Raw genomic sequence first — 461,373 nt, forward strand, 5'->3', positions numbered from 1 at the left:
GACACGTGCGGCCCCGTCGGCACGCGCGCGACCAGCGCCCCGATCAGGCCGAACTCGCCGAGATCGCCCAGCGTCCCGCTCATCGCCGCTCTCCTGCCATGCCCATCAGCCCTGATCCGCCTCGTCGACCATGTTTGTTCGGGGTGTCCGTTCGGGATTGCCTGTTCGGGGTGTCGGTTCGGGAACCGTCACCTTGTGATGCGTCGGCTCCCGCTGTGGTCGCCGAGCCCCGCCGGGCCGACAATGGTCGCAGCAGCGGGGGTCCCGTCAAGATCCCATCATCCTGCGCGCCGGGAGGCCGTGGTGGTACAGGCATACATCCTGATCCAGACCGAGGTCGGCCGTTCGGCGTCGGTGGCCAGAGCCGTCGCCGCACTGCCGGGGGTGACCCGGGCGGACGACGTCACGGGCCCCTACGACGTGATCGTGCGGGCCGAGGCCACCGACGTGGACCAGTTGGGTCGCATGGTGGTCGCCGAGGTGCAGCGCATCGACGGCATCACCCGCACCCTGACGTGTCCGGTGGTCAACCTGGGCTGACCCGGCGAACGCGTGCGATGCGCCGGGGCGACCCGGCCGACGAGTGCGACCCCCGGCGCGCCTAGGATCGAAGTCGTGCGCCCTCACCGTGTTCTCGCATGCCTGTTTCCGGTCCTCGTGGTGTCCGCGACGGGGTGCACCGACGGATCGGGGCGAATCGACGTGACCGCGCCGACGCCGGCGCCGGGGGCGGCGACCGAGGCGTGCGGGGCCCTGCACGACGCGTTGCCGAGCAAGGTGATGGACGCCGGGCCGCGCGAGACGTCGCGGAAGTCGCCGCTGACCGCCGCGTGGGGCGATCCGGCGATCGTGCTGCGCTGCGGGGTGGGGCTGCCCGCGTCGATGCGGGTGATCGATCCCGCCGAGGCGGGCAAGGTCCCGAACAACTCGGTCAACGTGAACGGCGTGTACTGGGCCTTCGAGACGTACTCCGGCGGAACGCGCTTCACCACCCTCTACCGGCGGGCCAACGTCGAGGTGTCGGTGCCGAAGAAGTTCGCCGAACCCGCCGCACCGCTGACCGACCTCGCGGACGCGGTCGAGCGCGCGGTGCCGGCCACACTGGATCTGTCCGACGACGCGTGAGCGGCGGCCGGGAGGCCGGCCGCCGCTCACGTCGTCCGGGGATCGGGCCCGGCGCCTACCGCAGCAGCGCGTTGGGGCGGCGCAGCGCCGCCGAGATCAGCCGGTCGACCAGTTCGGGGTAGTCCACGCCGGTGGCCTGCCACACGCTCGGGTACATCGACACCGGCGTGAAGCCCGGCATCGTGTTCACCTCGTTGATCACGAAGTGCCCGTTCTCCAGCAGGAAGAAGTCCACCCGGGCCAGGCCCTCGCAGGACAGCGCCTCGAAGGCGGCGATCGCGAGTCGCTGCACCTCGGCGGTCTGCTCCTTGGTCAGTTCCGCCGGCACGTCCAGTCGGGTGCCGTTGTCGGGCAGGTACTTGGCCGCGAAGTCGTAGAACTCGTGGCCGCCGCCGACCCGGATCTCGGCCGGCACACTCGCGCGCGGCCCGTCCTCGAACTCCAGTACGCCGCACTCGATCTCACGGCCCGTCAGCATTCCCTCGACGATCACCTTGGGGTCGTGCCGGCGGGCTTCCTCGATCGCCGCGTCCAGGTCCTCGATCCGGTGCACCTTGGTGATGCCCATGCTGGAGCCGGCCCGGGCGGGCTTGACGAACACCGGGAAGCCCAGCGAGGACACCGCCTCGCGCACGGCGGCCGGGTCGCGCTCCCATTCCCGGGGGCGGACCGTGGCATACGGGCCCGAGGGCAGGCCGAAGCCGGTGAACAGGGCCTTCATGTATTCCTTGTCCATGCTCGCCGCACTGGCCAGCACACCCGACCCCACGTAGGGCACCTGGGCCAGTTCCAGGAAGCCCTGGAGCGTGCCGTCCTCGCCGTAGGGGCCGTGCAGGAGCGGGAAGACCACGTCGATCTCGCCCAACAGCTTGGGCAGCATGCCCGGTTCGAGCACGGTGATCTCGCGCGCCGTGGGGTCGGCGGCCAGGATCAGCGGCGCGGTGGACTCCGCGACGTCGGTGACCTCGGGCAACCGGTCGCCCTGGATCGCCAGTCGCGCCGGATCGTCCCCGACGAGCATCCAGCGCCCGTCGGTACCGATCCCGATCGGCAACACGTCGTACTTGGAGCGGTCGATCGCGGCCAGCACACTCCCTGCGGTGACGCAGGAGATCGCGTGCTCGGAGCTGCGGCCGCCGAAGACGACCGCGACGCGGGGGCGCGAGGAGAAGTGGGGGGTGCCCGAAAGGTCGTTCATGGTCGAACAACCCTATCCCGGACGGCGTTCGAGCGCAGGAACGGCCCGCCGGGACGACGCCGACCGGACCGCGGCGAAGGCGCCGCGACCCGGTCGACGCCGCCGGTCACGACTGGTATCGCTCGGGCTTGGCGGAGCGGGAGAGCAGGGCCATGCCGACGGTCGGGGGTTTGCCGCCGTGCATGATCGACACGACCACGTCGGTGATCGGCATCTCGACGCCGTACCGACGGGCCAGCATCTGTACCGATTCACAGGACTTGAAGCCCTCGGCGATCTGCCGGCTGTCCCGGACGGCCTCCTCGATCGGCGTGCCGCGGCCGATCTTCTCGCCGAAGGTGCGGTTGCGCGACAGCGGCGAGGTACAGGTCGCCACCAGGTCGCCGAGGCCGGCCAGGCCCGCGAAGGTGTGCGCGTCCGCGCCCATCGCCGCGCCCAGGCGGGCGGTCTCGGCCAGACCGCGGGTGATCAGCGTCGCCTTGGTGTTGTCGCCCATGCCCATGCCGTCGGCCATCCCCACGGCGAGCGCGATCACGTTCTTGACCGCGCCGCCGAGTTCGCAGCCGACCACGTCGGTGTTGGTGTACGGGCGGAAGTAGGACGTGTGGCACGCCTCCTGAAGTCGCCGGGCGACCTCTTCGTCGGTGCACGCGACCACACTCGCGGCGGGCTGGCGCTGACCGATCTCCATCGCCAGGTTGGGGCCGCTGACCACCGCGATCCGGCCCTCGGGCACACCGGCGACCTCGCGGATCACCTCGCTCATCCGGTTCGCGGTGCCCAGTTCGACGCCCTTCATCAGGCTGACCAGGATGGCGTCGTCGGACAGCAGCGGCGCCCACGCGGTGAGGTTGCCGCGCAGGGTCTGCGACGGCACCGCCAACACCACGAACTCCGCGCCCTCGGCGGCCTTGGCGGGATCGGTGGTGGCCTCGATCCCGACCGGCAGCGCGATGCCGGGGAGGTATTCCTCGTTCTCGTGCCGCGTGTTGATCGCGTCGGCCTGCTCCGGGCGCCGCCCCCACATCATCACGTCGCACCCCGCCTCGGCGAGCACGATCGAGAAGGCGGTCCCCCAGGACCCCATGCCGAATACCGCGCACCGCGTCATGCGCGACCGCCCCGGGTGCCGTCGGTGTCGCCGTCCGGGTCGCCGGCCGACGTGTCGTCGGCGACGTCGGCGGGCTCGACGCCCTCGGCCGGGCCCTTGCGGCCCGACCCCCGGCGCACGCCGGCGTTCGGCGGGGCCGGTTCGTCCCGCAGCTTGACCAGCAACTCGGTGATGGACTCCATGATCCGATCCGTCGCACCGCGCAGCACGTCGGCGGTCAACTCGCGCCCCCGGAACTCGTCCAGGTCGACCGGCGGGCCGGCCAGCACGTGCATCGTCTTGCGCGGCAACAACCGGGGTCGTTTCGTGTACGGCGGCAACAACTCGTGCGCCCCCCACTGCGCGACCGGGATCACCGGCGCACCGGTGGTCAGCGCGATCCGGGCCGCGCCGGTCTTGCCGAGCATCGGCCACAACGTCTTGTCCCGGGTGATGGTGCCCTCCGGGTAGACCGCGACGCACTCGCCCTTCTCGACCGCCTCCACGGCCGCGCGGAACGCGAGCGCGGCGTCGGCGGAGTCCCGGTACACCGGGATCTGCCCGGCGCCGGCCAGCACCCGCCCGACGAACGGGATCTTGAACAGGCCGGATTTGGCCAGGAAGCGCGGCACTCGGCCGGTGTCGTACTGGAAATGCGCGTAGGTCAGCGGGTCGACATAGGAGATGTGGTTCACCGCCGTGACGAACCCGCCCGACGTCGGGATGTTCTCGGTGCCCCGCCAGTCGCGTTTGGTGAACAGCAACAGCAGGGGCTTGACCACCACGACCGCCAGGCGGTACCAGAAACCGATCCTTCGGCGGGCCACCGGCGTTCCTCCCGTTCATGTGGTTCAAATTCGTAAGTGTGTCGGCGCGGACGCACACCGCGATATTCCGCGGCCGTGTCGCTCCTCACACCATCGACGTTCCCCGCGTGCGGCGTGGAACATCGATGCTGGCGGAACATCGATGCTGTACGGGCGGACCCCATAGTTTCCCCTGGGCCTTCCGCATTGTCGAGAAACGTCCTCGTCGACCGATGAGGATATGGGCTTACGGTACGGATGCGAGGATCTTGCCGATGTCCCCCGCCACGGGTTCCACCGCCCCGCGCCGCGCCGCGGGCTCCGGCGACCGCGTCCGATCCGCCCCGCCCCGCTGGCGGCTCGTGGTGCCGGTGAAGCCGCTGTCGATCGCCAAGAGCCGCCTCGCCGGCACGATCGGGCCCGGCCATCGGCCCGAACTCGCCCTCGCCTTCGCGCTCGACACCGTCCGCACCGCGCTGACCTGCGACCGGGTGCACGGGGTGCTCGTGGTCACCGACGACGCGCGGGTCGCCGCGGCGATCCGGGCGCTGGGCGCCGATGTCGTGGCCGATGTCGGCGCCGGGCTGAACGCCGCGCTCGCCCACGGTGCCCGGATCGCCGGCGCGGCCCGACCGCACACCGGCGTCGCGGCCCTGTCCGCCGACCTCCCGGCGTTGCGGGCCGAGGAGTTGGATCGGGTACTGGCCGCCGCGACCGGTGTGCGGCGGGCCTTCCTGGCGGACGCGGCGGGGGTGGGCACCACGTTGCTCGCGGCCGCGTCCGGGGTGGCGTTGGCACCGGGCTTCGGCGGCCCCTCGCGGGCCCGTCACCTGGCCTCGGGTGCGGTCGAACTCACGCCCTACGACGTGGATTCGGTGCGCCGGGACGTGGACACCGGCGAGGATCTGCGGGCCGCGATCGGGCTCGGGGTCGGCGCGGCCACCGCCGCGGTACTCCCGTCCGTGCCGTTTCTGCCGCGCGCGGCCGCCTCCTGACGCCGCGTCGGTTCCGCGGCGGGTCCAACGGCGGTGACAATGGGGGCATGCAGGGCACCGTGTACACCTTCGAGACCGACTCGCGTGAGGGCGTCGTGCTGCTCGACGACGGCTCTCCCGTGCCCTTCGACGCGGCGGCGTTCGACGCCGGCGGGATGCGCTTCCTGCGCCCCGGCCAGCGGGTTCGGATGACCCTGGACCCGGCGGGCGGGCGGGTGGTGCTGGTGACGCTGCACACACTGCCGGATCCGCTGCGCTGACCCCGCCGGCCGCGACCGGCGCCGACGGGCCGGGTCACGGTCGAACATACGGCGACGGGCCGGAACCCCGAGGTGGGGGTTCCGGCCCGTCGCCGGCGTACGTCTACCGCCGGCTCACCACGTCCGTCGCGTCAGGCCTTCTTGGCCGCGCGCTTGGTCGCGGGCTTCTTGGCCGCGGGCGCCTTGGCGGCGGCGGGCTTGGCCGCGGCCGGCTTGGCGGTCGCGGCCTTCGGCGCGGCCTTGGTCGCCTTCGCCTTGGTCGTCGGAGCCTTGGCCGCGGCCGGGGTGCTCTTGACGGCCTTGGTGGTGGTGGCCTTGGTGGTGGTCGCGGCCTTGGCGGTGACCTTCTTCGCCGCGGCCGGCTTGGTCGCCGCCTTGGTCGCCGCCTTGGTCGCCGGCGCCTTGGTCGCCTTCTTGGCGGCGGGCTTCGCGGTCGCCGGAGTCTTGGCCGCGGCCGCGGTCTTGCGCGTCGTGGCGGCCGGGGTCTTGACCGCGGCGGCGCGCGAGGTCGCCGGCTTCGCCGACGCCTTGGTCGTCGCGGTGGTCTTGCGGGTGGTCGCCTTCGCGGCGGGCGCCGCGGCGTCCGTCGCGACCACGCGCGGAGTCGGGCTGCTCTTGGCGGCCGCGCTCTTCACGTTGGGCTTCGGGAGCTTCTTCGTCCCGCTGGTGTAGTCCTTGAAGCCCTGGCCCGCGCGGAAGCGCGGCACCGAGGTCTTCTTGACGCGCACCCGCTCACCGGTCTGCGGGTTGCGGGCGTATCGAGCCGGACGGTCCACCTTCTCGAACGAGCCGAAGCCCGTGATGGACACCCGGTCTCCCGCCGTCACCGCACGAACGATGGTGTCGAGGACGGCATCGACTGCCTCTGCGGCGGCCTTGCGGCCACCCAGTCGGTCAGCGACCGCCTCGACGAGCTGCGCCTTGTTCACGTCTTCCCCTTCGGAAACCGATGCCGGGACAGTTCAGCCGGCATTGGGCACGCTAAGCATCCAAAAGTGCCGAAGCAATTACCGAACGGGCGAATCACCCTTGTGTCGCAACGGATTCAGGCTTCGGCGGTGTCCCGCGAACTCGCGGGCCCCGCGTCCAACTCGTCCATCAACTTGGTCAGTCGCCGGTCGGCGTCCGCCAAATCGTGCTTTGCCGCGTCGGTGATGACCAACAAGCGGCGGATTAGCGCCACTTTCGCCTCGTTCGGTAGTCGGAGCCTACGCACCCGGGCGTGGGCGACCTTCAACCGGGTGGCCAGTTCGGCGAAGAGTTCCACTTCTTCGAACTCGTTCACGTGTCGGCCTTGGTGCTCCACACCGCAATTGTGACAGCTCATCCGCCTATGGGCACAACGGGGCGGCCATTGGGGCGAACCCCGAACACGCGAACGGCGGGACGCGATCGCGTCCCGCCGTTCATTTTCGGCCGATCGGCCTATTGTGCAAGGGAGTTCGTGATCAGCCCACCGGCTGGGTGCGCGGCAGCCAACCGGGCCGGCCCGCCTCGAACGAGGTGATGTCCTCTTCGTGACGCAGGGTCAGACCGATGTCGTCCAGTCCCTCCAGGAGACGCCAGCGGGTGTAGTCGTCGATCTCGAAGTCGGCGACGATCTCGCCCGCGCGCACCTGACGACCCACCAGATCGACGGTGATCTCGGCGGTCGGGTCCGCCTCGGTCAGCGCCCACAGGCGTTCGACGGTCTCCTGCGGCAGCACCACGGTCAGCAGCCCGCCCTTTTGCGAGTTGCCGCGGAAGATGTCCGCGAAGCGCGCCGAGATCACCGCCTTGAACCCGTAGTTCTGCAGCGCCCATACGGCGTGCTCCCGGGAGGACCCGGTGCCGAAGTCGGGACCGGCCACCAGGACCGTGGCACCGGCGCGCTCGGGCCGGTTCAGCACGAACTCCGGGTTCTTGCGCCAGGCTTCGAACAGACCGTCCTCGAACCCGTCGCGGGTGACCTTCTTGAGCCAGTGCGCGGGGATGATCTGGTCGGTGTCCACGTTGCTCTCGCGCAGCGGGACGGCCGTTCCGGTGTGGGTGGTGAAGGCTTCCATGGCTCAGACTCCTGCGGTGCTCAGGTCGGCGGGGGCGGCCAGGTGGCCCAGCACGGCGGTCGCGGCCGCGACCTGCGGCGAGACCAGGTGGGTACGGCCGCCCTTGCCCTGCCGTCCCTCGAAGTTGCGGTTGGACGTGGACGCGCTGCGCTCGCCGGGGGCGAGTTGGTCGGGGTTCATGCCCAGGCACATCGAGCAGCCCGCGTAGCGCCATTCGGCGCCGAACTCGGTGAACACCTTGTCCAGGCCCTCGGAAACGGCCTGGAGCGAGACCCGCACCGAACCCGGAACGACGAGCATCCGCACACCGTCGGCGACCTTGCGGCCCTTGACGATGTCGGCCACCTCGCGCAGGTCCTCGATCCGGCCGTTGGTGCACGAGCCGACGAAGACCGTGTCCACCGCGATGTCGCGCAGTTTCTGGCCCGCCGTCAGACCCATGTACGCGATGGCCTTCTCGGCCGCCGCGCGCTCGACCGGGTCCTCGATCGCGACCGGGTCCGGCACCGACTCGGCCAGCGGCGCGCCCTGGCCGGGGTTGGTGCCCCAGGTGACGAACGGCGAGAGTTCGGCGGCGTCGATCACCACTTCCTTGTCGAACACCGCGTCCTCGTCGGTGACCAGGCTCCGCCAGTACGCCACGGCGGTGTCCCAGTCGGCGCCCTGCGGCGCGTGCGGGCGGCCGTCCAGGTACGCGAACGTGGTCTCGTCCGGGGCGATCATGCCCGCCCGGGCGCCGGCCTCGATCGACATGTTGCACACGGTCATCCGGCCCTCCATCGAGAGGTCGCGGATCGCCTGGCCGCGATACTCGATGACGTAGCCCTGACCGCCGCCGGTGCCGATCCGCGCGATCACCGCGAGGATCAGGTCCTTGGCGCCGACCCCCTCGGGCAGCGCGCCCTCGACGGTCACCGCCATCGTCTTGAACGGCGCCATCGGCAGCGTCTGGGTGGCCAGCACGTGCTCGACCTGGCTGGTGCCGATGCCGAACGCCAGCGCGCCGAACGCGCCGTGGGTCGCGGTGTGGCTGTCGCCGCAGACCACGGTCGTACCCGGCTGGGTCAGCCCCAGTTGCGGGCCGACCACGTGCACGATGCCCTGTTCCACGTCGCCCAGCGAGTGGATCCGGACCCCGAACTCGGCGGCGTTCTTGCGCAGCGTCTCGATCTGGGCGCGCGAGACCGGGTCCGCGATGGGTTTGTCGACGTCGAGCGTCGGCGTGTTGTGGTCCTCGGTCGCGATCGTGAGATCGGTGCGCCGGACCGGGCGACCGGCCTGCCGCAGACCGTCGAACGCCTGCGGACTGGTCACCTCGTGCAGCAGGTGCAGGTCGATGTAGAGCAGGTCCGGCTCGCCCTCCGCGCGACGCACCACGTGTGCGTCCCAGACCTTCTCCGCGAGTGTCCGTCCCATCGCTGTCCCTCCGGCCGGCGCCATTGCCGGCGCTGTGTGTCCCTCGTGTCGCGCGGGTGCGGCTGATTCCGTATCCGCGATCGACGCCCTGACGCGTGCCCACGTCCCGACGGCTCCCGGCTGTTCTCCGGTGGTCGGCTCGGCGCGTTGCGCCACTGTGCCGGCACCGGGGCGGACCGTGGACTTGCGTCTCGTAATCCGAGACGGCAATATCAAGGCATGGACAACTCTAGCGGAGTCGGCGTTCTCGACAAGGCCGCTGTCGTGCTGGCCGCGCTCGAAGCCGGTCCCGCCACGCTCGCGGGACTCGTCGCCATCACCGGTCTTGCCCGGCCCACGGCGCATCGACTCGCGGTCGCCTTGGAGCACCACCGTCTGGTCGCCCGCGACATGCAGGGCCGCTTCGTGCTCGGCCCGCGGCTGGCCGAGCTGGCCGCCGCGGCCGGCGAGGACCGGCTGCTCGCCGCCGCGCACCCGGTGCTCGCGCACATGCGCGACATCACCGGCGAGAGCGCGCAGCTCTACCGACGCCAGGGCGACATGCGCGTGTGCGTGGCCGCGGCCGAGCGGCTCTCCGGCCTGCGCGACACCGTCCCCGTCGGCAGCACGCTGCCGATGAAGGCGGGTTCGGCCGCGCAGTGCCTGCTCGCCTGGGAGGAGCCGGAGCGGCTGCACCGGGGGCTGCAGGGCGCGCGGTTCACCGCCACCACGCTCTCCGGTGTGCGGCGCCGCGGCTGGGCGCAGAGCATCGGCGAACGTGAGCCGGGCGTCGCGTCCGTCTCCGCCGCCGTGCGCGGCCCCAGCAACCGCGTGGTGGCCGCCGTGTCCGTCTCCGGCCCGATCGAGCGGCTGACCCGGCACCCGGGGCGGCTGCACGCGCAGGCCGTGATGGAGGCCGCCGCCAAGCTGTCCGACGCACTGCGCCGGGCCCAGGTGGAGGTCTGACGCCGCCGACCCCGGACGCCGCCGGGCGTCCGGGCCGGCACCGCCGGGCGATCGCCGTCGCGGCCCGCGCGGGGTGTACCGCCGACCACCCGCGTCGGCGCCGCACCCGTACCCGCACCCGGGAAAACGAAGAAGACCTCCCGCGAGTGCGAGAGGTCTTCTTCTTCGAGGTAGCCCCGACGGGATTCGAACCCGCGCTACCGCCTTGAGAGGGCGGCGTGCTAGGCCACTACACAACGGGGCCTCGTATTGCCGGTGTTGCTCCGAGCCGCCGCCGAGGCGACACGGTGACGATCTGGTAGCCCCGACGGGATTCGAACCCGCGCTACCGCCTTGAGAGGGCGGCGTGCTAGGCCACTACACAACGGGGCCAGATCGCAATCATCAACTCTTACCAGCGACATCGCCCGAAGGCGATGCAGCTGGGGTACCAGGACTCGAACCTAGACTAACGGAACCAGAAACCGTCGGGCTGCCAATTACCCCATACCCCAATGCTCGATCCTTCGCGTTACCCGGGGGCTTTTGCGAGGACTTCGCTCCGTGCCGCTCCCTTGCGGGGCGGCACGAGAAGAACTTTACCCGATGAGGCGCGCGTGACCAAAACGGGTTACCGGTCCCCCGTTCGAACCACCACAAGTCCGGCCGGCCCGCCCGCGACGTGCGCGGACGACCCGTTCAGCCGCGCTTGACCACGGTGTTCGTGAGGGTGCCGACGCCACCCACGGTGACCGAGACCCGATCGCCCACGTGCAGCGGTCCGACTCCCGCCGGCGTGCCGGTCAGCAGCACGTCGCCGGGCAGCAGCGTCATCGCCTGGGTGACGTGCACGATCAACTCGGTGACGGTGCGGATCATCTGCCCGGTGCCGCCGGCCTGGCGCACCTCGCCGTTGACCGTGCACGCCACGGTCAACCCCTCGCCCTCGGTGACCTGGTCGAGCGTGATGTCGGTCTCCACCCACGGGCCGAGCGGACAGAAGGTGTCCATGCCCTTGGCCCGGCCCCACTGGCCCTCGGTGCGCTGCAGGTCGCGCGCGGTCACGTCGTTGGCGCAGGTGAAGCCGAAGATCACCTCGGCCGCCCGCTCGGCGGGCACGTCGCGGCACATCCGGCCGATCACCACGGCCAGTTCGGCCTCGTGGTGCACCTCATCGGAGATCTGCGGGTACGCGATGCCGTCGCCGTGTCCGATCACGGACGTGGACGGCTTGAGGAAGGTGATCGGCGCGTCCGGAAGCGCGCTTCCCATCTCGGCGGCGTGCGCGGCGTAGTTCTTGCCGATCGCCACCACCTTGCTGGGCAGCACCGGTGCGAGCAGGCGCACCGAGGACAGCGCGTGTTGCGCGCCGGTGGGCCGCAGTTCGCCGAAGGGGTGGCCCGCGAGGGCGTGTACGACCAGCGACTCGGGTCGGTCGGCGTCGCCGGTCACCACCCCGAAGGAGACGGAATCGTCGGTGGAGAACCTGGCGATGCGCACGATGGGGTCACCCTTGCCGGAGAGTCACGAACGAGACGTGCCCAAGGCTACGCGGGCGCGACGCGGGTCGGCGTCGCGCCGCGACGGATGCGGGGCGACGAGCGTGACCGGTGCGAAGGGTGCGAAGGATGCGAGGAGTGTGCCGAGTGCGGCCGGCGGTGGATCCGGGACGGTGACGGCTCAGGCAGAGGCGGCGGCGTCGACGGGGGCGTCCATCAGGTTCGTCCGCCGGGGGTTCGCGGTGCGCACCTCGACGATGACCGGCTGCGCGGCGGCATCTGCCATGCGCTGACGCGGCAGTACCGCGTCCACCTGCGTACGCCTGGGGTTGGCCGTGCTCGGGCGGTGCGTGCTGATGGTGTCCACTGTTCCCGGTTCTCGCTGTTCTCGCTCGTTCTCGTCCACAGGTGCGCGCGGGGTGCGATGTCGTGCACCCTCTGCGGTCTTGCCCGCCAAGATTACCCGTGGTTACGTCGGGGGTGGTCACGGGTCACCCACGGCTTGCTGCTTACCGACCGCACATCACGGTTTACACCAGGTGTTCGAGCCGGCACATCAATATGTGATTTTCACCTCCCCGGAACCTCGACAAACGTATGGCATTTTGCCCCTGATCGTCCGTTAATACCGGTTGATTACCACCCGAAACGGCTTAACCGTCGAGATCGGGTTGAATCACGGTTTGTCCGGACCCCGCTATCTTGTTGCGGCCCCGTGGCTGTGCTGAAATGCCTGCGACCACGGGGGTGGTTCCCAACAAGCGGAGTTCCTTCACCTTGTCGCGCGAGCGCGACGGAGGTGCCCTGGGAAGAACGCGAATCCAGGGATTTACGCGCACACGAGCCTCGCCTTACCGGCGGGTCTAACGACTGGTCACAAGAGGTTGCGACGCTAGTGCAGGGACGTCGGAAGAAGCAGCACGACTCCGCAGGGGCCCCGGCCACGGCCGGCCCCGCCACGCCGGAGGTGCGAGCCCCGCAGCAAGCCAGCGGACCCCAGGACGCCAACGAGACCCCCGACTCCGTCGGGGACTCCATAGCCGGCGCCGGGGCAGCCCGGCCCGCCGGGACGGCACCGTCCCGGCTCAAGTTGCTGTTCTCGATCAGGAACTGGCGCATCCGTACCCGGATCACCGCGCTGCTCCTGCTCCCGGTCGTGGTCGCCGCGTTGCTCGGCGGCCTGCGTATCCAGTCGTCGATCGACAAGACGCAAGAGATGGACACGGTGCAAAAGGCGTCGGCCATCATCGACCAGGCGTCGACGCTGGCCGCGTGGCTGGAGCAGGAACGCGACCTGCTCGCGCAGGCGAGCGTGGCTCCGCCGGTGGATCTGACGGGCGAGGTGAACAAGGCCAAGAAGACCACCGACGATCAGGTCACCGTCTACAACGCGACCGCCGCGAAGCTGAACACCGACTCGATGCCGGTGCTCGGTGCCACGCTCAAGGACATCGGCCACTCGCTGACGGAGCTCAACCGCACCCGTCAGGACGCCTTCAAGACCAGCACCCGCAGCACGATCGACGCCTACAACAAGATGATCCTGCAGCTGCTGCAGATCAACCAGGAGGCGCCCGAGGTCACCCGTGACGCCGACCTGATCCAGGGCGCCCGCGCGCTGGGTTCGTTCGGCGAGGCGAAGGCGTACGCGTCCTCGCAGCGGGCCGCGGTCGTCGCGTACGCGCTCAAGCCGAACGACCTCCCGCTGGAGGCGGGCGAGACGCTCGCGCGACTGAACGAGGGCGAGCAGAACGCGATCCGCGCGTTCATCAGCGTCGCCCCCGCCGACTGGAGCGCGCTGTACAAGTCGGGCGTCAGCCGGGACAAGATCACCCTGGTCGAAGAGGCCTTCCAGCAGTTCAAGGGCATGGTCGGCGCCGCGGTGTCCGCTCCCAAGCCCGGCGGCAACGCCAAGCTGGACAACATCGCCGACTTCAACCAGCAGACCTGGTGGACACTGTCCACGGACAAGATCGGCGCGCTCGGTCAGGTCGAGGCCCAGCTGGGCAAGAAGCTGACCGCCACCGCGAAGGACCTGCGCGACCAGGCCCGTACCGACGCCCTGGTCAACACGATCCTCGTCGTCGGCGCGCTGTTGATCACCATCCTGCTCGGTGTGATCGTGGCCCGCTCGCTGGTGCGTTCGCTCAACACGCTGCGTCGGTCCGCGCTCGAGGTCGCCGAGGAGCGGCTGCCGGAGACGGTGCGCCGGCTCTCCGAGTCGGACCCGGGCGACGTGGACCTGGCCATCGAGCCGATCGGCGTGTTGTCCCGGGACGAGATCGGCCAGGTGGCGCGCGCGTTCGACGCGGTGCACGCCGAGGCCGTGCGACTCGCCGCCGAACAGGCCCTGCTGCGTGGCAACGTCAACTCGATGTTCGTCAACCTCTCGCGCCGCAGCCAGAGCCTGATCCAGCGTCAGCTCGCGCTCATCTCCGACCTGGAGAACCGCGAGGCGGACCCGGACCAGCTGGCCAACCTGTTCAAGCTCGACCACCTCGCCACCCGCATGCGCCGCAACGGTGAGAACCTCCTGGTGCTCGCGGGCGAGGAGCCGGGCCGGCGCTGGACCCGACCGGTTCCGCTGGTCGACGTGCTGCGCGCCGCGGCCTCCGAGGTGGAGCAGTACGAGCGGGTCGAGTTGGGCGCGCTGCCCACCACCGACATCGCCGGTCGCGCGGTCAACGACCTCGTGCACCTGCTCGCCGAGTTGCTGGAGAACTCCACCACGTTCTCCAGCCCGCACACCAAGGTCCGCGTCACCGGCCACATCCTTCCCGACGGCCGGGCGCTGATCGAGATCCACGACAACGGCATCGGGCTCACCGGCGACGACCTCGCCGACGCCAACCAGCGGCTGGCCCGTCCGCCGGTGGTGGACGTGTCCATCTCGCGTCGCATGGGTCTGTTCGTGGTCGGCCGACTGGCCACCCGGCACGGCATCCGCGTCCAGCTCCGGCCGGGCGAGGGTGGCGGTACCACCGCGCTGGTCATGCTCCCGATCGAGCTCATCCAGGGCGACCGCCCCGGGGGCGGCGACGGATGGAGCAAGGGCGGCGACAAGACCGCGGCGGCGGTGTCCGGCTGGAGCGAGGAACTGCCCTCGGCCACGCCCGCCGCGCCGGCCCTGCCCGGTCCCCGGGTGGGCAGCCGGGCGCAGGAGCGCAACCGGCGGCGCGAGCTGCCGCAGCGCAGCGCCGAGACGCCGGTGCAGCCGGTCAACCAGCCGCCCCAGCCGGCGCCGGTCGCCGACAACCGGCCCGCCCAGGCGCCGGTGCAGCAGGAGCCGTCCTACGGCAGCACCCAGTCCTTCGAGGCCCCCTCCTTCCAGGACGCCTCGACCGGGCAGGACACGCCGTACCCGGGCACGGTGAACCCGTTCGCGAGCGAGCCGGGTGTCCACAGCACCGGTGCGCACCGCGCGCCGAGTTCGCCGCCGCCGGCCACACCCGGTCGGGACAATCCGTTCGCCCCGGTCGGGCCGCCGGCCCGGGACCAGGACACGGGCGCCTTCCCGGCCGCGCCGCCGGCGCCGATGTTCGGCACCGTCGAGGACAACCTCGGAGTCGAGGCACAGCAGGCGCAGTTCGGCACGGACACCGGGTCCTTCCCGGCCGCACCGCAGTTCGGTGACGACACGGCACGCGGGGGTGACACCTCGCAGTTCGCGTCCCCGTTCGGATACGCGGACGAGCCGCGCCCCCAGGCCGACGTGGACCCGCTCGGATACGAGTCCGGGCAGCCGTTCGGCGGCCCGGGTGCGGAGCTCGCACCGCTTCGGGACGAGCCGCAGCGCCCGACCTGGGGCACCGAGTACGACGAACTCACCCCGGTGGCGCCGCTGCCGCCGATCGAGCCCGTCGCGCCGCCGGCCGAGGTGCCGTCCGGCTACGACGCACCGCGCCGGGAGGAGTTGACCCGTCGCGACGAACTGCCGCGGCGGGCGCCCGAGTCCGGCGACGAACTCGGGATGGACACCGGCGACGCGCTGCCCGTGCTGCGCGGCCCGGCGCAGACGCGTCCCCTGCCGATGCGGTCGGAACAGGACGAGCACACCCGGGCCGAGCAGGTGCGCGGCCCGCAGGGCGATGTGCGGCCGGCGGTCTCGCCGTTCGAGCCGGCCGGTCCGGGTCGTTCGGAAACCGGTCCGTTCGCGCCCGTCGGTGCGCAGGAAATCGCCGAACAGGTGCCTGCTCCGTCCGAGTTGGACATGAGTGCGCCCCCGAGCACCGGGGACGACGGTAGGCTTCCCATCTTCGACACACTCGAGTCGGACTGGTTCCACCGCCAGGGCAACCGCGGCGGTCGGATGCGTGCCGCGCAGGTCCGTTCCACGCCGCGAGGCGGGGAGCGAGCCGTACCGGCAGGCGAGCAGACGCTCCCGGATCCGGGTCCGTTGGGCGACCTCGATCGTCGGGTGCCGATGGCGACCAATCCGCCGCAGGCACCGGCCGAGCCGGCACCGGCGTTCGGAGGTGGGCGTCAGCAGCCCGCCACCGACATGTTCGGGACGCCGACGGAGCCGGACGAGGTCGTCGAGCAGTCCGCCGCGGTCTCTCCCGTCGGCGGCCCGCAGGGGCCGCAGTCGGGTTGGTATTCCGCGGGCGACGACGGTTGGCGCGCGGCCGAGGCCGCTCGTGAGCCGTCCTCGGGTGGCACCACCGGAGCGGGCCTGCCCCGACGTGTGCCCCGCGCCAACCTGGTGCCGGGCGGCGTCGAGCAGTCCGGCGGGGCTCAGGCCCCGGGTCACACGGGTGCGGGCTCTGCCGCGGCCGGGTCCCGTCGGGAGCCGGGTCGACCGACCGCGCCGAGCGGGCCGGGCCTGTCCCGGTCGCCCGACGAGGTCCGTGGACGGCTGACCAACTTCCGCCGGGGCATCCAGCAGGGTCGCACCGCCGGGGCCGGGGGATCCGCCCCTCGACCTCGTGACGAGAACAACCAGGAGCAGGCATGACTGAGAAGTCGTTGAGCCAGGCCGCGCAGAACCTGAACTGGCTGATCACGAACTTCGTGGACAACACCCCCGGGGTGTCGCACACGGTCGTGGTCTCCGCGGACGGCCTGCTGCTCGCCCTGTCCGAGGGCTTCCCTCGCGACCGGGCCGACCAGCTCGCCGCCGTCGCATCGGGTTTGACCAGCCTGACCCAGGGTGCGTCCCGTATCTTCGAGGGCGGGCACGTCACCCAGACGGTCGTGGAAATGGAACGGGGTTTCCTCTTTATCATGTCGATTTCGGACGGCTCCTCGTTGGCCGTGCTGGCGTCGCCGGAGTGCGACATCGGCCTGATCGGCTACGAGATGGCCCTGCTCGTCGATCGCGCGGGTGCCGTGCTCACGCCGGCGCTGCGCGCCGAACTCCAAGGTGCACTGCCGCGATGACACCTTCGGATATGTCCGATCACGGGGACCAGGAGTTTCACGAGACCCTGGTCCGCCCGTATGCCATGACCGGTGGTCGTACCCGGCCTCGTTACCAGCTCGCGCTGGAGGCATTGGTCACCACGACACCTCAGGTGGCCAATCCACCCGGCCTGTTGCCCGAGCACCAGCGCATCTGCGCGCTGTGTCGGGAGGTCAAGTCGGTAGCCGAGATCTCGGCTCTGCTCACCATCCCGCTCGGTGTCGCCCGCGTCCTCGTCGCGGATCTCGCCGAAGCCGGCCTGGTGGTCATCCACCAGCCCGGGAACGACCAGGGGCAGCCGGACGTCACGCTGCTCGAAAGGGTGCTCAGTGGACTTCGCAAGCTCTAGCCCGGGCCCGGTCCCCGCCAGGTCCTCCACCACGTCGGCGAAGATCGTCGTCGCCGGCGGATTCGGCGTGGGCAAGACCACGCTCGTCGGTGCCGTCTCGGAGATCGCTCCGCTGCGTACCGAAGCGGTCATGACGTCCGCCAGCGCCGGGGTCGACGACCTGTCGGCGACGCCGGACAAGCAGACCACCACGGTCGCGATGGACTTCGGTCGCATCACGCTGGACGAGGATCTGATCCTGTACCTGTTCGGTACTCCGGGTCAGCACCGATTCTGGTTCATGTGGGACGACCTGGTCCGCGGCGCGATCGGCGCCGTGGTTCTGGTGGACACCCGCCGACTCGCCGATTGTTTCCCCGCGATCGACTACTTCGAGAACAGCGGTCTGCCGTTCATCGTCGCGTTGAACTGCTTCGACGGATTGCAGACCCACCACGCGGAGGATGTCCGCGAGGCATTGCAAATAGGGCCCGACACCCCGATCGTGAGCTGTGACGCACGGCGCCGCGAATCGGCCAAGTCGACCCTGATCACGCTGGTCGAGCATGCTCTGATGGCTCGCCTGCGCTGACCTTCGGGTCCTGTTCCACCTGTTTTTTTCGTATCGTGCACCACCACCTCTCAGGCGAATCCCATTGCGGGGTTCGCCTGAGAGGCGTTGTCGCCGCGCGAACGCACGAGGCAGGATTCCCGAGGGTTGTACGGGGAATTCGACAAACGTGTGACAGGACGCGGCGACATGCCCGGCCGAGTCCCCGCCTCGGCCCACGCATTGCTAGGGTCCTCCCATAGCCATCTGTTGCCCAATTGATATCAGAACGTTTTGAGGCGCAGGCCCAACAACGAACCGAGGTGGGGTTCGGTGGACGACAACAGCAGGCGCGCGGCACAAGCGGCCCGCCTTCCGATGGTCGACGGAACGACCGAATCGGGGCTGCCGCGAAGGCCCCCGCAGGCGAACCTGCTGCCGGGCGCGGCGGCCGAGGAGTTCGGCCTCGATCGTGAGCTATCCGTCTCCCGGGAGCCGGAAGAGGTCCGGGGGCGTCTGGAACGCTTCGCCGTCGGACGCGAGTTGGCACGTCTCGAGGAGAGCGAACCGCTGCTGCCGCCGAACCCGATGACCGCGGCCAGTCCGCTGGCCTCCTCCCCCGTGCGGGCGCCCGCCCCGCCGGCTCCGCCTCAGCCCCGGACGGCGACGCCGGCCACTCCCGTGCCGCCCACCACAGCGCCCGTCCCGCCCGCTCCGTCCGTGCTGCCGGCCCCGCCGCCGGGGGCCCTGTCGCCGCTGCCGGCGGGTTGGGACGAACCGTGGGGCGACGGGTGGCGTTCGTTCCGCCCCGGCCGCCCCTGACGGCTCGTCACATCGGTCGCTACGCGCCGTCCGGACCCTCGGTGTGCCGTACACCGGGGGTCAGGCCCGCCTTGAGCAGTCCGTAGGTGTACGCGTCCTCCAGGGCCTGCCACGACGCGGCGATCACGTTCTCCGCGACACCGACGGTGCTCCACTCCTGCTTGCCGTCGGTGGTCTCCACCAGCACGCGCGTGATCGCGTCGGTGCCGTGCCGGCCCTCCAGCAGCCGGACCTTGTAGTCCATCAGCTCGAACGTCGCGAGCTGTGGGTAGATGCGCTCCAGGGCCAGCCGCAGCGCGCGGTCGAGCGCGTTGACCGGGCCGTTGCCCTCGCCGGTCGCCACGATCCGCTCGCCCTTGGCGTGGAGCTTCACCGTCGCCTCGTTGACCGGGATTCCGTCGCCACGCTGCTCGCTGATCGCGCGCCACGACTCCAGGGTGAAGAACCGCGCCCGGCCCAGGCTTTCGTCCCGCAGCAGCAGTTCGAACGACGCGTCGGCCGCCTCGTAGGTGTAGCCCGCCGCCTCGCGCTCCTTGACCTGGTTGACCACCCGGCCGACCAGGTCCTTGTCGTCGGAGAGGTCGTAGCCCAGCTCGCGGCCCTTGAGTTCGATCGAGGCGCGGCCGGCCATGTCCGAGATCAGCATGCGCATGTCGTTGCCGACCCGGGCCGGGTCGATGTGCTGGTACAGGTCGGGGTCGACCTTGATCGCGGACGCGTGCAGGCCGGCCTTGTGCGCGAACGCGGACACGCCCACGTAGGGCAGGTGGGTGGACGGGGCGAGGTTGACCACCTCGGCGATCGCGTGTGAGATCCGCGTCATCTCGCGCAGCTTGCCCTCGGGCAGCACGCGCATGTCGTGCTTGAGCTCGAGGTTTCCGACCACCTGGAACAGGTTGGCGTTGCCGACCCGTTCGCCGTAGCCGTTGGCGGTGCACTGGACGTGCGTGGCGCCGCCCTCGACGGCCGCGAGGGTGTTGGCCACCGCGCAGCCCGTGTCGTCCTGCGCGTGGATGCCGAGGCGGGCTCCCGTGACCGCGTGCACCTCGGTGACGATTTCGCGGACCCCGGTGGGCAACATGCCGCCGTTGGTGTCGCACAGCACGACCACCTCGGCGCCCGCGTCGTGCGCGGCGGCGACCACGCTCAGCGCGTACCGCGGGTTGGCCCGGTAGCCGTCGAAGAAGTGCTCGCAGTCGACGAACACCCGACGGCCCTGCGCGCACAGGTGCGCGACGGTGTCCCGCACCATCTCCAGGTTCTCGTCGAGCGTGGTGCGCAGCGCGAGCGAGACGTGCTTGTCGTGCGACTTGGCCACCAGGCACACGACCGGCGCGTCGGAGTCGAGCAGGGCCTGCACCTGGGGGTCGGCGGCGGCGGTGGTGCCGGCCTTGCGGGTCGAGCCGAAGGCGACCAGGACGGCGTTGACCAACCGCAGTTCGTCCTTGGCCCGGCGGAAGAACTCGGTATCGCGCGGCACCGCGCCGGGCCAGCCGCCCTCGATGAAGCCGACGCCGAAGTCGTCCAGATGGCGGGCCACGGTGAGCTTGTCGGACACCGTGAGGTTGATGCCCTCGCGTTGTGAACCGTCCCGGAGCGTGGTGTCGAAGACGTGGAAGGCGCTCGGGTCGGTCGTCGTGGGGTGCATGGGTTCTCCCATCGGTCAGAAATGGCGGGCCCGCGCGCGGGTGCTCGCCGCATGGATGGCGCGGCAAACAAAAAGACCCCTCGCGGTCGCGAGAGGTCTGCGTGCGGGCGGTGGGCGGTTCGCTCACCCCTTGTGGGGGGATCGGCCCGTTGCCGGCACGCTGCGGCTAATAATGAGCCACTGCTGCATGGTTCGGAATTTTGGCACACTCGGCGGCGCGTGGTCGGGCGGTCTCAGCATGTGGTCGGTACGGATTTTTGTTTTGCCCACCCGCTCCACCCGTTGCGTCAGGTGGACGAGCTGCGGACTACTGCGGAGACGGCGCCCGCCACCACCGAGCCGAACGGGGCCGCCCCCGGAGGCTGCTGCGGATCCGGCCGCTCCCCGGCGCGTCAGCGCCCACGAGGTGATCGTCGACCGGTGATCGACGAGCGTGCGAGGAGAGCGGCCGGAGGCCGCCGCGGCGTAGCCGCACCGCGCGCAGCGCGGCTTTCCAGAGCGGCCGGAGGCCGCCTAGATCCTGTGGGTCCAGCCGTGGGTGTCCTCTGCGCGGCCGGTTTGGATGTCGACCAACGCCTTGCGCAGTTCCATCGTGATCGGGCCTGCCTCGCCCGTGCCGACCGTCCAGTTCGCGGTGGTGGACTTGACCGAGCCGACCGGGGTGATCACCGCGGCGGTGCCGCAGGCGAAGACCTCGGTGAGGGTGCCGTTCGTGTTGCCCTCGCGCCAGTCGTCGACCGAGATCTGCGCCTCCTCGGCGGCGTAGCCGCGGTCGGCGGCCAGCCGCAGCAGCGAGTCGCGGGTGATGCCGGGCAGCAGCGAGCCGGTCAGGCGCGGGGTGACGATCCGCGCGTCCCTGCCCTCCCCGTACACGAAGTACAGGTTCATCCCGCCCATCTCCTCGATCCAGCGACGCTCCACCGCGTCCAGCCAGACCACCTGGTCACAGCCCTGCTCCAGGGCCTGGGCCTGGGCGACCAGGGACGCGGCGTAGTTGCCGGCGCACTTGGCCGCGCCGGTGCCGCCGGGCACCGCGCGCACGTACTCCTGGGAGAGCCAGACCGAGACCGGCTTGACGCCGCCCGCGAAGTAGGGGCCTGCGGGCGAGGCGATCACCACGAACAGGAACTCGTTCGAGGGCCGCACGCCGAGTCCGACCTCGGTGGCGAACATGAACGGTCGGATGTACAGGCTCTCCTCGGGCGCGCTGGGCACCCAGGCGACGTCCTGGCGGATCAGCGCGTCCACCGCGGCCACGAACAGGTCCTGGGGCAGTTCCGGCATGGCCAGGCGGCGCGCGGAGTGCTGGAAGCGCTCGGCGTTGGCGTAGGGCCGGAAGGTGGCCACGCTGCCGTCGGGGCGGCGGTAGGCCTTGAGCCCTTCGAAGATGGACTGCGCGTAGTGCAGCGTCATGTTCGCGGGGTCGATGTCCAGGGACGCGTAGGGGGTGAGCTGCGCGTCGTACCAACCGCGTCCGGCGCTCCACCTGATCGTCACCATGTGCTCGGTGAACACGCGGCCGAAGCCCGGGTTCTCCAGGCGTGTGGCGCGCTCGGTGTCGCTCAGCGGGTGCGCGGTGGGCTTGAGGTCGATCGACAGGGATGCCTGGAGGGCGGGCTCCTGTGGGGCGGCAGTCGTCATGGCTGGTTCTCGTCCTTCACCGTGGAGTATGGCGGGGCTGGGGCTGCGGGTACCCGGCTTCCCGCACATGGACGTACTGGAAGTGTCCCGGGAACCGCACCCGCGTTCCACCCGGTGAGACGTTAACGCAGTCGACCGGGATCCCGACAGGCGCGGCCCCCGTCCCGCCGAACGACCGACTCGCCGGTCCGGCAGGGGGCACGCGTCGACGGTCCCGGTCGACGGACGTGGTGGTGCCGGCGAATCAGCCGGCTACTCGGGCCGCGAGCGCGTCGCCGATCTGCGACGTGGTGCGCGCGCCGAGGGTCGCCCGCTCGGCGAGGTCGGCGTACACCGCGGCCTCGACCCGGCGGGCCTCCTCGGTCCGGCCGAGGTGTTCGAGCAGCATGGCCACCGACAACACCGCGGCGGTGGGGTCGGCCTTGCCCTGGCCGGCGATGTCCGGCGCGGAGCCGTGCACCGGCTCGAACATGGACGGGAACTCGCCCGACGGGTTGATGTTGCCGCTGGCCGCGAGGCCGATGCCGCCCGCGATGGCGGCGGCGAGGTCGGTGATGATGTCGCCGAAGAGGTTGTCGGTGACGATCACGTCGAAGCGCTCGGGCTGGGTGACCATGAAGATGGTCGCCGCGTCCACGTGCAGGTAGTCGGTGGTGACGTCGGGGAAGTCGGCGGCCACGGCCTGGAAGATCCGCGTCCACAGGTGTCCGGCGTGCACCAGCACGTTGTTCTTGTGCACCAGGGTCAGCTTCTTGCGCGGCCGGGCCTGGGCGCGGGCGAACGCGTCGCGCACGACCCGCTCGATGCCGAACGCGGTGTTGACGCTGACCTCGGTGGCCACCTCGTGCTCGGTGCCGGTGCGCAGCGAGCCGCCGTTGCCGGTGTACGGGCCCTCGGTGCCCTCGCGGACCACCACGAAGTCGATCTTCGCGTCGGGTCCGAGGGGTGAGACCACGCCCGGCGCCAGGCGGGCCGGGCGCAGGTTGACGTGGTGGTCGAAGGCGAAGCGGAGCTTGAGCAGCAGGCCCCGCTCCAGGACCCCCGAGGGCACGCTGGGGTCGCCGATGGCGCCGAGCAGGATCGCGTCCCGGTCGCGCAACTCGGCGAGCACGCTGTCGGGCAGCGTCTCTCCCGTGCGGTGGTACAGGCGGGCACCGAGGTCGTACTCGGTGGTCTCCACCTTGACGTCGGCCGGGAGTACGGCGCCGAGGACCTTCAGACCCTCCGCGACCACTTCCTGACCGATGCCGTCACCGGGAACCACTGCGAGACGAATGCTGCGAGACATGCGGGGACCCTACCTTTCGTCCCATGGGCCGACATGCGGCGTCCGGATGATGGGACGCTCAGCGCTCCTCGTCGGACGGGCCTCCGTTGTCGCGCCGGTCGAGGGCGCGCTGGAGGGCTCGGGCGGCGTTGCGGCGCGTGGTTTCGTCCATGACTGCACTTCCTTCACAAGGCGGCGACTACACGGTGTGCGACGGACACGTGCGAGAGCCTTGTGGGCGTGCCGAAATTTCCTGCCGTACGGGGATTTCCGGGAACGGAAGGAGCCGTCTTCCTTCACGGTAGGCGACGAACGACATCGATGTCTGCAATTTACTCGGAGTTCCTACTATCTGAGACCGACACCCCTCGAACGGCCCAGACGGCGGACGCCACACGGAGCCGACCGGCACGCTCCGCACGGCCATCGGTCCGGCCGACGGGACAAGGCCCCGGACGCAATGCCGAAGGCCCGGGAGGAAACCTCCCGGGCCTTCGAGGTGAAGCGGCCGAACGTTGTGCCGCGTCGAGACGACTTGGGCAGTTCCCCGGCGCGTCAGCGCCCACGATGTGACCGTCGAGCGCGGCGAGGAGAGCGCCCGGAGGCCGCCGGCGGCGCAGCCGCCCCGCGCGACGCGCGGTCAGTCCTCCAGGTTCACCGAGCGCACGAACGCGGCGCCGATCTCCTCGGCGATGGCGTTCAGGATCTGCGGCTCGACCGTGGTGTCCACGGTCAGCGCGACCAGCGCCTCGCCGCCCTTGGCGGCGCGGGCGACCTGCATGCCGGCGATGTTGACGCCCGCCTCGCCGAGGTGGCGGCCGATCACGCCGACCACGCCGGGCTTGTCGGCGTAGCGCAGGAAGACCATGTGCGCGGTGAGCACCAGGTCCACGTCGAAGCCGTGCACCTCGACGATCTTCTCGATGTTCTTCGGGCCCGCCAGGGTGCCGGAGACCGAGATCTCCTCGCCGTCGGTGAGCGTGCCGCGCACGGTGACCAGGTTGCGGTGGTCGGGGCTTTCCGAGCCGGTGGTCAGCCGGATCTCCACGCCGCGCTCCTGGGCGAGCAGCGGGGCGTTGACGTAGGAGACCGATTCCTCCACCACGTCGGCGAACACGCCCTTGAGCGCCGCCAGCTCCAGCACCTTCACGTCGTGCTGGGTGATCTCGCCGCGCACCTCGACATCGAGGCGGACCGCGACGCCGCCGGCCAGGGCGGTGAAGATCCGGCCCAGCTTCTCGGCCAGCGGCAGACCCGGGCGCACGTCCTCGGCGATCACGCCGCCCTGCACGTTGACCGCGTCCGGCACCAGTTCGCCGGCGAGGGCGAGCCGTACCGACTTGGCCACCGCGACGCCGGCCTTCTCCTGCGCCTCGTCGGTGCTCGCGCCCAGGTGCGGCGTGGCCACCACGTTGTCGAACTCGAACAGCGGGCTGTCCGTGCACGGCTCCTTGGCGAACACGTCGAGCCCGGCGCCGGCGACCCGGCCCTCCTTGAGCGCGGACGCCAGCGCGACCTCGTCGACGATCCCGCCGCGCGCGGCGTTGACGATCCGCACCGTCGGCTTGACCCGGCGCAGCGCGTCCTCGCCGATCAGACCCAGCGTCTCCGGGGTCTTCGGCAGGTGCACGGTGATGAAGTCGGACTGCTCCAGGACCTCGTCCAGGGTGAGCAGTCGCACGCCCATCTGCGCGGCGCGGGCGGGCTGCACGTAGGGGTCGTAGGCCACGATGTTCATCCCGAACGCGGACATGCGCTGCGCGACCAGGACGCCGATCCGGCCCAGGCCGACCACGCCGAGGGTCTTCTCGGACAGCTCGACGCCGGTGTACTTGCTGCGCTTCCACTCGCCGTTCTTGAGCGCGGCGCTGCCCTGCGGGATGTTGCGCGCGACCGAGATGATCAGGCCGCAGGCCAGTTCGGCGGCGGTGACGATGTTCGAGGTCGGCGCGTTGACGACCATCACGCCGGCCTTGGTGGCGGCGGGGACGTCGACGTTGTCCAGGCCCACGCCCGCGCGCGCGACGACCTTGAGCTGCCGGGCCGCGGCGATCGCCTCGGCGTCCACCTTGGTGGCGCTGCGGATCAGGATGGCGTCGACGTCGGCGATCGCGGACAGCAGCTCACCGCGGTCGGCACCGTCGCAGTGGCGGATCTCGAAGTCGGGTCCGAGGGCGTCGACGGTGGCCGGCGACAGTTCCTCGGCGATCAGAACGACGGGCTTGCTCACGGTTTTCCTTCGCCTGCTGCGATGACGGGTGGTCGCGTGCGAAGCCGCACGACGGGTGGCCTGACGCGTGGCCGATCCTACCGCCGCCTTGTGAAGGACTTCACAGATGTCCGATGTGTGGACGCCGGCATGCGAGACATTGTTTCTGACGGCCAGTCAGGTCGAGGTGTCGATCGGCGGGACCGCCTCGGGCGGCCCGCGGCGGTGCTCAGTCGGCCGCCAGGAACCAGCCGATGGTGACCCGGCGCTGCCCGTTGAGGTCGAGGATGACCACCTCGCCGGACCCGGGCCGGGGCAGCGGCGCGGTGCCGCCATAGGGCAGCAGGCGTGCTTCGCCGTCGTCGACCTGTACCTCGGCCACCGGCGCGTCCTGCGAGCCGCGCCGCCAGGTGACCCACCAGATGCCGTCGTCGCCGCACTGGAATTCGAGATGCACCCTGGACACGAACAGCCAGTCGGCCGGTGTCACGAGGTGGCAGCGGGTCGCGTCGCGACCGACCGCCAACGTCGCCCCCGGCCGGCTCGGCGCGCTTGCCATCAGCATGGCAACCGTCGCCGCGTCGTCCGCCCCCGACGTCGACGCCATGTTGAGATCGAGCACCGGTTCCTCCCCCACGCTCCTGGTCGTCAGATCCTCGGTCCGTCCCCCGTGCCGCCCGCCCCTCGGGCCGGCCCGCCGTCAGTCGTTCGAACCGCCGCGCCGGCCGCACGGGCACGGCTCGTGTCCCACAATGCCGCAGACGACCGCGGTCTGCGCGATCAGGTCCCACCCGCCGTGGACGTGCGGGGTGGTGTCCAGGTAGTCGGGCCCCAACAGATGGTTCAGTTCGGGGCAAAGATCCGAACTATAGAAATCCCTGCGCAATTCGGTCTTGCAGCGCTCGACCGTGGCCTTGGCCATGTACAACATCTCGCACAGCTCGTCGGTGGTGCGCGGACGCTTGGTGGCCCTGCCGTGGATCCAGTCGCACGACATCGCCGCCAGCACCTCCAGGCGCACCCCTTGCAGCTTGTCGCGCAACTTGTCCGGGGCCGCGTCGATCGTGTCCACCCCGCCGCCGCCGAGCCCGACCTCGTCCGTCGGCCGGATCGGCTGCATCGCCCGCCACGCGAGCACCACGCTGCGCCGCCGGGCCAGATCGCTGACCAGGATGCTTCCGCTGGTCCGCGCCGGCAGCGGCAGGATCGCGCCGTACGGCATGTCGTGCGAGGTCTCGCCGCGCTTGATCCGCACGATCGCCACCGGTGTGTCCCGCGTCCCGCGCGGCCATTCCACCGTCCAGCCGCGGTCCTCGCTGTACTCGAACACGAGGTGCTTGCGGGAAACGAAAAGCCAGTCGTGCGGGGTCAGCAGCGGTCGGCACGTGCTGGGATCGCGGCCCACGAACACCCGCGCGCCCGCCACGCCGGGCGTGCGCACGCTCTTGGGGTTCGGCAGCGGATCCCGTTCCGCCTCGCGACCGTCCTCCAACGCCGTGAACGACATGTTCAGTTCGAGCATTTTCCCCTCGCCCCCTCCCGGGTCCCACCGCTCACCTGGTACCCGCGTGCGGGGCGTCGGCACCACACGGACAGGGACCGCGTCCCGTTATTCCGTGGGTGACCGCCGTCTGCGCTATCAGGTCCCAGCCGCCGTGCACGTGCCGCACGGTGTCGAGGTAGTTCGGACCGAGCAGGGAGTTCAGCTCCGGGCACAGGCCCGAGCTGTAGAACTCGCGACGCAACTTGGTCTTGTACCGCTCGACCGTGGCGGCCGACAGGTGCAGCAGGTCGCACAGTTCCTTGGTCGACTTGGCGCGCTTGACCGGACGGCCGTGCACCCAGTCGCAGGACAGCGCGGCCAGCACCTCCATCTCCGTCTCGGAGAGGCGGTTCTGCAGCACGAACGGCGCGACGTCCTGGGTCTCGGGCACACCGACGTCGGGCTCGGTCGGCTCCTCGCCGGGGCGTTGCGGCAGGGACACCCGCCACTCCACCAGGACCCGCCGCCGCCGGGCGAGGTCGGTGACCACCACCCGGCCCGGGCGCAGCGAACCCAGCGGCAGCGTCGCGCCGTAGGGCACCGGTTCGGACACGCCTTCGCGGTCGATCTGGACGAGCGCCACCGGACGCGGGTGCGAACCCTGGAGCCACTCCACGCTCCAGCCGCGTTCCAGGGAGTAGACGAACTCCAGGTGCACCCGCGATACGAAGCGCCAGTCCTTCGGCGTGACCAGGCCACAGCGCGACGGGTCCCGGCCGATCGCGATCTTCTTGCCGGGCTCGCTTTGCACCTTCACCGTGCGCGGCCGGGCCAGGTCCGACTCCTGCTGGTCGGCGTCGTCCGACGTCGCCACGGTGAGGATCAGTTCGAGCATCGCCATCCGTCCGGTCTCGTGCCCCGCCCTGGGGCATCGCCCATCTTCGCCCGGTGAACCGTCACCAGGCCGTTCCGCCGTCCGACCGTAGGGCCCCGGGGGTACCCGACGCATCCTCCGATTGTTCCCTGGGGTCGGCGCCGGAGCGATGACCTTCCGGAACGGGCAGTGCGTCGCATTCGACCACGACCGCCGTGGCGTCGTCGTCACCGCTCTCGACGGCCGTCCTGGTCAAGGTCGTTGCGGCGTGGAAGGGGTCGCCGTGCACCAGGTCGGCGACCGTTTCGTCGGGCAGGTGGCCGACGCCGTCCGTGGCGAGGACCACACGGTCCCCGGGGTGCAGTTCGATGCGTTGCAGTTCGGGCTCGGGCGCCTGGGAGCCGCCGAGGGGGGTGGAGGTGAGCAGCCAGGGGCGGCCGAACTCGGCGGCGTTGCCCTGTTCGGTGAGCCGGAACGCCCGGCCGCCGCGGACCAGCCAGCACACGCTGTCGCCGCAGCCGGCCAGGTGCAGCCGGCCGTGTTGCAGGACGGCGGCCACCACGGTGGTGCGCATGCCCTCGTACTGCGCGACCCCGTGCCGGCGCACCGCCAGGTCGGCCACCGCGATCGCCGCGCCGAGCCGGTCGCTCCACCCCGCGGACAGGTCGGCGGCGGCGAGTTCGGACACCAGGGTGCGGACGGCGACGTCGGCCGCGTACCAACCGGCGGGGTGGCCGCCGAGGCCGTCGGCGACGATGAAGACCTCGCCCGTCGCGGCGTAGCGGTCGTCGTTGTCCCGCGCGGTCAGCTCCGGGCCCAGGCCCCGTCGTTCGCGGCGGGCGGCCCGGCGGCGGCCGGGGTGGGAGGAGGTCGACCAGGCGGACGCCTGCACGCCGAGCGGCGGGCCGCTGCGGGCCCGGATCTCCTCCTCGGTCGCCTCGGCGCGGCGCAGGCTGTCGCTGCGCGAGGTGGTGGGCACGTCGAGTTCGTCGGGCTCCTCGACGGCGTCCGCGGCGACCGGCAGCAGTTCGGTCCGCGCCTCGGGCGTCGGGGCCGCCTCCGGGGCGTGCGGCGTCTCGGGTGCGCGCGCCGCGTCGGGCGTGTAGGGCGTCTGCGGCACCCCGGCCGCCTCGGGCGTGTACGGCGGCTCCGGGACGCGCGGCGGCTCCGTGGGCATCGGCGGCACCGTGGGCGGGGGCGGCACGGCGGGCGCGGAGGCGAGCGTGGTGTCGGTGGAGCCGGCGGCGGCGATCGTGGGCGGCGGGGGCACCGCCTCGGCCCGGGACTCGGAGCGCACCGCGGGCGGGGTCACCGTGTGCGGCACCGGGTCGGGCGCGGGCTCGGCGTCCGCTGCCTCGGCCGCGAAGGTCTCGGCCGGTCGGGGCGCCCGGTCCCGCGGGGACGCCGCTCGCGCGCCGTCGGGCTCGCCGACCGCGGTCGGCGCGTGGTCGGTATCCGGCCGCTCGGCCGGCGCGGCGTCGTGGTCGAATTCCGGCCGGTCCGCCGGAGCCGCCGGGTCGGCCGGCTCGGCCGCGAAGGTGTCGTCGAACCCGCGTGGCGCCCGCGCCTCGACGGCCGGTTCGGCCACCGGCTCCGGTGCGGCCGACGGCTCGACCGGCGTCCGGGTCGGCGCGTCCTCGAAGTCGAGGTAGAGGTCACCGAAGATGTCGTCGTCGACCGCGGCCGGCCGCTCCGCGCGCAACTCGTCCTGCCGCAGCGTCCGTTCCGGGAAGCCACCGCGAGCCGGCACGGTCGTCTCCCGACCCGAGTCCCCTCTGCCCCTCATGTGTCTCACGCTCCACGATGTCGGACCGGAACGGCAAGTCCGGTGCGGCGATAGCACTGCCTCGTTCAAGCATGCTGCCTCGAATGCGCCGGTGGCATGTGAACCGGAGGCCAATTCCCTCGGGTTTCCCGGATCCGCCGGCTTCGACGCATCCGGATCGCGCGGGCGACGGTCCCCCACGCGCGCCCCGGCACGGCGCCCGGCCGGCGCGCACCGACACCCGACGCGCACGCGGGTTCGACGCGGGGTTCCCACACGGGTTCAGGAACGCCCGGTCCGGATCGCTTCCGAGCCGTCCGCGAGCAACCCCGCGAGTGCGGCCCGGCCGCGCGAGAGGCGGGCCTTGATGGTCCCCTCCGGCGCCCCCTCGTGCGCGGCGATCTCGGCCACCGACAGGCCGCCCATGTGGTGCATCACCACCGCGCGCCGCTGCGCCTCGGGGATCTGCCGCAACGCGGTGACCAGCGCGACCGATTCGGGGCCGGGCGCGGGCAGGTCGCGGTCCGGACCGTGTCGGATCCAGCTCTTGAGCGCGGTCCGGGTGCGCCGCCAGCGGCTGACCGCGATGCGCTGGCCCACCAGTCGGATCCAGGCGACCGGGTTCTCGTACGAACTGATCCGGTCCCAGTCCTTCCAGGCCCGGATGTAGGCCTCCTGCGCGGCCTCCTGGGCCTCGCCGAGATCTCCGGTCAGCGCGTACAGGTGGGCGACCAGGGCGCCGTGGCTCTCCGCGTAGAACACGTCGAAATCGGGGCGATCGCCCTTGTCCCGTCCCATTGTGTTCCCCCGCGTCCCGTCGCGGCGTGTTTCGTCCTGCCGTGACCCGGTACTTTATCCGGCCCCGGGCGTGCATCCGATCCCGGTTCGGGTCGCCGAATCCCCGGCCCGGGTTTCTCTCCCCCACCCACGCACGCGAAGCGGTGATCGGTTCCGTGTACCGACCAACCGAGTCCCGGCGACGTATACCAGCGCCACCGTCAGACCGGCGCCGAACAGCGCCCGGCGCACCTGCCTGCGCCGGGCGCACAGCGCGCGGATCGGGGGGCGCCCGGCTCCCGGGGCGGCGGCGAGGAGGCGACCCACATCACGTTCGAGCGCGCCGAACACACCGGCGATCGCCTCCTCCTCGGTCATGGTCGTGCATCCCCCGTCACTCACCCTGCCGGGCCGTGTGACACGTCCGGTACGGTGCACACGCGCGCCGGCACGCGGGGGTTGCGCCCGGGCGCGCGGTCGGGCGGGCGGATCGCCCTCACGGCCGGCCCATCGCCTCCCTGGCCCGGTCCTTGCCGACGGTGAAGTTGACGTTCGAGGTGGTGTCGTAGCCGGGCAGTTCGTTGTCCCGACCGTGCGTGTGCGCCCAGTCGGCGGCGATCTGCTGCATGTAGCCGCGCCCCCACGCGTGTTGGTCGGCGATCTCGCGGTCGGTCTGTGCCGAGGTGTCCACCTGGCTGTTCTGCGCGGCGTGGTCGGCGGTCAGCATGACCACCCGGGACAGCGGCTCGGCGACCATGGTCGGCAGCGGGCTCATCTTGACCGCGCCGGCGACCACGTTGGCGGCGCCCTTGCCGGTCCAGGTGGTCTGATCGTTGTACTCCTTGTCGCTGACCACCTGCTGGTTGCGCATCGCCTCGGTGCGCACCTCGTCCAGCATCCCGACCACCTGGGCCGAGTCGGCCAGATGCTGGTCGGCGGAGATGCCGGCGGGCGGGTTGCCGGTCGAGATGCGTTCCAGACCGACCGCGATGAAGGCGTGTTCGGCGTCGGCCATCTGTCGGAACGCCTTGGGGTCCTCGGCGAGGACCGCCATCGTGCGCATCAGGTCGTGGTCGGGGGTGCCGCCGAGGAACGCGGCCCGGGCCTCCCCCGAGTCCGGGAACAGCGGGTCCGGGCCCGAGGATCCGCCCGCGCGGTCGTTGCGCAGCTCGTTGTGGATGTCGGGCATGTACGAGGCCACCGCGTTGGTGACGCTGTCCCGGTAATCGGCGAAGTGCCCGCCCGGGCCCTCCTGTCCCACGGTGTGCATCGCGTCGGCGAAGATCCGCGCGCCCGCCTCGGTGTGCGCACCGCCGGTGCTCGCGCCGGCCGGATGCCCGGTGGCGGCGGCTTCGAAGGCCTGGCCGAACAGGTCGGCGGGCGAGCCGGGTCCGGTCTCGTTGCCCCAGTCCCGCCGCTTCATCAGGTAGTGCAGGTTGTCGCCCGACTTCGGGTCGAAGACCTGCTCGGCTGCGGCGGGGTCGCGCCCGAGCGCGTGCATCAGACCGGACAGCTGGTCGAGGTCGTGCCCGTCGGGCCCCATCGCCGCCGCCGGCACCGGGAAACGGTCGGATGTCGGCGGGATGGGCTCGTGCGGGTGGTAGCCGTCCCGGTCGAAGGCGACCATGTCCCTGCCCACGTCGGCGAGGAATCGCGTGTCCCAGTCCCCCTGGTGCAGCCAGTTGCCGATCAACTGGTATCCGGCGAGGTGGTGCTTGGGGATGTCCCGGAGTTCGTACGACGTGCGACCGGCGGCCTTGAGCCCGTCGATCCAGTTCCGCGTGACGTGCGGCTGCCCGGCGGACCGCGTGGCGGTGGCCAGGTTGGCGCCCAGCGAGTCCTGGATCGCGCGCAGCTTGTCGATGGTGGATTCGGGGATGTTGACGCCGGTCCCGTTGCGTCCCTTGTTGATCACGTCCGTCTCGAGCTGCAACAGCCCTTCCGGGCCCAGGGAGTTCAGCAGGTTGGTGGCGAAGATCGACGACTTCTCGTTGCCGTGCAGGAGGTTGCGCAACTCCTCGATCTCCTCCGGCGTCAGCGACTCGACCCGCTTGGCCAACTCCGCGGCACGGATGGAGTCGGGCAGTTCGCCGCCGCCGACCGCGTTCGCGTTGAACGAGGTGGCGCCGGCGCCGATGTCGCCCTCGAGTGCCGAGGCGGCACGCGCGTCGGCGTCGGTCGCGTCGTCGAGCGCGCTCCGGAACCTGTGCCGGAACTCCTCCGCCAGTCCCGTCATCTTGTTCGTGTGCGCCTCGATGTCCTGCGGATCCGGTTGATGGCCCTGCGCCTCGAGCGGTCCCCACGTGAGCGATCCGTCGTCGTGCACCGTCAACTCGTGCGCCCGGGCGTCGGCGATCGCGTCCGTCAACCGTTTCTTCGCCCCGCCGATGTCGTCCGCCGCGTCGCGCAGGATCGCGCAGATCGCCCGGAGTTCGGTCTTGCCGCCCTCGAACACCTCGTCCAGGCCCCGGTATCGGGCCAGCGTGGCCTTGGCGGAGGGTCCGTCCCACTGACCGGTCACCGTCAACGCCCTTGCGTCGACCCGGATCAGCTGCTGGTTGTGGTCCAGCCAGGACGCGAAGTCGTAGAACTCCTGGGCCGATTCGCGCAGCGCCTAAGTCGACCACGGTCAACCCACCTTCCCGGCAAGGGAGATGGTGACCGCGTGCTCGTTGCGCTCGTAGTTGTCGGCGATCGAGTACAGCCCGTCGGAGATCTCGCCCAGATCGGTGGTCAGCCGCGCGATCTGGTCCTTCCACCGCGCGGTGGTCAACGGGGCGGCCAACCGCCAACCGGCGCACGCGGTCCTGGCGCTCGGCGCGTCCGGCACCGACCGCACGGTGTTCACCTCGCCGGCCATCACGTGCAACGTCTTGGCGGAGGTGCGCAGTTGTTGCGCCTCGACCTTGGTCTTGTCGTTCGGACCGGTGGTGCCGCCGCTGCCGGGTGGGATCACGGTCTGCGGCATACCGGGGTTCAGGACGCTCCGGATCTTCGAGGGATCGCTCATGATCGCCGAGTCAAGCGATCATGGGATGGCGTTCGAAACCGACGCGTGGTAAAGCCCGCGTGAACGGCGGGGGCCCGATCCGGAAAGTGCCCCGGACCGATCCGGTCCGGGGCACCCATGCCGCCGTGTGGCGGGCAACTCGTCGAGGATCAGGCCTCGTTGGTCACCCAGCTCATCATCTTGCGGAGCTCCTTGCCGGTGGTCTCCAGCTTGTGCTCGGCGTCCGCCTTCACGTACTCCTTGTACTTGGGCAGACCCGCCTCGTACTCCGCCATCCACGCGGTCGCGAACGAGCCGTCCTGGATCTCGGCGAGGACCTTCTTCATCTCCGCCTTGGTGTCGGCGGTGATGATCCGGGGGCCGGTGATGTAGTCGCCCCACTCGGCGGTCTCGGAGACCGACCAGCGCATCTTCTCCAGGCCGCCCTCGTACATGAGGTCGACGATCAGCTTCAGCTCGTGCATGCACTCGAAGTAGGCGATCTCCGGCTGGTAGCCGGCCTCGACCAGGGTCTCGAAGCCCGCCTTGACCAGCGCCGAGGCGCCGCCGCAGAGCACCGCCTGCTCGCCGAACAGGTCGGTCTCGGTCTCCTCGGTGAAGGTGGTCTTGATCACGCCGGCGCGGGTGCCGCCGATGCCCTTCGCGTAGGAGAGCGCGAGCGCGAGGGCCTGGCCCGACGCGTCCTGCTCGACCGCGACGATGCACGGCACGCCGCGACCCTCTTCGTACTGCCGGCGCACGAGGTGGCCCGGGCCCTTGGGGGCGACCATGCACACGTCGATGTTGGCCGGCGGCTTGATGAAGCCGAACCGGATGTTGAAGCCGTGCCCGAAGAACAGCGCGTCGCCGTCCTGGAGGTTGGGCTCCACGGCCTCGGCGTAGACCTTGGCCTGGACCGGGTCCGGGGTGAGGATCATGATGACGCTCGCCTCGGCGGCGGCCTCGGCGGGGGTGACCACGCGCAGACCGGCCTCCTCGGCCTTGGTCCGGCTCTTCGAGCCCTCCAACAGACCGACCCGCACGTCGACGCCGGAGTCCCGCAGGGACAACGCGTGGGCGTGGCCCTGGCTGCCGTAGCCGAGCACCGCGACCTTGCGGTTCTGAATGATGGACAGGTCGGCGTCGTCGTCGTAGAACAGCTCGGCCACTTCGGGGTTCTCCTTCAAGACGGGTGTTTCCGGGGCCACGCCCCGCTCGTCATCTTCCCAAATTCGGAGCGGGGCGCGGTCCGCGGTCTGCAATGTGGACCGTGCCGGACCGGGGGTACGGGGTTCCGGCCGGGCCGGTGTCAGGCCGAGCGCTCCACCGACCGCAGCGAGCGGTCGGTGATCGAGCGGCCGCCGCGGCCGATGGCCACGACGCCGGACTGGACGAGTTCCTTGATGCCGAACGGCTCCAGCATGCGCAACATCGCGGCGAGCTTGTCGGGGCCGCCGGTGGCCTCGACGGTGACCGCCTCCGGCGAGACGTCGACCGTCTTGGCGCGGAAGAGCTGGACGATCTCCACCACCTGCGAGCGGGTCTCGTGGTCGGCGCGCACCTTGACCAGCAGGAGTTGGCGCTGCACCGACGCGGGCGGGTCCAGCTCGACGATCTTGAGCACGTTGACCAGCTTGTTCAGCTGCTTGGTCACCTGCTCCAGCGGCAGTTCCTCGACCACGCTGACCACGATGGTGATCCGGGAGATGTCCGGGTGTTCGGTGGTGCCGACCGCGAGCGAGTCGATGTTGAAGCCCCGACGCGAGAACAGTGCGGTGATCCGGGCGAGGACACCGGGCTTGTTCTCGACGAGGACCGAGAGGGTGTGCTTGGACATGATCGCTGGACTCCTATGCCTTCCTGATGCCCTGTCGGCCTGTTCAGTCGTCCGAGTCGCCGAAGTCGGGACGCACGTCGCGCGCCGCCATGACCTCGTCGTTGGAGGAACCGGCCGCGACCATCGGCCACACCATCGCGTCCTGGTGGACGACGAAGTCGATGACCACGGGCGCGTCGTTGATCGACATGGCCTTGTGGATGGTCTCGTCCAGCTGGTCCGGGCTCTCGCAGCGCAGTCCGACGCAGCCCATCGCCTCGGCGAGCTTGACGAAGTCGGGCAGCCGGCGGCTCTGCAGGTCGGTGTTGGAGTAGCGCTCGTTGTAGAAGAGCGTCTGCCACTGGCGGACCATGCCCAGGCTGCCGTTGTTGATGATGGCGACCTTGATCGGGATGTCGTTGACCGCGCAGGTGACCAGTTCCTGGTTGGTCATCTGGAAGCAGCCGTCGCCGTCGATCGCCCACACCGTGGTGTCCGGCATGCCGGCCTTGGCGCCCATCGCGGCGGGCACCGAGTAGCCCATGGTCCCGGCGCCGCCGGAGTTGAGCCAGGTGTACGGCTTCTCGTAGCGGATGAACTGCGAGGCCCACATCTGGTGTTGCCCGACGCCGGAGGCGAAGATCGTGTCCGGGCCGGAGATCGCGCCGAGGCGCTCGATCACCAGTTGCGGCGACAGCGAGCCGTCGGCCGGCAGGTCGTAGCCCAGCGGGTAGGTGTCGCGCCAGCGGTTCAGCGCGGTCCACCACTCCTGGTAGTCGCCGAACCGGCCGGCCTCGTGCTCGGCCTGGACCGCGACCACCAGGTCGGCGATCACCTCGCGGGCGTCGCCGACGATCGGCACGTCGGCGGTGCGGTTCTTGGAGATCTCGGCGGGGTCGATGTCGGCGTGCACGATGGTGGCGTGCGGCGCGAAGGTGTCGAGGCGGCCGGTGACCCGGTCGTCGAAGCGGGCGCCCAGGGCGAAGATCAGGTCCGACTTCTGCAGCGCGGTGACGGCGGCGACGGTGCCGTGCATCCCGGGCATGCCCAGGTGTTGCGGGTGGCTGTCGGGGAACGCGCCGAGCGCCATCAACGTGGTGACCACGGGCGCGCCGGTCAGCTCGGCGAGGATCTTCAGCTCGGCCGACGCGTGTGCCTTGAGCACGCCGCCGCCGACGTACAGGACTGGGCGCTTGGCCTCGCTGAGCAGCCGGGCGGCCTCGCGGATCTGCTTGGCGTGCGGCCGGGTGACCGGGCGGTAGCCGGGCAGTTCGGGGGTGCCGTTCCAGACGAAGTCCGTGGTCGCCTGGAGGGCGTCCTTGGAGATGTCGACCAGGACCGGGCCGGGCCGGCCGGTGGAGGCGATGTGGAACGCCGCGGCGATCGTGGGCGCGATCTCGGCCGGGTCGGTGACCAGGAAGTTGTGCTTGGTGATCGGCATCGTGATGCCGCAGATGTCCGCCTCCTGGAAGGCGTCCGTACCGATCGCGGCGCTGGCCACCTGGCCGGTGATGGCGACGATCGGCACCGAGTCCATGTGCGCGTCGGCGATCGGGGTCACCAGGTTGGTCGCGCCGGGGCCGGACGTGGCCATGCACACCCCGACCTTGCCGGTGGCCTGGGCGTATCCCTCGGCGGCGTGGCCGGCACCCTGCTCGTGCCGGACCAGGACGTGGCGCACCTTCGTCGAGTCCATCATCGGATCGTAGGCGGGAAGAATCGCGCCCCCGGGAATGCCGAAGACCGTGTCCACCCCTGCGGCTTCCAGGGAGCGGATCAGCGCTTGGGCTCCTGTCACCTGATCGGTCATGCTGTCGTCTCTTCTCGATCTGAAGTCGGCATATCGAGTGGGGCGCGAGGCCCGGACCCGTCGGACTGCAACAAAAAACCCCCCGTGCCGTTAGGCAAGCGAGGGGGGCGCGCGAACCGACTCTGTGGTCAGTTCACGCGCTTCTCAAGTACGAGGATTCGGGTCTGCATGCCCGCGACTCTCCCTCTGCGCCGGTATACGTGTCAAGCCGGGCCCTGACACGTCTCACGATACGAGACCCGATGTCCAGATTCGATCAAGTTCGCAGGCAGGCGGGGGGCATGGCCACAGGGCCGCGAGCAGTGGGGCGGGGCGCGGAGGTGGTGGCGGGTGGGTGGTGCGGGGTCAGGTCTGGGGGCGGGGGACCTGGACCGGCAGGGGGGTGCGGGCTTCCGGGAGGGGGTCGGGTCTCGGGCCTCGGACGGCACTGTTACCCAAAGGGGTTTGGCCCAGTACGTCGAAGATCGCGTCGCCGGACACCGCCGGGTGGAACCACGTGCCCTGGCCCTGCTGACAGCCCATTTCGCGGAGTATGTCGACCTGCGCGTGGCTGTCGATGCCCGCCGCCACCAGGGTCAGCCCGGAATCCAGGCCGAGCCGCACGATGGTCGAGGTGAGCACGGTCAGGTGCGGGCAGGTGCCGACCTCGGCGACGAACGACCGGTCGATCTTGAGCGCGTCCACCGGCAGCCGGCGCAGGTAGGTCAGCGAGGAGTGGCCGGTGCCGAAGTCGTCCAGCGACAACCGCACGCCGAGGCGCCGCAACACCGCGATGCGGCCGAGCAGCAAGTCGTCGCCGTCGGGCAGCACGTTGTCGATGATCTCCAGGGTGAGCGCGGTGGCCGGCAGGTCGGCCGCGTGCAGCGTCTCCTCCAGCACCTCCAGGAAGCCCGGACCGGTCAACTGGCGGGCGGCGAGCCCGACCGTGACGCCGATGTCGTGGCCGCCCGCGCGCCAGGTCGCGGCGGCGAGCGCGCTCTCCTCCAGGAGGCGGCGGCCCACCGGTGACAACCGCCCGTCGGCCCCCGCCGTCAGCCGCACGTGGTCGGGCCGGGCCGGCACCGCGCCGTCCTCGACGCGACACAGCGCCGCCTCGACGTCGCGGACGCGGCCGGTGTCCAGGTCCACCACCGGCTGGTACGACACGGCCAGCCGGCCGTCGCGGTCCACCCGGCGGCGGCCCGCGGCCCGGGCCGCCCGGCGTTCCACGTCGGCGTCCATGTCCGGGGTGTAGACCTCGACCCGGCCCTTGCCGCCGTCCTTGGCCCGGTACATCGCGGCGTCGGCGTGCCGCATCAGGTCGGCCGGGGCGATTCCGGGCGCGGAGAAGGCGATCCCGATGCTGGCCGCGACCCGGACCTCGCCGTCGGCGATCCGGTACGGCGCGGACAGCGTGGACAACAACCGCTCGGCGATCTCGCGGATCGCGCGCGGACTCGGGTCGCCGACCAGCAGCGCGGCGAACTCGTCGCCGCCGAACCGGGCCACCGTGTCGCCGATCCGGACCGCGTGTTCCAGCCGCCGGGCGGCCTGGACGAGCAGTTCGTCCCCCGCGGTGTGCCCGTAGTTGTCGTTGACCGCCTTGAACCCGTCCAGGTCCACGAACAACACGGCGATGGTGGGGGTGACCCCGCGCCGCTGGGCCAGCGCGTGCTGGATCCGGTCCTCGAACAGGGCCCGGTTGGGCAGATCGGTGAGCCGGTCGTGGAAGGCGTCGTGTTCCAGCTGGGTCTGCAACTTGATCCGGTCGGTGACATCGCGGCTGTTGAAGATCAGCCCGTCGCCGTAGCGGTTGACCGCCGACTCGGTGTGCAGCCAGACGCCGCCCGCCGAGCGGATCCGGCACTCCACCCGCACCATCGCGGGATCCGCCTCGCCGGCCGGCAGCGTGCCGTCCAGGAACGCCCGCAACTCGCGCTGTACCCGGGCGCTCTCCTCCGGGTGGATGAGCAGTTCCAGCCGGGTGCCGACCAGTTCCTCGGGCTCGAACCCGTACACCCGGCGTACCGCGTGGCTGACGTACTGGAGCACGCCGTCGCTCGCCGCGATCATGATCACATCGCTGGAGCCCTGGACGAGGGAGCGGAAGTGGCTCTCCTTGGCGGACAACTCCTGGGCCATGAAGACGTTGTCGACCAGCGTGATGGCCTGCCGCAGCACCAACGTGACCAGCACGGTCGCGCCGACCCCGAGCACCACCTTGTCCGGCGCGTGGCCGGCCACCGCGCCGCCGAGCACACCGGCGGTACACACTGCGGCGGCGATATAGGGGGTGAGGGCGGACAACATCGAGATGGTCCGGTGCCGGGGCCGCTCGTGCGCCTCGACCCCCTGGCCCGTCCACGGCGCGATGGCGAGCAGCAGGCTGCCCGCGAACCAGCCCGCGTCGAGCAGGCCGCCGGAGCGATATCCGCTGTTCAGCCCGGGTGTGGTCCACAGCGCGTCGCTCATCACCGTGACCGCGAGCCCGACCAGGGCCAGATTCAGTGCCGCGCGATCCCCGGAACCCGCCCGAAAACGCAATCCGAGGACCATGCTGATCATCAGGATGTCGAGCACCGGATAGGCGAGCGTGAGCACGATCTTGATGATGTCCGAGCGGTCCCCGCTGGTATTGCGGGCCAGCGCCAGGCTCCAGCCGAGGGTGAACAGCGAGCCCGCGATCAGCCAGCCGTCCAGGGCCATGCAGGTCCACGCGGCGATCCCGCGCGGGCGTTGCGCGACGAGCAGCAGGCCGGCGATGGTGGGCGGCGCGAACAGCAGGAAGATCACGTCGGTCGGCCCCGGCGTGGGCACCGGGACGCCGAGCACGACCTCGTACCAGCCCCAGATGCCGTTGCCGAGCGAGACCATCGTGGCGGAGAACGCGAACAGCGCCCAGGACAACCGGGCCCGGCCGGTCTCGTGCACGGCCTTGAGCGCACACGAGACCGCCGCCACGGCCGCGGCGGCGGCCAGACCGAAGTCGCCCATCGCAAGCGACAGTGTCGGATTGCCCCAACCCTGGAGCGCACCGATCGCATACACGAGGCACAGCGGCACGATCAGGTACTTCAACTGCCGCTGCGCAGGGGTGTCGGCCAAGATCAGCAGCCGCACCGGGTCGTCGTGGCTCGGCCACTCCGGCAGTGGTCCCCCGGCATTCCGCACTCCCCTCTGCCCGAAGTCGCCGCCGCGGCGCTTCACGGCACTGCACCGGCCCTCACACCCCAGCCGTGAGGCGGGGCGGTCGACGCCGGCGCGACGGGGGTGCGACACCCGACCGTGCGCGTCTCTCAACGCCCCACGACTCGGACGATACACCAACCCGTCACTGTGAGCTTGTCATTCTCAACACAGAGTAACTAATGATGCCCTGCATGGGAGTCCCTTCCCGTGCATTTGTGACAAAGTCCCGACACTGGGCGGAAAGAGGGGCTCTGATCAGGGAAAACCTGGGAGTTTCAGGGAGCGTCCGGAGGCCGTCGCGGGCCCCGAGAGCGCATTCGGAGCCCGCCGCGGGGCATGGCGGGGCTCGATCGGGACTCCCGATTCGAGGCCCGACTCGGTGACCGGCGACGCGGCGGGAGAACTCGGACGGCCGAGCGCGGAACCGGCGCGGACGGGCGCGGAGGGCTCACGCGCGGAGCGGGACGGCGCTCGCGGGCTCAGTTCCGCTGGAGCAGCACCGCGCCCGGCTCCCGGGCCACCTCGGTGAACCCCTGCCCGATCAGGTAGGCGATCCAGTACCGGGCCCAGTCCTTGTTGTCGCCCCACACCTCGATCGCCGCATAGCCCGGGCCGGGCAGGATCGTCGGGAAGTCGGTCACCCGGGCCCGTGAGGTCAACTGCGGCGAGAAGCTCATCGTCGCCGACACCGTGGCGTCGTCCGGCACCCGGTCGAGCACCTTGTGCGCGGAGCGCACCCGGTCCTGGACCATCCAGGTGCGCTTGTGCAGCAGGTCCATCAGCGGGAAGTCGCGCGCGAACGCCATCGACACCGCCAACGGCACGATCGCGGCCTTGACCGCGTAGCGGCGCAGCCAATCCACGTGCGACGCGCGCAGTTTCACCACACCGTCCACGAACGCGGCGAACACGATGGGCATCAGCACCGCGCTGTAGTGGAAGTAGGTGCCCCAGTAGAACGTGTTGCTGGAGGTGAACCGCCACAGGATGGTGGGCGCGATCATCGCCACCAGCGGCGAGCGCAGCGCGATGAACCCCGTGGGCAGCAGCAGCATGAACAGGGTCATCCACTTGACGCTGGGGAACACCATCGACTTGGGCAGTTCGATCACCAGATCGGTGAGCGGCACCTGGCTCAGCGAGGTGGACGGGTCGGCGGCGCCGGAGCGCTGGGACGAGTCGAGATTGCCCCAGAACGCGTAGGTGTCGTTGGGGTTGATCGCCGGCAGCAGCACGAAGATCGCCAGCGCGAACGCGGTGACGCCGATCAGCACGTGGACGACGGCCAACTTCCAGCGGCGCAGCACGAGCAGCGGTACGGCCGCGGCGGCCAGGGTCAGCCCCAGGTCCTCCTTGACCAGGACCAGCGGCAACCACCAGGCCAGCGCCTGGACGTGCCGGCCGAGGAGGAACCGGTCGAGGCCGAAGGCGAGCAGCGGTACCGCGAACGCGATCTCGTGGAAGTCGAAGGAGATCGCCGACTGGATGCCCCAGGACAGCCCGTACGCGATGCCCACGCCGGCGGCGCCGAGGGTGCCGAACGCGCGCGCGGCGATCCGGGTGATCGGGACCACCGAGATCGCGACCAGGAACGCCTGGGCCACCAGCAGGGTGCCGGCGCCGGGGAAGATCCGGTAGATCGGGCCGAGCAGCGCCAGGATCGGGTGGAAGTGCTCGCCGAGCACGTTGAACCCGGGTGCCCGGATGTCCGACACCGGCGCCTCAAAGTGCGCGTAGGACCGGACCACCTGTTCGAACAGACCCAGGTCGTACGCGTGCGTCTCCATCCGGCGGTGGCGCAGCAGCGAGTGGGCCGTGTAGATCGCGAAGAAGATCGCGGCGAGCAGATACGGGAGGCCGCCGGGGCCGATCCGGTCCCGGGCGCGCTCGACCACGGTGCGGAGGCGGAGGTCGTGTTCACCCGATCGGGGGGCGATGATCGCCCCGTCCGCGACCGCCGGGGCGGTTGGCGCGTCGCCCGGCGCGGCCGGTCCCGATGCCTCGAACCGCTCGTGAACAGCGCCGTGCGCCATCCCCCTGTCGTCCATGTCTCTCCGTCCCGGTCGCGTGCGCGGGGCACACCGTATCGGTGGCGGCCCCACGCCCCAGCAGAGCGCGACCGTACGGTCCGAGTCGCTCAGCGACGCACGATGTTGACCGGAGTCACCCCTTCGGACCAGCGTTCGAGCTGCCGACGGATCAAGCGCAGGGCGCGCGGCAGGAAGGCGGACGAGCTGCCGCCGACATGCGGGCTGATCAACACGCCGGGGGCGAAGCGCAGCGGGTGGTCGGCGGGCAGCGGCTCGGGATCCGTGACGTCCAGGGCGGCCCGGAGCCGCCCGCTCCGCACCTCGGCGAGCAGCGCCCCGGTGTCCACGACGGGGCCGCGCGCGACGTTGACCACCAGCGCGCCGTCGGGCAGTCGGGCCAGGAAGTCGGCGTCGACCAGGGCGCGGGTGTCCTCGGTGAGCGGGACGGTGAGGATGATCACGTCGGTGTGCGGCAGCAGGTCGGGCAGTTCGCCCATCGCCCGGACCGGTCCGTGCACGCCGTCGCGCGGGGTGCGCGCGACCCGGACCACGTCTACCTCGAAGCCCTGGAGCCGGCGGTCGACGGCCTCGCCGATGGCGCCGTACCCGAGGATCAGCACCCGCTTGTCGGCCAGCGCGGGGTAGAACCCGGAGCGCCACTGCCCCGCGTCCTGACCGCGGACGAAGCCCGGGATGTCGCGCAGCGCGGCGAGGGTCAGGGCGAGGGCGAGTTCGGCGGTGCTGGTCTCGTGGATGCCTCGGCCGTTGCACAGCAGTACGCCGGGCGGCAGGTACGGCAGCACGTGCTCGTAGCCGGCGGTGAGCGTCTGGATCAGCCGCAGGCGGGGCATGTCCGCGATCCGCTCCAGCGTGTGCGGGGCGAACGTGTAGGGCAGCACGTACAGCTCGACCTCGGCGGCGGTGTCGGGGATCGGGCCGTCGGCTCCGTCGTAGACGTCGATGCGGGAGCCCGCGCCGCCTTCGCCGCTCAGTGCGGTGGGGATGGGGGCGAGTTGTTCGAGGCTGTAGGGGACCCAGATTCTGCCGTCGCTGACCATGGCAGGAACTGTAGATGTCGGGCGGCGAGCCGTCCGCCGGGGCGGGGGCACATTAGGGTCGAGGAGTCCCGAGATGGTGGGTGGTGTTTCCGGTGCGCAGTAGGCGTCCGAGGGCTGGCTGGTCCTCCCTCGTGCTCGTCGTCGCGCTGGCGACCGGGCTCACCTCGTGCGGGGGTGGCGGCGAGTCGGACGATCACCGGGTCACGCCGGTGCGTTCGGCCACGCCCGTGCCCGGGACCGGGGCGCCGAACGTGCCGGCCGGGCCGACCGCGACCGCGCCGCCCGAGCCGGTGGTCGCCGGGGAACTGGCCCGAGACCTGAACACGCCGTGGGGTGTCGCGGTGCTGCCGGACCGGGACGCGCTGGTGTCCTCGCGCGACACCGGGACGATCACCCGGTTCGGACCGGGCACGGTGCCGCCGGTGCCGGTCGGGACGGTGCCCGGCTCCGTGCATCGTGGGGAGGGGGGTCTGCTGGGGATCGCGGTGTCGCCGAGGTTCGCGACCGATCACTTCCTCTACGCGTACCTCACCACCGATCGGGACAACCGGATCGTCCGGATGACCTACGTGCCGGGGCAACCGCTCGGGCAGCCCGAGGTGTTGCTCGACGGGATCCCGGCCGGCTCGAACCACAACGGCGGCCGGATCGCGTTCGGCCCGGACGGCATGTTGTACGCGGGCACGGGCGAGGCCGGTCGCAAGGAGGCGGCGCAGGACAAGTCGTCGCTCGGCGGCAAGATCCTGCGGCTGACCCCCGAGGGCAGGCCCGCGCCCGGCAACCCGTTTCCGAACTCGCCGGTGTGGAGCCTGGGGCACCGCAATGTGCAGGGCCTCGCCTGGGACTCCACCGGGCGGTTGTGGGCGAGCGAGTTCGGTCAGGACACCTGGGACGAGCTCAACCTGATCCGTTCCGGCGCCAACTACGGCTGGCCGGAAGTGGAGGGCGCGGGCGATCGGCCCGAGTACATGAACCCGGTCGCCCAGTGGGCCACCGACGACGCGTCACCGAGCGGTATCGCAATCCTGGGCGACGTGGTCTACCTGGCCGGCCTCAAGGGCGAGCGGCTGTGGCGGGCGCCGATCACGGGGTCCACCGTGGGCGAGCCGAAGGCGTATTTCCAGGGCCGTTACGGCCGGTTGCGCACGGTGGTCGCCGTGGGCGGCGAGTTGTGGCTGGTCACCAATACGACCGATGGCCGGGGCACGCCCCGGAAGGGCGACGACCGGATCCTGCGGCTGGTGCTGAGCTGAGGATCGGCCGGAGGGGCGCCTCGGGCCGGCGTCCGAGGCGGGCGTTAGCGTGTGCGCCCGAGGGAGGGCATACATGGACCGGGGCCTGGTGTTGGTGCTGCGCGAGCTTTCCGAAGCCGACGCGGCGGAAGTCTTCCCGCGTTTGGCGGGACTGCGCGGGATCGACGCGATGATGCCGAACGAGGTGTGTCTGTCGGACGCGGTGGTGGCCGAGATCGCCCGGATCGGCAGTGGCGCGGAACTGGTGCGGGCCGCCGCCAACCCTCGATTGACGGCGAGTCAGCTGTGCCGGCTGATCGAGGCCGGGGGCGCCGCGGTGGTGGCCGGGGCCTTTCCTCCGGACGTCGAGTCGCCGGGGGGTGCGGCGCCGGCGGGTGGGTCTCCGGCCGGTGCGGGCGGCGAGGGCTCGGTGGACGCAGCCTCGCCGGACGAGGACTCGCCGGACGAGGACTCGACGGACGTGCTCGATCGGGCGCGGGCGGAGCTGCGGCGGCCCGGCACATCCGCCGAGCGGGCCGTCGAGCTGTTGCGTGCCCACCCGGTCCTCGCGCACACCGCGCGCCAGGCCGGCAGCGTGCGCCTGTTGCACTCGCCCGGCGCGCCGATGACCCGTACCGAGGCCCTGGACCAGGCCGGATCGGCGTTGCGGGCCGGGGTGTTGGCGCCGCGCGAGATCCTGCTCCGGATGCGCCCGGCCCGGGTCGCGGCCCAGGTGCTCGCGGTGGTCGCGCGCGAACACGCCTATGTCACCGGTGAGATGGCCGTGCACGAACTGCTGCGGCCCGCGATCGTGGATACCCTGGGGACGAGTTCGGGCGCGTGGGCGCATCTGGCCCGGGCGCTCGGGCGATTCGCGGGTACGCTGCCCGAGCTGTTCGCCGAGTCGGCGGCGCACACCGGCGAGGCCGCGATCCGGGTGCCGGCCGCCGTACGCCCGTCGGTGGGCTTCCTGCTGCGCCGACTGGACGAAGACGAACTCACGTCCCTCATACCGCACTTGGACGATGCGACGGCCGTCGCGCTGCTCCCCGGTAACGTCCCGCCGCTGACCCACGTCGCCGAGGCGGCGCTGCGGTGCGGCCACCGCGCGCTGTTGGCCGCGTTGGCCGAGCACCAGCATGTGGGACGGCAGTACGCGACCCGGCTTCGCGACCTCGGCGACGACGGGCTCGACCTGCTCCTGGTGGACAACGACTCGGGGGTCACCGCCGAGCTGCGCCGGGAGATCTACACCGGCCGGCGACCCGGGCGACCTCTTGCCCCGATGCATCCGGATCTGCGCACCCGGCTCCTGGAGGCTCCGGCCTACAGCGCCGAGTACGAGGCGATGGCCCGGTCCGGCGATCCGGCCGTGGTGGACTTCGCGCTGCCGCGCTGCGAGGCCCGCAAGCTGCGGCGCATCGACTGGATCGACGTGGTGCTGAACCTGTGGGAGCGCGCCGACTCCCGGGTCGCGCACGATGTCTTCACCCGTCACCGCGACCTGTTCCCGGACCGGATCCGGGCCACGGCCGAGGCGGCCCTGACCGCCGAAGACCCGGCGCCGCTGCGCGAGTTGCGCGCCAAGTGGGACCGGGGCCCACGCGCCGAACCCCCCGTCCCGGATCACCGCCGCCCACCGGGCGAGCGACTGCGCGACAGCCCCCTCGAACAGTGGCACTCCTGGCTCGTCGCGGCCGCCTCGGACGGCGACGTCGACTGCGAGGAGATCGTCCACCACGCCCGCCCGGTCCGCTTCGCGCTGGCGGCCCTGGCCTCGATAGACGCCAACCATTGGTCCAAGGCCGCCCCCCGCCCGGCCCTCGCACAACTCGCAAAACGAATAGGCCCCAACCCGGAAGCCTGGGTCGTCTTCACCACCCTGACCCCCGACTTCGAGGGCACCCTCACCGAACTCGCCGACGTCTGCGCGGCGGCCGCGGGGTAGGGAACGAGGGTCAGCCCGTACGCAGCGTCGACAGCAGCGCCGACCAGGACGCCGGGGCGACGGTCAGCCAACCGATGCTCGGGTCCTTCGAGTCGCGAACCGGGACGCCGGCGAAGCCGGGGGCAACCTCTACACACTCCTGCCCTTGAGGAGCGCTGTAGCTCGACTTACGCCACGCCGCACAGCTGAGTTCGGGCTCAAGGATCATGTTCTGAACTCCTTCATCGCTGCCTTGATCATGCCTGCCGACTCCCTCGGCGACGGAGCGCGGGAGCACACGCGATCGTACGCTCGTTGCCGTCGTCGCACCTCGTTCATGTCCTCGATCAACTGCCCGCTCTCACTGCCTTCCAGCCATGCGCCGGTAATCCCGTCGGACAGCGTCAACAGCACCGTCGTTCCGCCGAGTAGCGGATGCCCACCGAGTGCGAGTGGCCATACCTGAATCGTGGTGTGGATCGTGTCCACACGCGGCAAGAGCGAAGCCAGTTGCTCGTATGTGGTCTTGCTACTGCCGATCACCCGGTGCAACACGGCTTCGTCGAGCACAGCCGAGTAGGCGGGCGGATCGTCGCGCGTGAGCAAGGACTGCCGAGCGACGCGCTCCCGTGTGGCGTTGTCGATCTCGTCATCAGTCCCGTAGAGCTCGCCGTCGACGAGCAACGCCCTCGCATAGTCGGGAGTTTGCAGTAGTCCGGGGACAACCTGCGGGGCATAGGTGCCGATCCGCACCGCCTGCGCCTCGTAGTCGGCCAGCAAGCGCCACCGTCCGGGATGCCGATCGTCCTTGATCATTCGGTACATCGACCGGAACATACGGCCCGTCCCGAACAGTTCGTCGAGCTTGGGCGGAACGTCGGGGGGAATCGATCGCTCGGCACGCTCGAATCGCGAGACCGCGGACGCGTCGTAGCCGAGCTTTGTCGCGACGAACTCCAATGACAACTCGGAGTCCTCGCGGTACTCCCGCATCAACTCGCCATATGTGCCGCGGGGTCCGATCCCGGGGTCGATGGGTCGTGGCTTGAATCGCACGCCCGTTCTCCTCGCCCTTGCCAGAAAAAGTTGTCAACGGTCACGAGCTTTCGACCCTACAGAGAGTCGCGTCATCATCGCAGTACTCCCAGTGAAAGCCGCTGTTGACGATGGAGGCGTACAGACATGGACCCCTCTCGGCACGATCGGGTGACCACCGCCCCGGCTCCGGACATCCCGGAAGGTGGGATGAGGCTCACCGTCTACCGAGTCGACACCGCCGGGACCCGCGTTATCAAGCCACTGACGTGGTACCGGCGGTCGGTCTCGCTGCCGTGGCCGTTCGGCGACGGGATCCCGGACCCGAACCCGCCGTGCGAGTGCTCGCCGAACTGCCCGTACCCGCGAATCGGGTCGTGATGAAACGGTCCGTATGGCGCGACTTCGTACCGCCCGCCCCGGCCGGCGACGAACCGCCGGTGCAGGATTCGGCCGCGGTCGTTCCGCCGTATCTGCTGACCCCGACGGAACTCGCCGCACGGCGACGGTGGTTGGCCGAGGCTCCCGGCTACCCGTCCACCAGGTGCAGCCGATGCGCTACCGCGGCTGCTTCGCCCCGGCCGGTGACCTGGAGTTTGGCCAGGATGTTGGAGACGTGGACGCTGGCGGTCTTGGCGCTGATGTACAGCTCCTCCGCGATCTGGCGGTTGCTGCGGCCGTCGGCGACCAGCCGCAGGACGTCGATCTCGCGTGGGGTCAGGGCCGGCAGCGTCGTGTCCGACTCGCCCGGGGTGAGCGGGCCCACCCGGGCTCGGCGGCTGAGCAGGTCTATGTGTTCGCGCAGCGTCCTGGCGTCGAGCCGGGCGGCCGTCTCGGCGGCCTCGGCCAGGCGTCGGGCGGCGGCCTCGCGGTTGCCGGTGGCGAGCAGGGTCTCGGCGTGGCGGAAGCGGACCCAGGCCGTGCGGTAGGGCTGTTCGGTCAGCTCCCAGGCGCCGGCGGCCAGGCCCCACAGTTCGGCGTCGTCGGTGCCGGCCGCCCGAGCCGACTCGGCCTTGACCAGCGCGGCGTAGGCCGCGTCGAGCGGGCAGTCGATCTTCAGCGTCGCGGCCATCGCCGCGATCCGGTCGGCGATGTCCTGCCGGGTCTTGAGCTCCGATTCGCGCGGGCGCACGGTCGAGGTGCGGGCGTCGGCCTCGTGCGCGGCGGCGTCGGCGAGCAGGGGCCACATGTAGCGCTGGTGGCCGGGCGGGCAGCCGGCGGCCAGCGCCGCGACCAGCGCCTCGCGTGCCTCGTCCAGCCTGCCCTGCGCCTCGGCCACCCGGATCTCCGCGCGGGCCAGCGGGATCGCGTACTGCGCCTCGACATAGCGCGAACCGGCGGCCAGCCGGGACCGCCGCAGGTGCGCCTTGGCGCCCCGCACATCTCCCCGGGCCAGGCACAGGTCGACGAGTTGCAGTTCGAGGTGGCGGGTGGTCTGCGGGCCCGGGTCGAGGTCCAGGGTCTTTTCCACCAGCGTCGCCAGGTCGGCCCAGTCGCCGGCCGACAGCAGCGACTCGGCGAGGTTGCCCAGCGCGAACGAGCCCGACGTGCGGGTGAGTCCGCGCTCGGCGGCCAGCTCCATCGCGCGTCGCGCGGCCACCGTGCTCTCCCGGTGCCGGCCCAGCCCCTCCATGAGCGAGGCCTTGTTGCTCAGCACGTGCACGAGGCTGTCCGGCTCGCTGCTGCGGATCGCGGTTTCCTCGGCCAGCGCGAGCTGTGCCATGCCCTCCTCGAGCCGGCCGATATGGACCAGGCCGCAGGCGAGGGTCTTGCGCGCCTCGGACTCGATGTCGGGGCTGTCCACGAGCTGCGCGCGCTCGAGCGCGATCAGCGCGTCGGCGACCACCTCGCCGCCCTCGCCGTCGAGCATGCGGTCCCGGGCGATGTGCGCGAGCACCCGGGCCTGCTCCTTCGACGGCGGCAGCCCGTCCAGGATCTCCTTGGCCCGGTTCAGCTCCGGCCGGCCCGACGAGCGGCACAGGTTGCGCAGGCCCCGGGCCTTCTCCCGCCACAGGAACGCGGCCAACTCGGGTTCGGCGACCGGGTCGACCAGTTCGATGGCGCGCTTGCAGAAGTGGATGGCCAACTCGCGCTCGCTGCCCAGCCGGGCCGCGGTGACCGCCTCGATGTAGATGTCGAGCAGCCGCCGACCGCTCAACCGCTCCGGATCGGGCACCTGCTCCCACAGCAGCAGGGCCCGCTCCAGGAGCCGGGTGCGCTCGTCGAAGGCATAGCGCTCACGGGCCGCCTCGGCCGCCGCGAGCACCGCCGGCAGCGCCTTGACCGCCTTGCCGGCGTGGAACCAGTAGGTCGCGATCCGTCCGCGCAGCTCGTCGGCGCCGACCAGGTCGGGGCAGCGCTCCAGGGCCTCGGCGAAGGTCGCGTAGAGCCGGACCCGCTCGCCCGGCATCAGGTCCTCCCGGACGGCGGTGCGCACCAGGGCGTGCCGGAACTGGAACTCGTCGCCCGTCGGCACCAGGACGTGCGCGGACACCGCCGTGCGCAGCGCCTCCTCCAACCGGTCGGGGTCGAGCCAGGAGACCTCGGTGAGCAGCCGGTGGCCGACCGTGACCCCGCCGATCGCGGCGAGCCGGATCACCTTCTGCGCGTCCTCGGACAACTCCTCGATCCGGATCAGCAGCAGGTCGCGCAGCGTGTCGGAGATGCCGGTGAGTTGGCCGTCGCGGATGCTGCACGCCAGCTCCTCGACGAAGAAGGCGTTCCCTTCCGACTTCTGGAAGATCTGCCGGATCAACCGGCGCGGCGGCTCCTCGCGCAGGATGCCGCGCAACTGGTCGCCGACCTGGGCCCGGGTGAGCCGGGAGAGGTCGATCCGGGCGACGTTGTGCACCCGGTCCAGCTCGGCCAGGAACGAGCGCAGCGGATGGCGGCGGCCGACCGCGTCGGCGCGATATGTACCGACGATCAGGATGCGGCCGGTGCGCAGCAGGCGGAACAGGAAGCCGAGCAGTTCGCGCGTGGACGAGTCGGCCCAGTGCAGGTCCTCGATCGCGATCACCAGGGTGCGGTCGGTGCCGAGCCGCTCCAGCAGGCCGAGCATCAGTTCGAACAGGCGGACCCGGTCGAACTCGCCGTCGCGCGCGATGGTGCCCGGCGCCAGGTCGGGCAGCAGCCAGGCGAGGTCGCGCTCACGGCCGGCGGCGGCCTCGGCCAGTTCGGGGCCCATCCGGCGCGAGAGGGTGCGCAGCGCGGCCGAGATGGGCGCGAACGGCAGGCTCTCCGCTCCCAGTTCCAGACAGCCGCCGACGGTGGTGACCGCGCCCTGCTCCTCGGCGCGCTGGAGGAACTCCTGAAGCAGCCGGGTCTTGCCCACGCCGGCCTCGCCGCCGACGAGCACCACGCCGGGCGTGCCCTCGTCGGCTTCGCGCAGGGCCGTGCCGAACCGCGCCATTTCCAGGGACCGGCCTACGAACACGGGGGAAACCGAAATACTCGCCACGGTGCCGAGCATGTCACGTCCCTCGCCCCGACAGCCGGGTATTTCACGCCCGGCGAAACCCGTTTACGCAGGTCAACCACAGGGTTCCCCCGGGCGTGGCCGGCATCACGTGCCGGTCCGCGTCCGTCGCGCTTCTACCGCGCGAACAGGCGCAGATGGGATATCCGCCGGCCCGATACGCCGCGATCGGAACTGAGACCGCCCGCACCGTGGCCGCTTCGCCGCTCCTCGCGCCGGGCCGCCCGTGCGGCCTTGGCCGCGAGCCGGTTCGTGCGCAGCGCCTCGCGGACCACGCGGTCCCGCTCGGCGGTCGCCCGCAGTTCGAGTTCGCGGGTGCGGAAGAGTTCGTATTCCAACATGGTGTTCGACCTCCGGGTCACCGAGCCGGTCCGTCCGGCTCGTGGTACGAGCTTCGCGTCCCAGGGGGCCTACGGGCATCGGTCGGATGCCGCATCCGGGATCACTCGGCCCGCCCGATACCGATCTAAGGCGCCTCGGAAGAACCCGATAAGGGGGTCGAACAGACCTAGGACGAACCTCGGTGGAACTTCAGGCACACCGAGGTACTTCCCGACCACGCACGGTGAAGAGCCGCTGAACGGGGGTCAAAGAGCGTCGAACACCGCCCCGCTACCGGAGACCGAGGGAGGCCGCAGCGCCCCGGACGCGGAAGAGCCCGGGGCGGCCGGCGAAGCCCACCGCGGATGCCGAGAGAGCCCCCGACCGCACGCGGCGGTCGGGGGCTCTCTCGGCATCGTCCGGAGGAGGCGGTCGGTCAGGACACGCCCAGGCGCTCCAGGATCAGTTCCCGCACGCGGGCCGCGTCGGCCTGCCCGCGCGTGGTCTTCATCACCGCGCCGACCAGCGCGCCCACCGCCTGCACCTTGCCGCCGCGGATCTTGTCGGCGATGCCCGCGTTGGCCGCGATCGCCTCGTCCACGGCCGCGCCGAGCGCGGAGTCGTCCGAGACGACCTTGAGCCCGCGCGCCTCGACCACCGCGTCCGGCTCGCCCTCGCCGGCCAGCACGCCGTCGATCACCTGGCGGGCCAGCTTGTCGTTCAGCTCGCCGCCCTTGACCAGCGCCGCCACGCGCGCGACCTGGGTCGGGGTGATCGGCAGCGTGGCCACCTCGACGCCGCGCTCGTTGGCGCGCCGGGACAGCTCGCCCAGCCACCACTTGCGCGCCGCGTCGGCGTCGGCTCCGGCGTCGATCGTCGCCAGGATCACGTCGAGCACGCCCGCGTTGACCATCGACTGCATCTCGAAGTCGTTGACGCCCCACTCGGCCTGGAGCCGGGCCCGGCGCAGCGACGGCAGTTCCGGCAGCGTGCCGCGCAGTTCCTCGACCCACTCGCGCGAGGGCGCGACGGGCACGAGGTCGGGCTCGGGGAAGTAGCGGTAGTCCTCCGCCTCCTCCTTGATCCGACCGGCGGTGGTGCTGCCGTCGTCCTCGTGGAAGTGCCGGGTCTCCTGGACGATGGTGCCGCCGTCGGAGAGCACGGTGGCGTGCCGCTGGATCTCGAACCGGATGGCCCGCTCGACCGAGCGCAGCGAGTTGACGTTCTTGGTCTCGCTGCGGGTGCCGAACTTCTCCCGACCCTTGGGCCGGAGCGACAGGTTCGCGTCGCAGCGCATCTGGCCGAGTTCCATCCGGGCCTCGGACACCCCGAGCGCGCGGATCAGCTCGCGCAGTTCGGCCACGTACGCCTTGGCGACCAGCGGGGCCAGCTCGCCCGCGCCCTCGATCGGCTTGGTGACGATCTCGATCAGCGGGATGCCGCACCGGTTGTAGTCGAGCAGCGAGTAGTCGGCGCCGTGGATGCGGCCGGTCGCGCCGCCCATGTGCAGCGACTTGCCGGTGTCCTCCTCCATGTGCGCGCGCTCGATCTCGACCCGCCAGGTCTTGCCCTCGACCTCGACGTCGAGGTATCCGTCGAACGCGATCGGCTCGTCGTACTGCGAGGTCTGGAAGTTCTTCGGCATGTCCGGATAGAAGTAGTTCTTCCGGGCGAAGCGGCACCATTCGGCGATCGAGCAGTTGAGCGCGAGACCGATCCGGATCGCCGACTCGACCGCGGTCGCGTTGACCACGGGCAGCGCGCCGGGCATGCCCAGACACGTCGGACAGACCTGGCTGTTGGGCGCGGCGCCGAACTCGGTGGAGCAGCCGCAGAACATCTTGGTGGCGGTGCCCAGCTCGACGTGGACCTCCAGGCCCATCACCGGGTCGTAGGTCTCCAGCGCGTCCTCGTAGGACATCAGGCTGGTGGTACTCACAGGGCGTCGGCCTCCGTCAGCTCGTCGTCGGTCTCGCGCATCGCCCGGATCAGCAGCGCGAAGCCGGTGACGACGGCGGCGGCGCTGATCACGGCGTCGGCCAGTTCGAGCTTGTCGTTCTTGCCGCGCGCCTCCTTGATCTGCTTGATCACGCCGAAGGCGCCGACGAGTTGCATGCCGACGCTGAAGACCTTGCCGATGTTGCTCTTGGGGGCTTTCTTCTTCTTGGCCATATCGACTCCTCGAAAAGTCGCCGGGAAGGTCGGGAAGGATCAGAGCGCGGGCGCGCGGTCGAGCAGCGGGGCACCCCAGCGGGCGAGGTAGCCGGCCTCGACGGCGGCGCCCACCCGGTACAGCCGATCATCGGCCATCGCGGGCGCGATGATCTGCAGGCCCACCGGCAGGCCGTCCTCGTCCGCGAGGCCGCACGGCAGCGACATCGCCGCGTTGCCCGCGAGGTTGGACGGGATGGTGCACAGGTCCGCGAGGTACATCGCCATCGGGTCGTCCGCGCGCTCCCCGATCGGGAAGGCGGTGGTCGGCGTGGTCGGCGAGACCAGGACGTCGACCTGCCCGAACGCGGCCTCGAAGTCGCGCGTGATCAGCGTGCGGACCTTCTGCGCCTGGCCGTAGTACGCGTCGTAGTAGCCGGAGGACAGCGCGTACGTGCCGAGCATGATCCGGCGCTTGACCTCGGCGCCGAAGCCCGCCTCGCGGGTCAGCGACATGACCTCCTCGGCCGAGTGCTCGCCGTCGTCGCCGACCCGCAGGCCGTAGCGCATGGCGTCGAAGCGGGCCAGGTTGGAGGACGCCTCCGAGGGCGCGATCAGGTAGTAGGCCGGCATCGCGTAGGTGAAGTTGGGACAGGAGATCTCGACGATCTCCGCGCCCAGCTCGCGCAGCAGTTCGACGGCCTCGGCGAAGCGCGCCAGCACGCCCGCCTGGTAGCCCTCGCCGGCGAACTCCTTGACCACGCCGACGCGCAGCCCGCGCACGCTCCCGGAGCGGGCGGCCTCGACCACGTTCGGCACCGGGGCGTCGATCGAGGTCGAGTCGAGCGGGTCGTGACCGGCGATCGCCTCGTGCAGCAGCGCCGCGTCGAGCACGGTGCGCGCGCACGGGCCGCCCTGGTCGAGCGAGGAGGAGAAGGCGACCAGGCCGTAGCGGGAGACCCCGCCGTAGGTCGGCTTGACGCCGACCGTGCCGGTGAGCGCGGCGGGTTGGCGGATCGAGCCGCCGGTGTCGGTGCCGATCGCCAGCGGCGCCTGGAAGGAGGCGATGGCGGCGGCCGAGCCGCCGCCGGAGCCGCCGGGGACCTTCGTGGTGTCCCACGGGTTGCCGGTCGGGCCGTAGGCGGAGTTCTCGGTCGAGGACCCCATGGCGAACTCGTCCATGTTGGTCTTGCCGAGGATGACCACGCCCGCGTCCTTGAGCCGGCGGGTCACGGTCGCGTCGTACGGCGGCCGCCAGCCCTCCAGCATCCTCGACCCGCAGGTGGTCGGCACGCCCTTGGTGGTGAACACGTCCTTGAGCGCGAGCGGTACGCCGGCCAGCGGGCCGAGGCGGTCGCCGCGCGCGCGGGCGTCGTCGACGGCCCGCGCCGCGGCGAGCGCGCCGTCGGCGTCCACGTGCAGGTAGGCGTGCACCTTGGCGTCGACGGCCTCGATGCGGTCCAGGTGCGCCTGGGCGACCTCGACGGCGGTGACCTTGCCGTCGGCGATGGCGGAGGCGGTCTCGGCCGCGGTCCAGCGGATGGTCTCGGTCATGGCCGTCACTCCTCTCCCAGGATCCGGGGCACCCGGAAACGCTGCTCTTCGGCGGCCGGCGCACCGGACAGCGCCTCCTCGGGGGTGAGCCCGGGGCGGACGACGTCCGGCCGCATGACGTTGGTCAGCGGCAGCGGGTGCGAGGTCGGCGGGATGTCGTCGGCCGCGACCTCGGCGACGCGGGCCACCGCGCCGATGATGTCGTCGAGCTGGGCCGCGAGGTGGTCCAGCTCCTCGGCCCCGAGCTCGAGGCGCGACAGCCGGGCGAGGTGGGCGACCTCCTCGCGCGTGATGCCAGGCATGCAGGCGGGTTCCTTCGGTTTCGTCGGGTGTGGGGGCCAAGTCTATGGCGAAGCGGAAACGGATTCCGTGACGGACCGATCGGCCCGGGACACGGCCGGTCCGAGGTGCTCCGACGGCCGCGACGGGGCTCCGGAGGCCCGGGCAGGTGCGAATATTTCCGGCCGGACGGCACATCTCGTCGAACAACCCGGAAGTAACTTCACTCAAATGCCAACTTCCGTTACCGACTGGGTAAGAGAACCTTGCGAAGCCACTCTCCGGTCTGCGTCCCCCCGCGTCGATCGGCCCTTCGCACAACTCTTGGGCCCGGCGTCCGAGAGCGCGCTCGTCAAGGACTCGGGGCTTGGGAGGGGACACGATGGCCGCCATCGTGCTGGTACACGGGATCGCGCAGGAATACAGGTCGGCCCACACGCTCGAGGAGGAGTGGGTCCCACGACTGGCCCGGGGAGTGAAGGCCGCAGGTTTTCCCGAGGTCGCGGACCGTCTGTGGAAGTACCGCCACACCCGTCGCGGGATCGACGCGCGGATGGCGTTCTATGGTGATCTGCTCCGCCGGCACCCGTCGCAGAGCGAGATGATCGACGAGGACATCCAGCACGAGGTGACCGCGCGGATAGGCCGCGAATGGCTGGATCGGGCCGCGGTTCGCGGCTCGGTGCCGCCGGAACGGCAGCGCGCGGCACGGGAGATCGCCCGCCTGGAGGGCGGGCCCGGGGAGACGGGACGCACCGTCGTGCTCTCCCCCACGTGTGGACTCGCGGGCCTGCGCTGGTTCGCGGCCGACGGCCCGGGCTCGGCCGGCGGATTCGTGAACAAGGCGCTCACCCAGCTCACCCGCTACCTGACGGACGATCAGACCCGGAACCGGGTGCTGGACCGGGTCGGTGCCGAGATCGGCTTCGACACCAAGGTGGTGATCGGGCATTCGCTCGGGGCGGTGGTGGCGTACGAACTCGCGCATCGATTGCGCAGACCGCTGCCGCTGCTGATCACGCTCGGGTCGCCGCTCGGCCCGGACACGGTGGTCGACTCGTGGGTGCGGCCGCAGCCGGCACAGCCGCCGGCGTTCGTGGAGAACTGGGTGAACCTGGCCGACCGGGACGATCTCGTGGCGGCCGATCCGACGTTGGCGCGGATGTTCCCGGTGCCCACGGAGGGCGGGCCGGTGCTTCGGGGTGGGTACACCGGGGAGCACGGGGCGGAGCCGCACAAGGCGTGTTTCTACCTGCAGCGGCGGGAGATAGGGCGGTCTGTGGGGTTGGCCTTTGGGGTTTGAGTCGGGGGGCGGCCGGGCTGCGGCCGACTGGTGGCGTGGCCGGGCTGCGGCCCGGTTGTTGGCGTGGCCGGCCTGCGGCCCGCTCGTCCTCGAGCGCCGGACGGGCCACTTGGCCTCAAACGCCGGCCGGGCTGGAATGTGCTCGGTCGGCGTTCGAGGTCGGCGTTTGAGGATCGCGATCGAAGTCGGCGATCGAGAATCGCGGTCGAGGATCGCCGGTCGAGGTTGCCGGTCGAGGTTGCCGGTCGGGTGAGAGTGGCGGACGGGGTGCCTGGGCTGGTGCGGGGGTGTGCTCAGGGGGTCGTCGACAGGATGTCGTGGACTATGGGGCCGGCCGAGCCGCTGCCGGTGATGCCGGCTTCGACCAGGCAGGCGATGGCCACGTTGCCTCGGTAGGCGACCAGCCAGCCGTTGTTGGGGCCGGTCTCGGTCACCTCGGCGGTGCCGGTCTTGGCGCCGACGTCGCCGGGGAGGTCGGCCAGGATCTTGGCGGAGCCGTCGGTGACCGTGGCGCGCATCAGGCCGCGCAGGTCGGCGACCACCGACGCGGGCAGGTCGCGGCCCTTCGCGGTGGGCCGTTGGCCCTTGATCACCACCGGCTGACGGAACGTGCCGGACACCGCCGTCGCCGTCGCCGATGCCATGACCAGCGGGTTCGCCTGTACCGTGCCCTGGCCGAACATCGCCGCCGACTTGTCGGTCTCGTCCACCGGCAACGGCACCTTGCCGTCGAACGAGGCGATCCCGGTCTTCCACTCCTGGCCGATCCCGAAGTGGTCGTTCGCGAACCGGCTCAGTTCGTCGTCGCCGAGTTTGCCGCGCAGCGAGACGAAGGCCGTGTTGCACGAGTGCTTGAAGTCCTCGCGGAACGTCGCACCGCGGATCTCCGAGGTCTCCACGTTGTGGAACTGCTTGCCCACGGTCAGGTACTTCGGGCAGTCCACCACGTCGGTCGGCTTCACCGCGCCCTTGCTCAGCAGCGCCGCGGTGGTGATCACCTTCATCGTCGAGCCGGGTGCGTACCGGCCCATGAAGGCCCGATTCATGCCCGTGGTCGGCGCGTTCGCGAGCGCCAGCACCTCGCCCTTGTCGATGCTCACCGCGACCAGCCCGACCAGGCGCCCGTTCGCGTGCTTCGCCACTGCCGCGTCCGCCGCGCGCTGGAGCCTCGGGTCGATCGTGGTGGCCACCGGACCGCCGCCGGGGGCCGGCTTGACCGCGCCGAACTCGGCCTCGGTCGAAACGACTTCGCCGGTGGCCCGGCTGATCAGCTGTACCGACCCGGCGCCGGATCCGGCCCCGCCGCCGGCGGCGGCGAAGATCGGGGTCAGCGACGGGTGGTCGGCCGGGGACAGGACACCGCCGTCGCGGTCCAGCACCTTCGCCGCCGGCGCGCCGGCCGCGCCCTTGGTCAACCGGAACTTGGCCTCGGCGCCGAGCTTGGGGTGGACCAGGGCAGGCTGCCACTTCACGATCCAGCCGCCGTCGCCCTTGGCGAGAGTGAGGGCCGAGTCGTAGTTCCAGGCGCCGAGTCCGGCCACCGGCATCGCCGCGCCGAAGGGCACCGTGACCGCGCCGGCCGCCGCCGTCCGGGCCGGGCCGGGAGTGAACGTGGGCTCGGTGATCTCCAGGCCGACGGTGAAGCTGCGCAGCGTGGTCTCGGCGGTCGGCGGATCGTCGGTCAGTCGCGCCGCCTCCGCCCAGCGCCCGGCGGCCCAGTGGTCGAGGAAGGTACGCGCGGCCCGATCCGCCTCACCGCTCGCCGTGCCGGGGGTTGCGGCCGAGCCGAGCCGGTCGTCGTCCCCGCCCCCGAACCAGCGATCGGCGGCGGCCCAGCCGGCACCGGCGAGGACCAGCGTGGCCGCCATTCCGAGGGCCCAGGCCCGACGGGGCCGCCTCGGCCGCCGCCTGGCTCGGTCGTTTGCATGCGGCCCGGATGATCCGGACCCCGCGTTCACTCCGTGCGTCATCTGCGTCCTCCCCGATCTGCGCGTGCCTCGACAGGAGAACAGGGATCCGACCGGGAGGTCCAAGAGTGCGATCGCACCGGTATCGATAGGCGATTGACTATCATTGCTGCTCATGGACCTCCTTCGGCACCTCCGGTATTTCCGGACCGTTGCCGAGGAAGGGCACGTCGGCCGAGCCGCCGAGCGGCTGCGGGTGGCTCAGCCGTCCCTGTCGCAGCGCATCCAGCGGCTCGAACGCGAACTGGGTGTGCGCCTGTTCGATCGCAACAGCCGAGGGGTCGCGCTGACCCCGGCCGGGCGGGTCGTCCTGGCCGAGGCGGCCGAACTGTTGGCCGCCGCCGATCGGCTCGGCGCCGCGGTGGCCGGGTTGCGCGGCGGGGTCACCGGCGCGATCCGCGCGGCCGTACCGCCGGATCTGGGCGGCGCGGCCGTCGCGGCGATCCTGACGGGATTCCCGGACCGCTCACCGGGCGGCGCGTTGGAGCTGCGCGAGCTGACCACCGCCGGGCAACTGCGCGAGTTGGCGGCCGGCACCCTCGACGTGGGCGTACTGCGCCACCCGTGTGCGGTGGCCGATCTGGAGCTGGGGCCGATGTCGTACCAGCCGCTCGGGGTGCTCCTGGCCGCCGGGAACGCGCTCGCGGACTCGACCGAGATCGGGCTCGCCGACCTGACGGGGTGTGAGCTGGTGCTGTTCCCCCGGGAGTTCGCCCCCGCGCTGTACGACGAGACGCTGACCGCGTGCGCCCGGCACGGCTGTACGCCGGCGGCGGTGCACGACGTCCCGGCCGGCGACTTCGCCCGGGCGCTGGTGTTGTCCGGCGCGGCGGTGGCACTGCTCCCCGCGACCGCACCCGAACCCGGCACGGTGTGGCGGCCGTTGGCCGGCACGCCGCTCGCGTGGCGTACCTCGACGGCCTGGCCGCGCGGCGCCGATGGGCCGGCCGTGCGGGCGTTCACCGAGACCGCGCAGGACGCGCTGCGGCGCCACGCCGGGGTGCTCGCCGAACGTCCCGGCCGACCACTCTTCCCGCGCCCCGCCTCGGAGTTCCCGCTGTGACCGATCCCCGCACCGCACGTACCGGCTCCCCGGCCACCGGCGCCCTGCGCTCGGTCCGAGGGCGCATCACCGCCGCGTTCGCCGACGCCGGCGTCAACGGTTCGCTGCACGCGCTCGACATCGACACGGGTCGCGAGGTCGAGGTGGGCGCGGACACGCTGTACAGCACGGCGAGTCTGCACAAACTGTGCCTGGTCACCACGCTGTTCCGGGAGGCGGAGGCGGGCCGGGTGGAGCTGACCCGGCGGCTCGAACTGCCCGCCGGCGACGGGCGTTCGCCGGGCGGTACCGGCGTGGCCGCGATGCTGGATCCGGTCACGATGTCGCTGCGCGACCTGGCCTCGCTGACGGTGGCGGTGAGCGACAACGCGGCGGCCGACGCGCTGTGGGACGAGCTGGGCCTGGACACGGTGAACGCGACCATGGTCAAGCTGGGCCTGACCCGGACGGTGGCGATCGAACCGCTGCGCGAGCTGTACGCGGGCATGCGGGAGGACGCCGGCCCGAACGGCCCCGCGGCGCTGGTCGACCCGGCCGTGGTGGGCCGCCTGCGGGCCCTCGACCCGAACCGCTCGAACCGGGGCACGCCGCGCGACCTGACCCGGCTGCTCGCGGCGATCTGGCGGGACGAGGCGTGCGGGGGCGAATACGGGGCGGGGCTGCGCCGGGTGCTCGGCCTCCAGGCGTGGTCGCACCGGTTGGCGTCCGGTTTCCCGTTCGACGACGTCCGGGTCTCCGGGAAGACCGGCACGCTGCCGACGATGCGACACGAGGCGGGCGTGGTCGAATACCCGGACGGCGGCCGCTACGCGATCACGGTCTGCACCCACTCGGCGGACACGGCAGCCGCCCTGCCGGCCGCGGACGCGGTGATCGGGACGGTGGGGAGGCTGGCGGTGGACGCGCTGAGGGTGCGGTGAGCGGGGGCGGGGGCGGTGTCACTCGTCACTCGTCACTCGTCGAGCAGCGTCGCCCAGCGCGCCACGCCGGGCGCGGCGGCCTTGTCCCCCAGGAGGTCGACCTCCTGCCGCTGCCGGGCCGCGACGAAGGCACCCAGCGCGGCGCGACCGGCATGCCGCCACGCGTGGAAGCGGCCCAGCCAGGCCCGGGCCGACTCGGGCGAGTGGCCGCCGAGCAGCAGCCGGTCGTAGAGCCCGGCATACTCGGCCCATGCCGGCCCGATCGCCGCGCGGCCCCAGTCGAGCAGGTACAGCCGACGGCCGTAACCGGCGTACCTGATCATCAGGTTCTCCGAGACCAGGTCCGTGTGCACGAGCGCGTCGCCGGCCAGGAGGGAACGCTCGTCGCCGGTCAGGTACTTCTCCCACCGCTCGGCAAGGGCCGGCAGTTCGATGCCGTACGGCGGGTCGATGGTCTGCACGTCCTCCAACGTCTGCGCCAGCACGTCCAGTTCGTCGGAGCCGGGCGAGAGGTCGACGTGCGTCCCCTCGACGTACTCGAACACGAGCACGCGCCATCCGTCGACGACGAGGTCCCCGAGCAGCGGCGCCGCGAACCGCCCCAGCACCGGCGACACCACGGCTTCACGACGCAGCCCCTCGGCCGCCTCGGAGTCCCCCACCGGCGCCCCCTTGGCGAACGCCCGACCACCCTCGGCGGTGGCCAACGTCGCGACGAAGGGCGACGTGTAGAAGGTCTCCGGGCTCACGGCCCCGACGACCGACCCCACCACCGACTCGACGCGCCGACGAACGGCGCGGGGCAACTCGTCCCATGTGCAACGCGCGCTCATGCATTCCTCTCGATTCACATCGATTGATCCGTGTCTCGCCCCACACCCTCGCCCGCGTCATCGGCGCTCGGCTCCCGAGACTTGAGCCCGAACGCCGATCCATGGGCCATGCCGTGGGGACGAAGAAGGCGGTTCACCGCATCGGGCAGTTCGGCGAGCACCGGCAGGGCGGATCCGGGGTGGGCCACGGATCCCGCGCGGAACGCTTGTGCCGCTCCGGCGGAACAAGGACGCGGACACCCTCCGGGCCGACCCGATACACGGCGATCGTGATGCCGCTGCCCGGCGGCTCGGGGACGGATTCGGCTTCCGTGGCGGCGAGTTGTGGGGCGGCGGGTCTCCGCAAGGGGTGGGTCATGCCATAGTGCCTTCCGTCGACATACAAGCTCAATGCAGTCGTTTGTATGCCAAGCGTGACGAGAAGTGCCTATGATCGGCTGGGGCCGGGGTTGACTTCGTTCGCTTTCAACACATTTCTGGGGGCACTGTGTCCGCCGCCACCGAACTGGACCCCTCGGCGTCCGTTCTCAAGTACTACGCGACCGAGCTGCGTCGCGAGCGCGAGAAGATCAACATGACCCAACGAGCGATGGCGAAGCGCGCCTGGATGGCCCCATCGCTCCTCAACAAGATCGAGGCCGCCAAGCGCCTCCCGACCGAAGACCTGTCGAAGCCGGCCGACGAACTCTTCGCAACGGGCGACCGCTTCCAGCGCCTGTGGCCACTGGTGATCCGGTACGCGTACCCGACCTGGTTCAGGCCGTTCGTCGAATTGGAGGAGGCGGCGACGATCATCAGGTCGTTCGAGGTACAAGTGGTGCCTGGATTGCTTCAGACGGAGCGCTATGCACGTGCGATTCTGGGGGCAGGGCGCCTGGATCTCAAGGATCTGGACGAGCAGGTCACCGCACGTCTCCAACGCCAGCGCATCCTCGAAAGCCAGGATCCGCCCGAGTTCCGTGCCGTACTGGATGAGAACGTGCTACGTCGCGTTTGGGGTGAGCGTGACGTGATGCGCGAACAGCTCGAACGGCTGCTTGAGTTCGCCGACCAACCACGCTTCGTTATCCAGGTGCTTCCGTATGAATCGGGTGCCCACGCCGGGGTCGGCGGACCGTTCGCAGCGCTTACGCTGGACGAAGGACCAGACGTGGTCTACGTGGACGGATTTCTGCAAGGGCAGATCCTGGCAACTCCGGCAGACGTGAAGGCGGCTCAGCGCGTCTACGATCTCCTGGTTGCTGAGGCCCTTTCGCCCACGCGGTCAATCGATCTGATCGCCTCCGCGCTGAAGAGACTGTGAGCCCATGATCACAAAAGCCACCACGCCGCCCTCCCGTTGGCGCAAGAGCAGCTACAGCAGCAACAACGGCGGCAACTGCGTCGAGGTCGCAACCGCCCTCGCCACCATCCCAGTCCGTGACAGCAAGACCCCCAACCTCGGCCACATCACCATCACCCCGGCCTCCTGGTCAGCCCTGCTGACCACCCTGCACCACACATCCTGACCACCCACCGGCGCTCCGCCGCCCACGTCCGGACGGCGGAGCCCGGTCAGCCGACACAAGGACCCGTGATCCCATGCCCCAGACCACGCCCTCCGGTTGGCGTAAGAGCACCCACAGCGGCAACAACGGCGGCGACTGTGTCGAGGTAGCAACACCCCTAGCCACCATCCCAGTTCGCGACGGCAAGACCCCCAATCTCGGCCATCTCAACATCACTCAGGCCTCCTGGTCAGCAATGCTGACCATCCTGCGGGCGACCTGACCCCACCTCGCAGATCTCCCAAGGGCCCACATTTCCAGGCGACACTGGCACGTTGTTCCGCGAAAGGGCGCAAGTAGACGCGTAGTTCGAGACAGACGAGTTGGCTCGTCCGGAGGCACTTCCGAGCGGGTCGGCGCGTTTCGAGGGGTGTTTTCGGGGAGTGGGGTTCGAAACCGAATCGCGGTGGGTGCTTTTCGGCTGCGAGTTTCCGTGACCTGCGGTTGCGCGATCGGTGCGGAAGGTCGAGCGTTGAGCGCCGGCTTCGTGCACTCCGGCCCCTCAACGCCGCTGTGAAGACCGAAGACTTCCCGGTCGGCGCCGGCATCGCACGCTCCTTCCCTCACAGGGGCCGCCGAGGAGACCAAAACTGCTCGGCAGGAACCGAAACCGGATCCCGCGGCACCCGAAACGGCGTCCACTCGCGCCGACCTGCGGTTTTCTCCCACCTTGACGCTCCGACGCCCCAAACAATCCGGGTTCGTGAAGCTTCGCCACCCACACTCCCACCGCCCACCGAAGCACCCCGACCCACTCGGGAAGACGCCGGCGAACGCAACCCGGCTCCGTCCCCCGCTCCCCCGTTGCCAGCGCCTTTCCCGCCAACCAACGCTCCGCGTAGCAGGCCAGGATCGCGAGGTAAGCAGAACGCGCAACCGCAGTCGCGACGGGAGCAAAGGGCGGGGCCGGAGTCGCAACGCGAGCGAAGCAGGGCACCGGAGTCGTGAGACGAGCAAAGAGCGCAGCCGAGTCGCAAAGCGAGCGAAGGGTGAGGTTTGAGTCGTGAGGTGAGTGGAGCATGGCACCGAAGGCGTGAGGCGAGCAAAGCACGGCAGCCGGGTCGTGAGGTGGGCGACCGGGTGGGCCGGAGTCGTGAGATGAGCGACCGCGTGGGCCGGAGTCGTGAAGTGAGCGGGTCGGGTGGGCCGGGGTCGTGTCGGCGGCGGCGGCTTTTTATTGGGCGCTCCGCGCCGGCTCGCGAGGCACCACTTTTTCTCTCCCCCGCTTCGCTCCTCCGAGAAAAAGCGGCCCCTCGCTCGGGGCCGGCTGTCCCTCCGCTTCGCTCCGGGCCATCCGACCCACAACACCGCGGCTCCGCCGCTCTCCGCGCTGCGCGCGTCGATCACCACCTCGACCAGGGTCGTGGGCGCTGACGCGCCGACGGGATGCGCCGACGACTCGGCTCACCGGGCAAGGCCCACATCGCGACGGTGGCGGGTGAGGCCCGTGTCGCGAGGGTGGTCGCCCCGGGAGTGGCCCGCGTCGTGCCGCGAGCCTGGCCTCCCCGCCCCTCACCCCATGGCGCGTCAGCGCCCACGACTCGGGCCGCCCACGCGATCGACGCGCGAAGCGCGGAGAGCGGCGGAGCCGCCGCTTGTTTTTTTAGGCTGGGCGACCCGGAGCGAAGCGGAGGGGCGCACAGCCGCGAGCGGGGTGCCGCTTTTCTGCGGAGGAGCGAAGCGGGGGAGCAGAAAAGCGGTGCCTCGCGAGCCGGCGCGAAGCGCCCAATAAAAAGCCGCCGCCACCGCCACGACCCCGGCGCGCCGACCCGCTCACCTCACGACCCCGGCTGCCGTGCTCCGCTCGCCTCACGCCTTCGGTGCCATGCTCCACTCACCTCACGACTCCGGCGCCACGCTCCACCCACCCCACGACCCCGCCCTCACCCGTCGCTCACCCCACGACCCCGACTGCCGCGCTCCGCCCGCCTCACGCCTTCGGTGCCATGCTCCACTCACCTCACGACTCCGGCCCACCCGGCCCGCTCACCCCACGCCCCCCGGCTACCGTGCTCCACTCACCTCACGACTCCGGCGCCACGCTCCACTCACCCCACGACCCCGGCCCCACCCATCGCTCACCCCACGAACCCGGTGCCGTCCCCGCACACTTCACGCCTCCGGCGCCACACTCCACTCACCCCACGACCCCGGCCCCACCCATCGCTCCACCTCACGACTCAGGTGCCGTGCCCTGCCCACGTCACGACTCCGCCCCCGCCCCCGCCCCGCCCTCCCCCACCTCGCGACCCCGGCTGCCCCTTCCGCCCGCCCTGCGATCCTGGCCGCCCATACGGTTAGGCTTGGGGAAGCATCGCGTGTCGGTCGCCGGCTGGGTGAGGCATGGAGGTGCCGGGAGATGCCCCCTGGAGGCATTCCTTGTCTGTCGAGTTGAATCACACCGTCGTCCACGCCCGGGACAACCGGGAGTCCGCCGAGTTCCTCGCGGATCTGTTGGGACTCGAAATCTCCGGCGAGTGGGGGCCATTCGTCGCGGTCGCACTCGGCAACGGCGTCACGTTGGACTTCGCCACCATCCCCCCGGACAAGATCACCCCTCAGCACTACGCCTTCCTGGTCTCCGAGCCGGAGTTCGATGCCGCGTACGCGAAGATCAAGGAGCGCGGGATCGAGCACTACGCCGACCCGCGTCAGCAACATCCCGGCACGATCAACCACAACGACGGTGGCCAGGGCGTGTACTTCCTCGACCCCGCGGGCCACTACATGGAGTTGATCACCGTGCCGTACGGCGGTTGGCCCACGTAGGCACGCCGTCGGGGCAGCCGGCCCGCCGATGGAGCGCGGGATCCGCACCGCATCGACGCGGGGAACCTCGGGCAAGTCTCGCTGGGCGGACGGGTAAAGCGCTTGAGGTAACCCATCGGGGTCAGGCGTGGTGGTTTTGGAGCAGGGCGGCCATCTCTTCGAGTGAGACGGACCCGTCCGTTCCTTCGGCTGCAACCTCGTCTGCCGACTTGTTGAGCCGGAAGTCCTCGGCCCGCTCGGCCAACAGACGCAGGCGGGGGAACTCGTCGATGTCGAGCACGACAGCTTCGTGCTTGCCACGCCGCGTAATGATGGTCGGAGTCTCATCGCGTCGAGCGCGGTCGAGGACATCCGCGAGATGGTTGCGAACGTCGGCCATCGCGACAACTCAGATGCGTAGCCGGGCGGCCAGGCCGTCGAGGAGGGCGTCGAGGCCGGTTTCGAAGCGCCATTGGTGGTCGTCCTTGCGCTGAGCCGAGGCCAGGTAGTTCCGGAAGGCCGGGTAGTGGCCGGTGCCGATGAGCCAGGTCATCTCCGGGGCCAGCGACGTGCGCAGGGCGTTGGCGTCGTCGGGGGCGCCCTGGGCCGCCATCAGGTGCCGCGTCGCGATCTCGGCGGCCGTGCGGCCATGGACGTACGATCCGACCGCCTCGACGGCGGCCATCGCCTCGTCGGCGGACAACCCGGCCTCCGCCAGTTCGCGCAGGCCCCACTCGGCCACCGCCATCCGGTTCGGGGTCGGGGCGACCGCCGCCCGGGCCGACGGCAGCCGTACCAACCACGGGTGGCGCAGCACCAGTTCGCGCGTGTTCACCGCCGGGTCCCGCAGCGCCGCCCGCCACCCCGCGCCCGGCTGCGGCGCAACCAGTTCGCCGTAGGCGCGGTCGACCATCAGCTCCAACAGGTCGTCCTTGCCCGACACATACCGATAGGCCGCCATCGGCGCGACGCCCAACTCGGTCGCCAGCCGCCGCATCGTCACCGCCTCGATGCCCTCGGCGTCGGCGATCCCGACGGCGACCTCGGCGATGCGCTCCGGCGTCAGCACGGCACGGGCGGCCGGGGCCGGGGCGGCCAGTCGCGCCCACAGGGAGGTGCGCGGCGCGGCGACGTCCGGGGCACCCGCCCCCGCCTCGGCCGGAGGCGACTTCTTCTTCTTGCCGGCCATGGCGACGGCTCCTTCCGGGACGTACGACGCTCTGTTGTGCGTACGGATGTGTACAACGTATCAGGAGTGGACGGCGTACACCCTTCTGTGTACGTTGTATTTCGATCGATACGACGTACACATCCATGCAAGTGATCGAGCACCCTGGAGTCCCCATGTCCTCCGCCCCCCTGCGCCTCGCCGTCCTGGTCGGCAGCACCCGCGAAGGCCGCTTCGCCCCCACCGTCGCCGGGTGGATCCGTGACCGTGCCGCCGCCCGGGACGATCTCGGCCTCGACGTCGATGTCGTCGACCTCGTCGAGACGCCGCTGCCCACCGTGTTCCCGGCCTTCGGGCAGCCGCCGGCGGCCGATACCGTCGCGTTGCTCGCCGAGGTGTCACCCCGGCTCGCCGCCGCCGACGCGTTCGTGGTCGTGACCCCGGAGTACAACCACAGCTTTCCGGCGGCGCTGAAGAACGCCATCGACTGGCACGGCCCGGAGTGGCACGCCAAGCCGGTCGGCTTCGTGTCCTACGGCGGCCTCTCCGGCGGTCTGCGTGCGGTCGAGCAACTGCGGGTCGTGCTGGCCGAGTTGCACGCCGTCACCGTCCGGGACACGGTCAGCTTCCACGGGCACTGGGACAAGTTCGACGCCGACGGCGACGCGATCGATCCGGCCGCGAACGCCGCCGCCGACGCCATGCTCGACCGCCTCGCCTGGTGGGCGCACGCCCTGCGCGACGCGAAGGCGGCCCGCCCGTACGCGGCCTGACCCACGTCACACCATCCGCAGCGCACCCCATCCGAACCACGCCCCGGGGGCACCCATGCAATCCGACACCGCGCCGCCCGACCGGATCCCCCTGGCCGTCCTCGGCCCCATCCTCGGCATGTTCCTGGGCATGCTCGACGGCACCATCGTCGGCACCGCCCTGCCCACCATTGTCGGCGACCTCGGCGGCCTGGATCGGCTCTCCTGGGTGGTCACCGCCTACCTGCTCGCCGCCGCGGCGACCACGCCCATCTGGGGCAAAATGGGTGACCTGTACGGCCGCAAGGGCACCTTCGCGGCCGCGATCGGCGTCTTCCTGGTCGGCTCGATGGCGTCCGGCCTGGCCCGGGACATGAACGAGCTGATCGTCTTCCGGGCCGTCCAGGGCCTGGGCGCCGGCGGTCTGATGGTCGGCGCGTTCGCGCTGATCGGCGTACTCGTCCCGCCGCGCCAGAGCGGCCGCGTACAGTCGCTCTTCGGCGCGATCATGCCGATCGCCCTGGTCGGCGGGCCGCTGCTCGGCGGCTTCCTGACCGATCACCTGGATTGGCGCTGGGCGTTCTACGTCAACGTCCCGGTCGGCCTCCTGGCGCTCGCCGTCGTCGGCCTCGGCATCCGCGTCGAGCATGTGCGGATCAAGGCCCGCATCGACATCGCCGGCGCCGCCCTGCTCACCACCGGGATCGTCGCACTCACCCTGCTCGCGGGCTGGGCCGGCACCTCCCACGCCTGGACCTCGCCGCGGATCCTCGGCCTCGCCGCCCTCACCGTCGTCGCGCTCGCCTGCTTCGTCCCGGTCGAGCGGCGCGCGGTGGAGCCGATCATCCCGCCCCGGCTGTTCGCCGACCGCAACTTCACCCTTGCCCAGGTGCTGAGCTTCCTGGTCGGCGCGGTGATGATGGCCGCGATGAACTACCTCCCGCAATACATGCAGTTCGTCCGGGAGACCTCGCCGACCGCCGGCGGCCTGCTGCTCCTGCCGCTGATGTTCGGCATGCTCGGCGTACAGATCGCCACCGGGCGGCTGATCGGCCGCAACGGGCGCTACCGGCTGTATCCGATCCTGGGCGGCGCGGTGATGGTCGTCGGCGCGCTCGCCCTGCTCGGGCTGCGCGTGGACACTCCGACCGCCGTCGCCTCGGCGCTCACCGCGGTGGTCGGGATCGGCGTCGGCTTCGTCATGCAGAGCACCATGCTGATCACCATGAACAGCGCCGACCGCCGCGACCTGGGGGCGGCGAGCGGCACCGCCACGCTGACCCGCACCATCGGCGGCTCGCTCGGCGTCGCGCTGCTCGGCTCGGTGTACGCCCGCCGCCTGGACGGGGACACCCCCGCGGCCCCGCGCGAGCTGCCCGCCGCCGCCCGGGACACCTTCCACGCGGCGGTCACCGCCGGCCTGCACGGCGTGGCGATCGGGCTCGCGATCCTGTCCGCGCTCGCGTTCGCGGTGTCCTGGCTGGTCCGCGAGGTCCCGCTGCGCGGCGCGCCCGAGGAGCCGGCCGCGCCCGCGTCGGCCGAGCCCGTCACGGCGTCCGCCGGGGTCCGGGACACGTCGAACTAAGCTTCCGGGCGTGGACACCCCAGAACGCACTTTTCCCTGGTCACCCGGCGCCACCGGGATCGGTTCGATGCCCGGGAGCAACATCCGCGAGACGGTCGAGATGACACTCGAACTGCTGCCCGACCTGCCGCACCTGCCGGAGCTGCCGGCGCGTGGGCCGGGCACCGATCTGACCGGGCGCTCGGCCGGGCTGCTGGTCGACCTGTACACCGACGTACAGCCCTCCGGATGGCGCTTCGTGGACCGCCCGGGACGCGACCACCGCCGGGCCCGCTCGTATCTGAGCGAGGACCTGGACGCGCTGGAGGAGTTCACGCAGGGCTACACCGGCCCGCTCAAGGTCCAGGTCGCGGGCCCGTGGACGCTGGCCGCCACGATCGAACTCGGGCACGGCGACAAGGCGTTGGCCGACCCGGGCGCCTGCCGCGACCTGGCCGTCTCGCTCGGCGAGGGCATCCGGCTGCACCTGGCGGAGGTGGCCCGCCGCATCCCCGGGGCGAGCCTGCTGCTCCAGCTGGACGAGCCGGCGCTGCTCGGGGTGATCTCCGGCGAGGTGCCGACCGCGAGCGGGTTCGGTCGGTTGCGGGCGGTGGACAAGGCGGTGGTCCGGGACACGCTGCGGGACGTGATCGCGGCGGCCGGGACGCCGACCATCGTGCACTCCTGCGCGCCGGGCATCCCGATCACCCTGCTGCGCCAGGCCGGCGTGGTGGGCGTGTCGCTGGACATGTCGTTGCTGGGCGAGGCCCAGGACGAGTCGATCGGCGAGGCGATCGAGGCGGGCATGCGACTGTTCGCCGGCGTGGTGCCGAGCCTGCCCGCCGAACCGGCATCCGCCGAGGCCACGCCCGGTGTGGGAGCGCGGCCACTGTCCGACCCGCCCGGTACCGTCAGGTCTGTCGGAACGTTGTGGAACAGGCTCGGTTTCCCGCCGGAGTCGCTGGTCGAAGCCGTCGTGGTGACCCCCACGTGTGGCCTCGCCGGTGCCTCTCCGGCCTACGCCCGAGCGGCCCTGTCACACAGCGTTGCTGCCGGCCGGGTGCTTCGGGACGACCCCGAGAGCGCCATGCGGGCGTAGACGTACCGCAGTCCGAATTCGAACTGGTGGCGCTGGAGGGCGACGACGTGGCTGGTGCGACGACCGGAGTGGACGAGATCCCGGCCGAGGTGCGCGAACGCGCCGCGACGCTCGCCCGTGAGCTGGAGGAGCACCGCTTCCGCTACTACGTGAAGGACGCGCCGGTCGTCAGCGACGGCGAGTTCGACGCGCTGATGCGGGAGCTGGAGGCGATCGAGGAGGAGTATCCGGCGCTGCGCACGCCGGATTCGCCGACCCAGAAGGTCGGCGGGACCTACTCGACCGACTTCGCCTCGGTCGACCACCTGGAGCGCCTGCTCAGCCTCGACAACGCGATGAACGAGGAAGAGCTCGACGAGTGGGACGACCGCCTGGTCCGCGAGCTGGGCACGGGGACGTTCCACTACCTGTGCGAGCTGAAGATCGACGGGCTGGCGATCAACCTCCTGTACGAGAACGGTCGCCTGGTTCGGGCGTTGACGCGCGGAGACGGCCGCACCGGCGAGGACGTCACGCCGAACATCCGCACCATCGCCGAGATCCCGTCCCGGCTGCGGGACGACGGCGGGCACGACGTACCCGAGCTGGTCGAGATCCGGGGCGAGGTCTTCTTCCCCATCGAGAAGTTCGACGAGCTCAACGAGCGCCTGGTGGCGGCCGGTGAGAAGCCGTTCGCCAATCCGCGCAACGCCGCCGCCGGATCGTTGCGGCAGAAGGACCCGCGCGTGACCGCGTCGCGTCCGCTGCACATGATCGTGCACGGCATCGGTGCCCGGCGGGGCTTCGAGATCGACTGCCAGTCGCACGCGTACGAGCGCCTGCACGCGTGGGGGTTGCCGACCGCTCGGCACAACAAGGTGGTCGACACGATCGAGGAAGTGAAGGAGTTCGTCCGCTACTTCGGCGAGCACCGCAACTCGGTCGAGCACGAGATCGACGGCATCGTGATCAAGGTCGACGAGATCCCGATCCAGGGTCGGCTGGGTGCCACCTCCAAGGCGCCGCGCTGGGCGATCGCGTTCAAGTACCCGCCACAGGAGGTCAACACCAAGCTGCTCGACATCGAGGTGGGCGTCGGGCGCACCGGGCGGGTGACGCCGTTCGCGGTGATGGAGCCGGTCACCGTGGCGGGCTCCGTGGTGGCCCGGGCGACGCTGCACAACCAGCAGGTGGTCAAGGCCAAGGGCGTACTCATCGGCGACACGATCGTGCTGCGCAAGGCCGGTGACGTGATCCCCGAGATCCTGGGCCCGGTGGCGGATCTGCGCGACGGCAGTGAGCGCGAGTTCGAGATGCCCACCACGTGCCCCGAGTGCGGGACCGAGCTGCGCGCGATGAAGGAGGGCGACATCGATCTGCGCTGCCCGAACGCGCGGTCGTGTCCGGCCCAGTTGCGTGAGCGGATCTTCTACCTCGCGGGCCGCAAGGCGTTCGACATCGAGGCGCTCGGCTACGAGACGGCGGCGGCGCTGACCCGGCCCGCCGCGGGTCCGTCCGTGCTGGCGACCGAGGCCGACCTGTTCGACCTGACCGCCGAGCAGCTGCGCGACGTGCAGATGTGGCGCAAGGTCAACCGCAAGGGCGCGGCCGAGGACGAGAAGGAACTCGTCCCCTACTTCTGGTCGAAGGCCACCTACGACAAGGAGGGCAACGTCAAGAAGCCCTCCGAGCCGAAGGCCAATACGCTCAAGCTGATCGAACAGCTGGAGAAGGCCAAGACCCAGCCGCTGTGGCGTGTCCTCACCGCACTGTGCATCCGCCACGTCAGCGACACCACCGCCCGCGCGATCACCGGCGGCTTCCACGACCTCGACCGGCTCGGCGCCGCGTCCGAGGAGGAGATCGCCGCGGTCGACGGCGTCGGCCCGATCATCGCCGGTGCGGTGGTCGAATGGTTCGCCGAGGACTGGCACCGGGAGATCGTCGAGAAGTGGCGCGCCGCCGGGGTCCGGCTCGCCGAGGAGGGGGCCGACGAGGAGAAGCCGCCCGGCCTGCTTGACGGGATTGTGACGGTCGTCACCGGAACTCTCGCCGGCTACACCCGGGACAGCTCCAAGGAGGCTCTGGAGCAGCGCGGCGCCAAGGTGACGGGTTCGGTCTCCAAGAAGACCGACTTCGTCGTCGTGGGCGACAATCCGGGCTCCAAATACGACAAGGCAGTGCAACTGGGTCTGCCGATCCTGGACGACGAGGGCTTCGCGGTTCTGCTCGCCGACGGGGCGAAGGCGGCCCTCGCGTGGGCGGCCGAGCGCGCCGGCTGATAACCCTCCCTAGTCGTGCCGGAACGACCTACCCTGGGCACGAGCTTGCCCCACCCGGGGGGCTCGGTGCCCCACAGGCGTACCCGTCCCGGCGCCCGGGATGCCGTCCGACGAGGCCGCAGGGAGCAGGCGCATGGGTCGGATCGGCAGGACGGACCTGTCGCGACTGGCACGACCGCGCGCGTTCTTCATCCATACCGGGATCGTCGCGCTGGCGGGCGTGCTCGCGCTCGTCGTCCCGCCCACGACGAATCTGATCGACGGCCGCAGTCCGGTCCCGGCGACCCCGGGCGTGTGGATCATGCTCGCCCTGGTGTCGATCGACGGGGTCTACACGGCGATGACGCGCCGGGGGTTGTACATCCCCGGCGCGATGCCGTCGATCGCCATCACGTTCGGTCTGCTGCTCGTGCACGGGTGGCAGGTCGCGGCGCTGTGGCAGACCGTCCCGGTCCTGGTGTCCGGGCTGCTCCGGGGTGATTCGTGGTGGCGGATCGGCTACACCGTGGGCCATTACGTGCTGGGTTTCCTGGCCGCCGACGCGGTGCTCGGGGTGTTCGGGATGGATCCGGGGCCGGACTCCGCCCGGGCGCTGCACGTGGTCGACTTCCCCGTGGTCGCGCTGGCCGGCCTGGCGATGTCGGCCGTCTCGCAGACCTCGGGCTGGTTGACCAGGGCGAATTGGCGCGGGGTCAGCGTGCTTTCGCTGGCCCGCATGGAGATTCGGGCCCGCGCCGTCTCGCACGGCGCGCTGATCGGACTGTCCCCGCTGATCGCTGTCATCTGCGCCGAACAGCCTTGGCTGCTCCCGCTGTTCGTGGTCCCGCTGCACACCCTCTACCGCAGCACGATGGTCCGCTTCGACCGCGAGCAGGAGTCGCGGCACGACGCGCTCACCGGGCTGCCGAATCGGCGCCTGCTGCTGGAGCGCGGCGAGGAGGCGCTGGGTCGGGTCGGCGGCCGTGGTGGCCGGGTCGCCCTGTTGCTGCTCGACCTGCATCGGTTCCACGAGGTCAACGACACGCTGGGGCACGTCGCGGGTGATCGGCTGCTCCAGCAGGTCGGCGCGCGACTGGCCACGCTGGTCCGTCCCGGGGACACGGTGGCCCGACTCGGCGGTGACGAATTCGCGCTGCTGTTGCCGGGGTTGGACATGGGCACCGACCGGCTCACCGCGCAGGAGGTGGTCCTGGGGCTGGCCCATCGCATCGTCGACCGGCTCGGGGAGCCGTTCGATCTGGACGAGTTGACCCTGGACGTGGAGGCCAGCGTCGGCGTGGCGATCTTCCCCGACCATGCCTCCGACGTGCTGGGATTGCTGCAATTCGCCGACGTGGCCATGTACTTGGCCAAACGCTCGCGCAGCGGGGTGGAACTGTACGACGACACGCGCGACGTGAACACGCGGGACAAGCTGCTGCTGCTCGGCGACCTGCGGCGGGCCTTGGACAACCACGAGGTCGAGCTGCATTATCAGCCGAAGATTCGGCTCGCGGACGGTCGGGTGGACGGCTGCGAGGCGCTGGTGCGGTGGCGGCATCCGACCAGGGGGCAGGTTTCCCCCGAGGAGTTCGTGTTGCTCGCCGAGCAGACCGGCCTGATGCCCCGGCTCACCCGCTACGTGGTCGACGTCGCGCTCGACCAGGTCGCACGCTGGCATGTGGAGGGCATCGACGTCACGGTCGCGGTGAACATCTCCGCGCGCGACATCCACGTGCCCTCGTTCGCCGACTCGGTGGCCGCCGGATTGCGCGAACACGACGTCGCGGCGGGGGCGTTACAGCTGGAGATCACCGAGCGGGTGCTCCTGGAGGAACCGCAACGCGCGGCCGAGTCGCTGGACGCGCTGCGCCGGCTGGGCGTGCGGTTGTCGCTCGACGACTTCGGGACCGGCTACTCCTCGCTCGTACACCTCCGGCACATCCCGGTCAGCGAGATCAAGATCGACCGCTCGTTCGTGGCGCGGTTGACGATGAACGAGGAGGACGCGGCGATCGTCTGCTCGATCGTGCAATTGGCCCACTCGTTGGGTTTGCGGGTGGTCGCCGAGGGCGTCGAGGACGAGGCCACCTACCAGCGCCTGCGCGAACTCGGCTGCGACGCGGCCCAGGGCTGGCTGATGTCCAAGGCGCTGCCCCGCGACGAGGCCACCGCCTGGCTCCTCCGCCACGGCGCGGGCGCCCACGCAACCCCGGCCGCCCCAACCGAAATCCACCACCATCGCCGCGCAGACGTGAGCTGACAGCGCCCGACACGGCCTACCCCGGTCGGGCGGCGCGCGCCGAAAGGAGGCCAAACCGCTTCCCCGGTGCCCGGGGACTCGTTTGGCCTCCTTCCTCTCAGGTGGATTGGGCTGTGGTGCGGTCGGATTTGCTTGCCTCGATGCAGAATTCGTTGCCGGCCGGGTCTGCGCAGACCACCCACCCTCGGCCGTCGGGCTTGCGCATGTCGGCGACGACCGTTGCGCCCAGGGCCAGGATGCGCTCCAGTTCCTGCTCGCGGGTGGTGTCCGGCTCCAGGTCCAAGTGGACCCGGTTTTTGCCGGCCTTGGCGTCCGGCACCCGCACGAACAGCAACATCGGCCGGCCGTCGCCGGTGATCACGGCCGCCTCCGGGTCGCCGGGGAAGTCGTCGGGGCCGAGCGGGAGTTCGAGCACTCTGCTCCAGAACAGGGCCAGGTCGTACGGCTCGTGCGGTGCCGCGCAGTCGATGGTGATGTGTCGGACGGTGGAACCCACGCGGTTTCTCCCGAGGTGCTGCGGCGGTGCTACAGGGCCCGTCATTGTCCGCTCCCGCCCGGGCGTTCGACAACGGGTATGGACGAGGCCGCGTCGACGGTCAGTGCGGAGCGTGCAGCGGACGCGGCGGCGTGGGCGGCATGGTCGGCGGTGAACCCGGCCACGCACCCGCGCGCCCGCGCCCGCGCCCGCGCCGGCGCCGGCCACGCCACCACACGCCTGCGGCCGCCGCGACGACCGCGAGGCCGCCCCCCGCCGTGAGCAGCCACGCCGGCACCCCGCCGACGGTCAGCAACTCGTCCCGATACGTGGCCCGTTGATAGCCCGTGTCGTGTGCCGTCGGGCGCAGTTCGTGGTCGTCGTCGATCGCGGACGGGGTGGAGAAGTTCTGGTCGATCGCGGTGAGGAAGGCGGGTTTGCCGTCGATCGGGGCCCGTACGTCGGCGTCGCCCGCCCGCAGGTCCGGCCGGCCCGCGTACAGCACCTTGGGCGGCGCGCCGCCGATGTCCGAGCGTGGTTGCATCCGGTGCGCGGCGAGCACGTACAGCCGCAGGTGCTGCGGCACCTTGGCCAGGCGGGACAGCCGCATGGGGTACACCAGCCGGTCCGAGGCGAAGCTCAGCCGCAACGGGTCCAGGTCGCCCCGCAGCGTGGTCGGCCCGCCGGCCGCCACCTCCGGGGCGAGGCGGATCGCCACGTACTCCCAGCGCTGTCGCACGTAGGGTTCGAGCGCCGAGGCCAGCGCGTCGGGCAGGTGGAAGCCGTTGTCCGCGAGCCAACTCCCCAGCGCACGCGGGTCCGTGGCCGCCAACCGCGCGACGTCGAACGCGCCCAGCCGTTCCCGCCCGACCACCTCGACCCCGCCCGCCGCGGGCGGCGCCGCCGCCCGGACCGACTGCCGGTCATCCGAACCCCCACCGAACGGCCAGTCGTCCGAGTTCGGCCAGAAGTGGTGCCGCACCCGCTCGACGGGCGCCACCACCCGCTCCAGCTCGCCGAACAGCGCGTCGTCGCCCAGCGCGAGGGTGGCCCGTGTGGGCACCGGCATGATCCACGCCGCCCGCTCGGCGTCCCCCGACACGCTGAGCCGCATGTCGATGCGCTCGACCCGCCCGTCCCAGCGCACCACCGAGGTCTCCCGACCCACGCTCAGCGTGCGCCCGTCGGCGGGCACCGCCGCACCGCATCCGCAGGCCCAGGCGGGCTGGGCGATCATCACCACCTGAATCGACACCACCGCCATCAGCAGCCGCAACACCCGGTCCCACCAGGTCCCCCGCATGCCCATCACACCGTCCCCGCAGCCGTTCCGCAGCCGTTCCGCAGCACCGTCCGCGTGTGCGAACAGCACTGCGACGCGGCGTCCGCGAATCCGGTTCCGGGTGTCCGTATCCGCCGACGTCCGGCAAGGACCGACGACTTTCGGGAGCGCATCAGCTCCTTTCGCCGATCGTGCGACGGCCTCGGCGATAGCGCCCGGCCGACGGTCGTCGGGAGGCGCGGCGGTTTTCCAGTGATGTTCCACGCGGATTCGAGCGGGGGCCGTGAGGCTCGGTGCTGGGAATGCTGTGCTGTCGCCGAATCGTGAAGGGATATCAGATATGCCGATTGTGGGTGAGGGTGTCGTCCGGCATACCGCGGTGGTCGCCGCGCCGGCGAACGAGGTATTCGATCTGCTCGCGGAGCTGCGCGAGTGGTCGCAATTCCATCGTCCTTCGGTGCACGCGCAGTCGTTGGGCGTCCGGGACGGAGCGGAGTCGTTCCGGCACTGGTGGGTGCTCGACGAGCACACGGTACGGACCTGGCAGGCGAGTTGGCGGTTCGACCGGGAAGCGCTGCGGATCGAGTACGAGTGGGAGCCGGCCGAGCCGCCGGCGGCCGGATCGCGCGGGGTGTGGACGTTTCGCCCGCTGTCCGCCTCGTCCACCGAGGTGACGGTGGATCAGGCGGCGCTCGGCGAGGGCGGATTCGACGCGGAGCGGGTCGACCGCGAGTCGGGCGAGTTCTTCGCGGGCCTGATCGAGGCCGCCGAGCAGACGCCGGAGCAGCGGGATCTGGCGGTCGATTTCGAGGACCCGTTGTTCGTGGCGGGCTCGATCGACGACGCCTACGCCTATCTGTACGAGGCGGACAAGTGGCCGGAGCGGATTCCGCACGTTTCCCGGTTGGTGCTGGAGGAGCCCGTCCCGAACATCCAGTTCTTCGACATGGACACCGAGACCCCGGACGGCTCCGCGCATACCACTCGGTCGGTACGGGTCTGTCTGCCGGGCGAGTTGATCGTGTACAAGCAGATCCACCTGCCCAAGTTGTTGACCGGCCACACCGGTCACTGGCGGTTCACCCCGACTCGTGAGGGTTTCGTGCTCGCCGCCAGGCACACCGCGACGATCGATCCGTCCGCGCTGTCGATCCTGGGCCCGGGGACGTCGGTGCTCGACGCCCGCAAGTACCTGCGTCGGGTGCTCAGCGCGAACAGCATGTCGAACCTGCGGCTGGCGAAGGCGTTTGCCGAGGAGCGTGCCGGTGTCTGAGCATGCGGAGGCCGGCCCCACCCGGGATCGCATCCTCGCCGGGACGGCGACGTACACGCGGCGCTGGTTGTCGCTGTACGACCTCGTGGTGCTCGGGGTCATCTGCCGATGGGTCTGGCGCTGCGATCGCGCCGAGATGTTGGCCGGGTACGACCGCAACATCGGTGCGCGGCACCTGGATCTGGGGCCGGGCACCGGGTTCTTCCTCGATCGCTGCCGGCACCGTTCGCCCAGGCCGCAGATCGCGTTGGTGGATCTGAATCCGACGGTGCTCACCAAGGCATCCACCCGGTTGCGTCGGTTCGGGCCGGACACGTTCGAACGTGACGTGCTCTCCCCGTTCGAGCTCGACGGGAAGCGGTTCGACTCGGCGGGGTTGAACTTCCTGTTGCACTGTCTTCCGGGTGGGATGGCGCACAAGGCGAAGGTGTTCGACCACGCACGCGCCCATGTGGTGCCCGGCGGCCGGATTTTCGGCAGCACCGTGTTGGCGACGGGTGTCGCGCACGGCAAGCGTGCGCGGAAGCTGTTGGGCGAGCTCAACGAGAAGGGCACGTTCGACAACCGGGGCGATGCGCTGGCCGACCTGGAGGCCGAACTCGCCGCCAGGTTCACCGATTACCGGCTGACCGTGCGGGGCTCGGTGGCACTGTTCGAGGCCCGGGTGTAGCCGGCCGGCGGCGTGCGCCGCGCGCGGCGGTCAGTCTCCGTAGAAGCCCGCCACGTCGATGGCGGTGATCTCGATCCGGTCGGGATCGGGCGGTGTGGCGGGTTTCGCGTTCGAAGAGCGCAACTCGACGGCCAGTACCGGGCGTTCGTCCAGCTGTTGGGACAGCGCGTAGAGCGTGGTCAGCACGTGGACGCAGGGGCGTTGCCGGGTTCGGCATTCGCAGCCGGCGTCCAGGTCGGCGAGGGCCGGCGCGATGCCGACGTCGTGGTGTCTGAGATCCGCCTCCAATGTGTCGGGCAGGTCTCCGGGCGCCAGTCCGCGGTGGTCGGCGAGGGCTTCGGCGATCAGCCGCTCGGCGTCCGCCTGTTCCCTGGCGGACCAGCGCGGAACATCGATCCGGACCCGGTGGGGTCGGCCGGACGTGACCACGGCGGCGTCGATCCGACCACCCTCGACGGTCAGCGTGACGGCGTGGTTGCGCGCGAGACTGCGCGCCTTCGGAAGGAGGGGGTTGGGTGCGGCCACCACGGTGGATTCCACCGTACGCATCCAGACTCGGCCCCAGGGAGTGGCTCCGAATTCGGCGGGCATCAGGTGAGGGCTCCGAGGTCGAGGTCGAGTACGGCGTGCAGTTGCTCGTCGGACAGGTCGGCCAGCGCGGCTTCGGTGTTGCCGGAGACGATGTCGGCCAATCCGCGTTTGGTGTCGTGCATCTGTGCGATGTGGTCTTCGATCGTGCCTCCGGTGACGAGGGTGTGGACGTTGAGGGTGCGGTCCTGGCCGATGCGGTGGGCCCGGTCGGTGGCCTGCTCCTCCACCGCGGGGTTCCACCAGCGGTCGTAGTGCATGACGTGGGTGGCGCGGGTGAGGTTGAGCCCGAATCCGGCGGCGCGCAGGCTCAGGAGCAGGACGGGTGGCGCGTCGTCGTCCTCCTGGAAGGCCCGAACGAGCCGGTCTCGCCGTTCGAGGGAGAGGCCACCGTGCAGGAACGGGATGCGCCCGGTGCCCAGGGTGGCGGACAGGGAACCGGAGAGCAGTTCGCCCATCGCCCGGTACTGGGTGAAGACGAGGGCGCGGTCGCGCTCTTCGACGATTTCGGCCAGCATCTCCGTGGCCCGGTCGAACTTGCCGGAACGGCCGGGTGTCGCGGTTTCCTCACGCAGAAACTGGGCGGGGTGATTACAGATCTGCTTGAGCGAGGTGAGCAGCGCCAGGATCCGGCCCCGCCGTCCGATGCCGCCGCCGAACCCCTCGGTGAAGGCCCGGTCGACGGCTTCCCGGTACAGGCGGGACTGCTCCTCGGTCACGGTGCACACGATCGTCGAGTACTGCTTGGCCGGCAGTTCGGTCGCCACCTCGGATTTGGTGCGACGGAGCAGCCGCGGTGCGACCAGTGCGTTCAGGGCCGCCGCCGCGGTCGCCGAGCGGCGTTGTTCGATGGGGGCCGCGAAGCGTTGTCGAAATCGGGCGCGGCTGCCCAGCAGGCCGGGGCTGGTGACGTTGAGGATCGACCAGAGTTCCTCGAGGTGGTTCTCCACCGGGGTGCCGGTCATGGCGATCCGGACCTCGGCGGACAGGCGATTGGCGGCCTTGCTGACGAGCGCGTCCGGATTCTTGATCTGCTGCGCCTCGTCGAAGATCGCCACGTCCCATTTGGTCTCCGTCAGAATGCCGTCCGCGCGAAGCATGGGATAGCTCGTGACGACCACGGATCCGGGCGGGAGGGAGTCCGGAAGGGTACGGCGCGATCCGTGATAGCCGATCACGGGTGTGTCCGGCGCGAAGCGGGCCAGTTCGCGTTGCCAGTTGCCGATCAGGGAGGTGGGGCAGACCACCAGGTGCGGGCCGGTGGGCGGGCGGGTGGCGAGCAGGCAGATCGCCTGCAGGGTCTTGCCCAGTCCCATCTCGTCGGCCAGGATCGCCCCGCCGCCCAGACCGGGCACGCTGCGGAGCCAGGCCACGCCGTGGATCTGGTAGGGGCGCAGTTCCGCCCGGATGCTCGTGGAGCGCAACGCGGTGTGGGTGGCCACCGTCTGTCGGAAGCGGCCGAGCAGAGCGGAGGCCGAGAAGATGGTGGTCTCCTGGAAGCCGAGGAGCGCGTGCGCGGCCGTGGGCATGCGCGCGCCCAGTTCCGCGAAGGCGTCGTCGGCGTCGTGCGGCAGGGTGGCGGCGACCCGCCAGGCCCGCATGGAGGCACCGATCGTCGGGCGGTCGGGGTCGAGGGCGGACAGGGCCGGCAGCGCGTCGTCGAGTTCCGCGAGTCGAATCGCGACGGTGGCCGGCACCGCCCGGTCCCCGTCGGGAAGGGCGAGGCGACAGGTGCTCGGACGGCCTTCGGGCAGCCCGTGTTCGCGCACGGCCGGTTCGAGGTCGGTGACACCCCACCAGGCCATCGCGCTCTCGGCGGGGACGAAGACGGCTTGCAGTCGTCCGGGCAGCTCAGGCATTGACCACCTCGACGTCGGGTGCCGGGGCCGCAACCGGTCCACGCGGCAACAGGAAGCTACTGGCGAACGCAACCGCGAGCAGGCCCACTCCCAGCCACAACGAGGTCGCCATCGCACTGCCGTACCCGTCGGCGAGCTCGGCGGAGGTCTGCCCGACGCCCTTGAGTTCGGTGAAGAAGACGGTACCGATCACGGCCACACCGATCGAGGCGGCCAACTGGGTGACGGTGTTGTACAGGGCCGATCCCGATCCGGCGAACTCGATCGGCACATCGGTCAGGGTCAGTTGCATCAGCGGGGCCACGAGCATGCCCATGCCCGCGCCGCCGACCAGCACGCCCCAGAACATGTCCGTCCAGTCGGTGGCGGGGGTGGCGCCGCCAGCGGCGAGCGCGACCATGGCGAAGCCGATCGCCATCACGACCAGTCCGATCTGCGCGGTCATCCGACCGATCCTGGGCAGGAGCACCGCCGCGGAGAGGGTGGCGAACACCGGAACCGCCACCGACCAGGGCAGCATCGTCAGACCCGCACGCATCGGGCTCATGCCGATGCCGTTCTGGAGGAACAGCATGAAGACCAGGAAGAAGCCCATCGCGGGGACGAAGAACAGCAGTTGCAGGAGCAGGCCGCCCTGTACCGAGCGGAACCGGAACAGCGACATCTCCACCAGGGGGGACCCACCGCGACTGCCGACCCGCCGTTCGTAGAAGACGAATCCGACGAGTACGGCCACACCCGCCAGGATGGATCCGTACGTCCACGCCGGCCACGGGGTCTTGCCCGCCGAGTCGATCAGCGGATACAACACCAGGACCAGGCCCACCGACGCGAGGATCACGCCCGGCACGTCGATCCGGGCCGCGTGGGTCGCCCGACTTTCCGGGAGCAGTTTCCACGAGGCCACCACGACGAACAGGCCGAGCGGGACGTTCACCCAGAAGGCCATCCGCCAGCCGGACCCGGCCAGGTCCGACTTGAGCAGTAGCGGACCCAGGACGGGCCCCAGCGTCGCGGCGAGACCGGACAGCGACGAGTAGGCCGCCATCGGGCCGCCGCGTTCGTTCGAGGCGTACATGATCTGGATCTGGGACAGGACCTGGGGAATCACCAGCGCGGCGAACAAGCCCTGCACCACTCGCCCGCCGACCAGCATTTCCGGTCCCACCGACAGTGCGCACAGGGCCGACGAGGCCGCGAAGCCCGCCATGCCGGCGATGAAGACGCGTTTGTGGCCGAGCATGTCGCCCAGCCGGGCGCCGCTGACGATGCCCACCGCCAGCACCAGGGTGTAACCCGCCTGCATCCACTGCAGCTGGGCCGGGCTCGCGTCCAGATCGGTTTGAATGGACGGGAGGATGACGTTGAGGACGGTGACACCGATGAGGTCGATGAATGTCGCGAGCAGGATGACGACCAGGGCCAGGGTGCGGCCTCGGGTCACCGTCGGTGCGGTGGGCTCGATGGACAACACTTGCTCCTCGAATCGAACGCAATTATATTGCGCAGCACACTTGTTGTGCGGCGCACCTATTGTGCGACGCAATCTAGTGAGACGATCGGGTCGTGTCAACATGACGAAGAACCAGCAGGAAAACGCCGAAAACGACGCATCCAGAGAGGACCTCGCATCTCGGGTCATTACCGCGCTGCCGGAATGGATCACCCAGCTGATCCAGATCAACGGCTTGATCGCCGACCGCATGGGGGTCGTGGCGACCGACTTCCACTGTCTGCACGCGTTGCACCAGGACGGGCCGGCCACCTCCAGCGTCCTGGCCAGACGGGTGGGCCTCACTCCCGGCGCGGCGTCGCGGATGATCGACCGGCTCACCGAGGCCGGCTGCGTCAAGCGGGTTCCGGACCCCAACGACCGGCGACGGGTCGTCATCGAACCGACCATGGAAGGACTCGACCGGATCACCGCCTACTACGCGGGCCTGACCGCGCGCACCCGCGACGACCTGACGCCCTTCGACGACGACCAACTCCGTACCCTGCTGCGCTTCGTCGAGGTGGCCCGCGACAGCGCGGCCGCGGAGGTCGACCGGCTGCGGTCCGCGCATCCCGACGGCTGAGCGCGTAAAGCGATCTTCCACCGAACTTCGAGAGGGATCCGATGGGATGCATCGGAACCTCCGTCTCCTTCCGCAACGCGAGGAGTGAAGCTCGATGGGTGGACCGCACATCTCCGAAGAGATGCAGGAACTGTTCACGCTGTTCCGGCACAAACGGCGCACCGAGCCGGTCGGCCTGGACGAGGAAACCGGGCGGTGGCGGGTCTTCCGCTTCGCCGACGCGATGACCGTCGCAACCGACGCGCACTCCTTCTCCAACGACCTCAGCGAGTTCATCCCGTACCACGAGGACCTGGCCACGTTCTCGAAGGGCAACTTCCAGAACATGGACCAGCCGCGCCACCGAGAACTGCGCGGCCTGGTCAGCCAGGGCTTCACGCCCCGCTTCGTCACCGGGCTGGCACCGCGGATCGAAGCGGTGGCGGCCGAACTGCTCGACACGATCGGCGACCGCGAGCGCATCGACCTGGTCGCCGATCTGGCACATCCCCTGCCGGTGACCGTCATCGCCGAGGTGATGGGCCTGCCGGTGTCCGACCGCGGGCTCTTCCGGAAGTGGGCGGACGCGCTGCTCGTGGACAACGGCATCGACGCCATCTTCAGCGAGGAGGGCGTGGCCGCGATGGCCCCGTCGATTCGCGAGATGAACGCGTACCTGCTCAACCACGTGCGCGAATACCGCACTTCGAAGCGAGAGGGCCTGATCGCCGACCTGATCGCCGCCGAAACCGACGGCGTGACGCTGGACGACCAGGAGATCGTGGGCTTTCTCGCCCTGCTGCTGATCGCCGGCCACCTGACCACGAGCACGCTGTTGGGCAACGCGATCCTGTGCCTGGACGAAAACCCCGAAGCCGCTCGGCAGTTGCGCGAGGACCCGGCACTGATCCCGGCGATGATCGAGGAAGTGCTGCGCTACCGCTCGCCGCTGGTGTGGCTGGACCGCAAGGCACTTCGCACGGTGCACCTCGGAGGTGTGGACATACCCGAGGGATCGCAGGTCAGCGTGGCGCTCCCGTCGGTCACCCGGGACGAGAGCGAATTCGAGAACCCGGACACGTTCGACATCCACCGCGACCCGATCCGGCATCTGTCCTTCGGCATGGGCGTGCACTTCTGTCTCGGCGCGCCGCTGGCCAGGCTGGAGGTCAAGATCGCGCTGCGCGCCCTGCTGTCCCGCTACCGCGATTTCGAGGTGCCCGCCGGCGAGCGGCTCGTCTACCACGATCCGCGGGGCTTCCAGGGCGCCAAGGTGCTCCCGCTCGACCTGTTTCGCGCGTGAACCGGCCCGGAGCCTGCCATGACTGACGTATCCCGCAGAGGACTGCTGGCCGGAGGGGCGGGGCTGTACGGTCTCGCGACCGGCCTCTCGCCGGCCGAGGCCGCCGCCGCGTCGCCGGCCGACTTCTCGACCCGAGCGTGCGCTCCGGTGTTCGGCCCGGTCGCGGTGGCCCCGGGCGACCCCCGCTACGCCGAATTGACCACCGCGGGCAACGCCCGGTTCCACTGCCGTCCCCGGGAGGTCCGGGTGGTCGGCTCGACCGCTCAGGTGGTGCGGGCGGTCCAGGACGCGGTGCGTACCGGCGCCAGGGTGGTGGCCCGCAGCGGCGGCCACTGTCTGGAGGACTTCGTCGACTCCCCCGCGACCCAGGTGCTCGTCGACCTGTCCGAGATGACCGCCGTGGGCTACGACGAACAACGCGCCGCCTTCGCCATCGAGCCCGGTGCGCTGCTCGGCAACGTGTACCGCACCCTCCTCAAGGGCTGGGGGGTGACCATCCCCGCCGGGCAGACCTCGACCGTCGGCATCGGCGGGCACGTGCTCGGCGGCGGCTACGGCCCGCTGACCCGGCTGCACGGTTGCGTCGTGGACCACCTGTACGGCGTCGAGGTCGTCGTGGTGGACCGCTCGGGCACCGCCAAGAGCGTGGTGGCCACGCGTGAGCCCACCGACCCGAACCGGGAACTGTGGTGGGCGCACACCGGCTGCGGCGGTGGGAACTTCGGCATCGTCACCCGGTACTGGTTCCGCACCCCCGGGATCGACAGCCGCGACCCCGCCCGACTGCTGCCCGCCCCGCCCGCCGAGGTGCTGGACAGTTACGTGCAATGGTCGTGGCCACAGATGACGCCACAATCCTTCCGGCGACTGCTGCGCAACCACGGACGCTGGCACGAACGGCACAACGAACCGGACGCACCGCACGCGGCGCTGTTCAGCATCATGACCGCCTTGCGCAAGCAGTCGGGTGTGTTCACCCTGAGCACCCAGATCGACGCCGGACTCCCGGGCGCCGAGGGGCTGTTGCGCGACTACCTGGCGGCGCTCGACGACGGGGTCGGGGTGCCGTACACGCACGACGTGCGCACCACACCGTGGCTGCGGTCGATGTTGTACCCCCGCGGGGGCGGCAACGTCTTCGGGTTGCGTGCCAAGTGCAAGGCGGCGTATCTGCGGAAGGCGTTGGCCGACTCCCAGATCGACGCCGTCCATCGCCGACTGGTGGACGAGAGCTACGACAACCCCGCCGCCGGTGTCCTGTTCGCCGCCTACGGCGGGAAGGTCTCGGCGGTGCCACCCGATGCCACGGCCACGGCGCAGCGGAGCGCGGTCCTCAAGGCGTTCTATCTCGACACCTGGACCGATGCCGCGGCGGACGACCGGCACATCGCCTGGATCCGCGGGTTCTATCGGGACGTCTACGCCGACACGGGCGGCGTCCCGGTCCCCGGCGAGATCAACGACGGCTCCTACATCAACTACCCGGACACAGACCTGGCGGATCCGCGCTGGAACACCTCGGGCACGCCCTGGCACACCCTGTACTACAAGGACAACTACCCGCGGCTGCAACGGGCGAAGGCGCGTTGGGATCCGCGGAACGTCTTCCGGCACGGCCTGTCGATCCGGCCGCCGGACTGATCCGATTCCCGGATGCGGCCCCGGATGCGGCCTCGGAGCCCGCGCCGGGATGGCCGCCGTCTCGATGCGGCGCGGCCGCAGGCGGGCACGGTCGCCGGGGACGAGGACGAGTGGGCCCGTCCCCGGCGACCGCATCGGCCCGAGAACAGCGGTTCCGGTTCCCGCCGCGAACGCGGCGGGAACCGGAACCCGACATCTGCCCCGTTCCGCCGCTCCGCTAGGCCGGGTCCGCCTCGGTCAGCGCGAAGGCCAGATTCCGGTAGAAGGCGAGGAGCCCGGGCTCCTTGGGGCTGAGGTGCCCGCGCTGGATGAAACGCGACCCGACCGTGCGCTGGACGGCTTCGAGACCGCGCCGGTCCTCGGCGTTGATCACGCCCGTGAACGCCTCGGTCTGCTTGCGGATCGCCTCCACGTCGGCGCCTTCGAGCGCCGCCGCCGGCATCAGCGTGCCGCCGCGCACCTCCGTCCGATCGAGGGAGAGCGGGATGAGGCTGATCCACGCGACGCTCTCGCCGAAGGTCGCGACGCTGCTGCACGGGAACAACCGGAAGCTGAAGAGGATCTTCTTCTCCTCGTCGGTCAACGGCAGGACGGACGTCTCCATCGGCACCTCCGTCCGGGTGAGCAGTCGCGTCATCAACGTCGAGTCGGCGCGCACCTCCATGTCGATGCCACCCGTCATGAGGGGTTTGACGGTATTCGGATGGAAGCCGATCGCGTGGTAGTTCTCGTGGCCGTTCTCCACCGCGATCTTCCAGTTGCACTTCCATTCCTCGGTCCACGAGACGACCTGGACCATCTCGTCGAGGCGGTAGTTGGCCAGGTCTCCTTCCACATCGGCCATCCAGCCGTCCAGGGGAGCGGCGCCGGCGTCGAGGTTGACGAACACCAGGCCGTGCCATTCCGCGACGGCGAAGCCGGGCAGCCGGCAGGCGGCGGGGTCGAAGTCGGGGTTGCCGCGCATGTGGGTCGCGCCCGCGAGGGTGCCGTCCAAGTGGTAGCGCCACAGATGGTAGGGACAGGTGAAGTCCTTGGCGCTCCCGGCGCCGGATTCCACCAGCGGCATCATCCGGTGCCGGCAGATCGGCGACATGCCGTGCAGCCGCCCGTCCTCGCCGCGTGTGACCATCACGGGTTCACCGGCGATGTCCAGCGCGAGGTAGTCGCCGGGATTCGCCAACTGGTCCCGGTGCGCCACCATGATCCACGAACTCCCGAAGATCCGGGCCCGTTCGGCTTCGTACAGTCGGGGCGAGGTGAACACCTGCGGCGGCAGCCCGATCGCGGGCGGGTCCGGCCGGAGGTACTCGCGTAATTCCGCCAGCAGTTCCGCGGTCGACGGATCCGACTCGACGTCGCCCGGCGTGCTCTTGTGCAAAGGCCGGCTCTGACCCATGCTGCTTCTCCCTCTGTCTCGGTCCGCCGTCAGTCCGCCGACGGAGGTATCGCGCCCAGGGCGATCCACGCCTCGTCGTCCATCCACCGAGGAATGCCGTCCTCCCCGTTGACGCCCTTCTCGATGAACGCGACGTTGCGATACACGCGCACTCCGACCACCGACTCCTCGGTCACGCTCGTCGGGTGCCCGGGATACGTCGCGTGCTCCCGGTGGTGGAGGTCGTCCAGCAGGCTCTTGACCAGCCCGACCGAGGTCTTCGAGCCGGCGACCTTGTCGGCGGTGCCGCCGAACCTGGGGAAGTAGGACGTCTGGAGGTCCTCGATGACGTACAGGCCGCCGCTGCGCACATAGGGGAACAGGGCCTCGAACGAGACGCGGACGTGCTCGTTCTCGTGGCTTCCGTCGTCGATGACGATGTCGAAGGGGCCGTGCTCGCGGGCGAGGGCGACCAGTCCGTCGGTGTCGCCCTGGTCCCCGGTCAACGCGGTCAGCCGGGGCTGGTTCAGCTCGGACTTGTCGAACAGGTCGAGTCCGAAGACCGTGCCGCGGTGGAAGTACCTCTTCCACATCTTCAGCGACGACCCACCCAGTTCACCGGAGAATCCGCCGATGCCGATCTCCAGGATCCGCACCGGCCGGTCACGGTACGGGGCGAACTCCTTCTCGTAGTGCGCCGTGTACCAGTGGAAGCTCGCCCACTTGTCCGAGCCGTACGCGACGGAAAGCGCGCCCAGGTCGATCCGCGGAACGGTGCAGCCCGACAGCAGGGCGCCGGAGGCCTGGTTGGTCGAGGCGAAGATCTCCGGCAGTTCGGTCAGGTCGGCGGGTCGGGTCGGCAGGAACGCGTCGTGGAAGTCGCCGGTGCGCGGGTGGTCCGCCCGCCCGTACAGCCGGCGCACCAGATCCACCACGTTCATCCGCAGTTCTCGCCGGATCACCGGTTCCTCGCCGTCCAGGATCGCGATCGGCCGGTCCCGGACCATCCGGAAGACGGTCCGATGCCGCTCGCTCTCGTGCGTGACGTCCAGGGCGATGTCGACGGGCATCACGTTGATCGGCGCGTCGCAGCGGAACAGGATCTCCTCGACGAGGACGCCGACGACGGCCCCGAGTCCGGCGTCCTCGACCACGGCGAAGATCTCCGCGTCGGGCGCGGTCCCCGCCTGGACGACGCGATCGAGCAGGGCGGTGTCGGCGGTCATGCGCGGCCTCCCGTGGAATCGTCCCCGAACGGCTCGGCCCACTTGAGGAGGTAGGCCGCCGGGTCGAAGCTCCCGGCCTCGGCAAGCGGAATCACCTCGAAGCTCAGATGCGGGCTGACCGGGTTGCCGTACAGCGCGGCCAGCAACTCCTCGTGCGAGTCGACGTCGTAGATGTTCAAGCCGCCGCCCGCACCGACCCGGACCCAGCTGTGCCGGATCACTCCCTTGTCCACCAGGTTCTTCGTGTAGGCGAACCCTTCCGGCAACCGCCGTCGAAACTCCTCGCCTTCGCCCGCGGCAGGTGCTTGCGTCGCCAGTACGGCGAACAACGCCATCGCTCCTCCTCGTTGATGGGTACCGATGTCACGGGCGGCGGGACACGTCCCCGTGCTGTGCGAGGCGTTCGCCGCTCCGGCCAGCAAAAGCTATGGGAGCGAAATACAGGACGGATCGAACAGGACTCGAAGAATCCCGGACGTACGCCGCTCACCCGCGCGCTGTGCGGTGCCGGCCGGCCAGTTCCACGAGGGTGGGCACCACGTCGGCGGGGCTCGGCTCGGCCGCGATCACGGCCTGCAGGCGTCGGGCGTCCTCCCGGAAGGACGGCTTGGTCAGCAGTTGTTCCAGGCCGTCGCGCAGCCCGGCCGCGGTGAGTTCGTCCGGCGGCAGGAACAGGCCCGCGCCCAGATCCGCCAGTCGCCGGGCCCGATACACGTTGTCCCACATCCCGGCGATCACCAGTTGCGGCACCGCGGACGCCGCGGCGGTCGACCAGGTGCCGGCACCGCCGTGGTGTATCGCCGCCGAGCAACCGGGCAGCAGCGCGTGCAGCGGCACGAAGTCCACGACGCGAGTGTTGTCCGGTACCCGCGTCACCTCGGCGCGCTGCGCCGCGTCGAGCGTCGCGACGACCTCGATGTCGAGGTCGGAAACCGCTTCGAACACCTCGTCGAGCGACACCGGATTCGGATGGTCGGTGTCTCGCGAGGTGATCCCCAGGGTCAGACAGACCCGCGGTCGTCGCGGCGGCTCGCGCAGCCACGCCGGCACCACCGCCCGGCCGTTGTACGGGACATAGCGCATCGGCACGGTCGGCCGATCCGACGGCAGCCGGACGCCGGGCGGCATCTGGTCGATGTTCCACTGGCCGACCACCACCTCCTCGTCGAAGGCGCAGCCGAAGCGGTCGAGAGTCCAGGTCAACCACTCCTCCAGCGAGTCGTCGTGCGACTCCGCCGGCAGGAGCTCCATCCGCCGCCGAAACGCCGTCCGCATCCGCAGGAACAGATCCGGTCCCCAGAGCAGCCGCGCGTGCGCGGCCCCGCAGGCTCGTGCGGCCACCGCGCCCGCGAAGGTGAACGGCTCCCAGATCACCAGATCCGGCTGCCAGTACCGAGCGAAGTCGACCAGTTCGTCCACCATCGAGTCGTTGTTGGCCTGCGCGTAGAACGTCGCGGTGAGCAGCGTGTTGGCGCCCTTGAGTGCGACGTAGTCGTCGCCGCGTTCCCCGGTGAAGTCGATGTCGCGGTAGAAGGTGTCGAGTTCGGCACCGAGGTCGCGGACGAGTTCGTGGTGGACGTGGTCGGTACCCACCGGCACGGCGGTCAGTCCGGCCCGGGTGATGCTCTCGGTCAGCGCCGGATGGCTCGCCACCCGGACCTCGTGCCCGGCCGCGCGCAGTGCCCACGCCAACGGGACCGCGCCGTTGAAGTGTGCTTCGACGGCGAGCGATGTGATCAGAACACGCATGGTGCGGGACCTTCCAGAGGGGGGTGGCTCGCTGCGGGGGTGCGCATCTCAGCAGGCGACCGGAAACCGCACGATGCCCTGGGTGACCGGGGCCCGAAGGCGTCGCACCACGGGTCCGGCCCGGCGCACGGCCGGCAGCCGAGCGGCCAGCACCCGCAACACCGCCACCGTCGAGGCCCGCACCAGCGGTGCGACGACCGCGAAGGGCGGCCCGCCGGACAGGGAGAGGTGGTCGGCGGCGGTTTCCCGTCGCAGATCGAAGTCCTGGGGGTCACGGTGCAGTTCGGGGTCGGTGTGCGCCGCTTCGAGGCACACCACGACCTCGCTGCCCGCGGTGATCGCCCGCCCGGCGAGTTCCAGATCCTCGTTCACGATCCGACTGTCCAGCCGCACCGGCGGATCGAGCCGCAACGTCTCCTCCACCGCGCTGTGCGCCCACGTCGGGTCGGCACACACAAGCCGCCACCGGTCCGGTCGGTTGAGCAGGGCGAGCATCGTGTTCGCGAGCAGGTTCGCCGTCGTCTCCAAGCCCACCACGGAGGCCGTCATCGCGAAGGCGAGCAGTTCCTCGTCCGGACCGGTCGACCGGGCCGACAGGGAGCGAAGGCCCTCGACCGCGTCGATCAGCGCGCGGGCCCGCGGCAGTGTCGGCGGGCACAACACGGCGTCCAACGCCGTCGCCGCCGAACCGCACCACCGGCCGAACGCCGCACGCTCCGCCGAGGGCACGGCGAGGACCTCGCCGACCACGCCGACCAGGACCGGGCGCACCAGATCGGCTACCAGGTCGAAGGAATCGCCGAGCCGGCCGAGCACCGCCGCGCACCGACGCTCGGCGAAACTCGCCCACCGGTCGGGATCGGCCGACTCCCACGCCGGAACGAACCCGACCGCGGGAAGAGCGGAAAACACCTCGCCCGGCTCCGGGCCGCCCGCCCAGGGGCCGTGCAGGACGCGGGAAACCAGCCGCGGATCACCGAGGATCTCCCTGCCGAGCGCGTGGTTCCCGCTCACCCACGCGCCGGAGTGACTGCGGTGGAGCGGCCCGAGTTCGCGGATCCGCGCGGTCGTCGTCGCGCGGTCGTCGTCCTCCGCGCGGATCAGCACGGCGTAGGGGTCCCCGCCGTGTGCGTACAGCCATTGCATACCCCGCTCCGTCAGAAGGGACCGGCCGAGTTCACTGTCCGTCCGTATCGCCACTCCCCCACCGTGGACCGCGGCCCTCGAATCGTCCTCGGGACGCCCTCGAACAGTCCGAGGTGATCAAGCACCCCTTGAGCGGCGTCCGAGGAATCGGGCCTAGCGTCCCGAGTGACCCTAAGCGCGCCGTTATGCCCGCACGACTATCTCCAGGGGAGTGAGCCATGAAGCCGATCATGGACGACCACCGACTGAGCGAGCTGATCACCGCGGCCGACCTACCACCGGCCGACACGGACGCCGCGATCGCGGAACTGGGCGCCGCGGCAGTCGCCGAGGCTCTCTTGAGCGAGATATCGGCTCGGACCCGGCTGCTTCCCGAGCCCATCGAGAAGACGACGGTGCAGTTGGATCTCGGGTTCGACGACAAGCGGTTGCACTACCTGTTCACCCTCGGCGCGGGCACGTGCGAGGTCGAGGCGGGCCGGGCACCACGGCCGCCGGCGACCTACCGGCAGGATCTGTCGGAGCTGCTCCGTGCGGTGTTCTCTCCGGGCCGTCACGACGGCACCCGCGAGCTGGTGATCGCGGATTCGACCGAGCCGCACGGCCTTGCCGCCGACGACCCGTGGCTGCGGCAACGGCGGTCCGCCGTACTGGCCGCCCATCAGCTCGTGGAGGCGATCTCTCGGCGGTTCACCGACCTCACCGAACTCGCGGTGCGCTTCGACGCGGACAAGTGGGGCGGGCACTGGTACACCCCGCACTACCAGCACTACCTCGAACCGTTGCGGGACCGGCGGGTGAAGGTGCTGGAGATCGGGGTCGGGGGGTACGACGATCCGAATCTCGGCGGCGCGTCGCTGCGCATGTGGAAGCACTACTTCTGGCGGGGCCGGATCTACGGACTCGACATCTACCCCAAGACCGGCATCACCGAGCCCCGGCTGCGGACCGTGCAGGGCGACCAGGGCGACGCCGAGTTCCTGGCCGGGTTCGCCCGCGAACACGGTCCGTTCGACGTGGTGATCGACGACGGCAGCCACTTCAGTGAGCACGTGCTCACCTCGTTCACACAGCTCTTCCCGCATGTGCGGCCGGGCGGGCGGTACATCATCGAGGACACCCAGTCGTCCTACTGGCCGGGTTGGGGCGGAAGCACCGACTTGGACTCGACCACCACCTCGATGGGATTCGTCAAGAAGCTGCTCGACGGGCTCAACCATCAGGAGCAGATCCGCCCGGCGGATCATGCGGCCTCGGCGACCGAGCTGACGGTGACCGGCGTCCACGTGCACCACAACGTCGTCGTGCTCGACAAGGGCGTCAACACCGAGCAGGGCCCGCCGTCGTGGGTTCCGCGCACCGAAGACCCTCGGCTGTGGTACGCGGGCGAGTCCTGACCCGGTCGACACCCGGCGTGCCCGCCCCGCCCGCTTGCCACAAGGCGCCGCCACCCTCGACGAGGGTGGCGGCGCCTTGGTGAATCGGACTCGGGGGTTCGGTCTCGGGGCTGTTCGGCCCGCGCTGTTCGGCCTCGGGCCGCTCACTCTCGGGCGGTTCACACCGGGGAGTCGTGCGAGCCGCCGCAGGACGACCCGCGTCCTCGCTACGCGGTCTCCGCGAGCGATCGGTTCACCAGGTGCAGCAGCACACGCGGACTGGTGGCCTCGGCCACTTCCTCGTCGGACAACACCACGCCGTACCGGATCTGAATCCGGGACGCGGTCTCCAGCATCGCGATCGAGTCGTATCCCAGCTCGCCGAACTCCGCGTCCAGGATGTCCCCGTCCAGGTTCGAGGTCTCGTCCTCACCCGCGCATTCCCGAAGGATCGTGACCAGGTCGGTCAGCCTCAACTCACTCATTCCGTCCGTCTCCCATCGTCTTCAGCCGGCACTCTTTCGCCTCGTCACCACCATGGCGGCGTTGAATCCGCCGTAACCACGCGCCACCACGAGCACGGCCGAGGCGACCGTGGGCCGCGGCTCGGTCACCAGGTCGAGTTCGTACTCCGGGACCGGACGGGACACGTTCACCGTGGGCGGGATCTCCCCGTGGCGCATCGTCAGCAGGGCGGTGGCCAGGTCGAGGGCGGCTCCACCGGCACCGAGCCTCCCGGTCATGGTCTTGGGCACGGTGACCGGCACGCCGTACGGCCCGAACACCGCGCGCAGCGCATCCGCCTCCACGCGGTCGAGGTCGGGCAGGCCCGAGCCGTCCGCGAACACCACGTCGATCTCGTCCGCCGCGATGTTCGCGTCGGCGAGGGCGAGTTCGATCGCCCGGCGCAGCGTCGACGGCCGGTCGGAATCCGGCGGCGGGTCGAACGTGGCGGCGTACCCGGCGATTTCGCCGTGCCACGAGGTCGCGCCCCGGTCCCGTGCGGCTTCCTCGGCCTCCAGCACGAACAGTGCGCCGCCGTCGCCCGGCACGTACCCCGCGGCGTCGACATCGAAGGGCAGGTACGCGCGCAGCGGATCCTCGGAGGTGCTGATCCGGCCGCCGGCAAGGTGCGCCACCCAGCCCCACGGACAGGGCGAGCCGTCGACCGCGCCACAGACCATCGCCGCCGTACCGTCGCGGACCCGTCGCCGGGCCTGCGCGATCGCGTCGAGACCACCGGCCTGTTCGGTCACCAGGACACCACTCGGGCCGCGCAGTCCCTCGCGGATCGAGATCTGGCCGGTGTTCACCGCGTAGAACCACGCGAACGACTGGTAGGCGCTGACATGTTCCGGTCCCTTGCGCCACAGCTTGTCCAGTTCGCGGTGGCCGAACTCGAAACCGCCGGCCGAACCGGCCGTCACGACACCCATGCCGAACTCCGGGAGGGACGCGACCTCCACCGCCGCGTCCCGCAGCGCCCAATCGGCGGCCACCAGGGAAAGTTGGGTCATGCGATCGGTCTGCGGAAGCAGTCGCTTGGTCAGGTGATCGGTGGGCACGAACCCGCTGATCTCACCCGCCAGCGTGCTGGAATAGCGTTGCGGGTCGAAGGCGGTGATCCGGCCGATCGCGGCCTCCCCGCGCATCGTGCGGGCCCAGTGTTGTCGGGTCCCCAGACCCGTCGGCGCCACCACGCCCATCCCGGTCACCACGGCCACCGTCATGACGGGTTCCGTTCCGGGTTGCGCAGCACCATCGCGCTCTGGAACCCGCCGAATCCGCTGCCCACGGTGAGCACGGTGTCCACCCGCTGGTCCCGTGCTTCGAGGGGCACGTAGTCCAGGTCGCATTGCGGATCCGGCTCGTGCAGGTTGGCGGTGGGTGGCACCATCGAGTGCTCCATCGCGAGTGCGCACGCGGCGATTTCGAGCGAGCCGATGGCGCCCAGCGAATGGCCGATCATCGACTTGATCGAGCTGATCGGCGTCGAGTACGCGTGTTCGCCGAGACTGCGCTTGAAGGCGGCCGTCTCGTGGCGGTCGTTCTGGATGGTGCCCGAGCCGTGCGCGTTGATGTAGTCGATGTCCTCCGGCCTCGTCTCGGCCTGGGCCAGGGCGATCCGAATGGCCTCGGCCATCTCCTTGCCGTCCGGCCGCAGACCGGTCATGTGGAAGGCATTGCTGCGCGAGGCGAACCCGGCGATCTCGGCATACAGGTGGGCGCCTCGCCGGCGTGCGTGGTCGATGTCCTCCAGTACGAACATCGCCGTCCCTTCGCCGAGCACGAACCCGTTCCTGGTCCGGTCGAACGGTCGCGACGCGGTGGCCGGATCGTCGTTTCTCGGCGTGGTCGCCTTGATCGCGTCGAAGCACGCCATGGTGATCGGGGAGATCGGCGCGTCGGTCGCGCCCGCGATCATCACGTCCGCGGCCCCGTCCGCGATCAGTTCCACGGCCTGCCCCACCGAGTCCAGACCCGACGTGCATCCGGTGGAGATCGTCGCGACCGGACCCTCCGCCGCGACCTCCCAGGCGACCTCGGCCGCGATGGAGCTCGGCACGAAGTAGTTGAACAGGTGCGGCACGGCGTACTCTTGGTCGACCTCCCACATGCGACCGCCGTCGCTGACGACCACGTACTCCTCCTCCAGGCCCATCGTGCAGCCCACCGCGCTGCCGACGGTCACGCCGATCCGCGCGGGATCGAGCAGTCCCAGATCCAAGCCGCTGTCGGCCAACGATTCCCGGGCGCTGACGACCGCCAGTTGCGCGGCCCGGTCCATCCGCCGGATCTGTTGCGGAGAAAGCCCCTCGGCCGCCGGATCGAAGGCGCACTCGGCGGCGACCTGCGACCGGAAAGGGGCGGGATCGAAGAACGTGATCCGCCGGGTCATGGTGCGCCCCGAGGAAATCACGTCCAGGAATCTTTTGGTACCGGTGCCGCCCGGTGCGACGACTCCGATTCCGGTCATTACGACACGACGCTTCATTTCTGACCGCCCTCACAACACGCTCGGCGTATGGCCTCGGCTTTCGGGACCGTCCCCGCCGCGGATCCGGCGGCCCGGCGGACCCGCGGCGGGGAATTCACTTCACCGAGAAGGCTTGCCGCGGGGCGTACAGGTTGCCCTCGTTCGTCGATCGGGCCCGGATCTCCTTGGCGTGCGACTGGAAACCCGGATGTGCGACGGCGTTCCGCCAGGACTCGACGTCCGTCCACAGGGCGATGTTGACGTACCGATCCTGTTTGTCCTCGTCGACGTGCCGAGAGAGGGAGTACGAGATGAAGCCCGGCTGGGCGGCCATGAACTCGGATATCTCGACGAACACCTTCTCGAACTCCTCCGGCGGGCAGTGCACCGTGAAAGTGTTGACGAAAGTGATCACACCGCTGCCGGTGGCATCGTAGTTGTCGCTCGACATGTGCAGCACTCCTCGACATTCGGATGGAATCGACATTCGTACCGGTGGCACCAACGTTGCCCCGCATCTCTCGCAAGCGGGTCGACGTTGACTCGACTGCTCGAAGCCGGCGTGCGGACGAACCGATCCACACGTGGCCCGACGCTTTTCGGACGATGCTCGCGACTTTTTCAGACGATGCTCGCGCCGCCGTCGACGGCGAATATCGTGCCGGTCGCGAAGCCGGCTTCCGGCTCGGCGAGTTGACGTACCCACCAGGCGATCTCCTCGGGTCGCCCGACTCGGCCGAGCGGGGTGCGCGGTTTCATCCCTTCCAGAAATTCCGCGTACTCCGCCGGCGTGGAGCCCATGCGCAGACCCATGCCCGTGTCGATCACCCCGGGGGCGACGGCCACGACGCGAATACCGCGCGGCGCGAGTTCGACGGCCCAGGTTCTGGTGAGGAAGTCGATGGCGACCTTGCCCGCACCGTAGAGCGAGAAATACGGCCACGCGCGGCGCCCGAGCGAGCCGGCGCTGCTGAGGTTCACCACCGTGCCGCGGGTCTCCGCAAGCGCGTCGAGTGCCCGCCGGGTGAGCAGGATCGGCGCACACAGGTTCACTTCGAACTGTTCCCGGGCCGTCGCCGCATCGATCTTCTCCAACGGCGCCGGAACGGCGATCGAGGCGTTGTTCACCAACACGTCGATCCGTTCGCACGTATTCAGCGCCGTACTCACGATCGACTCGGCGGCATCCGGGTCGGTGATGTCGACGGACAGGGTATGGATATTCGGGTATCCCCGGGCGGTCTCCGCGAGCGTGTCCTCGCTGCGGCCCACCACGAGAACCCGGTCGTGGTGTTCGGCGAATGCCCGAGCGGTGGCCCGACCGATACCGGTGCCACCGCCGGTGACGATCACGCCGCGCGGAGAGGTGCTCTTCTTGGAATCGATCACGTCACGAAAGGTAGATACCGCCGCTAGAGCCGGAGTCGATTTCAGCTGCAGTCGTCGCGGGTCACCACGCGCTCGCGCACCTTGAGTTCGCCGTCCTCACGCACCAGCACGTCCTCGCATACGCACATGGCGTGCAGGACCGACTCACCGCCCCGGGTCCGGACGACCTGTACATAGGCCCGGACGAACAATCGACCGTCCGGCTGCGGTTCCACCGTCATCATCGTGTGACAACGCCGATAGCGCACCCCTTCCGCGCGCAACGTGTCCGCGGCTTCCCGCAAACGGGCACCGAGTTCCGCACGGCCGCGAATCGGCTCGGCGATCTTCGGCGGGGACAGCATGAAGGCTTCCTCGGCAAAGGTCAGTGCCGCCTCTTCCGCCCGGCCCTCGTCCATCAGCTGGATGTGCCGGGCGTAGAACTGCTGAACTTCGGCGTAGATCTTTTCGAAATTCGGATGATCGATCCCTACGGACACGGTTCTCCTGCCTTCCGTCGCGGTACGGGAACGGCCTGCGTGTCCGCACGCTGCCACAGACGGTTCGAACCTCACTCGAGTCGGCGTTACAGCGATGCTCCAACGCACCTCTAGCGACCGGCGGCAACATTTCGGGCGACGGTGCGTCCTGTCGAGACACCCGGAGGTGGCCGTGCGAATCATCGATCTTTCCTCGCCCGTGGATGCCGGGGGTTATGAGGCGGATCCCGTGGTGCACGAGGTACTCACGCCTCGGGAGGGTGCCCTGCACATGAGCGCGGAGATGCGCGAACATTTCGGGATCGAGTTCGACCCGGACGAATTGCCCGACGGTGAATTTCTCTCCCTGGACCGGATCACCCTCACCACCCACACCGGCACCCACGTCGACGCCCCTTCGCACTACGGGTCCGTGGCCGGCTACGGCACCGGGGTTCCGCGGCACATCCACGAGATGCCGGTGGAGTGGTTCTACGGTCGCGGCGTCGTGCTCGACCTGACCGACGCCGAGGTCGGAGCGGTCGGAGTCGCGTATCTGGAGAAGGAGTTCGCCCGCATCGCCTACACGCCTGCCCCGAACGACATCGTGCTGCTGCACACCGGAGCCGACCAACGGGCGGGCACCCCCGCATATTTCACGGATTTCACCGGCCTCGACGGTCCGGCCGTACACCTGCTGCTCGATCTGGGGGTACGGGTGATCGGCACGGACGCGTTCAGCCTGGACGCTCCGTTCGGGAACATCATCGAGCGGTACCGCGAGACCGGTGACCGGTCGGTGTTGTGGCCGGCCCACGTCGCCGGCCGTGACCGCGAGTACTGCCAGATCGAACGCCTGGCCAATCTCGGCGCGTTGCCCGAGCCATTCGGCTTTCTGGTGTCCTGCTTTCCGGTGAAGATCACCGGCGCGGGCGCCGGTTGGGCCAGGGCGGTCGCGATCATGGAGGACTGACAGCGGGCCGCCCGAGTCTCGCCCGGCACCACCGGGGCTCTCCCCGAGGTGACGCGCACCCGAAGCCGAACCCGACACAGGACGCAGGCGCCTGCGCACTACGCACGACTCTCCACCCCGACGACAACAAGGATGATCGCCATGTCTCACACGGTTCGAAGCAGGATCACGACCACCGTTTCGGCGGCCGTCCTGGCCGTCGCCCTGGGCGTATCGCTTCCCACTCCCGCGGCTGCCCACGGGGCGGAGGCTCCGCCCTCGTCCACCGGTTCGACGCCGATCGGGACGTGGGACGCCACGGTGACGCTGCCGGACAGCGGGCATCAGGCCACGTTTGCCTTCGCCGCCGGCGGGGTGGCGTGCATGAGCTTCGGCGGGCCCGGCGAATTCGGCGGCAGCGGCCTGGGCACGTGGTGGCGGACCGGGACGAACCGCTTCTCGTTCAAGATCCTGCACGACGTGCACGACCCGTCGGGCACCGTCGTCGGTTGGGTCGGTGTGAACCAGCAGGCCCTCCAGCAGGCGGACACGTTCACCGGTTCGGGTGTCTCGCAGCTCTACGCCGCCGACGGGACCCAGACGGGCACCACGTCGGCCCGGGTTTCGGCCACGCGCAGGAGTACGACGCGGGCGGATTCCGCGCATTCACCCGTTACCACGACCCGCCCCGCGCGCACCCTGCAATGCGGCGAAGGGACGTGATACTCATCATTTGGAGAGCATGACGATCTCACGAATCATCAGGTTCGAATTTCACATCGAGAGATGAAGGTGTCACTGTCGGCAGCGCTCGCTCTCGTGCCAGGGTTGGGTGACCGGAGATTGCACGCCTTACCCTGCCGGGGCAACCCCGTGAGCGGACAGGGGACTACCGAAAAGGAATTACCTGTCGTGCGGATCAAGATCCTGGGACCACTCGTCGCACAGGAAAACTCTGTTTCCCTGACCCCCAGCGCAAGCAAGCCAAGGCAGGTTCTTTCCCTGCTCGCCTTGAATGCAAACCGCGTGATCAGCGTCTCGACCCTCATCGAGGAGATATGGGGTGACAATCCACCCCGTAGCTCCGCGACGACTCTCCAGACCTACATATTCCAACTGCGCAGGAAGCTCGACGCGGCACTGGCTCGGGAGCGTCGGCGGACGGCCAAGGACGTCATCGTCACGCGGCACGGCGGCTACCTTCTCCTCGCCGAGCCCGGAGATGTCGATGTCCACCGGTTCGAACGCCTCTCGAACGAAGCCCGCGCGGCTGTCGATTCCGGTCACGACAGCCTCGCTTCGGACCTGTTCACCCAGGCACTGAGCCTGTGGAACGGGCCACCGCTGGTCGACGTGCAGGTCGGGCGGATCCTCGAACCGGAGGTCATGCGACTGACCGAGGCCCGGATCGGTGCGATGGAGGGGCGCCTGACGGCCCGGCTCAGGATGGGGCGGCACGCCGAGCTGCTCAGCGAGCTGACCGCACTGACCGCGCAATATCCGATGCACGAGAACCTGTGCGCCCAATTCATGATCGCCCTGCATCGTTCGGGCCGATCCTGGAACGCCCTGGAGAGCTACCGCAAACTGCGGGACACGATGATCGAGGAGTTGGGCCTGGAACCCTCGCCTCGGTTGCGCCGCCTGCACCGGGCGGTGCTGGTGGGCGACCCTCTGCTGGATTCGTCCGAGGTGGCGGACGGGCTCGACTTCGAGCGGCACGCGATCGCCTGCTCGGTACCGGCGCAATCCTGCTTGTAACCCTGTCGAGGAGGTCCGGCCCCGGTGGAACGGCACGCAGGCGGCCGGGCACCGGGGACGGGTGCCGGATTCGCACACCCGTCCGAAGAACCGTTGCACCGTGGGTTGCGGTCGGCACTTGTCACGGTAACCACCCCGCCTGGGAGGCGATCCTGATGGCATCCACCCGGTTCCTCGCATCGAGTTTGGTGACGACGCTGGTCAGATAGTTGCGGATGGTGCCCACGGACAGGGACAGGGATCTGGCGATGTCGATCGACTCCGCTCCGCTGGCGAGCAGTCGCAGCACCTCCAACTCCCTGGCCGTCAGCGGTGTCCCGTCCGTGTCCAGTGCCCGCAACATGAGGTCCGGGTTGAATATCCGTTCACCGGCCACCACCTTTCGGATCGTCTCCGCCAATTGGGCAGGTGGTTCATCATTGAGAATGAACCCCGACACATGCGCCGAGAGCGCCTGTCGAAGGAGCCAGGGCCGGGCCTCCGACGCCAGCACCAGCGTGTGACATTCCGGTAATTTGCGATGTAATTCGGCGGCGACAGTCATCCCGTCGGAAGTCAGGATCGCCACATCCGGACGACTGGCCATGGCGGTCCGGACAATCGAATCCTGGCGATCCACCTCGGCGACCAATTGCATGTCCGGTTCCAACCGGAGAAGTGCAGCCAGGGCACCTCGGATCATGTGCTTTTCTTCTGCGATCAGCACTCTAGGCAATTTCTTCCCCTTCGACCTGCCGCGACAATTCGTCGAGCATCATCGGACCGTGCCGCTGCCGACAGGAGATCGTGAGCTGCCTCGCTCGACGAGGTGCCCGTGAACCGGCTTATCGGAACATCGGCGACCGTCCGTCCATGGACGTCCTGTGGCCGGTCCGCAGCGCGCATCGGCTCGCGCCTCGGCGGTCACGCACACCGATGGCGGAGCCTGCGGACTACGCCCGACTCGACCGACCGTGCACATCCGGCCTGCGGCCGGGGCACGGTCTCGGACTGTCGAGAGCGCAATGGGCAAAGTGGTCGACGACGCTGGACCCGATTCGAGACACCCCGTTGGTCATGCCCATGACGGTAATCGGCCCCGTCACCAGCGGGAAGACGTCCACAGGCAGGACAAGTTCACAGTCTGCGCGGTTCCCAACGCAATGGGTTATCTTTCTCCGGACGCCGTGAGCACGCGCCGGCCGGGCGCCGGCGGGGAACACGCAAGCAGGGGCCGGCAGCCGGGATCGGCCGCCGGCCCCTGTGGGCACACATGTTGTCAGGCGTCGCGGCGCCAGAACACGCTGTGCTCGTCGATCGTGCGGACCGCGTCCTCGATACCGTTCCGCTCCCGGAAGTCGTCGACGGCCTTTCGACAGGCCGGCACGACGTAGTCGTCGATGATCACGAACCCGCCGGGGGACAGCTTGGGGTACAGGTGCTCCAGCGCGTCCATGGTGGACTCGTACAGGTCGCCGTCGAGCCGCATCACGGCCAGTGCCCGCACCGGCGCGTCCGGCAGTGTGTCCTTGAACCAGCCCGGCAGGAACCGGACTTGGTCATCGAGGAGACCGTAGCGCTCGAAATTCCTCCGTACCGTTTCCAGCGAGACACCGAGCACTTCGTTGGCCTGGTGCAGCGCCATCTCCCGATCCAGGGGATGGCCGTCCGCGCCGGTGTCGGGGATGCCCTCGAAGGAATCGGCGACCCAGACCCGCCGGTCCGTGATGCCGTGCGCCTTCAGGAATCCGCGAGCGAAGATGCAGACGCCACCGCGCCACACACCGGTTTCGATGAAATCACCGGGCACACCGTCCTCGACGACCCGGTCCAGCACGTGGCGCACATTGCGGATGCGTTTGAGCCCGACCATCGTGTGGGCGATGCTCGGCCAGTCCTGGCCGTTCTCGCGATGCTCGGGGTTGAAGCTCGTCTCGGGTACCCACTCGTTCGGGATGGGGGCGTCACCGTAGACGAGATTGGTGACCACCTTCTCCAAAAGGTCGAGATAGAGCTCTCCCTCGGACAGCTGCCCGTCCGGCTTCATGGGATGTCCTTCCTCGTGTCGACCGGTCCGGCCGCCGACGGCGGCCCGCTTCCGTTGGTCACCGCCGGCAAACACGGCCAGTCGTCGCCATGCTTTCGCCGCAGCCATCCGCCGGATCGCCCCAAGCTCACAGACCGGCCTCGAACTCCTCTCGAACCCGCTTCGAGCGCCACCGCAGGCGGTCACCCTGCCGGCCCGCCGCCGGCTACGCCGTGGCGTCGATCGTCGCCGACCCGATCACGCGCGTCCCGGCGTACAGCACCACGGCCTGTCCCCGCGCGATGCCGCGGATCGGCTCCGCCAACCGCACCCGGACCTGTCCGTCGACCACCTCGGCGACCGCCGCCGTCTCCTCGCCGTGCGCCCGGACCTGGGCGGTGCAGTCCACCACGCCCGCCGGGGCCGGCCCGCACCACCGCGGCCGGATGCCGACCAGCCGGTCCACGTCCAGCGCCTCGACCGGGCCGACCGTGACGGTGTTGTTCACCGGCGAGATGTCCAGCACGTAGCGCGGCTTGCCGTCGGCCGCCGGGTGCCCGATGCGCAAACCCTTGCGCTGGCCGATCGTGTACGCGTAGGCGCCGTCGTGTTCGCCGAGCTTGGTGCCGCTCGCGTCCACGATGTCGCCGCGCTCGGTGCCCAGATGCTTCGCGAGGAAGCCCTGGGTGTCCCCGTCGGCGATGAAGCAGATGTCGTGGCTGTCCGGCTTCTTCGCCACCGCCAGGTCGCGCCGCTCCGCCTCCAGGCGCACGTCGCCCTTGGTGTCGCCGCCGAGCGGGAACATCGCGTGCGCGAGCTGGTCGGAGTCGAGCACGCCGAGCACGTACGACTGGTCCTTGCCCATGTCGACCGAGCGGTGCAGTTCGCGCGAGCCGTCGGGGTGCTCCACGATCCGCGCGTAGTGCCCGGTGCACACCGCGTCGAAGCCGAGCCCGAGCGCCTTGTCCAACAGCGCGGCGAACTTGATCTTCTCGTTGCAGCGCAGACACGGGTTCGGGGTGCGCCCGGCCTTGTACTCGGCGACGAAGTCGTCCATGACGTCCTCGCGGAAACGCTCGGCCATGTCCCATACGTAGAAGGGGATGCCGATCACGTCGGCGGCCCGCCGCGCGTCCCGGGAGTCCTCGATCGTGCAGCAGCCCCGGGCGCCCTCGCGCAGCGTCGCGGGTTTCGCGGAGAGTGCGAGGTGGACACCGACCACGTCGTGTCCGGCCTCGACCGCTCGCGCGGCGGCAACGGCGGAGTCGACCCCGCCGGACATGGCGGCGAGCACCCGGAGGCGGCGGCCGTTGGCGGGAGGAAGCATGTGATCAGACATAGCGCCTCAAGAGTACGTGCTCACCCGTGCGAGCCCCGAGCGGATTACCCCACACCCCGGTGCCGCTACCGGCGCGCCGACACCGACCCCGCCGACCGGGCCCGGGTCACCACCGGCAGGATCGCCTCGCCCAGTTCGGCGACCTCCGCCTCCGTCGTGGTGTGCCCCAGGCTGAACCGCAGCGACCCGCGCGCCCGGGCACTGTCCGCGCCCATCGCCAGCAGCACGTGGCTGGGCTGCGCGACCCCCGCCGAGCAGGCCGAGCCGGTCGAGCACTCGATCCCGCGCGCGTCCAGAAGCAGCAGCAGCGAGTCGCCCTCGCACCCGGGGAAGGAGAAGTGCGCGTTGCCCGGAAGCCGGTGGGCCGGGTCGAGCCGCCGGTCCCCGTTGAGCTGCGCGTCGGGCACCGCGGCCAGGATCCGGCGCACCAGTTCGTCCCGCAGCGCGCCCACCCGCCGTGCGTATTCGGCCTGTTCGCGCACCGACTCCTCGGCCGCGACGGCCAGGGCCGCGATCGACGCGGTGTCCAGCGTGCCCGAGCGCACGTCGCGCTCCTGGCCGCCGCCGTGCAGCACCGGCACCGGGGTGATGCCGCGCCCGAGCACGAGCGCCCCGCAGTTGCCCGGGCCGCCGAGCTTGTGCCCGGTCACCGTCATCGCGTCCAGGCCGGTCGCGGAGAAGTCGACCGGGATCTGCCCGACCGCCTGGACCGCGTCGGAGTGGAAGGGGATGCCGAACTCGTGCGCGATCTCGACCAGCTCGGCGATCGGCTCGACCGTGCCGACCTCGTTGTTGGCCCACATCACCGACACCAGCGCCACCGACGCCGGATCGCGCTCGATCGCCGCGCGCAGCGTGTCCGGCTGCACCCGCCCGTCGGCGTCCACGTCCAGCCACTCGACCACCGCGCCCTCGGCCGACTCCAGCCACAGCACGGGGTCGAGCACGGCGTGGTGCTCGACCGGGCTGACCAGTATCCGCCGCCGGGCCGGGTCGTCGGCGACCCGCGACCAGTAGATCCCCTTGATCGCGAGGTTGTCGGCCTCGGTTCCGCCCGCCGTGAAGACGATCTCGCTCGGCCGCGCGCCCAGCGCATGGGCCAGCGACTCGCGGGACTCCTCCACCGTGCGGCGCGCGCGTCGCCCGGACGCGTGCAACGAGGACGGGTTCCCGAGTTGGGCAAGCTGTACGGTCATCGCCCGGATTGCCGAAAGGCGCATCGGGGTGGTCGCCGCGTGATCGAAGTAGGCCATCGCACTGCGAAGCTTAGTCGGGTACCCGCGGGCGCCGGCGGGGGCGGCCGTACACCCGCCCGTAGCGCGGCCCTCCGGGCAGGAATCGGTCGAGCCACAGGCGCATGGAAAGCACCGACGCGGTCGCGTACGCCACGAGTCGCCGAAGCGGGCCCCTGCCCTTCGGATCGGGTTCGGTCGACCGGTGGTCGTAGGTCAACGGCTGCTGGATCTCCCACACATCCTGGTGCAACGCGCACCGGGGCGGGTTGGGCACGGTCCACTCTTACGGGTGGCCGGGTCGGGCCCGGCGGCGCGGTCCGTGCCGTCCCGGTCGGCGGGGGTCCCGGGTCACTGCTCCTCGGCGCTGGTGCCGGAGTTGCGGCGCCACGCGCGTGGCGCGCGCCACCCGCGCCGCAGTGCGAGCACCCGGAACGAGAAGGCGAAGGTGACCGCCGCGGTCGCGGTGACCGGGCCGAACAGGTCGAATTCGATCAGCGCGGCGGTGATGCCGGCGCCGAGCAGCGCGGGGAAGGTGTAGATCTCCTTGTCCCAGCGCAGCACCATGGGTACTTCCCGGGCCAGCACGTCGCGCAGCGCGCCGCCGCCGACGGCGGTGGTCACCCCGAGGGCGGCAGCCGGGATCGGATTGAGGCCGTACGCGTACGCCTTCGCGGTGCCGATCACGCAGAACAGGCCGAGGCCGGCGGCGTCCAGCACGTCGATCGCCGACATGATCCGCTCGACCTGGGGATGCAGGAAGAAGACCAGCCCGGCGGCGAGCAGCGGGGTGCCGAAGTAGCCGAGGTCGGTGAAGGCCGCCGGAGGGACCGCGCCGATGAGCACGTCCCGGATCACCCCGCCGCCGAGGGCGGTGACCTCGGCGAGCAGGGTGATGCCGATGACATCGAAGTTCTTCCGAACGGCCATCAGCGCGCCGGCCGCCGCGAAGACGAAGATGCCGAGCAGGTCGAGGACCTGCTGAAGCTGATGGTGGAAGATCTCGGGCGGCACCTCGGGCGACATAACGGATGTTCTACACCGCCGGGTCCGGCCCGATACTCATGGGGCGGATGTGGGCGGTGTGTCCTTCCCGGGGGCCTTCGGGGAATCCTCCGCGGGGGTCTCGCCGGGAGTCTCGGCGGGGGTGCCCGTCGAGGACTCGACAGAAGCTGCCGCGTCACCTTCCGCAGAGGTCCGTGCAGAGGTCTCGGCAGAGGGCTCCGCGGGAGTCTTCCCGGCGGTGCCCGCCGCAGGCTCGGCAGGGGCGTCCGCGCCGCCTTCCGCAGGGCTCTCGACCGGGGTCTCGACGACCGTCTCGGCAGGGCTCTCCGCGGCCGCCTCGGCGCCCTCCCCCGCAGCGACCGCGGCGACCGCAGGACCCGTACCGCCCGGCGCCCGCTTTCCCAGCAACACCGCCTCGCCCGCGCCGTCCTCCGCCGGCATGTTCTCCGGGAAGTGGCAGGCCACCTGGTGCCGCGTGGTCAGCTCGGCCAGCGGCGGTTCCCGGGTCTTGCAGATGTCCTGCGCCTTCCAGCACCGGGTGTGGAAGCGGCACGCCGGCGGCGGGTCCATCGGGCTCGGTACGTCGCCCTTGAGCAGGATCCGGTCGCGGCTCTCGCGCCGGGCCGGGTCCGGCACGGGCACCGCCGACATCAGCGCCACCGTGTACGGGTGCTTCGGCGAGGTGTACAGATCCTCGCGGTCGGCGATCTCGACGATCTTGCCGAGGTACATCACCGCCACCCGGTCGCTGGTGTGCCGCACCACCGACAGGTCGTGCGCGATGATCAGGTAGGTCAGCCCGAACTCGCTCTGCAGGTCGTCGAGCAGGTTGACCACCTGCGCCTGGATCGACACGTCGAGCGCGGAGACCGGCTCGTCGGCGACCACCAGCTTGGGCCGCAGCGCCAGCGCGCGGGCGATGCCGATCCGCTGCCGCTGGCCGCCGGAGAACTCGTGCGGGTATCGGTTGTAGTGCTCGGGACTGAGTCCGACCAGTTCCAGCAACTCCTGGACGGCCTTCTTGACCCCGCCCTCGGGGGTGACCTTCTGCAACCGGAACGGCAGCCCGACGATGGTGCCGACGGTGTGCCTCGGGTTCAACGAGGACTGCGGGTCCTGGAAGATCATCTGGAAGTCGCGCCGCAGCGGCCGCAGTTGCCCTCGGGAGAGCCCGGTGAGGTCGCGCCCGCCGAACTCGATGGTGCCCTCGCTGGGCTCCAACAGGCGCATCACCATGCGTCCGGTGGTGGACTTGCCGCAGCCGGACTCGCCGACCAGGCCCAGCGTCTCGCCCTCGCGGATGTCGAAGTCGAGCCCGTCCACCGCCTTGACCGTGCCGGCCCGGCGCCGGGTCATCCCGGAGCGGATCGGAAAGTGTTTGCGCAGCCCGCGCACGCGCACCAGCACGTCTCCCGGCTCGCGTCGGGACGCGGCCTCCGGTTCGCCGGTCTGCGCAACGTTCACGTCGTCTCCCGCTCGGGCGCCCTCGGTCACTTCCGCGTTCCCGTTCCCGTTTCCATCCTGGTGACCAGTCACGTGCCCATCCGCTTTCCCGTTCGCCGTCCCGCTCACAGCCGCGGCCTGATGTCCTCGGTCCAGATCCGCTCGCGCTCCCCGGGATCGAGGTGGCACGCGGTGCGGTGGCCCGGTTCGATCTCGAGCAGTTGCGGAACCTCGGTCTTCTCCCGCCCGTCGTTGCGGTCCGCGTACGGGCAGCGGGTACGGAACGCACAGCCCGAGGGCAGCGAGATCAGGCTCGGCGGGCTGCCCTTGATCGGCATCAGCCGTTCCTGGCGCGCCCGGTCGAGCCGGGTCAGCGAGCCCAACAGGCCCCAGGTGTACGGGTGTCGGGGCTGTTCGAACAGGGTGCGCGCGGGGCCGTGCTCGACCGCCCGGCCGGCGTACATCACCAGGACGTCGTCGGCGAGTTCGGCGACCACGCCCAGGTCGTGCGTGATCATCACGACGGCGGAGTTGAACTCCGCCTGCAGGTCCCGGATCAGGTCCAGGATCTGGGCCTGGACGGTGACGTCCAGGGCGGTGGTCGGCTCGTCCGCGATCAACAGTTCCGGGTCGCAGCTGAGCGCCATCGCGATCATCGCGCGCTGGCGCATGCCGCCGGAGAACTGGTGCGGATAGTCGTCCACCCGCCGGTCCGGGCGCGGGATGCCGACCCGCCCGAGCAGGTCGATCGCGTGTGCGCGGGCCTGCTTGGCGCTCACCTCGTTGTGCACCTGGTAGGCCTCGATGATCTGGTGGCCCACCGTGTAGAACGGGTGCATCGAGGACATCGGGTCCTGGAAGATCATCGCCATCCGGCGACCGCGCATCAACCGGACCTCTTCCGCGCTGGAGCGCACCAACTCGTGGCCGTCCAGCCAGATCTCGCCGCCGATCCGGGCGCTGGTGCCGCCGTGCAGGCCCATCACGGCCAGCGAGGTCACGCTCTTCCCGGAGCCGGACTCGCCGACGATGCCGAGCGTTCGACCGCGCTGGAGCGCGAAGTTCACCCCGTCGACGCTGCGCACCAGGCCGTCGTCCGTGGGGAAGTGCACGGTCAAATCGCGTACTTCGAGGAAGTTCTCCGGCTCGGGCGGGGGCCCGGCCGGGGCGAGCTTGGGCAGTTCGGCCGCGGTGTCCCGCTTGCGGCGCGGTAGCAGTCGGGGCATCAGGTCCTCACCCGGGGATCGACGACCGCGTAGAGCAGGTCCACGACGAGGTTGGCCAGGATCACGAAGATGGCGGCGATCATCGTCACGCCGAGCACTTCGGGCAGATCCTGCTGTCCGATCGCCTCGACGGCGAACTTGCCGACGCCGTTGAGGGAATAGACCTGTTCGGTCAGGATCGCGCCGCCGAGCAGCAGTCCGACGTCCATGCCGAAGATGGTCAGGATCGGGGTCAGCGCGGCGCGCAGCCCGTGTTTGACGATGACGTCGCGCTCGCGCAGGCCCTTGGCCCGCGCGGTGCGGATGTAGTCCTCGCTCATCGTCTCGAGCATGCCCGCCCGGGTGAGTCGGGCGTACAACGCCGCGTACAGGAACGCCAGGGTCAGCCAGGGCAACACCAGGTTCCAGGCCCAACTCGCCGGATTGTCCAGGAACGGCACATAGTGCACGCCCTTGAAGATCGGCCATTGATAACTGAACAACGCCAGGGCCACCAGGCCGGTGAAGAACGGCGGCAGCGAGACGCCCGCCAGTGCGAAGCCCATCGAGAACCGGTCCCACAGGCTGCCGCGTTTGAGCGCCGAGATCACCCCGATCGACACACCGGCGATCAGCCAGATCACCGCGGCTCCGGCGGCCAGCGAGAGGGTGACGGGGATGCGGTCCTGGAGCCGTGGCCACACTTCCAGGTTGTTGCGGAAGGAGAAGCCCAGGCACGGCGGCGCACAGTGCACCTTGCGTACGCCGGTGTCGTAGTCCTTGCCGGCGACGATGCCCTTGACGAACCTTCCGTACTGGACGGGCACCGACTTGTCCAGGCCGAGGCTGTGCTTGACCTGTTCGATCGCTGCCGGGGTGGGCGACTTGCCGACGTAGCGCGCGGCGAGTTGGTCGCTTGTGGCGCCTCCCAGACGCGGAATCAGGAAGAAGATGGCGAAGACCGCCATGGTGACGATCAACAGGAGCACCACCGCTCCCGCCAGCCGCCTGAGCAGATAGAAAATCATGAGCCGGCGACCCGGTCCGGTGCGGGGAGCGGGATCACCGCTCCCCGCACCGGAACTGACGGGCCTTCACCTCTCCTTCGGGCTACTGACCTCGTCGCAGGCTTACTGGATACCGATGTTAAGGTAGTCGTACATCCCGGAGTACGCGGGTGTGACGACCAGGTTGGTCACGTTCGTCGGGCGGTACAGCAGCGACTTGGTCCAGCCGAACGGGACGATCACCGCCGACTCCATCACCTTCTGGTCCAGCTGCTGCCAGATGGCCGCGCTCTGCGCCGGGTCGATGGTCCGGGTGGCCTGGTCGATCAGACCGTTGACCGCCGGGTCGTTCAGCTCGGACAGGTTCGTGCCACCGGCGGGCTTGATCGCCCGGCCGTCCACGATCTGCTGGAAGAAGCCGAACTGGGTGGGGAAGTCGGGACCCCACTGCATGAACATGATGCCGACCTTGTTCTCCGCGACCCACTTCGGGACGCCGGCGAACTGCGAGAAGTAGTCACCCGAGGGGTACTGCCGGATCTCGACCTTGACGCCGATCTTGGCGAGCGCGTTCTGCACCGACGTGGCGCCCGCGACCTCCTTGGGCCGGTTGGCGCGCGCGGTCAGCACGGTGCTGAAGCCGTCCGCCTTGCCGCACTGCTTGAGCTCGTCCTTGGCCTTGGCCACGTCACCGGTGTGCTTGGCGCCGTTGGGGTACATGTCGGTGACCTTGGAACCGGCCAGCGTCGGCGGCATCAGGTTGGTCGCGATGTCGGAGCCGACCTCGCCACCCTGCGCTCGCTGCAGCTGCGACTTGTTGACCGCGTACTGCACGGCGCGCCGGCAGTGCACGTTGTCGAACGGCGGGGTCTTGGAGCTGATCGCCAGGTAGGCCAGCGCGCCGGAGATCGCGTCGTCCGCGTTGTCCGCGAGCTTCTTGTCCGTGAGGATCTTGTTCTGCGCGGCGGCCTGGACGCCGGTGCCGACCACGTCCAACTGCGCCGTACCGGCGAAGAGTCGGTTGTCGACGTCGTTCGCGTCCTGCTTCTCGAGCAGTTCGATCCGGTCCGGCAGCGCCTTGCGCAGCGGGTCGGTCGCCTGGTCCCAGTTCGGGTTGCGGACCAGGTTGACCGCCTTGCCGGGCTCGTACTGGCCGTCGACCATGTACGCGCCGGAGGCGATGGGGTGCTTGACGTACTCCTTGCCGGTGTCCTTGGCGGGCGGGACCGGCGCGGTCTGCGGGAGCGCGGCGAGGTAGTTGAAGTCCGCGAACGGCTCCTTCATCTTGAAGATGATGGTGTAGTCGTCCGGCGTCTCGATCGCGTTCAGGCCCAGCTTGTCCGGCGCGGAGTCCTTGTACGGGCCCTTGTAGGTGCCGTCGGGGTCGAGGTACTGGGCGAAGTAGCCCGGGCCGTTGGGCAGGATCTCCTTGTCGAAGGTCCGCTCCACGGCGTACTTGACGTCCGAGGCCTTGACCTCGGTGCCGTCCTCGTACTTGACGCCCTTGCGCAGGTGGTACGTCCAGGTCTTGCCGCCGTCGTCGGTCTTGCCCACGTCGGTGGCCAGGTCCGGCGCGAACTCGTAGCTCGCGTTGCCCGGGGCGGGCTTGAAGGTGAGCAGCGGACGCGCCATCAGGCGGGAGAAGTTCCACGCCGAGGCGTAGTACATGTCGCCCGGGTCGAGCGAGTCGAACTTGTCCGAGCTGACCAGCTTGAGCGTGCCACCCTTCTTGGTGGACTGGTTGACCACTTCGGTGATCGCCTTGTTGCTCGGGCTGTACTTCTTCGAGCCGCCGCCACCACCGCCACACGCGGTGGCGGCCATCGCGGTGACAGCCACCATGCCGATCAGCGCTTGGGTCCTGCGCCTGCGAGTTACCGGGTGTTTCATCGCTGGTCGTGCCTCCTCGTGGGGACTTGCGGGATATTCAGCGGCTGCGCGGGTCGAGGGCGTCTCGAAGGCCGTCGCCGAGCAGGTTGAACGCGAGCACGGTGATGAAGATCGTGACTCCGGGGACGACCATGAACATCGGCGCGTCCTGGTACCGGGGGGTGGCCGCCGAGAGCATGCCACCCCACGAGGCGGTGGGTTCCTGAACGCCGACCCCCAGGTAGGAAAGGGCGGCCTCGAACAGGATGTTCGTCGGGATCAGCAGCGTGGAGTAGACCAGGATCGGACCCACCAGGTTCGGCAGCAACTCCTTGAAGATGATGTGCCGGTCGGTGGCCCCGAGGCTGCGCGCCGCCTCGACGAACTCGCGTTCGCGCAGGGAAAGCGTCTGGCCGCGCACGATGCGAGCGATGTACGGCCAGCTGAAGAACCCGATCACGAAGATCAGCACGGTGATGCGGAGCGTGTCGCCGTGGAGGCCGAAGGCCTCGCCCTGGAGGCTGCTGCCGATGGCGATCGCGAACAGCAGCAGCGGGAAGGCCAGGAAGACGTCCATGGCGCGGCTGATCAGCCCGTCGATCCAGCCGCCGAAATAGCCCGCCACGGTGCCCAGGACGACGCCGAGCACCACGGAGAGCAAAGTGGCGAGGAAGGCGACCAGCATGGAGACGCGGGCGCCGTAGCAGATGCGCGAGAAGATGTCCCGGCCGTTGACCGGCTCCAGACCCAGCGGGTGATCCCAACTCGCGCCGCCGAAGCTGCCGGTGGGGATGTTGAGCACCGGGTCGAGCAGGTCGTCGTGGTACTCGGTGGGTCCGCCGCCGATCACGTCGGTGATCAGCGGCGCGAAGATCGCGATGAGCACCATGAGGATGATCACCACGCCACCGGCCATCGCGACCCTGTCGCGGCGGAATCGGGCCCACGCGATCTGACCGAGCGACCGACCCTCGATGCGTACGCCGGCTGCCTCGGCGATCGCCTCGGGGTGCGCCTCTCGGGCCACACCGGTGGTCTCGATCGGTGCCGTCATGGATCGACCCTCCCCGCTCACGGATGCGACGGCGGCTCGGGATCGCCGCGTCCCGTCGCCATACCCGGCATTGCGATCCCGATGATCTTCGGGATCTGTCGTCCGGGTGAGACTCCTCCGTGACGCGGGTCACGAACAGGGGTGGGGGAATACCTTTACTGAACCGTGATTACGCGGACCCCATTCTCTGGTTGATCCGCGTAGATCGGTCACGAAATCACAACAAGGCAGCGGTTGATGACGTGACGTCAGTTTTTTGGGGGCATCACTGCCTGTTGCCCCGGCTCGCCACGTTCCGCCGATCTTCGCTCACTGCGCGTGGTGTGGGCCGGCGCCGGCGATGTGAATCGTCATGCGGGGTGGGCGCCCTCGTCGGGCGGGGCGATCATCGGCCGTGGCGGGCGGCCTCGTCGAGCATGTCGAGGCCGATGAACGGCCGGGTGTGCTCGCGCATCCACGCGGCGATCGGGTCGAAGGGGTCGTCGAGCGCGACCGAGGACAGCGTCAGACCGGGCGGCGCGGCTGCCGCCGCGCGGGCCATCGCGTCGCGCATGCGCTGCATCGTGGCGGGCTGATTGTCCGTCAGGCGCAGCCCGATCACGAGGCGTTCGGGGCCGACGGTGGGGCGTACCCAGGCCCGGTGGGCGGCGCGCACCACCTGGGTCTGGAAGAGCTGACCGCCGAGCAGGGAGTAGAACGCCGGGTCCCACAGGGTGGGTTCCCCGACCTCCAGGGGCCCGGCCATCAGTCGGTCCAGGCCGCCGACGATGCGGCGCAGGTCGAGGTAGGGCACGCCGACGCCGCCGCCCTGGGCGTGCGGATTCAGCCACAGGCCCCAGCGGTCGGTGTACAGCGAGGACGCGATCTCGGGGACCGGACAGATCTCGAACGAGCGATCCCAGCCACTGAGACGCAGCTGTTCCTCGGACGTGAACGCCGGGGCGTAGCGCCATCCGGCCACGTCCATGTTCCCGTACTGCGCGTCCGGGCTGCCGGGTTGCCCCTGCCACAACAACATCCACACGGGCGCGCCGACGAGCGCTTGGAGCAACCGCTCGTAGGCGTCGTAGCGCCCGGGGGCCACCTGGCTCAACGCCTGCTCGACCTGGTTCACGACGTCCTCCCCGAACCCCATGTTCTTCGACACCGATGCCGGTCGCGGCCGGACGGGCTCAGCGCTGGTCGGCCCGCAGATAGAACGGCTCGGTCCGCTCCAGCATCCAGTCCCCCACAGGATCCTGCGCCACGTCCAAAAGCACCACGTTGACCGGCCACGGGCACGCGGCGCGGCCGAGCGCGCGCTCCAGGGCGCCGACCGCGGCCAGCCGGTCCTCCTCCTGCCAGCGGTCCAGTTCGACGCCGACGAACAGGACCGGGGGATCGGACTCGACCTCGCCCAGACCGCGCCGGGCGCTGAGCACCACGGGGACGTGGATGAACTCGGCGGCGGCCGCGATCAAGAAGTCCATCGGCTCCCGGTCGGGCTCGTACAGCCGCACCCGTGCGCCGCGCCGGCCGGCTCCGGGCAGCCGGGCCAGCTCCAGCACACCCGGCGGCGGGATCGGGATGCCCGCCTCGCCGCCCGGATTGACCACGATGCCGATGTGCGGCGGCAGCCCTCGGGCGAACTCGCGCATCGGCGCCACGGTGCCCGCCATCGGCCCCGCGAGCCGGCGGAACTCCTCCTCCGAGGAGAACACCGGCACATACGGCCGACCGTCGATCTCGGCGGTGGGCAGGGTCAGTTCGGTGTCGGCGGCGCTGCCCCCCTCGGGCAGCGGCACCCACACGTCCGCCTCGGCGAGGGCCTCGAACAGGGCCTCGGCCCGGGACGGGTCGCGCATCGCCGCGACGAGCGCGCTCTCCACGGGATTGGCCGGGAACGGCATGGTGGTGCTCCTCTTGGTGTCCGGCGCAGTTTACGACTTGTCCGCATCCCGCCGTCGGGACTGTCCGGGCAGGGGGTCTGCGAAAACGATCCGGCGCAGTTGCCGCGCGGCCTGGCGGTCGAGCAGTACACACGACGTGAAGCCGCCCGGGGCGGAGGCGAGGGCGGGTCCGGCGTCCAACCACGGGGCGAGCCGGGCGAGCAGCGCGCGCCATTCTTGGTGGTGTCGGGCGAACACCGCGGTGGACACCCCGCGCCCGCGCGCGCGTTGGCCGGAAAGCGCCTGATGGGCGGTGACGTCCAGGAGCAGTGCGTGTGCCGGGATGCCGCGCCGCCGGGCCGCGCGCACCAGTACCCGGCGCAGGATCGGATTGCGGCCGCTGTCGTGCACCACCACCGCACCGGGGCCGCGCAGCGCCCGGGCCACCTCGCCGTAGTGCGACAGCCGCACCAGCGGGCGGTAGGCCCGGTACGGCAGCCGGCCCGCCCGGACCGCCCAGCGGGTCCGGACGAGATCGGCGTCCAGGACGGCGACGGCGGGCCCGGGGGCGACCACCCGGGCCAGGAGTGTGCTCTTGCCCGCGCCCGGCAGGCCGGTCACCACGAGCACGCACGAGGCCGGATAGGACAGCACGTCCACCCGCCGGACCCCGTCCCGCTCCCCCGTCCGATTCCGCTCCTCCCGCAGGTCGTGCACGGACCGGGGGATCAACATGCCGCCCACCGCGGCGCCGGTATGCGCCCCCGCCGAATCCGTCTCCACGAATCCTCCCCTGATGTCCCGAACCCACGTGCCCTGCGCATGGTGTCGCACCGAGGGCGCGAGCGGGCGCCGGCGCTCCCCCGGGCCGGGCGGGCGGCTCCCCGGCCCCGGCGGGGGATTGACGACACGCGCTAGCATGCCGGGCACAACCTCATAACGGCCGTCGACCCCACGCGGAAGAGTCCTCGCCATCGAGCGGGGCGCCGAAGGAGCAACTCCTCCCCGGAATCTCTCAGGCACCGATACCGCATGGGTCAGGCACTTCTGGAAAGCAGGCGCACCGTCGGTGCGGCTCACCCACGGTGCAAATCCCGGTCCGACGCGGCAGCGGCGGACGGGATGAAGCTCTCAGGTTCCGATGACAGAAGGGGAGGGCACCCCACTTTTCGACCGACTTTGGCCGAAAAGGGCTGAACGCCATGGCAGGGAGCCCCCTTTGTCCTCGAATTCGTTCTCGTCCTCGTTCCGGTTCCGGTTTCTGTTCCGGGACGCGTTCTCGTTCCCGTCCTCGTTCCGGTACGGGCCGCAGCACCCGTCACCGTTCGTCGCGTCCCGGGCTCGCGCCCGGGTCCGCGCCGTCCGGCATGCCCCGGACCGGCCCGCGCCCGCCGGGGGCTCCCGCCGGCGTCCCTTCGAAGGAGTCTTCGCATGACCACCGACCGCCGGACCCCGCTCGACGCCGTGCACGACGCGCTCGGGGCCACGATGACCGACTTCGCCGGGTGGCGGATGCCGCTGCGGTACGGGAGCGAGCGGGACGAGCACACCGCCGTGCGCACCACGGCCGGCCTGTTCGACCTCACCCACATGGGCGAGATCGAGGTCACCGGCCCGGAGGCCGCCCGCGCGCTCGACCACGCCCTGGTCGGTTTCGTCTCGAAGATCGGGATCGACCGCGCCCGGTACACGATGATCTGCACCGAGGAGGGCGGCATCGTCGACGACCTGATCGTGTACCGGCTCGGCGAGGAGCACTTCGTGGTGGTGGCCAACGCGTCCAACGCCGACGTGGTGGCGGGCAGCCTGAAGTACCGCTCGACCGACTTCGACGCGACGGTGCGCGACGCGTCCGAGGAGTACACGCTGCTGGCCGTGCAGGGGCCCGCGTCGACCGCGATCGTCGGCTCGCTGACCGACGCCGACCTGCCCGCGCTCAAGTACTACGCGATCCTGCGCACCGAGGTCGCGGGTGTACCCGTGCTGCTCGCCCGCACCGGCTACACCGGCGAGGACGGCTTCGAGTTGTTCGCCGCGCCCGACGACGCGGTCGCGCTGTGGGACGCGCTGCTGGCCGCGGGCAAGCCGCACGGCCTGGTGCCGGCCGGGCTGTCCTGCCGGGACACGCTGCGCCTGGAGGCCGGCATGCCGCTGTACGGCCACGAGCTGACCCGGGACACCACGCCGTACGAGGCCAATCTGGGCCGGGTGGTCCGGCTGGACAAGCCCGAGGACTTCGTCGGCCGCGAGGCGCTGGCCGCGGCGGAGGCGGACGTGCGCCGCACGCTGGTCGGGCTGACCTCGCCGGGCAAGCGGGTCCCGCGCGCGGGCTACCCGGTGGTGGACGCGGACAGCGGCGAGCGGGTCGGCGAGGTCACCTCCGGCGCGCCGTCGCCGACGCTCGGCATGCCGATCGCGATGGCCTACGTGGCGTCGGAGCGGGCCGAACCGGGCACCCGGCTGGCGGTGGACATCCGCGGAAAGGCCGAGCCGGTCGACGTGGTGGCGTTGCCGTTCTACAAGCGCGGCTGAACCGAAGCCCTCCCTGTATCACCGGAAAACGTCCCAAATCATCCTGATGGACGGACTTACCTCATTCGAATGGAGAATGGACCCGTGCACGCACCCCAGCACCTGCGCTACAGCAAGGAACACGAGTGGCTCGACGAGGCGGCCTCCCCCGCCGTCGTCGGCATCACCGCGCACGCGGCCGAGGCGCTCGGCGACGTGGTGTTCGTCGAGCTCCCCGAGGTCGGCCGGGCGGTCGTCGCCGGCGAGCCGTGCGGCGAGCTGGAGTCCACGAAGTCGGTCAGCGACATGTACGCGCCGGTCTCCGGCGAGGTCGTCGAGATCAACGACGCCGTCGTCGAGGACCCGGCCCTGGTGAACTCCGACCCCTTCGGGGCGGGCTGGCTGTTCAAGGTGCGCATCGACGGCGAGGCCGAGGGCCTGCTGTCGGCCGACGAATACGCCGCGTTCTGCGGCGAATGATCGAGATCGACCCGATCGAGGAGCTGACAACCGTGACGATCCTGGACCGTCCCCTGGGCGAGGTGGACCCGCAGGTCGCCGCCGCCGTCGCCGACGAGCTGCACCGCCAGCAGAACACCCTGGAGATGATCGCCTCCGAGAACTTCGCCCCCGTGGCGGTCCTCGAGGCGCAGGGTTCCGTGCTCACCAACAAGTACGCCGAGGGCTACCCCGGCCGGCGCTACTACGGCGGCTGCGAACACGTCGACGTGGTCGAGCAGCTCGCCATCGACCGGGTCAAGGAGCTGTTCGGCGCCGAGGCCGCCAACGTGCAGCCGCACTCGGGCGCCTCTGCCAACGCCGCCGCGATGTTCGCGCTGCTCTCCCCCGGCGACACGATCCTCGGCCTGGACCTGGCCCACGGCGGCCACCTCACCCACGGCATGCGGATCAACTTCTCCGGCAAGCTCTACAACGTGGTCGCCTACCACGTCGACGAGAAGACCCACCGCGTCGACATGGAGGAGGTCGAGCGGCTCGCCAAGGAGCACCGGCCGAAGCTGATCATCGCCGGCTGGTCGGCCTACCCCCGGCAGCTCGACTTCCCCGAGTTCCGCCGGATCGCCGACGAGGTCGGCGCGTTCCTGATGGTCGACATGGCGCACTTCGCCGGTCTGGTCGCCGCAGGCCTGCACCCCAGCCCCGTGCCGTACGCCGACGTGGTCACCACCACGACGCACAAGACCCTGGGCGGCCCGCGCGGCGGCGTGATCCTGTCCAAGGCGGAATACGCCAAGAAGATCAACTCGGCGGTCTTCCCGGGCCAGCAGGGCGGCCCCCTGGAGCACGTGATCGCGGGCAAGGCGGTGGCGTTCAAGGTCGCCGCCTCCGACGACTTCAAGGACCGCCAGAAGCGGACCCTGGAGGGCTCGGCCATCCTCGCCGAGCGGCTGACCCGCAAGGACGTCACCGACGTGGGCATCACCGTGCTCACCGGCGGCACCGACGTACACCTGGTCCTGGTCGACCTGCGCGACTCGGAGCTGGACGGGCAGCAGGGCGAGGACCGCCTGCACTCGATCGGCATCACGGTCAACCGCAACGCGGTCCCGTTCGACCCGCGCCCGCCGATGGTCACCTCCGGCCTGCGGATCGGCACCCCGGCCCTGGCCACCCGCGGCTTCGGCACGGCGGATTTCGAGGAGGTCGCCGACATCATCGCCGAGGCGCTGCTCCCCGGCTTCGACGACACCCGCAGGGCCGCGCTCACCGCCCGGGTGACCACCCTGGCCGAAAAGCACCCGCTGTACCCGAACCTCTGATCCCGCGGATCGGGTTCGTCGACACGACGAAAACCGGGGCGCCGACTCGACACCTGTCGAGTCGGCGCCCCGTTTCGTCACGCTCCCGCCGAGGTCGCCGCGGTCAGCGGCCGGAGAACTCGGGCTTTTCCTTGGCCACGAAGGCGCGCATGCCGGTGGCGCGGTCCTCCGTGGCGAACAGGGCGGTGAACTGGAGGCGTTCGATCTCCAGGCCCGTGTCGAGGTCGGTTTCGAGGCCGCGGTCGATGGACTCCTTCGCGGCACGCAGGGCGTACGCCGGGCCGTCGGCGAATCGGGCCGCCCACTTCACGGCCTCGGGGTAGACGTCCTCGGCCGGGACGACCCGGTCGACCAGGCCGATGGACAGGGCCTCGTCGGCGGCGACGAAGCGGCCCGTGTAGATCAGGTCCTTGGCCTTGGACGGACCGATCAGGCGGGGCAGGCGCTGGGTACCGCCGGCGCCCGGGATGATGCCGAGCGTGATCTCGGGCTGGCCGAGCTTGGCGGTGTCGGCGCAGACCCGGACGTCGGCGCACAGGGCCAACTCGCAACCGCCTCCGAGGGCGAAGCCGGTGATCGCGGCGACCACCGGCTTGGGGATCTCGGCGACGGCGGTGAACGCGGATTGCAGCGCGGCGCCCCGGTCGGCCATGTCCGTGTAGGTCATGTCGGCCATCTCCTTGATGTCCGCGCCCGCCGCGAACACCTTCTCCCCGCCGTAGATCACCACGGCGCGCACGTCGGCCCGCTCGCCCGCCTCCCGCGCCACCGTCCGCAGCTCCTCCTGGAGTTGCCGGTTCAGCGCGTTCATCGGCGGCCGGCTCAGCCGGATCGTGCCGACGCCGTCGGCCACTTCCAGGTTCACGAATTCGCCCATGACGCTCTCCTCTGGTCAGCCCTGATGTGCCGATCCGACCATAGGCGTCGGTACCCCGGCGGGCGGTGAGCGGGGCCGCGGCATCCGCCGCGGCCCCGTCCCCGCGGCGATCTCAGTGCGTGGGCGTCGTCGTGCCCTGCGGGCTCGTGGGAGTGCCGGTGGCGGTCCACTTGTCCCAGGTCAGGTTCCAGTCGGCGAAGCCGTTGTCGGCGTCGACCGTGCGCTCGTCGGAGCCGGAGATCTCGACCATGTCACCGGGGATCACCCGGTCGTACAGCCACTTGGCGTTCTCCTTGGTCATCGACACGCACCCGTGGCTGGTGTTCTCGCTGCCGAAGACACTCGGGTCGGCCCAGTAGTTGCCGTGCACGAAGGTGCCCGACGTGGTGACCCGCATGGCGTAGGGGACGTCGTCGATGTCGTACTCGCTGCCCAGGCCGACCGTCTGGGAGTTCATCCGGGTCTTCTCGAACTTCTCGGTGATCGCCATCTTCCCGTTCCACGTGCTGTACTTCGGCGACTTGCCGGCCGTGATCGGGATGGTTTTGACGAGTTGGTCGTTCTCGTAGACCTTCATGGTGTGCGCCTTCACGTCCACCATCGCGATCCGCTTGGTGGCGGCGACCTTGAAGCTGTAGCTCTTGAACTGGTTGGCGATCGCGCCGTTGCCCACGTCGACGCCGCGCAGGTTCAGGTTGACCTTCACATTCGTACCGGGCGCCCAGTAGTCCCTGGGCCGGTAGTCCACCCGGGTGTTGTCGAACCAGTGCCAGGCGCCCTCCACCTTCGGCTCCACATCGACCGACAGCGCCTTCTCCACCGCGGCCCGGTTCTTGACCGGGTAGTCGAAGGTCAGCGACACCGGGAAGCCGACGCCGACGGTGGCCCCGTCCTCGGGACTGAAGCGCGCGGTGACCTTCTTGTCGCCGGAGAGCGTGTTGAACGTCGCCCGGGCCGTGGTCGGCGTGTTGTCGGCGTTGGTCGCGGTCGCGCTCACCGTGTACTTGCCGCCGAGGGTGAAGGCGACCTTGGGCTTCCAGGTCTTGCCGTCCGCGTCGAGCGTGCCGTCGACCGGCTCGTTCTGCGCGTTGACCACCTTGACCTCGCCGAGCTTCCCGCCGCCCACCACGATCGTGATCGGCGCCTGCGGGTCGATCGCGTTGGCGCCGTCGGCCGGGGTGAGCGTGATCGACGCCGGGTCGGCGCCCTTCTTCGGGTCACCCTTGGTCGTGGTGCCGTTCGGGCCGCCGGGCTTCTTGTCGCCGTCGCCGCCGTCGTCCGAGCTACAGCCCGACACGAGCAGGAGCGCGCCGAGCAGCAGTGCGGGCACCACGCGCCACCGGGCCCGTGACCGCGTCGAGGGCGACTTCGATCCTGCTGACATGTACGGGCAGTCCCTTCATCCGGAGCCGAGTCGCGACTCGGCCGAGGCCGAAAGCCACATCCCCCGTCTCATTCGACGAGCCGAACATCCGCCGCGGTTCCGCATTCCGGGTCACGCGCGGGCAAATGAGGTGATCGGGGCGATCGTGGCCATCCTCCCGGACGATCACCGGCGGCCCCGACCCGAAACGCACCGCGCCGCGATCCGTCATCCGGCCCGACGATCGGCCTCCACCAGGTCGCGGATCAGCGTCGGAGCGGCGAATCCGGGCCGATCCACGGCTTCGGCGGGAAACGGACGGACGATCAATTCGTACTCCCCGGGGAGAGAAGCGGTCGGAGGCTGTGGCAAGACCGTGACGATCCGCTGGACATCCGTACCCTCGACGGCCTCGAGAAACCATTCCCAGGTATCGGCGGGCGATCCCCGCCCGTCGGGGCCACGATCGAGGTGCAGCACGGTATGCGCGCCGGCGAGCACCGCACCCAGGCGCAGCGGGTCGGACAGATCGCTCACCGCGACCCGCACGCCCGCCGCGCGCAACACCCCGGCCGCGCCGCGATCGCGGACCGTGGCGCGCACCTCACCGCCGGACAGGGCGAGTTCGAGCGCGACGGCGCGACCGAGTGGTTGATCGGCTCCGGTGACGACTACGGGCATGGCGGCAACCTAACTCAAACCCGACATTCGTGAAGCTCGCGTAAAGACGGAAGCACGCGTTTCGCCGTGCGGGCCCACGGCGCGAGTTGAGGCACGGTTCCGCGCTCCGCCGGTAGGGAACGCGTCAGACGGTCACGCATTGTTCGTCGACAAATTAACCCAAATCGACAGGGTGGCCGAAACATTGCGCCGAAGCGGCGGAAAATCCCCCTCACCCGTAACCCTCCGTGTCGGCGCTCGTTGGGTGTACGGGGCTTCCATGTCACTCTCCCGAGGGAAGCCGGGCCGTAGGGCTGGATTGTGCTCACTGTTTGCGACAGCTTGGTCACACGAAGTCGCCGTGTGGGTCGGAGCGTTCGCCCCGCACGACGGCCCGTGGCGTACCTGATGGCGCCTACCTGATGACACCCGGGCCCCGCCCGGATCCGCGATACCGATACACGGAGGATCCCCATGAACCGCAAGCTCGGCACCCTGGCCGTAGCCCCGATCGCCGCCGGTCTGCTCTTCCTCGGTGCGGGCGCCGCGTGCGCCGACGGCGGCAACGGCACCGTCGGCGACAACGGCTCGAACGCGTCGACCACGACCTCCTCCACCACCAACAGCGGCAGCGGAAACGTCCTCGGCGGTGTCGACGGCAACTACAACGCCACCCAGCAGAGCGCGACCGGGGCGGGTGCCTCGAACCAGAACAACAACGCCGGGATCAAGGGCAATTCGGGTGTCGTGGTGATCCACCAGGGCAACGCCGACGTCCAGCACGCCTGGCACCCCTGGTTCTGAGTGGACCCGATCGGCCGCACCGACCCGGCCGATCGTCGCCCGCGGCGGCGGCATCCCTCGGGGATGCCGCCGCCGCGGCGTGTACGTGTATGCGTGGGGGCCCGGCGGGAACATCCTGGTGACCGGGATGGGAGGCGGCCGTGACGCTCGAATGGGAATCGACGGACTCCGAGGTCGACGTGCGCGGCGTGCTCGGCGAGGCGCTTGGCGAGGCGCGGTCGGGCAACGGCCGACCGCCGCCGCCGTGGCCCGGTCGCCGACTGCCGCTCGGGGCGCGCTTCGACGGCGCCGGCACCAACTTCGCGCTGTGGGCGGGTGACGCCGACGCGGTGGAGCTGTGCCTGTTCGAGGACGGCCCCGACGGGACGTGGCGCGAGACGCGGCTGCCGCTGCGCGAGCAGACCTTTCGGGTGTGGCACGGCTATGTCCCCGGCGTACGGCCCGGACAGCGCTACGGCTATCGGGTACACGGGCGCTGGGAGCCCGAGCGCGGCGCGCGGTGGAATCCGGCCAAGCTGCTCCTGGATCCGTACGCCCGCGCCGTGGACGGCGAATTCCGGCTCGACGACGCGGTGTTCGGGCATGTGCGCGGCGGGCCCGACACCGTGCGCGACGATCGCGACTCGGCGGCGTTCGTCCCCAAGTCGGTGGTGGTGGCCGACGACGCCGACTGGTCCCACGACCGCCGGCCGAAGATCCCGTGGGCCGAGAGCGTGATCTACGAGTTGCACGTCAAGGGCTTCACCGCGCGCCACCCGCGCATTCCGGAGCGGTTGCGCGGCACCTACGCGGGCCTTGCCCACCCGGCCGCGATCGACCACCTGGTCCGGCTCGGGGTCACCGCCGTCGAGTTGTTGCCGGTGCATCAGTTCGTCTCCGAGGAACACCTGTTGCGCGGCGGGCGGACCAACCACTGGGGCTACAACACGGTGGGGTTCTTCGCGCCGCACGCGGCATACGCCTCGGCGGGCGGGCGCGGCGGCCAGGTGCACGAGTTCCGGGACATGGTGCACGCGCTGCACGCGGCCGGGATCGAGGTGATCCTGGACGTCGTCTACAACCACACCGGCGAGGGCGGGCCGAGCGGGCCGACGTTGTGTTTTCGCGGGATCGACAACGGCGGCTACTACCGCCTGGCCGGCGCCGGCCGGCACTACACCGACTACACCGGGTGCGGGAACACGCTCAACGTGGTCCAGCCGCACGTGTTGCAGCTGATCACCGACTCGCTGCGCTACTGGGTGATCGAGATGGGCGTGGACGGCTTCCGGTTCGATCTGGCCGCCGCGCTCGCCCGGTCCATGCACGACGTGGACAAGCTGTCCTCGTTCCTGACCGTGATCGCGCAGGACCCGGTGTTGTCCCGGGTGAAGCTGATCGCCGAACCGTGGGACCTGGGCGCGGGCGGCTACCAGGTCGGCGCGTTCCCGCCGCTGTGGACCGAGTGGAACGACCAGTATCGGGACGCGGTGCGGGACTTCTGGCGCGGCGCCCGGCCGGACGTGCGGGGGCTGGCGTACCGGCTGTCCGGCTCCTCCGACCTGTACCAGCGCGACGGGCGCAACCCGTACGCCTCGATCAACTTCGTCACCGCGCACGACGGCTTCACGATGCGCGACCTGGTCACCTACGAGCGCAAACGCAACGAGGCGAACGGCGAGGACAACCGCGACGGGACCGACAACAACCGGTCCTGGAACCACGGCTACGAGGGCGAGACGACCGACCCGAACGTGGTGTCGCTGCGCAAGCGGCAGATCCGCAACCTGATGACCACCCTGCTGCTGTCCACCGGCGTGCCGATGATCACCTCCGGCGACGAGATGGGGCGCACCCAGGCGGGCAACAACAACGCCTACTGCCAGGACAACGAGCTGTCCTGGCTGGACTGGTCGGCCCTGGACTCGCCGGAGTGGCGGCCGCTGGTCGAGTTGACCGCGCGGCTGATCCACCTGCGTCGCGCGCATCCGGTGTTGTGTCGCCGGGCGTTCTACTCGGGGCAGCCGGTCGCCCCGGACGGGCTGCGCGATCTGGCCTGGTTCACTCCCGCCGGGCGCGAGATGACCCGCCGGGACTGGTTCGCGCCGACCGCGACGCTGGGGATGTACCTGTCCGGCCTGGACATCGACCGGCGCGGCCCGCGCGGTGAGCGGATCGTGGACGACAGCTTCCTGTTCGTCCTGCACGCTTCGTCGCAGCCGATGCGCTTCACCCTGCCCGACGAGCCGTGGGCGCACTCGTACGAGGTGGTGCTCGACACCGCGTTGGAGGGGGATCCGATGGCCCGGTACAGCGAGCCGGTCGCCGGCGGCAGCGGGCTGCGGCTCGCGGGGCGCTCGGCGATGTTGCTGCGGGTGGAGCACGCGGTGTGGGCGCCGACGTAGGGAGCCGGCGATACGGCGGCCGCATGGGGAAGATGGCCGGTGGGAGGCGTCGGCGTGGCTGGGGGAGGGCGCCGGCGTTGCCGGTTTCCGGCGGCTCGGAGCTTGGCCGTACGCTCGCGTAGGGTGGAGTTACCGACGGCGTTGCGCACGTGTGGCGCCCCGCCGTCCGCCGGCCCGGCCCGACCTCCCCGCCCGACACCCCTCTCGAAGCGAAGGACCGCGCACCATGACGTCCCCGACGCCGATCCTGGTCACCGCCCCGAATTTCCGTGACGCGGGCGGGCACGCCACCGCGACCGGTCGCAAGGTGCGCACGGGTCTCGTGTACCGCTCCGACGGCCTCGGCGAGGTGGACGCGACCGACGCCGCGACACTGGTGCGCCTCGGCATCGGCCTGGTCGTCGACCTGCGCTCGGAGACCGAGCGCGACCGCGAGCCGGACCGGGTGCCGGCCGGCGCCGAGCTGCTGATCGCGGACGTGATGGGCCGGGAGAACGACGAGCTGTTCGGCGAGGTGTTCGCCGACCCGGACCGGGCGGGCGAACTGCTCGGCGGCACCGCGGGGCGCGAGCTGATGTGCGAGGTGTACCGGCGGTTCGTGACGAGCGAGGGTGCTCGGGCCGCGTACCGCTCGGTGTTCGCGCGGATGGCGGTCGAGCCGGCGCCGACGGTGTTCCACTGCTCGCACGGCAAGGACCGGACCGGGTGGACCTCCGCCGTGCTGCTCACGCTGCTCGGGGTGCCCGAGGCGACCGTGGTCGAGGACTATCTGGCCAGCGCGGCGCACCTCGCGGAGAAGAACCGGGCGATCCTGGAGCACATCGCGGAGCGCGGCTTCGACCCCGCGCACCTGGCGCCGGTGTTCGACGTGCACGTGGAGTATCTGGACACGGCGTTCGCGGCGGCCGAGGAGCGCTACGGGTCGGTCGAGGGTTATGTGCGCGACGGCCTGGGGGTCTCCGACGCCGAGGTCGCGCGGTTGCGCGAGCGGCTGCTGACGGACTGAGCCGGGGCCGGCGGTCCGGTACGCCGGGTGGGTCAGCCTCGGGGCGGGCCCCACGGCGGCGGCGGGGGTTGGCGGTACTGGGGCTGCTGCTGCCAGGCCGGGTGCTGGTGCGGGTTGGCCGGCTGCGAGGGATAGGGCGGGTACGGCGGGGCCGGTTGCCACGGGTTGGCCGGCTGCGGCGCGGCCCACGGGCCGGTCTGGTGCGGGAACGACATCGGCGGCATGGGCGGCATCGGCGGCTCGGGGCGGCGGGTCGGGTGCGGGCCGCCGCGGAAGGTCACGCCGTAGCGGCTGCGCACCCGGCGGATCTCCCACATCGACATCAGGGTGATCGTGATCGGGCCGCCGAGCGACCCGATCAGCCGTACCCCGGTCGGCAGCGCGCCCTTGCCGCCGTCGTCCCCGAGGTCGATCAGCGCGCCACACCACGAGAGCCAAGGCGCGATCACCGCGGGCAGCAGCGGGTGCCCGTCCACGGCGCGGAACAGGTGCTGCGGGATGGCACGTACGGCGAGGAACCAAAAGCGCAACACCCACACGGACACGGCCAGGCCGAGCACGGTGAGGAAGAACGCCTGCACACTGGCACCGGCGTTGACCTGCCTGGAGCCGTACGCCAACGAGGTCAGACCGCCGAGCGTGGCCACCGAGACGACCACGAACAGGGCGAGCGAACGCAGCGGCAGCATCAGGCTCTTGCGCGTCTCGGTGCGCACGTCGGAGCGGGTGAGCGCGATGATGATGCCGACCGCGATCGGGCAGGCGATGATCGCCACGAAGATGGAGGCGATGAAGCTCGCCATCCAGCCCTGGGCGGCATCGTCGGTACCCCCGTAGGTGATCGCGATCCACACCAGCACGCCGAGCCCGAGCCAGGAGCGGATCGCCCGCACCCGCTCCAGCGTCACATCACGCCCGATCAGCCGATAGTCGGGCACGAAGTAGCGCTCGGCCACCCGTTTCGGCAGCGGAATCCAACCGAACGCGAACATCGGTTTGCGCTCGATCCCCGAGTGCGTCACACGCAGACCTTCCTCGACGACGCGCCCCCGTCAGGCGCCGACTCGCCCCGATGTTAGGGGGTCCCGCGCCCGCCACCATGAACCGCGGCCCGCGACGCTGCCGAGTTCCCCCGCGATATCACCCATGCGCGCACCCTGCGATCCGCCGCCCAACCCGGCCCAACGGTTGTCACCGCCCGCCGGACCCACGCGGTCGGCGCAACCCTCGCAGTTCGTCCGGGCGGACGTTCACCGTGAACGGCGCGGGGGCGTGGCCACGTAAGGCACCCGAAACGGCGCCCACTCGCGCCGACCTGCGGTTTTCCCCCACCTCGACGCCCCACGCAATCCGGGTTCGTACAGCTTCGCCACCCACACATCCACAGCCCACCGAAACACCCCGACCCATTCGGGCAGGCCGAAATCGCGGGATAGGCAGACCGGGCAACCGGAGTCGCGACGGGGGCAAAGGGCGGGGGCGGAGTCGCAACGCGAGCGAAGCAGGGCACCGGGGTCGTGGGGCGAGCGAAGGGTGAGGGCGGGGGCGTGAGGTGAGCGACCGGGTGGGCCGGAGTCGCGAGGTGAGCGACCGGGTGGGCCGGAGTCGCGAGGTGAGCGACCGGGTGGGCCGGAGTCGTGTCGGCGGCGGCGGCTTTTTATTGGGCGCTTCGCGCCGGCTCGCGAGGCACCGCTTTTCTGCTCCCCCGCTTCGCTCCTCCGCAGAAAAGCGGCACCCCGCTCGCGGCTGTGCGCCCCTCCGCTTCGCTCCGGGTCGCCCAGCCTGAAAAAACAAGCGGCGGCTCCGCCGCTCTCCGCGCTGCGCGCGTCGATCACCACCTCGACCAGGGTCGTGGGCGCTGACGCGCCGACGGGATACACCAACGACTCGGGTCACCGGGCAAGGCCCACATCGCAGCAGTGGCCAGGCGGGGCGGGACCCGCGTCGTGTCGCGAGCCTGGCCTCCCCGCCCCTCACCCCCGTGGCGCGTCAGCGCCCACGAGAAGGGCCGCCCACGCGATCGACGCGCGCAGCGCGGAGAGCGGCGGAGCCGCCTTGTGTTTTTTTAGGCTGGGCGACCCGGAGCGAAGCGGAGGGGCGCACAGCCGCGAGCGGGGGGCCGCTTTTTCTCGGAGGAGCGAAGCGGGGGAGAGAAAAAGTGGTCCCTCGCGAGCCGGCGCGAAGCGCCCAATAAAAAGCCGCCGCCGCCACCACGACCCCGGCCCACCCGACCCGTTCACCCCACGACCCCGCCTACCGCGCTCCGCCCGCCTCACGCCTTCGGTGCCACACTCCACTCACCCCGCGACCCCGGACTCACCCGCCGCTCACCCCACGACCCCGCCTACCGCGCTCCACTCACCTCACGACTCCGACGCCACACTCCACTCACCCCACGACCCCGCCCTCACCCGTCGCCTACCTCACGACTCCGGCGCCCCCGCCGCTCACCCCACGACCCGGCTGCCGTGCTCCACTCACCGCACGCCTCCGACGCCATGCTCCACTCACCCCACGACACCCCACGACCCCGGCCTCCCCCGCCGCTCACCCCACGACCCCGACTACATACCGATGCTACGGAGGCAGAGGTGCCCAAATCCCGAAGTGACCTCGTGCGGTCGTTACTTCTTCGACCAGTCCTTCCGGGGGAGGTCGGCGCGGCCCTGGGGGGCTTCGGGGTTGGTGCGTAGGAGGAGGGCTGTGGGGGTGGCGTCCTTGGGGAGGTCGAACCACAGGTCTTCGACCAGGGTGTCGGAGGCGCCGAGGGTGAACTCGCGCAACTGGCGCTTGATCTCCATCGATTCGAGGTCCATGCCGAGTTGGGTGCCGTCCGCAAGGATCAGGCGCTGTTCCAGGTTGGCGACCTGCACGGTGGCCAGCGAGTTGTTGGCGACGGAGACCTTGACCCGGCACAGCCGGCCCTTGGCGAAGTGTTCGGCGTGTGTGCCGGTGATCCACTCGATGCCGCAGGTCAGCCCCTGCGCGGTGAACGTGGTCTGCCCGCTGAGCACCGGCGCCGCCTTCACCGGGATCTCCCCCTCGCGCATCATCATCTTCAGCGGCTTGTCCTTCTCCGGCCAGTACAGCGCCGCCGCCCCCGCCGCGACCCCCGCACCGATCAGCAGCCCGAGTACGAACCCGATGGCGATCCACTGCCGGATCCGCCGCCGAGCCCCGAGATGGCCCACCACCTCGCCGCGTAACTCGCCGATCCGCCGACCCACGGGAACCATGCGCCACCCCTGTCTCCGCAACCGAGCCCGCATCGTATGGGCGCGCTCCCACCGCTGACGAGAGCTTTACGAAAGGGCGGCCGGCCCTCAGTCGTGCTCGATCAGGGACGCCGCCGCGCGGGCGATGGCGGCGTCGAGCGGGCCCAGCGGAGTGGGCACGGCGTTCTCGCTCGGCGCGATGTGCCACACCAGCGGCCCGGATCCGCCACGCGGCGGAGGAAAGGTCACCCAGGCCCCGAGGCCGTGCCGGCTCGGCCCGCGCTGATCCCGCAGCCGCGTGCGGTCCGGACCCGAGACCGGAACCAGGAAGCCCATCTTCGCGCAGCGCCGGTCGAGGATCACGGGCCCGACCCGAACTCCCGCCGCCCGCAGGTGCTTCACCACCTCGCGCCCCAGTCGCGCATCCACCTCGATCACGTCGAACGTCTGCCCGGCGGCCACCAGACGCGGAGCGTAGGGGTTGCCGCCGGGCTCGGCCGAGTCGTACATGGGGTGACACCTTCATCCGTCGGATCGACTCCGGCCCCCGCATCCCCATCCCAGCCCGCCGCGCCCGCCCGCGCCCCCCACACTCACGACTTGATGCACTTCCGTCACCTGTTCGGCCCACGCCTCCACCGGAATCCGTCAGTCGGGGTACGGCTCCCGATAGAGCTCGCGGTGGACTTCGTGGTGGATCTCGACGCGGGCTCGCCGTACTTCGGTGCCCGCCGTGTAGTGCTGGGTTCGGGCGTGACCGACGGCTTCGATCAGGTCGAGGCGGCGGAGGGTACGCAGGTCGCCGAGGGCCTGGTCCCGGGTCAGGGCTTCCTCGGCCTGGTAGGTGGTGCGCCGCAGGGTCCCATTGGTCGCGGCATACAGCGCGGAGACGGTGCGCTCGTCGAGGCCGTGCCGGCGGGCAAGGGCTTCGAGCCGGAACCACAGGCGCGCGGCGGTCTCGAAGCGGCGCTGAACCTCCTGGGCCTGGAGGTGGTGGGCGGTGAGGCAGAACCTCATCCACGAGTGTGCATCCCGCTCGGGCTGCCAGGAGCCGGCTTGGACGGAGCGCAGCGCGGCGTAGTACTCGCGCGTGTTGAAGTCGTCGGCGCCGAGCCATTCCTCGATGCTCGAGAACTCGGGGGCGAGTACGCCGTCCCGAGCCAGGACGAGGGTGTGCACCGCGCGGGACATGCGCCCGTTGCCGTCTCGCCACGGGTGGATGGAGACCAGGTTGAGATGGGCCATCGAGGCTCGGACGATGGTGGGAACACCCGCCTCGTCCCGACCCAATCCCGCCAGGAACTCGTCCATCAGGTCCGGGACCCGTTCCGGGTCGGGCGCGGTGTAGACCGGCGGGCGGTTGGGACCGCCGGAGACCCACACCCCGCCGGTGCGGTACTCCCCGGGCCGGGTCTCCTCGTCCGTCCTCGTCATCATGAAGTGCAGCGCGGAGAGCAGCGTGTGATCCCACGCGAAGAGCCGAAAGCCCGATGCCCGCTGGATGTAGGTGAGCGCGTCGCGGTATCCGACGACGGCTCCTCGCGTCGCGTCATCGGCGTCGGCGGAGATTTCACCACCCGCGACCAAGGTCTCGGCGTCCTCCGCGGTGATCGTGTAGCCCTCGATGTGCGTGGAGCCGCGCACCGCCGCGGCGGTCAGCGAGCGGCGCAGCTGTCCCTCCCAGCGGCGCGGTTCGGCCAGACGGTGCCGGAATTCGGCGCGGAATGCCTCGATCTCCTCGATTACGCGCAGATCGGCGGGCGCCAGTGGCGGGGTCGTGTAGAGCACCCTCCGATGCTACGACAGACGTAGGGTCGACGCGGCGTCGTGATGAGGGCCGCCCCGCCCCGACTTGCTACGTCGCCCGTCCCGCCTGGACCAGGCCGGATTCGTAGGCGAAGACGACTGCCTGGGCGCGGTCGCGGACGCCGAGTTTGGCGAACAGGCCCGTGGCGTGGTTCTTGACGGTCTGGACGCCGATGCTCATCGTCTGGGCGATCTCGGCGTTGTCCAGGCCGGCCGCGATCAGGCGGAGGACCTCCACCTCGCGAGGGGTCAGGTCGCGCAGGCCCGTCGCCGAGGGCTGCGGGGCCGAGGGGGCTTTGACGAAGGACTCGATCAGGCGCGTGAGCAGCCGCGGCGCGACCGCGGCCTCGCCCAGGTGGACCGTGTGCACCGCCGCGATCAGGTCCTCGGGCAGTACGTCCTTGGGCAGGAAGCCGATCGCCCCGGCACGCAGCGCGCCCACCACGTACTCGTCCATGTCGAACGTGCTCAGCGCGAGCACCCGGCACTCGGGCAGTTCCTCGGTCAGCCGCGCGGTGGCCTGTACCCCGTCGAGGACCGGCATGCGGATGTCCATCAGGATCACGTTCGGACGCAGCCGATGCGCGGCCTCGACCGCCTGGGCGCCGTCGTCGACCTCGCCGATCACCTCGATGCCGGGGTCGGAGCGCAGGATCAGTGCCAGGCCCCGACGCACGAGCGGCTGATCGTCCGCGAGCAGCACGGTGACCGGGGGTGCGTCCACGCTCATCAGTTCAAGTCCTCTCCTGGCTCCGCCGGCGGCAGTGGCACGAGGGCGGCCACCCGGAATCCGCCTTCGGGGCGCCTGCCCACCTCGAGCACACCACCGTGCACGGCCACGCGCTCGCGCATACCCAGGAGACCGTACCCGCCTCCCGCGCCCGCGGCGCCCCCGCGGCCGGCATGGCCGTCGTCGCAGACCTCCACGGCGACCAGGTCGGACCGGTATTCGAGCCGTACGAAGGCCCGCGCGTCGCCCGCGTGCCGGCGCGCGTTGGTCAGCGCCTCCTGCACGATCCGGTACAGCGTGAGCCCGATCGCCAACGGCAACCGACGCGGCTCGCCCAGCGCCTCGAACTCCACGGGCAGCCCGGCCGCGCGCGACTCGGCGAGCAGCCGGTCGATCTCGCGGATCCCCGGCTGGGGTGCGGAGGGCGCGTCCTCGGCCGCGTCGGTGCTGCGCAGCACGCCGAGCAGTTGGCGCATCTCGCGCAGCGCGGTGCGGCCGGACGACTCCAGCGTGACCAGCGCCTCCCGGGCGGTCTCGGGATCGCGGTCGAGGGTGGCGCGCGCGCCGCCGGACATCAGGTACATCGTGGTGATGTGGTGCGCGACGATGTCGTGCAACTCGCGCGCGATCCGCCGCCGCTCCTCGGTCACCGCGCGCTCCGCGAGCAGCCGCCGGTTCAGCACCACCTGCTCCCGCCACCGGCGCACCCCGACGCCGACCGCGATCACCAGGGTGATGAACAGCGTGTCGCCGAACACCATCAGCGGGGTGGTCGAACGCTCCCCCGTCGCGTGCGCCGCCTGACCCGCGAGCGCCGCGAGACCGGCCGCACCGACGGCGCGTGCGCCGCGGTACCGGGCCACCGTGTACAGCGCGACCGCGACCGACAGGGAGAAGTTGTGCGCGTGCATCGTGACGACCAGGGACAACGCCACGTAGAGCGCGACCACTACGCCGAGCACGTGCGTCGGATAGCGCCGGCGCAAGAACAGCGCACCGGCGCCGGCCGTGATCAGCAGCGCGCCGATCCCGGACGCGTGCGGCGCGGCGGTATGGCCGGAACCGACGTACGAGGCGAGGTCGGCCGCCCCGCAGCCGAGCGCGATCAGCAGGTCCTCACGGGTGCGCCGGCAGGCCCGGACGCGCCGCCGGAGCAGCCCGACCAGCCCCGGGTACCACCCCGGCCCCGGACCGGAATCCGAAGCCGCGACGGCCGTCCCGACCGCCGAGCCGATCCCCGGACCGGCCGGCGGCTCCGCGGCCGTCGCCCCGATCGCGGGAATCGTCGCCGACCCCGCCGCTGAGCGGTGCTCGGAGCCCATTCGCGGGCCTCCTTCATGGTTGGTGCCGTTCGTTCGCCCGCGCCCGGCCGGCGTCCGCCCACCCGGCCCGTCCGTCCGGTCGTCCCATTCCATCGCCCGTGCCCGGTTTTCTGAACCTCATCGCAGATGATCCGCGCCCCGGACCGGAGTCCTGGTTCCGCGATTCGCCCGGACCGTGGTCCCGGTCCACTCCCCTTCCCCCGGTCGATGCCCGAGGGGGGTTTCGCGTGATCAGCTTGAGGCATTCCGGAGTTCCGCATCGAACTCCCATGTCTCGATCCGACGGCGGAGAAGGAAAATGATCCGTAGAACAACCGCGTTCGCCACACGTCATCGATGGATGACGATTATCGTCTGGGCGATCGTCGGTCTCGCCCTGACCGCCGTCGGCCAGCCGTTGATGAACAGCGTCACCGATTCGTCGACCGGCGACTTTCTGCCGAAGAAATACGATTCCGCGGCGGCGATCCAGATCGCCGAGAAGAAGTTCGACGAAAAGCCCGACCCGAACGCGGTGACCGTGCTCGTGGCCCGCGCGGACGGCGCCAAGCTCGGCCCGCAGGACCAGAAGAAGATCGCCGACACGGCCGCCGGCCTGTCCGCGAAGCGCATCAAGGCGGAGCCGGAGCAGTTCGCCAAGGACTTCTCCCAGACGCCGCGTTACACGGTCGGTGTGGTCGCGCCCGACGGGACGTTCCAACTGCTCACCCTGTCGCTGAGCGGCAATGCGAACGACACCGGTCTCCAGGACGTGTATCGGGACGCTCGCGATCTCGCGAAAACCGATTACCAGGCCGCCGGATTCCGGGTCGGATTCACCGGCGGTATCTCGAGCACGGTCGACAACCTGGACGAGGAAAAGGACACCGAGGCACTCGTCGGCGCGTTGACGATGGGTCTCATCATCCTGCTGAACGTGGTGGTCTTCCGCAGCATCCTGGCGGCGATCCTGCCGCTGCTCGCGGTGGCGTTGATCGGCGGTGTCGCCACCGGCGCGGTCGCCGGCAGCGCGAAGCTTTTGGACATCAAGGTCGACCCGTCCGTACCGTCGCTGATCACCGTCGTCCTGCTCGGCATCGTCGTCGACTACTTCCTGTTCCTGATGTTCCGCTTCCGTGAGGAGTTGCGGGCCAACCCGAAGATGGACAAGCGTGAGGCCGCCGCCAACACCGCCGGCCGGGTGGGCAACGCGATCACCTGCGCGGCGCTGACCATCGTGGCGGCGTTCGCCACCCTGGGCATCGCCAGCTTCGGCCAGTTCAAGGTGCTCGGCCCGGCCATCGCGGTCTCGGTCCTCGTCGCCCTGCTCGGCAGCCTCACCCTGCTGCCCGCGCTGCTCGCGGTCACCGGTCGGGCGATGTTCTGGCCGGCGCGGGCCTGGAAGAAGGAGCGTCCGGCGGGCTTCGCCGCCCGACTGGGCGAGAACATCAGCGCGCGTCCCGTGCGCTACCTGCTCGGCAGCCTGGTCCTGCTCGGCGCGCTCGGCGCCGGCGCGGTCGGCGTGAAGATGAGCTACGACCAGCACGGTCAGCCCACCACCAACGCCACCAGGACCGCCGACGAGATCTCCCGCTCGCTGCCGGCGGGCGTGTCCGACCCGCACACCGTCTACGTGCAGACCAAGGCGGGCGGCAAGCTCGACGAGCGTTCGCTCACCGGTCTGACCGGCGCGCTGGGCAAGGTCGAGGGTGTCGGCCAGGTCGCCAAGCCCGTGCTCAACCCGGACAAGTCGGCCGCCCGGATCGATGTGTTCCTGGCCGCCAAGGCGGACACCCAAAAGGCCCGTGACCTGATCACCGGCCCGGTCCGCGGCACCATCGCCAAGAACACGCCCGAGGGCTCCGAGGCGCACATCACCGGAACGGCGGCCATCTTCGCCGACGTGGCCACCGCGGTGAACAAGGACCTCAAGCTGGTCTTCCCGGTCGCCGCGATCCTGATCGCGCTGATCCTGTTCCTGCTGCTGCGCTCGCTGTTGGCGCCGCTGGTGCTGATGCTCGCGGTCGGGTTGGGCTTCGTGGCCACGCTCGGCGCGGGGACGCTGGTCTTCCAGCACATGCTCGACCGCCCCGGGGTGAACTTCACCCTGCCGCTGGTGCTGTTCCTGTTCGTGGTCGCGCTGGGCACCGACTACAACATCCTGATGAGCGACCGGCTCCGGGAGGAGATGGACAAGCCGGGCCCGGCCCGCAAGGCGGTGGCGGAGGCGGTCCGGCACACCGCGCCGGCGATCGCCACGGCCGGTCTGGTCCTGGCCGGCTCCTTCGCCAGCCTGGCGGCCAGCCCCGCGACCGCCGAGATCGGCTTCGCCACCGCGGTCGGCATCCTGCTCTCCTCGATGCTGCTCTCCATCGTGCTGGTGCCCTCGATCGCCGCGATCCTGGGCCGGGGCCTGTGGTGGCCGCGCCGGAGCAACAAAGGGCACGGCGGCGGGGCGGGCGCGCCGACGGCGTACGGCCGGCCGGACGCGGACCGCACGCTCGTGACCGAGCCGCAGATGGCCGGTGGGTACGGGCCCGCCCCGTACACCGGACAGCAGCCCTACCCGGGGCAGCAGCCCTACCCGGGGCAGCCGTACCAGGCGCAACAGCCCTACCCCGGGCAGCCGTACGGGCAGCACCACCGCCCGGACTCCCACGGCTGACCGAGCCGACCGAGACACACCACGACCAGCAACCCCGGAGGGGGCGGCGCCGGGACACCGGCACCGCCCCCTCCGGGTTGCGCGCTTCGCGGGTCCGAGCGATCGAACCGATCAGCTCGCCGCCGTCCACGCCGCCCAGTCCATCGCCCAGCCGCTCCAGCCGTTGTCGGGGTCGACCACCTTCCTGGGCGAGTTGACCACCTCGACCACGTCCCCGATCAGCGACTCCTTGTAGAACCACGCGGCGTTCATGTTCGGGTCGCCGCCACCCTTGACGTCCTGCAGGCTCACACAGCCGTGGCTGGTGTTCTCCTTGCCGAACGGCAGCGGGTCCGTACGCCAGTAGTTGCCGTGCACGTAGGTGCCGGTGTTGCTCAGCCGCATGCCGTGCGGGACGTCCTTGATGTCGTACACGCCCTTGGCCAGGCCGACCGTCTGGGAGTCCATGTGCACCGTGGGCTCCTTGGACATGATCGTCATCTTGCCGTTCCAGGACGGGTTCTCCGCGTCGCCGAGGCTGGCCGGCAGCTTCTTGAGCGGCGCGCCGTCGCGGGTGATCGTCAAGGTGTGCGCGGTGTGGTCGGCGACGCTGGTCTGCGCGCGGCCGACGGTGAAGGTGACGTCCTTCTTCTGCTTGCCGTAGACGCCCGGGGAGGTCTGCTTGCCGTCCAGATCCAGGTGCAGGGTCACCTTCGTGCCCGGCTTCCAGTACTTCTCCGGGCGGAAGTCCAGCCGCTGGTTGCCGAACCAGTGGCCCTCGACCTCGACGGCGGGCTCCGAGGTGACCTTGACCGACCGGTTCACCACCGCCTTGTCCGTGACCTTCCTGGTGAACTCCAGCGAGACGATCATGCCGACGCCGTACGTCTCGTTCGCGTCGATGTTGAACACGCCGTAGTTGGTGTTCGCCGGGGTGAGCGTGGTGAACGAGGACTGGAGTGCCGACACCAGCCCGGCCGCGTCGGTCGCGGTCGCGGACACCGCGTACTTGGTGCCGGTCCGCAGGGCCGCCGCGGGCTGCCAACTCGCCCCGTCCGGCGAGATGGTGCCTTCGACCGGCTTGCCGCCCTCGGAGCCGGTCACGGTGACCTGCGTCAGCTTCCCGGCGCTCGCGCTCACCTTGAGCGCGCCGTCGGTGGCCACCTCCGTCGCGCCGTCCTTCGGCAGGATCGTGACCACCGCCTGGGACACCTTGGGAGCGCCGTCCGGAGCCCTGGTCTGAGCGATGGGTGCGACCTTGTCGTCCTTCGTGTCCTTCCCGTCCTTCTTCCCGTCGCCCCCGCCGCACGCTCCCGCGCCCAGGAGCGCGACGCACACCGCGAGTGCCGGCAGGGCCCTGCGTATCCGCCGTCGCGAGCGGGGTCTTTGTGCGCTCGCACCGGATGTGGCCCCTGCTGCCGTCGTCGACATGGATCTCCCTAAGTCGCTGCGCTACCAGAAGGGATGACCTCGTCGCCCACACCCGCTGTTACGGCCCGGGGGTATGAGTTCGATCACCACCCCGGGGCGGAACCGCGGGCGCCTGCCGCCGCCGGCCGAAAAACGCCTCGGGCCCCGCCGTCCCGAAGGACGACGGGGCCCGAGCCCGCGAGCACCGCGTCAGCGCAGCGCGATACCCTCCGCGAAGCCCTCGCTCTCCGGTGGGATCGCGATCAGGCCGAGTTCGGCGGGGCCGGCCAACAGCGGGTGCGTCGGCATGACCCGCACCGTGTAGCCGAACGGCCCGGTCCGGTCCAGCGCGAGCGAACCCTCGTAGAACCAGCGGCCGTGCTCGTCCCGGCGACCGGCCTTCAGCGGCGCGATCGTGCCGTCCACGATCCGGTCCCCGTCGTCGACCCGGCCGTGCACGACCTGGACCTCCACGTCGGCGGGGGCGAGTTCGCCGAGCGAGACGAAGACCCGCAGGTTCAGCGTGTTGCCGACCTCGGGGGCGTCCCCTATCCCGCCCGACTCCACGTGATCGACCCGCACGCCCGGCCAGGACCGCCGCACGTGCGCCTTCCACTCGGCCAATTCCCGGGCGGCCGACCCGGTGATCGCCCGACCCGACAGCGCGGCCGGCGCGTAGAGCACGTCGACGTAGTCCTTGACCATCCGGTCCGCCGGCACCTTGGGGCCGAGCGTGGCCAGCGTGTGCCGGACCATTTCCAGCCACCGGGTGGGCAGTCCTTCGGGGCCCCGGTCGTAGAACCTGGCCGCGACCGAGTTCTCGATCAGGTCGTAGAGCGCCGCCGCCTCCAGGTCGTCGCGACGATCCACGTCGGTGATCCCGTCGGCGGTCGGAATCGCCCACCCGTTCGAGCCGTCGTACCACTCGTCCCACCACCCGTCCAGGATGGACAGGTTCAGGCAGCCGTTCAGCGCGGCCTTCATCCCGGAGGTGCCACACGCCTCCAGCGGGCGCAACGGGTTGTTCAGCCACACGTCGCACCCGGGGTACAGGTGCTGCGCCATCGCGATGTCGTAGTCCGGCAGGAAGACGATCCGGTGCCGGACGTCCTCGCCGTCGGCGAACCGCACCAGGTCCTGGATCAGCCGTTTGCCGCCCTCGTCGGCCGGGTGCGCCTTGCCCGCGATGACGATCTGCACCGGACGCTCCGGATGCAGCAACATCGAGCGCAGCCGGTCCTGATCCCGCAGCATCAGGGTGAGCCGCTTGTAGGAGGGCACCCGGCGGGCGAACCCGATGGTCAGCACGTCGGGATCGAGCACCCCCTCGATCCAGCCCAATTCCGCCTCGCCGGCGCCCCGTTGCCGCCACGACTCGCGCAGCCGCAGCCGCGCCTCGGCGACCAGCTTCGCTCGCAGCGCGCGCCGCAACTCCCACAACGAGCCCGCCGACAGCCGATCGATCGCCGCCCACGCCGCCGGATCCTCGGCGAGTTCGACGCCCGCCTCGCGTGCGATCAGGTCGGTGACGTCGCCGTCCACCCACGTGGGCGCGTGTACACCGTTGGTGATCGAGGTAATCGGTACCTCGGTGGTGTCGAAGCCCGGCCACAGGCCGTCGAACATGCCCCGACTGACCCGTCCGTGCAACTTGCTCACGCCGTTGGCCCGTTGAGCGAGCCGCAAGCCCATCACGGCCATGTTGAACACGCCCGGATCACCATCCGGGTAGGTCTCCGCGCCGAGTGCGAGGACCCGATCCACCGGAACCCCCGGACACGCGAGGTCGCCGCCGAAATGCCGCTGGATCTGATCGCGACCGAACCGGTCGATGCCGGCCGGCACGGGCGTGTGCGTGGTGAACACCGTGCCCGCCCGGGCGGCTTCGAGGGCCGCGTCGAAGTCCAGCCCGTCGGTCCCGGTGAACTCGCGGATGCGCTCGATCCCCAGGAATCCGGCGTGGCCCTCGTTGGTGTGGAAGACCTCCGGCGCGGGATGACCGGTGATCTCGCAAAAAGCCCGCAAAGCCCGCACCCCGCCGATGCCCAGCAGCATCTCCTGATGCAAGCGGTGTTCGCTCGTGCCGCCGTACAGCCGGTCGGTCACCTCACGTTCGGCGGGCTCGTTCTCCTCGATGTCGGAGTCGAGCAGGAGCAGCGGCACCCGACCGACCTGGGCCTTCCAGATCCGCGCGTGCAACTCACCCGTCGGGAGTCCGATGACCACCCGTGCGGGTGCACCGTCGGCACCCCGAAGGAGGGTCAGTGGCAACTCGTTCGGGTCCAGGAGGGGGTACCGCTCCTGCTGCCAACCGTCTCGGGACAACGACTGTCGGAAGTAGCCGTGGCGGTACAACAATCCGACCCCGACGATGGGCACGCCCAGGTCGCTGGCGGACTTGAGATGGTCGCCCGCCAGGATGCCCAAACCCCCGCTGTACTGCGGAAGTGCGGCCGTGATGCCGTACTCCGGCGAGAAGTACGCGATGGCCGCCGGTGGTGCGGCCAGGCTCGCGCCGGTGCCCGAGAGGGTTTGATACCAGCGAGGTCCGGTCAGGTATTCGTGCAGGTCTTCGGCTGCGACCCGCAGGCGGGCAAGGAAGCGGCGGTCGTCGGCGAGCGCGCCGAGCTTGTCGTTCGGCACGGTGCCGAGGAGGCGGACCGGGTCCCGGCCGACCGCCGCCCAGGTGTCCGGGTCGATCGACTCGAACAGGGCGCGGGTCTCCGCGTGCCAGGACCAGCGGAGGTTCATTGCCAGTTCACCCAGTGGCTCCAGCGGAGCGGGCAGAACCGTACGCACGGTGAATCTGCGGATTGCTCTCACGCTGCGACCCTAGCCGGAAGGCGGCAGAACTTGCGACAGTGGATGCGGTGCGCTTGCAAAGCCGGCAAGATCTTGCGGATGGGTCTGGGGGCGTTTTTACACCATATGGACCGTGCCCCGATCGACTTGACGATCGTTGAACAGCCGGGTCCTTCCGTCCCGCCGTACCGCGGACACACCAGACATCCACCGTCCACGGTCGCGGGCCGGGCCCCACCCGGTCCCCGCCTGGTGGTCGCGTCACGAGCAATGGCCGCCGCGCAGCGGTGAGAGGTGGACCCGAGCGATCCCACCGGTCGCCGCCGGGTCGGTTCGTCGCCACTCCCGGGTCCGGCAATCGGGGTATCGAGTGGGTTTCCGTACGGGATGCATCGCGCGCGACGCGCACGAAACGCCCGTCCGTGGGTACAGGAGTTCGGCATGACCAGTTCGGCTGGGAAGGACCCCGGGGGCGCTCGCGCACCCCGGGCGGGGCAGGTCGCGGCCGACGAGGCCGCGGCACGGAAGACGACCGCCGGAAGGTCGCGGGCCGCACGGGCCGCAGCCGCGCCGGCCGACACCACCGCGACGTCGACCACCGCGAAGTTCCCGGCGCGCGCCGGGAAATCCGGGCGGACCGAGGGCGCCGCGAACGCCGAGGGCAACACCTCCGGCGGCAAGGACGGCAGGGACCGCGGCGGCGCCGCCGGCACCGCGGGCGCCGGACGCACCGGCAGATCGACCAAGCCTGCCAAGCCGACCGCGCCGCGGATCGGGCGGATCCCGATCATCGACGTCGAACCCGTGGTCGACGGCGGCACCCGCCCGGTGCGCGCGATCCCGGGTGAGACGTTCTCCGTCGGCGCCACGGTCTTCCGCGAGGGCCACGACGCGGTGGCCGCGGGCGTCGTGTTGCGCGACCCGCGCGGCCGGGCCGGCGCGCTCACCCCGATGGTGCCGGGCACCCCCGGAACCGACCGGATGCACGCGACGATCACCCCGACCGCCGAGGGGCTGTGGTCCTACGCGGTCGAGGCGTGGGGCGACCCGATCGCGACCTGGCGACACGCCGCCGGGATCAAGATCCCGGCGGGTCTGGAGGTCGGACTCGTCCTGGAGGAGGGCGCGCAACTCCTGGAGCGGGCCGCCGCCGGGGTGCCGAAGAAGGACGGCCGGCGGGCGGTCGTGCTGGCCGCGGTGGACGCGCTGCGGGACGAGACGCGCACACCCGCCGAACGGCTGGCCGCCGCGCGCTCGGCCGACCTGGACGAGGTGCTGGCCCGGCATCCGCTGCGCGAGTTGGTCACCTCCTCGGCCCGCTATCCGCTGCGGGTCGAGCGCGAACGCGCGCTGTACGGCGCCTGGTACGAGTTCTTCCCCCGTTCCGAGGGCGCGGTGGTGGACCCCACCGGCGTCCGCCCCCCGCGCAGCGGCACCTTCCGCACCGCGATGGACCGGCTGCCGCAGGTCGCGGCGATGGGCTTCGACGTGGTGTACCTGCCGCCGATCCACCCGATCGGCACCGCCTTCCGCAAGGGCCCCAACAACACCCTCGTGGCCGGCGAGCACGATCCCGGCTCGCCGTGGGGCATCGGCTCGCCCGAGGGCGGGCACGATGCGATCCACCCGGACCTGGGCACGATCGAGGACTTCGACGCGTTCGTGGCCCGGGCCCGCGAGTTGCGGATGGAGGTCGCCCTCGACTTCGCGCTCCAGGTCTCCCCCGACCACCCGTGGGTGGAGAAGCACCCCGAGTGGTTCCGGCACCGCGCCGACGGAACCATCGCCTTCGCGGAGAACCCGCCGAAGAAGTACCAGGACATCTACCCGATCGACTTCGACACCGACTACGACGGTCTGGTCGAGGAGACGCTGCGGGTGTTGCGGCACTGGATGGCGCACGGCGTGCGGATCTTCCGGGTGGACAACCCGCACACCAAGCCGGTGATGTTCTGGGAGCAGGTGATCGCCACGATCAACGCGAGCGATCCCGACGTGCTGTTCCTGGCCGAGGCGTTCACCCGACCGGCGATGATGCGCACCCTGGCCAAGGTCGGCTTCCAGCAGTCGTACACGTACTTCACCTGGCGCAACGGCAAGGACGAGCTTCAGGAATACCTGACCGAGTTGACCACCGGTGAGGCGTCCGCCTACATGCGGCCCAACTTCTTCGTGAACACGCCCGACATCCTGCACGCCTATCTGCAGTACGGCGGTCCGGCCGCGTTCAAGGTCCGCGCCCTGCTCGCCGCCACGCTCTCCCCCACGTGGGGCGTCTACGCGGGTTTCGAGCTGTACGAGCACGTCGCCGTCAAGGCGGGCAGCGAGGAGTACCACGACTCGGAGAAGTATCAACTGCGCCCGCGCGACTGGGCCGGCGCCGAACGCGAAGGGCGCTCGCTGGCGCCGTACATCACCACGCTCAACCGCGTGCGCCGCCGGCACCCGAGCCTGCAACGTCTACGAAACCTGACGTTCCATCACGTGGACGACGATGCGGTCATGGCCTTCTCCAAGCGCACCCGGGTGGGTGACGTCGACGACCTGGTCCTGGTCGTGGTGAACCTCGATCCGCACCACACCCACGAGGCGACGGTCCACCTGGACCTGCCCGCCCTCGGCCTGGACTGGCAGGACACCTTCGCGGTGCACGACGAATTCACCGGAGCCGGTTACCGCTGGGGTCGGCACAACTACGTGCGTCTCGATCCCGCGCACGAGCCCGCGCATCTCTTCTCGGTCCGGAGGAACAGCCCGTGATCGTCAACGAACCCGTCCGCGACACCTTCGACGACACCCCGTCGCGGGATCGCGATCCCCTGTGGTTCAAGCGAGCCGTCTTCTACGAGGTCCTGGTCCGGTCCTTCCAGGACAGCAACGGGGACGGGGTCGGCGACCTCAAGGGACTGACCCAGAAGCTGGACTACCTCCAGTGGCTGGGCGTCGACTGCCTGTGGCTGCCGCCGTTCTTCGCCTCGCCGCTGCGCGACGGCGGCTACGACGTGGCCGACTACACGGCCGTGCTGCCCGAGTTCGGCGACCTCGCCGACTTCGTCGAGTTCGTCGACTCGGCGCACAAGCGCGGCATGCGGGTGGTGATCGACTTCGTGATGAACCACACGAGCGATCAGCACATGTGGTTCCAGGAGTCGCGGAACAACCCGGACGGGCCGTACGGCGATTACTACATGTGGGCCGACGACGACAAGGCCTACGGCGACGCGCGGATCATCTTCGTCGACACCGAGTCGTCCAACTGGACCTACGACCCGGTGCGCAAGCAGTACTTCTTCCACCGCTTCTTCGGCCACCAGCCGGATCTCAACTACGAGAACCCGCGCGTGCAGGAGGAGATGCTGGCCGGCCTGCGCTTCTGGCTGGACCTGGGCATCGACGGCTTCCGCCTCGACGCGGTGCCCTACCTGTTCGCGCAGGAGGGCACCAACTGCGAGAACCTGCCCGCCACCCACGAATTCCTCAAGCGGGTACGCAAGGAGATCGACGACAAGTATCCGGACACCGTGCTCCTGGCCGAGGCCAACCAGTGGCCCGAGGACGTGGTGGACTACTTCGGCGACGGCGACGAGTGCCACATGGCGTTCCACTTCCCGGTGATGCCGCGCATCTTCATGGCGGTGCGCCGCGAGTCGCGCTACCCCGTCTCGGAGATCCTGGCCGGCACGCCGTCCATCCCGGACAACTGCCAGTGGGGCATCTTCCTCCGCAACCACGACGAGCTGACCCTCGAAATGGTCACGGACGAGGAACGCGACTACATGTACAAGGAGTACGCGAAGGACCCGCGCATGCGGGCCAACGTGGGCATCCGCCGCCGGCTCGCGCCGCTGCTCGACAACGACCGCAACCAGATCGAACTGTTCACGGCACTGCTGCTGTCACTGCCGGGCTCGCCCGTCCTGTACTACGGCGACGAGATCGGCATGGGGGACAACATCTGGCTCGGCGACCGCGACGGGGTGCGCACGCCGATGCAGTGGACGCCGGACCGCAACGCGGGCTTCTCCACGTGCGATCCGGGTCGGCTGTACCTGCCGAACATCATGGACCCGGTCTACGGCTATCAGGTCACCAACGTCGAGGCGCAGATGTCCAACGCCTCGTCGCTGCTGCACTGGACCCGCCGGATGATCGAGGTGCGCAAGCAGAACCCGGCCTTCGGGCTCGGTGTGTACAACGAGCTGACCTCGTCCAATCCCAGCGTGCTGGCGTTCCTGCGCGAATTCGAGGACGACATCGTGCTGTGTGTTCACAACTTCTCGCGCTTCGCCCAGCCGACCGAGCTGGATCTGCGGCAGTTCGAGACGTATGAACCGGTCGAGCTGCTCGGGGGGGTGACGTTTCCCGCGATCGGCGAGCTGCCGTATCTGCTCACCCTCGCGGGGCACGGTTTCTATTGGTTCCGCCTCACCCGTGGAGAAATGACGCTGTGACGGATTCCACCCGACCCCACGATCCGACTGCCTCCGCCGTGATCGCTCTGCTGCGCGACTGGCTGCCGCAGCAGAGATGGTTCGCCGGCAAGGGCCGGCCTCTTCGTGGGGTCGGCGTGGTCCACAGTCTCGAAGTGGTCTCCGGCGATCCCGCGCTGCACCACATGCTGCTGCGGGTCGACCACGGTGGCGCACCCGAGCACTACCAACTCCTCCTCGGCGTGCGCGCCGGTCTGCCGGACCGGCTCACGCACGCCCTGATCGGCCGCTTGCCCAACGGCAGCAGCCTCTACGACGGTGTGCACGACGCGGAGCTGACCCGGTGGTTGCCGGAACGGTTCGTCGCGGCGGACACCGTCGGCCCCCTGGCCTTCCATCGTCCCGGTGCCCAGGCCCCCGATCCCGAGCACGTCGGCCTGGTGATCGGCGCCGAGCAGTCCAACACGTCGATCATCTTCGGCGACGACGTGATCCTGAAGCTGTTCCGCCGGGTGGTACCCGGGGTCAATCCGGACCTGGAGGTCTCGCTGGCCCTCGCCGGCGCGGGCTCGCGCCGGATCCCCGCGCCGATCGCCTGGTTCGACATGCCCTTCCCGGACGCGGACGGCGAGCCGACCACGCTGGGCATGCTCCAGGAGTATCTGCGCACCGGGACCGACGGCTGGGAGCTGGCCAAGACCTCGGTGCGCGACCTGTACGCGGGCCAGGAGGTGCGCGGCGCCGGGCCGCACGCGCACGAGACCGGCGGCGACTTCGCCGGCGAGTCGTTCCGGCTGGGCGCGGCGACCGCCGAGGTACACGCCGACCTGGCCCGCTCGTTGCCCACCACGGTGGCGGGCGAGCCGGAGCTGACCGCGATCGCCGACGACATGGAGCGCCGGTTGCACGCGGCGGCGGAGGCGGTGCCGGAGCTGGCCCCGTTCACCGATCGGCTGCGCGAGGCGTACCGGGATCTGCGCACGCTGGGCCGGGACGGGCACCCCGTGCCGCTCCAGCGCATCCACGGCGACTTCCACCTCGGCCAGGTGATGCGTACCGCCACCCGGTGGGTGCTGCTCGACTTCGAGGGCGAGCCGGCCCGGCCGCTGCGCGAACGGCGCTCGTTGCACTCGCCGCTGCGCGACATCGCGGCGATGTTGCGCTCGTTCGACTACGCGGCCCGGCATCTGCTGGCCGGCGGCGGCGGATTCTGGGGGCGCGGGACGCCCGCGCCGCACCTGGTGCGCCGCGCGGAGGAATGGGCCACCCGCAATCGGGAAGCCTTCTGTGCGGGGTACGCCGACGCGGGCTCGTTCGACCCGCACTCCGAACCCGTGCTGTTGCGGGCCTTCGAGACCGACAAGGCCGTCTACGAGGTCATGTACGAGTCGGGCAACCGGCCCTCGTGGTTGCCGGTGCCGATGTCGGCGATCCGGCGCCTGGCCGAACGTGCGCCGTTGCCGCACTGACGCATCGTCGATTCCCGTTCCGTACCAACGTCCCAGGAGGTCCTATCCGTGACGGCCCGTCAGGACAGCGCGTCAACCGAGGACGGCGGGGTCGCCGGCCGTCCTGCCAAGCGTTCGGCCGGGCGTGCCCGCCCCCGGCCGGCCGGCCGGCCCGGGGTGCCACCGTTGGCCGCCGACGAGTTGCGCCGTCTGGTGGACGGCGGCCATCACGATCCACACGGGCTGCTCGGCCCGCATCCGCGGGTGCCCGGCGTGGACGGCGTGGTGGTGCGGGTGCTGCGGCCGTGGGCCCGTGAGGTCGTCGTGGTCACCGGCGAGCACCGGGTGCCGCTCACCCACGAGGCGGAGGGGCTGTTCACCGGCCTGCTGCCCGGCACCGAGGTGCCCGACTACCGGCTCGAGATCCGCTACGACGGCACCGAGCTGCACACCGACGACCCGTACCGCTTCCTGCCCACCCTGGGCGAGTTGGACATACACCTGATCGCCGAGGGCCGGCACGAGCGGCTGTGGGACGTGCTCGGCGCGCACGTGCGCTCCTACGAGACCGCCAACGGCCCGGTCACCGGCACCTCGTTCGCGGTCTGGGCGCCGAACGCGCGCGGGGTGCGGGTGGTCGGCGACTTCAACTACTGGGACGGCATCGCGCACCCGATGCGATCGCTGGGCTCCTCCGGGGTGTGGGAGCTGTTCGTGCCCGATGTCGGCGACGGCACCAAGTACAAGTACGAGATCCTGGGCCGGGACGGGGTCTCCCGGCAGAAGGCCGACCCGCTGGCCTTCGCCACCGAGTTGCCGCCGTCCACCGCGTCGGTGGTGCACACCCCGACCTACACGTGGTCGGACAAGGAGTGGTTGGAGAAGCGGGCCGAGACGGTCCACCACACCGCGCCGATGAGCGTGTACGAGATCCACCTCGGCTCGTGGCGGCCGGGCCTGAGCTATCTCCAACTGGCCGAGCAGTTGCCGGCCTACGTCACCGAGATGGGCTTCACCCATGTGGAGCTGCTGCCGGTGGCGGAACACCCGTACGGCCCATCGTGGGGCTACCAGGTGTCCTCGTATTACGCGCCCACCTCCCGGTTCGGCAATCCCGACGAGTTCCGGCACCTCGTGGACGCGCTGCACCGGGCCGGGATCGGGGTCCTGGTGGACTGGGTGCCGGCGCACTTCCCCAAGGACGCGTGGGCGCTGGCCCGGTTCGACGGGACCGCGCTGTACGAGCACCCGGATCCGCGCCGGGGCGAGCACCCCGACTGGGGCACCCTGGTCTTCGACTACGGTCGGCACGAGGTGCGCAACTTCCTCGTGGCCAACGCGGTCTACTGGTGCGAGGAGTTCCACATCGACGGGCTGCGGGTGGACGCGGTCGCCTCGATGCTCTATCTGGACTACTCGCGCGAGCACGGCCAGTGGGCGCCCAACCAGCACGGCGGCCGGGAGAACCTGGACGCCGTGGCCTTCCTCCAGGAGATGAACGCGACGCTGTACCGGCGGGTGCCCGGCGTGCTCACCATCGCCGAGGAGTCCACCGCGTGGGACGGGGTGACCCGCGCCACCGAGAGCGGCGGCCTCGGCTTCGGCTTCAAGTGGAACATGGGCTGGATGCACGACTCGCTGGAATACATCCAGAAGGAGCCGATCCACCGGCAGCACCACCACAACGAGATCACCTTCTCGCTGATGTACGCGTGGAGCGAGAACTACATCCTGCCGATCAGCCACGACGAGGTCGTGCACGGCAAACGCTCCATGGTGGACAAGATGCCGGGCGACCGCTGGCAGCAGATGGCCAACGTGCGCGCCTACCTCGCCTTCATGTGGGCCCACCCGGGCAAGCAGTTGTTGTTCATGGGCTCGGAGTTCGGCCACGGCGCGGAGTGGTCCGAGGCGCGCGGCCTGGACTGGTGGCTGCTGGACCACGCCGAGCACCAGGGCATCCGGGAGTTGGTCCGCGACCTGAACTCGATCTATCGGGCACGGCCGGCGCTGTGGACCCAGGACACCCGCCCGGAGGGCTTTTCCTGGATCGACGGCGGCGACGCGGCGTCCAATGTGTTGTCGTTCGTCCGGCACGGCGCGGCCGGCGAACAGCTGGTGTGCGTGTGCAACTTCTCCCCGGTGGTTCGGGAGGACTTCCGGGTCGGGCTGCCGCACGCGGGCCGGTGGCGTGAGGTGTTGAACACCGACGCGGCCGGCTATGGCGGCGCGAACGTCGGCAACCAGGGCGAGGTTCGGGCCGAGGACGTGGCGTGGCACGGCCGGCCGGCCTCCGCGTCGATGACGCTGCCGCCTCTGGCCGCCGTCTGGTTCGTCCCCGAATAGAGGTCGAAGACCCCTCCGGGAGCCGACGTCGCATGGTCGACGTCGGCTCCCGGTCGGCTCGTCGGCGGGCCTCGGAAACGTGACACTCCGGCGAATCGTGAATTAGTGTCGTGCCTTCATGCCCCCGGAAGACGTCCCTCCGGAACCTGCCGGGGTCGATGCGACAGCCAGAGAGACACGGAACACGGGGGTGTTCTCACATGACGGCGGACGCGGGTACGGGGTACAAGGCCCTTCCCTCGGACTTCAAGACGGCGGGTAAGGCTTTCACCGACGCGGGACGCCGCGTGGCCGAGATCCGGACGACGCTCAAGACGTCCATCGAGGGTCTGGGCGAGTGCTGGGGAGACGACGACCTCGGCAACGGCTTCGCCAAGTCGTACAAGCCCGCCCGGGACAAGGTGCTCGAAGCGCTCGAAGCGCTCGCCAAGGGTCTCGGGGAGATCGGCAAGGGTCTCGACACGTCCGCCGGCAACTATCAAAAGACCGAGGACCACAACCGCGAGAGCTTCGGTGGCAAGGCCTGATGGCGGTCGAAGCGGGGGAGATCGTCGAGAAGGTCCTCGAACTGCTCGTCGGCGTCGACTGGCCGGAGGGCGACGAGGACAAGTGCGAGGCCCTGGGCAAGGCGTGGGAGCACGCCGCGACCGAACTCGGCAAGGTCGCGGGGGACCTCGCCGCGGCGGTGAACAAGCTCAACGCCGCCAACGAGGGCAAGGGCATGGAAGCCTTCCTTCGGATGTGGGACAAGCTGAGCAAGGGCGAGAAGGCGTTCTTCCCGGCCCTGGAGGCGGCGTCCAAGGCACTCGGCGGCGCCGCGGACGACACGAGTGACACGATCTACGCCACCAAGATCGAGTTCGTCACGATGGCCACCATCCAGGGTGCGGCGATCCTGGCCCAGATCGCGGCCGCCCCGATCACCCTCGGCATCACCGCCGGTACCGCGGCGGCCTCGACCGCCGCACTGCGGTTCTCGTTCATGCAGGTGCTGCGGCGCATGCTGGGCCGGATCGAGGCGTCGATGGTGCGCCGACTGCTCAAGAACGTCGCCCTCGAGGCACTGTCCGAGGTGCGCGACGACATCATCTCCCAGTTCATCCACATGACCTGGGGCTCGCAGGACGGCTACTCGATCAAGCAGACCGCGCTGGCCGCGGGCGGCGGCGCGGCCGGCGGGTTGGCCGCGATCGGCGTGAACGGGCTCGGCAAGAAGGTCTTCGGCGAGGGCGCCGAGTCCGGCATCAAGGGCGTCACCACCTCGCTCGCCTCCAACGTGAGCGCGGAGGTCGCGGGCACGGTGGCCACCGGCGGCCCGGTGAACTGGGAGACGTTCGCGAGCGGGGGGCTGGGCGGGGCGACCGATCACGCGGCGTCGAAGGCGGGCGATCGGGTCTCGAACGCGTTCAACGTCCCGAACATCGGCACGCCGAACCTGGGGGCGGGCGGGAACGTCGGCGGCAACAGAATCGATTCGACACTGAACCCGGATCGTGGGGGGTCGGGGAACGGTGGGGGGAACGGGGGGAGTTCGGGCGGGTCGAACGGGGCCGGGGGGTCGAACGGGTCCAACGGCTCCGGGGGGTCGCACAACTCCAATGGGTCCAACGGATCGAACGGGTCCAACGGGTCCAACGGTGGATCCGGTGGGAATCACGGTGGGGGTTCGCCGCACCACAACTCCGGGAGCTCGGGCGGTAATTCCGGGGGGCACTCGGGGGGTGACTCCGCGAACTCGGGAGGCAACTCCGGGAACTCCGGTGGGGATTCGGGAAACTTCGGCAACACCGGTGGCAGCTCCGGCGGTGATCACAGGCCCGCACACGGCCCGGTCGCGACCCAGAGCGCGTCGACGGCCCCGCCTCCCACGGTGGATGCCTCGACGGCGCCTTCCGCGCCGGCACAGGGCGCGCCGGCCCACAGCGGCGGGCCGTCGCAGAACACCACGACCTACGTGCAGGCTCCGCCGCCGGGCGGCGGTCAGCCGGGGGGCGCTCCCGCGCCCGCCGGTGCGCCCGCCGGTGGCTCGCCGTCCGTGAACGGCTCGCCTTCGGTGGGTGGTTCGCCGAGTGGTTCGCCGCACGGCGGTGGCGGGGTACAGACCACCGGCGCGTCGGCCGGCGCTCCGGCCGCGACCGGGCCGTCCTCGGCCGGCTCGACGTCCGCCGGCGGGCCGTCGCCCTCCGGGCCGGGTTCGACCACGACCAACGTGTCGGCGACGACTACGGCCGCGGCCACGGGTACGGCTGCCGCCGGGGCCGGGAACACGAATCCCGGTACGGGGTCGGCCACGACGGGCAACTCCGCAGCGAACAACGGGGCATCCGGCCCGGCGGCGACCCGACCTGCGGGCGGGACCCCGAACTCCGGCGGGGTACAAGGCACTTCGCCGAACCACGGCACGCCGAGCAGCGGCTCGCCGGACACCACGAACCGCATTCCGGGTCAACGCACGGAGGGCTCGCCCACTCCCGACCGCCCGAACACATCCCCCGACCCCACACCGCACACCGACCACCGCCCGGACTCGGCTCCCGACCCCACGCCGGAACGGGCCACGGACCCGAAGGCGGATCCCCGGCCGGACACCCACACCGAACCCGACACGGACCCGGCCACGGACACCCACCCGAACTCGGACGCCCGGCCGGACACAACGCCGGAGACGAGCCCGGACACCCGGCCGGACCCGACCGGGGACACCACACCGGAGGGACGGCCGGACCCGGCGTCCGACACGACACCGGACACCCGGCCGGACCCGACCGGCGACACCACACCCGACACCCGGCCCGACCCGACTCGCGACACCACACCGGAGGGACGGCCCGACGCGGCGTCCGACACGACACCGGACACCCGGCCGGACCCGACCGGCGACCCCGTCCGGGACGGCTCGCCCGATCCGGACCGCGTGGCCACGTCGGACGCTCGGCCGGATGCCTCGCCGGATTCGCGGCCGGGCACCAATCTCAGCGCCGACCCCTCGGCCGACGCACACACCGGCGACGCCTCGCCGCGCCCGGGCCCGGACGCCTCGTCGACGCGGGACGGCTCGAACGGCGGCGTCAACGTGCTGCACCTGCCGCCCGTCGGCCCGCAGCGCGGTGCTTCGATCAGCCCGGCTCCGGCCGGCCGGTTCGGCAACGCCCTCGACGGATTCGGCAACCGTGTCCGCAATCTCTTCGGCCGAGGCCCCGCCGCCTCGCCGAATGTCGCCCCGGACACCGGCCCGACCACCGATCCCGGGCCGAACCCCGTTCCGTTCCGCCCGAGTTCCGACTCCGGGACCACCTACGACTCGACGCCGTACGGCAATTCCCGCCCGGAATCCACCCGGCCGGACTCGCCGCGGAATCCGGCCGGTCCCCTGGCCGATCGCCCACCGCTGAACGACGGCCGCCCGCTCCACGAGACCGGCGGCCTGATGCCGCCGAGCGCGCGCGACCAGTCGGCGCTCGTCGACGCCGTCCCGCGCACCTCCGACGGCACCCCCGTGGTGCACCCGGATCCGCGCGTCGACGGCTGGCTCCCGCTGCAGAACGACGGCGGCATCGACGTGCCCGGTCGGGCCAACAACTGCATGGACGGCGTACTGGCCTTCGGCAACACCTGGTTCGGCCGACCGGAGGTGGCCGCGCCGCGGATCCCGGGTGAGAACGGCGGCGAGACCGGGGCGCCGGAGCGGGCCCAGCGCGAGATCGGCGGCAACTGGACGCCGCTGGGCCGACGTCCGGACGGCGGCACCGACGTCGCCGGCGCGTACGGCGAGATCGAGGCGCGACTGCGCGACGCGGGGCCGGGCGCGCTGACGTACATCGTCACGTCCAGGCCGACCGAACCGCGGATCCAACCGGACGGCACGATCGAGACCGGCCGGGTCTCGCACGCGTGGGCCGCGGTCAACGCGGACGGCGACGTCCTGTGGGTCGACCCCCAGTCGGGCGAGGTCATGCCCGAGCCGTACCCGGACCAGATCCGCGTCTGGGCGCTGCCCGTGGACGCGAACGCGCAGCCGATCGACATGTCGGTGTCCCCGACCACGCGCCCGGCCGACCCGGCCCCGGATGCCACCGGGCAGCCGAAGTCGCCGCACACGGAGCAGAATCCGACCACGGACCCAACTCCGGACGCGCAGCCGGACACCACCACCGACGTCACCCCGGACACCCGACCGAAGCCGGAAACCGACACCGACCCGGGCGTCACCCCGGACACGCACCCGAACGCGGAGCCCGACACCGCGTCCGACACCCGTTCCGACGCGAAGCCCGACCCGACCGCCCAGGTCGCCCCGGACTCCGACCCTCGTCAGGACACCACGCCGGATCCGTCCCCCGACCTGACGCCGGACCGGCACACCGAGCCCACCCCGGACGGCGACGGCACGCCCACCCCGGACGCGAACACCGACCCCACTCAGGATCGGGACGCCACGCCGACCCCCGATCCGGCGTCCGATCCGACCCCGGATGCGACCCCCGCCCCGGGCCGGGACGGCGACGCGACCTCGCAACCGGGCGGCCCGTTCCGCAACACCCTCCAGAGCCTCGGCGACCGGATGCACGGCCTCCCCGGCCCGGGCCCGGACATCGACACCGGCCCGAACCACCCCGGCCCGGCGGCTCCCCCGTTCCAGGGCGGCCCGTTCCACCAGAACACCAACACGCCGTCCCCCTACAACGGGACGCCGTACGGCAACACCCCGGTGGCGAACAATCCGTACGCGCAGCCGATGCCGCACCACGCGCCGCCGCCCACGTCCGCCGGCCCGATGACGAGTCGCCCGCCGCTGTCCGCCGGGCGTCCGTTCAACCAGCCCGGCGGCCTGATCCCGCCCACCTGGAGCGACGTCAGCGCGTTGAACAACGCGGTACCTCGCCACCCCGACGGCACGCCCGTGGTGCACCCCGACCCTCGCCAGGGCCGCTGGTTCCGGCTGCAGAACGACGGCGGCTTCCAGGTGCCCGGCCGAGGCATCAACTGCCTGGACGGCGTACTGGCCTTCGGCAACACCTGGTTCGGCCGACCGGAGGTGTCCGCGGCCCGCATGCCGGGTGAGAACGGCGGCGAGACGAACGGCATGCAGCGCGCGGAGCAGGAGACCGGCGCGCCGTGGAACCGGCTCGACCTCAACCCGGACGGCTCGTCGAACCCGGGTGCCGCCTTCGCGCGGATCGACGCCGCCCTGCGGGCTTCCGGGCCCGGCTCGATCTCGTACATCGTCACCGAATGGCCGCCGCGCAACGAGGTCCAGCCGGACGGTTCGGTCCAGGTGGTGCGCAGTTCGCATGCCTGGGCCGCGATCAACGTCGGCGGCGACATCCTGTGGGTCGACCCGCAGACGAACCAGATCATGAATCTGCCGCACCCGAACGCGATCACCGTCTCCGCGATCACGCTCGACCCGAACGCCCGACCGGTCCCCATGACGGCCCCGCCCGTCACCCAACCGGTCGCCCCGCCTCCCCCGCCGCCGCTGCCGCTGCCGCACAACCAGCAGCAAGCACCGGTGAACCCGTACACCCAGCACCAACCGCCGCCGGTACAGCCCAACCCGTACATGCAGCCGCAACCGCAACCGCCGGTGCACCAGAACCCGTACACCCAGCAGCAACAGCCGATACACCCGGCCCCGTTCACCCACGACCCGGTGGTCCAGCCCAACCCGTACACCCAGCAACAACAACCGGGCCCGTACCACCAGCCCGGCCCCCACACCCAACAACCGGTGCAGAACAACCCATACACCCAACCACCGGTCCACCCAGCCCCACACAACCAGCAACCGATCCAACCCGGCCCGGTCCACCCCGCACCCCACACCCAGCAGCCGGTCCACCCGGGCCCGGTACACCCCACCCCGCCGCACAACCAACAGCCCATCCAACCCGGCCCGGTCCACCCGGCACCGCACCACCCGCAGCCGTTCCAAACCGGCCCCGTCCACCCCACGCCGCCGCACAACCAGCAGCCGCCGTTCCAAACCGGCCCCGTCGCCCCCGGCAGCCATGTCCCCCCGCCCGGTCAATCCGGGCCCAACCCCAGCCCCGCTCCGACCCCGGCCGCTCCCCCGCCGCCGCGGCACGCGCAGGCCAATCCGCCCGGTCCGATCGACACCACGCCGCCCCTGGCGCCGCCGATGCAGGCCAATCCGCGCCCGCTCGGCGAACCCGCGACCACGGCGAGTCCGACCGGCGATCGGCCCACCACGCACGACGGTCGGCGCGACGACATCGAGCGTGAGGTCGGCGACTTCATGGCGACCCGCCCGGCCGCCGAGAACTTCGACCCCAACGCCGCGCCGAACGCCAACACCGGTACCACGCCCACCACTTCGACGACGCCGAATCCGAATCCGCCGAAGCCCGACGACGTCCGAGGCGGCCAGTCGCCCTACGACCTCGACGTCACGCGCGACCCGTCCTTCATGGCCGACCGCGCGAATCTGACCTGGGACACCCACCGCGGCGACGCCGAGTTCGAGATGCCGCAGAGCGCCCGGTCGAACAACCCGCACCCGGACACCGGCGCGCCGCCCCGCAACAACCTCAACCGCGCCACCATCCGCCGGATGTTCGACGCCGCCGGCATCGACGCGCTGGTCAACCACCCGAACCCGGACGAGTTGACCAGCGCCGAGCGCCAGGCCAGGGACGAGTTCGACCGCCTCCTGCGCGGCACGGACGGACAACTGCTGACCGGCCCCGACCTGGCCCAGCGCATGAACGACCTGGCGCTGCGCGGCCGGGACATGACCGGCGCTCCGCGCTACCCGATCAACTCGGGATACGCGGGCCAGATCGTGCACTTCGCGAGCCCGACGCTGGACAACCACTTCCCCGACGGCGTCTACATCAACCTGCAGGGCTATCCGGACTTCACCACCTACGCGGTGCGCACCATCAACCTGCCGCACACCGTCGTCGCCCCGCCCAAGCGCAGCGATTTCCCGCCCGGCCCGGACGGCACCAAGAAATTCAAGGAAGCCCGCCAGGAAGCGAACGACGATCAGCGCAAGCTCGATATTCGCCAGGCCAACGCGGAATTCCGAAACGATCCGATGTGGGCCGGCGTCCGCCCGGGCCGCAGCGCTCCCGGATACGTCTGGCACCACGTCGAGGGCACACGCACCATGATGCTCATACCGTTCGCAGTACACTACGCGGTGAAACATCACGGTGGTATCGCCAGCGCCATGGCCCCCGATCCCGCGTCCGGCAACCCTGGAGTCCAGCCTTGACCGTCGAATTGACGCCGCGAGGAACCCTCTCGGAAGAAGCCCTGCGCGAACTCGAGGAAAAACTCGGGTTCGCCCTGCCAGCCGAATACCGGGCCTGGCTCGCCGCCACCAACGGTGCCGACTTCCCGGTCGCCGCCCAGCTCATGCCGCGTGGCCTGGACCCGGAGGACGACCTCTACGGCCACCGCACCGGCGGCGATCGGCAGACCGAACTGCTCTACGCCCACGGCTATTGCCGCGACGTGCTCACTCTGGATTATCTGCCGGTCACCCGACTCACCACCGGAATCGTGGCGATCAAGGTGACCGAGCCCGAATGCGGCTCGCTCTGGTATTGGAGCGAATCGACCCTCGACACCGACGAGGAATACACCCCCGAATACATCTCGACCCACCTGCTCCGCCGGGTGGCCGATACCTTCGCCCAATTCCTGGAGCTGTGGGAGATCGATCCGACCTCCCCGTTCCTGGATTCGGCAGATCCGGAACGGACCGCGCCATGACCGATATCGGTGCCGCGGCCGGCGACTCGCCGGCCGCCGAATTCGCGGGTTCGATCGTCGATTTCGGCCGCACGTCGCGCAGTCGGGTCTACCCCGACGGGGTCTTCGTCGACCTGTACGGATTCCCGGATTTCCTGCCGTACGCGCGGGTGGTGATCGAGGCCGCGCCGATCCCGCCGGGGCTCGGTGTCGACGAGGCCCGGGTCACCGACGTACTCGCGGCCAACCTCGCGGCGACCGGCACCGGCGATCCGCTCTACCGGGACCTCGTGGAGACGGCGACCCCGCGCGGCTGGACCTGGCACCACGCGCCGCACGCGCGCCGGCTGTACCTGATCCCGGTGGACGTCAAGAACGCGATGCGCCACCACGGCGGGGTGGCCACGATGACGTCGGTCGACCGGGACCGCACCGGCCTGTGGAGCCCGGTCGAGCAGGCCCGGGTGCCGGTCACGCTGCACGCCGGCCGACAGTTGACCGACGTCGACCTGACGCACCTGGAGGGCAAGTACCTCAAGTACCGACTCCCGGACGCCTACCGGGCGTTGCTGATCGACAACGGCGGCGGTCCGCCGGCCCGCCCGGCGGTGCACCCGCGCCACGGGTTCGTGTTCGACCAGCAGTTCTTCAACCTCTACGGCGCGTACGACCCGTACGACCTGCTGGACGTGGCGGCCCGGTTCACCGACCGGTTGACCGCCGACTTCCTGGCCGTCGCGTGGGTCCAGGGCGGCGCGCTGGTGCTCAAAACCCGGGGTGGGGACGCCGGTTCGGTCTGGTACTGGGACAACGACGACCGCTACGCCCGACAGGGCGACACCCCGGAGGCGACCGTCGCGCTGCTGTCCCGGCTCGCCGACGACGTCGGCACGCTGCTGGCCGACGAGTTGGTGCAAGTGCCCGGCGAACTCGACGAGATCGCCCGCACCGCGGCCGCCGGCGGCCACTACCGACCGGTCGTCGTCGACCACGCGGGCGCGGGTCTGCCCGCCGACCTGCGTCCCTGACGCGGCATCACGAAGGGAACGGACGAGACCGATGTTCGACAATCAGCTGCCACCCGGCGTCGGTGCGGCGTTGCAACGCCCCGGCCGGGAGCCGATGACGGCGGTGAGCGCGCACACCACGCTCGTGGACCTGCACCCGGCCGTGACCGCGCTCCTGGACCGCACGGAGCCCGCGATGCGCTCGGTGTTCCACGGGCGTTGCCCCGACGCGGTGTTGTTGTCCGAGGTCGCGGTCGAGGCCGAGGCGTCGTTGGCCGCCGAGGGTGTGCACGACCCGGACCACGAGGCGGTGCTCGACCGGATGCGGCATCTGCTGCGCGGCGCGGCGCTGGCCGCGATCCTGCTGCGCGAGCCGAACGACCCCGCGCACGAGCGGCCGATCCCGCCCTGCTCGTCCTGCGCGCCCGCGCTGGCCGATCTGGGTGTGACGATCCTGGAGGTGCCCGCGTCATGAGCGATCGTTTTCCCGAGGCCGTGGCCCTAGCCCTGACCGCCACGGGCTGGCAGCCCGGCATCCACATTCCGGAAGAGGAACTGCTGCGCTGGTACCGGGCGTTGGGCACGGCCGGCATCGAGGTCCCGCCGAGCGCGATCAAGGCGCTGTGGGAATTCGGCGGGATGACCGTGCATCAGTACGGGCCCGGCACGGACATGTCCCGGATGCCGTTCCGGATCGACCCGCTGGTCGGGCTGTACGCGGGCGACGTGCTCGCGGCGTACGGCGCGGCGCTGGGCCGGCCGCTCACCCCGGTCGGCGAATACGACCTGGGACGCGGCCGGTTGGCGATGGATCCGCGCGGCGCGGTGTACCTGTGGTGGGGCGACCTGTGGCACGTCGCCGACACCTTCGACGGCGCGCTGATCGCGCTGATCGAGGGCCGGCGGCCCACCCGCCTGAACCTGACGCCCGCCCGGGAGCCGCTGCCCCCGAAGCCGATCGACGAGCGCGAGGCCCGGGACAAGGCCCGACGGCACGTGGTCGGCGGCGGCCCGCACGCGCCGGTCGACTTCGTGATGACCGAGTTCGAGTACGGCTGGCTGGTCCAGCCGATCTTCGCCGACCCCGACCCGATGGCCAACGTGGGCGCCGGGCAGTGGATCATCGACCGCCGCAACGGCCGGGTGAGCCTGTGGCCCAGCCTGCCCACCGAGAACATCCTGGCCCTGTTCCGCGAACGCCACGTGGACGCGTAGCACCGGGCGCAACCCGCCCGCACGCCGATGCGCCCCGGAACCGCGTGGGTTCCGGGGCGCATCGGTGGTTCGGCGCGTCGACCGCTCGTGTCGACTCGACCCGACTACTTCACGTTGACCTTGTTGAGGCCGTAGCCGGGGATGTGCAACTTGCCGCCCAACTGGGCGTACATCGAACTCTCCACGTTCGTGAAGAACACGATCGGCACATTGATCGGCGGCGGGCTCTCGGGCGTGAAGGTGATCGGGATGATCCCGAAGATGTTCCCCTTGAGGTACTTCACGTACATCGTCGTCGGGATGTCCGCGTCCATCCAGGACTTGCTGCCCTCGTCGGACGAGATGACGACGTCCTTGCCGCCCTCCTCCTTCACCGTCATGGACATGTTCCAGATGTCGATGCCCTTGGACACGGTGAACTTGAGCGCGTTCTCCTCGACCCCGGTGAGCGTCTTGACCTTGACCACGCCCTCGTAGTTCAGCCCGGCCATGGCCAGCAGGCTGGACTTGAGGACCAGGGGGTCCACCGCGACCGGCGGGATCCCGTTGCCGCTCTTGGCGTTCACGGGACCCTGGACCGGGCACGGGAAGGGCGACTTGCCGTCCTTCGGCACGGCCGACGACGACGTGGCCGACGGCTTGGCCGAGGTCGTCGAGGGCTTGGTGGAGGGCTTGCCCGACGCCGAAGCGGAGGGCGCCGCCTTGGCCGCCGCCGGCGGCGTGGCCGAAGCCGAGCCGCCCGAGGCCGCGGGCGGCGCCGGAGGTGCGGCGGATGCCGTCGACGCCGGCGCGGACGACGCCGTCGAGGGCGGCTTGATCCCGGGCAGGCCGAGCCCGGGCAGGCCGGGCAACGTCAACTCGGGCAGTTTCAGCTCCGGCAGCTTCAACTCGGGCAGTTTGAAGACCGGTTCCCTGCTTTCCGGTGCGTTGCCCTCCGGTGCGTTGCCTTCCGGCGCCTTCGACGTGCCGGCCTTCGGGTCTGCCGCCGGGCTCCCCGCGGCGGTGGATCGCCCCGCCGCGGACTGCGTCTGCGCCGCCTTGCCGGCGGGGGTCGAACCCGCCGACTTGGCGGCCTTGGTGCTCGGCGCCGCGCTCGACGTGCTCGGCGCGGCCGACGCCGAACCCGCCGACGTGGTGGGACTCGCCGAGACGCACGGCCCGTCCGCGTACGGGTTCTCGGGCAGCGGGTCGCTGGGCGACGCACTCGCGATGCCGACCAGCCCGACCACGCCGGCCATCGCGGCCACGATCACCGCGAGCGTGACCCTGGGAGCGGCCGTCCCCGCCGTCGTGTCACCGGGCCGGTCGGTCTCCGACCCGGTCGACGCTTCCCCCGGGGCATCGGGGGCCTTCCCGCGCAACGCGTCGGCCAGGAAACCGTCCTCGACGAGCGTGTCGTCGGAGTCGGCGCGACCGTCGTGTCCGTCTCCCGCGTCGTCGTTCCCGCGGCGCTCGTCGTCCTCGTCGTCCGCGGGCTCGTTGTAGGTCCAGGAGGTCGCGAGCATGCCGCCGACGAGGCCGAACAGCATGCCCACGCCGAAGCCGCCGAACGTCGCCACGATGAAGGACACGAGCGACACGAGGATCACGAAGATCCCGAGGTAGACCCGCGCGGCCGGGGTCAACCAGAGCGCGATTCCACACATGATCAGGATGGCGCCGATGAACAGCGCCGAGACGCCGCCGAACTGCGTCAGCCTGACCGTGACGTCACCCGCGCTGACGGATGCGTACGGGGCCCACAGGATGGGTCCGGCAGCCAGGATGGTGAAGAGTCCGGCCCAGAACGGCCGGCCCGATCGCCACTCCCGAAACGCGCGCCGGCAGCGCACGACCGCATGGGGTTGCCGCTGTTCTGCGGTCACGATTCAACTCCCTGGAATGCTGCCTCGATACGACTGACCGGCTGTGGGCGACGAGGCGCCCACAGCCGACGGAACGTCAGAAGCACTCCTTGCTACCGCCGCCGACCTCCAGGTGGAGGTCCTTGAGGTAGAACCGGCCCGCCTGCACGAGCCAGGCCGACTGCTTGACGTCGGTGAACGTCGCCTTGTTGGCCTGCTGGCCGAACATCGTCGGGTGGCCGTTGCCGATGGTGGCCGGACCCTTGCCCCCCGAGCCCTTGGCCATGGTCGACGCGTCGACGCCGATGTCGATGTTCTCGAACACCGCGTCGCCGTCGAGCCCGTCCATCGACAGGGTCATGTTGTCGGCCTCGGCCTTGGTGCCCTTGCCGCCGGCCTCGATCCGGAGCACGATGCCGAACGGCCCCTTGACCGACTGACAGAGGTTGGTGATGTCGGCGTGTCCGATCGCGGCGGTCGCGACCGGCACGTCGGCGCCCTTGTTCCGCTTGAGGAAGTCCCCGAACTGCGAGAAGTCCGTCGCCTCCATCTTGTCGGCGCGGACCTTGAAGTTGCCGCCGCCCACGGTGATGTTCACCGGGACCACACCGTTCGCGACGCCCGCGAACATGCCCACGGTCATCGCCGCGACCGGCAGGAGCACGATGCCGAATCGCTTCCAGCGGGTCTTGCCGCTACCCGCCTGAACCTTCTTGTCCATGGTCCTCCTCGGGACAGAGTCCCCTCCTCATGCGGACCAGGGCCGCACGTGGCGGGGCATGGAGGGAGGGCCTGCCTGTCCCGGGAAGGACCGGCGCGGCCTGGATGGGGAGGTCCGCGTCCGCACCACCGACCGGCTGCCGGGGCGAAGGGGACACGGATCGAGCGGCCCGATCATCTTTCACGACCGGGTCGGCACACAAGAGGTTCGTTACCGACGGGTAACGCGGTCCGTCGAACACCGCTCACCACCGGATCACAGCCCGGTGTCGAGACGCCTGCCCGACGACCCGATTTCGGAGGATAAGTCCGTTAAAGAATCACCTGGCGGTCACCAAAAGACACGCAGGGCGAGGGAAATGACCCATAGTCAAAGATGGGTAAAGACAACGCCCCGGCCGCTCTCGGAATCGAGAACGACCGGGGCTTCATCGACAAAGCGAGCGGCCGCGGCCGGCGTCCGGAGGAGCCGGACCGCCGGGCTCTGACGCTGAGTCAGAAAAGCACGCCCGCAAGGGCCATGCGCGCTTTCGGCACCCGGGGGTCGTCGGCGCCGACGATCTCGAACAGCTCGAGCAGGTGCAGCCGCGCCTTGTTCCGCTCGTCGCCCGCGGTCCGTCGCACGGTCTCCACGAGTCGGGCGAACGCCTCGTCGGCGCGGCCGTCGAGGATGTCCACGTCGGCGGCGAGGGTCTGTACGGCGACGTCGTCCGGGTGCTCGGCGGCGTCCGCTCGGGCCTTGTCCGCGTCCACACCCTGGGTGCGGAGCAGGAGTTCGGTGTTGATCAGGCCGAGCTTGGCCTCGGCGTGCGCGGGGTGGTCGGAGAGCACGTTGCGGAACGCCTGGGCCGCGCCGTCCAGATCGCCGGCCTCCAGCGCCTCGTCGGCGGCCGCGAGCAGCGGGTCGCCGGGGGGCTCCTCCTCGGACTCGGCGTCGTCGAGGGCGTCGGCCGGGGCACCGTCGACCACCACGCCGGTCAGCCCGAAGCGCTCCTCGCCGAGCTGGACGAGCTGGTCGAGCACCTGGCGCGCCTGCTGCTCGGGCACCACGCCCTGGAACAGCGGGGCGAGCTGGCCGCCGAGCACCGCCATCACGGCGGGGATGCCCTGGATTCCGAACTCCTGGGCCAGGCGCGGGTTGGCGTCGACGTCGATCTTGGCGAGCACGAAGCGGCCGGCGTACTCCTCGGCCAAGCGCTCCAGGAGCGGGCTCAGCTGCTTGCACGGCTGGCACCACTCGGCCCAGAAGTCGATCACGACGGGCGCCTGCTGGGAGAGCGCGAGCACGTCGGTCTCGAAGGTGGCCTCGGTGACGTCGATGACGACCCGTTGGCCACCGGCCGCGGCGGCGGGCTTTCCGGCCGGTGCGGCCGCACGCTTGGCGGCATTGTCGGCGGCGGCCTTGACCGCCCCGAGATCGACTACTCCGCGCATGGACATGTTCCGTGGCTGCATGTAGACATCTTCCCCCGAGAGCAAGGCGAACGATGCACGGGGCGACCCACCGGCACACGCACGAGTTCCCGTCGCGCCCCGGTCCCCGCAGGATGCGGGCCCCGGGACGGACGACGACCCTTGACGGGTCGTCAGTCGCGATCGTGTGCTCGAATCCCCATCCAGGCACCGCGATTCGCTACGGCTCGTAGCGTAAGGGGAGCGCCGGGCGGAATGCGACCGTAGGATCCCGAATGGCGGATGTGAGTTGCGCCACCGCAGCGGATCGCGCCCGGCACCGTACCAGCCGGTAACATGACCGCCCGTGCACGACGAATCGGCGGGACCGGCGGAACGACGGGCGGCCGGCGCGCCCCCACCGCGCATCGGGCGCCCCCGCAGCACCACCGCCGACGACGCGATCCTGGCCGCGGCGCGCGCGCTGCTGGCCGAGGGCGGCTGGGCGGGGCTGACCATGGGCGACGTCGCCACGCGCGCGGGCGTGGCCAAGACCACGCTGTACCGCCGCTGGCACTCCAAGCACGACCTGGCCATCGCCGCCGTCGCGGAGATGCTGGACACCCTGCACCTGCCGGATCGCGGCCCTGATCTACGCGCGGACATCGAGGATGTGGTCCGCCGCTTCGCCGCACTCCTCGGCCGCCCCGAGATGCGCACGGCCCTGATGGGCCTGGTGGCCGACTCCACCAGCGACCCGGCCCTGCGGCGGCGCATCCGCGAAGAGATCGTCGACCCCCAAAAACGCCTGGTCGTAGAAGGCAGGACCCGAGCCGAGGCCAGAGGCGAAATCACCGCCCCAGGCGACATAGACGTAGACCTGATCTTCGACGTAATCGCCGGCACGGTAGTCCAACACATCCTGGTAAGCGCCGAACCCGCCTCCGACAACTGGGTCCAACGCTTCACCACGTTCGTAGCAACCGCCCTACTCACAACCAACACGTAAGCCCAACCACCCCGGCCGCCACGGGAGACCACCTCGGCCAAACGCCAGGTCACCTCCCGCAAGGAGCCCACGCAACCAAAATCAGCCCGGCCGGCGCTTGAGGCCACCTCGCCCGAAGACCAGGTCACCCCCCGCAAGAAGCCCACGCAACCAAAATCAGCCCGGCCGGCGCTTGAGGCCACCTCGCCCGAAGACCAGGTCACCCCCCGCAAGAAGCCCACGCAACCAAAATCAGCCCGGCCGGCGCTTGAGGCCACCTCGGCCGAAGGCCGGGTCAACTCCCGCAGGAGCCCACCCGGCCAACCCAAGCAAACCCAGCCCGGCCGGCGCTTGAGGCCAAACCCAGCCCGGCCGGCGCTTGAGGCCACCCGGTCCGCGCTCAGAACCGCGCCGGCTCCGTATAGGTGCCCCACTCCTCCCGAAGCACGTCACAGATCTCCCCGAGCGTCGCCTCCGCCCGAGCCGCCGCCAACATCGGCGGCACCAGATTCCCCGAGCCACGTGCAACGTCCCGCATCGCACCCAGCGCCGAGTCCACCGCAGCCTGATCCCGCGCACCCCGCCGCTTCCCGAGCGTCGCCACCTGGTCCCGCTCGACCTCGTGGCTGACCCGCATGATCTCCAGGTCGCCCGTCACCGACCCCTCGTGGCAATTCACCCCGACGACCCGCTTGTCGCCCTTCTCCACCGCCCGCTGATACCGGAACGCCGACTCGGCAATCTCCCCGGTGAACCACCCGTCCTCGATGCCGCGCAGGATGCCCGACGTCATCGGCCCGATCGGGTGCGGCGAACTCTCGCCCAGCTCGCGGATCTTCGCGAACGTCGCCTCCGCCTCGGCCTCCAGCCGATCCGTCAACGCCTCCACGTACCACGACCCGCCCAGCGGGTCGGCCACCGCCGCCACGCCGGTCTCCTCCATCAGCACCTGCTGCGTGCGCAGCGCAATCTCCGCCGCCTGCTCGCTCGGCAGCGCCAGCGTCTCGTCCAGCGCGTTCGTGTGCAGCGAGTTCGTCCCGCCGAGCACCGCCGCGAGCGCCTCGACCGCGGTGCGCACCACGTTGTTGTACGGCTGCTGCGCGGTCAGCGACACACCCGCCGTCTGGGTGTGGAAGCGCAGCCACTGCGCCTTCGCGGTCTTGGCGCCGTACACGTCGCGCATCCACCGCGCCCAGATCCGGCGCGCCGCACGGAACTTGGCGATCTCCTCGAAGAAGTCCACGTGCGCGTCGAAGAAGAACGACAACCCGGGACCGAAGACGTCCACGTCCATCCCGCGCGACAGCCCGAGTTCCACGTAGCCGAACCCGTTGGCCAGCGTGTACGCCAACTCCTGCGCGGCCGTCGCCCCCGCCTCGCGGATGTGGTACCCCGACACCGACAGCGGCTTGTACGCCGGGATCTTCTCGGCGCAGTACTCCATCAGGTCGCCGATCAACCGCAGGTGCGGCTCGGGCGCGAACAGCCACTCCTTCTGCGCGATGTATTCCTTGTAGATGTCGGTCTGCAGCGTGCCGTTGAGCGTGCCGATGTCCACGCCCTGCCGCTCGGCCGCGACCAGGTACATGCAGAACGCCGGCACCGCCGGCCCGGAGATGGTCATCGACGTGGTCACGTCGCCCAGCGGGATGTCGCGGAAGAGCACGTCCATGTCGGCCGCCGAGTCCACCGCGACGCCGCAGTGCCCGACCTCGCCGAGCGAGCGTTCGTCGTCGCTGTCCCGTCCCATCAGGGTCGGCATGTCGAAGGCGACGGAGAGGCCGCCACCGCCGGCCGCCAGGATCATCCGGTAGCGCTCGTTGGTCTGTTCCGCGTTGCCGAAGCCGGCGAACTGCCGGATGGTCCACGCCCGGCCCCGGTAGCCGGTCGGGTACAGGCCGCGGGTGTACGGAAATTCGCCGGGCCAGCCGATCCGCTCGAAGCCGGCGTAGGGCTGGTCCGCGGGCGGGCCGTAGACCGGCTCGACCTCGAGTTCGGAAAGCGTGGTGCGACGCATGCCGTCGTTGCGGACCTTGTCGTAGCGGTCCTGCCAGCGCCGCCGACCCTCTTCGATGTCCTCGGTGTTCACGTGGCTCCCGTCCGATGCCGTCGTCGTAGGACCCATTCCCGCGCGGCACCAGAAAATTACTAGGACGCCCTAGTAAATGTCCACGCGCCCCCGGAAACATGCCCACGCCCCCGATAACGCCGAAGCCCCCGACGAGGTGTCGGGGGCTTGGAAGGCGGGACCGCGAGCGCGGCGGCGACCGGTCAGGCGGTGGCCGGCGCCGGGGTCGGCTCGACCAGCTTGTGCTTCATCTTGTAGTCGAAGACGAACGGGCCGAACGGCGGGATCGCGGCGATGAACGCGAGCAGCGTGGTCTTGTTGTCCCACGACAGCTTGGTGCGCGCGTCCATCATGGCCAGCAGGTACAGGATGAACAGGACCGCGTGCAGCAGGCCCAGCGGCATGACGAGGTTGATGTCCGAGATCCGGCTCAGCAGCGAGCCGAAGACGAGCAGGATCAGGAACGAACAACCCTCGGCGATCGAGATCACCTTGAAGCGGCCGGAAGCGGTGGAAAGCATGGGGGATCCTCGGGGGAAGCGGGTACGGAACGGGCTGACTGCGAGCGGCTCAGGCGCCGGCCGCGGCGGTGGCGAGGCCGCGCTCGTGGACCGCCTCGACGGCCTTGCGCTCGGCGAAGAACGACGCGAGCGGAACGGTGCCGGCGAGCATCATCAGCAGCATGCGCTCGAACTTCCACTTCATCTTGCTGCTGAGGTCGAACGTCACGACGAGGTAGATCATGTAGAACAGACCGTGCGCCTGGCTGACGTAGAGCGTCGCCTTCTCGCCCGTGTCGAACCCGTACTTCAGGACCATGCACAGGCACAGGACCAGGAGCATGCACCCGGTGATCCAGGCCATCACGCGGTAGCGGGTCAATACGGCAGGCTTCACGGCAGCACCTTCGGTAACGGCGGGCTCGACATCGTCGTCGACCGCTTTTCACAATGGCGCATGCAGCTTACGTCGCCGGCACCGGGGTCCCCGAATCCGCCCCCTCCTCCGCCTCGACCGCGAAGTCGCCGGCGTCCACCCGCAACACCCGCAGCAGGTCGAACAGCTGGGCGCACTGCTCGGCGGTGTACGCGCCGAGCCCGAACTCGCGCGCGGTCAGGTCCCGGGTGGCCCGCTCGGTGACGTCGCGTCCCTTGTCCGTGATCACCGCGAGTACGCCCCGACCGTCGCGCGGGTTCGGTCGCCGGGCGACCAACTCGGCCTGCTCCAGGCGGTCGATCGTGTTGGTCACGCTCGTCGGGTGCACCATCAGGCGCTCGCCGATCCGGGACAGCGGCAGCGAACCGGTCCGGCTGAAGGTGAGCAGGACCAGGGCCTCGTAGCGGGCGAAGGTCAGGCCGTACGGCTTGAGCACCGCGTCGGCGCCGGCGAGCAGAATCTGCTGGGCACGCATGATCGAGGTGATGGCGACCATCGGCGGGCACTCGCCCCAGTGCTCTCGCCAGTGCTCGTCGGCACGCGTGATCGGATCGAAGGGAAGGTTCAGTGGCTTCGGCACGGGCCGAGCGTAGTGGAGGTTACCGATCGGTCACGTGGCCGTCTCACTGCGTGCGGCGCGACGCGCGGCAACCAAAAGGTCATTCAAGTTTCAACTAACTCCGGTATTCTTGATCCATGACCGATGCCGAGCCCAGATGGCTGAGCGATGAAGACCAGCACGTCTGGCGCCAGATCATCGCCGTGATCAACATGCTGCCGCCGCGACTGGAGCGCGAACTCCAGCGCACGCACGGCCTGTCCCTGCACGACTACCAGATCCTGGTGCAGATCTCGGAGCACCCGCGGCAGGAGGTGCGGCTGAGCGATCTGGCCGAGGCGACCCAGCAGTCCAAGAGCCGGCTCTCGCACCAGATGACCCGGATGGAGAACGCCGGCCTGGTCGCGCGCCGCAACTGCCCCACGGACCGCCGCGGGGCCTACGCGGTGCTCACCGAGGAGGGCTGGGAGGCGCTTCGGGCCGCCGCGCCCACGCACGTCGAGAGTGTCCGCGAGCACCTGATGGACGTGATGACGCCGGCCCAGAAACAAACGGTCGGCGAGGCGTTCGGCGCGGTGGCCGCCAAACTCCGCCCAGCCGCCCGCGCCGCGGTCTGCCCCTCCACACAAGAATGCTGAAGCCTCCCGGCCACGCGGCTCGCTATTCGCTGTTCGCGTGGTGAGCCCCGTCCACCCGACCGTCCTCAAACGCCGGACGGGCTGGAATTGGCTTGGCCCTGGTGCACAGGCTGTGGTCGGACAATCCGCAGCCCATGCACCAAAGCCAACCAAAATCAGCCCGTCCGGCGCTTGAGGACGGCAAGCACGAGCCCGGCCCACCACGCGAACAGCGAAACCGCGGCCCACGCACCAAAGCCGAACCAACCCAGCCCGTCCGGCGCTTGAGGACGGCAAGCACGACCTCGGTCCACCACGCGAACAGCGAAACCGCGGCCCACACGCCGAAGCCGACCAAACCAGCCCGTCCGGCGTTTGAGGACGGCAAGCACGAGCCCGGCCCACCACGCGAGCAGCGAAACCGCAGCCCACGCGCCGAAGCCGAACCAACCCAGCCCGTCCGGCGTTTGAGGACGGCGAGCACGACCTCGGCTCACCGGCGAGCCGTGGCTAGGCTCCCAGGCTCGTGATCAGGTCGTCCGCGGCCGAATACGGGTCCATGGACCCGGACAGCACCCGGTCCGCCAGCTCCTCCAGCCGCCGCCCACCCCGCAGGTCGCCGATGCGCGCCCGCAGCGCGGTGACCGCGATCGCCTCCACCTCGTCCGCCACCCGCCGGCGTCGCCGAAGCCGCAGTTCGCCGCCCGCCTCCATCCAGGCCCGGTGCTTCTCGAGTGCCTCGACCACCTCGTCCACACCCTCCCCGCGCGAGGCCACGGTCTTGACGATCGGCGGACGCCAGTCCCCCGGCCCCCGCGCCTCGCCGAGCGAAAGCATGTGGCCGAGTTCACGCGCGGTCGTCGCCGCACCGTCCCGGTCCGCCTTGTTGACCACGTACAGGTCGCCGATCTCCAGGATCCCGGCCTTGGCCGCCTGGATCCCGTCGCCCATGCCCGGCGCCAACAGCACCACGGTGCTGTCCGCCATCGAGGCGATCTCCACCTCCGACTGGCCGACCCCCACCGTCTCCACGACGACCACGTCGCACCCCGCCGCGTCCAGCACGCGCAGCGCCTGCGGCGTGGACCAGGCCAGCCCGCCGAGGTGCCCGCGCGAGGCCATCGAGCGGATGTACACGCCCGGGTCGGTCGCATGGTCCTGCATCCGCACCCGGTCCCCGAGCAGCGCGCCGCCCGAGAACGGCGAGGACGGGTCCACCGCGAGCACGCCGACCCGCCGACCCAGCCGGCGGTACGCGCTCACCAGCGCGGTCGTGGAGGTCGACTTGCCCACTCCGGGCGAGCCGGTCAGCCCGATCACGTAGGCGTTGCCGGTCAGCGGCGCGAGCGCGGCCATCACCTCGCGCAACCGCGGCGAGGCGTCCTCGACCATCGAGATCAGCCGGGCCACCGCCCGCGGCTTGCCCTCCCGGGCCTGGGCCACCAACGTCGCGACATCCATCCCCGACCTCATGCGCCACCGCTTCCCTGCTCGGATACCGGATATGCCGAAACGACCCCGCAGTCGGCGAGCCCGTCGCACCACAGTGCGCGCCCCGCGACTGCGAGATCGTTTCAGGTGGATCGATTCCGCGGAACCGTACGGTCGCTCAGCCGTACGATCCGGACCGGTTCACACGTGTGGACCGAACCGGCTCAGGCGCCCGGGACGGTGAGGATCAGCGCGTCGCCCTGGCCGCCGCCACCGCACAGCGCCGCCGCACCCGTACCGCCGCCGCGGCGCTTGAGCTCCAGCGCCAGGTGCAGCACCACGCGGGCGCCGGACATGCCGATCGGGTGGCCGAGCGCGATCGCGCCGCCGTTGACGTTGACCTTGTCCGTGCTCACCCCGAGGTCGCGCATCGACTGCACGGCCACCGCCGCGAACGCCTCGTTGATCTCGATCAGATCGAGGTCGTCGACGGTCAGGCCCTGCTTGCCCAGCGCGTGCTTGATCGCGTTCGAGGGCTGCGACTGGAGCGAGTTGTCCGGGCCCGCGACGTTGCCGTGCGCGCCGATCTCGGCCAGCCACTCCAGGCCCAGTTCCTCGGCCTTGGCCTTGCTCATCACCACGACCGCGGCGGCGCCGTCGGAGATCTGCGAGGACGTGCCCGCGGTGATCGTGCCGTCCTTGCTGAACGCCGGACGCAGCTTGCCCAGCGACTCGGCGGTGGTGTCCGGGCGGATGCCCTCGTCGGCGGCGAACACGACCGGCTCGCCCCGGCGCTGCGGAATCTCCACCGGCACGATCTCGGCGTCGAAGATCCCATTCTTCGCGGCGGCGGCGGCGCGCTGGTGGGACAGCGCGCCCACCGCGTCCTGCTCCTCGCGCGAGATGTCCAGCTTCGTGTTGTGGTGCTCGGTCGACTCGCCCATCGGGATGTTGTCGAACGCGTCGGTGAGGCCGTCGTAGGCCATCGCGTCGAGCATCTCGACCGCGCCGTACTTGAAGCCCTCGCGCGACTTGGGCAGCAGGTGCGGGGCGTTGGTCATCGACTCCATGCCGCCCGCGACCACGATGTCGAACTCGCCCGCGCGGATCAACTGGTCGGCCAGCGCGATCGCGTCCAGGCCGGAGAGACAGACTTTGTTGACGGTCAGCGAGGGCACGTTCATCGGGATGCCGGCCTTGACCGACGCCTGTCGGGCGGGCATCTGCCCGGCGCCCGCCTGGAGCACCTGGCCCATGATCACGTACTGGACCTGGTCCCCGGTGACACCCGCGCGCTCGAGCGCGGACTTGATCGCGATGGCGCCGAGGTCGGTGCCGGAGAAGCCCTTGAGGGAGCCGAGCAGTCGGCCCATGGGGGTACGGGCCCCGGCGACGATGACAGAACCGGCCATGAGGGTGGCCTCCACAACTTTATGGTCGGGGTGCCATCGCCAGGCGGGCCGGGCGACGTGCGGCATCCCCGCGACGGACGTGAAGTTGTTCCGGAACCTACCCGGAAGGGCGCCGACCGGTGCAGGGGGTCCCGATGTGACGGAACCCACCCTCACGCCCGGCACGAATCGGGTGTGCTCTCGCCCATAGTCTCGGAACGAAGGGTCGGGTATCTACTCGCAGGTAACCCGCAATTTCTCGACGACCTCGGGAGGCCATGGTGCTCACACGCATCGATCACATCGGCATCGCCTGTCACAACCTCGACGAGACGGTGGACTTCTACACAACGACCTACGGATTCGAGGTGTTCCACACCGAGATCAACGAGGAGCAGGGCGTCCGCGAGGCGATGCTCAAGATCAACGAGACGTCGGACGGCGGCGCGTCCTACCTCCAACTCCTGGAGCCGATCCGCGAGGACTCCGCGGTCGGCAAGTGGCTGGCCAAGAACGGCGAGGGTGTGCACCACATCGCGTTCGGCACCGCCGACGTGGACGCGGACGCGGCGGCGATCGGGGCCAAGGGCGTCCGGGTGCTGTACGACGAGCCGCGGCGTGGTTCGATGGGTTCGCGCATCACGTTCCTGCACCCCAAGGACTGTCACGGCGTGCTCACCGAACTGGTGACCTCGGCCGCGCCCGACGCGGAGCACTGAACCACCGGGCCCGGCGTCGACCACCGGGCCCGGAATTCGGCCCGCGACATCGCGCGGCCACTCGCAACAGCGCGCGACCGCGCGCAACCAACTGTGACAGCGCATCACAGCGCGCCGGCCTGCGGCATCCCGCGGCGGCGCCCGGCCGGCCGCGCCATCCCGCGGAACCGGCCGCTCGTCAACGGACAGATCGTCAAAGCGACGGCGGAGTTCCTGTGACTTCGCCCCTTGTCGCTTTTATGCCGAACGCCTAGCGTTACCAGCGAGTAAGTTCAGCGAAGCTCGGCAATCCCTGATGTTTCTCGTGCTTCAACCGCCGACCCATGGAGGCCGACGATGAAGGAGATCCTCGACGCCATCCTCGCGGGGGACACCCCCAAGGAGGCGTACGCAGCGCTCCCGCTTCCCGACTCGTACCGCGCCGTCACCGTCCACAAGGACGAGGAGACGATGTTCGAGGGCATGGAATCGCGGGACAAGGATCCGCGTCAGTCGCTGCACGTCGATGACGTGCCGCTGCCCGAACTCGGCCCCGGCGAAGCCCTCGTCGCCGTGATGGCCAGTGCGATCAACTACAACACCGTGTGGACCGCGCTCTTCGAGCCGGTCTCCACGTTCCGCTTCCTGGAGAAGTACGGCCGCGCGTCGGACCTGTCCAAGCGGCACGATCTGCCGTACCACGTGGTCGGCTCCGACCTCGCGGGCGTGGTCCTGCGCACCGGTGCGGGCGTCAACGCCTGGAAGCCCGGCGACGAGGTGGTCGCGCACTGCCTGTCCGTCGAGCTGGAGAGCCCCGACGGGCACGCCGACACCATGCTCGACCCGGAGCAGCGGATCTGGGGCTTCGAGACCAACTTCGGCGGCCTCGCCCAGATCGCCCTGGTCAAGAGCAACCAGCTGATGCCGAAGCCGGCGCACCTGTCGTGGGAAGAGGCCGCCTCGCCGGGCCTGGTCAACTCGACGGCGTACCGCCAGCTCGTCTCGCGCAACGGCGCCGGCATGAAGCAGGGCGACAACGTGCTGATCTGGGGCGCCTCCGGCGGCCTGGGCTCGTACGCGACGCAGTTCGCCCTGGCCGGCGGCGCGACGCCGATCTGCGTGGTGTCCTCCGAGGACAAGGCGCAGTTGTGCCGGGACATGGGCGCCGAGCTGGTGATCGACCGGCGGGCCGAGGACTTCCGCTTCTGGAAGGACGAGCACACCCAGGACACCCGCGAGTGGAACCGGTTCGGCAAGCGCATCCGCGAACTCACCGGTGGCGAGGACGTGGACATCGTCTTCGAGCACCCGGGCCGCGAGACGTTCGGCGCCTCGGTCTACGTCACCCGCAAGGGCGGCACCATCGTGACCTGCGCCTCGACGTCGGGCTACATGCACGAGTACGACAACCGCTACCTGTGGATGAGCCTGAAGCGGATCGTCGGCTCGCACTTCGCCAACTATCGGGAGGCCTGGGAGGCCAACCGGCTCGTGGCGAAGGGTAGGATTCACCCGACGTTGTCGCGCACCTACGCTCTGGAAGAGACCGGCCAGGCGGCCCGGGACGTCCACCGGAACCTGCACCAGGGCAAGGTGGGCGTACTGTGTCTCGCACCGGAGGAGGGGCTGGGGGTTCGGGACGTCGAGATGCGCGCGCGGCATATCGACGCCATCAACCGCTTTCGTAACGTCTGACGGCGGTCCCTGGATCTGAGACCATTCTCCCTGGTAGTCAATGCGGTACGGGCGGTTCCGGATGATTCTCGGGGTCGTTTCGTCACCAACCGGTCGGAAACGGCCGATTTGCAGTACTGAAACGTACGCGGCCAGGGGATGGAGTGGGACCCCACAGTGCGGGGCTACGACCGCTACCAAGTCGACGAGCATCTCGAACAGCTCGACGACGAGATCAAGCGGCTGAAGAAGGAGCGCGACGACACCGTCGCCCACGCGGAGGACCTCGGCTATCAGGTCGAGGTTCTCCGCGCGAAGCTGCATGACCTTCGCCGCCAGCTCGCCACACCCCGATTCGACAGCATCGGCGGCCAGGCCGAGCAGATGTTGCGCAACGCGCAACTGCAGGCCGACCAGGTCCGCGCCGACGCCGAGCGCGAGTTGCAGGAGTCGCGCGCGACCACGCAGCGCCTGCTCCAGGAGGCCGCCGCCCGCTCGGCCCGACTGGAGGCCGACTGGCAGGCCGAGGTCATGGAGCGCCGTCGGCGCCTCGACGAGGAGCTGGCCCAGGCCCGACAGGCCACCGAGGCCCGGGTCAACGAGAACGTCGCGTGGGCCGAGCAGTTGCGTGCCCAGGCCGAGGAGCGCGCCCGCCAACTCCTGGACAACGCCCGCACCGAGGCCGAGCGGGTCGCCGCCGCCGCCCGCGAGCAGGCGGCCGGCACCAACGAGAGCACCCGCGCCGAGGTCGAATCGCTGCTGTCGCGCGCGCAGAGCGACGCGGACCGGGTGGTCGCCGAGGCCAAGGCCCGGGCGAGCGCGGCCGTGGACCAGTCCGAGCAGTTGCGCACCGAGACCCGCACCCGCGCGGAGAGCCTGGTCGGCGACGCCCGGGTGGAGGCCGCCCGGATCATCGGCGAGGCCCGGGCCGAGGCCGAGCGGGTCACCGGCGAGGCCGGCGCCCGGGCCCAGGGCGCGTCCGAGAACACCGCGAAACTGCTCGAATCGGCCCAGTTCGAGATCGAGCGGCTGCGGGCCGAGGCGGCCGGTGAGGCGGACCGCCGCCAGGCGGAGGCCCAGCGGCTGCTCCAGGGCGCCGAGGCCGAGGCGGGCGAGAAACTCGGCAAGGCCGCGACCGACGCCGAGGCACATCTGGCCAAGGCCCGCGCGGAGGCGGACAAGCTCACCGCCGAGGCCCGCGGCGCCGCCGAGCGGCTGCGCGCCGAGGCGATCGCCGAGGCGGACCGGCTGCGCGACGAGGCCCGGGCCGAGGCCGAGGCGCTACGCACCGACACCCGCGCCGAGTTGGACACCGCCCGCGAGGAAACCCTGGCTCGGGTCGACGAGTTGGAGGCCGGGGCGCGCGCGGAGATCGAGCGCCGCCGGCAGGAGGTGGACCGACTGCGGGCCGAGGCGCAGCAGTTGCTCACCAACGCCGAAGCCGGCGCGGCCGAGCGCCTGGAGACCGCCGCGCGGGCCGCCGACGACCTGATGGCCAAGTCCCGGTCCGAGGCGGAGCGGGTACAGAGCGAGGCCCGCACCGAGGCCGACGAGTTGCGCGCCCGGGCCCAGGCCGACGCCGAGGCGGTCGAGACGCGCACTCGCGCGTCGAGCGACCGGCTGGCGAACGAGGCGCGCGAATACGCCGAGCAGGTGCGTGCCCAGGCGGCCGAGAGCGCCGAGCAACTGCTCGAGGCGGCCCGTGCCGACTCCGGCAAGCTGCGCGAGAAGGCGGTCGCCGACACGCACCGGCTGCGTGAGATGACCAACCGTCAACAGGCGGAGGCCGCCGAGGAGTTGGAGCGGGCCCGGATCGAGGCGCAGACCCTGCGCAGCGAGGCCGCGGCCGCCGCCGAGCAGCTGCGCGAGGAGTCCGCGGCGCAGGCGGCGGAGCGGGTCGAGGCGGCCCGTGCCGAGGCCGAGCGGGTGCGTACCGAGGCCGCGGAGAACGCCGGTCGTTCGCACGCCGAGGCCGAGGAACTGGTGGCCAAGGCCCGGGCGGAGGCGCAGAAGGCGGGCGCCGACGCGAGTCGCGCCGCCGAGGAGTTGATCCGCTCCGCCGAGCAGGCCGCGGCCGAGCTGCGCGACCAGGCCCAGGCGCGGGCGGAGGCGATGCACGCCGAAGCGGAGCGGCAGGCCGCCGAGTTGCACACCCGGGCCGAGGAACTGCGGGCCCGGGCCGAGCAGTCCGCCGGCGAGGCCGAGGCCGCGCTGGACCGGGCCCGGGCCGACGCCGAGGCCACGATGGAGCACGCTCGCGCCGAGGCGGGCGCTCGTACCCAGTCGGCCGCGGTCAAGGCCGACGAACTGATCGGCAAGGCCCGCGAAGAGGCCGAGAAGGTCCTCACCGATTCGCGCCGAGAGGCCGACAAGGCCCTCACCGAGGCGCGTACCGAGGCGGAGAAGACCCTCGCCGACTCGCGCGAGGAGGCCGACCAGATGCGCTCGGCCGCGCGTCGCGACGCGTCCTCGATGCGCGAGGAGGCGGAGGCCGAGACGCACGCGCTGCGCGAACGGACCGAGGCCGAGACGCGTGCACTTCGCGAGCAGACCGAGGCCGAGACGCGTGCACTTCGCGAGCAGACCGAGGCCGAGACCCGCGCGCTGCGCGAGGAGACCGAGCACACCGCACGAGCGCTGCGCGAGAGTTCGGAGAACGCGGCGGCGACCCTGCGCGAGGAGAGCACCGAGCAGGCCCGCACCCGGCTGGCCGCGGCCGACGCCGACGCGACCCGGATGCGGACCGAGGCGGAGGCCGCCGCCCAGGCGCTGCGCGAGAAGACCACCGAAACCGCCCGCTCGGTCCTGGAACAGGCCGACGAGGAGGCCGAGCGCATGCGCACGGAGGCCGAGACGGCCGCCCGCACGCTGCGCGAGGAGACCACCGAGACCGCCCGTTCGGTCCTGGAGCAGGCCGACGCCGAGGCCGAGCGCATGCGCACCGAGGCGGAGGGCGCCGCGCACACGCTGCGTACGGAGACCGCCGCGACCGTGCGCGCCGCGCTGGACAAGGCCGAGAAGGACGCCGCGCGGATGCGGGCCGAGGGCGAGGAGACCGCGCTCGGCATCCTGGAGCAGGCCGACGGCGAGGCGCGCGCGCTGCGCCAGGAGGCCGCCGCCGCGCTGGCCGCGGCCAAGGCCGACGCGGACACGATGCGCGCCCAGGGCGAGACCGACGCGGACCGGGCCCGGTCCGAGGCGCAGACCGCCGCCCGCGCGCTGTTGGAGCGCGCCGAGCGCGATGCCGAACAGGTGCGCACCGACGCCGAGCACGCGGCCGGGACGCTGCGTCGCGAGGCCGCCGAGGCGCTGGAGGCGGCGCGCAGCGAGGCGCAGCGCCTGCATACCGAGGCGACCGCGACGCTGGCCTCGGCGAACGCCGAGGCGACCACGCTGCGCGAGGAGGCCGCCGCCGCGCTGGAGGCGGCGACCGCGGAGGCGGAGCGCATGCGCGACGAGGCCGAGACGGCCGCGCTGAGCCGGCTGGAGCAGGCCGACACCGACGCCACACGGTTGCGCGAGGAGGCCGAGGCCGAGGCGATCCGGCTGCGTACCCAGGGCGCCCAGGCGCTGGAGGAGGCGCGTGACGAGGCGGCCGAGTTGCGCGATCGCACCAAGGCGCGGGCCCGCGAGTTGCTGGAGAAGGCCGAGGCGCGGGGCACCGACCTGCTGGAGAGCGCCACCACCCAGGCCCGGCTGGCGAAGGAGGACGCGGCCCGCGCGGTCGCCGAGGCGCAGGCGGAGGCCGAGGCGGTACGCGCCGCGGTGGTGGGCATCGAGGACGCCGCCCGGGAGGAGTCGGACCGGCTCACCGCGCTCGCCGAACGCGACCTGGCCAAGGCCCGCGACGACGCGGAGACCACGCTGGTCCGGGCGCGCGCGGAGGCCGACGCCACGGTCACCGCCGCGCGCAAGCACGCCGACCGGATGAAGTCCGACTCCGACCGCGAGGCCGAGAAGACCCGTACCGCCGGCCGCGAGGCGGCGAACAAGGAACTGCGCGAGGCCGAGGAGGCCGCGGCGCAACTGCGCGAGCAGGCCCGTGCCGAGCTGGAGCGGGCCACGAACGACGCCGAGGAGTTGCTGGTTCGGGCCAAGGGCCGGGCCACCGAGATCGTCGGCACCGCCGAGCGCAAGGCCGAGAAGCGGGTCGCCGAGGCGACCGAGGCGGCGAACCTGCTGATCGCCGAGGCCGAGGCGGAGGACGAACGACTGCGCGCCGAGGCGACGGCGGTCATAGAGAAGGCTCGCCAGGACTCCGACGCGATGATCGGCGAGACCCGGCGCGACACCACCGCCACGCGCGAGCGTTCCGACCGCGAGGCCGAGCAGGTCGTCGAACGTGCCCGTCGGCAGGCCGCGGAGGGTCTGAAGCAGGCGGGCAAGCGGGTCGACGACTTGGTGGCCGCCGCGGAGGAACAGGTGAGCGAGGCCCGCGTGGACGCCGAGAAGATGAAGGTGGCCGCGGCCGAGGAAGCCGAGCGGATTCGCGACAAGGCCGGTTCCGAGGCGGATAGGGTACGTATTGCCGCGGTGAAGAAGGCCGAGGCGCTGCTCTCGGAAGCGGAACAGCGGCTCGCCGACGCCCAGAAGGGCGCGGACGACCTGCGGGCGAAGGTGGCCGAACAGGTGGCCGCCGCCCAGCGGGAGGCGCAGGCGGTCCGCCGCAAGACCGCCGCGGACGCCGAGAAGGTTCTCGACGAGGCGCGGAAGGAGGCGGAGCGACTGCGCACCGAGGCGCGCAAGGAAGCCGACCGTCATCGCGCCGACGGGCAGCGCAAACTCGACGAGTTGAACCGCAGACGCAAGGACATCACCGCCGAGATGTCGCGCGTGCAGGGCGTGTTGGACGCGCTGGCCGCGCCCGCGGGCCTCGCGGCCGGCAAGGGCAACTCCTCGTCGGGCAAGGGCCCCGCGGCGAAGGGCTCCGGTTCGTCGTCATCCGATTGAGCGATGCCGGCCGGTTCTTATCCCCCGGTCAGGTCGATGCTCCGCCCGATTCGTGCCAGGATTCCACCCGTCACCTCATTCACCGCACCCGTCATACGACAGGAACCCCATGAGCGACACTAACTCTCCGCACGGCTTCGACATCGTCCGTCGTGGGTACGAGCGTTCGCAGGTCGACGACCGCATCACGAAGCTCGTCTCGGACCGTGACAGCGCGCTCGCGAGGATCTCGGCGCTGGAGAAGCGGATCGAGGAGCTGCACCTCGAAAGCCAGAACGCGCAGGCCCAACTCGCCGACGCCGAACCGTCCTACGCGGGCCTCGGCGCACGGGTGGAGAAGATCCTCCGCCTCGCCGAGGAAGAGGCCAAGGACCTGCGCGAGGAGGCCCGCCGAGCCGCCGATCAGCACCGCGAGTTGGCCGAGGCCGCCGCGCAGCAGGTCCGTTCCGACGCCGAGCAGTACGGCAAGGAGCGCAAGGCCAAGGCCGAGGACGAGGGTTCGCGGATCCTCGACAAGGCCAAGAGCGACGCCGCGCAGCTGCGTGGCGAGGCGGCCAAGGACGCGTCGGCCAAGCGCGAGGAGGCCGAGGCCCTCTTCGAGGAGACCCGGGCCAAGGCCGCCCAGGCCGCCGCCGACTTCGAGACCAACCTGGCCAAGCGCCGCGAGCAGTCCGAGCGCGACCTGGCGGCCCGTCAGGCCAAGGCCGAGAAGCGGCTGTCCGAGGTCGAGCACCGGGCCGAACAGCTGCGCCTGGAGGCCGAGAAGCTGCGTACCGACGCCGAGCGCCGCTCGCGTCAGACGATCGAGACGGCGCAGCGCCAGGCCGACGACATCGTGGCCGACGCGCGGGCCAAGGCCGACCGGATCCGCTCGGAGTCCGAGCGCGAGCTGGCCGCGCTGACCCACCGTCGCGACAGCATCAACGCGCAGCTGACCAACGTGCGCGAGATGCTGGCCACGCTCACCGGCGCGGCCGTCGCCGCGGCGGGTGTCAGCATCGATGACGACGACGACAAGATGCCGGGTGTGCCGGCTCAGCAGAGCCGCTGACGCGCCTCGGCGGGGCATCGGCGACGGGTCTTTCGGCCGGCTTCGGCGGCCGGGCGGCGGGCGGGTTCCATGGGGACCCGTCCGCCGCCCGGCCGCATTTTTTCTGACGTGATCCCGGGCGCGTCGGCGGGGAACATTCGGATCCGGGCCGCCGACGGCCCGGGCAGGGGACGAGGAGTACGGGGCCATGGGTCGACTGGGCAACATCCGACCGCGCCGCAGACCGGGGAAACCGGCACCGGCCGGGGACGGCGCATCCACGGGGGCACCCGCGACCGCGCCGAGCGGGGACACGGCGCCCACCGGGGCGGCGCCGGCGGCGGACGGGGGCGCGACGGCCGCCGAACCGCCCCCGGGCGGCACGTCCATCGGGAGCACGGCGGACGAGGCGGCCCCGGGCGGGGGCGGTACCGGCAGGGCGGCGGCCGGAGGCACGGCCGATACGGCGACGACCGGCGCGGGGCGTACCGCGGGCACCGTCGACACGGCGCCGGCGCCGGCGACCGTCGGCGGGTCCGGCGGCGACCAGCCTGCCGACCAGAGCACGGACGCGACGCCCGCGCGGGTGCCCGCCCAGGTCGCGACGGCCGAACCCGGCCCGGCGGCAACCCCGAGCGGAACGCCGACCGCCCAGGACCCGGCCGCAGCCCCGGCCGTGCCCTCCCCCGTCCCCGACGACGCCAAGACCCCCACCCGGGTCGAGCCGTGGACCGGCGTCGGCTCACGGTTCGGCGAGCCGGGTCGCCCGCTGCGCCGTTCCTCGCCGTTCTACATCGGCTTCATCGGCGGACTCGGCCTGATCACCGCATGGTTCCTGGCCCAGGCCGTGATGGGTATCCAGCACGTCCTGATCATCGTCCTGATCTCGTTCTTCCTGGCCGCGGGGCTGAACCCGTTCGTCGAACGCCTGGAAAAGCGCGGCATGCCCCGACGCTGGGCGGTGTGCGCCGTCGCGTTCGGGTTCGTCCTCGTCGCCGCGGCCTTCGTCACCGCGATCGCCCAGCCGCTGGTCGAGCAGACGTCGAGCCTGATCAACTCGATCCCCGACAGCCTCACCGAGCTGCGCAACAACGAGAGATTCCGAAAGCTGGACGAGAAGTACGACCTGGTGAACCGGGCCAAGGACTGGGCCGCCAACGCCAATACGGCGGAGAACGTGGCGGGCGGTTTGTGGGGCTTCGGCAAGATGGTGCTGACGTCGGTGTTCGACACACTCACCGTGATCGTCCTGACGCTGTACTTCCTGGGCGCGCTGCCGAGCATCAAGGAGCACCTGTACAACCTGTTCCCGAAGTCGCGCCGGGCCCGGGTGCGGCTGCTCGGCGACGAGATCCTGTCCGGGATCGGCGGCTACGTGAACGGCGCGCTGATCGTGGCCACCTGCGCGGGCCTGTCCTCGTTCATCTTCCTGATGATCCTGGGCAACGACTACGCGCTGCCGCTGGCCCTGGTGATCGCGTTCACCGACCTGATCCCGATGATCGGCGCCACGGTGGGCGCGGCGGTGGTGTCGGCCGTGGTCTTCTTCGACTCCCCCGGCAAGGCGCTCACCTGCGTGATCTTCTTCCTGGCCTACCAGCAGTTCGAGAACTATCTGATCTATCCGCGCGTGATGAACCGCGCGGTGAACGTGCCGCCGGCGATCACCGTGATCGCGGCTCTGGTGGGCGGCGCGCTGCTCGGGGTGACCGGGGCGCTGCTCGCGATTCCGATCGCGGCGGCCGTTCTGCTCATACTGCGCGAAGTGGTCACGCCTCGACAGGATCAAGCCTGAGTTTGTCAATCGTCCTCCGGGATGACGTGCGGGACTTCCCTCGAACCCATGTCCCAACGCGCGCCCGTCGTGCGGCGGCCGTCGGCAGCGGGGGTTGGGGCCTAAGCTCGTAGCCCGGTCGGCTCAAGCACCGACACCATCCCCCGAAACCTTCCTGGGAGTGCGGCAACAGATGATCGAAGCAAGAGGGCTCACCAAACGCTACGGAAACAAGCTGGCGGTGGATCAGCTTTCCTTCCAGGTGCGCCCGGGCTCGGTGACCGGCTTCCTCGGCCCCAACGGGGCCGGCAAATCGACCACCATGCGGATGATCCTCGGCCTGGACACGCCGACCGGGGGCAACGTCACGGTCAACGGCCGCCCGTACGACCACGTCCAGGCCCCGCTGCGGGAGATGGGCGCGCTCCTGGACGCCAAGGCGATGCACGGTGGCCGGACCGCGTACAACCACCTGCTGTGTCTCGCGCAGAGCAACGGCATCCCCAATCGTCGGGTCGACGAGGTGCTCGGGATGGTCGGCCTGACCCAGGTGGCCAAGAAGCGTGCGGGGGGGTTCTCGCTCGGCATGGGCCAGCGGCTCGGCATCGCCTCGGCGCTGCTCGGCGACCCCGGGATCCTGATGTTCGACGAGCCGGTCAACGGGCTCGACCCCGAGGGCATCCTGTGGATCCGCAACCTGATGAAGCAGTTGGCCTCGGAGGGCCGCACCGTCTTCGTCTCCAGTCACCTGATGAGCGAGATGGAGGTGACGGCGGACCACCTGATCGTGATCGGACAGGGGCGGATGATCGCCGACACCTCGATGCGCGACTTCATCGAGACGAACTCCCAGTCGTTCACGGTGGTGCGCTCGCCGCAGGCGGAGAAGCTCAACGCGCTGCTCCAGGGCAAGGGCGCCACGGTCACGCCCGACCAGGCGGTGGCCGGCTCGTTCCGGGTGCACGAGTTGTCGCCCGTGGTGATCGGCGACCTCGCCGCCGAACACGGCATCGCGCTGCACGAGTTGTCGCCGCGCTTCGACTCGCTCGAAGAGGTCTACATGCGGATGACCCAGCACAGCGTGGAGTACCGCGCGGGTCTGCCGGGCGGTCCGCCGCCGGGCTGGGGTCCGCCCGGAGCGGCGCCGCCGCCCGGATACCCGCAGCAGGGCGGCCCGCAGTTCGCCGGCCCGCCCCCGGGTATGCGCAGCAGGGCACGCCCGGCGCCCCGTGGGGCGCGCAGGCCGGCGCCCCGTCCCCGTCCATGCCGCGATCCAACGGAAGCGAGGGCTGAGCGATGGCACAGAACACTCCGCCCCCGATGCCCCAGGGCCCGCCGCACCTGCTCCCGCAGGGCCAACCGGCCCCGACGCACCAGCACATGCACGCGCAGCAGGCGCCGGTTCGGCAGGTGCCGGCGCAGCAGATGCCCGGGCAGCACTTCCCGCCCGGGCAGCCGGCGGGTCACCCCGCACAGGTCGGCGGTCACGTCGGCGGCGGCAACGCGGGCTTCGGCCGGGTGCTGCTGTCCGAGTGGACCAAGATCCGCACGGTCCGCTCGACCATGTGGACTCTGGCCGTGATCGTGCTGTTGATCCTGGGCCTGGGTGTGCTGCTCGCCGCCACGGTCAACCCCAAGCGCGACGACGACTACGTCAGCATCGCGCTGATCGGCGTGATCATCGCCCAACTGGCCGCCGGCACGCTGGGCGTACTGACCATCTCGGCCGAGTACACGACGGGCATGATCCGCACCACGCTGACCGCGTACCCGCGCCGGATCCAGGTCCTGGTCGCCAAGGGTCTGGTCTTCGCGGGCCTGATGTTCGCGGTCGGTCTGGTCACGATGGGCCTGACCGCGGTGATCGGCAAGTCGATGCTGACCTCGCGTATCGGCGATTCCAGTGCCGACGTGGACCTGTTCCGCAGCGTCGTCGGCAGCTCGCTCTACCTGGCCGTGATCGGTCTGTTCGGCCTCGGTTTCGGTGTACTGCTGCGGCACTCGGCGGGCGCGATCACCGCACTGATGGGCTTCATCCTGCTGCCGATGATCATCGGACCCTTCCTGCCGCACTCGGTCGGCGAGAAGGTCATGCAGTACTCGCCGATGTTCGCGCTGGGCAAGCTGATCGGCGGCGGCGACGGGGACGGCGGTCCGGGCCCGTGGCCCTCGCTGTTGCTGATCGCGGTCTACGCGGCGATCGCGCTGATCGCCGGCGGCATCCGGCTGCGTTCGCGCGACGTGTAGCCACAACGCGAAGGCGGGCGGGCCGGTTGGGGCATTTGCCTGACCGATCGTCAAAATAGTTGCTCCGTATACCGAAAAGGTCTCACCCGACATGTGCCGGGTGGGGCCTTTTCGGCCGTTTTCGGGGCGACTCGCGTAGCTTCGGAAACCACATCAAAAGAGGGTCCGACGATATGCTCACGTCTCATGTATGGGCAGGGGGATCCAGGAACACCCGACGCGGCGGACGCGGCACCCGTACGCGTTCCGGAACCCGTTCACCGGAGCCGGCGCTCGGTCGGCGGACCGGCCGCGGGGTTCGGTTCCGCGGCGGCCGTCTTCGCGTTGGCCGGGATCGCGACCGCCATCGTCCTGCTGGGCGACACCGACACACTGTGGGAGTCGGCGCTCGCGGGCACGCTGCTGACCACCGCCGTCGCGCTGTCCTCGATCGCCGCGTGGTTGCGGCATCGGGTCGCCGAACAACGCATCGCCCGACTGCGTGAGTTGACCGTACGTCAGGCCGCGGAGAGCGCCCGCCTGGAGGCCGAGCGCGCCCGACTCGAGGCGGAGCACACCGAGTTGTCGCGCGGGCGAGCGGCGCTCGCCGACGAGGAAACGCTGATGCGCGGCCGGGTGCACGACGTGTTCGTCAACCTGTCGATGCGCACGCTGACCCTGGTCGAGCGCCAACTGGACCTGATCGAGAAGCTGGAACACGGCGAGGACGAACCCCAGCGCCTGCAGGACCTGTTCCGGCTCGACCACCTGGCCACCCGGATGCGCCGCAACAGCGAGAACCTGCTGGTCCTCGCGGACGCGGACGAACGGCGCGGTCGGCGCCCGGCGATCCCGCTCCTGGACGTGGTCCGCGCCGGTGTCTCGGAGATCGAGCGCTACGAGCGCATCGACGTCGGCCACGTTCCGCGCGCCGACGTGCTCGGGCGCGCCGCCGACGACGTGGGCCACCTGCTGGCCGAACTCCTGGAGAACGCCGCCGCCTACTCGGCGCCGGAGTCGCGGGTGGAGATCGGCGGCTGGACGCTGGAGAACGGCGAGGTCGTGTTGTCGGTGGACGACAACGGGATCGGCGTACCGGCGGACCGGCTCACCGAGTTGAACTCGCAGATCGAGCGGGACAGCACCGAGGAGGAGGCGGCCGGCGGCGCCGGCGGCCTGGGCGTGTTCGTGGTCGGCCGGCTGGCCCGACGGCACGGGATCCGGGTGCAGTTGCGGCCCCGCCCGCAGGGTGGCCTGAGCGCCGTGGTGGTGATCCCCGCCACGGTGTTCCACGGTTTGGGGCCCTCGCCCGCCGAGTTCTCCGCCGAGCGCGACCGCGAGCAGGAGCGCGAGCGGGACCGGATGGCCATTCCCGGCGTGACGCCCGGCGCCCGGGCCATCCCGCCCGGCGCGGCTCGGCTCGCGCTGCCCTCGGCCGAGGCGCCCGCGCCGGCCGGCGCTGCGGCGGCCGCGCCCGCGGTCGCCCCTGCCGCCGCCCCTGCCGCCGAACGGCCCCGGTCCGCGACCGCCGCGCCGCGCGGGCCGGTCGTGCCTCGTGAGGACGCCGCGCCGCCCGTCAAGACGCCCAAGGGCCTGCCCAAGCGCACGCCGGCGGCGAATCCGCCCGCCCCCAAGGCGCCGGCGGCGAAACTGGCCGCACCGGGCGCGCTGTTCGAGGCGGCCGGAGCGGCGCCGCGCCCCGAGGTCGCGCCACCCGCGCGCCGCGCGAACCCGGCACCGGTGGCGAACGCGGCCGCGGCGCCGAGGACCGCCGCGGCGCCGAGCGCGACGGCGGGGACCGCGGCAGCGAAGAGCGCACCTGCGAAGGCCGCATCGGCGAAGAGCGCGACGGCCGGGACCGCGAAGAGCGCTACGGCGGAGGGCGCGACGGCGCGGACCACCGCCGCGAAGCCGCCCGCCGCGCCGCGGCCGGCGATCGGCGGGGACGGCACGGGCCCCGCGGCCTCCGCGGTCGGTCGTACCCGACGTGGTCTGCCCAAGCGGCTGACGGCGGGCGACGACAGCGGCGCGTTCGCGATCCCGCCCGCGGCGGACCCCGCCCGCGACACCGGAACACTGTCGGCCGCCGAACTGCGCCGCCGGCTGACGGGCTTTCAGGAAGGCCTGGAGGCGGCCCGCCGGGAGGACGAACCGACCGGTCCGATCCGCTCGTCCGGGCCGATCGTGTCGACCGACGAAGAACCCACCTTCCCGCCGGACGTGCGGGAGGAGACAGGAGGTGGAGACCGGTGACCGGATCGAATGGCACCACGGCCCGCGATGTCGACTGGCTGGTGGCCGGCCTCGCCGGGGACGTCCCGGGGGTCCGCGAGGTCGTCCTGGTCTCCTCCGACGGCCTGATGCTGGCCAGCGCGCGCGGCCCGGAGGCGGCCGGCGCCGCCGGTGACGCCGAGGAGCAACTCGGCGCGATCGTCAGCGGCCTGGTGGCCCTGGCCGAGGGCACCTCGCGGGTGCTCGACATGGGCGCGGTCCGCCAGGAGATCGTCACGATGGCCGAGGGATACGTCGTGGCGATGTCGATCAGCGACGGCTCCTGCCTGGGCGTGCACGCGGGCGGGTCCGCCGATCTGGGCGTGATCGCCTACCAGATGACCTCGTTCGTTCGGCGCGCCGGCCACGTCCTGACGCCGGCCCTGCGCGCACAGATGCACCAGGACCGTGGAGGTGGTCGCGTTGGCTCCTGACGGCGGTTATTCCGACTACGACGACGCGGGGGGTTTCCCGGCCCGTCCCGAACCGGGCGGTCGCACCTCGCGCGTGCGTCCCTACACGCTGACCCGCGGCCGGACCCGGTACGGCCACGTACTGCTGGTCGAGACGCTGGTCACCACCCTGGACTGCCCGCAGGACGAGACCGGCGACATGCCCGAGGTGGCCCGCATCGTGCACCTGTGCCGCGGCGTGCGGTCGGTGGCGGAGGTGGCGGCGATCCTGCACATGCCGCTCGGCGTGGTCCGGGTGTTGATCAGCGATCTGGCCTCGCAGGGCCGGATCAGTGTGTACCAGGCCGAGCACGAGGCCGGCCGACCCGATCGTGCGCTGCTGGAGAGGGTGCTCGGTGGACTACGCAAGATTTGACCTCGGCGGTGTCGGCGGCCTCGGCGACGAGGTCCCGGCCATCCCGATGCCGGCCGCGGGCGCGGCCGGTCGGCGGATCGGCGAGGGGCCGCCGATCACCTCGACCAAGATCGTGGTCGCGGGCGGTTTCGGCGTCGGCAAGACCACGCTGGTCGCCGCCGTGTCGGAGATCCCGCCGCTGACCACCGAGTCGGTCATGACGGTGATGAGCGAGGACGTCGACGACCTGTCCGGACTGCCGGAGAAGCGCACCACCACGGTCGCGATGGACTTCGGCCGCATCACCCTGGAAGCCGACCTGGTGCTCTACCTGTTCGGCACCCCGGGACAGAACCGGTTCTGGTTCATGTGGGACGACCTGGTGCGCGGCGCGGTGGGGGCGATCGTCCTGGTGGACACCCGCCGACTGGAGGACAGTTTCCCGGCGGTGGACTACTTCGAGCGGTCCGGGATCCCGTTCGTGGTCGCGGTCAACCTTTTTGACGGCGCGCCGCGCTACCCGGAGGAGGACCTGCGCGACGCGTTGTCGATCGGCCCGCGCACGCCGATGACCGAATGCGACGCCCGGGACCGGGAGAGCGCGGTGAACGCGCTGGCCGAGTTGGTCGTGCACGCCTTGGACCTGACACCGTAGCGACAGGGGGCACACCCGTGGAACCGCTGCCCGACGTCACCCTTCGCCCGGTCGGGCGGGTGTACGCCCCGCGCGTGGAACTCGTGGACGATCACTGGGGGAACGTGGCCTCGGTGATCCGTCTGGACGGCGAACGCTTCGGCCCCGATGCGCTCTTCGGGTTGGACGACTTCTCCCACCTGGAGGTGGTCTTCCACTTCCACCGGGTCCCGGACACCGCCGTCGAGACCGGCGCCCGTCGGCCGCGCGGCAATCCGGCCTGGCCGCTCGTCGGCATCTTCGCCCAGCGCGGCAAGAACCGCCCGAACCGCCTCGCCGTCTCCCGCTGTTCGCTGGAGCGCGTGGACGGCTTGGACGTCCACGTGCGCGGCCTCGACGCGGTCGACGGCACGCCGGTGCTCGATCTCAAGCCCTACCTCGCCGAGTTCGGCCCGCGCGGTGGGCTTCGCCAACCGCCGTGGTCCAGTGAGTTGATGGCCGACTACTACGCCGACTGAGGTCGGGCCCCGGGCCCGGCCGGCGGTGTCGGGTCGCGGTCGTCAGGCCCGTCGGGTGGCCCACCGGTAGCGGTAGGTGTGCCAGGGCCAGTTGGTGGTCACCCGCCCGTCGGCGCCCTTGTACCAACTCGTACAGCCCGCCCCGAACACGGTGCCCGCCACGCCCGCCGCGAGCGCCCGCCGGTCCGCCTCGTACTCGGCCGCGCCCACCTCGTGGACCCGCCCGTCGCGGATCCTCCGGACCACGTACGCCACCTGACTCTCGATCATGTACACGATCGAGTTGTGGCCCAGGTTCGTCCCCGGCCCGTACAGCAGGAACAGGTTCGGGAAGCGCGGCACGGTCATCCCCAGCCGGGCCGCCGCCCCCTCCCGCCACACGTCGTGCAGCCGCACGCCGTCACGCCCGACGATCTCCATCGGCCGCAGGAATTCGGTGGCCAGGAACCCGGTGCCGTGGATCAGGGTGTTCACGGGGAACTCCCGCGCGGCGGTGCGCGGTCCGCTCGGGGTGATTTCGGTGATCGGCTCGGTGACCAGTTCCACGTTGTCCCGGGTCAGCGTCGGGTAGAAGTCGGCCGAGATCAGGATGCGTTTGCAGCCGATCGGGAAGTCCGGGGTCAGTCGGGCCCGCAGTGCCGGATCGGCTATCTGCGCGGCCAGGTGCCGGCGTGCCGCGTGCCGGGCCAGGCGGCGGGCGCCGAGGTTGCCGCGCACCGCCCAGTAGACCGCGGTCTCGCCGCGCAGATAGATCGCCGCGCGCACCGCCGTCCGGGCCGGCGGGATCCGGCGGAAGACCCGGTGCGCGACCCGGCCGTAGGCCCGATCCGGCTTGGGCACGACCCAGTTCGCGGACCGCTGGAAGACGTACAGCCGGCGCACCCGCGCGGCGATGCGCGGCACGAACTGCACCGCGCTGGGCCCGGTGCCGATCACCGCGACGGTGCGATCGGCGAGGTCGTGGTCGTGCCGCCACCGCGAGGAGTGGAACGCGGTGCCGGCGAACGAGTCCAGGCCGGGCACGTCGGGATAGCGCGGCCGGTTGAGCTGACCCACGGCCGAGACCAGCACCCGGGCGGTCGCCGTTCCGCGCGAGGTCTCGATCCGCCACACCTCGGCAATCTCGTCCCAGCGCGCCGCGTACACCTCGGTGCCGGGTTCCAGATGGGCCCGGATCCCGAACTTCCGGGCGCACTCGTGCAGATAGCGCAGGATCTCGTGTTGCTCGGGGTACACCCGGGACCAGTCGGCCCGTTGCGCGAAGGAGTACGAGTACAACATCGACGGGATGTCGCAACCCGCGCCCGGATAGGTGTTGTCGCGCCAGACGCCGCCCAGGTCGTCGGCCTTCTCGTAGACGGTGAAGTCCTCGATGCTGGCGCGGCGCAGCCGGATCGCCATGCAGATCCCCGCGAACCCGGCCCCGATGATCACCGTCCCCGGCATCGCGAACCCCCTTGGCGTCGGGGCCGATACGGCCCGGCTGATCGAGGCGGTCGCCCACGGCGAGTCGGGTCTAGGGGCGCTTCAGCACCCGGATCATCGCGCTCCACGCGGAGGCGTCGTAGGTCTGCACCGGGCCGTCCTCCGCCTTGGTGTCCCGAACGGCAACCGCTTTACCCAGCATGATGGTTGCCAGGCACAGGTTCGCCTCGCCGGAGTAGCTCGACGTGCGCCAGCCGCCGGCGGTGGTGGTCGCGGTCGTGTCGTGATTGCGATGGCTCACTTCGGTCCGCCCGTCCCGTTGAGGTACAACTCGTGCGCTGCCCGCGGGATTTCCGCCGCTTTTTCGACCGGCCGATCGAGGAGCCGTCGGCGGGACACCGTCGGGATCCGACCGGTGCGGCCGATGCGCGACCGTGCACGGAGGAGCCCGAGCGCCCGCGGTCGCGCGTGGCGATGCCAAGCCCGGAGCAGTGCCGGCTCGACTCCGTCGGCGAGGCCGTCCACCCAGTTAGACAAGCTTGAACGCGGGTGTCAAGGCACCCCGGGCACGGCCCTCGCGGACCCGCGCCGCGCGCTCCGCCCCTCAGCTGTCCAGGCCGGCGCTGATCAGCCAGATGTGTTCGCAGGTCGCGGCGGCTTCCGGCAACTTTTCCGGGGATTCCCGCGAGGCGTGATAGAAGGTGCGTTCGATCATCCAGCACAGGGCGCGCGCCATCGCCGAGGCCTGCCGCGGTTCGCTGCCGGGTGGGACGCCGGCGCGTTCCAGGACGGCGGTGATCGCCGCGATGAACAAGTCGGCGGTGTGGCTCCACAGTTCGCCGATCTCGGGCACGGTCAACGACAGGTCGATCGCGGTGCGCATGACCGTGCCGTGCGCGTTCCACAGTTCGACCGTGCGCCGCATGGCCGTCGCGACGGCCGGTCGCGGCTCGTCGTGCCGGGCGGTGGCCCGCGAGCGCTCCCACAGGTGCTCGACGGTCCGGGCCACGAGTGCCGTGACCACTTCCTGCTTGGACCCGAAGTAGAAGTAGAGCGCGCCGCGGGTGATGCCGGCGCCCTGGGCGATGTCCCCGACGGTCATGGCGTCGTAGCCCTTGTCCGCCAGCAGTGCCTCGCAGGTGTCCAGGATGGCCCGCTCCCGGACATCGCCCTTGCGTTCCGTGGTGCGTCTGCTCCGCGCGGGGTGGTGGCCGGGCATCAGGGCCGTGCGCTCTCGGCGAAGTCGGTCGTCCGGGAGAGCGTCTCCCACGCGCGGATGTCCTCGTCGACGGCGGTGCGTGCCGCGGTGACCAGGCGCAACGCGTCCGAGCCCAGGACGAGGTGGGCCGGCGGTCGGTCGACCGAGGCGATGTGCACGACGGCGTCCCCGGCCCGGGCCGGGTCGCCCGGCTGGTTCCCGCTCGCCTTTCGGCGCGCCGCCCGGATGGGCTCGAACAGTTCGTCGTAGTCGTCGACGGTCCGTTCGGCACGGGTCATGGACCGGCCGGCCCAGTCGGTACGGAAGGAGCCGGGTTCGATCGCCGTCACGTGGATCCCGAACTGCGCCACCTCCTTGCCCAACGCTTCGAGGACGCCTTCCAGGGCGAACTTGCTGCCGCAGTAGGCGGACATGCCGGGCACGGCCATGAGCCCGCCCATGGAGGTGACGGCCATCAGATGGCCTCGGCGACGCCGACGCATGTACGGCAGCGCCGCCTGCAGGGTGGCCATCGCCCCGAACACGTTGACCTCGAACTGCCGGCGCACCTCGTCCAGCGGAGTCTCCTCGAAGGTCCCTTCCAGACCGTAGCCGGCATTGGCGACGACGACGTCCAAGGGCCCGACGTCGCGCTCCGCCTCCGCGATCACCTTCGAGACGGCCCCGTCGTCGGTCACCTCCAGAAGGCGACCGTGGGCACGACCGGGTTCGAGCTCTTCGAAGCCTCGTAGATCCCCTTCGGAGCGCACCGTGCCGACCACGGTATGGCCGGCCCCCAGGGCAGCCTCCGCAATCGCCCGCCCGAGCCCCGAGCCGACACCGGTGACAAGCCAATTCCGCTTCTGCATGGCCCCTCCTGAGCACGTCCACACCGGGAGCCGAGCGACTCCCGACACAAAGTCTACACTGCGTCGATTTTTATCCGCATGGTGCAGATTTTGCCGGGCAAGTCGCGGGTGCCGCCTTCAGGCGGAGCCGGGACGGTCGGACGCGACCGGCATCGCCAGCGTGGTGAGATCGCCGCGATCGGCGGAGCGGATCGTGCCGGGCAGGTCGGATCCCCGCAGGTCGAGCAGCACATCGGGGCCGATCGCGGTACCGACGGCCGGATACAGGGTGGTCAGTTCGAACACGATGCGAAGGTCCCGCCCCGTCACGGCGGCCGGGATCGAAACGCCCGGACGCCCGTCACCGGTCGACGCGACATCGATCCCCCGGCGGGTCACGTGCCACGTGATCCGCTCGCCGGGATGCTCCGCCAGGGCGCGCAGGAGTACGTCCTTCCCGATCGTCAGGCGGGTGGTGGCCTCCGGCAGCGAGGCGAGCATCGACCGGTAGTCCGGGAACTCCTCGGCCAACAACCGGCAATGCCGGTCCTCACGGCCCGCCGACCGTAGCCACATCCCGTGCGCGGCCGCCTCGACCCGCACCAGCGCGCTGCGCCGGACGGCCGCCGCGGCGGCTCGCAGATCGTCGCCCGCGACCGTCGCGGCCCACGATGTCGTCGGTGCCTCGGCGGGCACCAGGGTTCGTATCGAGAGGCGGTAGCGGTCGGTCGCGGTCAGGGTGATCGCCTCGCGGGTCGCCTCGACGCGCACTCCGCCGAGCACGGGCATGCCCGGCTCCCGTGCGGTCGCGGTCAGGACCTGTTCGATCGCGTCGGCCAGTACCGGCCCCTTCAGGGCGGCGATCGGCACCCCGGCCGGCACCCCGGCCAACGAGGACTTGACCACGGCGGCCTTCCGCTGCGCCGCCTCCGCATCGGCGAGCACCTTGGCGACATGCTCGTCGATCAGCCGGGACGCCTCCTCGGGCCCGGCGTCGAGGACGGCGTCGACCTCGGCAAGCGGCATCGCGATCTCACGCAGCCGGCGCAGGGCCGTGGCCCGCGCCACCTGGTCGGGGCGGTAGTAGCGGTAGCCCGAGACGGGATCGACCTCGGCGGGGTGCAGCAATCCGGAGTCCGCGTAGAACCGCAGCGCACTCGAGGTCAGACCACTGTGTCGGGCGAAGGCCCCGATCGGCATCAACTCGGTATCCGGCATCCCGACATCATTGGGCTTCATCCGACTCGAAGGTCAACCCCGGTCGGGATCGGCGCCGGCCCGCCGGTCGGCGGGCTTTGCCGTGCGCCCTGCGGACTCCCGAATTGCGCGCGGTTCGTCGGCGCGTCGACCATCGTTTATCGGGATTCGTGGTCCCGGGACGCCTCGCACCTTCTTCCACCACCGCCCCGAATCGGTTTGTGCAGTTCGTCGGTCGATCCATAGCCTGTTCCGCGCCCTTCCGCCGGACTGCGCCGCGAACACCCGACCGACACACCTTCCGCGCGCGAATCATCGGATCAACCCGACAATCTTGCAAATGCCCGCAGGAGATTCAAGGATGCCCGAACGGAAAATCGCCGACACGATCATGAATCGAGTCCTGACGCCGGAGTATTTTCGCACCGACCCGACGAGCGGCGCCCCGAAGAGCGGCATCATTCCGCCGGCGGAGCCCTCCGACGCCACGTTGGCGGCGCCCTCGGATTCCTCCTTCCGGGTCAAAGTCGAAGAGCTGGCCCCGGCCGCCGCCAAGGCGGTCTCGGTGGCCATGGAACTGAAAAGCCTGGGCGCGGACTTGAACCACGGTCCGCCGGCGGGAACACCGGGGTTCATGACGGGTTTCCAGCTGGGCGAGTTGAGCCGCGAGTGGGGCGGCGCGATCGCCCACCTCGCCGACCGGGCGCAGGCGGGGGCCGACAAGATCTACCGCACGCGAACGAAGTACGCCCAGACCGAGGCGAACGTCGCCACCGACTTCACGGCGGGGTCGTGACCGTGGTCGGCTTCACCGAGCTCAGGACCGCGAACTTCGAGAGCTGGCGGGAATCCGCCCGCACCTGGAGGACCACCGCCGGCAAACTCGCCGAACTGGAGAACACGTTCCGGACCGGGGTCAACGACGGTGTGGAGGCGGCCGGATGGAAGGGGCGGGCCGCCGGGACAGCCGACCGGGACCTCGAAGTGACGGTTCGACAGATCGCCATCTCCGCAAGCCAGGCACAGACCATCGGTATGGCGGCCGAACGTGCGGCATCCGAACTCCCGGCGATTCAAGCTCTGTTCCACGCGGCCATCCAGGAGGCCGAGACGTCGGGCCTGCGGATCGTGGAGAACCCGGCCGGATACACCGTGCAGGCCGCCACCCCGACCGGAGCGGCCGGCGATCCCACTCCGGCGGACGCGGCAAGGCAACAAAGCGCCGTCGACGGCTTCGTGGCCCGCTTCGACACACTGCTTCGCCAGGCGAGCGAGGCCGACGCCGGATTCGCCGCGACGCTGACCACGCTGATGCCGGGCGACGTCGCGGAAACCCGGCTCGACGCCTGGCACGACAGCGTCGAGGACACCCGGCGCGTGGCCGGTCTCTACGGCGTGGGTCCGGTCCCGGACCTGGATCCCACGCAGACGGCGGCCTGGTGGCGCGGCCTGTCCGACGAACAGCGGGCCCTGTACCCGGCCGCATATCCACGCCGACTCGGCGGCATGGACGGCCTTCCGGCAGCCGTCCGCGACACGGCCAACCGCATCGCCCTGGACCAACGCCTGACCGAACTCGCCCCGGCATTGGCCGGCGGCACCTCCCCCAACCACGACAGACGCGAGTGGGAAAACCTCACGGAGATCAAGAGGGTATTGGTCGCCGGACACGCTCGACCGCCGGGAAAGGAGTTGATACTGCTGAAGTTCGGGGACAAATTCCTCGACGGCCAGGTAATCATGTCCGTCGGCGACCCCGACCGGGCCGAGCACGTCTCCATTTCGGTGCCCGGGACCGACGCGACCGTCATCAACGGCCTGGCGGGGGGAATCAAGCGGATCGATGCCATGCAGCACGCCGCCGACACATTGACGCCGGGCGGGAGCAGCAATGTGGCATCGGTTTTCTGGCTCGATTACGACGCGCCCGAGAAGGGCGTGGCGGGGCTTTCGGGCAGCATGGTCGGATGGGATCGGTCACAGGAAGGCGCGCCGCGACTGAACTCGTTCGTGAACGGAGTTCGTGCCCAAGGACGCGATCGACACATCACGATGATCGCTCACAGTTATGGGACTGCGGTTGTCGGCGATGCGGCCCGCGCCGGAAGTGGTCCGGGGGTCGATGACGTCGTTTCTCTCGGCAGCCCCGGCATGCACGTCAAGCGAGCGCAGGACCTGCACATGGATCCGAAGCACGTGTGGGCGGAACGCGCGCTGGGCACGTCCAAGGACACACTTGTCGTGGAGGGCGGCGCATATTCTCACGGCGCCGACCACAAACCCGGCGGTCGCAGTCTCGTCGACACGATCTTGGGAGAAGGCAACGATCCGGTCACCCCGACGGACGAAGAATTCGGCGCGAACGTCATGAGCGGGGATGCTCATGCGCACGATGACTACTGGAACCCGGGAAGTGAAAGTCTCGTGAATCAGGCCAAGATCGTCATGGGCATGTACAACGATCCGAATCCGCTGCAACACCCGAGACTCGAATAGGGCCGCACCTCGTGGTTGTTCACCGCTTGCCGGATAGGTTTACGGTCCTGTCGGCAGCGATTCTCTTGACTTCGATATCGGCATGTGGAGGTTCGGTGGACAAGCCGGGAACCAAGATTCCCAGGATGTCCGAGAAGCGGGCAGTGGCCGTTTCCGAGGACTACGCCAGGAGAATTGTCGATGCCCTCGGAGCCCCCAGAGCCAAGGGTAGGCCGTCGAGCGACACCAGTCCGTGCGGAAACGAGAACTCCATGGCGAAGAAATTCTGGGCGCTGCACGTGGAGAATGTACTAGTTCCCCCGCAGAGTCAGGAGGCAACGTTCCTGAAGGCCCGGGAGATCGTCGAGGGCATGGGATTCAGGATGCAAGAGTTCGCGACCAATTCGGTTGAGGGCGCGGGGGCCGGGAATCTGATCGCGATGAATTCCGAGGATGGCTTCAAGATCACGCTCCACAGCACCTCCCCGCCGGAGGAAATCGGAATCATGATTTCCAGCCCGTGCCTGGAGCGGGCGCCCGAAGAGCAAGCCGACCCCTCGACCGAGCCCGAGAGCCCACCGCCCCGTCAGAACAACTTCAACTTGTCGTCCTCGGTGCCCCGCAGCGCGTTGTAGTCCAGCGTCACGCACGTGATGCCCCGGTCGACCGCCAGGACCCTCGCCTGGGGCTTGATCTCCTGGGCCGCGAAGACGCCCTTGACCGGGGCGATCAGCGTGTCCCGGTTGAGGAGTTCGAGGTAGCGGGTGAGTTGTTCGACGCCGTCGATCTCGCCCCGGCGCTTGATCTCCACCGCCACGGTGGTGCCGTCCGCGTCCCGGCACAGGATGTCCACCGGGCCGATCGGGGTGGGGTATTCGCGGCGGATCAGCGTCCAGCCCGCGCCGAGCGCGTCGAGGCGGTCGGCCAGCAGTTCCTGGAGGTGGGCCTCGACGCCGTCCTTGACCAGCCCGGGGTCGATACCCAGCTCGTGCGAGGTGTCGTGGAGGACTTCCTCGATCGTGATGATCAGCTTCTCGCCGCCCTTGTTGATCACCGTCCACACGCCGTCCCCTTCCTTGAGGGTGCACGGCGGGGACATCCAGTTCAGCGGCTTGTACGCGCGGTCGTCGGCGTGAATGGACACACTCCCGTCCGACTTGACCAGAATGAGCCGGGGGGCGGACGGCAGGTGGGCGGTGAGTCGCCCGACGTAGTCCACGGAGCAACGGGCGATGACGAGACGCATACCCCGACGCTACCGCCTCCGCGGTACCTCGATGGACCGGGCACGGACCCGGCACGGCGGCCCGAACCGCCTCGGGACGCGCCGCCGCCTCCCCGTCCGCTGAACCGCGTTCACCTCCGGTTCGCTCTGGAGCTATGTGTAGGCGATGACTTACGGTGAGTCCGGAGACGGTGCGGGCCGGGCGGATGCGCGTTCGGGGCGTGTCGTGGGCTATGCACGGGTGCCACCAGCCACTGCCACGTACGAGACACGACCCGAACCGCCGGGCGAACTTGCGTACGCCCCGGCCGGAAGGAGCACCGATGTCGCTCGATGTGCCTCCGAAGCTGTTGGAGCAGGCCGAACACGGTGAGGTCGACGAGGCGGAGTTCGTCGACTGTGTACGTGACTCACTGCCCTACGCCTGGAACCTCGTCGCCGCCCTGGCCACGCAACTGCGGGTGGATGGCGGCGCGTTCGCGGACAACCAGGTGCCGCCCGCCACCGAGACCGAGCGTGGGCAACTGCTGCGCGCCCTGGCCTCGGACGCGATCCGCGGCTCGATGGAACGGCACTTCGGGGTCAAGCTCGCGTTCCAGAACTGCCACCGGGTCGCGGTCTTCCCGATCGAGGGCCTGGACGCGGACCGGTACGCGAAGTTCACCTCGATCCGCGGCCAGTTGCTCAACCAGTCACCGACCCTGCGCGACTGCTGATCCCGCGTCGACACCCTTCGGCGGCGCGGGCGGGCCCAACGGCGCGCCCGCGCCGCCGCGCCGCCGGATCCCCGATCACGAAGCCGTCGTCGACGTCGCCGCACGGCGACGTACGCGTGGTCGGACCGGACGGGAACGAGTCGCCGCGCACGTGCTCGCCCCCGCCTCTCGAACGCACTCTCGACAAACCCTCGCCCAACCGGCACGATCGCGCGTTATGACGTTCACCCGGGGGATCGTGACGTACGCGGCCATCGCGACCTTGTTCGCCGAAGCGGTGGCCGCGGTCCTCGGCTGCGGCGTGGTCGCGCCGATCCTGGTCCTGAAGACCCTGGACGAGCGCGGCACCGACAACCGCGCGCTGGTCGGCGGGGTCGGTATCGGCTTCTTCGCGCTGCTCGGGGTGGTCGTCGCGATCTGGTCGGTCTGGGCCGCGCTCAACCTGCGCGACCGACTGCGTACCGGCGCCCGCTCCCGGGCCGGCCTGATCGGCTCGGCCGGCCTGCACGTGGCCGTCTCCGCCGCCGCGCTGCTCGTCCCGCTCGTGCTCGCGGTGACCGTACCCGCGCTCGCCCTCCTGGGCGCCGCCACCGCCGCCACCCGACCGGCGCGGGGCACCCGGGTGCCCGCCGTCGACGAGGCCGCTACCGTCGCCGGGTGATTCGCCGCTGTCCTCGGCTGTTCCAGCACGGCCGGTGCCAGTGCCGGCGCTCCTCGACCCGCCCGTCGGCCGACCACGCCACCACGTGCGGCACGCCCGGGGCGATCTCGTGGTCGCACCCCGGGCACCGATAGGTCTTGGTCGCGGCCTGCCCGCTGATCGGGCGCACCAGCCACTCCCCGTCGGCCCCCGACTCGCGCTCCTCGAAACCGAGGCCGGGATCACGGGGCTCGCCCCGGTCGACGAACCGGGCGCGGCTGGTTGGCTTGTTACGACGCGGCACACAAAAAGGGTACGGGTGCACGCACCGCATGCGCCCGTACCCCTCTCGTACTACTTACCTCCGTCCGGCACGATCCGGCCGACCGCTGCCCCGGCGCCCGCCTACCGCTTCGCGTAGTCCCGGAAGCCCCGGCCGGTCTTGCGCCCGAGGTAGCCCGCCGTGACCAGGTGTTCGAGCAGCGGCACCGGCGACCAGCCCGGCTCGCGGAACTCCGCGAACAGCACCTTCTGAATGGCCAGCGAGACGTCGAGCCCGACCACGTCGAGCAGTTCGAACGGGCCCATCGGATAACCCGCGCCCAGCTTGATCGCGGTGTCGATGTCGTCGGCACCGGCGTAGTTGGCCTGGAGCATCCGCACCGCGTCGTTCAGGTACGGGAACAGCAGCGCGTTGACGATGAAGCCCGCCCGGTCCCCGCAGTCCACCGCGTGCTTGCGGGTACGTCGACACACCTCGTGGATGGTCGCCACCACGTCGTCCGAGGTGGCCACCGTCCGCACCACCTCGACCAGCTTCATCACCGGCGCCGGGTTGAAGAAGTGCATGCCGACCACGTCGGCGGGCCGCGAGGTGGCCACCGCGCAGTCGATCACCGGCAGCGAGGAGGTGGTGGTGGCCAGGATCGCGCCGGGCTTGCAGATCTCGTCGAAGTTCTCGAACAGGGCCTGCTTCACCGACAGTTCCTCGACCACCGCCTCCACCACGAGGTCGGCGAAGGCGAGATCGTCGAGCCGGGTGGTACCGGTCACCCGGGCCAGCGCCTCGGCCTTGGCCTCCTCGGTGAGCCGACCGCGCTGGATCTGCTTGTCCAGCGAGCGCACCAGCGCCCCGCGCACCCGCTCGACCTTGTCCTCGCTGCGCGCCACGTAGACCACGTCGTAGCCGGACTTGGCGAACACCTCGACGATGCCCGTGGCCATCGTCCCGGTGCCGACCACGCCCACCGCGTGCACCTCGCGCGGGGTGCCGGCGACCGCCGCGGCCCCGCCCGGTTCGGCCACCACGACCGGCGATCCGGCCTGCTCGTAGGTGTAGAAGCCGCGACCGCTCTTGCGCCCGAGCAGCCCCGCGGTACGCATCTGCTTGAGAATCGGCGCGGGCGCGTGCAGACGATCGCGCGACTGGCGATACATCTGCTCCAGGATTTCGTACGCCGTATCGATCCCGACCAGGTCGAGCACCGCGAGCGGACCCATCGGCAGGCCGCAGCCGAAGCGCATGGCCGCGTCGATGTCCTCGCGCGTCGCGTACTTCTGCTCGTACATCGACGCCGCGTGGTTGAGGTAGGCGAACAACAACCCGTTGGCGATGAACCCGGCCCGGTCGCCGGCCACCACGGGCGACTTGCCGAGGCGTTCGGCGAGCGCGACCACGTCGGCGAGCACGTCGGGCTCGGTGACCACGGTACGGATCACCTCGACCAGCTTCATCACCGGCGCCGGGTTGAAGAAGTGCAGCCCCACCACGCGCGAGGAGCGGGTGGTGGCCACCGACAACTCGGTGACCGACAGCGAGGAGGTGTTGGTGGCCAGGATCGTGTCCGGACCGCAGATCTTGTCGAGCTCGGCGAAGAGCGCCTGCTTGTGCGCCAACTGCTCGGGTATGGCCTCCAGGACGAGGTCGGCCGAGACCACCGAGGTCAGGTCGGTGCCGAGGGTGACCCGCTCGAAGATGTCGCGCTGCTGCTCTTCCGTGAGCTTTCCGCGCGCGGCGGCGCGGGTGGTCGACTCGGCGATCCGGGCCCGGCCGCGCGCGACGGCCTCGGCGGAGACGTCCACGCCCACGACGGTCAGTCCGGCGCGGGCCAGGACCTCGACGATGCCGGCGCCCATGGTGCCCAGGCCGACCACGCCGACCGTGCTGATGTCACGGCTCATCTGCTGTGCTCCTCGCTGCTGAAATGGCGTCTCCCGACCGGGAGTACGCCTTGGTTACTGCGAAGTAGTACCGCGGGTTTCCAGGGAGTATCGCAGCCCCTGTCGAACAGGCACAGGCCGGTCGGATGTGCCGTTCGCCTCGATCCATCCCGAACGCGTATTCGGACATTCGCTCCCATGTTCGGTTGATGACACCACGGGAGCCGATATCCGCCCGGTCGGGCACAAAACAATCAGGAGTGAAGGATTACCTCCACATGCCTTCACGCGTTGTGTTGTCGTGTGGGTGCCCTGTTGCCCACACCACCGCCTCCGCCGGCGTCGTCCGGCGGGAACCGGCCGGTCGGCATCGGTCACGAAACGACGAGGAGGACGCGATGAGGTTGGGCATCTTCCTGCTGGCGGCACAGTTCGACGCGGGCGACCACGGTGCGGTGCTCACCGCCGCCATGGACGCGGGAATCGCCGCGGAGGAGGCCGGATTCGACGAGGCGTGGATCGCCGAACACCATTTCGTGCCGTATGGGTTGTGCCCGTCGGCGGTCACCTTCGCGTCCATGCTACTGGGGCGTACCCATCGGATCGGGGTGGGTACGGCCATCAGCGTCCTGTCCAACCAGCATCCGGTGGCCCTGGGCGAGCAGACCGCGCTGCTCGACCAACTGTCCGGGGGGCGCTTCACCCTGGGCGTGGGGCGCGGCGGGCCGTGGGTGGATTTGGAGGTCTTCGGCACCGGGCTGCGGCGGCACGACGAGGCGTTCGCGGAGTCGCTGGACCTGCTGATGCGCTGGCTGACCCACCAGCGGGTGGGCGCGGACGGGGAGCACTTCTCCTTCCGCAAGGTGCCGGTGGTACCCCGTCCGCGCACCTACCCGCACCCACCGGTGATCGTCGCGTGCACGTCCCGGGAGACCGCGTCGCTCGCCGCGCGGCACGGGCTGCCGATGCTCCTGGGGATGCACGCGGACGACGCGGAGAAGGCGGCGATGGTGCGCACCTACGAGTGTGCGGCGTCCGCGTGCGGGCGGGACCCGAAGGCGGTCGAGCACGCCGCGGCGGCGGTCGCCTACGTCGCGGACACCCGGCGCGAGGCGGTCGAGGTACTGCGTCGCGCGATGCCCAAGTGGCTGCGCCGGGGCCTGTCGGCGCATGTGACGGTGGACGGCCGGCAGCGGCACATGCGCGATCCGGTCGAGTACACCGACTTCCTGTGTCGCATCCACCCGGTCGGCGCGCCGTCCGACTGCGTCCGCCGCCTCTCCCGCACCGCCGAGCGCACCGGAATCAACCGGTTCCTGCTCTTCGCCGAGGGCGCCGGAGTGGGCACGGCGACCCTGGAGAACGTGGCCCGACTCGGCAAGGAGGTACTCCCGGCTCTGCAAAAACAGGAGGCGGCACACTGACCCGAGTCCGGACCCGCCCGCTCCGAGCCGGCGCGGGTCGAGGTCAGCCCCCGACCGGCACCTTCACCTCGCCGGCCGGGGACTCCGGGGTCGTCGAGGTCGTCGGCGGCACGCGCGTGGGAGTGGGCGGTGCACTCGTCGGGGATGAACTCGCGCTCTGTGACGCCGAGTTGGCCGGAGTCGACGAGCGCGGCGCGGTGGCCGGAGCGCTGGTGTTCGGCGCCGTCGTCTCGCGGGCCGTCGCGGTGGCCGTGGTCGTGGCCCCACCGGTCCCCGGCTTGCGGCTGCCCGTCGGGGGCGGCGGCTTGTCCCGGTCCGCCTTGGGGTCGGCCTCCGGCCCCCGGTTCGGCGTCTTCGGGTCGTACGTCGCCGAGCCCGTCGAACCCACCGGATTGCGATGATCGCCCCGATCCGGCGAGTCCGAGCCCATCGCGACCACCGCCGCCAGGGTGACCACCAGGACCACCGCCGCACCGGCCGTCATCAACACGCCGCGCCGCCCGATCCCGCCCCGCTCGGCCCCGGCCGCGCCCTCCTGGCCGACCGCCGCCACCGCCGCCCGATCGCCTCCGGCCAGCGCCAACACCCGCCGGTCGGCGGCCAGTCCGCGCTTGTCCGATCCGACGTCACGCATCCGGGTGGCGGCGACCGCCTCCTCGCGCGCGCCCTCCGAATCGCCCGTGCACAATGCCAGGATCGCCAACTCGTGCCGGAACCAGGCGTGTTCCGCCGCCGCCGAGGCACCGGCCGCACGCGCCGAGGCCAAGCCCAGGTCCAACACCTCGCCCCAGGTGTCCCAGCGCGCCGAGGCGCCGAACGCGGGTGCCGACGCACGGGCCAGCGCCCGCGCCGAACCGGCCTTGCCCAGGCGCTCGGACTCGCGCAGGCAGGCCAGGATGGTGTCCGCCTCGCGGGCGATCTCGGCCGGGGTCACCGACGGGTGGGAGACCCACCAGGTGAAGTGCTGTATGGCCGCCACCGCCCACGAGGACGGTCCGCGCACGATCGAGGCGACCGCCTCGGCGGTACCTCCGGTGAGCCGATACCGGCCGAACTCACAGGCGGCGAGCCCCGCTTCGACCAGCTCGTCGGCGGCGCCCACCGCGTCCACCGCACCGGTCAGGGCCGGCAGGTGTACCGGGTCCGGGAGTTCGCCCTCCAGCGCGGAGGCCAGCCGCAACACCTGCTGGGCCGACGCGGACACCAGCGGCACCAGGCGCGGTACGAACTGCCGGGGGTCGCCGGGCGAGGGCAATTCGCCGGAGCCGTCCGCCGCGCCGTCGTCGAGCAGTCCGTAACGGCCGCGCTCGCGCCGCGCAAGCAGCGCCCCCGCCTGGACGAACCGCCCCGGGTGGCCGCCCACCTGGAACCACAGGGCGGAGGCCCAGGACAGCTCCTCGTCGTCGAGTTCGCGCCCGGCGACCCGGCGCAGCAGGTCGAAGGACGCCTCCTGCGGCAGCCCGTGCAGGGTGATCTCGTGCAGCGGCGAATCCCGGCGCGCGATCGGATCGACCAGTTCGGGCCCGGCCACCAGGAAAGCGCATTCCGGCGCGATACGCAGAAGTTCGGCGACGTCCTCCTGGCCGATGTCCAGGTCGTCGATCACCACGAGGGCCGCCACGTCGGCGAGGATCCGGGTCAGTTGCACACGTGTCGGTCGGTAGGCGGGTCCGCCGAAGCACGCGTCGTGCAGTTGCTGGAGCAGGTCGTCCAGGCCGCGCCGGCGCCCGTCGAGCAGGATCACCCCGTCCGGCGCGTGGGCGGGGTCGAGCGCGGCGAGCCGGCGCAGCAGCGTCGTGCGCCCGCTGGAGGCGGGTCCGCCGATCCGGACCGACGTACCGCGTTGCAGCAGCCCGGTGAGTTCGGCGATCTCGACGTCGCGACCCAGCGGTTCGGGGCCGGCCGAGGGCACCGAACCGGGCAGCCTGGACGGGCGCGGCGGCCGGGCGCCGGCGGGTACCGGCGCGACATCGGTGCCGTCCGCGCCGCCGAAGGTCAGGAGCAGGTCGCCCGCGTACAGCCGCAGCACGCTCGGCCCGGGTTCGTCGGTGCCGGCCCGCCCGCTCGGTGCCGGGTCCGACCAGTCGTCGTCGATCCGGATCGACTCGCCCCGCCCCGAAGGCGGCTTGCCCGGCCCGTCCGTCCCGAACCCGGGAGCGCTCCCACCCGACGTCGCGGGCTCGAAGCCCGCCGTGCCCCCGCCGAACCCGCCGGCATCGGCCGTCCCGAACCCACCCGAATCGCCCGAGACTTCCCGGGACGCCGAGGCGCGGCCCCCCGGGCGCGGCCCGAACAGCTCGTCCAAATAGGCGTCGTCACCCCAGGAGTCGACCCGCGAGTCGACCCGCGAGTCGATCCGGAAGTCGCTCCACGAGTCGCCCCCGGAGACCTCCCGGTCGCCGGCCGACGGCCGCGGCGGCTCGTCCCCGAAGTGCTGCTCCCCGCCCTCTTCCGGCCGTTGCCTGCCGCCGCCGTTCATGCCACTCCCTGTGCTCCCCGTCGTGGTTCCTCGACGCACCGGTGCGACCTGGGACGAGTCCGGGCACCCGGGGGCGGAAACCGGTGATCAGTGTGCCGGGCGCGGCCGGCGCACCGATACCCGGCGCCGGGTTCGTGACAAGATCGTTGAGCACCGACGCGGCGCGCACCGAGGCGGCCGAGCATGGGCATCGCGTGTCCCCGTCGTACCACGTTCCACCTTGCCACCTCCCGCCGTCGAGCGGACCGTCTCCGGGTCGACCTTCGCTCCCTCTTCACAACAACAACGCGCACGTCCGCAAGTGGTCACGGGGCCGGCGCACGCGGGTGACCCGAGGGGCGGCGAGGTTGCCGAAAAGTCGACCTACGCCCGGCGCGTCACCCTATGGTGCAGATGTGGCGCCACAACTGCCGGGCGCCCAGGGGGAACAGGGGGACATATATGTCCGGTTCCATACACTCGCGATACGCGGGACGGCAGGCGCACCGGGGACGAACCCGGCTTGCGTGCGCCGTCGCGCTGTTCGCCTCCTTGGCACTGTCGATACCCTCGGCCGGCGCGTCGCCGGCCGCGACCACGAGCACGTCGAGCACATCCACGCGCCCATCCGGCCCCGAACTGTTCGGCTCCCCGCCGACCGCGCGCGACGCGACGGCCCGAGCCGCCGCCGTACCGCCGAAGTTCGCCGACGAACCGGTACTGACCGGGCTGTCCCAGCCGATCGACGTGGCCTTCGCCCAGGACGGCCGGGTGTTCGTCGCCGAGAAGTCCGGCGTCGTCAAGGTGTTCGACTCGCTCACCGACACCACACCCACGGTGTTCACCGATCTGCGGGCGCAGGTGCACAACTTCTGGGATCGCGGCCTGCTCGGTCTGGCCCTGGCCCCGAACTTCCCGACCGATCCGTCGGTGTACGTGATGTACGCGCACGACGCGCGCCCCGGCGGCACCGCGCCCTACTGGGGCACCGCCACCGGCGCCGACGACGGTTGTCCCGACCCGCCCGGCGCCCAGGCGAAGGGCTGTCTGATCACCGGCCGGATCAGCAAGCTGACCGCGACCGGGAACACCGCCGGTCCCGAGCGGGTGCTGGTCGAGGGCTGGTGCCAGCAGTTCCCGTCGCACTCGGTCGGCTCGCTCGCGTTCGGCCCGGACGGCTACCTCTACGCGTCCGCCGGGGACGGGGCGAGCTTCGACTGGGCGGACTACGGGCAGACCCCGGCGAGCGGCGCGATCCCGGGCAGGGAGCCGATCCCGGCGAATCCGTGCGCGGACGGCACCGCGGCGGTGGGCACCGTACTGACCGCTCCGACCGCCGAGGGCGGCGCGCTGCGAGCCCAGGACTTCCGGACCGCGGGCGACCCGTTCGCGCTCAACGGCAGCATCATCCGGATCGATCCCGCCACCGGCGCGGGCGCGCCGGGCAACCCGCTCGCGGGCAGCGCCGACGCCAACGCCCGCCGACTGGTGGCGGCCGGCCTGCGCAACCCGTTCCGGTTCGGCTTCCGGCCGGGCACCAACGAGGTCTGGGTCGGCGACGTCGGCTGGAGCACGTGGGAGGAGATCGACCGGTTGACCCCGTCGAGCACGGCCGTGGCCAACTTCGGCTGGCCCTGCTACGAGGGCTCGGCCCGCCAGGGCGGCTACGAGTCGATCGGCCTGAACCTGTGCGCCGACCTGTACGCGGAGGGCGCGGGCGCGGTCAAGGCGCCCTACTACGCCTACCGGCACGGTGCGGTGGTGGCGCCGGGCGACGGCTGCTCGACCGGCAACGGCTCGGCGATCTCCGGGGTGACCTTCTACAGCGGACAGCGCTACCCCGCCGCGTACCGCGACGCGATGTTCTTCGCCGACCACAGCCGGCGGTGCATCTGGAGCATGCGCGCGGGCGCCGACGGCCTCCCGGACCCGGCCACCCGCCAGGCGTTCGTCACCAACACCAATCCGGTGCAGCTGACCACCGGCCCCGAGGGCGACGTCTACTACGTCGGCTTCGAGGACGGCGCGATCCACCGGGTCCGCTACACCGGCGGCGCGCCCACCGCGGTCGCCTCGGCCACGCCGACCACCGGGAGCACCCCGCTGACCGTGGCCTTCACCGGCTCCGCCTCCACCGACCCGGATCCGGGCGAGACGCTCACGTACGCCTGGGACCTCGACGGCGACGGCGCGTTCGACGACTCGACCGCGGCGAACCCGTCGTACACGTACACCGTGCCCGGCACCTATCGGGCCAGGTTGCGGGTGACCGACCCGGTCGGGCTGACCGGCGACTCCGCCCCGATCACCGTCACCGCCGGCAACTCGCCGCCGGTACCGGTGATCGATTCCCCGACGTCGACGCTGACCTGGAAGGTCGGCGACCCGATCGCTTTCACCGGGCACGCGACCGACCCCCAGGACGGCGCCATTCCCGGCAGCGGCCTGAACTGGCGCATCGTCATGCACCACTGCACCACGCCGACCAGCTGCCACGAACACCAGATCACCGCGCAGGGCGGCGCCTCCGGCACCTTCACCGCGGTCGACCACGAGTATCCGTCCTGGCTGGAACTGCGGTTGACCGCGACCGACTCCGGCGGCCTGACCGGGACCACGAGCGTGCGCCTGGATCCGCGGACGGTGGACATCACCCTCGCCTCGAATCCGCCCGGCCTGACCCTGGGCCTGTTCTCGTCCCAGCGCCCGGCACCGTTCACCGGCACGGTGATCGTCGGCGGCACCTCGTCGATCGCGGCCCCGTCGCCGCAGACGCTGAACGGCAAACGCTACGAGTTCGCGTCCTGGTCCGACGGCGGCGCGGCGGCACACAACATCACCGCACCCGCGACACCGCTCACCCTGACCGCCACGTTCCGCGAGGTCGACGGGCCGGTACCCGGGCTGATGGCGCAATACGGCTTCAACGCGTCGAGCGGCACGGTCCTGGTCGACGGCACCGGGCAGGGCAACAACGGCACCGTCGCCGGCGCCGCGTGGGTACCCGGCCGCACCGGCAACGCGCTGTCCTTCAACGGCACTTCATCCATCGTCACGGTGCCGCACAGCGCCCGCCTGACCCTCACCACGGGCATGACCCTGGAGGCCTGGGTCAAACCCACCGCGATCACCGGCTGGCGCTCGATCCTCCTCAAGGAGCGCGGGGGCGGCCTGTCCTACGCCCTGTACGCGAACGGCACCAGCGCACCCAACGCATCCATCAACACCACGGGCACCAACAACGACACCTACGCGGACGGCACCGCCCCGCTACCCACCAACACCTGGACCCACCTCACCGCCACGTACGACGGCAACACCCTGCGCCTCTACGTCAACGGCGTCCAAGTCGGGGCGACGCCACACACCGGCCCGATCATCGACGCGGGCGGCGCCCTCAGAATCGGCGGAAACACCATCTGGGGCGAACACTTCGCAGGCCTGATCGACGACATCCGCATCTACAACCGAGCCCTGACCCCCACGGAAATCACCACCGACATGACCACCCCAATCCCCTAACCCCACCCCCCGGACGGGCCACCCCAGCCCGTCCGGGCCCAATCAGCCCGCCGGACCCCACCCCAACCCGCCCAAGCCCACCCCAGCCCGCCCGGGCCCAAACCCAACCGGCCCGAGCCCAATCCAGCCCGCCCGGGCCCAAACCCAACCGGCCCGAGCCCAATCCAGCCCGCCCGGCGCTTGAGGACACAGAAAAGCCCACCAACCTCACAAGGTCAGCAACAAGCCCAGGCCCACCAACCCCCAGCCCATCCGGCCCCAATCCAGCCCGTCCGGCGCTTGAGGACACAGGAAAGCCCACCAACCTCACAAGGTCAGCAACAAGCCCAGGCCCACCAACCCCCAGCCCATCCGGCCCCAATCCAGCCCGTCCGGCGCTTGAGGACACAGGAAAGCCCACCAACCTCGCAGGCTCACCAACAAGCCCGAGCCCACCCACTCCAGCCCGTCCGGCGCTTGAGGACGGCAAGCCGACCTCGGCCCACCACACGACCGAGGTCGACCGAACTCAGGCCGACAGCCCGTTCGCCTCCCGAATCACCGAGACGATCCGCCCCATGATCTCCGTGATCCCGAAGTCCTTCGGCGTGAACACAGCCGCCACCCCCTGCGCCAACAACGACGCCGCATCCGCAGAAGGAATGATCCCGCCCACCACCACCGGCACATCACCGATCCCCGCGCCGCGCATGCGCGAGAGCACGTCGGGGATCAGCTCCAAATGCGACCCAGACAGGATCGACAGCCCCACACAGTGCACGTCCTCCTCGACCGCGGCCGCGACAATCTGCGCCGGCGTCAACCGAATCCCCTGGTACACCACCTCGAACCCGACATCGCGCGCCCGAACCGCGATCTGCTCGGCCCCGTTCGAGTGCCCGTCCAGCCCCGGCTTCCCGACCAACAACCGCAGCCGCCCGCCCAGTTCCTCCCCGGTCCGGCGCACCGCCCCCCGCACCTCGCCGAGCCCGGCGCCGTCCTGCACCCCGACCACCCCGGACACCCCGGTCGGCGCGCGATACTCGCCGAACTCCTCGCGCAGCGCCTGCGACCACTCCCCCGTGGTCACCCCCGCCCGCACACACGCCAGCGTGGCCGGCATCAGGTTGACCGCGTCGGCCGCCTTCCACGCCCGGGCGTCCTCGCGCAGCCGCGTCATCGCCGCCTCCACCGCCTCCGGATCGCGCGCCGCCCGCCACGCCCGGACCTTCTCGATCGCCGAGCGCTCGGCGTCGGGGTCGGCGCTCATGATCGCCGCGTCCAGGTCCGCGGTGAGCGGGTTCTCCTCGGTGGTCTCGAACCGGTTCACCCCGACCACCACCTCCTCGCCCGCCTCGATCCGGGCCCGCCGGGCCGCATGCGAGCCGACCAACTGCGACTTCATGTAGCCCGATTCGATCGCCGCGACCGCGCCGCCCATCGCCTGCACCCGGTCGATCTCCTCGCGCGCGCCCGCCACCAGGTCCGCGACCTTGGCCTCGACCACATGCGAGCCGGTGAAGATGTCGCCGTACTCCAGCAGGTCCGACTCGTAGGCCAACACCTGCTGGATCCGCAACGACCACTGCTGGTCCCACGGCCGGGGCAGGCCCAGCGCCTCGTTCCAGGCCGGCAGCTGTACCGCGCGGGCCCGGGCGTCCTTGGACAGCGTCACGGCCAACATCTCCAGCACGATGCGCTGGACGTTGTTCTCCGGCTGCGCCTCGGTCAACCCGAGCGAGTTGACCTGTACGCCGTAGCGGAACCGGCGCTGCCGGGCGTCGCGCACGCCGTAGCGCTCCAGCGTGAGTTCGTCCCACAGCTGCACGAACGCCCGCATCTTGCACATCTCCTCGACGAAGCGCACACCGGCGTTGACGAAGAAGGAGATGCGCTGGACCACGTCGCCCATGCGCTCCGGCGGCACCTGCCCGGAGTCGCGGACCGCGTCGAGCACGGCGATCGCGGTGCACATCGCGTAGGCGATCTCCTGCACCGGCGTCGCGCCCGCCTCCTGGAGGTGGTAGCTGCAGATGTTGGTGGGGTTCCACTTGGGCAGGTGCGAGACGGTGTAGGCGACCGTGTCGGTGATCAGCTTCAGCGAGGGGCCGGGCGGGAAGACATAGGTCCCGCGCGAGAGGTATTCCTTGATGATGTCGTTCTGCGTGGTGCCCGTCAGCTTGGCGACGTCGGCGCCCTGCTCCTCCGCGACCACCTGATACAGCGCGAGCAGCCACAGCGCGGTCGCGTTGATCGTCATCGAGGTGTTCATGCCCTCGACGGGGATGCCGTCCAGGAGTTCGCGCATGTCGCCGATGTGCGAGATCGGTACGCCGACCTTGCCCACCTCGCCGCGGGAGAGTTCGTGGTCGGGGTCGTAGCCGGTCTGGGTGGGCAGGTCGAAGGCCACGGACAGACCGGTCTGGCCCTTGGCCAGGTTGCGGCGGTACAGCGCGTTGGACGCGGCGGCCGAGGAGTGACCGGCGTAGGTGCGCATGACCCAGGGGCGGTCGCGCTCGACCGGGGTCGGCTGCGAGGGCTGAGCTGAGGGCGTCTGGCTCGCCACGGAATACCTCCGGAGGTTCCGGGCCGACCGGACCTCGGCGACTACCGGCCTGGGCAACCCCGCTGGTCCGCTGTCACCGCGCCTGGTTCGGCCCTGCTTACCACGGAGTGTACTGACGGGTAACCGCTCGGGACAGGTGTGATCGGCCACAGCCCGCCAGTCGTTTCCCGGCCTGCCTGACAGTGTGTCGGCACCGGTCGACGCATGGTCCCGATCAGGCGGCGGTGGGTTGGCGCAGGGTGAGGATGCGGTGCAACCGAGTCAGCACCAAAATCCGGCGCACGTCGGGATTGACCCCGATCAGCACGAGTCGGCGCTCGCGTCGGCCCGCGCGTCGATGCGCGCCGACGATCAGTCCCAGGCCGGTGGTGTCCAGCGCGGGCACGTGGGTGAGGTTGAGAATCAGGTCGCCGTCGCCGTGGTCCAGCGCGTCGTGCAGCGCCAACCGGACGTCGGCGGTGGACCGCACGTCGAGCACGCCTTCCAAGTGCAGCTCACGCGGGTCGCCCCAAACGCGCATCGTCTCCTCCTGGGGAGTCCGTCCGTTCGATGACGGTTCGACTCCCCAGCAGAACACCCAAAACCCGATAATCCTCACTCATCACAGTGGACTTCACTCGTACCGGTGACGATTGATCGGATGATGCGCCGATTGCGCACCGCCCGACGAACCGCCCGCTCAGTAGGCGTAGAAGCCCTTGCCGGACTTCCGGCCCAGGTCGCCCGCGGCCACCATGCGGTTCAGCAACTCCGGCGGCGCGAACTTCTCGTCCTTGGTCTCGGTGTAGATGTTGCTCGTCGCGTTGCGCATGATGTCCACGCCGGTGAGGTCCGCGGTGGCCAGCGGGCCCATCGCGTGTCCGAACCCCAGCCGGCAGGCGATGTCGATGTCCTCGGCGGTGGCCACACCCGCCTCGTACAGCTTGACCGCCTCGACGGTCAGCGCGGTGATCAGCCGGGTGGTCACGAAGCCGGCCACGTCCCGGTTGACCACGATGCAGGTCTTGCCCATCTCCTCGGCCAACTCCCGCGCGGCGGCCAGCGTCTCGTCCGAGGTCTTGAACCCGCGGACCAGTTCGCACAGCTTCATCAGCGGCACCGGGGAGAAGAAGTGCATGCCGACCACCGCCTCCGGGCGGCCGGTGACCGCGGCGATCTCGGTGATCGGGATCGCCGAGGTGTTGGTCGCGAGCACCGCGTCGGCCTTGCAGATGCGGTCCAGTTCGCGGAAGACGCCCTGCTTGATCTCGACCTTCTCGAACACCGCCTCGACCACGACGTCCGCGTCCGCCACCGCGTCCAGGTCGATGGTGGTGGTGATCCGGGCGAGCGCCGCCGAGGCGTCCTCGGCGGTCAGCGTGCCCTTGGCCGTGAACTTCTCGAACGAGGCCTCGATCCCGCTCAGGCCCCGGGCCAACGCGGCGTCGGTGACATCGCGCAGCACCACGGTGTGGCCCGCCCGGGCGGCGACCTGGGCGATGCCCGATCCCATCAACCCGGCCCCGACGACGGCGATCTTCTTGGTCACTGCGCAACCTCTCCAGTACACGAACCGAGCCGACGCCCGCGCACGAACGCCCTTCGCCCGGAGCGTAGCCGCAGCTGCCGCGGGATCCACGCACCCCCACCTGACGGGTCGTCAGAAACGCGAGGTACTCTCCGGCTCCGGCTCCCGGACGATCTTGGCGCCGAGCGACTGGAGCTGTATCTCCAGACCCGTGTAGCCGCGGTCGATGTGGTGCACCCCGCTCACCGTGGTGTCCCCGTCGGCGACCAGACCGGCCAGCACCAGGCCCGCGCCCGCGCGGATGTCGGCGGTCAACACCGGGGCGCCGGACAGCTGTTCCACCCCGCGCACGATCGCGTGGTGCCCGTCGGTGCGGATCGACGCGCCGAGTCGCAGCAGTTCCTGAAGGAATACGAACCGCGCCTCGAAGAGGTTCTCGGTGATCATCGCCGAGCCCTCGGCGATCGAGTTCATCGCCGCGAAGAACGGCTGCATGTCGGTCGCGAACCCCGGGTACGGCAGCGTCACCACGTCCACCGCCTTCGGCCGCCGATCCATCACCACCCGGAAGCCGTCCCGCACGGGCGAGACCTCGGCGCCGGCGAGGGTCAGCTTGTCGAGCGCGATCTCCAGGTGTTCCGGATGCGCGTTGCGCACCGTCACATCGCCCAGGGTCATCGCCGCCGCGACCGCGAAGGTGCAGGCCACGATCCGGTCCGGGACGGTGCGGTGGCGCACCGGCTTGAGCCCGTCGACACCCTCGATCTCCAGCGTGGACGAGCCCGCGCCCTCGATCCGCGCGCCCATCTCGGTGAGCATCGCGCAGATGTCCACGATCTCCGGCTCGCGGGCCGCGTTGTCGATCACCGTGCGCCCGTCGGCCAGGACCGCGGCCATCAGGATGTTCTCGGTCGCGCCGACGCTGGGGAAGTCCAGCCAGACGGTGGTGCCCTTCAATCCCTTCGGCGCCTTGGCGATCAGCACACCGTGCGAGTTCTCCACGGTCGCGCCGAGCTTGACCAGGCCCTCGATGTGCATGTCCAGACCGCGCGAGCCGATCGCGTCCCCTCCCGGATAGGCGACGTGCACCTCGCCGCAGCGCGCGAGCAGCGGCCCGAGTACGCAGATCGACGCCCGCATGCTGCGCACCAGGTCGTAGTCCGCCTCGAAGCGCGGCGCGGCCGGCACGTCGATCCGCACCGTCCCGGTGGTCTCGCCCTCGACCTCACAGCCGAGGCGCCGCAGCAACTCGCTCATGATCTCGACGTCGAGGATCCGGGGAGCCTCCTCGAGCACCGTGGTGCCCTCCGCGAGCAACGCGGCCGCCATCAATTTCAGCGCGCTGTTCTTCGCGCCCGTGATCCGCACCTCGCCGGCGAGCCGCTGACCACCTGTCACCCGGAACCTGTCCATCGGAGAATCGTACTGATTCCGGGAGCCACCCACGGACGGCACCAAGCCGGGACAAAGCCCGACGCGGGCGCGCCACTAGGGTGCGTACATGGTCAACCTCACCCGGATCTACACCCGCACCGGCGACGACGGCACCACCGCCCTCGGCGACATGTCGCGCACGGCCAAGACCGACCCGCGGCTCGCGGCCTACGCCGACGTGGACGAGACGAACGCGGTGATCGGCGTCGCGCTCTCGCTGGGCAACCTCGACGAGGACGTCGTCACGCTGCTCACCCGCGTCCAGAACGACCTGTTCGACCTGGGCGCCGACCTGTCCACCCCGGTGGTCGAGGACCCGAAGTACCCGCCGCTGCGGGTCGAGCAGAGCTACATCGACGCCCTGGAGGCGGCCTGCGACGCGTACAACGAGAACCTGGAGAAGCTGCGCAGCTTCATCCTCAACGGCGGCACCCCGGGCGCGGCCCTGCTGCACCAGGCCCGCACCGTCGCACGCCGCGCCGAGCGCACCACGTGGGCGGCCCTGGAGGTGCACGGCGACTCGATGAACCCGCTGACGGTGAAATACCTCAACCGCCTGTCCGACCTGCTGTTCATCCTGGCCAGGCACGCCAATCGCGAGGTCGGCGACGTGCTGTGGGTGCCGGGCGCCAACCGCTGAACCGGCCGGTGGTCGCTAGGCGACGTTGACCCTTTGGCCCGGCGGGGCCGCTTCGAGCCAGGCCAGGAAACCGGTCAACGCGTCGTCGCTCAGGGCCAGTTCGATCCGATCGCCGGCGTGTTCGCAGACCAGGATCACCGCGCCGGCGAGCAGCGCCAACTCCTCCTGGCCGGCCGGCTCACGCCGACCGATCACATGGATGCCGGCGCGCTGCAACACCCGACGCGGGCGCGGCGCATAACTGAACACCCGGAACCACTCGATCCGGTCGCCGCTGTAGCGCGCGATCCCGAAGACCCAGCCCTTGCCGTGGTCCGGATCGGCCGACGGCGCGGCCGGATCGCCGTCCGCCGGCGCCTTCCCGGCACCCTCCGGGGACGACGACGCGGCGCCTCCCGGAGTCTGTCCGGGGGACGCCGCGGCGGTGGATCCGGCTGCGCCGGCCGGGGATACCGGTGGGCGCGTGCGCAACGAACAGTCGAAGGTGCCGCCCGGTCGCTGGATGAGGCGACGGCGCAACGCGAACGCCGCGACACCGACGACCAACACCACGACGACGGCCGACACCACGCTCAGCACGACGAGGACCATCCCGATCGACCTCCTCGTTCGCGCGTTGAGCAGTGGTCCCGGCCGTGTGTCGGTCCGGGCTCGGGTGCCGCTACCGGATCTAGCGCCGCTGGGCGGCGAGCAGACGCGTTTCCGCGCGCCGTTCGGCGCCCGCGTCCTTCGCCGCGCCGGCGCGCTCGAGCGCCCGCTCCGCGCGGGCGACATCGATCTCGTCGGCCAGCTCGGTGATCTCGGCGAGCAGCGAGAGGTTGTTGTCCGCGAACGAGATGAACCCGCCGTGGACCGCCGCGATGACGACCGAACCGTCGGCCTGACGGATCGTCACCGGGCCGGATTCGAGCACTCCGAGGACCGGCTGGTGACCGGCCTGGATGCCGATGTCACCGTCCGCGGTGCGTGCGATGACGATGGTGGCCTCGCCGGACCACACCTTGCGGTCGGCCGCGACCAGCTCGACGTGCAGCTCAGCCAACGTGGCTCCTCATGTCGGGTCGAAGACACGCGGGTCTTCGCCTCCGCCCTCGAGGGGCGGGTGGTGTCCAAGGATAGTGGCCCGGACGGGCCTGGCTCCAACCGGCTCGAACGCCGGCGGGTTTCCGGCACCCGCGCGCGGCGGGCACCGGGAACCGACACGAGGGGCGGACCCGTGCGGGACCGCCCCTCGTCGATCAGGCGATCGTCAGCCCTTGTTGAGCTCGGCGATCTTCTTCTCGAGGTCGTCCAGCCCACCGAGCATGAAGAACGCCTGCTCGGGAGCGTGGTCGTACTTGCCGTCGGCGATCGCGTTGAACGCCTCGATGGTCTCGGACAGCGGGACGTCCGATCCGTCGAGCCCGGTGAACTGCTTCGCCACGTGGGTGTTCTGCGACAGGAAGCGCTGGATGCGGCGCGCGCGGTGCACGGTGAGCTTGTCCTCTTCGGACAGCTCGTCCATACCCAGAATCGCGATGATGTCCTGAAGGTCCTTGTACTTCTGCAGGATGCTCTTGACGCGCATCGCACAGTCGTAGTGGTCCTGCGCGACGTAGCGCGGGTCCAGGATCCGGGACGTCGAGTCCAGCGGGTCCACGGCCGGGTAGATGCCCAGCTCGGAGATCGGACGCGAGAGCACCGTCGTGGCGTCGAGGTGCGCGAACGTGGTGGCCGGGGCCGGGTCGGTCAGGTCGTCCGCGGGGACGTAGATCGCCTGCATCGAGGTGATCGAGTGGCCGCGGGTCGAGGTGATGCGCTCCTGGAGGGTGCCCATCTCGTCGGCGAGCGTCGGCTGGTAACCCACCGCGGAGGGCATCCGGCCGAGCAGCGTCGACACCTCGGAACCGGCCTGGGTGAACCGGAAGATGTTGTCGATGAAGAGCAGCACGTCCTGCTTCTGCACATCGCGGAAGTACTCCGCCATGGTCAGACCGGACAGCGCCACGCGCAGACGGGTGCCCGGGGGCTCGTCCATCTGGCCGAAGACGAGCGCCGTCTGCTCGAAGACGCCGGCTTCCTTCATTTCCTCGATCAGGTCGTTGCCCTCACGAGTGCGCTCGCCGACGCCGGCGAACACCGACACACCCTCGTGCAGACGGGCGACACGGACGATCATCTCCTGGATGAGCACCGTCTTGCCGACGCCCGCACCGCCGAACAGGCCGATCTTGCCACCCTTGACGTACGGGGTGAGCAGGTCGATGACCTTGATGCCGGTCTCGAACATCTCGGTCTTCGAGTCGAGCTGGTCGAAGGCCGGCGCCTGGCGGTGGATCGGCCAGCGCTCGGTGACCTCGAAGGAGGCCCGGTCCACGTCCAGGACCTCGCCCAGGGCGTTGAACACGTGGCCCTTGGTGACGTCGCCCACGGGAACGGAGATCTGCGAGCCGGTGTCGGTGACGACCGCGCCGCGCACGAGGCCGTCGGTCGGCTGCATCGAAATCGCGCGCACGATGCCGTCGGCAAGGTGCTGCTCGACCTCGAGGGTGAGCGTGGTCTTGCCCTCCCCCTCGCCCTGGCCCGAGAGGTCCAGGTCGACGTGCAGCGCGTTGTACATATCCGGCATCGCGTCGACGGGGAACTCCACGTCGACGACCGGGCCGATGACGCGGGCGACGCGGCCCGTGGCAGCGGCCGTCTCAACAGTGGCAGTCATGATGTCTAATCACTCCCCGCGGTCGCGTCGGCCAAGGCGTTGGCGCCACCGACGATCTCGCTGATTTCCTGGGTGATCTCGGCCTGGCGGGCATTGTTCGCCAGTCGAGAGAGGGTCCGGATGAGGTCTTCGGCGTTCTCGGTCGCCGACTTCATCGCCCGCCGGCGGGCCGCGTGCTCGGAAGCGGCGGACTGCAGCAGGGCGTTGAAGATGCGACTTTCCACGTACCGCGGCAGCAGTGCGTCGAGAACACCCTCGGCCGAGGGCTCGAAGTCGTAGAGCGGGAAGGGACCGCCGGCCGGCGGCTCGTCCGTCTCCTCGACCGCCAACGGGAGCACCCGCACCGCGACCGGGTTCTGCGTGAGCATGGAGACGAACTCGGTGCTGACGAGGTGAATCTCGTCCACACCGCCCTCGTCGGTGGGCGTCACGAACGCGTCGATCAGCTCACCTGCCACCTTCTTGGCGTCGGAGTACTCGGGGCGGTCGGAGAATCCCTTCCACTGCCCGGCCAGGTCCACGTCGCGGAACTGGAAGAATCCGATGCCCTTGGCCCCGATCACGTAGCGGTCGACCGTCTTGCCCTCGTCCTCGAGCAGCTTGACCAGCTGCTCGGTGGCCTTGATGGCATTCGAGTTGTAGCCGCCCGCGAAACCGCGGTCACTGGTAACCAGCAGCACCGCGGCCCGGGTGGGCCGCTCCACCGAGGTGGTCAGCGGGTGCTGCGTGCTGGAGAAGGTGGCGACCGCGGAAACGGCGCGCGTCAGCTCGTCGGCGTACGGCTTGGAGGCCGCGACGCGCTGCTGCGCCTTCACGATCCGCGACGCCGCGATGAGCTCCTGGGCGCGCGTGATCTTCTTGGTCGCCGACACGGAACGGATCCGACGCCGGTAGACCCGAAGCTGGGCTCCCATTGGTCAGGGTTCTCCGTTCTTTACTCGGACTTGGCCACGTGACGGGTGATCTTCTCCTGGCCGACGTCTTCCTTCGTCAGACCGGCAGGCGCCACGTCCTGGATCAACGGCTCGCCGTCGAACTTGGTGAACGTCTGCTTGAAGGAGTCCACCGCGTCGGTGAGCGCCATCACGGTGTCGTCTTCCAGCTTGCCGGTCTCGACGATCCCGGTGAGCAGGCCCGCGTGCTTGTGCTGCAGGTACTCGTGCAGCTCCTTCTCGAAGCGGCGGATGTCCTGCACCGGCACCTCGTCCAGCTTGCCGGTGGTGCCGGCCCAGATCGAGACGACCTGGAGCTCGATCGCGAACGGCTCGAACTGGCCCTGCTTGAGCAGTTCGACCATGCGCGCACCACGCTGGAGCGACGCCTTGGAGGTGGCGTCCAGGTCGGAGCCGAAGGACGCGAACGCCTCCAGCTCGCGGTACTGGGCCAGGTCGACGCGGAGTCGACCCGCGACGCTCTTCATCGCCTTGATCTGCGCCGAACCACCGACGCGCGAGACCGAGATACCGACGTTGACCGCGGGGCGCACGCCCTGCAGGAACAGGTCGGACTCCAGGAAGCACTGGCCGTCGGTGATCGAGATGACGTTGGTCGGGATGTACGCCGACACGTCGTTCGCCTTGGTCTCGATGATCGGCAGACCGGTCATCGAGCCGCCGCCGAGGTCGTCCGAGAGCTTCGCGCAACGCTCGAGCAGACGCGAGTGCAGGTAGAAGACGTCACCGGGGTAGGCCTCGCGCCCCGGCGGACGACGAAGCAGCAGGGACACGGCGCGGTACGCCTCGGCCTGCTTCGACAGGTCGTCGAACACGATGAGCACGTGCTTGCCCTGGTACATCCAGTGCTGGCCGATGGCCGAACCGGTGTACGGGGCGAGGTACTTGAAGCCGGCCGGGTCGGAAGCCGGGGCGGCGACGATCGTGGTGTACTCCAGCGCGCCGGCCTCTTCGAGCGAGCGGCGCACGGACGCGATGGTCGTGCCCTTCTGGCCGATCGCGACGTAGATGCAGCGAACCTGCTTCTTCGGGTCGCCCGAGCGCCAGTTGTCGCGCTGGTTGATGATCGTGTCCAGGCACACCGCGGTCTTGCCGGTCTGCCGGTCGCCGATGATCAGCTGACGCTGGCCGCGGCCGATCGGGGTCATCGCGTCGATCGCCTTGATGCCGGTCTGCATCGGCTCGTGGACCGACTTGCGCATCATGACGCCGGGGGCCTGCAGTTCCAGGGCACGACGGCCCTCGGACTCGATCTCGCCCTGGCCGTCGATCGGCTGGCCCAGCGGGTCGACGACGCGACCCAGGTAGCCGTCACCGATCGGAACCGACAAAACCTCGCCCGTACGACGGACCTTCTGGCCCTCTTCGATACCGCTGAAGTCACCGAGGATGACGACACCGATCTCGCGGACGTCGAGGTTCTGCGCCAGACCGAGGGTGCCGTCCTCGAACTTGAGCAGCTCGTTCGTCATGACCGAGGGCAGGCCCTCGACCTTGGCGATGCCGTCGTACGCCTCGGTGACGGTACCGACCTCTTCGCGCGCGGCAGTCTCCGGCTCGTACGAGGCGACGAAGCGCTCCAGCGCGTCCCGGATCTCCTCCGGCCGGATCGTGAGCTCCGCCATCTGGTGTCCCTGCTCTCCTAGGTGGTGGGGTTAACGGTCCGCTGTCCGTCGCTTGTCGTACGGAACCGCGGTGCTGCTGTGGGGGTCGCCGGTCCGGTCCGGGGGTTTTCCCGGATGGTCGACGACACCCTGTCGTCCGGTGTCTCAACCGGCGAGCCGTCGGCCCGCCTCTTCGAGACGTGTGGTCACGGTGCCGTCGATGACGTCGTCACCGATCTCCACGCGGACCCCGCCGATGACGTCGGCATCGATTTCCACGTTGAGGTGGATCTCGCGGCCGTACATCCGGCCCAGCGCCGCGGCCAGACGGGTGCGCTGCTCCTCGGTGAGGGGCAGGGCGACCGTGACCAACGCGACCATGCGACGCCGGCGATCGGCGGCGAGGCGCGCGTACGACTCGAGCCCGTGTTCAAGGTTACGGCTGCGCGGGTGCGCGACAAGCCTGGCGACCAGCCGCCGGGTGACGGGCTGGGCCCGACCCTCCAGCAGACCGGAGACCAGCTCCGCCTTGCGCTCGTTCGCCACGCCCGGGTCGGTCAGGGTCGAGCGCAGTTCGCGCTCGCCCGCCACGATCCGACCGAAGCGGAAGAGCTCGTCCTCCAGCTCGTCGAGCCTGCCGTCCCGCTCTGCGGCGATCAGCTCGGCGGACACCGAGAGTTCGGCGATCGTGTCGACCAGGTCGGTCGGCCGCGACCAGCGCGTACGCACGAGTCCGCCGAGCAGATCCGCCGCGGTTCCGGAGATCTGACCGGACAGAAGCTCTGCCAGGAAGGCCGCGCGGGCCTCCCCGGAGCGCGTCGAGTCGGTGAGGACCCGACGCAGCGACACCGTCTTGTCGAGCAGGATCACCACGGAGTGGAGTTCCTGGGCCAACGCGACCATGTCGGTACCGGTCGCGGTCGCGAGCGCGTCCAGGCGCTCACGAGCCGCGGCGAGGGATTCCCTGCTGGCGCCCTGCATCAGCGCACCTTCTCCGAGCTCGCTCCGGCGGAAGCCTTGACTTCCAGCTCCTCCAGGAAGCGGTCGACGACCCGACGCTGACGCGCCTCGTCCTCGAGCGACTCCCCGACGATGCGCGACGCGAGGGAGACGGCGAGCTTGCCGACGTCCTGACGCAGCGCGTTCTGGGCCTGGTTGCGGTCGGCCTCGATCTGGGTGTGGCCGGCGGTGACGATCTCGTCCTTGATCCGCTGGCCCTCGGCGCGCATCTCCGCGATGGCGACGGCACCCTGCTCGCGGGCGTCCTCGGTGAGGCGACCGGCCTCGCGACGGGCTTCGGCGAGCTGGGTGCGGTAGCGCTCCAGCTCGGCCTGGGCCTCGGCCTGCGCCTCTTCGGCGCGCTTGAGACCGCCCTCGATGGCGTCCGTACGGTCCGCCAGCGTCTTCGCGATCTTGGGAAGGAGCACCTTCCACAGGAAACCGAAAACGATGAGGAACGCCACGCCACCGATGATGATCTCGTCGAGCGGCGGGAGAAGAGGGTTCATCTTCTCCTCGCTGTTGGCGAAGTCAATCACGGTGTGAGGACCTTCCGTCCGTAGCGGGTTGATCAGGTGCCGTAGACGAACGGCATGACGACGCCGATGAGGGCGAGCGCCTCGGCGAGGGCGAAGCCGAGCAGCATGTTCTGGCGAACCAGGCCGGCGGCCTCGGGCTGACGGGCCATCGCCTGGACACCGTTACCGAAGATGATGCCGATACCGATGCCGGGGCCGATCGCGGCGAGGCCGTAACCGATGGAACCGAGGCTGCCAGAAACGCCTTCGGCGGCGAGGTTCATCATGGGAACTGATCCTTTTTTCGAGGCCGATGGACGATCCACCGGACGACGGTCGAGGAGAGAAAGGTCTGCGGGTCTCTCAGTGCTCGGCTTCGAGCGACGTCGAGATGTAGGACGCCGCGAGCAGCGTGATGATGTACGCCTGAAGCGCCTGGATCATCAGCTCGAACGCGGTCAGCACGACGACCACGATGAACGAGGTGGCCGAGTAGAGCGCCCCGATGTGGAAGCCGAGGAGATACCAGGCGCCGACGCTGAACGTCACGATCAGCATGTGTCCGGCGAACATGTTCGCGAACAGTCGGACCGCCATCGTGAACGGCCGGGTGATCAGACCCTGCAGCAGCTCGATCGGGGCGAGGAGGAAGTAGATCGCCTTCGGCAGACCGGGCGGGAACATCATGTTCTTGAAGTAACCGACGAAGCCCTGGTTCTTGATGCCGAGGACCAGGTAGGTCACCCACACGATGCCGACGATCGATGCCGGGAAGGCGATTCGCGAGGTCGCGGGGAACTGGGCGAACGGGATGATCGCCATCACGTTCATGACCCAGACGAAGAAGAAGATCGAGAACAGGAAGGGGACGTAGGGGTCGCCCTTCTTGCCGATCGTTTCCCGCGAGATGTTGTCGCGAACGAACAGGTAGCCCAACTCGCCGACGTTCTGCGCGCCGCGCGGCACCATCTTGGGCTTGGCGAACGCACTCCAGAAGAAGCCGATCACCAGCAGCATCGAGATGAGCGCGAGCAACATCGGCTTCGTGAAGTCGAAGGCCCCGATGGAGAAGATCGGCTTGAACTCGAAGACGTTCAGCCCGGGCGAGGGGAAGCCGCACCCGGAGAACAGGTGACATCCGCTCTCGCTGGCGAGCGTCTGGACGTCAGCAGTCACCACCGACTCCTTCGTCGTGAAGCATGTTTTCGGCTACCTCGATGTGTCGGCGTGGCGAGGGGCCACGGAGCGGCACGCAACAGGGCCCGGTCAGGAGGACCTGCCGTGGCGGACAAAGACCAGAACAAGGGCCAGAGCGATTCCGACGACCAGGCCGATCGGCAGGAACAGTGCGGAGTGGCCGGTCCACCGGTCGATCAGCCAGCCGATGCCGCCGTAGATGAGCATGCCGCTCAGCAGATAACCGACACTCGACCATGCGGCACCGTCCATCGCCCGATTCTCTCGGTCCGGTGGACGGGGGCCTCTCTCGCTCATGACGCCCCGGACATTAGCAGTACCGGCGGCGAGGCTGAACACCGCGCCGGCCCGGAAGGGCGCTGTGCGTATGTCATCGCTCTCCATCCGGTTCGACATAGGCGATCTTCAGCCGGGTGAAGACCCACACCTGCGAGGCGACCCAGACCAGCGTGGCCCCGAGGATGGTGAGCCCGAACACCTTCGTGTCGAACGCCTCGGTGTCCTTGAACAGGAACAGAACCAACCCCAGGAGCAGGATCTGCACGATGTAGGTGAACAACGCCATGTTCATCATCATCATGGGGTTGTCGCGCGAGATCCGACCGATCGCGACCTGGCCGATCACGAAGAAGGCCAGGACGACGACGGTGGCGAACACCGCGCCGAGAAGTCCTTTGCCACCGGCCGCGAGCAAAGCCGCGACTGCCGCGATCACTCCGGCAGCGGTCGTGGGCACGACCGAACCACGGAGAAGGCGGACGTCGTTGGCCTGCATGTCGGTGACTCCGGCATCAGTGGGGGGCAGGGGGCGGATCAGTCGTCCGAGCAATGCTCGGGGCGACGCAACGCTCGGGATTGGCCGTGAAGGACCAGAACCCTCGTTGCTGGGGTTCATCGGCCATTGATCCTGGTTCGTGAACGATATCACAAACTATTTGAGCAGAGCTTTACCCGTTCGTGTGTACAAGCTCACAGCCCTCCACCACCCTTTCGCGCCCCCCTCCCCGCAGGCAAATGCGCAGGTCGGGAGGGGTCCGTGGGAGCTTCCGAGGTCTGTGTTGCGGGTGTGGCGGTTGCTCCGTTCAGCCGTACGCCGTCTGATTCGCCGGGAACCATCCCGTCGGCCGGAACGTTCGCCCCGCGCCTCCCGCGCCGGAGCCGCCGATAGCGCGGCGGAACCACGTTGTGCAGCTCCGTCGGCACGTGCGGCTTGAACCGCGGGAGCATCAGGAACACCAGGCCGATGGCGATCAACCCGAGCCCCGCGTAGACGAGCGGACGCCGTTCCGGCCGCACCGAGATGAGCACCGTGAACGACGCGATCAGCCCGGACCAGAAGTACATGATCAGCACCGCGCGACTGTGCGAGTGGCCGATCTCCAGGAGCCGGTGGTGCAGGTGTCCCTTGTCCGCCGCGAACGGCGAGCGCCCGGCCCAGCCGCGCCTGCCGACCGCCATCACCAGGTCCATCAGCGGCACTATCAGCACCGCGAACGGCAACACCAGCGGAATGTAGACGGGCACCAGCTTGTGCGTGGTGAAGGCCATCGAACCGCCGTTCTGCGCGGTGATCGCCTCCGGGTCGATCCGCCCGGTGAGGGTGACCGCCGACGCGGCGAGCATCAGGCCGATCAGCATCGACCCCGAATCCCCCATGAAGATGCGCGCCGGATGCAGGTTGTGCGGCAGAAAGCCGACACACATGCCGATCAACAGCGCGCTGAACAGCGTCGGTGCCGCCGCCGACGAGACACCGTAACCGAACCACAATCGGTACGAGTATCCGAAGAACGCGAGCGCGGCGATGCACACCATCCCGGCCGCGAGCCCGTCCAGGCCGTCCACGAAGTTCACCGCGTTGATCGTGATGACCACTATCCCGATGGTCAGCAGCGTGCCCTGGGTCGGCGTCAGGCTCACCGGGCCGTAGCCGGGGATCGGCAACCACAGGATCACGATGCCCTGCCAGACCATCACGCCCGCGGCGAGCGCCTGGCCGAGCAGCTTGATGATCGCGTCGACGCCCCACTTGTCGTCGATCACCCCGAGCACCGAGATCAGCGTGCACCCGGACAGCAGCGCCTGCACGTCGGTCGAGGCGGTGAACACCTCGGAGAGCACCGGCAGATGCCGGGCCATCAGCAGACCCGCGCACAATCCGCCGAACATCGCCAACCCGCCCAGGCGCGGCGTCGGCTCCTTGTGCACGTCGCGCGCGCGAATCTCGGGCATCGCCCCGGCGGCGATCGCGAAGCGGCGGACGGCGCCCGTCAGCAGGTAGGTCACCGCGGCGGCGACGAACAGCGTGAGCAGGTATTCGCGCAAGACTCAACCGTCCCCGGCTTCGGCACATCCCAGCGGCAGCACGGGCATCAGACTAGACGTGCCGCCGCTCACCGGGAGAATCGCCGAACCTGCACCGGCGAGGGACGATCGCACCAAGCTCGGTGGTGCCACCACCGGCCCGTCGCCCCACACGTAACCACAAACACCCTGATCCCAGCCACCCCGGAGGGCGATTGCGGCCCGTCGGTCGCATAGGTCTCGTCGGGCCCGCCGGCCCGCGTCCCGCCGCCGGCTCTCACCGCCTCGGATAGGCCGGATGTGTGGCCACCAACTCGCCGACCGCCGCCCGCACCTCGCCCAGGACCGCCGGGTCGTCCTCGCGCACCGCACGACCCAGCAGGAGGGCGATCTCCTTCATGTCCGTCTCGGTCATGCCCTGCGTGGTCACCGCGGCCGTACCGACCCGGATTCCGGACGCGATCATCGGCTTGGCCGGGTCGAACGGGATCGCGTTCTTGTTCAGGGTGATCCCGGCCCGCTCGCAGCGGCGCTCCGCGTCCCGACCGCTCACCCCGATCCCCCGCAGGTCGAGCAGCGCCATGTGGGTGTCGGTGCCGCCGGTGACCGGCCGCAGCCCCTCGGCCTGCAATCCCTGCGCCAGGGCCTGCGCGTTGGCCACCACCCGGCGCGCGTAGGCGCGGTACGCCGGGGTGCCCGCCTCCCGCAGCGCGACCGCCTTCGCGGCCACCGCGTGCATGTGCGGGCCGCCCTGGCTGAACGGGAACACCGCGCGGTCGATCCGCTCGGCGAACTCCTCGCGGCACAGGATCAGTCCGCCGCGCGGCCCGCGCAGCACCTTGTGCGTGGTCGCGGTGACCACGTCGGCGAAGGGGACCGGCGAGGCCGTCGCGTCGCCCGCGACCAGTCCCGCGAAGTGCGCCGCGTCCACCATCAGGTAGGCGCCCACCTCGTCGGCGATGCGGCGGAAGGCGGCGAAGTCGACCACGCGCGGATACCCGCTCGCCCCGCACACGATCAGCCGGGGCCGATGCGCCCGGGCCAGGTCCCGGACCTGCTCGTAGTCGATCCGCTCGTCGCCCTCGCGGACCCCGTAGGCCACCGCGTGGAACCAACGTCCGGAGAAGTTCACCCGGGAGCCGTGGGTCAGATGCCCGCCGTGCGGCAGCGACATGGCCAGGATCGTCTCGCCCGGGCCCAGCAGCGCCGCGTACACCGCCAGGTTCGCGGCGGTGCCCGAGTGCGGCTGCACGTTGGCGTGTTCGGCGCCGAACAGGGCCAGCGCCCGGCCCACCGCGAGCTGCTCGGCCCGGTCCGCCTCGGCGCAGCCGCCGAAGTAGCGCCGCCCGGGATAACCCTCGGCGTACTTGTTGGCGAGCGTGCTGCCCAGCGCGGCGAGCACGGCCGGGGAGGCGAAGTTCTCCCCGGCGATCAACTGGAGGTCGCCGCGCTGCCGGGCCAACTCGCCGAGCAGCACCTCGGCGATCTCCGGATCCTCTCGCCGCAGCGCGAGGAAGTCCGGTCCCCAGAAGGGAGTTGACGGGGCGTCGGGAGTGCCCATGGCATCGCTCCTCAAGGCCGCGGGGGCCTCTCCACGATAGGGCGGGGGGGCGGACACGGACAGGGCCTTCCGGGGCCGATTCCGCGCCGTCGTCGGGCCGCGCGCGGGCACACCCTCCGGGGGCCGTCGGGGCGCGCCGGTCAGTGCGTGTGCGCGGGGTGGCCGGTGAGCGCGGTCAGGACCGGGTCCAGCGCCGAGCCGATGTCGGAGGCACACGCCCGGAACACGCTCAGCGGCGCGCCGTACGGATCGGCCACCTCGTCCCACTCCGGATCCGGCGCGGCCAACCGCCCGCGCAGCGCCGCGGCGGCCCGGACCAGCGAACGCCCGCGCTGGACCAGGTCGCGCTCGGGGTAGGGGGCGCGTTCCAGCACCGCGACCAGCCGGGTGAACTCCTTCAGCGTGAAGGTGCGCAGGCCCGACGCGTGCCCCATCGACACCACGTGCGCGCGGTGGTCCAGGGTCGCGGTGAGCACCAGGTCCGCCTCGGCGACATGCTCGTCGAGCAGTTCGCGCCCGTGGAAGTCGCCCGGGTCGGCGCCGTATTCGAGCAGCACCTCGGCCGCGTGCGGCTCCATCGGCGCACCCTCGTGGCCCCAGGTCCCGGCGCTTTGCACGCTCAGCCGCACCGCGTCGTCCGCGGCGAGCCGACGCTGCAGGCCGAGCCGCGCCAGCCGTTCGGCGATCGGCGAGCGGCAGATGCTCCCCGTGCACACGAACAGGATCCGGAACGAGTCGGCCGCGGAGCCGTAGGGCCCGTAGGTGTGCCCGAGGGGCCGGCCGGCCGGAGGGGGCGCGGTCAATTCACGCCCTCCAGGTCGGGAACGACCTCGCGCAACGTCTCCAACGACAGGGCGCCCTCGCGCAGCAGCCGGGGGCGGCCGGCGGTCAGATCGACGATCGAGGACGGCGCGGTGGAGGGGCAGCTGCCGCCGTCCAGGTACACCGACACCGAATCGCCGAGCTGCGCCTCGGCCTCGTCCACGGTGGTCGCCGCCGGGTTGCCGGACCGGTTCGCGCTGCTGACCGCCATCGGCCCGGTCTCGGTCAACAGCTCGATCGCCACCGGGTGCAGCGGCATGCGCACCGCGACCGTGCCGCGCGTATCGCCCAGATCCCACATCAGCGACGGCTGGTGGAAGGCCACGATGGTCAGCGCTCCCGGCCAGAACGCGTCGACCAGTTCCCACCCGACCTCGGGAAAGCCCGTGACCAGTCCGTGCAGCGTGTTGGGCGAGCCGACCAGGACGGGCGAGGGCATGTTGCGACCGCGCCCCTTGGCGTCCAGGAGCGCGTGCACCGCGTGCGGGGTGAAGGCGTCCGCGCCGATGCCGTAGAGGGTGTCCGTCGGCAGCACGACCAGATCGCCGCGCTTGATCGACCCGGTCGCCTCCCGCAGGCCGAGCCCGCGGTCCATCGCGTCGGAGCAGTCGTAGCGTCGGCTCATCGGGCACTTACCTCCGGAAACGATACGGGCGGTACGGGCGAAGCGGGGGGTGCGGGCAGTGCGGATGGTGCGGGTGGCACGGGCCGCGCGGGTCCGGTCGCCGAGCGGGGCGCGCGGTTCACGCGCCTTCCTTGCGTGCGGTGGTGAAGCGGGGGCGGTTGGTCAGGTCGCGGTGGTCGGCCGCGTCCACCCAGCCGGCCTCCTCGTTGAAGATCCACGGCACCGCGCCGCCCTGGGTGTCCGCGTGCTCGACCACCACGAGCCCCGCGGGCCGCAACAACCGGTAGGCGGTCTTGGCCAGGACCCGGATGAAGTCGAGCCCGTCCGGCCCGGAGAACAGCGCCAGCTCCGGATCGTGGTCGCGCGCCTCGGGGGCCATCTCGTCCCGCTCCTCCAGCGGCACGTAGGGCGGATTGCTGATCACCAGGTCGACCGTGCCGTCCAGCTGCGGCAGCGCGGAGAGCGCGTCGCCCCGGTGCAGGATCACCCGCGACCCGCTCGCGTTGCGTTCGGCGTAGGCGTAGGCGCCCGGGTCCAGCTCGACGGCGTGCACCACCGAGCGCGGCACCTCCTGCGCGACCGCGAGCGCGATCGCGCCGGAGCCGGTGCACAGGTCCACCACGAGCGGCTCGGCCACGTCCATCGCGCGCAGCGCGTCTATCGCCCACCCGACCACCACCTCGGTCTCCGGGCGGGGTACGAACACGCCCGGACCCACCTCGAGTTCGAGGTAGCGGAAGAACGCGCGCCCGGTGATGTGCTGCAGCGGCTCGCGGGCCTCGCGGCGCGCGACGGCCTCCCAGAACCGCGCGTCGAAGTCCCCGTCGGCGACCGTGTGCAGGGCGCCACGCTTGACGCCGTGCACGAACGCCGCCAGTTCCTCGGCATCGAAGCGCGGAGAGGGAACGCCCGCGTCGGCCAGTCGCAGGGTGGCCTGGGCCACCTCGGCGAGCAGCAGGTTCATCTCGTCTCCGTTATTGGTGGGCGAGCCGGGCGGCCATGTCGGCGTCCACACACGCCTGGATGACCGGATCGAGATCGCCGTCGAGCACCTGGTCCAGGTTGTACGCCTTGTAGCCCACGCGGTGGTCGGAAATCCGGTTTTCCGCGAAGTTGTACGTCCGGATGCGCTCGGAGCGGTCCACCGTGCGGACCTGGCTGCGGCGCACGTCGGAGGCCTCCTTGTCGGCCTCCTCCTGGGCCGCGGCGAGCATCCGCGCGCGCAGGATGCGCATGGCCGACTCCTTGTTCTGGAGTTGGCTCTTCTCGTTCTGGCAGGAGACCACGATGCCGGTGGGCAGGTGTGTGATGCGCACCGCGGAGTCGGTGGTGTTGACCGACTGGCCGCCGGGACCGGACGAGCGGTACACGTCGATGCGCAGGTCGTTGGCGTTGATCTCGACCTCGACGTCCTCCGCCTCGGGCAGGACCAGGACGCCGGCCGCGGAGGTGTGGATGCGGCCCTGCGACTCGGTGGCGGGCACCCGCTGTACGCGGTGCACGCCGCCCTCGAACTTCAGCCGGGCGTAGACGCCCTCACCGGGCGCGGGGTTGCCCTTGGTCTTCACCGCGACCTGGACGTCCTTGTAGCCGCCGAGGTCGGACTCGTTGGACTCGAGGATCTCGGTCTTCCAGCCGGCGCGTTCGGCGTAGCGCAGGTACATCCGCAGCAGGTCGCCCGCGAACAGGGCGGATTCCTCGCCGCCCTCCCCCGCCTTGACCTCCAGGATCACGTCCTTGTCGTCGGCCGGGTCGCGCGGCACGAGCAGTCGGCGCAACTTCTCCGCGCACTCCTCGCGGCGCTCCTCGGCCTCGGCCGCCTCGGCGGCGAAGTCCGGGTCCTCGGCGACCAGTTCGCGGGCCGCCTCGACGTCGTCGGCGGCACTGGACCACTGCCGGTAGGCGTCCACGATCGGCCCCAGCTCGGCATAGCGCCGCCCGAGGGTGCGGGCGCGCGTCTGGTCAGTGTGCACGGCCGGGTCGGCGAGTTGCCGCTCCAGGTCGGCGTGCTCGGCGAGCAGGTCGTCCATCGCCTCGAACACTGGGGGCTCCTCTGGTTGTGGCCGCGAACTCGGCGGGATCGGTGACGACGGGGCTGCCGGAGCCGGACGGCCTTTCGGGACCGGCTCGTGGCGTACGGCTTCCGGAGACAAACGAACGGCGCCGGAGGGGCGGGGCGGACCTTGGACAAGGCCCACCGCTCCTCCGGCGCCGCAGGGTCGCTACTTCTTGCCGGCCACCGGCTGCGTACCGAAACGCTTCTCGAAGCGCGCCACCCGGCCGCCCGTGTCGAGGATCTTCTGCTTCCCCGTGTAGAACGGGTGACACTGCGAACAGACCTCGACGCGGATCTGGCCGCTCGTCGCGGTGCTGTGCGTGGTGAACGTCGAGCCACAGCCGCAGGTGACGGTGGTCTCCACGTACTCGGGGTGGATGTCGGGCTTCACGGGAGTCTCCTTGAGGTTCGGGAGGGCGCCGGGTCGTACGCCCGAATGGGCATCACGTGAACCGGGGCCGACAGAGCAGTCTGCCAGGAGGGGGCGACCGGACCCAAATCAGGGTCTGTACCGCCCAACCACGACCGGGGTCGCGGCATTCCCTCCCGGCAGACGCGCTGCCATGTCTTACGTATTACGAGTAACGAGCAGTCGGCGATCGACTAGTCGTTCGCATCGGCGTGGTCTTCTGACTGTGCCTGTCCGGGAGCGACCCCCGGACCCCACGCCTGGGCCCGACTAGTCGTTCGGCATCGGCGTGGTCTTCTGACTGTGCCTGTCCGGGAGCGACCCCCGGACCCCACGCCTGGGCCCGACTAGTCGTTCGGCATCGGCGTGGTCTTCTGGATCTGCATGAGGAACTCGCCGTTGCTCTTGGTCTTCTTCATCTTGTCCAGGAGCAGTTCGATCGCCTGCTGCTGGTCGAGCGCGTGCAGCACCCGGCGCAGCTTCCAGACCACCGCGAGTTCGTCGTGCGCCATCAGGATCTCTTCCTTGCGGGTGCTGGACGCGTCCACGTCCACCGCCGGGAAGATGCGCTTGTCGGCGAGCTTGCGGTCGAGCTTGAGCTCCATGTTGCCGGTGCCCTTGAACTCCTCGAAGATCACCTCGTCCATGCGCGAGCCGGTCTCGACGAGCGCGGTGGCGAGGATGGTCAGCGAGCCGCCGTTCTCGATGTTGCGCGCGGCGCCGAAGAACTTCTTCGGCGGGTACAGCGCGGTCGAGTCGACACCACCGGACAGGATGCGGCCGGAGGCGGGCGCCGCGAGGTTGTACGCGCGGCCCAGGCGGGTGATCGAGTCGAGCAGCACGACCACGTCGTGGCCCAGCTCGACCAGGCGCTTGGCCCGCTCGATGGCCAGCTCGGCGACGATCGTGTGGTCCTCGGCGGGGCGGTCGAAGGTCGAGGAGATGACCTCGCCCTTCACCGACCGCTGCATGTCGGTGACCTCTTCGGGGCGCTCGTCCACGAGCACGACCATCAGGTGGCACTCGGGGTTGTTCACGGTGATCGCGTTGGCGATCGCCTGGAGCACCATCGTCTTGCCCGCCTTCGGCGGCGCGACGATCAGGCCGCGCTGGCCCTTGCCGATCGGCGACACGAGGTCGATGATCCGCGTGGTCAGCGCGCTGGAGTCGGTCTCCAGACGCAGCCGGTCCTGCGGGTACAGGGGGGTCAGCTTGTTGAAGTCGGAGCGCTGGCGGGCCTGTTCCGGCTCCATGCCGTTGACCGTGTCCAGCCGCACGAGGGCGTTGAACTTCTCCCGACGCTCGCCGTCGCGCGGCTGACGCACCGCGCCGACGATCGCGTCACCCTTGCGCAGGCCGTTCTTGCGGACCTGGGCGAGCGAGACGTACACGTCGTTGGAACCGGGCAGGTAGCCCGAGGTCCGCACGAAGGCGTAGTTGTCGAGGATGTCCAGGATGCCCGCGACGGGGACCAGGACGTCGTCGTCGGCCAGCACGGGCTCGTTGGTCTCGAAGCCCTCGCGGCCGCCGCGACGACGGTTGCGGTCGCGGTAGCGGCCACGACGCCGACGGCCGCCGCCCTCGAAGTCGTCGTCGTCCAGCGGGCCGTTGTCCTGCTGCTGCTGTTGCTGCTGCTGCTTGCCGCGCTCGCCGCGCTCGGCCCGGTCACCGCGGTCGTTGCCGCGGTCGCCGCGCTCGTTGTTGCGCTCGCCACGCTCGCCGCGTTCCGCACGCTCACCGCGCTCGGGGCGCTCGCCGCGCTCGTTGTTGCGCTCGCCGCGGTCGCGCCGGTTCTGGCCGCGCTCGCGCCGCTCGCGGCGGCCCTCGCGCTCGCCGCCCTCGCGCTGCTCGCCCTGCTCCTCGGCGCGCTCGGCGCGCTCGGCCCGCTCGCCACGACGGCGCGTGCCGGTCTCGGCGACCTCGGCGGTCGGCTCGCCCTGCTCACGCCGCCCACGCCCGTTGGCGGGCGCCTCGGCGGCGGCCTGCTCCGGGATCTCGATCTGCGTGGCGGTCTCGACCGCCACGCGCGTCCGGGCGGCCCGGCGGGTCCGGGTGGGCGCCTCCGCGGCCGGTGCCTCGGCGGCGACGGCGGGGGCCTCGACGGGCGCCGCGCCGTTGTCCGCCGCGGTGGCGGCGGCGGCCTTGGCCCTGGTCGCCCGGGCCGGCTTCGTGGCGGCAGCGGCGGCGGGAGCGGCGTCCGAACCACCCTGCTTCGCCTGGATGGCCTCGATCAGCTGGCTCTTGCGCATGCGGCCGGTGCCGCTGATGCCGAGACCGGTGGCGACCTGCTGCAGCTCCGCCAGCACCATGCCGTTGAGGCCGGTGCCCGTCGAGCGGCGGCGCCGCGTGGCGGGAGCGGGGGCGTCCGCGGTGGCAGCCGCGTCACCCGAGGCGGACGCGGCCTGCGGCGTTGCGTCCATGAGTTCGGTGGTGTCGCTCACGAAGGGTCCTTCCCTGGAGCGGGCGTCGGCCTTGAGGGGGCTCGGCGACCGGTTGTGCTGTCCGTCCCGCTTCCAGTGCGGTCCGGTGCGGTGGTCCGCCGGATGGCGGGAATCATCGAAAATGTGCCCGGTACTGCGAGGATCGGGCTCATATATGCCTGTGGGGGCTCGTATTCCTGTAGGGGCTCGACTTCCTGCGAAGGAACAGCCCTCGGGTCCCCGGGATGAGCTCGACGCGGCGCGGTGGTCCCGCCGGTCTGTATCGGGGAGCCACGTTCGTCACGAAGGACAGGCAGGAGGGGAAACTCCCAAAGGATCGTGGCCACAGAGCACCGAACGCGCCCAACCCTGTGCGGGCGGGGGATCTGGTGCGGTGATGACGCTAACACTACCGGACCCAAGAGACATTCCCCCACCCCATCGCTCCCCCGGCACAGCCCATTTTTCTCCGGTGACGCAGTTCCTGCGGTAATGCGGTGGAGTGAACGGATCCACCGCCGTCACCGTCGCCGACTCGCCGCCCGGCTGCGCCGAGTGTGCCGCCGGTCCGGTTCCGACCTACCGGGCGTACTGCCAACGAACGGCGAGTACGCAGGTCACGCCAGTGGCATGACGCTTGCTCCGGCCCCGTCCACGTCCAATTGCCGAACCACCCAATCGGGCCCGGCAGTGCCGATCGCCTCGTCCACGCGGTCGGGTGTGACCAGGGCGAGTACGGTCGGCCCCGCGCCGGAGACGACCGCGGCCATCCCCTGTGCGCGCAGCTTGTCGATCAATTCGGCGCTCGCCGGCATCGCGGGCGCCCGGTACGTCTGGTGCAGTCGATCCTCGGTCGCGGCGAAGAGCAGATCGGGCCGCGAGGTGAGCGCGGTGACCAGCAGCGCGGCGCGCCCCGCGTTGGCCGAGGCGTCGCGATGGGTCACCTTGGCCGGCAGCAGACCGCGCGCGACCTCGGTGGACAGCGGGGTGGAAGGTACGAACACGACGGGAGATATACCCCGGTCGGGGCTCGATCGCACCGCCCGGGGGCCGTCCTCGTCGGTCCACGCGATGGTGAAGCCGCCGAGCAGACACGCCGCGACGTTGTCGGGGTGTCCTTCGAGTTCGGTGGCCAGGGCGAGCGCGGCCTCGTCGTCGAGCCGTTCGGCGCCGCCTATGGTCAGCGCCCGGGCGGCGATCACCCCGGCGCAGATGGCGGCGGCCGACGAACCCAGGCCGCGGCCGTGCGGGATGCGGTTGGCGCAGACGACGTCCAGGCCGGGCGGGCGGCCGCCCATCGCCTCGAACGCGGCGTGGGCCGCGCGAACGACCAGGTGGTTCTCGTCGCGGGACAGGTCGTCGGCGCCCTCACCTGCGATGTCGATCGACAAGCCCTCGTCCGCGACCCGGATCGCGACGTCGTCGTACAGTCCGAGCGCGAGTCCGAACGCGTCGAACCCGGGACCCAGGTTGGCGCTCGTGGCCGGGACGCGAACCCGGACGGGGGCGGCACGGAATGCGGGGCCGGCCATACGCGTGGACACTCCTCCTCGTGGAGTTCCGGGCACCTTCGCGGGACGGTCCGAACCGGTGGCGCGTTCGGGAAATCGCGGGTGCTGCGGAACGGCAGGAACAGACGCGAGACTCGGGCGGCATGCGCCGCGGAACGAGTGGAAGGTCGCGTCCGGTGATCAGCCTACCGAAGGTGCGTTCCCTCGCGGGACACCGTAACCACCGCGTCGTGGGATTGGTACCGGAAATGGGATCGAAAAGGATCGGTGGCGGTCGGCGGTCGATCATGGACCGACCTGATTCGATCTTGTCGCCGATCGTGCGCCGATCGGGTGTTTCTGCCGGCGGTGCGCCCGAATGGCCGCGCCGGACGGCCGTCGCGCGCGTCGGGCCGGGACGCCGACCAGGCACTTCGGGCGGATGTGCCGCCGGAGCACGCGGGTGGGTGGCCGAATCGGGTACGCCCGCCGAGCGGCTCGAAGGGGCCGTGGTGGGGCTCGCGCCGGGCGTGTCCCACTCGGTCGCTCGACTGGCGACTTTTTCCGAGTCGCTCGCTTGGCGGGCGGCATTCCCGGCGGATATTCGCGGGTGTGCGGCTTCGGAGGGAATTCGACTTCGGGAGTGTCGGCCGCGCGGGTATCGGCTTCGCGGGGGTGCGACTCGGCCCATGTGGGCGTTACACGTATCGGTGCCGAAGGCGGTGGTTGTCGCGCGTGTCGTCGTGGCGCGTGCGCGTCGGCCACCCGCTTTCGCGGGTGGCCGACGCGTCGTGGTCGACGCCGAGTGCGGTGTGCGTGTGCGGTGTGCGGTCAGCCCAGGCCGAGTTGCGCGGCCGCGGCGGCGGCGTCGATCGGGACGACGATCGGCTTGGGCGCGCCGGCGACGGCCCAGTCGGGGTCCTTGAGGCCGTTGCCGGTGACCGTGCAGACGATCCGCTGACCCGGGTCGACCCGGCCCTGTTCGGCCGCCTGGAGCAATCCGGCCACACTCGCGGCGGACGCGGGCTCCACGAAGACGCCCTCCTGCGCGGCCAGGAGGCGGTAGGCCGACAGGATCTGACGGTCGGTCACCGACTCGATGTGGCCGCCGGATTCGTCCCGCGCGGCGATCGCGAGGTCCCACGAGGCGGGGTTGCCGATCCGGATCGCGGTGGCGATCGTCTGCGGCGAAAGCACCGGCGCGCCGTTGACCAGCGGCGCCGAACCGGCCGCCTGGTAGCCCCACATGCGCGGGCGGCGGGCCGCGAGGCCGTCGGCGGCGTACTCGCCGTAGCCCTTCCAGTACGCGGTGATGTTGCCCGCGTTGCCGACCGGCAGCACGTGGATGTCGGGCGCGTCGCCGAGCATGTCCACGATCTCGAAGGCGGCGGTCTTCTGGCCCTCGATGCGCACCGGGTTGACCGAGTTCACCAGCGCGACCGGATACTTTTCGGCCAGATCGCGGGCCAGGGTCAGGCAGTCGTCGAAGTTGCCGTCGACCTGCAGGATGCGCGCGCCGTGCACGAGGGCCTGGCCCATCTTGCCGAGCGCGATCTTGCCCTGCGGAACGAGTACGGCGCACACCATGCCGGCGCGCACCGCGTAGGCCGCGGCGGAGGCCGAGGTGTTGCCGGTGGAGGCGCAGATGACCGCCTGGGCCCCCGCCTCCTTGGCCTTGGAGATGGCCATCGTCATCCCGCGGTCCTTGAAGGACCCGGTCGGATTGGCCCCCTCGACCTTGAGGTGAACATCACATCCGGTGCGCTCGGAGAGCACCTGGGCCGGGACCAGCGGCGTGCCACCCTCACGCAGGGTGACCACCGGTGTGCTCGCCGAGACCGGCAGTCGGTCGCGGTATTCCTTGATGACCCCGCGCCACTGTGTGGTGCGGACGCCTTCCTTGAGCGCGCTCACGGTCCTCTACTCCCCTTCGACCCGCATGATGCCTGCGATGTCACGGACGATGTCCATACCGCGCAGATCGGCGACGGTCGCCGCGAGCGCGGCGTCGGTGGCGGTATGGGTGACGATCACGAGTGTGGCATCCCCGTCCCGGCCCTGTTGACGCACCGTGTCGATGGACACATCGTGCTGGGCGAAGACCGCGGCGACCTGGGCCAGGACACCGGCGCGGTCGGCCACGTCCAGGCTCAGGTGGTAGCGGGTGCGGGCGATGCCCACCGGCTGCGGGGTGAGCGCCGCGTACGCGGATTCGCCGGGCCCGGTGGCGCCGGAGAGCTTGTTGCGGCAGACCGCGACCAGGTCGCCCAGGACCGCGCTGGCGGTCGGCGCGCCACCGGCGCCGGGGCCGTAGAACATCAACTGCCCGGCCGCCTCCGACTCGACGAAGACCGCGTTGTACGCCTCGCGCACCGACGCGAGCGGGTGCGAGCGCGGAATCATCGCGGGGTGTACGCGGGCACTCACGCTCTGCCCGTCGGCGCCGCGCTCGCAGATCGCGAGCAGTTTCACCACGCAGTCCATCGCCTTGGCCGAGGCCACGTCGGCGGCGCTGACCTCGGTGATGCCCTCGCGGTACACATCGGCCGCGGTCACCCGGGTGTGGAACGCCAGGCCGGCCAGGATCGCGGCCTTGGCGGCGGCGTCGAAGCCCTCGATGTCGGCCGTGGGGTCGGCCTCGGCGTAGCCGAGCGCGGTGGCCTCGTCCAGCGCCTCGGCGAAGCCGGCGCCGGTGGTGTCCATCCGGTCCAGGATGAAGTTGGTGGTGCCGTTGACGATGCCGAGCACCCGCTCGACCTTGTCGCCGGCCAGCGACTCGCGCAGCGGACGCAGGAGCGGGATGGCGCCGGCGACGGCGGCCTCGTAGTAGAGGTCCACGCCGTGTTTCGCGGCGGAGGCGTGCAGCGTCGAGCCGTCCTCGGCGAGCAGGGCCTTGTTGGCGGAGACCACGGAGGCGCCGTGCTCCATCGCGGACAGGATCAGTCCGCGGGCGGGCTCGATGCCGCCGATCACCTCGACCACCACGTCGATGTCGTCGCGTTTGACGAGTTCGACGGCGTCGGTGGTGATCAGCGCGGGGTCGATGCCCGCGCGCTCGCGCCCGCCCCGGCGTACGGCCACGCCGGCGAGTTCGACGGGGGCCCCGATCCGGGCGGCGAGGTCGGTCGCGTGCGTCGTCATGATGCGGGCCACTTCGGAGCCGACCACACCACAACCGAGCAGCGCCACCTTCAGCGGCTGCGTACGCATCATCCGACCTCACTTCTCGAAGACAAAGGTTGTCCGAGTCTGCCGTCCCGGCGGGTTTCCGGCGACGGGCAGTGCCGACAAGTGTCGCTCGGATCCGGGCCGGAACCGGCTGTGGTCCAGGATCCGAGACGGGAATTCTTGCGGCTCGACTCGGTGCCGACGGGATTTTCTCCCGTCGATTTTCTCCCGTGCGCGGGGGCCGCCGGCTGGCGGCCCCCGACGAGGTGTCCCGCTCAGCCGACGTCGAGGGCCAGCAGGTCCGCTTCGGTCTCGCGGCGCACGATCACGCGCGCCTCGCCGTCGTGTACCGCGATCACCGGGGGGCGGGTCACGTGGTTGTAGTTGCTCGCCATCGAGCGGCAGTAGGCGCCGGTGGCCGGCACCGCGATCAGGTCGCCGGGGGCCAGGTCGGCGGGCAGGTACGCGTCGCGCACGACGATGTCGCCGGACTCGCAGTGCCGGCCCACCACGCGCGAGAGCATCGGCGCGGCGTCGCTGGTCCGGGAGACGAGCGTCACGGTGTACTCGGCGTCGTAGAGCGCGGTGCGGATGTTGTCCGACATCCCGCCGTCGACGCTGACGTAGGTGCGCAGGCCCTCCAGGGGCTTGATGGTGCCCACCTCGTACAGGGTGAACGTGCCCGGTCCGGCGATCGCCCGGCCGGGTTCGACGGACAGCCGGGGCGCGGCCAGGCCGGCCGCCGCGCACTCGCGGCGCACGATGTCCAGGAGCGAGGCGGCGATCGTGGCGGGCTGCTGCGGGTCGTCGGCGGAGGTGTAGGCGATGCCGAGGCCGCCGCCGAGGTCGATCTCGGGCAGCTCCACCCCGTGCTCGTCGCGGACCGCGACCAGCAGGCCGACCACGCGGCGCGCGGCGACCTCGAAGCCGGCCGTGTCGAAGATCTGCGAGCCGATGTGCGAGTGCAGGCCGATCAGTTCGAGCGCGTCGAGCTTGCGGATCCGGCGCACCGCCTCGGCGGCCTGCCCGTCGGCGAGCGAGAAGCCGAACTTCTGGTCCTCGTGCGCGGTGGCGATGAACTCGTGGGTGTGCGCCTCGACCCCGACGGTGATCCGGACCAGCACCTTTTGCCGGACACCGCGCCGGTCGGCCAGGAAGGCGAGCCGGCTGATCTCCTCGAAGGAGTCGACCACGATCCGGCCGACGCCGGCGTCGAGGGCGCGGTCGAGTTCGTCGGTGGACTTGTTGTTGCCGTGGAAGGCGATCCGGGCCGGGTCCATGCCGGCGGACAGCGCGATGGCGAGTTCGCCGGCGGTGCACACGTCCAGGTTCAGGCCCTCCTCGGCGATCCAGCGCACGAGCGCGCGGCAGAGGAAGGCCTTGCCGGCGTAGAACACGTCGGCGCCCTCGAACGCCTCGCGCCAGTCCCGGCAGCGGGCCCGGAAGTCGGCCTCGTCCAGGATGTAGGCGGGGGTGCCGAACTCGCGGGCCAGGTCGCGGACGTCCAGGCCGGCGACGGTGACCACGCCGTCGGCCCCGCGGGCGGCGGTGGTGGGCCAGATCTTCGGGTCGAGCAGGGCCAGGTCCTCCGGCGCGACGGGCGGTGCGCCGTCGGGCAGGACGTCCGCGTGGCGGGGACCGGCGGGGTGGGCGGAGCGGCTCATGTCGTGGTGCTCCCCTTGGGGTCAGGGCGTCGGTGGGTGTCGGGGGTGTCCGTCGGGCGGGTCCGGCGGTGGATGTCGGTCGGTGCCGGCCGGCCGTATCCGGCGGTGGTGTCCGTCTGTGCGTCGGGGCGGGTACGACCGAAGGCCGGGCAAGTACTTCCGCCCGGCCTTCGACCTGTCGCCTGTTGCGTTGTGACGATCCGTCACATGCGCTCGGGGGCGGACACCCCCAGGAGGGCGAGGCCGTTGGCCACCACGGTTTTCGCGGCTTCGGCCAGCCACATTCGGGCGTACGTCAGGTCGGTGACCGCTTCCTCGCCCTTCGGCAGGATCTGACAGTGGTCGTAGAAGCGGTGGTACGTGCCGGCCAACTGTTCGAGGTAGCGCGCGACGTGGTGCGGCTCGCGCATCTCGGCGGCCTTGGCGACCACGCGCGGGAACTCGCCGAGCATGCCCAGCAGGTCGGACTCCCACTCGGTGGAGAGCAGTTCCGGCTTGAACTCGCCCTTGACGATGCCGCGTTCGGCCGCCTTGCGCTCGACGGAGGACATCCGCGCGTGCGCGTACTGAACGTAGAACACCGGGTTCTCGTTCTTGTGCGACGTGAGGATGTCGATGTCGAGGGTGATGGTGGAGTCGGTGGACGAGCGGGCCAGCGAGTAGCGCGCGGCGTCGACGCCGATCCACTCCACGACGTCGTCGATGGTGATGATGTTGCCCGCGCGCTTGGACATCCGGACCTCTTCGCCGGCGCGCATCATCTTCACGAACTGGCCGACGATGACCTCGATGTTGTGCTCGGGGTCGTCGCCCGCGCAGGCCACGATCGCCTTGAGCCGCCCGACGTAGCCGTGGTGGTCGGCGCCGAGCATGTACACGGCGACCTCGTTGCCCCGGTCGCGCTTGTTCAGGTAGTACGCGGCGTCGGAGGCGAAGTAGGTCTTCTCACCGTCGGACTTGATCAGGACACGGTCCTTGTCGTCCCCGTAGTCCGTGGTGCGCAGCCAGATCGCGCCGTTGTCGTCGTAGACGTGGCCCTGCTCGCGCAGCCGCTCGATCGCCTTCTCCACCGCGCCGGAGGCGTGCAGCGTGGTCTCGGAGAACCAGACGTCGAAGTGCGCGCCGAAGTTCTCCATCGAGCGCTGGATCTCGGCGACCATCAGCCGCAGTCCGGTGGCCCGGAAGATCTTCTCCTGAAGGGCCTCGTCCATGCCGAGCACGTCGGGGTGCTCGGCGAGGATGTCGGCGGCGATGTCGTTGATGTACGCGCCGACGTAGCCGTCCTCGGGCACGGGCCGCTTGTTCGCCGCCGCCATCAGCGACTTGCCGAACTTGTCGATCTGTACGCCGGCGTCGTTGATGTAGTACTCGGTCGTGACGTCGGCGCCGGACGCGCGCAGGATCCGCCCGAGCGAGTCGCCGACGGCGGCCCAGCGCACCCCGCCGATGTGGATCGGCCCGGTCGGGTTGGCGGACACGAACTCAAGGTTGATCTTCAGCCCGTCGAACGCGTTGTTGCTGCCGTAGTCGGCGCCGGCGTCGACGATGGCGCGGGCCAGCTCGCCCTGGGCGGCGGTGTCGACCGTGATGTTGAGGAAGCCGGGACCGGCCACGTCGACCTTCGTGATGCCGGGCACCCGCGCGATGCGCGCGGCCAACAGCTCGGCGATCTCCCGCGGCGCCCGCTTCGCCGGCTTCGCGAGCTGCAGCGCGATGTTCGTCGCGTAGTCGCCGTGCTCGCGGTTCTTCGGTCGCTCCACCGTCGTGCTCTCGGGCACGGCAACGGCGAGCTCGCCCGCCTCGACGGCGGCACGAACCGCGGACAACACTGACTGCGAAAGCTCTGCGGGGGTCACGCGCACAAGGGTAGGCGACCCGCCGACCGACCCGCCCGGCGGGCGGGGTAGGTCATTCGGGTGACAGTCCGGTCCCCGGCTCCGGCGACAGCGCCCGCACGAGCCGAATCAACTGCTCGGGATGAAACGGCTTGGTCAGATACCCGTCGACCCCCACCGCCCGGGCCCGCGAGAAATCCTCGTCCTGCGCACAGGCACTGATCATCAAGATCTTCAGCCCCTTGGTCCGCGGATCCGCCCGCAACCGCGCAGCCGTCCCGATCCCGTCCAGATGCGGCATGACCACGTCGAGCGTCACCAGATCCGGCCGCACCTCGTGCACGAGCCGCAGACACTCCTCCCCATCGCGGGCGGTGCTCACCACGAACCCCTCCAGCCGCAGATTGACCGCGATCAGCCGCCGAATCACCTCGTCGTCATCCACGACAAGGACCCGCGCCGCCTCACCACCAATCCCGCCCACGCCAGTGAGGTTAGGCCCCCCACCCCCACGAGGGGGCCCGATCCGCACATCTCGTCCCCACCCCACCCACCCCCACCCCCAACCCCTTCGCAACCGCCCCCGAAGAACTGGTAATGTTCACGTCACCCGAGCCCCTGTAGCTCAGGGGATAGAGCAACGGCCTCCGGAGCCGTGTGCGCAGGTTCGAATCCTGCCAGGGGCACCTCAACCGCTGTGACCAGCGGAAACAGGCCGCAAAGCTGAACGGTCCACCGTATTTGACGGTGTTAGACCAGACGCCTTGCGGCTTTTTTGTTGCGTAGGAGCGCCTGTCTGACACCCCTGACGATGGGGACCGGCGCATGACCGCCACTGTGACAACCGGGCGCAAGAGCCCGTTCCGAATCGCCGCCATGGGCGACCAGACGCACGCGCTGAAGGCGCGGGGGCCGGTGAAGGGGTCGAGCGCCGACGCTCGCGCCCGACAGTTGGCCGAGTACACCAGCCACTTGCGCACCATCAACAACCGCTACGGCCGGCCGTACGCACCGCGCACGATCGGCGCGTACCGAGACGCGGTGATCGCGCTCGACAAGTGGATGACCGAAAAGAAGGTCACAGGCGACTTCACCGCGTGCGACACGGACACCCTGAACCGCTTCTTCCGCTGGTACCACCGCGAACACGACCAGGCGACCGGCGACACGTACACGGGTGCCACGAACACGAAGCAACGCAACCTACGACACCTGTTCACATGGCTTCAGGAGGAGTACGACCACGAACACCCCTACACGGGCAAGGGGTTGGTCCGGTACTCGGCACCGAAGGCGGGGCGCCCACAGACGCTGTCCCGGGACTTCGTCGGGGACATGCTCAAGGCCACGGGCAACAGCAGTCCGCGCGTGCGCGACTTCGAGACCGTCCGGGATCACGCGATCATCCGCGTACTGACCGACGGTGTACGCGCAACAGAGCTGCTCATGCTCCAGGTCTCGACCGTGCTTCTCGACCAGGGCGTTGCACAGATCGTGCCGCTCAAGAGCGGCCGGGGCGCCGCAAAGGGGCGCCTGGTCCCCTTGCAGCCCAAGACCGTGATCGCGCTGCGCCGCTACCTCCGGGCACGCGAGACGCACAAGCTGTCTCGTTCCGAGTGGTTGTGGCTGGGTACGCGTGGACGCGGTCACCTGAAGTACAGCGGGTTGTATCGCATGCTCAACCGGCGGGCCGAACAGGCCGGTTACGGCGCAGTCGCGCCGCACATGTTCCGGCACACCTGGGCTGATGACCTGTTGGCGTCGGACGTGTCTGAGGAGGACGTCATGGAAGCCGGCGGATGGACCGACCGCAGCATGCTGCGTCGGTACGCGGCGGACATGGCCTCCAGCCGGGCAGTGACCGCCGTACAGGGTCTCGGCGACCGGTACTGACCCCACCGATTCCGAGGCATAGCAAAGCCCCCGACCGCTGGTCGATCGGGGGCTTTGACGGATTTTGAACTTCCCGGAACGCCAAGGAAGTTCGCCAGAAGCCTGGGAGGGACACGCCCTCCCGGGCTCCCCGTTACGGTTGCGGGTTGTACGCGTAGCCGAGTGTGAACCTGGGAGGAAGGCACCACTCGCCGTACTCGATTATCCCGTCATCATCCGCCCACCGGTGTGCCCCGGCGAGGATCGGAGCACCGATCGGCAGCCCAAGGTGGCTGGCTTCCCGGGCGTCCGCCGGACGGGCGTGCATGTCATCGCGCGCATCCGTGACATGACGCTTCGTAGCCTCAAGGACCTTGGCCGTGATGTCGTCCGCCTTGCTCCTGGACGTGCTGAGCAGCGCGGGCACCAGTACGGCAAACGGCGCGGGATACCAGTTGACACCGAATAGTGTCTTGGTCTGTCCGCGACCGGCCGTGAACTCCCGCCGTACGACCTGATCGCCGTGGTCAAGGTCGAAGATCTCGGCAACGTAGAGCGGTGGCACGACCAATGCCGCCGACGTCACGGTGATGGTCTCGCCGTCCATGAGGTGAGTACGCAGCCGTATCACGCGCCCGAGCCGATCCCGGGCGGTTGCTGCCGTCTTCGGGTCGTCCGCCACGAACGTGCCACGCGGAGACGTCCGGATGTACCCCTCTACCTGAAGTTGCTGGAGTGCGCGTCCGACCGTCGCCGTAGCCACTCCCCACGTGTTCGCAAGTTCCTTGTTACTCGGAAGCCGATCACCGCCCGGCAATTCGCCGCTGAGGATCTTGGATCGGTAGTGATCTGCAATTCGAGCAAATGTGCGGTTGCTGCTGTCGGGCACCACGTCGCTCCAAAGCTTGGCAGGCAAACTAGTTCACTCTCCAGCCTAGGTGAATTCCATCCGAACCGTAGAGAGCAACCTAGTTCACAGATACAGTGGACTAGCTCACTCGATGCGATGAGGGCGGAGTCTGGCATGGAGCAAAACGCGTACGAACGTTCGCGCCACAACGAGCGCAGCGATGGGCGGACGCTGCCACTGAACTCGGTTGAGCGTGAGCAGCGGGCGCAGATCATCCGCAAGGCGCGTGAGCGATACCGCCGAATCGTCGGAACCTCACTGCCCCGGTTGACGCCGTGAGTCGGGCAGCGGGCTTCGTTGTCGATTCTGACGGAGTAGCGGCGCCGGTTGTCGTGGCGCGCGAGTTGCCCCCGCGTGAGGAGCCCCGGCCGGTTGTCGAGCGGTACGCCGTTGGTGATTGGGTCGCCCCGCTGCCCGGCCGAGGTCACGACGACTACCCCGCCGGACGGGTCGAGCGGGCCGAGGACTCTCCCGGACTCGACAACGACCAAGTGGTCATGGTGCAAGCCGGCGGGGACGGCATGCCATACCTGCTGAAGGGCTCCGAGTTGTACCGGGTCAAGCCACCGCGCTGACCCCCCGCATTCGCCCCGCCCGGTGGTTCTGGGGAACGTCGGGCGGGGTCTGCAAGGCACCGACACAGCACGCCTAGCGAGAGGTGGAACGAGCATGACAAGCACGATCACACCGACCGCCACGACGGGGGTTCCTGTCCCCGACGCGGTACGCGCAAGGCTCATCACCCGCATCCGTGCGGACCGTCCCGAGATCGGCGCCGAACTCGCCGACCGGATCGTGACGGGTACGGCCGTTTTCCTCGCGGTCGGCGCGGCGAACCCGGAAGCGCGCATGACTCCGTCCGCACTGGTTGACGTCGGTTGGCACGCGTGGGTGCTCCACACGATCGACTACGCCGAGTACTGCGAGCGGATCGGCCGCTTCGTCCACCACGTACCCGACCCGGCGCCACGCACCATGGCAGACGCACGGGCCGAGGTCTCCCGTACCGCAGAGCGGATCAAGGCGGCCGGCCACCCGGTCGATGCCGAACTGTGGACGGTCGCCGCCGCCGACTGCACCCAGTGCCACGCGGGATGCTCCGACAGTCCGTGACCCCGGACAGAGCAGGGGCGCCCCCGAGCCGGATCGCTCGCCCGGGGGCGCCCCGCCACCGACCACCCTCACGAGAGAGCGCCATACGATGCCCCGTCGCCACGCATGGACCGAGCTACCCGCATCGGTTCGGGACACGATCGAACAGCACACCGGACCCATCCGGTCGATGCACGCGCCCGAGTTCGGCAGGTCCTCGGAGTTCTCGGCGACCCTCGAAACACGCGTCGGGCGGGTGTTTTGCAAGGGGGTCCGGGCGGATCGGCCGTACGCGTGGACGCACCGCAACGAAGCCGCCGTAGCGCCGTTCCTGCCCGCGTTGCTCGCGCCCCGGTTGCTGTGGAGCATCGTGCGCGACGGGTGGCACATGCTGGGGTTCGAGTACGTACCCGGCCGGCACCCGTCGCTGTCGCCGACGTCCGGCGACCTGGACATGGTTGGCGACCTGGTTGTGACAATGGCCGAAGCGTTGACGCCGTGTCCGTCCGCCGCGCTGCACTCGATCGCCGACAGGTGGGGAAGCGCTCCCGGTTGGGCTGCCGTCTACGCGAAGTTGCCGAACGACCTTGACCCGTGGGCACGTACGAGCATCGGGCGACTCGCGACACTCGAACGGGGCGCGTTCCTTGACGGGGACACCCTCGTTCACTCCGACCTTCACCCCGCCAACCTGCTCACCCAAGACGGTCGGGTACGCGTGATTGACTGGGCATGGTCGGCACGCGGCGCCGCGTGGATCGACTCCGCTTACGTGGTCGTCCGACTCATGCACGCCGGCCACACACCCGAAGCGGCCGAAGCGTGGGCCATGCACGTGCCCGCGTTCGCGAAGGCGCCCGATCCGGTGATCGACGCGTTCGCCGTGAAGCTGTCCGGCATGTGGGAGTACATCGCCCGTTCGCCGAAGGCACGTGCGCATGCTCGATCGCTCGCCGACACAGCACGCGCTTGGGCCGCCTACCGGCTCCAGTAGCACCGCTCACGACGAAACCGTGACGACCAAATGAAGAAAGCCCCGGCGACCGCGCTCACGGTCCCCGAGGCAGCCATCAGCTGACCCCTTGCAAGGAGCTGACGACGTGACCCACTTTATCGCTGCCATTTTCGGATGGCTGCGCCGACTGCTCACCCCGCCGAAGTCGGCCGGAAAGCACGCCCGGCAAGGTAACCGGACCATCCGCCCACGCCCCGCGCGGCCCGTACAGCCCAAGCCGCAGAGCCGCCCGAAAGGCGCGTGGCTCGACTTCCCACCGGCCGCCCCGGCGCCCCTCAAGCCCCCGGCCCCGGTTCCGTGGTCCACAGACCTACCCGCCGACGACGGCTCAGAGGACGTCGGGCGGTTGGTTCCTCGGTACATGCTGCTCGCGCCGCACGAACAGGCAGAGGTATGCAGGCAGCAACTTGCGGGCACGGCACGGGTGTTCGCGTGATACCCGCGCGGTCGTACCGCCACTGCTGCCGGTGTGACGTCACCACCGGGCTTGTGCCCGTGCAGGTGATCGAGTCCGGGCGTGGCGCGTCCGGCTGGACGCTGTGGGCGTGCGCCGAGCACGCATGCGCCTTCCCGCCGCTGCCGGTTGCGTCCACACCATCCGAGGCCAGCGCGCTTCCGACACACGGGCATCGGACGGCTATTCGGCCCCTGCCTCGTTGAGCGTGTAAACGCGAGAGAGCCCCCGCCGTCGGCGGGGGCTCTGTTGCGTTCCCGGCCACGTAGGGCCGCTGGAAGGTCTAGCGGGCGGTCTTGCGGGGCGCAGGCGCGGCGGCCTCGGCCGAGAGCGTCTGTGCGCCCTGGAGCGCTCCGGCGGTCCCGGTGAGGATGCGCACGGCCTTGATGTCGGACAGGCCGACGCCGGCCCATCGGGACGTGACGCGCGCGACGGTCTTGTCTTCCGTGAACAGGACTTGATCGGAGAACGCGAGGACGACATCCGACCGGAGCCCGGTGAACACCTGCGTGGGGTCCATGACGATGACGGTTCCCGGGGCAAGCCGTGGCGCGGGGATCAGGTTCGCGCCCCACACCTGTCGGGGTCCGTCCTGCGCCACGAACGGTGACGAGTGGTAGGTGCCGGCGGTGGACGCCTTCAACTTGCGGACGACGTTGAACGTTGCCGGGTCCACCAGGATCGCTGACGGGACGCCGCCCTCGGCTTCGATCGCTGCCATCTCGTCACTGACGTCATCCAGGGTGACCGCAGCGCCGAGCGCCCGCTTCGACACACCGGGCGTGTTCAGCAGCCCCAACGGCTGTTTGACGCCGGACCCGTTCAGGAACAGGTCATCGACGGTCGCGCCGACCGACCGTGTCAGCGCGTCGGAGACCGACTGTCGGAAGTCGGTCGCCGAGTCCTCCAGCAACTCACTGGTGATCGTGATCATCTTCGCGACCTTGTACGCCCGGAAGCCGGCGTCCGACAGTTGCATGTCGGTCATGGGGATGGTCGCGCCCTCGGCGACGACGGACGCGGCGCCGTCGTCGCGCACAACCGGGATGACCATGGAACCGGCGTCCATGGGGATCAGGTTGACGCCGGACGCGAGCACGGCCGACCGCTTGCGCAGGGACACCACGAACTTGTCGTAGACCGACTTGGGAACCGTCAGGCCGGCCGACGCTGGATCGGTGGTCAGCGCCCGAGCCTCTACGTACTCACGGGCCGACGGGATGCGGAAGTCCGTCCCGCCCCAACCGCCCCGCTCATCCGAGCGTGCACCGTTGGGGTTGAGGATCGCGCCCACGCGGGACTCCATGGCCCGCTGTTCGGCCTCGGCCTCTGCGCGCGACACCAGGGCGTTCGCCTCGGCGGTCAGCTCGGTCAGCCGGCTGTCGAGCGCCTCCAGGCGCTTGCGCTTGTCGTCGGCGCCCATGGCCGTGTCGTCCTGCGTCCGGGTGTACTCGGCGAAAACACCGGCGCGGGTCTCCAATACGGCCTGCGCCTTCTGCTTTGCATTGGTCAAATAGCGGTCTCCTTGTGACTCGACAACTCATGACAGGTGGGATGGGTGCTGCGGGGTGGCCTCGTGAAGCCGGCCCGCCTAGCGGGCCGTTCCGTGGCTGCGTCGCCACTCGGAAAGGGCCGTTCGGTACTCGGTGTCAAGCGCCTGCCGGGCGCCCTCCAGGCGCGCTCTGCGGGCTTGCCCCTTGCATCGCTCCCCGCAGTAGCGCGGCGGCCTTCCGGGGCCGCTGGGCGGGGGCAGGGGGCATGCGCAGGTAGAACATGAGCGGGTCTTGATTCGAACCTCCCCAGTACGAGAAATGCCCACCGGGAATACCCGGCGGGCATTGCATAACGGGATATCCCTCACTGGTTAAAGAGGCGACCGACCGACCCCAAACCAGGGCTGAAATAGAGTGGCGTCGGTCACAATTGATACGTCACAACGGAATCCCGCTGCGGGCTTGACCGCAGGACGCACGACCGGTAGGCATGACCGGCGCGACTCGCTACGGCTTCACCCTGGGTAGTCATTTCTGGAGATTTCGCGATTCTGTCGAAACGCGAAATGTCAACCCCCTGTCAATAATCACTCTTTGTAATTGACTACCCTTAGTGACTTGTAACCCTTGGTGACATATGGGTAAAACGGACATGAAGGGCAAAGTGACCAATCACAAAAATTCGGACATTTCGCGCACATGAAAGTCCGAAGACCGAAGGGGGTCACCACCCTTCAGGTTTCAGACTTTACGACCGTACTTGCCCGCATTTGACCCAAAGAGGGTTGATGCGAGCTAGGTCACATATAGACAATGAGTGTTGAATGTTCGATTTCATCAGATGTTGCATTCCGTGATTCCGTCACGTTCGGTACTCGGCGTGACGCCACTTCAGCCGCGCCGGTGTCGCTATGCGTGATGGCCATCAAGGTGACAGTCAGCTACTTGCTGACTGGCAACTACCTCGGTCGAGTAGCGACCGCGACACCCCGCCGCGCGTGAGCCCCCAGGGCGAAGCAGCTCACGAGTGAGACGTAAGGCGCTGGTCGTCCTCCGCTCTCCAGCGCCCACCCGTGCGCCGAGCCAACGCGGGCGCACACTTCGATTCAACGGTCTCGGGTAAGCCCATTCATGGGATTACCCGAGACTTCCTACGAATGCGTTACAGGCGCCTAGAAAGGCGCGGGTGTGCCATCGGGGCGCGGGGCGTCCGGCCACGCCCCATCAAACGGCGGATGAGATCCGCCGTACTGCTCGAATACATCCTTGGAAATGTCCGAAGGGCTTTTCCCTTCGGACATCCTTGCAAGCAGACGATCAAGGCGACGGGGCTTGGTGACCCGTCGCCTATTGAACGACCCTGTGTCGAGGGTCGTTCCGCTGATATCCGGACCCCCGTCGGAGGGGGTCCGAGCGAACTGATCTTTACTTATATTGTGTTCCTCCAGGGGCACACTTCGCGCCCCTGGAATGGTCAACTCATAGACCTTCACGCGCCGGTGCTTCCGGCCCGTATCGCGCAGCCATCCGGCCGCAACGAGCCTGCCAACGTGCTGGGTCACGTTGCCCCGCGATTGGCGCCTACAGGCCGCCACCGAGGCCATCGCCGGCCGAACCTCGGTACCGGTCCGGTAATCCCCCCACAGAGCCATGGTGACCCCCGTCAGCTTCAGGTGATCGGGAAGGTCCGACTTCAGTACGGCGGACCGCCACGCGTACTCAGACATCGTTGTCGCCGTTGTGCTGCTCCTCTGATCATTCACACACCAGGTCGGCCCCGGAACACAAAAGGGCCGGCCTCGGACTCTCATCCGACGACCGGCCCCGGTTCGTCCTGGGACCGTCCAACTCCGAGTTGGACTGACCGCGCATCGCGCGCGACTGCTTGCACCGTCGCACGCCTCCTGACGCTCCGTCAACGGACTTCCGAGACACCAGCGCTACGCCCCCGACCGGCAGAGCTGCCTAAATGCCGTAGGGCGTCTTGACGGCGTCCGCTTGGAGCCGGATGCCCTAAGCACTGTTCATGACTGTGAGTTACCGCGAAGCTTGCCTAGGCCGTGCTACGCACACGGCCTCAGCCCCCATCGGCTTTCGGCCGTTGGGTTGACGCGCAGGTCAGCGCGTCGCTACGGTCCACTTAGACCGTTCGGCCTCCGGAGCCGTGTGCGCAGGTTCGAATCCTGCCAGGGGCACACCGTTTGACCAGCAGATATGGCCCCTCACCAGGGGCCATTGCTGTTTGTGGGGTCTAGGCCATGTGCGGCCGTAGGTCGCGATGTGCAGCCCTGTCACGGGCGCCGTGGACTATTTGTGGACGAGCGTTCGATGTGTTTCCGCAGGTCAGGGCTTGGAGAGCCGCGAAGGCCTCGGGAGTCCAAGGCCTTCTTGTTGCGGTTGATCTCATGTTGCGCGTCGAGGCACTTCACGTAGTGGCTCATCAGGGTTGCCACCGGGTTGCCCGCTTGCGGGCCGCCTCCGCCGGTCCGGTGCAGGTGAGTTGCTGTCGAGCACCCGGGTGCGGATTGGTCGGGGGGCGACCTGTCGGGTCCAGGTGAAGTGGGTGGGGAGGTCGGTCTGCTTCGTCTTGGGGCCGGGCGTGTGCGTGCGGGCGAGGGTGGTGTGAGTGGTGTCGTCTAGAGGTTCGGCGCTCGTCCGGGGTGCCTGCTGTGGCAAGGGCGTTAAGCGGGCTCAGAGTGTGTTCGCGTGAGCGTTCCGTGGTTCGGCCGTGTGGTGGTCGTACGTGCTTCGGGCGAGCGCGGGGTCCTTGGTGTGGTGTCTGGCGGCGGAGCGGCAGGGGCGTCTTCCCGAGGGCAGGTGGTGGGTCGGGCCGAGCCAGCGTGGGGAACGCGTGGGGGTGGATGGTGATGCATGTCGGGCGCGCCCGGTCACCGGTGAGGGTCGCGCTGGTTGGGTGGTGGCGGTGGGTGTTCGTGCAGGCGGGGCGGTGCGGGGCACCGAGGCGTGGTCGGCCGCCGTGTCGTGTGAGGAGGATGCTCGCAGGGCTTCGTCGGTGGGCACGTCGACGTGGAGGTGGGTACCGGGCCAGGCGCACGGGTTGGGGCAATGGCGCGGCTTGGCGAACTGGTGGGCCCGGCTGGGGTGTTGCCTCCTCGGGTGATGCGCGTGAGGTCTCGGATCGCCTTGTCGTCGGTCAAGGCCGGGATGGTCACCGGCGCCTCGGTTCCCTTGGCCGTTCGATGGCGCGAGCGCCTACGTGCCGAATCATCCTCGCTGGGGAACCGGGCTTTCCGGAATGGGCGTTGCCGTTGCGTGCCCGCGGGGGTTTTGGGGTCAGCCGGGTTGGTGGGCGGGGATTTGGGGTTCGGGTTTCTGGGGGGCGGGGTGGGGGATGTTCGGGGGCTGGTCGGTGGGGGTGGGCTTGCGGGCGTCGAGGGTTTTGATGAGGCGGCGGCCCACTTCGACCATGGGCTTTTCGAGGCGGTGGTGGAGGGCGTCGGCGGCGAAGAGCGCGATCACGGTTACGGCGATGGCGAACAGGACCGTACCGGGGCGGAGGTGGGGGGCCATGGCGACCACGGCGACCTCGGCGGGGCCCTGGATCAGGTACAGGCCGTAGGAACGTTCGCCGACAAATACCAAGGGGCGAAGGGACAGAGTCCATTTGCCGATGCCCGGAGCCAGCAGGGTGGGCAGGAAAAGGGCCACTGCGACGCCGTAGAGGAAGACTACCGGGCGTTCGTCGTCGAAGTATTCGACGAGGTTTTTGAGGTTCAGGTGCAGAGTCACGAAGCCCGCGCCGACGATTGCGCCGACCACCGGATGGGTGAGCGGGCTGAACAGGGCAAATCCGCGCGGCTGGTGCAGGATGATGGCGAGCAGGGCACCGGTGAGCAGGACCGCGTAGTGGATGCCCATTCCGCGCCAGGTGTCCGTGTAGGGGACCAGGACCAGAGCTATCGCAATGATGGTGAGGGGAATCCGGAGGCGGCTGGAGACGAAGCTCACCAGGATGAGCGCGAGCGGCCATACCAGGTAGAACTTCTGCTCGATTCCGATCGTCCAGGAATAGAGGTACGGCACGTCCCCGGCCGGGAGGTGGTACTCGTTCATGAAGCCCAGGTAGTTCGGGAGGTGCTCTTTCAGCAGGGTCCACGAACGGCCGGTTTTGTAGGCTCCCACGACGACTACCGCCAGCACCACGTAGTAGAGGGGCATGATGCGGAAGATTCGGCGGATGTAGAAGTTCCGGAGGGACACCCGTCCGGTTCGGTCCCGCTCGCGCAGCATCAGCGTGGTGATGAGGAAGCCGGAGATGATGAAGAATGCGTGAACGCCGATCCAGCCGGACAGGAATTCGACCTTCCGACCGCCGAAGTGGAAGAAGATCACAATCACGGCGGCAAAGGCGCGCAGACCGTCGAGCGCGTCGAACCTCCGCATCGCCAGGAATTCGCCGTGTGTCAGTTTCCGCATTCTGGAATCTCCGAGTGGGCGGCGGGAGTGCGCGGTCGTGGTGGCCGTGATGCCCCTACACGACCTGGTCGCGGACGATCTCGCTCGGCTTGCGGCGGATATCGAGTGAACTGACGACCAGATGATCCGACGGCCTGGTGTTGCCTGTTCGATATGCGATATCCGCGACAGGAACTCGGACAGCGGGCCGGGAAATGTGCGTCCACGCCGTTCCGTGAGTCGTGAGCCGTGATCGAGTGCATGCCGATCAGCGGATCGACCGGGGGGCTTGTGCGTACGGCAGTATCGCGGATCGCGTCGGCTCTTGACCAGCGGGGGTGGTCGACCGGCCACGACCCGGCCGCGGGCCGACGGACCGACGGATCGACTGCCGGTCGGTGACGACCGACGGCTCGAACCACGGCAGGCGGGGTACGCGTCGCTCCTGGCTGACAGGTGGCGTAGGGCTGCCATGAGGGCCGGGTGGTTCAGGGTGGTGGCGAAAAAGGTGGCGTCGACGGCTTCCACCGTCTCGAAGGCTTCGGCGACCAGGCGGGCGCCGGTGTCGGTGCTCTGCAGCAGCTTGGCGCGGGTGTCGGTCGGGTCGGTGGCCCGGAGACCAGGAGGGACTTGGCTTCCAGGCGACAGAGGACCCTGGGGGCGGGCTTGGCGTCCATGCCCGCGTGGTTGGCGAGGGTGAGTTGCTTGGGGCGTACGTCTCGGCCGTCCAGCCGCCACAGGCTTGCCGGCGGTACGAATTGAGGGTGGGTCAGGTCGAGCGGGCCGAGTGTGGCCGCCATCGTGCGCTGCCGAGGGAGGGTTGCGTGCCGAGGCGGCAAGCCCGGACTGTCGTCGGAGGCGAGCAGCATGGTGAGCCTCCGCCTGTGCGGTGGGCGGGGGGCAGGGCGGAGGGCGGGAAAGCGATCGGGGTCGAACGCCGATGGTCGAAGTAGGCGACGGGTCGACCGGCCACCGGGCGAGCACGCTGCCGAGCGGCGTCGCGCCGACGACCGAAGCAAACGGCTGGTCCCTCTGTCCGGCTGATCGACCGGCGCGTGCGGCATGTAGTCGGCAGCCCCGCCCCCCTACAGTCCCCCTCCCGTATACACCGCCTTGCCCTCCACGGATGTGGCCACTACCCGTGTCTCGGCGATTTCGGTTGGCGGGTCCGCGTACGGGTCGCGGTCGAGAGCCACCGGGTCGGCGAGTTTGCCGGGCTCGATCGTGCCGGTGTCGAGGTCGCGGGTGGTTCACGTACGCCGTGCCGACCGTGTGGGCCGCCAGGGCCGCCAGGGCCGCCGTCAGGTCGCTGCGCTGTTCGGGCAGGAAGGATCTGTCGGACGGCTCGGTGAAGGCCGGCAGCACTCGGTTGACCGCCGTGCGGATGCCCCACATCGGGTCGGAGCGGAGGAGGTCGTCGAAGGGGTATTGCCACGCGGCCCGTTCGTCGCCCGGGAACGGGATGGTCAGCCCGTCCATCCGAGCCTCATTGGGCGGCCCGCAGGGGCTGGAGGTTGGCGGACACGCCCAGCGCGGCGAAGCGCGGGATGTCGTCGGGGTGGACCACCGGGAGTTCGACGAAGCCCAGGCCGCTGTTGCCGGTGCGGCGACGACCCGCTGGTGGAGGACTTCCTGGCCGCGCACATCCCGGTCGCCTCGGGCCGACGCGTCCAGGGCAAGCCGGGGCGCACTGTGTGGACATCGACCACGAGGCCGCGGTGCGGGGCGTGCTCGACCGCCCGGCGGCGGGCGGCGCGCGGCGGATCGGCGTGATCGGCGCGGGAACCACGTCGCCGTTCTACGAGTTGGCGCTGACGACGTATCACGAATGGTGCACGGAAAGGGGGTTCGCCCCTTTCGTTGAGCTGAGCGAGCGTCCCGGGAGCCGGCCCACCCCTGATCCTGGCGGCCGCCCAGACCGACCCACCGGTCACCACCCTGAGCCTGCGCCCCGTCGAAATCGCCACGGTGGGCATGGAGTTGCTGATCAAAGCCCTGGAATCCGGCGACCAAGCCCCCGCGGGTCGAACCGTGGAAACCCGCCTGGAGGTACGCGGGACGTCCCGCCGCGGGGGTACACCGGGCCGAACATGAAGGCGCGCCGGAGCGGGCGGCACGAACCGCGCGACTGTCGGCCGGGGACCCCGAATCGCCGGCACGGGCATGGTTCGATGGCTGTCGGCCGACACACCCGCGCCCCGGCCGATCGCCCCGAACTCCCCCGCCCGCTCGTCCACTCCGGAGGAACTGCCGTGATCGAGTCGCATGCGACCGCCCGTGCCACCGTGCGGGGATTCAATCCCCGCACCGGGAAACCGTCGGGCCAGCCCGTGCCGGTCAGTGACGAGGCCGAGGTCGGCCGGGTCGTCGCGGCGGCTCGGGAGGCGTTGCCCGGGTGGGCCGCGCGCGGCGGGGGTGAGCGGGCCTCGGTGTTGGAGGCGGTCGCCGACGCGTTGGATGCCGCGCGGGACGAGTTGGTGGCGATCGCCGACGGCGAGACCGCGTTGGGTGAGGTCCGGCTGAGCGGAGAGGTCGGGCGTACGTCGGGGCAACTGCGCATGTTCGCGGGCCTGCTGCGGGCCGGCGCGCACGTGGGCGCGGTGCTCAGCCCGGCCGATCCGGCGCTCGGCCGTCCCGACGTGCGCCGCATGCTGCATCCGATCGGCGTCGTCGCGGTGTTCGCCGCGAGCAACTTCCCGTTCGCGTTCTCCGTGGTCGGCGGCGACACGGCGTCCGCGTGGGCGGCGGGGTGCCCGGTCGTGGTCAAGGTGCACGAGGCGCATCCGGCGACCTCGATCGCGGTGGCCCGGGTGGTCCGCGCCGCGCTGGCCGCGGCCGGTGCCGCCGAGGACCTGCTCGGCCTGGTCGTCGGCCCCGCCTCCGGCGCCGTACTGGTCACCCACCCGGACATCGCGGCCGTCGGCTTCACCGGCTCGCTCTCGGGCGGCCGGGCCCTGTTCGACCTGGCTGCCGGCCGGCCCGACCCGATCCCGTTCTTCGGCGAACTCGGCAGCGTCAACCCCGTCGTGGTACTGCCCGGCGCGGCGGCCGAACGGGCCGACGAGCTGGCCCGGGGCTACCTCGGCTCGCTCACCCTGGGCACCGGCCAGTTCTGTACCAATCCCGGCCTGCTGTTCGTCCCCGAGGCCGGCGGCCTCCTCGACGCCGTCGCCGCGCACACCCGCACCACGACCGGCGGCCCGATGTTGTCCGAGCGCATCCGGGACGCGTACGAGCGGGGCACGGCGGGGCACACCGGGCGCGAACTGGCCCGAGGCACCGCCGGCGAAGGCGCCTGGGCGGTCGCCCCCGTGGTCCGGCACGCCGACCTCGCCGAGTTCCTCGCGCACGCCGCCGAGCTGACCGAGGAGACCTTCGGCCCGGCCGGCCTGGTCGTCACCTACCCCGATCCGGACGCCCTCCTCGCCGCCCTCACCGTCCTCCCGGGCAGCCTCACCGGCTCGGTCCACGCCGTCGAGACCGACCACCCGCTCGCCGCCCGGGTCGCCGCCGTGCTGCGTCCGCGCGTCGGCCGGCTCGTCCACAACGGCTGGCCCACCGGCGTAGCGGTGTGCTGGGCCATGCACCACGGCGGCCCCTGGCCCGCCACCACCGCCCCCGGCCACACCTCGGTCGGCGGCACCGCGCTGCGGCGCTGGCTCGTCCCGACCGCCTACCAGGACTGGCCCGACGCCCTCCTGCCTCCCGAATTGCGCGACGCGAACCCGCTGGGCGTACCCCGTGAAATCCAGCCCTGACCCGGCGGGTGAGCCGAGCCGCCCACTTGTCCACAGACCGCACTCGGCTGTCGCCACAAGCTCTTAGACTGCTCGGATGACAGCGCTCGACGACGGTCCCCAGATCAGCGAAGCGCTGCAGGTTCTGCATCGCGTCTTCGGCTACGACTCCTTTCGCGGCAGCCAGCAGGAGATCATCGAGCATGTGATCGGCGGCGGCGACGCCCTCGTACTCATGCCCACCGGTGGCGGCAAATCGCTCTGCTACCAGATCCCCGCGCTGGTCCGCAAAGGCGTCGGGGTGGTGATCTCCCCGCTGATCGCGCTGATGCAGGACCAGGTCGACGCGCTGACCGCGCTCGGCGTGCGGGCCGGATTCCTGAACTCCACGCAGAACCCCGACGAGCGGCGCATGGTCGAGGCGGAGTTCCTGGCCGGCGAGTTGGACCTGCTCTACCTCGCGCCCGAGCGGCTGAAGGTCGACGCCACCCTGCGGCTGCTCGACCGGGGCATCGTCTCGCTGTTCGCGATCGACGAGGCACACTGCGTGGCGCAGTGGGGCCACGACTTCCGGCCCGACTACCTCACCCTGTCCCAGTTGCACGAGCGCTGGCCCGACGTGCCCCGCGTGGCGCTCACCGCGACGGCGACCGAGGCCACCCACGCCGAGATCGCCTCCCGGCTGAACCTGCAGCAGGCCCGGCACTTCGTGGCCAGCTTCGACCGGCCCAACATCCAGTACCGGATCGCCCACAAGGACAAGCCGCAGAAGCAGTTGCTCGACCTGCTCCGGGCCGAACACGCGGGCGACGCGGGCATCGTCTACTGCCTGTCCCGGGCCTCGGTGGAGAAGACCGCCGCGTTCCTGGTCGACAACGGCATCGACGCGCTGCCGTACCACGCGGGCCTGGACTCGCGCGTGCGCGCCGCCAACCAGGCCCGGTTCCTGCGCGAGGACGGCATGGTGATGGTGGCGACCATCGCCTTCGGCATGGGTATCGACAAGCCCGACGTGCGCTTCGTCGCGCACCTGGACCTGCCCAAGTCGGTCGAGGGCTACTACCAGGAGACCGGCCGCGCGGGGCGCGACGGGCTGCCGTCCACCGCGTGGCTGGCCTACGGCCTGCAGGACGTCGTACAGCAGCGCAAGATGATCGAGGGCTCGGAGGGCGACGCGGCCCACCGCCGCCGACTCGGCACCCACCTGGACGCGATGTTGGCACTGTGCGAGACGGTCGAGTGCCGTCGGGTGCGCCTGCTCGCCTACTTCGGCCAGCAGAGCACCGCGTGCGGCAACTGCGACACCTGCCTGTCGCCGCCCGCCGCGTGGGACGGCACGATCGCGGCGCAAAAGGTGTTGTCGACGGTGTGGCGGCTCAAGAACGAGCGGCGCGGACAGAAGTTCGGCGCGGGCCAGATCGTCGACATCCTGCTCGGCGCGAAGACCGCCAAGGTGATCCAGTTCGACCACGACACGCTGCGCGTGTTCGGCATCGGTACCGAGCTGAGCCGAACCGAATGGATGAGCGTGGTGCGGCAGTTGCTCGCCATGAAGCTGCTCGCCGTGGAGCCGTCGTACAACGCGCTGGTGCTCACCGAGGGCAGCGACGAGGTGCTGGCCCGCAAGCGCGAGGTGATGTTGCGGCGCGAGCCCGAGCGGCCGGCGCGCGCGGCAAAGGCCGCGAAGGCGACCAAGGCCGGCAAGGGCAAGGCGGCGCCGGTCGAGATGCCGGCGGCGGCCGCGCCGATCTTCGAGGCGCTGCGGGCGTGGCGCGGGGCCACCGCGAAGGAGCAGGGCGTCCCGGCCTACGTGATCTTCCACGACGCGACGCTGCGCGAGATCGCGACGGCCCTGCCGACCACGCTCGCCGAGTTGGGCACGATCAGCGGGATCGGCGAGAACAAGCTGGCCAAGTACGGGCAGCCGATCCTGGACACGCTGGCCGGCTCGGCCCCGACCGGCGCGACTCCGGGGGCGGCGCCCACCGTGCCCGCCCAACCGACGAAGCCGACGCGGCCGGCGGCCGAGCTCACCCGCGAGCCCGTGCCCGAACTCATCCGCGAGCCCCTCCCGGACTACCAGCCGGACTATCAGGCCGACTACCCGCCCGACTACGAGCCGGACTTCGAACCCACCCCGGAATACGACCCGGACTTCGACCCGGATCCCGACTACCGGGGCTGACGAACCGAGCCGGGGCCGGGCCGCGAGGACCACCGCGGCCCGGCCCGAAGGCCACGCAGCCCGGCCCGAAGGCCACACCATCCCAAAAAGCCCTCACCGGCGTGCCACACCGCGCAGCGCCCGCGCCCACCCGCACAGCCCGGCCCCGGCCCCACAACGAAAACGACCGGCCCCGGGGAGTCCACCCCGGAACCGGTCGCCTCGAAAGCGTGTCGGTCAGCCCTTGTCCGCCGCGCCGCCTTCCGGCGTCTCGTCGAGCTCGGCCAACTCCGCCATGAAACGCTCGATCACGTCGCTGTCGGCCACCAGCGTGCCGACCGGCTCACCGAGCACCTTGCTCGCCAGCTCGGTCGCGATCAGACCCAGCTCCGCGTGCAGCGACGCGGTCGCGAGCGTGACGTCGCCGTTCAGCTTCTCGTGGCCGGTGGTCACCAGCTCCTCACGGATGCGCTGCCCCTCGGCGCGCGCCTCCGCGATCAGCCTGGCCCCCTCCTCGGCCGCCTGCTGCCGAACCAGCGCGGTCTCGCGCCGGGTCTCGGCCATCTGCGCCCGCAGCTCGGCCAGCGCGGCCTCGCTCTCGGCCTGGATGTCGGTCGCCCGGTCGAAGCCGCCTTCGAGCGCGTCGTGCCGTTCGGCGAGCGTCTTACCGATCCGCGGCAGCAGGACCTTCGCGAAGACCGCGAAGACCAGGGCGAAAACGATGACTCCGAAGATCAGTTCGCCGACATCCGGCTTGAGAGGTCCCATGGTCCGAAATCCTCGAACACGACGGACCACAAATCAAGTTACGCCCACATCGCCGATCACCCACCGCGACGTATCGACTCCCCTGTGCACTCGTAAGCGCGCCCGGCCCGCCGATCCACCCCTCACGACCGCCTCGCCGGAAAGTCGATCAGCGCGATGGGCTCCCCGGAGGGCTCCGCCGAGCCGCCCGCCGGCTCCACCGTCACCCCGACCCCCGACGCCCGGTCCAGGCCCGACGCCAGCAGCGCCGTCCCCGGCCGGATCAGGCCGATCGACCGCATCCGGCCGCCGTCGTTATACCACCCCTGGTACACCCGCGCGTCCGGCAGCGTCGGCAGCCCCGAGGTCAGCACCACCGTCCGGTCCAGCGCGGGCGAGGCGATCACCCGCACCGTCCCACCGCCGCCCGCCGGCGCCGACCCCCCGACCGCGTCCGGCGCGGTGAGCACCGCCTCGATCGCCGCGCCCCGCGCCCGCTGCTCGGCCACGGCCCGTTCGGCGTCCCGCGCGTCCCGGTACTGATCGATCGCCACCCCGCCCAGCGCGCCGATCGCCGCCAGGCAGGCCGCCAGTACCAGGCCCACCACCCGCCGGGTCCGGCGCGGCGCCACCGGGGTGGGCGAGTGCCGATCGGGCACCTCCGGCGGCAGCTGACGCACGGTCGCGATCTCGCCCATCACCCGCCGTTTCAGCTCCGGGCTCGGCGTCTCGGCAACCGCGACGGCCAGGCGTGCCGAGGTCGCCCGGAACTCGCGCACCTCCCGCGCGCACGCCGCACACTCGGCCAAGTGGCTCTCGAACTCCCGCCGTTCGTCCTCGTCGAGGGCGTGCAGGGCGTACGCGCCCGTCATCGTGTGCAGGTCGGCGGAGGTCATGCGCCCACTCCCAGGCAGTCGCGGAGGCGGATCAGACCGTCCCGCAGGCGGGTCTTGATCGTGCCCAGCGGCACGTCCAGCAGGCCGGCCACCTCCCGGTGCGTACAACCCCGGTAGTAGGCCAGAGTCACGGACTGACGCTGCAACTCGGTGAGGGTGCGCAGGCAGCGCCGTACCTGCTCGCGTTCCAGCCGCGCCTCGACCTCCTCGATCACCTCGTCGTACTCCGGCGTGCGCTCGCGGAGCGCGGTGCGGTGCTCCCGATCGGTGGCCGCCTGCGCCGAGCGCACCCGGTCGACGGCCCGGTGGTGCGCCATGGTCAGGATCCAGGTCATCGCGCTGCCCCGATCGGGGCGAAAACGCGCGGCGCCGCGCCAGACGTCGAGCAGCACCTCCTGGGCCACCTCCTCCGACTGCGCCGGATCGCGGACCACCCGCCGGGCGACGCCGAGCACCGCGCCGATCACCGCGTCGTAGACGAACGAGAAAGCCTCCTGATCACCCTGCGCGACGCGGGCGAGGCGGTCCTCCAGCGTGGGCCCGCGCTCACCGGGCGCGGCGATGTGTACGACGGTCCTCATCCGGCCCCACCCCCCTGCCCGAGCCCGTCCCGGCGGCGGTGTCCGTGCCGATCGTCCATGTCCCACTCCCACTCGCGCCGACCCCGAGGCGGACACCCGTGCCGGGCATCCGGCCCCGGTCGACCCCGGCCCCGTCACGCACACGGCCATCCGACCCATGTTCGGCGCCGCGGACCGCCCGGATTGGTCCCCGCTCCCATCGATGTCCGGATCGGCGCACCATCGCGACCCGTTCGGGTGAACGACCAATCCGAATGGCCGACGGCGGCGAATGGCCCCTCGTGAAGGCAAACGAAACTCGCCGATGGCTGCGGGCCGGACTGGGCGCGCTGAGCGGACTGCTGTCCGCCGGCGCGGCCCTGGCCGTCGCGGAGCTTGTGGCCGCGTTCGTCCGCCCCGAGGCGGGCCCCCTTCCGGCCATCGGCGGAGCGGTCATCGACCGCACTCCCCCGGCGGTCAAGGACTGGGCCGTCCGCCACTTCGGCACCGACGACAAACTCGTCCTGCAGACGGGGATCCTGGTGGTCCTCGGCCTGATCGCGATCGGTCTGGGCGTCCTGTCGCTGCGGCTGCGCCGCACGGCGATGGCCGGAGTGTTCGCGTTCGGCCTGGTCGGCGCGTACGCGGCGGTGCACCGCGCCGGCGCCGGCGCCGTCGACGCGGTGCCCTCCGTGCTGGGCGGCGTGGTGGGCGCCGCCGCGCTGTGGTGGTCGACCGAGCCGGTGGTGCGAGTGCGCGCGGAGGATCGCGCATTCGACCGCCGGGCGTTCCTGATCGCCGCCGGCGCGCTGGCGCTGGGTTCGGCCGTGGCCGGCACCACCGGTCGGATCGTCGCCGACGGCAAGCGGGCCTCGATCGCCGCGTTCCGCAACCGGATTCGGCTGCCCGCCGCGGCGGAACCGGCCGCGCCGCTGCCGCCGGGCGCCGACCTGCGCCTGCCGGGACTGTCCGCCTTCACCACCTCCAACGCCGACTTCTACCGCGTGGACACCGCCCTGGTGGTCCCCCGCGTGGACGTGGAGAACTGGTCGTTGCGGATCCACGGCAAGGGTGTCCGCACCCCGCTGCGCTACTCCTACAACGACCTGTTGCGCCGCCCGCTGATCGAGCGCGATCTCACCCTGACCTGTGTGTCGAACGAGGTCGGCGGGCCGTACACGGGCACCGCCCGCTGGCTCGGCGTGCGCCTCGCCGACCTCTTGCGCGAGGCCGGCGTACGCCCGCCGAGCCGGGGCGGGCCCGCCGATCAACTGGTCTCGCGGTCCGTCGACGGGATGACCATCGGCACCCCGGTCGAGGTGGCCATGGACGGGCGCGACGCCCTGTTGGCGATCGGCATGAACGGCGAACCCCTGCCGTTCGAACACGGCTATCCGGTCCGGATGGTGGTGCCCGGACTGTATGGCTACGTGTCCGCGTGCAAGTGGCTCGTCGACCTCGAACTGACCACGTTCGCGAGCTACGACGCCTACTGGGTCAAGCGCACCTGGTCTCGGGAGGCGCCGATCAAGACCCAGTCGCGGATCGACACGCCCAAGCCGTTCGCCCGCCTTCGGGTCGGCGTTCCGATACCGATCGCCGGCATCGCGTGGGCGCAACATCGGGGCGTGTCCGCGGTCGAGGTGAGCGTGGCGGGCGGGCCGTGGCAGTCGGCCCGACTGGCCGAGGTACCAGGCCCCGACACCTGGCGGCAGTGGGTGTGGGAGTGGACCCCGACCCGAACCGGCTCGCAGCGCATCGAGGTCCGCGCGACCGATGCCACCGGTGCGGTGCAGACCGACAAGCGCGTCGGCACCGTGCCGGACGGTGCCACCGGACGACATTCGGTGGTGGTCACCGTCGCCTGATCACCCCCTCGCCGTCTGTCGGCTCCCCGATCCCGTCACCCGTTGGAATCCGCGGCACATGCGTCGCGGACACGTCCCGAAGGAAGTCTCGCCATGACCGTCATCCGTCTCCCCCGCACCATCGCCACCGTCGCGACCGTGGCCGCGCTCGCCCTCCCGCTGGCCGCCTGCGGCAGCGACGACAAGAAGGACGACTCCGCCTCGAAGACGGCGACCTCCGCACCGGCCGCGGCCCCCTCGGCGGCCGGCGCCCCCGCCACCTCGGCCGCCACCCCGGCCGCCGCGCCCTTCGGCCCCGCCTGCTCGGCCGTCCCGGCCGCCGGCGCGGGCAGCTTCACCGGCATGGCCCAGGACCCGGTCGCCACCGCCGCCTCGAACAACCCCGTGCTGTCCACGCTGGTGGCCGCGGTCAAGGCGGCCGGCCTGGTGGACACGCTCAACACCGCGCAGAACATCACGGTGTTCGCGCCGACCAACGACGCGTTCGCCAAGATCCCCAAGGACACCCTGGACAAGCTCCTCGCCGACAAGGACGCGCTGACCAAGGTCCTGACCTACCACGTGGTGGGACAACGCCTGGCCCCCGCCCGGTTGTCCGGCGGCTCGTTCGAGACGCTGGAGAAGCAGCCGCTGACCACGAAGGGTTCGGGTGACGCGTACACCGTCAACGACACCTCGAAGGTGGTCTGCGGCAACGTGTCGACCGCGAACGCGACCGTGTACCTCGTGGACACCGTGTTGATGCCGCCGGCCTCCTGAGCGATCCACGCGCCCGTCCCGGTCGAACCGGTGGACGGTCGGCCCCCGCGCGTGGGGGCCGACCGTCCACCCGGGTGCCGTGCACCGCCGGGCCTCTCCCTCCCAGGCCCGGGAGTGCCGGCCGCCGCGCCGGTCGAAACCGCCCCCGTCGGTCGGCCACATCGACCTCGCGCCCCGAGTCGTGTCCGCAAACCCCCGTCGGCTTCGTCGGGGGCTTGCGGACCCGACCCGGTTCGTCGCCACCCACCACGTCACCCGCGCGAGCGAACCTCCCCGTCGAAGGTGAAGCCCCTGTCCAGCCCCCGCGCCGGACAGTCGTCTTCTTCCCTCGCGGCGGATTCGGCCGCTCGGTGTCCGTGGCGGGTGGGCGCCGATACCCGGGTACGTACACCCAGGCCGTCTCGTCGACCTCCTTGGCCCGCACGTGGACCTCCCCGTAGGCCGCGCTCTCCAGGCCGCCCCGCTCCGGGACGACCACCGCCTCGTGCCAGGACCCGGAGACGATCAGCGCCAGACACGCACGCTCCGCGGCGGCCAACACCTCGCGCAACGGGTCCGCGTTGACCAGCCGGCAGGCGGTGTTGATCGCGCTGCCCGACCAGCCCCGGGTGTCCCGCACCACGTCCCCCGCGTGCAGCGACACCCGCAGCCGGATCCGTGCCTCGTCGCTCGCGTGCCGGTCGTGGTTGCGCAACCCGGCGTGCAGGCGATCGATGAACAGATCGGTCAGATCCTCCTTCGGCACGTTCGCCGGGATCAGCAGGATCGCCCCGTCACCGCGATCCTCGACCACACACGCGTCCCAGGCGATGCCCGCCGATTCGAGGGCGGAGTGCAGCAGTTCGTACAGACGTCCCCGTACCCACTCCTGCGTCACGTCCGAGCGCCTGCCGAATCGCTCGACGTCGAGCACCAGGATCGACATGTATCGCGACTTGGCTCCCACGGAATCCCCCTATCGGGCCGTGCGCTCGCGCGCCCCGCTCGCCACTCCCTGCCTCCTGCCCCTCAAGGAGTACTCCGGCGCCGGCCGCTTGTACGCGTCAGATGACACACAACGCGTTATCCGTCGGCCCATTCCCGTAAAGCGAGCGGATCGGACACCACGATGCTGCCGCGCCGGGTCTGCACCAGGTCCGACTCGTGCAGCACGCGCAGCGCCCGGACCACCGATTCCCGGGAGATGCCGATCGCGTCCGCGAGCTCCTGCTGGGTGGTCCGGATCACGCACGGACCCTCGGCCCGGCCCAGCGTACGATCGGCCAGCGCCCGGGCCACCCGCCGCCCGGTGGCGAGCGCGCCGTACTCGACCCGCCAGCGATCCGACTCGCGGATCCGCAACACCGTGCGGATCAACACCGCGTACACCAACGGGGCGTTCGTGTTGAGCAGTTCGCGAAAGCGGGTCAGCGGCACCAGGACCGCCACCACCGGGCCGAGCGCGACCACCGTCGCCGAGCGGCCGCGCCCGTCGATACACGCGAGTTCGCCCACCAGCTCGCCCGGTCCGCGCACCGCGATGGTCACCGCCGACCCGTCCGAGGTGGCCCGTTCGATCTTGACCTGCCCGTGTTCGATCAGCACCACGTGGCGCGGGTGATCGCCCTCCATGAACAGCGCGTCACCTCGGTCGTAGCCCAACCGGCGGCCCGATTCCCGCAGCACTTCCCGGAGTTGCCTGGGCAACGCCCTGTCTTCCTCCGCCACACCCGCTCCTCCGTCGCCCGTGCCGCCAGAGCTTAATTCCGCGTGTCGGGGTCGGGCAGGCGTTCGGCGATCTCGCCGAACCGGCCCGACCGACCGTGCGTCGCCCCGCGCGCGGCGCACGATCCGTCCCGCCGACCGGTCACCCCATCGACGGATTTCCGCCGGTTCCCCGACGGGACGTCGCCCTCGCCGCCACGATCGGGGAGTGAATCGGCCCGTTCCCGGGGAGGGATACGGCTCCCGAACGAGGGCCGCGCCGGGGACGCGCGAGTGCCGGGACCGACGAGTGGAACGGTGGACGATGGACGCACGAAAGCTCTATACCCAGGTCGTCCGGGACCTGACCGAGGGCGCCGCGAACCGGTTCGTGGACCGCGCCGAGGCCGGCCCGGTCGACATCGAGGCGTTGCGCCGGATCGCGGGCGAGGAGTACCGGATCATCTGCGCCGACGAGCGCTCCTTCGCCCTTCTGGCGGCCCGCTTCCCGGACTCCGCGCCGCTGTTCCTGGCACTCGCGAGCGGCGAGGCGCGGGCCCTGGAGTTGTTGACGCTCTATGCCGAGGCGGTCGGCATGGGCGCCGCCGAACTGCGCGGCTATCCGCCGGTCGCCGCCGCCCAGGGGTATCCGCATCACCTGGCCTGGCTGGCCCAGTTCGGCTCACGGGCCGAGGTGGCGCTTGCCCTGTTGGTCAACTTCGGCTTCTGGGGCGGCTATTGCGGGCGCTTCGCGCAGGCTCTTCGTACCCACCACGACCTGACCGAGGATCAGGTGTCCTTCTTCACCTTCTTCTCGGCACCGCCCCCGGGTTTCGAGGACGCGGCGCTGACCCTGTTGCAGACCGGCCTCGACGGCGGCGACGACCAGGAGGGCGCCAAGACCGCCGCCCGACTGATGCAGAGCTACGAACTGGCCTTCTGGGACGCCCTGCCGACGTCGTAGCCGACCCGCACGGGGCACGGCCCTAGCGGTCCTCCACCAGCCCCGCCCCCGCCGCGCCCTCGGACAGCACCGCGTCGACCACCGTCGACCGCGCCGTCTCCAGCAGCGCCCGGGTGGCGGCCGGGGTGCTCGGGTCGGCGAGTGCCCGGTTCACGTCCCGGATCCGAAACGGCGGGCCGGGGTCGGCGAACAGCGGCCGGAACCGCGCCTCGCTCACGCTCCACCGCCCCGCCGCGTCGCGCGTGAAGGTGAACATCCCGGCCGAGCTGTAGTTGCCGCGCGGTTTGTCCGGGAAGTTGGCCAACTCGTCGCCCATGCCGTAGATCACCCAGGTGCCGTTGACCTTCTCGTATGCCTGCGGCACGTGGTTGTGGGTGCCGACGATCAGGTCGACGTCCTTGACCCCGTTCGCCGCGGAGGCGGTCAACTCCCTCGCCAGGGTGCGCTGTTGCTCGTCCGGCTCGCGCTGCCACTCGGTGCCCCAGTGCAGGCTGAGCAGGACCACCTCGGCGCCGGCCGCGCGGGCGGCCCGGGCCTGGGCGATGATCCGCTGCTTGTCGATCACGTTGACCGACCACGGTTTGCCCTCGGGCAGCGGGATCCCGTTGGTGTCGTAGGTCCAGGACAGGTGGGCGACCCTGACCCCCTTGACCTCCAGGACGGTCGGCGCGGCCTCCTCCTCGGTGCGCGCGCTGCCGGCGTGCCGCACACCCGCCGCGTCCAGGGTGTCCAGGGTGCGCCGAACCCCGGCGAAGCCGCCGTCCAGCGTGTGGTTGGACGCCGTCGAGCAGCCGTCGTAGCCGGTGTCCGCCAGCGCCGCGGCGATCTGCGGCGGCGCGGCGAAGATCGGATACCCGGTGAACGGCCCCTCGGGCGGCCCGTACGGGGTCTCCATGTGGCACAACGCGAGGTCGGATCCCTGCACGAGCGGCCGGACGTCGGCGAAGATGCGGTGGAAGTCGTGCCCCGAGCCGCCCGCGTCCTGCTGCGACTGGGCGATGATCGTCGGGTAGGCGAGTACGTCGCCCGTGGCGGTGAGGGTGAAGCTCATCGGTGCTTTCCCGGCCGGTCCGGTCCCCGGCGCCCCGGACCCGGACGACCCGCCCGCGGTCGGCGTCGCGACCGGGTCCCGGCGCGCGCTGCCCTCGGTGCGGTCCGCGTCCCAGACCAGGGTGATCAGCCCGGTGAGCAGGCCGACCACCACCAGCGCGACCCCGGCCCGGCGTCGGGTGCGTGCCGTGTCCCTCGTGCGTGACGTATCCATGGCCCCGTGTTCCCCTTCGGCCGCGACCGCAGCCGAAGAACGACCGTTCGGCCGAACGCGTCGGGGGTACTCAGAGCCGCCACACCTCGGGGAGGCTCGCCTGCGCACCCGTCGCCGAGTAGTCGTGGCCGACTTCGGTCAACTCGGCCATCCGAGCCTGCCAGGCCACGTTGACCGGGAGTTCCGCCAGTTCGGTGAGCAGCCGAGAGTAGTCCTCGCAGTCGATCAGGTGGAACAGTTCCGACCCGCTGCGCCAGATGCTCCACTCGCGCACGCCCGCCGCCCGGATCGCCGCGGTCAACTCCGCCGGCACTTCGCGGTGGGCCTGCTCGTACTCGTCCTCGTGTCCCGTCCGCAGCCGGGTGTGCAGTGCCACGCGCATGTCGGCGCCTTTCGAGTCCCGGATCGACGCCGGCGGCCGGTCGTGGTGCGGACGGTTTCCCTCCGACCCGACACAACCTTGACATTGATCCGATCATTAAGTTTCAGTGGTCGAGTCAATCTTGCATATCGGCAGTATCAAGGCCAGGGTTCCGGAAAATCGAATCCCATTGGTCCGATGACTGAGTCGCATGCAGACCTTTCCGTACCTCTGGAGTGACCTTCCGTGAAATTTCTGCGGGTCGGCGCCCCCGGCCTCGAACGTCCCGCCGTGCTCGGCCCGGACGGCGCGGTGCACGACCTGTCGTCGATCACCGCCGACCTCGACGGCGCGTTCCTCGCCGGTGACGGTATCGCCCGGGCCCGCGCGGCGCTGGCGGCCGGCGAACTGGCCCCGATCGCCGAACCGGGTCGGATCGGCGCGGCCCTGGCCCGCCCCGGGAAGGTGGTGTGCATCGGGCTGAACTATCTCGACCACGCGGAGGAGACCGGCGCCGAGGTGCCGGCCGAGCCGATCGTGTTCATGAAGGACCCCGGCACGGTGATCGGCCCCGACGACGAGGTCCTGATCCCCCGGGACAGCCACAAGACCGACTGGGAGGTGGAGCTCGCGGTGGTGATCGGCGCCCGGGCCCGCTACCTGGAGTCCGACGCCGAGGCCGCGTCCTGCGTCGCGGGCTACACGATCAGCAACGACGTCTCCGAGCGCGAGTTCCAGTTGGAGCGCGGCGGCCAGTGGGACAAGGGCAAGTCCTGCGAGACGTTCAACCCGCTCGGCCCCTGGTTCGTCACCTCCGACGAGGTGGCCGACCCGCAGGCACTCGACCTGCGGCTGTGGGTCGACGGGGTGCTGCGGCAGGACGGTTCGACGGCGAAGATGATCTTCGGCGTGCATCACCTGGTCCGCTACCTGAGCCGGTTCATGGTCCTGGAGCCCGGTGACGTGATCAACACCGGTACTCCGGCCGGCGTCGCCCTCGGCCTGCCGGGCACGCCCTACCTGCGCGCCGGCAGCGTGGTCGAGGTGGAGATCACCGGACCGGGCGGCTCGCTCGGCCGCCAGCGGCAGCGGATCGGACAGGCGTGAGCGAGGCCGCGCGGCGGGTCGACGCGCACCACCACCTGTGGGACACCGACGCCCGCCCCGACGCGTACGGGTGGATGGACGGGCCGTGGGCCGACCCGCTGCGCGGCCGGTTCGGACCGGACGAACTGGCCCGGGCGGCGGGCCGGGCGGACACGATCGCGGTCCAGGCGCGCACCGACACCGAGGAGACCCTGGACCTGCTCGCGATCGCCGCCGATCCGAACACGCCGGTGGTCGCCGTCGTCGGCTGGATCGACCTGACCGCCCCCGACCCGGCCGAGCGCGTGGCCGCGCTGCGGGCCGCGCCCGGCGGGGAACTGCTGGTCGGTGTGCGGCACTTCGTCCAGGACGAGGCGGATCCGCAGTGGTTGGCGCGCGCCGACGTGGCCCGCTCGCTGGAAGCGCTGGCCGCCGCGGGGCTGACCTACGACCTGCTGGTGCGGGAACCGCAGTTGCCGGCCGCGGTGCGGGTCGCGGAGCGCCATCCCGAGGTGTCCTTCGTGCTGGACCACCTCGGCAAACCCGCGATCGGCGCGGGCACGTGGCAACCGTGGGCGGACACGATCGAGCGACTGGCCGCGCTGCCGAACGTCTCGGCCAAACTGTCCGGCCTGGTCACCGAGGCGCACTGGCGGGACTGGACGACGGCGCAGATCCTCCCCTACGCCCGGCACGCACTGGCCTGCTTCGGCCCGGAACGCACCATGTTCGGCTCGGACTGGCCGGTATGCACCCTGGCCGCGTCCTACGACACGGTGGTCTCGATCGCCGATCTCGCGTGCGCGGAGCTGTCCGAGGCCGAGCGGGACCTGGTGTTCGGGGCGAGCGCCCGCCGGGTGTACGGCCTGTGACGACACGTCGGGGCCGCTTTCGACGGCGCATGGCACGGGGGGAGCCATGCGCCGTCGGGTGCGACACGAGTGTCGCCCGCGACTAGCCGCAGGCCTCCAGATACTTGTGCAGGATCAGCTTGGCCACCGCGGTGTGCGCCCCGATCGGCCCGGCCGCGGTACAGCCGGCCTGATCGGCGACCTCGGCGATCCGGCCCGCCTCGACGTCCGGGCCGAGCACGTGCGGCGCGAGCGCTATCGACCCCGCGCCCATCTCGCGCAACCGCTCGGCCGCGGCCACCACCGTCTTGGGATCGCCCAGGTCGGCGGTCATCACCGGCAGCGCCAGTCGGGCCGCGAGAAGCACGCCGGTCACCTCGGCGGCGGCCACCGCCTCGGGGCCCCCGTCGGTGACCAGCACGATGCCCTCGGCGGCGGTGGCCACACTGAACAGTCGGGCCCGGTCGGCCCGGGCCAGGCCCGCCTCGGACAGCCGCTCGTGCAGCACCTCGGCCAGCAGCGGGTGCGGGCCGAGCACGCCGCAGTGCTGGAAGTCCCCTTCCGCGGCGGCGAGCGCCGCCTCGGTACGGGCCGTGGCCGCGGCGTTCGGGCCGAGCAGGAGCGGGACGACGACCGCCGCAGGAGCACCGTGGAGGACGGCGGCCAGATCGGTGCCGTCCTCCTCTATCACCACCGGTCGGATGTCGAGACCGGGCAGATCGGCGCCGGCCAACAGCGCGACCTCGCCCACGAGGGCGAGCAGTTCGCCGTTCGCGGGTCCGGGCACGGCGAGAATCAACGGTTTGGCGGCCTCCGGGAGTTCATGGGAATCGGGCCGACGGTGCCGTCCGCCCTGACGGGGTTGCGGCACCCGGGTGGGCAGACCTGGGGTGCGGGCGGGCAGCGGGGACGCTGCGTCCGAGGAGGAGCTCATGGGACCGGATTTTATGGAATCCGGCCAAAGCCTTCACAGCCGGACGCCAAGAGCAACAGGACTGTTACGGCCATGATCACCGGTACTGCGTGCGCTCGGCCCGGATTCGGGTGCCCAATTGCGGATAGTCCACGACCAATCCCTCGCGGTCCACGGACAGATCACTGGCGAAGTCACCCGATTCGTACCGCACCCGAGCCCCGTCGGCGGTCGTCTCCAGGTGCGTGTACGTCTGCACGGACGGGCGCACCACCAGCTCCGGCACGGCCACGAAGGCCATCAGGAACCGGTGCCTGCCCGGCTCCTCGTGCAACCCGTGGCGCCGGATCGGCATCGTGTTGGTCAGCGGGGACAGACCCAGGTCGCAGTCCAGCGCGTCGGCCAGATCCGGGCGCGGGACGCCGTCCACCGTCCAGCCCTCGGCCGTGCGCCGCAGATCCAGTCGCCTGGTCTCGCCCGCACCCTGCGCGACCACGCGCAGCCGGGTGGTCACGTACTCCTCCGCCGTCTCCAACTGGTAGGTGAGCCGATAGGACCGGGGCGACGTGCCCAGCGCCTCGCCCCGCGCGCTCAGCCGGGACGCGCCCAACTCGACCCACGAGGTCTCCTGCCCGCCGCTCTCGGTCACCTGCCACGTCAGTACGCGCTCATCCGTCACGTGTGCATCGGTACCCCGAATCGGCCGCCCGCACCAACGCTTTTCCCGGACCCGCACACGACGCGCACCCGGGCGGCCCCCTCCCGTTCAGCCCGCGGCGGCGGCCGCGGTCGCCAACAGCTCGGGCAGCGTCCCCGCGAACGACGGGGCCAGGTGAGCCGCGACCACCCGGGGTTCGATGCCCTCGCCCAGGTATTCGCGGAGATACGCGGGCATGCGCTTCCGATGGGTGTCGACCAACGACGCGTCGGCGCCGTAGCGCTGGATCCGGTCGTAGACGTCCAGTGCCTTCCCGGCGGGCACCAGGCCGGAGAACACCTGCTCGGCCAGTCCCGGAATCTTCGCCAACTCGACGCGCAGCCGACGCGCCTCCTTCGCGTACACGTGGTCGTGCCCGGTCGCCGAACACCACCGGCCGCGGACCGGCCAGTGTGCCCGCAGGACGGTGCCGTCCTCGGCGGCGGCGAGGATCTCCGCCGGGCAACCGGGGAACGCGCTCAGCGTGCGCGCCGTCGCGGCGGCCAACGGCTCCTCGGCGTGCGCCGCCAGGAGCATGGGCCATCCCATTCGCGCATAGCCCGGGGCACCGGCCCGAAAGCCCATCGGCTCCCGGAGCACCACATAGCAGGAGCGCTTGTCGAACGCCCGTCGGCACTCCTCCCGCATCCGCGCCCGGCCCGCGTCCCCGTCCGCGCACATCGCCCGCACCTTCGCCGCCACACCCGGCCGCAGCGGCAGGTCGTCGACCAGCCGCTCCGCCTCCGCCGGCCCGTGCCGGTCCCACAGGCCGAGCAGTGCGCCGAGCAGCACACCGCGCTGCACCGGCGGCACGAACGGTTCGTGCTGCTTGTTCTGATAGCGGTTGTGGAACAGCGGGCGCAGCGCCGCCATCCCGCCGCGCTCCCACGTCTCGATCGCCTCGGACACCACGACCGCCGAGTGCCGCACCCGCAACAGCGCGGCGCGCACCAGGGACGGGTCGCCGGACCACACCCCGGGGCGCCGGTAGCGCACGTTGTCCGACCGCAGCGCCCGCGCCACCGTGGCCGGATCCAGCGGAACCGTGCCCGCGGCGGCCATGATCAGGTTCCGCTCGCGGTCGCCCACCCGGGAGTTGGCGTAGACGACCGCGTTCAACCCGGGGTCGCCCAGCGCGATCAGCGCGTCGAACACCTCCGCGCGCGGGTATTCGGCGGCGGCCAGCGTCCGGCGCTGTCGGGCGGTCGCGCGGCGCACCGTCTCGACGACCACCTCGACGGGCAACGCGGCGCCGAAGTGCACCAGGTCGAGCACGGTACGCGGGCGCAGGTGCGGGAGCAGCGCGGCCAGGTGCTCGGGGCGGGCGCACAGCAGCAGTTGCCGCCACTCGACGGCGATCGCGGCCGGCGGCGCGGGAATCGCCTCGCGGCCGCCCGACCCGGCGCCCGCGGCCTCGATGGTCTCGGCGACCGTGCCCGGGGCGTTGGGGAGCGCCGCGAGCAGCCGCGACCAGGCGCGCGGGTCGGCGCCCAGGTGCCGGTCCACAAGCGCGGTGACCTCGACCATCGGTCGCAGGTAGGACAGTTCGTCGTGGGAACCGCAGTGGCGCAGGAAGCGCAACACGGCGACGGCCGGTCGCGCCTCGGCGAACACCTGGGCGGTGATCCGCTCGTGCGGGTTGCGCGCCGCGGCCTTCATCAGGTCCGCGCCGGAGCCGTGCCGGATCACCGAGCGGACCAGCGCGACCGGGAGGCCTGACGACTTGTTCAGGTGTGGGGCGTAGGTGCCGCGCACCCGGGCGAACACCTCGCCCTCGGCGTTGTCCAGCGCGGCCAGCAGCGCGAACGCGGCGGGGTAATCCATCTCGAAGGCCCTCTCGGGGTCGTGGCCCACCCGGCGACGGCCGGTGCCGGGCGCGGTCAGGTACGGGCGGCGCCGGCCGCGGTGGTGACCAGTTCGGCCAGGCTGCCCTCGAAGTCCGGCAGCAGCCGCAGCGCGACCACGGCGAACGGCACGCGGTCCTCGGGGGCGACCTGATGCTCTATCAGGGCCCGGAATCGCTCCCGGAGTTCGCGAGCGGCGGGCGCGTCCGGGGCGATCGCCTCGCAGCGGCCGAGGAGTTCGGCGGCGGCCGCCGCGCGTGGACGTGTCAGCACCTCGGCGAGCGGCATCCGCCCGGTCGCCAGCTCGGTCGCGGTCGTCTGCTCCTCGGGAGGGCGCCGGTGCATGCCGCGCGGATCGCTCCAGGTCACCGGCGTGGGCCACCGACCGGGGCGCGGGCGGTACGGGGAGCGTGGCACGGCCTCGGCGGCGCGGCGCAGTTCGCTCGGGCACCCGTCCTGGTCGAGCAGCAGCGCCAGCGCCCGGACGCCGAACGGGTTGCGCCGGTGCGCCCGGCGGATCTCGGCCCAGTCCACGACGGGTGTCTCGATCATCGGCCAGCCGACGCCCGGCAGGTGGCCGCGCAATCGCCGGGCGAGTCGGCGGGTGCCGCCGGCGGCGGCGACCTCGGTCCGCAGTCGGTCGAGCGCGTCCGGCCCGGTGAGCAGTTCGCGACAGCGGGCGGCCAGGGGTTCCGGCAGGGCCAGGTCGGCCACCAGGTCCAGGGCGGCGCGCGGTCCGGATCGTTCGCCCAGCCGCAGCAGGGTGATCAGCAGCACCAGCCGGTAGCGCGGCGCCCGGAACGGCTGCGCCTGCCGCCCGGTCGGCATCGGCACCACGTGGTGGGTGTAGGGGCGCAGCCCCTCCACGCCGCGTTCCTGCCAGATCGCCAGGCACTCGGACAGCGGCAGGCCCAGCGCGCCGCGCCGCAGCAGCGCGGAGCGGACCAGGAGCGGGTCGCCGGACCACAGCGCGGGCAGCCGGATCGTGATCGCCCAGTCGCGGCACACCCGTTCCGCCACGGTCGGGTGCAGCGGGGTCGTCGAGGCCATGATCCGGGCCCGGATCGCCGGGCCGGTGCGCGGGTTGAGGTAGACCGCCGCGTTCAGCGCCGAGTCGCCGAGTTCGATCAGCGCGCCGGCCACCTCGGGGCGGGCCCGCCGGGCCCGGGCCAGGGCGAGCCGTTGGGCCGGCGTCGCCCGGGCGATCTGCTCGGCCAGGACGGCCGGCGGCACCTCGGCGCCGAACCGCAGCAGGTCGCGCACGGTGTGCGGGCGCAGCGCGGGCAGAAGTTCGGCCAACACTCCCGCCGGCGCGAGCAGCAGCAACTGGCGGAATTCGGCGCGCAGATCCGCCGGCACGCGCAGGTCGGCCGCTTCCTCGCCGGCTCCCGCCGCCTCGATCGCCGCGCCCAGGGAGGTCGTGCGGGTCGGCAACGCGGCCAGCAGTCGGCCCCAGGCGGCGGTCGAGTCGCCGAGGTGACGCTCCATCAACTCACCCAGTCCGCGCGTGGCTTCGGTATAGGCGCGGGGATTCTTCGGGGCCAGTGCCCGCAGCGCGCGCAGTGCCGGCAGGGCCGGTCCCGTGTACAGCGCGGCGAGCGCGCCGCGCGGCAGCCCCAGGTTGCCGGCGATCGCGAACAGCGCGGCCTGGTCCGCCCGGCGCAGCGCGTCGCGCACCAGGGCCGGCGGCAGCGTCTCGGTCTCCCGGAGTGCCGCCGGCATCTCCTCCCGCATCCGTGCGAAGATCGTTCCGTCGACATCGTTCAATTCGGCCAGCAGCGCGATGATGGCGGTCTTCGACACTCGTGCACCCTCCGTGGCGTCCTCACCAGGAAGCTACGGGGTCCGGCCGACAACCACTCGGCCGAGGTGCACCCCGGCGCCGAAGCGCGCGAGGTGCCCTCCTCGGTTCGCCGAACTCCCGGTTCAGCCGCTCGTCGTGGCGCACTGCCCCCGGTCGACGCGCACCGGTCCGGCCGCCGACGGGCGGATGTCGACGTCGAAGATCTCCGTCGGCAGATACAGCGTCGCGCAGGCGTTCGGGATGTCCACCACGCCGGAGAACCGGCCCTCGATCGGCGCCGCGCCCAGGATCAGATACGCCTGTTCGGGGGTGTAGCCGAACTTGGTCAGATAGGCGATCGCGTTCAGGCAGGCCCGCCGATACGCCAACGTCGAGTCCAGGTAGCGCTGTTCGCCGTCCTCGGTGACCGAGAACCCGGTGAACGTCAGGTATTCGCTGTACTGCGGCGCCGACCGCCCGGGCATGAAGATCGGGTTGGTGGTCACCCCGTAGGTCTCCATGCCGCCCTTGATCACGTCCACGCGCAGGTCGATGAAGCCGCCCATCTCGATCGCGCCGCAGAAGGTGATCTCGCCGTCGCCCTGACAGAAGTGCAGGTCGCCCACGGAGAGTTTGGCGCCGTCGACGAACACCGGATAGAAGATCCGGGAGCCGGCGGTCAGGTTCTTGATGTCCTGGTTGCCGCCGTTCTCGCGCGGCGGCGCGGTGCGCGCGGCCTCCAGGGCGGCCTCGGCGGCGCGTGCGGCGTCCATCGAACCGAGCACGGCGGCGATCGGCTCGGGCGGCAGCGCGAGCGGCGGCACCCGGTTCGGGTCGGTCGCGCGCAGCGCGCCCTCGCGGGCGTTCCACTCGGCGAGCAGGCGGGCCGAGGGGGCGGTGCCCATCAGGCCGGGGTGGATCATGCCGGTCAGTTCGACCCCGGGGACGTGCCGGGAGGTGGCGCGTTGCCCGTGGAAGTCCCAGACCGCCTTGTACGCGCCGGGGAAGTGGTCGGTGAGGAAGCCGCCGCCGTTCTCCTTCGCGAACAGGCCGGTGTAGCCCCAGCCCTGGCCGGCCACGGGGCCGGTCACCGCGAAGGTGTCGTCCTGCGGGCAGGCGCCGACGTCGAGGATGTCCACGATCAGCAGGTCGCCGGGACGCGCGCCCTCGACCCCGATCGGGCCGCTGAGTTGGTGCACCATGGTCAGGTCCGCGTCGCGCACGTCGTCGGCGCTGTCGTTGTTGCCGATCGTGCCGTCGAACCACTCACGGCACTCGATCCGGAACTCGGCGCCGGGCTTGACCACGGTCACCGGCGGCACGTCCGGGTGCCATCGGTTGTGGCCGAGCGTCTGCTGCTCCCGGAAGGGGCGGGACTGGTCGACACCGAACACGATCTCGGGCATGTGACTCCTCGAAGCCTCTTGGTGGCGGCGGCCGGTGACGGGGGGTCACGACCGGGGCAGTCGGGCGTGCCGGGGGTCGCCCGGCGCGCGTGTACCCGGTCGGGGTGGTGGGCCGGAGGTCACGGTGGGGGCGTGGGCCGAGCGCTCCTCGGCGGCGGCCGCGCGCGTCCGGACGCCGTTGTCGGCCAGTCGCGGTGCGGTCCACACCCGCCGACCGGGCTCCGCGCAGGCGGGACATCGTTCGCTCGGGCCGGCCTCGCCCAGCGGTCGGGTCAGTTCGAAGTCACCGCAGTCCGCGCATCGGTACACGTAGGTCGCCACGATCGCCTCCTCGCCTGGTCACCGGGTCTGCGGGAAGCACAACACAGCGCCGGGCAAAAGGAAACGGACGACACGCGGATCGCACCTGACGCATGGTCAATTCGCGGGCTCCGTGGTTCCATCGCGCTGTCGATCACCGATCGGCCACCAGTCGGCCACCACCTTCGGAGGTCCCGTGGCGGAACAAGTCGCCCTCGTCGTGGGTGCGACCGGCCTCGGCGAGGCCGTCGCGCACCGGCTCGCCGCGGACGGCCGCGACCTGATCCTGTGCGACCGGACGGCGGCAAAGGCGTCGGTTCGGCTCGCCGGGACCGCCGCCGCCACGGGTGCGCGCGTGGTCACCGCCGGGGTCTGCCTGGACACCCCGGACGCCTTCCGCGACGCCCTCCCCGACCTCCTGCGGCGCGCGGGCCACGACGCGATCGACGCGCTCGTGTACACCCTGCTGCCCGAGGACGCCTTCACCCCGCGCCCGCTCGCCGCGCTGACCGACGACCAGTGGCGGCGGCTGGCCGAGGATCCGGTCCGGCACGGCCTGACGGTGCTCCAGGCCGCCCGCGAACTGCTCGCCCGGCGCCGGGGCCGCCTCGTCCTGGTGGTGCCCGCGGTCGCCCTGGAGGGCGCCGCCGACCTGGTCCCGCTCGCCACCGCCGCCGAAACGCTGCGCGCGTTGGCCAAGTCGGCCGCGCGCCGCTGGGCGGCCGACGGGATCACCGTCAACCTCGTCACCCCCGACGTGTTCGCCTACGGCGCCGAGCACCTGCGCGGCACCGACGTGGACCGGGGCGAGGCGGTGCTGCCCGGCCCGACCACGCCGGCCGACGTCGCGGACGCCGTGGCGCTGCTGCTCGACCCGGCCGCGGCGCGGCTGACCGGCACCACCCTGATCGTCGACGGAGGAGCGCTGATGACGCCGTGACCGAACACGTGGCCTTGGTGACGGGCGCGGCGGCGGGCCTCGGCAGGGGCATCGCGCTGGCCCTGGCGGCGGCCGGCTCCACCGTCGTGGTCACCGCGCGCCGACTCGCGGCCGGTACCGAGGTGGCGGACGAGATCGCCGCGCGCGGCGGCACCGCGTGGGCGACCACGTGCGATGTCACCTCGGGGGAATCGGTCCGGGCCGCGATCGAGGCGACCGCGGCCCGCTTCGGCCGGCTGGACGCGGTGGTGCACAACGCCACGTCGCGACGCTCCAGCGAGCCGGTGGACCTGGAGCACGCGGACCCGGCGCTGTGGCGCGAGCACGCCGACGTCTCGCTCACCGGCTCGTTCACCGTCGCCCGCGCCGCGTACCCGCATCTGCGCGCCACCGAGGGCGCGTTGTTGCTGCTGACCTCCCCGGCGGGGATGCGCGGCAGCGCGAACCTGTCCTTCTACGCGGGCGTCAAGGGCGCCCAGCGGGGCTTCGTCAAGGCGCTGGCCCGCGAGTGGGGTCCCACCGGTGTCCGGGTCAACGGGCTGGCGCCCCTGGCCGTGACACCCGCGCTGGCGGCCGCGTTCGAGGCGGATCCGACCATGGAGGGGCGGATCGCGGACAAGGTGCCGATGCGCCGGGTCGGCGATCCGGAGACCGACATCGGGGCGCCCGCGGTGTTCCTGTGCGGGCCCGCCTCCCGCTATGTCACCGGCCAGACCCTGATCGTCAACGGGGGTCGGGACACGTTCCTGTGATCCGGACCGAGCGGTGATCTCCCCCAAATCCCCCCAAGCGACCCGTACTTAGCACACGGCTCCCTTTTCCGGCAAGGGCGAACACCGTGTGGTAACCGGCCGATCACGCGTCTAACCTGACCGGGTTGCCGAGCGGAACGAGGGGGCGCCCGTTCCATGTCCAGCACCACAGCACGCTCGATCACCCGCCGTCCGTCGCGGGCCCGGTCCCGACTGCCCGCCTCCACACCCGGCCGATTGGTCGCGCTGGCGCTGTTGTCGGTGCTCGCGCTGATCCCGGTGTGCGCGCTGTCCGTGGTGATGGCGGACCGCTCCCGGGCGACCACGGCGGAGTTGCGGGACCGGCGGATCCCGGCGGTGCTGGCTCTCGACCAGGCCGCCGCCGCGCTGACCGAGGCCGACCGGGCGACGGCGACGAGCCTGGTGTCGGGCGCGTTCTCGTTGACCGGACCGGGGCAGGACTACCAGGACGCGGTCAAGCGGGCGAACCGGTATCTCAACGTGGCCACCGATCTGCACCGCGACGATCCGAAGGCCCGCGCGCAACTGACCGGGATCAACGCGCTGGTGGTCGAGTACACGATCATGGTCGGACTGGCCCAGACCGGCGGCGACGGGCCGCTGTCGCTGGCCAACGTGTTCTACGCGTCCGATCTGCGGCGGTCGATCGTCGCCGGGCTCTACGCCCAACGCGGAACCGACCTGGACGAGATCCGGGCGGCCCGCTCGACCTGGTGGGTCGGCACCTACGTGGCGGTCCCGTTCGGCGCGACCGCGTTCCTGGCGTTGCTGCTCCTGTTGTTCGCACACCGCTACGTACGTCGCCGCTTCCGCCGCCGTACCAGCCCGCCGCTGCTGCTCGGCGCCGCCGCGCTGGCCGCGCTGATCGTCTGGACCGTGCTGCACGCGCAGACCACCCACGACCGACTGGTCGAGGCGACCGGGCGCGGGGTCACCGGCCAGTCCGCGCTGTGGCAGGCGCGTACCGCGGTCCACGAGGTGGTCGGCAGCACCGCGCTCGACCTCGCCTCCGGCGGTGTACCGCGCACGAGCGACGAGCAGGCCGGGCCCACTCGGCAGGTCCTGGCCAAGCCGCTGCCGGCGGCCGGCGAACGGGCGCTGACCGCGCTCGGCGCGCTGCGCGAAGCGGAGAAGCGGGCCCGAGCCGAGACGCCTCCCGGGGGCACCCGGGACGGCGGCGCCGGGGCGGCCACGGTGACCGGCCGCTCCCCGGAGCGCATGTCCGGCGCGGCGGACGACGCGGAGGCGGCGTTGGCCGACGCGCTGATCACCGGCCGCCGGGAGACCGACGCGGCACTGGCGGAGGCCGCCGACGACGGCGGGCTGACCGTGGGCGGGCCGGCGATGTGCGCGGGCGTGCTCGTGCTCGCCCTCGCGGGGGTGCTGGTGCGCCGATTCGAATACGGGGGGCTTCGGTGATCATTGGCGGCGGGCCGCGAGCGGCCCTCGGCGCGCTGCTCCTGATCGGGGCGGCGCTGACCCCGGTGGCGTGCACCACCGCGTCGCCGACGCGCGTCGTGAACGTGCTGGGCACCTGGGAGGAGGCCGAGAAGGAGGCGTTCTACAAGGTGGTGGCGCCGTTCGAACGGGAGACCGGGATCGACGTGCGCCTGGAGGGAACCCGGGACGTGGCGGCGGTGGTCGCCGGTCGGGTGGAGGAGGGCGATCCGCCGGAGATCGCGGTGCTCAGTTCGCCGGGCGATCTGCTGCACTACGACAAGATGAACAAGCTCGCGCCACTGGACGGGATCCACCCGGATTACGCGCCCGAGTGGCTGGCGCCGGGGCGGGTGAACGGCCGTCAGGTGGCGGTGGTGATCAAGGCCGCGCTCAAGAGCACCATCTGGTACAACCGGGCCAAATTGGATGCGGTCCATGAACCGGTGCCCACCACGTGGGCGCAACTGCGGGCCACCACCGCCAAGTTGCGGGCCGCGGGCACGACTCCGTGGTGCATGGGGCTGGCCTCCAGCACCACCTCGGGCTGGCCCGGCACCGACTGGATCGAGGATCTGGTGCTGGCCCGCTCCGGGCCGGACCTCTACGACGCGTGGGTACGCGGAAAACTGCCCTGGAAGGGACCGGAGGTCAAGGCCGCCTGGCAGAGCTGGGGCGAGTTGCTGAACCCGGACACGGTCCAGGGCGGTGCGATCAACGTGCTGCTGACCGGCTTCGACAAGTCGGCGCAGGTGGTCGACGCCCGCGGCGGTTGCGCGTTCGACCACCAGGGCTCGTTCGTGGCCGGCACCTACGCGTCGCACTTCCCACCCGGCGCGACCCCCGACTACGCCACGTTCCCCTTCCCCGGATTCGACACGCCGGTCCCGCGCGTGGTCGCGGGCGATGTCGCGGCGATGTTCCACGCGACCCCGGCGGCCCGGGACCTGCTCAACTACCTCACCAGCACCCGGGCACAGGCGTTGTGGGTCGCGACGAGCACCGCGCTGTCCCCGGACCGCAACGTGCCGTCGGACGCCTACCGGGACGAGGTGACCAAGCGGCTCGGCGCCGAGTTGTCCGGGGCGCGGTCGATCCGCTTCGACGCGTCGGACCTGATGCCGACCACCATGCGCAGCGCGTTCCAACGGGCGGTTTCGGCCTACGTATCGGATCCCTCTGCCCTGGACCGCATCCTCGACGACCTCGATCGGGTGCGGGACACCGCGTATTGATCGGGTCGGAGACCGTTCGGTTCCGGGAGGGACGCGGCGGGCCCGCCCCGGCCGGGCCCGCCTCGTCTCGAAGTGTTCGCCACGCTCCCTGGCGAACACCTGCAATCTTGGCCCCTCGACCGGCTACTCATGCGTATCCGAGGCGAAGTTCTTGAGAATTTTACTTTTCTCTGCACAACCATCGAGGGGTTTGCCCCGATTTTCGGGGTTCGTTCCGGGCAGAACCTCACTCCTCCAGCGTGTCCCGGGCAAGGGCCGTCAAACCGGTCACGAGGGACTCGATTCGCCGCCGACGCTCACCCGACGGATCCGCGGTGCGACGGAGCGCACCCGCGCACACGATAGCGAGCTTGATCACCGCGAAGGCTTGCCAGAACGGGATATGACGGATGTTCAGCTCATCCCGGGCGACGGGGTCGGTGGGGGCGGCGGCGCGCTCGGCGGCGGCGCGCTCGGCGAGATATGCGGCGAGCAGCTCGTCCGCCGTGGGCAACCCCGGATTGACGTCCGGCGCGTGCCCGCCACGCCCGGCCGCCAACAACCGACCCGCCGGCCCCCAGTAGGCGAGCAGTTGGCCGACGTCGGCCGCCGCCGGGCCGAGCGCGGCCAACTCCCAGTCGAGCACCGCGAGCACCCGCTCCGGGCGGTCCCGTGCGTACATCACGTTGGCCAGGTTGTAGTCGCCATGCACGATCCGGTCCGGGCCCACGTCCGGGACCCGGGCGGCCAGCGCGGCCAACACCTCGTCGACCGCCGGCACCGATCCCGCGGCGGAGGCCGCCCATTGCCGCCGCCACCGCCGCAACTGGCGTACCGGATAGGGCTCGGGCCGCGCGTAGTCGCCGAGCCCCGCCGCCACGGGGTCCACCGCGTGCAACCGGGCCAGGGTGCGCGCCAGTTCGCCGCCGACCGCCGCCGCCGTGTGCGCGGGCAACCCCCGCACCGACTCGGCCCGGCCGTACACCACCCCGTCCAGCCGGCCCATGAGGTAGAACGGCACCCCGATCACCGCCGGATCCGGACACAGCGCGACCATCGGCGCGACGGGGACCGCGCCGCCCGCGAGCGCCGCCTGGAACCGGTACTCCCGGTCCATGTCGTGCGCGGTGGGCAAGCCGCCGCGCCGAGGCGGCGTACGCAACACCAGGTCGACACCGCCGCCGCGCACCCGGTAGGTGGGATTGGACGAGCCGCCCGCCAACGCCTCCACCCGCAACCGCGCCCCGCGCGCGAGCAGACCCCGTCCGGCCGCCCAGTCGGCGAGCGCCCGCGCGTCCACCGACCCCGGCGCACTCACGGCAGGTCCAGCAAGGTCGCGAAGCGCGCCTCGGCCGCCGCACGACGGGTGGGGATGTGCTCGCTCGGCCACCCCTCGACCGCCCGCCGGCCGCGCAGCGCGAGTTTGGCCACCTGTGCCACGTGCACCTCGTCCGCACCGTCCGACAACCGGAAGTTGCGGGCCAGCCGGTACATCTCCTCCAGCGGCAGGTCGGCCGAGTAGCCCAGCGCGCCGTGCACCTGGATCGCCCGATCGACCACGTCGTGCAGGATCCGCGCGCCCCGGTACTTGACCTCCGACACCGCCTGCCGGGCCGCCGCCGGCCCCTGGTGGTCCCAGATCCAGGCGGCTTCGAGGGTCATCAGCCGCAACGCCCGGATGTCGATCGCGGATTCGGTCACCATCGCCTGCACCAGTTGGTGCTCGGCGAGCGGCCGGCCGTGCGAACGCCGGGAAAGGGTCCGCTCGCAGAGCATGTCGAAGGCCCGCCGGCACTGGCCGATCCAACGCATCGTGTGCTGGATCCGACCGCCGTTCAGCCGCTTTTGGGCCAGTACGAACGCATCCCCCGGCGCGCCGATCAGGTTCTCGTGCGGCACTCGGCAGCCCTCGAAGAGCAGTTCCGCGTGACCGCCGAGGTGGTGGGTCGCGGCGCCGTCGTAGGGGTGGTGCATGGTGGGCACGTCGCGCACCACGCGCATCCCGGGCGTCCCCCGCTCGACCACGAACATCGAGGCCCTCCGGTGGCGTTCGGCATCGGGGTCGGTGACCGCGAAGACCAGCACGAAGTCGGCCCGGCGGGCGTTCGAGGCGAACCACTTGTGCCCGTCGATCACCCAGTCGGCACCGTCGCGCACCGCCCGGGTGCGGATCCCGGTCGGATCGGAGCCGGCCGTGTGCGGTTCGGTCAACGAGAACGAACTGGTCAGCCGGCCGTCCAGAAGCGGCCACAACCAGCGCTCCTTCTGCGCCTTCGACGCACCCACGGCGAGCAGTTCGCTGTTACCCGAGTCGGGCGCCTGATTGCCGAAAACGGCCGGCGCGGACGGGGTACGCCCCAGGATCTCGTGCATCAGCGCGAGCCGCACCTGGCCGAACCCGCCGCCGCCCAGGGCCGGATCCAGGTGTGCGGCCCAGAGCCCCCGGTCCTTGACCGCCTGCTTGAGCGGCTCGGTGACGGCGCGCCAGTTGTCCGCGCTCATCCGGTGTTTCACCAGGTCGAGCGGCTCGATCTCGTCGACCACCATCCGCCGGATCCAGGCCAGTTCGGCGACGACCTCCGGATCGGTACTGAAATCCCATGCCATGACGGGACGTTAACCCTGTTAATTAACAGAGTCAATCATCTCGTTCGGGGCACTTCTCCACGTCGACTCACTCCTCGTCGAGCGGCCCGCGCAGGTCGGCCACCAACCGCTGCATCCGATCGGCGAGATCGTTCAACTCCGCCGCCGTCCACCCGGCCAACTGCCGCGCCAGCATCTCGTCATTGGCCGCCACGAACAGCCGGTACGCCTCGCGACCGCGCGCGGTCGCCTCCAGGAGCGCCACCCGCCCATCCTCGGGCGCGGTCACCCGAACCGTGTAGCCACCCTCCTCGAGGATGCGGATCTGCCGACTCAACGCGGCCGGCTGGATATCGGCCCGCTCCGCCAACTCCGTCGGCCGAATCGGCCCGAAGTCGATGATGCGATGCAACACCCCGATCGCCACCAGACTCAACGGCACCCCGGACCGCTCCATGTGCAGCGCATCCAGCCGCCGACTACTCATCAGCCTGCGCACCGAACTGATCGCCTCATTGATCCTGCGCCGGCTCACCTCGTCGGTCATGGCGCCAGGGTACGGGGGGCCGAAGGCCGGGAACCGACGAGGTGAGGGGGCGGGGCGGAGGCGGCGCGGGGGTGACGCAAGGCGAGCAGGACAGGCGGTCGGACGCGCTGGGCAAGCGGGCCGGAGGGCCGGGGTCGCGACGCGGGCGGAGGGTGGGGTTGGGGTCGCGACGCGAACACAGAGCGAGGCCCGGGTCGCGACGAGAACACAGAGCGAGGCCGAGGTCGCGTTCGCGGCGTTGCTTTTTATTGGGCGCTCCGCGCCGGCTCGCGAGGGACCGCTTTTCTGCTCCCCCGCTTCGCTCCTCCGCAGAAAAGCGGCCCCTCGCTCGGGGCCGGGTGCCCCTCCGCTTCGCTCCGGGTCACCCGGCCCAAGTTTTGCGGCTCCGCCGCTCTCCGCGCTTCGCGCGTCGATCGCGTGGGTGGCCTGGGTCGTGGGCGCTGACGCGCCGAAGTGGCGGGTGAAGTCGGCGGCCAAGGTCGCGAGTCGAACCCTCGCCTCGGCCTCGTAGCGGCGGATGGGCGGCCACGGCGCGCAGCGACGTAACCACCCGGCCGCGAAGCGAAGGTTAATTCCCACGCGCGACGTCAGACGCCGCGCCACCCTGGCCGCGCGGCGAACTCGGGCAACCTGTCGGGGTTGCGCTTTTGCTACGGGGTGCCGGTGCGGGGTCATTCGGCGCGTGCGATGGGTCAACCGTCGGCGTTCGGGGTTCCGGGACTCGGGAGCTCCCGACGAACCAGCTGCATTGCTCGGCGAAAACTGGCCGGCAGGAGCGGGAGGGTGGGTGGTCGGGTCGAGTCCGCCGGGGCCTCCCCGAGTGGGTCGGGGCATCTCGGAGGCGGTGGGAAGGGGGCGGGGTTCGAAACCGGATCCCGGCGGGGTAGTTGTGGGCTTCGAGCTTCGGTGACCTGCGGTTTTGTGGAGTCTGGGTGGAGCATCGGGCTTCGAGTGCCGGCTTCGTACGTTTCGACTCCCCGAAGGCTGTGGCGGGGATCGAAATCGGCTGATCGGAGTCGGCTTCGGGCACTGCGGCCTCGTATAGGCGGTCGCGAAGGTCGAGAGTGCCCGGCGGAGGCCAAAACCGATTCCGAGGCGCCCGAAATTGCCGGACCCTCGCGCTGGGCTGTGGTTTCTACTCACGCCGAGGCAACGGCGCTCCACGCGCGATCCGACCGGCTTCATGAGCGGTCGTCACGCGGATGCTCACCGCACCCCGAAGCCACCCGACCCAGTCGGGAAGGCTCTCCGGCGGACTCCACCCGACCGTGCCCCTCCTCGCCGCTGCCGGTCGGTTTTCGCCGAGCAATGCAGCCATCTCGCCGGGAATCCCAGGCCTCGGGCCTCGGGCCCCGCGCTTCGCTCGCGTTGCGACTCCGGTTGCCCGATCTGCTCGCCTCGCGACCCTGCTTACACGCCTCCGCCCCCTCGCTCGCCCTGTGACTCTGCTCGGCGATCTCGCTCACCCCGCGACCCTGCCCGCCCAGCTCACCGCGCGGTGCGCGAAATTCCGTCCGCTCGTCGCGCGGTCCGACCCCGACCCCCACTCCTTCGAGCCAATCACTCCCGTACCCCTGTCCCCGCCGCCCCTTCGTCCCCAAGACTGATCTTCGTGCATGCCGAAGTGGTCGTCGAAGGCCCGAAAAACGATTCCGCAGACCGCGCGTTCGCGCTCGCCACGACCGAGGCCGGGGTCGTGGTGGCTGCCGCGTCGGCCGAGCCGGTGGGTGGGTGTGGGCACGGCATGGGGTGGTTCCTGCGGCGGCTGGGGGTGCACCTGCTCGCCCGGTTGACCGATCGGCCGGAGCGCGCCATCGCCGACTGTCTGGCCGACACGATTGCCGAGACCGCCGCGCTGCACGGGGCCCGCTGCGACCTCGGGCACGAGGCCACCCCGGCCGCCTCGGTGGTCGCCTGTCGGGTGCTGGCACGCGAGTTGCAGTACCTGGTGCTCGGCCCCGGCGTGATCCACCTGCACCACGACCGGGGCCCGAGCAGCCGGATGACCGGCCCCGACGGGCCGTTGGCCGCCGCCCGGGCCCGCCCCGGCATCGCCGCCTACGCCGGCGTCGGCTCCGCCCGCCTGTACAGCCTCAGTGGCGCCTCCCTGGCCGCCGACGGCACCGATCGACCGCCGGCCGGGATCACCCTGACCTTCGGCACGCCCGCGCCGGCCACGCGATAGGGCGGCCCTTCGAGCACCGGGCGACCCGCTATCCCGCCGCGGGCAGCTTGTACTCCCGCGCCGCCGGCACCTCGTAGGCGTCCTTGGCCACCACCAGGCTGCCCGGCGCGGCCTTGCTCGGCTTGAGGATGTACGACTTGTAGGTGGCCGGCTTGGTCACGTCGGAGAAGTCCTCGGGCGTGCCGAGGCCGGTGTCCATCTGCTTCTGCTGCCGGTGTGCGGCGATGATCCCGGCGTGCGACAGGTCCTTCGCCGCGCAGGCCGCCTTCAGGTCCTCGCCGAAGATCTTCATCGCGTTGTACCCGGAGATCACCCCCTGGTCCAGGGTGCCGTCCGGATACTTGGCCTTGTAGTCGGCGGCGAGCTTCTTCACCGCCGGGATGTCCGCGCCCATCGCCGGCGCCGCGCTCACCACGTACAGCAGTTGCTCCAGCGCCCCGGCCGCCGCGCTCGCCATCACCTGCGGGTGGAAGCCCGGCGCGCTGGTGAGCACCGGCACCCGCAGCCCGGCCACCGCGCCGAAGCCGACCAGGGTCGCGGTCTGCGTCGGCCCGGCACTGATCAGGATCGCCTTGACGCCCGCGCCGCGCAGCGCGGCGATCTGCGCGGTGAGGTCGGTGTCGGTGGCCTTGATCTTCTGCTCGACGATCTGCACGCCGAGCTTCCCGGCCGCGAACTTCGCGCCCGCCAGCGCGTTTTCGCCGTACTCGCCCTCGAAGTAGACGTGCCCGACCTTGTCACCGGACTTGAGCTGCGCGGCCTGGGCCAGGAAGTCCATCCCGTTGATCATGTCGATGTCGTAGGTGGTGCCGACGATCTGGATCTCCGGCCGGTTCAGCAGGGTCGCCGGCCAGGCCTGCGGGAAGGTCAGGATCCGGTCCTGCTTCAGGCTGTCCTGCAGCGCGGTGACCACGGCCGAGCCGATCACCTGCGGGAAGCCCGCGACACCGCCCTTGATCTCGGTATAGGCGGCCACCGCCTTCTGCACGTCGTAGCCGTGGTCGCGCACGGTGATCGCCAGCTTGCGTCCGCAGATCCCGCCCTGCGCGTTGATCTCGTCCACGTACAACTGCTGGGCGTTGACGATGCTCTTGCCCAACGGCGCGTAAGGGCCGGACAGATCGGTCAGCGCGCCGAGCGTGATCGTCGTATCGGTGACCCCGGGGCCGGACTTCACCCCACCCGACTGCTTGTCTTTCCTGTCGTCGTCGCCCTTGGTGCTGCACGCCGTCGCCGCCAGCACGAGCGCCGCGAGCGCCGCCCCCACGCGCACGCCATTCCGAAGCCTCACGGTGCTACTCCTTGGAGCCGATACGGATGGAGCCCTGGGTACGTCCGAGTCGTCCGAGTCCTTCGCCGCGCCCGCCGGGGCCACCGAGGCCGCCACCCGGTCGACCGCGCAGCAGGCCGACCAGGCCGCCCGGGGCGAACAGCAGGACCAGCACGATCGCCGCGCCGTACAGGTAGCGCGCGGCCTCGCCCGGTCCCACCCCCGACTCCGGGCTGCCGGGCGCCACCACGAGCGGCAACGCGTCCGCGTACTTGCTCAGCACCTGCGGCAACATCGTCACGAACGCCGCGCCCACCACGGCGCCGGTGACCGAGCCGAGGCCACCGATCACGATCATCGCGAGGTAGTCGATGGACAGCGCGAGGCCGAAGTAGTCCGGCACCACCCGGTTGAAGATCAGCGCGATCAGCGCGCCCGCGAGGCCCGCGTACATCGACGACACCACGAACGCCGCGGATCGGTACCGGGCCGGCGCGACCCCCATCACCGCGGCCGCGATCTCGCTGTCCCGTACCGCGCCCAGCGCCCGGCCGGGCCGCCCGCGCAGCAGGTTGCGCGCGGTCAACGCGGCGACCAGGACCAGGATCAGCACGAAGTACCACAGCCGTTCGAGCCGACCGAACGGAATGCCGAGCACCTCCAGGCCGTCCGGCCGGCCGTCGGTGAGGGTGAGGTCGCCGACCCCCATCGAGGGCACCGAACGCCCGTTGAAGCCGCCGGTCACCGACGCCGCGTTGAGCATGACGTGGTGTCCGATGAACACCAGGGCCAGCGTGGCGACGCCGAGGTACATCCCGCGCAGCCGCCCGGAGATCGGACTGAACAGGCCGCCGACCACACCGGTCAGCAGCACCGCGAGGACCAGCGCGAGCAGCGGCGGCAGGCCCGCGCCGCTCAGGTGGCGCACCCCCACCCGACCCGAGTCGCCGGCGAGCCAGACGTAGCCGTAGGCGCCGAAGGCCAGGAAGAAGGCGTGCCCGAGGGAGAGTTGGCCGGTGGTGCCGGACAGCAGGTTGAGCCCGATCGCACCGATCGCGGCGGCCATCGCGAACAGGCCGGTCTGCAACCAGAACGCGGTCACGTAGAACGGCAGCACCAGCAGCACGCCGACGACCACGACCACCGCGCCCGGCCCGAACCACCGGCGCGGTCCCGGGCGGACCGCCGCGGCGTGCCGGGCCGGAATCGATTCTGCGGCCCGGCTCACCGGCGCGGACAGGCGCTCAGACACGGACACGCTCCTTCGAACCGAGCAGGCCGGTGGGCCGCCAGATCAACACGAGCAACATCACGACGTAGGGGGCCACATCGCCGAGGTTGGCGCCGAGCCAGCTCAGATCGCTCTGGTAGCCCGCCGTCAGCGCCGAGGTCAGCCCCACCAGCAGGCTGCCGAGCAGGGCCCCGGCGGCCGAGTCCATGCCGCCCAGGATCGCCGCCGGGAACGCGGCGAGCGCGATCTGCCCGGTGGACCGGTCCAGGCCCGCGGACGGGAACGCGGCCAGGAACACCGCCGCGACCGCGGCCAGCGCGCCCGCCACACACCACGCGATCAACTGCACCCGTCCGAGCCGCACGCCCATCAGCGCCGCCGCCTCCCGGTCCTCGGCCGCCGCGCGCATCGACAACCCCCAGGCGGTGAAGCGGAACGCCGCGAAGAACGTGCCGATCAGCAGCACGGCCACCACGATGCAGGCGATCCGGGCGTCGGCGACGTGCACACCGCCCCAGTCCCGCACCCCCGCCTGCCACGGATCGCCCAGGCTCAGCACGTCGGAGCCGATCCGGCGGGTGAGTTCGGTGGTCAGCAGGATGTCCACACCGATGGTGAGGATCGTCAGGGTGTGTACCTCGGTGCGTCCCAGGCCGCGGATGAACACCATCTCGACCAGGCCCGCCACCGCGGCCGTCACTCCCACCGCGACGAGCAGCGCGAGGGTGAAGCCGAGGTCGTCGTGCAGCTTGGCCACGGTGAACCCGCCGAGCAGCAGCAGCGACGCGTGCGCGAAGTTGATCACGCCCGACGCCTTGAAGATCACCACGAAGCCGAGCGCGATCAGCGCGTAGACCGATCCGAGCGCGAAGCCGTTGAGGACGATCTCGGCGAGTTTGGTCATCGGGACTCCTCGGGACTCTCGCTCCGGCCGTCGTCGCCGCCCGGGTCGTGCTCGCCGCCCTCGCCGCCCTCGTCCCCGGCGCCGAGGTAGGCGCGGATCACCGCGGGGTCGCGCCGCACCTCGGCCGGTGTACCGCTCGCGATCCGCCGGCCGAAGTCGAGCACGGTCACCGCGTCGGCGATCCGCATCACCAGCCCCATGTCGTGCTCGACCAGCACGATCGAGATGCCGAGCGAGGCCCGGATCGAGGCGATCGCCTCCGCGGTCTCCGCTCGCTCCTCGGCGTTCATCCCGGCCACGGGTTCGTCGAGCAGCAACACCCTGGGTTCCATGCACAGCGCCCGGGCCATCTCCACCCGCTTGCGCATGCCGTACGGCAACAGCGCGACGGAGGTGTCGAAGACCGCGCCCAGGTGCAGAAACTCGGCGATCTCCCGGGCTCGTTCGCGATGCCGGCGCTGCTCGCGGACCACCCTCGGCAGACGCAGCGCGGTGGCCGCGAAGCCGGAGCGGGTCAGCACGTGCCGGCCGAGCATCAGATTGTCCGCGACCGTGCCCCGGGTGAGCACGATGTTCTGGAACGTACGGGCAAGGCCGAGACCGGCGATCCGGTGCGGGGGCAGCCGGGTCAGGTCGTGCGCGCCGAGCCGCACGCTGCCGCGCTCGGCCCGGTACACGCCGGAAAGCACGTTGAAGCAGGTCGACTTGCCCGCGCCGTTCGGGCCGATGACCGCGTGGATCGTGCCCGGCGCGACGGTGAAGCCGACCGCGTCCAGCGCGAGCAGGCCGGCGAAGCGCACGGTGACCGCGCGCAGCGTCAACTCGGGCACGTCCGGTGCCGTCGCGCCGCTCATCCGGTCCACCGTCCCAGCACCCGGCGCGGGGCGGTTCGGACCGGCGCGGGTGCGCCCTCCGGCTCGACGGCCTCGCCCAGGTACAACCGGCGCACCTCGTCGGTGCGGGCGAGGTCGGCCGACGCACCGGCCAGCCGCACCTCGCCCACGTCGAGCACGTACGCCTTCTCGGCCAGATCGAGGGCGATCGCCGCGTTCTGCTCGACCAGCAGCACGGCCGTGCCCCGGGCCGCGATCTCCCGGATCACCCCCGCGATCCGACCCACCATGCGCGGCGCGAGGCCGAGCGAGGGCTCGTCCAACAGCAGCAGGCGCGGCGCGGCCATCAGCGCCCGACCGATCGCCAACATCTGCTGTTCGCCGCCGGAGAGCAGGCCGGCGCGCTGCTCGCGCCGCTCGGCGAGGATCGGGAACAGGTCGAGTACGCGGTCGTGTTCGGCGCGCGTCCGCGCCGTCCGCCCGCGCCGGCCCAGCGTGCCCGCGCGCAGGTTCTCGGCCACCGTCAGATGGGCGAACACCCGCCGTCCTTCCGGGACCTGCACCACCCCGGCGCGGACGATCGCGGCCGGGTCGCGGCCGCCGAGCCGGGCGCCGTCGTAGCGGATGGAGCCGCCGGCGATCGAGCCCCGGTGCAGGGACAGCGTGCCCGACACGGCCCGCAGGAGGGTGCTCTTGCCCGCCCCGTTCGCGCCGAGCACGGCCACCACGCCGTTGCCGGGCACATCGAGGGAGACGCCGCGCAGGGCCCGGACGGACCGGCCGTAGACGACCTCCAGGTCCTCGACGAGGAGCGCTCCCGGTTCCATCGCACCCCTCCCCCGCTGTTGGAGTGACCGCGATCACAGCACGGGGGGTGCACGGAGTCCAGATCCGCCCGCGAGGTCGGGGCAGCCGACCAACGCGGCGGCGCAGGTCTTGTGCAGCGGCACAGCACGCACCGCACGGCACCCGGTGTCCCGGGCCCGTGGTCAGGCGCTCAGTCGATGTGCGTCCAGGGCCAACGCCAACTCCACCAGGTCGCGGGGCAGGCCCAGTTCGCGCCCGGTCAACTGCTCCATCCGGCGCAGCCGGTTGAGCACGGTGTTGCGATGGCAGAACAACCGCCGGCCCGCGCGCACCGCCGAGCCGCCCGAGTCGAGCCAGGCGCCGAACGTGCCGAGCAGCAGGTCCCGGTCCACCGCGTCCAGGGCCAGGATCGGCCCGAGCACCCGGGCGGCCAGATCCCGCGCCAAGTCGGGCTGCGAGGCCACCAGGGCCGCGGGCAACCGCTCGTCCAGGCGGGCGCATTCACCGTCGGCGGTACATGTGCGCAGCGCGATCTCGGCCAGCCGCCGGGCCCGACCCAGCGCGGCCAACCCGTCCACGATCGGGCTGATCCCGGTCCGCGACCCGGCCACCGGGCCGAACGTTTCGGCAATCTCGTCCAACCCCGAGGTGCCGAGCAGGACCACCGCGAACTCCCCCTCCGCGCGCGCCCGCCAGACCACCCGCACCCCGTTCGGCGCGGCCCGCCGAGGAGCGTCGTGCACACCGGTGCCGGGCAGCGGATGGCGCACCGCGACCACCGCGTAGCGGCCCCGCTCGGGCAGGTCCAACACCCCCGCCGCCGCGGCGAGGTCCGCCTCCGGCGCGCGGCCGTCCAAGAGTGTGTCCAACAGGGCGTGCACCCGCTCGTCGTGACGGTTGGTCAGCTCCGTCTGGACCCGCCGATACTCGTCGGCGATCGCGCTCGCGTGCCGGTCGACGAAGTTCCACACGTCGGTGGCCACGTGCACCAACAGCCGTACCTCGTCCGGCTCCTGCTCCGCCGCGACCTCGACGAGCGTCTGCCACAGCAGCACCCCGCCGAGCCGGTAGGCGTGCAGCAGCGCCTCCAGCGGCACCCCCTGCTCGGCACGCCGCCGGGCCAGCCGCCCCGACGCCCAGCGGCTGCCCTCCAGTTCGCGCGGCCAGATCGCGAGCGCGCCGACCGCGACCCGCAGCGCCTCGTGGGTGCTCTGCCACAACTCGTCCGGCGGCACCCCGCCCGCCACATAGGCCGGTTCGAGCTCCTGCAACTCGGCCACGAGCCGATCGGTCAGCTCCGGCAGCCGCCCCGGCAGGGCCCGTGCCGCCCGCCGCAGCAGCGCGCTGTGTTTCGGCCCGTCGGACCCCTCCGCATCGACCATGGAACCCCACCCCACAAGGTCAAGGACGCCGTCCGGGGCAACAGTGGCAGATCGAAACGTCCGGCAGGCAGGGGACGAACGGGCCGCCGCCGAGCTGTGATGTGCCGGCGCCCGAGGGCTCGGCCGTCGCGGCCGGGGGTCCGGGCCTCAGCCGTTCCAGGCGAAGCGCGGCGCGCGGCGCTCGGTGAAGGCGGCCAACCCCTCGCGGACGTCGGCCGAGCCGCGCGACTCCCGCTCCCACCGCTCGCGCCAGGCCGCGACCGGGTCGCCGTCGGCTCCCGGATCCGCGCCCGGGGCGCCGGAAAGGTCCATCGCCAACAGGTCCTTGGCGGCGCGTACCGTCAACTGCGAGCGCGAGGCGATCGTCCGGGCCAGGTCGTACACGCTCTTCTCGGCCTCCTCCGGCCCGAACACCCCGTCCACCAGGCCCACCCGCAACGCGTGCGCCGCGTCGATCAACTCGGCGGAGAACAACAGGTACTTGGCCGTGGACACGCCCACCAGCCGGGCCAGCCGCGCGGTCGATCCCGCGTCGTAGACGATGCCGAGCTTGGCGGGCGTCACCCCGAACCGGGCCGTGGTGTCCGCGAAGCGCAGGTCGCACGCGGCGGCGAGCTGGCATCCGCCGCCCACGCACGGGCCCTGTACGAAGGCGATCGTCGGCTTCGCGAAATGGGCCAACGCCCGCTCGGCGGCCGCGTTCAGCGCGTGGTAGGCGTCCGCCGCCTCGGCCGTGGCGTAGTGCCCGCGCAGTTCGCGGATGTCGGCGCCCGCCGAGAACACCCCGCCGCTGCCGGTCAGCACCAGCACACTCACCCCGGGGTCGGCCGCGAGCGCGGCCAAGGTGCCCGGCAGCGCCGCCCACATCGCCGCGGTCAGCGCCCCTCGCGCGTGGGGGCGATCGATCCGCAGCGTGGCGATCGTGCCCTCCACCTCGACTCCGAGCCCGTCGACCCCGGTGTCCATGGTGCCCATCCCGCCGCCTCTCCCGCGCCGACCCACGTCGCCGACCCACGTCGCGAGGCCACGCTACGGTGCCGGCCGCTCCCGCCCCGTCACGCCCCCCTGTACCCGCTCGTGCCCGGGATCCAGCGGCGGCCCCGCCATGTCGCAGCCGACCCGCACACACGGCGCGGCGCGCCCGTCCGGGACATCCGGTTCGGTCGCGGCCAGCGCCCGGCTCGGCACGGTGAACCAGGCCACCGCCGAGCCGACCACGAGGAGCGCCGCGCAGATCCACAACGCGCGGTCGAAGCCGGTGTCCACCACCCCCGGGTCCCGGTAGCCGTCACCGGACAGCCCGACCAGCGCCGGCAGACCGGCCACCGCGAGCAGCCCCGCCGCCCGGGCCGCCGCGTTGTTGACCCCGCTCGCGATGCCCGCCCGCCCCACGTCCACCGAGGCCAGCACGGTCGCGGTCAGCGGCGCGACCAGGACCGCCAGACCCAGACCGAACACCACCACCCCGGGCAGCACATCGGCGACATAGGACGCGTGCGGACCGACCCGCAGCAGGGTCAGCAGCCCGCCCGCGCACACCAGCGGCCCCACGGACAACTGCCACCGCGGCCCGATCCGCCGGGCCAGATCGCCCGACCGGGCGGACAGGAGCAGCATCACCACGGTCACCGGCAACAGCGCCAGACCGGCCTCCTGCGCCGAGTAGCCCGCCACCGTCTGCAATTCGAGCACCAGGAGCAGCATGAACGCGCCCAGCGCGCCGTAGACGAACAGCGTCACCACGTTGACCGAGGTGAACAGCCGGATCCGGAAGATGTCCAGCGGCAGCATGGGCTCGCGCGAGCGCTTCTCCACCACGACGAACGCCACACCCGCCACCACGCCGGCCGCGCCCGCGAGCGCCGCCGAGGTCGGGTTGCCCTGCGCCTCCACCAGGGCCCACGTCACCCCGGCCAGGGCCAGCGCGGCGAGTGCCGCGCCGCTCACGTCGAACCGCCCGCGCGGTTGGGGGTCGAAGGTCTCCGGGACGCTGCGCAGCGCCACCACGATGGTCACCACCGCCAACGGCAGATTGATCAGGAAGACCCACCGCCAACTGACCGCGTCCACCAGCCAGCCGCCCAGGAACGGCCCGATCGCGCTCGCGACGCCGCCGAGCCCCGACCACGTGCCCACCGCGCGGGCCCGGTCGTCGGCGTGGAACGTGGCCTGGATGATCGCCAGCGAGCCGGGGGTCAGCAGCGCGCCGCCGATGCCCTGGAGCGCGCGGGCGGCGATCAGTGTCTCGACGTTCGGCGCGATCCCGCACAGCAGCGAGGCCAGCGCGAACCAGGCCACCCCGATCACGAACACCCGGCGCCGCCCGTAGCGGTCGCCGAGCGCGCCGCCGAGCAGGATCAGCCCGGCCAGGGTGAGGGTGTACGCGTTGACCGTCCACTGCAACGCCGCGAGCGAGGTGTCGAAGGACCGTCCGATGCTCGGCAGCGCCACGTTGACCACGGTCGAGTCGAGCATCGCCATGCCGGAGCCGAGCACGGTGGCGAGCAGCACCCACCGACCGGCGGGAGTCTTGGCGCGGATGCCCCCGGAGGGGAGGGAGACGGACACCCGGGGATCATGCCCCTCGCGCGTCCGCCGAAAGCCGCCACGCGCGGGTCCTGCGCCGAACGGCCGATCGGTCCCCGGCCCCGCACCCGCGCACGGTACGAACTAGCGCGCTATCCGCGGTGCCGGGATCCCGCGCGGCGTTCCGCGCCGCGGCTCGCGATCCGGCCCGGGCAGTACGGCCAGCGCGAAGATCATCAGCAGTACCGCGACCACGGCGTCCATCCAGTAGTGGTTCGCGGTCACCACGACCACGAGCAGCGTGATCGCCGGATGCAGCCACATCGCCCAGCTCGCGATCTTGCGACCGGTCCCGGCCGCGTGCCAGACCGAGGCCACCCCGAGCGCGACCACCACCGCCCAGCCCACGTGCAGCGACGGCATCGCGGCGAACTGGTTGGCGATCTTGGCGCCGGCGCCGGAGTACGGCGAGTCGCCCGCGTCCATCCCCGTGTCGGTGAAGCCCGGCATCTTTCGCGGCGGCGCCAGCGGCACCAGGATGTGGATGATCAGCGCGGCGCCGGTCATCATCGCCAGGATGTTGCGCACCCACTTGTAGTGCTCGCGATGGCGGATCCACAACCACAGCAGGAACCCGACGGTGGCCGGGAAGTGCACGTAGGCGTAGTACTTGTTGCAGAACGTGATGGCCGCGTGCGACTGCATGAACCAGTGCTGGATCGACGCCTCGTCCGGCAGTCGCAGGTCCTGCTGCATGGTCAGCAGCTGCTTCGCGTTCGAGAAGGCGGTGGACGTCTCGCCCGAGGCCAGCCCGCGACCGAGCTTGTACACCCCGAACAGCAGCGCGACCAGGAACAGCTCGCGGGCCGCGTCCTTGATCGTGCGCATCCGGCGGGCCCTGGCCGCGGCCGCCTCGTCGGAAGCCCTCGTCGCCTGGTCGGTCTTCGTCACCGATCCCGCCTGCGAGGTCGGTGGCGACTGCTCGCGCCCCTCGACCTCGTGGGAGGGACCCTCCGTGACGTTGCCCTTCACCACGTCCCCCATGCTGTCGGTTGAGCCGTCGGTCGGCCGATGCGATCGGATCCGTCACCACCCGGGTCGTGGACCACTCCCCGAATCCGCTCGGCGGATCGAGGGGTGCGTTGTCCGGCGGCAACGCTTCAGCCAGGGTAGACGGACCAGGTTAGACCGATCCTCCCCCTGAAGTACCAATCCGGGCCGGCTCCCGGGGGGTACCTCGGTCCCATGTTCCGGCCCGTTCTCCTCTGGACGTCGTAGGGGGCCTCCCCGGTTCGGGCCGGCCTGGCCAACTCGCGCACACCGCCCGCCGACGGTACGTAGGCTGCGGGTATGACCGACGCGACGGGGGAAAAGCGGCTCGTACTCGTGGTCGAGGACGAGCCCATGATCGCCGACGCGGTGGCCGCGCGGCTGCGGGCGGAGGGCTTCGGGGCGATCACCGCGCCCGACGGCCCCTCGGCGCTGACCACGGCCGCCGGCACCCGCCCCGATCTGGTCGTGCTCGACGTGATGCTGCCCGGCCTCGACGGCCTGGAGGTGTGCCGCCGGCTCCAGGCGCTGCACCCGGGGCTGCCGGTGCTCATGCTCACCGCGCGTGACGACGAGACCGATCTGCTCGTCGGCCTGGCGGTGGGCGCCGACGACTACATGACCAAGCCGTTCTCGATGCGCGAACTGGTGGCCCGGGTGCACGTGCTGCTGCGCCGGCTGGAGCGGGCCGAGGCGGCGGCCCGGGCGGTCTCCCCCGAGGCCGCGCTCCAGTTGGGCGTGTTGCGGATCGACCGCACCCAGCGCCGGGTCCGGCTCGGGGTCGACGAGGTGCACCTGACCCCGACCGAGTTCGACCTGCTGGTCTGCCTCGCCTCGCGACCGCGCGCGGTGCTCTCGCGCGAGCAGTTGCTCGCCGAGGTGTGGGACTGGGTGGACGCGTCCGGAACGCGCACAGTGGACAGCCATGTGAAGGCGTTGCGCCGTAAACTCGGCGCCGAGTGGATCCGCACCGTCCACGGTGTGGGCTACGCGCTGGAGGCACCGTCCTGAACACCGCCGACCTCCGCCCTTCGCTGCCGCGCCGACTGCGGCTCGGCCGCGGCAACCCGCGGCCGCTGGATCGACTGCGCTCGATCAAGGCCAAGCTGGGCGTGCTGGTGATCGCGTCCGTCTTCGTCTCGACGCTGCTGATCATCCTGGGGCTGCGGGCCGAGGTGCGGTTTCGGTACATGCTCGTGTTCACCTCGCTGGCCTGCCTGGCGGTCACCCTCGTACTCGCGCACGGGATGACCTCGCCGCTGCGCGAAATGACCGCCGCCGCGCAGGCGATGGCGCGCGGCGACTACTCGCGCCGGGTGCGCGCCACCTCCCGCGACGAAGTGGGCCGCCTCGCCGGCGCGTTCAACCACATGGCGGCCGACCTGGAGGCGGTGGACCGACACCGCCGCGAGCTGGTCGCCAACGTCTCGCACGAGTTGCGCACGCCCATCTCCGCCCTGCACGCGGTGCTGGAGAACCTCGTGGACGGCGTGCAGAAGCCCGACCCCGACACGCTGGGCCTCGCGCTCACCCAGACCGCGCGATTGGGCCGACTCGTGTCACAACTTCTCGACCTTTCCCGACTGGATTCGGGGGCGATGCCGCTGCAGGCGCGCGAATTCGCCGTCCGGCCCTTCCTGGTCGCGCTCACCCAGGAGACCGGGGCCCTGGGCGGCGACGTTCGCTTCGAGGTCGACGTCCAGCCGGCGGAGCTGACCGCGCGGGCCGACCCCGAGCGGCTGCATCAGGTTGTTACCAATCTGGTGGCCAACGCCTGCTGGCACAGTCCGTTCGGTGGCACGGTGAGTCTGCGCGCACGACGCGACGACGGCATCGGCAGCCTGTGCCTGGAAGTCCTGGACGAGGGTCCGGGGATTCCGTCCGCCGAGCGCGGCCGGGTCTTCGAACGTTTCACCCGCGGCGGCGGAAGTTCGTCCACCGACGGGGGAACCGGACTCGGGCTCGCGATCGCCCGCTGGGCCGTGGATCTGCATGGGGGTGATATTTCCGTAGCCGAATCGAGCCATGGGTGCCGAATCCGAGTGCTCCTGCCCGGTGACCCGACGTAATCGGGTGATCGGCCACTTACTGCACGGGACGATCCCGACATGACGTTCCGTGACCACCAATACGGCGGGAAGCAACAAACGCGACTAAACAGTCAACCGTTTGTGATCTACGCGACGCGGAGGCCGAGGGGCCTGCGCGACACCGGTCAAAGGGCGTAGCCTTGTTTCCCGCTGTCCACCACCCCAGGAAGCGGAAGAGGGCGGTTGCCGCCGTGTCGTCACAGTCCCCTAGCAACCCGATGGCCAGCTTCGGCCCCAACGAGTGGCTCGTCGACGAGATTTACCAGCAATATTTGCAAGATCCCAACTCGGTGGATCGTGCTTGGTGGGACTTCTTCGCCGATTACAAGCCCAGCGAGCCGTCGACGCCGTCGACGTCCGCCGGTCCAGCCACCGTGGCAAGCCCGAGCGGCCCCACACCAGTGAGCGGTACCACGAACAACTCCGGAAGCATCCCCGCGCCGAGCACGGCGCAACCCCCGGTGTCGGCGGCGATTTCGTCGACCGCGACGGGGACGACGACTCCGGCCCCGGCCCCGAGCCACCCGATGATGACGACCGGTGTACAGGACGCGGCGCCTTCGCCGACTCCGATCCCGGCCGGCACTCCGGCCCCGCCCGCGCCCGCGACGGCCGCCCCCGCGGCGCCGGCGAAGCCGCCGGCCGCCAAGGCGCCCGCCGCACCGAAGCAGTCCGCCGCGTCCCCCGAGGCCGTCCAGCTCAAGGGCCCGGCGGCACGTGTCGCGATCAACATGGACTCGTCGCTCACCATTCCGACCGCGACCAGCGTGCGGGCCGTACCGGCCAAGCTGCTGATCGACAACCGGATCGTGATCAACAACCACCTCAAGCGCGCTCGCGGTGGCAAGGTCTCGTTCACCCACCTCATCGGCTACGCGCTGGTCCAGGCGGCGAAGTCGATGCCGTCGATGAACCACGCGTACGAAGAGCGTGACGGCAAGCCGTTCCTGGTCAAGCCGGCCCACGTCAACCTCGGTCTCGCGATCGACCTGACGAAGGCCAACGGTGACCGCCAGCTCGTGGTGGCGGCCATCAAGAAGGCCGACGAGATGGACTTCTTCGCCTTCTGGCAGGCGTACGAGGACATCGTCCGGCGGGCCCGGTCGAACAAGCTCACGGTGGACGACTTCGCCGGAGTGACGATCTCGCTGACCAACCCGGGCGGCATCGGCACCGTGCACTCGGTGCCGCGCCTGATGCCCGGTCAGGGCACGATCGTCGGCGTGGGCGCGATGGACTACCCGGCGGAGTTCGCGGGCGCGTCCGCGGACACCCTCTCCCGCCTCGCGGTCAGCAAGACACTCACGCTGACCAGCACCTACGACCACCGCATCATCCAGGGCGCCCAGTCGGGCGAGTTCCTGCGTCGGATGAACCAGCTGCTGCTCGGCGAGGACTGCTTCTTCGAGGAGATCTTCCGTTCGCTGCGCATCCCGTACGAGCCCGTGCGCTGGGTGCAGGACATCTCCGCGACACACGAGGACGACGTCAACAAGACGGCACGTGTGCAGGAGCTGATCCACTCCTACCGGGTCCGCGGCCACCTGATGGCCGACACCGACCCGCTGGAATACAAGCAGCGCCGGCACCCGGACCTCGACGTGGTCGAGCACGGGCTGACGTTGTGGGACCTGGAGCGCGAGTTCGCGGTCGGCGGCTTCGCGGGGCAGTCGCTGATGACGCTGCGCGACGTGCTCGGCGTGCTGCGGGACACCTACTGCCGCACCGTCGGCATCGAATACATGCACATCCAGGACCCGGACCAGCGCCGCTGGATCCAGGAGCGGGTGGAGGTGCCGCACGCCAAGCCGGACCGCGAGGACCAGCTGCGCATCCTGCGCCGGCTGAACGCGGCGGAGGCGTTCGAGACCTTCCTGGCCACCAAGTACGTCGGCCAGAAGCGCTTCTCCCTGGAGGGCGGCGAGACCACCATCCCGCTGCTCGACGCGATCATCTCGGCGGCGGCCGAGGACGGCCTGGACGAGGTCGCGATCGGCATGGCGCACCGCGGCCGGCTGAACGTGCTGACCAACATCGTCGGCAAGTCCTACGCGCAGGTCTTCCGCGAGTTCGAGGGCAACATCGACCCCAAGTCGATGCACGGCTCGGGCGACGTGAAGTACCACCTCGGCGCCGAGGGCACGTTCTCCTCCGAGGACGGCGCCCAGGTCAAGGTCTCCCTGGTGGCGAACCCCTCGCACCTGGAGGCGGTCGACCCGGTCCTGGAGGGCGTCGTGCGCGCCAAGCAGGACATCATCGACATGGAGGGCGCCGACTTCCCGGTCCTGCCGCTCCTGCTGCACGGCGACGCCGCGTTCGCGGGTCAGGGCGTGGTCGCCGAGACGCTCAACATGTCGCAGCTGCGCGGCTACCGCACCGGCGGCACGATCCACGTGGTGATCAACAACCAGGTCGGCTTCACCGCCTCCCCGGCCGCGTCCCGCTCGTCCATCTACGCGACCGACGTCGCGCGGATGATCGAGGCGCCGATCTTCCACGTCAACGGTGACGACCCCGAGCAGTGCGTGCGGATCGCGCAGCTCGCGTTCGAGTACCGGCAGACGTTCCACAAGGACGTGGTGATCGACCTCATCTGCTACCGGCGCCGGGGTCACAACGAGGCCGACAACCCGTCGTTCACCCAGCCGCTGATGTACGACCTGATCGACAAGAAGCGTTCGGTGCGCAAGCTCTACACCGAGGCCCTGATCGGTCGTGGCGACATCACGGTGGAGGAGGCCGAGCAGGCGCTCAAGGACTACCAGGACCAGCTGGAGAAGGTCTTCTCCGAGGTCCGGCAGGCCACCGCGCCGCAGGCCCCGCAGGCGGCCCCGGCCGCCCCCGCGGCCGACATCGCCTTCCCGCGGATCGACCCGACCGGCATCGCGCACGAGACGGTCAAGCGGATCGTCGAGTCGCAGGTCTCGCTGCCCGAGGACTTCGCCGTACACCCGCGCCTGCAGCCGCAGTTGCAGCGCCGGGCGGCGATGGTCGAGGACGGCACGATCGACTGGGCGATGGGCGAGACGCTGGCGTTCGGTTCGCTCCTGATGGAGGGGCGCCCGGTGCGCCTCGCCGGCCAGGACAGCCGGCGCGGCACCTTCGGCCAGCGGCACTCGGTCCTGGTGGACCGCACCTCGGGCGCCGAGTACACCCCGCTCGCGCACCTGTCCGAGGACCAGGCCAAGTTCACCGTGTACGACTCGCTGCTCAGCGAGTTCGCCGCGATGGGCTTCGAGTACGGCTACTCGCTGGCCCGGCCGCAGTCGCTGGTGTTGTGGGAGGCGCAGTTCGGCGACTTCGCCAACGGCGCGCAGTCGATCATGGACGAGTTCATCTCCTCCGCCGAGCAGAAGTGGCACCAGCACTCCGGTGTGGTCCTGCTGCTTCCGCACGGCTACGAGGGCCAGGGCCCGGACCACTCGTCCGCGCGTATCGAGCGCTACCTGCAGATGTGCGCGCAGAACAACATGACGGTGGCCGCGCCGACCCTGCCGAGCAACTACTTCCACCTGTTGCGCTGGCAGGCGCTCAACCCGCACCACAAGCCGCTCGTGGTGTTCACCCCGAAGTCGATGCTGCGGCTGAAGGCGGCCGCGTCGAAGATCGAGGAGTTCACCACCGGGCAGTTCCGGCCGGTGATCGGGGACACCACGGTGGACCCGGCCAAGGTCAAGCGGGTGGTCATGTCCTCCGGCAAGTTCCACTACGACCTGGCCGCGGGCCGGGCCAAGGCGGGCCGCGACGACGTCGCGCTGGTCCGCGTGGAGCGGCTCTACCCGCTGCCGGTGGCCGAGCTCAAGGCCGAGTTGGAGCGCTACGGCCTCGACCGCTACGGCAAGGACCTGGAGCTGGTCTGGGCCCAGGAGGAGCCGACCAACCAGGGCGCGTGGCCGTTCATCGCGCTCAACCTGGTCGAGTACGGCCTCCCGGCGCCGCGGCGGATCGCGCGCCCGTCCTCCTCGTCGCCGGCAGTCGGTTCGGCCAAGCGGCACGAGGCCGAGCAGCAGGGTCTGGTCGAGGAAGCGATGAGCTGATCCACGGCTCGTAGGTCGATTCACCGGCTCCGCCCCGGCGCACGTACGATGCGCGCCGGGGCGGAGCCGCGTTCGGCGGTGGATCCCACACAGATACCGGAGTCGGAGAGCATGTACTTCACGGACCGTGGCATCGAGGAGCTGGAGAAGCGGCGCGGCGAGGAGGAGGTGTCCCTGGCCTGGCTCGCCGAGCAGCTGCGCACGTTCGTGGACCTCAACCCCGAGTTCGAGACGCCCGTCGAGCGGTTGGCGACCTGGCTGGCGCGGCTGGACGACGAGGACGACGACGAGTAGGGGCCCGGTCAGGTCCCGGTGTCGGCGCGGCGCGGCGCGCGGGTGTGCCACACGGCCCAGCCGAGGGCGTAAAGCACCAGTCCGACGGCGAGGCCGCGGCCGAATCCGGTCGCGGCGTCGAACCCGAGCACCTCGAAGGCCGGTACCCGCCCGTCGGGGAACGGCAGCAGCGCCCTGGCCGCCCCGACCGCGCCGACCAGCACCAGGGCGCCCAGCACCGCCCAGCGCCCCGCCACGGGCATGCGCGGGCCCGTGACGGGGCGCTGCGGCAGTCGGCCGATCCAGCGCCACGTCCACACCGAGCAGGCGACGAGCCCGACCACCGTGCTGAGGTGCTGGAGCAGCACGTAGCCCGGCCGCAGGCCCAGGAACTCCCGGCGCAGCTCGGGCAGTACGTGTGCCACCCCCGGGTCGTCGTGGTGCGTCCAGGCGTCCCAGGCCAGGTGGGAGAGCCCGCCCAGCACGGCGGAGACCACGAACCACGCGCACACCACGAGCAGTTCCCGCAGGAACGGCCGGCGGGCCCGCGCGGCGGCGGACAACCGGCCCGGCACGCGCGGGCGCAGCGGTTCCTCCAGGGCCGCCCGGATCCGGTCCGGGAGCAGCACGAGCAGCGGCCGCGCGAGCAAGTGGAACGCGAGCACGAGCAGCGCGGTGAGCGCGATGTTCAGGCCCAGCACCCCGGGCCACACCTCGTGGGTGGCCCGGCGGTCGGCGCGCATCGGCAGGAAGTCCAGGTTCACGAACAGGATCACGTCCGGGGCCATCGCGCCGAAGGCGAGCGCGGAGGCGACCAGCGGGCCGTGTCGGCCCGCCCCGGCGCCGACCGTGGTGCCGGTGCGGGTCGCCCCCTGCAGCGGCAGCACCGCGGCGATGTGGCTGAGCGTGAATGGCATGCGTGGCGCCCCCGGGTGCGATGCGGGCCCCCACGCGTACGCGCCGCGCGGCGGGCAAGGTCCGTCGGCATCCAAAAACGCCGGAAGCAGACCGGATGGTTCCCTTGACCTCCGGCACACGCGATATATCGTGAGTAGCAGAGCTACGCGATATATCGCGTCCGCCACACCGACCCCAAGGGGAGGGTCCATGTCCCGATGGATGATCGAGGGACCGCAAGACCTCACACTCGACACCGTGCGGGTGCTGCGGGTGCGCACCATCGGCGGGCTGGTCGACGTCGTGGGCACCGACGGTCCGCCGCGCCTGGAGGTGCACGCCGTCGAGGGTCCGCCGCTCCAGGTGACCCACGACGAGGTGAGCGGCGAACTCGTCGTCTCCTACCCGGACCTGACGGCCAAGCACCTGATGGACCGGTTCCAGAACGCCGGCAAGCGCTCCGACCTGCGCGCGTTCGTGGCCGACGGGCGCGCGCTCGGACGGCGGCACGCCGAGGTCTCGCTGGCCGTGCCGTGGGACTGCACGGTCGAGATCGGCGTGGTGTCCGCGCACGCGACCGTGTCCGGGATGCACGGCACCACCACGGTGCGCAGCGTCGGCGGCGACGTGACCCTGGTCGGACTGACCGGCACGGTCGACGCGAACACGATCTCCGGATCGGTCGACGCCGAGTCGTTGGCGGGCGACCTCGGGGTGGTGACGGTGGCCGGCTCGCTCACCGTGATCGAGGGCACCGGCGGCCGGGTACGGGCCAACTCGATCTCCGGGTCGATGACCCTGGACCTGGACGAGGTCGGCCGCAGCCACGTGCAACTGACGACGGTATCGGGCGAGTTGACCGTGCGCCTGCCGCACCGCGGCGACATGAGCGTGGACGTGCGCACCGCGGCCGGCTCCGTCGACTCGGTCTTCGACGAGCTGACCACGAGCGCCAAATTCGGCGCGAGCCACGTGACGGGCAAGCTCGGCGAGGGCTCGGGGCGGCTGCGGATCAACTCGGTATCGGGCGACGTGACGCTGCTGCGCCGCGCGCCGGAGGGAAAGGTGAGCGCATGAACCCCGTCTTCGGCCACGGCCGGCTGCGGCTGTACCTGCTCAAGCTGCTCGACGAGAGCCCCCGTCACGGCTACGAGGTCATCCGCCTGCTCCACGACCGCTTCCTGGGCCTCTACTCGCCCTCCGCGGGCACCGTCTACCCGCGCCTGGCCAAGCTGGAGCAGGAGGGCCTGGTCGAGCACGACGTGGAGGGCGGCCGGAAGGTCTACCGGATCACCGCCGCCGGCCGCGCCGAACTCGCGGCCCGCCAGGAGGAGTTGACCCAACTGGAGGCACAGATCCGCGAGTCGGTCTACGAGCGGGCCCGGGAGATCCGGGACGAGGTGCGCACGTCGGCGCAAAACCTGCGGGAAGAACTCGGCCGCGCGGCCCGCGAGGTCCGCAAGTCCCCCCGCCCCGCCGTCGAGGCGGAAACCGAGGAAGAGCCCCCGGACACCGACGAGGCCTGGTCCGACCGCAAGTCCGGCCGCCGCACCCGGTCGAACACATGGGAGCCGATGTTCTCCCAGCGCATGGCCGACCTCGCCGAGGGCCTGGCCCACAACCTGGTCGACCTGGCCGCCAAACCCGGCCTGTTCGACCTGGAACGCGAACTCCGCCGCCGCTTCGGCGCCGACCCGGAACCCACCTCCGCCCGCACCCGAGCCACCGACGCCTGGTCCAAGGAAACCGACCGCCCGACCCGCGACCCGGACTCCCTCGACCTGGAGGCGATCATCGACTCCATCCGCACAGAGGTCACCCCCTGGGCCTCCCGAGCCGGCGTAACCCAGGACCAACTGACCCAGGCCCGCGACATCATCAAGACGGCCATCAAAGACCTGAAAACTGTCTTCGACCCCCAACCTCCCAACAAACCCCCCAAATCCGACTCTCAATAACAAAAAACCACCCCCGCCCGCCCCGCCCACCACATGGTCGGGGCCGGGCACCCACCTGCGTCGCACGCGCCGATACCCGCCCACCAAGCGGCCGGCACGAAGCCCGACGCCCCGCACCCCGCAGGCAACGCCGCGCACGTGGCGCCCATGTCCCTACGCAGCCGAGGCGGATGCCAAACCCCGACCCCCGACCACCCGAGCACGCCGGCACCCCAACCCACCGCATGCCGAGACGGAACGGGCGTTGGCATAGCCCAAAACAACTCCTGCCCGCCACCCGGCCGAGGTGAGCCCGACCCAGCCCGCCGAGATGCGCGTCCGCTACGCGGCCCGCCGGTAACGCCGCACACGTGGCGCCGCGTCCACCACACAGCCGAGGCGGAAACCGACTCCCAACCTCGGCCGCCACCCACTTCGGCGCGTAAGCGCCCACGACCCGGGCCACCACCCACGCGATCGACGCGCGAAGCGCGGAGAGCGGCGGAGCCGCAAAACTTGGGCCGGGTGACCCGGAGCGAAGCGGAGGGGCACCCGGCCCCGAGCGAGGGACCGCTTTTCTGCGGAGGAGCGAAGCGGGGGAGCAGAAAAGCGGTCCCTCGCGAGCCGGCGCGGAGCGCCCAACAAGAAGCAACGCCACCAGCACGATCCCGGCCCCACCCTGCGCCAGCGTCGCGACCCGGACCCTCGCTTTGCCCACGTTGCAACTCAGGCCCCGCCCTGCGCTCGCGTCGCGCCCCCGGCCCGCGCTTCGCTCCCGTAGCGACCCCGGCCCCCCGGCTGCTCGCGTCGCGACCCCGGCCCGCTCCCCCTACCCCCGCCGATGCAGTCGCGCCAGCGACACCCGCCCCGCCGCCAACGCCCGCGTGTTCACCGACTCGACCCGCCCCGTGCGCCCCACCACGGCCTTCGGATACACCGGGGGAAGCACCACCGCGTCCCGCGCGACGATCTCCCCCGCCACCCGCGTGAGCCGCGCCCGCCGCGCGTTGTCCGGTGTCGCCGACGCCTCCTCGACCAGCCGATCCAGCTCCGGGTTCACATACCCCGTGCTCTCGCCCCCGGTCGACACCGCCGGTGCCAACGCCGCGAAGCCCGTACGCCCCACCGCGTACCCCGACCCGCGCCGATCCACCAGCGCCGCGTCGAAGTCACCGACCCGCCGCCGCGCCGCCCACGCCACCGCGTCCACCCGCTCGACCACGACGGTGAAGCCGACCCGGTTCCATCCCTCGGCCAACACCCTTGCCACGTCCGGCAGTTCCCCGGCCTCCCCGACCACCGCCAGCAGCGTGAACCGCACGCCGCCCGGCGGCAACGGCACCGGCGCCTCGCCCAGCATCGCGGTGACCCGCTCCGGCTCCACCGTCGGCCCCGCCGTCGCGCTCGGACTCGGCTTCGGCGACGCGGTCGGGCTGACCCCCCGGCCGTACGGGGTGTACTCCGGGTCCCACCCCTCGTTGCCCGGCCCCAGCGGTCCCTGCCCGATCACCGCGTCGCCCCGGTACACGTCCCGAAGCACCCGCGTGCGATCCATCCCGAATCCCAGCGCCCGCCGCACCGCGACGTCGTCGAACGGCGGCCGGCGCAGGTTCGGCAGCACCACCAGGTCGGCCGGCCCGCTCGCGGTCTGCACGTACGTGTCGTCCGCCTTGCGCAGCCGCCGCACCTGATCGGGCGTCGGGTGCGGGTACACCGCGAGCCGGTGCGCCTTCAGATCGGCCACCGGATCGGCCGAGGCGCGGAACTCCAACGCGTCCGCCGGCGCGGCCTTGTCCCGGTACGCCGCGTTCCGACGCAACACGACCGCACCGCCGTCCGCGCTCGCCAGCCGGAAGGGCCCGGTGCCCACCAGCGCCCGAGGATCCCCCAGGCTCGCCTGATGCGGGATCGGCAGGCAGGCCAGGAACGCCCGCAGCGCCCCGAACGCCCGCGGCAGCTCGATCCGTACCGTCCGCGCGTCCGGCGCCTCGATCGCCCCGAACCGCCCCGCCAGCCACGGCGCCCAATCCCCCGCCGTCGCCGGATCGTTCACCCGGCGCAGACACGCCGCCACATGCTCGGCGGTGAACGGATCCCCGTTGTGGAAGCGCGCGTCCGCCCGCAGCCGTACGGTCCAGCTCAGCCCGTCCGGCGCGATCAGCGGGTCGGCCGCGGCCAGCACCGGCCCGATCGTGGTGTCGTCCCGGTAGGTGTACAGCGCCTCGACCACCGGGTCGGCGATCCACCGGGTCGCCTCGGCCGTCGAGTGCACCGGATTGAGCACGTCGGGCAGCCGGGGCAGGCCCACCACGAGCGTGCCCCCCGACCGCGACTCGCGCCCGCCACAGGCGGCGAGCAGGCCCGCGGACCCCGCGGCCACCCCCGTACCGGCCCCCAGGGCAAGCACACGGCGACGGGACAACGGCATCCGACGGTCCTTCCGAACAACCCACGCAACCGACAACCGGGAATCGACGACCGGGAACCGGCACCCAACAGCCGAATCACCCGTCAAGCAACCAGCCAGACCAACCAAGCCAACCAACTCAAACAGTGAAAACGATCTTCCCGAACAAATCGCCCTCCGCCACCCGCCGAAATCCCTCCACCGCCTCGCTCAACGGCAGCACCGAGTCGATCACCGGCCGCACCCCACCATGCGCGCACAGCCGAAGCAGCCCCGCGAGTTCGTCCTTGTCGCCCATCGTCGAGCCGACCACGCGCAGTTCGTTGAAGAAGATCCGGGTCAACTCGGCGGCCGGCGGCCGATCGCCCGAGGTGGCGCCGGAGATCACGATCGTGCCCCCCGGTTTCAGGCTCTTGACCGAGTGCGACCACGTGGCCGCGCCGACCGTCTCCATCACCGCGTCCACCCGCTCGGGCAACCGCGCGCCCGAGGCGAACGCCGCGTCGGCGCCGAGCCGCACCGCACGCGCGCCCTTGGCCTCGTCCCGGCTGGTCACCCACACGCGGTACCCGGCCGCCTTCCCGAGCACGACCAGCGCGGTGGCCACCCCGCCGCCGGCGCCCTGGACCAGAATCGTGCCGCCCGGCCGCGCCCCCGAGTTGGTGAACAACATCCGATACGCCGTCAGCCACGCCGTGGGCAGGCAGCACGCCTGCTCGAAGCTCAGTTCGGCGGGCTTGGGCAGCAGATTCCAGCGCGGTACGGCGACCTTCTCGGCGAAGGTGCCGTCGTAGCGCTCGGTCAGGATCGACCGGGGCTCGTCGGTCCCGAGCCCGCCGATCACCGAGTGCACGACGACCTCGTTGCCGTCCTCGTCGATCCCGGCCGCGTCACAGCCCAGGATCATCGGCAACTGCTTCTCGGTGATGCCCACGCCCTTGAGGGACCACAGGTCGTGGTGGTTCAGCGAGGCGGCCTTGACCGTGACGGTCGTCCACCCCGGCGGCAGGGCCCCGTCCGCGCCGGGCTCGGGTCGTTCCCCGAGTCGGAGACCGGACAGCGGGTCCTGGGCATCGATGCGCACGGCACTCACGGCAAACATGCAGGCACCCTACTGACGCCGGCGACGAGCCGAGGGGCCCACCCGCCCGGGTGGGCCCCTCGGCTCTCGGCAGCCGTGGCCGCGCGGCGATCGTCGAACGGTCGGCGAGGAGCCGTCGGACGATCCGCGATCCACGGACCGCGGCTCAGATGCGCGCCACGCCGTCCCGGCGCGCGGCCTCGGCCACCGCCTTGGTGACCGCCGGCGCCACGCGCTCGTCGAACGGCGACGGAATCACCCGGTCGGGCGCCAGCTCGTCGGCGACGACGGCGGCCAGCGCCTCGGCGGCGGCCACCTTCATCCCCTCGGTGATCCGCTTGGCGCGCACCGACAGGGCGCCGGCGAACACACCCGGGAAGGCCAGCACGTTGTTGATCTGGTTCGGGTAGTCGCTGCGCCCGGTGGCGACCACGGCCGCGTACTTGTGCGCGAGGTCCGGCTCGATCTCCGGGTTCGGGTTGGCCATCGCGAAGATGATCGCCTCGGGCGCCATCGTCGCCACGACCTCCTCCGGCACCTTGCCCGCGGAAACCCCGAGGAAGACGTCGGCGCCCTTCATCGCGACCTCGATGCCGCCCCGCAGACCGGCCTTGTTGGTCAGCTCGGCGATCATCCGCTTGATCGGCGTCAGGTCGTCGCGGCCCTCGTGCACGATGCCCCGGCTGTCCACCACGCACAGGTCGCCGATGCCGGCCTCGATCAGGATCTTGGCGATCGCGATGCCCGCCGCGCCCGCGCCCGAGATGACCGCGCGCAGGTCGCGCAGGCCGCGCCCGGTCACCGTGGCCGCGTTGCGCAGCGCGGCCAGCGCCACGATCGCGGTGCCGTGCTGGTCGTCGTGGAAGACCGGGATGGACACCCGCTCCTGGAGCCGGCGCTCGACCTCGAAGCAGCGCGGGGCGCTGATGTCCTCCAGATTGATCCCGCCGAACGAGGGGGCGAGCCGGGCGATGGTGTCCACCAGCTCGTCCACGTCGGTGCAGTCGAGCGCGATCGGCACCGCGTCGACGCCGCCGAACTGCTTGAACAGGATCGCCTTGCCCTCCATCACCGGCAGCGACGCGGCCGGACCGATGTCGCCCAGGCCGAGCACGGCGGTGCCGTCGGTGACGACCGCGACCGTGTTGGACACCCACGTGTAGTCGTGGACCAGCTCCGGGTTCTCCGCGATGGCCGTGCAGACACGTGCCACACCGGGCGTGTAGGCCAGCGACAGGTCGTCGCGGTCGCGCACCGGGACGGTCGAGCGAACTTCCATTTTCCCGCCCCGGTGCAGGGCGAAGACCGGATCGAGTTCGTCCGTCGCCATGCTGTCCGTGGGGATGATCTCCGCTGCCACAGTGACCCCTCTTATCGAATTCATCGACATTGCTCGGTGGAAGTGCAGCTCTCGGAACGCGAGCGCCGGCTGCATACCTCAGCGGCATCGGCGCTTCGTGCAGCGCACATGATCCGGCTGAGGGTACGGGGGTCACCCGTGACGCCGATTTTGGCACACCCCCCGAACGGGGGTACGCCGGGGCGATGAACCGATTACCACCTTTTTGGAATGGCCCGTCGGACCCTGGTGCACCCGGCCCAGACGCTAGTGCCACGGGCGGTACGCTGACAGTAACCGCCGCCACATCCGTCAGGTCGTTCCGGGCGAATCGCGCGCCGATCGTCCGCGTGACGCGGGCCGCTCGCGAGGCCACCGCCCCGCCTGCGCCGACGGGCCCGCCGATCGGGGCGGCGACCGCGACCGAAGGGCAGCCGTTGGACCTCTCCGCGTACGCCGAGCACGCGGTCCGCCTGGTCAACACCGAACAACCGGCCCGCGGCGAGGACCTGCTGCGCTCCCCCGACGACGTGCCCGCGCTGATCGCACCCGTTCGGCGGATCCCGTCCCGGGTGACCGACGACGACGTGGCCCGGTTGCGCGCGGTCCGCACCCGCCTGCGCGCGGTCTTCACGGCCGCCGCGGCCGGACGCGAGGCGGACGCGGTGGCGACGCTGAACGGACTGCTCGCCGAATTCCCCGTACATCCGCGCCTGACCGGCCACGACGCGAGCCCGTGGCACCTGCACCTGGCGGGCGACGCGGTCGGCCCGGCCGAGGGCTTCGCCGCCATCGCCGGCATGGGTCTGGCCGTGCAGTTGACCACGCACGGTATCGACCGACTCGGCGTCTGCCGGGCGCTCCCCTGCCGGAACGTGTTCCTGGACCTGTCCGCAAATCGCTCCCGCCGGCACTGCTCGGAGCGATGCGCCTCCCGCGCCAACGTGGCCCTGTACCGGGCCAGACGCCGGGCCCGGGAGCCGCAACCCGACCGACATACCTGACATATGCGGGTTGGCGCGCGGTCGGTTGTGGCACATGTACAGGGACGGCCTGATCTCCCGGTGCGAAATTACCGAAGTCGGGTACACTACGTACTCGTCAAATCACATATCGTGACGTACCGTCGGGTGGGCGGTTCCCTGGTCGTTCCCGCCCACGTTCGCGCATCGATGACGACAGTTGTCGGCCGGCGCGGTAGCGTCGCTGGGGTTCCCCGACATCGGTGGTGACCGCCTCCGGCGGCCACCCACAGCAGCACCTTGGAGGTGAGGGTGTCCCAGCGATCCGCACACACCGCGGACGAAGCCGGCACCGGGCAGCGTGACTTCGTCGAGGTCCGACTGCCTGCCGAAGGTGCCTATCTCTCCGTCCTGCGCACCGCCACGGCGGGCCTCGCGGCCCGACTCGACTTCACCCTGGACGAGATCGAGGATCTGCGCATCGCGGTGGACGAGGCGTGCGCGATGTTGCTCGATCAGGCGGTGGCCGGCGGGATCCTCTCCTGCGTGTTCAACCTGGTGGGCGACGCGTTGCACGTGACCGTGTCCGCGCCGACCACCGACGGTCGAACACCCGCGCGCGACACGTTCGCCTGGACCGTCCTGTCGGCGCTGGCCGGCGAGGTGGACGCCACGGTGAGCGACGACAAGGTGGTCGCCATCAGCCTGCACAAGAAGCGCGGTGGCGGGCCGGAGCAAACGTGAGCAGTGGTGTTGAAGGCGCGGCCAACGAACCGCAGCCGAGCGCGGCCTCACCCGACGAGGCCGCCGGGCGCGGCCGAGGGGAGGGTGAGGGCATGGTGAGCGACGCGAGTATGACGATGGACGGCGGCGTCGAGGCGACGGGGTCGGCGCAGCCTGCCGGAGCCGCCGGGCCCACGGGTCCCGCGGTGCCGAATCGGCGGCGGGCCGGTTCCGAACGCCACGCCCACGACCGCGAGGTCGCGCGGGGCCTGTTCGCGCGGTTGGCGGAGCTCGAATCGGATCCGCCGGCCCGGGCCGCGGTGCGCGATCGACTGGTGGAGATGCATCTGCCGCTGGTCGAGCACCTGGCCCGCCGGTTCCGCAATCGCGGCGAGCCGCTCGACGACCTGATCCAGGTGGCCACCATCGGCCTGATCAAGTCGGTGGACCGGTTCGACTCGGATCGCGGTGTCGAGTTCTCGACCTACGCGACGCCGACCATCGTCGGCGAGATCAAGCGGCACTTCCGGGACAAGGGCTGGGCGGTGCGAGTACCGCGCCGACTCCAGGAGTTGCGGCTCGCGCTGACCTCGGCGACCGCCGAGTTGTCCCAGCGCAACGGCAGGTCCCCCACCGTCGCCGAACTCGCCGTGCAGTTGGGGATCTCCGAGGAGGAGGTGCTCGAAGGCCTCGAATCGGCGAACGCCTACAGCACGCTGTCGCTGGACGTGCCGGACACCGACGACGATTCGCCGGCCGTCGCCGACACGTTGGGCGCCGAGGACGACGCGCTGGAAGGGGTCGAGTATCGCGAGTCGCTCAAGCCGCTCCTGGAGCAGTTGCCGCCGCGGGAGAAGAAGATCCTGCTGCTTCGCTTCTTCGGCAACATGACCCAGTCCCAGATCGCGCAGGAGGTCGGCATCTCCCAGATGCACGTCTCGCGGCTGTTGGCGCGCACGCTCGCGCAGTTGCGCGAGCGCCTGCTGGTCGAGGAGTAGCACCGGAGCGGCGGCACCGGATACGAGGTGCGCGCGGGTGTGGAAGCGCGGCGGCCCCGGACCGATGTCGGTCCGGGGCCGCCGCGCTTCGCCGAGCCGGTGTCCGCGCGCTCAGGCCCGCCGGGTCCGGTGCCGCGTTTCGAGCGCCTGGTACATCCCGGGGGTGGCGAGCGTGCCGATGGTGGCCACGCCCACGATCATGGTCAGGATCCCGATCGCCATCTGATCCGCCTTGATCAGATACCAACCCATGCCGACCACGATCAGATTGGCGGTGATCGCCGGCGATCGGCTCCAGCGCCGGCCACGCACCATGCCGGCGAATGCGGCGACTATCCCGGCGGCGAGGATCAGCAGGTAGATGCCGATCGCCACGCCCTCTGACGAGTTGGTCGGATGGCCGAACTCGCTGCGGAAGGTCAGGTAGAGGGCGTAGCCGAGGAGCGCGAACGCCTCGACACCGACCACTGCGGTACAGATGCGCCAGGTGAGCGGGAGGGCCCCGGCGGGGTCCGGCTGGTCCTGGGCGGAAGGGCTCTCGGTCACCCCAAGACTGTAACCTCGGGCCGGTGCGCCCCGGGCCGGCGGGCCGGTGTACTCCGGGCCGGGGGTGTCCTACCCGCCGGTAGATACCCTGTCGTCATGCGTGCCCTTCTCGTCGTGAACCCCAAGGCCACGACCACCAGTGAGCGGACCCGCGACGTGCTGGCACACGCGCTCGCCGGCGACCTCAAGCTCGACGTGGTCGGCACCGAGCACCGCGGCCATGCGGCGGAGCTGGCCCGGCAGGCGGCCGACGACGGCATCGACCTGGTGATCGCGCTCGGCGGCGACGGCACGGTCAACGAGGTGGCCAACGGCCTCCTGGCCGCGGGCCCGGCCCCCTCGCTGCCGGCGGTCGCGGTGGTCCCGGGCGGCAGTACCAACGTCTTCGCCCGCTCGCTCGGACTGCCCAACGACCCGGTCGAGGCGACCGGCCTGCTGCTCGAGGCGCTGCGCGCGGGCCGCAGTCGGGAGATCGGCCTGGGCCTGGCCGACGAGCGCTGGTTCCTGTTCTGTGCCGGGCTCGGCTTCGACGCCGAGGTGGTCGAGAAGGTGGAGCACCGCCGGGCCGGCGGCCGGCGAGCCACCCCGGGGTTGTACGTACGCTCCGCGATGCACCACTTCCTCGGCGGTCGAGACGCCCGCAGGCACGGGCCGCTCACGCTGGAGGTCCCGGGCATGGACCCGATCGGGGGAATCTGCCTCGGCATAGTCCAGAACACGGTCCCGTGGACGTTTTTGCGCGATCGGCCGCTGAATCCCTGTCCTCAAGCGTCATATGACACCGGATTGGACCTCTTCGCGCTCACCCGGATGACAACACTGCCCACATTGCGCCATCTGGCCCAGATACTGGGCTCCACGGGTAATGCTCCACACGGGCGTCACGTCGTGTCCCTGCACGACTGCGATGCGTTCACTCTTCGGGCTGAAGAACCTGTTTCCCTTCAGGTCGATGGGGACCATCTGGGAGAACATCGGAGTGTGACCTTCAGGGGGGTTCCCCGTGCACTGCGTGTGATTGTGTGAGTGGAAGGGCCTTTTGACCTTTCACTCGAACGCGAATACCCCGTTCATCCCTTCGATGTAGTGGTGTGACCTAGTCGACACCGATGATTTAAAAAATCCTGGCCCAAGGGGGTTGTATCGGCGGCCGAGGTTTGTAAGGCTCTACGAGGCGGCAGGGACGTGGCCGAAAGGTCATCTTCACCGCCCGAATCCACTGCCAAACCTGGGGACCGACTCCGTCGGCCCCATGCTTGTCGGGGGGTTCGTGAAAGCGTTCACATTCACAAGCCACAGCGGGGCCGGAAGCCCTTGCTGACCCACGAGGAGTTGGACCGCATGGACTGGCGCCACGTTGCTGCCTGCCGTGACGAAGACCCGGAGCTGTTCTTCCCGATCGGCAACACCGGTCCCGCTCTGCTTCAGATCGAGGAGGCGAAGGCGGTCTGCCGCCGTTGCCCCGTGATGGAGCAGTGCCTGGGCTGGGCTCTCGAGTCCGGTCAGGACGCGGGTGTGTGGGGCGGTCTGAGCGAGGACGAGCGTCGCGCTCTCAAGCGCCGCGCCGCCCGCAACCGCGCCCGCGCCTCCGCCTGATCACCACGACGGGCTGAACTCTCCGGAGACTTGGATCACCGGAAAACAAAAGAGCTTTACCGCAGTTGCCCCGCCGGGGTCCGATCGGACCGAGGCGGGGCAACTGCTTTTTCCCGTATGGGTGTTCCTCATATACGCGGGATCCGCGCCGATCCGAGATCGGGCGGCGGCACTCAGCGGCGCTGCCGCAGTTGTACGTCCAGCCTGACGATCGTGCCGCCGGCCGGATTGGGCACCATGTCGAAACGGCCCGCGAGTTCGCTGCCCACGAGGGTGCGCACGATCTGCAGACCGAGATTGCCGGACGTCTGCGGATCGAAGTCGTCGGGCAGGCCGATGCCGTCGTCGGTGACGGTGATCAGCAGTCGTTCGGCCCGCCGTTCCGCGTGCACCTCCAGGGTGTTGGCCCGATCCGCGTAGGCCGGGTCCTCGAACGCGTGCTCCAGGGCGTTTTGCAGCAGCTCGGTCAACACCATCGCCAGCGGCGTGGCGGTCTCCGCGATCAGCTCGCCGAAGTTGCCGTGCCGAGCGGTGCGCACCCGCAGCGAGGAGGCGGCGACCTCGGTGACCATGGACAACACCCGGTCGGCGATCTCGTCGAAGTCCACCCGCTCGTCCAGCGTCTGGGACAACGTCTCGTGCACGATCGCGATCGAGCCGACCCGGCGCACCGCCTCCTCGAGCGCGGCGCGGGCCTGCGGCGCGTCCATCCGACGGGCCTGCAGGCGCAGCAGCGCGGCCACCGTCTGGAGGTTGTTCTTCACCCGATGGTGGATCTCCCGGATGGTCGCGTCCTTGGTGATCAGCTCGCGTTCGCGGCGGCGCAATTCGGTCACGTCGCGCAGCAGCATGATCGCGCCGATCCGCTGACCGCGCGGCTTGAGCGGGATCGCCCGCAGCTGCACCACCGCGGCCGGCGTCTCGACCTCGGTCTCGCGCGGCGCCCAACCGCTGGCGACGGCGGAGATCGCCTCGTCGACCGGTCCCTCGTGCGGGGCCAGTTCGGCGGTGATCCGGCCGAGGTGGCAGCCGACCAGGTCGGTGGTCAGGCCGAGTCGGTGGTAGGCGGAGAGCGCGTTGGGGCTGGCGTACTGCACGATGCCGTCGGCGTCGAGCCGGATCAGCCCGTCTCCCACACGCGGCGAGGCGTCCATGTCGAGCAGTTCGCCGGCGTGCGGAAACGTCCCTGCGGCGATCATCTGGGCGAGATCCGCGGCGCTTTGCAGGTAGGTCAGTTCCAGCCGGCTGGGCGTGCGCGCGGTGAGCAGGTTGGTGTTGCGCGCGATCACCCCGATCACCCGGCCCTCGCGCGAGACGGGGATGGCCTCGACCCGCACGGGCACGTCGTCGCGCCACTCCGGGTCGCCCTCGCGCACGATCCGCCCCTCGTCGAGGGCGGCGTCGAGCATCGGCCGCCGGCCGCGCGGGACGAAGTCGCCGACCAGGTCGTCCTGGTGCGAGGTGGCGCCGGTGTTCGGCCGCATCTGCGCCACCGCCACGTACTGCCCGTCGTCGGTGGGCACCCACAACACCAGGTCGGCGAACGACAGATCCGCGAGCAGCTGCCACTCGGACACGAGCAGGTGCAGCCACTCCAGGTCGGCGGCGGACAGCGCGCCGTGGCGGCGGACGAGATCGTTCATGGAGGGCACACACGCAGCGTACTTTCCGTCCGGCCTGCGATCCTGGCCGCCCCACTCCGCCGCACCCGTGAGGTATGGATGTCCACCGAATCGCCCACGCCCGACCGGTCCCTCCCCGGCGGCGGTCATCCGCTCGACTGGCTGGACCTGCGGGAGAAGGAACGGGAGGAGGCGGGGCTGCGGCGCCGGCTGCGCCCGCGCGAGGCGAGCGTCGACGGGCTGGATCTGGCCGGAAACGACTACCTGGGGCTGACCCGCGACGAACGGGTGATCGAGGCGGGCGTGCGCGCGCTGCGCACCTGGGGCGGCGGGTCGACCGGGTCGCGCCTGGTGACCGGATCCACGACGCTGCACGCCGGGTTGGAGGCGGAGTTGGCCGAGCACATGGGCGCCGAGGCGGCGCTCGTGTTCTCCTCCGGCTACCTGGCCAACCTCGGGGTGATCTGCGGCCTGATCGGCAAGGGCGGACTGGTCGTCTCGGACGCGATCAACCACGCCTCGATCGTCGACGCGTGCCGGCTGTCCCGGGCCCGGGTGGCGATCACCCCGCACTGCGACGTCGAGGCGGTGGCCCGGGTGCTGGCGGAACGGGCCGAGGAACGGGCCCTGGTGGCCGTGGACGCGGTTTTCTCGGTCGACGGGGACATCGCCCCCCTCGCGGAGCTCGCGGCCGTCACACGGCGATATGGCGCCGTCCTGCTCGTGGACGAGGCGCACGGGCTCGGTGTGGTCGGCGCGGGCGGTCGGGGCGCGGTACACGCGGCCGGGCTCGCGGGCGCCGACGACGTGGTGCTGACCGCGACGCTGTCCAAGGCGCTCGGCGCGCAGGGCGGCGCGGTGCTGGGTCCGCGTCGGGTGGTCGAGCACCTGGTCGACGCGGCCCGGTCGTTCATCTTCGACACCGGGCTGGCCCCGGCGAGCGTCGCGGCGGCCCTGGCCGCGCTGCGCATCCTGCGGGCGGAGCCGGATCTGGCCGAGCGGGTACGGGCGAACGCGCGCGCGCTCGCGGCCGGCGCCCGGGCGGCGGGCCTGCGCGCGACCGCGCCCGAGGGCGCGGTGACGTCGGTGCTCGTCGGTGAGGCGCGGCTCGCGTTCGACACCGCCGCGCGCTGCGCGGAGGCCGGGGTCCGGGTCGGCTGCTTCCGTCCGCCGTCGGTGCCCGACGGCATCTCCCGACTGCGTCTCGCGGCCCGCGCGGATCTGACGTCGGCCGATCTGGAGCGGGCCCTTACGGCGCTGCGATACGCCACTTCGTGACCCGATAACCACCGATATACGTGTCATGTCCCTCGACATTGGTCTAGACAACTGGGATTGGTCTGAACCAAAATGGGCGGCGGCCTCCCGGCCCGCACCGGGAGGCCGCCGAACGTTCGGCCGCGTAGCGGTCCCGCAGGGAAGGAAGGGCACGCGTGGCCGGCATAGGGGCACCTCGCGTGCTTGTGGACGGGAAGCTCGTGGGCCCGGCCGAGGTGGGGGTCGAGCAGGGCCGGATCACCGGCGTCACCGAGGGGCCCGGCCGCCCCGACACGCTCCGGCTGCCGCACGGTGTGCTCACCCCCGGTCTGATCGACGTGCAGCTCAACGGCGCGTTCGGGCACGACTTCGTGGCCGCGGACGCGACCGCCTGGCGTGAAGTCGCCGCCCGGCTCCCGTCGACCGGGGTCACCGCCTTCTGCCCGACCTTCATCACCGGCGACCTGGACACCCTCACCGCGGCCCTCGTGCGGGCCGCCGAGGTGCGCGCCAAGCTCGCCGCGGAGCCCATCGCGCGCGATCTGGGCGTGCACCTGGAGGGGCCGTTCCTGTCCCCCGCCCGGGTCGGCACCCACCCGCCGGAGTACCTGCGCGAGCCCGCTCCCGAACTGGTCGACCGGCTGCTCCTGGACGACGCCGTCCGCGAAGCGCTGACGCTGGTCACCCTGGCCCCCGAACTTCCCGGTGCGCTCGAGGCCATTCGACGCATCGTCGCCGCGGGGATCCGAGTCTCGGCCGGACACACGGACGCGACCGCCGCCGAGATGTCCGCCGCCGCGGACGCGGGCGCGACCATGGTCACCCACCTGTTCAACGCCCAGCGCGGTCTGGGCCACCGCGAGCCGGGCGTGGTCGGCGCGGCGCTGAGCGACCCGCGCCTGACCCCCGGCCTGATCGCCGACCTGCACCACGTGGTGGGCCCGGTCTGCTCGCTGGTCCTGCGCGTGGCGGGCGAGCGCACCGCGCTGGTCACCGACGCGATGGCGGCCGCGGGCATGCCGCCCGGCCGCTACCGGCTCGGCGACGTGGACGTGACCCTGGTCGAGGGCGACGTGCCGCGCAACCCCGACGGCACCATCGCCGGCTCGGCGCTGACCCTGGACCTGGCCGTGCGCAACCTGATCGGCCTGGGCAACCCGCCGGCGCGGGTGCTCACCTCCGCGACCCGGGTCCCGGCCGACGCCCTGGGCCGCACCGACCTCGGCCGCATCGCCCCCGGCGCCACGGCCGACCTGGTCTGGTGGAGCGACGACTGGACGATCCTCAAGACCTGGATCGGCGGAGTGGTCGCCTACGAGGCCGCCACCGTCTGACCACCCCCGCCCCACACCCGCCGCCGCCCGGTCCGGGCCCGGCGCGAGGGCTTCGGCGCGTTCCGGCCGGCCGTCCCCGGACGGGCACAGGCCCTCGACCGGGTCGGCCCGGAGGCGGAGGTGCTCCGGGTACCCGCGCTCCGACGCACACCGCGCCGCCGATCGAGCCGGCGACACCGAGGCGGGCACGATCCGGCACCCGATCGCCGCGGCCCGCCGCGTACGCGCCGGAGCCGGAGCGCCTTCCGGCCGATGGGGTCGGCATCCGTCCCGCCGGCATCCGCCCGGACGACGAAACGACCCGGGCCCGGACCGTGGTGGTCCGGGCCCGGGTCGATCCGCTGCTCGACGGCCGCCGGCGGCGCGAGGCCGGGTCGGCGGACCCGCGAAGCGCCCTCGCCGAGCGCGCCCCGGGGCCGCCCCCGGGCGTCGACGTCAGCGCGTCTCGGTCACCTTCGCCAGCGCCCGAGGGGCGTCCGGGTCCAGACCGCGGGCCATGGTGACCTCGTACGCCAGCAGTTGCAGCGGAATGATCTCCAGGATCGGCTGCACCTCCTCGGCCACACCCTCCGGCAGCACGAAGCCCGCCGAGGCCCGGCCGACCTGGTCCGCGTTGCCGATCACCATCAGGTCCGCACCGCGCCCGCGCAGCCGCTCCAGGACCGGCTGGAGGGCGTCGCCGCCCTTGCCGTCCGGCACCACCGCGATCACCGGGCTGACGTTGTCGACCATGGCCAGCGGCCCGTGCAGCAGGTCCGCCCCGGAGAACGGCTGGGCCGGGATGTAGCTGGTCTCCATGATCTTCAGCGCCGCCTCGCGCGCCGTCGGATAGCCGTAGCCGCGCGAGGTGATCACCAGGCGCTGCGCGAAGCGGTAGCGCTGCGCCAGCTCGGCCACCTCGTCCCGGCGGTCCAGCACGTCCCGCGCCAGTGCCGGTAGCAGGTCGGCCGGCGAGGTGTCGCCGCCGCGCAGGCCCTCGACGAACAGGTACAGCGCGAGCAGTTCCGCGGTGTACGTCTTGGTCGCGGGCAGCGCCTTCTCCGGACCGGCCAGCACGTCGATGTGGAACTCGGACACCGCGGCCAGCGCCGAGTCGGCGTTGTTGGTCACCGCGAGGGTGATCGCGCCGGCCTTGCGGGCCGCCTCGGTGGAGGCCACCAGGTCGGGCGAGCCGCCCGACTGGGACACGGTGATCACCAGGCAGTCGCGCAGATCCGGCTCCGCGCCGTACGCCGTGGTCGTGGACATCGAGGTGAGCCCGGCGGGCTTGCCGAGCAGCACCTCGATCAGGTACTTCGCGTACAGCGCGGCGTTGTCGCTGGTGCCCCGCGCGGTCAGCAGCACGAACCGCGGGTTGCGCGCGGCGATCTCGGCCGCGACGGCGCGGATCGAGGGCGCGCCCTCGGCCAGGATCCGGCGCAGCACGGCAGGCTGCTCCGCCATCTCGGCGGACATGATGGTGCCCCGGTCGGGTGCCAGGACGTCACGGTCGTCGGTGGCGGACATGGTGCGGCCTTCCGTTGATTCCACGTGCTGATTCGGTTCCGCATACGAATGCGGAGGTCGGGCGGATCCGCGGGGTCGTGCCCCGGGAACGTCCGCCTTCCCAGTGTCCGGTCTCCCGGTGTCGGGCGGGTTCACGGGGGCCGGACGCACGGTGTCGAACGGATACCGAGCGTCCCGGCCCCCTGCCGAGGAATGCCGTCAGGCGAGCCGACGGCCGGTCAGGATCTCGGCGGCGGCGATCCCGCACACGGTGGCGGCGCCGTGCGTGGCGAGATGGGCGGCGCCCGGAGTGGCAGCTCCGGGGATGCCCATCTCGACCACGACGGCGTCCGGCCGCGCGGCGAGCAGGCCCGCCACGATCTCGGTCGCCCAGACGTGGTGCTCCAGGTTGCGCACCACGAGCACCAGGGGACGGTCCGCCCCCGCGCGCAGCACCTCGTCGATCAGCTGCGGCTCGGCGGCCCGGGCCCGGGTCACCGTGGTCCCCGGCAGCGCCTCGGCCAGCACCGGCGCAAGGCCCCACGGGGTCTGCTCGCCGACCGCGATGTTGGCGGTGGGCGACAGCTCCACCACGTGCGCGGGCCGGTCGATCGGCGTCACGGTACCGGTCACGCGGACCGCCCGGCGGGCCGCGTCGAGCCCGAGCGCGTAGTCGACCGGCTCGGCCGCGCCGACCTTCGCCCACGCGGCCAGCGCGTGCACCCGCCCGGCCGCGTCGACCAGCCGCTCCTCGTCGAGCCGGCCCTCGCGGACCGCGTCCACCAGCGCGTCACGCAGGTGCAGCACGGTGTCCTCGTCGCACAGCCCGCCGCCCACGCACACCGCGTCGACGCCGGCCGCGATCGCGCGGACGGTGCCGTCGGCTATGCCGTAGGTGTCGGCGATCGCGCCCATCTCGATGGCGTCGGTGACGATCAGGCCGGTGTAGCCCAGTTCCTCGCGCAGCAGCCCGGTCATGATCTTCCGGGACAGCGTCGCGGGCAGTTCGGTGTCGTACGCGGGCAGCAGGATGTGCGCGCTCATGATCGCCTTGGTGCCGGCCGCGATGCTCGCGTGGAACGGCACCAGTTCCCGGGCGGCCAGCGTCTCGCGCGAGACGTCCACCAGCGGCATGCCGTGGTGCGAGTCGATCGCGGTGTCGCCGTGCCCGGGGAAGTGTTTGACGCACGCGGCCACGCCGGCCGCCTGAAGCCCGGTGACGTACGCGGCGGTGTGCCGCGCGACCAGGTCGGGCTCGGCGCCGAAGGCCCGCACGCCGATGATCGGGTTGTCCGGGTTGGAGTTGACGTCGGCCGACGGCGCCCAGTTGAGGTTGACGCCGCACGCGGCCAACTCGCGCCCGAGCCCGCGCGCGACCGCCTCAGTGGTCGCGGTGTCGTCCACCACGCCGAGCGCCAGGTTGCCCGGCCAGCGGCTGCCGGTGTTCACGTGTATTCGGGTGACGTCCCCGCCCTCCTCGTCGATCGCGACGATGAGGTCGGGGTTCTCCCTGCGCAGTTCCTCGGTCAGTGTGGTGACCTGTTCGGGGGTCGCGATGTTGCGACCGAACAGGCCCACCGAGCCCAGCCCGCCGGCGATCCGGTGCCGCAGCCATCCGGGTGCGGTCAGGCCGTCGAAACCGGGCTGCAGGACGGCGAGCGCCAGGCGCTCGAGACGTTCGGACATGGTTGATCAGCCCTTTACCGCGCCGGAGGTGAGCCCGCCGGTGACCTTGCCCTGCAAGACCAGGAAGATCGCAAGCACCGGAAGCATGAAGAGGGTGGAGGCGGCCATGATGGCGCCCCAGTCGATGGTGAGCCCGTTGCTGAAGGAGTTGAGCCAGGTCGGCAGCGTGCGCTGCTCCGGCTTGTTCAGCAGCAGCGCGTTGGCGAACGCGAACTCGTTCCACGCGGTGATGAAGCCGAACAGCGAGGTGGAGAGCAGACCCGGGGCCAGCAGCGGGAAGACGACCTTGCGGAACGCGGTGAAGCGCGAACAGCCGTCCACCCGGGCGGCCTCCTCCAGCTCCACCGGGATGCCCCCGAGGAAGCCGCGCAGGGTCACGATCGAGAACGGCAGCGTCATCACGAAGTAGATCGCGGTGAGCATCGGCAGCGAGTCGAGCAGGTCGTTGTCGCGCGCGATCAGGTACATCGGGATCATCAGCGCCTCCCACGGCGCCATCTGCGCGATGAACACCATGAGGATGAAGGGCGCCCGGCCCTTCCAGTGCATGCGCGCCACCGCGAACGCGGCGAAGCACGCCACGACCAGCGCCAGGAGCACGCCGCAGCCCGCGACCAACAGGCTGTTGCGCCAGTAGTCCCAGAAGTTCGGCGTGTTGACCGCGGTGTCGAAGTTGTGGAACGAGATCGAACTCGGCAGGAACTTCGGCGTCGACGACTGGATGTCCTTGGCCGGCTTGAACGCGGTGAGGATCATCCAGTAGACGGGGAAGATCGACACGGCGAAGACCAGCAGCGCCGCGATGTTGAGCGGAATCCGCTTCAGGGTGCGCGCCTTCACTTGTCGGCCTCCCGCTCCTGCTTGAACATCTGACGGAAGTAGAAGACGAGCATCACCACGAGGATGAGCACGGTGATCGTGGAGATCGCGCCGGCCATGTCGAACAACTTGAGCGACATGCCCTGCTGGTACGCGTACACGGGCAGCGTGCGGACGTCGTTGATCGGCCCGTTCTCACCCGCGATCGCCCAGATCTGGGCGAACGACTTGAAGATCCAGATCACTTCCAGCGAGGTCACCAGCGCGAAGATCGGGCGCAGGATCGGGAAGGTGATCGAGCGGAAGATCCGCACCGGACCCGCACCGTCGAGCCGGGCCGACTCGTAGACGTCGGTCGACACGGTGGTCAGCCCGGCGTAGAGGGTCAGCGTGGCGAAGGGGATCGACTGCCACACGATGAGCAGGGTGACCACGGTCAGGGTGGAGGTTCCGTGCGCGAACCAGGTGTAGCCCTCGTAGTCGAAGCCGAGCTTGACCAGCGCCCAGTTGACCACGCCGTTGTCGGAGCGGAACAGCCACTTGAAGATCGTGGTGGCCGCGATCACCGGGGTCGCCCACGCGGCGACCAGGCCGATCAGCACCACGATGCGCATGGCCTTGCCGAGCTTCATCAGCATCAGCGCGCACAGCGTGGAGATCACCATGATCGCCACGACGTTGACCGCGGTGAAATAGAAGGTCCGCCGGGTGACCTCCCAGAACTCGTCGTCCTTGAAGACGGCCTGGTAGTTCTCCCAGCCGACGTAGTCGGCCGACCGCGAGATCAGCTGCTTGAAGCGGTAATGCTGGAACGACAACATGACGTTCCGGACCACCGGATAGAACAGCAGGAAGGCGATCCCGAGGATCGCGGGCGCGACAAGAAGGTATGGGGTGACCGTCTTGACGATCCCCGACGGCTTGCGTGGGGGCTTCGATGCGCGTCTGGCACCCGATGGTGCCTGCTTGCGCGGGGGCTGCGTAGGTGTCGCGACCACCGCGTCTGCCTTGGAGGCTGACACAGCTGCCTTCCCGTTGTTCGGTGTCGGGGGTCTCCGGCCCGTCCGGCCCGGTGGCGGGACGTGGCGAGAGCGCGGAGCCGGCGACGGGGGACCGCCGGCGGGCCGCGCCGGGTGGGCCGGGCCGGTCCCGCCGCGGAGGAGTACCCCGCGGCGGGAGCCGACCGTTCGGCCGGACTGTTCATCACCCGATCCGCTCAGCGGTTCGGGCGGGTGTCGCGAATCAGTTCTTGGTGTTCAGCGTCTTCTCGATCGACGCGTTGGCTTCCTTGCCGGCCGCGGCCGCGTCGCCACCGGTCATCACCTTGGTGAGGTACGCCTTGATCGGGTTGTTCTCCTCGACGGAGGCCCAGTTCGGCGAGTTGGGGGTGGCGAAGCCGTTCTTCGCGCCCTCCATCATCGCCGCGCCGCCCGGGTCGGCGGTGACGGCGCCGCCGAGCGTGTTCTTGTTCGGGAGCTGCTTGGTCGCCTGCGCGAGCTTGGTCTGCCACTCGTCGCTGTTGATCAGCTTGATGACGTCGTAGGCCAGGTCCTGGTTCTTCGACGCCTCGGGGACCATCAGGTCGGAACCGCCGGTGAGGGTGGCACCGGCCTTGCTCGCGTCCTTGCCCGGGATCGGGAAGAAGCCGAACTTGTCCTTCAGGGCCGGGTTCGACTTGATGATCGTCTCGGCCTCGCCGGGAACGGCGATGAACTGGGCGATCTTGCCGCCGTCGGCCGCGACGACCTCGGGCTGGGTCTTCTCGTCGCCGTCCTTGGCGGCCTTGCCGAGCGCCTGGAGCTGCTTGTAGAAGCCGGCCGCGGCGACGGCCGGGGCGCCGTCGAGGTTGGCCTTCCACGCGCTGCCGGACTTGGTCGCGAGGTCGGCGCCCTCGTCCTTGAGCAGGCCGGAGTAGAAGTACCAGTTCTGACCGGGCAGGTAGATGCCCTGCTGGTCGCCGGTGTTGAGGCGGGTGGTGACGTCGAGCCACTCGGCGCGGGTCTTCGGCGGCGTGGTGATGCCGGCCTTCGCGAAGAGGTCCTTGTTGTAGATCACGACACGGTTGGCGGCGTAGAACGGGATGCCGTAGGTCTTGCCGTCGACCTTGCCCGGGTCGGACAGGCCGGTCAGCCAGTCCTTGCCACCGAGCTCGTTGACCTTGGAGCTGAGGTCCTTCAGGCCGCCCGAGGCGCCGTACTGGGCGATCTGGGTGTTGCCCGCCTCGACGACGTCGGGGGCGTCGTTGCTGGCGAGGGCGCCGGTGATCTTCTGACCGATACCGTTCCACTGCTGGATCTGCACGTCCAGCTTGGCGCCCGGGTGGTCCGCCTCGAACTTGGTCTTCAGCGCGGCGATGTAGTCGTCGGGGGCGGAGCCCTTCATCAGCCAGACGCGAACGGTCTTGCCGTTGCCCGCGGCCGGCGCGCTCGCGCCCGGTGCCTTGGTTTCCTTCTTGTTGTCATCGCTGCTGCTGTCGGATCCACAGGCGGCAACACCGGTCAGCGCCGCCGCGACACCGGCCGCGACGAGAAGACGACGCTTCACTACATCCTCCTCAGGATGTCGGGCACCGCAGTTCGGTATGAAGTCGTCGATATTCGCCCGTCGGATCCGTGAGGTGCGCGGACCGACCGAGTCCCCCACTGGGGAGGGGACTCGAAATGGGAAAACACCGACGCCCCAGGGACGAGGGTTGCGCGGTGACCATCAATGGTTTAGACCATTTCGGAGGTTGGCATAGACCAATTGGGGTGTCAAGGTTCCGTAGACGGCGAAGGCACGCCGTTATCGGACCGACATCCGCGCTCCTGGTCCTGGGGGGATCGGTGGTCGTGCCACGATGGGGACCGAACGTGTCAGGAGGGCACCGGTGACGGCGGAACACGTGATCACGACCACGGCGGACAGTGCGATGGCGGGAGGCGACGCCGGCCTCGAGCCGAGCGCTCGCGTGCCCAAGTACTACCGCCTCAAGCGCCATCTTCAGGAGCTGACCAACACCCAGCCACCGGGCACGCCCGTGCCACCCGAGCGCACCCTCGCGGCGCAGTTCGACATCTCCCGCACCACCGTGCGCCAGGCGCTTCAGGAACTGGTCATCGAGGGGCGCCTCGAGCGCGCCCAGGGCCGGGGCACCTTCGTCGCCAAGCCCAAGGTGGCCCAGAGCCTGCAGCTGACGTCGTACACCGAGGACATGCAGGCCCAGGGCCTGGAGCCGACCTCGCGACTGATCGAGATCGGCTACATCACCTGCGACGACCACCTCGCGGAGCGGCTCGCCATCCGGCCCGGCAACCGCGTGTTGCGGATCGAGCGACTGCGGCTGGCCAACTCCGAGCCGATGGCGATCGAGACCACCCACCTGTCCACCAAGCGCTTTCCCGGGTTGCGCAAGCACCTGGCCAAGCACAACTCGCTGTATCGAGCCCTGTCGACCGGTTTCGACGTGCACCTCGCCGAGGCCGAGGAGACCATCGAAACCGCGATGGCCACCCCGCGCGAGGCCGGACTGCTCGGTACCGACGTGGGCCTGCCGCTGCTGCTGCTGTCCCGACACAGCTTCGACACCGACGGCGAACCGGTCGAATGGGTGCGATCCGTCTACCGCGGCGACCGGTACAAGTTCGTCGCCCGCCTGCGCCGCCCCCAGGAATGAGCCGGTGAGCGCGCCGTGAGCCCGCCGGCGGTCCTCCCCCACACATGCCATCGGCCGGACGGCCCGGGCCCACCCGGACCGTCCGGCCGATCGCCGGAGGATTGCCGTTCACTCCCACAGCCCCGTGCAGGGGGCCACTCGTCCGGTGTCGTGCGCGGCCCCGCCGGACCACGCGCGCACCACCTCCATCATGCCTCGCCGCCACACCCCGACGTCGGGGCCACAGGTCCACGAACCGCGGGCCCAAGGTCCCCGGAACGTGCCTGCGCTCCGCCGCCGGGCGCCGCGGCGTGCGGTGCCGGGCGTCGTGGTGCCCGGCGGGTGGCCGAAGGCACGCCCTACGCTGGACCGTCATGAGCGTTCTCGTGGTGACCGGCACCGACACCGGGGTGGGCAAGACGATCGTCACGGCGGCCGTCGCCGCCATCGCCGCGGTGCGCGGCGGCTCCGTCGCGGTGGTCAAGCCCTCGCAGACGGGCGTGGCGCCCGACGAGCCGGGCGACCTCGCCGACGTGCGGCGCCTGGCCGGGGTGACCGACCTGCACGAATACTCCCGCTACCCCGACCCGCTCTCCCCCGCCGCCGCCTCGCGGGTCTCGGGCCTGCCGCCGGTGGACCTGTACGGGGTCGCCGACCGGGTCCGCACGCTGGCCAAGGAGACCGACCTCGTGGTGGTCGAGGGCGCGGGCGGCCTGCTCGTGCGCTTCGACGACGACGGCACCACGATCGCCGACCTCGCGCACGAGCTGCGGGCGGGCGTGCTGGTGGTGGCCCGGCCCGACCTCGGCACCCTCAACCACACCGCGCTGACTCTGGAGTCGTTGGCCCACCGGGGGGTCGACCTGGTCGGCGTGGTGATCGGCGCCTGGCCGAAGGAGCCCGACCTGGCGATGCGCTGCAACGTCCGGGACCTGGAGACGCTGGCCGCCCGACCGCTGGCCGGCGTACTGCCCGCCGGCGCCGGTTCGCTGCACCCGGCCGACTTCCTGCTCACGGCCCGCGCGAGTCTCGCCCCCGCCCTGGGGGGTACCTTCGACCCGGCCGCGTTCCGCGCCGCACAGGATCCGACCGCAAGGTGAGCCACATGACGGAATCCCTCGACACCGCCCTCGACGACCGTACGCAGACCGGGACCGACGACATCCTGGCCGTGGCCCGACACCAGGTCCTGGAGCAGGGTCGCGGCCTGAGCGCCGAACAGGTGCTGGCCGTGCTGACCCTGCCCGACGACCGGCTGGAGGAACTGCTCCAGCTCGCGCACGAGGTGCGGGTCCGGCACTGCGGGCCCGAGGTCGAGGTCGAGGGCATCGTCTCGGTCAAGACCGGCGGTTGCCCCGAGGACTGCCACTTCTGCTCGCAGTCCGGTCTGTTCCCCTCTCCCGTACGGGCCGCCTGGCTCGACATCCCCTCCCTCGTGGAGGCGGCGAAGGAGACCGCCGCGACCGGCGCCACCGAGTTCTGCATCGTGGCCGCGGTGCGCGGCCCGGACGCGCGCCTGATGAAGCAGATGCGCGAGGGCGTCGCGGCGATCCGCGAGGCCGTGGACATCAACATCGCCGCCTCTCTCGGCATGCTCACCCAGGAGCAGGTCGACGAGCTGGCCGACATGGGCATCCACCGCTACAACCACAACCTGGAGACGGCGAAGTCGTACTTCACCAACGTGGTCACCACCCACACGTGGGAGGAGCGCTGGGACACCCTGCGGATGGTGCGCGCGGCGGGCATGGAGGTGTGCTGCGGCGGCATCGTCGGCATGGGCGAGTCGGTCGAGCAGCGCGCCGAGTTCGCCGGCCAGCTGGCCGAGCTGGAGCCGGACGAGGTGCCGCTGAACTTCCTCAACCCGCGCCCGGGCACCCCGTTCGCCGACCAGAAGGTGCTGGAGCCGCGCGAGGCGCTGCGGATCATCGGCGCCTTCCGGCTCGCCCTGCCCCGGACCATCCTGCGCTACGCGGGCGGCCGCGAGATCGCGCTCGGCGACCTCGGCACGCGCGACGGCCTGCTCGGCGGGATCAACGCGGTGATCGTCGGCAACTACCTCACCACCCTGGGCCGCACCGCCGACGCCGACCTGGCCCTGCTCGACGAACTGAGCATGCCGGTCAAGGCACTCAACCAGACCCTGTAGCCACACCGCCCGCCGCCGGCCCCCACCGACCCCGGGGGCCGCCGGCGCCGGCCCCTCTACTGCCCGCCGGGCGCGCGCGGATAGGTTTCCCCCGGCACACGAGGGTGGCGGCGTCTACGGCGACGGAGGCCGGGCATGCGCGCACGACGAGGGGCCGGCGGCCGGGGACCCGCGAGCGGGACGGTCGAGGGGCACGGTGGCGCGCTGGCGGTCGCCGCCGCCCGGGCGCACGGGATCGACACCATGTTCACCCTGTCGGGAGGCCACGTCTTCCCGCTCTACGACGGCGCGGTCGGCGCGGACCCGGCGCTGCGGGTGATCGACGTACGGCACGAGCAGACCGCCGTGTTCGCGGCCGAGGCGACCGCCAAGCTCACCCGCCGGCCGGGCCTGGCCGTGCTCACCGCGGGCCCCGGCGTCACCAACGGGATCAGCGCGGTCGCCACCGCCTGGTTCAACGGCTCGCCGATGCTGGTCCTGGGGGGCAGGGCGCCCGCGTTCCGCTGGGGCTCGGGCGCGCTCCAGGAACTCGACCACCCGCCGCTGCTCGCGTCGATCACGAAACGAGCGGCCACCGTGCACGACACCGACCGGATCGCGGCCGAGGTGGACGCCGCACTGGTCCTGGCGAACAGCCCGCACCGCGGCCCGGTCTTCCTGGACGTGCCGATGGACGTGCTCTACGACCGGGCCGAGGTGACGCTGCCCGCCGCCGCGCGGCCCGCGCCCGTACTGCCCGACCCGGACCTGGTCGCGGAGATCGCCGACCTGCTGGTGCGCGCCGCCCGCCCGGTCCTGGTGCTCGGCCAGGACGTGTGGATCGGCGGCGCCGAACACGCCGCCCGCCGGGCCGCCGAGACGATCGGCCTGCCGGTGGTGGCCAACGGCATGGGCCGGGGCGTGTTGCCCGCCGGCCACCCGCTGCTCGCCGGTCGGGCCCGGGTCGGCGCGCTCGGCGGCGCCGACCTGGTCCTGGTGGCGGGCGCGCCCCTGGACTTCCGGCTGTCCTACGGCGGCTTCGGCGGGCAGGGCGGCGGGCCGTCCGCCCGGGTGGTGCACCTGGCCGACGCGCCGCCCGAGGCGACCCCGCACGGGCACTGCGCGGTACGCGCCTGCGGCGACCTGAGCGCCCTGTTCGACGCGCTCACCGCGGCGTGGGAGCGGGTCGGCCGGGTGGGCATGTACCGCGAGTGGGCCGCCCACGTGCGCGCCGCGGCCCGCACCGCCGCGCAGTCCGACGCGCCGCTGCTCGCCGGCGCCGGCCGGCCGATCCATCCGGCGCGCGTGCACGGCGAACTGCTGCGCCTGCTCGACGAGGACGCGGTGGTGATCGGCGACGGCGGCGACTTCGTGTCCTACGCGGGCAAGTACATCGAGCCCGCGCGCCCGGGCGGCTGGCTGGACGCGGGCCCCTACGGCTGCCTGGGCACCGGCCTGGGCTACGCGCTCGGCGCCCGGCTGGCCCGGCCCTCGGCGCAGGTGGTGCTGCTGCTGGGGGACGGCGCGGCGGGCTTTTCGCTGATGGACGTGGACACCCTGGTCCGGCATCGGCTGCCGGTGGTGCTGATCGTCGGCAACAACGGGTGCTGGGCCCTGGAGAAGCACCCGATGCGGATGCTCTACGGCCACCATGTGGCCGCCGACCTGGCGCCGAGCACCCGCTACGACGACGTGGTGCGGGCACTGGGCGGCGCGGGCGAGACGGTCGCCCGACCGGAGCAGATCGCCCCCGCGCTGCGCCGCGCGTTCGCCTCCGGGGTGCCGTATCTGGTGAACGTGCTCACCGATCCGGAGGCGGTCTATCCACGCTCGACCATGGGGGTGTGATTCGCGGCGTAAACTGGACGGCTATGAATCCCCCTGGCTCCGCCGCCGCGGCCCGACCCCACGACCACCATCCCGCGCCGACCGGCGTCCGCATCCGCCAGGCCCGTCCGGAGGAGTACGACGCGGTCGGCGAGGTGACCATCGCCGGCTACGCGGGCCTGGTCGCCTCCGACCAGGACTACGTGAACGACATGCGCAAGGCCGCGCACCGCGCGGAGAACTCCGAACTGCTCGTGGCCGTGGACGAGCACAGCGGCGAGATCCTGGGCACCGTGGCGTTCGTCCTGCCCGGCAGCGCCTACGCGGAGGTCTCCCGCGAGGGCGAGGGCGAGTTCCGGATGCTCGCGGTCGCCCCGGCCGCGCGCGGGCGCGGCATCGGCGAGGCGCTGGTCGAGGCGTGCCTGGAGCGCGCCCGCAAGTACCACTTCACCGCCGTGGCGATCTCCACCGTGTGGGACATGCGCGCCGCGCACCGGCTCTACGGCCGGATGGGCTTCCACCGCGCGCCCGAGCGGGACTGGTGGCCGGCGCCCGAGGTGGAGCTGATCTGCTACCTCAAGGACCTGCGCGAGACCCCGCAGGGCTGACCGCGGCCGGCCGTCGCGCCCAGGGGTGTCCGGTCGGGCCGCCGGGGGCCCAAGCCGTAATCTACGGCCGTGACCACCATTGCAGCCTTCTGCGACCACTGCGGCGAGCAGCTCGCCGGCGCCGCGCACGACGACTGTGCGCGGCGCCGCGAACTCGAGCCGCCGCGCTACTGCGGACGGTGCCGGCGGCGGATGACCGTACAGGTGACCCCGCGCGGTTGGACCGCCAAGTGCGTCGAGCACGGAGTACTCACCTCGTCCTGACCGCCCCCATCACACCCCGACCGCTGCCCCGGGCACCCGCCCGGCCCCGACCGACACCACCCGCGGTCACCCGCGCCCACCTCGGGCCGGCGCTCAGCCGGCTCGTTCGAGCACCTGTGCCAGTGCCTCGACCACCCGGGGGTCGTAGGCCCCGCCGGCGTCCGCGCGCAGCCGGGCGAACACCTCGCGCCGCGCGCCGAGATCGTCGGTGGACGCGAGCAGGTCGTCGTAGGCGTTGGCCACCTTGATGATCCGACTGGCCAGGGGCGGCGGCGGCGCGGCGCTCTCGTCGCGATACGGATCGGCCTGCGCGGCCACGATGCTCGCCACCCGGTCGAGTACGCCGCTCTCCCGGATCACCTCCGCGCCCAGCCGGGCGATCCGACGCTGTTCGGCGGCGGGCAGGTCGAGCGTGGTCCCGCCGGGCACCGGGTCGGCCAGCGCCAACTGCCCGATGTCGTGCATCCGCGCCGCGTAGGCCAGTTCGCGCAGCTCCACCTCGCCCAGCCCCAGATCCACCCCGACCGCGTGGGCCAACTCGCCCACCCGGTTCGCGTGTCCGGGCGACCCGCACCCCGCCGCCTCGGGCAGCCGGGACAGCGCGTCGACGGTCTGCCGGTGCACCTGCCCGATCGCGGCGCAGCGCCGGAAGGACAGCAGCACCAGCAGCGACGGCAGGCAGAACACCGGCACCGCCCACAGTCCCAGCACGCCGGTGGACAGCGCGATCAGCATCCCGGTGGCGCCCACGGCGGTGCCGATCCCGGCCGGCCCGCCCGGGCCCGCGCCGAACGCCCGCAGTTCGGCCAGCAGCGCGGGACAGAACGGACCGCCCACCCGGACCATGGCGACCACCACCGCGTCGCACAGCGCGGTCAGCAGCACCACCAGGACCAGGAACGTGCCGTACGCCCAGCCGCGCGCCATCACCGGATCGAGCCCACCCGCCGCGTACAGCGGCCGGAACAGCGTCGCGGCGAACCCCGCCGCGAGCAGGCGCCGGGCCACGTACTCGGGATCCGGTGCCCGCCCGCGCACCACGTGCGGCAGCGTGCCCGCGAGCAGCGCGACGCCGACCACCGCGACCACCTGGAGCACGCCGTGCCGGGACACCGTGCCGTGCACGTCCGGCAGCAGGGCGTAGGCCAGCGCGCCGGCCGCGCCCAGTGGAGCGCTCTCCCGGCTGCCGAGCTGCGTCACCCGGGCCGCCTCGCCGACCGCGATCACCACACCGAACACCAGCGCGTACCAGGGCTGCACCACGCCCCGGGCCGCGGTGCCGGCCACCGCGGCCACCGCCACGAACGCGCCCAGCCCGAGTACGAGCGTGCCGGTATGCGCCCGCAGCCGCGCGGCCGGACCGCCCGGCGCGCGCCGGACCCGGGTCACCGCGATCACGATCCGCCGCCCACTCGCTCGCGCGCCACCGAATGGGTGTCCGAGGCCCCGTCCCGGCAGGCGTCCGAGGAGGTGCCCGCCGAGGAGTGCTCCGGCCGGTTCACCGCACGCGGCCTCCCGCGCGGCGCGGGCACCCGGTCCCGCCCCTCCTCCTCCGGCCAGCCGTGTCGGTCCAGTGCCTCGGCCAACGCCTCGACCATCCGCGGGTCGAACTGGGTCCCGCTGCATCGGCGCAGCTCGGCCATCGCCGCGTCGGCGCCGCGCGCGGGCCGATACGACCGGGTCGAGGTCATCGAGTCGAACGCGTCCGCGACCGCGATCACCCGCGCGAACTCGGGAATCTCGGCGCCGGCCAGACCCGCCGGATAGCCGCGTCCGTCCATACGTTCGTGGTGGTGCAGGATGCCCGCGTGCGCCTCGCCGAGAAACGTCAGGTCGGCCACCATCGCGGCACCGGTCACCGGGTGCCGCTGCATCTCGCGCACCTCGTCGGGGTCCAGCCGCCCCGGCTTGGTCAACACCCGGGTGGACACCCCCAGTTTGCCCACGTCGTGCAGGATCCCGGCATAGCGCAGGCTGACCACCCGGTCCTCGCGCATGCCGAGCCGGCGGCCGATCAACACCGAGGCGCGGGCCACGCGTTCGCTGTGGCCGCGGGTGTAGCCGTCCTTGATCTCCACCGCCCGCACCAGGGTGCGCACCGTCGCCTCGTGCGCCGCCCGCTCCCGGGCCAGTTGCACGTAGGCCCAAAAGGCCACATACAGCGGGAGCAGCACCAACACGGCGGCGAACACGCCCAGTCGCCGCTGCCACAACACCGCCATCATCAGCGCTATCGGCACCGAGCCCAGCCGCCAGCCGGCCGAACGCACGAACACCTCGCGCAGCACCTGTAGTCGCACGGCGCCCTCGGCCACCCCGACCGAGACGGTGTCGAACAGTCCGCACATCAGATAGAGCGCCACCCCCGCCGCGGCCGGCGGCACCAGGCCCTCGGGCAACTCGGCGGCGGACGGATACCGCGATCCGTCCAGGAGTTCGTACACCCCGGCGGCCACCGCGACCGCGAGCACCAGATGGGCGGCGTGGGCCACGCGGGTGGCCATGGTCGCGGTGCGCGACCGCGCGATCAGCACCCCGGGCACCACGACGGCCGCGGCGGGCCCGGCGGGCAGCAGCAGCACCCCCGCGCACACCAGCGGGAAGAGCACCCCGTCGGGGGCGCCGCACAGACCGCCGAGCCGGGCGCGGGCCACGGCTCCGAAGACGACGAACAACACCGCCAGCGCGCCCAGTCGGTCGGGTTCGGCACCGGCCCACGGGAGCAGGACGAGCGCGGTCACGGACCCGCCCATCACGATCCCGACGTGGATCCGGGCGCTCGGCGGCAGCGTGCGCATGCGACTCCTCGACTGGTCGCTCGGACCACCGAGAATAGGCCGCCCCGGGAACGACGAAGGGGCGCATGCCCGGTTTGTCCCGACCATGCGCCCCATTTTTAGCCCGATGGAGTCAGTGGATCCGCGCGCCTCGACACTCCGTTCGAGTCGGCGATCCGCTCCCTCCGGAGCCCCCTCGGGTCAACGACCCGGTCGCTCCAGCTCGATCGAGGTCTCCTCGACCGAGACCCGCTGGGCGTCGACCTCGACGCGCACCAGCTTGATCCGCTCCAACACCTTGTTGCGCAGCTCCGAGGGGACCTCGTCGCGGCCGCAGCAGCGGTGCACCAACTCCTTCACCTGCTGCTCGAGGCCGTACTTGTCCAGACACGGCGAGCACTCGTCGAGGTGGGTGCGGATGCTGGTGCAGTCCGCGTCGGCCAACTCGTTGTCGATGTACTCGTACAGGTGCCCCAGGATCTCGGAGCAGTCCACCTCGTGGTGGTCACCGCAGCTCATGAGTCCGAGCCTTTCCGGTCGGTGCCTGCGGGGACGAGGCCGCGCTCGCGGGCGTAGTCGGCCAGCAGATCGCGAAGCTGGCGACGCCCGCGGTGCAGGCGCGACATCACGGTCCCGATGGGAGTACCCATGATGTCCGCGATCTCCTTGTACGCGAAACCCTCGACGTCGGCGAGGTACACCGCGATCCGGAACTCCTCGGGAATGGCCTGGAGGGCCGTCTTCACGTCGGAGTCGGGCAGGTGATCGAGTGCCTGCGCCTCGGCCGAGCGCAGTCCGGTGGACATGTGCGACTCGGCGCGGTGCAGCTGCCAGTCCTCGATCTCCTCCGCATGCGATTCCAGCGGCTGCCGCTGCTTCTTGCGGTAGGAGTTGATGAAGGTGTTGGTCAGGATGCGGTACAGCCAGGCCTTGAGGTTGGTGCCCTCTTTGAACTGATGGAACGACGCGTACGCCTTCGCGAACGTCTCCTGGACCAGGTCCTCGGCATCGGCCGGGTTGCGGGTCATCCGCAGCGCCGCCGAGTACAACTGATCGAGGAACGGCAGGGCGTCCCGCTCGAACCGCGCGTCTTGCTGCTCCAAGGTCTCCGTTACGAGACCCACCTCCTTCAGGCCAGGAGTCGACGATATCGCCCGAGGCTGATCGGTGCCCGCACCCCACTCGGGCCAGGCGAGAAACGGTGCCTCGTTTCGGACAACCGAACCGGCGGCCTTGAGCATGGGAGCGACCTCCACTCGTCGACGCTTGACAGTGGTGGGAACACGTCGCCGGGGCGGATCATTCCCGGGTGCTCGGCACCGTCAACCAATCGCCCACACCGGCTGTGATCAGCGCCAACGCGGCTTCCTGGGTGATCTCGGCGCGCTTGGGCACGGCGAATCCGTGGTCCGCGAAGGGCACCGGGAGCACGGTCGGACCGTCCTTCGGAAACTCGTTCGGCGCACCGAACGTGTCCCGTTCGCCCTGCACCACCAGGGTCGGCACGCCCGCCCCGAGCAGTTCAGCCAAGCGCGAACGCTCCGGCCGACCGGGCGGGTGCAGCGGGAAGGCGAGCGCCACCACGCCGGCGACCCCGGTCCGCGCGGCGGTGCGGCACGCCACCCGGGCGCCGGCACTGCGGCCTGCCCCGAACACGGGCAGGGCCTCGGCCGTGTTGCGCCGGGCGATCTCCTCCAGCACCGGAAGCCAGCCCGCGTCCAACGTCTTGGGCGCCGGCGCGAGCCGCCGTCCGGCCACCCGCCACGGCTGCTCGACCAGGGCCACGTGCACCCCGCGCGCGGGCAGCGCGGCGGCGAGCGCCACCAGGTCGCGCGCCTCGATCCCGCCACCCGCGCCGTGGCTCGCCACGAACCAGGCACGCGCCGGCGCGGTCGCCCGGTGCAGCGTCACCCGAGCGGTGCCGGGCGCGGTGGCCACCTCGAACACCTCGGGCGGAGCGACCGCCGCGGGGGCGGCCGGTTCGGCGGGGCCGGCCGGTTCAAAAGAGCGTCGCGTCAACGGTGACCTCGTCCGGGGGAATCGCGTCGAGCAGGTGGGGCGCGTTGTTGCGCACGTTGTTCACGTCCGTGGACACCGGGTGCGCCGTCATGAACCCGGCGGGCGGCGGCACGAGCAGCCCGCGTATCTCCTCCGGCTCGGTCCAGGCCGGGTCCAGCCACCCGTCCCACTTGTCCCGGGTCAGCACCAGCGGCATGCGCGGGTGGATCCGGGCCAGCTCGGGCTCGGCGTCCAGAGTCAGGATGGTGCACGTCCACAACCACGCGAGCGGGTCGTCCTCGGCCCGTCCGCGATCGCGCCACCACTCGTACAACCCGGCGAAGGCGACCTCGGTGCCGTCCGCCGCGTGGATCCAGTACGGCTGCTTGCGCGAGCCGCCCTTGGGGCCGTCGGGCGCGGTCTCCGGGGTGTGCCACTCGAAGTAGCCGTCGGCCGGCAGCAGGCACCGCCGCGCGGCGAACGCCTTCCGATAGGCCGGCTTCTCGTGCACCGTCTCGGAGCGGGCGTTGATCATCTTCGCGCCCATGCCCGGGTCCTTGGCCCAGGACGGCACCAGGCCCCACTTGACCGACCGCAACTGCCGGGTGGGCGCGCCGCCGGACTCCACCGGGCGCTCCAGGACCGCGTACACCTGCTTGGTCGGGGCGATGTTCCAGTCGGGCGGAAGCTCGTCCGCCGGATCGAAGCGATCGACCTCGAACATCTCCACGAGGTCGTCGGGGCTCTTGCTGGACGCATAACGGCCACACATGGCGTCCAGGGTGCCACGTACCGAAACGAAATCGGGGGCGGGGCGGCAACGCACTAGGCTTGGTTCGTGATGTCTGCGCTGTGGTCTGCCCCCGTTGCCTCCGCTCCCGTGACCGCCACCGTCGAGGTGCCCGGGTCCAAGTCGGTGACCAACCGCGCCCTCGTGCTGGCCGCGCTGGCCGGCGGGCCGGGGTATGTGCGCCGCCCGCTGCGCAGCCGGGACACGCTGCTGATGGCGGCCGGGCTGCGCGCGCTCGGCGTGGTGATCGAGGACCGCGGCGACGACTGGTACGTCCTGCCCGGGCGGCTGGCCGGCCCGGCCGTGGTGGACTGCGGCAACGCCGGCACGGTGATGCGCTTCCTGCCGCCGGTGGCCGCGCTCGCCGCGGGGCCGGTGCGCTTCGACGGCGACCCGCGCTCCTACGAGCGCCCGCTCGACGGGGTGATCAACGCGCTGCGCGACCTGGGCACCCGGATCGACGACGAGGGCGAGGCCCGGCTGCCGATGACGGTGCTGGGCGGCGGCGGGGTCGAGGGCGGCGTGGTGCGCATCGACGCGTCCTCCTCGTCCCAGTTCGTCAGCGCGCTGCTGCTGTCCGGGCCGCGCTTCAACCTCGGCGTCGAGGTCCGGCACACCGGCACCTCGGTGCCGTCGATGACGCACATCGCGATGACCGTGGACATGCTGCGCGCTGCGGGCGCGCGGGTCGACGACGGCGAGCCGAACGTGTGGCGGGTCGCCCCGGGCGCGCTGCTCGGCCGCGACATGGTGGTCGAGCCGGACCTGTCCAACGCCGGCCCGTTCCTGGCCGCCGCGCTGGTCACCGGCGGTTCGGTGACCGTGCGCGACTGGCCCGAGCACACCACGCAGCCCGGCGACCGGCTGCGCTCGATCTTCACCGCGATGGGCGGCTCGTGCCGGCGCACCCCGGCGGGGCTGACCCTGACCGGCGGCGGGGCGGTGCACGGCATCGAGGCCGACCTGCACGACGTCGGCGAGTTGACCCCGGTGATCGCGGCGGTGGCGGCGCTGGCCGACGGCCCCAGCCGGCTGACCGGCGTGGCCCACCTGCGGCTGCACGAGACCGACCGGCTGGCCGCACTGGTCAAGGAGATCAACGACCTCGGCGGCGACGTGAACGAGATCGACGACGGCCTGGAGATCCGCCCGCGCGCGCTGCACGGCGGGGTCTTCCACACCTACGACGACCACCGGCTGGCCACCGCCGCGGCGGTGCTCGGCCTGCTCGTCCCCGGCGTGGAGGTGGAGAACGTGGCCACCACCGCGAAGACCCTGCCCGACTTCACCGGCATGTGGACGCGCATGCTGAGCGCGCGCCGCGGCTGAGAGGCCGGGGACGATGGCGGGACTCGGCTCCAACCGACGCAAAGACCTCGACGAGGACGACATCCGGATCCGTCCGGGCAAGCACGGCTCACGCCCGCGCACCCGGACCCGGCCCAAGCACGAGGACGCCCGCGAGGGCCGGGTGCTGACCGTCGACCGGGGCCGCTACACCTGCCTCCTGGAGGACGAGGACGCGCCCGACCGCTCGATCACCGCGATGAAGGCCCGCGAACTGGGCCGCAAGGGCGTCGTGGTCGGCGACCGGGTCGCCATCGTCGGCGACCTCAGCGGCGGGGAGGGCTCGCTGGCCCGGATCGTCCGGGTCGAGGAGCGCCGCAGCACGCTGCGCCGCACCGCCGACGACGACGACCCGTACGAGCGGATCATCGTGGCCAACGCCGACCAACTCGCGATCGTCACCGCGCTGGCCGACCCCGAGCCGCGCCCGCGCCTGATCGACCGCTGCCTGGTCGCCGCCTACGACGCGGGCCTCGAACCGCTGCTGGTGCTGACCAAGGCCGATCTCGCCTCCCCCGACCCGCTGTTGGAGATGTACGGCGCCCTGGGCGTGGAACACGTGGTCACCAAGAGCGAGTCCGCGTGGGACCTGGACCCGATCCGGGCCCGGTTGGCCGGCAAGGTCACCGTCTTCGTCGGGCACAGCGGCGTCGGAAAGACCACCCTGGTCAACGAGTTGGTGCCGGAGCACCGGCGCGCCACCGGTCACGTCAACGAGGTGACCGGCCGCGGGCGGCACACCACCACCTCCGCGCTGAGTCTGCGGCTGCCCCCGTTCGCGGGCGCCACGGACGCTCCGGGCGCCGACCGGGGCTGGGTCGTCGACACCCCCGGCGTGCGCTCGTTCGGTCTCAACCACGTCGACCTCGGACGGGTGATCAACGCCTTTCCCGACCTCGCGGCCGGCACCGAGGGCTGCCCGCGCGCCTGTTCGCACGACGAGCCCGACTGCGGGCTCGACGCGTGGGTCGAGGCCGGGCACGCGGACCCGGCCCGGCTCTACTCGCTGCGCCGGCTGCTGCGCACCCGCGAGCGCGACGAGGGCGACTGACCCGCCGGCCGGGGGCGCCCCGGGCGCGCGCGGTCAGCGCAGCGGACCGCTGCTGTTCTTCACCGTGTCGTGCCACACCGCCTTGGAGCCCGACTCGCCCACCCGCACCACCTGCACCACCGCGAGCACCGCGGCGGCGAGGGTCAGTACGGCCACGATCGGCACCACGATCGGCGGTATCGTCCGCGGCCGGAAGGTGGCGGCGGCCCGGTGCCGGGCGACCAGGAGCAGGACCAGCGTGACGCCGAGCAGGCCCAGGGTGTACCAGAGCATGTCCGCACCACGGTCCACGTGCGTCTGCACGGCGGCGGCGCGTTGGCCGTCGGAGAGCCGGTCGAGCCGGGCGAGCAGCTCCTCGCCGCTCTCCTTGGCCACGAAGCAGGTCAGCGCGGCGACCGCGTCCAGCCCGACCACCCACCAGCCGGCGCGCAACAACCAGGGCCGCCGGGCCGCCACAAGCACGCTCGCGACCGCCGCCGCCGGAACGACGACCACCGCCAGGTGCACGACCAGGACGTGAACGGGCAGGCCGGAGACGGTGTCGAACATGAAACGGTTCTCCTGAACGGTCGGGGAGCGCGGGGCAATCGGGGAGGGCAATCGAGCGGGGCCGTCGGGCGTCGGGGGGAGAGAACGACCCTCGCACAGATCAACGGCTCCCAGAGTGCCCGGGTTCAGCCGCCGTCGAACACCCGCCCCGCCGGGCCGGTCACCGTCCGCGCAGGGGGGACAGCCCTACCCCGGGTTCGGGTGACCGCCGGATGCCGGCCCCGGGACGCTCGCTCATACAGTTTGGGCAGCTTCGGATCACCTGTCGGGGAGAGTGTCATGAATAGGCCGCTTCGGACGTCATTGATCTTCTTCGGTGGGCTGCTCACCATCGGAGGGATCCTGATGGCCGCGTGGACCGGGCTCGCCCTGCTCTCCAGCCACGACGTCCGCGATCACCGCGACTTCGCGCTGTCCACCGGCGACCTGATCATCGACACCGACGACGCCGGTGTCACCATCGAACCGGGCGCCGCGGGGACGATCAGCGTGGACAGCAAGATCACGCACAGCATCAACGGCGCGAAACCTTCCTGGAGCCTGGTCGGCAACCGCCTCAAGCTGCGGCTGAACTGCCCGGGCTTCATGCATGTGGAGTGCGACGGGTCGTACCGGATCAAGGTGCCGCTCGGCATCCCGCTGGAGGTGTCCTCGGACAGCGGCGGGATCTCCGCCAGCGGACTGCGCCAGAACATGAGGTTCAGCACGGACAACGGCCACATCGACGTGTCCGAAAGCACCGGGAACCTGCAACTGTCCACCGACAACGGAGGCATCACCACCTCGCGGGTGCGCGCCGACACGGTCGTCGTCGACACCGACAACGGCGGGGTACGGCTGCGCCTGGACACCGCGCCGACGAGAGTGAAGGTGACCACCGACAACGGCGGCGTGCGGGTCACCGTGCCCGGTGACGAGAACACCTACCGGGTGAGCGCCAAGAGCGGCAACGGCGGCATCGACAACGAGCTCGGCGACGACCCCCGGGCGAACCGCTCGATCGAGATCCGCACCGACAACGGCGGCATCACCGTCGACCGGGCTCCGGCTCGCTGAGCCGCGGGTCGCGGGTTGCGGATGTCCGACGGGGGGATATCCGCGACCCGTCCCGGCCCCGGCCGGACGGCGGATCAGACCACGAACGATCCGCCCGTGCGCCAGTACACTCCGCCCTCGCGGCCCAGGAAGCCCTCGTCCACGAGATGTCTGCGCAGCGCGGCGTGGTCGTCCATGAAGCGGCGCAGGGTCTCCACGATCTCCGTCTCCTCGTAGCGCACGCCGGGTTCGAAGCTGCCGGCGATGTGGTCGAGCACGACCAGGCGCTTGGCCCGCTGTACGGGCAACTGCCGGATTCGGCCGCGCGCGAGGTAGGTCCGCAACACGGCCGCCTCGGCGGGGCCCCGGTCGGCGAACGCGTCGTCGGGCTCCTCGCCGATCCCCGCCGCCGCCTGGGCCAGCGCCTCGGGACACGCGTGCCACCCGTCGCCGGCCCGCGCGGCCAGGCCCACCGATTCGAACCGGGCCAGCACCTTGATCGTCTCCCGCAGCGGCAGGCCGGCCCGATCGGCGATGTCGGAGCTGAGATGGGCCTCGAGGACCAGTGCGGCGAACACCTTCAATCGGGCGTCGTCGGCGAGGAGACGGAGCAGTTCCGCAGGTTCGTCGGCCGGACCCATGTCCCCAGGGTAGGACGTGGCGCCCCGGCCGGGACGGGTTGACCGAACAGGATCACCCGGATGCGCGCGGGGCTCAGTCGCCGCGCACGCCCAACTCGTCGATGTGCGCCAGCAGGTCGGCGGGCTCGTCGTAGACCCGGAAGGCGTGTGCGCGTTCCAACTCGTCGGCGCCGTAGCCGCCGGAGAGCAGGCCCACGCCGAGCGAGCCGGCGCGGCGGGCGGCGAGCAGGTCCCAGATGCTGTCGCCGACCACCACGCACTGGGCGGGGTCGACGCCGAGCTTGGCCGCGCCGGCCAGGAACAGGTCGGGGTCGGGCTTGGCCCGCGCGACCTCGTCGCGGGTGACCATCGGCAGGTCCGTCGGCGCGCCGAGCTTGGCCAGCATCGGCTCGGCCCCGGCCCGCCGGCCGCTGGTGGCGATGGTCCACGGGATGCCCACCTCGGTGAGGTGGCGCAGCAGTTCGGGGGCGCCGGGCAGCGGCTTCACGAACGGCACCCGGGCGGCGTAGTGGCGCCCGTGCGCGTCGGTCAGCGCCTCGACCTGCTCGGGCGACAGGTCGATCCCCGTCTCGCGCTGGATGCCCCGGACGAACAGGCCGCCGCTCATCCCGATCTTGCGGTGGATCCGCCACATGGCCAGGTCGATGCCGGCCTCGCCGAGCGCTTCCTGCCACGACATGACGTGGTGGTAGACGCTGTCGACGAGGGTCCCGTCGAGGTCGAAGACGAAAGCCGGCGGACGGGAACGCACAAGATCGGTCATGCCGGAAAATCTAGCCCGTAGCCGGCCGCCGGGGTCGTCCCCGCCGCATCCCGGACACCCGGCGCGCCGCGCGGTGCCGGGCGCGCCGGGTCACTTCCGCGTGATCTGCCCGGTCGCGGACTTGCTCGGCACCGGCGGCGGGGTGCCCGGCTTGGCCGGTATCGCGAGCGCGGTCCTGGTCTGGGTGGGGATGGCCGGCGCGGGTGCGGCCGGGGTGCCGAGCCGGCTGCGCAGCCGCTGGCGGCGCCGGCCGAGGGATCGGGTCGCGGCCGGACTGGCCCGGCGCACCTCCTCGGGCAGCGCGAACCACACCTCCACCACGGCCAGCGCCTGCGGGCGCTCGCCGGCCCGCTCCAGCAGGTCGGCCGCGCGCTCGTAGGTCCAGGCGGTGCGCATCTCGGCGCCGACGCCGTGCAACAGCGTGGCCAACTCGCGCAGTTCCTCGCGGTCGAAACGGTCCTCGAGCGCGGTGCCCTCCAGCGTCCACCCGTCCAGACTTCGACGCGGTTGGACCAGCCCCGGTCCCGGTACGGGCTCCCTGCCGTGTGTTGCCCTGCGCCCGACCCCGAACAGTGCCATCGCGGTCCCGCACCCCCTCCGCCGTCGACTCGTACCCGTAACACGCGCCCGACCGATGAACGGTTGTCGACTGTCGCCGTTCGCGCTTCCTTTCTGCATAACGAGCGTACGAGGCCGCGGCGACGGCGCGTAAGTGTGTCCGCGGGCGCGGGGCGCGCGGACCCGCCGACGGTCGCCGGTACTGTTCGTGTCATGCCCGGCTATGACGACGACCTGCGCTTCGCCCACGTCCTCGCGGACGCCGCCGACGCGACCACCATGGACCGCTTCAAGGCACTCGACCTGCGGGTCGAGACGAAGCCGGACATGACTCCGGTGAGCGACGCGGACAAGGCCGCCGAGGAGATCGTCCGACACCAGCTCGGCCGCGGTCGCCCGCGCGACGCGGTGCTCGGCGAGGAGTTCGGCTCGACCGGACACGGCCCCAGACGCTGGGTGATCGATCCGATCGACGGCACCAAGAACTTCGTCCGGGGCGTCCCGGTGTGGGCCACCCTGATCGCGCTGATGGACGGCGACGAGTCCGTCATGGGGGTGGTCTCCGCGCCGGCCCTGGGCCGGCGCTGGTGGGCCGCCAAGGGCGCGGGCGCGTGGACCGGGCGCAGCCTGTCCCAGGCGTCCCGCTGCCGGGTGTCGCAGGTGGCGGCGGTCGAGGACGCGTCGTTCGCGTACTCCAGCATGGGCGGCTGGGAGGACCGCGGTCGCATGGACGACTTCCTCGACCTGACCCGGGCCTGCTGGCGGACCCGCGCCTACGGCGACTTCTGGTCGTACATGCTGGTCGCCGAGGGGGCGGTGGACATGTGCGCGGAGCCCGAGGTCAACCTGTGGGACCTCGCGCCGCTGGCGGCGATCGTCGAGGAGGCGGGCGGCCGGTTCACCTCGCTCGACGGCTCCCCCGGTCCGGCGGGCGGCACCGCCGCCGCGTCCAACGGCCTGCTGCACGACGAACTGCTGGCCCGGTTGGGCGATCCGCGCGAGGCGTTCTGAGCGCGCGGATCGCTACTCCCTTCGAGTGACTTGCCCGCTATACCTTCCGTTGACCTTCCCGAGCATGTGACCATGTGAAAACAAGGCTTGTGAACTTGTGAATTCTTTCTCGAGCATTCACCCGCCCTGTACCCACGCCCCGACGGAGGTGGTGTCACATGTTCGTCCGCGACGGCATGAGCACGATCGTTCTGACCATCGGCCCGGCCCACACCCTGCGCGCCGCGGCGCGCCTGATGTCCGCCCGCCAGATCGGCGCGGCGGTGGTGATCGACCCCGAGACGTCCGGCCTGGGCATCCTGACCGAACGCGACATCCTGATGTCGATCGGCGCCGGCCAGGATCCCGACACCGAGTTCGCCGGTGACCACCTCACCTCGAACGTCGTCTTCGCGACCCCCTCGTGGTCGCTGGCCGACGCGGCGACGGCGATGACGCGCGGCGGTTTCCGGCATCTGATCGTGCTCGACGACGGCGAGGTGCTGGGGATCATCTCGGTCCGCGACATCGTCCGCTGCCAGATCCACGAGGCCCAGCGCACCGAGGAATTGGTGGGCTGACCCCGGCGGGCGCCCGTTTCGCGCCCCCGTCCCACCTCCCGGTCCGGGCGGGTGAAACGCCGCCCGGTACCGACTCGGAGTTCGGGTACCGGGCGGCGCGCTCATCGGGGGCGGATCGCCGTCAGGCGCGCAGCTCCTTCACGGCCGCCGCGAGCCGGTCCCCGTAGTCCCGGTCGGCCGCGCGGAAGTGGCCCACCACCCGGTCGATGATGTCGTCGCGGGAGACCTTGGCCAGGAATCCGGCGAGGTTGGCCACCAGGCGGGCCTGCTCGTCCGCCGTCATCAGCCGGTACAGGTCGCCGGCCTGTACGTAGTCGTCGTCCTGTGCGTGCAGCGGGGCCGGGTGGGTGCCGGTGGGGCCGGACACCTCGGTCGACGCCCACAGCGGCGCGCCGCTCTCGTACGGGCCGCCGAAGCTGTTCGGCTCGTAGTTCTTGGCCCGACCGCCCGGGTTGGTGGCCATGTACCCGTCCCGCCCGTGGTTGCGGGCGGTCGCGGCGTGCGGCGCGTTGACCGGGAGTTGGGTGTGGTTGACGCCGAGGCGGTAGCGGTGCGCGTCGGCGTAGGCGAACAGCCGTCCCTGGAGCATCTTGTCCGGGCTCGGCCCGATGCCGGGCACGAAGTTGGCCGGGTTGAACGCGGCCTGCTCGACCTCGGCGAACACGTTGTCGGGGTTGCGGTCGAGGGTCAGTCGGCCGACCTCGATCAGCGGGTAGTCGGCGTGCGACCACACCTTGGTCAGGTCGAACGGGTTGAACCGGTAGGTCGCGGCCTCGGCCACCGGCATGATCTGCACCTTCAGCGTCCACGAAGGGCTCACCCCCGCGTCGATCGCGTTCACCAGGTCCCGCTGGTGCGAGTCGGGGTCGGCCCCGGCGAGTTCGGCGGCGGCCTCGGCGGTCAGGTTCCGGATGCCCTGGTCGGTCTTGAAGTGGTACTTGACCCAGAACGCCGCGCCCTCGGCGTTGACCCACTGGTAGGTGTGCGAGCCGAAGCCGTCCATGTGCCGGTAGGACGCGGGGATGCCGCGGTCCCCGAACAGCCAGGTGACCTGATGGATGGCCTCCGGCGAGTGCGACCAGAAGTCCCAGACGTTGTCCGCCTCCTGGCTGCCGGTGTACGGGTCGCGCTTCTGGGTGTGGATGAAGTCCGGGAACTTCAGCGGGTCCTTGATGAAGAAGACCGGCGTGTTGTTGCCGACGAGGTCGTAATTGCCCTCCTCGGTATAGAACTTCACCGCGAACCCGCGCGGATCGCGCACCGCGTCGGCGGCGCCGAGGTTGCCGGCCACGGTCGAGAAGCGGGCGAACACCTCGGTACGACGGCCCGGTTCGGCAAGGAAGTGTGCCTTGGTGAACCGCGACACATCCGCCGTCACCTCGAACCGCCCGTACGCCCCCGACCCCCGCGCGTGCACCACCCGCTCCGGGATGCGCTCGCGGTTGAACCGGGCCAACTTCTCCAGCAGGTACTGGTCCTGGATCAGCAACGGCCCGCCGGGGCCCGCGGTCTGGCTGTTCTGGTTGTCGGCCACCGGAGCGCCGGATTCGGTGGTGAGGGTGCGCGGCTGCTGCGACATGGTTTGTGACTCCCCTGGTGTTGCTGTGTCGTCCGGGGCACCAACCTAGAGCCAGTTTTAGACTTTGTCCAGAACAACACTTAGACCAGGTCCAACCCGAGACCTGTACCATTCATGCATGAGCAACCTCCCGGAACGACTACGCGAGCGGGGTTGGCGCCTGACCGCACAGCGCCGGGTGGTAGCCGAGGTCCTCACCGGCGACCACGTCCACCTGACCGCCGACGAGGTGCACACGCGCGCGTCCCGGCAACTCCCCGAAATCGGCAGGGCGACCGTCTACAACATCCTCAACGACCTGGTTGCCCTGGGCGAGATCCGCGAAGTGAGCACCGACGACCGAGCCAAGCGCTACGACCCCAACGCCCACCGCCCACACCACCACCTGATCTGCACCGGGTGCGGCACCATCCGAGACGTACACCCGACCGCCGACCCGACAACGACCCTCCCCGCCCCCGCCCGCCTGGGCTTCACGATCACCACAACCGAAATCACCTACCGAGGCCTATGCCCAACCTGCACCCACCCCTGACCTCAACCGCCCCAAACCCGCAGACCACCCGGCACTCGAGAACACCCCGGGCACTCAGGCCCCCCAAACCAACCCAACCCATCCGACACTTGAGCACACCCAGCCGAAAACCAAACCCCAGCCCCGGGCGCTCAGGCCACCCGAACCAATTCAGCCCATCCGGCGTTTGAGGACACACCCGGCCGAAGGCCAAACCGCAGCCCGGGCACTCGGGACACCCCAACAATCAGCCCGTCCGGCGCTTAAGGACACCCGGCCGGAGGCCAAACCCCAGCCCCGGGCATCCGGGCCACCCGAACCAATTCAGCCCGTCCGGCGCTTGAGGACACACCCGGCCGAAGGCCAAACCGCAGCCCGGGCACTCGGGACACCCCAACAATCAGCCCGTCCGGCGCTTGAGGACACCCGGCCGGAGGCCAAACCCCAGCCCCGGGCATCCGGGCCACCCGAACCAATTCAGCCCGTCCGGCGCTTGAGGACACACCCGGCCGGAGGCCGTGTCGGCGACGGCCGCCCGGCCCGGCCTCAACTCGCCAACGACTCCGCCCGCAACGCATCCAGCAACCGCTGCGCCTTCACCGCGACCTCCGCAGGACCATGCGCCACCGCCGGCCCACACCAGTGCTCCGCATCGGCCAGATCCCCGCGCCGCAGCGCCAGCACCACCAGCCGCAACGCCGCCCGCCCGTGCCCACCCCGCGCGGCCACCGTCAACCACGGCTCCGCGCCGTCGGAATCCCCGTGCCGCAGATGCAGCAGCGCCAGGTTCCACGCCCCCGACACACTGCCCGCCTCGGCCGCGACCCGGAACCGCCGAGCCGCCGGCTTGTCCTCACCCCGCCGCGCACACAGCACCCCGCACCGCAGCGCCGCCGTCACATGCCCCGCGTCCGCCGCCACCGCGTACCAGCGCTCCGCCTGCTCCACCGCCCCGGCGTCCGCGAGCATCGCCCCGAGCCGGAACGCCGCCGTGGGCCGCTCCGCCCGCGCCGCCGTCTCGTACGCGCGCGCCGCCCCCTCGGCATCCCCCCGACGCTCCAGCAACAGCCCCATCTGCAAAGCCGCATCCGGGTGCCCGGCGGCCGCGGCGCGGCTCCAACACACCTCGGCGGCGTCGTCGAGACCACCCCGCGCGTGCAGGATGCCCAGGTTGTACGAACCGTCCACGCTGCCCGCCTCGGCGGCCCGCGCGAACCATATCCGCGCCTCCTCGTCGTCCCCGCGCTCGAGCAGCATCCCGGCCAGCGCGTTGGCCGCGTCCCCGTGCCCCGCGTAGGCGGCCATCCGGAACCACCGCTCCGCGCCCGAAGCGTCCTCGTGCTCCGCGTGCAACAGCCCCAGATTGAAGGCCCCGTTGCACTCGCCCGCCGCAGCCGCCCGCTCGTACCACCGCGCGGCCTCGCTCGAACTCCCCCCGGACGCGAACCACGCGCCCAGCGCGTTGGCCGCCGTGCCGTCGCCGGCCTCCGCCGCGACCTGCCACCACCGCGCCGCGCCCTCGACGTCCCCCGCGTCCTGGAGCAGGAACCCCAGCGCCCGGGCCCCCTCGGCGTCGCCCTCCTCGGCGGCCAGCCGGTACCACCCGATCGCCTCGGCGGTGTCCCCCGCCCGCTCCAGCGAGGTCGCGAGCCGCACCGCCGCCCGCACGTGCCCGCACGAGGCTGCGCGCAGGAACCACGTGGACGCCGCGCGTTCGTCGTCCCGCTCCTGCCCCATCCGCCCGAGCCGATAGGCCGCCTCCGGATGCCCCGCCTCGGCCGCGCGCCGATACCACCGTTCCGCCCCGGGGCGCCCGGTCAGCTCGAAGAACTCGCCCAGCGTGAGCGCGGCCCGCACATGCCCCGACTCCGCCGCGTTGCGCAGCCAGTAGACGCCCTGCCCGGACAGGTCGTGGTACGCGCCCGCATCGGCGGCGCCCACCCCCGCACTCGCCCGCGCCGCGTCGGCCTGGTCGAGCAGCAGCGCGCCGAGCGAGTAGGCGGCGATCCGACTGCCCGCCTCGGCCGCCCGGTGCCACCACAACGACGCGGCGTCGTCCCGCCCCTGACGGTGCATCAGCACGCCGAGGTTGGTCGCCGCGCCACGATGCCCCGCCTCGGCGGCTCGACGCAGCAACTCGGCCGCCTCGTCCGCCCCGTCCTCCTCGTCGCGTTCGAGCAACATCAGGGCGAGGCTGTTGGCCGCCGAGGGGCTGCGCGCGGCCCGCTCGCGGTAGCGCCGTTCGAGTTCGGCCGCTTCGTGCCGGTCCAGCGCCTCGTGGCCCTCGACGCTGCCCCCGGAACCACGCCGGCGCGGCCGGAACGGGACCAGGACCGCGTAGTCGTCAGGGTGGGCGGGAGCCGTCGCCGCCGCGGCCCGCCCCCGGTCCAGGACCACCGTGTCGGGGCCCTCGGGCACGGTTTCGAAGACGTCGGGCTCCGGCGGTGGGTGCTCCCCCCGCCGTCCGCGATGTCCCTTCCACGCCCCCATGTGTCCATCGTGGCATCTCGGGCCACATCCATGCAGTCGCGATTCGGCAACAGCCGGCCCCGCCCGGCGACGAATCCTCGGCGAACACCCGGTGTCCGAGGGCATGCACGAAGGGCCCGGCCGCAATGGCCGGGCCCTTCGATGTGGTAGCGGGGACAGGATTTGAACCTGCGACCTCTGGGTTATGAGCCCAGCGAGCTACCGAGCTGCTCCACCCCGCGTCGGTGAACACAACCTTACGGCAGCCCCGACCGGGCAGGCAAATCCGTTCCCGGCCGGCCCCGAGTCGCCCGCCGCCCCGCGTGGCACGCGTCACTCGTGAGAGTCGCGGCCGAATTCAGACCATGGAGTGAACCCGACTTTCCCCGCCCCGGCTCCGAATCATTTCCCCTTTGGCCCCAATTACCCCTGGTTGCCCGGGAGTTCGATCGCGCCACAACCGGATTGTCGGCCATCGCCGGACACGATCCGGTCTCGGCACGGGGCGGGAAGCCGTCACGGCGCGCCTCCGATGGGGTACGGTCTGCGTCGTGGTCATATCAGGAATGGACCATCCGAGCATGCCGCGCCGAGTCCCGGTTCCGCCGATGGACGCAGGCCGAAGCGGCGTGGGCGAGCGCCTCGAACGGCACCTCGCCCTCATCGGCCGTGCCTCCGTCCAGGAGACGGCGAACAGCGCCGAATCGGCCGCCATCATCCAGAGCCTGGTTCCGCGTGCCGAACAGCGCGGCACACACCGTCTGGCGCGCGTCACCCTGATGGCACCGCTGCGCGCCAAGCGCCGCCGCCAGATCGCGCTCTAGACCGCCACGCCCTCAGCTCGTGCGCCACCCCCGGCTCCCCGAGCCGGGACGCCCGGCAACAACACAAAACGCGAGAGGCCCGGTTCCTGAGAACCGGGCCTCTCGCGTTTTCCCAAGTAGCGGGGACAGGATTTGAACCTGCGACCTCTGGGTTATGAGCCCAGCGAGCTACCGAACTGCTCCACCCCGCGATGCGTTGTATCCCGAGCTTACGTGACCCCGGCCCGCACTCCAAATCGACGACGGGCCCGCCCCCCGGGGGAACGGGCCCGTCGTACCTCACACGTCGACGATCACGGCTTGGTCGTCGCGGACGCCGTCGCCCCGGCCGCGGGCGGCGTGCCGTTGGCCGGCGGTGTGCCGTTGGCCGGAGGCGTGCCGTTCGCGGGCGGTGTGCCGTTGGCCGGAGGCGTGGTCGCCGGTGGTGTCTTCGCCGCGTTCTCCGCCGCGATGGCCTTGTTCACCGCCGCCTGGAGCCGCTTCTGCGCCTCGCCGTACTTGCCGAAGTCGCCGGCCTTCAGCGCCGCGTCGGCGTCCTTGAGTGCCTGGTTGGCCTCGTCGAGCGCCTGCTTGACCGTCGGGTTCTCGGTCGTCGGCGGCGGGGTGCCCGTCGTCGGCGGCGTCCCGGTGGTCGGCGGGGTGCCGTTGTCGGTCGGTGGCACCGTGGTGGTCGGCGACCCGCTGAACACCTTGGTCAGCGCCTGATCCAGGGTGTCCTCGAAGGCGATGCTGCCGCCGTAGGAGACCAGCACCTTCTGCAGGACCGGATACGAGCCCGGCGCGTTGGCCTGGACGTACACCGGTTCCACGTACAACATGCCGCCGCCCACGGGCAGGCTGAGCAGGTTGCCGTAGACCACCACCGAGTCGCCGCGCTGCAGGATGTTGATCACCTGGGCGACCGCGGCGTTCGACTTGAACTGGTTCTGCATCTGGTCCGGACCCAGGATCGCCGTGTTCGGCGGCAGGCTCAGGAGTCTGATCTTGCCGTAGCCCGGTGATCCCGGTTCGGAGTTCACCGCCATGAACGCGGCCAGGTTCTGCCGTTCCTTCGGCACGAAGGTGCTGGTCAGCTGGAACGACTGCTGCGCGTCCGGGGTACCGCCCGCCGTCGCCGACGGCATCTTCATCGACAGGTAGTACGGCGGCTGGTCGCCCGAACCGGCGGTGCGACCCGTCGGGTCCTTGGGGACCTTCCAGAAGTCCGAGCCGTTGAAGAAGGTCCGGGGGTCGGTCACGTGGTACCGGGTGAGCAGATCGCGCTGCACCTTGAACAGGTCCTGCGGGTAGCGCAGGTGCTCCATCAGGGTCGGCGGGATCGTGCCCTTCTTCTTGATCGTGTTCGGGAAGGCCTTCATCCAGGTCTTCAGGACCGGATCCTTCTCGTCCCACTGGTACAGCTTGACCGAACCGTCGTACGAATCGACCGTCGCCTTCACCGAGTTGCGGATGTAGTTGACGTTGCCGGTGTTGCCCACCGCGCCCCGGGCCCGGTCCTCGGCGTTGAGCGAGTCGGCGGTGGCGGTGCCGAGCGTGGTGCGGGTCGCGTACGGATAGCCGTTGCTGGTCGTGTACGCGTCGACGATCCACTGCACCTTGCCGTCTATCACGGCGGGATACGGGTCACCGTCGATGGTCAGCCACGGCGCGACCGCCTCCACCCGCTCCTTGGGCGTGCGGTTGTACAGGATCCGGGAATCCTTGTTGATCGTGTCGGAGAGCAGGATGTTGCCCTCCTGGAACTTCGTCGCGTACAGCAGCTTGTTGAACATGCCGCCGATCGGCACGCCGCCCTTGCCGTTGTACGTGTAGGTGGCCTGCCCCGCCGCGGTGTCGGTCGGGTAGTCCACCTCGGTGGGCGTGGTGTTCTTCGGCGCGCCCACGATCGAGTACTCGGTGGTCGACTCGCCGAAGTAGATCCGCGGCTGGTACGGACCGAGCGGGCTGGGGGTCTGGGCCTCCTGCGCGTCGGTGCGGATGTTGCCCTCGATGTAGACGGGCTTGCCCTCGCGGTCCACCCGGGTGCCCTCGGCCGCGACGACGCCGTACCCGTGGGTGTACTTGGTGTGGTCGTTGACCCAGTTGTGCGTCTGACCACCCCTCGGGTTCAGCTCGCGCAGCGCGATCACGGTGTCCTGCATCTTGCCGTCGATCATGTAGCGGTCGACGTCCAGCGTGGTCTGGAAGGCGTAGTACTGCCGCAGCTGCTGCATCTGGTTGAACGTCGGCGAGACGATGTTCGGGTCGAGCAACCGGATGCTGGCCGTGTTCGCGGCCTGGTCCTTCAGCTCGGGCTTGGCCTCGACGTTGCCGTCGTACTTCTCCGGCTCCACCTTGTCGATGCCGTACGCCAGCCGGGTCGCCTCGATGTTGCGCTGGATGTACTTGGATTCCTTGGCCTGCTGGTTCGGCTTGACCTGGAACCGCTCGACGATCGCCGGGTACAGCCCGCCGATGAGCACCGCGGAGAGCACCATCAGGCCGAAGCCGATGATCGGCAGCGCCCACGTGCGGCGGAAGACGTTGACGAAGAACAGCGTGGCGCAGATCAGCGCGACGATGAACAGGATCGTCTTCGCCGGCAATACCGCGTGCGCGTCGGTGTACCGCAGCCCGGTGAATTGCGAGGCCTGCTTGAAATCACCGGACGAGACCGCGAGCGAATAGCGGTCCAGCCAGTACGCGACGGCCTTGAACAACACGAAAAGGCCGAGCAGCAGCGAAAGATGCGCCTGTGCGGCGGGGGTGGCCCGCGACCCCGGGCTCTGCACCCGAAGTCCGCCGTAGAGGTAGTGCGTGATCACCGCGAGGACGAGGCCGACGACGACCGCGACGAACGCGAAATTGATCAGGAATCGGTAGAACGGCAGATCGAACGCGTAGAACGAGACGTCCTTGTGGAACTGCGGATCCTTGGCGCCGAACGAGACGCCGTTCACGAACTGGAGCCACGTCTTCCACTGCCCCGACGCCGAGGTCCCGGCGATGATGCCGATGATCACCGACAGCGCGATCAGCAGCCAGCTACGGAACGGCGTGATGGCCGAGCGATAGCGGTCGAGGCTCTGCTGTTCGAGCGACATCCCGCGGAACGCGGGACGCAGCCGATAGGCGACGTAGATGTTGGCGCCGACGGCCGCGGCCATGAGCAGACCGAACACCAGGAACAACCCGATGCGCGTCCACAGCTTGGTCGTGAATACGTTTCCGTAGCCGACCGACTTGTACCAGAGCCAATCCGTCCAGAAATTCGCGAACAGCACCCACGCGACAACGATCACCACGAGGATGGCCAGCGTCAGGAGCAGTGTTCTGGACCTGCGGGACGGAGCTCCCAATCTGATCCGACGGCCACCTGAGCCGCCTCGTTCGGGCATCTGAAAAACCAAGGGTGCGCACCTCGATCATTACCTGGACGCGCCCGGTCGGCGCTCGATGGGTCAACTTACCGAGACAGGACGTGGTTCCCCACAGACACGGCCGATACAGGCTCGTGATCCGTCATGGGGCGGAGACGGGAAGATGGGGTCATGACCGTTGCACTCACCCAGGCCCTCGTCGAGATCGAACGCCACGTGGCGGGGTACGGCTGGGACCAGCAGCCCCGCCTGTACGCGCTCGTGGACACCGGGGAACTGGCCCGTACCGAACCCGATCTCGCCGCGCAGCTCGGCCTGTCCGCCGACCGTGACGCGCCCATCGACACCCTTACGCCGATCGAGCAGGAGGAGATCCCGGAGCACGTCGCGATCGACGAGTTCCTGGCGAGCATCGCCTGGCCGGACGCCGTGCTCGGCTGCGCGCTCGTGGTCGAGCGGCTGATGTTGCCGCCGTCCGCCGAGGCGAACATGCCCACCGTCGGCAGCGACGAGGAGATCCACGACTGGGTGGCGGCGCACCCGGAGCGCCAGGAGGTCCGCCTCGCGGTCGGGGTGCTGCGCGACGGCTCGCGCGAGTCGGCGGTGCGGCTGCGGGCCAAGGACGACGACTCCGAGGTGCTCTCCGGCGCGGACCTGGTACCCGGCCTGGCCGAGGCGCTGCTGGCCACGTTCGGCGACACCGACGAGGAGTAGGGGCCCAGGCCCTGTCGGTCCGCACCGGTCACGCATGACATTCCGTCAACGTGCCCTGGCCGGTGCGGATCGTCTCCAGCGCCTTGAGCGCGTCGTCCAGCGTCTCCACCTGGACGAGGGTCAGACCGCCCGGCCGGGTCTGCGCGGCGGCGGCGCAGTTGGCCTTGGGGGTGAGGAAGTACTTGGCGCCCTGGCGGCGGGCCCCGATGGTCTTCATCTGGATGCCGCCGATCGCGCCGACCTTGCCCGCGTCGTCGATGGTTCCGGTACCGGCCACGAACTTGCCGCCGGTCAGGTCGCCGGGGCTGAGCTTGTCGACGATGCCGAGCGCGAACATCATCCCGGCGCTGGGGCCGCCGACGTCCTCCAGGTGGATCTCCACCTTGAACGGGAACTTCGGCAGGATGCCCGGGGTGATGCCGACCAGGGCGCGGCCGTCGTCCTCGGCCCTGCCGGTGACCACCTGCACGTCGCGCCTGGTGCCGCGGGCGTCGGCCGGGTCCACGGTGAGCGTGACCGACTCGCCGGCCTTGTGCTTGGTGATCGCTCCGGCGACGTCCTCGGTCCTGCCGATCGGCGCGCCGTCCACGGCCAGGATGATGTCGCCGGCGTGCAACTTGCCGAGCGCGGGCGCGTCCTTGGCCACGGTCGAGACGATCACCTGCTTCTCGATCGGGATCTTCAGGGCGGCGAACGCGGCCACCTTGGCGTGCTCCTGCGAGGAGCTGAACTCCTCGGCGTTCTCCCGCTCGACCTCGGCCGCCGACTTGTCGTCCGGATACAGCGACTTCTTCAGCACCACGTCCGCGTCGCCCTTGACCCAGCCGGCCAGCGCGTCGAGCAGCGGCATGTCGTAGGACTTGTTGGTCACCGACACGGTGGTCATGTTCAGGTGCCCGCTCGTGGGGTACGTCTCGTGGCCGGAGATCTCGATGACCGGCCTGCCGCCCTCGTCGCCGAGCGTGTTGTACGTGGGCCCGGGGCTCAACTCGGCGTAGGGCACCGGCGCGAACAGCACGGCGCAGGCCAGGGCCAGGAGCAGCAGCCCGGAGACGACCAGGGTGGCGGTGCGGCGCGACATGCGCCCGACCCTACGGCACCCGGATTCTCGCGGTGCGGGCCGGGCCGTCACGGGTTGTCGTGGGCCGTTCGCGGGAGGGTCGTGTCGGGCGTGTCGTCGGCGGGGTCGGGTACGACCGGGGTGGCCGTGCGCAACCGGTCCAGCGCCGCGCTCCACTCCTCGAAGGCGGTCATCGAGTCGCGCATGCTCGGCGTACGCAGCGCCCGACCCGTCCACGTGGCCCAGCTCACGGCGATCACGAGCGCGACGCCCGGAATGGCCCACCACCATACGACAGCCGCCATGACGTACTCCATCCACACGAGGGGGAGGGTAACGGCTTAAATCATATGTATGTGGTGATGATGGTGCATTTCCGCTATTTCGAGACGCTCGGGACACCAGAGTCCAATGGGGCACACGGGGTGCCGGGGCGAGTGCGTGCGGGGGTCAGCAGGCGCCGACCCAGTCCGCGTCCCCGTCGGTGAAGTGCTGGAGCTTCCAGATCGGCACCTCGTGCTTGAGGTCGTCGATCAGTCGGCGGCAGGCGGCGAACGCCTCCGCGCGGTGCGGGCACGCGACCGCGACCACGACCGCCAGGTCGCCGATCTCCAGCCGGCCGACCCGGTGTACCGCCGCCATCGCCAGCACCGGCCGGTCGGCGGCGATCTTCTCCATCACCCGACGCAGCTCGGTCGCGGCCGACGGGTGGGCGGAGTATTCGAGCGCGGTGACCGGGCGCCCGCCGTCGGCGTCACGGACCGTACCGACGAACAGGTCGATACCACCGGCGGCGGGGTCGCCGACCGCGGCGAAAACCTCGTCGACGGACAACGGTGTGTCGCGGATCTCGGCGATGCGGATGACGTCCATACCGGGCAGTATCGCGCGCCGCGCCACGGACCCGGAGACCCCGGTCCCCCGACGGCGCGGCCGACCCCGCGTCGGACCGCGCCCAAACCCGGTCGCCACAGGGCCGCGCGGCTCAGAACCCCCGGCGCCGGCGGCGCACCTTGCGCACGATCGCGGCGGTGCCCACCAGGGCCACGGTGGCACCGGCCGCGCCGAGCGTGGTGGCGTCCTTGCGGCCGAGCCGGCGGGCGACCAGCGCGTGCCGCCCGGCGACGTCCTCCAAAAGCGCGGCGAACGCCGCCTCGTTGGTCCACGCCGGCCGCCAGCCCGCCGCACGCAGCCGTTCCGCGGGGACCACCCAGCCGTGCATCGTGTAGGCGAGATCGCCCGCGGGGGCGGGCGTGATGCCGAGGCGGTGCAGCCGTTCGGCGGTGCCCAGGGCGAGCGAGGCGGGCAGCTCCATCCGGCGCATGCCGGACAACTCCTCGATCTCCTCCTGCTCCAGCCAGCCCTCCGAGCCGACCGTGACCACGCCCTCGACCCGGCCGAGCGCGGCGAATTCCAGCGCGGAGGCCAGGTCGTCCAGGTGGCAGAACTGCCAGCGGGGCTGTCCGCCGGAGACCACGAGCAGACGCGGCGCCTCGAAGTGCCGGGTCATCACGCTGTCCGCCTCGGGACCGCCGACCAGCGTCGCCGGCCGCACCACGGTGACCTTGACGTGCGGATGCGCGCGCGGGGTGCGCTCGGCCAGTTCCTCGATCTCCAGCAGGTCCCCGACCAGCGAGGCATCGGCCGTGGCGCGCAGCGGCGCGTCCTCGGCCAGCGGTACGTCGTTGTCCGGCAGCGCGCCGTAGACCATCGCCGAGGTGCACAACACCACGCGCGGCACCCGGGCCGCGGCGGCGGCGGTCAGCACGGTCTGGGTGCCGCGCACATTGCGCGCGCCCCGGGACCTGGGCTCGGAGTCGAGCGACATGTCGAGCGCGAGGTGCACCACCACGTCCACGCCCTCCAGCCGGCCGGCGAGCGCGGGGTCGCGGACGTCCATGATCCGCCACTGGGCGCCGGGGATCTCGCCGCGCCGCTCGTCGATCGCGATCAGACGTTTGACCTGGTCGTTCGCGGCCAGAAGCGAGGCGACGCGATGACCGAGCCCGGCGGCGGCGCCGGTGACCGCGACGACCGGGCGCACCCGGGGCACACTGGTGGCCGAGGGCTGGTCCTCGGGCCGGCCCGAGGACTGGGGATCGCTCTCCGGAGCGGTCTGCGCGGCATCGGTTCCGGTGCCTTCGCTCGTGCTCTCCCGCCCGCTCCGCCCAGAGCGAACGCGTGGGGGCTGGGAACTCACTGGCGGTCTCCCGTGGTTAGTTTGGTACGAGCGGTTCGTCAAGAAAGGTACGCGCGACTGCTTGCCTTTCCTGTCAGTGTCCGCGATCCATCCTGCCGGAGGTGTTGTTGTGGTCTTCACGCCAGGCGCGTTTCGGCGCTTGTGCGGTGTCGCCTCCGGCCGGGTCGGCGGGCGGCTCGAGCGAGACGAGGTAGCCGTGAGTCGGCATCGAATGGTCGGGCCCGAGGGCGCCGCGCACATGGAAAACGTAGAGGGGCCCCACCATGGCTGACTTCCCGTTCGGCTTCGGCAAGCCCTCGGGCGACGACGATCCCGACCGCCCCGGCGGCGGGTCCGGCGGTTCGAATCCGAACGACCCCTTCGGGTTCGGTGCCGCCGGGGGTGACCCGAACAACCCGTTCGGCGCGCTTTTCGGACAGATGAACCAGGCCGATCTGGGCGCGGCCTTCCAGCAGCTGGGCAAGCTGCTCTCCTACGAGGGCGGACCGGTCAACTGGGACCTGGCCCGCGACATCGCCCGGCAGACCGTGGCGCAGCAGGGCGACGCGTCGATCGGCGCGGTGGAGCGCTCGGGCGTCGAGGAGGCGGTGCGGCTCGCCGAGCTGTGGCTGGACGAGGCCACCTCGCTGCCGTCCGGCGTGAGCACCACCGCGGCCTGGAGTCGTTCCGAGTGGATCGAGGCGACGCTGCCCCAGTGGCGCGCGCTGGTCGAACCGCTGGCGACCCGGGTGGTCGCGGCCATGGGCGAGATGATGCCCGACGAGATGCAGAGCATGGCCGGGCCGCTGCTCGGCATGATGCGCGGCATGGGCGGCGCGATGTTCGGCGCCCAGGTGGGCCAGGCGCTCGGCGCGCTGGCCGGCGAGGTGGTCGGCTCGACCGACGTCGGGCTGCCGATCGGTCCGGCGGGCAAGGCGGCGCTGCTGCCGGCCAACCTGACCGCGTTCGGCGAGGGCCTGTCCCTGCCCCAGGAGGAGGTGCGGCTCTACCTGGCCCTGCGCGAGGCCGCGCACCAGCGCCTGTTCGTGCACGTGCCGTGGTTGCGGCAACACCTCTTCGGCGCCGTCGAGGCGTACGCGCGGGGCATCAAGGTGGACATGAGCCGCCTGGAGGAGGCCGCGGGTCGGATCGACCCGAGCAACCCCGAGGCGCTGCAGGAGGCCTTCTCGCAGGGGCTGTTCGAGCCGGAGGAGACGCCGGAGCAAAAGACCGCGCTGTCCCGGCTGGAGACGGCCCTCGCGCTGGTGGAGGGCTGGGTCGACGCGGTCGTGCACAGCGCGGCGGCGCCGCGGCTGCCCTCGGCGGGCGCGCTGCGCGAGACGCTGCGTCGGCGTCGGGCCACGGGCGGCCCGGCCGAGCAGACCTTCGCCACGCTGGTGGGCCTGGAGTTGCGCCCGCGCCGACTGCGCGACGCGGCCCGGCTGTGGGCCTCCCTGGCCGACGCGCGCGGCGTGGACGGGCGCGACGCGGTGTGGCAGCACCCCGATCTGCTGCCGACCGCCGCCGACCTGGACGACCCCGACGGCTTCGTGCACCACGCCGAGTTGGACCTGTCCGGTCTCGACGCCGAGTTGGACGCGGATCTGGACTCGCTGGAGGCGAAGAACGAGGCGAAGGACGAGCCGAAGGCCGACGACGGCGAGCGTGGGGCGAACGGCGACGACGACAAGCCGAAGGGCGGCGACGGCGACAAGGGGCCCGCCGCGTGAGCCTTCGGGTCGCGACGGTCGACGCGCTGTCCGCGTGGCGGGCGCCCGACGATCGTGCGGACGGGCTGCGCCGGGCCTATCTGGAGCATCTGGCCACGTACGAGGACGGCATGCTCAAGGCGTGCCGCGCCGGGCATGTGACGGCGAGCGCGGTGATCGTGGATCCGGTCGGCGGCCGGGTGCTGCTGACCCTGCACGCGAAGGTCCTGCGCTGGTTGCAGACCGGCGGGCACTGCGAGCCGGGCGACCGCACACCGGCCGAGGCGGCGCTGCGCGAGGCCCGCGAGGAGTCCGGGATCGCCGGCCTGACCCTGCTCGCCGACGGCGCGCCGGTCTACCTCGACCGGCACGACACACCGTGTGCGGTGCACTTGGACGTGCAGTACGCGGCGCTGGCTCCGCCCGGCGCGACCGAGGTGATCAGCGAGGAGTCGCTGGACCTGCGCTGGTTCGCGTTCGACGCGCTGCCGGCCGACACGGACGACTCGGTCCGCGCGCTGGTGAGCCGCGCCCGCGCGCTGGTCTGAGGTCCGCGCGCCGAGCGGCGGCCACGAGCACCAACCGAGGGGCGCCCGACCGGTCACCGGTCGGGCGCCCCTCGGCGTCGCTGTTCCCCGGTTTCCCGGGCCCGGGGGTGCTACTGGCCCCAGGTGTTGCCGCGGACCCCGCCGTCCTGACCGAGGCCGCGGTTGGCGAGGTAGCCGCCGGGCTGGATGAACTCGACGGGCGGCAGCAGTTCGCTGGGCTGGACCACCACGTAGCCCTCGCCCATGAAGGCCATGTTCCAGCCCTCGCCGGTGCCCCGGCGGCGGCGGTAGATCCGGGCCGAGTTGGTCTGCGCCTGCATGCTGATCTGCAACCGCGTGCTCCACGCGATCACCGCGTCGGCGTCCGCGAACACCTCGGCCCCGTGGGTGACCCGCAGGATCAGCGGCTTGCCCGAGGTCATCAGCGCGATCTTGCCGTTGCCGCTGATGTCGAGGTTGTACGACCCGGCGCCGGCGACCGACTGGGCGCTCTCGATCGCGACCACGTTCCAGCTCAGCGAGCTGTCCAGGGCCAGGACGTACTGCCCGTCCACGCTCAGTCCCTCGAAGTCGAGGTCGAGCACGTGGATCGACTGGGACATGTTGGCCAGCCACATGGTGCCGGTGCCCTGCGCGCGCATCAGTTGGAGCTGTTCGCCGGTGGCCGCCGCGGCCTGCTGTTCGGCGCCGCTGCGCAGGTTTCCGTCGAAGTCGATCGCACCCTGGTAGGCCACCATCGAGCCGACCCGGGCCAGGCAGTGGTCCGGGTGCCCGTTGCCGAGCTGGACCTTGAGCATGTGCTCGTTCTGCAAGCTGTACCGCTCGGGGTTGTGTACCGGCGCGTGGCCGAAAAGCGAGCTCTGCACGGTGTTCCTCCTTGGCTCGCGGTCAGCCGCGCACGTGGAAACGGTCGGTGGCGTCCTCGGCCGGTTGCACGACGACGAAGCCGTTGCCCTTGAAGGACACCTGCATCGCCTCGCCGGAACCGCGCCCGACGATGCCGCCGAGCCGCATCGAGCGTTTGGTGCCGACCTTGAGGCTGGTGCTCCACGCGACCAGCGCGTCGGGGTCGACGTAGGTCTCGCGCTCGGCCGGGTTGAGCACCACCGGGGTGCCGCGCGTGGTGATCGCCACCCAGCCCTGACCGGACAGCTCCATGTTGAACAGGCCGTTGCCGCTGAACTTCGCGGTGACCCCGCTCACCATCTTGATCCGGTGCTCCAGGTTCTCGTCGAACGCGAGGATGTTGCTCGCGTTGACCGACAGGCCCTCGCCCGGGTTGAGCTGCATGATGGCCACGTCGGCGCCGTAGTCGGCGAAGTAGATGTCGCCCTGGCCGGTGCACCGCATCAACTGCATACGTTCGCCGGTGATCCCGCCGGTCACCCGGCGCTGCATGCCCTGGCCGTGGCCCGCGAAGGTGATGTAGCCCTCGTAGGCGATCATCGAGCCCTGCTTGGCCAGCACCCCGGGTGCGCCGGGCTGGATGTTGGCCCGGCAGATCTTGTTGCCATGCGCGCTCATCCGCGCCTGGGGGGCGGTCTGCCCGTACGCGGCGATCAGTTGCTGATCCATGTTCCCCTCACACCTCGTAGGGCTGGACGACGATGAAGTTGTTGGCCTGCGGCGGGCAGCGGAACTGCAGGTTGACCGTCTCGCCGCTGTGCCCGGGGAACGCGGTACGGCGCAGTCGCATCTGGGTCGTGGTGGAGACCTGCATGTCGGTGGCGGTCCAGGCCACGATGGCGTTGCTGTCCGCGAAGGTCGGCCCCTGGACCGGCAGCACCAGCGGGATGCCCCTGGTCTTGACCACCACGGTGCCCTGACCGCTGAAGGTCTGCGCGAACAGCGCGCCGCCGGGGATGCCCACACCCTCGACGCGCGCCGGCTCCAGGGTCAGCCCCTCGTCGAACGCGAGCACGTTGGCCACGTTGACGAACAGCTTGTTGCCCTGGAGTTCGACCAGGTGCAGGTGCGCGGCGTCCTCGGCGAGGAACACCTCGCCGCTGCCCTCGCAGCGCATCAGTTCGAGCGACTGGCCGGTCTGCCGGTTGTCGAACCGGCTGCGCAGGCTCTGCCCCTGGAACTTGAACTTCACGTCGCCCTGGTAGGCCACCATGACGCCCTGGCGCGCGATCACCTTGCCGCCGGAGACGTCGACGCGGACCATCTTGGGGTTCTGCTGGCTCCAGCGACCGCCGGCGGGCACCTCGCGGTACTGCTCGATGCCGTACTGGAAGGCGGGTTCGGGCGTCGCGAGACCGACGCCCTGCATGCCCGGACCGGGGGGCATGCCCGGACCGGGCGGCGGTCCGGGCGGGCCGCCGGGGACCGGCATCTGGAGCGTGGGCTGCATCTGGCCGGGCTGCCCCTGGCCGGGCTGCCCCTGGCCGGGGTAGCCACCGGGTCCGGGCGGGCCGGGCGGCGGGTAGCCCCCGGGGCCGGGCGGCGGCGGGTAGCCGCCGGGCTGACCCGTGCCGGGCGGCGCGGGCGGCGCCATGTGCCCCTGGTGCGGCGTCTGGTTCGGGTGCGGGTAGCCGCCGGGGCCGGGCGGGGGCGGGTAGCCTCCCGGCGCGCCGTGCGGCGGCGTGCCCGGGCCCTGCTGGTACTGCGGCGGGCCGGGGGGCGGCGGGTAGCCGCCGGGGGCGCCGTGCGGCGGGGTGCCGCCGTATTGGGGCGGACCGTCGTGCCCGGGCGGACCGGGCGGCGGACCGCCGTGCGGCATCGCGCCGACCGGCTGGGGCGCGCCGGGCGGCGGCCCGAAGTTCGGCGTGGGCGCGGGCGGGGGCGGCGGCGGACTCCCACCGGGCGGACCGAAGGACGGCGGCGACTGGTGCTGCTGCGGCGGCACGCCGGCACCGGGCGGGGCGAATCCGGGCGCCCCGCCGGGCGGCACCTGCGCGGGCGCGGACGCCTGCTCCGGCTCGTCCTCGGCGACCTCGCCGCCGAAGTTCTCCAGGAGCGCGCGCAATCCGCCGTCGAAGCCCTGGCCGACGGCGGAGAACCGCCAGACGTCCTTCTTGTAGATGTCGGCGATCATCACCGCGCGCTCGGTGCTGAACTCGCGCCCGGTGAACGAGTAGCGCGCGACCTCCTGGCCGCCCGCCACGATCCGCAGATAGCCGGACCCGACCTGGGACATCACCCCGTCGCCGTCGATCGTCGCGGTGAACGCGAGCTTGTTGACGTGCGGCGGGACCCGATCGAGGGTCACCCGGAAGGACTCGGTGTCGCCGGCCTGCGCGCCGAGGAGTTGGATCGACTCCTCGGGCGACTTGGGCTGGTTGAAGAAGACGAAGTACCGATCGTCGGACAGCCGCTCGCCCGCGTCCAACCCGAAGCACGCGATGTCGAACGTCAGCCCGGGGCCGTCCAACTGCACCCCGACATACAGATCGGTCCCCGCGGTCAGGTCGGACAGCTTCGACTTCTGTCCCTTCCTGAACTCGACCACTGTGTGGCTCCCTTCCCCGCTTTTCCGCCGCCGGCGGTGCGGGCGCCCACCACCTGGGTCCCCGCCGCGCTCGGCACGCTACAACATCGGCTGCGCCCCGGTCGGGGTACGGCTGCGCGCCGGGCGGGCCGCTCGGGCTCCCCGGCGGGCGTGTTTTCGCGACCGCTCCGTCCGCGTACGCGCCTCACGCTATACGCCCGAATCCGGCGCCGCGACGACTGTGCCGAGCCGGATCCCGGTCAGCCGCGAGGCTTGCGGGCCGCCCGATCGCGCGTTGTCCCCGCCCGGGTACCGTCCGCAGCGGCGGTGCCCTTGCGGGCGCCGCGTGTATCGGCCGAGGGGGCGCGCCCCCGGGTCGGCGCCGGCGGTTCGGCCCCGGTGCGCGGCGGCTCGGCGCCGGCCGGATCGGTGTCGGCCTCGTCGCTCATCGCGAGCCCGCTCGCGGCCGCGACGCCCTCCAGATATCCCCGCGCGCGTTCGGTGCGCGGATATGGGGCGAGCAGGGTCCAAAAACGCGGTCCGTGTCCGGGCACCAGCAAATGCGCCAACTCGTGCAGCAATACATAGTCGACGACATACGTCGGCATGCCGCGCAGGCGGGTGGAGAGGCGGATGGTGCCGTCGACCGGTGTGCACGAACCCCAGCGGGTGTTCTGGTTGGCCACCCAGCGCACGCTCGCGGGCTCGGCCCGGCCGTCGAGATAGCGGGCGGACAACTCCCGGGCGCGGACGGCCAGGTCCTCGTCGCTGGGCCGTCGGCGGCGCTCCTGGGCGGCCAGGCGCTCCAGCATCACGCCGACCCAGCGTTTCTCCTCGGTCTGCGTCATGCGGCCGGGGAGCAGGACCACCGTTCGGTCCCCGTCCCGGTACGCCGATACGGTTCGTTTCCGTCGGGCGCTGCGACGCACCTCGACGGCACCCTGGTACGGGGCTCCGGACAGCATGTCGTGTCCGGCCCCGGGATCCGCGACCACAACCAGGACGTTAACCGACGGCACCGACAGGGCGCGCCCGCTTCGGGCCGGCCAAGGATATTGCGCATCTCTTTCCGCAGGCATATTCGCGGCTATGAGCACTATTCGCGCGATAGCTCCCATTCCATTGTTCTGTGCCCAATATTTCCAAATAGCATATTCATACTCGGGCTGTGGACAACGAAATACCCGACCCGGTCGCCGCCGGGCAGGCTGGGGCCGGTCGAGCCCGGTGGATCGGGCCTCGGTCGTCGCCGCCCGTCCGCGCGTACCGTCCCTCGGAGGCCGCCCATGCGCCCGCTGCTCAAGCCCGCCCTGCGCCGGTTGTGGCGCGATCGACAGACCCTGCAACTGGGCCTGGACCCGGCTCGGGCGGTGCTGCTGGGCGGGCTCGATCCGGTCACCACCCGCTTCGTGGAACACCTGGACGGCACCCGGGACCTGGCCCGGACCTACGAACTCGCCGACCGCGTCGGCCTGCCCCGCGCCCGGGCCGCGGCGGTGCTCGACCTGCTCGCCCGGGAGGACGTGCTCGAGGACGCGTCCGGGCGGCCCACCCCGGTGCCCGCGCTGCCGCACGAGCGGGCCCGGCTCGGCCCGGACCTGACCTCGCTGGCCCTGGTGCACGGCAGCGGCGGCGCGGGCCTGGCCGCGCTGGACCGGCGCTCGCGGGCGGTGGTGGCGGTGCACGGTGCCGGGCGGGTGGGCGCGGCGGTGGCCGGGCTGCTCGCCGCCGCCGGCGTCGGCCACGTGGTGCCCGCGGATCGCCGACCGGTGCGGGCGGGCGACGCGGGGCCGGTGGCCTACGGCTGGGACGCGGAGCGCCCGCGCCGGGAGACCACCGTGCGGGCCGCGCTGCGTCGGCTGGCCCCGGGGGTGCGCTGCGCGCTGCCCGCCGGTCGGGGCACCCCCGACGTCGCGGTGCTGGTCCCGGAGGGCCGTCCGGATCCGGCCCCCGGCGCCCGGCTGATCCGACAGCGCGTGCCGCACCTGTACGCCGACATCCGCGAGACCACGGGGGTGATCGGGCCGTTCGTCCTGGTCGGCCGCTCGGCCTGTGGTCGGTGTCTGGACCTGGCCCGCAGCGACCGGGACCCGGCCTGGCCGCGCCTGCTCGCCCAGCTCGCCGCCGCGCCCGGTCCGGGCGAGCCGCCGTGTGACGTGGTGCTGGCCACCGAGGTCGCCGCCCGGGCCGCCCTCCAGGTGCTCACCTTCGTCGACGGCGGGCTGCCCACCACCGTGGACGGGACGGTGGAGATCGAGCTGCCCGACGGGCTGACCCGGCGCCGGAGCTGGGCTCCGCACGCGCGGTGCGACTGCGGCGCCACCCGCCCGGCGCAAGTCGTGGACCCCATCACACGTGCCGCGCCGCCGAGTCGGTCACAATGGGTCGCGTGAGCGATCTTCCGCGCAGGGCCGTCACCCGCACCGCCAAGCTCGCGTCCCTCCCGCTGGGGGTGGCCGGTCGGGCGACACTGGGCCTGGGCAGGCGCATCGGCGGCAGACCGGCCGAGATCGTCGCGGCGGAGCTGCAGGCGCGCACCGCGCAACAACTCTTCAAGGTGCTCGGGGAGTTGAAGGGCGGCGCGATGAAACTCGGGCAGGCCCTGTCGGTGTTCGAGGCGGCGCTGCCCGAGGAGGTGGCCGGGCCCTACCGCTCGGCCCTGACCAAACTTCAGGACGCGGCGCCGCCGATGCCCGCGCGCACCGTGCACAAGGCGCTCGCGGACAACCTCGGCGACGACTGGCGCACGTTGTTCGAGGAGTTCTCCGAGACGCCCGCGGCCGCCGCCTCGATCGGCCAGGTGCACCGGGCGGTCTGGCACGACGGCCGCACGGTCGCGGTCAAGATCCAATATCCCGGGGCCGGCGACGCGCTGATCTCCGACCTCAACCAGCTCGGCCACGTGGCCCGCTTCGCCGGCGCGCTGATCCCCGGCATCGACGTCAAGCCGCTGATCGCCGAACTCAAGGCCCGGGTGGCCGAGGAGCTCGACTACCAGTTGGAGGCGGAGGCGCAGACCGCCCACGCCGTGGAGTTCGACGGCGACCCCGACATCTTCGTGCCGCACGTGGTGCACCAGACCGAACGGGTGCTGATCACCGAATGGATGGACGGCACACCGCTGTCCAAGGTGATCGACAAGGGCACCCGGGAGGAGCGCGACCGGGCGGGGCACATGCTCACCCGATTCCTGTTCTCCGGTCCGGCCCGCACCGGCATGCTGCACGCCGACTCGCACCCGGGCAACTTCCGGCTGCTGGCCGACGGGCGCTTGGGCGTGCTGGACTTCGGCACGGTCAACCGGCTGCCCGAGGGGCTGCCCGAGCCGATCGGCCGGGCGTTCCGCCTCGCGCTCGACGGCGACGCGGACGGCGTCATGCAGGTGTTGCGCACCGAGGGCTTCGTCAAGCCGTCGATCAAGCTGGACGCCGGCGAGGTGCTGGACTACCTGCTGCCGTTCCTGGAACCGGCCGAGGTCGAGGAGTTCACCTTCACCCGGGCGTGGATGCGCGAACAGGGCGCGCGGATCGGCGACCCCCGCAATCCCGCCTCCGCGCTGGCCCGCCAGCTCAACCTGCCGCCGAGCTATCTGCTGATCCACCGGGTCACGCTGAGCACCATCGGCGTGCTGTGTCAGCTGGGCGCCACCGCCCCCTTCCGCGAGGAACTGGCCACCTGGCTGCCGGGCTTCGAAGACGACTACGAGGCCGAGGAGTTCGACTTCTCCCTCGAGGCGATCGAGGAGCTGGAGGACATCGAAGAGATCGAGGACGACCCGGCCGACGCACCGGCCCCGAAGAACACGACGGGCGACGCGGACACCGCCGGACACTAGGCACCGTCCGCCCGGTCGGCCCCGGCGCCGATCCGCGCGAACGCCGAAGGGCGGGCACCCCGGCAAGGGGTGCCCGCCCTTCGGCGTTCGCGAACCGGCTCGACTACATGACCGCGATGGCCAGCGCCCGGCGCGCCCGCATGGAGGCGACCTCGGCCCGACGACGCATCCTGCGCGCCATCCGGACGTGGTACGCCCTGCGTTGGAGCTCCGCCTCGCGGAGCTCCTGATCCATCCGAGCCCTCGCCAGGGCTTCGTTGATCAGATGCAACTCCCGGCTCCTGTCCATGGGAAGAACTGCGTTCGTGTCGTGAATGTGCTTCATGGGTTCCTGCGCGTACGCGCGATCTCTGGTCCTGGTGCGTCGGGGTCCCGCCGGCGGGGTCACGCGGCGACCTCCGTCTTGCGCGGACGGCCACGGGGACGCTTGCGGGCGACGACGACGCCCTGCACGAAGAGCTCGCCGCCCCACACGCCCCAGGGCTCGCGGCGCTCGAGCGCGCCCTGCAGGCACATCTCGCGCACCGGGCACTCGCGGCACAGGGCCTTCGCGTACTCGACGTCCTCCGGGGACTCCGCGAAGAAGACCTCGGGGTCGTAGGAACGGCAGGGGATCGTGGACTCGAGCTGCTCGACGTCCTCGAAACCGGTGAGGGTCATCAGGTCTACCTCCGATGTCGCTGTGGCTGTACTGCCGGGTGCGGGGGGTTTGCCGTGGGGCACGTGGTGCTCCTGTGATTCGTGGGACTCGCGTCCCCGGTGGTCGCTACTCGGTTTTGCTGACAGCCGACAAAAGACAAGGGCCGCGGATCCCGGTGTTCGGGATTCCGCGGCCCTGGAGGGTGCCGACCTGACGTCTCGTCAGGTCCTGTTCCTCCAGGACGGATACCCGTTGTTCCCGGCAAAGCCGGCCATGGTCATGCCATTGGCCCGCTGCGATTCCTGCTTCTGCGCCTGCTCGCAAGCCGCCGCGCTCGACGGTCGCTCGTCGCGACGCGCCTTCGCCGCCTGCTCGCCTTGCCACGGACCCTCGGCGCTGTCCGCCAGACCGACGAGCCCTGCGGCGCCCGCTGCTGCGGACACACCACTGCCGTTGCCGCGCAGTCGCGCGGAGGCGGTGATCAGGGCGTCGGTCCCGGCATAGGACGTCACCAAGGGGAGCCCGGCCAGGCCGGACGTGGACACGGAGAGATCGGCATGCGACAGCTTGGCGGAGCCCACCGACACCACGACCGGAGTGACGGCGAACGTCCGACGCTGGGCTTTCGAGTTCCTGGTAATCACGACGTTCACCTCCTTCCGAGAGGGTTTCGGGGCAACACCGCAGGGGTGCTTCCGGGTTTCATGGACGAGCACGGTCGAACGTTCCGACCGTGCTCGTGAGCGTAGATGCGGTTTGGAGCGGGGCGCAAACGATTTATTGCATGGCCCTCGTCACTCGAGGGAAACCCCTCGCGTCTCACCCTCCGTCGAGGGCATCCTCGATGGCCGGTTCGAGGTCCTGTTCGACCTCCGGAATGTGCCCGTAGTCGTCCGGATCCGGCTCGATCGCCAGGTCGTGACCGGCGCACAGCGCGAGTACGTCGTCACCGAATCGCTCCAGCTTGGTCCGGCTCACTCCCGGAATCGCGGCGAGTTGGCGCTCGTTGAGCGGACGGGTCTCGGCGATCGCGGTGAGCGTCGCGTCGGTGAAGACCACGAAGGCCGGCTGGCTGTGCTCGTCGGCCCGGCGCAGTCGCCACTCGCGCAGTTGCCCCAGCAGGAACTCGTCCACGTCCGACGGGCAGTCCAGGCAGCGGCCGATCTTGCGCTCGGCGGCGTCCTGGAGGGCTCGCGCGCACACCCGGCAGCGCACCGGGCCGACCTTGCGCCGGGGCCGGGGCAGGCCGCCCGGGCTCGCGCCGGGGCCGGGCGAGCGGTACGCGTCGGGCTGCGCCGAGCCGACGCCGCGCCCACCACCGGGGCCGCGCAGCCCGTCCAGGAACCGCGACGCCGTCCGCCCGCGCCCGCCCGGGGTGCGGGCCAGCGACCAGGACAGGGTCAACCGCTCGCGCGCCCGGGTCACCCCGACGTAGAGCAGCCGGCGCTCCTCCTCGATCTTGTCCGGGGTGTCGGCGTAGGAGATCGGCATCATGCCCTCGTTGAGGCCGACCAGGAACACCACGTCCCACTCCAGCCCCTTGGCCGCGTGCAGCGACGCGAGGGTGACGCCCTCCACCGTCGGCGCGTGCTGGGCGGCCGCCCGCTCGGCCAGCTCGACGGTGAAGTCGCGCAGCGTCGCCTCCGGCCGCTTGACCGCGAACTCGTCGGCCAGCCGCGCCAGCGCGGCCACGGACTCCCACGTCTCCCGGGCCTGACCGGATCCCGCGGGCGGCTCCGCGCTCCACCCGGTGCCGCCGAGCACCGCGCGCACCTCCGCGGCCAACGGCCCGGCCTCGGCGTCGGTGCCGCCGGAGATCGCGTGCGCGCGCAGGAAGCCCATCGCCTGCCGGATCTCGGCCCGTTCGAAGAACCGCTCGGCGCCCTTGAGCAGGTAGGCCACCGACTGGTCGGCGAGCGCCTGCTCGTAGGACTCGGACTGCGCGTTGGTGCGGAACAACACGGCGATCTCCGCGGGCCGCACTCCGTCGTCGATCAGCGCGCGGATGCGCTTCGCGGTGCTCTCCGCCTCGGCCTGCTCGTCGGCGTGCTCGACGAAGTCGGGCTCCGGGCCGGTGCCGCGCTGCGAGATCAGCTGCAGCCGGTGCTTGGCCGCCTCGCCGCCGGCGCGCGCGAGCAGCCGGTTGGCCAGGCCCACCACCTGCGGGGTCGAGCGGTAGTCGCGGACCAGTTCGACCAGCTTCGCGTCGGGATGGCGGCGACGGAAACCGAGCAGGTAGGCGGGTGTGGCGCCGGTGAACGAGTAGATGGTCTGACTCGCGTCGCCGACCACGCACAGGCTGCGGGCCCCGGTCGACCACAGGTCGAGCAGGCGCTGCTGGAGCGGGTTGACGTCCTGGTACTCGTCCACGGTGAAGTGCCGGTATTGCGCCTGCACCGCCTCGCGCACCTCGGGCCGCTCGTCGAGCAGCCCGATGGTGAGCAACAGCACATCCTCGAAGTCCATCCGGCCCTTGCCGGACTTGATCTTCTCGTAGGCCGCGTAGACGTGCGCGATCTCGGCGGCGGCGCGCGGCGGCTTGCGGCCCGCCGCGAGCACCGCGCCCGGGTAGTCGTCGGGCGCGGTCTGGGTGGCCTTGGCCCACTCGATCTCGCCGGTGATGTCGCGCAGCTCGGCCCGATCGGCGCGCAGGCGGCAGTGCGCCACCGCGTCGCGGACCAGCATGATCTTGGTCTCGACCAGCTGCGGCGGCGGCCCGGCGAACACTTTCGGCCAGAAGTAGGACAGCTGGCGCAGCGCCGCCGAGTGGAACGTACGCGCCTGTACGCCCGGGACGCCCAAATCGCGCAGCCGGCCGCGCAACTCCCCCGCGGCCCGCGCGGTGAAGGTGACCGCCAGGGTCTGTCCGGGCTGCATCGCGCCGGCGAGCACACCGTAGGCGATCCGGTGGGTGATCGCCCGCGTCTTGCCGGTGCCCGCGCCCGCGAGCACGCACACCGCGCCGTCGACGGCCTCGGCCACCCGCCGCTGCTCGGGATCGAGCGCGTCGAGGACGTCGTCGGGGGAAGCGATCATCGGCACATCCTCTCAGGCATCGCGCCGCACCGAGGCCGGTTGTGCACAGCGGCCCCGATGTGCACAGGCCGGGGAACCCGGTGGAATCAAACCGAGGGGGTGCACGTTTGGCTTGGGGACAGCCGTTCCCGGACCGGGCGAACACAAAGGAGCGCATGACGATGTCGGCCCCCGTGACGATGTACAGCACGACCTGGTGCGGCTACTGCCGCCGGCTGAAGAGCCAGATGGAGCGCGAGGGCATCGCCTACACCGAGGTGAACATCGAGCAGGACCCCGCGGCCGCCGACTTCGTGATGAGCGTCAACGGCGGCAACCAAACCGTCCCGACGCTGGTCATCCTGCCCGCCGACGGCGGCGCGCCGCTGTGGACCGCGACCAACCCGAGCCTGGCCCAGGTCAAGGCCGCCGTGTCCGAACTGGCCGCCTGAACGCACCCCCGAGTACGGTGTTCGGCCCGCGCTCACCAGTGGTTGCCCTCGTCCAGCGGCCCGCCGTACCACTGCTCGATCAGGTATCGGGCGATGGACAACGACCCGGGCGTCAACACCTCGCCCGTGTCCATCGCCTCCTTGAACTCGGCGCGGGTGAACCAGCGGGCCTCGGCGATCTCCTCGCCGTCCACGTGCACCCTGTCGTCCACCGCATAGGCGAGGAAGCCCAGCATCAGGCTGGAGGGGAACGGCCACGGCTGGCTCGCCACGTAGGTGGTGGCCGACGTCACCACGCCGACCTCCTCGTGCAGCTCGCGCGCCACCGCCTGCTCCAGCGACTCGCCGGGCTCGACGAAGCCCGCGAAGGTGGACCAGCGCCGTTCGGGCCACTGCGGCTGGCGGCCGAGCAGGCAGCGGTCGTCCCGGTCGAGCACGAGCATGATCACCGCCGGGTCGGTGCGCGGATAGTGCTCGGTGCCACAGGCCGGGCAGCGCCGCACGTGCCCGGCCGCGGCCGACTCGGTCGGCTGTCCGCAGCGGGCGCAGAATCGGTGCGTGCGATGCCAGTGGTGCAGCCCGGTGGCGTGCACGAGCAGCCCCGCGTCCCGGTCGTCGAGCAGCGTGCCCAACTCGCGCAGGCCGCCCTCGTGCCCGTCCTCGGCGGGCTCCGGCAACTTCTCGACGTCCACCGCGAAGTACGCCACCCCGGCCGCGTCGAGACCGAGCAACCGCCGCTCGCCCACCGGCGCGCTCGCCGCGTCGACCAGGACCAGGCGGGGTTCGCCCGCCTCGCCCGACCAGCGCGCCCGACCCTGCGCCAGGACCAGTACGCGCGTGTCGGGCCGCGCCCACGCCGCGTCCAGCCACGCCTGGTCCAGGCGGTGTTCGGACGCCCGGTCGAGCGCGGATCGGGCCAGTGCCTGCCCGGCGACGGGCTTGGGGCGGATCAACGGTCGTCCTTCCCCGGCGCGGCGCCGCGCCGGCTCGCGGCAAGCTCTTCCCAGAGGTAGGCGGCGGCCTCCGCGCCCTTGAGCAGCAGCGGCTTCTCCACCTTCTCGTCGATCGAGTGCCAGCCGTCGTCGGGCAGCGAGACGCCCAGGAAGACCACCGGCGCGCGCAGCACGTCCTGGAGGTCCGCCTCCGGGCCGGAGCCGCCCTCGCGGGTGTACAGGATCTCGGTGTCGAACGCGCGACCCATCGCCCGCACCACCGCTTGCAGCGCGGGATGGTCGAGCGGGGTCAGGCAGGGCCGGACCCCGGTGCCGAAGTCCAGTTCGCAGCGGATCCCGGCGGGCACCCGCTCGCTCACCCACGCGCGCACGACACGCTCGATCTCCTCCGGGTCCTGCCGGTCCACCAGCCGGAACGACACCTTCGCGTGCGCCGAGGTGGGCACGATGGTCTTGCGGCCGGGGCCGATGTAGCCGCCCCAGATGCCGTTGACCTCCGCCGTCGGGCGCGCCCACACCCGCTCCAGGGTGGTGTAGCCGGCCTCGCCGGCCGCCGCGCCGGACTTGGCGTTGCCCAACCACACGCTCTCGTCGAACGGCAGCTTGGCGAACGACTCCCGCTCGTACTCGGTGAGTTCGCCGACACCGGAGTGGAAGCCGGGAATGGCGACGTGTCCGCCCTCGTCGTGCAGCGCGGCGATCAGCCGGGCCAGCGCGGTCGCCGGGTTGGGCACCGCGCCGCCGAAGGAGCCGGAGTGGATGTCCGCGCTCGGACCGTGGAAGTCGATCTGCACCTCGGCGAGACCGCGCATCCCGGTGCAGGTGCTGGGGGTGTCCGCCGCCCACATCCCGGTGTCGGAGACCACCACGACATCGCACGCGAGCCGGTCGCGGCGCTCGCGCAGCAGCGCCGCCAGGTGCGGCGAGCCGGACTCCTCCTCGCCCTCGACGATCAGCTTGAGATTCACCGCGGGGGTGGTACGCCCGGTCGCCGCCAGGTGCGCCCGCACCCCGAGCAGGTGGAACAGGACCTGCCCCTTGTCGTCCGCGGCACCGCGCGCGTACAGCCGGTCGCCGATGTCGGTCGGCTCGAACGGCGGCGTGCTCCATCCGTCGGCGAGCGCCGCGGGCTGCACGTCGTGGTGCCCGTACACGAGCACCGTCGGCGCGTCGGGATCGGCGGAGGGCCACTCGGCGAACACGGCCGGCAGCCCGGGCGTCTCCCACACCTCGACGGTGGGGAAGCCGGCGTCGCGCAGCGCGCCGCCCAGCCACCACGCGCTGCGGGCGACGTCGGCCGCCGCCGCGGGGTCGCCGGAGATCGAGGGGATGGCCAGCCAGGCGCGCAGATCGGCGAGGAAGTCGTCGGCGTGGGCGCCTATGTATTCGACGACGCCGCGGTCGGTGATGCTCATGGATTCGACCATATGCCCGGCACCCGCGCGGGCGGCACGGGGTCGTCGCCGGACGGGAAAGCCCACGGCAGGGCGGCGGGCGGGTTACCGTCGGCCGATGACCACGTTGCGTGTCGCGACCTTCAATCTCCTGCACGGCATGGATCTCGCCGACGGCGAGTCGGACCCGGATCGGCTGCGCGCCGCGCTGGCCGATCTGGACGCCGACATCGTGGCCCTGCAGGAGGTGGACCGGCACCAGGAGCGCTCCGGCGGCGCCGATCAGGCGGCGATCGCGGCCGAGGCGCTCGGGATGTCCCAGTGGCGCTTTCTGGCCTCGGTGCACGGCGTCCCGGCGCCGGTGTCCGGATGGACCGAGGAGCCCTCGGTACCGGGCGAGCGCCGGGTCTACGCGGCGGACGAGCGGGGCGAGGGCGGGCCCGGATACGGCATCGCGCTGCTGTCCCGGCTGCCGGTCTCGCGCTGGCGGGTCCGGCGCTTCCCCGCCGCGCCGCTGAGCCTGCCGCTGCGGGTGCAGGGCCGGCCCGGCCTGACCCGGGTGCCGGACGAGCCCCGGGGCGTGCTCGCGGCGGTGGTCGAGGGCCCGCACGGGCCGTTCACGGTGCTCGCGGCGCATCTGTCCTTCGTCCCCGGCTGGAACATCTCCCAGCTCGCCCGGATCCGCCGCTCCACCGCCGACCTGCCCGGTCCACAACTGCTGCTCGGCGACTTCAACCTGCCCGGCCGGATCCCGCAGGCGGTGGTCGGCCGGCGCGGACGCGGCGCCGGCGCGGTGCGCTGGCGCTCGCTGGCCCGGGTGCCCACCTACCCCTCGTACCACCCGCGGGTCCAGTTCGACCACGTGCTCGGACACGGCATCGGCCCCGAGGCGGTGCGCCGCACCGAGGCGGTCCGCCTCGGCGTCTCCGACCACTGCGCCCTGGTGGTCGAGGTGAAGGTGGGCTGAGCGCGGCGGGGTCAGGCGCTGAGCCGGGCGCCGCGCAACTCGTCGTGGCGGGCCACCACCGGGGTGTACTCCAGGAGCACCATCGCCGCGTCGTCCTGGAGCGGTCGGCCCACGTGTCGCTGCACGTCGGCCTCCAGCCGGTCGAGGGTGTCCTCCACCCCGGGCAGCGAGTCCGGCGCCCGATCGGGCAGCGGATAGAACTCGCCGGCCGGGTTGCGCGCCTCGATGATGCCGTCGGTGTACAGCAGCAGCCGGTCCCGCGGCAGCAGCGGCACCCGCAACACCGGCAGGTCGAGCCGGCGCAGGTCCATGATGCCCAGCGGCGGGGTCGGGGTCGGCGGGTCCAGCGGCTCCGCGTGCGCCGCGCGCAGCAGCAGCGGCGCGGGGTGGCCGCAGTTGAGGATGTCCACGCACGCGGGCTCCGGCGGGAAACCGAGCAGGATCAGCGTGACGAACTCCTCGTCGTTCTCGCCGAGTCGCCGCTCCAGGCTGGCCGAGAGTCGGCGGGCCACGCCGGGCAGGTCCGGCTCCTCGTAGGCCGCCTCGCGGAACGCGCTGAGCACGGCGGCGGCGGTGCGCACCGCGCCGAGGCCCTTGCCCCGCACGTCGCCGATCGCCACGCGGATGCCGAACGGCGTGGGCACCACTTCGTACAGGTCACCGCCGATCCGCGCCTCGGCCGCCGCCGCGCGGTAGCGCACGCCGACGGTGAGCGGGCCCACCGTGCCGGGCACCTGGGGCAGCAGCACCTCCTGGGCCGCCTCGGCCACGCTGCGCACCTCCTCGATGGTGCGCTCCTGGCGCATGCGCACGTGGACGCCCAGCCACGCGGTGGTGGTCACCAGCGCGACCGAGAGCAGCGTGACGTACGGTTCGCCGCCGCCCCGGCCCTGGCCGAGCGCGGCCAGCGCCACCGAGACCACGGCCGCGACGCCGCCGGTGATCAGCGGGCCGCGCGGCGCCGTCTGGGTGAGCCCGGACAGCGCCGGCGCCACCGCGAGCAGCGGACCCACGTGCACGTTCTCCGGGGTCGCGGCGGCCAGCACGACCACCGCGAGGATCACCAGGAAGGGCAGCAGGCGCAGAATCAGGCCGATCACCGGCAGCAGTGGACGATCACCCGCAACGCCGACGAGCCGCAGCGCCCGTCTCGTCTGTGCTGTTCCGCGCACCGGTGCCGTTTCCCGTCCCGTTCGAAGTCCGCCGTCGTGTCGATCCTCATAAACCATACGAGTGTCGGAATCCGGCCGCATCGGCCCATCCTCACCGTTGCCGGGTTTCCTCCGGATCAACGGGCCGGATCGTCGCCCGGTTCATCGGCTTCCAGGAACAACTGTTCCAATTCGTCCCGGCCGGGCAGGCCCCTGGGCCGGACGAGTTCCCCGGAGCGCACGTAGAGGAAGGCGGCCGATACCCGCTCCAGTGGCACGTCGGCGTATTCGGCCCAGGCCAGCCGGTAGACGGCGAGCTGGAGCGGGTCCGCGTCGTGGACCCGGTTGGTCTTCCAGTCGACCACCTCGAACCCGTCGCCCTCGCGGTAGACCGCGTCGATCCGGCCGCGCACGATCCGACCGCCCAGGAACAGCTGGAAGGGCGCCTCGACCCGGTGCGGGGCACGCCGACCGTAGGGCGTGCGCAGGAACGCCTCCTGGAGGGCGAGCAGATCGGCCTCGTCGGTGATCTCCTCGTCGGCCGCGCCCGGCAGGTCGTCGGGTTCGAGCAGCGGGCGCTCGCCGAACAGCGACTCGACCCAGGCGTGGAAGCGGGTGCCGCGCCGGGCCGCCGGGGCGGGCGGGCGCGGCATCGGCCGGGCCAGCTCGCGCGCGAGCCCGTCGGGGTCGTTGGACAGGCGCAACATCTGGGACGCGGTCAGCGTCGCGGGCAGCGGCACCTCGCGCACCCCGGACCGGCCGCGGCGCAGTTCCTCGGCCAGCCGGATCAGGTCCCGGTCCCACGACTCGATCAGGGCCAGCTCGTCCGGGGTCGGCCCCGGGTGCGACCCCGGCGCCGGGCCCTCCACCGCGGGGTGCCCGGCCCGCACCTCGTCCGTGTGCTCGGCGGCGTCGTCGTGATCGGGCGAGGGCACCGGCGGCACCGAGGCACCGGGGTCGGGCTCGGGGCCCGGGTCGACCGGCGGCGGGGGCTCCTCCTCCGGCGGCGGCGCGTCCTGCTCCGGGTCGACCGGGACATACGCCTCGTAGGCCTCGACGGGCATCTGCTCGCCGTCCCCCCGGACCGGCCCGAATTCCGGCTCCACCGACGGGTGCTCGGCCGCGTGGTCGACCCGGCGCGACGCCTCGCGCCGGGCCAGTTCCGCGAGTACGGCGTCGGCCGCCCGGCGGCGCTCGATCAGCGCGGTCGTATCCAGCGGCAGCGGCCAGGCGTGCTCGACGACGTCGGCCAGGTGCGGATTGGCCGACTCGGCGGGCTCGGGCGTCCACACCTCGACCGTGCCGTTGCCCGCCAGGCAGTGGTCGCGCAGTCGGGTGAGGAAGTCGGACGGGCCGCGCGGCTTCTTCTGGGTCGGGCCCCACCAGTGTCCGGACCCGATCAGGAGTTGTTTGGGCCGGGTGAAGGTGACGTAGCCCAGGCGCAGTTCCTCGGTCTCCTGGTGCGCGCGCATCGCCGCGTCGAACGCCTTGAAGCCCTTGGGGGTCAGGTCGGGCAACACCGCGAGCGCGGCGGCGTCGCCGCGCAGCGGGTGCGGCAGGGCCCGGCCGTTGGTGATCCACTTGGTCTGCGTGCGCACGCTCGGGAAGACGCCGTCGATCAGTCCGGGGACGGCGACCACCTCCCACTCCAGGCCCTTGGACTTGTGCGCGGTCAGCACCTTCACCGAGTCGCCGGCCGTGGGCAGGCTGCCGTCCAGGCCCTTGTCATGCTCGGCGGCGGTGCGCAGGAAGGCCAGGAACGCGGTGAGCGAGGGGTCGCCGTCCAGGTCGGCGAAACCCGCCGCGACGTCCAGGAACGTGTGCAGCGTCTCCCGGCGGCGCGCGGCCAGCGCACCCGGCGAGGCGGACAGCTCGACCTCCAGGCCGGTGCCCGCGAGCACCCGGTGCAGCAGGTCCATCAGCGGCTCGCCCAGGTGCCGGCGCAGATCGCGGATCTCGGTGGCCATCCGGGCGAACCGGCGGCGGGCCTCGGCGGAGAACGGGTACTGCTCGCCCGGGTCGGCGAGCGCGTCGGAGAGCGAGACCACCTCGGTCGGGTCGATCCCGGCCACCGCCTCCTCCAGACGAGCGTCGGCGTCGTCTGCGCCCGCCCGCTCGACCCGGACCAGTTCGGCCGCCCGGCGGCCGAGCAGGGCCAGGTCGCGCGGCCCGATCCGCCAGCGGGGCCCGGCGAGCAGGCGCACCAGCGCGGAGTTGGCCGTCGGGTCGTCCAGCACCTCGCAGGTCGCCACCAGGTCGGCCACCTCGGGCAGGTGCAGCAGCCCGGACAGCCCGACCACCTCGACGGGGATGTCGCGCCGCACCAGGGCGGCGTGGATGTCCGCGAAGTCGGCGGCGGTGCGGGCGAGCACCGCGACGTCACCGGCGGTGATCGGGGCGCCGTTCTTGTCCAGGACGGTGCCGATCGCGGTGCCGATCCGCTCCGCGAGCCAGTCGATCTCCTCGGCGTGGGTGGGCAGCAGCGCGGCGACCGTCCGGCCCTCGTGCTCGGCGCCGGGCCCCGCGCGCAGCGCCTCCACGCCGCTTTCGGGGGTGCGCAGCGGCGCCGACAGGTCGTTGGCGAAGCTCAGGATCCGGCCGCCGCTGCGCCGGTTCTCGGAGAGCGAGTAGCGGGCGGCGGGGCTGCCGTCGCGGTGCGGGAAGTGCACCGGGAACTCGTGGATGTTGGCCACCGACGCACCGCGCCAGCCGTAGATGGCCTGGCACGGGTCGCCGACCGCGGTGACCGGGTGGCCGAGCCCGAACAGGCCCTGGAGCAGCACGCGTTGCGCGACCGAGGTGTCCTGGTACTCGTCCAGGAGCACCACCCGGTAGGTGTCGCGCAGGATCTCGCCGACCTCGGGCCGCTCGCCGGCGATCCGGGCGGCGTAGGCGATCTGGTCGCCGAAGTCGAGCAGGTCGCGGCCGCTCTTGGCGCGCGCGTACGCGTCGACCAATCGGGCCAGGTCGAGCCGGTTGCGCGCCGCGTCGGCGGCCTTGCGGGCGGCGGCGGAGGGTTTGGCGGCGGCCTCCACCTCGGCCACGAAGGCCCGGTCCCACTCCCGGAGCTCCTCGATCGACACCAGGTGCTCGGCCAACTCGCCGCCCAGGTGCAGTACGGCGGCGACCACGTCGGGCAGTCGGCCGGTGAGCGTGGGGAAGGGGCCGCGGGCGGTGCGCGCGGCCCGGGCGGCGAGCTGGAAGCGGGTCGCGTCGGCGAGCAGCCGGGCCGAGGGCTCCAGGCCGATCCGCAGGCCGTGCTCCTGGAGGAGGCGGCCGGCGAACGCGTGATACGTGGACACGGTCGGCTCGCCGGCGTCCTCGTCGGCGGGGATCTCGCCGCCGCGCAGTTGCCCGATCGCCTTGCGCACCCGCTGGGCCAGTTCGCCGGCGGCCTTGTTGGTGAAGGTGAGCCCGAGCACCTGGTCGGGCCGGACCTGTCCGGTGCCCACCAGCCACACCACGCGGGCGGTCATCACCGTGGTCTTGCCCGACCCGGCCCCGGCCACGATCACGCCCGGCGCGAGCGGCGCGAGCACCGCGTCCAGCTGCTCCGGGGTGAAGGGGATCCCGAGCAGCCGACACAGGTCGTCCGGGTCGGTCAGTACGGCGTGCACCGAGGAAGACTAGCCCCGCACGGCGACAGGGACGGTCGCGGTGCGGGGCCGGTGCCTCGGTGGGGTGCGCCGGTCAGGCGTCCTTGAACTGACCCTTCAGGTCTTCCTTGGTGAACGACTCGGCGGGAGCGGTGGGCTCGCACTTCTGCTTGCCCTTGGTGAACTTCGCCGTGGCGTTGTTGCTGCCCTCCGACTTGACCATGAAGGGGTAGGGCTTGCCCTTCTCCTGCACGTAGAGGGTGGTGGTGTCGCCGTCCTCGTCCTTCTTGCTGAGCGGGATCACCTTCACGCCGTCGATCTTGACCGGCTCACCCTTGGTCACCCCGTCGGTGGAGCCGTCGAAGAAGTCGGTCATGGACGAGACGCCGTCGTCCTCCTCGTCCACGGGGGACTTCAGGTACTTGCCGGCCATCTTCGCCACGACCTCGTCGAGCACGCCCTCCGGCACGAACTCGCTCATGACCATCTTCCAGAAGGGCGCCTCGGCCTTCATGTACTGGTCCTTGCCGATGAAGATCACCTCGACGCGGTTGCCGTCGATCGTCATCGTGCCCTGCATGTCCGCACCGCTGCGGATGCACAGGTCCATCTCCATCTTCGTTTCCTCGTCCTGCCCGCTGCCGACCATCTTGAAGTCGGGGACCGACTTGAGCAGTCGCTGCGCCTCGTCGGCCAACGCCTTGGCGTCGGTGCCCGCGTTCGACTTCTGCTCCGAACCGCCACAGGCGGTCAGGCCGAGGGCGAGGGCGACGACGGGGACGATCGCGGCCATGCGTGAAGTGCGCACGAAACTCCTTGATGCGGGACCGGAACCCGGGAGCGGGGTTCCTGCGCACGAGTATGGCGATGGCAAAATCCGCACGTCCCACCACCCCCGCCCGGTATCGCCGGGCAGCGGCGATCCGGCTACTCGACCGTCATCCGACCTTCCGGACGGGCACTGCAACAGCGGCGGAAATCGCACCGGTCGCAGTGCGATCCCGCGGTCGGGGTGAACCGTTCGCCGATGATCCGACCGGCCACGTCGGCGAGCAGGCCGCCCACCCACGTGCCCCCGTCCGGGTCGGGCAGGGGCGGGTCCTGGGCAAGCACCACGGGCTGCCCGGTCTCGCCCTTGTCCGCCGAGCGCAACTGGATCAACTCGGCGCCGCCGGAGGCGGGCCGGCCGTCCGCGAAGTCGGGCAGGTCGTCGAGCGCCCCGTTGGCGACCGCCACCTGGTACACCGCGAGCTGCGGATGCCCCTCGACCTCGGTCCGGGTCGGCGGCCTGCGGCCGGTCTTGAAGTCCACCACATACGCGAGCCCGTCCTCGCCGCGCTCGACGCGGTCCATCGAGCCCCGGACGACCACCCGGTACTCCCCCGCGGTCAGCTCGACCTCGAAGCCGTGCTCGGTGGCCGCGACGGTGCGGTGCCGCTCGTTGGTGTGCCAGGACAGGAACCGCTCCAGCGCGGTGCGGGCCTCGTCCTTCTGCTGCTCGGACTGCCACGGCGCGTCGAACGCCAACGCGTCCCACACCCGGTCGAGCCGGTCCATCAGCACCGGCAGTTCCGCCGCGGTGGCCCCCGTGCCCACCTCGTCGGCGAGCGCGTGCACCACGTTGCCGAAGCCGAGCGCCGCCGAGCGCGGCGAGTCCGCGTGCACCTCGCTGCCCAGGAACCAGCTCAGCGCGCAGTCGCGCACCTTGGCCACCGAACTGCCGGACAGCCGCACCGCGTCCGCCGGGTCCCGGATCGGCACCCCCGGGTCGGTCGGCGCCACCAGGCCCCACCACCGGTCCGGGTGCGCGGCCGGCACCAGCGCGTGCCCCTCGTCGTCACGCAGGTCCGCGAGCGCGGCCAGCCGGCGCGCGGCGGCCCGGCGCAGCACCGCCGGCGCCAGCGGATCCACCGCCGCCGAGCGCAACTCGGCCACCAGCGCGGAGGTCGACAGCGGCCGCCGGGGCCGCTCCTTGACCTCCACCGGCGTCACGCCCAGCTCCTCCAGGAACCGCGAGGGCTGATCACCGTCGTCGTAGCTGGAGTCGACCGCGGTCACCACCAGCCGCTCCTGCGCCCGGGTGACCGCGACGTAGAACAACCGCCGCTCCTCCGCGAGCAGCGCGCCGGGCGAGAGCGGCTCGGCCAGCCCGTCGGAGCCGATCCGGTCGGCTTCGAGCAGCGAGCCCCGCCGGCGCAGGTCCGGCCACAGGCCCTCCTGCACCCCGTGCACCACCACCAGGCGCCACTGCAGGCCCTTGGCCCGGTGCGCGGTCAGCAGCCGTACCGCCTCGCCGCGCAGCGCGCTGTCGTCGAGGCGGTCACCGGCGATCTCCTGGGCCTTCAACTCGGCCAGGAAGTTCAGCGCCCCCCGGTGTCCGGCGCGCTCCTCGGCCTTGGCCGCCACCTCGAACAGGGCCACCACGGCGTCCAGATCGCGATCCGCGTTGCGCCCGGCGGTACCGCCGCGCAACACCGCGCGCTCCAGCCGGCCCGGCCACGGGGTGCCCTGCCACAACTCCCACAGCGCGTCCTCGGTGGTCCCGCCGCCCGCCAGCACCTCGCGCGCCTTGCGGATCAGCAGGCCCAGGCGCAGTGCCCCGCCGCCGACCCGCTGCTCTATCCCGACGAGTTGCTCGGGCGTGGCCAGCGCGTCCCGGATCAGCTCGGCCGACGGCCGGGTGCCGGTGACCGTCGCCGCCGACGCGGCCCGCTCCTCGGCCCGCAACGCCCGCCCGAGCAACCGCAGATCGCCCGCGTCGAGCCCGCCCAGCGGCGACTGCAACAACCCGCGCGCGGTCTCCGCGTCCAGCACGGCCGGGTCCGCCGCCACGTGCAGCGCGGTCAGCAGCGGCGCCACCGCCTGCTCGGCCGCGATCGGCAACTCGTCGCCGGCGATCTCGAGCGGCACCCCGGCGGCCGACAGCGCCCGGCGCAGGCCCGGTATCGAGCGGGCGCCGGAGCGCACGAGCACGGCCATCCGCCCCCACGGCACGCCGTCCTCCAGGTGCGCGCGGCGCAGGATGTCGGCGGTGTTGTCCAACTCGGCGCCGGGCGTGGGATACGTGTACACCTCGACCCGACTCGGGTCCTCGGCCCCCGACACCGACGGGATCAGCTCGCGGTGCGCGCGTACCCGATCGCCCGGCAGCCGGCTCAGCGCCATGCGCTGCGTGACCACGCGCGAGGCGGCGAGCAGGCCGGCCGGTGCCCGGCGCGAGGTGCGCAGCACCACGATGTCGGCGGGCTCGCCGTCGGCGCGCGGGAAGCGGTGCGGGAAGTCGAGGATGCCGTTCACGTCGGCGCCGCGGAACGCGTAGATGGACTGGTCCGGATCGCCCACCGCGATCAGGTCGCGTCCGTCCCCGGCGAGCGCGGCCAACAGGCGCACCTGCGCCGGGTCGGTGTCCTGGTATTCGTCGACGAACACCGCCTTGTAGCGCCCGCGCAGGATCGCGGCGGTCTCCGGCTGCTCGGCCAGCAGCACCGCGCGGTGCACGAGTTCGGCGTAGTCCACCACGCCCTGCGCGTCGATCACGTCCAGGTATTCGGCCAGGAAGTCGGCCGCGGCCCGCCAGTCCCGCCGCCCGGTGTCCTCGGCGAACCGGGCCAGCGCGTCCGGGTCGAGCCCGATCTCGCGGCTGCGCGCGATCACCGCACGCACCTCGTCGGCGAAGCCGCGGGTGCCCACCGCCGCGCGCAGTTCGGTGGGCCAGGTCAGGCTGCCCTCCTCGACCCCGCCCGCGAGCAGTTCGCGCACGAACACGTCCTGCTCGGGGCCGGTGAGCAGGCGCAGCGGATAGCTGAACAACTCGGCCGGCTGGTGCTCGCGCACCAGGGCGTAGCAGAACGAGTGGAAGGTGGTCGCGGTCGGCACCGTCGCGGTGCGCGCGCCGGCCGCGCGCAGCCGCGCGGTCAACCGGTCGCGCAACTCCCCCGCCGCCTTGCGGCCGAAGGTCAGGACCAGGATCTCCTCGGGCCGGATCCCGCGCGCGACCCGCTCGGCGACCGCCTCCACGAGCACGGTGGTCTTGCCGGTGCCGGGACCGGCGAGCACGAGCAGCGGGCCGCCCCGGTGCTCGATCACCGCCCGCTGGTAGGCGTCGGGAATCACGGGCGCGGGCGGGGCCACGGGAGTACGCCGCAGGCGGTACGCCGGGGTCGGGGTGGTCATCTGGCCGGGGGTGCCTTCGGGTCGCCGTCGAATCCTGCTGCTGCTCGGGCCGGGCCGGCTCCGACGCACGGGCCGTGCCGGGCGTCGCGCCGGGGCGAACGTCGCCGGGCGCGGCACCGGGTCGCGGCCTCGGAGAGGGTGGCCGCGCCCCGGTCGGCAGGGCGCGGCCGTTGCCCATCAGATCACATCCGGCTCTCGCGCCCGGGGAACACACCCGCATCGCGGGTGCCCCGAGCACCGGCACGGCGCCCCTGTTCGTCCCCGATCGTCAGGGAATCGGCGGAAGTTCCGGCTCCTGTGGCACGTCATCGGGGTCCGGCGTCCAGCGGGCCCGGGTCATGTCCACCCGCTCGCCGCCGGAGCGCAGCGGGGTGCCCTCGGCCCGATAGTGCTTCGGCGCGCGCACCGCGTGACTCGACGGCAGCGAACCGTCCGCCCGCACCACGCGCCACCAGGGCACCCCGCCGCCGTACAGCGCCATCACCCGGCCGACCTGCCGGGGGCCGCCGTCCTGAAGGGCCTCGGCGATGTCCCCGTACGCCATCACCCGCCCGGCGGGAATGCGCTCGACCAGGTCGAGCACCCGCTCGGCGAAGGGGTTAGGGTCACTCATCCGCACATGGTGACAGAGTCGTCGGACACCTCGTCCGGCGGTGGACGATCCCCTTTCGGCCGCACTTCGGCGCGGCCGGGCGCCAACCGGGGCACGGGTCGTGGCACCATCGACGCGGCGGTGACGGGTGATACGAGACCATGACGAGGCTTTCGCGAGGGGTGCCCCCGGAAACGGGCGCGCCCTCGTAGTCGAGCCCTCGCAACCCCTGCGGGTACACCGTTCGTCCGATTTGATCCGAGTCCTGCTCGGCGTGCTCGCCCTCGGCGTGGTCTTCTTCCTGGCCAGTATCGCCCGGCAGACCACCTCCGGCCTGGAATCGGACATCGTGCGCGGCGCGCAGAACAGCACGCCGCACCTGCTGCTCAACCTGTCCGGCGGGGTCTTCGCCGTCGCGGTGCTCGTGGTGCCGGTGGCCTACGGCATCGAACGCCTGGTCAGCCGGGACGGGTTGCGCGTCGCCGACGGGGTGATCGCCGCCGCGGCCACCTACCTGGCCTCGCTCGGCCTGGACTGGTGGATCACCGGCCCGGGCCCCGAGGCGCTGCGCGACGCGCTCACCCGCCCGCTGCCGCTGCCGCGGACCGGCTGGACCGATCCGGTGCACGGCTATCTCGCGCCGATCGTCGCGTACGTCACCGCGGTCGGCCTGGTGCGCCGACCGCGCTGGCAACTCGTGGTGTGGACGCTGCTCCTGCTGAATGCGGCGACGGTGCTGGTCGGCGGCTACACCACCCCCGTCGCGCTGCTCACCAGCGTGCTGTTCGGGCGCACCATCGCCTACGCCACGCTGTACGCGGTCGGCCTGCCCAACACCCGCCCGCCGGCCGAGTCGGTGGTCGCCGCGCTGCGCCGGTTCGGCCTGGTGGCGGTGTCGTGCGTGCGCACCGACGACGGCCCCGAGGAGACCCGCCGCTACGCGGTCCGGCTGGCCGACGACCGCCTGCTCGACGTGACCGTGCTCGACCGCGACCAGCAGGCGTCCGGGGCGATCTACCGGTTCTACCGGCGACTGGTGCTGCGCGGGGTCACCCAGCGCCGCACCGTGCTGTCCACCCGGCGTGCGCTCGAACAGGAGTCGCTGATGGCGTACGCGTGCGCCGACGCCGGCGTGCGCGCGCCGCGCCTGGTGGCCACCACCGAGGTGGGCCCGGACGCCGCGCTGCTGGCCTACGCACACGTGCCCGGGCGCACCCTGGACACACTCGACGACGAGGAGATCACCGACGAACTCCTGGCCCGGGTGTGGCAGCTGCTCGGCCTGCTCCAGGCGCACCGGCTCACCCATCGCCGGCTGGTCGCGGAGAGCATCCTGGTGGACGGCTCCGGCGAGCCGTGGCTGGTGGACCTGCGGGCCGGCGAGATCGCGTCGAGCGACCTGGCTCTGCGCATCGACACCGCGCAACTGCTCACCACGGTGGCGCTGCGGGTGGGCGAGGAACGCGCGGTACACACCGCCGCCGAGGTACTGGGCGCGGACACCGTCGCCGCGTGCCTGCCGCTGCTGCAAAAGGTCGCGCTCAGCCGCAGCACCCGCTCGGTGCTGCGCAAGGACAAGAACCTGCTCTCCCGGATCCGCGAGCAGATCCTGGAACTGCGCCCCCAGGCCGAGGTCGAGCCGGTGCGTCTGGAGCGGGTCCGCGCGCGCACCCTGGTCTCCGTGGTGGCGAGCGCGTTCGCGGGCTACTTCCTGCTCTCCCAGCTCAGCCACGTCGACCTGGGCGAGATCTTCGCGAGCGCCAACTGGGGCTGGGCGGCGATCGGCCTGCTGGCCGCCTCGCTCAGCTACGTGTGCGCCGCGCTGATGCTGCTGGGCTACGTCCCGGAACGGTTGTCGCTGTATCGCACCACGATGGTGCAACTCGCCGGCTCGTTCGTGAAGCTCGTCGCCCCGCCGGCGGTCAGCGGCGTCGCGCTCAACACGCGATATCTGCAAAAGGCCGGGATTCCGCCCACCCTGGCCGCGGCCAGCGTCGGTGTCTCCCAACTCGGCGGACTGGTCTTCCACGTCGGCCTGTTGGCCTTCTTCGGATACATCGCCGGCACCGCCGAGACGCCGTCGTTCGCGCCGTCCGGCGCGGTGATCGCGGGCCTGCTGATCCTGGCCCTGGTGACCCTGCTGGTGATGGCCGTACCGCCGCTGCGGCGCTGGATCGTCAAACAGTTGCGCCAGTTGTTCTCCGGCATCGTGCCGAGGCTGCTCGACGTGCTGCAGACGCCGACCAAGCTGGCGGCCGGCCTGGGCGGCACGGTTTTGCTGACGCTGACCTTCATCCTGTGTCTGGACGCCAGCGTGCGGGCCTTCGGCGGCTCGGCCAACTTCGCCGCGATCGCGGTGGTCTTCCTGGCCGGCAACGCGATCGGCTCGGCCGCGCCCACGCCGGGCGGCATCGGCGCGGTGGAGGCGGCCCTGATCGCGGGCCTGACCAGCACCGCACGCCTGCCGTTCGAAACCGCGACGGCCGCGGTCCTGCTCTACCGCTTCCTGACCTTCTGGCTCCCGGTCCTCCCCGGCTGGCTCGCCTTCACCCACCTACAACGCAAACAGGCGATCTGACCGCAACCCAAAACGCCGAACGGGCCAAAACCAGCCCGTCCGGCGTTTGAGGACGAAACAGCAGCACATCCGAAACCGCAGCCGCGCCACCAGCCCGAGCCGACTCCAGCCCGTCCGGCGTTCGAGGACACCCGAAACAGCGGCACACCCGAAACCGCAGGCGCCCCACCAAGCCGAGCCATCTCCAGCCCGTCCGGCGTTCGAGGACAAACCCCCGGGCCGAAGGCCGAGGCACACAGCCACGGCCGTCCGGCCCCGAGGACCTAGTAGACCGGCTTCTCCGGCTCGATCTGGTTGACCCAACCGATCACCCCGCCACCGAGGTGCACGGAGTCCTTGAAGCCCGCGGCATGCAGCACCGCCAACACCTCGGCCGACCGCACGCCCGTCTTGCAGTTGAGCACGATCCGCTTGTCCTGCGGCATGTCCTCCAGGGCCCGGCCCATCAGGAACTCGTTCTTCGGAATCAGCCGCGACCCCGGGATCTGCACGATCTCGTACTCGCCCGGCTCCCGCACGTCGATCAGGTCGATGTTCTCGCCGGCGTCGAGCCATTCCTTGAGCTGACGAGGCGTGATCGTGGACCCGAGCGCGGCCTCCTGGGCCTCCTCGGAGACCACGCCGCAGAACGCCTCGTAGTCGATCAGCTCGGTGACGGTCGGGTTCTTGCCGCAGACCGCGCACTCGGGGTCCTTGCGGACCTTGACGGTGCGGTAGGTCATCTCCAGCGCGTCGTAGATCATCAGCCGGCCGACCAGCGGCTCGCCGATGCCCTGGAGCAGCTTGATCGCCTCGTTGACCTGGATCGACCCGATCGACGCGCACAACACGCCGAGCACGCCGCCCTCGGCGCAGGAGGGGACCATCCCGGGCGGCGGCGGCTCCGGGTACAGGCAGCGGTAGCACGGCCCGTGCTCGGACCAGAACACGCTCGCCTGACCGTCGAACCGGTAGATCGAACCCCACACGTACGGCTTGTTCAACAGCACGCAGGCGTCGTTGACCAGGTAGCGGGTGGCGAAGTTGTCCGTGCCGTCGACGATCAGGTCGTACTGCCCGAAGATCTCCATCACGTTGTCGGCCTCGAGCCGCTCCTCGTGCAGGACGACCTCGGTGTACGGGTTGATCTCCTTGACCGAGTCGCGCGCGGACTCGGCCTTCGAGCGGCCGATGTCGCTCTGCCCGTGGATGATCTGGCGCTGGAGGTTGGACTCGTCGACGGTGTCGAACTCGACGATGCCGAGCGTGCCGACGCCCGCCGCGGCGAGGTACATCAACGCCGGCGACCCCAGGCCACCGGCGCCCACACAGAGCACCTTGGCGTTCTTCAGCCGCTTCTGCCCGGCCATCCCGACGTCGGGGATGATCAGGTGGCGCGAGTAACGACGGACCTCGTCGACGGTCAGCTCGGCGGCCGGCTCGACCAGAGGTGGTAGCTGCGACACGGAAACTCCGATGGTCGGACTGTCTAATCTCGGCTCTTTTCCTACCGCAACAGTGTCACGCTCGTCCCGATTCCCGGGCACCGGGTCCGGTCCGTGAGATGCGCGCACGGCAGGGTCGCCGGGCACCCGCGAGGGCGCCCGGCGGACCGGGATGCGACCGCTACTTGGTGAGCTTGCCCGACGGGTACGGCCACGGGTTGGCCTCGCAGGTCTCACCCTTCATCGAGCCCTCGCTCGCGACCCGGGTCTTGGTCTGCTGCATCATCACCGGGGCCAGGCCGGCTCCGATGCCGCCCGCACCGCACGACTTCTCGTGGTTGTGGCCGAGCCGGTGGCCGACCTCGTGGTTGATCAGCATCTGCCGGTAGCCGACGATGTCGTCGCCGTAGGCGGTCGAACCCTGGGCCCAGCGCCAGGCGTTGATCATCACCCACCGGGTGCCGAACGCGTCGCAGGAGACGTTGTCCTCGCTGGTGTCGCCGACCAGGGGGCTGCACGTCTTGTGCACCGTCTCCGGACTCGCCAGCCGCACCACGAAGTCGGCCTTCGGCGAACTGTCGGTGCGCTCGAAGGTCAGCCCGCCGCTCGCCCAACTGCGCTTGTCGTTCAGCGTCTTCTGCACCGTGGTGGCGAACAGCTCGCCGTCGAGTTGCAGGCCCTGCTCGATCTCCACCGCGTAGGTGTACTTGCGGCCCGCGCCGGGGGCGGCCTCCTTGCCGGGCACGGTGTCGAACTTGCCGCTCAGCCCCAGCTTCGGATCCAGCGGGAAGCGCAGGGTGAGCTGGTCGGTGGTGGTCGGCGACTGGGGCGTGGGCAGCGGCAGCGCGGAGGCGCTGCCGGGGGCGACCGGGTCCCGCTCCGAACCCCGCGAGGCGGCCTGGTCGGTGGGCCGGTGGCCCGCGCCCGGCGCGGCCTGGTCGTCGCCGGCCGCCTGGCTCGACGTGCCCTCGTCGGGCATCTGCAGCACGACCGCGCCGGCGAGCACCGCGCCGGTCACCACCACGCCGCCCGCCGCGACCAGCGTGCGCCGTCCCTTGCGCGGCGCGGGCCGGTTCGCCTTGCGGGTCTGCGCGCGACCTCGCGGCGGGGCGCTCCCGGTGTCCGGCTCGAAGCCGTGCTCCGGCTCGGGTTCGACGTGCAGCGGCTTCGGGTCGGCGAAGTCGTCGCCCGGCTCGGTCGCGAACGAGAGTTGTTCCAGGTCGAGTTCGGGTCCCGAGTCGACCCACGGCTCGGCCTCCATCGCGTACTGCCCCACTCCGGGCAGATCGATCTGCCCGGACTCCGCGGGCAGGTCGTGGAGCGCGTCGGCCGATGAATCCTCGACCGGCGCCACGACCGGGTACGCGCCCGAGGTGTCGTAGCCGTAGCCGACGAAGCTCTGCGGCTCGAACGTGGTCGTGTCGTAGGTCGGCGCGGCGGGCGCCTCGACCGCGGCGTGCATCCCGCTCTGGTAGGCGTCCGCGGCGTACAGGTCGTTGGCGTAGCCCACACTCGCGTAGCCGCCGGTGGCGTAGCCGTCGCCGCCGAAGGACCCGGTGTCGAACGTGCCCGTGTCGAACGCGGGGGCGCCGAACGCGTCGGCGGCGAAGGTGTCGGTGCCGTACGCGCCGGCGGCGAAGTTCTGCGCGGGATACCCGCCGGTCTGCGGCCGCGCGTCGTAGGGCTCCAGCGGGTCGTCCCAGTGCGCGGGCGCCCCGGGCATCGTCCCGACCGCCGCCCAGGTGCCGGAGTCGACCGCCGGCGCGGGGTGCTCCCAGCCGTGCTGCACGGCGTCGTAGCCGTAGGACCCGGTGTGCTGCCCGTCGGTGGGATATCCGCCGTAGCCCTGGTCCACGGGGTACCCGTGGTAGCCGGTGTCCTGCTCGACGTACCCGGAGGCATACGACGTGTCGGTCGGGCCGGCGGCCCAACCGCCGGCGTATCCGCCCTCGTGGACCTGTCCGTAGTCGGCCTGCTGCGGCACCGCCGCGTAGCCGCCGGAGAGTCCGTCGTCCGGCAGCTCCTCGCCGCCGTACTGCACGCTCGTCTGCACGCCCGAATGACGTCCCATGTGTCTGCGTTCACCCCACCACGTTCGACGGCGAGAGGGCCCCGTCGAGTAGTTCGCGGAAACCCCGGGCCACCACGCGGGGGTGTTCGAGCATGGCCACGTGCCCGGAATCGGGCACCACGAGCAATCGGGCGTCGGGGAAGGTCTCGGTCGCCCGCTTGGCCATCCGCGGGTCGACCAGGCGGTCCCGGCGACCGTAGACGAGCAGTGTGGACGCCCGCACCTCGGCCGCCTGCCGCCACAGCGCCCGACTGCCGCGCTCCAGGTAGGCCCCGATCACCGACCGGGTCGAGTGCGAGAACGCGTCCATCATGTACGGGAGTTCGAGCCGGCGCCGATACTCGGCCGCGGCGTCGGCGAAGGCTTTCTCGCCGACCGCGCCCGGGTTGCCGTACATCATCGCGATCGACATCCGGGTGCGTTCCTCGGGTGTCATGTTCCGACTGATCCGCAACAGCGCGCGGCCCACGCCGGGTACTCCCAGCAGCGCCGTGGGCAGCACCGACGGGCGCACCCGCAGGTCCGGCAGCGCGGGCGAGATCAGGGTCAGCGTGCGGACCAGGTCCGGCCGCCGGGCGGCGAGCCGGGTGGCCACCGCCCCGCCCATCGAGTTGCCGAACAGGTGTACCGGCCCCTTGCGCAGCGACAGGATCGCGCCCTCCACCGCACGACAGTGCGCGGAGATCGAGTAGTCGCCGTTGCGCGGCGGCGCGGAGTATCCGAATCCGGGGAGGTCGATCAGCTCCACGGAAAGATCCGACCGCAGTTCGGCGGCCAGTTCCGTCCAGTTCAACGACGAACCGCCGAGCCCGTGGATCATCATCGCGGGCGGCAGGTCGGCGTCGCCGAGCGCGTCGCGGCGCACCACGACCTCGCTACCGCTCCCGACCTCGACCGTTCGCGCAGGCCAGGGCGTCGGGTCGGCGTCGCTTGCGGGGCTCAGGGTCGTCACGGTGGGCAATATTACGAGATGATCACTGGGACGGAAGGGCGGATGCCCCGACCATCTTCGCTCGGCGGGGTGGTCTCGGCGCGTTTGCCCGGTTTCATGACGTCACTCTAAACGCTTCCCACATCACGTTTCGACATCGATCCCGAAAGTGCGGCAGCGTTTTCGAGGCGGATCATGGACATGCGGGGTCGGCGAGGACTCACGCGGACATGCGGGAACACCGAATACCGGCGGACCGCACGGGCAGGGAGGCCGTATGTACGGAATCGACGATACCCCCGAGTACCAGGACGTCACGCTCGGTGACGTCAACGTATCCGACGAAACGGTCGACGACCCCGAGATCCCGGTGCCCGACGCGGTGGAGCAGCAGACTTCCGTGGCGGCGGACGACGGGGACGAGGAGTCCGTGTGGGAGTCGGTGCCCGACGGCGTGGACCCCGCCGACGCCACCGAACAGCGCCGCGGGGTCGGGCACGCCGAGGACGAGGACTATCGCTGAGCGCCCCGATCGCCCCACCTGCCGGGGCTCGCGCGGGCGCTCCGCGCGCCTCACGCGCCCCCTTGCGAGGGGTGTCGAAGGCGCGGGATCCTGTTTCGTTGCGCCACGAAACTTACGCCCTGGGTTACCCGAAAGTAGGATGACGTGGTGGAAAGACCCGCCGGATCACCGAACCATCCGGTGTCCGCGACACGTTGAGCGACACCTTGAGGAGCCCCGTGACAGCCATCCAGGATGCGGACCCCCGTCCTCGCGGCACCCGGCTGCCCCGGCTCGCGCGCAGAACGCAACTCCTCGGCGCCGCCCAGGAAGTCTTCGTCAAGCAGGGCTACCACGCCGCCGCGATGGACGACATCGCCGAATGCGCCGGCGTCAGCAAGCCCGTGTTGTACCAGCACTTCCCCGGCAAGCTGGAGCTGTATCTGGCGCTGCTCGACCAGCACTGCGAGGCGCTGTTCGCGGCGGTGCAGCGAGCGCTGGAGTCGACGCACGACAACAAGCTCCGCGTGGCCGCCACGGTCGACGCCTACTTCGCCTTCGTCGACGACGACGGCGGCGCGTTCCGGCTGGTCTTCGAGTCGGACCTGACCAACGAGAGCGCGGTGCGCGAGCGGGTGGAGCGGGTCAGCGAGATGTGCGCCGACGCGGTGAGCAAGATCATCGCCGAGGACACCGGCCTCGGCCAGGAGGAGTCGATGCTCCTGGCGATCGGGCTGACCGGCATGGCGCAGGTCACCGCGCGCTACTGGATCGCGCGCGGCGCGACCATCCCGCGCGACGCCGCGTCGCAGCTGGTGTCGTCGCTGTCCTGGCGCGGCATCTCCCGCTTCCCGCGCAAGGACGACCCGCCGCACTGAGCGGGCGGACCTGCGGATACGGGCGCCGGGCGATCTTGTTCCCGTCCGGCGTTCGCGTTGGGCGTACCCGTCATGGCGTTCGGTGACCCCGGCTCTCGACTAGCCTGCTGGGGAAGGTACGGCCCGCGAGTCTCGCGGCGCCGATCTCCAGAATTTCAAGGCCGGAGGGACAGCCGTGGAGATCAAGATCGGCGTACAGCACGCCGCGCGGGAGCTGGTGCTGGAGAGCACGGACAACCCGGAGGACGTCGAGCGGGCCATCGCCGACGCGCTGTCGGGCGAGTCCGCACTGCTGTCCCTGACGGACGAGAAGGGCCGCCGCGTGATCGTGCCGGCCAAGCACCTGGCCTACGTCGAGATCGGCGAATCCTCGGCCCGCAAGGTCGGCTTCGGCGCCAACGCCTGAGCGAGGGTGTCGCACGCGGCACCGCACCGGCCCGAGGGTGGGCGATCCGAGCGCGGATCGCCCACCCTCGGGCTTTGTCGTGGCCGGGCCCGAGTGTGGTCGGAGACCGAGTCAGGAGGCCAGCCCGAGCGCGGCCATGCGCTGCTGGTGCGCCTCGGTGATCCGGTTGAACATCCGGCCGATCTCGGCCAGGTCGAAGCCGGGGCCGGCCCCGCCGCCGATCAGCATCGTGGACAACACGTCCCGCTCGGCGGCGACCCGCTGGGCCTGGCTGAGCGCCTCGCCCATCAGCCGCCGCCCCCACAGCGCGAGCCGGCCCGCCACCTTGGGATCGCGCTCGATCGCCGCGCGCACCGCCTCCACCACGAACGCCGAGTGCCCGGTGTCCCGCTGCACCTCGACGATCAGGTCCCGACTGACCTCGTCCAGATGCGCGGCGACCTCGCGATAGAAGTCGGCCGCGATCCCGTCCCCCACGTATGCCTTGACCAGGCCCTCCAGCCAGTCGGCGGGGGCGGTGTGCACGTGGAACTCGTCCAGCGGCGCGATGAAGGGGTCCATCGCCCGGGCCGGGTCCGCGCCGAGCGCGGCGATGCGATCACGCAGCAGGGTGAAGTGCTGGAACTCGGCGACCGCCATCGCGGCCAGCGCCGCCTTGTCCTCGACGGTGGGGGCCATCTTGGCGTCCTCGGCCAGCCGCTCGAAGGCGGTGATCTCGCCGTACGCGAGCACGCCGAGCAGTTCGATCACGGCCGCCCGCATCTCCCCCGTCGGCTCCGTACCCTCGCTCATGCCCACCCCTTCGCTCGTGTTCCCCGGACCCGTGCGGCCCGGTGTGCACAAGTACGCAGCGTAGTGAGCGCACTGCGGTCACGCGGGTACCACGTCCGGGCGGAGTCGCCCATCTCCGGACAAGCAGTAATGAGCATCACCCCACCGGCCGCACGCCGCCGGGTACAGTGGTAGTGAACGCGGATGCCCGGTCGGAGGACGACTGGCTCCGACCGACCCGCTCGGGTGGCCGCCCGAAGGCGAGAGGTCCCGTGCCGCGCCCCGCTTTTTCGAGGGCGCCTCGGTCTCGACCCGCTTTCGGTACTGACGGCCCCCACCACACAGAAGAGGCTGGACCCCTGACAACTTTTCGCGAACTCGGAGTACTTTCGGAGACGGCCGAGGCGCTGGAAGCGCTCGGCATCGTCGAGGCTTTCCCCGTCCAGGAGATGACCCTTCCCGTCGCGCTCTCGGGCAGTGACGTGATCGGCCAGGCCAAGACCGGGACCGGTAAGACCCTCGGCTTCGGCATCCCGCTGCTGCAGCGCATCGTGGTGGCGGCCGACGTCGAGGCCGGCCGCGCGCCCGCCGGCACAGTCGCCGGCCGCACCCCGCAGGCCCTGGTCGTGGTGCCCACGCGCGAGCTGTGCGTGCAGGTGACCAACGACCTCCAGGCCGCGGGCAAGCTGCGCAACGTGCGGGTGCTCGCCGTCTACGGCGGCCGGGCGTACGAGCCGCAGATCGACACCCTCAAGAAGGGCGTCGACGTGGTCGTCGGCACCCCCGGTCGACTGCTCGACCTGGTCGGACAGGGGCACGTGAACCTGTCCGAGGTCAAGATGCTGGTCCTGGACGAGGCCGACGAGATGCTCGACCTGGGCTTTTTGCCCGACGTCGAGAAGATCGTCGAGCGGCTGCCCGCCCGCCGCCAGACGATGTTGTTCTCGGCCACCATGCCGGGCCAGATCATCACCCTGGCGCGCCGCTACATGAGCCGCCCCACGCACATCCGCGCCTCCGAGCCGGACGACCTGGGCGCCACCGTCAAGTCGGTCCAGCAGCGCGTCTACCGCGCGCACGGCCTGGACAAGCCCGAGCTGATGGCCCGGGTCCTGCAGGCCAACGGGCGCGGCCTGGTCATGGTGTTCTGCCGGACCAAGCGCACCGCGGCCGACCTGGCCCAGGGCCTGGCCGAGCGGGGCTTCGCCTCCGCCGCCGTGCACGGCGACCTCGGCCAGGGCGCGCGCGAGCAGGCGCTGCGGGCGTTCCGCAACGGCAAGGTGGACGTGCTCGTGGCCACCGACGTCGCGGCCCGCGGGATCGACGTCGAGGGTGTCACCCACGTGGTGAACTACCAGTGCCCCGATGACGAGAAGACCTACCTGCACCGCATCGGTCGCACCGGCCGCGCGGGCGCCTCCGGCACCGCGGTGACGCTGGTCGACTGGGAGGACATCCCGCGCTGGAGCCTGATCAACAAGGCGCTGGACCTGGGCTTCGCCGACCCGGTGGAGACCTACTCCACCTCTCCGCACCTGTTCACCGACCTGGACATCCCCACCACCGTGGGCAGCGTGCTGCCGCGCGCCGACCGCACCCGTGCGGGCCTCGGCGCGGAGGACGTCGAGGACCTGGGCGAGACCGGCAAGAACAGCCGGGGCGCGTCGGGCCGCAAGGGCGGTGCGGGCGGGCGCAGCCGGAGCGGTCCGGCCGCGTCCGGGCCCTCCACGGCGGGTCCGGCCGCGGCCGACGCCGAGTCGGGCGAGCCGAGCCGCCGTCGGGCGCCCGGGTCGCGCCGGCGGCGTCGGGTCAACGGCGCGGAGGCCGGCGAGGCCGTGGCGACCGCCGTGGCGCCGAGCGTGGCCGCCGGGGCGGCCGGCGCCCCGGTCGCCGCCTTCGTCGAGCCGACCGCGGTGGTCGTCCCGGCCCCCGCCGACGGTGGGGCGGACGCGGACGGTGACGGCGAGCGGGCGCCTCGGCGTCGCCGCCGGCGCACCCGGCGTCGTCCCGAGGGCGCCGAGGCGGGCGCGGTCGCGACCGACGAAGGCTGATTCGACGAGAGGTGGGCGGCCCCGGCCGCTCGTACGACGGCCTCCGGTGTGGAGTGTGGACGATCACGTCCGCGCTTCGCGGCGGGGGCCGTCGTCGTACCTGCGGGTAAGTAGGCTCGACGGCGTGAGTACGCCACGCTTTTTGACCTTGCCCGGGACCGTCCGCTCCCGTCGCCTGGCGACCGGGCGCGGACGATTCGCCGTCCTGGAGTCCACTCCGCCGGCCGCCGGGCCCAGGCCCGGCACCGCCGTGCTCGTGCCCGGGTTCACCGGCAGCAAGGAGGACTTCATCGCGCTCGGCGAGCCGCTGGCCGGGCGCGGCTTCCACACGGTGGCCGTGGACCAGCGCGGACAGTACGAGACCGAGGGCCCGGACGACCCGGCGGCGTACACCCGCGACGCGCTGGTGGAGGACGTGCTCGCGATCGCGGACGTGGTGGCCCCGGGCGAGCCGATTCACCTGGTGGGGCACTCCTACGGCGGCCTGGTGTGCCGGTCGGTGGCGCTGCGCGCGCCGGAGCGGCTGGCCTCGCTGACCCTGATGAGCACCGGCCCGGCGGCGATCTGCCCGCCCGAGATCGAGCGGCTGCTGCTGCTGGAGGACGTGCTGCCGGTGCTCACCCGCCAGGAGGTGTGGGAGGCGATGCAGGCGGTCGAACTGGAGGCCGGCCTGCTCCCGCCCGCCGATCCGGCGATCGCCGCGTTCCTGCGCACCCGCTGGCTGGGCACCGTCCCGACGGGCCTGCTGGCCATGGCCGAACAACTGCGCTCCGAGCCCGACCTGGTCGCCGATCTCGCCGCGGTCGTCGCCGCCGGCCTGCCCGCGCTGGTGGTCTCCGGCGTCGAGGACTACGCCTGGCCGATCCCGTGGCAGGCCGAGATGGCCGCGCGCCTGGGCGTCCCCCACGTGGTGATCCCGGACACCCACCACTCCCCGAACGTGGAGGCCCCGGACGCCACCGCGACGACCTTGGCGGACTTCTGGACGAACGCCGCGGTGTACCCGGATCGGGTCTGATTCGTCGCCCGGAAGGGTTGATCCCGATCCGGGAACGGTCGAGCCCGGACGCCGGCCTTCGGCATCCGGGCCCTGTGGAGTGTGCGATCAGGGGATCAGCAGCACCGGGCAGACGGAGCGGTGCGCGACCGTGTCGCTGACGCTGCCGAGGAAGAGACTGGCCACACCGCCGTGTCGGCGGGAGCCCAGGATCAGCAGGTCGGCGTCGAAGGCGCGGGCCTGGTCGAGGACCGCGTTCGGCACGTCGCCGCGCACGGTTTCCTCGGTCCATCCCTCGACGTTGGTGACGCCGGCCGCCTTGAGCGTGTCGACGGCGCCGGTGACCACCTTGACCGCGGCGTCGGCGGTCTCGTCCTCGACCACGCCGCCGACACCTCCGCCGTCCACCAGGTCCAGGGTCTGCACGTGCAGGACGCGGACGGCCGCGCCGAGCGCGCCGGCCAGTCGGGCGGTGTGCGCCAGGACGTCGTCGGCCTCGGGGGTGGAGTCGACGGCGACCAGAATGCGCTCGTACATGTCGTGCACTTCCTTCTATCGGTTCAGGCGGTGGCCGGAACGGGCCGGGGGGTGTTCAGCGGTGCCGCGTCGGCGGCGGTGTCGGTGTCGCGGTGATCGACCCCGGCGAGCAGTCGGCGGGCGCCGAACAGCACGGCGGCGGCGACCACGCAGGCCGCGCCGGCGACCAGGAACGGCACGTGCACGTTGAAGTGCTCCTCCAACTTGGGCGCCAGGAACGGCGCCGCCGCGGCGGCGAACCAGCGGACGAAGTTGTACCCCGCGCTCGCCACGGGTCGCGGCGAGTCCGATACCTCGAGCGCCAATTCGGTGAACACCGTGTTGTTTATACCGATGAAGGCGCCTGAAACGATGACACCGGTCACAACGACCGAGGTGGAGCCGTACGCGAGCACTCCCAGGTCCGCGGCGAACAGCAGCAGACTCGCGGCGGCCACGTTCGCCGAGCCGAACCGGGCCTGGAGTCGCGGGGCGACCAGGACCGAGCAGACGGCGAGCAGGACACCCCACGCGAAGAACACCGCGCCGCTGCGGTACGGGCTCATGTCGAGCACGAACGGGGTGAACGCGAGCACCGTGAAGAAGCCGTAGTTGTAGAAGAAGGCACCGGCCGCGGTGGTCGCCAGACCCCTGTGCCCGAGCGCCTTGAGCGGATCGAGCAGACCGATCCTGTGGGCGGGCCTGGGTTGTTCCTTCAGCAGCCCGACGATCAGCGCGAAGCCGATCGCCATCAGCGCGGCGGTGCCGTAGAACGGGTAGCGCCAACTGGCGTCGCCGAGCACCGCGCCGAGCAGCGGGCCGCAGGCCATGCCTAGCCCGAGCGCGGATTCGTAGAGCAGGATCGCCGCAGCCGAACCACCGCTCGCCGCACCGACGATGACGGCGAGGGACGTGGACACGAACAGCGCGTTGCCCAGCCCCCAGCCGGCCCGGAAGCCGACCAGTTCGCCGACCGAGTCCGAGGTGCCGGCGAGGCCGGCGAAGATCACCACGAGGGCGAGGCCGAGCAGCAGCGTGCGTCGCCCGCCGATCCGGCTGGAGACGAATCCGGTCACCAGCATGGCCACCGCGGTGATCAGGAAGTAGCTGGTGAACAGCAGCGAGACCTGGCTCGGCGAGGCGTCCAGCCCCTTGGCGATCGAGGGCAGGATCGGATCGACCAGCCCGATCCCCATGAACGCCACGACGGCGGCGAACGCGGTGGCCCACACGGACATGGGCTGTTTGAGGATTCCGGGCTTCCGGGCGGTGTGGTCGGCCTGGGCTTCGCCCCGGGTCGGCGCGCCTTCGGGATGGGACCGCATCCGAGACCTCCGAACAATGTTTGTTAGCTCAGCTAATAAATGTAGCTTACACCTATCTGGTCGACAAGAGGCACTCCGGAGAGCCGGCGAAGGCGAATCGGGTTCAGGACTCCGCGGATTCCGCGCCGGAGAGGCCGAATTCGTGGTTGAGGCGGTCCCAGAAACCGTTGCGCAGGGCGCGACGCAGGTCCTCGTGCGGGCGCAGCGAGTACTGGAGGACGCTCTCGGCGTCCACGAGCAGGCCGCGGTCGATGGCCTGGGGCAACATCGGACCGGGCATCAGGTCGGCCAGGTTCTCCCGGCCGCGCACCACCAGCCAGCGCTCGGCGATCTCCTGGCCGATCCGCCACGCCTGTTCGGCGGTCGGCGGGCCGCCGGGCCGCATGATCGGCACGCCGGCGTGCGACGGCGGCAACATCACCGGCGTCACGCACGTCTCGCAGAACTCGCGGTGCAGCATTCGGGTGACGTCGGCCTCCCACACCAGCGGGTCGGCCTGGTTGGTGCCGTACGCGGGCTCGACGCCCCACAGGTGCACCCGCACGCCGTAGGACTGGGCCGCCTCGACCGCCGAGACCAGGTCCTCGTCGCCGCTGATCACCACCGCGTCGTCGATCGCGTGGTTGCGGGCCAGCGATTCGAGGTCGCTGCGGATCAGCGAGTCGACGCCCTTTTGCTGGTTGTGCGCGTTGAGGTTGCCCAGTCGTACCTTCACATCGGGGAGTTCGGCGATCTGGCGCTGCTCCACGGTGTGCACCCGTTCGCGCGCGCCGTCGTACCAGTACACCCGCAGCAGGCGACCCTCCGGGAACACCCGGCGGGCCTCGTCGATCAGGCCGGTGATCAACTGCTCCGCGTCCACCCGGAAGGCCCGGCGTTCGGCCGAGCCGGCGACGAGCAGGCCCATCGCCGCGTACACGTAGCCGACATCGACGAACAGCGCGTGGGTCCCGAAGTGCAGGGGCGGCGAAACGGATCGCACCAGGACGGCCGGTCGGGTGAACGGTTCGGTCAACTCCGCCAGTGCTCCGGGGGCGCCCTCGAAGCCCGCGACCGGGTGGTCCTCCAGCGGACCGCCGTGCTCGGCGCCGAGGTCCTCGCCGGATTCGTGCACCACGGCGCCGAAGGCGGCCGTCGCGCCCGTCCGGACGTCGTCCTCTCCCGGATCGTGCAAAATCTCGTCCTCCCGCGGCGGCCGGGTGCCCGGCGCCTGGATGCGTGTCGATGTGTTCAGACCGCATTGTCCTATGCCGGCCGCCGTCGCGTCCTCGCTTGCCTCACGTGCGATGTCGCGTCATGCGTCACGTGTAAGCCATCGGATGTCAGGAAAGGAACATTTCAGTCATGGGAATGCTATCGAGGTGACCGCTGTTGTTCAGTGCGGTGCCGGTTGTGACCTCTGCCGGGTCTTACCCGATCCTCACGGATCCCGGCACCCATCCTTGTGAGCGGGGCTGTCGGCATGACCGTGTCGCCCCGCGCAACTTCGGACCGGAGGGAAGGGAGACGCACATGCGTTACCGAATCACCAACCTCAGCCGAGCCCAGGAATCGACCGGGTCCAACCCGGCCAACTGCGCCGTCGTCGACATCGACACCGTACAGGCGGCCCTGAAACGGGCCGAGGCCTACGGTGAGCGCCTGTACATCCGCCCCGTGAAGACGGCGGCGGACGCGGGCTGATTTTCGACTGAGGCTGAATCGAGGGCGCTCCCCCGTTCGGGGAGCGCCCTCGTCTCGTATCCGGATGCGATCGGATCGCGGTCCCGGCCGGCTCAGTGCCCCCGGGTCACCCACGCGTCGTAGTCCGTCGCCTCCGCGCCGATCGTCGTCTCGTCGCCGTGGCCGGTGAGCACGCGCGTGCCCTCGGGCAGGCCGAGCAGGCGACCCTTGATCGACTCCAGGATCACCGGGAACGACGAGAACGAGCGCCCCGTGGCGCCGGGACCGCCCTTGAACAGCGTGTCGCCGGAGAAGAGCACGCCCAGGTCCGGGGCGTACAGGCAGACCGCGCCCGGCGCGTGGCCCGGGGTGTGCAGCACCCGCAGGTCCAGGCCCGCGACGGGGATCACCTCGCCGTCGGCCAGGTCGACGTCCGGCGCGCGGTCGGGATACACCGCGTCCCACAACATCCGGTCGCTCGGGTGCAGATGGATCGGCGCGCCGGTGCGTTCGGCCAACTCGGCGGCGGCGTTGATGTGATCGTTGTGGCCGTGGGTGAGCACGATGCCGGTCACCGTGCGGTCGCCCACGCGCGCGACGATGGCCGCCGCGTCGTGTGCGGCATCGACCACCACCACCTCGCGGTCGTCGCCGACGATCCACACGTTGTTGTCCACGTCGAAGTCCTGGCCGTCGAGCGAGAACACGCCCGAGGTGACCACGTGGTCGATGCCGCCGGCCATCAGAGGATCACCACCGAGCGCAGCACGTCGCCGTGGTGCATCTTCTCGAACGCGGCCTCGACGTCGGCCAGGGTGATCCGCTCGCTGACGAACGCGTCCAGGTCGAAGCGACCCTGGCGGTACAGGTCGATCAGCATCGGGAAGTCGCGCGAGGGCAGGCAGTCGCCGTACCAGGACGACTTGAGCGCACCGCCGCGGCCGAACACGTCGAGCAGGGGCAGTTCGAGCGTCATGTCCGGGGTGGGCACGCCCACCAGGACCACGGTGCCGGCCAGGTCGCGGGCGTAGAACGCCTGCTTGTAGGTCTCCGGGCGGCCGACCGCGTCGATCACCACGTCGGCGCCGAAGCCGCCGGTGAGTTCGCGGATCGCCTCCACCGGGTCGCCCGACCTCGAGTTCACCGTGTGCGTGGCGCCGGCCCGGCGGGCCCACTCCAGCTTGCGGTCGTCGAGGTCGACGGCGATGATCCGCGCCGCGCCGGCGAGCCGGGCACCGGCGATGGCCGCGTCGCCGACGCCGCCGCAGCCGATCACCGCGACCGTGTCGCCGCGGCCGACGTTGCCGGTGTTCACCGCCGCGCCCAGGCCCGCCATCACACCGCAGCCGAGCAGGCCGGCCGCGGCCGGGTCCGCCTCGGGGTCGACCTTGGTGCACTGTCCGGCGGCGACCAGGGTCAGTTCGGCGAACGCGCCGATCCCGAGCGCGGGGCTCAGCTCGGTACCGTCCTCCAGGGTCATCTTTTGCGTGGCGTTGTGCGTGGCGAAGCAGTACTGCGGACGGCCGCGCCGACACGCGCGGCAATCGCCGCACACCGCACGCCAGTTCAGGATGACGAAGTCGCCGACAGCCACCTCCGTGACGCCCTCGCCGACCGACTCGACGATGCCGGCGGCCTCGTGGCCGAGCAGGTACGGGTAGTCGTCACCGATGCCGCCCTCGCGATAGTGCAGGTCCGTGTGGCAGACGCCGCACGCCTGCACCTTCACCCGCGCCTCGCCCGGACCCGGGTCCGGCACCACGATGGTCTCGATCGAGACCGGTGCGCCCTTGGCGCGTGCGACGACGCCGCGTACCGACTTGCTCATGTCCTCCGCCTCTCCCCAACCACCGGCTGCTGCGCTTCGCACCCTATGGCTTCGCCTCGATGAAACCCCGGACCCCGTCCGCGCACAGCTGTACCGCGATCGCCGACAGCAGCAGGCCCGAGAGCCGGGTCACCAAAACCACACCGCTCTCCTTGATGATCTTGATGATGCCGAGCGAGAAGCGCATGGTCAGCCACAACACGACGTGGATCGCCACGATCGCGGTCCACACACCGAGGTACTGACCGGCGCCGTGCGCCTTTTGCACGCTGACGATCGCGGCCACGATCGCGCCGGGGCCGGCCAGGAGGGGTGTGCCGAGGGGCACCAGGGCGACGTTGACGTCCTTGTTCTCGGTCGGCTCCTCGGCCTTGCCGGTGAGCAACGACAGTGCCACCAGCAGCAGGAGCAGACCCCCGGACACCTTGAGCGCCGGGATCGACACGTGCAGGTAGTCGAGGATCTTTTGGCCGAACAACCCGAAGAGGGAGATCACGCAGAACGCGACGGTGGCCGCCTGCCAGGCCATGCGCTTGCGCACGGCCTGCGGTCGGCCACCGGTGAAGCTCAGGTACAGCGGGATGATGCCCGGCGGGTCCATGATCACGAAGAGGGTGACGAAGGACGAGCCGAAGAGTGTGACGTCGAACCAGTTCATGGGGTGAGGGGTCTTGCTCCTGTCGCCAGTTCCGCGATCGCCCCGTACGACTCTGGATCTGTGGTGTTTTCTCCGAGATTGATCGTTTTGCGGGTGCCATGGTAGTCACTCGAACCGGTGGGGATCAGCCGCAGCTCGCCGGCGAGACCGCGCAGGTGTGCCCGCATCGTGTCGTCGTGGTCCATGTGGTCCACCTCGATCCCGGCCAGACCCGCCTCGGCCAGCTCGGCGATCGTCGCGTCGGAGACGGTGCGCCCGCGCGTGACCGCGCCCGGATGGGCGAACACCGCGACCCCGCCCGCGCCGGTGATCAGCCGCACCGCGTCGGCGGCGCCGATCTCGTACTTGCCCACGAACGCCCGTCCGCCGTCCTTGAGCCACTCGGGGGTGAACGCGGCGGACACGTCCGCGACCACGCCCGCCTCGACCAGGGCGGTGGCCACGTGCGGCCGGCCCACCGCACCGCCGCCCGCGATCTCCCGCACCCGCTCCCAGGTGATCGGCGCGCCCAGTTCCCGGCAGCGCGCCACCATCGCCTCGGCCCGACGGACCCGGTCGGTGCGGACCAGCTCGCGCGCTCGGGCGAACTCCGGTTCGGCGGGGTCGAAAAGGTAGCCCAGCATGTGCAGACTGATCCCGCCCTCGGCCACGCAGGAGATCTCCGCGCCGCGTACCAGGGTCAGCCCGTCGGGCAGCGCCTCGGCCGCGGCCGCCCAGCCCGCGGTGGTGTCGTGGTCGGTGAGCGCGACCACGTCCAAGCCGGCCGCCCGGGCCTTGCGGACCAGGTCGGCGGGCGCGTCGGTGCCGTCGGAAGCGGTGCTGTGGGTGTGCAGGTCGATACGCACGCGGACCTCGTCTGCGGGAGGGTCGATGGACGCTCCCGACCCTAGCCGGCCCGATCGACGGGCCCGAGCGGCCCCGGGTCCGCCGGTGGTCAGCAGTCCAGCAGTTGCGGGGACAGCGCCCCGCACGGCAGCAGCTGCAACTCGGCCCCGGCGTCGCGCAGATCGGTGAGGACGACGTCGTCGTAGACCAGATGCCCCGCCTTGCCCGGCCACAGGATCGCCCACAACCACAGGCCCATCGCCTCGCCCGCGTACACCGCGCGGTCGGCCGGCGCGTCGGTCACGCACCACAGCGGGGTCGGCCGACCGGCCGCCATCACCTTCGCGGGCGCGGACTTGACGAAGTCGCCGCCCGGATCGTGACCGGGCAATCCGGCGTAGCGGGCGCCGAGTCCGACCCCCAGCTCCTCGGCCACCAGCACCAGTTCGCCGCGTCCGCCCAGCGGCGCGGGCCCGGTACAGGCGACCGCGACCGCGCGGGAGCCGCCGCGATCGTCACCCGCGTGGGCGACCCCGGTGTACAGCCAGCCGACCGGCAGCGGCCAGGGCAACCAGACCGGCACGCGGGAGCGGCGCACCACCGCGTCCAACGCCTCGACACTGGGCGGCACGACGGGTTGCAGCGGAGGCACCGCGCCATGGATCTCGCATTCCCACGTCTCCGAGAACAGACCCGGAGCGCGGACCCGGCCGCCGCAGCGGGGGCAGCTCGGCTCGCCCTTCATAGGACAAGACGGTCCACTGCCCGAGGCTTCGCGTCAAGGACGATCACTCCTTCGGTGCGTCGGCGACGGGCCGACCGGCGTACGACCCGACCGCGGCGCGCCGGGCGCCCGCGTCCTCGCGCCGCCCGAGACCGCGCGGGCGGCTCGCAATGCCGCGCCGGCCGCGCCCCCGGCGCTCCGCCGCACGTCCGGCGGGTGGAACCGGGTGCGGTCGGGCGGATCCCGGTGGGCGCGGCCTCGCCTGGATCCGCCGCACTGGGACTAGGCTCGGGAGGCATGCGGCTCATTCCCTGCGTCGGTGCGATCGTCCTGGACTCGGAGGGACGGGTGCTGCTGGTGCGACGCGCGAAAATGCCGGGCGAGGGGCAGTGGTCGCTGCCCGGCGGGCGGGTCGAGGAGGGTGAGACCGACGCGGTCGCGCTGGCCCGGGAGATGATCGAGGAGACCGGGCTCGAGGTGACCGTGGGACCGCTGGTCGGCTCGGTGTTGCGACCGGCGCCCGACGGCGGCGTCTACGAGATTCGCGACTACGCCTGTACCCCACACGGCGGCACCCTGCGCGCGGGGGACGACGCCGACGCGGTGCGCTGGATCGCCGCCGGCGACCTGGGCCGACTCGACCTCGTCGACGGCCTCCTCGACGCGCTGCGCGAGTGGAACGTCCCGGGGGTGGCATGAGCGGCCCCGCGCGCTTGCTGGTGGTCGGCTCGATCAACGCCGACCTGGTGGTCCGGGTGCCGGCGCACCCCCGCCCGGGCGAGACGGTCCTCGGCGGCGACCTGGCGGTGCACCCGGGCGGCAAGGGCGCCAATCAGGCGGTGGCGGCGGCCCGGCTGGGCGCCGACGTGGCGCTGGCCGCGCGCGTGGGCGACGACGACCACGGCCGCGTGTTGCTCGCGACGCTGCGCCGGGAGGGCGTGCGTACCGAGGCGATGCGCACCTCGCCCGGCTCCTCGGGCGTGGCGCTGATCACGGTCGACGACGCGGGCGAGAACACGATCACCGTGGCTCCCGGAGCCAACGCCCGCTTCGGGCCGGAGGATGTGGCCGACCTGGTCCCGGCGATCGAGGCCGCCGCGGTGGTCTCGCTGCAATTGGAGATCCCCCTCGACACGGTCCGGACGGTGATCGAACGCTGCGCGGCGGCGCACACCCGGGTGGTGCTGAACCCGTCGCCGGCCGTGTCGAGGCACGTACTGGTCTCCGGGGCACTGCTCGGGGCGTGCGACCCGCTGGTCCTCAACGAGCACGAGGCGACCACGATCGCGGGCGAGGGCGACGCCCGCGAGGCGCTGAAGGTGTTGCGGGCACTCGGCCCGAGCCCACGCTCGATCGTGCTCACCTTGGGCCCTGCCGGCGCGCTGATCACCGAGGCCGGCGCGGAACCGCTGCACATCGCCGCGCCGGCGGTGACCGCCGTCGACACCACGGGCGCGGGCGACGCCTTCACCGGCGCACTGGCCTGGCGCCTGGCCGCCGGCGACGACCTGCCCACCGCCACCCGGTACGCGGTCCGCACAGGCGCGGCCGCGGTCCGCCGCGCGGGCGCCCAGTCCTCCTACCCCACACCCGACGAACTGCCGTAGGGCGTTCGTCCGTCCATCCGCGTGGAACGGGTGGGCCGCGCGTCGTGCTCCGACGCGCGGCCCACCCGTACTTGGTTCCGGAGCGGCAAAGCCCCCTCGGCCCCGCTTCAGCCCTCGATCAGCTCGGGCCGTCCGGGCTGCTCACCGCCGCGCTTGTCGCCGTAGCTCTCCTTGGGCACCATGACCTTGCGCTTGAACACACACACGAGCGTGCCGTCCTGCTTGTAGCCCTTGGTCTCCACGTAGACGACACCCCGGTCGTCCTTGGACTTCGACTCCCACTTGTCCAGCACGAGGGTCTGCCCGTAGAGGGTGTCCCCGTGGAACGTGGGCGCCACGTGTCGCAGGGACTCGATCTCCAGGTTGGCGATCGCCTTGCCCGAGACATCCGGCACCGACATACCGAGCAGCAGCGAGTAGATGTAATTGCCCACCACCACATTCCGCCCGAAATCGGTGGTCTTCTCGGCGTAGTTGGCATCCATGTGCAGCGGGTGGTGATTCATGGTGAGCAGACAGAACAGGTGATCGTCGTACTCGGTCACGGTCTTCCCGGGCCAGTGCTTGTAGATCGCACCGACCTCGAACTCCTCGTAGTAGCGGCCGAACTGCATCTCGGTCCCCTCTCGCCTGGCAACCCATCGAACAGGACACATCACGTCGAACGATCGTCGACCCCGAGTCGGGTACCCGCCCCTGAGAGGTCGGGTGGCGACGGGACGACGAGCACATCGACGAACGGCTTCGAGAATAGGGAGCCCACCACCCCACGCAGTAGGGGCCGCCCGGTGACGTGGGTCATGGACGAACGGGACGAATGCGCGTAGGAGGAATCCGCCGCCGCGACCTCGCCGACAGCGCGGGTCCGGCCTGCTCGCGCCACATCGGCCGCCCGGCCGCCGGCAACGCCGCCCGGTGATCCTCCGTGGGTGAAGGGGCCTGCGGCAGCGGAGTACAAACCCGACCCCAGGCCGAGCACCTGAAGCTCCACGTTCGGCCGGTTGCTCTGCCCAATCAGGTGGAGAAGCCGGCCCTTGCGAACCGAAGGCGATGCGACACCGTGAAGCAACGCCGCCTCGCCGATGACCGCCCACAGCTGTGAGCGGAACCTCGTGCGGACGTCCCGGAAAGCGAAGCCGTTCGACGCGTGCCCCGACGGAGAGGAGACGTGCGCACGATGACATACCGATTCGGGTGGACACGCAGCGCTCCGCGAACTCGCAAACCGCCGATCCTGCCCAGGACGAGTGGCTGAGCCGGTTGGTCCGGGAGTGGGTCGACGGTCCGATGCCCAACGCCGAATCACTCCCAGCGCCCTCGTCCATACGACCGCGCCGGTCGTGGCGGTTGCCGGCACGGCTTCGCGCGTTGCGGCCGGGCCGGTGGCTCGCGCCGTAAGCATCGGAAGCGCGAGACCGTGCCCATCGGAGGCGACCGTGCTCCGATCGACACCGCACGACGGAGCCGGTCGTGCGCCAGGCACCCCTTCGCCGGCGGCCCGACACATCGCCCGGCCGTCCCGGTCCCGCCCGGCGTGCGGTTCCAGCACGTCCGAGGGCGGGATCGGCGGCCGGACGGCCGACCCCCGCGCGCCCTCAACCCAGCGGGACCGCGCGGCGGTTGGGGTCGCGGAGGTCGGTGGCGTGGTGGAGCCATTTCTCCTGGAGGGCCTCCGCGCCCTGGGCGCGTTTCCAGGCGGCCTCGGCGGGGGTCATCGGGAGCAGGGGGAAGAAGCGGACCGGGTCGGCGGGGGGCGGCAGCGGCAGGTCGGCGACCAGGCCGCCGGGTTCGGCCACCAGGACCGCGTGGAACGCGCCGCCCTCCCACAGCGGGCCGCCCAGGTCGAGTGCCGCGCCGGGGGCGATCACCAGGCCCTCCACCTGCGGGGTCGCGCCGAGCACGGCCAGCGGGCGCAGCACCGAGTCGCGGCCGCCGCGCACCGAGAGCACCAGTTCCGCGCGCGGGCCCGCGACCGGATCGGCGAGCGCCGCCGCCGGATCGGCCATCGGCGCCCGGGACATGCCCACCGTCGCGTACCGGACCACACCCTCGGCGTCGGGACCGAAGCGCAGCACCTCGATGCGATCGGCCCCCACGAACGTGACGCCGGCCCGGCCGGTCGGCGCGCCGAAGGTCGCCGTCAAATGCGCCTCGACCTGCGAAGTGGGGTCGACCGGCTCGGGTCCCGGCGTGAAGTCGAACATGCCCGCATGCTAATTCGCCGTCAGGAGCCGCACGAGCCAAGGCCGTCGCGGCCGTGGGCGGGGGCGCTCTGGTGTACTCTGCATAGTCGGCCCGCAGGACGTACGACGTCCGCGCGCCATCGGATGACGGATGCGTCCTCGCCCGACCCGCCCGGTCGGCGCCCGAGGACTTCCCCCAGCGGGGACCGGCCGTGGGAGGTGATCGTGGTGCATACCAGCACACCGTGCAGTACCGGCGGCTCACCCGATCTTCCCCGATCCAGTCGCACGCCCCGCCCTTTCTGAGGGTTTCCGAGACCTTCCCCGGATTCCGACCGTCCGCTCGTGGCGGCCCGGTTCCCGTTCTCCGAATGTCCTCCGTGACGGGGCGTCAGGATCTTTTGCCGTTCTTTCGGTGATTCGTTCCGCTTGCACGTGTCGACGCTCCCCTCGGCCTGCCCGCCGCGGTGGTTCCGCGTCGGCGTGTGCCGGTCATCCCAGGAGCCCGTCATGTCGATGATCCGCGACCTCCGCGCCGCAGTCCGCCCGTACCGCCGCACCCCGCTGCCGTCGAGCACGCCCGTGGCGACCGGGAACTGTGTGGTGGACTGTGCCGTGTATCGCGACGGCCATCGCCTGGACGGCTACGCGAACCCCGACTCGGCGATCCACGAGGTGCGCCGGGGCGGCGGCTTCGTCTGGATCGGCCTGCACGAGCCCAGCGCGCTCGAACTGTCCGGTATCGCCGAACGGTTCGGCCTGCACCCGCTCGCCGTGGAGGACGCCGTACACGCGCATCAGCGGCCCAAGCTGGAGCGCTACGACGACACCCTGTTCGCCGTGTTCAAGACGGTCACCTACGTCGAGCACGAACAGCTCTCCGCGACCAGCGAGATCGTCGAGACCGGCGAGATCATGGTCTTCCTCGGCAACGACTTCGTGGTCACCGTGCGGCACGGCCGGCACGGCGCGCTCGGCGATCTGCGCTGTCGCCTGGAGGACGGCGGCGAACTGCTCGCCGCGGGTCCCTCGGCGGTGCTGCACGCGGTCGCCGACCGGGTGGTGGACACCTACCTCGACGTCGCCCAGCTCATCCAGGACGACATCGACCAGGTCGAGAACGACGTGTTCGGCGGCGGTGGCGCGGGCGACGCGGGGCGGATCTACCAGCTCAAGCGCGAACTGCTCGAACTCAAGCGCGCGGTCGCCCCGCTCGCCCGCCCGCTGCACGCGCTCGCCGAGCGGCCGATGCGCCAGGTGCACCCCGACATCCGCGAGTACTTCCGCGACGTCGAGGACCACCTGTCCCGGGTCGGCGAACAGGTGGCGTCGTTCGACGAGTTGCTGACCTCGATCCTCCAGGCCAACCTCGCGCAGGTGACCGTCGCGCAGAACGAGGACATGCGCAAGATCTCGGCCTGGGTGGCGATCTTCGCCGTGCCCACGATGCTCGCCGGGGTGTACGGGATGAACTTCGAGCACATGCCCGAGCTGAAGTGGCGGTACGGCTACCCGATGACGCTGTCGGTGATCGCGGTCGTGTGCACGCTCATGCACCGGGGCTTCCGCCGCAACGGCTGGTTGTAGCGGGCGCGGTCGGCGGCCCGGCCGCCGACCTAGAGCTCCAGTCGACCCACGAGGTTGCGTGCCCGCTCGGCCAGGTCGGGGCGGACCACCACGTCGTAGCGCGAGGCGACGATCTGGCTGGTGGAGACGAAGTCCCGCCGTCCGCCCAGCGCCTTGTACCCCAACCAGCCGAACAGGGCACCCGCGGCGATCCCCCAGACCAGCCCCATCAGCACCAGCCAGAGCCACCCGTGCGCGCGCACCGCGAAGATGCCCAGGAACAGCCCGATCATCAACCCGAACCACGCACCGCTCGCCGCACCGGACGCCGCCGCCTTGCCGGCGGTGAGCCGGCCCAGCACGTTCTCGACCATGCGCAGGTCGGCACCGACGATCGCGGTGTTCTCCACCGGGAACTCGTGGTCCGACAGATAGTCGACCGCCCGCTGGGCACCGGCGTAGTTCGTGTAGGACGCGATGACCTGGCCGGTGTTCGCCAGGTCGGGCCCGGGCGCACCCGCGCCGGGAGGAAGATTCTGACCGAACATGCTGCCGCCTCGCCTGAATGCCGCCGGAAACCGGCCCGTGGTCGTTCGACCGGGAGCCTGTACCCGGCGGAATCCGTAACAACACGTGACCAAGGGGCCGAATGCGCCGTGTCCCGGTCGACCCGAAGGACAACTCCGGCGCGACGTCGGCACGGTTACGATCAAGCCGCCGTCGGATCGGCGTCCGTTGCCCGCGGGGTAGCGCGTGGGCTCCTGCGAGACCGGAGATGTCATGGCAGCGGAGCGGCGCCACGAGCGCCCCTGGGAGGCGGTCTTCGAGCTGCGCAAGGGCTGGAATCCGAAGCCGATGGATCGGCGTCATCCCCCGGCCCGGCGTGTCGTTGCCGGGTGATGACGCCCCTGCCTTGCTGCGTGGCACGGCGCGCATGGGGCGGGGGACGCGGCCCGGATGTGCACACCAGCGCACGGAGTCCGCATCGATCTTCCCCGATTGGCCGAATTGCTCGGCGAGTTCGCCCCGCATGTCGCCCTCGTCGACCAGAGCGGTCGGCGGACGGTGGTGCATCGCCAGGGCTTCGACCAAGACCCGCTCGGGTAGGCGAACCGATCCGGGCCCGGGCGGCGGTGACCGGCCGGCGTCTAGCCCGCCAAGACCTCGCGCACCGCGTCCCCCACCGCGTCCGGGCGGTCCAGCATGACGAAGTGGGCGGAGTCGTCCAGCACCTCGCAGCGGCCCTGTGGGGACAGGTTCGCCAGGGTGCGCAGCGCCCGCACCCAGCGGGCTCGGGCGGCCAGGCTCTCGTAGCCGCCGGCGGCGGCCAGCACCCGCAGCGGGACGTCCGGCAGCGGCGCGACCCGACGCAGATCGGCGAGTTCGGCGGCCACGTCGAAGTACGTGGCGTTCTCGGTGAGCGCCGCCGCGAAGAACCGCCCCGAGCCGTACGACCCGCGCACCCAGCGCGCGTCCGCCACATCCCGGTGCCGGCGCGACTGGGTGAACAGGATCGAGCGCCGCGCCGCCGGCCCGATCGCCCGACTCACGCCGGTGGCCCGCATCGCCCCGCCCAGCGCCCTGGCGGCCCGGATCCGGGCCTGCCGGGCCGGTCGCGGCCGCGGCTTCTCCTCGTTGCTCGGGTCGACCAGGACCAGGCCCGCCGTGCGCTCGGGGTACATCCGGGCGAAGCCCTCGACGTGGAACGCGCCGAGCGAGTGGGCGAGCAGGACGTACGGGCCGGGCAGCGCGAGCGCGTCGGCCAACGCGGCGATGCGATCCGCCTCGTGGGCCAGCGTGGGCGGCCGCGGGTCGGGCTGCGAGTAGCCCAGGCCCGGGCGGTCGAAGCGCACCACCGTGCAGTCGGCGGTGAGCGGCGGCACCACGGGATCCCAGTCGAACCACGCGCCGCCGAGCCCGCTGGTGGCGATCACCACGGGACCGGCGCCCTCGCGGACCACGTGCAGCGCGGTCCCGCCGATCCGGACGAACTCCCCGGGCGGTACCGGTACCGGATGTCTCGCGACCATGGTGGGCTCCCCGTCTCTCGAGGTTGCGCGTGTCGCCATCATCGGTCGCGATCTCGGCCCCGACGCGCAGCGACGCGGCCGGCGACGGCAACCGGACGCATACCGGACCCGCTTGGACGCGTCACGGGACGACCCCCCGGCAGGGGGTGCACGGCCGGTTCCGCCGCACACCCCACCGGGCGCCGGATCACCCGCGCAGCTTGTAGTCCTCCAGCAGCCGCCGCCCGATGATCATCTTCTGGATCTCGGCCGTGCCCTCGCCGATCAGCAACATCGGCGCCTCGCGGTAGAGGCGTTCGATCTCGAACTCCTTCGAGAACCCGTAGCCGCCGTGGATGCGGAACGCGTCCTCGACGACCTCCTTGCAGTATTCGGAGGCCAAGTACTTGGCCATCCCCGCTTCGAGGTCGTTGCGCTCGCCCGCGTCCTTCTTGCGCGCCGCGTTGACCATCATCGCGTGCGCGGCCTCCACCTTGGTGGCCATCTCCGCGAGCTTGAACTGGATCGCCTGGTGCCCGGTCAGCGGCTTGCCGAAGGTCTCCCGCTGCTGCGCGTAGCGGATGCCCAGCTCGAACGCGCGCTGCGCCACCCCGCAGCCGCGCGCGGCCACGTTCACCCGGCCCACCTCGACGCCGTCCATCATCTGGTAGAAGCCCTTGCCGGGCACCCCGCCCAGGATGCGATCGGCCGGCACCCGGCAGTTGTCGAGCACCATCTCGGTGGTGTCGACGCCCTTGTAGCCCATCTTGTCGATCTTGCCGGGGATGGTCAGGCCCGGGCGCGTCTCGCCGAAGCCGGACTCCTTGTCGATCAGGAACGTGGTCATGTTCCGATAGACCGAGTCCTCGCCCAGCTCGGTCTTGGTCAGCACCGCGACGAGGTTGGCGCTGCCGCCGTTGGTGAGCCACATCTTCTGGCCGTTCAGCACGTGGAACTCGCCGTCCGGCACCGCCTTGGTGCGGATCGCCGACACGTCCGACCCGCAGTGCGGCTCCGACATCGAGAACGCGCCGCGGATCTCGCCCTCGGCCATCTTCGGCAGGTAGTACGCCTTCTGCTCGTCGGTGCCGTGCTGCTTGATCATGTACGCGACGATGAAGTGCGTGTTGATGATGCCGGACACGCTCATCCAGCCGCGCGCGATCTCCTCGACCACCAGCGCGTAGGTCAGCAGCGACTCGCCGAGGCCGCCGTACTCCTCCGGGATCATCAGGCCGAACAGGCCCATGGCCTTCATGCCCTCGACGATCTCCGCCGGGTACTCGTCCCGGTGCTCCAGCTCGGTCGCGACCGGGATGATCTCCTTGTCCACGAAGGTGCGGACGGTGGCGAGGATCTCCCGCTGGACTTCGGTGAGTCCGTCGGTCTGTGCGAGGCGGCCCATGGGCGGCGCTCCTTCCGTCTGCGCATGTCCGGGCCCCACACCCTCGGGGTCCCGGCCACGCTTCTGGCTTAGAGAGTTACCGGGGAGTATCCACGAGCACGGCGGGTCGCGACAGAGGGGGTCCGTAACGCGGGCACCCCGATTTCGAACGATCTGTCGGCTGCTCGACCCCGCTCAGACCGCCACACCCGCCCGCCACACCGCGCGCACCAGCGGTACGCCGGGCCGGTAGGCGAGGTGTACGTGTGAGGGCGCGTCCAGCTCGACCACGTCGGCGCGGGCCCCCGGCCGCAGCACGCCCACGTCCGAGCGGCGCAGCGCGCGCGCCCCGCCGGCGGTCGCCGCGTACAGCGCCTCGTCGGGCGTCATGCCCATGTCGCGCACCGCGAGCGCGATGCAGAACGGCATCGACGTGGTGAAGCTGGAGCCGGGATTGCAGTCGGTGGACAGCGCCACCCGGGCGCCGGCGGCGAGCAGCCGGCGGGCGTCGGGGTAGACCGCGCGGGTGGAGAACTCCGCGCCGGGCAGCAGCGTGGCCACCGTGTCGCCGGCCGCGAGCGCGTCCACGTCGGCATCGGTCAGGTGGGTGCAGTGGTCGGCCGAGGCCGCGCCGAGCTCGACGGCCAGTTGTACGCCGGGACCGTGCCCGAGCTGGTTTGCGTGGACGCGCGGGATCAGGCCCTTGGCCTTGCCGGCGGTCAGGATCGCCCGGGCCTGGTCGCCGTCGAACGCGCCGCGCTCGCAGAAGACGTCCACCCAGCGCGCGTGCGGCGCGCAGGCGTCCAGCATCGGGCCGGTGACCAGGTCGACGTAGCCGGCCGGATCCTCGGCGTATTCCGGCGCGACGATGTGCGCGCCGAGGTAGGTGGTCTCGGCGGTGAACGCCGACGCGATCCGCAGCGCGCGTTCCTCGTCGGCGACGGTGAGGCCGTAGCCGGACTTGATCTCGATCGTGGTGGTGCCCTGCCGCGCCGCCTCGCCGACCAGCCGGCCGGCGTTCGCGGCCAGCTGCTGCTCGCTCGCGGCCCGGGTCGCTGCCACCGTGGTGCGGATCCCGCCGGCCTGGTACGCCTGGCCGGACATCCGCGCGTCGAACTCGGCGGTACGGTCCCCGGCGAAGACCAGGTGCGAGTGCGAGTCGACGAATCCGGGCTGGACCGCGCGGCCCTCGGCGTCGTGCCGGTTGTCCGCGTCCGGGGCGCTCGCGGCGGCCCCCACCCACACGATGCGGTCGCCGTCGAGCACGAGGGCCGCGTCCCGGAGCAGGCCGAGGGGACCGGCGCCGAGTTCGGGGTCGTTGGTGACCAGCGAGCCGATGTTGGTGATCAGGGTGGTGGCCACGCGCGAGTGGTCCCTTCGGTCCGGGGTGGCGGCCGCTCCGACGGGGAGCGGCCATGGTTCAGCGGAACAGATCGTGAATGGCCGTGGTCAGCGCCTGCGGGACCGCGTCCACGAGTTGGTGCACGCCGTCGCGGACGACGACCCGGCCGTCGACCAGCACGTGCGTGACATCGCCCGCGGCGGCCGCGAACACGGCCGCCTCGCCGGCCAGCCGGGGCATGGTGCCGGCCAGCCGCACCGAGTCCAGACCGATCGTGGTGAGGTCGGCCAGGGCACCCGCCTCGATCCGACCCGCGTCCGGCCAACCGAGGGCCCGGTGGCCGACGGTCGTGGCGTAGGCGAGCAGCGCGGCCGAGGTGAAGTGGCCGCGTCGCCCGGTGCGCAGGCGTTCGTCGAGTTCGACCGCGCGGGCCTCCTCAAACAGGTCGATCACCGCCTGGCTGTCGCTGCCCAGGGACAGCGGCACCCCGGACCGGACCAGGTCGCCGGCCGGGCCGATGCCGTCGGCGAGGTCGCGCTCGGTGGTCGGGCAGAAGCAGACCCCCGCCCCGGACCGGGCCAGTGCGGCGATGTCGGCGTCGGTGAGGTGGGTGGCGTGTACCGCCGTCGCGTTCGGGCTCCAGAACCCGTGCGCGTCGAGCAGTCCGGTGGGGGTCAGCCCGTAGTGCGCGACGCACGCGGCGTTCTCGGCGGGCTGCTCGGACAGATGTACGTGGACCGGGACGCCCTCGGTGCGCGCCGCCCAGCCGGCGTAGTCGTCCGCCTTGGCGAACGCCCGCACCGAGTGGATGGCCGCCCCGATCCGGGTGTTGGCGTCGCCGCGCAGCGCGCTCCAGCGCTCGTACCAGCCGTCGGAGGTGCCGTCGCCGAAGCGGCGCTGCACGCCTTGGAGCGGCTGGTGGCCGTCGGCGGTGAGGCCGCCGTGCAGGTAGCAGGTGTCGAGCAGGGTGAGCCGGACCCCGGCCTGCCGAGCCGCCTCGATCAGCGCGTGGCCCATGGCGTTGGGGTCGTCGTACGGCGTGCCGTCGGGGCCGTGGTGCAGGTAGTGGAACTCGCCCACGGAGGTGATCCCGGCCAGCGCCATCTCGGCGTACACCGCCCGCGCGAGCGCGAGGTAGGTGTCCGGGTCGAGCCGGCCGGCCGCCTTGTACATCTGGTCGCGCCAGGTCCAGAAGGTGCCGGTGCCGGACTGGGTGCGCCCGCGCAGCGCCCGGTGGAAGGCGTGCGAGTGGGCGTTGGCCAGGCCCGGCAGGGTCAGTCCAGGCAACACCGAGGCGCCGGCCGGCACCGGGCGGTCGGGGGTGACCGAGGCGATGCGGCCGTCCAGGATCGAGAGCACCACGTCGCGCTCGATCCCGGTGCGGGTCCACACCAGTTCACACCAGTATTCGCTCACACCGCGTCCTCGCTCGTCAGGTCCGTCACCACGTCGGCCAGCGCCGCCACGCCCGCGAGGCAGTCCACCATCTCCGCGCTCTCCGCCGGCGAGTGCGACACGCCGGTGGGGTTGCGGACGAACACCATCGCGGTGGGCACGTGCGCGGACAGGATGCCCGCGTCGTGGCCGGCGCCGGTGGGCAGGATCGGCGCGCCGCCGAGCCGCTTGGCGATGCGGTCGCGCAGCGGGGCGGCGAACTCGACGATCGGCGTGTACGACTCGCGGGCGACCTGGACGCAGACCGCGTCGCGCTCGCCGCGCTCGGTGGCGGTGCGGATGATCTCGCCGACCACCTCGTCCAGGGTCTGTTCGTCGGCGGCGCGCGCGTCGAGCCAGCCGTGCACCTCGGACGCGATCGCGTTGGCCGCGCCGGGACGCGCGTCGACCTTGCCGAAGGTGGCCAGGGCACCGGCGAGATGGGCCTTCTTGCGGGCGGCGAGCACGGTGTTGGCGTAGGTGAGCATCGGGTCGCGGCGGTCCTCCAGGCGGGTGGTGCCCGCGTGGTTGGCCTCGCCCCGGAAGTCGAAGCGCCAGCGCCCGTGCGGCCAGATCGCCGAGGCGACGCCCACCGCGCGGTCCCGGTGCACCAGGTCGCGGCCCTGCTCCACGTGCAGTTCGACGAACGCGGCGATGCGGCCGAGCCGTTCGGGGTCGGGCCCGATCGCGGCGGGGTCGAATCCGGCGCGCTCCATCGCGTCGCCCAGGAACACCCCGTCGGCGTCCTTCAGCGCGCGCGCCTGATCCGGCGTCAACACCCCGGCGGTGAGCCGGGATCCGACGCAGGCCACGTTGAACCGGGCGCCCTCCTCGTCGCCGAAGTTGACGATGCCCAGCGGACGGGTCGGCTCCTCGCCGCGCTCGCGCAGCATGTCGAGCGCGGCGAAGGAGGAGACCACGCCCAAGGGTCCGTCGTAGGCGCCGCCGTCGGGCACCGAGTCGAGGTGGCTGCCGATCACGACCGCGTCGGGGCCGGTCGCGGTCCACGCCCACTGGTTGCCGTTGCGGTCCTCCTCGTACAGCAGTCCGCGGCTCTGTGCCTGCTCGCGAAACCACGCGCGGCACTCGGCGTCGGCCCCGGTCCACGCGAAGCGGCGATAACCGCCGGACGCGGCGCGACCCACCGGGAGCAGGTCGCGCCACATCGCCTCGAAGCCGGTACTCACGCGTCGCCTTCCCGCATCGGCACCCGCACACCACGCTCGTCCGCGACCTCGCCGGCCAGGTCGTAGCCCGCGTCGACGTGGCGGATCACACCCATGCCGGGGTCGTTGGTGAGCACGCGGCGGATCTTCTCGCCGGCCAGCGGCGTGCCGTCGGCGACGGTGACCTGGCCCGCGTGGATCGAGCGGCCGATGCCGACCCCGCCGCCGTGGTGGATGGACACCCACGAGGCGCCGGAGGCCACGTTGACCATCGCGTTGAGCAGCGGCCAGTCGGCGATCGCGTCGGAACCGTCGAGCATGCCCTCGGTCTCGCGGTACGGGCTGGCCACCGAGCCGCAGTCGAGGTGGTCGCGGCCGATCACGATCGGCGCGGCCAACTCGCCCGAGGCGACCATGTCGTTGAACCGCGCGCCCGCCTTGTCCCGCTCGCCGTAGCCGAGCCAGCAGATCCGCGCGGGCAGCCCCTGGAAGTGCACCTTCTCCTGGGCCAGCTTGATCCAGCGGGCCAGCGACTCGTTCTCCGGGAACAGGTCGAGCACGGCCTTGTCGGTCTTGGCGATGTCGCGCGCGTCGCCGGAGAGCGCGGCCCAGCGGAACGGGCCCTTGCCCTCGCAGAACAGCGGCCGGATGTACGCGGGGACAAAGCCGGGGAAGTCGAACGCCCGGGTGTAGCCCGCGAGTTGTGCCTCGCCGCGGATCGAGTTGCCGTAGTCGAAGACCTCGGCGCCCTTGTCCTGGAAGCCGACCATGGCCTCGACGTGCCTGGCCATCGACTCGCGCGCGCGGTCGGTGAACTCGGCGGGCTTGGTCCGCGCGTATTCGGCCATGTCCTCGAACGCGACGCCGACCGGCAGGTAGGCGAGCGGGTCGTGGGCCGAGGTCTGGTCGGTGACGATGTCGATCGGGGCGTCCATCGCGAGCAGCTGCGGGACCAGTTCGGCGGCGTTGCCGAGCAGGCCGATGGACAGCGGCCGGCGGGCGTCGCGCGCCTCGACGGCGAGGTCCAGGGCCGCCTTGAGGGTGTCGACCCGGGTGTCGCAGTAGCCGTGCTCGATCCGGCGGTCGATGCGCGAGGGGTCGCAGTCGATACAGATGACCACGCCGCCGTTCATGGTGACGGCCAGCGGCTGCGCGCCGCCCATGCCGCCGAGCCCGGCGGTGAGGGTGATGGTGCCCTCCAGGCTGCCGCCGAAGCGCTTGGCGGCGACGGCGGCGAAGGTCTCGTAGGTGCCCTGGAGGATGCCCTGAGTGCCGATGTAGATCCACGAACCGGCGGTCATCTGGCCGTACATGGTCAGCCCGGCCGACTCCAGCCGGCGGAACTCCTCCCAGTTGGCCCAGTCGGGCACCAGGTTGGAGTTGGCGATCAGCACGCGCGGCGCCCACTCGTGGGTCTGCATCACGCCGACCGGACGGCCCGACTGCACGAGCAGCGTCTCGTCCTGCCCCAGCGTGGTCAGCGTGCGGGTGATCGCCTCGAAGGAGCGCCAGTCGCGGGCGGCCTTGCCGGTGCCGCCGTAGACGACCAGCTTGTCCGGGTGCTCGGCGACCTCGGGGTCGAGGTTGTTGAGCAACATCCGCAGGGCGCCCTCCTGCTGCCAGCCCCGGGTGGTGAGCGTGCTGCCGCGCGGTGCGCGCACCTCGCGCGGTCCTGCGGTGTGGTCCGACATGGCGGCGCCCCTTCTGCTTCGACGTACGAATCTGTATGAAAACATTCAGTCGCTTCCGAAGTGAATCTATCTGTTCCGTGAGGTGGCGCCAAGGGAGCCGGCCGAGTGGACGGCGCGAGGACCGCGACAGCGCGGCATTTGACCCATCCGGTGCCATTTCCGCCGCCCGGCGATCGGCCGGGACCGGCACCGGGTAGCCGGACCGCATGGATCTGCAGGAGGTGCTGTGGGCGATCACCGCCCTGGGCGCGTTCGTGGCGTTCGCGGGCCTGGTGATGCTGCTGCGCGGGCGCGGGCGGGAGCCGGGCGTGGTGGCCCTGGTGGTGATGACGGGCGCGCTGCTGTGCACCGGGGGGTTCCTGCTGAGCATTCCGCGCTATCGGGACACCGCGCTGATCGCGGGCGGCTCGGCAGTGGTGGGCGTGTCGGCCATGCTGGCGGCGATCACGCTGATGCCGGCGCACCGGGGGTCGGACGACGGGCCGCGCGGGGTGACGTTGGAGAAGGACCCGGGCCGGCGCGGTTGAGGCCGGTGCTGTTTGCTCTCGGTCCCGCTCAGCCCTGCCTGCCGTACAGGCGGAGCGTGATCGGGGCGCACACGAGGGCGATGCCGGCGGTCATGGCGAGGGACCAGGCGACCGCGCCGGCGGCGGCGCCGGTGTCGTTCATCAGGTCCCGAGACGCGGTGGCGAGCAGGCTGAGCGGGTTGATGTCGACGAAGGCCCGGAGCCAGTCGGGCATGGTGTCGGGCCGGACGAAGATGTTGCCGGCGAACGAGAGCGGGATCAGTACGGCGTTGGCGATGCTCAGCACGACGGCCGGGTCGCGGACGACCAGGGCGACCGCGGCCCAGAGCAGGGACAGCGCGAGTCCGAACACGATCACCAGGGCCACCGCGGCGAGCACCCCCGCCACGCCGCCGGCGGGGCGGTAGCCCATGGCCAGGCCGAGGCCCACCACGATGGCGGAGGCGAACAGGTAGCGGGCGGCGTCGCTGAGCAGGCCGCCGAGGATGAACGCGCCGCGCCACACGGGCAGGCCGCGGAAGCGGTCGAAGGCCCCGCTGCGCACGTCCTGCGCGAGTCGGGCCCCGCCGTACATCGTGACGATCGCGATGCTCATGCCGAGTACGCCGGGCAGGAGGGTCGTGAGGTAGTCGCCGGTCGATCCGCCGAGCGCGCCGCCGAACAGATAGGTGAACAGCACGGTGAACAGGATCGGGATGGCGGCGGAGTCCACGAGTTGTTTGGGGTCGTGCCTGACCTTGAGCATGGCGCGCCGGCCGAAGGCGGCCGAGGCGGCGAGCGGCCCGGCGTGCTGACGGACCCGCCCGGCGGCGAGCAGGGCGTCGATCGGGTCGGCGTGCGTCGCGGCGTCCCGGGTCGTCATGCGTGCGACTCCTCGTGTTCGGCGCCGGCCGGAGCGGTCCGCCGGCCGGTCAGGGCAAGGAATGCCTCGTCGAGGCTGGGCCGACCGAGGGAGAACTCGGCGATCCCCACCCCGGCGTCGGCCAACCGCGTCATCGTGTGCCCGACCAGTCGGCCGACGTCCGCCGGGTCGGATCCGCCGGCGAGCGCCACGGACAGGGCGAGCGGGTCGTCGGCGAGCCGGACCGAGCCCGGGACGCCGGCCAGGATCCGCAGCGCCTGCGGGCGGTGCTCGCCGTCGAGCAGTCGCAGGTGCAGCGTGCCCGCGCCGACGCGGGACTTGAGCTGGACGCCGGTGCCCTCGGCCACGATCCGGCCGTCGTCGATGACCACGATGCGCTCGGCGAGCCGGTCGGCCTCCTCCAGATACTGGGTGGTGAGCAGCACGGTCGTGCCCGCCGCGGCGATCCGGCGGACCAGCTCCCACACCCCGTTGCGGCTGCGCGGGTCGAGGCCGGTGGTCGGCTCGTCGAGGAACAGCACGTCGGGGGTCGTGATCAGGCCGGCGCCGATGTCCAGCCGGCGGCGCATGCCTCCCGAGTAGCCGCTCACCGGGCGGCCGGCCGAGCGAGTGAGGTCGAACGCGGCGAGCAGGTCGTCGGCGCGCCGTGCGGCGGCGGCCCGGGTCAGGCCGTGCAGTCGGCCCAGGATCAGCAGGTTCTCGTAGCCGGTGAGGTCCTCGTCGAGGGAGGCGTATTGGCCGGTCACCGCCACCCGGGCGCGGATCGTGTCCGCCTCGGTCGATACGTCGTGGCCGAGCACGCGGGCGGTGCCGCCGTCCGGCCGGGTCAGCGTGGCCAGGATGCGGATCGTGGTGGTCTTGCCCGCCCCGTTGGGGCCGACGAACCCGAACACCTGCCCCCGCCCGATGGTGAGGTCGATGCCGTCCAGCGCCCGATTGCCGCCGAAGACCTTGACCAGACCGCGTGCCTCGATCGCCGGGTGATCGCCACCCGAGCTTTTCTTTGACATGACGTAAGAGTTGAGCGAACTCTGGCAGCTTGTCAAGGTTATGGCGGGAGCCATAGATTCCGGGCATGGTCGACCCGCCCGCCACCGCTCCGCCGCCGGCGCGCCGCCGCCGCGCCGACGCCCGACGCAGCATCGGCGCCATCCTCGACGCGGCCCGGGTGGTGCTCGGCGAACGGCCCGACGCGAGCATGGAGGACATCGCCGGCACGGCCGGCGTCACGCGCCAGACGGTCTACGCGCACTTCCCGTCCCGGGACGCGCTGGTGGCGGCCCTGGTCGAGTCGGCAGCCGCCGAATACGCCGGCCTGCTGGACGAGGCGGACCTCGACACGGCCCCACCGGTGGAAGCCCTGACCCGCTTCCTCGACGCCGGCTGGCACTTCCTGGACCGCTACCCCCTGCTGGTCAACGCCGGCGCCCCCCAAATCCCCCGCCCGATCGACGACCCCCACGACTTCGCCCCACCCCGCCTGGAACGCCTCCTCGAACGCGGCCAACGGTCGGGCGACTTCGCCCCGACCCCGTCCGCCGCCTGGCTCGCCCCCGCCATCTTCGCCCTCCAACACGCCGCGGTCGCCGAAACCACCACCGGCCACCTCACCAGAGCGGAAGCACAAACCCTGTGCCTACAAAGCACCCTCCGCCTGTGCGGCACAAAGCCTGATCGCCACTGAGGGAGTCGGCCGATCCCGGGATTCGTATGGACGGTGTTGCCCAAGCGTCGGGAGTGCCTCGGCCGCCGAGGAGTGCGGCCCGAACCGGAAACGGAAGGCGATAAGCCAGGACCGCGCGACGATCGAGTGCCGAGCCCGCAATCAGGGGCGACTCCTGTGCCATGGGCTTGACCTGCGGCGATGCTCATGGGCGGCAGATCAGCCCAGGTACGGCCGGTCTTCGCCCGCGAGATAGTGACGAAGGCGCAGACGCTGCGTGTAGTGCATCGGCAACTCCCGCAACTCGGCCGGTGTTCTGAAGCCCAGAGCGGTGGACTCGTCGGAGGGTGTCAGTTCGCCACCGATGATTCGCGCGACGAAGCACACGTTGAACTGTTGTCGTACTTCCCCGTCCGCGTAGGCGATCACATGACGTGGGTCGGTATACATGCCGACAAGGCCGACGATCTCGACGACGAGGCCGGTCTCTTCACGAGTCTCTCGAACGGCGCATTGAGGAAGCGACTCGCCGAGGTTCATCGTTCCGCCGGGCAGGGCCCAGTTACCCGAGTCCGCACGCCGCTGTACGAGCACCCGTCGTCGCTCGTCGGCCACGACAACGGACGCAGCGACGACGAGGGAGTTGGGCACGGGCGCGTTCGGATCGTCGTAGTAGTCGGTTCGTGCCACGACCTCACGCTACCGGTGAGCTTCGTTCCCAGACGGCGTCGAAAGACTGACGGTAGCTGTTCACCATGTCTCCACCCGGGCTCCGACGAAGGTGCCACACGGGTGCGCCGAACGCGTTGACCCCCCATACATGAGCGTTGACCAACAACTCGTCGTCGGCACGGTAGATGCTGTTGTAAAGGGTGGTTCCGTGCGTACGCACGTTGACGCCGTCGAGCCTTCCGAGAGGCTGATAGTGCATGAGGGCCAGACGGCAACGGCTCTCGATGCCGTGCCCGAAACGCTCCTCGCTCCCCTTGGCTACGACATTCTCCGAGTCGGGATCTCCCAGCGCGATGCGGATCAGGCACCCCTGCTCGGCCTTCGCCGCAAGGAGCCCGTCGAACCCTGGGATGGACTCGTGCAGGTGGTTACCTGCGTACACGAGGATGTCGATGTTGTTCTCGGCTTGCTCGAAGAACGATCGCCACATGGCGGGTGACACTTCCGCACGTTGCCCATAGACCGCTACCACCTCCGGAGAGACGGCGCGCGCCGCGCGCCCTCGATGCAGGCTCGGCCAGAGAAACACTGCGTCCTCCTCTAATACTTCAGCGGCGCAGACGGCAAGTCGTTGGCGTGGTACACGACCTCTCACCCACCGTTCCACCGTCTTGACGTCCACTCCCACTCGGTTGGCCAGGGCTCGCGCGTCGATCCCCCGCCCCGCCATCGTTGCCTGTAGCCGCTCGTTCTCCATAGGACTCCTCCAGGACGTTTCAAGGGACGTTCCTACCGCGTAAGACGTCCCTCTGTGATCCTTTTGCATAGTTTCGTCGTCCCGGACTCGTTGCCACGATCTACACATGAGCAAAGGGCACACAGGGCGGACCGGCCTACGCCACGTGGTCACGCGGGTTGGGCGTGACGAGCGGGAGCGGGACTCCGCATCCAACTCCCAATGGTCGGAGGCGGATGGGCGGCTGAGTCCGGGTGAACGTTGGCTCGGAGCGGTGCTCGCCGGTCCGGGGTGGGACCCCGTATGGGTCCGAGAACGTACGTGGGAGTCACACCCGGCTGCGGTGGCGCAGGCACGAGCGTTGACGTGGGCGGCCATGGCCGATTGGAACCTGCTCGAACTGACCGACGAAGCCACACTCTGCGCCTCCGAGTTGGCCACCAACGCGGTTCTGCACGCGATGATGCCGGATCAACTGACGTGGCTGGGACGTACGTTCACGGTCCGCCTGCTGTTCTGGCCGAAGCGGGCGATGGCAATCGAGGTCCGGGACTCGGACCCGCGACCACCCGTGATGCCCGACCGACGGGTGTTGCAGCCGTCGCTGTCGGTCCCGCACCGGATCGGCGACTCGCTGCGCGGCCTGCGGATGGTCGAAGCGACATCGGACTTCATGTCCTGGGGCCCACTGGGCATCGGCGGCAAGACGGTGTGGTGCCGCTTCGACCTGGAGCCCCGGGGCCTGGCAAGGCCGTTCCGAATGACCGGCAATCCCTGAGTCGGCCGGGCCATTTCCCACAATCGGTGCTCCCGCCTGCACTCCGGAAAGCTCCTTCCCATCCGGATCCTGCCGTGGGGAGATGACGGGACGTCCCGCCTCTTGGGCGCGTGCGGACGGTCGTGTCGACAGGGGGCCGGCCCCAGGTCGTGAACAGGCTGCGGTCGCCGGATTGGCGTTCGAAGTCCTTCAGCCTGGCCCGGGTGCGGGTCGATTCGATGTCGCACATGGCCTGCGGGAGGATCCGGCCCATCAGGATCGGGGCGCCGTACGAGTCGAAGACCAGTTGCGAGCCGATGCCGACCCGCAGGTCCTCGCCCAACTCCCTCGGGCAGCGCGGCAGCGCGAAGCACAGCCTGTGCGGCGCGGCAACGGATCGTGGCTGAGGGGTGGCCGGCGATTGGCCACCTGTGCGCTGCGCGCCGCTGCGTCCGTCTACCCGAGCGGGTCTTCGTCGAAGCCCCGTCGATGGACCACCGTCCGCCGTCCACTCTGGTCGACGAGGGCGACATGCGGAGCAAACTCATCCAGCAGTTGCGCCAGTTGAGGCAGATCGAGGCGGACTCCATGCACCAGGGTGCACATCTCGGCGGCATCCCCGGCCACCCACCGTCCAACGCGACGCAGCCACGTCGGGCCCGCGCCTCTCGGCACCGCATCGGGGCGGGGGATGACGCCTATCCACGTGTTGTGATTCATCTTCCAGACGACTATCGCGTCGACCCGGTTCCATGGCAGACGCACTCGATGATCACCGCGGATCGTCGTGGAACGGATCACAGGTCCCTCGGCGTCGGCGCGAAAGAACCAGTTGCCGCGTATCGCGCTGGCCGCCACCGGCAGCCCGGTAGCGGCCATCACCCACAGAACGACGGCCACACCCCAGCCGGGCACCAGAAACCCGGCACCGGCCAAGCCCACATCGAACACGCAGACCAGCACGGTGGCCCGATTCCAGCCCTTGCGCAGCTCGAAGGCCGCATCCCCGGGACTCGTCATCGACCGGTCGCGATTGCGCCTGATGCGCCACCACCCGGACGCGCCCACCGCCCCTCCGCGCCCATCACGTCTCCGCTCTCGCAGGGCCCCACGCGATACCCGCAGGCGACACACGCCGCTCCGACGGCACCGCGATCGTAACCTTGCCCCCACCGCGTCCGAACTGGTCCACCCGCATCAACCGCCGTGCCGCCCGAAGCAGTTCCACGTCAGTCGGCAGCCGCGCCCTCGGAGAACGCGGGCGCGGCTGTGCCGTGTTCGACTATTCGGCGAAAGACCCGGCGACCTGGTCGACCGGGTGCGTCGTTTGCTCGCCGGTCGTCATGTCGCGAACGATCACCTCACCGGCGTCTCGTTCGCGGTCGCCGTAGATCAGACAGAACCGCGCGCCTTCGGCCGCCGCCCATTTCAACTGCCGGGCGAGCTTGCTACTCGAACCCATGTAGACGCCCGTACGCAGCCCGGCGCGACGGACTGCGGCAGCCATCCGAAACGCTTCGTCGGCGTGGTCGTCTCCGAGCACGGTCACCGCGACGTCCAGCGCGGAAGCAGGCTTCTCGCCGGCCGATGTCAGCAAGGGAAGGATGCGTTCGATTCCCAACGACCCACCACAAGCGGGAGTTTCGGCACCGCCGGACATGCGCCCGATGAGGCCGTCGTACCGTCCGCCCGAGGCGATCGACCCGGGCATGCCCGGCGCCGTCACCTCGTAGATGACACCCGTGTAGTAGTCGAGACCCCGAACCAGGCTCGGCACAAAGGCGATGCGCTCGCGCGGGACCGTGGCGGACAGCAGATCCAGGAGCCGATCGATCTCGGCCAACCCTTCCTGTCCGATCGAACTGTTCGTCAACTCCTTGCGAATGCGTGTGATCGAGTCGGGCGCCGTGAGGTCGGCAACCAGGCTGCTCGCGGTTGCTTCGAACTGGCCTCGGCCTTCGACCAGTTCCCGTATGACCGCTTCCGGGCGGAGCTTGTCGAGTTTGTCCAGCGTGATCAGCACGCCTCCGCCGGCGTCGGCCGGCACCCCATACACCTCCAACAGCCCCATGAGGACCTTGCGGCTGTTGACCATGAAGCGGAACCCGGGAACGCCGAGTGCGTCCAGCGCTGCATACAGGGCGGACACGACCTCGGCGTCGGCCAGCGGGGACGCGCTACCCACAACGTCCAGGTCACATTGCACAAACTCCCGAAAGCGACCCTTGCCCGGGCGATCGGCGCGCCATACAGGCGCCAGTGCGTACCGCTTGTACGGCGTCGGAAGCCGGCTCCCGTACGCTGCCACCACCCGCGCGAGAGGGACCGTGTGGTCATAGCGCAGCGCCAGATCCGCCTCCCCGGTCGCTTCGTGCTCCCCACGCCGAAGGATCTTGAAGACAAGCTTGTCGCCCTCGTCGCCATACTTGCCCGTCAGGACTTCGAGCCGTTCGAACACGGGAGTCTGCAGCGGCTGGAAGCCAAACCGAGCAAAGACGTCTCGAACCGTGGCGAACGCCCGTTCGCGGGCTTCGAATTCGGCTGCGAGGAAATCCCTGGTTCCGGACGGGGGAGGGAAGCTCTCGGTTGCCATGGGATGAATGATTCCGCATGTCGAGCAGGCGCCCGTCGCTCTCGTGCGCGGGGCCGCCGCTCACGTTGTGAACAGGCCCCGCTCGCCGGCTTGGCGTTCGAAGTCCTCCAGTCTGGCCTGGGTTCGGGTGGGTTCGATGTCGCACATGGCCTGCAGGAGGATTTGGCCCATCAGGATCGGGGCGCCGTACGAGTCGAAGACCAACTGCGAGCCGACGCCCGCGATCAGGACCGCGTCGGACAGGGCCGCCGCCGGGGCGAACGGGCTGTCGGTGACCGTCACGATGCGCAGGCCGAGGTCGCGCGCGACCCGCAGGCCCTCGCCCAACTCCCTCGGATAGCGCGGCAGCGCGAAGCACAGCAGGCCCGTGGCGCCCGCCGCGCGGGCCTGGTCGAGCCGGTCCACGAGCAGCGAGCCGCCCTCGTCCAGGACCCGGACCTCGGGCAGCACCTTGGCGGCGAAGTAGCCGAAGCCGCGCGCCGGCGCCATCCCGGTGCGCAGCCCGAGCACCACCAACGGCCGCGAGGGCGCGAGCAGTTCGGCCGCGCGCGCGATCGGGCCCGGGTCGGCGAGCTGGTCCGCGAGCCGGGCCAGGTTGGCGATCTCGGCGTGCACGGCGCCGACGTACTCGTTGCGGTCCACCTCGGTGGCCGACTCGGGCGTGGTCGGCAGGCCCAACTCGCGCAGGTGCCGGCGCAGCGCCGGGTATCCGTCGAAGCCGAGCGCGACCGCGAACCGGGTCACCGACGGCTGGCTGACCCCGGCGAGTTGGGCCACCTCGACGCTGGAGAGGAACACCGCCTCGCCCGCGTGCCGGACCAGGCAGTGCGCGATCCGGCGCTGGGTGGGGGTGAGCCGGTGGCGCTCGAACAGGGCGAGCAGGCGGGCGGAAGGGCTCGCGTCGTCGTCGGCCACCGGCATGTCTCCTCGCTGTTCGCACGTCGCCCGAGTGCCGCCGCGGACCCGGGCCGACGCGGGCCGATCGCGGTCCGCGCCGATGCCGCGGCCGGGGACCTGCGTGGGTCCCGGCCGCGGTATCAGGTCATCCTGCCTGATCTGATGGGGAATCAGTTCAGTTCGCCGGCCACCGAGCGGGCGGCCTCGATCACACCGCCCGCGCGGACGAAGGCGTCGGCGGCCTCCAGATCCGGTGCCAGGAAGCGGTCCGGGCCCACTCCCTGGCCGCCGCTCGCCCGCAGTGCGGCCACCACCGCGGCGGTCGCGGGCGCGGGCGCACCGGCCCCGGCGGCCACCCGCATGTCCAGTGCCCGGGCGGCGGTGGTCAGCTCGATCGCCAGGACGCGGTTCAGGTTGTCGATCGCGCGGCGCAGCTTCCGGGCCGCGCTCCAGCCCATCGAGACGTGGTCCTCCTGCATCGCCGAGCTGGGGATGGAGTCGGCGGAGGCGGGCACCGCCAGGCGCTTGCACTCGGAGACCAGCGCGGCCTGGGTGTACTGCGCGATCATCAGGCCGGAGTCGACACCCGGGTCGTCGGCGAGGAACGCGGGCAGGCCGTGCGAGCGGGACGGGTCGAGCAGCCGGTCGGTGCGGCGCTCGGCGATCGAACCGAGGTCGGCGACCGCGACGGCGAGGAAGTCGAGCACGTAGCCGACGGGGGCGCCGTGGAAGTTCCCGTTGGACTCGATCCGGCCGTCCTCCAGGATCACCGGGTTGTCCACGGCGGCGGCCAGTTCGCGGTCGGCGACCAGCAGCGCGTGGGCCAGCGTGTCCCGGCCGGCGCCGGCCACCTGCGGGGCGCAGCGCACCGAGTACGCGTCCTGCACGCGCGGCGCCGCGTCCTGGTGGTGCCCGGTCAGCGCCGAGCCCTGGAGCACCCGCAGCATGTTGGCCGCGCTGGCCGCCTGGCCCGGGTGCGGGCGGATGGCGTGCAGCGCCGGGTCGAGCACGCGCGAGGTGCCGAGCAGCGCCTCCATCGTCATCGCGGCGGTGATGTCGGCGGTGGTGAACAGTCGGGCCAGGTCGGCGCCGGCCATCAACAACATGCCGAGCATGCCGTCGGTGCCGTTGATCAGCGCCAGACCCTCCTTCTCCTTGAGCTCGATCGGCTCGATCCCGGCAACGGCGAGCAGTTCGGCGGCGGGGCGCACCTCGCCGTCGGGGCCGGCCGCCTCGCCCTCGCCGGTGAGCACGAGGGCGCAGTGCGCGAGCGGCGCCAGGTCCCCGCTGCACCCGAGCGAGCCGAATTCGCGGACCACCGGCGTGATGCCGGCGTTCAGCAACGCGGCCATGGTGCGCGCGACGACCGGCCGCACGCCCGTGCGACCCGAGCACAGCGTCTTGAGCCGGAGCAGCATCAGCGCGCGGACCACCTCGTCCTCGACGCGCGGGCCCATCCCGGCGGCGTGCGAGCGGACCAGCGAGTGTTGCAGGCGCGTACGCAGTTCGGGGCTGATGTGCCGGACGGCGAGCGCGCCGAAGCCGGTGGACACCCCGTAGACGGGTTCGGTGCGCGCGGCGAGTCCTTCGACGACGGCCCGGGAGCCGGTCATCGCCTTGATCGCGCTTTCGGCGAGTTCGACGCGTGCGCCGGCGCGGGCGACCGCGAGGACGTCCCTCGGGGACATCCCGGCCTCGCCGATCAGGACGGTGGCGGGAGCTGCTTCGGGGGCGCTGTGCAGATCGTTATTCACTCGAACATTATGTGCATGGATCGCGACAACACCAGGGCGGCTACCGTGCCTGAAGGAAACACCGTCGGGAACGCACCAGCGAAAGGCAGTGCCGTGGGTCGGGTCACCTCTCGCCACAAGGTCGTACGGCTGGGCGGCGACGCGCCCCCCGTACCGCGCATCGACACGCTCGTCGCCGAGGAACCGCTCGACATCCGGCTCGGCGGGCGCACCGTCACGGTGACGATGCGCACCCCGGGCGACGACTTCGACCTGGTCGCCGGGTTCCTGGCGGCCGAGGGGGTGGTCGGCGCGGCCGAGGACCTGGCCGCGATGCGCTACTGCGCGGGCACCGACGACGAGGGCCGCAACACGTACAACGTGGTGGACGCGGCACTCGCGCCGCACGTGCCGGCCCCGGATCCGGGCCTGATGCGCGGGGTGTGGACGTCGAGCGCGTGCGGGATCTGCGGCAGCACCGGCATCGAGGGATTGCGCCGGATGTCGCGCTTCGACGTGCGCGCGGACGAGGTGCGGGTGGACGCGGAGGTGCTGTACGCGCTGCCCGATCGGCTGCGCGCGGCGCAGAAGGTGTTCGCCAGTACCGGCGGCCTGCACGCGGCGGGGCTGTTCACCGCCGCCGGCGAGATGGTGTGCGTACGCGAGGACGTGGGCCGGCACAACGCGGTGGACAAGGTGGTGGGGTGGGCGCTGCGCGAGGGGCGGCTGCCGCTGGCCGGACACGTGCTGATGGTCAGCGGGCGGGCCTCGTTCGAGCTGACCCAAAAGGCCGCGATGGCGGGGGTGCCGGTGATGGCCGCGGTGTCCGCGCCGTCGGGTCTGGCGGTGGACCTGGCCGCGGACGCCGGGGTGACCCTGGTCGGCTTCCTGCGCGGCCGCTCGGCGAACGTGTACAGCCTCCCGGATCGGATCACGGTGTCCGAACCCGCCGGCACCGCCTGAGCGCCCCGCCCGCCCCGTCGACCACGAGCGTCCGAGCACTCGGACCGCCCCGGTGTCAGTCCGGCAGCGACGCGCCCCCGGTCAGCGCCACCGCGACCAGCGCGCGCAGCACCGGGGCGAGCCCGGTCACGCTCAGGCTCAGGTCGTCGGCGTAGATCTCCACCAGCCAGCCGCCCGCCGCGTTGGTCCCGCCCGCCGCGACCATCGCCTTGTAGCCGCCGACCAGGAGCAGGTCCTCCTCGGCCGGGTCGGTGCCCGGATCGCCGAGTTCGGCGACGAACCCGCCGCCCTGGACCGCGTCGGCGGTGGCCGGATAGTGCGCCAGGTCGTATTCGGCGGTCACCGCGTCGTAGCGCGGCCCGGCCTCGCTCTGCACACCGGTCAGCCGGTGGATCGAGTAGCGCACCGTGCGCAACACCCGGCCGCCGGGCGGCAGGTACGACACCCACCACGCCACGCCGTCCAGCATCCGGGCGAAGGTGTCGGCGACGATCTCCAGGCGGCCAAGCGTGTCCGCCCGGTGCACGCTCTTCGGCTCGCGCTCGTCCAGGACCGCGAGCACCGCGGCCAGCAGCCGGCCCGGCTCGGCGTTGTGCAGCGCGCCGCGGAACCGGCGGCGGTCGCGGTGCGGGCCGGGGCCCTCGGCCCCGGCCTCGTCCTGCGCCTCGCGGGCCAGGGACAGGGTCAGGTCGGGCTGCTGACCGCGCCCGGCGACCACCGGGCGGGTCGAGCGCGAGCCCTTGGCCCGGTACTGCGCCGCGTCGGCGAGTCGGAAGAGCCGGTCCGCGCTGGTCACCGGGCCCACCGGGTCGCCGGTGGAGGCGACGCCGCAGGCCACGCCCTCGCCGTTGTGCATGCGCAGCGCCCGTCGGCACAGTTCCTCGGCGACCGCGACCACGTCGTCGGGCGGATAGCCCTCGACCAGTACGCAGAACTCGTCGCCGCCGAGCCGCGCGGCGGTGGCCCCCGGCAACATCGCGCCGCACGCCGAGAGTTGGTCGGCGAAGCGCTCCAGGAGGCGGTCGCCGACATCGTGCCCGCGTTCGTCGTTGAGCCGCTTGAGGCCGTTGACGTCGCAGACGATCAGGCTGACCACCACGCCGTCCCGGTAGTGCCGGGCCATCGCCTCGTCCAGCCGGGCGTCGATCGCGCGGCGGTTGGCCAGACCGGTCAGCGGGTCGGTGAAGGCCAGCTTCTCGATCCGCTCGAAGTGTTCCGCCTGGGCCAGGCCGGCGGAGATCTGCGCGGCCAGGACACCCGCGAACTCGGCGTCCACCGGCTCGAAGCGCGGCTGGTCGGCCCGCCGGGCCAGATACAGCTCGCCCCACACCCGGCCCTCGACCATGATCGGCGCGACCATGCAGTCGTGCCGCCCCCGGCGCAGCATCGCCGCGACCCGCTCGGGGTCGCGCGTGTGCTCCGGGTCGTCCACGCACCGCGACCACGTGGTGGGCCAGCCCTCCGACTCGATGATGTCGGGGAAGTCGGTGACGGGGTACGTCTCCGCCGCCGGCAGCGGCTCCTCGCCCTCGGCCAGCTCGCCGTCGTTGACCAGCACGCGCAACTGGCCGGTGTCCCGCTCCCAGACCGAGATGGAGGCGTGCGCGGCGCCCATCGCCAGGCGTGCCTGGGCCGCCGAGACGCGGACCACCTCGGAGAAGTGGTGGGTCGTGGCGAGCGTCTTGGCCAGGTGGATGATCGCGTGCAGTCGACGGGCGGCGTCGGGTCCCTCGACCAGCGCGGCGGGTTCCGGACACGTGTCGCCGGGCATGCCGGGCAGGTGGTCGGCAGGGCCGCCCGAACCGTCGGTTCCGGGAGTGCTCGAATCGGGTCGCGAAGCTACGGTTCTCACCCCCAATCCGCCGGTACCGAGACCAGAGGATATGTCATATATTGCCCGATTAACGGCAACGTGCACCCGCGTCATGCCGTCACCTCGACGGGTCGCTGTTCGCGTGTGTTCCTGATTGGGCCCCAGACAGCTCCCGTGCGTCCGCCGAGTGCCCGCGCGAGCCGCCGGGCTCGCGCCGGACCGAGCGAAGCGCTTGTATACCCCGGCTTCGCGTCCTGCGCACATTACTCCTGTGGCCCGGCTCCGCAACGCCCCGTGTCCGGCCCGTGTCCGGGCTGTGGCAAACCGCGGCCCGCGAGGGCGCGAGGTTGTGAAGAGACCGTGGAAGACTCCCGCGATCTCGGCCGAAAGGGTACGGTCGCGGGCACAGTCCGAAGGAGCCACGCGTGCCCACGCTTTCCGTCATCGCCGCGATCGACGTACCGGCCGCCCGGATCTGGGAGGCGGTAGGAGACTTCGAGGACCCGTCCACGTGGCATCCGTGGCCGGTCGAGGAGCACACCGGAGACGAGCGGCGGCTGCGTACACCCGATGGTACGACCGTCCGCGAACGACTGGTCGAGCACGACGCGGCAGGGCACTCCTACCGCTATCGCACGCTCGACGGCCTGCCGCTGTCCGGCCGGCTCGCGCTCGAATCTATCGCCGGCGGCACGATGTGCCTGGTCGTCTGGTCGGTACGGTTCGAGAGCACACCCGCCGAACAGCTTCCGCTGCTGCGCGAGCTCGAACACGCGGTGCTGCGCCCCGGACTGCGGTCGCTGCGCGAGGCGTTCGGCTGACCCGCCGAGCCGCCGGCGCGCACGCCGGGCGGGTCGAGCGGATCGGGAGTCACCGCGGTACGGGAGTCACTGCGGTATCGGCGTGCCCGGGCGGCACACCGTCCAGGGTTCGACCAGCCCCAGACCCCGCACCGGACGCCGCCACATCGGATGCAGCTCATAGCGGTTGTCACCTTCGAGGGCGGCGGCCAACTCCCGGTCGACCACCACCGCGTCCTTGGGACTGAGCGCGGTCAGCCGACTGGCCAGGTTCACCGTGGTCCCGAACACGTCGCCCATCCGGGACAACACGTGGCCGTACGCGATGCCCACCCGCAGCGCGGGCAGGATCTCCTCCTCGGCCATCGCCTCGACCAGCCGCAGCCCGAGTTCCACCGCCGAGTCCGGCGAGAAGGTCACGAACAGCACCTCGTCGCCCAGCGTCTTGACCAGGCGCCCGCCCTGCTCGGCGATCACGTCGACGGCGGTGTCCTCGAAGGTCTGGACGAGGCGACCCAACTCGGCCTCCTCCAGGTTGCGCGACAACCGGGTGAAGCCGACCAGGTCGGCGAAGCCGACGGCGAGCGACTGGCCCACCGTCTGCTGGTCGGTGAGCCCCTGCATGGCCCGCGAACTGGCCGCGGCCAGGTGCCGGCGCCAGGCGTAGATGACCAGCGGTTCGAGTTCGAGCATCACGTCGCCGGCAGTGGTGACCACCTGCTCGGAGCGGCTGCCCGTCAGCTCGTTGCCGATGTATTCCACCCACGCCTCGGTCTGCCATTCGGCGAACCGGGCCATGGTCTGGCCCACGGAGCGGACGAACTGCGCCGCGACGGTGGCCGGCAGCAGCCCCGACTCGGTCAGCTCGCGCAGGTGCTTGAGGGCCGCGACATCGGCGTCGGTGAACGCGCGGGCCGGGCCGAAGTCGGCGAAGCCCAGGCCGCGCCACAACCGGCGGGCCTCGTCGAGGGGCACTCCGACCAGGTCCGCGACCTGACCGGAGGTGTAGCGCCGGGGCGCGCCCAGGACGACCTGCTCGACGTCGGCGATCGTGTTGTTGACCGCCTCGATGTCGGACAGGTCGGGCAGGGCGGGTTGATCGACCGCGTCGGCCCCGGCGCCCGCGCCGGGCTCCACGCGGGTCCGTTCCTCGGGCATGTGGCTCCACCGGGTGTGCGAAGGATGGTCTCGTCGGAGCCACACTACGTGTCGGGGGTCACAAAGGTTCGGGGTCGGGCGGTCCCACGTGCTTCTTCCGCCCGGCGGCGGCCCGCTCGACGAGCACGAGCAGCTCACTTTGCAGGCGCACCACGTGCGGCAGAGCGGGCAGTTCCAGGCGTTCCCGGTCGTCGACGGGCACCAGGGCGATGGTGCCGGCGCCGAGCATCCGGTCCACGAACGACTCGTGCTCGATCAGCACGTCGGCCACGCGCGCGAACGGCACCACCCGGATCTCCCGGGTCAGCGCGCCGGTGCGCACGGTCAGTCGGTCGGCGGCGACCGAGTACATCGTGCCCAGCCAGGCCAGCCACGGCGCGACGCTCCAGCGCACCAGGACCGCCAGGCCGGCCAGGAGCACGGCGGCCTGGATCCAGGTCGAGTCGGGGGGCGTGAGCGCGGCGAGGAAGCCGGTGACGGCGACCGTGCCGAACAGGGCCAGGACGGGGCGGACGAGGTGCATCCAGTGCGGGCGCACGACGAAGAGAATGTCGTCGTCGACCTCGGCTGTGGTTGTGAACACCGGGCCTCCTGGGGGTCATCCCCGATTGTGCGGTTCTCCCGGGCGGGAGGGGCGGAGGCATGCCGTTCGCCGACGTAAATGCGTCGACAGCCCGCGCCGGCACTCGGCAGAGTGGCCGTCTGTGACGAGCAGCGAACCATGGAGCCGGGCGGCCGCCGAGCGCTACGACGCCGAGGAGACCGAGATGACCTCGGCCGCCGTTCTCGAACCGACCCTCGCCTTCCTCGCCGAACTGGCGGGGACCGGCCCGGCCCTGGAGTTCGCCATCGGAACCGGACGCGTGGGCGTCCCGCTGCGCGAACGCGGCGTCCCGGTGGTGGGCATCGAACTGTCCGAGCACATGGCGGCGGTCCTGCGGCGCAGGATCGACGAGGACACGCTCCCGGTGGTCATCGGGGACATGGCCGACACCGTCGTCCCCGGCGAGTTCACCCTGGTCTACCTCGTCTACAACACCATCACGAACCTGCTCACCCAGGACGAGCAGGTCGAGTGTTTCCGCAACGCCGCGCGACACCTGCGGCCCGGCGGCCGATTCGTCATCGAGTTGGGCGTACCGCCGCTGCGCTTCCTGCCACCCGGCCAGGTCGCGGTGCCGTTCGACGTCTCCGAGCGACACCTCGGCTTCGACACCTTCGACCTGGTCGAGCAGATCCTCGTCTCACACCACCTCACCCGCGACGGCGAGGACGGCCGCTACCGCCGAGACCACTCCCGGCACCGATACGCGTGGCCGGCCGAACTCGACCTGATGGCCCGCATCGCCGGCCTCACCCTGGAGCGCCGCGTCGCCGACTGGCACGGAGCCCCCTTCACCCAGGACTCCACCAAACACATCTCCGTCTGGCGCAAACCGACCTGACCCCACCCCGGGGCCATCGCGACACCGACCCCACAAACCCGAGCCCCCGGCACTCAGGACACTCGGCCACGAGGCCACTTCGGACTCACCCCCAGCAGTAAGTCCGCAGCCTGTGCCACATGACGCAACGGGTGGGCGGGTGGGAACAAAACCCCTCAGCCCGCAGGGCGAACGTGCACCACGTCCCCCGCGCCCACCGCCACCTGCCCCTCCGGCCCGGCGACCAGAAGCCGACCCTCGTCGTCGATCCCCGTCGCCGTCCCCTCCAGTGTCGGCTTGGCCGGCAACTCGACCCGGACCCGCCGCCCGATGGTGGCGCACGCGTCGGTGTACGCGGTCGCCAACCCGCACGCCTGCGCATCCCCGCCCGCCAGCCGCCAGCGGGTGTACCACTCCTCCACCTCGCGCAGCAGCGCCCGCAGGATCGGGTCCCGGTCGGTGCTCTCGGCGCCGGCCAGGAGCAGCGAGGTCGCGGTCGGTACCGGCAGCTCCTCCTCGTGCAGCGAAACGTTCAGCCCGATGCCCAGGACCACGCTCGACCCGGCCCGCTCGGCCAGGATCCCGGCCAGCTTGCGCTCGCCCACCAGCAGGTCGTTCGGCCACTTCAGCCGCACCTCGACCCCGGTGAACCGGGACACCGCCGACGCGGCGGCCACCCCGGCGAGCAGCGGCAGCCAGCCCCAGCGCGCGACCGGGACCTCGTTCGGCGCCAGCGTCATCGACACCGCCAGCCCCGAGCGCGGCGGCGCGGTCCACCGCCGGTCCAGCCGGCCCCGGCCCGCCACCTGCGATTCGGCGACCAGTACCAGCCCCTCGGCCTCGTCGGCCCGGTTGGCCAGGTCGGCGTTGGTCGAGCCGGTCTCGGGCAGCACGTCCAGCTCGCGCCACAGGCCGCCCGGTACCAACAGGGCCCGACGCAGGGCCGCCTCACGCAGTGGAGGGCGGTCGAGATCCTTGTAAGGAGAGTCCATTCGATCACCCTAGAAGGCACTGCGGGGCAGGGCGGTGATGGTCGCCGGCGTGGCGCGGCTACGCTACCGATCGCCGCCGTTCGACGTGACAGGAGTCAGCACGATGGACCCAGTACAGGGCGATCCCGACATCCACACCACCGCCGGAAAGCTGGCCGATCTCGAGCGCCGGATCGACGAGGCGGTGCACGCGGGAAGCGCCCGAGCAGTCGAGAAGCAGCACGCCAAGGGCAAGATGACCGCCCGCGAGCGGATCGAATACCTGCTCGACGAGGGCTCCTTCGTCGAGCTCGACGAGTTCGCGCGGCACCGCTCCACCAACTTCGGCCTGGAGGCCAACCGCCCCTACGGCGACGGCGTGGTGACCGGCTCCGGCACCGTCGACGGCCGCCAGGTGTGCGTGTTCTCCCAGGACGTCACCGTCTTCGGCGGCAGCCTCGGCGAGGTGTACGGCGAGAAGATCGTCAAGGTCCAGGACCTCGCGATCAAGACCGGCGTCCCGCTGGTGGGCATCAACGAGGGCGGCGGCGCGCGCATCCAGGAGGGTGTGGTCTCGCTCGGCCTGTACGGCGAGATCTTCCGGCGCAACGTGGTCGCCTCCGGGGTGATCCCGCAGATCTCGCTGATCATGGGCGCCGCCGCGGGCGGCCACGTGTACTCCCCCGCGCTCACCGACTTCGTGGTGATGGTCGACCAGACCTCGCAGATGTTCATCACCGGCCCCGACGTGATCAAGACGGTCACCGGCGAGGACGTCACGATGGAGGACCTGGGCGGCGCGCGCACGCACAACAGCAAGTCGGGCAACGCGCACTACATGGGCGCCGACGAGAAGGACGCGCTCGACTACGTCAAGGGCCTGCTGTCCTACCTGCCGAGCAACAACCTGGAGCCGGCCCCGTCCTTCGACGAGGAGGCCGACCTCGAGACCACGGACTACGACCGTGACCTCGACACGCTGATCCCGGACTCGGCGAACCAGCCGTACGACATCCACACGGTGATCGAGCACGTCCTGGACGACGCGGACTTCCTGGAGGTCCAGCCGCTGTTCGCGCCCAACATCGTGGTCGGCTTCGGCCGGGTCGAGGGCCGCTCCGTGGGCATCGTGGCCAACCAGCCGATGCAGTTCGCCGGCACGCTCGACATCGACGCGTCGGAGAAGGCCGCCCGGTTCGTGCGCACCTGCGACGCGTTCAACGTCCCGGTGCTCACCTTCGTCGACGTCCCGGGCTTCCTTCCGGGCACCGACCAGGAGTGGAACGGCATCATCCGCCGCGGCGCGAAGCTGATCTACGCCTACGCCGAGGCCACCGTGCCGCTGGTCACGATCATCACCCGCAAGGCGTACGGCGGCGCCTACGACGTGATGGGCTCCAAGCACCTGGGCGCCGACGTCAACCTCGCCTGGCCGACCGCGCAGATCGCGGTGATGGGCGCGCAGGGCGCGGCCAACATCCTGCACCGGCGCACGATCGCCGCCTCGGACGACCCCGAGGAGACCCGCGCGCGGCTGATCCAGGAGTACGAGGACACGCTGTGCAACCCGTACGTGGCCGCCGAGCGCGGCTACGTGGACGCGGTCATCCGGCCCTCGTCCACCCGGGCCCACGTGGTCAAGGCGCTGCGGGCGCTGCGCGGCAAGCGCGAGACGCTGCCGCCGAAGAAGCACGGCAACATCCCGCTCTAGCCCGGCCAGGACCCGGAGGTCCCCATGATCAAGGTGGTGCGGGGTGAACCCACCCCGGAGGAGTTGGCGGTGATCGTCACCGTCGTGGCGGCCAAGGCGAGCGGCGGCGGCGCACCCGCGCCGGCGCCGGCGGCCCCGTCGCAGTGGAACGACCCGGCGCGTCTGGTGCGCCGACCGCTGCGGCCGGGCCCGGGCGCCTGGCAGGCGAGCGCCTGGCCGTCCTGACCGGCCGAGCGCTCGGATCACGCACCGCCGAGGGCGCACCGGCGATCGACCGTCGGTAAATCGCACGACCCGACTTGAGTACTCGTACTCAGGATCGGACCGGGGCGGCGCCCCACGATGGACGAATGCCCAACCGTGACGAGTTCTCCGAGGAAACCCGGCGCGCCGTGGCCCAGCTGCGGCGCGCCATGTGGATCCTGCCCGTGGTGCTGATCCTCGGCCTGGCCCTGCTCGCACTGTGATCGGGCGGCGGCGGACACCGCCCGGTGTCCGCCGCCGCCCGATACCTGCGCCCCGATTCCTGCCGCCCGACACCTCGGCGCCCGGTACGTTGGCGCCATGACCGACCGCTCCCCTTCCCGCTCCCTCGTGCTCGCCTCGGCCTCCCCCGCGCGCCTGAAGCTGCTGCGCGACGCCGGGCTCGACCCCAAGGTCGTGGTCAGCGGCGTCGACGAGGACGCCCTCGCCGCCGGCTCCCCGCGCGAACTCGCGCTGCTGCTCGCCGAGGCCAAGGCCGACGCGGTCGCCGCCGGGCTGACCGGCGACGAACTGGTCGTCGGCTGCGACTCGGTGCTCGAACTCGACGGAAAGGCGCTCGGCAAGCCCGCCGACGCCGCCGAGGCGCTGGTGCGCTGGCGGTCCATGCGCGGGCGCACGGGTGTGCTGCTCACGGGGCACTGCGTGATCGACCGCCGCACCGGCCTGCGGGTCTCCGAGGTGGCGGCCACCACGGTGCGCTTCGGCACCCCCTCCGACGCGGAGGTGGCCGCCTACATCGCGACCGGCGAGCCGCTGCATGTCGCGGGCGCGTTCACCCTCGACGGCTACGCGTCGCCGTTCGTGGACGGCATCGACGGCGACCCGGGCAACGTGATCGGCCTCTCGCTGCCACTGCTGCGCCGCCTCCTGAACGACGTGGGCGTACGCATCGTCGACCTCTGGACCTGACCCCCGACAACCCCGGGACCCCACCCGCCTGCCGGACAGGCAGCCGACCACCCGGGGCGACCCGACACGCACACCACACCGACCACCCCACGTCCCCGACCGCCGGGGCGACCCGACACGCACACCACACCGGCCACGCAGGGACGACCGTCCGGGGCGACCCGACCGCGCCACCACGCCGGACACACCCGCCACACCGACCACCCCGCGCCCCCGGCCGCCAGGGGCGAACCGAGCGCGCACACCGCACCGGCCACCACGCAGGGACGACCGCCCGGGGCGAACCGACCGCGCACACCGCGCCGGCGAACCACCCGCCAAGCCCGCCACCCCTCGCGGACGACCACTCGTTGCGCCCCGAGGCGCGCCGCTCCGAGAATCACCCGCCTCGCCGCCACCGCAAGGAACAACCACCCGGGGCGACCCGAGTGCGGGCACCGCACGGGGACGACCACCCGGGGCGACCCGAGTGCGGGCACCGCACGGGGACGACCACCCGGGGCGACCCGACCGCAGGCACCGCACGGGGACGACCCATCGATGCGCGCACCGCACCGGGAACCAACCTGCCAAGCCGCCACCCCGCGCGGGCGTCCGCCGGAGCCGGCTTGCCCTGCGGCAGTCGCACGTGCCCGGCCGCCGGGGTCTGTCCGCCTCCGGGCGCGCGCTCGTGGGCGACCGCCACGAGCGGCCCGCCGGCCGCCGAGCCCCGCCTTCGTCAGGCTTCCGGCGCGTCGGTTCGGTTCAGATCGCGGCGGACCGGGCCCGGGCCCAGGTTCGGCAGACCCGGCGACTGCGGGTGGTGCAGGGTGTCGTCTCCGGGCCGCGGCGGGAGATTCGCGTCGACGCCCGACTGCGGTGCCGGCCCGGCCGGTTGGCCGTACCCGCCCTGCGGCTGCGGCACGTGCGGTGAGCCGTACCCGCCCTGCGGCACGTGCGGTTGGCCGTAGCCGCTCGGCTGTTGCGGCAGATACGGCTGCGGGGCCGATTCGGCATAGGCGTTCGGCGCCCACGGTCCGCCGCCGCCCACCGGGGCGCCCACCGGGCCGGGCCCGGGACCGGGACCGCGCGGCGGGGGCGCGGGGGTGCCGCGCATCCCGGCGAACATCGCCAGCGGCAGCGCGATCGCCGCGAGCACCAGCAGCGGCAGCGGTACCCCGCCGGGCTTCTTCGTCAGCCACTCCACCCAGCCGTAGTCCGCCGACGCGGCCTGCAGATCCGGCCACACCGGCCCGCACGCGGCGCCGAGTCCGAACGCCGCGATCGCCGCCTCCGGCCGCAGACCGCCGATCACCACGCCGATCGCCGCCGCACCCGCACAGCGCACCGCCAGCTGGTGTCCGGACCCGGCCGCCGGGCCGATGAACTCGGCCAGGACCAGGGCGAGCGCCGCGAGGCCGATCGCGTACGCCCCGAGCATGCGCGCCGCCACCGCCCCCACGACACCGGCGACTGCGAGGCCGAGCAGCCACGGCACGTATTCGCCCGGTCCGTCCAGGCCCAGGCCCGGATTGGCCTGTGTGCGGTCCCACGCGAACAGCGCGGCCGGGAAGGCGGCCAGCCCGACCGCCATCGCGAGCAGCGCGCCCGCCACCGAGCGCACGCCGTCGACCCGATAGGTCAGCACCGCCGCGACCAGGCAGCCGGCCAGCGCGACCACCGGCCACAGGCCGAACACCCTGGGCGCGTCGTCACCCATCACCACGGTCGCCGCGGCCACCCCGACCCCGGCCAGGCCGAGCAGGAACACCCCGCCCTGGGCCCCGGCCTCGGTCTCCTGCCAGCCCCGCCCGGGCGGCACCAGGATCCGGCCGGTGGGCAGCAGGATCAGCAACCAGCCGAACGCGGCGAGCGGCAACCAGGTCTGCAGGCCGGCCCCCGACTCCCACATCGGCTCCAGCACGTCGTGCCCACCGAGCACGAACAGCAGCGGCACCGCCGCCGCGAGCGTCGCCGCGAACGCGGCGTTCAGCGGCGCCTGATGGCGCGGGACCGCGAGGTGGATCCACAACACCACACCGACCAGCACCTGGACCGCGAAGCCGAACCGCAGCAGATAGACGAAGCCCAGCCAACGCGCCTGCGAACCGTCGTAGTGGGCCGCGATCGGGTCGAGCGCGGTGGTCAGCGCGGCACCGGCCAGGCCGATCGTCAACACGCCGCCGACCGCGCCCCGGCGGTGGGTGAACACACTGTCGGTGAGCCCGATCCCGCCGATCACCAGCGGTACGGCCCACGGCAGCAACACCGCGACCAGATCCCACACCGACCACGACCCGCCGCCGGCGTCCATCGGCGTCGGCTCCGCCCCGTAGGCGGCCGGATCCGCTGCGGGCGCGGCGGGCGTCGCCGGATCCAGCCCCGCCCGGAGCAGCACCAGCGCGCCGGTGGTGGCGAGCACCACGAGCAGCGCGCCCGGCACCCACTCCAGCGACAGTCGACCCACCGGTTCCGGGCGCCGCGCGCGGCCCTCCGCGAATCCGGCGCCGGCCTCATAGGCCTTGCGTACCACCCCGCCGGCCATGGCCGTCTCCCCCTGGTCGTGTGGGTGCAGCTTAGGGAAGAAGCGGCCCCGTCCGCTCCCGAAGCGGACACCCCGAACCCCACTTTTCGAATCCGCCGGAAATCCCTCGGACCACCCACGCCACGGCCCGCCCCACGCCCGTCGACCCGCCGCCATTACCTCCGAGGGAATCGACCGCCCTCCCCCCGCCCGGCACAGTCGTCGTGTCGGCAAACGACCCTGGAGGACTCGATGAGCACCCAGTCCCTGAACCCCACGTTCACGACCGGCGGGCCCGGCGGCCGTGTCCGCGGTGACACCGGCCTGCTGCGGCTCGCGCTGCGGCTCGACGCGATCGCCACCGGCGTCGTCGGACTCGCCGCCCTGGCCGGCTGCGCCCTCGTCGACGGCGCCCTCGGTCTGCCCACCGCGTTCCTGGCCGGCCTCGGCGCCTTCCTGGTCCTGTACGCGGTGGGCGTCTGGCGGATCGGCGGCTCCGACGCGCCGCACCGCACCGCCGTACGCGCGGTGATCGGCCTCAACCTGGTGTGGTTCGCGGACAGCGTGGGAATGGCAATCGCCGGCCTGCTCGATCCGACCACCCTCGGCACCACGCTGATCGTGCTCCAGGCCGTCGCCGTCCTGGGCTTCGCCGACGTGCAGATCCTCGGTCTGCGCAAGGCCCGCACATCCCTCCGGTGAGGGAGTCGCGCGGGGCCGGCGGACCGAACCGCACGCGTCGCGCCGAACTCGCGGCGCACCGCGTACGGTCGGGACCCATGAGTTCGGGATCCACGACCGTCGCCGGCGATCGGTCCGCCGGCCCCGCCGCCCGGCGCACCGGCGGCGAGCTGATCCGGCACTGGCGCCGGCACCGGCGCCTGAGCCAGTTGGAACTGTCCGTGGAGGTCGCGGTGTCCACCCGCCACCTGAGCTTCATCGAGACCGGTCGCGCGGTGCCCAGCCGGGACATGGTGCTGCGGCTGGCCGAGTATCTGGACGTGCCGCTGCGCGAGCGCAACCGCATGCTGCTGGCCGCGGGGCACGCGCCGGAGTACCACGAGAGCCGCCTGGACGCGCCGGAACTGGACCCGATGCCGGCCGTGCTGCGGCAGATCCTGGTCGGACACGGCCCGTACCCGGCGGTGATCGTGGACCGGGCGTGGAACATCGTCGACGCGACGCCGAGTATCGCGATGTTCGTCGAGGGTGTCGCCCCCGAACTGCTCACCGAGCCGCTGAACGCCTATCGGATCAGCCTGCACCCGCGAGGGCTCGCACCGCGGATCGTCAACCTGCCGCAGTGGCGCGCGCACCTGCTGCACCGACTGCGGCGCCAGGTCGCGATCACCGGCGATCCGCTGACCCGGGAGTTGTACGACGAGGTGAGCGGCTATCCCGGCGGCCTCGACGACGAGCCGCCGCCCGGCGCCGGCCCGGGCGCGCCGGCCATCGCGATGGGCATCCGGCACGGCGGGGAGGTGTTGTCCTTCGTCAGCACGGTGGCCACGTTCGGCACCGCGGTGGACATCACCGTCGCTGAGTTGTCGATCGAGTCGTTCTATCCGGCGGACAGGCACACCGGCCGGCTCCTGCGCGAGTGGTTCGGCGACTGACGCCGGCCGGGCGCGACCGGGTCCGCGCGGCGCGCCTCACGGGCGGAGCCGGCAGCCCCAGACGTCGGCGGGCGCGGTCTCCGGATCCGGTCGCCACTCGCCGAGCATCGACCAGTCCCAGGAGCGGAACGCGGCCGCGGCGGAGTTGTCCCGGGGCACCCGGGCCGCGGCGAAGCCGGCGTCGGTGCCGGCGAGCAACTTCTCCCGCATCCGCCCGGCCAGGCCCTGCCGGCGGTGCTGCGGGACGACCATCAGGTCGACGACCACGAACACCTTCCCGGCCGCGGCCGCTTCCGCGATCTCCACGGGCAGTTCGCCGTGCAGTCCGGTCCACCAGCCACTGGCCGCGCGCGGCGGGAACCCGTAGGCGCAACCGGCGGCGTCGCCGCCGCCGTTCGCCACGACCATCTCGAAGCCGGGTTGTTGGATGTGGTCGGCGAAACGCCGCAGGAATTCGGGGCGGCCCGACGGATCCCCGCCGTAGGACTTGACGTATGTATCCGCGACGCTTTCCCGTTGTTGATCGGCCTGCCAACGGGTCAGCCGGCGCAAGAACACCTCTGCCACCACAACCTCCCGTCCAGGCATCGGATGCCTCGGACCTCCACATCGTGGCAGTCCGCCCCGCTCGGGGGAAACACCGTGCGGCAAAACCCGCTCGTCCGGGTCGTTCGCACGGCTCCGACCCGCGGCCGGGCGGTCCGCCCGTTTTCCCCGGTTCCCCCGTTTCGCCCGCCCCGAGCCGGCCGGGCTCGTAGCCTGCGCACGAAGGACGGGGAGGAGAGGGCGGATGAGCCGAGACGTACGGGAACCGGGCAACGCGTGGGACATGTGTGCCGAGGGTCACGACGACCACGAATGGGTGTACCAGTACGGCCCGGACGGGCCGGCCGGCAATCCGTGGGCCAAGGCGTGCAAGCACTGCGGAAAAATGGCGGGGGCAAACGTACCCGAAAGCGGACTCCTCGGGCGGACCTCGGGTGGCGACTGTCTGGGCGGCTGACCCGCCCGACCCCTAAACTGAAACACGTTCCAGGTATACCCGGGCACGGGCGCCGGTCTCGTCCGGAGTACGTTGACCCCACCGGCAACGTGGCCGGCAGCTCCATCGCAGGCCATGAAGCCGGCGGGTTGCCGTACCCATGAGGACGTGGGGCGGCGGATCGTGCCCGCCCCCGAATCCCTAGACTCTCCGCAGTTGAGGAGGGAGCCAGATCGTGCGCAAGGTACTCATCGCCAACCGTGGGGAAATCGCGGTCCGCGTCGCCCGAGCATGCCGGGATGCCGGTATCGCCAGTGTGGCCGTCTATGCCGAGCCGGACCGGGATGCTCTGCACGTGCGGGTGGCCGACGAGGCCCACGCGCTCGGCGGGAACACTCCGGCCGAGAGCTACCTGGACGTGGCCAAGGTGCTGGGGGCCGCCCGGGACTCCGGCGCGGACGCCGTCCACCCCGGGTACGGATTCCTGTCGGAGAACGCGGAATTCGCCCAGGCCGTGCTGGACGCGGGCCTGACCTGGATCGGGCCGCCGCCGCAGGCGATCCGCGATCTCGGCGACAAGGTGGCCGCCCGGCACATCGCCCAGCGGGCAGGCGCGCCCCTGGTCGCCGGCACCCCGGACCCGGTCTCCGGTTCCGCCGAGGTCGTCGAGTTCGCGAAGGCCAACGGCCTGCCCATCGCCATCAAGGCCGCGTTCGGCGGTGGCGGGCGCGGACTGAAGGTGGCCCGCACCCTCGAAGAGGTCCCCGAGCTGTACGACTCGGCGGTGCGCGAGGCGGTGGCCGCGTTCGGCCGCGGCGAGTGCTTCGTCGAGCGCTACCTCGACCAGCCGCGGCACGTCGAGACCCAGTGCCTGGCCGACACCCACGGCAACGTCGTGGTCGTGTCCACCCGCGACTGCTCGCTCCAGCGCCGGCACCAGAAGCTGGTCGAGGAGGCGCCCGCGCCGTTCCTGACCGACGAGCAGAACGCCGAGCTGTACCGCGCGTCCAAGGCCATCCTCAAGGAGGCCGGCTACGTCGGCGCCGGGACCTGCGAGTTCCTGGTCGGCAAGGACGGCACGATCTCCTTCCTGGAGGTCAACACCCGGCTCCAAGTGGAGCACCCGGTCACCGAGGAGGTCACCGGCATCGACCTGGTCCGCGAGATGTTCCGGATCGCCGACGGCGAGGAGCTGGGCTACGACGACCCGCCGATGCGCGGGCACTCGTTCGAGTTCCGGATCAACGGCGAGGACCCGGGTCGCGGCTTCCTGCCCGCCCCCGGCGAGGTCACCACGTGGCTGCCGCCGTCCGGTCCGGGCGTGCGGCTGGACTCGGGCGTCGAGCAGGGTTCGGTGATCGGTCCCGCCTGGGACTCGCTCCTGGCCAAGCTGATCGTCACCGGTCGCGACCGCAAGCAGGCGCTCCAGCGGGCCAAGCGCGCGTTGGACGAGTTCGTCGTCGACGGCATGGCGACCGCGCTCACCTTCCACCGCGAGGTGGTGGTGGACCCGGCGTTCGCACCCGAGCTGGGCGGCTCGACCGAGCCGTTCACCGTACACACCCGGTGGATCGAGACCGGCTTCGAGAACACCATCGCCCCGTTCGGCGGCGGCGCGGACGCGGCCGAGGAGGCCGCCGAGCGCGAGACCGTCGTGGTCGAGGTCAACGGTCGACGGTTCGAGGTCACCCTCCCGGCGGGTCTGGGCGCGTCCGGCGCGGCTCCGGCCGCGGCGAAGAAGGCGCCCAAGCGCGGCGGCGCCAAGAAGGCCGGCGCCGCGGCGAGCGGCGACGCGCTGGCCAGCCCGATGCAGGGCACCATCGTCAAGGTCGCGGTGGAGGAGGGTCAGCAGGTCGCCGAGGGCGAGCTGATCGTGGTCCTGGAGGCCATGAAGATGGAACAGCCGCTCAACGCGCACCGCGCGGGCACGGTCAAGGGCCTGGTCGCGGAGGTCGGCGCGACGGTCACCTCCGGCGCGGTGCTCTGCGAGATCAAGGACTGAACCGGATCGAGAACCGAACCGGATCGAGAACCGAGCCGGATCAAGCACCGAACCCGGTCGGGTCCGAGCCGCGTCGAGTCCGGGCCCGGGTCGAGCGGGACCGAACACCGAGCACCATCGACAACCCGTCGGGATCACATCCGATCCCGCGCATCGCGATCGCCCCCGTGTCGAAACCCTCGGCGCGGGGGCGATCGCGTCCGTGGGGTGAGCGGGCCGTCGGCCCGCGTGCTGCGCGCCGTGCCGCCGGCGCGGGCTCGGCCCGCGGTGTGCTGCCCGGGGGGCGCCGGGCGAGGCGGCACGTGGTCTTCGATCGGTCGCTCACTGGTCGGGCATCACCCCCGGGACGCGCATGTCGCGCATCCGCTCCCCGTTGAACTCCGCGCGGGCGCCGGGAACGGCCCGTTGCGGAAGGGGGGCGATGTGCACCTGCGCGCCCAGCTCGGCCAGCGCCTCGCTCTCCGGACCGGGGGCGTCCTCGTCGGTGACGAGGTGCGTGATCCGCTCCGGGGCCACCGTCTGGAACATGGTGTCCACACCGATCTTGGTGTGATCGACCATGACGACGACCTCGTGCGCGGCCTGGATCAGGGCCCGGTCCACGCTCGCGGACAACATGTTGGGGGTGGACAGGCCACGCTCGGCGGTGAGCCCGTTGCCGGACACGAACGCGCGACGCACACGCAGACCCGCGAGGGCCTGCTCGGCACCGCTGCCGACCAGCGCGTAGGACGACCCGCGCAGCGTGCCGCCGGTCATCACGACCTCGACCCGATTGGCGTGGGCGAGTACCTGCGCGACCAGGAGGGAGTTGGTGACCACGGTCAGCCCGGGGATCCGGGCCAGCCTGCGGGCGAGCTCCTGCGTGGTGGTGCCGGCGCCCACGACGATCGCGTCCCCCTCGTCGACGAGGGAGACCGCGAGGTCGGCCATGGCCGCCTTCTCCGCCGCCGCGAGGTGGGTCTTCTGCGAATAGCTCGGCTCACGGGACAGCCCACCGGGCAGCACCGCCCCACCGTGCCGACGGTCGAGCAGCCCTTCGGCCTCCAGGGCCCGCACGTCCCGCCGAACCGTCACCTCGGACGTCTGGACCACCCGGGCGAGTTCCCGTAGGGACACCGCTCCGTTGGCCCGCACCATTTCAAGAATCAGTTGACGACGCTCTGCTGCGAACACGTGACGAAGGTAACGTGAACGACCGGCTCTTATCAGCCGGTTGCGACTCTTACCCGAACTTGTTCATCGAAGTGATAAGAGTGCTTCGGTTTCCGGGCGCAGCGAAGCCACAGCGTTCGGGAGGGCCAACCATAACGCTGTTCACCGGGCGTCGGATAGCGCTGATGTACAGAGATTTTGCTGCCCCATACAGATTTTGACGGCGCGTCAGCCGGACTCGACGCATGGCGAACACACCGCGAGGCGGCGATCACACCCGGTCCGATTCGAGTATGCGCGGCGATCACGACGCACATCGGATGTTCGAGAAAAGCCACCCGTAAGTGGAGTACCCGGGAGCGTGGAATCCGAATTCCGCGCGCCCCCCGTGCGCCGGAGGCCACGCCCCCGAGTTACCGATCTTGAACTCGGGGGCCACCCGAGGTGTACCGCGCCGATAGTGATCGGCCCGACCTCTCGGGGCGGTTCGACAGATTTTGCGGGTTCCGCGGATTCGGCGCAGACCGGGTCAGGAGCGCTCGCGCCGGTGCAATTGCCGGGCGGCCTCGGCGATCGACCCCGAAAGCGACGGGTAGACCGTGAATGCGCTGGCGATCTGGTCGACGGTCAGGTGCAGGTCCACCGCGAGCGCGACGGTGTGGATCAACTCGCTCGCGCGCGGCGCCACGATCACGCCGCCGACCACGATCCCGGTGCCGGGGCGGCAGAACAGCTTCACGAAACCGTCGTGGATGCCCTGCATCTTCGCGCGCGGGTTGCGCGACAGCGGCAGCTTCACTCCGCGCGCGTCCATCTCGCCCGCGTCGATCGCGGCCTGGGTGTATCCGACCGTGGCGATCTCGGGGTCGGTGAACACGTTCGAGGACACGGCCTTGAGGTTCAGCGGTGCCACCGCGTCGCCCAGCATGTGGTACATCGCGATCCGACCCTGCATCGCGGCCACCGAGGCGAGCGCGAACACACCGGTGCAGTCGCCCGCCGAGTAGACCCCGTTGGCCGTGGTCCGCGAGACCCGGTCGACGCGCACGTGTCCGGTGTCCTTGAGGAAGACGCCGGCCTCCTCCAGACCGATGCCCGCGGTGTTCGGGATCGCGCCGACCGCGACCAGGCAGTGGCTGCCCTCGACGATCTGCCCGTCGGTCAGGGTGACGATTACGCTGTCGCCGTCGCGCTTGACGCTCTCCGCGCGCGAGCGGGACATCACCCGCATACCGCGCCGGCGGAACACGCCCTCCAGCACCTCGGCCGCGTCCGGGTCCTCGCCCGGGAGCACCCGGTCGCGGCTGGAGACGAGGGTCACCTTGGAGCCCAGGGCCTGGTACGCGCCGGCGAACTCGGCGCCGGTGACGCCGGAGCCGACCACGATCAGCTCGCGCGGCAGCTCCGACAGGCCGTACATCTGCTTCCAGTTCAGGATCCGCTCGCCGTCCGGCTCGGCGCCCGGGATCTCGCGCGGGTGGGCGCCGGTGGCGATCAGGATCGCGTCCGCCTCCAGCGTGCGCTCGCCGCCGTCGGCCAGGTCGGCCACCACGCGGCGCGGCCCGTCGAGGCGGGCAGTGCCGCGCAGCACCCGTACGCCGGCGCGCGTGACGCCCTGCGCGATGTCGTTCGACTGCGCCTTGGCCAGCTGCAGCACACGCCGGTTGACCACGCCCAGGTCCACGCCCACGATCGGGCGGTCCAGCGTGCCGGGGGTGCCGTCGTCGACGTAGATGCCGAGCTCGTGATGCGAGTCGGCGAAGTTCGTCATGACCTCGGCCGTGGCGATCAGCGTCTTGGACGGGACACAGTCCGTCAGTACCGCCGCACCACCCACGCCTTCCCGCTCTACCACCGTCACCTCGGCTCCGAGCTGTGCCGCGACCAAAGCCGCTTCGTATCCGCCGGGTCCTCCGCCTACGATCACAATCCGAGTCACGGGTGTCATTCTCTCCCATGACCGCGCGTCGCGTAGGCTGCGGCCATGCCCCTCTACGCCGCGTACGCAAGCAACCTCGACGCGCGGCAGATGGCCCGGCGTGCCCCGCACTCACCTCTGCGCCACACCGGTTGGCTGCCCGGCTGGCGGCTGACCTTCGGCGGCGAGCAGTTGGGGTGGGACGGATCGCTGGCCACGGTCGTCGAGGACGAGTTGTCCCAGGTGTTCGTCGCGCTCTACGACCTGGCCGAGATGGACGAGCCCGACCTCGACCGCTGGGAGGGCATGCCGCTCGGCCTGTACCGCAAGGTCCGGGTCCGGGTGGAGTCGCTGTTCGGCGAACAACTCGCCTGGCTGTACGTACTCAACGACTACGAGGGCGGCCTGCCCTCGGCACGCTACCTCGGCATGGTCGCCGAGTCCGCGGAGTCGGCCGGCGCCCCCGACGACTACGTCAAGGAACTCCGCAACCGCCCCTGCTCCTAGACCCCGACGCGGCCCTGTGGCGTGTCCGCCCGAAGGAGCCCGAGCGTGTCGAGCGTGCGCATCGGTCCGAGCCCTCGGCAGCGGGTCGCCTCCGTGCTGCTCGGCGCCGGCGCACTGGCGGCCGTCGCCTGCGCCTTCGCCGTCCGGCCCGCGTGGGGCATCACGATCGTGGTCGCGCTCTACTACTGTGTCCGGCTGCTTCTGCGGGCACTGGGCCGGGTCACCGTGGACGCGTACGGCGTGGACGTGCGTCGCGTCGGCGTCGCGCGATACGCGTGGCGCGAGATCACGGCCATGCGCGAGGAGCGCTGCCGGGGTTCGCGCGAGGTGCGACTGCTCCTGATCGACGGGCGTGCCGTACGCCTGCCCGCCCCCCGGACCGGTCGCGTCCTGCGCGATCCGGACTTCGACGCGAAGGCGGCCTCGCTCAAGGCGGCCTGGACCGCCGCGCTGAGGCTCCCCGCGGCCGAGCCGCGGCCGGTCGCCGATCGGGACTGAGGCACCGCGCACGATCCGGGCCACCTCGCCCACCGCGTACCGTGTCCCGTGTCGCCTGAACGGACGTATCGTCTCGTATCCGTACGAGTCTTCCCCCGCTGTCATTGCGGTCGTATCACAGTCTTCTACGCGCATAGACCCCGGCCGCGCCGTTCACAGGTGCAGCATTTACGCTCGTCGATGTGAACGTATTGGATAGCCACGACCCGTACACGGCCGCCGCCGAGGCCGCCGAAAGCCTGCAGCGGATCACCGGTGCCGCGACGCACGACATCGCGCTCGTCATGGGCTCTGGCTGGGTGCCCGCCGCCGACATGCTGGGCGAGCCGGAACACGAGTTCCCGGTCACCGCGCTGCCCGGCTTCCCGCCGCCCGCCGTCGAGGGCCACGCCGGCACGGTCCGCTCGCTGGTCATCGGCGACCGGCGCGCGCTGGTGTTCCTCGGCCGCACCCACCTCTACGAGGGCCGGGGCGTCGCCTCGGTCGCCCACGGCGTGCGCACCGCGGTCGCCGCCGGCTGCAAGGCCGTCGTACTGACCAACGGCTGCGGCGGCCTGCGCCCGTCGTTCGTGCCCGGTCAGCCCGTACTGATCAGCGACCACATCAACCTCACCGCCGCGTCGCCCATCGTCGGCGCCAACTTCGTCGATCTGACGGACCTCTACTCGCCGCGGCTACGCGCGTTGTGTCGCGAGGTCGAGCCCGACCTCGAAGAGGGCGTGTACGTGCAGTTCCCCGGCCCGCACTACGAGACCCCGGCCGAGATCGGCATGGTCCGCGCGATCGGCGGGCACCTCGTCGGCATGTCCACCACGATCGAGGCGATCGCCGCGCGCGAGGCCGGCGCCGAGGTCCTGGGCATCTCCCTGGTCACCAACCTGGCCGCCGGCATGACCGGCGAACCGCTCAACCACGAAGAGGTCCTGGCCGCCGGACGCGCGTCCGCCGAGCGTATGGGCCGCCTGCTCACCCAGGTCCTGCCGCGCATCTGAGCGTGTGGGTCCGCCGGCCCGCGCGGACCCTTCCCGATCCCCTCCCGATCCCTTCCGCACCGAGGAGTCCGTGTTGAGCGACGTCATCGAGATCGCGCGCGCCTGGCTGGCCGAGGACCCGGACCCGGACACCCGGGCCGAGCTCGAAGCGTTGCTCGATTCGGACGACCGGGAGGCGCTCGCCGACCGCTTCGCCGGCCTGCTCCAGTTCGGCACCGCCGGGCTGCGCGGCGAATTGGGCGCCGGGCCCAACCGGATGAACCGCGCCGTGGTCATCCGCGCGGCGGCCGGTCTGGCCGAATACCTCAAGAGCGTGTACGTCACCGACACCGCCGCGCCCGCCGCGACCCGCAACGCGGTGGTGATCGGGTTCGACGCGCGGCACAAGTCCGACGTGTTCGCCCGGGACACCGCCGCCGTCATGGAGGCCGCCGGGCTGCACGCGCTGGTGCTGCCCCGGCCGCTGCCCACCCCGGTGCTCGCCTACGCGATCCGGCACCTGGGCTGCGTCGCCGGCGTGATGGTCACCGCCAGCCACAACCCGCCGCGCGACAACGGCTACAAGGTCTACCTCGGCGACGGGTCGCAGATCGTGCCGCCCGCCGACGCGGAGATCGCCGCGCGCATCGCCGCGGTGCGCTCACTGGCCGACGTACCGCTCGCCGAGGACGGGTGGGAGACGCTGAGCGAGGCGGTGATCGACTCCTACCTCGACCGCGCGGTGTCCGTGGTCGAGGCGGCCGGGCCGCGCGACGTGCGGATCGTGCACACCGCGATGCACGGCGTGGGCACCACCGTGATGCTCGGCGCGTTCGACCGCGCGGGCTTCGCCGACGTCCGTCCGGTGCCCGAACAGGCGGACCCGGACCCGGACTTCCCGACCGTGGCGTTCCCCAACCCGGAGGAGCCCGGGGCGATGGACCTGGCGTTTCGCACCGCGCTCGCCGAGGACGCCGACCTGGTGATCGCCAACGACCCGGACGCCGACCGGTGCGCGGTGGCGGTTCCGGACCCGGCCGCGGCGGGCGGCTGGCGGATGTTGCGCGGCGACGAGGTCGGCGCGCTGCTCGGCGCCGAGGTGGCCCGCCGGGGCACCGACGGCGTGTTGGCCACGACCATCGTGTCCTCGTCGCTGCTCGGCGCGATCGCCCGGGACAACGGCATCGCGTACACCGAGACGCTGACCGGCTTCAAGTGGCTGGCACGGGTGCCGAACCTGGCGTTCGCGTACGAGGAGGCGCTGGGCTACTGCGTCGACCCGGCCGGCGTGTGCGACAAGGACGGCGTCACCGCCGCGCTGATGCTGGCCGAACTCGCGGCGGGCGCCAAGCGGGACGGCCGCACGCTGCCCGCGCTGCTGGACGGGATCGCCACCCGCTACGGCCTGTACGCGACCGACCAGTATTCGGTGCGGGTGGACCGCCTCGACCTGATCGCCGACGCGATGCGCCGCCTGCGTACCGAGCCGCCGCACACGCTCGGCGGCCTCGCCGTGGCCGGCGTCGACGACCTGCTGAACCCGCCGGCCGCCGACCTGCCGGCGACCGACGGCCTGCGCTACACACTGGCCGGGGACGGCGCGGACCTGCTGGCGGGTCGGGTGGTGGTCCGCCCGTCCGGGACCGAACCCAAACTCAAGGCGTATCTCGAGGTCGTGGTCGACCCGAAGCGGATCGCCACGATCGGCGTGGCGGCCGCCCGCGCGGCGGCGGACGCGGCGTTGGCGGCCCTGAAGCGCGACCTGGCCACGACGCTGGGCATCTGAGCGCGGGCGTTTGCTCGATTCCCGGGCCGAACGGGCCGGTGGACACGTGTGGGGCGGGGTGGCCGGTCGGCCGTCCCGCCCCACGCATGTCCACCCCGACCCGGACCCGCCCGGGGTCGGGTAGTACTTGCGTACGGGTTTGGACTGGCCCTGGGGACGGATGTGCGCGAGGGGTCCGCCGGCGGATGGTGGATACGTCGGCAGAACCCGTTCCCGAGAGGTCGTCATGAGCACCCCGTTCCGCTTTTCCGCACCCGGCACGCACCGCCCGCGGCAGGTCTTGCGGTGGGCGATGGCCGGGCGGTCGATCCCCGCGCTGACGAGCTTCGTCGGCGGCGTCCTGCTACTGCCGGTGCTCGTCGCGGGCCTGGCGTACGCGTTCGGCTCGGACGCCGCGAGTGCCCTCATGCACACCCTCACGCCGGACACCGGTGTCGGCGGCGGCCCGGACCTCGGCGGCTCGTGGTCCGCTCCGATCGCGGGCGCCGCCCTGCTCGGAGTCGGTGCCCTGCTCGTGCTGTTCGGCACCGGCCGGCTGGTCCGGCGCCGCCGCGACCGCTGACCCCGGTCACGGGTGCCGTAGCGGCCCCGGAAGACGTTGCGCTCGATCGGGCGCCGCCCCGGGTGGCGGCGCTCCTCGGTCGGGTAGCCGACCGCGACGACCAGCGCGACCGCCAGGTCGTCGCGGTCACCGACGCCGATCGCCCGCTTGACCGAGTCCTCGTCCCAGCCGTTCATCGGCGAGGTGGCCAGGCCCAGTTCGGTCGCGGCGAGCAGCACGTAGGTGGCGGCGATCATCGCGTCCTTGATCGCGTACTCGCGCAACATCCCGCGCGCGGCCAGACCTTGCTGGAACCGCTCGGACTCGGCCGCGAACATCGCCACGAACTCGTCGTTCCACGCGCCGGCGCGGTGCGCCTGCTCGTAGACGTCGGCGCGGTCCTCGCGCCAGGCCTGCGACTCGGCGACGAACACCAGCAGAACCGGCGCCTCGTGCGCCTGCGGTTGGCCGCCGGTGGCCGCGATCAGACCCGCACGCGCCTCGGCGTCGTCGGACACCACCACGATCGAGCGGTCCTGGAGGTTCCAACTCGTCGGCGCCTCGACGGCCAGTTCGAGCAGGGTGTCGAGCAGGTCGGCCGGGACCGGTTCGGGCCGGTAGTGCCGGATGGTGCGGCGGGTGCGGATGGCCTCGGCGACCGAGGTCGCGGGGCTCGGCGCGGGAGTGTCCACGGTGTTGTCGTCGCCGCGGACCCGGTCGTCGATGGTGTGGGTGCTCATGGACACGATTTTGGGTGCGCCACTCTCCAACAGGAAGTAGGCACTAATTGGTGCGCTACTCTCCGACCATGGTGACCATCGTCGAATCGGTCGGCCTCCCCGCCGACGTCTACAGCGCCAAGTGCGCCACACGTCAGGTCCTGGACCACATCGCCGGCAAGTGGACGGTGCTGATCGTGGACGTCCTGCGCGACGGACCCATGCGCTACACGGAGTTGAGCCGCCGGATCGAGGGGGTGTCGCAGAAGATGCTCACCCAGACCCTGCGCGGCCTGGAAACGGACGGTTTCGTCCTGCGCACGGTGACCCCGACCATCCCGCCCCGGGTGGACTACGCGTTGACCGACCTCGGCCGCAGTCTGGGCGAGCCGATCCGCGCGCTGCGCGAGTGGACCGAGACGCACATCAACGAGATCGAACGGGCCAGGATCGAGGTCGCCGAACGCAAGGCGGCCCAGGGCTACTGAATCACCGGGTCACCGGGTCACCGGGTCACCGCGGGTCGGGTCAGGCCGCCGAGCGCGCGTGGGCGTGCGGCCGGCGCGCCCGTGCCGGGGCCGGGCTCGGGCTCCTCACCGGCCGGCCGCTCAGCCCTGCCGCCACCACGCCCGCGGCGGCCATCAGCACCAGCACGAGCAGTACCGCGCCGGTCCAGCCCTGCCCGTGGAAGGCGACCCCGCCGACCGGCCCGCCCACGCTCGCGCCGAGGTAGTAGGCCGCCAGATAGAGCGCGGACGCCTGCGCGCGGCCCTCGCGGGCCCGCAGTCCGACCGCCGAACTGGCCGCCGAGTGGCCCGCGAAGAATCCCGCCGTGAGCACGATGAGACCGACCACGACCAGGGCCAGGTTGTCCGGAAGGGTCAGCAACGCCCCCGTCGCGGTGATCGCCGCCGCCGTCCACAACGTGACCCGGTGCCCGAGCCGACCGACCAGCCGCCCCGACGCGGCCGAACTGAACGTGCCCGCCAGGTAGATCACGAAGATCGCGCCGACCACCGTCTGCGGCAGCGCGAACGGCTCGGCGAGGAGCCGGTATCCGAGGTAGTTGTAGACCGTGCCGAAGGCGGCCATGAAGATCATGCCGAGCAGGTACAACCGGCGCAGCACCGGATCCGCCAGGTGCGACCGCAGCACGCCGGTGAGCCGAGCCGCGGACATCGTCGACGGGGTGAAGTTGCGCGACGCCGGGAGCAGCACCCGGAAGGCGATCGCCGAGCCGAGCGCCAACAGGCCCACCACCACCAGCGCGATCCGCCAACCGCCCAGGTCCGAGGCCAGGCCGGTGACCAACCGGCCGCCCATGCCGCCGATGCTGTTGCCCGCCACGTACAACCCCATGGCCGAGCCGAGCGAGGGCCGGTCGACCTCCTCGGCGAGGTACGCCATCGCGGTCGCGGGCAGCCCCGCCAGCGCCACGCCCTGCACCGCGCGCAGCACGACCAGGGTGGCGAAGTCCGGGGCGAACGCGGCCAGGACGCCCAGCAGCGCGGCGGCGAACACCGAGACGGTCATCACCCGCGAGCGGCCCCACCGCTCGGAGACCATGCTCACCGGGATCACCGCGAGCGCGAGCGCGCCGGTGGTCACCGAGACCGACAGGCTCGCCGTGGCCGGGTCCAGGTCGAAGCGGGCCGACAACTCCGGCAGCAGCGTCTGCGTCGCGTACAACATCGCGAAGGTGGAGAAGCCTGCGGCGAACAGCGCCAGGTTGACCCTGCGGTACCCGCGCGAGCCGCGCGCGTGCCGGGTGGGCTCGGATGTCGGGGCGGGGGTTGGGGCGGGGTCCGAAGCGGTGTTCGAGGCAGGCATGTCCACGAAGCTAGACCGCGTCGTTTCATGCGTCCAATGCATGTTTCGGCGAGAATCCATGCCATGCCGTATGACAGCAGGTCGGCGGAGGTTTCCGAGGTCGTCGCGGCCATCGCGCCGCTCCTGACCCAGTTCGCGGCGGTCGCACGGGAGGAGCACATCACCCGGGCGGCGGCCGGGATGGGCATCCCGCAGCCCACCCTCAGCCGCACGATGGCCCGACTGGAGGCCGACGTGGGCGTGCCGCTGCTGGGCCGGACCGGGCGCGGCGTGGCGCTCACCCGGCAGGGCCACACCCTGCTCGGATATGTGGAGCAGGCACTGGCCCTGCTCGAACGCGGCCTCGACGAGGTGATCGAGGACGCGGGCGAGGCGCGCGGCAAGGTCGCCTTCGGGTTCCTGCACACGATGGGCCCCGAGGCGGTGCCCGAACTGCTGCGCGCGTTCCGGGTGGACCACCCCGGCATCCGCTTCCAACTGGTCCAGGCGTCGGCGTCGGTGATGCTGGAGCGGATGCGGGCGGGCGAACTCGACCTGTGCCTGACCGCGCCGCTGCCGGACGCGCCCGACCTGGCCGTGCGCGCGTTGGACGACCAGCGGCTCTACCTGGTGGTGCCGGCCGACCATCGGCTCGCCGGCCGGCGGCGGGTGCGGTTGGCCGAGGCGGCCGAGGACGTGTTCGTCTGCATGGAACCCGGCTACGGCCTGCGCCGGATCACCGACGCGCTGTTCGCCCAGGCGGGATTCGTCCCCAAGGTCGCGTTCGAGGGCGAGGAGACGGAGACCCTGCGCGGCCTGGTCGCGGCGGGGCTCGGGGTGGCCCTGCTGCCCGCGCCCGACACCCCGCGCCCGGGCACGGTGGATCTGACCGTCACCGCGCCGCGCGCCTTCCGCACCATCGGGCTGGCCTGGATGCCGAGCCGTCCGGAGACCGCGCCGGTACGGCTGTTCCGCGAATTCGTGCTCGGCCGCCGGGGTCGGCTGCTGCACCCGGATCCGGCCAACGACTGAGTCCCGCGCGGGAGTTCGGGTCCCGCGACACGCCCCTGCGCAGGCCGTTTCGGGGAGTGGATCGTGGTCGCGGGCGCCGATCGGGCATCGCTCGCGCGCACATGGCCGAATCTTCACGCGGCCGACACATGATCTACGCGCGTAGGCAGTAAAGTCCTTTCATGTCCAGCAGTCACCCGAACACGCCCGCTGTCTCGCCCACGGTCGAACAGATCCGGCGTGCCCCCAAAGTCCTGCTCCACGACCACCTAGACGGTGGGCTGCGTCCCGCCACGATCATCGAACTCGCGGCGGCCGTCGGCTACGACCGCCTGCCCACCACCGACCCCGACGCCCTCGGCACCTGGTTCCGCGAGGCGGCCGACTCCGGTTCGCTGGAGCGCTACCTGGAGACCTTCGACCACACCGTGGCGGTGATGCAGACCCGCGAGGGCCTGTTCCGGGTCGCCGCCGAATGCGCCGAGGACCTGGCCGCCGACGGCGTGGTCTACGCCGAGATCCGCTACGCCCCCGAGCAGCACCTGGAAGCGGGCCTGACCCTGGACCAGGTCGTCGAGGCGGTCGACGAGGGCTTTCGCGAGGGCGAGCGCCGCGCGGCGGCGGCCGGCAACCGGATCAAGGTCGGCGCGCTGCTCACCGCGATGCGGCACGCGGCCCGCTCGCTGGAGATCGCCGAACTCGCCAACCGGCACCGCGACCTGGGCGTGGTCGGCTTCGACATCGCCGGGGCCGAGGCGGGCTTCCCGCCCACGCGCCACCTGGACGCGTTCGAATACCTCAAGCGCGAGAACAACCACTTCACGATCCACGCCGGCGAGGCGTTCGGCCTGCCGTCGATCTGGCAGGCGCTCCAGTGGTGCGGCGCGGACCGGCTCGGCCACGGCGTGCGGATCATCGACGACATCACGGTCAAGGACGACGGCAGCGTCGAGTTGGGCCGACTCGCGGCGTACGTGCGCGACAAGCGCATCCCGCTGGAGATGTGCCCGACCTCGAACCTGCAGACCGGCGCCGCCTCGTCGTACGCGGAACACCCGATCGGCCTACTGCGCCGGTTGTATTTCCGGGTCACGGTCAACACCGACAACCGCCTCATGAGCGGCACGTCGATGACCCGGGAGTTCGAGCACCTGGTCGAGGCGTTCGGCTACGGCCTGGACGACCTGCAATGGTTCACGGTCAATGCGATGAAGAGCGCGTTCCTGCCCTTCGACGAACGCCTCGCCATGATCAACGGGGTGATCAAGCCGGGTTACGCCGCGCTCAGGTCGGAATGGCTGTTCGGCCGGAGCTGAACCGCCCGGGCGCGCCCGCCCACCCGCCTCGCGGGCGCGCCCCGGACCTCGCCGGCTCGGGACGAACGGCCCGGCCCGTCGCGAAGGGGGCGTTTTGCGCATTCCGCATCCGGTTCGCTACCTTGCGGTCTCACTTCGTTACGGGGTGTATCCCGCCCCGCCCGAATCGAGAAACCGAGGATGCACATGCGATCGGTAACGCGTAAGGCGGCCGTCACGGCCGGGCTCGGCGCGGCAATCGCCGCCGGCGCGGCGGGTTCCGCGAGCGCCACGGCCGTGACCGACCTGGTCGACGAGTTGGCTCCGGCCGCTTCCACCGCGCAGGCGGCCATGCCGGACGCCGCCGCGCCGTTCCCGCTGACCCAGGTCACCGACAGGCTTCCCGTCGGCCAGGCGCTCACCCCGGGCCATGTCCCCCTCGACGGCGTGGCGAGCGGCGTGGCGGGCGGCGTGGCGAACAGCATGGCCCGCGACATGGAGCAGAACATGGGCGACATGGCGGCGCAGAGCGGCCCGGGCAAGGGCGGTCTGGGCTCGCCGCTCAACGCCCTGCCCACCGACAAGCTGACCGGCGCGGGCGGCACCTCGCCGCTGTCGAGCCTGCCGCTGTAGGTCACCGCACCGGGTTCGCCTTCGCCGCCGAGCCGGGTCGTCGCCGGGGAACCCGTCGAATCCCGCCGTCGCACGAGCCGTGTCCATCGCGTATCGATCCTGCGCGAGGACACGGCATCGTCATATCCGGGCGGCGGCGACGGTCGGCCCCACCGCGCCGCCGCTACAGCGAGTCGTACATGTCCTTCGCCACATCACCCAGATAGGGCCCGGTCATCGTCCGCGACCCGGGGGTGGTCACCCCGAGCGAGACGTTGCTGACCAGCCGCAACCGCCCGTCCACCTCGGTGAACCAGCCGCCACCGGAGGACCCCCCGGTCATCGTGCAGCCCATCCACAACATGTCCGGCTGCGGCCAGCCGTCCTCGCGGAAGTCCGTGGTGGGCGACGAGCACGTGTAGAGCGCGGTGCCGTCATAGGGGGTGTCACCCGGATAGCCGAACGACTGCACGCGAAGATGCCGGGGAGCGTTCCAGTACACGTCCGCCCCGGGCCCCACCGCGTCCTCCAGGGTCCTGCCCCCGCGCGAGTCGACGATGAAGGCGCCGTAGTCGTACGGCGACGCGCTCGCGTCCTTGCCGTTCGGATCCGCGTTCTGCGCCCAGTGGTTGCTCACCGTGGTGCGCCGCGCCGGCCACCGCCCGTACGGTTCGCGCTCGGCCTGGGTGCGGCCCGCGCCGTTGTACCCGGGGACGAAGGTGACCCGGTCGTAGAAGTCCCCGTCGCGCCCGCCGTGCAGGCAGTGCGCCGCCGTCCACACCATGTTGCCGCTCGGGTGGTGCACCACGGTGCCGCTGCACTCGGCGACGCCCTCGGGCGTCCGGAAGAAGATCTTGCCGCGTATCGCCACCTCGGGCCGGGTGTACGGCGAGGACACCCGGCGCGCCTCGATGGTCGGCGGTTGCCGGTAGTCCGCGGCGGGGCTCTGCTCTTCCCGGTCGGGCAGCTGCGGTGCCGGCTGACCCGGCGTGATCTCCGCGCCGCGCGGCTTGGCCTCGTCCTGCCGGTCCTTGTCCCAGAAGCCCCGGGTGTCCTCGACGTCGCTGTCGCTGTACTGCCTGGAGTTCATCGCCTGCGTGCGCCCGGCCTCGACCGCCAGGGTGCCGCTCAGCACCAGGCCCACCAGCGTGACCAGCACGCCGGCGAACACCGACACGGTGACGATGAGGTTCTTGTTGTGTGTAGTACCCGGTTGCATGTCCCCGCCCCCCGACCGAGCGCCCGGCCCGGAGCCTCTCGGTCCCATCGGACCGCCCGATCGACCTGCCCGACCTTCCGTTGATCGGATGATAGGCGCCGGCACGACCGGGGCGGGCGGCGTCCCGGTGGGCTCAGTCCTCGGGAAGCAGGATCCACAGCGCGATGTAGAGCAGGAACTGCGGACCCGGCAGCAGGCAGGAGAGCAGGAATGCCACCCGCACGGTGGTGGGCGACCAGCCCCAACGGCGGGCGATGCCGGCACAGACGCCGGCGATCCGGCGGCCGTGGCGCGGGCGGGCGAGCCTGGGAGCGGTGATGGTGCTCATGACGGTCCTCCTCGATCCGGCGACGTCGGGAACGTCGCCGTCCTTCGAAGGTAGGCCGGTCCCGGCCCGGGCACATCCGCCGCAGGACCCGGCCGGTCATCCGCCCTGGGGAGTAAGGGTCTTCCCGGAGGGGCGGGCGCCCTGCGGCCAGTCCTTCTCGAACGCCGACGGCGGGCCGCTGGGCTTGGTGCCGATCGTCGGGGCCGCCGTGCTCTTGCGGCTGATGTCGAGATAGCTCTCGCACCGGTACTGCTCGGGCGCGGTGCGTCTGCCCGCGAGCAGCACCGTGTTGCCCCCGGACGCGCTCTGCAGCGTGCAGACCACCTGGCCGAGCGCGATGGTGGCCAGCGCGGCCAGCGGCGCGTCCAGCCGGAACAGGGTCGGCGGATCGCCCTCGCGCCGATCCGCCGCGACCAGGCCGCCGGCCGGCAGCGCGGTGGTGTACCCGTCCAGCGCCTCGGCGTCGTTGGGGCCCAGATGCAGTTCCTCCAGGAGCTGGTTGACCTGATCGGTGCGCGGCCGGTCCGGGACCGCCTCGCTCGGTCGCAGCTGGAGCCGGCCGGCCCTGGGCAGGGCCTGGAGCCGGTTGTCCTTCACCAGATACACGATGTGCCGCTCCGAGCCCGGCAGCTGGTTCTGTACGGACGGCGCGGTCCGGTTGGCCGGCTTCCCGGCGCCGACCGGCCCCTCGGTCGGTCGGATCCCGCAGGAGGTGAGCGCGGCGAGCACGCCGGTGGTCGCGAGGATCGCGATCGGAAGCCGCCGCCCGGATCTCAACGCACGCCTCCTCGCTCGTCCCTGCCACCGGACGAGACATCACCGAGATCCGCGTCGGCCCGTTCGGCCCGAGCGGTACGACCGCTGTGTTCGGCGTCCTCGGCTTCGAGGTCGGCATGCACCCCGTCGTCCTCGACACCCTCGTCCGGGTCGATTATCTCTTCGAGCTGCGGCGGCACCAGCGGCAGGCGCAGTGTGAACTTCGCCCCACCGCCGGGCATGTTCGACGCGAACGCGGTCCCGCCGTGGATGCGCGCGTTCTCCATCACGATGGACAGGCCCAGACCGCTGCCCTCGGAGCGGGCCCGCGAGCTGTCGGCCTTGTAGAAGCGGTCGAACACGTGCGGCAGTACGTCCTCGGGGATGCCCGGACCGGTGTCGGAGACGTCGATCACCAGGTCCTCCTCGATCGGCGAGTCGATCAGGCCGGGCACCGCGAGGCGCGGCTCGCGGTGGATCTCCACGGTCACCGGGGAGCCGCCGTGTCGCAGCGCGTTGCCGACCAGGTTGGAGACCATCACGTCCAGTCGGCGCGGGTCCACCCGGGCCAGGATGCCGCGCGGGGCCCGCAGGTCCACCGCGTCCATCCAGGCCCGCGCGTCCAGGCACGCGGTGACCAGGTCGGTGATGTCCACCTCGTCGGCCACCAGCGCGGCGGTGCCCGCGTCGAAGCGGGAGACCTCCATCAGGTCCTCGACCAGTGTGGCGAGGCGTTCGATCTCGGCGACCACCAGGCGCGCGGCCGGCGCGCCCTGCTCGCCGAGGCTGTCCGCCTCCTCCTCGAGCAGTTCGCTGACCGCGGTCATCGCCGCGAGCGGGGTGCGCAGCTCGTGGGAGACGTCGGCGACGAAGCGGCGCGAGGAGGACTCCAGGGCGCGCAGTTCGGCGACGCTGCGCTCCAGCTTCTCCGCGGCGTCGTTGAAGGTCCGGGACAGGTCGGCGAGTTCGTCCGAACCGCGCACGTCGAGCCGGGTGTCCAGGCGCCCCGCGCCCAACTCGCGCGCGGCGAAGCCGAGTCGGCGCACCGGGCGCAGGATGTGCCGGGCGGCGAACAGCGCGACCACCGCCGCCGCGCCGAGCGCGAGCAGGGTGCCCACGATCAGGTAGCGGGCCAGCGAGTTGAGGTCGGCCTGTTCGTCCTTGAGCGACTTGAACATGTAGCCGGTGGGGCCGTTGGGCACCACCCGGGTGCCGCCGACCAGATACGGCTGTCCGTCGATGTCGATCCGCTGGAAGTACATGTGGAAGCCGCCGTTGTCGTCGGCGGTCTGCACGGTGCGCTGAAGCTTGGCGGGTACCCGCTCCAGCGGGAAGCGGGAGGGGTTGGAGGCGACCGGGCGACCGTCGGCACCGACCAGGACCACCGAGTAGCCGAAGCTGCTCTCCCGCATCTGGTCCACGGCGGGCCCCAGGTCGGCCTGGTCCGGATTCTCCCGCAGTCCGGCCGAGACCCGGCCGAGGTTGTCCCGGAACTCGGTCAGTACCGAGTCCTGCGCGCGCTCCAGCACGGCGTTGCGGGTCAGCCAGTAGGCGATGCCGGAGGCGGCCACCGCCGCGATCAGCGCGACCAGCGCGAACGCGACGAGCACCCGAAATCGCAACGAACGCAGCTTCAGGGTCGGGGCGACCCGTCGGACGAACCTGCGGACGAGGGGCGGACGGGCCGTCACTGGGGCGGATCGAGGCGGTAACCGACGCCTCGGACAGTGCGGATGAGCGTCGGCGCGGACGGGGTCTGCTCCACCTTGGCGCGCAGCCGCTGCACGCACGCGTCGACCAGGCGCGAGTCACCGAGGTAGTCGTGCTCCCACACCAGGCGAAGCAGTTGCTGGCGGGACAGTGCCTGGCCCGGGCGCCGACTCAGCTCGACCAGCAGGCGCAGCTCGGTCGGGGTGAGCTGAAGCTCCTCGCCGGCCTTGGTCACCGTCATCGCGTTGCGATCGACGACCAGGTCGCCGAACACCGACGCGTCGGACACCTCGCGCTCGCCGCGGCGCAGCACCGCGCGGATCCGGGCGTCCAGCACCCGCGGCTGCACGGGCTTGACCACGTAGTCGTCGGCGCCGGACTCCAGGCCGACCACCACGTCGATGTCGTCGTTGCGCGCGGTCAACAGGATGATCGGCAGCGAGTCGGTGCGGCGGATCCGCCGGCACACCTCGAACCCGTCGATGCCCGGGAGCATCACGTCGAGCACGATCAGGTCGGGACGCTGCTCGCGCCACCGCTCCAGACCGGCCTCACCGGTGGCCGCGGTGACCACGCGATGGCCCTGGCGCCCCAGGGCGAGTTCGAGTCCGGTGCGTACGGACTCGTCATCCTCGATAAGCAGCAGGTAGGGCACGCAGGCCATTGTGTCTGACGTCACGGCTGGGAAGAACACGGGGAGCCCCCTTCCGGTTCGCCGCCCGAGGTCGCTGTTGCATACCTGTGACAGCTCGCCGACCTGACGATGAAGCCCGCCCAGCAGTCTGTACATCGTGAACGAGCGCCGAGCCGGGGGAGAAGTCATGCAGACCAGGACGCAGTCGCAGGTCATCCGCAAGGACAACCGTCGTACCGTCGTCGCCCTCGCCCCGCTGCCCGGGAACGCGCGTAGCGCCGTATGCACGGAGAGTGTCGACGACGAGTTCACGGCGTACGTCAGGGAGCGCCGGTCGGCGCTGTTCGCCACCGCGTACCACCTCACCGGTGACCGCAACGAGGCCGAGGACCTGTTGCAGAGCGCGCTGATGAGCACGTACCAGGCGTGGGGTCGGATCCAGGACAAGGCCGCGCTCGGCGGCTACCTGCGGCGGACGATGACCAACCTGCACATATCCGCCTGGCGGCGGCGCCGGATCAACGAGTACCCCTCGGAGGAGCTGCCCGAGCGTCCGGACGGTTCGGACTCGATGGGCGACACCGAGCTGCGCGCGGTGTTGTGGCGGGCGCTGGCCAAGCTGCCCGAGCCGCAGCGCACGATGCTGGTGCTGCGCTACTACGAGGGTCGGACCGACCCCGAGGTGGCCGAGGTGCTGGGGTGCAGCGTCGGCACGGTCAAGTCGAGCATCTGGCGCGCGCTGCGCCGACTGCGCGAAGACGACGCGCTGAGCTTCGGCGCGGACGAGGCCTTCGCCGAGCTGGTCGCCTGAGCGCACCGCTCTTCTCGCTTCTCCGCGCTTTTGGTGCCCGGCCGGGTGCGGTCGCTCGCTCGCGTGCGGCTTCCGGTCCCGCCGCTGTCCTTCCACTGTGCAGTTGTTCCGCGTTCGTGCGGTTGTCCGTGTCGTCGTCCACATGGCCGGCGGCCGGGTCGATCCCGTTCGCTCCCCCGGTCATGTCGGTCTCATCGGCAGGGACGGCGATGGGGCTGTGACGGTTCCGTCGAATTTCCGTCGGGTTCGATGCGGATCCGGGACATCGGCGCGCGGGGCGCCGAATTGCGTTCGGCGTAGTCGAGTGGCTACGTTGCGTGGTCAAGCCCCAGTCGACCGGGAAGGGCCACCCCCATGTCCTCCGTTCTCCGCACCGTGATCGCCGCGACCTCCCTCGGCGCCGCCGCCACGTTCGGCCTCGCCGGGAGCGCCACGGCGTCGGTCCTCGCGCCCGAGGCGCTGTCGCGGCCCGACGTGGCCGCGGCCGGCACCGGTGCCGGCGCCGCGACCGAGGCGGTACTCGGCGTCGTACAGCGCGCGCAACTCAATCCGATGAACGGCGGCGGCCTGAACCCGCTGTCCAACAGCGTCGGCACCGACGTCGGCGACATGCCGGTCGGCTCCGACATGGTCACCGGCGACCTGGCCCG

General features: G+C 71.2%; 398 protein-coding genes, 6 tRNA genes, 4 pseudogenes and 2 riboswitches (2 of these 410 only partly in view). Of the genes and pseudogenes, 158 read left to right on the top strand and 250 right to left on the bottom strand.

Translation table 11 applies throughout. The features are described 5' to 3' along the window. On the bottom strand, positions 1-83 hold the beginning of the coding sequence (locus tag B4N89_RS08405; protein WP_078975275.1) for a thiamine-phosphate kinase. 868 nt of this gene lie to the left of the window's left edge; 83 of the gene's 951 nt are visible here — the first part of the coding sequence; the start codon lies at positions 81-83; its stop codon lies beyond the left edge, outside the window. 220 nt (positions 84-303) lie between these two features. On the opposite strand from B4N89_RS08405, the gene B4N89_RS08410 reads away from it, so the two are divergent. Together B4N89_RS08410 and B4N89_RS08415 are read left to right on the top strand one after the other, a co-directional pair. Next, complete coding sequence (locus B4N89_RS08410; RefSeq protein ID WP_078979202.1) at positions 304-540, top strand: Lrp/AsnC ligand binding domain-containing protein; 237 nt, start codon at positions 304-306, stop codon at positions 538-540. Between the two features lie 117 nt (positions 541-657). Continuing rightward, on the top strand, positions 658-1,125 hold the full coding sequence (locus B4N89_RS08415) for a DUF3515 domain-containing protein (protein WP_414646408.1): 468 nt from the start codon (positions 658-660) through the stop codon (positions 1,123-1,125). A gap of 55 nt (positions 1,126-1,180) precedes the next feature. Here the strand turns inward: B4N89_RS08415 and B4N89_RS08420 are convergent, their stop codons facing one another. From B4N89_RS08420 to B4N89_RS08430, 3 genes are all read right to left on the bottom strand, one after another. Beyond that, on the bottom strand, positions 1,181-2,323 hold the full coding sequence (locus B4N89_RS08420) for a D-alanine--D-alanine ligase family protein (RefSeq protein ID WP_078975277.1): 1,143 nt from the start codon (positions 2,321-2,323) through the stop codon (positions 1,181-1,183). Between the two features lie 106 nt (positions 2,324-2,429). Beyond that, entirely contained in the window at positions 2,430-3,434 is a 1,005-nt protein-coding gene (locus B4N89_RS08425) for an NAD(P)H-dependent glycerol-3-phosphate dehydrogenase (RefSeq protein ID WP_078975278.1), read from the bottom strand. Then, positions 3,431-4,240 carry a lysophospholipid acyltransferase family protein gene (locus B4N89_RS08430; RefSeq protein ID WP_078975279.1) on the bottom strand — a complete coding sequence of 270 codons (810 nt, stop codon included), beginning with the start codon at positions 4,238-4,240 and terminating at the stop codon, positions 3,431-3,433. Before B4N89_RS08430 ends, B4N89_RS08425 begins: the two co-directional genes overlap by 4 nt. 254 nt (positions 4,241-4,494) lie before the next feature. On the opposite strand from B4N89_RS08430, the gene cofC reads away from it, so the two are divergent. Both cofC and B4N89_RS08440 read left to right on the top strand, forming a co-directional pair. After that, complete coding sequence (gene cofC, locus B4N89_RS08435) at positions 4,495-5,214, top strand: 2-phospho-L-lactate guanylyltransferase (RefSeq protein WP_201260812.1); 720 nt, start codon at positions 4,495-4,497, stop codon at positions 5,212-5,214. 47 nt (positions 5,215-5,261) lie between these two features. Then, the gene (locus tag B4N89_RS08440; protein WP_078975280.1) at positions 5,262-5,474 is read left to right on the top strand and encodes a hypothetical protein; all 213 of its coding nucleotides are present in this window, start codon (positions 5,262-5,264) and stop codon (positions 5,472-5,474) included. Positions 5,475-5,605: 131 nt separating this feature from the next. Here B4N89_RS08440 and B4N89_RS08445 read toward each other — a convergent pair whose 3' ends face one another. From B4N89_RS08445 to leuC, 4 genes are all read right to left on the bottom strand, one after another. Then, entirely contained in the window at positions 5,606-6,403 is a 798-nt protein-coding gene (locus tag B4N89_RS08445) for an HU family DNA-binding protein (protein WP_078975281.1), read from the bottom strand. A gap of 116 nt (positions 6,404-6,519) precedes the next feature. Beyond that, entirely contained in the window at positions 6,520-6,780 is a 261-nt protein-coding gene (locus B4N89_RS08450) for a hypothetical protein (RefSeq protein WP_371863149.1), read from the bottom strand. 142 nt (positions 6,781-6,922) lie between these two features. Then, complete coding sequence (gene leuD, locus B4N89_RS08455; protein ID WP_078975283.1) at positions 6,923-7,519, bottom strand: 3-isopropylmalate dehydratase small subunit; 597 nt, start codon at positions 7,517-7,519, stop codon at positions 6,923-6,925. Positions 7,520-7,522: 3 nt separating this feature from the next. Next, positions 7,523-8,935, bottom strand: a complete 1,413-nt coding sequence (gene leuC, locus B4N89_RS08460; RefSeq protein WP_078975284.1) for a 3-isopropylmalate dehydratase large subunit — start codon at positions 8,933-8,935, stop codon at positions 7,523-7,525. Positions 8,936-9,154: 219 nt separating this feature from the next. Here leuC and B4N89_RS08465 point away from each other — a divergent pair, with 219 nt between their 5' ends. After that, positions 9,155-9,880: an IclR family transcriptional regulator gene (locus tag B4N89_RS08465; RefSeq protein WP_026218813.1), complete on the top strand. Its 726-nt coding sequence runs from the start codon at positions 9,155-9,157 to the stop codon at positions 9,878-9,880. 171 nt (positions 9,881-10,051) lie between these two features. Here B4N89_RS08465 and B4N89_RS08470 read toward each other — a convergent pair. The 5 genes from B4N89_RS08470 to B4N89_RS47615 form a co-directional block, all read right to left on the bottom strand. Further along, positions 10,052-10,124: transfer RNA gene (locus B4N89_RS08470), tRNA-Glu, on the bottom strand. A gap of 52 nt (positions 10,125-10,176) precedes the next feature. Further along, positions 10,177-10,252 (bottom strand) — tRNA-Glu (locus tag B4N89_RS08475). Between the two features lie 50 nt (positions 10,253-10,302). Then, positions 10,303-10,374: transfer RNA gene (locus B4N89_RS08480), tRNA-Gln, on the bottom strand. A 184-nt stretch (positions 10,375-10,558) separates the two neighbouring features. Continuing rightward, complete coding sequence (locus B4N89_RS08485) at positions 10,559-11,359, bottom strand: fumarylacetoacetate hydrolase family protein (RefSeq protein WP_078975285.1); 801 nt, start codon at positions 11,357-11,359, stop codon at positions 10,559-10,561. 180 nt (positions 11,360-11,539) lie between these two features. Further along, positions 11,540-11,725, bottom strand: coding sequence for a hypothetical protein (locus B4N89_RS47615; RefSeq protein ID WP_101897024.1), 186 nt, complete (start codon positions 11,723-11,725; stop codon positions 11,540-11,542). A 528-nt stretch (positions 11,726-12,253) separates the two neighbouring features. On the opposite strand from B4N89_RS47615, the gene B4N89_RS08490 reads away from it, so the two are divergent. From B4N89_RS08490 to B4N89_RS08510, 5 genes are all read left to right on the top strand, one after another. Beyond that, positions 12,254-16,312: a nitrate- and nitrite sensing domain-containing protein gene (locus B4N89_RS08490; RefSeq protein WP_161500670.1), complete on the top strand. Its 4,059-nt coding sequence runs from the start codon at positions 12,254-12,256 to the stop codon at positions 16,310-16,312. Further along, positions 16,309-16,737, top strand: coding sequence for a roadblock/LC7 domain-containing protein (locus tag B4N89_RS08495; RefSeq protein ID WP_020553297.1), 429 nt, complete (start codon positions 16,309-16,311; stop codon positions 16,735-16,737). Before B4N89_RS08490 ends, B4N89_RS08495 begins: the two co-directional genes overlap by 4 nt. Beyond that, on the top strand, positions 16,629-17,108 hold the full coding sequence (locus B4N89_RS08500; protein WP_414646360.1) for a DUF742 domain-containing protein: 480 nt from the start codon (positions 16,629-16,631) through the stop codon (positions 17,106-17,108). Before B4N89_RS08495 ends, B4N89_RS08500 begins: the two co-directional genes overlap by 109 nt. After that, positions 17,089-17,679, top strand: coding sequence for a GTP-binding protein (locus B4N89_RS08505; protein WP_078975288.1), 591 nt, complete (start codon positions 17,089-17,091; stop codon positions 17,677-17,679). The genes B4N89_RS08500 and B4N89_RS08505 overlap by 20 nt, the downstream gene beginning before the upstream one ends. 291 nt (positions 17,680-17,970) lie before the next feature. Next, positions 17,971-18,459 carry a hypothetical protein gene (locus B4N89_RS08510; protein ID WP_078975289.1) on the top strand — a complete coding sequence of 163 codons (489 nt, stop codon included), beginning with the start codon at positions 17,971-17,973 and terminating at the stop codon, positions 18,457-18,459. 19 nt (positions 18,460-18,478) lie between these two features. Here B4N89_RS08510 and cimA read toward each other — a convergent pair whose 3' ends face one another. From cimA to B4N89_RS08600, 17 genes and pseudogenes are all read right to left on the bottom strand, one after another. Further along, on the bottom strand, positions 18,479-20,107 hold the full coding sequence (cimA, locus tag B4N89_RS08515) for a citramalate synthase (RefSeq protein ID WP_101897026.1): 1,629 nt from the start codon (positions 20,105-20,107) through the stop codon (positions 18,479-18,481). A 513-nt stretch (positions 20,108-20,620) separates the two neighbouring features. Further along, positions 20,621-21,748, bottom strand: a complete 1,128-nt coding sequence (locus tag B4N89_RS08520; RefSeq protein ID WP_078975291.1) for a branched-chain amino acid aminotransferase — start codon at positions 21,746-21,748, stop codon at positions 20,621-20,623. 244 nt (positions 21,749-21,992) lie between these two features. After that, positions 21,993-23,036 carry a 3-isopropylmalate dehydrogenase gene (locus B4N89_RS08525; protein WP_078975292.1) on the bottom strand — a complete coding sequence of 348 codons (1,044 nt, stop codon included), beginning with the start codon at positions 23,034-23,036 and terminating at the stop codon, positions 21,993-21,995. 619 nt (positions 23,037-23,655) lie between these two features. Continuing rightward, a complete protein-coding gene (gene serA, locus B4N89_RS08530; RefSeq protein WP_078975293.1) occupies positions 23,656-25,245 on the bottom strand; it encodes a phosphoglycerate dehydrogenase in 1,590 nt (529 codons plus the stop codon). 208 nt (positions 25,246-25,453) lie between these two features. Continuing rightward, entirely contained in the window at positions 25,454-25,846 is a 393-nt protein-coding gene (locus B4N89_RS08535) for a hypothetical protein (protein WP_078979204.1), read from the bottom strand. A 78-nt stretch (positions 25,847-25,924) separates the two neighbouring features. Next, positions 25,925-26,746 (bottom strand): FHA domain-containing protein, encoded by an 822-nt coding sequence (locus B4N89_RS08540; protein ID WP_078975294.1) that lies wholly within the window; start codon positions 26,744-26,746, stop codon positions 25,925-25,927. 31 nt (positions 26,747-26,777) lie between these two features. Continuing rightward, entirely contained in the window at positions 26,778-27,608 is an 831-nt protein-coding gene (locus B4N89_RS08545; protein WP_078975295.1) for a hypothetical protein, read from the bottom strand. 55 nt (positions 27,609-27,663) lie between these two features. Then, complete coding sequence (locus B4N89_RS52540; protein ID WP_143657900.1) at positions 27,664-29,367, bottom strand: PP2C family protein-serine/threonine phosphatase; 1,704 nt, start codon at positions 29,365-29,367, stop codon at positions 27,664-27,666. A gap of 261 nt (positions 29,368-29,628) precedes the next feature. Beyond that, on the bottom strand, positions 29,629-30,144 hold the full coding sequence (locus B4N89_RS08555) for a SigE family RNA polymerase sigma factor (protein WP_078975297.1): 516 nt from the start codon (positions 30,142-30,144) through the stop codon (positions 29,629-29,631). A 475-nt stretch (positions 30,145-30,619) separates the two neighbouring features. After that, positions 30,620-32,644: a DUF6571 family protein gene (locus tag B4N89_RS08565; RefSeq protein WP_078975299.1), complete on the bottom strand. Its 2,025-nt coding sequence runs from the start codon at positions 32,642-32,644 to the stop codon at positions 30,620-30,622. Positions 32,645-32,752: 108 nt separating this feature from the next. Beyond that, positions 32,753-33,133, bottom strand: a complete 381-nt coding sequence (locus B4N89_RS08570) for a hypothetical protein (RefSeq protein WP_078975300.1) — start codon at positions 33,131-33,133, stop codon at positions 32,753-32,755. Positions 33,134-33,282: 149 nt separating this feature from the next. Beyond that, the gene (ilvC, locus tag B4N89_RS08575) at positions 33,283-34,281 is read right to left on the bottom strand and encodes a ketol-acid reductoisomerase (protein WP_078979205.1); all 999 of its coding nucleotides are present in this window, start codon (positions 34,279-34,281) and stop codon (positions 33,283-33,285) included. Positions 34,282-34,421: 140 nt separating this feature from the next. Further along, the gene (gene ilvN / locus B4N89_RS08580) at positions 34,422-34,949 is read right to left on the bottom strand and encodes an acetolactate synthase small subunit (protein WP_020556335.1); all 528 of its coding nucleotides are present in this window, start codon (positions 34,947-34,949) and stop codon (positions 34,422-34,424) included. 43 nt (positions 34,950-34,992) lie between these two features. Further along, positions 34,993-36,765: pseudogene (locus B4N89_RS08585) on the bottom strand (acetolactate synthase large subunit); the annotation flags it as partial. 318 nt (positions 36,766-37,083) lie between these two features. Then, positions 37,084-39,837, bottom strand: a complete 2,754-nt coding sequence (locus B4N89_RS52545; RefSeq protein ID WP_143657901.1) for a putative bifunctional diguanylate cyclase/phosphodiesterase — start codon at positions 39,835-39,837, stop codon at positions 37,084-37,086. 548 nt (positions 39,838-40,385) lie between these two features. After that, a complete protein-coding gene (locus B4N89_RS08595) occupies positions 40,386-41,954 on the bottom strand; it encodes a DUF2079 domain-containing protein (protein WP_078975302.1) in 1,569 nt (522 codons plus the stop codon). Between the two features lie 89 nt (positions 41,955-42,043). Next, the gene (locus B4N89_RS08600) at positions 42,044-42,994 is read right to left on the bottom strand and encodes a 2-hydroxyacid dehydrogenase (protein ID WP_078975303.1); all 951 of its coding nucleotides are present in this window, start codon (positions 42,992-42,994) and stop codon (positions 42,044-42,046) included. Positions 42,995-43,086: 92 nt separating this feature from the next. Between B4N89_RS08600 and B4N89_RS08605 the strand changes: the two genes are divergently transcribed. Both B4N89_RS08605 and B4N89_RS08610 read left to right on the top strand, forming a co-directional pair. Next, positions 43,087-44,247 (top strand): PQQ-dependent sugar dehydrogenase, encoded by a 1,161-nt coding sequence (locus B4N89_RS08605; RefSeq protein WP_078979207.1) that lies wholly within the window; start codon positions 43,087-43,089, stop codon positions 44,245-44,247. 73 nt (positions 44,248-44,320) lie between these two features. Further along, positions 44,321-46,174, top strand: a complete 1,854-nt coding sequence (locus B4N89_RS08610; protein WP_078975304.1) for a hypothetical protein — start codon at positions 44,321-44,323, stop codon at positions 46,172-46,174. 10 nt (positions 46,175-46,184) lie between these two features. On the opposite strand, the gene B4N89_RS08615 is transcribed toward B4N89_RS08610, so the two are convergent. From B4N89_RS08615 to gatC, 8 genes are all read right to left on the bottom strand, one after another. After that, positions 46,185-46,382, bottom strand: a complete 198-nt coding sequence (locus B4N89_RS08615; protein WP_078975305.1) for a DUF397 domain-containing protein — start codon at positions 46,380-46,382, stop codon at positions 46,185-46,187. Continuing rightward, complete coding sequence (locus B4N89_RS08620) at positions 46,379-47,209, bottom strand: helix-turn-helix domain-containing protein (RefSeq protein ID WP_143657902.1); 831 nt, start codon at positions 47,207-47,209, stop codon at positions 46,379-46,381. The genes B4N89_RS08615 and B4N89_RS08620 overlap by 4 nt, the downstream gene beginning before the upstream one ends. A 508-nt stretch (positions 47,210-47,717) precedes the next feature. Further along, positions 47,718-50,624 (bottom strand): helix-turn-helix transcriptional regulator, encoded by a 2,907-nt coding sequence (locus tag B4N89_RS52965; RefSeq protein ID WP_321170683.1) that lies wholly within the window; start codon positions 50,622-50,624, stop codon positions 47,718-47,720. A gap of 158 nt (positions 50,625-50,782) precedes the next feature. Beyond that, positions 50,783-51,007 (bottom strand): hypothetical protein, encoded by a 225-nt coding sequence (locus tag B4N89_RS08635; protein WP_078975309.1) that lies wholly within the window; start codon positions 51,005-51,007, stop codon positions 50,783-50,785. A gap of 416 nt (positions 51,008-51,423) precedes the next feature. Then, positions 51,424-52,908: an Asp-tRNA(Asn)/Glu-tRNA(Gln) amidotransferase subunit GatB gene (gatB, locus tag B4N89_RS08640; protein WP_174861556.1), complete on the bottom strand. Its 1,485-nt coding sequence runs from the start codon at positions 52,906-52,908 to the stop codon at positions 51,424-51,426. A gap of 14 nt (positions 52,909-52,922) precedes the next feature. After that, entirely contained in the window at positions 52,923-53,159 is a 237-nt protein-coding gene (locus B4N89_RS08645) for a hypothetical protein (protein ID WP_078975311.1), read from the bottom strand. A 39-nt stretch (positions 53,160-53,198) separates the two neighbouring features. Further along, entirely contained in the window at positions 53,199-54,692 is a 1,494-nt protein-coding gene (gene gatA, locus B4N89_RS08650; RefSeq protein WP_078975312.1) for an Asp-tRNA(Asn)/Glu-tRNA(Gln) amidotransferase subunit GatA, read from the bottom strand. Positions 54,693-54,697: 5 nt separating this feature from the next. Further along, the gene (gatC, locus tag B4N89_RS08655) at positions 54,698-54,994 is read right to left on the bottom strand and encodes an Asp-tRNA(Asn)/Glu-tRNA(Gln) amidotransferase subunit GatC (RefSeq protein ID WP_078975313.1); all 297 of its coding nucleotides are present in this window, start codon (positions 54,992-54,994) and stop codon (positions 54,698-54,700) included. Between the two features lie 359 nt (positions 54,995-55,353). Between gatC and B4N89_RS08660 the strand changes: the two genes are divergently transcribed. Continuing rightward, complete coding sequence (locus B4N89_RS08660; protein ID WP_078975314.1) at positions 55,354-56,274, top strand: alpha/beta fold hydrolase; 921 nt, start codon at positions 55,354-55,356, stop codon at positions 56,272-56,274. Between the two features lie 293 nt (positions 56,275-56,567). Here the strand turns inward: B4N89_RS08660 and B4N89_RS08665 are convergent, their stop codons facing one another. Next, positions 56,568-58,142 carry a penicillin-binding transpeptidase domain-containing protein gene (locus B4N89_RS08665; RefSeq protein WP_161500671.1) on the bottom strand — a complete coding sequence of 525 codons (1,575 nt, stop codon included), beginning with the start codon at positions 58,140-58,142 and terminating at the stop codon, positions 56,568-56,570. Positions 58,143-58,356: 214 nt separating this feature from the next. On the opposite strand from B4N89_RS08665, the gene B4N89_RS08670 reads away from it, so the two are divergent. Together B4N89_RS08670 and B4N89_RS08675 are read left to right on the top strand one after the other, a co-directional pair. Next, positions 58,357-59,304 (top strand): LysR family transcriptional regulator, encoded by a 948-nt coding sequence (locus tag B4N89_RS08670; RefSeq protein ID WP_078975316.1) that lies wholly within the window; start codon positions 58,357-58,359, stop codon positions 59,302-59,304. 44 nt (positions 59,305-59,348) lie between these two features. Beyond that, positions 59,349-60,224, top strand: coding sequence for a serine hydrolase (locus B4N89_RS08675; protein ID WP_078979208.1), 876 nt, complete (start codon positions 59,349-59,351; stop codon positions 60,222-60,224). A gap of 32 nt (positions 60,225-60,256) precedes the next feature. Here B4N89_RS08675 and B4N89_RS08680 read toward each other — a convergent pair whose 3' ends face one another. After that, positions 60,257-61,057 carry a phosphotransferase gene (locus B4N89_RS08680; protein ID WP_078975317.1) on the bottom strand — a complete coding sequence of 267 codons (801 nt, stop codon included), beginning with the start codon at positions 61,055-61,057 and terminating at the stop codon, positions 60,257-60,259. Positions 61,058-61,544: 487 nt separating this feature from the next. On the opposite strand from B4N89_RS08680, the gene B4N89_RS08690 reads away from it, so the two are divergent. The 4 genes from B4N89_RS08690 to B4N89_RS08705 all read left to right on the top strand — a co-directional run bounded on the left by B4N89_RS08690 (position 61,545) and on the right by B4N89_RS08705 (position 65,373). Then, on the top strand, positions 61,545-62,360 hold the full coding sequence (locus B4N89_RS08690; protein ID WP_078975319.1) for a helix-turn-helix domain-containing protein: 816 nt from the start codon (positions 61,545-61,547) through the stop codon (positions 62,358-62,360). Between the two features lie 4 nt (positions 62,361-62,364). Next, a complete protein-coding gene (locus B4N89_RS08695) occupies positions 62,365-62,565 on the top strand; it encodes a DUF397 domain-containing protein (RefSeq protein WP_078975320.1) in 201 nt (66 codons plus the stop codon). Between the two features lie 73 nt (positions 62,566-62,638). Continuing rightward, positions 62,639-62,827: a DUF397 domain-containing protein gene (locus B4N89_RS08700; protein WP_078975321.1), complete on the top strand. Its 189-nt coding sequence runs from the start codon at positions 62,639-62,641 to the stop codon at positions 62,825-62,827. 2,156 nt (positions 62,828-64,983) lie between these two features. Further along, entirely contained in the window at positions 64,984-65,373 is a 390-nt protein-coding gene (locus tag B4N89_RS08705) for a VOC family protein (protein WP_078979209.1), read from the top strand. Positions 65,374-65,494: 121 nt separating this feature from the next. Here B4N89_RS08705 and B4N89_RS08710 read toward each other — a convergent pair whose 3' ends face one another. Together B4N89_RS08710 and B4N89_RS08715 are read right to left on the bottom strand one after the other, a co-directional pair. Continuing rightward, positions 65,495-65,752 carry a type II toxin-antitoxin system Phd/YefM family antitoxin gene (locus B4N89_RS08710; RefSeq protein WP_078975322.1) on the bottom strand — a complete coding sequence of 86 codons (258 nt, stop codon included), beginning with the start codon at positions 65,750-65,752 and terminating at the stop codon, positions 65,495-65,497. Positions 65,753-65,761: 9 nt separating this feature from the next. Then, positions 65,762-66,541, bottom strand: coding sequence for a TetR/AcrR family transcriptional regulator (locus tag B4N89_RS08715; RefSeq protein ID WP_078975323.1), 780 nt, complete (start codon positions 66,539-66,541; stop codon positions 65,762-65,764). A 155-nt stretch (positions 66,542-66,696) separates the two neighbouring features. On the opposite strand from B4N89_RS08715, the gene B4N89_RS08720 reads away from it, so the two are divergent. The 5 genes from B4N89_RS08720 to B4N89_RS08740 all read left to right on the top strand — a co-directional run bounded on the left by B4N89_RS08720 (position 66,697) and on the right by B4N89_RS08740 (position 74,438). Continuing rightward, on the top strand, positions 66,697-67,293 hold the full coding sequence (locus B4N89_RS08720; protein ID WP_078975324.1) for an NADPH-dependent FMN reductase: 597 nt from the start codon (positions 66,697-66,699) through the stop codon (positions 67,291-67,293). 55 nt (positions 67,294-67,348) lie between these two features. Continuing rightward, the gene (locus B4N89_RS08725) at positions 67,349-68,857 is read left to right on the top strand and encodes an MDR family MFS transporter (RefSeq protein ID WP_078975325.1); all 1,509 of its coding nucleotides are present in this window, start codon (positions 67,349-67,351) and stop codon (positions 68,855-68,857) included. 67 nt (positions 68,858-68,924) lie between these two features. Then, positions 68,925-69,935, top strand: coding sequence for a methionine synthase (locus B4N89_RS08730; RefSeq protein WP_078975326.1), 1,011 nt, complete (start codon positions 68,925-68,927; stop codon positions 69,933-69,935). 47 nt (positions 69,936-69,982) lie between these two features. Next, positions 69,983-72,196 carry an NAD-dependent DNA ligase LigA gene (gene ligA / locus B4N89_RS08735; RefSeq protein WP_235618528.1) on the top strand — a complete coding sequence of 738 codons (2,214 nt, stop codon included), beginning with the start codon at positions 69,983-69,985 and terminating at the stop codon, positions 72,194-72,196. A gap of 133 nt (positions 72,197-72,329) precedes the next feature. Continuing rightward, positions 72,330-74,438, top strand: coding sequence for a putative bifunctional diguanylate cyclase/phosphodiesterase (locus B4N89_RS08740; RefSeq protein ID WP_078975327.1), 2,109 nt, complete (start codon positions 72,330-72,332; stop codon positions 74,436-74,438). 97 nt (positions 74,439-74,535) lie between these two features. On the opposite strand, the gene B4N89_RS08745 is transcribed toward B4N89_RS08740, so the two are convergent. Continuing rightward, positions 74,536-74,934 carry a VOC family protein gene (locus tag B4N89_RS08745; protein ID WP_078975328.1) on the bottom strand — a complete coding sequence of 133 codons (399 nt, stop codon included), beginning with the start codon at positions 74,932-74,934 and terminating at the stop codon, positions 74,536-74,538. A gap of 100 nt (positions 74,935-75,034) precedes the next feature. After that, positions 75,035-76,222, bottom strand: coding sequence for a DUF2330 domain-containing protein (locus tag B4N89_RS08750; protein ID WP_078979211.1), 1,188 nt, complete (start codon positions 76,220-76,222; stop codon positions 75,035-75,037). A gap of 313 nt (positions 76,223-76,535) precedes the next feature. Between B4N89_RS08750 and B4N89_RS08755 the strand changes: the two genes are divergently transcribed. Then, on the top strand, positions 76,536-77,468 hold the full coding sequence (locus tag B4N89_RS08755) for an SRPBCC family protein (protein WP_078975329.1): 933 nt from the start codon (positions 76,536-76,538) through the stop codon (positions 77,466-77,468). After that, the gene (locus tag B4N89_RS08760; protein WP_235618529.1) at positions 77,461-78,138 is read left to right on the top strand and encodes a class I SAM-dependent methyltransferase; all 678 of its coding nucleotides are present in this window, start codon (positions 77,461-77,463) and stop codon (positions 78,136-78,138) included. Before B4N89_RS08755 ends, B4N89_RS08760 begins: the two co-directional genes overlap by 8 nt. Before the next feature lie 30 nt (positions 78,139-78,168). Here B4N89_RS08760 and B4N89_RS08765 read toward each other — a convergent pair whose 3' ends face one another. From B4N89_RS08765 to B4N89_RS08775, 3 genes are read right to left on the bottom strand one after another with little or no spacing between them, the layout of a single operon-like run. Beyond that, positions 78,169-78,678: a hypothetical protein gene (locus B4N89_RS08765; RefSeq protein ID WP_201260815.1), complete on the bottom strand. Its 510-nt coding sequence runs from the start codon at positions 78,676-78,678 to the stop codon at positions 78,169-78,171. Between the two features lie 50 nt (positions 78,679-78,728). Next, complete coding sequence (locus B4N89_RS08770) at positions 78,729-80,585, bottom strand: DEAD/DEAH box helicase (RefSeq protein ID WP_078975331.1); 1,857 nt, start codon at positions 80,583-80,585, stop codon at positions 78,729-78,731. Beyond that, positions 80,578-82,056, bottom strand: coding sequence for an MFS transporter (locus B4N89_RS08775; RefSeq protein WP_161500672.1), 1,479 nt, complete (start codon positions 82,054-82,056; stop codon positions 80,578-80,580). The genes B4N89_RS08770 and B4N89_RS08775 overlap by 8 nt, the downstream gene beginning before the upstream one ends. Before the next feature lie 103 nt (positions 82,057-82,159). Between B4N89_RS08775 and B4N89_RS08780 the strand changes: the two genes are divergently transcribed. From B4N89_RS08780 to B4N89_RS08790, 3 genes are all read left to right on the top strand, one after another. Further along, positions 82,160-82,663, top strand: a complete 504-nt coding sequence (locus B4N89_RS08780; protein ID WP_078975333.1) for a MarR family winged helix-turn-helix transcriptional regulator — start codon at positions 82,160-82,162, stop codon at positions 82,661-82,663. Positions 82,664-82,757: 94 nt separating this feature from the next. After that, a complete protein-coding gene (locus B4N89_RS08785) occupies positions 82,758-83,945 on the top strand; it encodes a cytochrome P450 (protein ID WP_078975334.1) in 1,188 nt (395 codons plus the stop codon). 18 nt (positions 83,946-83,963) lie between these two features. Next, complete coding sequence (locus tag B4N89_RS08790) at positions 83,964-85,586, top strand: FAD-binding oxidoreductase (RefSeq protein WP_078975335.1); 1,623 nt, start codon at positions 83,964-83,966, stop codon at positions 85,584-85,586. A 217-nt stretch (positions 85,587-85,803) separates the two neighbouring features. Here the strand turns inward: B4N89_RS08790 and B4N89_RS08795 are convergent, their stop codons facing one another. The 5 genes from B4N89_RS08795 to B4N89_RS08815 form a co-directional block, all read right to left on the bottom strand. Beyond that, positions 85,804-86,982: an aromatic ring-hydroxylating oxygenase subunit alpha gene (locus B4N89_RS08795; RefSeq protein WP_078975336.1), complete on the bottom strand. Its 1,179-nt coding sequence runs from the start codon at positions 86,980-86,982 to the stop codon at positions 85,804-85,806. Positions 86,983-87,011: 29 nt separating this feature from the next. Then, on the bottom strand, positions 87,012-88,187 hold the full coding sequence (locus tag B4N89_RS08800; RefSeq protein ID WP_078975337.1) for a class I SAM-dependent methyltransferase: 1,176 nt from the start codon (positions 88,185-88,187) through the stop codon (positions 87,012-87,014). Then, positions 88,184-88,522, bottom strand: coding sequence for a muconolactone Delta-isomerase family protein (locus B4N89_RS08805; protein WP_078975338.1), 339 nt, complete (start codon positions 88,520-88,522; stop codon positions 88,184-88,186). Before B4N89_RS08805 ends, B4N89_RS08800 begins: the two co-directional genes overlap by 4 nt. Positions 88,523-88,673: 151 nt before the next feature. After that, complete coding sequence (locus B4N89_RS08810) at positions 88,674-89,936, bottom strand: activator-dependent family glycosyltransferase (protein WP_078975339.1); 1,263 nt, start codon at positions 89,934-89,936, stop codon at positions 88,674-88,676. A 48-nt stretch (positions 89,937-89,984) separates the two neighbouring features. Next, a complete protein-coding gene (locus B4N89_RS08815; RefSeq protein ID WP_268812478.1) occupies positions 89,985-91,136 on the bottom strand; it encodes a cytochrome P450 family protein in 1,152 nt (383 codons plus the stop codon). A 164-nt stretch (positions 91,137-91,300) separates the two neighbouring features. Here B4N89_RS08815 and B4N89_RS08820 point away from each other — a divergent pair, with 164 nt between their 5' ends. Then, positions 91,301-92,479 (top strand): class I SAM-dependent methyltransferase, encoded by a 1,179-nt coding sequence (locus B4N89_RS08820; RefSeq protein WP_201260816.1) that lies wholly within the window; start codon positions 91,301-91,303, stop codon positions 92,477-92,479. A gap of 206 nt (positions 92,480-92,685) precedes the next feature. Here B4N89_RS08820 and B4N89_RS08825 read toward each other — a convergent pair whose 3' ends face one another. From B4N89_RS08825 to B4N89_RS08850, 6 genes are all read right to left on the bottom strand, one after another. Then, a complete protein-coding gene (locus tag B4N89_RS08825; RefSeq protein ID WP_078975341.1) occupies positions 92,686-92,943 on the bottom strand; it encodes an acyl carrier protein in 258 nt (85 codons plus the stop codon). 21 nt (positions 92,944-92,964) lie between these two features. Further along, on the bottom strand, positions 92,965-94,188 hold the full coding sequence (locus B4N89_RS08830) for a ketosynthase chain-length factor (RefSeq protein WP_078975342.1): 1,224 nt from the start codon (positions 94,186-94,188) through the stop codon (positions 92,965-92,967). Further along, complete coding sequence (locus B4N89_RS08835) at positions 94,185-95,435, bottom strand: beta-ketoacyl-[acyl-carrier-protein] synthase family protein (protein WP_414646361.1); 1,251 nt, start codon at positions 95,433-95,435, stop codon at positions 94,185-94,187. Before B4N89_RS08835 ends, B4N89_RS08830 begins: the two co-directional genes overlap by 4 nt. 115 nt (positions 95,436-95,550) lie before the next feature. Beyond that, positions 95,551-95,886 carry an antibiotic biosynthesis monooxygenase family protein gene (locus B4N89_RS08840; protein ID WP_078979214.1) on the bottom strand — a complete coding sequence of 112 codons (336 nt, stop codon included), beginning with the start codon at positions 95,884-95,886 and terminating at the stop codon, positions 95,551-95,553. A gap of 170 nt (positions 95,887-96,056) precedes the next feature. Continuing rightward, positions 96,057-96,824, bottom strand: coding sequence for an SDR family NAD(P)-dependent oxidoreductase (locus tag B4N89_RS08845; RefSeq protein WP_078975344.1), 768 nt, complete (start codon positions 96,822-96,824; stop codon positions 96,057-96,059). A gap of 41 nt (positions 96,825-96,865) precedes the next feature. Continuing rightward, a complete protein-coding gene (locus B4N89_RS08850; protein ID WP_235618530.1) occupies positions 96,866-97,303 on the bottom strand; it encodes a nuclear transport factor 2 family protein in 438 nt (145 codons plus the stop codon). A 172-nt stretch (positions 97,304-97,475) separates the two neighbouring features. Here B4N89_RS08850 and B4N89_RS08855 point away from each other — a divergent pair, with 172 nt between their 5' ends. The 3 genes from B4N89_RS08855 (at position 97,476) to B4N89_RS08865 (ending at position 99,995) form a co-directional block, all read left to right on the top strand. After that, entirely contained in the window at positions 97,476-98,255 is a 780-nt protein-coding gene (locus B4N89_RS08855; RefSeq protein ID WP_078979216.1) for a cyclase family protein, read from the top strand. Between the two features lie 141 nt (positions 98,256-98,396). Next, complete coding sequence (locus tag B4N89_RS08860; RefSeq protein ID WP_143657903.1) at positions 98,397-98,957, top strand: hypothetical protein; 561 nt, start codon at positions 98,397-98,399, stop codon at positions 98,955-98,957. A 189-nt stretch (positions 98,958-99,146) separates the two neighbouring features. Beyond that, positions 99,147-99,995, top strand: coding sequence for an AfsR/SARP family transcriptional regulator (locus tag B4N89_RS08865; protein ID WP_078975346.1), 849 nt, complete (start codon positions 99,147-99,149; stop codon positions 99,993-99,995). 121 nt (positions 99,996-100,116) lie between these two features. Here the strand turns inward: B4N89_RS08865 and B4N89_RS08870 are convergent, their stop codons facing one another. The 14 genes from B4N89_RS08870 to B4N89_RS08935 all read right to left on the bottom strand — a co-directional run bounded on the left by B4N89_RS08870 (position 100,117) and on the right by B4N89_RS08935 (position 114,805). Continuing rightward, on the bottom strand, positions 100,117-100,710 hold the full coding sequence (locus B4N89_RS08870; protein ID WP_078975347.1) for a response regulator transcription factor: 594 nt from the start codon (positions 100,708-100,710) through the stop codon (positions 100,117-100,119). Positions 100,711-101,253: 543 nt separating this feature from the next. Further along, complete coding sequence (locus B4N89_RS08875) at positions 101,254-102,021, bottom strand: TylF/MycF family methyltransferase (protein WP_078975348.1); 768 nt, start codon at positions 102,019-102,021, stop codon at positions 101,254-101,256. A 205-nt stretch (positions 102,022-102,226) separates the two neighbouring features. Continuing rightward, the gene (gene mnmA / locus B4N89_RS08880; protein ID WP_078975349.1) at positions 102,227-103,339 is read right to left on the bottom strand and encodes a tRNA 2-thiouridine(34) synthase MnmA; all 1,113 of its coding nucleotides are present in this window, start codon (positions 103,337-103,339) and stop codon (positions 102,227-102,229) included. Between the two features lie 65 nt (positions 103,340-103,404). After that, the gene (locus tag B4N89_RS08885; protein WP_078975350.1) at positions 103,405-104,592 is read right to left on the bottom strand and encodes a cysteine desulfurase family protein; all 1,188 of its coding nucleotides are present in this window, start codon (positions 104,590-104,592) and stop codon (positions 103,405-103,407) included. A 13-nt stretch (positions 104,593-104,605) separates the two neighbouring features. Further along, on the bottom strand, positions 104,606-104,848 hold the full coding sequence (locus tag B4N89_RS08890; protein WP_078975351.1) for a hypothetical protein: 243 nt from the start codon (positions 104,846-104,848) through the stop codon (positions 104,606-104,608). A 74-nt stretch (positions 104,849-104,922) separates the two neighbouring features. Beyond that, positions 104,923-105,597: a trimeric intracellular cation channel family protein gene (locus tag B4N89_RS08895; protein ID WP_078975352.1), complete on the bottom strand. Its 675-nt coding sequence runs from the start codon at positions 105,595-105,597 to the stop codon at positions 104,923-104,925. 36 nt (positions 105,598-105,633) lie between these two features. Continuing rightward, complete coding sequence (locus tag B4N89_RS08900; protein ID WP_143657904.1) at positions 105,634-107,040, bottom strand: ABC transporter ATP-binding protein; 1,407 nt, start codon at positions 107,038-107,040, stop codon at positions 105,634-105,636. Between the two features lie 104 nt (positions 107,041-107,144). Further along, positions 107,145-108,245, bottom strand: a complete 1,101-nt coding sequence (locus B4N89_RS08905; protein WP_078975354.1) for an ABC transporter ATP-binding protein — start codon at positions 108,243-108,245, stop codon at positions 107,145-107,147. Further along, complete coding sequence (locus B4N89_RS08910; protein WP_078975355.1) at positions 108,245-109,252, bottom strand: ABC transporter permease; 1,008 nt, start codon at positions 109,250-109,252, stop codon at positions 108,245-108,247. The genes B4N89_RS08905 and B4N89_RS08910 overlap by 1 nt, the downstream gene beginning before the upstream one ends. A 102-nt stretch (positions 109,253-109,354) precedes the next feature. After that, positions 109,355-111,121 (bottom strand): ABC transporter substrate-binding protein, encoded by a 1,767-nt coding sequence (locus B4N89_RS08915; protein ID WP_078975356.1) that lies wholly within the window; start codon positions 111,119-111,121, stop codon positions 109,355-109,357. A 37-nt stretch (positions 111,122-111,158) separates the two neighbouring features. After that, the gene (locus B4N89_RS08920; RefSeq protein WP_078975357.1) at positions 111,159-112,154 is read right to left on the bottom strand and encodes an ABC transporter permease; all 996 of its coding nucleotides are present in this window, start codon (positions 112,152-112,154) and stop codon (positions 111,159-111,161) included. A 385-nt stretch (positions 112,155-112,539) separates the two neighbouring features. Beyond that, positions 112,540-113,268 carry an enhanced serine sensitivity protein SseB C-terminal domain-containing protein gene (locus tag B4N89_RS08925; RefSeq protein WP_201260817.1) on the bottom strand — a complete coding sequence of 243 codons (729 nt, stop codon included), beginning with the start codon at positions 113,266-113,268 and terminating at the stop codon, positions 112,540-112,542. A 58-nt stretch (positions 113,269-113,326) separates the two neighbouring features. Further along, entirely contained in the window at positions 113,327-114,043 is a 717-nt protein-coding gene (locus tag B4N89_RS08930; RefSeq protein WP_078975359.1) for an enhanced serine sensitivity protein SseB, read from the bottom strand. Positions 114,044-114,073: 30 nt separating this feature from the next. Continuing rightward, entirely contained in the window at positions 114,074-114,805 is a 732-nt protein-coding gene (locus B4N89_RS08935) for an AAA family ATPase (RefSeq protein WP_235618531.1), read from the bottom strand. Positions 114,806-114,969: 164 nt separating this feature from the next. Next, positions 114,970-115,063, top strand: a riboswitch (glycine riboswitch). Next, a riboswitch (glycine riboswitch) is annotated at positions 115,064-115,180 on the top strand. A gap of 273 nt (positions 115,181-115,453) precedes the next feature. Here B4N89_RS08935 and gcvT point away from each other — a divergent pair. The 3 genes from gcvT (at position 115,454) to glyA (B4N89_RS08950) (ending at position 118,314) form a co-directional block, all read left to right on the top strand. Then, positions 115,454-116,554, top strand: coding sequence for a glycine cleavage system aminomethyltransferase GcvT (gcvT, locus tag B4N89_RS08940; protein ID WP_078975361.1), 1,101 nt, complete (start codon positions 115,454-115,456; stop codon positions 116,552-116,554). An 84-nt stretch (positions 116,555-116,638) separates the two neighbouring features. Further along, positions 116,639-117,013: a glycine cleavage system protein GcvH gene (gcvH, locus tag B4N89_RS08945; RefSeq protein ID WP_101897030.1), complete on the top strand. Its 375-nt coding sequence runs from the start codon at positions 116,639-116,641 to the stop codon at positions 117,011-117,013. Further along, complete coding sequence (glyA, locus tag B4N89_RS08950; protein WP_235618532.1) at positions 117,010-118,314, top strand: serine hydroxymethyltransferase; 1,305 nt, start codon at positions 117,010-117,012, stop codon at positions 118,312-118,314. Before gcvH ends, glyA (B4N89_RS08950) begins: the two co-directional genes overlap by 4 nt. A 103-nt stretch (positions 118,315-118,417) precedes the next feature. Here glyA (B4N89_RS08950) and B4N89_RS08955 read toward each other — a convergent pair whose 3' ends face one another. The 3 genes from B4N89_RS08955 to B4N89_RS08965 form a co-directional block, all read right to left on the bottom strand. Next, complete coding sequence (locus B4N89_RS08955; protein ID WP_078975363.1) at positions 118,418-119,191, bottom strand: enoyl-CoA hydratase/isomerase family protein; 774 nt, start codon at positions 119,189-119,191, stop codon at positions 118,418-118,420. A gap of 112 nt (positions 119,192-119,303) precedes the next feature. Continuing rightward, on the bottom strand, positions 119,304-120,575 hold the full coding sequence (locus B4N89_RS08960) for a L,D-transpeptidase (RefSeq protein WP_235618533.1): 1,272 nt from the start codon (positions 120,573-120,575) through the stop codon (positions 119,304-119,306). Positions 120,576-120,782: 207 nt separating this feature from the next. After that, positions 120,783-121,235 (bottom strand): NAD(P)H-binding protein, encoded by a 453-nt coding sequence (locus B4N89_RS08965; protein ID WP_078975365.1) that lies wholly within the window; start codon positions 121,233-121,235, stop codon positions 120,783-120,785. A gap of 453 nt (positions 121,236-121,688) precedes the next feature. Between B4N89_RS08965 and B4N89_RS08970 the strand changes: the two genes are divergently transcribed. The 3 genes from B4N89_RS08970 to B4N89_RS08980 all read left to right on the top strand — a co-directional run bounded on the left by B4N89_RS08970 (position 121,689) and on the right by B4N89_RS08980 (position 125,408). Beyond that, positions 121,689-122,018, top strand: coding sequence for a hypothetical protein (locus tag B4N89_RS08970; RefSeq protein ID WP_078975366.1), 330 nt, complete (start codon positions 121,689-121,691; stop codon positions 122,016-122,018). A gap of 179 nt (positions 122,019-122,197) precedes the next feature. After that, complete coding sequence (gene glgX / locus B4N89_RS08975) at positions 122,198-124,402, top strand: glycogen debranching protein GlgX (protein ID WP_414646409.1); 2,205 nt, start codon at positions 122,198-122,200, stop codon at positions 124,400-124,402. A 226-nt stretch (positions 124,403-124,628) separates the two neighbouring features. Continuing rightward, the gene (locus B4N89_RS08980; protein WP_078975368.1) at positions 124,629-125,408 is read left to right on the top strand and encodes a tyrosine-protein phosphatase; all 780 of its coding nucleotides are present in this window, start codon (positions 124,629-124,631) and stop codon (positions 125,406-125,408) included. 32 nt (positions 125,409-125,440) lie between these two features. Here B4N89_RS08980 and B4N89_RS08985 read toward each other — a convergent pair whose 3' ends face one another. From B4N89_RS08985 to B4N89_RS09010, 6 genes are all read right to left on the bottom strand, one after another. After that, positions 125,441-126,430, bottom strand: coding sequence for a hypothetical protein (locus tag B4N89_RS08985; protein WP_078975369.1), 990 nt, complete (start codon positions 126,428-126,430; stop codon positions 125,441-125,443). A 1,602-nt stretch (positions 126,431-128,032) separates the two neighbouring features. Beyond that, positions 128,033-128,644: a hypothetical protein gene (locus B4N89_RS50685; protein ID WP_078975370.1), complete on the bottom strand. Its 612-nt coding sequence runs from the start codon at positions 128,642-128,644 to the stop codon at positions 128,033-128,035. A gap of 87 nt (positions 128,645-128,731) precedes the next feature. After that, entirely contained in the window at positions 128,732-129,133 is a 402-nt protein-coding gene (locus tag B4N89_RS08995) for a hypothetical protein (protein ID WP_078975371.1), read from the bottom strand. Between the two features lie 138 nt (positions 129,134-129,271). Beyond that, positions 129,272-130,411 carry a Fic family protein gene (locus B4N89_RS09000; protein ID WP_078975372.1) on the bottom strand — a complete coding sequence of 380 codons (1,140 nt, stop codon included), beginning with the start codon at positions 130,409-130,411 and terminating at the stop codon, positions 129,272-129,274. Positions 130,412-130,478: 67 nt separating this feature from the next. After that, positions 130,479-131,159: a response regulator gene (locus B4N89_RS09005; RefSeq protein ID WP_078975373.1), complete on the bottom strand. Its 681-nt coding sequence runs from the start codon at positions 131,157-131,159 to the stop codon at positions 130,479-130,481. Next, on the bottom strand, positions 131,159-132,481 hold the full coding sequence (locus B4N89_RS09010) for a sensor histidine kinase (RefSeq protein ID WP_078975374.1): 1,323 nt from the start codon (positions 132,479-132,481) through the stop codon (positions 131,159-131,161). Before B4N89_RS09010 ends, B4N89_RS09005 begins: the two co-directional genes overlap by 1 nt. Positions 132,482-132,821: 340 nt before the next feature. Here B4N89_RS09010 and B4N89_RS09015 point away from each other — a divergent pair, with 340 nt between their 5' ends. Continuing rightward, positions 132,822-135,125, top strand: a complete 2,304-nt coding sequence (locus B4N89_RS09015) for an MMPL family transporter (RefSeq protein ID WP_078975375.1) — start codon at positions 132,822-132,824, stop codon at positions 135,123-135,125. Positions 135,126-135,236: 111 nt separating this feature from the next. Here the strand turns inward: B4N89_RS09015 and B4N89_RS09020 are convergent, their stop codons facing one another. Then, on the bottom strand, positions 135,237-136,535 hold the full coding sequence (locus tag B4N89_RS09020) for a L,D-transpeptidase (protein WP_078975376.1): 1,299 nt from the start codon (positions 136,533-136,535) through the stop codon (positions 135,237-135,239). 189 nt (positions 136,536-136,724) lie between these two features. Continuing rightward, positions 136,725-139,337 (bottom strand): alpha-glucan family phosphorylase, encoded by a 2,613-nt coding sequence (gene glgP, locus B4N89_RS09025; RefSeq protein WP_078975377.1) that lies wholly within the window; start codon positions 139,335-139,337, stop codon positions 136,725-136,727. Positions 139,338-139,757: 420 nt separating this feature from the next. Between glgP and B4N89_RS09030 the strand changes: the two genes are divergently transcribed. The 10 genes from B4N89_RS09030 (at position 139,758) to B4N89_RS09075 (ending at position 157,487) form a co-directional block, all read left to right on the top strand. Then, entirely contained in the window at positions 139,758-142,076 is a 2,319-nt protein-coding gene (locus B4N89_RS09030) for an alpha-1,4-glucan--maltose-1-phosphate maltosyltransferase (RefSeq protein WP_201260818.1), read from the top strand. Beyond that, on the top strand, positions 142,073-143,767 hold the full coding sequence (gene treS, locus B4N89_RS09035) for a maltose alpha-D-glucosyltransferase (RefSeq protein WP_078975378.1): 1,695 nt from the start codon (positions 142,073-142,075) through the stop codon (positions 143,765-143,767). Before B4N89_RS09030 ends, treS begins: the two co-directional genes overlap by 4 nt. Next, positions 143,764-145,215 (top strand): maltokinase N-terminal cap-like domain-containing protein, encoded by a 1,452-nt coding sequence (locus tag B4N89_RS09040; RefSeq protein ID WP_078975379.1) that lies wholly within the window; start codon positions 143,764-143,766, stop codon positions 145,213-145,215. Before treS ends, B4N89_RS09040 begins: the two co-directional genes overlap by 4 nt. Positions 145,216-145,263: 48 nt before the next feature. Beyond that, the gene (gene glgB, locus B4N89_RS09045; RefSeq protein WP_078975380.1) at positions 145,264-147,540 is read left to right on the top strand and encodes a 1,4-alpha-glucan branching protein GlgB; all 2,277 of its coding nucleotides are present in this window, start codon (positions 145,264-145,266) and stop codon (positions 147,538-147,540) included. A gap of 200 nt (positions 147,541-147,740) precedes the next feature. Continuing rightward, complete coding sequence (locus tag B4N89_RS09050; RefSeq protein WP_078975381.1) at positions 147,741-148,067, top strand: WXG100 family type VII secretion target; 327 nt, start codon at positions 147,741-147,743, stop codon at positions 148,065-148,067. Then, a complete protein-coding gene (locus B4N89_RS09055) occupies positions 148,067-154,783 on the top strand; it encodes a toxin glutamine deamidase domain-containing protein (RefSeq protein WP_078975382.1) in 6,717 nt (2,238 codons plus the stop codon). The genes B4N89_RS09050 and B4N89_RS09055 overlap by 1 nt, the downstream gene beginning before the upstream one ends. Beyond that, complete coding sequence (locus B4N89_RS09060) at positions 154,780-155,286, top strand: SMI1/KNR4 family protein (RefSeq protein ID WP_161500673.1); 507 nt, start codon at positions 154,780-154,782, stop codon at positions 155,284-155,286. Before B4N89_RS09055 ends, B4N89_RS09060 begins: the two co-directional genes overlap by 4 nt. After that, the gene (locus tag B4N89_RS09065) at positions 155,283-156,293 is read left to right on the top strand and encodes an SMI1/KNR4 family protein (protein ID WP_078975384.1); all 1,011 of its coding nucleotides are present in this window, start codon (positions 155,283-155,285) and stop codon (positions 156,291-156,293) included. The genes B4N89_RS09060 and B4N89_RS09065 overlap by 4 nt, the downstream gene beginning before the upstream one ends. 31 nt (positions 156,294-156,324) lie before the next feature. Further along, a complete protein-coding gene (locus B4N89_RS09070; RefSeq protein WP_078975385.1) occupies positions 156,325-156,747 on the top strand; it encodes a YwqJ-related putative deaminase in 423 nt (140 codons plus the stop codon). After that, positions 156,744-157,487, top strand: a complete 744-nt coding sequence (locus B4N89_RS09075; protein ID WP_078975386.1) for an SUKH-3 domain-containing protein — start codon at positions 156,744-156,746, stop codon at positions 157,485-157,487. The genes B4N89_RS09070 and B4N89_RS09075 overlap by 4 nt, the downstream gene beginning before the upstream one ends. Before the next feature lie 104 nt (positions 157,488-157,591). On the opposite strand, the gene B4N89_RS49695 is transcribed toward B4N89_RS09075, so the two are convergent. The 3 genes from B4N89_RS49695 to B4N89_RS09090 form a co-directional block, all read right to left on the bottom strand. Beyond that, positions 157,592-159,352, bottom strand: a complete 1,761-nt coding sequence (locus tag B4N89_RS49695) for a DUF6114 domain-containing protein (protein WP_078975387.1) — start codon at positions 159,350-159,352, stop codon at positions 157,592-157,594. 76 nt (positions 159,353-159,428) lie between these two features. Then, positions 159,429-160,052 (bottom strand): DUF6230 family protein, encoded by a 624-nt coding sequence (locus B4N89_RS09085; protein WP_078975388.1) that lies wholly within the window; start codon positions 160,050-160,052, stop codon positions 159,429-159,431. A 494-nt stretch (positions 160,053-160,546) separates the two neighbouring features. Further along, positions 160,547-161,506: a tetratricopeptide repeat protein gene (locus tag B4N89_RS09090; protein ID WP_078975389.1), complete on the bottom strand. Its 960-nt coding sequence runs from the start codon at positions 161,504-161,506 to the stop codon at positions 160,547-160,549. Positions 161,507-161,810: 304 nt separating this feature from the next. Here B4N89_RS09090 and B4N89_RS09095 point away from each other — a divergent pair, with 304 nt between their 5' ends. After that, entirely contained in the window at positions 161,811-162,452 is a 642-nt protein-coding gene (locus tag B4N89_RS09095) for a TetR/AcrR family transcriptional regulator (protein ID WP_078975390.1), read from the top strand. 379 nt (positions 162,453-162,831) lie between these two features. On the opposite strand, the gene B4N89_RS09100 is transcribed toward B4N89_RS09095, so the two are convergent. The 4 genes from B4N89_RS09100 to B4N89_RS09115 all read right to left on the bottom strand — a co-directional run bounded on the left by B4N89_RS09100 (position 162,832) and on the right by B4N89_RS09115 (position 166,015). After that, complete coding sequence (locus B4N89_RS09100) at positions 162,832-164,448, bottom strand: acyl-CoA mutase large subunit family protein (protein WP_414646410.1); 1,617 nt, start codon at positions 164,446-164,448, stop codon at positions 162,832-162,834. 254 nt (positions 164,449-164,702) lie between these two features. Then, positions 164,703-165,020 carry a DUF3817 domain-containing protein gene (locus B4N89_RS09105; protein WP_078975392.1) on the bottom strand — a complete coding sequence of 106 codons (318 nt, stop codon included), beginning with the start codon at positions 165,018-165,020 and terminating at the stop codon, positions 164,703-164,705. A 49-nt stretch (positions 165,021-165,069) separates the two neighbouring features. Further along, positions 165,070-165,396, bottom strand: coding sequence for a DUF3817 domain-containing protein (locus B4N89_RS09110; protein WP_078975393.1), 327 nt, complete (start codon positions 165,394-165,396; stop codon positions 165,070-165,072). A 67-nt stretch (positions 165,397-165,463) separates the two neighbouring features. Beyond that, positions 165,464-166,015 (bottom strand): MarR family winged helix-turn-helix transcriptional regulator, encoded by a 552-nt coding sequence (locus B4N89_RS09115; RefSeq protein WP_078975394.1) that lies wholly within the window; start codon positions 166,013-166,015, stop codon positions 165,464-165,466. A 116-nt stretch (positions 166,016-166,131) separates the two neighbouring features. Between B4N89_RS09115 and B4N89_RS09120 the strand changes: the two genes are divergently transcribed. Next, positions 166,132-166,632, top strand: coding sequence for a MarR family winged helix-turn-helix transcriptional regulator (locus tag B4N89_RS09120; protein ID WP_078975395.1), 501 nt, complete (start codon positions 166,132-166,134; stop codon positions 166,630-166,632). 489 nt (positions 166,633-167,121) lie between these two features. Here B4N89_RS09120 and meaB read toward each other — a convergent pair whose 3' ends face one another. Together meaB and B4N89_RS09130 are read right to left on the bottom strand one after the other, a co-directional pair. Beyond that, the gene (gene meaB / locus B4N89_RS09125; RefSeq protein ID WP_078975396.1) at positions 167,122-168,072 is read right to left on the bottom strand and encodes a methylmalonyl Co-A mutase-associated GTPase MeaB; all 951 of its coding nucleotides are present in this window, start codon (positions 168,070-168,072) and stop codon (positions 167,122-167,124) included. 194 nt (positions 168,073-168,266) lie between these two features. Then, complete coding sequence (locus B4N89_RS09130) at positions 168,267-169,454, bottom strand: acetyl-CoA C-acetyltransferase (RefSeq protein WP_078979219.1); 1,188 nt, start codon at positions 169,452-169,454, stop codon at positions 168,267-168,269. A gap of 260 nt (positions 169,455-169,714) precedes the next feature. Here B4N89_RS09130 and mce point away from each other — a divergent pair, with 260 nt between their 5' ends. The 12 genes from mce to B4N89_RS09190 all read left to right on the top strand — a co-directional run bounded on the left by mce (position 169,715) and on the right by B4N89_RS09190 (position 186,015). Then, entirely contained in the window at positions 169,715-170,152 is a 438-nt protein-coding gene (gene mce, locus B4N89_RS09135; RefSeq protein ID WP_078979220.1) for a methylmalonyl-CoA epimerase, read from the top strand. Positions 170,153-170,488: 336 nt separating this feature from the next. Next, complete coding sequence (gene ccrA / locus B4N89_RS09140) at positions 170,489-171,826, top strand: crotonyl-CoA carboxylase/reductase (protein WP_078975397.1); 1,338 nt, start codon at positions 170,489-170,491, stop codon at positions 171,824-171,826. 156 nt (positions 171,827-171,982) lie between these two features. Continuing rightward, entirely contained in the window at positions 171,983-176,755 is a 4,773-nt protein-coding gene (locus tag B4N89_RS09145; RefSeq protein ID WP_143657906.1) for a hypothetical protein, read from the top strand. A 109-nt stretch (positions 176,756-176,864) separates the two neighbouring features. Further along, a complete protein-coding gene (locus B4N89_RS09150; RefSeq protein WP_020555437.1) occupies positions 176,865-177,806 on the top strand; it encodes a cellulose-binding protein in 942 nt (313 codons plus the stop codon). 187 nt (positions 177,807-177,993) lie between these two features. Further along, entirely contained in the window at positions 177,994-179,580 is a 1,587-nt protein-coding gene (locus tag B4N89_RS52550; RefSeq protein WP_078975399.1) for an AI-2E family transporter, read from the top strand. A 172-nt stretch (positions 179,581-179,752) separates the two neighbouring features. Further along, positions 179,753-181,141: an ABC transporter ATP-binding protein gene (locus B4N89_RS09160; protein ID WP_101897274.1), complete on the top strand. Its 1,389-nt coding sequence runs from the start codon at positions 179,753-179,755 to the stop codon at positions 181,139-181,141. Next, the gene (locus B4N89_RS09165; protein ID WP_143657907.1) at positions 181,123-181,806 is read left to right on the top strand and encodes an ABC transporter permease; all 684 of its coding nucleotides are present in this window, start codon (positions 181,123-181,125) and stop codon (positions 181,804-181,806) included. The genes B4N89_RS09160 and B4N89_RS09165 overlap by 19 nt, the downstream gene beginning before the upstream one ends. A 324-nt stretch (positions 181,807-182,130) precedes the next feature. Further along, positions 182,131-184,038 (top strand): sensor histidine kinase, encoded by a 1,908-nt coding sequence (locus tag B4N89_RS09170; RefSeq protein WP_161500674.1) that lies wholly within the window; start codon positions 182,131-182,133, stop codon positions 184,036-184,038. Further along, positions 184,035-184,490, top strand: coding sequence for a roadblock/LC7 domain-containing protein (locus tag B4N89_RS09175; RefSeq protein ID WP_078975402.1), 456 nt, complete (start codon positions 184,035-184,037; stop codon positions 184,488-184,490). The genes B4N89_RS09170 and B4N89_RS09175 overlap by 4 nt, the downstream gene beginning before the upstream one ends. Then, complete coding sequence (locus tag B4N89_RS09180; RefSeq protein WP_078979221.1) at positions 184,480-184,884, top strand: DUF742 domain-containing protein; 405 nt, start codon at positions 184,480-184,482, stop codon at positions 184,882-184,884. Before B4N89_RS09175 ends, B4N89_RS09180 begins: the two co-directional genes overlap by 11 nt. Before the next feature lie 46 nt (positions 184,885-184,930). Continuing rightward, positions 184,931-185,518, top strand: coding sequence for a GTP-binding protein (locus B4N89_RS09185; protein ID WP_235618903.1), 588 nt, complete (start codon positions 184,931-184,933; stop codon positions 185,516-185,518). 17 nt (positions 185,519-185,535) lie between these two features. Further along, on the top strand, positions 185,536-186,015 hold the full coding sequence (locus tag B4N89_RS09190) for an SAM-dependent methyltransferase (protein WP_235618535.1): 480 nt from the start codon (positions 185,536-185,538) through the stop codon (positions 186,013-186,015). A gap of 42 nt (positions 186,016-186,057) precedes the next feature. Here the strand turns inward: B4N89_RS09190 and B4N89_RS09195 are convergent, their stop codons facing one another. The 5 genes from B4N89_RS09195 to B4N89_RS09215 form a co-directional block, all read right to left on the bottom strand. Further along, positions 186,058-187,461, bottom strand: a complete 1,404-nt coding sequence (locus B4N89_RS09195) for a flavin-containing monooxygenase (RefSeq protein ID WP_078975405.1) — start codon at positions 187,459-187,461, stop codon at positions 186,058-186,060. Between the two features lie 70 nt (positions 187,462-187,531). Further along, entirely contained in the window at positions 187,532-187,741 is a 210-nt protein-coding gene (locus tag B4N89_RS49700; RefSeq protein WP_161500675.1) for a DUF397 domain-containing protein, read from the bottom strand. Between the two features lie 303 nt (positions 187,742-188,044). After that, positions 188,045-188,659, bottom strand: coding sequence for a TetR/AcrR family transcriptional regulator (locus tag B4N89_RS09205; protein ID WP_078975407.1), 615 nt, complete (start codon positions 188,657-188,659; stop codon positions 188,045-188,047). After that, complete coding sequence (locus tag B4N89_RS09210) at positions 188,659-189,507, bottom strand: oxidoreductase (RefSeq protein ID WP_078975408.1); 849 nt, start codon at positions 189,505-189,507, stop codon at positions 188,659-188,661. The genes B4N89_RS09205 and B4N89_RS09210 overlap by 1 nt, the downstream gene beginning before the upstream one ends. Positions 189,508-189,624: 117 nt before the next feature. Continuing rightward, positions 189,625-190,704, bottom strand: coding sequence for a MerR family transcriptional regulator (locus B4N89_RS09215; RefSeq protein ID WP_078975409.1), 1,080 nt, complete (start codon positions 190,702-190,704; stop codon positions 189,625-189,627). A gap of 340 nt (positions 190,705-191,044) precedes the next feature. On the opposite strand from B4N89_RS09215, the gene B4N89_RS09220 reads away from it, so the two are divergent. From B4N89_RS09220 to B4N89_RS09230, 3 genes are all read left to right on the top strand, one after another. Continuing rightward, positions 191,045-191,479 carry a hypothetical protein gene (locus B4N89_RS09220; RefSeq protein ID WP_078975410.1) on the top strand — a complete coding sequence of 145 codons (435 nt, stop codon included), beginning with the start codon at positions 191,045-191,047 and terminating at the stop codon, positions 191,477-191,479. Next, on the top strand, positions 191,476-193,179 hold the full coding sequence (locus B4N89_RS09225) for an alpha/beta hydrolase (RefSeq protein WP_078975411.1): 1,704 nt from the start codon (positions 191,476-191,478) through the stop codon (positions 193,177-193,179). Before B4N89_RS09220 ends, B4N89_RS09225 begins: the two co-directional genes overlap by 4 nt. A 95-nt stretch (positions 193,180-193,274) precedes the next feature. Then, entirely contained in the window at positions 193,275-193,793 is a 519-nt protein-coding gene (locus B4N89_RS09230; RefSeq protein ID WP_078975412.1) for a hypothetical protein, read from the top strand. Here B4N89_RS09230 and nucS read toward each other — a convergent pair. After that, positions 193,745-194,404 (bottom strand): endonuclease NucS, encoded by a 660-nt coding sequence (gene nucS / locus B4N89_RS09235; RefSeq protein WP_078975413.1) that lies wholly within the window; start codon positions 194,402-194,404, stop codon positions 193,745-193,747. The genes B4N89_RS09230 and nucS overlap by 49 nt on opposite strands. Before the next feature lie 302 nt (positions 194,405-194,706). Between nucS and B4N89_RS09240 the strand changes: the two genes are divergently transcribed. Continuing rightward, positions 194,707-195,099 (top strand): SCO5389 family protein, encoded by a 393-nt coding sequence (locus B4N89_RS09240; RefSeq protein ID WP_078975414.1) that lies wholly within the window; start codon positions 194,707-194,709, stop codon positions 195,097-195,099. Between the two features lie 217 nt (positions 195,100-195,316). Further along, a complete protein-coding gene (locus B4N89_RS09245; RefSeq protein WP_078975415.1) occupies positions 195,317-195,760 on the top strand; it encodes a hypothetical protein in 444 nt (147 codons plus the stop codon). Here the strand turns inward: B4N89_RS09245 and B4N89_RS09250 are convergent. Together B4N89_RS09250 and B4N89_RS09255 are read right to left on the bottom strand one after the other, a co-directional pair. Next, complete coding sequence (locus B4N89_RS09250; protein ID WP_078975416.1) at positions 195,744-196,043, bottom strand: hypothetical protein; 300 nt, start codon at positions 196,041-196,043, stop codon at positions 195,744-195,746. The two genes, B4N89_RS09245 and B4N89_RS09250, sit on opposite strands and share 17 nt — an antisense overlap. A gap of 101 nt (positions 196,044-196,144) precedes the next feature. After that, the gene (locus B4N89_RS09255; RefSeq protein ID WP_078975417.1) at positions 196,145-197,920 is read right to left on the bottom strand and encodes a 3-hydroxyacyl-CoA dehydrogenase family protein; all 1,776 of its coding nucleotides are present in this window, start codon (positions 197,918-197,920) and stop codon (positions 196,145-196,147) included. Between the two features lie 377 nt (positions 197,921-198,297). Here B4N89_RS09255 and B4N89_RS09260 point away from each other — a divergent pair, with 377 nt between their 5' ends. Beyond that, positions 198,298-199,323 (top strand): LLM class flavin-dependent oxidoreductase, encoded by a 1,026-nt coding sequence (locus tag B4N89_RS09260; RefSeq protein ID WP_078975418.1) that lies wholly within the window; start codon positions 198,298-198,300, stop codon positions 199,321-199,323. Positions 199,324-199,366: 43 nt separating this feature from the next. On the opposite strand, the gene B4N89_RS09265 is transcribed toward B4N89_RS09260, so the two are convergent. Beyond that, entirely contained in the window at positions 199,367-201,802 is a 2,436-nt protein-coding gene (locus B4N89_RS09265; RefSeq protein ID WP_078975419.1) for an ATP-binding protein, read from the bottom strand. A gap of 531 nt (positions 201,803-202,333) precedes the next feature. Between B4N89_RS09265 and B4N89_RS09270 the strand changes: the two genes are divergently transcribed. Then, complete coding sequence (locus B4N89_RS09270; RefSeq protein ID WP_235618536.1) at positions 202,334-205,303, top strand: LamG-like jellyroll fold domain-containing protein; 2,970 nt, start codon at positions 202,334-202,336, stop codon at positions 205,301-205,303. 508 nt (positions 205,304-205,811) lie between these two features. Here B4N89_RS09270 and B4N89_RS09275 read toward each other — a convergent pair. The 4 genes from B4N89_RS09275 to murA all read right to left on the bottom strand — a co-directional run bounded on the left by B4N89_RS09275 (position 205,812) and on the right by murA (position 210,768). Then, positions 205,812-207,779 carry a protein meaA gene (locus B4N89_RS09275; protein ID WP_235618904.1) on the bottom strand — a complete coding sequence of 656 codons (1,968 nt, stop codon included), beginning with the start codon at positions 207,777-207,779 and terminating at the stop codon, positions 205,812-205,814. A 283-nt stretch (positions 207,780-208,062) separates the two neighbouring features. After that, complete coding sequence (locus B4N89_RS09280; protein WP_078975421.1) at positions 208,063-208,368, bottom strand: STAS domain-containing protein; 306 nt, start codon at positions 208,366-208,368, stop codon at positions 208,063-208,065. 159 nt (positions 208,369-208,527) lie between these two features. Beyond that, a complete protein-coding gene (locus B4N89_RS09285) occupies positions 208,528-209,376 on the bottom strand; it encodes a 3-hydroxyacyl-CoA dehydrogenase family protein (RefSeq protein ID WP_078975422.1) in 849 nt (282 codons plus the stop codon). Between the two features lie 111 nt (positions 209,377-209,487). Continuing rightward, the gene (gene murA / locus B4N89_RS09290; protein ID WP_078975423.1) at positions 209,488-210,768 is read right to left on the bottom strand and encodes a UDP-N-acetylglucosamine 1-carboxyvinyltransferase; all 1,281 of its coding nucleotides are present in this window, start codon (positions 210,766-210,768) and stop codon (positions 209,488-209,490) included. 88 nt (positions 210,769-210,856) lie between these two features. Here murA and B4N89_RS09295 point away from each other — a divergent pair, with 88 nt between their 5' ends. Further along, positions 210,857-211,429 (top strand): cob(I)yrinic acid a,c-diamide adenosyltransferase, encoded by a 573-nt coding sequence (locus B4N89_RS09295; protein WP_078975424.1) that lies wholly within the window; start codon positions 210,857-210,859, stop codon positions 211,427-211,429. Between the two features lie 15 nt (positions 211,430-211,444). On the opposite strand, the gene B4N89_RS09300 is transcribed toward B4N89_RS09295, so the two are convergent. The 25 genes from B4N89_RS09300 to B4N89_RS09420 form a co-directional block, all read right to left on the bottom strand. Further along, a complete protein-coding gene (locus B4N89_RS09300; protein ID WP_101897034.1) occupies positions 211,445-212,020 on the bottom strand; it encodes a DUF2550 domain-containing protein in 576 nt (191 codons plus the stop codon). A gap of 79 nt (positions 212,021-212,099) precedes the next feature. Continuing rightward, positions 212,100-212,471 carry a F0F1 ATP synthase subunit epsilon gene (locus B4N89_RS09305; RefSeq protein WP_078975425.1) on the bottom strand — a complete coding sequence of 124 codons (372 nt, stop codon included), beginning with the start codon at positions 212,469-212,471 and terminating at the stop codon, positions 212,100-212,102. A 207-nt stretch (positions 212,472-212,678) separates the two neighbouring features. Further along, positions 212,679-214,127, bottom strand: a complete 1,449-nt coding sequence (gene atpD / locus B4N89_RS09310) for a F0F1 ATP synthase subunit beta (protein ID WP_078975426.1) — start codon at positions 214,125-214,127, stop codon at positions 212,679-212,681. 5 nt (positions 214,128-214,132) lie between these two features. Beyond that, on the bottom strand, positions 214,133-215,041 hold the full coding sequence (locus B4N89_RS09315; RefSeq protein WP_078975427.1) for a F0F1 ATP synthase subunit gamma: 909 nt from the start codon (positions 215,039-215,041) through the stop codon (positions 214,133-214,135). Between the two features lie 20 nt (positions 215,042-215,061). Then, positions 215,062-216,705 (bottom strand): F0F1 ATP synthase subunit alpha, encoded by a 1,644-nt coding sequence (gene atpA / locus B4N89_RS09320; protein ID WP_078975428.1) that lies wholly within the window; start codon positions 216,703-216,705, stop codon positions 215,062-215,064. Between the two features lie 144 nt (positions 216,706-216,849). Beyond that, positions 216,850-217,665 (bottom strand): F0F1 ATP synthase subunit delta, encoded by an 816-nt coding sequence (locus B4N89_RS09325; protein ID WP_078975429.1) that lies wholly within the window; start codon positions 217,663-217,665, stop codon positions 216,850-216,852. After that, complete coding sequence (locus B4N89_RS09330) at positions 217,665-218,192, bottom strand: F0F1 ATP synthase subunit B (protein WP_235618905.1); 528 nt, start codon at positions 218,190-218,192, stop codon at positions 217,665-217,667. The genes B4N89_RS09325 and B4N89_RS09330 overlap by 1 nt, the downstream gene beginning before the upstream one ends. A 62-nt stretch (positions 218,193-218,254) precedes the next feature. Continuing rightward, entirely contained in the window at positions 218,255-218,488 is a 234-nt protein-coding gene (gene atpE / locus B4N89_RS09335) for an ATP synthase F0 subunit C (RefSeq protein WP_201260819.1), read from the bottom strand. A 76-nt stretch (positions 218,489-218,564) separates the two neighbouring features. Beyond that, positions 218,565-219,380: a F0F1 ATP synthase subunit A gene (gene atpB / locus B4N89_RS09340; RefSeq protein ID WP_078975431.1), complete on the bottom strand. Its 816-nt coding sequence runs from the start codon at positions 219,378-219,380 to the stop codon at positions 218,565-218,567. A gap of 87 nt (positions 219,381-219,467) precedes the next feature. Beyond that, positions 219,468-219,650: an AtpZ/AtpI family protein gene (locus B4N89_RS09345; protein ID WP_078975432.1), complete on the bottom strand. Its 183-nt coding sequence runs from the start codon at positions 219,648-219,650 to the stop codon at positions 219,468-219,470. A gap of 118 nt (positions 219,651-219,768) precedes the next feature. Beyond that, positions 219,769-220,293 (bottom strand): hypothetical protein, encoded by a 525-nt coding sequence (locus B4N89_RS09350; protein ID WP_235618537.1) that lies wholly within the window; start codon positions 220,291-220,293, stop codon positions 219,769-219,771. A 74-nt stretch (positions 220,294-220,367) separates the two neighbouring features. Next, positions 220,368-221,723: an MraY family glycosyltransferase gene (locus B4N89_RS09355; RefSeq protein ID WP_078975434.1), complete on the bottom strand. Its 1,356-nt coding sequence runs from the start codon at positions 221,721-221,723 to the stop codon at positions 220,368-220,370. A gap of 256 nt (positions 221,724-221,979) precedes the next feature. Further along, a complete protein-coding gene (gene glyA / locus B4N89_RS09360) occupies positions 221,980-223,263 on the bottom strand; it encodes a serine hydroxymethyltransferase (RefSeq protein WP_078975435.1) in 1,284 nt (427 codons plus the stop codon). Positions 223,264-223,403: 140 nt separating this feature from the next. Then, positions 223,404-224,066, bottom strand: coding sequence for a low molecular weight phosphatase family protein (locus B4N89_RS09365; RefSeq protein WP_078975436.1), 663 nt, complete (start codon positions 224,064-224,066; stop codon positions 223,404-223,406). Next, positions 224,063-224,710 carry an L-threonylcarbamoyladenylate synthase gene (locus B4N89_RS09370; RefSeq protein WP_078975437.1) on the bottom strand — a complete coding sequence of 216 codons (648 nt, stop codon included), beginning with the start codon at positions 224,708-224,710 and terminating at the stop codon, positions 224,063-224,065. The genes B4N89_RS09365 and B4N89_RS09370 overlap by 4 nt, the downstream gene beginning before the upstream one ends. Positions 224,711-224,828: 118 nt before the next feature. Then, on the bottom strand, positions 224,829-225,674 hold the full coding sequence (gene prmC / locus B4N89_RS09375) for a peptide chain release factor N(5)-glutamine methyltransferase (protein WP_078975438.1): 846 nt from the start codon (positions 225,672-225,674) through the stop codon (positions 224,829-224,831). 10 nt (positions 225,675-225,684) lie between these two features. Then, positions 225,685-226,752 (bottom strand): peptide chain release factor 1, encoded by a 1,068-nt coding sequence (prfA, locus tag B4N89_RS09380; RefSeq protein WP_078975439.1) that lies wholly within the window; start codon positions 226,750-226,752, stop codon positions 225,685-225,687. Positions 226,753-226,932: 180 nt separating this feature from the next. Continuing rightward, a complete protein-coding gene (rpmE, locus tag B4N89_RS09385; protein ID WP_078975440.1) occupies positions 226,933-227,157 on the bottom strand; it encodes a 50S ribosomal protein L31 in 225 nt (74 codons plus the stop codon). A 365-nt stretch (positions 227,158-227,522) separates the two neighbouring features. Beyond that, on the bottom strand, positions 227,523-229,616 hold the full coding sequence (gene rho / locus B4N89_RS09390; protein WP_201260820.1) for a transcription termination factor Rho: 2,094 nt from the start codon (positions 229,614-229,616) through the stop codon (positions 227,523-227,525). 596 nt (positions 229,617-230,212) lie between these two features. Continuing rightward, entirely contained in the window at positions 230,213-231,127 is a 915-nt protein-coding gene (gene thrB, locus B4N89_RS09395) for a homoserine kinase (RefSeq protein WP_078975442.1), read from the bottom strand. A 789-nt stretch (positions 231,128-231,916) separates the two neighbouring features. Further along, on the bottom strand, positions 231,917-232,999 hold the full coding sequence (gene thrC, locus B4N89_RS09400) for a threonine synthase (protein ID WP_078975443.1): 1,083 nt from the start codon (positions 232,997-232,999) through the stop codon (positions 231,917-231,919). A gap of 6 nt (positions 233,000-233,005) precedes the next feature. Next, a complete protein-coding gene (locus B4N89_RS09405; protein WP_078975444.1) occupies positions 233,006-234,298 on the bottom strand; it encodes a homoserine dehydrogenase in 1,293 nt (430 codons plus the stop codon). Between the two features lie 230 nt (positions 234,299-234,528). Continuing rightward, positions 234,529-235,917 carry a diaminopimelate decarboxylase gene (lysA, locus tag B4N89_RS09410; RefSeq protein ID WP_078975445.1) on the bottom strand — a complete coding sequence of 463 codons (1,389 nt, stop codon included), beginning with the start codon at positions 235,915-235,917 and terminating at the stop codon, positions 234,529-234,531. Between the two features lie 203 nt (positions 235,918-236,120). Then, entirely contained in the window at positions 236,121-237,773 is a 1,653-nt protein-coding gene (argS, locus tag B4N89_RS09415; protein WP_078979225.1) for an arginine--tRNA ligase, read from the bottom strand. A gap of 52 nt (positions 237,774-237,825) precedes the next feature. Then, positions 237,826-238,236, bottom strand: coding sequence for a response regulator (locus B4N89_RS09420; RefSeq protein WP_235618538.1), 411 nt, complete (start codon positions 238,234-238,236; stop codon positions 237,826-237,828). A 130-nt stretch (positions 238,237-238,366) separates the two neighbouring features. Here B4N89_RS09420 and B4N89_RS09425 point away from each other — a divergent pair. Beyond that, positions 238,367-238,438 (top strand) — tRNA-Arg (locus tag B4N89_RS09425). A 139-nt stretch (positions 238,439-238,577) separates the two neighbouring features. Continuing rightward, positions 238,578-239,645: a tyrosine-type recombinase/integrase gene (locus B4N89_RS09430; RefSeq protein ID WP_235618539.1), complete on the top strand. Its 1,068-nt coding sequence runs from the start codon at positions 238,578-238,580 to the stop codon at positions 239,643-239,645. Positions 239,646-239,778: 133 nt separating this feature from the next. On the opposite strand, the gene B4N89_RS09435 is transcribed toward B4N89_RS09430, so the two are convergent. Next, entirely contained in the window at positions 239,779-240,513 is a 735-nt protein-coding gene (locus B4N89_RS09435) for a GntR family transcriptional regulator (protein ID WP_078979228.1), read from the bottom strand. Between the two features lie 135 nt (positions 240,514-240,648). On the opposite strand from B4N89_RS09435, the gene B4N89_RS49705 reads away from it, so the two are divergent. The 4 genes from B4N89_RS49705 to B4N89_RS09450 all read left to right on the top strand — a co-directional run bounded on the left by B4N89_RS49705 (position 240,649) and on the right by B4N89_RS09450 (position 242,620). Beyond that, positions 240,649-240,813, top strand: coding sequence for a hypothetical protein (locus B4N89_RS49705; protein WP_161500676.1), 165 nt, complete (start codon positions 240,649-240,651; stop codon positions 240,811-240,813). Between the two features lie 53 nt (positions 240,814-240,866). Further along, entirely contained in the window at positions 240,867-241,109 is a 243-nt protein-coding gene (locus B4N89_RS09440; RefSeq protein WP_078975446.1) for a hypothetical protein, read from the top strand. A gap of 94 nt (positions 241,110-241,203) precedes the next feature. After that, positions 241,204-241,647 (top strand): glycine-rich domain-containing protein, encoded by a 444-nt coding sequence (locus tag B4N89_RS09445; protein WP_078975447.1) that lies wholly within the window; start codon positions 241,204-241,206, stop codon positions 241,645-241,647. 169 nt (positions 241,648-241,816) lie between these two features. After that, the gene (locus B4N89_RS09450; RefSeq protein WP_161500677.1) at positions 241,817-242,620 is read left to right on the top strand and encodes a phosphotransferase; all 804 of its coding nucleotides are present in this window, start codon (positions 241,817-241,819) and stop codon (positions 242,618-242,620) included. Between the two features lie 758 nt (positions 242,621-243,378). On the opposite strand, the gene B4N89_RS09455 is transcribed toward B4N89_RS09450, so the two are convergent. The 3 genes and pseudogenes from B4N89_RS09455 to B4N89_RS09465 form a co-directional block, all read right to left on the bottom strand. Next, the gene (locus B4N89_RS09455) at positions 243,379-244,608 is read right to left on the bottom strand and encodes a phage major capsid protein (protein WP_078975449.1); all 1,230 of its coding nucleotides are present in this window, start codon (positions 244,606-244,608) and stop codon (positions 243,379-243,381) included. 3,274 nt (positions 244,609-247,882) lie between these two features. Next, positions 247,883-249,025: an acyltransferase family protein gene (locus tag B4N89_RS49710; RefSeq protein ID WP_161500678.1), complete on the bottom strand. Its 1,143-nt coding sequence runs from the start codon at positions 249,023-249,025 to the stop codon at positions 247,883-247,885. A gap of 1,064 nt (positions 249,026-250,089) precedes the next feature. Then, a pseudogene (locus B4N89_RS09465) lies at positions 250,090-250,577 on the bottom strand (amidohydrolase family protein); the annotation flags it as partial. A gap of 679 nt (positions 250,578-251,256) precedes the next feature. Here B4N89_RS09465 and B4N89_RS09470 point away from each other — a divergent pair. Then, a complete protein-coding gene (locus tag B4N89_RS09470; RefSeq protein WP_235618540.1) occupies positions 251,257-252,762 on the top strand; it encodes an aldehyde dehydrogenase (NADP(+)) in 1,506 nt (501 codons plus the stop codon). Positions 252,763-252,838: 76 nt separating this feature from the next. Next, positions 252,839-254,926, top strand: coding sequence for a DNA helicase RecQ (recQ, locus tag B4N89_RS09475; RefSeq protein WP_078975451.1), 2,088 nt, complete (start codon positions 252,839-252,841; stop codon positions 254,924-254,926). A gap of 216 nt (positions 254,927-255,142) precedes the next feature. On the opposite strand, the gene B4N89_RS09480 is transcribed toward recQ, so the two are convergent. From B4N89_RS09480 to B4N89_RS09490, 3 genes are all read right to left on the bottom strand, one after another. Beyond that, positions 255,143-255,673 (bottom strand): hypothetical protein, encoded by a 531-nt coding sequence (locus tag B4N89_RS09480; protein WP_078975452.1) that lies wholly within the window; start codon positions 255,671-255,673, stop codon positions 255,143-255,145. Between the two features lie 122 nt (positions 255,674-255,795). Beyond that, a complete protein-coding gene (locus tag B4N89_RS09485) occupies positions 255,796-256,548 on the bottom strand; it encodes an anti-sigma factor (protein ID WP_078975453.1) in 753 nt (250 codons plus the stop codon). Further along, positions 256,545-257,129, bottom strand: a complete 585-nt coding sequence (locus tag B4N89_RS09490) for a sigma-70 family RNA polymerase sigma factor (RefSeq protein WP_078975454.1) — start codon at positions 257,127-257,129, stop codon at positions 256,545-256,547. The genes B4N89_RS09485 and B4N89_RS09490 overlap by 4 nt, the downstream gene beginning before the upstream one ends. A gap of 254 nt (positions 257,130-257,383) precedes the next feature. Here B4N89_RS09490 and B4N89_RS09495 point away from each other — a divergent pair, with 254 nt between their 5' ends. Both B4N89_RS09495 and B4N89_RS09500 read left to right on the top strand, forming a co-directional pair. Then, on the top strand, positions 257,384-258,976 hold the full coding sequence (locus B4N89_RS09495; protein ID WP_078975455.1) for a molybdopterin-dependent oxidoreductase: 1,593 nt from the start codon (positions 257,384-257,386) through the stop codon (positions 258,974-258,976). A 93-nt stretch (positions 258,977-259,069) separates the two neighbouring features. Further along, positions 259,070-259,735 (top strand): fasciclin domain-containing protein, encoded by a 666-nt coding sequence (locus B4N89_RS09500; protein WP_078975456.1) that lies wholly within the window; start codon positions 259,070-259,072, stop codon positions 259,733-259,735. Here the strand turns inward: B4N89_RS09500 and B4N89_RS48915 are convergent. Then, entirely contained in the window at positions 259,641-260,681 is a 1,041-nt protein-coding gene (locus B4N89_RS48915) for a hypothetical protein (protein ID WP_143657908.1), read from the bottom strand. The genes B4N89_RS09500 and B4N89_RS48915 overlap by 95 nt on opposite strands. A 116-nt stretch (positions 260,682-260,797) precedes the next feature. After that, positions 260,798-261,442 carry a Crp/Fnr family transcriptional regulator gene (locus B4N89_RS09505; RefSeq protein ID WP_143657909.1) on the bottom strand — a complete coding sequence of 215 codons (645 nt, stop codon included), beginning with the start codon at positions 261,440-261,442 and terminating at the stop codon, positions 260,798-260,800. 301 nt (positions 261,443-261,743) lie between these two features. Here B4N89_RS09505 and B4N89_RS09510 point away from each other — a divergent pair, with 301 nt between their 5' ends. Beyond that, positions 261,744-262,382, top strand: a complete 639-nt coding sequence (locus tag B4N89_RS09510) for a transcriptional regulator (RefSeq protein ID WP_143657910.1) — start codon at positions 261,744-261,746, stop codon at positions 262,380-262,382. A 22-nt stretch (positions 262,383-262,404) separates the two neighbouring features. Here B4N89_RS09510 and B4N89_RS09515 read toward each other — a convergent pair whose 3' ends face one another. Together B4N89_RS09515 and B4N89_RS09520 are read right to left on the bottom strand one after the other, a co-directional pair. After that, positions 262,405-263,646 carry a CapA family protein gene (locus tag B4N89_RS09515; RefSeq protein WP_078975459.1) on the bottom strand — a complete coding sequence of 414 codons (1,242 nt, stop codon included), beginning with the start codon at positions 263,644-263,646 and terminating at the stop codon, positions 262,405-262,407. Positions 263,647-263,716: 70 nt separating this feature from the next. Continuing rightward, positions 263,717-264,028: an L-rhamnose mutarotase gene (locus B4N89_RS09520; protein WP_078975460.1), complete on the bottom strand. Its 312-nt coding sequence runs from the start codon at positions 264,026-264,028 to the stop codon at positions 263,717-263,719. Between the two features lie 225 nt (positions 264,029-264,253). On the opposite strand from B4N89_RS09520, the gene B4N89_RS09525 reads away from it, so the two are divergent. Next, complete coding sequence (locus tag B4N89_RS09525) at positions 264,254-265,114, top strand: fumarylacetoacetate hydrolase family protein (RefSeq protein ID WP_078975461.1); 861 nt, start codon at positions 264,254-264,256, stop codon at positions 265,112-265,114. Further along, positions 265,111-265,965, top strand: a complete 855-nt coding sequence (locus tag B4N89_RS09530; protein WP_078975462.1) for an amidohydrolase family protein — start codon at positions 265,111-265,113, stop codon at positions 265,963-265,965. Before B4N89_RS09525 ends, B4N89_RS09530 begins: the two co-directional genes overlap by 4 nt. An 82-nt stretch (positions 265,966-266,047) precedes the next feature. On the opposite strand, the gene B4N89_RS09535 is transcribed toward B4N89_RS09530, so the two are convergent. The 6 genes from B4N89_RS09535 to B4N89_RS09560 form a co-directional block, all read right to left on the bottom strand. Next, positions 266,048-266,878 (bottom strand): sirohydrochlorin chelatase, encoded by an 831-nt coding sequence (locus B4N89_RS09535; RefSeq protein ID WP_101897035.1) that lies wholly within the window; start codon positions 266,876-266,878, stop codon positions 266,048-266,050. A 76-nt stretch (positions 266,879-266,954) separates the two neighbouring features. Continuing rightward, entirely contained in the window at positions 266,955-267,536 is a 582-nt protein-coding gene (locus tag B4N89_RS09540) for a putative glycolipid-binding domain-containing protein (RefSeq protein ID WP_078975463.1), read from the bottom strand. 87 nt (positions 267,537-267,623) lie between these two features. Then, on the bottom strand, positions 267,624-269,378 hold the full coding sequence (locus tag B4N89_RS09545; protein WP_143657911.1) for a hypothetical protein: 1,755 nt from the start codon (positions 269,376-269,378) through the stop codon (positions 267,624-267,626). A 56-nt stretch (positions 269,379-269,434) separates the two neighbouring features. Continuing rightward, positions 269,435-271,201 carry a hypothetical protein gene (locus tag B4N89_RS09550; protein ID WP_078975465.1) on the bottom strand — a complete coding sequence of 589 codons (1,767 nt, stop codon included), beginning with the start codon at positions 271,199-271,201 and terminating at the stop codon, positions 269,435-269,437. Positions 271,202-271,324: 123 nt separating this feature from the next. Then, complete coding sequence (gene fmdA / locus B4N89_RS09555) at positions 271,325-272,587, bottom strand: formamidase (protein WP_078975466.1); 1,263 nt, start codon at positions 272,585-272,587, stop codon at positions 271,325-271,327. Positions 272,588-272,632: 45 nt separating this feature from the next. Further along, entirely contained in the window at positions 272,633-272,908 is a 276-nt protein-coding gene (locus B4N89_RS09560; RefSeq protein WP_078975467.1) for an FmdB family zinc ribbon protein, read from the bottom strand. Positions 272,909-273,083: 175 nt separating this feature from the next. On the opposite strand from B4N89_RS09560, the gene B4N89_RS09565 reads away from it, so the two are divergent. From B4N89_RS09565 to B4N89_RS48925, 4 genes are all read left to right on the top strand, one after another. Then, positions 273,084-273,827 carry an SDR family NAD(P)-dependent oxidoreductase gene (locus B4N89_RS09565; RefSeq protein ID WP_161500679.1) on the top strand — a complete coding sequence of 248 codons (744 nt, stop codon included), beginning with the start codon at positions 273,084-273,086 and terminating at the stop codon, positions 273,825-273,827. Next, a complete protein-coding gene (locus tag B4N89_RS09570; RefSeq protein ID WP_078975469.1) occupies positions 273,824-274,579 on the top strand; it encodes an SDR family NAD(P)-dependent oxidoreductase in 756 nt (251 codons plus the stop codon). Before B4N89_RS09565 ends, B4N89_RS09570 begins: the two co-directional genes overlap by 4 nt. Positions 274,580-274,735: 156 nt before the next feature. Continuing rightward, positions 274,736-276,019 (top strand): hypothetical protein, encoded by a 1,284-nt coding sequence (locus B4N89_RS48920; RefSeq protein ID WP_143657912.1) that lies wholly within the window; start codon positions 274,736-274,738, stop codon positions 276,017-276,019. Continuing rightward, the gene (locus tag B4N89_RS48925) at positions 276,016-277,272 is read left to right on the top strand and encodes an ABC transporter substrate-binding protein (RefSeq protein WP_161500680.1); all 1,257 of its coding nucleotides are present in this window, start codon (positions 276,016-276,018) and stop codon (positions 277,270-277,272) included. Before B4N89_RS48920 ends, B4N89_RS48925 begins: the two co-directional genes overlap by 4 nt. 226 nt (positions 277,273-277,498) lie before the next feature. On the opposite strand, the gene B4N89_RS09585 is transcribed toward B4N89_RS48925, so the two are convergent. From B4N89_RS09585 to B4N89_RS47630, 3 genes are all read right to left on the bottom strand, one after another. Next, positions 277,499-278,569 carry a phosphotransferase family protein gene (locus B4N89_RS09585; RefSeq protein ID WP_101897036.1) on the bottom strand — a complete coding sequence of 357 codons (1,071 nt, stop codon included), beginning with the start codon at positions 278,567-278,569 and terminating at the stop codon, positions 277,499-277,501. Continuing rightward, entirely contained in the window at positions 278,566-279,858 is a 1,293-nt protein-coding gene (locus tag B4N89_RS09590; protein WP_078975473.1) for an acyl-CoA dehydrogenase family protein, read from the bottom strand. The genes B4N89_RS09585 and B4N89_RS09590 overlap by 4 nt, the downstream gene beginning before the upstream one ends. A 67-nt stretch (positions 279,859-279,925) precedes the next feature. After that, positions 279,926-280,384, bottom strand: a complete 459-nt coding sequence (locus B4N89_RS47630) for a MarR family winged helix-turn-helix transcriptional regulator (protein WP_101897037.1) — start codon at positions 280,382-280,384, stop codon at positions 279,926-279,928. A 1,612-nt stretch (positions 280,385-281,996) separates the two neighbouring features. On the opposite strand from B4N89_RS47630, the gene B4N89_RS09600 reads away from it, so the two are divergent. Further along, complete coding sequence (locus B4N89_RS09600; protein WP_143657913.1) at positions 281,997-282,569, top strand: hypothetical protein; 573 nt, start codon at positions 281,997-281,999, stop codon at positions 282,567-282,569. A gap of 28 nt (positions 282,570-282,597) precedes the next feature. Here B4N89_RS09600 and B4N89_RS09605 read toward each other — a convergent pair whose 3' ends face one another. From B4N89_RS09605 to B4N89_RS09645, 9 genes are all read right to left on the bottom strand, one after another. Then, positions 282,598-283,860 carry an ABC transporter substrate-binding protein gene (locus tag B4N89_RS09605; RefSeq protein WP_235618542.1) on the bottom strand — a complete coding sequence of 421 codons (1,263 nt, stop codon included), beginning with the start codon at positions 283,858-283,860 and terminating at the stop codon, positions 282,598-282,600. Positions 283,861-283,864: 4 nt separating this feature from the next. Next, positions 283,865-285,046, bottom strand: coding sequence for a branched-chain amino acid ABC transporter permease (locus B4N89_RS09610; protein WP_414646411.1), 1,182 nt, complete (start codon positions 285,044-285,046; stop codon positions 283,865-283,867). Positions 285,047-285,083: 37 nt separating this feature from the next. Beyond that, entirely contained in the window at positions 285,084-285,974 is an 891-nt protein-coding gene (locus tag B4N89_RS09615; protein WP_078975477.1) for a branched-chain amino acid ABC transporter permease, read from the bottom strand. Continuing rightward, positions 285,971-286,828 carry an ABC transporter ATP-binding protein gene (locus B4N89_RS52555; RefSeq protein ID WP_078979230.1) on the bottom strand — a complete coding sequence of 286 codons (858 nt, stop codon included), beginning with the start codon at positions 286,826-286,828 and terminating at the stop codon, positions 285,971-285,973. Before B4N89_RS52555 ends, B4N89_RS09615 begins: the two co-directional genes overlap by 4 nt. After that, positions 286,825-287,634, bottom strand: a complete 810-nt coding sequence (locus B4N89_RS09625; RefSeq protein ID WP_078975478.1) for an ABC transporter ATP-binding protein — start codon at positions 287,632-287,634, stop codon at positions 286,825-286,827. Before B4N89_RS09625 ends, B4N89_RS52555 begins: the two co-directional genes overlap by 4 nt. 162 nt (positions 287,635-287,796) lie before the next feature. Beyond that, complete coding sequence (locus B4N89_RS09630; RefSeq protein ID WP_078975479.1) at positions 287,797-288,996, bottom strand: PucR family transcriptional regulator; 1,200 nt, start codon at positions 288,994-288,996, stop codon at positions 287,797-287,799. Between the two features lie 147 nt (positions 288,997-289,143). Beyond that, entirely contained in the window at positions 289,144-289,962 is an 819-nt protein-coding gene (locus tag B4N89_RS09635) for an enoyl-CoA hydratase/isomerase family protein (protein WP_078979232.1), read from the bottom strand. 63 nt (positions 289,963-290,025) lie between these two features. Next, positions 290,026-291,564, bottom strand: coding sequence for an MFS transporter (locus B4N89_RS09640; protein ID WP_078975480.1), 1,539 nt, complete (start codon positions 291,562-291,564; stop codon positions 290,026-290,028). A gap of 102 nt (positions 291,565-291,666) precedes the next feature. Further along, positions 291,667-292,557 (bottom strand): phosphatase PAP2 family protein, encoded by an 891-nt coding sequence (locus B4N89_RS09645; protein WP_161500681.1) that lies wholly within the window; start codon positions 292,555-292,557, stop codon positions 291,667-291,669. A 315-nt stretch (positions 292,558-292,872) separates the two neighbouring features. On the opposite strand from B4N89_RS09645, the gene B4N89_RS09650 reads away from it, so the two are divergent. The 4 genes from B4N89_RS09650 to B4N89_RS09665 all read left to right on the top strand — a co-directional run bounded on the left by B4N89_RS09650 (position 292,873) and on the right by B4N89_RS09665 (position 298,993). Next, positions 292,873-293,583 (top strand): response regulator transcription factor, encoded by a 711-nt coding sequence (locus B4N89_RS09650; protein WP_078975482.1) that lies wholly within the window; start codon positions 292,873-292,875, stop codon positions 293,581-293,583. Continuing rightward, a complete protein-coding gene (locus tag B4N89_RS09655) occupies positions 293,532-294,641 on the top strand; it encodes a HAMP domain-containing sensor histidine kinase (RefSeq protein ID WP_078975483.1) in 1,110 nt (369 codons plus the stop codon). Before B4N89_RS09650 ends, B4N89_RS09655 begins: the two co-directional genes overlap by 52 nt. A gap of 239 nt (positions 294,642-294,880) precedes the next feature. Then, positions 294,881-298,699, top strand: a complete 3,819-nt coding sequence (locus B4N89_RS09660; protein ID WP_235618543.1) for a multifunctional oxoglutarate decarboxylase/oxoglutarate dehydrogenase thiamine pyrophosphate-binding subunit/dihydrolipoyllysine-residue succinyltransferase subunit — start codon at positions 294,881-294,883, stop codon at positions 298,697-298,699. A 111-nt stretch (positions 298,700-298,810) separates the two neighbouring features. Beyond that, entirely contained in the window at positions 298,811-298,993 is a 183-nt protein-coding gene (locus tag B4N89_RS09665; RefSeq protein ID WP_078979233.1) for a DUF6104 family protein, read from the top strand. 8 nt (positions 298,994-299,001) lie between these two features. Here the strand turns inward: B4N89_RS09665 and B4N89_RS09670 are convergent, their stop codons facing one another. Next, positions 299,002-299,889, bottom strand: a complete 888-nt coding sequence (locus B4N89_RS09670; protein WP_161500682.1) for a DUF4184 family protein — start codon at positions 299,887-299,889, stop codon at positions 299,002-299,004. Positions 299,890-300,079: 190 nt separating this feature from the next. Here B4N89_RS09670 and B4N89_RS09675 point away from each other — a divergent pair, with 190 nt between their 5' ends. Further along, positions 300,080-300,946 carry a DUF4097 family beta strand repeat-containing protein gene (locus B4N89_RS09675; protein ID WP_078975485.1) on the top strand — a complete coding sequence of 289 codons (867 nt, stop codon included), beginning with the start codon at positions 300,080-300,082 and terminating at the stop codon, positions 300,944-300,946. Next, a complete protein-coding gene (locus tag B4N89_RS09680; RefSeq protein WP_078975486.1) occupies positions 300,943-301,827 on the top strand; it encodes a PadR family transcriptional regulator in 885 nt (294 codons plus the stop codon). Before B4N89_RS09675 ends, B4N89_RS09680 begins: the two co-directional genes overlap by 4 nt. A gap of 808 nt (positions 301,828-302,635) precedes the next feature. On the opposite strand, the gene B4N89_RS09685 is transcribed toward B4N89_RS09680, so the two are convergent. The 3 genes from B4N89_RS09685 to B4N89_RS09695 form a co-directional block, all read right to left on the bottom strand. Next, positions 302,636-304,234 carry an ABC transporter substrate-binding protein gene (locus B4N89_RS09685; protein WP_078975487.1) on the bottom strand — a complete coding sequence of 533 codons (1,599 nt, stop codon included), beginning with the start codon at positions 304,232-304,234 and terminating at the stop codon, positions 302,636-302,638. A 118-nt stretch (positions 304,235-304,352) separates the two neighbouring features. Then, a complete protein-coding gene (locus B4N89_RS09690) occupies positions 304,353-305,315 on the bottom strand; it encodes a zinc-binding dehydrogenase (RefSeq protein ID WP_078975488.1) in 963 nt (320 codons plus the stop codon). Positions 305,316-305,460: 145 nt separating this feature from the next. Continuing rightward, complete coding sequence (locus B4N89_RS09695) at positions 305,461-306,624, bottom strand: NAD(P)-dependent malic enzyme (RefSeq protein WP_078979235.1); 1,164 nt, start codon at positions 306,622-306,624, stop codon at positions 305,461-305,463. 359 nt (positions 306,625-306,983) lie between these two features. Between B4N89_RS09695 and B4N89_RS09700 the strand changes: the two genes are divergently transcribed. The 3 genes from B4N89_RS09700 to B4N89_RS09710 all read left to right on the top strand — a co-directional run bounded on the left by B4N89_RS09700 (position 306,984) and on the right by B4N89_RS09710 (position 309,316). Continuing rightward, the gene (locus B4N89_RS09700) at positions 306,984-307,637 is read left to right on the top strand and encodes a CGNR zinc finger domain-containing protein (RefSeq protein ID WP_235618544.1); all 654 of its coding nucleotides are present in this window, start codon (positions 306,984-306,986) and stop codon (positions 307,635-307,637) included. A gap of 258 nt (positions 307,638-307,895) precedes the next feature. Further along, positions 307,896-308,339 carry an anti-sigma regulatory factor gene (locus B4N89_RS09705; RefSeq protein WP_379994809.1) on the top strand — a complete coding sequence of 148 codons (444 nt, stop codon included), beginning with the start codon at positions 307,896-307,898 and terminating at the stop codon, positions 308,337-308,339. 92 nt (positions 308,340-308,431) lie between these two features. Then, positions 308,432-309,316, top strand: a complete 885-nt coding sequence (locus B4N89_RS09710) for an RNA polymerase sigma factor SigF (RefSeq protein ID WP_078975490.1) — start codon at positions 308,432-308,434, stop codon at positions 309,314-309,316. Positions 309,317-309,427: 111 nt separating this feature from the next. Here B4N89_RS09710 and B4N89_RS09715 read toward each other — a convergent pair whose 3' ends face one another. Beyond that, the gene (locus B4N89_RS09715; protein WP_078975491.1) at positions 309,428-309,862 is read right to left on the bottom strand and encodes a DUF5336 domain-containing protein; all 435 of its coding nucleotides are present in this window, start codon (positions 309,860-309,862) and stop codon (positions 309,428-309,430) included. 96 nt (positions 309,863-309,958) lie between these two features. Between B4N89_RS09715 and B4N89_RS09720 the strand changes: the two genes are divergently transcribed. Then, positions 309,959-310,888: a diacylglycerol/lipid kinase family protein gene (locus B4N89_RS09720; protein WP_078975492.1), complete on the top strand. Its 930-nt coding sequence runs from the start codon at positions 309,959-309,961 to the stop codon at positions 310,886-310,888. Positions 310,889-311,203: 315 nt separating this feature from the next. After that, positions 311,204-311,458, top strand: coding sequence for a WhiB family transcriptional regulator (locus B4N89_RS09725; RefSeq protein WP_020557388.1), 255 nt, complete (start codon positions 311,204-311,206; stop codon positions 311,456-311,458). Positions 311,459-311,631: 173 nt separating this feature from the next. On the opposite strand, the gene B4N89_RS09730 is transcribed toward B4N89_RS09725, so the two are convergent. Then, positions 311,632-313,101: a sensor histidine kinase gene (locus tag B4N89_RS09730; RefSeq protein WP_078975493.1), complete on the bottom strand. Its 1,470-nt coding sequence runs from the start codon at positions 313,099-313,101 to the stop codon at positions 311,632-311,634. A 78-nt stretch (positions 313,102-313,179) separates the two neighbouring features. Here B4N89_RS09730 and B4N89_RS09735 point away from each other — a divergent pair, with 78 nt between their 5' ends. Both B4N89_RS09735 and nagA read left to right on the top strand, forming a co-directional pair. Further along, positions 313,180-314,358: an 8-amino-7-oxononanoate synthase gene (locus B4N89_RS09735; RefSeq protein ID WP_078975494.1), complete on the top strand. Its 1,179-nt coding sequence runs from the start codon at positions 313,180-313,182 to the stop codon at positions 314,356-314,358. 179 nt (positions 314,359-314,537) lie between these two features. Next, positions 314,538-315,671 (top strand): N-acetylglucosamine-6-phosphate deacetylase, encoded by a 1,134-nt coding sequence (gene nagA, locus B4N89_RS09740; protein ID WP_235618546.1) that lies wholly within the window; start codon positions 314,538-314,540, stop codon positions 315,669-315,671. Positions 315,672-316,106: 435 nt separating this feature from the next. On the opposite strand, the gene B4N89_RS09745 is transcribed toward nagA, so the two are convergent. The 5 genes from B4N89_RS09745 to B4N89_RS09765 form a co-directional block, all read right to left on the bottom strand. After that, a complete protein-coding gene (locus B4N89_RS09745; protein ID WP_078975496.1) occupies positions 316,107-317,177 on the bottom strand; it encodes an SIS domain-containing protein in 1,071 nt (356 codons plus the stop codon). Between the two features lie 198 nt (positions 317,178-317,375). After that, positions 317,376-318,842, bottom strand: coding sequence for a glycoside hydrolase family 3 protein (locus B4N89_RS09750; RefSeq protein WP_078975497.1), 1,467 nt, complete (start codon positions 318,840-318,842; stop codon positions 317,376-317,378). A gap of 6 nt (positions 318,843-318,848) precedes the next feature. Further along, a complete protein-coding gene (locus B4N89_RS09755) occupies positions 318,849-319,682 on the bottom strand; it encodes a carbohydrate ABC transporter permease (RefSeq protein WP_078975498.1) in 834 nt (277 codons plus the stop codon). Next, positions 319,679-320,683: a carbohydrate ABC transporter permease gene (locus tag B4N89_RS09760; protein WP_235618547.1), complete on the bottom strand. Its 1,005-nt coding sequence runs from the start codon at positions 320,681-320,683 to the stop codon at positions 319,679-319,681. Before B4N89_RS09760 ends, B4N89_RS09755 begins: the two co-directional genes overlap by 4 nt. A 220-nt stretch (positions 320,684-320,903) precedes the next feature. Continuing rightward, on the bottom strand, positions 320,904-322,205 hold the full coding sequence (locus tag B4N89_RS09765; RefSeq protein ID WP_078975499.1) for an extracellular solute-binding protein: 1,302 nt from the start codon (positions 322,203-322,205) through the stop codon (positions 320,904-320,906). A gap of 367 nt (positions 322,206-322,572) precedes the next feature. Here B4N89_RS09765 and B4N89_RS09770 point away from each other — a divergent pair, with 367 nt between their 5' ends. From B4N89_RS09770 to B4N89_RS09795, 6 genes are all read left to right on the top strand, one after another. Further along, positions 322,573-323,316 (top strand): GntR family transcriptional regulator, encoded by a 744-nt coding sequence (locus tag B4N89_RS09770; protein WP_101897280.1) that lies wholly within the window; start codon positions 322,573-322,575, stop codon positions 323,314-323,316. Between the two features lie 353 nt (positions 323,317-323,669). After that, positions 323,670-324,395: a dethiobiotin synthase gene (bioD, locus tag B4N89_RS09775; protein WP_078975500.1), complete on the top strand. Its 726-nt coding sequence runs from the start codon at positions 323,670-323,672 to the stop codon at positions 324,393-324,395. Positions 324,396-324,400: 5 nt separating this feature from the next. Continuing rightward, a complete protein-coding gene (bioB, locus tag B4N89_RS09780; RefSeq protein WP_078975501.1) occupies positions 324,401-325,444 on the top strand; it encodes a biotin synthase BioB in 1,044 nt (347 codons plus the stop codon). Between the two features lie 135 nt (positions 325,445-325,579). Next, a complete protein-coding gene (locus B4N89_RS09785) occupies positions 325,580-327,271 on the top strand; it encodes an acetolactate synthase (RefSeq protein WP_078975502.1) in 1,692 nt (563 codons plus the stop codon). 23 nt (positions 327,272-327,294) lie between these two features. Then, a complete protein-coding gene (locus B4N89_RS09790; protein WP_078975503.1) occupies positions 327,295-327,858 on the top strand; it encodes a GNAT family N-acetyltransferase in 564 nt (187 codons plus the stop codon). A 69-nt stretch (positions 327,859-327,927) separates the two neighbouring features. Continuing rightward, the gene (locus B4N89_RS09795; protein WP_078975504.1) at positions 327,928-328,122 is read left to right on the top strand and encodes a hypothetical protein; all 195 of its coding nucleotides are present in this window, start codon (positions 327,928-327,930) and stop codon (positions 328,120-328,122) included. Positions 328,123-328,215: 93 nt separating this feature from the next. Here B4N89_RS09795 and B4N89_RS52560 read toward each other — a convergent pair whose 3' ends face one another. The 6 genes from B4N89_RS52560 to B4N89_RS09825 form a co-directional block, all read right to left on the bottom strand. Further along, positions 328,216-329,511 carry an HD-GYP domain-containing protein gene (locus B4N89_RS52560; protein WP_107504184.1) on the bottom strand — a complete coding sequence of 432 codons (1,296 nt, stop codon included), beginning with the start codon at positions 329,509-329,511 and terminating at the stop codon, positions 328,216-328,218. Between the two features lie 5 nt (positions 329,512-329,516). Beyond that, entirely contained in the window at positions 329,517-330,920 is a 1,404-nt protein-coding gene (locus B4N89_RS09805) for an HD-GYP domain-containing protein (RefSeq protein ID WP_078975505.1), read from the bottom strand. 180 nt (positions 330,921-331,100) lie between these two features. Then, entirely contained in the window at positions 331,101-331,418 is a 318-nt protein-coding gene (gene rsrA, locus B4N89_RS09810) for a mycothiol system anti-sigma-R factor (protein WP_078975506.1), read from the bottom strand. Continuing rightward, complete coding sequence (locus B4N89_RS09815; protein WP_235618548.1) at positions 331,415-332,140, bottom strand: sigma-70 family RNA polymerase sigma factor; 726 nt, start codon at positions 332,138-332,140, stop codon at positions 331,415-331,417. The genes rsrA and B4N89_RS09815 overlap by 4 nt, the downstream gene beginning before the upstream one ends. Positions 332,141-332,198: 58 nt before the next feature. Beyond that, positions 332,199-332,837 carry an alpha/beta family hydrolase gene (locus B4N89_RS09820; protein WP_235618549.1) on the bottom strand — a complete coding sequence of 213 codons (639 nt, stop codon included), beginning with the start codon at positions 332,835-332,837 and terminating at the stop codon, positions 332,199-332,201. A gap of 61 nt (positions 332,838-332,898) precedes the next feature. Next, complete coding sequence (locus tag B4N89_RS09825) at positions 332,899-333,669, bottom strand: SOS response-associated peptidase (RefSeq protein ID WP_078975508.1); 771 nt, start codon at positions 333,667-333,669, stop codon at positions 332,899-332,901. 69 nt (positions 333,670-333,738) lie between these two features. Between B4N89_RS09825 and aroA the strand changes: the two genes are divergently transcribed. Together aroA and rsgA are read left to right on the top strand one after the other, a co-directional pair. Next, positions 333,739-335,016 (top strand): 3-phosphoshikimate 1-carboxyvinyltransferase, encoded by a 1,278-nt coding sequence (gene aroA / locus B4N89_RS09830; RefSeq protein ID WP_078975509.1) that lies wholly within the window; start codon positions 333,739-333,741, stop codon positions 335,014-335,016. Positions 335,017-335,029: 13 nt separating this feature from the next. Beyond that, positions 335,030-336,085: a ribosome small subunit-dependent GTPase A gene (rsgA, locus tag B4N89_RS09835; protein WP_078975510.1), complete on the top strand. Its 1,056-nt coding sequence runs from the start codon at positions 335,030-335,032 to the stop codon at positions 336,083-336,085. A 33-nt stretch (positions 336,086-336,118) separates the two neighbouring features. Here the strand turns inward: rsgA and B4N89_RS09840 are convergent, their stop codons facing one another. After that, positions 336,119-336,634: a DUF2231 domain-containing protein gene (locus B4N89_RS09840; protein ID WP_078975511.1), complete on the bottom strand. Its 516-nt coding sequence runs from the start codon at positions 336,632-336,634 to the stop codon at positions 336,119-336,121. A gap of 279 nt (positions 336,635-336,913) precedes the next feature. On the opposite strand from B4N89_RS09840, the gene B4N89_RS09845 reads away from it, so the two are divergent. Next, a complete protein-coding gene (locus B4N89_RS09845; RefSeq protein WP_078975512.1) occupies positions 336,914-337,690 on the top strand; it encodes a DUF4097 family beta strand repeat-containing protein in 777 nt (258 codons plus the stop codon). Between the two features lie 74 nt (positions 337,691-337,764). Here B4N89_RS09845 and B4N89_RS09850 read toward each other — a convergent pair whose 3' ends face one another. From B4N89_RS09850 to B4N89_RS09860, 3 genes are all read right to left on the bottom strand, one after another. Then, entirely contained in the window at positions 337,765-338,310 is a 546-nt protein-coding gene (locus tag B4N89_RS09850; RefSeq protein ID WP_078975513.1) for a DUF2087 domain-containing protein, read from the bottom strand. 73 nt (positions 338,311-338,383) lie between these two features. Further along, positions 338,384-339,073 carry an HAD family hydrolase gene (locus B4N89_RS09855; RefSeq protein WP_078975514.1) on the bottom strand — a complete coding sequence of 230 codons (690 nt, stop codon included), beginning with the start codon at positions 339,071-339,073 and terminating at the stop codon, positions 338,384-338,386. Positions 339,074-339,163: 90 nt separating this feature from the next. Continuing rightward, positions 339,164-339,652, bottom strand: coding sequence for a hypothetical protein (locus B4N89_RS09860; protein WP_078975515.1), 489 nt, complete (start codon positions 339,650-339,652; stop codon positions 339,164-339,166). Between the two features lie 192 nt (positions 339,653-339,844). On the opposite strand from B4N89_RS09860, the gene hisN reads away from it, so the two are divergent. Together hisN and B4N89_RS09870 are read left to right on the top strand one after the other, a co-directional pair. Next, complete coding sequence (gene hisN, locus B4N89_RS09865; RefSeq protein WP_078975516.1) at positions 339,845-340,642, top strand: histidinol-phosphatase; 798 nt, start codon at positions 339,845-339,847, stop codon at positions 340,640-340,642. A 158-nt stretch (positions 340,643-340,800) separates the two neighbouring features. Next, a complete protein-coding gene (locus B4N89_RS09870; RefSeq protein WP_078975517.1) occupies positions 340,801-341,202 on the top strand; it encodes a cyclic nucleotide-binding/CBS domain-containing protein in 402 nt (133 codons plus the stop codon). 121 nt (positions 341,203-341,323) lie between these two features. Here B4N89_RS09870 and B4N89_RS09875 read toward each other — a convergent pair whose 3' ends face one another. Then, a complete protein-coding gene (locus tag B4N89_RS09875; RefSeq protein ID WP_078975518.1) occupies positions 341,324-342,781 on the bottom strand; it encodes a catalase in 1,458 nt (485 codons plus the stop codon). Between the two features lie 118 nt (positions 342,782-342,899). Here B4N89_RS09875 and B4N89_RS09880 point away from each other — a divergent pair, with 118 nt between their 5' ends. Next, positions 342,900-343,316: a Fur family transcriptional regulator gene (locus tag B4N89_RS09880; RefSeq protein ID WP_078975519.1), complete on the top strand. Its 417-nt coding sequence runs from the start codon at positions 342,900-342,902 to the stop codon at positions 343,314-343,316. A gap of 525 nt (positions 343,317-343,841) precedes the next feature. Here B4N89_RS09880 and B4N89_RS09885 read toward each other — a convergent pair. Together B4N89_RS09885 and B4N89_RS09890 are read right to left on the bottom strand one after the other, a co-directional pair. Then, positions 343,842-345,785, bottom strand: a complete 1,944-nt coding sequence (locus B4N89_RS09885) for a tetratricopeptide repeat protein (protein WP_107504161.1) — start codon at positions 345,783-345,785, stop codon at positions 343,842-343,844. 144 nt (positions 345,786-345,929) lie between these two features. Next, a tRNA-Met gene (locus B4N89_RS09890) sits at positions 345,930-346,006 on the bottom strand. Between the two features lie 366 nt (positions 346,007-346,372). On the opposite strand from B4N89_RS09890, the gene B4N89_RS09895 reads away from it, so the two are divergent. Continuing rightward, positions 346,373-346,588, top strand: coding sequence for a hypothetical protein (locus B4N89_RS09895; RefSeq protein ID WP_143657914.1), 216 nt, complete (start codon positions 346,373-346,375; stop codon positions 346,586-346,588). 117 nt (positions 346,589-346,705) lie between these two features. Here B4N89_RS09895 and B4N89_RS09900 read toward each other — a convergent pair. Further along, a tRNA-Met gene (locus B4N89_RS09900) sits at positions 346,706-346,779 on the bottom strand. Between the two features lie 102 nt (positions 346,780-346,881). Then, entirely contained in the window at positions 346,882-349,965 is a 3,084-nt protein-coding gene (locus B4N89_RS09905; protein WP_235618550.1) for a UPF0182 family protein, read from the bottom strand. A gap of 153 nt (positions 349,966-350,118) precedes the next feature. On the opposite strand from B4N89_RS09905, the gene B4N89_RS09910 reads away from it, so the two are divergent. Then, positions 350,119-350,661, top strand: coding sequence for a PPA1309 family protein (locus B4N89_RS09910; RefSeq protein ID WP_078975522.1), 543 nt, complete (start codon positions 350,119-350,121; stop codon positions 350,659-350,661). Between the two features lie 28 nt (positions 350,662-350,689). On the opposite strand, the gene B4N89_RS09915 is transcribed toward B4N89_RS09910, so the two are convergent. The 5 genes from B4N89_RS09915 to B4N89_RS49715 form a co-directional block, all read right to left on the bottom strand. Beyond that, positions 350,690-351,742, bottom strand: coding sequence for a YlbL family protein (locus B4N89_RS09915; RefSeq protein ID WP_078975523.1), 1,053 nt, complete (start codon positions 351,740-351,742; stop codon positions 350,690-350,692). Positions 351,743-351,789: 47 nt separating this feature from the next. Next, positions 351,790-352,026 carry a hypothetical protein gene (locus B4N89_RS09920; protein WP_143657915.1) on the bottom strand — a complete coding sequence of 79 codons (237 nt, stop codon included), beginning with the start codon at positions 352,024-352,026 and terminating at the stop codon, positions 351,790-351,792. Positions 352,027-352,171: 145 nt separating this feature from the next. Beyond that, the gene (locus tag B4N89_RS09925) at positions 352,172-352,594 is read right to left on the bottom strand and encodes a molybdenum cofactor biosynthesis protein MoaE (RefSeq protein WP_078979242.1); all 423 of its coding nucleotides are present in this window, start codon (positions 352,592-352,594) and stop codon (positions 352,172-352,174) included. A gap of 112 nt (positions 352,595-352,706) precedes the next feature. Next, positions 352,707-353,921 carry an NAD-dependent epimerase/dehydratase family protein gene (locus B4N89_RS09930; protein ID WP_201260821.1) on the bottom strand — a complete coding sequence of 405 codons (1,215 nt, stop codon included), beginning with the start codon at positions 353,919-353,921 and terminating at the stop codon, positions 352,707-352,709. A 73-nt stretch (positions 353,922-353,994) separates the two neighbouring features. Continuing rightward, positions 353,995-354,159 (bottom strand): hypothetical protein, encoded by a 165-nt coding sequence (locus tag B4N89_RS49715; RefSeq protein WP_161500683.1) that lies wholly within the window; start codon positions 354,157-354,159, stop codon positions 353,995-353,997. 25 nt (positions 354,160-354,184) lie between these two features. Between B4N89_RS49715 and B4N89_RS09940 the strand changes: the two genes are divergently transcribed. After that, positions 354,185-355,630 (top strand): zinc-dependent metalloprotease, encoded by a 1,446-nt coding sequence (locus B4N89_RS09940; protein ID WP_078975527.1) that lies wholly within the window; start codon positions 354,185-354,187, stop codon positions 355,628-355,630. Then, positions 355,627-356,157 (top strand): NUDIX hydrolase, encoded by a 531-nt coding sequence (locus B4N89_RS09945; protein WP_201260822.1) that lies wholly within the window; start codon positions 355,627-355,629, stop codon positions 356,155-356,157. Before B4N89_RS09940 ends, B4N89_RS09945 begins: the two co-directional genes overlap by 4 nt. Positions 356,158-356,267: 110 nt before the next feature. Here B4N89_RS09945 and B4N89_RS09950 read toward each other — a convergent pair whose 3' ends face one another. The 4 genes and pseudogenes from B4N89_RS09950 to B4N89_RS09965 all read right to left on the bottom strand — a co-directional run. Continuing rightward, on the bottom strand, positions 356,268-357,023 hold the full coding sequence (locus tag B4N89_RS09950; protein ID WP_078975528.1) for an AIM24 family protein: 756 nt from the start codon (positions 357,021-357,023) through the stop codon (positions 356,268-356,270). 22 nt (positions 357,024-357,045) lie between these two features. Further along, positions 357,046-357,732: an AIM24 family protein gene (locus B4N89_RS09955; RefSeq protein ID WP_078975529.1), complete on the bottom strand. Its 687-nt coding sequence runs from the start codon at positions 357,730-357,732 to the stop codon at positions 357,046-357,048. A 7-nt stretch (positions 357,733-357,739) separates the two neighbouring features. Continuing rightward, positions 357,740-359,611, bottom strand: coding sequence for a TerD family protein (locus B4N89_RS09960; RefSeq protein ID WP_078975530.1), 1,872 nt, complete (start codon positions 359,609-359,611; stop codon positions 357,740-357,742). Positions 359,612-360,042: 431 nt separating this feature from the next. Continuing rightward, positions 360,043-360,555: pseudogene (locus B4N89_RS09965) on the bottom strand (M48 family metallopeptidase); the annotation flags it as partial. A gap of 321 nt (positions 360,556-360,876) precedes the next feature. Here B4N89_RS09965 and B4N89_RS09970 point away from each other — a divergent pair. Together B4N89_RS09970 and B4N89_RS09975 are read left to right on the top strand one after the other, a co-directional pair. After that, positions 360,877-361,983, top strand: coding sequence for a hypothetical protein (locus tag B4N89_RS09970; protein ID WP_078975531.1), 1,107 nt, complete (start codon positions 360,877-360,879; stop codon positions 361,981-361,983). Beyond that, positions 361,980-363,425, top strand: a complete 1,446-nt coding sequence (locus B4N89_RS09975; protein WP_078979245.1) for an ABC1 kinase family protein — start codon at positions 361,980-361,982, stop codon at positions 363,423-363,425. Before B4N89_RS09970 ends, B4N89_RS09975 begins: the two co-directional genes overlap by 4 nt. 103 nt (positions 363,426-363,528) lie before the next feature. Here B4N89_RS09975 and B4N89_RS09980 read toward each other — a convergent pair whose 3' ends face one another. From B4N89_RS09980 to B4N89_RS09995, 4 genes are all read right to left on the bottom strand, one after another. After that, positions 363,529-363,750: a hypothetical protein gene (locus tag B4N89_RS09980; RefSeq protein ID WP_078975532.1), complete on the bottom strand. Its 222-nt coding sequence runs from the start codon at positions 363,748-363,750 to the stop codon at positions 363,529-363,531. A gap of 59 nt (positions 363,751-363,809) precedes the next feature. Beyond that, positions 363,810-364,085, bottom strand: a complete 276-nt coding sequence (locus B4N89_RS09985) for a WhiB family transcriptional regulator (RefSeq protein WP_101897040.1) — start codon at positions 364,083-364,085, stop codon at positions 363,810-363,812. Between the two features lie 201 nt (positions 364,086-364,286). Next, positions 364,287-364,718, bottom strand: a complete 432-nt coding sequence (locus B4N89_RS09990) for a hypothetical protein (protein ID WP_143657916.1) — start codon at positions 364,716-364,718, stop codon at positions 364,287-364,289. Between the two features lie 166 nt (positions 364,719-364,884). Then, positions 364,885-367,101, bottom strand: a complete 2,217-nt coding sequence (locus tag B4N89_RS09995; protein ID WP_078979246.1) for an ATP-dependent DNA helicase UvrD2 — start codon at positions 367,099-367,101, stop codon at positions 364,885-364,887. Between the two features lie 161 nt (positions 367,102-367,262). Here B4N89_RS09995 and B4N89_RS10000 point away from each other — a divergent pair, with 161 nt between their 5' ends. Beyond that, a complete protein-coding gene (locus tag B4N89_RS10000) occupies positions 367,263-367,532 on the top strand; it encodes a mycoredoxin (protein WP_078979247.1) in 270 nt (89 codons plus the stop codon). A 32-nt stretch (positions 367,533-367,564) separates the two neighbouring features. Here B4N89_RS10000 and nudC read toward each other — a convergent pair whose 3' ends face one another. Both nudC and B4N89_RS10010 read right to left on the bottom strand, forming a co-directional pair. Beyond that, positions 367,565-368,485 (bottom strand): NAD(+) diphosphatase, encoded by a 921-nt coding sequence (nudC, locus tag B4N89_RS10005; RefSeq protein WP_078975535.1) that lies wholly within the window; start codon positions 368,483-368,485, stop codon positions 367,565-367,567. Next, on the bottom strand, positions 368,482-369,900 hold the full coding sequence (locus B4N89_RS10010; RefSeq protein WP_078979248.1) for a dipeptidase: 1,419 nt from the start codon (positions 369,898-369,900) through the stop codon (positions 368,482-368,484). The genes nudC and B4N89_RS10010 overlap by 4 nt, the downstream gene beginning before the upstream one ends. A gap of 97 nt (positions 369,901-369,997) precedes the next feature. Here B4N89_RS10010 and B4N89_RS10015 point away from each other — a divergent pair, with 97 nt between their 5' ends. Further along, entirely contained in the window at positions 369,998-370,846 is an 849-nt protein-coding gene (locus tag B4N89_RS10015; protein ID WP_101897041.1) for an endonuclease/exonuclease/phosphatase family protein, read from the top strand. An 11-nt stretch (positions 370,847-370,857) separates the two neighbouring features. Here B4N89_RS10015 and B4N89_RS10020 read toward each other — a convergent pair whose 3' ends face one another. The 5 genes from B4N89_RS10020 to B4N89_RS10040 form a co-directional block, all read right to left on the bottom strand. After that, a complete protein-coding gene (locus B4N89_RS10020; protein ID WP_101897042.1) occupies positions 370,858-371,946 on the bottom strand; it encodes a PP2C family protein-serine/threonine phosphatase in 1,089 nt (362 codons plus the stop codon). Between the two features lie 188 nt (positions 371,947-372,134). Then, a complete protein-coding gene (locus B4N89_RS10025) occupies positions 372,135-375,614 on the bottom strand; it encodes an ATP-dependent helicase (RefSeq protein WP_078975537.1) in 3,480 nt (1,159 codons plus the stop codon). Positions 375,615-375,687: 73 nt separating this feature from the next. Then, positions 375,688-376,401, bottom strand: coding sequence for a hypothetical protein (locus B4N89_RS10030; RefSeq protein WP_143657917.1), 714 nt, complete (start codon positions 376,399-376,401; stop codon positions 375,688-375,690). Between the two features lie 119 nt (positions 376,402-376,520). After that, a complete protein-coding gene (locus B4N89_RS10035) occupies positions 376,521-379,766 on the bottom strand; it encodes an ATP-dependent helicase (protein WP_078975539.1) in 3,246 nt (1,081 codons plus the stop codon). A gap of 268 nt (positions 379,767-380,034) precedes the next feature. Next, on the bottom strand, positions 380,035-380,379 hold the full coding sequence (locus tag B4N89_RS10040) for an MGMT family protein (protein WP_078975540.1): 345 nt from the start codon (positions 380,377-380,379) through the stop codon (positions 380,035-380,037). A gap of 232 nt (positions 380,380-380,611) precedes the next feature. Between B4N89_RS10040 and B4N89_RS10045 the strand changes: the two genes are divergently transcribed. After that, on the top strand, positions 380,612-382,936 hold the full coding sequence (locus tag B4N89_RS10045; RefSeq protein WP_235618551.1) for a lysylphosphatidylglycerol synthase transmembrane domain-containing protein: 2,325 nt from the start codon (positions 380,612-380,614) through the stop codon (positions 382,934-382,936). Positions 382,937-383,199: 263 nt separating this feature from the next. Here B4N89_RS10045 and moeZ read toward each other — a convergent pair whose 3' ends face one another. The 3 genes from moeZ to B4N89_RS10060 all read right to left on the bottom strand — a co-directional run bounded on the left by moeZ (position 383,200) and on the right by B4N89_RS10060 (position 387,383). Further along, a complete protein-coding gene (gene moeZ, locus B4N89_RS10050) occupies positions 383,200-384,381 on the bottom strand; it encodes an adenylyltransferase/sulfurtransferase MoeZ (RefSeq protein WP_078975541.1) in 1,182 nt (393 codons plus the stop codon). Between the two features lie 160 nt (positions 384,382-384,541). Next, positions 384,542-386,431 (bottom strand): DUF3152 domain-containing protein, encoded by a 1,890-nt coding sequence (locus B4N89_RS52970; RefSeq protein WP_321170684.1) that lies wholly within the window; start codon positions 386,429-386,431, stop codon positions 384,542-384,544. Positions 386,432-386,441: 10 nt separating this feature from the next. After that, positions 386,442-387,383 (bottom strand): alpha/beta fold hydrolase, encoded by a 942-nt coding sequence (locus B4N89_RS10060; RefSeq protein ID WP_235618552.1) that lies wholly within the window; start codon positions 387,381-387,383, stop codon positions 386,442-386,444. 256 nt (positions 387,384-387,639) lie between these two features. On the opposite strand from B4N89_RS10060, the gene B4N89_RS10065 reads away from it, so the two are divergent. The 3 genes from B4N89_RS10065 to B4N89_RS10075 all read left to right on the top strand — a co-directional run bounded on the left by B4N89_RS10065 (position 387,640) and on the right by B4N89_RS10075 (position 389,148). Further along, positions 387,640-387,885 carry a hypothetical protein gene (locus tag B4N89_RS10065; RefSeq protein ID WP_078975543.1) on the top strand — a complete coding sequence of 82 codons (246 nt, stop codon included), beginning with the start codon at positions 387,640-387,642 and terminating at the stop codon, positions 387,883-387,885. 218 nt (positions 387,886-388,103) lie between these two features. Further along, a complete protein-coding gene (locus B4N89_RS10070) occupies positions 388,104-388,742 on the top strand; it encodes a TetR/AcrR family transcriptional regulator (protein WP_078975544.1) in 639 nt (212 codons plus the stop codon). 175 nt (positions 388,743-388,917) lie between these two features. After that, a complete protein-coding gene (locus B4N89_RS10075) occupies positions 388,918-389,148 on the top strand; it encodes a DUF3107 domain-containing protein (RefSeq protein ID WP_078975545.1) in 231 nt (76 codons plus the stop codon). 111 nt (positions 389,149-389,259) lie between these two features. On the opposite strand, the gene B4N89_RS10080 is transcribed toward B4N89_RS10075, so the two are convergent. Continuing rightward, positions 389,260-389,940, bottom strand: a complete 681-nt coding sequence (locus B4N89_RS10080; protein ID WP_078975546.1) for a ferritin-like fold-containing protein — start codon at positions 389,938-389,940, stop codon at positions 389,260-389,262. A 428-nt stretch (positions 389,941-390,368) separates the two neighbouring features. On the opposite strand from B4N89_RS10080, the gene B4N89_RS10090 reads away from it, so the two are divergent. After that, on the top strand, positions 390,369-391,970 hold the full coding sequence (locus B4N89_RS10090) for a DEAD/DEAH box helicase (protein WP_078975548.1): 1,602 nt from the start codon (positions 390,369-390,371) through the stop codon (positions 391,968-391,970). 124 nt (positions 391,971-392,094) lie between these two features. Beyond that, the gene (locus tag B4N89_RS10095) at positions 392,095-392,988 is read left to right on the top strand and encodes an alpha/beta fold hydrolase (RefSeq protein ID WP_078975549.1); all 894 of its coding nucleotides are present in this window, start codon (positions 392,095-392,097) and stop codon (positions 392,986-392,988) included. 87 nt (positions 392,989-393,075) lie between these two features. Here the strand turns inward: B4N89_RS10095 and B4N89_RS10100 are convergent, their stop codons facing one another. The 3 genes from B4N89_RS10100 to B4N89_RS10110 form a co-directional block, all read right to left on the bottom strand. Further along, a complete protein-coding gene (locus B4N89_RS10100) occupies positions 393,076-393,504 on the bottom strand; it encodes a universal stress protein (RefSeq protein WP_143657918.1) in 429 nt (142 codons plus the stop codon). A gap of 23 nt (positions 393,505-393,527) precedes the next feature. Beyond that, complete coding sequence (locus B4N89_RS10105; RefSeq protein WP_235618908.1) at positions 393,528-394,721, bottom strand: MFS transporter; 1,194 nt, start codon at positions 394,719-394,721, stop codon at positions 393,528-393,530. A 190-nt stretch (positions 394,722-394,911) separates the two neighbouring features. Then, positions 394,912-395,793: an NYN domain-containing protein gene (locus tag B4N89_RS10110; protein ID WP_235618909.1), complete on the bottom strand. Its 882-nt coding sequence runs from the start codon at positions 395,791-395,793 to the stop codon at positions 394,912-394,914. A gap of 527 nt (positions 395,794-396,320) precedes the next feature. Here B4N89_RS10110 and B4N89_RS49720 point away from each other — a divergent pair. Beyond that, positions 396,321-396,491 carry a hypothetical protein gene (locus tag B4N89_RS49720; protein ID WP_160161407.1) on the top strand — a complete coding sequence of 57 codons (171 nt, stop codon included), beginning with the start codon at positions 396,321-396,323 and terminating at the stop codon, positions 396,489-396,491. A 92-nt stretch (positions 396,492-396,583) separates the two neighbouring features. Here B4N89_RS49720 and B4N89_RS10115 read toward each other — a convergent pair whose 3' ends face one another. From B4N89_RS10115 to B4N89_RS10135, 5 genes are all read right to left on the bottom strand, one after another. Continuing rightward, positions 396,584-397,213, bottom strand: a complete 630-nt coding sequence (locus tag B4N89_RS10115; protein WP_078975553.1) for an MBL fold metallo-hydrolase — start codon at positions 397,211-397,213, stop codon at positions 396,584-396,586. Continuing rightward, complete coding sequence (locus B4N89_RS10120; RefSeq protein WP_078975554.1) at positions 397,213-398,298, bottom strand: S-(hydroxymethyl)mycothiol dehydrogenase; 1,086 nt, start codon at positions 398,296-398,298, stop codon at positions 397,213-397,215. The genes B4N89_RS10115 and B4N89_RS10120 overlap by 1 nt, the downstream gene beginning before the upstream one ends. A 43-nt stretch (positions 398,299-398,341) precedes the next feature. Next, on the bottom strand, positions 398,342-398,956 hold the full coding sequence (locus B4N89_RS10125; protein WP_078975555.1) for a MarC family protein: 615 nt from the start codon (positions 398,954-398,956) through the stop codon (positions 398,342-398,344). Then, entirely contained in the window at positions 398,953-399,801 is an 849-nt protein-coding gene (locus B4N89_RS10130) for a PHP domain-containing protein (RefSeq protein ID WP_078975556.1), read from the bottom strand. Before B4N89_RS10130 ends, B4N89_RS10125 begins: the two co-directional genes overlap by 4 nt. Positions 399,802-399,890: 89 nt before the next feature. Then, a complete protein-coding gene (locus B4N89_RS10135) occupies positions 399,891-400,526 on the bottom strand; it encodes a DUF6758 family protein (protein ID WP_078975557.1) in 636 nt (211 codons plus the stop codon). Positions 400,527-400,802: 276 nt separating this feature from the next. Between B4N89_RS10135 and B4N89_RS10140 the strand changes: the two genes are divergently transcribed. Together B4N89_RS10140 and B4N89_RS10145 are read left to right on the top strand one after the other, a co-directional pair. Then, a complete protein-coding gene (locus B4N89_RS10140; protein ID WP_078975558.1) occupies positions 400,803-401,204 on the top strand; it encodes an NUDIX hydrolase in 402 nt (133 codons plus the stop codon). Next, positions 401,201-402,112, top strand: coding sequence for a ribokinase (locus B4N89_RS10145; protein WP_078975559.1), 912 nt, complete (start codon positions 401,201-401,203; stop codon positions 402,110-402,112). Before B4N89_RS10140 ends, B4N89_RS10145 begins: the two co-directional genes overlap by 4 nt. A gap of 107 nt (positions 402,113-402,219) precedes the next feature. Here the strand turns inward: B4N89_RS10145 and B4N89_RS10150 are convergent, their stop codons facing one another. From B4N89_RS10150 to B4N89_RS10155, 3 genes are all read right to left on the bottom strand, one after another. Continuing rightward, positions 402,220-402,726, bottom strand: a complete 507-nt coding sequence (locus B4N89_RS10150) for a MaoC family dehydratase (protein WP_078975560.1) — start codon at positions 402,724-402,726, stop codon at positions 402,220-402,222. A 41-nt stretch (positions 402,727-402,767) separates the two neighbouring features. Next, entirely contained in the window at positions 402,768-403,619 is an 852-nt protein-coding gene (locus B4N89_RS53335; protein ID WP_414646412.1) for a Scr1 family TA system antitoxin-like transcriptional regulator, read from the bottom strand. An 88-nt stretch (positions 403,620-403,707) separates the two neighbouring features. After that, the gene (locus tag B4N89_RS10155; RefSeq protein WP_078975561.1) at positions 403,708-404,316 is read right to left on the bottom strand and encodes a suppressor of fused domain protein; all 609 of its coding nucleotides are present in this window, start codon (positions 404,314-404,316) and stop codon (positions 403,708-403,710) included. Positions 404,317-404,805: 489 nt separating this feature from the next. Between B4N89_RS10155 and corA the strand changes: the two genes are divergently transcribed. Further along, positions 404,806-405,882, top strand: coding sequence for a magnesium/cobalt transporter CorA (gene corA, locus B4N89_RS10160; protein WP_078975562.1), 1,077 nt, complete (start codon positions 404,806-404,808; stop codon positions 405,880-405,882). A gap of 29 nt (positions 405,883-405,911) precedes the next feature. Here corA and B4N89_RS10165 read toward each other — a convergent pair whose 3' ends face one another. From B4N89_RS10165 to hutU, 7 genes are all read right to left on the bottom strand, one after another. After that, the gene (locus B4N89_RS10165) at positions 405,912-406,409 is read right to left on the bottom strand and encodes a general stress protein (RefSeq protein WP_078975563.1); all 498 of its coding nucleotides are present in this window, start codon (positions 406,407-406,409) and stop codon (positions 405,912-405,914) included. A gap of 600 nt (positions 406,410-407,009) precedes the next feature. Next, positions 407,010-407,891 (bottom strand): alpha/beta fold hydrolase, encoded by an 882-nt coding sequence (locus B4N89_RS10170; RefSeq protein ID WP_078975564.1) that lies wholly within the window; start codon positions 407,889-407,891, stop codon positions 407,010-407,012. A gap of 187 nt (positions 407,892-408,078) precedes the next feature. After that, positions 408,079-409,275 carry an acyl-CoA dehydrogenase family protein gene (locus B4N89_RS10175; protein WP_078975565.1) on the bottom strand — a complete coding sequence of 399 codons (1,197 nt, stop codon included), beginning with the start codon at positions 409,273-409,275 and terminating at the stop codon, positions 408,079-408,081. 174 nt (positions 409,276-409,449) lie between these two features. Then, complete coding sequence (hutI, locus tag B4N89_RS10180) at positions 409,450-410,616, bottom strand: imidazolonepropionase (RefSeq protein WP_078975566.1); 1,167 nt, start codon at positions 410,614-410,616, stop codon at positions 409,450-409,452. 58 nt (positions 410,617-410,674) lie between these two features. Continuing rightward, the gene (locus tag B4N89_RS10185; RefSeq protein WP_078975567.1) at positions 410,675-412,012 is read right to left on the bottom strand and encodes a formimidoylglutamate deiminase; all 1,338 of its coding nucleotides are present in this window, start codon (positions 412,010-412,012) and stop codon (positions 410,675-410,677) included. Further along, on the bottom strand, positions 412,009-413,196 hold the full coding sequence (locus tag B4N89_RS10190) for an allantoate amidohydrolase (protein WP_078979252.1): 1,188 nt from the start codon (positions 413,194-413,196) through the stop codon (positions 412,009-412,011). Before B4N89_RS10190 ends, B4N89_RS10185 begins: the two co-directional genes overlap by 4 nt. 17 nt (positions 413,197-413,213) lie before the next feature. Then, positions 413,214-414,887 (bottom strand): urocanate hydratase, encoded by a 1,674-nt coding sequence (gene hutU, locus B4N89_RS10195; protein ID WP_078975568.1) that lies wholly within the window; start codon positions 414,885-414,887, stop codon positions 413,214-413,216. A 206-nt stretch (positions 414,888-415,093) separates the two neighbouring features. On the opposite strand from hutU, the gene B4N89_RS10200 reads away from it, so the two are divergent. Further along, positions 415,094-415,414 carry a hypothetical protein gene (locus B4N89_RS10200; protein ID WP_078975569.1) on the top strand — a complete coding sequence of 107 codons (321 nt, stop codon included), beginning with the start codon at positions 415,094-415,096 and terminating at the stop codon, positions 415,412-415,414. 28 nt (positions 415,415-415,442) lie between these two features. On the opposite strand, the gene B4N89_RS10205 is transcribed toward B4N89_RS10200, so the two are convergent. Together B4N89_RS10205 and B4N89_RS10210 are read right to left on the bottom strand one after the other, a co-directional pair. Continuing rightward, positions 415,443-416,276, bottom strand: coding sequence for an ABC transporter permease (locus B4N89_RS10205; protein ID WP_078975570.1), 834 nt, complete (start codon positions 416,274-416,276; stop codon positions 415,443-415,445). Further along, entirely contained in the window at positions 416,273-417,286 is a 1,014-nt protein-coding gene (locus tag B4N89_RS10210) for an ATP-binding cassette domain-containing protein (protein ID WP_078975571.1), read from the bottom strand. The genes B4N89_RS10205 and B4N89_RS10210 overlap by 4 nt, the downstream gene beginning before the upstream one ends. Positions 417,287-417,351: 65 nt before the next feature. Here B4N89_RS10210 and B4N89_RS10215 point away from each other — a divergent pair, with 65 nt between their 5' ends. After that, positions 417,352-417,960: a TetR/AcrR family transcriptional regulator gene (locus B4N89_RS10215; RefSeq protein ID WP_078975572.1), complete on the top strand. Its 609-nt coding sequence runs from the start codon at positions 417,352-417,354 to the stop codon at positions 417,958-417,960. Between the two features lie 198 nt (positions 417,961-418,158). Here the strand turns inward: B4N89_RS10215 and B4N89_RS10220 are convergent, their stop codons facing one another. Both B4N89_RS10220 and B4N89_RS10225 read right to left on the bottom strand, forming a co-directional pair. Then, positions 418,159-418,629, bottom strand: a complete 471-nt coding sequence (locus tag B4N89_RS10220; RefSeq protein ID WP_078975573.1) for an NUDIX domain-containing protein — start codon at positions 418,627-418,629, stop codon at positions 418,159-418,161. A 4-nt stretch (positions 418,630-418,633) separates the two neighbouring features. Then, positions 418,634-419,368 carry a helix-turn-helix domain-containing protein gene (locus B4N89_RS10225; RefSeq protein WP_078975574.1) on the bottom strand — a complete coding sequence of 245 codons (735 nt, stop codon included), beginning with the start codon at positions 419,366-419,368 and terminating at the stop codon, positions 418,634-418,636. Positions 419,369-419,723: 355 nt separating this feature from the next. Here B4N89_RS10225 and B4N89_RS10230 point away from each other — a divergent pair, with 355 nt between their 5' ends. Next, positions 419,724-420,125, top strand: a complete 402-nt coding sequence (locus B4N89_RS10230; protein WP_078975575.1) for an ATP-binding protein — start codon at positions 419,724-419,726, stop codon at positions 420,123-420,125. A 435-nt stretch (positions 420,126-420,560) separates the two neighbouring features. Here the strand turns inward: B4N89_RS10230 and B4N89_RS10240 are convergent, their stop codons facing one another. From B4N89_RS10240 to hutH, 4 genes are all read right to left on the bottom strand, one after another. Then, entirely contained in the window at positions 420,561-421,172 is a 612-nt protein-coding gene (locus B4N89_RS10240) for a hypothetical protein (RefSeq protein WP_143657919.1), read from the bottom strand. A gap of 214 nt (positions 421,173-421,386) precedes the next feature. Continuing rightward, positions 421,387-422,697, bottom strand: coding sequence for a histidine--tRNA ligase (hisS, locus tag B4N89_RS10245; protein ID WP_078975578.1), 1,311 nt, complete (start codon positions 422,695-422,697; stop codon positions 421,387-421,389). A 60-nt stretch (positions 422,698-422,757) separates the two neighbouring features. Then, positions 422,758-423,618 carry a MurR/RpiR family transcriptional regulator gene (locus B4N89_RS10250; RefSeq protein ID WP_078975579.1) on the bottom strand — a complete coding sequence of 287 codons (861 nt, stop codon included), beginning with the start codon at positions 423,616-423,618 and terminating at the stop codon, positions 422,758-422,760. 146 nt (positions 423,619-423,764) lie between these two features. Further along, positions 423,765-425,300: a histidine ammonia-lyase gene (gene hutH / locus B4N89_RS10255; protein WP_414646413.1), complete on the bottom strand. Its 1,536-nt coding sequence runs from the start codon at positions 425,298-425,300 to the stop codon at positions 423,765-423,767. Between the two features lie 141 nt (positions 425,301-425,441). On the opposite strand from hutH, the gene fdhD reads away from it, so the two are divergent. Then, entirely contained in the window at positions 425,442-426,290 is an 849-nt protein-coding gene (fdhD, locus tag B4N89_RS10260; RefSeq protein ID WP_078975580.1) for a formate dehydrogenase accessory sulfurtransferase FdhD, read from the top strand. Positions 426,291-426,345: 55 nt separating this feature from the next. On the opposite strand, the gene B4N89_RS52975 is transcribed toward fdhD, so the two are convergent. Then, the gene (locus B4N89_RS52975; protein ID WP_078975581.1) at positions 426,346-428,061 is read right to left on the bottom strand and encodes a sensor domain-containing diguanylate cyclase; all 1,716 of its coding nucleotides are present in this window, start codon (positions 428,059-428,061) and stop codon (positions 426,346-426,348) included. 467 nt (positions 428,062-428,528) lie between these two features. Between B4N89_RS52975 and B4N89_RS10270 the strand changes: the two genes are divergently transcribed. After that, positions 428,529-428,924: an SRPBCC family protein gene (locus B4N89_RS10270; protein WP_101897045.1), complete on the top strand. Its 396-nt coding sequence runs from the start codon at positions 428,529-428,531 to the stop codon at positions 428,922-428,924. Positions 428,925-428,990: 66 nt separating this feature from the next. Here the strand turns inward: B4N89_RS10270 and B4N89_RS10275 are convergent, their stop codons facing one another. Together B4N89_RS10275 and B4N89_RS10280 are read right to left on the bottom strand one after the other, a co-directional pair. After that, positions 428,991-430,061 carry an adenylate/guanylate cyclase domain-containing protein gene (locus B4N89_RS10275; RefSeq protein ID WP_078975582.1) on the bottom strand — a complete coding sequence of 357 codons (1,071 nt, stop codon included), beginning with the start codon at positions 430,059-430,061 and terminating at the stop codon, positions 428,991-428,993. Positions 430,062-430,119: 58 nt separating this feature from the next. Beyond that, positions 430,120-430,644, bottom strand: coding sequence for a PH domain-containing protein (locus tag B4N89_RS10280; protein WP_078975583.1), 525 nt, complete (start codon positions 430,642-430,644; stop codon positions 430,120-430,122). Positions 430,645-430,765: 121 nt separating this feature from the next. Here B4N89_RS10280 and B4N89_RS10285 point away from each other — a divergent pair, with 121 nt between their 5' ends. Next, complete coding sequence (locus tag B4N89_RS10285; RefSeq protein ID WP_078975584.1) at positions 430,766-431,506, top strand: class I SAM-dependent DNA methyltransferase; 741 nt, start codon at positions 430,766-430,768, stop codon at positions 431,504-431,506. A 155-nt stretch (positions 431,507-431,661) separates the two neighbouring features. Here the strand turns inward: B4N89_RS10285 and B4N89_RS10290 are convergent, their stop codons facing one another. After that, a complete protein-coding gene (locus B4N89_RS10290) occupies positions 431,662-432,477 on the bottom strand; it encodes a biotin--[acetyl-CoA-carboxylase] ligase (RefSeq protein ID WP_078975585.1) in 816 nt (271 codons plus the stop codon). 103 nt (positions 432,478-432,580) lie between these two features. Here B4N89_RS10290 and B4N89_RS10295 point away from each other — a divergent pair, with 103 nt between their 5' ends. From B4N89_RS10295 to B4N89_RS10305, 4 genes are all read left to right on the top strand, one after another. After that, positions 432,581-434,167 (top strand): acyl-CoA carboxylase subunit beta, encoded by a 1,587-nt coding sequence (locus tag B4N89_RS10295; RefSeq protein WP_078979255.1) that lies wholly within the window; start codon positions 432,581-432,583, stop codon positions 434,165-434,167. Between the two features lie 24 nt (positions 434,168-434,191). Further along, positions 434,192-434,392 (top strand): acyl-CoA carboxylase subunit epsilon, encoded by a 201-nt coding sequence (locus tag B4N89_RS10300; protein WP_078975586.1) that lies wholly within the window; start codon positions 434,192-434,194, stop codon positions 434,390-434,392. A gap of 125 nt (positions 434,393-434,517) precedes the next feature. Then, positions 434,518-434,634: a morphogenic membrane protein MmpB gene (gene mmpB, locus B4N89_RS53340; protein WP_414646362.1), complete on the top strand. Its 117-nt coding sequence runs from the start codon at positions 434,518-434,520 to the stop codon at positions 434,632-434,634. A 97-nt stretch (positions 434,635-434,731) separates the two neighbouring features. Next, entirely contained in the window at positions 434,732-435,340 is a 609-nt protein-coding gene (locus tag B4N89_RS10305) for a nucleoside triphosphate pyrophosphatase (protein ID WP_078975587.1), read from the top strand. A 718-nt stretch (positions 435,341-436,058) separates the two neighbouring features. On the opposite strand, the gene B4N89_RS10310 is transcribed toward B4N89_RS10305, so the two are convergent. Further along, entirely contained in the window at positions 436,059-437,864 is a 1,806-nt protein-coding gene (locus tag B4N89_RS10310) for a proline-rich domain-containing protein (RefSeq protein WP_078975588.1), read from the bottom strand. Between the two features lie 231 nt (positions 437,865-438,095). On the opposite strand from B4N89_RS10310, the gene B4N89_RS10315 reads away from it, so the two are divergent. Together B4N89_RS10315 and B4N89_RS10320 are read left to right on the top strand one after the other, a co-directional pair. Then, positions 438,096-438,545 (top strand): hypothetical protein, encoded by a 450-nt coding sequence (locus B4N89_RS10315; RefSeq protein WP_078975589.1) that lies wholly within the window; start codon positions 438,096-438,098, stop codon positions 438,543-438,545. A gap of 77 nt (positions 438,546-438,622) precedes the next feature. After that, positions 438,623-439,459 (top strand): helix-turn-helix domain-containing protein, encoded by an 837-nt coding sequence (locus B4N89_RS10320; RefSeq protein ID WP_078975590.1) that lies wholly within the window; start codon positions 438,623-438,625, stop codon positions 439,457-439,459. A gap of 36 nt (positions 439,460-439,495) precedes the next feature. On the opposite strand, the gene B4N89_RS10325 is transcribed toward B4N89_RS10320, so the two are convergent. Beyond that, positions 439,496-440,026 (bottom strand): GNAT family N-acetyltransferase, encoded by a 531-nt coding sequence (locus tag B4N89_RS10325; RefSeq protein WP_161500684.1) that lies wholly within the window; start codon positions 440,024-440,026, stop codon positions 439,496-439,498. 223 nt (positions 440,027-440,249) lie between these two features. Here B4N89_RS10325 and B4N89_RS49725 point away from each other — a divergent pair, with 223 nt between their 5' ends. After that, on the top strand, positions 440,250-440,462 hold the full coding sequence (locus B4N89_RS49725; protein ID WP_161500685.1) for a hypothetical protein: 213 nt from the start codon (positions 440,250-440,252) through the stop codon (positions 440,460-440,462). Between the two features lie 214 nt (positions 440,463-440,676). After that, positions 440,677-442,443: an acetyl/propionyl/methylcrotonyl-CoA carboxylase subunit alpha gene (locus B4N89_RS10330; protein ID WP_078975592.1), complete on the top strand. Its 1,767-nt coding sequence runs from the start codon at positions 440,677-440,679 to the stop codon at positions 442,441-442,443. A 321-nt stretch (positions 442,444-442,764) separates the two neighbouring features. Here B4N89_RS10330 and B4N89_RS10335 read toward each other — a convergent pair whose 3' ends face one another. Both B4N89_RS10335 and B4N89_RS10340 read right to left on the bottom strand, forming a co-directional pair. Then, positions 442,765-443,583: a DeoR/GlpR family DNA-binding transcription regulator gene (locus tag B4N89_RS10335; RefSeq protein WP_020552647.1), complete on the bottom strand. Its 819-nt coding sequence runs from the start codon at positions 443,581-443,583 to the stop codon at positions 442,765-442,767. A 544-nt stretch (positions 443,584-444,127) separates the two neighbouring features. Next, positions 444,128-445,546: an NAD(P)H-quinone dehydrogenase gene (locus tag B4N89_RS10340; RefSeq protein WP_078975594.1), complete on the bottom strand. Its 1,419-nt coding sequence runs from the start codon at positions 445,544-445,546 to the stop codon at positions 444,128-444,130. 36 nt (positions 445,547-445,582) lie between these two features. Between B4N89_RS10340 and B4N89_RS10345 the strand changes: the two genes are divergently transcribed. The 5 genes from B4N89_RS10345 to B4N89_RS10365 all read left to right on the top strand — a co-directional run bounded on the left by B4N89_RS10345 (position 445,583) and on the right by B4N89_RS10365 (position 449,840). Further along, positions 445,583-446,023: a gamma-glutamylcyclotransferase gene (locus B4N89_RS10345; protein ID WP_020552649.1), complete on the top strand. Its 441-nt coding sequence runs from the start codon at positions 445,583-445,585 to the stop codon at positions 446,021-446,023. Positions 446,024-446,068: 45 nt separating this feature from the next. Further along, a complete protein-coding gene (locus B4N89_RS10350) occupies positions 446,069-446,521 on the top strand; it encodes a hypothetical protein (protein ID WP_143657920.1) in 453 nt (150 codons plus the stop codon). A gap of 182 nt (positions 446,522-446,703) precedes the next feature. After that, positions 446,704-447,513, top strand: a complete 810-nt coding sequence (locus B4N89_RS10355) for a purine-nucleoside phosphorylase (protein ID WP_078975596.1) — start codon at positions 446,704-446,706, stop codon at positions 447,511-447,513. Positions 447,514-447,583: 70 nt separating this feature from the next. After that, positions 447,584-449,278, top strand: coding sequence for a phospho-sugar mutase (locus tag B4N89_RS10360; protein ID WP_078975597.1), 1,695 nt, complete (start codon positions 447,584-447,586; stop codon positions 449,276-449,278). A gap of 226 nt (positions 449,279-449,504) precedes the next feature. After that, on the top strand, positions 449,505-449,840 hold the full coding sequence (locus B4N89_RS10365) for a hypothetical protein (RefSeq protein ID WP_078975598.1): 336 nt from the start codon (positions 449,505-449,507) through the stop codon (positions 449,838-449,840). Positions 449,841-449,983: 143 nt separating this feature from the next. On the opposite strand, the pseudogene B4N89_RS10370 reads toward B4N89_RS10365, so the two are convergent. Further along, positions 449,984-450,559, bottom strand: a pseudogene (locus B4N89_RS10370) (nitroreductase family protein); the annotation flags it as partial. Between the two features lie 68 nt (positions 450,560-450,627). Between B4N89_RS10370 and B4N89_RS10375 the strand changes: the two are divergent. Next, positions 450,628-451,026 (top strand): winged helix-turn-helix transcriptional regulator, encoded by a 399-nt coding sequence (locus B4N89_RS10375; protein ID WP_078975599.1) that lies wholly within the window; start codon positions 450,628-450,630, stop codon positions 451,024-451,026. A gap of 40 nt (positions 451,027-451,066) precedes the next feature. On the opposite strand, the gene B4N89_RS10380 is transcribed toward B4N89_RS10375, so the two are convergent. After that, positions 451,067-452,368 carry an MFS transporter gene (locus B4N89_RS10380; protein WP_078979256.1) on the bottom strand — a complete coding sequence of 434 codons (1,302 nt, stop codon included), beginning with the start codon at positions 452,366-452,368 and terminating at the stop codon, positions 451,067-451,069. 63 nt (positions 452,369-452,431) lie between these two features. Here B4N89_RS10380 and B4N89_RS10385 point away from each other — a divergent pair, with 63 nt between their 5' ends. The 3 genes from B4N89_RS10385 (at position 452,432) to B4N89_RS10400 (ending at position 455,286) form a co-directional block, all read left to right on the top strand. After that, positions 452,432-453,379 (top strand): LysR family transcriptional regulator, encoded by a 948-nt coding sequence (locus B4N89_RS10385; protein ID WP_078975600.1) that lies wholly within the window; start codon positions 452,432-452,434, stop codon positions 453,377-453,379. Positions 453,380-453,540: 161 nt separating this feature from the next. After that, on the top strand, positions 453,541-454,674 hold the full coding sequence (locus B4N89_RS10390; RefSeq protein ID WP_078975601.1) for an adenosine deaminase: 1,134 nt from the start codon (positions 453,541-453,543) through the stop codon (positions 454,672-454,674). 186 nt (positions 454,675-454,860) lie between these two features. Then, on the top strand, positions 454,861-455,286 hold the full coding sequence (locus B4N89_RS10400) for a hypothetical protein (RefSeq protein WP_101897046.1): 426 nt from the start codon (positions 454,861-454,863) through the stop codon (positions 455,284-455,286). Between the two features lie 163 nt (positions 455,287-455,449). Here B4N89_RS10400 and B4N89_RS10405 read toward each other — a convergent pair whose 3' ends face one another. The 5 genes from B4N89_RS10405 to B4N89_RS10425 form a co-directional block, all read right to left on the bottom strand. Further along, on the bottom strand, positions 455,450-456,484 hold the full coding sequence (locus tag B4N89_RS10405) for a trypsin-like serine peptidase (RefSeq protein ID WP_078975604.1): 1,035 nt from the start codon (positions 456,482-456,484) through the stop codon (positions 455,450-455,452). A 133-nt stretch (positions 456,485-456,617) separates the two neighbouring features. Continuing rightward, positions 456,618-456,812, bottom strand: a complete 195-nt coding sequence (locus tag B4N89_RS10410; RefSeq protein WP_078975605.1) for a PspC domain-containing protein — start codon at positions 456,810-456,812, stop codon at positions 456,618-456,620. A gap of 96 nt (positions 456,813-456,908) precedes the next feature. Further along, positions 456,909-457,589 carry a hypothetical protein gene (locus B4N89_RS10415; protein ID WP_078975606.1) on the bottom strand — a complete coding sequence of 227 codons (681 nt, stop codon included), beginning with the start codon at positions 457,587-457,589 and terminating at the stop codon, positions 456,909-456,911. Continuing rightward, complete coding sequence (locus B4N89_RS10420; protein ID WP_321170722.1) at positions 457,586-459,199, bottom strand: HAMP domain-containing sensor histidine kinase; 1,614 nt, start codon at positions 459,197-459,199, stop codon at positions 457,586-457,588. The genes B4N89_RS10415 and B4N89_RS10420 overlap by 4 nt, the downstream gene beginning before the upstream one ends. A gap of 56 nt (positions 459,200-459,255) precedes the next feature. Beyond that, positions 459,256-459,933 (bottom strand): response regulator transcription factor, encoded by a 678-nt coding sequence (locus B4N89_RS10425; RefSeq protein WP_174861367.1) that lies wholly within the window; start codon positions 459,931-459,933, stop codon positions 459,256-459,258. 166 nt (positions 459,934-460,099) lie between these two features. Between B4N89_RS10425 and B4N89_RS10430 the strand changes: the two genes are divergently transcribed. Together B4N89_RS10430 and B4N89_RS10435 are read left to right on the top strand one after the other, a co-directional pair. Continuing rightward, positions 460,100-460,723 (top strand): SigE family RNA polymerase sigma factor, encoded by a 624-nt coding sequence (locus tag B4N89_RS10430; RefSeq protein ID WP_078975608.1) that lies wholly within the window; start codon positions 460,100-460,102, stop codon positions 460,721-460,723. A 354-nt stretch (positions 460,724-461,077) separates the two neighbouring features. Then, positions 461,078-461,373: the 5' portion of a hypothetical protein gene (locus B4N89_RS10435; RefSeq protein WP_078975609.1), read on the top strand. Its footprint extends 37 nt past the window's final position; the window shows 296 of its 333 coding nt (coding positions 1-296); its start codon is at positions 461,078-461,080; the stop codon falls past the right edge of the window.

It is taken from the genome of Embleya scabrispora (assembly GCF_002024165.1).
In the GTDB taxonomy this organism is placed as follows: domain Bacteria; phylum Actinomycetota; class Actinomycetes; order Streptomycetales; family Streptomycetaceae; genus Embleya; species Embleya scabrispora_A.

Coding starts and splice junctions, on each gene's coding strand:
- B4N89_RS08420 (WP_078975277.1), bottom strand. CDS start 2,323: ATGAACGACCTTTCGGGCACCCCCCACTTCTCCTCGCGCCCCCGCGTC.
- B4N89_RS08425 (WP_078975278.1), bottom strand. CDS start 3,434: ATGACGCGGTGCGCGGTATTCGGCATGGGGTCCTGGGGGACCGCCTTC.
- cofC (WP_201260812.1), top strand. CDS start 4,495: ATGTCCCCCGCCACGGGTTCCACCGCCCCGCGCCGCGCCGCGGGCTCC.
- B4N89_RS08440 (WP_078975280.1), top strand. CDS start 5,262: ATGCAGGGCACCGTGTACACCTTCGAGACCGACTCGCGTGAGGGCGTC.
- leuD (WP_078975283.1), bottom strand. CDS start 7,519: ATGGAAGCCTTCACCACCCACACCGGAACGGCCGTCCCGCTGCGCGAG.
- leuC (WP_078975284.1), bottom strand. CDS start 8,935: ATGGGACGGACACTCGCGGAGAAGGTCTGGGACGCACACGTGGTGCGT.
- B4N89_RS08465 (WP_026218813.1), top strand. CDS start 9,155: ATGGACAACTCTAGCGGAGTCGGCGTTCTCGACAAGGCCGCTGTCGTG.
- B4N89_RS08495 (WP_020553297.1), top strand. CDS start 16,309: ATGACTGAGAAGTCGTTGAGCCAGGCCGCGCAGAACCTGAACTGGCTG.
- cimA (WP_101897026.1), bottom strand. CDS start 20,107: ATGCACCCCACGACGACCGACCCGAGCGCCTTCCACGTCTTCGACACC.
- B4N89_RS08520 (WP_078975291.1), bottom strand. CDS start 21,748: ATGACGACTGCCGCCCCACAGGAGCCCGCCCTCCAGGCATCCCTGTCG.
- B4N89_RS08525 (WP_078975292.1), bottom strand. CDS start 23,036: ATGTCTCGCAGCATTCGTCTCGCAGTGGTTCCCGGTGACGGCATCGGT.
- B4N89_RS08540 (WP_078975294.1), bottom strand. CDS start 26,746: ATGCTCGAACTGAACATGTCGTTCACGGCGTTGGAGGACGGTCGCGAG.
- B4N89_RS08545 (WP_078975295.1), bottom strand. CDS start 27,608: ATGGCGATGCTCGAACTGATCCTCACCGTGGCGACGTCGGACGACGCC.
- B4N89_RS52540 (WP_143657900.1), bottom strand. CDS start 29,367: ATGAGGGGCAGAGGGGACTCGGGTCGGGAGACGACCGTGCCGGCTCGC.
- B4N89_RS08555 (WP_078975297.1), bottom strand. CDS start 30,144: ATGGGACGGGACAAGGGCGATCGCCCCGATTTCGACGTGTTCTACGCG.
- B4N89_RS08570 (WP_078975300.1), bottom strand. CDS start 33,133: ATGAGCGATCCCTCGAAGATCCGGAGCGTCCTGAACCCCGGTATGCCG.
- ilvN (WP_020556335.1), bottom strand. CDS start 34,949: ATGTCCAAGCACACCCTCTCGGTCCTCGTCGAGAACAAGCCCGGTGTC.
- B4N89_RS08595 (WP_078975302.1), bottom strand. CDS start 41,954: ATGGACGACAGGGGGATGGCGCACGGCGCTGTTCACGAGCGGTTCGAG.
- B4N89_RS08600 (WP_078975303.1), bottom strand. CDS start 42,994: ATGGTCAGCGACGGCAGAATCTGGGTCCCCTACAGCCTCGAACAACTC.
- B4N89_RS08610 (WP_078975304.1), top strand. CDS start 44,321: ATGGACCGGGGCCTGGTGTTGGTGCTGCGCGAGCTTTCCGAAGCCGAC.
- B4N89_RS08615 (WP_078975305.1), bottom strand. CDS start 46,382: ATGATCCTTGAGCCCGAACTCAGCTGTGCGGCGTGGCGTAAGTCGAGC.
- B4N89_RS08635 (WP_078975309.1), bottom strand. CDS start 51,007: ATGTTGGAATACGAACTCTTCCGCACCCGCGAACTCGAACTGCGGGCG.
- gatB (WP_174861556.1), bottom strand. CDS start 52,908: ATGTCCTACGAGGACGCGCTGGAGACCTACGACCCGGTGATGGGCCTG.
- B4N89_RS08645 (WP_078975311.1), bottom strand. CDS start 53,159: ATGGCCAAGAAGAAGAAAGCCCCCAAGAGCAACATCGGCAAGGTCTTC.
- gatA (WP_078975312.1), bottom strand. CDS start 54,692: ATGACCGAGACCATCCGCTGGACCGCGGCCGAGACCGCCTCCGCCATC.
- gatC (WP_078975313.1), bottom strand. CDS start 54,994: ATGCCTGGCATCACGCGCGAGGAGGTCGCCCACCTCGCCCGGCTGTCG.
- B4N89_RS08660 (WP_078975314.1), top strand. CDS start 55,354: ATGGCCGCCATCGTGCTGGTACACGGGATCGCGCAGGAATACAGGTCG.
- B4N89_RS08665 (WP_161500671.1), bottom strand. CDS start 58,142: ATGGCGGCCACGCTGGTCCTCGCCGGTGCCGGCTGGGCCGCCGCCGAT.
- B4N89_RS08670 (WP_078975316.1), top strand. CDS start 58,357: ATGGACCTCCTTCGGCACCTCCGGTATTTCCGGACCGTTGCCGAGGAA.
- B4N89_RS08680 (WP_078975317.1), bottom strand. CDS start 61,057: ATGAGCGCGCGTTGCACATGGGACGAGTTGCCCCGCGCCGTTCGTCGG.
- B4N89_RS08695 (WP_078975320.1), top strand. CDS start 62,365: ATGATCACAAAAGCCACCACGCCGCCCTCCCGTTGGCGCAAGAGCAGC.
- B4N89_RS08700 (WP_078975321.1), top strand. CDS start 62,639: ATGCCCCAGACCACGCCCTCCGGTTGGCGTAAGAGCACCCACAGCGGC.
- B4N89_RS08710 (WP_078975322.1), bottom strand. CDS start 65,752: ATGGCCGACGTTCGCAACCATCTCGCGGATGTCCTCGACCGCGCTCGA.
- B4N89_RS08715 (WP_078975323.1), bottom strand. CDS start 66,541: ATGGCCGGCAAGAAGAAGAAGTCGCCTCCGGCCGAGGCGGGGGCGGGT.
- B4N89_RS08720 (WP_078975324.1), top strand. CDS start 66,697: ATGTCCTCCGCCCCCCTGCGCCTCGCCGTCCTGGTCGGCAGCACCCGC.
- B4N89_RS08725 (WP_078975325.1), top strand. CDS start 67,349: ATGCAATCCGACACCGCGCCGCCCGACCGGATCCCCCTGGCCGTCCTC.
- B4N89_RS08730 (WP_078975326.1), top strand. CDS start 68,925: ATGCCCGGGAGCAACATCCGCGAGACGGTCGAGATGACACTCGAACTG.
- B4N89_RS08740 (WP_078975327.1), top strand. CDS start 72,330: ATGGGTCGGATCGGCAGGACGGACCTGTCGCGACTGGCACGACCGCGC.
- B4N89_RS08750 (WP_078979211.1), bottom strand. CDS start 76,222: ATGGGCATGCGGGGGACCTGGTGGGACCGGGTGTTGCGGCTGCTGATG.
- B4N89_RS08755 (WP_078975329.1), top strand. CDS start 76,536: ATGCCGATTGTGGGTGAGGGTGTCGTCCGGCATACCGCGGTGGTCGCC.
- B4N89_RS08770 (WP_078975331.1), bottom strand. CDS start 80,585: ATGCCTGAGCTGCCCGGACGACTGCAAGCCGTCTTCGTCCCCGCCGAG.
- B4N89_RS08780 (WP_078975333.1), top strand. CDS start 82,160: ATGACGAAGAACCAGCAGGAAAACGCCGAAAACGACGCATCCAGAGAG.
- B4N89_RS08785 (WP_078975334.1), top strand. CDS start 82,758: ATGGGTGGACCGCACATCTCCGAAGAGATGCAGGAACTGTTCACGCTG.
- B4N89_RS08790 (WP_078975335.1), top strand. CDS start 83,964: ATGACTGACGTATCCCGCAGAGGACTGCTGGCCGGAGGGGCGGGGCTG.
- B4N89_RS08795 (WP_078975336.1), bottom strand. CDS start 86,982: ATGGGTCAGAGCCGGCCTTTGCACAAGAGCACGCCGGGCGACGTCGAG.
- B4N89_RS08800 (WP_078975337.1), bottom strand. CDS start 88,187: ATGACCGCCGACACCGCCCTGCTCGATCGCGTCGTCCAGGCGGGGACC.
- B4N89_RS08805 (WP_078975338.1), bottom strand. CDS start 88,522: ATGGCGTTGTTCGCCGTACTGGCGACGCAAGCACCTGCCGCGGGCGAA.
- B4N89_RS08810 (WP_078975339.1), bottom strand. CDS start 89,936: ATGCGTGTTCTGATCACATCGCTCGCCGTCGAAGCACACTTCAACGGC.
- B4N89_RS08820 (WP_201260816.1), top strand. CDS start 91,301: ATGAAGCCGATCATGGACGACCACCGACTGAGCGAGCTGATCACCGCG.
- B4N89_RS08825 (WP_078975341.1), bottom strand. CDS start 92,943: ATGAGTGAGTTGAGGCTGACCGACCTGGTCACGATCCTTCGGGAATGC.
- B4N89_RS08830 (WP_078975342.1), bottom strand. CDS start 94,188: ATGACGGTGGCCGTGGTGACCGGGATGGGCGTGGTGGCGCCGACGGGT.
- B4N89_RS08835 (WP_414646361.1), bottom strand. CDS start 95,435: ATGACCGGAATCGGAGTCGTCGCACCGGGCGGCACCGGTACCAAAAGA.
- B4N89_RS08840 (WP_078979214.1), bottom strand. CDS start 95,886: ATGTCGAGCGACAACTACGATGCCACCGGCAGCGGTGTGATCACTTTC.
- B4N89_RS08860 (WP_143657903.1), top strand. CDS start 98,397: ATGTCTCACACGGTTCGAAGCAGGATCACGACCACCGTTTCGGCGGCC.
- B4N89_RS08875 (WP_078975348.1), bottom strand. CDS start 102,021: ATGAAGCCGGACGGGCAGCTGTCCGAGGGAGAGCTCTATCTCGACCTT.
- mnmA (WP_078975349.1), bottom strand. CDS start 103,339: ATGTCTGATCACATGCTTCCTCCCGCCAACGGCCGCCGCCTCCGGGTG.
- B4N89_RS08885 (WP_078975350.1), bottom strand. CDS start 104,592: ATGGCCTACTTCGATCACGCGGCGACCACCCCGATGCGCCTTTCGGCA.
- B4N89_RS08895 (WP_078975352.1), bottom strand. CDS start 105,597: ATGTCGCCCGAGGTGCCGCCCGAGATCTTCCACCATCAGCTTCAGCAG.
- B4N89_RS08905 (WP_078975354.1), bottom strand. CDS start 108,245: ATGCCCCGACTGCTACCGCGCCGCAAGCGGGACACCGCGGCCGAACTG.
- B4N89_RS08910 (WP_078975355.1), bottom strand. CDS start 109,252: ATGATTTTCTATCTGCTCAGGCGGCTGGCGGGAGCGGTGGTGCTCCTG.
- B4N89_RS08915 (WP_078975356.1), bottom strand. CDS start 111,121: ATGAAACACCCGGTAACTCGCAGGCGCAGGACCCAAGCGCTGATCGGC.
- B4N89_RS08920 (WP_078975357.1), bottom strand. CDS start 112,154: ATGACGGCACCGATCGAGACCACCGGTGTGGCCCGAGAGGCGCACCCC.
- B4N89_RS08930 (WP_078975359.1), bottom strand. CDS start 114,043: ATGCCGTTCCCGGCCAATCCCGTGGAGAGCGCGCTCGTCGCGGCGATG.
- gcvT (WP_078975361.1), top strand. CDS start 115,454: ATGACCACCGACCGCCGGACCCCGCTCGACGCCGTGCACGACGCGCTC.
- glyA (WP_235618532.1), top strand. CDS start 117,010: ATGATCGAGATCGACCCGATCGAGGAGCTGACAACCGTGACGATCCTG.
- B4N89_RS08955 (WP_078975363.1), bottom strand. CDS start 119,191: ATGGGCGAATTCGTGAACCTGGAAGTGGCCGACGGCGTCGGCACGATC.
- B4N89_RS08960 (WP_235618533.1), bottom strand. CDS start 120,575: ATGTCAGCAGGATCGAAGTCGCCCTCGACGCGGTCACGGGCCCGGTGG.
- B4N89_RS08965 (WP_078975365.1), bottom strand. CDS start 121,235: ATGCCCGTAGTCGTCACCGGAGCCGATCAACCACTCGGTCGCGCCGTC.
- B4N89_RS08970 (WP_078975366.1), top strand. CDS start 121,689: ATGAACCGCAAGCTCGGCACCCTGGCCGTAGCCCCGATCGCCGCCGGT.
- B4N89_RS08980 (WP_078975368.1), top strand. CDS start 124,629: ATGACGTCCCCGACGCCGATCCTGGTCACCGCCCCGAATTTCCGTGAC.
- B4N89_RS50685 (WP_078975370.1), bottom strand. CDS start 128,644: ATGGTTCCCGTGGGTCGGCGGATCGGCGAGTTACGCGGCGAGGTGGTG.
- B4N89_RS08995 (WP_078975371.1), bottom strand. CDS start 129,133: ATGTACGACTCGGCCGAGCCCGGCGGCAACCCCTACGCTCCGCGTCTG.
- B4N89_RS09005 (WP_078975373.1), bottom strand. CDS start 131,159: ATGAGCGTGGACGCACCCCCGGTCACCGTGCTGCTCGCGGACGATCAG.
- B4N89_RS09010 (WP_078975374.1), bottom strand. CDS start 132,481: ATGGGCTCCGAGCACCGCTCAGCGGCGGGGTCGGCGACGATTCCCGCG.
- B4N89_RS09015 (WP_078975375.1), top strand. CDS start 132,822: ATGACGATTATCGTCTGGGCGATCGTCGGTCTCGCCCTGACCGCCGTC.
- B4N89_RS09020 (WP_078975376.1), bottom strand. CDS start 136,535: ATGTCGACGACGGCAGCAGGGGCCACATCCGGTGCGAGCGCACAAAGA.
- B4N89_RS09030 (WP_201260818.1), top strand. CDS start 139,758: ATGACCAGTTCGGCTGGGAAGGACCCCGGGGGCGCTCGCGCACCCCGG.
- B4N89_RS09050 (WP_078975381.1), top strand. CDS start 147,741: ATGACGGCGGACGCGGGTACGGGGTACAAGGCCCTTCCCTCGGACTTC.
- B4N89_RS09055 (WP_078975382.1), top strand. CDS start 148,067: ATGGCGGTCGAAGCGGGGGAGATCGTCGAGAAGGTCCTCGAACTGCTC.
- B4N89_RS09065 (WP_078975384.1), top strand. CDS start 155,283: ATGACCGATATCGGTGCCGCGGCCGGCGACTCGCCGGCCGCCGAATTC.
- B4N89_RS09070 (WP_078975385.1), top strand. CDS start 156,325: ATGTTCGACAATCAGCTGCCACCCGGCGTCGGTGCGGCGTTGCAACGC.
- B4N89_RS09075 (WP_078975386.1), top strand. CDS start 156,744: ATGAGCGATCGTTTTCCCGAGGCCGTGGCCCTAGCCCTGACCGCCACG.
- B4N89_RS09085 (WP_078975388.1), bottom strand. CDS start 160,052: ATGGACAAGAAGGTTCAGGCGGGTAGCGGCAAGACCCGCTGGAAGCGA.
- B4N89_RS09090 (WP_078975389.1), bottom strand. CDS start 161,506: ATGCAGCCACGGAACATGTCCATGCGCGGAGTAGTCGATCTCGGGGCG.
- B4N89_RS09100 (WP_414646410.1), bottom strand. CDS start 164,448: ATGCGTCGCACCACGCTTTCCGAACTCGAGGTCGAGCCGGTCTACGGC.
- B4N89_RS09105 (WP_078975392.1), bottom strand. CDS start 165,020: ATGCTTTCCACCGCTTCCGGCCGCTTCAAGGTGATCTCGATCGCCGAG.
- B4N89_RS09120 (WP_078975395.1), top strand. CDS start 166,132: ATGACCGATGCCGAGCCCAGATGGCTGAGCGATGAAGACCAGCACGTC.
- meaB (WP_078975396.1), bottom strand. CDS start 168,072: ATGGATGTCGCGACGTTGGTGGCCCAGGCCCGGGAGGGCAAGCCGCGG.
- B4N89_RS09130 (WP_078979219.1), bottom strand. CDS start 169,454: ATGGCCGGTTCTGTCATCGTCGCCGGGGCCCGTACCCCCATGGGCCGA.
- ccrA (WP_078975397.1), top strand. CDS start 170,489: ATGAAGGAGATCCTCGACGCCATCCTCGCGGGGGACACCCCCAAGGAG.
- B4N89_RS09150 (WP_020555437.1), top strand. CDS start 176,865: ATGAGCGACACTAACTCTCCGCACGGCTTCGACATCGTCCGTCGTGGG.
- B4N89_RS52550 (WP_078975399.1), top strand. CDS start 177,994: ATGGGTCGACTGGGCAACATCCGACCGCGCCGCAGACCGGGGAAACCG.
- B4N89_RS09160 (WP_101897274.1), top strand. CDS start 179,753: ATGATCGAAGCAAGAGGGCTCACCAAACGCTACGGAAACAAGCTGGCG.
- B4N89_RS09165 (WP_143657907.1), top strand. CDS start 181,123: ATGTGGACTCTGGCCGTGATCGTGCTGTTGATCCTGGGCCTGGGTGTG.
- B4N89_RS09185 (WP_235618903.1), top strand. CDS start 184,931: ATGCCGGCCGCGGGCGCGGCCGGTCGGCGGATCGGCGAGGGGCCGCCG.
- B4N89_RS09195 (WP_078975405.1), bottom strand. CDS start 187,461: ATGCCGGGGACGGTGATCATCGGGGCCGGGTTCGCGGGGATCTGCATG.
- B4N89_RS09205 (WP_078975407.1), bottom strand. CDS start 188,659: ATGCCCGGCCACCACCCCGCGCGGAGCAGACGCACCACGGAACGCAAG.
- B4N89_RS09210 (WP_078975408.1), bottom strand. CDS start 189,507: ATGCAGAAGCGGAATTGGCTTGTCACCGGTGTCGGCTCGGGGCTCGGG.
- B4N89_RS09215 (WP_078975409.1), bottom strand. CDS start 190,704: ATGCCGGATACCGAGTTGATGCCGATCGGGGCCTTCGCCCGACACAGT.
- B4N89_RS09220 (WP_078975410.1), top strand. CDS start 191,045: ATGCCCGAACGGAAAATCGCCGACACGATCATGAATCGAGTCCTGACG.
- nucS (WP_078975413.1), bottom strand. CDS start 194,404: ATGCGTCTCGTCATCGCCCGTTGCTCCGTGGACTACGTCGGGCGACTC.
- B4N89_RS09240 (WP_078975414.1), top strand. CDS start 194,707: ATGTCGCTCGATGTGCCTCCGAAGCTGTTGGAGCAGGCCGAACACGGT.
- B4N89_RS09245 (WP_078975415.1), top strand. CDS start 195,317: ATGACGTTCACCCGGGGGATCGTGACGTACGCGGCCATCGCGACCTTG.
- B4N89_RS09255 (WP_078975417.1), bottom strand. CDS start 197,920: ATGAGCCGTGACATCAGCACGGTCGGCGTGGTCGGCCTGGGCACCATG.
- B4N89_RS09260 (WP_078975418.1), top strand. CDS start 198,298: ATGAGGTTGGGCATCTTCCTGCTGGCGGCACAGTTCGACGCGGGCGAC.
- B4N89_RS09265 (WP_078975419.1), bottom strand. CDS start 201,802: ATGAACGGCGGCGGCAGGCAACGGCCGGAAGAGGGCGGGGAGCAGCAC.
- B4N89_RS09275 (WP_235618904.1), bottom strand. CDS start 207,779: ATGCGCACCTACGCCGGTCACTCCTCGGCCGCCGCGTCCAACGCGCTG.
- B4N89_RS09280 (WP_078975421.1), bottom strand. CDS start 208,368: ATGCGCGTTTGGGGCGACCCGCGTGAGCTGCACTTGGAAGGCGTGCTC.
- murA (WP_078975423.1), bottom strand. CDS start 210,768: ATGGACAGGTTCCGGGTGACAGGTGGTCAGCGGCTCGCCGGCGAGGTG.
- B4N89_RS09295 (WP_078975424.1), top strand. CDS start 210,857: ATGGTCAACCTCACCCGGATCTACACCCGCACCGGCGACGACGGCACC.
- B4N89_RS09300 (WP_101897034.1), bottom strand. CDS start 212,020: ATGGTCCTCGTCGTGCTGAGCGTGGTGTCGGCCGTCGTCGTGGTGTTG.
- atpD (WP_078975426.1), bottom strand. CDS start 214,127: ATGACTGCCACTGTTGAGACGGCCGCTGCCACGGGCCGCGTCGCCCGC.
- B4N89_RS09315 (WP_078975427.1), bottom strand. CDS start 215,041: ATGGGAGCCCAGCTTCGGGTCTACCGGCGTCGGATCCGTTCCGTGTCG.
- atpA (WP_078975428.1), bottom strand. CDS start 216,705: ATGGCGGAGCTCACGATCCGGCCGGAGGAGATCCGGGACGCGCTGGAG.
- B4N89_RS09325 (WP_078975429.1), bottom strand. CDS start 217,665: ATGCAGGGCGCCAGCAGGGAATCCCTCGCCGCGGCTCGTGAGCGCCTG.
- B4N89_RS09330 (WP_235618905.1), bottom strand. CDS start 218,192: ATGAACCCTCTTCTCCCGCCGCTCGACGAGATCATCATCGGTGGCGTG.
- atpE (WP_201260819.1), bottom strand. CDS start 218,488: ATGATGAACCTCGCCGCCGAAGGCGTTTCTGGCAGCCTCGGTTCCATC.
- B4N89_RS09345 (WP_078975432.1), bottom strand. CDS start 219,650: ATGGACGGTGCCGCATGGTCGAGTGTCGGTTATCTGCTGAGCGGCATG.
- B4N89_RS09350 (WP_235618537.1), bottom strand. CDS start 220,293: ATGAACCCCAGCAACGAGGGTTCTGGTCCTTCACGGCCAATCCCGAGC.
- glyA (WP_078975435.1), bottom strand. CDS start 223,263: ATGGGCACTCCCGACGCCCCGTCAACTCCCTTCTGGGGACCGGACTTC.
- B4N89_RS09370 (WP_078975437.1), bottom strand. CDS start 224,710: ATGAGCCGACGCTACGACTGCTCCGACGCGATGGACCGCGGGCTCGGC.
- prmC (WP_078975438.1), bottom strand. CDS start 225,674: ATGAACCTGCTGCTCGCCGAGGTGGCCCAGGCCACCCTGCGACTGGCC.
- thrB (WP_078975442.1), bottom strand. CDS start 231,127: ATGGCCGGCCCCGCATTCCGTGCCGCCCCCGTCCGGGTTCGCGTCCCG.
- B4N89_RS09405 (WP_078975444.1), bottom strand. CDS start 234,298: ATGATGCGTACGCAGCCGCTGAAGGTGGCGCTGCTCGGTTGTGGTGTG.
- lysA (WP_078975445.1), bottom strand. CDS start 235,917: ATGAGCCGCTCCGCCCACCCCGCCGGTCCCCGCCACGCGGACGTCCTG.
- B4N89_RS09430 (WP_235618539.1), top strand. CDS start 238,578: ATGACCGCCACTGTGACAACCGGGCGCAAGAGCCCGTTCCGAATCGCC.
- B4N89_RS49705 (WP_161500676.1), top strand. CDS start 240,649: ATGGAGCAAAACGCGTACGAACGTTCGCGCCACAACGAGCGCAGCGAT.
- B4N89_RS09445 (WP_078975447.1), top strand. CDS start 241,204: ATGACAAGCACGATCACACCGACCGCCACGACGGGGGTTCCTGTCCCC.
- B4N89_RS09450 (WP_161500677.1), top strand. CDS start 241,817: ATGCACGCGCCCGAGTTCGGCAGGTCCTCGGAGTTCTCGGCGACCCTC.
- B4N89_RS49710 (WP_161500678.1), bottom strand. CDS start 249,025: ATGCGGAAACTGACACACGGCGAATTCCTGGCGATGCGGAGGTTCGAC.
- recQ (WP_078975451.1), top strand. CDS start 252,839: ATGACAGCGCTCGACGACGGTCCCCAGATCAGCGAAGCGCTGCAGGTT.
- B4N89_RS09480 (WP_078975452.1), bottom strand. CDS start 255,673: ATGGGACCTCTCAAGCCGGATGTCGGCGAACTGATCTTCGGAGTCATC.
- B4N89_RS09485 (WP_078975453.1), bottom strand. CDS start 256,548: ATGACCTCCGCCGACCTGCACACGATGACGGGCGCGTACGCCCTGCAC.
- B4N89_RS09490 (WP_078975454.1), bottom strand. CDS start 257,129: ATGAGGACCGTCGTACACATCGCCGCGCCCGGTGAGCGCGGGCCCACG.
- B4N89_RS09495 (WP_078975455.1), top strand. CDS start 257,384: ATGGCCGACGGCGGCGAATGGCCCCTCGTGAAGGCAAACGAAACTCGC.
- B4N89_RS09500 (WP_078975456.1), top strand. CDS start 259,070: ATGACCGTCATCCGTCTCCCCCGCACCATCGCCACCGTCGCGACCGTG.
- B4N89_RS09510 (WP_143657910.1), top strand. CDS start 261,744: ATGGACGCACGAAAGCTCTATACCCAGGTCGTCCGGGACCTGACCGAG.
- B4N89_RS09515 (WP_078975459.1), bottom strand. CDS start 263,646: ATGGATACGTCACGCACGAGGGACACGGCACGCACCCGACGCCGGGCC.
- B4N89_RS09520 (WP_078975460.1), bottom strand. CDS start 264,028: ATGCGCGTGGCACTGCACACCCGGCTGCGGACGGGACACGAGGACGAG.
- B4N89_RS09535 (WP_101897035.1), bottom strand. CDS start 266,878: ATGAGCTCCTCCTCGGACGCAGCGTCCCCGCTGCCCGCCCGCACCCCA.
- B4N89_RS09545 (WP_143657911.1), bottom strand. CDS start 269,378: ATGGATTACCCCGCCGCGTTCGCGCTGCTGGCCGCGCTGGACAACGCC.
- fmdA (WP_078975466.1), bottom strand. CDS start 272,587: ATGCCCGAGATCGTGTTCGGTGTCGACCAGTCCCGCCCCTTCCGGGAG.
- B4N89_RS48920 (WP_143657912.1), top strand. CDS start 274,736: ATGTCCAGCACCACAGCACGCTCGATCACCCGCCGTCCGTCGCGGGCC.
- B4N89_RS09590 (WP_078975473.1), bottom strand. CDS start 279,858: ATGGCATGGGATTTCAGTACCGATCCGGAGGTCGTCGCCGAACTGGCC.
- B4N89_RS47630 (WP_101897037.1), bottom strand. CDS start 280,384: ATGACCGACGAGGTGAGCCGGCGCAGGATCAATGAGGCGATCAGTTCG.
- B4N89_RS09615 (WP_078975477.1), bottom strand. CDS start 285,974: ATGACCAAACTCGCCGAGATCGTCCTCAACGGCTTCGCGCTCGGATCG.
- B4N89_RS52555 (WP_078979230.1), bottom strand. CDS start 286,828: ATGAGCGGCGCGACGGCACCGGACGTGCCCGAGTTGACGCTGCGCGCG.
- B4N89_RS09625 (WP_078975478.1), bottom strand. CDS start 287,634: ATGGAACCGGGAGCGCTCCTCGTCGAGGACCTGGAGGTCGTCTACGGC.
- B4N89_RS09630 (WP_078975479.1), bottom strand. CDS start 288,996: ATGGTCGATGCGGAGGGGTCCGACGGGCCGAAACACAGCGCGCTGCTG.
- B4N89_RS09635 (WP_078979232.1), bottom strand. CDS start 289,962: ATGGACACCGGGGTCGACGGGCTCGGAGTCGAGGTGGAGGGCACGATC.
- B4N89_RS09650 (WP_078975482.1), top strand. CDS start 292,873: ATGACCGACGCGACGGGGGAAAAGCGGCTCGTACTCGTGGTCGAGGAC.
- B4N89_RS09660 (WP_235618543.1), top strand. CDS start 294,881: ATGGCCAGCTTCGGCCCCAACGAGTGGCTCGTCGACGAGATTTACCAG.
- B4N89_RS09665 (WP_078979233.1), top strand. CDS start 298,811: ATGTACTTCACGGACCGTGGCATCGAGGAGCTGGAGAAGCGGCGCGGC.
- B4N89_RS09670 (WP_161500682.1), bottom strand. CDS start 299,889: ATGCCATTCACGCTCAGCCACATCGCCGCGGTGCTGCCGCTGCAGGGG.
- B4N89_RS09675 (WP_078975485.1), top strand. CDS start 300,080: ATGTCCCGATGGATGATCGAGGGACCGCAAGACCTCACACTCGACACC.
- B4N89_RS09680 (WP_078975486.1), top strand. CDS start 300,943: ATGAACCCCGTCTTCGGCCACGGCCGGCTGCGGCTGTACCTGCTCAAG.
- B4N89_RS09685 (WP_078975487.1), bottom strand. CDS start 304,234: ATGCCGTTGTCCCGTCGCCGTGTGCTTGCCCTGGGGGCCGGTACGGGG.
- B4N89_RS09690 (WP_078975488.1), bottom strand. CDS start 305,315: ATGTTTGCCGTGAGTGCCGTGCGCATCGATGCCCAGGACCCGCTGTCC.
- B4N89_RS09695 (WP_078979235.1), bottom strand. CDS start 306,624: ATGGCGACGGACGAACTCGATCCGGTCTTCGCCCTGCACCGGGGCGGG.
- B4N89_RS09710 (WP_078975490.1), top strand. CDS start 308,432: ATGGTGAGCGACGCGAGTATGACGATGGACGGCGGCGTCGAGGCGACG.
- B4N89_RS09720 (WP_078975492.1), top strand. CDS start 309,959: ATGCGTGCCCTTCTCGTCGTGAACCCCAAGGCCACGACCACCAGTGAG.
- B4N89_RS09725 (WP_020557388.1), top strand. CDS start 311,204: ATGGACTGGCGCCACGTTGCTGCCTGCCGTGACGAAGACCCGGAGCTG.
- B4N89_RS09730 (WP_078975493.1), bottom strand. CDS start 313,101: ATGAACGATCTCGTCCGCCGCCACGGCGCGCTGTCCGCCGCCGACCTG.
- B4N89_RS09735 (WP_078975494.1), top strand. CDS start 313,180: ATGTCCACCGAATCGCCCACGCCCGACCGGTCCCTCCCCGGCGGCGGT.
- B4N89_RS09745 (WP_078975496.1), bottom strand. CDS start 317,177: ATGTCCGCCACCGACGACCGTGACGTCCTGGCACCCGACCGGGGCACC.
- B4N89_RS09750 (WP_078975497.1), bottom strand. CDS start 318,842: ATGTCCGAACGTCTCGAGCGCCTGGCGCTCGCCGTCCTGCAGCCCGGT.
- B4N89_RS09770 (WP_101897280.1), top strand. CDS start 322,573: ATGGCGGGAGGCGACGCCGGCCTCGAGCCGAGCGCTCGCGTGCCCAAG.
- bioD (WP_078975500.1), top strand. CDS start 323,670: ATGAGCGTTCTCGTGGTGACCGGCACCGACACCGGGGTGGGCAAGACG.
- bioB (WP_078975501.1), top strand. CDS start 324,401: ATGACGGAATCCCTCGACACCGCCCTCGACGACCGTACGCAGACCGGG.
- B4N89_RS09785 (WP_078975502.1), top strand. CDS start 325,580: ATGCGCGCACGACGAGGGGCCGGCGGCCGGGGACCCGCGAGCGGGACG.
- B4N89_RS09790 (WP_078975503.1), top strand. CDS start 327,295: ATGAATCCCCCTGGCTCCGCCGCCGCGGCCCGACCCCACGACCACCAT.
- B4N89_RS09805 (WP_078975505.1), bottom strand. CDS start 330,920: ATGCGCACGCTGCCGCCGAGCGCCCGGATCCACGTCGGGATCGTGATG.
- rsrA (WP_078975506.1), bottom strand. CDS start 331,418: ATGAGCTGCGGTGACCACCACGAGGTGGACTGCTCCGAGATCCTGGGG.
- B4N89_RS09815 (WP_235618548.1), bottom strand. CDS start 332,140: ATGCTCAAGGCCGCCGGTTCGGTTGTCCGAAACGAGGCACCGTTTCTC.
- B4N89_RS09825 (WP_078975508.1), bottom strand. CDS start 333,669: ATGTGTGGCCGTTATGCGTCCAGCAAGAGCCCCGACGACCTCGTGGAG.
- aroA (WP_078975509.1), top strand. CDS start 333,739: ATGTCTGCGCTGTGGTCTGCCCCCGTTGCCTCCGCTCCCGTGACCGCC.
- rsgA (WP_078975510.1), top strand. CDS start 335,030: ATGGCGGGACTCGGCTCCAACCGACGCAAAGACCTCGACGAGGACGAC.
- B4N89_RS09840 (WP_078975511.1), bottom strand. CDS start 336,634: ATGTTCGACACCGTCTCCGGCCTGCCCGTTCACGTCCTGGTCGTGCAC.
- B4N89_RS09845 (WP_078975512.1), top strand. CDS start 336,914: ATGAATAGGCCGCTTCGGACGTCATTGATCTTCTTCGGTGGGCTGCTC.
- B4N89_RS09850 (WP_078975513.1), bottom strand. CDS start 338,310: ATGGGTCCGGCCGACGAACCTGCGGAACTGCTCCGTCTCCTCGCCGAC.
- B4N89_RS09855 (WP_078975514.1), bottom strand. CDS start 339,073: ATGACCGATCTTGTGCGTTCCCGTCCGCCGGCTTTCGTCTTCGACCTC.
- B4N89_RS09860 (WP_078975515.1), bottom strand. CDS start 339,652: ATGGCACTGTTCGGGGTCGGGCGCAGGGCAACACACGGCAGGGAGCCC.
- hisN (WP_078975516.1), top strand. CDS start 339,845: ATGCCCGGCTATGACGACGACCTGCGCTTCGCCCACGTCCTCGCGGAC.
- B4N89_RS09870 (WP_078975517.1), top strand. CDS start 340,801: ATGTTCGTCCGCGACGGCATGAGCACGATCGTTCTGACCATCGGCCCG.
- B4N89_RS09875 (WP_078975518.1), bottom strand. CDS start 342,781: ATGTCGCAGCAGCCGCGCACCCTCACCACCGAATCCGGCGCTCCGGTG.
- B4N89_RS09880 (WP_078975519.1), top strand. CDS start 342,900: ATGAGCAACCTCCCGGAACGACTACGCGAGCGGGGTTGGCGCCTGACC.
- B4N89_RS09885 (WP_107504161.1), bottom strand. CDS start 345,785: ATGGGGGCGTGGAAGGGACATCGCGGACGGCGGGGGGAGCACCCACCG.
- B4N89_RS09895 (WP_143657914.1), top strand. CDS start 346,373: ATGGACGCAGGCCGAAGCGGCGTGGGCGAGCGCCTCGAACGGCACCTC.
- B4N89_RS09905 (WP_235618550.1), bottom strand. CDS start 349,965: ATGCCCGAACGAGGCGGCTCAGGTGGCCGTCGGATCAGATTGGGAGCT.
- B4N89_RS09910 (WP_078975522.1), top strand. CDS start 350,119: ATGACCGTTGCACTCACCCAGGCCCTCGTCGAGATCGAACGCCACGTG.
- B4N89_RS09915 (WP_078975523.1), bottom strand. CDS start 351,742: ATGTCGCGCCGCACCGCCACCCTGGTCGTCTCCGGGCTGCTGCTCCTG.
- B4N89_RS09920 (WP_143657915.1), bottom strand. CDS start 352,026: ATGGCGGCTGTCGTATGGTGGTGGGCCATTCCGGGCGTCGCGCTCGTG.
- B4N89_RS09925 (WP_078979242.1), bottom strand. CDS start 352,594: ATGGACGTCATCCGCATCGCCGAGATCCGCGACACACCGTTGTCCGTC.
- B4N89_RS09940 (WP_078975527.1), top strand. CDS start 354,185: ATGGCTGACTTCCCGTTCGGCTTCGGCAAGCCCTCGGGCGACGACGAT.
- B4N89_RS09955 (WP_078975529.1), bottom strand. CDS start 357,732: ATGGATCAGCAACTGATCGCCGCGTACGGGCAGACCGCCCCCCAGGCG.
- B4N89_RS09970 (WP_078975531.1), top strand. CDS start 360,877: ATGCGCCCGCTGCTCAAGCCCGCCCTGCGCCGGTTGTGGCGCGATCGA.
- B4N89_RS09980 (WP_078975532.1), bottom strand. CDS start 363,750: ATGAAGCACATTCACGACACGAACGCAGTTCTTCCCATGGACAGGAGC.
- B4N89_RS09985 (WP_101897040.1), bottom strand. CDS start 364,085: ATGACCCTCACCGGTTTCGAGGACGTCGAGCAGCTCGAGTCCACGATC.
- B4N89_RS09995 (WP_078979246.1), bottom strand. CDS start 367,101: ATGATCGCTTCCCCCGACGACGTCCTCGACGCGCTCGATCCCGAGCAG.
- B4N89_RS10000 (WP_078979247.1), top strand. CDS start 367,263: ATGTCGGCCCCCGTGACGATGTACAGCACGACCTGGTGCGGCTACTGC.
- B4N89_RS10010 (WP_078979248.1), bottom strand. CDS start 369,900: ATGAGCATCACCGACCGCGGCGTCGTCGAATACATAGGCGCCCACGCC.
- B4N89_RS10015 (WP_101897041.1), top strand. CDS start 369,998: ATGACCACGTTGCGTGTCGCGACCTTCAATCTCCTGCACGGCATGGAT.
- B4N89_RS10035 (WP_078975539.1), bottom strand. CDS start 379,766: ATGACCACCCCGACCCCGGCGTACCGCCTGCGGCGTACTCCCGTGGCC.
- B4N89_RS10040 (WP_078975540.1), bottom strand. CDS start 380,379: ATGAGTGACCCTAACCCCTTCGCCGAGCGGGTGCTCGACCTGGTCGAG.
- B4N89_RS52970 (WP_321170684.1), bottom strand. CDS start 386,431: ATGGGACGTCATTCGGGCGTGCAGACGAGCGTGCAGTACGGCGGCGAG.
- B4N89_RS10065 (WP_078975543.1), top strand. CDS start 387,640: ATGTACGGAATCGACGATACCCCCGAGTACCAGGACGTCACGCTCGGT.
- B4N89_RS10080 (WP_078975546.1), bottom strand. CDS start 389,940: ATGAGCGAGGGTACGGAGCCGACGGGGGAGATGCGGGCGGCCGTGATC.
- B4N89_RS10090 (WP_078975548.1), top strand. CDS start 390,369: ATGACCCTTCCCGTCGCGCTCTCGGGCAGTGACGTGATCGGCCAGGCC.
- B4N89_RS10100 (WP_143657918.1), bottom strand. CDS start 393,504: ATGTACGAGCGCATTCTGGTCGCCGTCGACTCCACCCCCGAGGCCGAC.
- B4N89_RS10105 (WP_235618908.1), bottom strand. CDS start 394,721: ATGTCCGTGTGGGCCACCGCGTTCGCCGCCGTCGTGGCGTTCATGGGG.
- B4N89_RS49720 (WP_160161407.1), top strand. CDS start 396,321: ATGCGTTACCGAATCACCAACCTCAGCCGAGCCCAGGAATCGACCGGG.
- B4N89_RS10115 (WP_078975553.1), bottom strand. CDS start 397,213: ATGGCCGGCGGCATCGACCACGTGGTCACCTCGGGCGTGTTCTCGCTC.
- B4N89_RS10120 (WP_078975554.1), bottom strand. CDS start 398,298: ATGAGCAAGTCGGTACGCGGCGTCGTCGCACGCGCCAAGGGCGCACCG.
- B4N89_RS10125 (WP_078975555.1), bottom strand. CDS start 398,956: ATGAACTGGTTCGACGTCACACTCTTCGGCTCGTCCTTCGTCACCCTC.
- B4N89_RS10135 (WP_078975557.1), bottom strand. CDS start 400,526: ATGAAGGGCGAGCCGAGCTGCCCCCGCTGCGGCGGCCGGGTCCGCGCT.
- B4N89_RS10140 (WP_078975558.1), top strand. CDS start 400,803: ATGCGGCTCATTCCCTGCGTCGGTGCGATCGTCCTGGACTCGGAGGGA.
- B4N89_RS10145 (WP_078975559.1), top strand. CDS start 401,201: ATGAGCGGCCCCGCGCGCTTGCTGGTGGTCGGCTCGATCAACGCCGAC.
- B4N89_RS10150 (WP_078975560.1), bottom strand. CDS start 402,726: ATGCAGTTCGGCCGCTACTACGAGGAGTTCGAGGTCGGTGCGATCTAC.
- B4N89_RS53335 (WP_414646412.1), bottom strand. CDS start 403,619: ATGTGTCGGGCCGCCGGCGAAGGGGTGCCTGGCGCACGACCGGCTCCG.
- B4N89_RS10155 (WP_078975561.1), bottom strand. CDS start 404,316: ATGTTCGACTTCACGCCGGGACCCGAGCCGGTCGACCCCACTTCGCAG.
- corA (WP_078975562.1), top strand. CDS start 404,806: ATGTCGATGATCCGCGACCTCCGCGCCGCAGTCCGCCCGTACCGCCGC.
- B4N89_RS10165 (WP_078975563.1), bottom strand. CDS start 406,409: ATGTTCGGTCAGAATCTTCCTCCCGGCGCGGGTGCGCCCGGGCCCGAC.
- B4N89_RS10170 (WP_078975564.1), bottom strand. CDS start 407,891: ATGGTCGCGAGACATCCGGTACCGGTACCGCCCGGGGAGTTCGTCCGG.
- B4N89_RS10175 (WP_078975565.1), bottom strand. CDS start 409,275: ATGGGCCGCCTCGCACAGACCGACGGACTCACCGAAGTCCAGCGGGAG.
- B4N89_RS10190 (WP_078979252.1), bottom strand. CDS start 413,196: ATGTGGCGCGACCTGCTCCCGGTGGGTCGCGCCGCGTCCGGCGGTTAT.
- hutU (WP_078975568.1), bottom strand. CDS start 414,887: ATGTCGGACCACACCGCAGGACCGCGCGAGGTGCGCGCACCGCGCGGC.
- B4N89_RS10200 (WP_078975569.1), top strand. CDS start 415,094: ATGGATCTGCAGGAGGTGCTGTGGGCGATCACCGCCCTGGGCGCGTTC.
- B4N89_RS10205 (WP_078975570.1), bottom strand. CDS start 416,276: ATGACGACCCGGGACGCCGCGACGCACGCCGACCCGATCGACGCCCTG.
- B4N89_RS10210 (WP_078975571.1), bottom strand. CDS start 417,286: ATGTCAAAGAAAAGCTCGGGTGGCGATCACCCGGCGATCGAGGCACGC.
- B4N89_RS10215 (WP_078975572.1), top strand. CDS start 417,352: ATGGTCGACCCGCCCGCCACCGCTCCGCCGCCGGCGCGCCGCCGCCGC.
- B4N89_RS10225 (WP_078975574.1), bottom strand. CDS start 419,368: ATGGAGAACGAGCGGCTACAGGCAACGATGGCGGGGCGGGGGATCGAC.
- B4N89_RS10230 (WP_078975575.1), top strand. CDS start 419,724: ATGGCCGATTGGAACCTGCTCGAACTGACCGACGAAGCCACACTCTGC.
- hisS (WP_078975578.1), bottom strand. CDS start 422,697: ATGGCAACCGAGAGCTTCCCTCCCCCGTCCGGAACCAGGGATTTCCTC.
- B4N89_RS10250 (WP_078975579.1), bottom strand. CDS start 423,618: ATGCCGGTGGCCGACGACGACGCGAGCCCTTCCGCCCGCCTGCTCGCC.
- B4N89_RS52975 (WP_078975581.1), bottom strand. CDS start 428,061: ATGCCCGGCGACACGTGTCCGGAACCCGCCGCGCTGGTCGAGGGACCC.
- B4N89_RS10275 (WP_078975582.1), bottom strand. CDS start 430,061: ATGCCCGAGGAACGGACCCGCGTGGAGCCCGGCGCGGGCGCCGGGGCC.
- B4N89_RS10290 (WP_078975585.1), bottom strand. CDS start 432,477: ATGGACTCTCCTTACAAGGATCTCGACCGCCCTCCACTGCGTGAGGCG.
- B4N89_RS10295 (WP_078979255.1), top strand. CDS start 432,581: ATGGACCCAGTACAGGGCGATCCCGACATCCACACCACCGCCGGAAAG.
- B4N89_RS10300 (WP_078975586.1), top strand. CDS start 434,192: ATGATCAAGGTGGTGCGGGGTGAACCCACCCCGGAGGAGTTGGCGGTG.
- mmpB (WP_414646362.1), top strand. CDS start 434,518: ATGCCCAACCGTGACGAGTTCTCCGAGGAAACCCGGCGCGCCGTGGCC.
- B4N89_RS10305 (WP_078975587.1), top strand. CDS start 434,732: ATGACCGACCGCTCCCCTTCCCGCTCCCTCGTGCTCGCCTCGGCCTCC.
- B4N89_RS10310 (WP_078975588.1), bottom strand. CDS start 437,864: ATGGCCGGCGGGGTGGTACGCAAGGCCTATGAGGCCGGCGCCGGATTC.
- B4N89_RS10315 (WP_078975589.1), top strand. CDS start 438,096: ATGAGCACCCAGTCCCTGAACCCCACGTTCACGACCGGCGGGCCCGGC.
- B4N89_RS10320 (WP_078975590.1), top strand. CDS start 438,623: ATGAGTTCGGGATCCACGACCGTCGCCGGCGATCGGTCCGCCGGCCCC.
- B4N89_RS49725 (WP_161500685.1), top strand. CDS start 440,250: ATGAGCCGAGACGTACGGGAACCGGGCAACGCGTGGGACATGTGTGCC.
- B4N89_RS10335 (WP_020552647.1), bottom strand. CDS start 443,583: ATGGTGCGGGCCAACGGAGCGGTGTCCCTACGGGAACTCGCCCGGGTG.
- B4N89_RS10340 (WP_078975594.1), bottom strand. CDS start 445,546: ATGACACCCGTGACTCGGATTGTGATCGTAGGCGGAGGACCCGGCGGA.
- B4N89_RS10345 (WP_020552649.1), top strand. CDS start 445,583: ATGCCCCTCTACGCCGCGTACGCAAGCAACCTCGACGCGCGGCAGATG.
- B4N89_RS10365 (WP_078975598.1), top strand. CDS start 449,505: ATGAGCACCCCGTTCCGCTTTTCCGCACCCGGCACGCACCGCCCGCGG.
- B4N89_RS10375 (WP_078975599.1), top strand. CDS start 450,628: ATGGTGACCATCGTCGAATCGGTCGGCCTCCCCGCCGACGTCTACAGC.
- B4N89_RS10380 (WP_078979256.1), bottom strand. CDS start 452,368: ATGCCTGCCTCGAACACCGCTTCGGACCCCGCCCCAACCCCCGCCCCG.
- B4N89_RS10385 (WP_078975600.1), top strand. CDS start 452,432: ATGCCGTATGACAGCAGGTCGGCGGAGGTTTCCGAGGTCGTCGCGGCC.
- B4N89_RS10390 (WP_078975601.1), top strand. CDS start 453,541: ATGTCCAGCAGTCACCCGAACACGCCCGCTGTCTCGCCCACGGTCGAA.
- B4N89_RS10400 (WP_101897046.1), top strand. CDS start 454,861: ATGCGATCGGTAACGCGTAAGGCGGCCGTCACGGCCGGGCTCGGCGCG.
- B4N89_RS10405 (WP_078975604.1), bottom strand. CDS start 456,484: ATGCAACCGGGTACTACACACAACAAGAACCTCATCGTCACCGTGTCG.
- B4N89_RS10410 (WP_078975605.1), bottom strand. CDS start 456,812: ATGAGCACCATCACCGCTCCCAGGCTCGCCCGCCCGCGCCACGGCCGC.
- B4N89_RS10430 (WP_078975608.1), top strand. CDS start 460,100: ATGCAGACCAGGACGCAGTCGCAGGTCATCCGCAAGGACAACCGTCGT.